This window comes from Microbacterium elymi (genome assembly GCF_021582895.2).
Lineage (GTDB): Bacteria > Actinomycetota > Actinomycetes > Actinomycetales > Microbacteriaceae > Microbacterium > Microbacterium humicola.
This window is the reverse complement of the sequence record NZ_CP091139.2, coordinates 2,343,230-2,792,892: the sequence shown is the minus strand read 5'-3', so window position 1 is coordinate 2,792,892 and position 449,663 is coordinate 2,343,230. Positions and strand designations below refer to the sequence as shown.

407 protein-coding genes, 7 tRNA genes and 133 pseudogenes (1 of these 547 cut by a window edge) are annotated in these 449,663 nt (G+C 70.5%); 201 read left to right on the top strand and 346 right to left on the bottom strand.

Annotated features, from left to right (window positions below):
- Nucleotides 1–246: 246 nt before the first annotated feature.
- A complete protein-coding gene (locus L2X98_RS15230) occupies nt 247–738 on the bottom strand; it encodes a GNAT family N-acetyltransferase (RefSeq protein WP_259613349.1) in 492 nt (163 codons plus the stop codon).
- Nucleotides 739–1,411: 673 nt separating this feature from the next.
- Nucleotides 1,412–2,107: pseudogene (locus L2X98_RS21630) on the bottom strand (SDR family NAD(P)-dependent oxidoreductase); the annotation flags it as partial.
- A gap of 144 nt (nt 2,108–2,251) precedes the next feature.
- Here L2X98_RS21630 and L2X98_RS15220 point away from each other — a divergent pair.
- Complete coding sequence (locus tag L2X98_RS15220) at nt 2,252–4,012, top strand: HNH endonuclease signature motif containing protein (RefSeq protein WP_259611488.1); 1,761 nt, start codon at nt 2,252–2,254, stop codon at nt 4,010–4,012.
- A gap of 100 nt (nt 4,013–4,112) precedes the next feature.
- Here the strand turns inward: L2X98_RS15220 and L2X98_RS15215 are convergent, their stop codons facing one another.
- Genes L2X98_RS15215 through L2X98_RS15195 form a run of 5 tightly spaced genes read right to left on the bottom strand, consistent with a single transcriptional unit; the run spans nt 4,113 to nt 6,384 of the window.
- Complete coding sequence (locus L2X98_RS15215) at nt 4,113–4,718, bottom strand: hypothetical protein (RefSeq protein WP_259611487.1); 606 nt, start codon at nt 4,716–4,718, stop codon at nt 4,113–4,115.
- Nucleotides 4,673–5,470 carry a hypothetical protein gene (locus L2X98_RS15210; RefSeq protein WP_259611486.1) on the bottom strand — a complete coding sequence of 266 codons (798 nt, stop codon included), beginning with the start codon at nt 5,468–5,470 and terminating at the stop codon, nt 4,673–4,675. The genes L2X98_RS15215 and L2X98_RS15210 overlap by 46 nt, the downstream gene beginning before the upstream one ends.
- The gene (locus tag L2X98_RS15205) at nt 5,448–5,594 is read right to left on the bottom strand and encodes a hypothetical protein (RefSeq protein ID WP_259611485.1); all 147 of its coding nucleotides are present in this window, start codon (nt 5,592–5,594) and stop codon (nt 5,448–5,450) included. The genes L2X98_RS15210 and L2X98_RS15205 overlap by 23 nt, the downstream gene beginning before the upstream one ends.
- Nucleotides 5,591–6,217, bottom strand: coding sequence for a hypothetical protein (locus L2X98_RS15200; protein WP_259611484.1), 627 nt, complete (start codon nt 6,215–6,217; stop codon nt 5,591–5,593). The genes L2X98_RS15205 and L2X98_RS15200 overlap by 4 nt, the downstream gene beginning before the upstream one ends.
- Nucleotides 6,214–6,384, bottom strand: coding sequence for a hypothetical protein (locus tag L2X98_RS15195; RefSeq protein WP_259611483.1), 171 nt, complete (start codon nt 6,382–6,384; stop codon nt 6,214–6,216). The genes L2X98_RS15200 and L2X98_RS15195 overlap by 4 nt, the downstream gene beginning before the upstream one ends.
- 93 nt (nt 6,385–6,477) lie before the next feature.
- Here L2X98_RS15195 and L2X98_RS15190 point away from each other — a divergent pair, with 93 nt between their 5' ends.
- The 5 genes and pseudogenes from L2X98_RS15190 (at nt 6,478) to L2X98_RS15175 (ending at nt 9,158) form a co-directional block, all read left to right on the top strand.
- Nucleotides 6,478–6,951, top strand: a complete 474-nt coding sequence (locus tag L2X98_RS15190) for a DUF3054 domain-containing protein (protein WP_435526210.1) — start codon at nt 6,478–6,480, stop codon at nt 6,949–6,951.
- Between the two features lie 89 nt (nt 6,952–7,040).
- Complete coding sequence (locus tag L2X98_RS15185) at nt 7,041–8,087, top strand: LLM class flavin-dependent oxidoreductase (RefSeq protein ID WP_259611482.1); 1,047 nt, start codon at nt 7,041–7,043, stop codon at nt 8,085–8,087.
- A 27-nt stretch (nt 8,088–8,114) separates the two neighbouring features.
- The gene (locus L2X98_RS15180; RefSeq protein ID WP_259611481.1) at nt 8,115–8,414 is read left to right on the top strand and encodes a hypothetical protein; all 300 of its coding nucleotides are present in this window, start codon (nt 8,115–8,117) and stop codon (nt 8,412–8,414) included.
- Between the two features lie 64 nt (nt 8,415–8,478).
- A pseudogene (locus tag L2X98_RS21625) lies at nt 8,479–8,706 on the top strand (cyclase family protein); the annotation flags it as partial.
- The gene (locus L2X98_RS15175; RefSeq protein WP_354003071.1) at nt 8,673–9,158 is read left to right on the top strand and encodes a cyclase family protein; all 486 of its coding nucleotides are present in this window, start codon (nt 8,673–8,675) and stop codon (nt 9,156–9,158) included. The pseudogene L2X98_RS21625 and the gene L2X98_RS15175, both read left to right, overlap by 34 nt.
- Before the next feature lie 86 nt (nt 9,159–9,244).
- Here L2X98_RS15175 and L2X98_RS15170 read toward each other — a convergent pair whose 3' ends face one another.
- Nucleotides 9,245–9,691, bottom strand: coding sequence for a MarR family winged helix-turn-helix transcriptional regulator (locus L2X98_RS15170; protein WP_259611480.1), 447 nt, complete (start codon nt 9,689–9,691; stop codon nt 9,245–9,247).
- Nucleotides 9,692–9,771: 80 nt separating this feature from the next.
- Here L2X98_RS15170 and L2X98_RS15165 point away from each other — a divergent pair, with 80 nt between their 5' ends.
- Nucleotides 9,772–10,155 carry a VOC family protein gene (locus L2X98_RS15165; protein ID WP_259611479.1) on the top strand — a complete coding sequence of 128 codons (384 nt, stop codon included), beginning with the start codon at nt 9,772–9,774 and terminating at the stop codon, nt 10,153–10,155.
- Between the two features lie 435 nt (nt 10,156–10,590).
- Nucleotides 10,591–11,268 carry an HAD family acid phosphatase gene (locus L2X98_RS15160; RefSeq protein ID WP_354003070.1) on the top strand — a complete coding sequence of 226 codons (678 nt, stop codon included), beginning with the start codon at nt 10,591–10,593 and terminating at the stop codon, nt 11,266–11,268.
- On the opposite strand, the gene L2X98_RS15155 is transcribed toward L2X98_RS15160, so the two are convergent.
- On the bottom strand, nt 11,251–11,535 hold the full coding sequence (locus L2X98_RS15155; protein WP_259611478.1) for a hypothetical protein: 285 nt from the start codon (nt 11,533–11,535) through the stop codon (nt 11,251–11,253). The genes L2X98_RS15160 and L2X98_RS15155 overlap by 18 nt on opposite strands.
- Here L2X98_RS15155 and L2X98_RS15150 point away from each other — a divergent pair.
- Nucleotides 11,522–11,878 (top strand): HAD family acid phosphatase, encoded by a 357-nt coding sequence (locus L2X98_RS15150; RefSeq protein ID WP_259611477.1) that lies wholly within the window; start codon nt 11,522–11,524, stop codon nt 11,876–11,878. The genes L2X98_RS15155 and L2X98_RS15150 overlap by 14 nt on opposite strands.
- A 332-nt stretch (nt 11,879–12,210) precedes the next feature.
- On the opposite strand, the gene L2X98_RS15145 is transcribed toward L2X98_RS15150, so the two are convergent.
- Complete coding sequence (locus L2X98_RS15145) at nt 12,211–13,611, bottom strand: amidase (protein WP_259611476.1); 1,401 nt, start codon at nt 13,609–13,611, stop codon at nt 12,211–12,213.
- Between the two features lie 77 nt (nt 13,612–13,688).
- Between L2X98_RS15145 and L2X98_RS15140 the strand changes: the two genes are divergently transcribed.
- On the top strand, nt 13,689–14,045 hold the full coding sequence (locus tag L2X98_RS15140; protein ID WP_259611475.1) for a hypothetical protein: 357 nt from the start codon (nt 13,689–13,691) through the stop codon (nt 14,043–14,045).
- A 23-nt stretch (nt 14,046–14,068) separates the two neighbouring features.
- On the opposite strand, the pseudogene L2X98_RS15135 reads toward L2X98_RS15140, so the two are convergent.
- Nucleotides 14,069–15,079 (bottom strand): annotated as a pseudogene (locus tag L2X98_RS15135) (SDR family NAD(P)-dependent oxidoreductase).
- Between the two features lie 170 nt (nt 15,080–15,249).
- Between L2X98_RS15135 and L2X98_RS15130 the strand changes: the two are divergent.
- A complete protein-coding gene (locus tag L2X98_RS15130) occupies nt 15,250–15,852 on the top strand; it encodes an ArsR family transcriptional regulator (RefSeq protein WP_259611473.1) in 603 nt (200 codons plus the stop codon).
- A gap of 26 nt (nt 15,853–15,878) precedes the next feature.
- On the opposite strand, the gene fdhD is transcribed toward L2X98_RS15130, so the two are convergent.
- Entirely contained in the window at nt 15,879–16,790 is a 912-nt protein-coding gene (fdhD, locus tag L2X98_RS15125; RefSeq protein ID WP_259611472.1) for a formate dehydrogenase accessory sulfurtransferase FdhD, read from the bottom strand.
- Nucleotides 16,791–16,876: 86 nt separating this feature from the next.
- Here fdhD and L2X98_RS15120 point away from each other — a divergent pair, with 86 nt between their 5' ends.
- A complete protein-coding gene (locus tag L2X98_RS15120) occupies nt 16,877–17,428 on the top strand; it encodes a GNAT family N-acetyltransferase (protein ID WP_259611471.1) in 552 nt (183 codons plus the stop codon).
- 48 nt (nt 17,429–17,476) lie between these two features.
- Here L2X98_RS15120 and L2X98_RS22455 read toward each other — a convergent pair whose 3' ends face one another.
- From L2X98_RS22455 to L2X98_RS15105, 4 genes are read right to left on the bottom strand one after another with little or no spacing between them, the layout of a single operon-like run.
- Entirely contained in the window at nt 17,477–17,665 is a 189-nt protein-coding gene (locus tag L2X98_RS22455) for an N-acetyltransferase (RefSeq protein ID WP_435526285.1), read from the bottom strand.
- A gap of 20 nt (nt 17,666–17,685) precedes the next feature.
- Nucleotides 17,686–18,234, bottom strand: a complete 549-nt coding sequence (locus tag L2X98_RS15115) for a GNAT family N-acetyltransferase (protein WP_435526209.1) — start codon at nt 18,232–18,234, stop codon at nt 17,686–17,688.
- A gap of 22 nt (nt 18,235–18,256) precedes the next feature.
- Entirely contained in the window at nt 18,257–19,318 is a 1,062-nt protein-coding gene (moaA, locus tag L2X98_RS15110; RefSeq protein ID WP_259611470.1) for a GTP 3',8-cyclase MoaA, read from the bottom strand.
- A 43-nt stretch (nt 19,319–19,361) separates the two neighbouring features.
- Nucleotides 19,362–20,594, bottom strand: a complete 1,233-nt coding sequence (locus tag L2X98_RS15105) for an MFS transporter (RefSeq protein ID WP_435526208.1) — start codon at nt 20,592–20,594, stop codon at nt 19,362–19,364.
- 223 nt (nt 20,595–20,817) lie between these two features.
- On the opposite strand from L2X98_RS15105, the pseudogene L2X98_RS15100 reads away from it, so the two are divergent.
- The 4 genes and pseudogenes from L2X98_RS15100 to narI form a co-directional block, all read left to right on the top strand.
- Nucleotides 20,818–24,564 (top strand): annotated as a pseudogene (locus L2X98_RS15100) (nitrate reductase subunit alpha).
- A pseudogene (gene narH, locus L2X98_RS15095) lies at nt 24,561–26,202 on the top strand (nitrate reductase subunit beta). Before L2X98_RS15100 ends, narH begins: the two co-directional pseudogenes overlap by 4 nt.
- Nucleotides 26,202–26,891 carry a nitrate reductase molybdenum cofactor assembly chaperone gene (gene narJ, locus L2X98_RS15090; protein WP_259611469.1) on the top strand — a complete coding sequence of 230 codons (690 nt, stop codon included), beginning with the start codon at nt 26,202–26,204 and terminating at the stop codon, nt 26,889–26,891. Before narH ends, narJ begins: the two are co-directional and overlap by 1 nt.
- Nucleotides 26,888–27,622: pseudogene (narI, locus tag L2X98_RS22450) on the top strand (respiratory nitrate reductase subunit gamma); the annotation flags it as partial. The gene narJ and the pseudogene narI, both read left to right, overlap by 4 nt.
- A 47-nt stretch (nt 27,623–27,669) precedes the next feature.
- Here the strand turns inward: narI and L2X98_RS22445 are convergent.
- From L2X98_RS22445 to L2X98_RS15070, 4 genes and pseudogenes are all read right to left on the bottom strand, one after another.
- Complete coding sequence (locus L2X98_RS22445; RefSeq protein ID WP_435526284.1) at nt 27,670–28,485, bottom strand: ATP-binding cassette domain-containing protein; 816 nt, start codon at nt 28,483–28,485, stop codon at nt 27,670–27,672.
- 124 nt (nt 28,486–28,609) lie between these two features.
- Nucleotides 28,610–29,414: pseudogene (locus tag L2X98_RS15080) on the bottom strand (ABC transporter permease).
- Nucleotides 29,411–30,202 carry a molybdate ABC transporter substrate-binding protein gene (gene modA, locus L2X98_RS15075; protein ID WP_259611468.1) on the bottom strand — a complete coding sequence of 264 codons (792 nt, stop codon included), beginning with the start codon at nt 30,200–30,202 and terminating at the stop codon, nt 29,411–29,413. Before modA ends, L2X98_RS15080 begins: the two are co-directional and overlap by 4 nt.
- A gap of 56 nt (nt 30,203–30,258) precedes the next feature.
- Entirely contained in the window at nt 30,259–30,654 is a 396-nt protein-coding gene (locus L2X98_RS15070; RefSeq protein WP_259611467.1) for a TOBE domain-containing protein, read from the bottom strand.
- Nucleotides 30,655–30,989: 335 nt separating this feature from the next.
- On the opposite strand from L2X98_RS15070, the gene L2X98_RS15065 reads away from it, so the two are divergent.
- The 6 genes from L2X98_RS15065 to L2X98_RS15045 all read left to right on the top strand — a co-directional run bounded on the left by L2X98_RS15065 (nt 30,990) and on the right by L2X98_RS15045 (nt 35,274).
- On the top strand, nt 30,990–32,216 hold the full coding sequence (locus L2X98_RS15065; protein ID WP_259611466.1) for a ThiF family adenylyltransferase: 1,227 nt from the start codon (nt 30,990–30,992) through the stop codon (nt 32,214–32,216).
- Nucleotides 32,213–32,899 (top strand): MoeA family protein, encoded by a 687-nt coding sequence (locus L2X98_RS21610; RefSeq protein ID WP_354002821.1) that lies wholly within the window; start codon nt 32,213–32,215, stop codon nt 32,897–32,899. The genes L2X98_RS15065 and L2X98_RS21610 overlap by 4 nt, the downstream gene beginning before the upstream one ends.
- The gene (locus tag L2X98_RS21605; RefSeq protein WP_354002820.1) at nt 32,845–33,408 is read left to right on the top strand and encodes a molybdopterin-binding protein; all 564 of its coding nucleotides are present in this window, start codon (nt 32,845–32,847) and stop codon (nt 33,406–33,408) included. Before L2X98_RS21610 ends, L2X98_RS21605 begins: the two co-directional genes overlap by 55 nt.
- Nucleotides 33,405–33,887, top strand: a complete 483-nt coding sequence (moaC, locus tag L2X98_RS15055) for a cyclic pyranopterin monophosphate synthase MoaC (protein WP_259611465.1) — start codon at nt 33,405–33,407, stop codon at nt 33,885–33,887. The genes L2X98_RS21605 and moaC overlap by 4 nt, the downstream gene beginning before the upstream one ends.
- 71 nt (nt 33,888–33,958) lie before the next feature.
- On the top strand, nt 33,959–35,041 hold the full coding sequence (locus L2X98_RS15050; RefSeq protein ID WP_259611464.1) for an NTP transferase domain-containing protein: 1,083 nt from the start codon (nt 33,959–33,961) through the stop codon (nt 35,039–35,041).
- Nucleotides 35,041–35,274 (top strand): MoaD/ThiS family protein, encoded by a 234-nt coding sequence (locus L2X98_RS15045; protein WP_259611463.1) that lies wholly within the window; start codon nt 35,041–35,043, stop codon nt 35,272–35,274. Before L2X98_RS15050 ends, L2X98_RS15045 begins: the two co-directional genes overlap by 1 nt.
- A gap of 110 nt (nt 35,275–35,384) precedes the next feature.
- On the opposite strand, the pseudogene L2X98_RS15040 reads toward L2X98_RS15045, so the two are convergent.
- From L2X98_RS15040 to L2X98_RS15025, 3 genes and pseudogenes are all read right to left on the bottom strand, one after another.
- Nucleotides 35,385–37,703 (bottom strand): annotated as a pseudogene (locus tag L2X98_RS15040) (FdhF/YdeP family oxidoreductase).
- Nucleotides 37,704–37,773: 70 nt separating this feature from the next.
- Nucleotides 37,774–38,679 (bottom strand): molybdenum cofactor biosynthesis protein MoaE, encoded by a 906-nt coding sequence (locus tag L2X98_RS21600; protein WP_354002819.1) that lies wholly within the window; start codon nt 38,677–38,679, stop codon nt 37,774–37,776.
- Between the two features lie 39 nt (nt 38,680–38,718).
- A pseudogene (locus tag L2X98_RS15025) lies at nt 38,719–40,624 on the bottom strand (helicase HerA-like domain-containing protein).
- 216 nt (nt 40,625–40,840) lie between these two features.
- On the opposite strand from L2X98_RS15025, the gene L2X98_RS15020 reads away from it, so the two are divergent.
- Nucleotides 40,841–41,176, top strand: a complete 336-nt coding sequence (locus L2X98_RS15020; protein ID WP_259611461.1) for a nitroreductase family deazaflavin-dependent oxidoreductase — start codon at nt 40,841–40,843, stop codon at nt 41,174–41,176.
- A gap of 11 nt (nt 41,177–41,187) precedes the next feature.
- Here the strand turns inward: L2X98_RS15020 and L2X98_RS15015 are convergent.
- The 4 genes and pseudogenes from L2X98_RS15015 to L2X98_RS15000 all read right to left on the bottom strand — a co-directional run bounded on the left by L2X98_RS15015 (nt 41,188) and on the right by L2X98_RS15000 (nt 46,314).
- A pseudogene (locus tag L2X98_RS15015) lies at nt 41,188–42,160 on the bottom strand (carbohydrate ABC transporter permease).
- The gene (locus L2X98_RS15010; RefSeq protein ID WP_259611460.1) at nt 42,160–43,491 is read right to left on the bottom strand and encodes a carbohydrate ABC transporter permease; all 1,332 of its coding nucleotides are present in this window, start codon (nt 43,489–43,491) and stop codon (nt 42,160–42,162) included. Before L2X98_RS15010 ends, L2X98_RS15015 begins: the two are co-directional and overlap by 1 nt.
- Before the next feature lie 108 nt (nt 43,492–43,599).
- Complete coding sequence (locus tag L2X98_RS15005; RefSeq protein WP_259611459.1) at nt 43,600–44,934, bottom strand: ABC transporter substrate-binding protein; 1,335 nt, start codon at nt 44,932–44,934, stop codon at nt 43,600–43,602.
- A gap of 149 nt (nt 44,935–45,083) precedes the next feature.
- Nucleotides 45,084–46,314, bottom strand: a pseudogene (locus tag L2X98_RS15000) (Bcr/CflA family efflux MFS transporter).
- On the opposite strand from L2X98_RS15000, the gene L2X98_RS14995 reads away from it, so the two are divergent.
- Nucleotides 46,313–46,594, top strand: a complete 282-nt coding sequence (locus L2X98_RS14995) for a hypothetical protein (protein ID WP_259611457.1) — start codon at nt 46,313–46,315, stop codon at nt 46,592–46,594. The pseudogene L2X98_RS15000 and the gene L2X98_RS14995 overlap by 2 nt on opposite strands.
- A gap of 116 nt (nt 46,595–46,710) precedes the next feature.
- Here L2X98_RS14995 and rplL read toward each other — a convergent pair whose 3' ends face one another.
- Entirely contained in the window at nt 46,711–47,100 is a 390-nt protein-coding gene (rplL, locus tag L2X98_RS14990) for a 50S ribosomal protein L7/L12 (RefSeq protein ID WP_259611456.1), read from the bottom strand.
- A gap of 41 nt (nt 47,101–47,141) precedes the next feature.
- A pseudogene (rplJ, locus tag L2X98_RS14985) lies at nt 47,142–47,656 on the bottom strand (50S ribosomal protein L10).
- A 557-nt stretch (nt 47,657–48,213) separates the two neighbouring features.
- Here rplJ and L2X98_RS14980 point away from each other — a divergent pair.
- From L2X98_RS14980 to L2X98_RS14970, 3 genes are all read left to right on the top strand, one after another.
- Nucleotides 48,214–48,429, top strand: coding sequence for a hypothetical protein (locus tag L2X98_RS14980; RefSeq protein ID WP_259611455.1), 216 nt, complete (start codon nt 48,214–48,216; stop codon nt 48,427–48,429).
- Between the two features lie 37 nt (nt 48,430–48,466).
- Nucleotides 48,467–49,654: an HNH endonuclease signature motif containing protein gene (locus tag L2X98_RS14975; protein WP_259611454.1), complete on the top strand. Its 1,188-nt coding sequence runs from the start codon at nt 48,467–48,469 to the stop codon at nt 49,652–49,654.
- Between the two features lie 111 nt (nt 49,655–49,765).
- Nucleotides 49,766–50,137, top strand: coding sequence for a nuclear transport factor 2 family protein (locus L2X98_RS14970; RefSeq protein WP_259611453.1), 372 nt, complete (start codon nt 49,766–49,768; stop codon nt 50,135–50,137).
- A gap of 9 nt (nt 50,138–50,146) precedes the next feature.
- On the opposite strand, the gene L2X98_RS14965 is transcribed toward L2X98_RS14970, so the two are convergent.
- Both L2X98_RS14965 and L2X98_RS14960 read right to left on the bottom strand, forming a co-directional pair.
- Nucleotides 50,147–50,455: a 4a-hydroxytetrahydrobiopterin dehydratase gene (locus tag L2X98_RS14965; protein WP_259611452.1), complete on the bottom strand. Its 309-nt coding sequence runs from the start codon at nt 50,453–50,455 to the stop codon at nt 50,147–50,149.
- A 105-nt stretch (nt 50,456–50,560) separates the two neighbouring features.
- Nucleotides 50,561–51,451 (bottom strand): helix-turn-helix transcriptional regulator, encoded by an 891-nt coding sequence (locus L2X98_RS14960; RefSeq protein ID WP_259611451.1) that lies wholly within the window; start codon nt 51,449–51,451, stop codon nt 50,561–50,563.
- A gap of 485 nt (nt 51,452–51,936) precedes the next feature.
- Between L2X98_RS14960 and fdhA the strand changes: the two are divergent.
- From fdhA to L2X98_RS14925, 5 genes and pseudogenes are all read left to right on the top strand, one after another.
- Nucleotides 51,937–53,158: pseudogene (gene fdhA / locus L2X98_RS14955) on the top strand (formaldehyde dehydrogenase, glutathione-independent).
- Between the two features lie 82 nt (nt 53,159–53,240).
- Nucleotides 53,241–53,639 carry a GlcG/HbpS family heme-binding protein gene (locus tag L2X98_RS14950; RefSeq protein WP_259611450.1) on the top strand — a complete coding sequence of 133 codons (399 nt, stop codon included), beginning with the start codon at nt 53,241–53,243 and terminating at the stop codon, nt 53,637–53,639.
- A 66-nt stretch (nt 53,640–53,705) separates the two neighbouring features.
- Nucleotides 53,706–54,424, top strand: a pseudogene (locus L2X98_RS14945) (YqaJ viral recombinase family protein).
- Nucleotides 54,425–54,612: 188 nt separating this feature from the next.
- Nucleotides 54,613–56,269: pseudogene (locus tag L2X98_RS22440) on the top strand (MDR family MFS transporter).
- A gap of 192 nt (nt 56,270–56,461) precedes the next feature.
- Entirely contained in the window at nt 56,462–56,764 is a 303-nt protein-coding gene (locus L2X98_RS14925; protein ID WP_259611446.1) for a MarR family winged helix-turn-helix transcriptional regulator, read from the top strand.
- Here the strand turns inward: L2X98_RS14925 and L2X98_RS14920 are convergent.
- Complete coding sequence (locus L2X98_RS14920; RefSeq protein ID WP_354002818.1) at nt 56,742–57,755, bottom strand: ArgP/LysG family DNA-binding transcriptional regulator; 1,014 nt, start codon at nt 57,753–57,755, stop codon at nt 56,742–56,744. The two genes, L2X98_RS14925 and L2X98_RS14920, sit on opposite strands and share 23 nt — an antisense overlap.
- Before the next feature lie 174 nt (nt 57,756–57,929).
- On the opposite strand from L2X98_RS14920, the pseudogene L2X98_RS22435 reads away from it, so the two are divergent.
- Both L2X98_RS22435 and L2X98_RS22430 read left to right on the top strand, forming a co-directional pair.
- A pseudogene (locus L2X98_RS22435) lies at nt 57,930–58,052 on the top strand (amino acid transporter); the annotation flags it as partial.
- A gap of 61 nt (nt 58,053–58,113) precedes the next feature.
- Nucleotides 58,114–58,629 carry a LysE/ArgO family amino acid transporter gene (locus L2X98_RS22430; RefSeq protein WP_435526207.1) on the top strand — a complete coding sequence of 172 codons (516 nt, stop codon included), beginning with the start codon at nt 58,114–58,116 and terminating at the stop codon, nt 58,627–58,629.
- Between the two features lie 83 nt (nt 58,630–58,712).
- Here L2X98_RS22430 and L2X98_RS14905 read toward each other — a convergent pair whose 3' ends face one another.
- Together L2X98_RS14905 and L2X98_RS14900 are read right to left on the bottom strand one after the other, a co-directional pair.
- The gene (locus L2X98_RS14905) at nt 58,713–59,438 is read right to left on the bottom strand and encodes a hypothetical protein (protein WP_259611445.1); all 726 of its coding nucleotides are present in this window, start codon (nt 59,436–59,438) and stop codon (nt 58,713–58,715) included.
- Between the two features lie 221 nt (nt 59,439–59,659).
- Complete coding sequence (locus L2X98_RS14900) at nt 59,660–59,794, bottom strand: hypothetical protein (RefSeq protein WP_259611444.1); 135 nt, start codon at nt 59,792–59,794, stop codon at nt 59,660–59,662.
- Nucleotides 59,795–59,829: 35 nt separating this feature from the next.
- Here L2X98_RS14900 and L2X98_RS14895 point away from each other — a divergent pair, with 35 nt between their 5' ends.
- From L2X98_RS14895 to L2X98_RS14885, 3 genes are all read left to right on the top strand, one after another.
- Nucleotides 59,830–60,885 (top strand): sensor histidine kinase, encoded by a 1,056-nt coding sequence (locus L2X98_RS14895; RefSeq protein WP_259611443.1) that lies wholly within the window; start codon nt 59,830–59,832, stop codon nt 60,883–60,885.
- Nucleotides 60,882–61,538, top strand: a complete 657-nt coding sequence (locus tag L2X98_RS14890) for a response regulator (RefSeq protein WP_259611442.1) — start codon at nt 60,882–60,884, stop codon at nt 61,536–61,538. The genes L2X98_RS14895 and L2X98_RS14890 overlap by 4 nt, the downstream gene beginning before the upstream one ends.
- A gap of 126 nt (nt 61,539–61,664) precedes the next feature.
- On the top strand, nt 61,665–61,940 hold the full coding sequence (locus L2X98_RS14885) for an acylphosphatase (protein ID WP_259611441.1): 276 nt from the start codon (nt 61,665–61,667) through the stop codon (nt 61,938–61,940).
- 51 nt (nt 61,941–61,991) lie between these two features.
- Here the strand turns inward: L2X98_RS14885 and rplA are convergent, their stop codons facing one another.
- From rplA to L2X98_RS14835, 10 genes and pseudogenes are all read right to left on the bottom strand, one after another.
- On the bottom strand, nt 61,992–62,681 hold the full coding sequence (gene rplA, locus L2X98_RS14880) for a 50S ribosomal protein L1 (protein WP_259611440.1): 690 nt from the start codon (nt 62,679–62,681) through the stop codon (nt 61,992–61,994).
- Nucleotides 62,682–62,695: 14 nt separating this feature from the next.
- On the bottom strand, nt 62,696–63,127 hold the full coding sequence (gene rplK, locus L2X98_RS14875; RefSeq protein ID WP_259611439.1) for a 50S ribosomal protein L11: 432 nt from the start codon (nt 63,125–63,127) through the stop codon (nt 62,696–62,698).
- A gap of 167 nt (nt 63,128–63,294) precedes the next feature.
- Nucleotides 63,295–64,412: pseudogene (gene nusG / locus L2X98_RS14870) on the bottom strand (transcription termination/antitermination protein NusG).
- A gap of 50 nt (nt 64,413–64,462) precedes the next feature.
- Entirely contained in the window at nt 64,463–64,729 is a 267-nt protein-coding gene (gene secE, locus L2X98_RS14865; RefSeq protein ID WP_259613345.1) for a preprotein translocase subunit SecE, read from the bottom strand.
- A gap of 46 nt (nt 64,730–64,775) precedes the next feature.
- Nucleotides 64,776–64,849: transfer RNA gene (locus L2X98_RS14860), tRNA-Trp, on the bottom strand.
- 159 nt (nt 64,850–65,008) lie between these two features.
- Nucleotides 65,009–66,637, bottom strand: a complete 1,629-nt coding sequence (locus L2X98_RS14855; protein WP_259611438.1) for an amidohydrolase — start codon at nt 66,635–66,637, stop codon at nt 65,009–65,011.
- 70 nt (nt 66,638–66,707) lie between these two features.
- The gene (locus L2X98_RS14850; protein ID WP_354002817.1) at nt 66,708–68,105 is read right to left on the bottom strand and encodes a purine-cytosine permease family protein; all 1,398 of its coding nucleotides are present in this window, start codon (nt 68,103–68,105) and stop codon (nt 66,708–66,710) included.
- A 73-nt stretch (nt 68,106–68,178) separates the two neighbouring features.
- Entirely contained in the window at nt 68,179–68,307 is a 129-nt protein-coding gene (locus tag L2X98_RS14845; protein ID WP_259611437.1) for a hypothetical protein, read from the bottom strand.
- A 52-nt stretch (nt 68,308–68,359) separates the two neighbouring features.
- Nucleotides 68,360–70,051 (bottom strand): amidase, encoded by a 1,692-nt coding sequence (locus L2X98_RS14840; protein WP_259611436.1) that lies wholly within the window; start codon nt 70,049–70,051, stop codon nt 68,360–68,362.
- Between the two features lies 1 nt (nt 70,052).
- Nucleotides 70,053–71,094, bottom strand: a pseudogene (locus L2X98_RS14835) (agmatine deiminase family protein).
- Nucleotides 71,095–71,158: 64 nt separating this feature from the next.
- Here L2X98_RS14835 and L2X98_RS21595 point away from each other — a divergent pair.
- From L2X98_RS21595 to L2X98_RS14810, 5 genes and pseudogenes are all read left to right on the top strand, one after another.
- Nucleotides 71,159–71,296, top strand: a pseudogene (locus L2X98_RS21595) (TetR family transcriptional regulator); the annotation flags it as partial.
- A 145-nt stretch (nt 71,297–71,441) separates the two neighbouring features.
- Complete coding sequence (locus L2X98_RS14825; protein ID WP_259611434.1) at nt 71,442–71,762, top strand: TetR family transcriptional regulator C-terminal domain-containing protein; 321 nt, start codon at nt 71,442–71,444, stop codon at nt 71,760–71,762.
- A 405-nt stretch (nt 71,763–72,167) separates the two neighbouring features.
- Nucleotides 72,168–72,530 (top strand): hypothetical protein, encoded by a 363-nt coding sequence (locus tag L2X98_RS14820; RefSeq protein ID WP_259611433.1) that lies wholly within the window; start codon nt 72,168–72,170, stop codon nt 72,528–72,530.
- 79 nt (nt 72,531–72,609) lie between these two features.
- Nucleotides 72,610–72,963 (top strand): annotated as a pseudogene (locus L2X98_RS14815) (DUF222 domain-containing protein); the annotation flags it as partial.
- 16 nt (nt 72,964–72,979) lie between these two features.
- The gene (locus L2X98_RS14810; protein WP_259611432.1) at nt 72,980–73,696 is read left to right on the top strand and encodes an HNH endonuclease signature motif containing protein; all 717 of its coding nucleotides are present in this window, start codon (nt 72,980–72,982) and stop codon (nt 73,694–73,696) included.
- A 76-nt stretch (nt 73,697–73,772) separates the two neighbouring features.
- On the opposite strand, the pseudogene L2X98_RS14805 reads toward L2X98_RS14810, so the two are convergent.
- The 4 genes and pseudogenes from L2X98_RS14805 to gabT form a co-directional block, all read right to left on the bottom strand.
- Nucleotides 73,773–75,138: pseudogene (locus L2X98_RS14805) on the bottom strand (NAD-dependent succinate-semialdehyde dehydrogenase).
- A gap of 36 nt (nt 75,139–75,174) precedes the next feature.
- Complete coding sequence (locus tag L2X98_RS14800) at nt 75,175–76,641, bottom strand: NAD-dependent succinate-semialdehyde dehydrogenase (RefSeq protein ID WP_259611431.1); 1,467 nt, start codon at nt 76,639–76,641, stop codon at nt 75,175–75,177.
- A 147-nt stretch (nt 76,642–76,788) separates the two neighbouring features.
- Nucleotides 76,789–78,147 (bottom strand): flavin monoamine oxidase family protein, encoded by a 1,359-nt coding sequence (locus L2X98_RS14795; RefSeq protein WP_259611430.1) that lies wholly within the window; start codon nt 78,145–78,147, stop codon nt 76,789–76,791.
- Between the two features lie 83 nt (nt 78,148–78,230).
- A pseudogene (gene gabT, locus L2X98_RS14790) lies at nt 78,231–79,582 on the bottom strand (4-aminobutyrate--2-oxoglutarate transaminase).
- 101 nt (nt 79,583–79,683) lie between these two features.
- Here gabT and L2X98_RS14785 point away from each other — a divergent pair.
- The 3 genes and pseudogenes from L2X98_RS14785 (at nt 79,684) to L2X98_RS14775 (ending at nt 81,222) form a co-directional block, all read left to right on the top strand.
- On the top strand, nt 79,684–80,643 hold the full coding sequence (locus L2X98_RS14785) for a PucR family transcriptional regulator ligand-binding domain-containing protein (RefSeq protein ID WP_259611429.1): 960 nt from the start codon (nt 79,684–79,686) through the stop codon (nt 80,641–80,643).
- Nucleotides 80,640–81,104 (top strand): annotated as a pseudogene (locus L2X98_RS21590) (PucR family transcriptional regulator); the annotation flags it as partial. The gene L2X98_RS14785 and the pseudogene L2X98_RS21590, both read left to right, overlap by 4 nt.
- Nucleotides 81,079–81,222 (top strand): helix-turn-helix domain-containing protein, encoded by a 144-nt coding sequence (locus L2X98_RS14775; protein WP_259613417.1) that lies wholly within the window; start codon nt 81,079–81,081, stop codon nt 81,220–81,222. The pseudogene L2X98_RS21590 and the gene L2X98_RS14775, both read left to right, overlap by 26 nt.
- A 24-nt stretch (nt 81,223–81,246) precedes the next feature.
- Here the strand turns inward: L2X98_RS14775 and L2X98_RS14770 are convergent.
- Nucleotides 81,247–82,718: pseudogene (locus L2X98_RS14770) on the bottom strand (helix-turn-helix domain-containing protein).
- Between the two features lie 148 nt (nt 82,719–82,866).
- Between L2X98_RS14770 and aceA the strand changes: the two are divergent.
- Both aceA and aceB read left to right on the top strand, forming a co-directional pair.
- Nucleotides 82,867–84,176, top strand: a pseudogene (aceA, locus tag L2X98_RS14765) (isocitrate lyase).
- Nucleotides 84,177–84,198: 22 nt separating this feature from the next.
- Nucleotides 84,199–85,873, top strand: a pseudogene (gene aceB, locus L2X98_RS14760) (malate synthase A).
- Nucleotides 85,874–86,069: 196 nt separating this feature from the next.
- Here aceB and L2X98_RS14755 read toward each other — a convergent pair.
- The 4 genes and pseudogenes from L2X98_RS14755 to L2X98_RS21585 all read right to left on the bottom strand — a co-directional run.
- Nucleotides 86,070–87,029, bottom strand: a complete 960-nt coding sequence (locus L2X98_RS14755; RefSeq protein WP_259611428.1) for a hypothetical protein — start codon at nt 87,027–87,029, stop codon at nt 86,070–86,072.
- Between the two features lie 184 nt (nt 87,030–87,213).
- Nucleotides 87,214–87,663 (bottom strand): acyl-CoA dehydrogenase C-terminal domain-containing protein, encoded by a 450-nt coding sequence (locus L2X98_RS14750; protein WP_259613344.1) that lies wholly within the window; start codon nt 87,661–87,663, stop codon nt 87,214–87,216.
- 15 nt (nt 87,664–87,678) lie between these two features.
- A pseudogene (locus tag L2X98_RS14745) lies at nt 87,679–87,861 on the bottom strand (acyl-CoA dehydrogenase family protein); the annotation flags it as partial.
- A gap of 307 nt (nt 87,862–88,168) precedes the next feature.
- Nucleotides 88,169–88,384 (bottom strand): annotated as a pseudogene (locus L2X98_RS21585) (acyl-CoA dehydrogenase); the annotation flags it as partial.
- Between the two features lie 744 nt (nt 88,385–89,128).
- Between L2X98_RS21585 and L2X98_RS14735 the strand changes: the two are divergent.
- Nucleotides 89,129–90,332 (top strand): annotated as a pseudogene (locus tag L2X98_RS14735) (pyridoxal phosphate-dependent aminotransferase).
- 55 nt (nt 90,333–90,387) lie between these two features.
- On the opposite strand, the gene L2X98_RS21580 reads toward L2X98_RS14735, so the two are convergent.
- The 5 genes and pseudogenes from L2X98_RS21580 to L2X98_RS14720 all read right to left on the bottom strand — a co-directional run bounded on the left by L2X98_RS21580 (nt 90,388) and on the right by L2X98_RS14720 (nt 93,743).
- A complete protein-coding gene (locus L2X98_RS21580; RefSeq protein WP_354002816.1) occupies nt 90,388–90,549 on the bottom strand; it encodes an aldehyde dehydrogenase family protein in 162 nt (53 codons plus the stop codon).
- A 13-nt stretch (nt 90,550–90,562) separates the two neighbouring features.
- Nucleotides 90,563–91,297: pseudogene (locus L2X98_RS14730) on the bottom strand (aldehyde dehydrogenase family protein); the annotation flags it as partial.
- Between the two features lie 22 nt (nt 91,298–91,319).
- A pseudogene (locus L2X98_RS21575) lies at nt 91,320–91,784 on the bottom strand (aldehyde dehydrogenase family protein); the annotation flags it as partial.
- A 73-nt stretch (nt 91,785–91,857) separates the two neighbouring features.
- The gene (locus tag L2X98_RS14725) at nt 91,858–93,111 is read right to left on the bottom strand and encodes a phenylacetate--CoA ligase family protein (protein WP_259611426.1); all 1,254 of its coding nucleotides are present in this window, start codon (nt 93,109–93,111) and stop codon (nt 91,858–91,860) included.
- A 263-nt stretch (nt 93,112–93,374) separates the two neighbouring features.
- On the bottom strand, nt 93,375–93,743 hold the full coding sequence (locus L2X98_RS14720; protein WP_435526283.1) for an IclR family transcriptional regulator domain-containing protein: 369 nt from the start codon (nt 93,741–93,743) through the stop codon (nt 93,375–93,377).
- Nucleotides 93,744–94,415: 672 nt separating this feature from the next.
- Between L2X98_RS14720 and L2X98_RS14710 the strand changes: the two genes are divergently transcribed.
- The 6 genes and pseudogenes from L2X98_RS14710 (at nt 94,416) to mftD (ending at nt 97,674) form a co-directional block, all read left to right on the top strand.
- Entirely contained in the window at nt 94,416–94,709 is a 294-nt protein-coding gene (locus tag L2X98_RS14710; protein ID WP_259611424.1) for a putative quinol monooxygenase, read from the top strand.
- Nucleotides 94,710–94,814: 105 nt separating this feature from the next.
- Nucleotides 94,815–94,913 carry a mycofactocin precursor MftA gene (gene mftA, locus L2X98_RS14705; RefSeq protein ID WP_259611423.1) on the top strand — a complete coding sequence of 33 codons (99 nt, stop codon included), beginning with the start codon at nt 94,815–94,817 and terminating at the stop codon, nt 94,911–94,913.
- An 8-nt stretch (nt 94,914–94,921) separates the two neighbouring features.
- Nucleotides 94,922–95,196 (top strand): annotated as a pseudogene (mftB, locus tag L2X98_RS22705) (mycofactocin biosynthesis chaperone MftB).
- Nucleotides 95,193–95,480 (top strand): annotated as a pseudogene (locus tag L2X98_RS21570) (radical SAM protein); the annotation flags it as partial. The pseudogenes mftB and L2X98_RS21570, both read left to right, overlap by 4 nt.
- Before the next feature lie 19 nt (nt 95,481–95,499).
- A complete protein-coding gene (mftC, locus tag L2X98_RS14690; protein ID WP_259611420.1) occupies nt 95,500–96,342 on the top strand; it encodes a mycofactocin radical SAM maturase in 843 nt (280 codons plus the stop codon).
- Nucleotides 96,224–97,674 (top strand): annotated as a pseudogene (mftD, locus tag L2X98_RS21565) (pre-mycofactocin synthase MftD). Before mftC ends, mftD begins: the two are co-directional and overlap by 119 nt.
- Before the next feature lie 142 nt (nt 97,675–97,816).
- Here the strand turns inward: mftD and L2X98_RS14675 are convergent.
- From L2X98_RS14675 to L2X98_RS14660, 4 genes are read right to left on the bottom strand one after another with little or no spacing between them, the layout of a single operon-like run.
- A complete protein-coding gene (locus L2X98_RS14675) occupies nt 97,817–99,793 on the bottom strand; it encodes a dipeptide ABC transporter ATP-binding protein (RefSeq protein WP_259611417.1) in 1,977 nt (658 codons plus the stop codon).
- A complete protein-coding gene (locus L2X98_RS14670) occupies nt 99,790–100,026 on the bottom strand; it encodes an ATP-binding cassette domain-containing protein (protein ID WP_259611416.1) in 237 nt (78 codons plus the stop codon). The genes L2X98_RS14675 and L2X98_RS14670 overlap by 4 nt, the downstream gene beginning before the upstream one ends.
- A 27-nt stretch (nt 100,027–100,053) precedes the next feature.
- Nucleotides 100,054–100,914: an ABC transporter permease gene (locus L2X98_RS14665; protein WP_259611415.1), complete on the bottom strand. Its 861-nt coding sequence runs from the start codon at nt 100,912–100,914 to the stop codon at nt 100,054–100,056.
- The gene (locus L2X98_RS14660) at nt 100,901–101,401 is read right to left on the bottom strand and encodes an ABC transporter permease (protein ID WP_259613343.1); all 501 of its coding nucleotides are present in this window, start codon (nt 101,399–101,401) and stop codon (nt 100,901–100,903) included. The genes L2X98_RS14665 and L2X98_RS14660 overlap by 14 nt, the downstream gene beginning before the upstream one ends.
- A 50-nt stretch (nt 101,402–101,451) precedes the next feature.
- Between L2X98_RS14660 and L2X98_RS14655 the strand changes: the two genes are divergently transcribed.
- Nucleotides 101,452–101,664, top strand: a complete 213-nt coding sequence (locus L2X98_RS14655; RefSeq protein ID WP_259611414.1) for a hypothetical protein — start codon at nt 101,452–101,454, stop codon at nt 101,662–101,664.
- Here the strand turns inward: L2X98_RS14655 and L2X98_RS21560 are convergent.
- From L2X98_RS21560 to L2X98_RS14615, 9 genes and pseudogenes are all read right to left on the bottom strand, one after another.
- Nucleotides 101,613–101,795: pseudogene (locus tag L2X98_RS21560) on the bottom strand (ABC transporter permease); the annotation flags it as partial. The gene L2X98_RS14655 and the pseudogene L2X98_RS21560 overlap by 52 nt on opposite strands.
- A gap of 149 nt (nt 101,796–101,944) precedes the next feature.
- The gene (locus tag L2X98_RS14650) at nt 101,945–103,720 is read right to left on the bottom strand and encodes an ABC transporter substrate-binding protein (RefSeq protein ID WP_259611413.1); all 1,776 of its coding nucleotides are present in this window, start codon (nt 103,718–103,720) and stop codon (nt 101,945–101,947) included.
- A 135-nt stretch (nt 103,721–103,855) separates the two neighbouring features.
- The gene (locus L2X98_RS14645) at nt 103,856–104,158 is read right to left on the bottom strand and encodes an amidohydrolase family protein (RefSeq protein WP_259611412.1); all 303 of its coding nucleotides are present in this window, start codon (nt 104,156–104,158) and stop codon (nt 103,856–103,858) included.
- On the bottom strand, nt 104,158–104,901 hold the full coding sequence (locus L2X98_RS14640; RefSeq protein WP_259611411.1) for an amidohydrolase family protein: 744 nt from the start codon (nt 104,899–104,901) through the stop codon (nt 104,158–104,160). The genes L2X98_RS14645 and L2X98_RS14640 overlap by 1 nt, the downstream gene beginning before the upstream one ends.
- Before the next feature lie 36 nt (nt 104,902–104,937).
- Nucleotides 104,938–105,942: a zinc-dependent alcohol dehydrogenase gene (locus L2X98_RS14635; protein ID WP_259611410.1), complete on the bottom strand. Its 1,005-nt coding sequence runs from the start codon at nt 105,940–105,942 to the stop codon at nt 104,938–104,940.
- A gap of 102 nt (nt 105,943–106,044) precedes the next feature.
- Nucleotides 106,045–107,172 carry a hypothetical protein gene (locus L2X98_RS14630; RefSeq protein ID WP_259611409.1) on the bottom strand — a complete coding sequence of 376 codons (1,128 nt, stop codon included), beginning with the start codon at nt 107,170–107,172 and terminating at the stop codon, nt 106,045–106,047.
- Nucleotides 107,169–107,720, bottom strand: coding sequence for a UGSC family (seleno)protein (locus L2X98_RS14625; protein WP_259611408.1), 552 nt, complete (start codon nt 107,718–107,720; stop codon nt 107,169–107,171). Before L2X98_RS14625 ends, L2X98_RS14630 begins: the two co-directional genes overlap by 4 nt.
- A 64-nt stretch (nt 107,721–107,784) precedes the next feature.
- The gene (locus L2X98_RS14620; RefSeq protein WP_259613342.1) at nt 107,785–108,843 is read right to left on the bottom strand and encodes an NDMA-dependent alcohol dehydrogenase; all 1,059 of its coding nucleotides are present in this window, start codon (nt 108,841–108,843) and stop codon (nt 107,785–107,787) included.
- Nucleotides 108,844–108,924: 81 nt separating this feature from the next.
- The gene (locus L2X98_RS14615) at nt 108,925–109,257 is read right to left on the bottom strand and encodes an aldehyde dehydrogenase family protein (protein WP_259611407.1); all 333 of its coding nucleotides are present in this window, start codon (nt 109,255–109,257) and stop codon (nt 108,925–108,927) included.
- Here L2X98_RS14615 and L2X98_RS14610 point away from each other — a divergent pair.
- Nucleotides 109,256–109,414: a hypothetical protein gene (locus L2X98_RS14610; RefSeq protein WP_259611406.1), complete on the top strand. Its 159-nt coding sequence runs from the start codon at nt 109,256–109,258 to the stop codon at nt 109,412–109,414. The genes L2X98_RS14615 and L2X98_RS14610 overlap by 2 nt on opposite strands.
- A 42-nt stretch (nt 109,415–109,456) precedes the next feature.
- Here L2X98_RS14610 and L2X98_RS14605 read toward each other — a convergent pair whose 3' ends face one another.
- From L2X98_RS14605 to L2X98_RS21555, 3 genes and pseudogenes are all read right to left on the bottom strand, one after another.
- Nucleotides 109,457–110,413, bottom strand: coding sequence for an aldehyde dehydrogenase family protein (locus tag L2X98_RS14605; protein ID WP_259611405.1), 957 nt, complete (start codon nt 110,411–110,413; stop codon nt 109,457–109,459).
- 29 nt (nt 110,414–110,442) lie between these two features.
- Nucleotides 110,443–111,048: a zinc-binding dehydrogenase gene (locus L2X98_RS14600; protein WP_259611404.1), complete on the bottom strand. Its 606-nt coding sequence runs from the start codon at nt 111,046–111,048 to the stop codon at nt 110,443–110,445.
- Nucleotides 111,049–111,100: 52 nt separating this feature from the next.
- Nucleotides 111,101–111,553, bottom strand: a pseudogene (locus L2X98_RS21555) (alcohol dehydrogenase catalytic domain-containing protein); the annotation flags it as partial.
- A 246-nt stretch (nt 111,554–111,799) separates the two neighbouring features.
- Between L2X98_RS21555 and L2X98_RS14595 the strand changes: the two are divergent.
- The 3 genes from L2X98_RS14595 to L2X98_RS21550 all read left to right on the top strand — a co-directional run bounded on the left by L2X98_RS14595 (nt 111,800) and on the right by L2X98_RS21550 (nt 114,049).
- Nucleotides 111,800–113,131, top strand: a complete 1,332-nt coding sequence (locus L2X98_RS14595; protein WP_259611403.1) for an SDR family oxidoreductase — start codon at nt 111,800–111,802, stop codon at nt 113,129–113,131.
- Nucleotides 113,132–113,216: 85 nt separating this feature from the next.
- Complete coding sequence (locus L2X98_RS14590; protein ID WP_259611402.1) at nt 113,217–113,552, top strand: helix-turn-helix domain-containing protein; 336 nt, start codon at nt 113,217–113,219, stop codon at nt 113,550–113,552.
- A complete protein-coding gene (locus L2X98_RS21550) occupies nt 113,537–114,049 on the top strand; it encodes an IclR family transcriptional regulator (protein ID WP_435526282.1) in 513 nt (170 codons plus the stop codon). The genes L2X98_RS14590 and L2X98_RS21550 overlap by 16 nt, the downstream gene beginning before the upstream one ends.
- A gap of 63 nt (nt 114,050–114,112) precedes the next feature.
- Here L2X98_RS21550 and L2X98_RS21545 read toward each other — a convergent pair.
- The 5 genes and pseudogenes from L2X98_RS21545 to L2X98_RS14570 all read right to left on the bottom strand — a co-directional run.
- Nucleotides 114,113–114,841, bottom strand: a pseudogene (locus L2X98_RS21545) (CmcJ/NvfI family oxidoreductase); the annotation flags it as partial.
- A 110-nt stretch (nt 114,842–114,951) separates the two neighbouring features.
- Nucleotides 114,952–115,410, bottom strand: a complete 459-nt coding sequence (locus tag L2X98_RS14580) for a GMC oxidoreductase (RefSeq protein ID WP_259611400.1) — start codon at nt 115,408–115,410, stop codon at nt 114,952–114,954.
- Nucleotides 115,329–116,156, bottom strand: a pseudogene (locus L2X98_RS14575) (GMC family oxidoreductase N-terminal domain-containing protein); the annotation flags it as partial. The pseudogene L2X98_RS14575 and the gene L2X98_RS14580, both read right to left, overlap by 82 nt.
- Nucleotides 116,157–116,547: 391 nt before the next feature.
- Nucleotides 116,548–116,838: pseudogene (locus tag L2X98_RS21540) on the bottom strand (acyl-CoA-like ligand-binding transcription factor); the annotation flags it as partial.
- 61 nt (nt 116,839–116,899) lie between these two features.
- Nucleotides 116,900–117,085 (bottom strand): annotated as a pseudogene (locus L2X98_RS14570) (TetR family transcriptional regulator); the annotation flags it as partial.
- A 204-nt stretch (nt 117,086–117,289) separates the two neighbouring features.
- Between L2X98_RS14570 and L2X98_RS14565 the strand changes: the two are divergent.
- The 3 genes and pseudogenes from L2X98_RS14565 to mftF all read left to right on the top strand — a co-directional run bounded on the left by L2X98_RS14565 (nt 117,290) and on the right by mftF (nt 119,214).
- Nucleotides 117,290–117,598, top strand: a complete 309-nt coding sequence (locus L2X98_RS14565) for a creatininase family protein (protein WP_259611399.1) — start codon at nt 117,290–117,292, stop codon at nt 117,596–117,598.
- Nucleotides 117,599–117,629: 31 nt separating this feature from the next.
- Nucleotides 117,630–117,865, top strand: a pseudogene (locus L2X98_RS22425) (creatininase family protein).
- The gene (gene mftF / locus L2X98_RS14555) at nt 117,862–119,214 is read left to right on the top strand and encodes a mycofactocin biosynthesis glycosyltransferase MftF (protein WP_259611398.1); all 1,353 of its coding nucleotides are present in this window, start codon (nt 117,862–117,864) and stop codon (nt 119,212–119,214) included. Before L2X98_RS22425 ends, mftF begins: the two are co-directional and overlap by 4 nt.
- A 238-nt stretch (nt 119,215–119,452) precedes the next feature.
- Here mftF and L2X98_RS14550 read toward each other — a convergent pair.
- From L2X98_RS14550 to L2X98_RS14530, 5 genes and pseudogenes are all read right to left on the bottom strand, one after another.
- Nucleotides 119,453–120,588 (bottom strand): annotated as a pseudogene (locus L2X98_RS14550) (UDP-N-acetylmuramate dehydrogenase).
- A gap of 1 nt (nt 120,589) precedes the next feature.
- Nucleotides 120,590–120,994: a MaoC/PaaZ C-terminal domain-containing protein gene (locus L2X98_RS14545; RefSeq protein WP_259611397.1), complete on the bottom strand. Its 405-nt coding sequence runs from the start codon at nt 120,992–120,994 to the stop codon at nt 120,590–120,592.
- A pseudogene (locus L2X98_RS14540) lies at nt 120,994–121,439 on the bottom strand (FAS1-like dehydratase domain-containing protein). Before L2X98_RS14540 ends, L2X98_RS14545 begins: the two are co-directional and overlap by 1 nt.
- Nucleotides 121,440–121,448: 9 nt before the next feature.
- Nucleotides 121,449–122,246: pseudogene (locus L2X98_RS14535) on the bottom strand (sulfite exporter TauE/SafE family protein).
- A gap of 12 nt (nt 122,247–122,258) precedes the next feature.
- Nucleotides 122,259–123,488 (bottom strand): LCP family protein, encoded by a 1,230-nt coding sequence (locus tag L2X98_RS14530; RefSeq protein WP_259611396.1) that lies wholly within the window; start codon nt 123,486–123,488, stop codon nt 122,259–122,261.
- 238 nt (nt 123,489–123,726) lie between these two features.
- Between L2X98_RS14530 and L2X98_RS14525 the strand changes: the two genes are divergently transcribed.
- A complete protein-coding gene (locus tag L2X98_RS14525; RefSeq protein ID WP_354002814.1) occupies nt 123,727–124,011 on the top strand; it encodes an ArsR/SmtB family transcription factor in 285 nt (94 codons plus the stop codon).
- Nucleotides 124,012–124,044: 33 nt separating this feature from the next.
- Nucleotides 124,045–124,416, top strand: coding sequence for an SRPBCC family protein (locus L2X98_RS14520; protein WP_259611394.1), 372 nt, complete (start codon nt 124,045–124,047; stop codon nt 124,414–124,416).
- An 8-nt stretch (nt 124,417–124,424) separates the two neighbouring features.
- Here L2X98_RS14520 and L2X98_RS14515 read toward each other — a convergent pair whose 3' ends face one another.
- The 9 genes and pseudogenes from L2X98_RS14515 to L2X98_RS14475 all read right to left on the bottom strand — a co-directional run bounded on the left by L2X98_RS14515 (nt 124,425) and on the right by L2X98_RS14475 (nt 132,188).
- Nucleotides 124,425–125,654, bottom strand: a complete 1,230-nt coding sequence (locus L2X98_RS14515; RefSeq protein ID WP_259613341.1) for a hydroxymethylglutaryl-CoA synthase — start codon at nt 125,652–125,654, stop codon at nt 124,425–124,427.
- On the bottom strand, nt 125,651–126,355 hold the full coding sequence (locus L2X98_RS14510; RefSeq protein ID WP_259613340.1) for a hydroxymethylglutaryl-coenzyme A reductase family protein: 705 nt from the start codon (nt 126,353–126,355) through the stop codon (nt 125,651–125,653). Before L2X98_RS14510 ends, L2X98_RS14515 begins: the two co-directional genes overlap by 4 nt.
- A gap of 139 nt (nt 126,356–126,494) precedes the next feature.
- A pseudogene (locus L2X98_RS14505) lies at nt 126,495–126,665 on the bottom strand (hydroxymethylglutaryl-CoA reductase); the annotation flags it as partial.
- Nucleotides 126,666–126,898: 233 nt separating this feature from the next.
- Nucleotides 126,899–127,846 carry a type 2 isopentenyl-diphosphate Delta-isomerase gene (gene fni, locus L2X98_RS14500; RefSeq protein ID WP_259611393.1) on the bottom strand — a complete coding sequence of 316 codons (948 nt, stop codon included), beginning with the start codon at nt 127,844–127,846 and terminating at the stop codon, nt 126,899–126,901.
- Nucleotides 127,815–128,126, bottom strand: coding sequence for a hypothetical protein (locus L2X98_RS14495; RefSeq protein WP_259611392.1), 312 nt, complete (start codon nt 128,124–128,126; stop codon nt 127,815–127,817). Before L2X98_RS14495 ends, fni begins: the two co-directional genes overlap by 32 nt.
- Before the next feature lie 21 nt (nt 128,127–128,147).
- Nucleotides 128,148–129,908, bottom strand: coding sequence for a diphosphomevalonate decarboxylase (gene mvaD / locus L2X98_RS14490; RefSeq protein WP_259611391.1), 1,761 nt, complete (start codon nt 129,906–129,908; stop codon nt 128,148–128,150).
- 184 nt (nt 129,909–130,092) lie between these two features.
- On the bottom strand, nt 130,093–131,124 hold the full coding sequence (gene mvk / locus L2X98_RS14485; protein WP_259611390.1) for a mevalonate kinase: 1,032 nt from the start codon (nt 131,122–131,124) through the stop codon (nt 130,093–130,095).
- 87 nt (nt 131,125–131,211) lie between these two features.
- Nucleotides 131,212–131,772: a GDSL-type esterase/lipase family protein gene (locus L2X98_RS14480; protein WP_259611389.1), complete on the bottom strand. Its 561-nt coding sequence runs from the start codon at nt 131,770–131,772 to the stop codon at nt 131,212–131,214.
- The gene (locus L2X98_RS14475; protein WP_259611388.1) at nt 131,724–132,188 is read right to left on the bottom strand and encodes an SGNH/GDSL hydrolase family protein; all 465 of its coding nucleotides are present in this window, start codon (nt 132,186–132,188) and stop codon (nt 131,724–131,726) included. Before L2X98_RS14475 ends, L2X98_RS14480 begins: the two co-directional genes overlap by 49 nt.
- A gap of 561 nt (nt 132,189–132,749) precedes the next feature.
- Between L2X98_RS14475 and L2X98_RS14470 the strand changes: the two genes are divergently transcribed.
- On the top strand, nt 132,750–132,965 hold the full coding sequence (locus L2X98_RS14470) for a cold-shock protein (protein WP_354002813.1): 216 nt from the start codon (nt 132,750–132,752) through the stop codon (nt 132,963–132,965).
- Between the two features lie 283 nt (nt 132,966–133,248).
- Nucleotides 133,249–134,250: a fatty acid desaturase family protein gene (locus L2X98_RS14465; RefSeq protein WP_435526206.1), complete on the top strand. Its 1,002-nt coding sequence runs from the start codon at nt 133,249–133,251 to the stop codon at nt 134,248–134,250.
- Nucleotides 134,251–134,339: 89 nt separating this feature from the next.
- Here the strand turns inward: L2X98_RS14465 and L2X98_RS14460 are convergent, their stop codons facing one another.
- Both L2X98_RS14460 and L2X98_RS22700 read right to left on the bottom strand, forming a co-directional pair.
- Entirely contained in the window at nt 134,340–134,906 is a 567-nt protein-coding gene (locus tag L2X98_RS14460; RefSeq protein ID WP_259613416.1) for a hypothetical protein, read from the bottom strand.
- Entirely contained in the window at nt 134,806–135,486 is a 681-nt protein-coding gene (locus tag L2X98_RS22700) for a hypothetical protein (protein WP_494337236.1), read from the bottom strand. The genes L2X98_RS14460 and L2X98_RS22700 overlap by 101 nt, the downstream gene beginning before the upstream one ends.
- Before the next feature lie 354 nt (nt 135,487–135,840).
- On the opposite strand from L2X98_RS22700, the gene L2X98_RS14445 reads away from it, so the two are divergent.
- Nucleotides 135,841–136,467, top strand: a complete 627-nt coding sequence (locus tag L2X98_RS14445) for a LysR family transcriptional regulator (protein ID WP_259611387.1) — start codon at nt 135,841–135,843, stop codon at nt 136,465–136,467.
- A complete protein-coding gene (locus L2X98_RS14440; protein ID WP_259611386.1) occupies nt 136,464–136,775 on the top strand; it encodes a type 2 periplasmic-binding domain-containing protein in 312 nt (103 codons plus the stop codon). The genes L2X98_RS14445 and L2X98_RS14440 overlap by 4 nt, the downstream gene beginning before the upstream one ends.
- Before the next feature lie 15 nt (nt 136,776–136,790).
- Here L2X98_RS14440 and L2X98_RS14435 read toward each other — a convergent pair whose 3' ends face one another.
- The 5 genes from L2X98_RS14435 to L2X98_RS14415 form a co-directional block, all read right to left on the bottom strand.
- Nucleotides 136,791–136,958, bottom strand: coding sequence for an alpha/beta hydrolase family protein (locus tag L2X98_RS14435; RefSeq protein ID WP_259611385.1), 168 nt, complete (start codon nt 136,956–136,958; stop codon nt 136,791–136,793).
- Nucleotides 136,943–137,779, bottom strand: coding sequence for an alpha/beta hydrolase (locus L2X98_RS14430; RefSeq protein ID WP_259611384.1), 837 nt, complete (start codon nt 137,777–137,779; stop codon nt 136,943–136,945). The genes L2X98_RS14435 and L2X98_RS14430 overlap by 16 nt, the downstream gene beginning before the upstream one ends.
- Before the next feature lie 89 nt (nt 137,780–137,868).
- Nucleotides 137,869–137,942, bottom strand: a tRNA-Met gene (locus L2X98_RS14425).
- Nucleotides 137,943–137,976: 34 nt separating this feature from the next.
- Nucleotides 137,977–138,048: transfer RNA gene (locus tag L2X98_RS14420), tRNA-Thr, on the bottom strand.
- A gap of 88 nt (nt 138,049–138,136) precedes the next feature.
- Nucleotides 138,137–138,736, bottom strand: coding sequence for a M23 family metallopeptidase (locus L2X98_RS14415; protein WP_259611383.1), 600 nt, complete (start codon nt 138,734–138,736; stop codon nt 138,137–138,139).
- Between the two features lie 353 nt (nt 138,737–139,089).
- Between L2X98_RS14415 and L2X98_RS14410 the strand changes: the two genes are divergently transcribed.
- The gene (locus L2X98_RS14410; RefSeq protein WP_259611382.1) at nt 139,090–139,776 is read left to right on the top strand and encodes a hypothetical protein; all 687 of its coding nucleotides are present in this window, start codon (nt 139,090–139,092) and stop codon (nt 139,774–139,776) included.
- 122 nt (nt 139,777–139,898) lie between these two features.
- Here the strand turns inward: L2X98_RS14410 and L2X98_RS14405 are convergent, their stop codons facing one another.
- The gene (locus L2X98_RS14405; RefSeq protein WP_259611381.1) at nt 139,899–140,732 is read right to left on the bottom strand and encodes an inositol monophosphatase family protein; all 834 of its coding nucleotides are present in this window, start codon (nt 140,730–140,732) and stop codon (nt 139,899–139,901) included.
- A 1,187-nt stretch (nt 140,733–141,919) separates the two neighbouring features.
- Here L2X98_RS14405 and L2X98_RS21535 point away from each other — a divergent pair.
- The 4 genes and pseudogenes from L2X98_RS21535 to L2X98_RS14385 all read left to right on the top strand — a co-directional run.
- Nucleotides 141,920–142,381, top strand: a pseudogene (locus L2X98_RS21535) (hypothetical protein); the annotation flags it as partial.
- Between the two features lie 263 nt (nt 142,382–142,644).
- Nucleotides 142,645–143,472 carry a ferric reductase-like transmembrane domain-containing protein gene (locus L2X98_RS14395; RefSeq protein ID WP_259611380.1) on the top strand — a complete coding sequence of 276 codons (828 nt, stop codon included), beginning with the start codon at nt 142,645–142,647 and terminating at the stop codon, nt 143,470–143,472.
- Nucleotides 143,473–143,486: 14 nt separating this feature from the next.
- Nucleotides 143,487–143,999 carry an FMN-binding protein gene (locus tag L2X98_RS14390; RefSeq protein WP_259611379.1) on the top strand — a complete coding sequence of 171 codons (513 nt, stop codon included), beginning with the start codon at nt 143,487–143,489 and terminating at the stop codon, nt 143,997–143,999.
- Between the two features lie 38 nt (nt 144,000–144,037).
- A complete protein-coding gene (locus L2X98_RS14385; protein ID WP_259611378.1) occupies nt 144,038–144,802 on the top strand; it encodes an FAD:protein FMN transferase in 765 nt (254 codons plus the stop codon).
- Here L2X98_RS14385 and L2X98_RS14380 read toward each other — a convergent pair.
- The 4 genes and pseudogenes from L2X98_RS14380 to L2X98_RS14370 all read right to left on the bottom strand — a co-directional run bounded on the left by L2X98_RS14380 (nt 144,783) and on the right by L2X98_RS14370 (nt 147,522).
- A complete protein-coding gene (locus L2X98_RS14380) occupies nt 144,783–144,947 on the bottom strand; it encodes a sensor histidine kinase (RefSeq protein ID WP_259613338.1) in 165 nt (54 codons plus the stop codon). The two genes, L2X98_RS14385 and L2X98_RS14380, sit on opposite strands and share 20 nt — an antisense overlap.
- A 70-nt stretch (nt 144,948–145,017) precedes the next feature.
- Nucleotides 145,018–145,116 (bottom strand): annotated as a pseudogene (locus tag L2X98_RS21530) (sensor histidine kinase); the annotation flags it as partial.
- A 623-nt stretch (nt 145,117–145,739) separates the two neighbouring features.
- Nucleotides 145,740–146,420 (bottom strand): response regulator transcription factor, encoded by a 681-nt coding sequence (locus tag L2X98_RS14375; RefSeq protein ID WP_259611377.1) that lies wholly within the window; start codon nt 146,418–146,420, stop codon nt 145,740–145,742.
- Between the two features lie 70 nt (nt 146,421–146,490).
- Nucleotides 146,491–147,522 carry a zinc-dependent alcohol dehydrogenase gene (locus L2X98_RS14370; RefSeq protein ID WP_259611376.1) on the bottom strand — a complete coding sequence of 344 codons (1,032 nt, stop codon included), beginning with the start codon at nt 147,520–147,522 and terminating at the stop codon, nt 146,491–146,493.
- A 209-nt stretch (nt 147,523–147,731) separates the two neighbouring features.
- On the opposite strand from L2X98_RS14370, the gene L2X98_RS14365 reads away from it, so the two are divergent.
- Nucleotides 147,732–148,667 carry a 1-phosphofructokinase family hexose kinase gene (locus tag L2X98_RS14365; RefSeq protein ID WP_259611375.1) on the top strand — a complete coding sequence of 312 codons (936 nt, stop codon included), beginning with the start codon at nt 147,732–147,734 and terminating at the stop codon, nt 148,665–148,667.
- Nucleotides 148,668–149,159: 492 nt separating this feature from the next.
- Here L2X98_RS14365 and L2X98_RS21525 read toward each other — a convergent pair.
- From L2X98_RS21525 to L2X98_RS21515, 3 genes and pseudogenes are all read right to left on the bottom strand, one after another.
- Nucleotides 149,160–150,200, bottom strand: a pseudogene (locus L2X98_RS21525) (GAF domain-containing protein); the annotation flags it as partial.
- Between the two features lie 261 nt (nt 150,201–150,461).
- Nucleotides 150,462–150,656: an SDR family oxidoreductase gene (locus tag L2X98_RS21520; protein ID WP_354002811.1), complete on the bottom strand. Its 195-nt coding sequence runs from the start codon at nt 150,654–150,656 to the stop codon at nt 150,462–150,464.
- 85 nt (nt 150,657–150,741) lie between these two features.
- Nucleotides 150,742–151,209: pseudogene (locus tag L2X98_RS21515) on the bottom strand (SDR family NAD(P)-dependent oxidoreductase); the annotation flags it as partial.
- A gap of 170 nt (nt 151,210–151,379) precedes the next feature.
- Between L2X98_RS21515 and L2X98_RS14345 the strand changes: the two are divergent.
- Nucleotides 151,380–152,018: a response regulator gene (locus L2X98_RS14345; protein WP_259611372.1), complete on the top strand. Its 639-nt coding sequence runs from the start codon at nt 151,380–151,382 to the stop codon at nt 152,016–152,018.
- 59 nt (nt 152,019–152,077) lie between these two features.
- Nucleotides 152,078–153,971: pseudogene (locus L2X98_RS14340) on the top strand (heavy metal translocating P-type ATPase).
- On the opposite strand, the gene L2X98_RS14335 reads toward L2X98_RS14340, so the two are convergent.
- Nucleotides 153,948–154,424 carry a pyridoxamine 5'-phosphate oxidase family protein gene (locus tag L2X98_RS14335; protein ID WP_259611371.1) on the bottom strand — a complete coding sequence of 159 codons (477 nt, stop codon included), beginning with the start codon at nt 154,422–154,424 and terminating at the stop codon, nt 153,948–153,950. The pseudogene L2X98_RS14340 and the gene L2X98_RS14335 overlap by 24 nt on opposite strands.
- 192 nt (nt 154,425–154,616) lie before the next feature.
- Between L2X98_RS14335 and L2X98_RS14330 the strand changes: the two genes are divergently transcribed.
- The 3 genes from L2X98_RS14330 to L2X98_RS14315 all read left to right on the top strand — a co-directional run bounded on the left by L2X98_RS14330 (nt 154,617) and on the right by L2X98_RS14315 (nt 157,299).
- Nucleotides 154,617–154,952, top strand: coding sequence for a cation-transporting P-type ATPase (locus L2X98_RS14330; protein WP_354002810.1), 336 nt, complete (start codon nt 154,617–154,619; stop codon nt 154,950–154,952).
- A complete protein-coding gene (locus tag L2X98_RS14325) occupies nt 154,871–155,755 on the top strand; it encodes an HAD-IC family P-type ATPase (RefSeq protein WP_354002809.1) in 885 nt (294 codons plus the stop codon). The genes L2X98_RS14330 and L2X98_RS14325 overlap by 82 nt, the downstream gene beginning before the upstream one ends.
- A gap of 458 nt (nt 155,756–156,213) precedes the next feature.
- The gene (locus L2X98_RS14315) at nt 156,214–157,299 is read left to right on the top strand and encodes an HAD-IC family P-type ATPase (protein ID WP_259611368.1); all 1,086 of its coding nucleotides are present in this window, start codon (nt 156,214–156,216) and stop codon (nt 157,297–157,299) included.
- Here L2X98_RS14315 and L2X98_RS14310 read toward each other — a convergent pair.
- The 8 genes and pseudogenes from L2X98_RS14310 to L2X98_RS14275 form a co-directional block, all read right to left on the bottom strand.
- Nucleotides 157,241–157,708: a universal stress protein gene (locus tag L2X98_RS14310; RefSeq protein WP_259611367.1), complete on the bottom strand. Its 468-nt coding sequence runs from the start codon at nt 157,706–157,708 to the stop codon at nt 157,241–157,243. The genes L2X98_RS14315 and L2X98_RS14310 overlap by 59 nt on opposite strands.
- Nucleotides 157,709–158,191: 483 nt before the next feature.
- Nucleotides 158,192–158,276, bottom strand: a tRNA-Tyr gene (locus L2X98_RS14305).
- Nucleotides 158,277–158,539: 263 nt separating this feature from the next.
- Nucleotides 158,540–158,968 (bottom strand): PfkB family carbohydrate kinase, encoded by a 429-nt coding sequence (locus tag L2X98_RS14300; RefSeq protein WP_259611366.1) that lies wholly within the window; start codon nt 158,966–158,968, stop codon nt 158,540–158,542.
- Complete coding sequence (locus L2X98_RS14295) at nt 158,902–159,435, bottom strand: PfkB family carbohydrate kinase (protein WP_259611365.1); 534 nt, start codon at nt 159,433–159,435, stop codon at nt 158,902–158,904. Before L2X98_RS14295 ends, L2X98_RS14300 begins: the two co-directional genes overlap by 67 nt.
- A 79-nt stretch (nt 159,436–159,514) precedes the next feature.
- Nucleotides 159,515–161,365, bottom strand: coding sequence for a glycoside hydrolase family 13 protein (locus L2X98_RS14290; protein ID WP_259611364.1), 1,851 nt, complete (start codon nt 161,363–161,365; stop codon nt 159,515–159,517).
- Between the two features lie 21 nt (nt 161,366–161,386).
- A pseudogene (locus L2X98_RS14285) lies at nt 161,387–162,329 on the bottom strand (sugar ABC transporter permease).
- 7 nt (nt 162,330–162,336) lie between these two features.
- Nucleotides 162,337–163,948: pseudogene (locus L2X98_RS14280) on the bottom strand (ABC transporter permease subunit).
- A 77-nt stretch (nt 163,949–164,025) separates the two neighbouring features.
- Nucleotides 164,026–165,258 (bottom strand): sugar ABC transporter substrate-binding protein, encoded by a 1,233-nt coding sequence (locus L2X98_RS14275; RefSeq protein WP_259611363.1) that lies wholly within the window; start codon nt 165,256–165,258, stop codon nt 164,026–164,028.
- A 222-nt stretch (nt 165,259–165,480) separates the two neighbouring features.
- Here L2X98_RS14275 and L2X98_RS14270 point away from each other — a divergent pair, with 222 nt between their 5' ends.
- Nucleotides 165,481–165,969 carry a YajQ family cyclic di-GMP-binding protein gene (locus L2X98_RS14270; protein ID WP_259611362.1) on the top strand — a complete coding sequence of 163 codons (489 nt, stop codon included), beginning with the start codon at nt 165,481–165,483 and terminating at the stop codon, nt 165,967–165,969.
- Nucleotides 165,970–166,429: 460 nt separating this feature from the next.
- Here the strand turns inward: L2X98_RS14270 and L2X98_RS14265 are convergent, their stop codons facing one another.
- The 5 genes from L2X98_RS14265 to L2X98_RS14245 are packed head-to-tail and all read right to left on the bottom strand — an operon-like array spanning nt 166,430 to nt 171,248.
- On the bottom strand, nt 166,430–167,419 hold the full coding sequence (locus tag L2X98_RS14265; RefSeq protein WP_259611361.1) for an alpha/beta hydrolase: 990 nt from the start codon (nt 167,417–167,419) through the stop codon (nt 166,430–166,432).
- 29 nt (nt 167,420–167,448) lie between these two features.
- Nucleotides 167,449–168,822 carry an FAD-dependent oxidoreductase gene (locus L2X98_RS14260; protein WP_259611360.1) on the bottom strand — a complete coding sequence of 458 codons (1,374 nt, stop codon included), beginning with the start codon at nt 168,820–168,822 and terminating at the stop codon, nt 167,449–167,451.
- Complete coding sequence (locus L2X98_RS14255; RefSeq protein ID WP_259611359.1) at nt 168,819–169,937, bottom strand: polyprenyl synthetase family protein; 1,119 nt, start codon at nt 169,935–169,937, stop codon at nt 168,819–168,821. The genes L2X98_RS14260 and L2X98_RS14255 overlap by 4 nt, the downstream gene beginning before the upstream one ends.
- The gene (locus L2X98_RS14250; protein WP_259611358.1) at nt 169,934–170,680 is read right to left on the bottom strand and encodes a demethylmenaquinone methyltransferase; all 747 of its coding nucleotides are present in this window, start codon (nt 170,678–170,680) and stop codon (nt 169,934–169,936) included. Before L2X98_RS14250 ends, L2X98_RS14255 begins: the two co-directional genes overlap by 4 nt.
- Nucleotides 170,681–170,708: 28 nt before the next feature.
- A complete protein-coding gene (locus L2X98_RS14245; protein ID WP_259611357.1) occupies nt 170,709–171,248 on the bottom strand; it encodes a YgaC family protein in 540 nt (179 codons plus the stop codon).
- 242 nt (nt 171,249–171,490) lie between these two features.
- Between L2X98_RS14245 and L2X98_RS14240 the strand changes: the two genes are divergently transcribed.
- Nucleotides 171,491–172,756, top strand: a complete 1,266-nt coding sequence (locus L2X98_RS14240; RefSeq protein ID WP_259611356.1) for an isochorismate synthase — start codon at nt 171,491–171,493, stop codon at nt 172,754–172,756.
- A 26-nt stretch (nt 172,757–172,782) separates the two neighbouring features.
- Here the strand turns inward: L2X98_RS14240 and L2X98_RS14235 are convergent, their stop codons facing one another.
- The 8 genes and pseudogenes from L2X98_RS14235 to L2X98_RS14200 all read right to left on the bottom strand — a co-directional run bounded on the left by L2X98_RS14235 (nt 172,783) and on the right by L2X98_RS14200 (nt 179,009).
- Complete coding sequence (locus L2X98_RS14235) at nt 172,783–173,592, bottom strand: ABC transporter permease (protein ID WP_259613337.1); 810 nt, start codon at nt 173,590–173,592, stop codon at nt 172,783–172,785.
- Complete coding sequence (locus L2X98_RS14230) at nt 173,589–174,263, bottom strand: ATP-binding cassette domain-containing protein (protein ID WP_259613336.1); 675 nt, start codon at nt 174,261–174,263, stop codon at nt 173,589–173,591. Before L2X98_RS14230 ends, L2X98_RS14235 begins: the two co-directional genes overlap by 4 nt.
- Before the next feature lie 58 nt (nt 174,264–174,321).
- A pseudogene (locus tag L2X98_RS14225) lies at nt 174,322–174,594 on the bottom strand (ATP-binding cassette domain-containing protein); the annotation flags it as partial.
- Nucleotides 174,595–174,660: 66 nt separating this feature from the next.
- Nucleotides 174,661–175,548, bottom strand: a complete 888-nt coding sequence (locus L2X98_RS14220; protein WP_259611355.1) for a permease prefix domain 1-containing protein — start codon at nt 175,546–175,548, stop codon at nt 174,661–174,663.
- On the bottom strand, nt 175,545–175,913 hold the full coding sequence (locus tag L2X98_RS14215; RefSeq protein ID WP_259611354.1) for a PadR family transcriptional regulator: 369 nt from the start codon (nt 175,911–175,913) through the stop codon (nt 175,545–175,547). The genes L2X98_RS14220 and L2X98_RS14215 overlap by 4 nt, the downstream gene beginning before the upstream one ends.
- 22 nt (nt 175,914–175,935) lie before the next feature.
- A pseudogene (locus tag L2X98_RS14210) lies at nt 175,936–176,857 on the bottom strand (PPK2 family polyphosphate kinase).
- 32 nt (nt 176,858–176,889) lie between these two features.
- Nucleotides 176,890–178,747, bottom strand: a pseudogene (gene menD / locus L2X98_RS14205) (2-succinyl-5-enolpyruvyl-6-hydroxy-3-cyclohexene-1-carboxylic-acid synthase).
- Nucleotides 178,632–179,009, bottom strand: a complete 378-nt coding sequence (locus L2X98_RS14200) for a PLDc N-terminal domain-containing protein (RefSeq protein WP_259611353.1) — start codon at nt 179,007–179,009, stop codon at nt 178,632–178,634. Before L2X98_RS14200 ends, menD begins: the two are co-directional and overlap by 116 nt.
- Before the next feature lie 78 nt (nt 179,010–179,087).
- Here L2X98_RS14200 and L2X98_RS14195 point away from each other — a divergent pair, with 78 nt between their 5' ends.
- Entirely contained in the window at nt 179,088–179,396 is a 309-nt protein-coding gene (locus tag L2X98_RS14195) for a DUF4229 domain-containing protein (RefSeq protein ID WP_259611352.1), read from the top strand.
- Here the strand turns inward: L2X98_RS14195 and L2X98_RS14190 are convergent, their stop codons facing one another.
- The 4 genes and pseudogenes from L2X98_RS14190 to L2X98_RS14180 form a co-directional block, all read right to left on the bottom strand.
- Entirely contained in the window at nt 179,397–180,356 is a 960-nt protein-coding gene (locus tag L2X98_RS14190; RefSeq protein ID WP_259611351.1) for a 1,4-dihydroxy-2-naphthoate polyprenyltransferase, read from the bottom strand.
- A 70-nt stretch (nt 180,357–180,426) separates the two neighbouring features.
- Nucleotides 180,427–181,089, bottom strand: coding sequence for an AMP-binding enzyme (locus tag L2X98_RS21505; RefSeq protein ID WP_354002808.1), 663 nt, complete (start codon nt 181,087–181,089; stop codon nt 180,427–180,429).
- Between the two features lie 191 nt (nt 181,090–181,280).
- Nucleotides 181,281–181,589 (bottom strand): annotated as a pseudogene (locus L2X98_RS21500) (AMP-binding protein); the annotation flags it as partial.
- Nucleotides 181,589–182,455 (bottom strand): 1,4-dihydroxy-2-naphthoyl-CoA synthase, encoded by an 867-nt coding sequence (locus tag L2X98_RS14180; protein WP_435526281.1) that lies wholly within the window; start codon nt 182,453–182,455, stop codon nt 181,589–181,591. The pseudogene L2X98_RS21500 and the gene L2X98_RS14180, both read right to left, overlap by 1 nt.
- Before the next feature lie 119 nt (nt 182,456–182,574).
- Between L2X98_RS14180 and L2X98_RS14175 the strand changes: the two genes are divergently transcribed.
- Nucleotides 182,575–182,985: a glucose-6-phosphate dehydrogenase gene (locus tag L2X98_RS14175; RefSeq protein WP_259611349.1), complete on the top strand. Its 411-nt coding sequence runs from the start codon at nt 182,575–182,577 to the stop codon at nt 182,983–182,985.
- Nucleotides 182,986–182,994: 9 nt separating this feature from the next.
- On the opposite strand, the pseudogene L2X98_RS14170 reads toward L2X98_RS14175, so the two are convergent.
- From L2X98_RS14170 to L2X98_RS14160, 3 genes and pseudogenes are all read right to left on the bottom strand, one after another.
- Nucleotides 182,995–183,778, bottom strand: a pseudogene (locus L2X98_RS14170) (LLM class F420-dependent oxidoreductase).
- A 172-nt stretch (nt 183,779–183,950) separates the two neighbouring features.
- Nucleotides 183,951–184,895: a permease prefix domain 1-containing protein gene (locus L2X98_RS14165; protein ID WP_259611348.1), complete on the bottom strand. Its 945-nt coding sequence runs from the start codon at nt 184,893–184,895 to the stop codon at nt 183,951–183,953.
- 1 nt (nt 184,896) lies between these two features.
- Nucleotides 184,897–185,232: a PadR family transcriptional regulator gene (locus tag L2X98_RS14160; RefSeq protein ID WP_259611347.1), complete on the bottom strand. Its 336-nt coding sequence runs from the start codon at nt 185,230–185,232 to the stop codon at nt 184,897–184,899.
- A 97-nt stretch (nt 185,233–185,329) separates the two neighbouring features.
- Here L2X98_RS14160 and L2X98_RS21495 point away from each other — a divergent pair.
- From L2X98_RS21495 to L2X98_RS21485, 3 genes and pseudogenes are all read left to right on the top strand, one after another.
- A pseudogene (locus tag L2X98_RS21495) lies at nt 185,330–185,523 on the top strand (hypothetical protein); the annotation flags it as partial.
- A 111-nt stretch (nt 185,524–185,634) separates the two neighbouring features.
- Nucleotides 185,635–185,871, top strand: a pseudogene (locus L2X98_RS21490) (enolase C-terminal domain-like protein); the annotation flags it as partial.
- Nucleotides 185,872–185,914: 43 nt separating this feature from the next.
- The gene (locus tag L2X98_RS21485; RefSeq protein WP_354003067.1) at nt 185,915–186,367 is read left to right on the top strand and encodes an enolase C-terminal domain-like protein; all 453 of its coding nucleotides are present in this window, start codon (nt 185,915–185,917) and stop codon (nt 186,365–186,367) included.
- A gap of 460 nt (nt 186,368–186,827) precedes the next feature.
- Here the strand turns inward: L2X98_RS21485 and L2X98_RS14150 are convergent, their stop codons facing one another.
- Nucleotides 186,828–187,463 (bottom strand): TetR/AcrR family transcriptional regulator, encoded by a 636-nt coding sequence (locus L2X98_RS14150; protein WP_259611346.1) that lies wholly within the window; start codon nt 187,461–187,463, stop codon nt 186,828–186,830.
- A gap of 156 nt (nt 187,464–187,619) precedes the next feature.
- Between L2X98_RS14150 and L2X98_RS14145 the strand changes: the two are divergent.
- The 6 genes and pseudogenes from L2X98_RS14145 to L2X98_RS14120 form a co-directional block, all read left to right on the top strand.
- A pseudogene (locus tag L2X98_RS14145) lies at nt 187,620–188,599 on the top strand (MMPL family transporter); the annotation flags it as partial.
- The gene (locus L2X98_RS14140; protein ID WP_354003066.1) at nt 188,579–190,996 is read left to right on the top strand and encodes a YhgE/Pip family protein; all 2,418 of its coding nucleotides are present in this window, start codon (nt 188,579–188,581) and stop codon (nt 190,994–190,996) included. The pseudogene L2X98_RS14145 and the gene L2X98_RS14140, both read left to right, overlap by 21 nt.
- Nucleotides 190,932–192,494 (top strand): hypothetical protein, encoded by a 1,563-nt coding sequence (locus L2X98_RS14135; protein ID WP_259611343.1) that lies wholly within the window; start codon nt 190,932–190,934, stop codon nt 192,492–192,494. Before L2X98_RS14140 ends, L2X98_RS14135 begins: the two co-directional genes overlap by 65 nt.
- Nucleotides 192,491–192,658 (top strand): hypothetical protein, encoded by a 168-nt coding sequence (locus L2X98_RS14130; RefSeq protein WP_259611342.1) that lies wholly within the window; start codon nt 192,491–192,493, stop codon nt 192,656–192,658. Before L2X98_RS14135 ends, L2X98_RS14130 begins: the two co-directional genes overlap by 4 nt.
- Nucleotides 192,659–192,744: 86 nt before the next feature.
- On the top strand, nt 192,745–194,148 hold the full coding sequence (locus tag L2X98_RS22420) for a hypothetical protein (RefSeq protein WP_259611341.1): 1,404 nt from the start codon (nt 192,745–192,747) through the stop codon (nt 194,146–194,148).
- Between the two features lie 55 nt (nt 194,149–194,203).
- Nucleotides 194,204–195,168: pseudogene (locus L2X98_RS14120) on the top strand (GlxA family transcriptional regulator).
- Between the two features lie 632 nt (nt 195,169–195,800).
- On the opposite strand, the gene L2X98_RS14115 reads toward L2X98_RS14120, so the two are convergent.
- From L2X98_RS14115 to L2X98_RS14080, 8 genes and pseudogenes are all read right to left on the bottom strand, one after another.
- Nucleotides 195,801–196,124 (bottom strand): DUF2277 domain-containing protein, encoded by a 324-nt coding sequence (locus tag L2X98_RS14115; RefSeq protein WP_259613335.1) that lies wholly within the window; start codon nt 196,122–196,124, stop codon nt 195,801–195,803.
- Nucleotides 196,125–196,164: 40 nt separating this feature from the next.
- Nucleotides 196,165–197,180 (bottom strand): annotated as a pseudogene (gene ccsB, locus L2X98_RS14110) (c-type cytochrome biogenesis protein CcsB).
- A 4-nt stretch (nt 197,181–197,184) separates the two neighbouring features.
- Nucleotides 197,185–198,928 (bottom strand): annotated as a pseudogene (resB, locus tag L2X98_RS14105) (cytochrome c biogenesis protein ResB).
- A 25-nt stretch (nt 198,929–198,953) separates the two neighbouring features.
- On the bottom strand, nt 198,954–199,715 hold the full coding sequence (locus L2X98_RS14100; RefSeq protein ID WP_259611340.1) for a cytochrome c biogenesis CcdA family protein: 762 nt from the start codon (nt 199,713–199,715) through the stop codon (nt 198,954–198,956).
- Nucleotides 199,712–200,317, bottom strand: a complete 606-nt coding sequence (locus L2X98_RS14095; RefSeq protein WP_259611339.1) for a TlpA family protein disulfide reductase — start codon at nt 200,315–200,317, stop codon at nt 199,712–199,714. Before L2X98_RS14095 ends, L2X98_RS14100 begins: the two co-directional genes overlap by 4 nt.
- On the bottom strand, nt 200,317–200,946 hold the full coding sequence (locus L2X98_RS14090) for a histidine phosphatase family protein (RefSeq protein ID WP_259611338.1): 630 nt from the start codon (nt 200,944–200,946) through the stop codon (nt 200,317–200,319). Before L2X98_RS14090 ends, L2X98_RS14095 begins: the two co-directional genes overlap by 1 nt.
- A 241-nt stretch (nt 200,947–201,187) precedes the next feature.
- Nucleotides 201,188–201,364 carry a hypothetical protein gene (locus L2X98_RS14085; RefSeq protein ID WP_259611337.1) on the bottom strand — a complete coding sequence of 59 codons (177 nt, stop codon included), beginning with the start codon at nt 201,362–201,364 and terminating at the stop codon, nt 201,188–201,190.
- Nucleotides 201,348–202,640: a pyridoxal phosphate-dependent decarboxylase family protein gene (locus L2X98_RS14080; RefSeq protein WP_259611336.1), complete on the bottom strand. Its 1,293-nt coding sequence runs from the start codon at nt 202,638–202,640 to the stop codon at nt 201,348–201,350. The genes L2X98_RS14085 and L2X98_RS14080 overlap by 17 nt, the downstream gene beginning before the upstream one ends.
- A 267-nt stretch (nt 202,641–202,907) precedes the next feature.
- Here L2X98_RS14080 and L2X98_RS14075 point away from each other — a divergent pair, with 267 nt between their 5' ends.
- From L2X98_RS14075 to L2X98_RS14065, 3 genes are all read left to right on the top strand, one after another.
- The gene (locus L2X98_RS14075) at nt 202,908–203,258 is read left to right on the top strand and encodes a VOC family protein (protein ID WP_259611335.1); all 351 of its coding nucleotides are present in this window, start codon (nt 202,908–202,910) and stop codon (nt 203,256–203,258) included.
- 53 nt (nt 203,259–203,311) lie between these two features.
- On the top strand, nt 203,312–204,649 hold the full coding sequence (gene aspS, locus L2X98_RS14070) for an aspartate--tRNA(Asn) ligase (protein ID WP_259611334.1): 1,338 nt from the start codon (nt 203,312–203,314) through the stop codon (nt 204,647–204,649).
- 89 nt (nt 204,650–204,738) lie between these two features.
- The gene (locus tag L2X98_RS14065; RefSeq protein WP_259611333.1) at nt 204,739–204,921 is read left to right on the top strand and encodes a YegP family protein; all 183 of its coding nucleotides are present in this window, start codon (nt 204,739–204,741) and stop codon (nt 204,919–204,921) included.
- A 62-nt stretch (nt 204,922–204,983) separates the two neighbouring features.
- Here the strand turns inward: L2X98_RS14065 and L2X98_RS14060 are convergent, their stop codons facing one another.
- From L2X98_RS14060 to L2X98_RS14030, 7 genes and pseudogenes are all read right to left on the bottom strand, one after another.
- Complete coding sequence (locus L2X98_RS14060) at nt 204,984–205,280, bottom strand: Dabb family protein (RefSeq protein WP_259611332.1); 297 nt, start codon at nt 205,278–205,280, stop codon at nt 204,984–204,986.
- An 82-nt stretch (nt 205,281–205,362) separates the two neighbouring features.
- Nucleotides 205,363–205,614, bottom strand: a pseudogene (locus L2X98_RS14055) (glutaredoxin family protein); the annotation flags it as partial.
- Between the two features lie 47 nt (nt 205,615–205,661).
- Nucleotides 205,662–205,913 carry a rhodanese-like domain-containing protein gene (locus tag L2X98_RS14050; RefSeq protein WP_354002803.1) on the bottom strand — a complete coding sequence of 84 codons (252 nt, stop codon included), beginning with the start codon at nt 205,911–205,913 and terminating at the stop codon, nt 205,662–205,664.
- A gap of 107 nt (nt 205,914–206,020) precedes the next feature.
- Nucleotides 206,021–206,119, bottom strand: coding sequence for a 30S ribosomal protein bS22 (locus L2X98_RS14045; protein WP_003792170.1), 99 nt, complete (start codon nt 206,117–206,119; stop codon nt 206,021–206,023).
- A gap of 83 nt (nt 206,120–206,202) precedes the next feature.
- Complete coding sequence (locus tag L2X98_RS14040; RefSeq protein WP_259611331.1) at nt 206,203–206,394, bottom strand: helix-turn-helix domain-containing protein; 192 nt, start codon at nt 206,392–206,394, stop codon at nt 206,203–206,205.
- Nucleotides 206,395–206,452: 58 nt separating this feature from the next.
- Nucleotides 206,453–207,679, bottom strand: a complete 1,227-nt coding sequence (locus L2X98_RS14035) for a glycosyltransferase family 4 protein (protein WP_354003065.1) — start codon at nt 207,677–207,679, stop codon at nt 206,453–206,455.
- Nucleotides 207,680–207,739: 60 nt separating this feature from the next.
- Entirely contained in the window at nt 207,740–208,132 is a 393-nt protein-coding gene (locus tag L2X98_RS14030; protein WP_259611329.1) for an ArsR/SmtB family transcription factor, read from the bottom strand.
- A 46-nt stretch (nt 208,133–208,178) separates the two neighbouring features.
- Between L2X98_RS14030 and L2X98_RS14025 the strand changes: the two genes are divergently transcribed.
- Together L2X98_RS14025 and L2X98_RS14020 are read left to right on the top strand one after the other, a co-directional pair.
- Nucleotides 208,179–209,630: a TrkH family potassium uptake protein gene (locus L2X98_RS14025; RefSeq protein ID WP_274637201.1), complete on the top strand. Its 1,452-nt coding sequence runs from the start codon at nt 208,179–208,181 to the stop codon at nt 209,628–209,630.
- Nucleotides 209,623–210,294, top strand: coding sequence for a potassium channel family protein (locus L2X98_RS14020; protein WP_259611327.1), 672 nt, complete (start codon nt 209,623–209,625; stop codon nt 210,292–210,294). Before L2X98_RS14025 ends, L2X98_RS14020 begins: the two co-directional genes overlap by 8 nt.
- Nucleotide 210,295: 1 nt before the next feature.
- Here L2X98_RS14020 and proC read toward each other — a convergent pair.
- A pseudogene (gene proC / locus L2X98_RS14015) lies at nt 210,296–211,128 on the bottom strand (pyrroline-5-carboxylate reductase).
- A gap of 56 nt (nt 211,129–211,184) precedes the next feature.
- On the opposite strand from proC, the gene L2X98_RS22415 reads away from it, so the two are divergent.
- The 3 genes and pseudogenes from L2X98_RS22415 to L2X98_RS14000 all read left to right on the top strand — a co-directional run bounded on the left by L2X98_RS22415 (nt 211,185) and on the right by L2X98_RS14000 (nt 214,270).
- Complete coding sequence (locus L2X98_RS22415) at nt 211,185–211,643, top strand: alpha/beta fold hydrolase (RefSeq protein ID WP_435526205.1); 459 nt, start codon at nt 211,185–211,187, stop codon at nt 211,641–211,643.
- Between the two features lie 731 nt (nt 211,644–212,374).
- Nucleotides 212,375–213,340 (top strand): cation diffusion facilitator family transporter, encoded by a 966-nt coding sequence (locus tag L2X98_RS14005; RefSeq protein ID WP_259611326.1) that lies wholly within the window; start codon nt 212,375–212,377, stop codon nt 213,338–213,340.
- A pseudogene (locus L2X98_RS14000) lies at nt 213,341–214,270 on the top strand (LLM class F420-dependent oxidoreductase). It begins immediately after the preceding gene.
- 35 nt (nt 214,271–214,305) lie between these two features.
- Here the strand turns inward: L2X98_RS14000 and L2X98_RS13995 are convergent.
- A pseudogene (locus L2X98_RS13995) lies at nt 214,306–214,738 on the bottom strand (nucleoside deaminase).
- Between the two features lie 77 nt (nt 214,739–214,815).
- Between L2X98_RS13995 and upp the strand changes: the two are divergent.
- Nucleotides 214,816–215,447, top strand: a pseudogene (gene upp / locus L2X98_RS13990) (uracil phosphoribosyltransferase).
- Nucleotides 215,448–215,664: 217 nt separating this feature from the next.
- Here upp and L2X98_RS13985 read toward each other — a convergent pair.
- The 5 genes and pseudogenes from L2X98_RS13985 to L2X98_RS22410 form a co-directional block, all read right to left on the bottom strand.
- Entirely contained in the window at nt 215,665–215,967 is a 303-nt protein-coding gene (locus L2X98_RS13985; RefSeq protein WP_259611325.1) for a DUF3467 domain-containing protein, read from the bottom strand.
- Between the two features lie 171 nt (nt 215,968–216,138).
- Nucleotides 216,139–216,435, bottom strand: a complete 297-nt coding sequence (locus tag L2X98_RS21460) for an AAA domain-containing protein (protein WP_354002802.1) — start codon at nt 216,433–216,435, stop codon at nt 216,139–216,141.
- A complete protein-coding gene (locus L2X98_RS21455) occupies nt 216,336–217,151 on the bottom strand; it encodes an AAA family ATPase (RefSeq protein WP_354002801.1) in 816 nt (271 codons plus the stop codon). Before L2X98_RS21455 ends, L2X98_RS21460 begins: the two co-directional genes overlap by 100 nt.
- Complete coding sequence (locus L2X98_RS21450; RefSeq protein WP_354002800.1) at nt 217,103–218,209, bottom strand: ribonuclease H-like domain-containing protein; 1,107 nt, start codon at nt 218,207–218,209, stop codon at nt 217,103–217,105. Before L2X98_RS21450 ends, L2X98_RS21455 begins: the two co-directional genes overlap by 49 nt.
- Nucleotides 218,210–218,237: 28 nt before the next feature.
- Nucleotides 218,238–218,498 (bottom strand): annotated as a pseudogene (locus L2X98_RS22410) (ribonuclease H-like domain-containing protein); the annotation flags it as partial.
- A gap of 38 nt (nt 218,499–218,536) precedes the next feature.
- Here L2X98_RS22410 and L2X98_RS21445 point away from each other — a divergent pair.
- The gene (locus L2X98_RS21445; RefSeq protein ID WP_354002799.1) at nt 218,537–218,851 is read left to right on the top strand and encodes a hypothetical protein; all 315 of its coding nucleotides are present in this window, start codon (nt 218,537–218,539) and stop codon (nt 218,849–218,851) included.
- Here the strand turns inward: L2X98_RS21445 and L2X98_RS21440 are convergent.
- Nucleotides 218,828–219,481, bottom strand: coding sequence for a hypothetical protein (locus L2X98_RS21440; RefSeq protein WP_354002798.1), 654 nt, complete (start codon nt 219,479–219,481; stop codon nt 218,828–218,830). The two genes, L2X98_RS21445 and L2X98_RS21440, sit on opposite strands and share 24 nt — an antisense overlap.
- A gap of 149 nt (nt 219,482–219,630) precedes the next feature.
- On the opposite strand from L2X98_RS21440, the pseudogene L2X98_RS13975 reads away from it, so the two are divergent.
- Nucleotides 219,631–221,696: pseudogene (locus L2X98_RS13975) on the top strand (NAD(+) synthase).
- 4 nt (nt 221,697–221,700) lie between these two features.
- Here L2X98_RS13975 and L2X98_RS13970 read toward each other — a convergent pair.
- Complete coding sequence (locus L2X98_RS13970; RefSeq protein ID WP_259611324.1) at nt 221,701–222,297, bottom strand: hypothetical protein; 597 nt, start codon at nt 222,295–222,297, stop codon at nt 221,701–221,703.
- Between the two features lie 118 nt (nt 222,298–222,415).
- On the opposite strand from L2X98_RS13970, the pseudogene L2X98_RS22405 reads away from it, so the two are divergent.
- From L2X98_RS22405 to L2X98_RS13955, 3 genes and pseudogenes are all read left to right on the top strand, one after another.
- Nucleotides 222,416–223,876: pseudogene (locus tag L2X98_RS22405) on the top strand (phytoene desaturase family protein).
- A gap of 4 nt (nt 223,877–223,880) precedes the next feature.
- Nucleotides 223,881–225,397: pseudogene (locus L2X98_RS13960) on the top strand (lipase maturation factor family protein).
- 408 nt (nt 225,398–225,805) lie between these two features.
- Nucleotides 225,806–226,357, top strand: a complete 552-nt coding sequence (locus tag L2X98_RS13955; RefSeq protein ID WP_259611323.1) for a hypothetical protein — start codon at nt 225,806–225,808, stop codon at nt 226,355–226,357.
- Between the two features lie 83 nt (nt 226,358–226,440).
- On the opposite strand, the gene L2X98_RS13950 is transcribed toward L2X98_RS13955, so the two are convergent.
- From L2X98_RS13950 to L2X98_RS13925, 6 genes and pseudogenes are all read right to left on the bottom strand, one after another.
- Complete coding sequence (locus tag L2X98_RS13950) at nt 226,441–227,175, bottom strand: SbcC/MukB-like Walker B domain-containing protein (protein WP_259611322.1); 735 nt, start codon at nt 227,173–227,175, stop codon at nt 226,441–226,443.
- A gap of 123 nt (nt 227,176–227,298) precedes the next feature.
- Nucleotides 227,299–228,150 carry a hypothetical protein gene (locus L2X98_RS13945; RefSeq protein WP_259611321.1) on the bottom strand — a complete coding sequence of 284 codons (852 nt, stop codon included), beginning with the start codon at nt 228,148–228,150 and terminating at the stop codon, nt 227,299–227,301.
- Nucleotides 228,151–228,841: 691 nt separating this feature from the next.
- Nucleotides 228,842–230,056: pseudogene (locus L2X98_RS22400) on the bottom strand (exonuclease SbcCD subunit D); the annotation flags it as partial.
- A gap of 220 nt (nt 230,057–230,276) precedes the next feature.
- Nucleotides 230,277–230,513, bottom strand: a pseudogene (gene sbcD, locus L2X98_RS22395) (exonuclease subunit SbcD); the annotation flags it as partial.
- A gap of 94 nt (nt 230,514–230,607) precedes the next feature.
- A complete protein-coding gene (locus tag L2X98_RS13930) occupies nt 230,608–230,922 on the bottom strand; it encodes a GNAT family N-acetyltransferase (RefSeq protein WP_259611320.1) in 315 nt (104 codons plus the stop codon).
- A 9-nt stretch (nt 230,923–230,931) separates the two neighbouring features.
- Nucleotides 230,932–231,486 carry a P-loop NTPase family protein gene (locus L2X98_RS13925; RefSeq protein WP_259611319.1) on the bottom strand — a complete coding sequence of 185 codons (555 nt, stop codon included), beginning with the start codon at nt 231,484–231,486 and terminating at the stop codon, nt 230,932–230,934.
- Nucleotides 231,487–231,937: 451 nt separating this feature from the next.
- Between L2X98_RS13925 and L2X98_RS13920 the strand changes: the two are divergent.
- Nucleotides 231,938–232,673: pseudogene (locus tag L2X98_RS13920) on the top strand (winged helix-turn-helix domain-containing protein).
- 22 nt (nt 232,674–232,695) lie between these two features.
- On the opposite strand, the gene L2X98_RS13915 reads toward L2X98_RS13920, so the two are convergent.
- Nucleotides 232,696–233,073, bottom strand: coding sequence for a hypothetical protein (locus L2X98_RS13915; RefSeq protein ID WP_259611318.1), 378 nt, complete (start codon nt 233,071–233,073; stop codon nt 232,696–232,698).
- A complete protein-coding gene (locus tag L2X98_RS13910; protein WP_259611317.1) occupies nt 233,037–234,029 on the bottom strand; it encodes a hypothetical protein in 993 nt (330 codons plus the stop codon). Before L2X98_RS13910 ends, L2X98_RS13915 begins: the two co-directional genes overlap by 37 nt.
- Nucleotides 234,030–234,220: 191 nt before the next feature.
- Between L2X98_RS13910 and L2X98_RS13905 the strand changes: the two genes are divergently transcribed.
- Complete coding sequence (locus L2X98_RS13905) at nt 234,221–235,132, top strand: LysR family transcriptional regulator (protein WP_259611316.1); 912 nt, start codon at nt 234,221–234,223, stop codon at nt 235,130–235,132.
- A 46-nt stretch (nt 235,133–235,178) separates the two neighbouring features.
- On the opposite strand, the gene L2X98_RS13900 is transcribed toward L2X98_RS13905, so the two are convergent.
- Nucleotides 235,179–235,655, bottom strand: coding sequence for a MarR family winged helix-turn-helix transcriptional regulator (locus L2X98_RS13900; RefSeq protein ID WP_259611315.1), 477 nt, complete (start codon nt 235,653–235,655; stop codon nt 235,179–235,181).
- 153 nt (nt 235,656–235,808) lie between these two features.
- On the opposite strand from L2X98_RS13900, the gene L2X98_RS13895 reads away from it, so the two are divergent.
- The 11 genes and pseudogenes from L2X98_RS13895 to L2X98_RS13860 all read left to right on the top strand — a co-directional run bounded on the left by L2X98_RS13895 (nt 235,809) and on the right by L2X98_RS13860 (nt 241,903).
- Complete coding sequence (locus L2X98_RS13895) at nt 235,809–236,036, top strand: DEAD/DEAH box helicase family protein (RefSeq protein ID WP_259611314.1); 228 nt, start codon at nt 235,809–235,811, stop codon at nt 236,034–236,036.
- A gap of 194 nt (nt 236,037–236,230) precedes the next feature.
- Nucleotides 236,231–236,434: pseudogene (locus L2X98_RS21410) on the top strand (aminomethyl transferase family protein); the annotation flags it as partial.
- A 52-nt stretch (nt 236,435–236,486) separates the two neighbouring features.
- Entirely contained in the window at nt 236,487–237,182 is a 696-nt protein-coding gene (locus L2X98_RS13890) for a hypothetical protein (protein ID WP_259611313.1), read from the top strand.
- Entirely contained in the window at nt 237,179–237,973 is a 795-nt protein-coding gene (locus tag L2X98_RS13885) for an FAD-dependent oxidoreductase (RefSeq protein WP_259611312.1), read from the top strand. The genes L2X98_RS13890 and L2X98_RS13885 overlap by 4 nt, the downstream gene beginning before the upstream one ends.
- On the top strand, nt 237,906–238,316 hold the full coding sequence (locus tag L2X98_RS13880) for an FAD-dependent monooxygenase (RefSeq protein WP_290427307.1): 411 nt from the start codon (nt 237,906–237,908) through the stop codon (nt 238,314–238,316). Before L2X98_RS13885 ends, L2X98_RS13880 begins: the two co-directional genes overlap by 68 nt.
- A gap of 35 nt (nt 238,317–238,351) precedes the next feature.
- A pseudogene (locus L2X98_RS13875) lies at nt 238,352–239,379 on the top strand (FAD-dependent monooxygenase); the annotation flags it as partial.
- Nucleotides 239,380–239,466: 87 nt separating this feature from the next.
- The gene (locus L2X98_RS13870; protein ID WP_354003064.1) at nt 239,467–240,123 is read left to right on the top strand and encodes an aromatic-ring hydroxylase C-terminal domain-containing protein; all 657 of its coding nucleotides are present in this window, start codon (nt 239,467–239,469) and stop codon (nt 240,121–240,123) included.
- 63 nt (nt 240,124–240,186) lie between these two features.
- Nucleotides 240,187–240,402, top strand: a pseudogene (locus L2X98_RS21405) (FAD-dependent monooxygenase); the annotation flags it as partial.
- A 79-nt stretch (nt 240,403–240,481) separates the two neighbouring features.
- The gene (locus L2X98_RS13865; RefSeq protein WP_259611309.1) at nt 240,482–240,946 is read left to right on the top strand and encodes an FAD-dependent monooxygenase; all 465 of its coding nucleotides are present in this window, start codon (nt 240,482–240,484) and stop codon (nt 240,944–240,946) included.
- Nucleotides 240,871–241,203, top strand: a pseudogene (locus L2X98_RS21400) (FAD-dependent monooxygenase); the annotation flags it as partial. The gene L2X98_RS13865 and the pseudogene L2X98_RS21400, both read left to right, overlap by 76 nt.
- 307 nt (nt 241,204–241,510) lie before the next feature.
- On the top strand, nt 241,511–241,903 hold the full coding sequence (locus tag L2X98_RS13860) for an aromatic-ring hydroxylase C-terminal domain-containing protein (protein WP_435526280.1): 393 nt from the start codon (nt 241,511–241,513) through the stop codon (nt 241,901–241,903).
- 117 nt (nt 241,904–242,020) lie between these two features.
- Here the strand turns inward: L2X98_RS13860 and L2X98_RS13855 are convergent, their stop codons facing one another.
- The 8 genes and pseudogenes from L2X98_RS13855 to L2X98_RS21380 all read right to left on the bottom strand — a co-directional run.
- Nucleotides 242,021–242,428, bottom strand: coding sequence for an MFS transporter (locus tag L2X98_RS13855; RefSeq protein WP_259611307.1), 408 nt, complete (start codon nt 242,426–242,428; stop codon nt 242,021–242,023).
- A 134-nt stretch (nt 242,429–242,562) separates the two neighbouring features.
- Nucleotides 242,563–242,931 (bottom strand): annotated as a pseudogene (locus L2X98_RS21395) (MFS transporter); the annotation flags it as partial.
- Entirely contained in the window at nt 242,886–243,116 is a 231-nt protein-coding gene (locus L2X98_RS13845) for a hypothetical protein (RefSeq protein WP_259611305.1), read from the bottom strand. The gene L2X98_RS13845 and the pseudogene L2X98_RS21395, both read right to left, overlap by 46 nt.
- An 8-nt stretch (nt 243,117–243,124) precedes the next feature.
- Nucleotides 243,125–243,520, bottom strand: coding sequence for a RidA family protein (locus tag L2X98_RS13840; protein WP_259611304.1), 396 nt, complete (start codon nt 243,518–243,520; stop codon nt 243,125–243,127).
- Nucleotides 243,493–244,383 carry a fumarylacetoacetate hydrolase family protein gene (locus tag L2X98_RS22390; RefSeq protein ID WP_435526204.1) on the bottom strand — a complete coding sequence of 297 codons (891 nt, stop codon included), beginning with the start codon at nt 244,381–244,383 and terminating at the stop codon, nt 243,493–243,495. The genes L2X98_RS13840 and L2X98_RS22390 overlap by 28 nt, the downstream gene beginning before the upstream one ends.
- On the bottom strand, nt 244,380–244,847 hold the full coding sequence (locus L2X98_RS13830) for a YybH family protein (protein WP_259611303.1): 468 nt from the start codon (nt 244,845–244,847) through the stop codon (nt 244,380–244,382). Before L2X98_RS13830 ends, L2X98_RS22390 begins: the two co-directional genes overlap by 4 nt.
- On the bottom strand, nt 244,844–245,803 hold the full coding sequence (locus tag L2X98_RS13825; RefSeq protein WP_259611302.1) for an FAD-dependent monooxygenase: 960 nt from the start codon (nt 245,801–245,803) through the stop codon (nt 244,844–244,846). Before L2X98_RS13825 ends, L2X98_RS13830 begins: the two co-directional genes overlap by 4 nt.
- 152 nt (nt 245,804–245,955) lie before the next feature.
- Nucleotides 245,956–246,120 (bottom strand): annotated as a pseudogene (locus tag L2X98_RS21380) (NAD(P)-binding protein); the annotation flags it as partial.
- Nucleotides 246,121–246,242: 122 nt separating this feature from the next.
- Between L2X98_RS21380 and L2X98_RS21375 the strand changes: the two are divergent.
- The 12 genes and pseudogenes from L2X98_RS21375 to L2X98_RS13780 all read left to right on the top strand — a co-directional run.
- Nucleotides 246,243–246,782: pseudogene (locus L2X98_RS21375) on the top strand (hypothetical protein); the annotation flags it as partial.
- Between the two features lie 58 nt (nt 246,783–246,840).
- Entirely contained in the window at nt 246,841–247,359 is a 519-nt protein-coding gene (locus L2X98_RS13815; protein ID WP_259611300.1) for an ABC transporter permease, read from the top strand.
- Nucleotides 247,360–247,416: 57 nt separating this feature from the next.
- The gene (locus L2X98_RS13810) at nt 247,417–248,136 is read left to right on the top strand and encodes a type 1 periplasmic-binding domain-containing protein (protein ID WP_259611299.1); all 720 of its coding nucleotides are present in this window, start codon (nt 247,417–247,419) and stop codon (nt 248,134–248,136) included.
- On the top strand, nt 248,133–248,588 hold the full coding sequence (locus L2X98_RS13805; protein WP_259611298.1) for a type 1 periplasmic-binding domain-containing protein: 456 nt from the start codon (nt 248,133–248,135) through the stop codon (nt 248,586–248,588). Before L2X98_RS13810 ends, L2X98_RS13805 begins: the two co-directional genes overlap by 4 nt.
- A gap of 2 nt (nt 248,589–248,590) precedes the next feature.
- Nucleotides 248,591–250,315 carry an ATP-binding cassette domain-containing protein gene (locus L2X98_RS13800; RefSeq protein WP_259611297.1) on the top strand — a complete coding sequence of 575 codons (1,725 nt, stop codon included), beginning with the start codon at nt 248,591–248,593 and terminating at the stop codon, nt 250,313–250,315.
- A 22-nt stretch (nt 250,316–250,337) separates the two neighbouring features.
- Nucleotides 250,338–250,688, top strand: a pseudogene (locus L2X98_RS21370) (DUF3500 domain-containing protein); the annotation flags it as partial.
- Between the two features lie 97 nt (nt 250,689–250,785).
- Nucleotides 250,786–251,517: a DUF3500 domain-containing protein gene (locus L2X98_RS13795; protein WP_259611296.1), complete on the top strand. Its 732-nt coding sequence runs from the start codon at nt 250,786–250,788 to the stop codon at nt 251,515–251,517.
- On the top strand, nt 251,514–252,560 hold the full coding sequence (locus L2X98_RS13790) for an amidohydrolase family protein (protein WP_259611295.1): 1,047 nt from the start codon (nt 251,514–251,516) through the stop codon (nt 252,558–252,560). The genes L2X98_RS13795 and L2X98_RS13790 overlap by 4 nt, the downstream gene beginning before the upstream one ends.
- Nucleotides 252,561–252,675: 115 nt before the next feature.
- Nucleotides 252,676–252,909 (top strand): annotated as a pseudogene (locus L2X98_RS21365) (FAD-dependent oxidoreductase); the annotation flags it as partial.
- Between the two features lie 130 nt (nt 252,910–253,039).
- Nucleotides 253,040–253,138 (top strand): annotated as a pseudogene (locus L2X98_RS21360) (hypothetical protein); the annotation flags it as partial.
- 359 nt (nt 253,139–253,497) lie between these two features.
- Nucleotides 253,498–253,896 (top strand): FAD-dependent monooxygenase, encoded by a 399-nt coding sequence (locus L2X98_RS21355; RefSeq protein ID WP_354003062.1) that lies wholly within the window; start codon nt 253,498–253,500, stop codon nt 253,894–253,896.
- The gene (locus L2X98_RS13780; protein WP_259611293.1) at nt 253,863–254,309 is read left to right on the top strand and encodes a MarR family winged helix-turn-helix transcriptional regulator; all 447 of its coding nucleotides are present in this window, start codon (nt 253,863–253,865) and stop codon (nt 254,307–254,309) included. The genes L2X98_RS21355 and L2X98_RS13780 overlap by 34 nt, the downstream gene beginning before the upstream one ends.
- A gap of 4 nt (nt 254,310–254,313) precedes the next feature.
- Here L2X98_RS13780 and L2X98_RS13775 read toward each other — a convergent pair whose 3' ends face one another.
- From L2X98_RS13775 to L2X98_RS21350, 4 genes and pseudogenes are all read right to left on the bottom strand, one after another.
- Nucleotides 254,314–254,976, bottom strand: a complete 663-nt coding sequence (locus L2X98_RS13775; protein ID WP_259611292.1) for a GntR family transcriptional regulator — start codon at nt 254,974–254,976, stop codon at nt 254,314–254,316.
- A gap of 124 nt (nt 254,977–255,100) precedes the next feature.
- On the bottom strand, nt 255,101–255,784 hold the full coding sequence (locus L2X98_RS13770) for a LysR family transcriptional regulator substrate-binding protein (RefSeq protein ID WP_259611291.1): 684 nt from the start codon (nt 255,782–255,784) through the stop codon (nt 255,101–255,103).
- A gap of 52 nt (nt 255,785–255,836) precedes the next feature.
- Nucleotides 255,837–255,917 (bottom strand): annotated as a pseudogene (locus L2X98_RS22385) (helix-turn-helix domain-containing protein); the annotation flags it as partial.
- A gap of 22 nt (nt 255,918–255,939) precedes the next feature.
- Nucleotides 255,940–256,011: pseudogene (locus L2X98_RS21350) on the bottom strand (LysR family transcriptional regulator); the annotation flags it as partial.
- A 121-nt stretch (nt 256,012–256,132) separates the two neighbouring features.
- On the opposite strand from L2X98_RS21350, the gene hpaD reads away from it, so the two are divergent.
- The 6 genes and pseudogenes from hpaD to L2X98_RS13745 all read left to right on the top strand — a co-directional run bounded on the left by hpaD (nt 256,133) and on the right by L2X98_RS13745 (nt 261,698).
- Nucleotides 256,133–257,128 (top strand): 3,4-dihydroxyphenylacetate 2,3-dioxygenase, encoded by a 996-nt coding sequence (gene hpaD, locus L2X98_RS13765; protein WP_259611290.1) that lies wholly within the window; start codon nt 256,133–256,135, stop codon nt 257,126–257,128.
- Nucleotides 257,129–257,191: 63 nt separating this feature from the next.
- Nucleotides 257,192–258,097 carry a formyltetrahydrofolate deformylase gene (gene purU, locus L2X98_RS13760; RefSeq protein WP_259611289.1) on the top strand — a complete coding sequence of 302 codons (906 nt, stop codon included), beginning with the start codon at nt 257,192–257,194 and terminating at the stop codon, nt 258,095–258,097.
- A gap of 23 nt (nt 258,098–258,120) precedes the next feature.
- Complete coding sequence (locus L2X98_RS13755) at nt 258,121–258,966, top strand: methylenetetrahydrofolate reductase (protein ID WP_259611288.1); 846 nt, start codon at nt 258,121–258,123, stop codon at nt 258,964–258,966.
- Between the two features lie 114 nt (nt 258,967–259,080).
- Nucleotides 259,081–260,334, top strand: coding sequence for an aminomethyl transferase family protein (locus tag L2X98_RS13750; RefSeq protein WP_259611287.1), 1,254 nt, complete (start codon nt 259,081–259,083; stop codon nt 260,332–260,334).
- A 202-nt stretch (nt 260,335–260,536) separates the two neighbouring features.
- Nucleotides 260,537–260,932, top strand: a pseudogene (locus tag L2X98_RS21345) (MBL fold metallo-hydrolase); the annotation flags it as partial.
- Nucleotides 260,933–261,281: 349 nt separating this feature from the next.
- A complete protein-coding gene (locus L2X98_RS13745) occupies nt 261,282–261,698 on the top strand; it encodes an MBL fold metallo-hydrolase (protein ID WP_259611286.1) in 417 nt (138 codons plus the stop codon).
- A 40-nt stretch (nt 261,699–261,738) separates the two neighbouring features.
- Here the strand turns inward: L2X98_RS13745 and L2X98_RS13740 are convergent, their stop codons facing one another.
- A complete protein-coding gene (locus L2X98_RS13740; protein ID WP_259611285.1) occupies nt 261,739–262,224 on the bottom strand; it encodes a MarR family winged helix-turn-helix transcriptional regulator in 486 nt (161 codons plus the stop codon).
- On the opposite strand from L2X98_RS13740, the pseudogene L2X98_RS21340 reads away from it, so the two are divergent.
- Together L2X98_RS21340 and L2X98_RS13730 are read left to right on the top strand one after the other, a co-directional pair.
- A pseudogene (locus tag L2X98_RS21340) lies at nt 262,223–263,041 on the top strand (hypothetical protein); the annotation flags it as partial. The gene L2X98_RS13740 and the pseudogene L2X98_RS21340 overlap by 2 nt on opposite strands.
- Before the next feature lie 53 nt (nt 263,042–263,094).
- Entirely contained in the window at nt 263,095–263,712 is a 618-nt protein-coding gene (locus tag L2X98_RS13730; protein ID WP_259611283.1) for a hypothetical protein, read from the top strand.
- Nucleotides 263,713–263,759: 47 nt separating this feature from the next.
- Here the strand turns inward: L2X98_RS13730 and L2X98_RS13725 are convergent, their stop codons facing one another.
- The 4 genes from L2X98_RS13725 to L2X98_RS13710 form a co-directional block, all read right to left on the bottom strand.
- A complete protein-coding gene (locus tag L2X98_RS13725; RefSeq protein ID WP_259613334.1) occupies nt 263,760–264,749 on the bottom strand; it encodes a glycine cleavage T C-terminal barrel domain-containing protein in 990 nt (329 codons plus the stop codon).
- Nucleotides 264,631–266,466, bottom strand: coding sequence for a hypothetical protein (locus tag L2X98_RS13720; protein WP_259611282.1), 1,836 nt, complete (start codon nt 266,464–266,466; stop codon nt 264,631–264,633). The genes L2X98_RS13725 and L2X98_RS13720 overlap by 119 nt, the downstream gene beginning before the upstream one ends.
- 114 nt (nt 266,467–266,580) lie before the next feature.
- Nucleotides 266,581–266,763, bottom strand: coding sequence for a PIN domain-containing protein (locus tag L2X98_RS13715; protein ID WP_259611281.1), 183 nt, complete (start codon nt 266,761–266,763; stop codon nt 266,581–266,583).
- Nucleotides 266,764–266,928: 165 nt separating this feature from the next.
- Entirely contained in the window at nt 266,929–267,159 is a 231-nt protein-coding gene (locus L2X98_RS13710) for a hypothetical protein (RefSeq protein ID WP_259611280.1), read from the bottom strand.
- A gap of 77 nt (nt 267,160–267,236) precedes the next feature.
- Between L2X98_RS13710 and L2X98_RS13705 the strand changes: the two genes are divergently transcribed.
- Together L2X98_RS13705 and L2X98_RS22380 are read left to right on the top strand one after the other, a co-directional pair.
- The gene (locus tag L2X98_RS13705; protein ID WP_259611279.1) at nt 267,237–268,196 is read left to right on the top strand and encodes a DNA-3-methyladenine glycosylase family protein; all 960 of its coding nucleotides are present in this window, start codon (nt 267,237–267,239) and stop codon (nt 268,194–268,196) included.
- Nucleotides 268,197–268,236: 40 nt separating this feature from the next.
- On the top strand, nt 268,237–269,061 hold the full coding sequence (locus L2X98_RS22380) for a YdeI/OmpD-associated family protein (protein ID WP_435526203.1): 825 nt from the start codon (nt 268,237–268,239) through the stop codon (nt 269,059–269,061).
- Here the strand turns inward: L2X98_RS22380 and L2X98_RS13690 are convergent.
- Genes L2X98_RS13690 through L2X98_RS13680 form a run of 3 tightly spaced genes read right to left on the bottom strand, consistent with a single transcriptional unit; the run spans nt 268,988 to nt 272,471 of the window.
- Complete coding sequence (locus L2X98_RS13690) at nt 268,988–271,174, bottom strand: alpha/beta hydrolase family protein (RefSeq protein ID WP_435526202.1); 2,187 nt, start codon at nt 271,172–271,174, stop codon at nt 268,988–268,990. The two genes, L2X98_RS22380 and L2X98_RS13690, sit on opposite strands and share 74 nt — an antisense overlap.
- A 16-nt stretch (nt 271,175–271,190) precedes the next feature.
- Nucleotides 271,191–272,021 carry an aldo/keto reductase gene (locus L2X98_RS13685; protein WP_259611277.1) on the bottom strand — a complete coding sequence of 277 codons (831 nt, stop codon included), beginning with the start codon at nt 272,019–272,021 and terminating at the stop codon, nt 271,191–271,193.
- A gap of 33 nt (nt 272,022–272,054) precedes the next feature.
- Nucleotides 272,055–272,471 (bottom strand): hypothetical protein, encoded by a 417-nt coding sequence (locus tag L2X98_RS13680; RefSeq protein ID WP_259611276.1) that lies wholly within the window; start codon nt 272,469–272,471, stop codon nt 272,055–272,057.
- A gap of 42 nt (nt 272,472–272,513) precedes the next feature.
- Between L2X98_RS13680 and L2X98_RS21330 the strand changes: the two are divergent.
- The 4 genes and pseudogenes from L2X98_RS21330 to L2X98_RS13670 all read left to right on the top strand — a co-directional run.
- Nucleotides 272,514–273,041, top strand: a pseudogene (locus L2X98_RS21330) (AMP-binding protein); the annotation flags it as partial.
- Nucleotides 273,042–273,147: 106 nt separating this feature from the next.
- A complete protein-coding gene (locus tag L2X98_RS21325; RefSeq protein WP_354002792.1) occupies nt 273,148–273,663 on the top strand; it encodes an AMP-binding protein in 516 nt (171 codons plus the stop codon).
- Nucleotides 273,594–274,376, top strand: a pseudogene (locus L2X98_RS22375) (AMP-binding protein); the annotation flags it as partial. The gene L2X98_RS21325 and the pseudogene L2X98_RS22375, both read left to right, overlap by 70 nt.
- Nucleotides 274,373–275,107 (top strand): NADPH-dependent F420 reductase, encoded by a 735-nt coding sequence (locus L2X98_RS13670; RefSeq protein ID WP_259611274.1) that lies wholly within the window; start codon nt 274,373–274,375, stop codon nt 275,105–275,107. The pseudogene L2X98_RS22375 and the gene L2X98_RS13670, both read left to right, overlap by 4 nt.
- Here L2X98_RS13670 and L2X98_RS13665 read toward each other — a convergent pair.
- Entirely contained in the window at nt 275,011–276,204 is a 1,194-nt protein-coding gene (locus L2X98_RS13665; protein ID WP_259611273.1) for a ScyD/ScyE family protein, read from the bottom strand. The genes L2X98_RS13670 and L2X98_RS13665 overlap by 97 nt on opposite strands.
- Nucleotides 276,205–276,346: 142 nt before the next feature.
- Here L2X98_RS13665 and pgi point away from each other — a divergent pair, with 142 nt between their 5' ends.
- Nucleotides 276,347–278,026 (top strand): glucose-6-phosphate isomerase, encoded by a 1,680-nt coding sequence (gene pgi / locus L2X98_RS13660; RefSeq protein WP_259611272.1) that lies wholly within the window; start codon nt 276,347–276,349, stop codon nt 278,024–278,026.
- A 114-nt stretch (nt 278,027–278,140) separates the two neighbouring features.
- On the opposite strand, the gene L2X98_RS13655 is transcribed toward pgi, so the two are convergent.
- Complete coding sequence (locus tag L2X98_RS13655; RefSeq protein WP_259611271.1) at nt 278,141–278,968, bottom strand: hypothetical protein; 828 nt, start codon at nt 278,966–278,968, stop codon at nt 278,141–278,143.
- A 114-nt stretch (nt 278,969–279,082) separates the two neighbouring features.
- Between L2X98_RS13655 and L2X98_RS13650 the strand changes: the two genes are divergently transcribed.
- A complete protein-coding gene (locus L2X98_RS13650) occupies nt 279,083–280,042 on the top strand; it encodes an alpha/beta fold hydrolase (protein ID WP_354002790.1) in 960 nt (319 codons plus the stop codon).
- A 16-nt stretch (nt 280,043–280,058) separates the two neighbouring features.
- On the opposite strand, the gene L2X98_RS13645 is transcribed toward L2X98_RS13650, so the two are convergent.
- The gene (locus L2X98_RS13645; RefSeq protein ID WP_259611270.1) at nt 280,059–280,448 is read right to left on the bottom strand and encodes a hypothetical protein; all 390 of its coding nucleotides are present in this window, start codon (nt 280,446–280,448) and stop codon (nt 280,059–280,061) included.
- Between the two features lie 173 nt (nt 280,449–280,621).
- Between L2X98_RS13645 and L2X98_RS13640 the strand changes: the two genes are divergently transcribed.
- Nucleotides 280,622–281,224 (top strand): hypothetical protein, encoded by a 603-nt coding sequence (locus L2X98_RS13640; RefSeq protein WP_259611269.1) that lies wholly within the window; start codon nt 280,622–280,624, stop codon nt 281,222–281,224.
- A complete protein-coding gene (locus L2X98_RS21310; protein ID WP_354003061.1) occupies nt 281,167–281,361 on the top strand; it encodes an HNH endonuclease signature motif containing protein in 195 nt (64 codons plus the stop codon). The genes L2X98_RS13640 and L2X98_RS21310 overlap by 58 nt, the downstream gene beginning before the upstream one ends.
- A gap of 48 nt (nt 281,362–281,409) precedes the next feature.
- Here L2X98_RS21310 and L2X98_RS13635 read toward each other — a convergent pair whose 3' ends face one another.
- The 8 genes and pseudogenes from L2X98_RS13635 to L2X98_RS13600 all read right to left on the bottom strand — a co-directional run bounded on the left by L2X98_RS13635 (nt 281,410) and on the right by L2X98_RS13600 (nt 287,272).
- Entirely contained in the window at nt 281,410–281,727 is a 318-nt protein-coding gene (locus L2X98_RS13635; protein WP_259611268.1) for a cupin domain-containing protein, read from the bottom strand.
- 91 nt (nt 281,728–281,818) lie between these two features.
- A complete protein-coding gene (locus L2X98_RS13630; RefSeq protein WP_259611267.1) occupies nt 281,819–282,442 on the bottom strand; it encodes a TetR family transcriptional regulator C-terminal domain-containing protein in 624 nt (207 codons plus the stop codon).
- Between the two features lie 36 nt (nt 282,443–282,478).
- The gene (locus L2X98_RS13625; protein ID WP_259611266.1) at nt 282,479–283,108 is read right to left on the bottom strand and encodes a CPBP family intramembrane glutamic endopeptidase; all 630 of its coding nucleotides are present in this window, start codon (nt 283,106–283,108) and stop codon (nt 282,479–282,481) included.
- Between the two features lie 244 nt (nt 283,109–283,352).
- Complete coding sequence (locus tag L2X98_RS13620) at nt 283,353–283,823, bottom strand: carbohydrate ABC transporter permease (protein ID WP_259611265.1); 471 nt, start codon at nt 283,821–283,823, stop codon at nt 283,353–283,355.
- Between the two features lie 153 nt (nt 283,824–283,976).
- A complete protein-coding gene (locus L2X98_RS13615) occupies nt 283,977–284,243 on the bottom strand; it encodes an ABC transporter permease family protein (protein WP_259611264.1) in 267 nt (88 codons plus the stop codon).
- Nucleotides 284,240–285,202 carry a carbohydrate ABC transporter permease gene (locus L2X98_RS13610; protein WP_259611263.1) on the bottom strand — a complete coding sequence of 321 codons (963 nt, stop codon included), beginning with the start codon at nt 285,200–285,202 and terminating at the stop codon, nt 284,240–284,242. The genes L2X98_RS13615 and L2X98_RS13610 overlap by 4 nt, the downstream gene beginning before the upstream one ends.
- A gap of 42 nt (nt 285,203–285,244) precedes the next feature.
- Nucleotides 285,245–286,326 (bottom strand): annotated as a pseudogene (locus tag L2X98_RS13605) (extracellular solute-binding protein).
- A gap of 262 nt (nt 286,327–286,588) precedes the next feature.
- A complete protein-coding gene (locus L2X98_RS13600; RefSeq protein ID WP_259611262.1) occupies nt 286,589–287,272 on the bottom strand; it encodes a DUF899 domain-containing protein in 684 nt (227 codons plus the stop codon).
- 105 nt (nt 287,273–287,377) lie between these two features.
- Here L2X98_RS13600 and L2X98_RS13595 point away from each other — a divergent pair, with 105 nt between their 5' ends.
- The 4 genes and pseudogenes from L2X98_RS13595 (at nt 287,378) to L2X98_RS13590 (ending at nt 288,919) form a co-directional block, all read left to right on the top strand.
- Complete coding sequence (locus L2X98_RS13595) at nt 287,378–287,830, top strand: TetR/AcrR family transcriptional regulator (protein WP_354002789.1); 453 nt, start codon at nt 287,378–287,380, stop codon at nt 287,828–287,830.
- Nucleotides 287,721–287,981 (top strand): WHG domain-containing protein, encoded by a 261-nt coding sequence (locus L2X98_RS21305; RefSeq protein ID WP_354003060.1) that lies wholly within the window; start codon nt 287,721–287,723, stop codon nt 287,979–287,981. Before L2X98_RS13595 ends, L2X98_RS21305 begins: the two co-directional genes overlap by 110 nt.
- Before the next feature lie 79 nt (nt 287,982–288,060).
- Nucleotides 288,061–288,123 (top strand): annotated as a pseudogene (locus tag L2X98_RS21300) (hypothetical protein); the annotation flags it as partial.
- Nucleotides 288,124–288,190: 67 nt separating this feature from the next.
- Nucleotides 288,191–288,919, top strand: a complete 729-nt coding sequence (locus L2X98_RS13590) for an HAD hydrolase family protein (RefSeq protein ID WP_354002788.1) — start codon at nt 288,191–288,193, stop codon at nt 288,917–288,919.
- Here the strand turns inward: L2X98_RS13590 and L2X98_RS13585 are convergent.
- The gene (locus tag L2X98_RS13585; RefSeq protein ID WP_259611261.1) at nt 288,847–289,521 is read right to left on the bottom strand and encodes a YdeI/OmpD-associated family protein; all 675 of its coding nucleotides are present in this window, start codon (nt 289,519–289,521) and stop codon (nt 288,847–288,849) included. The two genes, L2X98_RS13590 and L2X98_RS13585, sit on opposite strands and share 73 nt — an antisense overlap.
- 247 nt (nt 289,522–289,768) lie before the next feature.
- On the opposite strand from L2X98_RS13585, the gene L2X98_RS13580 reads away from it, so the two are divergent.
- The 3 genes from L2X98_RS13580 (at nt 289,769) to L2X98_RS13570 (ending at nt 291,854) form a co-directional block, all read left to right on the top strand.
- On the top strand, nt 289,769–290,536 hold the full coding sequence (locus L2X98_RS13580) for an MBL fold metallo-hydrolase (RefSeq protein WP_259611260.1): 768 nt from the start codon (nt 289,769–289,771) through the stop codon (nt 290,534–290,536).
- A 371-nt stretch (nt 290,537–290,907) separates the two neighbouring features.
- The gene (locus tag L2X98_RS13575; RefSeq protein ID WP_259611259.1) at nt 290,908–291,555 is read left to right on the top strand and encodes a hypothetical protein; all 648 of its coding nucleotides are present in this window, start codon (nt 290,908–290,910) and stop codon (nt 291,553–291,555) included.
- Nucleotides 291,556–291,620: 65 nt separating this feature from the next.
- Nucleotides 291,621–291,854, top strand: a complete 234-nt coding sequence (locus tag L2X98_RS13570; protein ID WP_259611258.1) for a hypothetical protein — start codon at nt 291,621–291,623, stop codon at nt 291,852–291,854.
- 546 nt (nt 291,855–292,400) lie between these two features.
- On the opposite strand, the gene L2X98_RS13565 is transcribed toward L2X98_RS13570, so the two are convergent.
- The 3 genes and pseudogenes from L2X98_RS13565 to L2X98_RS13560 form a co-directional block, all read right to left on the bottom strand.
- Entirely contained in the window at nt 292,401–293,705 is a 1,305-nt protein-coding gene (locus L2X98_RS13565) for a DUF2207 domain-containing protein (RefSeq protein ID WP_259611257.1), read from the bottom strand.
- Nucleotides 293,706–293,772: 67 nt separating this feature from the next.
- Nucleotides 293,773–293,922 (bottom strand): annotated as a pseudogene (locus L2X98_RS22695) (hypothetical protein); the annotation flags it as partial.
- Nucleotides 293,912–294,286: a hypothetical protein gene (locus L2X98_RS13560; RefSeq protein WP_259611256.1), complete on the bottom strand. Its 375-nt coding sequence runs from the start codon at nt 294,284–294,286 to the stop codon at nt 293,912–293,914. The gene L2X98_RS13560 and the pseudogene L2X98_RS22695, both read right to left, overlap by 11 nt.
- A gap of 35 nt (nt 294,287–294,321) precedes the next feature.
- On the opposite strand from L2X98_RS13560, the gene L2X98_RS13555 reads away from it, so the two are divergent.
- Entirely contained in the window at nt 294,322–294,765 is a 444-nt protein-coding gene (locus L2X98_RS13555) for a MarR family winged helix-turn-helix transcriptional regulator (RefSeq protein WP_259611255.1), read from the top strand.
- 36 nt (nt 294,766–294,801) lie between these two features.
- Here L2X98_RS13555 and L2X98_RS13550 read toward each other — a convergent pair whose 3' ends face one another.
- The 10 genes and pseudogenes from L2X98_RS13550 to L2X98_RS13510 all read right to left on the bottom strand — a co-directional run bounded on the left by L2X98_RS13550 (nt 294,802) and on the right by L2X98_RS13510 (nt 302,812).
- A complete protein-coding gene (locus tag L2X98_RS13550; RefSeq protein ID WP_259611254.1) occupies nt 294,802–295,425 on the bottom strand; it encodes a TetR/AcrR family transcriptional regulator in 624 nt (207 codons plus the stop codon).
- Nucleotides 295,418–295,819, bottom strand: coding sequence for a PNPOx family protein (locus L2X98_RS13545; protein ID WP_259611253.1), 402 nt, complete (start codon nt 295,817–295,819; stop codon nt 295,418–295,420). Before L2X98_RS13545 ends, L2X98_RS13550 begins: the two co-directional genes overlap by 8 nt.
- Nucleotides 295,820–295,844: 25 nt before the next feature.
- The gene (locus L2X98_RS13540) at nt 295,845–296,528 is read right to left on the bottom strand and encodes an ABC transporter permease (RefSeq protein ID WP_354002787.1); all 684 of its coding nucleotides are present in this window, start codon (nt 296,526–296,528) and stop codon (nt 295,845–295,847) included.
- Nucleotides 296,529–296,591: 63 nt separating this feature from the next.
- On the bottom strand, nt 296,592–296,762 hold the full coding sequence (locus L2X98_RS22370; protein ID WP_435526201.1) for a hypothetical protein: 171 nt from the start codon (nt 296,760–296,762) through the stop codon (nt 296,592–296,594).
- A gap of 94 nt (nt 296,763–296,856) precedes the next feature.
- Nucleotides 296,857–297,267: pseudogene (locus L2X98_RS22365) on the bottom strand (ATP-binding cassette domain-containing protein); the annotation flags it as partial.
- A gap of 163 nt (nt 297,268–297,430) precedes the next feature.
- Nucleotides 297,431–298,468, bottom strand: a complete 1,038-nt coding sequence (locus tag L2X98_RS13530; RefSeq protein ID WP_259611252.1) for a DUF2804 domain-containing protein — start codon at nt 298,466–298,468, stop codon at nt 297,431–297,433.
- Nucleotides 298,465–299,199: a glycoside hydrolase family 2 protein gene (locus L2X98_RS13525; RefSeq protein WP_259611251.1), complete on the bottom strand. Its 735-nt coding sequence runs from the start codon at nt 299,197–299,199 to the stop codon at nt 298,465–298,467. The genes L2X98_RS13530 and L2X98_RS13525 overlap by 4 nt, the downstream gene beginning before the upstream one ends.
- 280 nt (nt 299,200–299,479) lie before the next feature.
- On the bottom strand, nt 299,480–300,058 hold the full coding sequence (locus tag L2X98_RS13520) for a glycosyl hydrolase 2 galactose-binding domain-containing protein (RefSeq protein WP_259613331.1): 579 nt from the start codon (nt 300,056–300,058) through the stop codon (nt 299,480–299,482).
- Nucleotides 300,059–300,578: 520 nt separating this feature from the next.
- Nucleotides 300,579–301,505: pseudogene (locus tag L2X98_RS13515) on the bottom strand (MFS transporter); the annotation flags it as partial.
- 128 nt (nt 301,506–301,633) lie between these two features.
- A complete protein-coding gene (locus L2X98_RS13510; RefSeq protein ID WP_259611250.1) occupies nt 301,634–302,812 on the bottom strand; it encodes an Lrp/AsnC family transcriptional regulator in 1,179 nt (392 codons plus the stop codon).
- 224 nt (nt 302,813–303,036) lie between these two features.
- Between L2X98_RS13510 and L2X98_RS13505 the strand changes: the two genes are divergently transcribed.
- From L2X98_RS13505 to speB, 5 genes and pseudogenes are all read left to right on the top strand, one after another.
- On the top strand, nt 303,037–304,362 hold the full coding sequence (locus L2X98_RS13505; protein WP_259611249.1) for an MFS transporter: 1,326 nt from the start codon (nt 303,037–303,039) through the stop codon (nt 304,360–304,362).
- Nucleotides 304,363–304,373: 11 nt separating this feature from the next.
- Nucleotides 304,374–306,044 (top strand): amidohydrolase, encoded by a 1,671-nt coding sequence (locus L2X98_RS13500; protein WP_259611248.1) that lies wholly within the window; start codon nt 304,374–304,376, stop codon nt 306,042–306,044.
- Nucleotides 306,045–306,129: 85 nt separating this feature from the next.
- On the top strand, nt 306,130–307,389 hold the full coding sequence (locus L2X98_RS13495) for a thiamine pyrophosphate-binding protein (RefSeq protein ID WP_259611247.1): 1,260 nt from the start codon (nt 306,130–306,132) through the stop codon (nt 307,387–307,389).
- Nucleotides 307,359–307,703, top strand: a complete 345-nt coding sequence (locus L2X98_RS13490) for a thiamine pyrophosphate-dependent enzyme (RefSeq protein WP_259611246.1) — start codon at nt 307,359–307,361, stop codon at nt 307,701–307,703. The genes L2X98_RS13495 and L2X98_RS13490 overlap by 31 nt, the downstream gene beginning before the upstream one ends.
- Nucleotides 307,700–308,631, top strand: a pseudogene (gene speB / locus L2X98_RS13485) (agmatinase); the annotation flags it as partial. The gene L2X98_RS13490 and the pseudogene speB, both read left to right, overlap by 4 nt.
- A 35-nt stretch (nt 308,632–308,666) precedes the next feature.
- Here speB and ehuA read toward each other — a convergent pair.
- The 5 genes and pseudogenes from ehuA to L2X98_RS13465 form a co-directional block, all read right to left on the bottom strand.
- Nucleotides 308,667–309,411 (bottom strand): annotated as a pseudogene (gene ehuA, locus L2X98_RS13480) (ectoine/hydroxyectoine ABC transporter ATP-binding protein EhuA).
- 64 nt (nt 309,412–309,475) lie between these two features.
- Complete coding sequence (locus L2X98_RS13475; protein WP_354002786.1) at nt 309,476–309,907, bottom strand: amino acid ABC transporter permease; 432 nt, start codon at nt 309,905–309,907, stop codon at nt 309,476–309,478.
- A gap of 21 nt (nt 309,908–309,928) precedes the next feature.
- Nucleotides 309,929–310,135, bottom strand: a complete 207-nt coding sequence (locus tag L2X98_RS21290; RefSeq protein ID WP_354002785.1) for a hypothetical protein — start codon at nt 310,133–310,135, stop codon at nt 309,929–309,931.
- Nucleotides 310,136–310,205: 70 nt separating this feature from the next.
- Nucleotides 310,206–310,895: an amino acid ABC transporter permease gene (locus L2X98_RS13470; protein ID WP_354002784.1), complete on the bottom strand. Its 690-nt coding sequence runs from the start codon at nt 310,893–310,895 to the stop codon at nt 310,206–310,208.
- A gap of 6 nt (nt 310,896–310,901) precedes the next feature.
- Nucleotides 310,902–311,666: a transporter substrate-binding domain-containing protein gene (locus L2X98_RS13465; protein WP_259613330.1), complete on the bottom strand. Its 765-nt coding sequence runs from the start codon at nt 311,664–311,666 to the stop codon at nt 310,902–310,904.
- A gap of 593 nt (nt 311,667–312,259) precedes the next feature.
- Here L2X98_RS13465 and L2X98_RS13460 point away from each other — a divergent pair.
- The gene (locus L2X98_RS13460) at nt 312,260–312,988 is read left to right on the top strand and encodes a GntR family transcriptional regulator (protein ID WP_259611245.1); all 729 of its coding nucleotides are present in this window, start codon (nt 312,260–312,262) and stop codon (nt 312,986–312,988) included.
- Here L2X98_RS13460 and L2X98_RS13455 read toward each other — a convergent pair.
- The 3 genes and pseudogenes from L2X98_RS13455 to L2X98_RS13445 form a co-directional block, all read right to left on the bottom strand.
- A tRNA-Arg gene (locus L2X98_RS13455) sits at nt 312,954–313,026 on the bottom strand. The two genes, L2X98_RS13460 and L2X98_RS13455, sit on opposite strands and share 35 nt — an antisense overlap.
- Nucleotides 313,027–313,103: 77 nt before the next feature.
- On the bottom strand, nt 313,104–313,571 hold the full coding sequence (locus L2X98_RS13450) for an asparagine synthase (protein WP_259611244.1): 468 nt from the start codon (nt 313,569–313,571) through the stop codon (nt 313,104–313,106).
- Between the two features lie 316 nt (nt 313,572–313,887).
- A pseudogene (locus L2X98_RS13445) lies at nt 313,888–314,829 on the bottom strand (aldose 1-epimerase family protein); the annotation flags it as partial.
- Nucleotides 314,830–314,975: 146 nt separating this feature from the next.
- Here L2X98_RS13445 and L2X98_RS13440 point away from each other — a divergent pair.
- Nucleotides 314,976–315,560 (top strand): DnaJ family domain-containing protein, encoded by a 585-nt coding sequence (locus tag L2X98_RS13440; protein WP_259611243.1) that lies wholly within the window; start codon nt 314,976–314,978, stop codon nt 315,558–315,560.
- Here L2X98_RS13440 and L2X98_RS21285 read toward each other — a convergent pair whose 3' ends face one another.
- The 5 genes from L2X98_RS21285 to L2X98_RS13420 form a co-directional block, all read right to left on the bottom strand.
- On the bottom strand, nt 315,561–316,205 hold the full coding sequence (locus tag L2X98_RS21285; RefSeq protein ID WP_354003059.1) for an NAD(P)H-dependent flavin oxidoreductase: 645 nt from the start codon (nt 316,203–316,205) through the stop codon (nt 315,561–315,563).
- The gene (locus L2X98_RS21280; RefSeq protein ID WP_354002783.1) at nt 316,142–316,603 is read right to left on the bottom strand and encodes a nitronate monooxygenase; all 462 of its coding nucleotides are present in this window, start codon (nt 316,601–316,603) and stop codon (nt 316,142–316,144) included. The genes L2X98_RS21285 and L2X98_RS21280 overlap by 64 nt, the downstream gene beginning before the upstream one ends.
- A gap of 44 nt (nt 316,604–316,647) precedes the next feature.
- Nucleotides 316,648–318,144, bottom strand: a complete 1,497-nt coding sequence (locus L2X98_RS13430) for a carboxylesterase/lipase family protein (RefSeq protein ID WP_259611242.1) — start codon at nt 318,142–318,144, stop codon at nt 316,648–316,650.
- Nucleotides 318,141–318,743, bottom strand: coding sequence for a TetR/AcrR family transcriptional regulator (locus tag L2X98_RS13425; protein ID WP_259611241.1), 603 nt, complete (start codon nt 318,741–318,743; stop codon nt 318,141–318,143). Before L2X98_RS13425 ends, L2X98_RS13430 begins: the two co-directional genes overlap by 4 nt.
- Before the next feature lie 114 nt (nt 318,744–318,857).
- Nucleotides 318,858–319,124 carry a hypothetical protein gene (locus L2X98_RS13420; protein WP_259611240.1) on the bottom strand — a complete coding sequence of 89 codons (267 nt, stop codon included), beginning with the start codon at nt 319,122–319,124 and terminating at the stop codon, nt 318,858–318,860.
- Between the two features lie 14 nt (nt 319,125–319,138).
- Here L2X98_RS13420 and L2X98_RS13415 point away from each other — a divergent pair, with 14 nt between their 5' ends.
- The 3 genes and pseudogenes from L2X98_RS13415 (at nt 319,139) to L2X98_RS13405 (ending at nt 323,201) form a co-directional block, all read left to right on the top strand.
- A complete protein-coding gene (locus L2X98_RS13415) occupies nt 319,139–320,155 on the top strand; it encodes an MFS transporter (protein WP_354003058.1) in 1,017 nt (338 codons plus the stop codon).
- Nucleotides 320,156–320,211: 56 nt separating this feature from the next.
- Nucleotides 320,212–320,916, top strand: a complete 705-nt coding sequence (locus L2X98_RS13410; protein ID WP_259611239.1) for a phosphatase PAP2 family protein — start codon at nt 320,212–320,214, stop codon at nt 320,914–320,916.
- Nucleotides 320,917–320,938: 22 nt separating this feature from the next.
- Nucleotides 320,939–323,201 (top strand): annotated as a pseudogene (locus L2X98_RS13405) (glycoside hydrolase family 3 C-terminal domain-containing protein).
- 119 nt (nt 323,202–323,320) lie between these two features.
- On the opposite strand, the gene L2X98_RS13400 reads toward L2X98_RS13405, so the two are convergent.
- Together L2X98_RS13400 and L2X98_RS13395 are read right to left on the bottom strand one after the other, a co-directional pair.
- Nucleotides 323,321–323,683, bottom strand: coding sequence for a hypothetical protein (locus L2X98_RS13400; protein ID WP_259611238.1), 363 nt, complete (start codon nt 323,681–323,683; stop codon nt 323,321–323,323).
- Nucleotides 323,616–324,575 (bottom strand): hypothetical protein, encoded by a 960-nt coding sequence (locus L2X98_RS13395; RefSeq protein WP_259611237.1) that lies wholly within the window; start codon nt 324,573–324,575, stop codon nt 323,616–323,618. The genes L2X98_RS13400 and L2X98_RS13395 overlap by 68 nt, the downstream gene beginning before the upstream one ends.
- A 118-nt stretch (nt 324,576–324,693) precedes the next feature.
- Between L2X98_RS13395 and L2X98_RS13390 the strand changes: the two genes are divergently transcribed.
- A complete protein-coding gene (locus tag L2X98_RS13390; protein ID WP_259611236.1) occupies nt 324,694–325,233 on the top strand; it encodes a MarR family winged helix-turn-helix transcriptional regulator in 540 nt (179 codons plus the stop codon).
- 24 nt (nt 325,234–325,257) lie between these two features.
- On the opposite strand, the gene L2X98_RS13385 is transcribed toward L2X98_RS13390, so the two are convergent.
- From L2X98_RS13385 to L2X98_RS13285, 22 genes and pseudogenes are all read right to left on the bottom strand, one after another.
- The gene (locus tag L2X98_RS13385; protein ID WP_259611235.1) at nt 325,258–326,460 is read right to left on the bottom strand and encodes an MFS transporter; all 1,203 of its coding nucleotides are present in this window, start codon (nt 326,458–326,460) and stop codon (nt 325,258–325,260) included.
- Nucleotides 326,461–326,464: 4 nt separating this feature from the next.
- The gene (locus tag L2X98_RS13380) at nt 326,465–328,417 is read right to left on the bottom strand and encodes a 2-hydroxyacyl-CoA dehydratase family protein (RefSeq protein WP_259611234.1); all 1,953 of its coding nucleotides are present in this window, start codon (nt 328,415–328,417) and stop codon (nt 326,465–326,467) included.
- Complete coding sequence (locus tag L2X98_RS13375) at nt 328,396–328,755, bottom strand: hypothetical protein (protein WP_259611233.1); 360 nt, start codon at nt 328,753–328,755, stop codon at nt 328,396–328,398. Before L2X98_RS13375 ends, L2X98_RS13380 begins: the two co-directional genes overlap by 22 nt.
- Entirely contained in the window at nt 328,752–330,017 is a 1,266-nt protein-coding gene (locus tag L2X98_RS13370; protein WP_259611232.1) for a CaiB/BaiF CoA transferase family protein, read from the bottom strand. Before L2X98_RS13370 ends, L2X98_RS13375 begins: the two co-directional genes overlap by 4 nt.
- Entirely contained in the window at nt 330,014–331,570 is a 1,557-nt protein-coding gene (locus tag L2X98_RS13365; protein ID WP_435526199.1) for a CapA family protein, read from the bottom strand. Before L2X98_RS13365 ends, L2X98_RS13370 begins: the two co-directional genes overlap by 4 nt.
- Nucleotides 331,539–331,937, bottom strand: coding sequence for an ATP-binding cassette domain-containing protein (locus L2X98_RS22360; protein WP_435526198.1), 399 nt, complete (start codon nt 331,935–331,937; stop codon nt 331,539–331,541). The genes L2X98_RS13365 and L2X98_RS22360 overlap by 32 nt, the downstream gene beginning before the upstream one ends.
- Nucleotides 331,934–332,848, bottom strand: a complete 915-nt coding sequence (locus tag L2X98_RS13355) for an amino acid ABC transporter permease (RefSeq protein WP_259611231.1) — start codon at nt 332,846–332,848, stop codon at nt 331,934–331,936. The genes L2X98_RS22360 and L2X98_RS13355 overlap by 4 nt, the downstream gene beginning before the upstream one ends.
- Before the next feature lie 19 nt (nt 332,849–332,867).
- Entirely contained in the window at nt 332,868–333,767 is a 900-nt protein-coding gene (locus L2X98_RS13350; RefSeq protein ID WP_259611230.1) for a transporter substrate-binding domain-containing protein, read from the bottom strand.
- Between the two features lie 113 nt (nt 333,768–333,880).
- Complete coding sequence (locus tag L2X98_RS13345; RefSeq protein ID WP_259611229.1) at nt 333,881–334,705, bottom strand: alpha/beta hydrolase; 825 nt, start codon at nt 334,703–334,705, stop codon at nt 333,881–333,883.
- 66 nt (nt 334,706–334,771) lie between these two features.
- On the bottom strand, nt 334,772–336,031 hold the full coding sequence (locus L2X98_RS13340; protein ID WP_259611228.1) for an amidohydrolase family protein: 1,260 nt from the start codon (nt 336,029–336,031) through the stop codon (nt 334,772–334,774).
- Nucleotides 336,032–336,085: 54 nt separating this feature from the next.
- Nucleotides 336,086–336,406: a Rieske (2Fe-2S) protein gene (locus L2X98_RS13335; RefSeq protein WP_259611227.1), complete on the bottom strand. Its 321-nt coding sequence runs from the start codon at nt 336,404–336,406 to the stop codon at nt 336,086–336,088.
- Nucleotides 336,403–336,828, bottom strand: a complete 426-nt coding sequence (locus L2X98_RS13330) for an amidohydrolase family protein (protein ID WP_259611226.1) — start codon at nt 336,826–336,828, stop codon at nt 336,403–336,405. The genes L2X98_RS13335 and L2X98_RS13330 overlap by 4 nt, the downstream gene beginning before the upstream one ends.
- Nucleotides 336,829–336,833: 5 nt before the next feature.
- Entirely contained in the window at nt 336,834–337,532 is a 699-nt protein-coding gene (locus L2X98_RS13325) for an amidohydrolase family protein (RefSeq protein WP_259611225.1), read from the bottom strand.
- A 39-nt stretch (nt 337,533–337,571) separates the two neighbouring features.
- On the bottom strand, nt 337,572–338,519 hold the full coding sequence (locus tag L2X98_RS13320; RefSeq protein WP_259611224.1) for a PDR/VanB family oxidoreductase: 948 nt from the start codon (nt 338,517–338,519) through the stop codon (nt 337,572–337,574).
- Nucleotides 338,516–338,680: a hypothetical protein gene (locus tag L2X98_RS21275; RefSeq protein ID WP_354002782.1), complete on the bottom strand. Its 165-nt coding sequence runs from the start codon at nt 338,678–338,680 to the stop codon at nt 338,516–338,518. Before L2X98_RS21275 ends, L2X98_RS13320 begins: the two co-directional genes overlap by 4 nt.
- Complete coding sequence (locus tag L2X98_RS13315) at nt 338,610–338,996, bottom strand: ABC transporter ATP-binding protein (protein ID WP_259611223.1); 387 nt, start codon at nt 338,994–338,996, stop codon at nt 338,610–338,612. Before L2X98_RS13315 ends, L2X98_RS21275 begins: the two co-directional genes overlap by 71 nt.
- Nucleotides 338,990–339,454 (bottom strand): ATP-binding cassette domain-containing protein, encoded by a 465-nt coding sequence (locus tag L2X98_RS13310; RefSeq protein ID WP_259611222.1) that lies wholly within the window; start codon nt 339,452–339,454, stop codon nt 338,990–338,992. Before L2X98_RS13310 ends, L2X98_RS13315 begins: the two co-directional genes overlap by 7 nt.
- An 80-nt stretch (nt 339,455–339,534) precedes the next feature.
- Nucleotides 339,535–340,509, bottom strand: a complete 975-nt coding sequence (locus L2X98_RS13305; RefSeq protein WP_259611221.1) for an ABC transporter ATP-binding protein — start codon at nt 340,507–340,509, stop codon at nt 339,535–339,537.
- Between the two features lie 100 nt (nt 340,510–340,609).
- Complete coding sequence (locus tag L2X98_RS13300; RefSeq protein ID WP_259611220.1) at nt 340,610–341,512, bottom strand: ABC transporter permease; 903 nt, start codon at nt 341,510–341,512, stop codon at nt 340,610–340,612.
- Complete coding sequence (locus L2X98_RS13295; protein ID WP_259611219.1) at nt 341,509–341,739, bottom strand: ABC transporter permease subunit; 231 nt, start codon at nt 341,737–341,739, stop codon at nt 341,509–341,511. The genes L2X98_RS13300 and L2X98_RS13295 overlap by 4 nt, the downstream gene beginning before the upstream one ends.
- 97 nt (nt 341,740–341,836) lie before the next feature.
- Nucleotides 341,837–342,424 (bottom strand): annotated as a pseudogene (locus tag L2X98_RS21270) (ABC transporter permease); the annotation flags it as partial.
- A 97-nt stretch (nt 342,425–342,521) separates the two neighbouring features.
- Nucleotides 342,522–344,090, bottom strand: coding sequence for an ABC transporter substrate-binding protein (locus tag L2X98_RS13285; protein ID WP_259613327.1), 1,569 nt, complete (start codon nt 344,088–344,090; stop codon nt 342,522–342,524).
- A gap of 140 nt (nt 344,091–344,230) precedes the next feature.
- Here L2X98_RS13285 and L2X98_RS21265 point away from each other — a divergent pair.
- Both L2X98_RS21265 and L2X98_RS13275 read left to right on the top strand, forming a co-directional pair.
- Nucleotides 344,231–344,485: pseudogene (locus L2X98_RS21265) on the top strand (helix-turn-helix domain-containing protein); the annotation flags it as partial.
- Nucleotides 344,486–344,739: 254 nt separating this feature from the next.
- Nucleotides 344,740–345,192 (top strand): LysR substrate-binding domain-containing protein, encoded by a 453-nt coding sequence (locus tag L2X98_RS13275; protein WP_354002781.1) that lies wholly within the window; start codon nt 344,740–344,742, stop codon nt 345,190–345,192.
- Here the strand turns inward: L2X98_RS13275 and L2X98_RS13270 are convergent.
- From L2X98_RS13270 to L2X98_RS13255, 7 genes and pseudogenes are all read right to left on the bottom strand, one after another.
- Nucleotides 345,181–345,591 (bottom strand): alpha/beta hydrolase, encoded by a 411-nt coding sequence (locus tag L2X98_RS13270; protein WP_435526197.1) that lies wholly within the window; start codon nt 345,589–345,591, stop codon nt 345,181–345,183. The genes L2X98_RS13275 and L2X98_RS13270 overlap by 12 nt on opposite strands.
- Before the next feature lie 95 nt (nt 345,592–345,686).
- A pseudogene (locus L2X98_RS22355) lies at nt 345,687–345,821 on the bottom strand (alpha/beta hydrolase); the annotation flags it as partial.
- 336 nt (nt 345,822–346,157) lie between these two features.
- Nucleotides 346,158–347,400 (bottom strand): annotated as a pseudogene (locus tag L2X98_RS13265) (FAD-binding protein).
- 54 nt (nt 347,401–347,454) lie between these two features.
- Complete coding sequence (locus tag L2X98_RS21255; RefSeq protein WP_354002779.1) at nt 347,455–347,841, bottom strand: hypothetical protein; 387 nt, start codon at nt 347,839–347,841, stop codon at nt 347,455–347,457.
- Entirely contained in the window at nt 347,832–348,146 is a 315-nt protein-coding gene (locus L2X98_RS21250; RefSeq protein ID WP_354002778.1) for a hypothetical protein, read from the bottom strand. The genes L2X98_RS21255 and L2X98_RS21250 overlap by 10 nt, the downstream gene beginning before the upstream one ends.
- Nucleotides 348,064–349,449 carry a HelD family protein gene (locus tag L2X98_RS13260; RefSeq protein WP_354002777.1) on the bottom strand — a complete coding sequence of 462 codons (1,386 nt, stop codon included), beginning with the start codon at nt 349,447–349,449 and terminating at the stop codon, nt 348,064–348,066. The genes L2X98_RS21250 and L2X98_RS13260 overlap by 83 nt, the downstream gene beginning before the upstream one ends.
- Before the next feature lie 267 nt (nt 349,450–349,716).
- Nucleotides 349,717–350,508: a universal stress protein gene (locus tag L2X98_RS13255; protein ID WP_259611215.1), complete on the bottom strand. Its 792-nt coding sequence runs from the start codon at nt 350,506–350,508 to the stop codon at nt 349,717–349,719.
- Between the two features lie 226 nt (nt 350,509–350,734).
- On the opposite strand from L2X98_RS13255, the pseudogene L2X98_RS13250 reads away from it, so the two are divergent.
- The 3 genes and pseudogenes from L2X98_RS13250 to L2X98_RS13240 form a co-directional block, all read left to right on the top strand.
- Nucleotides 350,735–351,190: pseudogene (locus L2X98_RS13250) on the top strand (siderophore-interacting protein); the annotation flags it as partial.
- Nucleotides 351,191–351,264: 74 nt separating this feature from the next.
- Nucleotides 351,265–351,441 carry an SIP domain-containing protein gene (locus L2X98_RS13245; protein ID WP_259613325.1) on the top strand — a complete coding sequence of 59 codons (177 nt, stop codon included), beginning with the start codon at nt 351,265–351,267 and terminating at the stop codon, nt 351,439–351,441.
- A 13-nt stretch (nt 351,442–351,454) separates the two neighbouring features.
- Entirely contained in the window at nt 351,455–352,927 is a 1,473-nt protein-coding gene (locus L2X98_RS13240) for an HNH endonuclease signature motif containing protein (RefSeq protein ID WP_354003056.1), read from the top strand.
- 22 nt (nt 352,928–352,949) lie between these two features.
- Here the strand turns inward: L2X98_RS13240 and araA are convergent.
- From araA to L2X98_RS13155, 18 genes and pseudogenes are all read right to left on the bottom strand, one after another.
- A pseudogene (gene araA, locus L2X98_RS13235) lies at nt 352,950–354,475 on the bottom strand (L-arabinose isomerase).
- Between the two features lie 29 nt (nt 354,476–354,504).
- Nucleotides 354,505–356,086 (bottom strand): annotated as a pseudogene (locus L2X98_RS13230) (xylulokinase).
- Entirely contained in the window at nt 356,083–356,850 is a 768-nt protein-coding gene (locus tag L2X98_RS13225) for an L-ribulose-5-phosphate 4-epimerase (protein WP_259611214.1), read from the bottom strand. Before L2X98_RS13225 ends, L2X98_RS13230 begins: the two are co-directional and overlap by 4 nt.
- A 55-nt stretch (nt 356,851–356,905) precedes the next feature.
- Entirely contained in the window at nt 356,906–357,967 is a 1,062-nt protein-coding gene (locus tag L2X98_RS13220; protein WP_259611213.1) for a LacI family DNA-binding transcriptional regulator, read from the bottom strand.
- A 76-nt stretch (nt 357,968–358,043) separates the two neighbouring features.
- A complete protein-coding gene (locus tag L2X98_RS13215) occupies nt 358,044–358,373 on the bottom strand; it encodes a DUF2703 domain-containing protein (RefSeq protein ID WP_259611212.1) in 330 nt (109 codons plus the stop codon).
- A complete protein-coding gene (locus L2X98_RS13210; protein WP_259611211.1) occupies nt 358,370–359,155 on the bottom strand; it encodes an ABC transporter ATP-binding protein in 786 nt (261 codons plus the stop codon). Before L2X98_RS13210 ends, L2X98_RS13215 begins: the two co-directional genes overlap by 4 nt.
- On the bottom strand, nt 359,062–359,559 hold the full coding sequence (locus L2X98_RS21245; RefSeq protein ID WP_354003055.1) for a hypothetical protein: 498 nt from the start codon (nt 359,557–359,559) through the stop codon (nt 359,062–359,064). Before L2X98_RS21245 ends, L2X98_RS13210 begins: the two co-directional genes overlap by 94 nt.
- A 70-nt stretch (nt 359,560–359,629) precedes the next feature.
- Nucleotides 359,630–360,181: pseudogene (locus L2X98_RS21240) on the bottom strand (branched-chain amino acid ABC transporter permease); the annotation flags it as partial.
- Between the two features lie 277 nt (nt 360,182–360,458).
- A pseudogene (locus L2X98_RS21235) lies at nt 360,459–361,163 on the bottom strand (branched-chain amino acid ABC transporter permease); the annotation flags it as partial.
- Nucleotides 361,160–361,411 carry an ATP-binding cassette domain-containing protein gene (locus L2X98_RS13195; protein WP_259611208.1) on the bottom strand — a complete coding sequence of 84 codons (252 nt, stop codon included), beginning with the start codon at nt 361,409–361,411 and terminating at the stop codon, nt 361,160–361,162. The pseudogene L2X98_RS21235 and the gene L2X98_RS13195, both read right to left, overlap by 4 nt.
- The gene (locus tag L2X98_RS13190; RefSeq protein WP_259611207.1) at nt 361,402–361,890 is read right to left on the bottom strand and encodes an ATP-binding cassette domain-containing protein; all 489 of its coding nucleotides are present in this window, start codon (nt 361,888–361,890) and stop codon (nt 361,402–361,404) included. The genes L2X98_RS13195 and L2X98_RS13190 overlap by 10 nt, the downstream gene beginning before the upstream one ends.
- On the bottom strand, nt 361,887–362,576 hold the full coding sequence (locus L2X98_RS13185) for a type 1 periplasmic-binding domain-containing protein (protein ID WP_259611206.1): 690 nt from the start codon (nt 362,574–362,576) through the stop codon (nt 361,887–361,889). Before L2X98_RS13185 ends, L2X98_RS13190 begins: the two co-directional genes overlap by 4 nt.
- Complete coding sequence (locus tag L2X98_RS13180) at nt 362,507–362,983, bottom strand: hypothetical protein (protein WP_259611205.1); 477 nt, start codon at nt 362,981–362,983, stop codon at nt 362,507–362,509. The genes L2X98_RS13185 and L2X98_RS13180 overlap by 70 nt, the downstream gene beginning before the upstream one ends.
- Before the next feature lie 258 nt (nt 362,984–363,241).
- Nucleotides 363,242–364,318 (bottom strand): SDR family oxidoreductase, encoded by a 1,077-nt coding sequence (locus L2X98_RS13175; protein WP_259611204.1) that lies wholly within the window; start codon nt 364,316–364,318, stop codon nt 363,242–363,244.
- Between the two features lie 147 nt (nt 364,319–364,465).
- Entirely contained in the window at nt 364,466–365,380 is a 915-nt protein-coding gene (locus L2X98_RS13170; RefSeq protein ID WP_259611203.1) for a redoxin domain-containing protein, read from the bottom strand.
- A 53-nt stretch (nt 365,381–365,433) separates the two neighbouring features.
- Entirely contained in the window at nt 365,434–366,009 is a 576-nt protein-coding gene (locus tag L2X98_RS13165; protein WP_259611202.1) for a PaaX family transcriptional regulator C-terminal domain-containing protein, read from the bottom strand.
- A 319-nt stretch (nt 366,010–366,328) separates the two neighbouring features.
- On the bottom strand, nt 366,329–366,706 hold the full coding sequence (locus tag L2X98_RS13160) for a DUF6069 family protein (protein ID WP_259613323.1): 378 nt from the start codon (nt 366,704–366,706) through the stop codon (nt 366,329–366,331).
- A gap of 146 nt (nt 366,707–366,852) precedes the next feature.
- A pseudogene (locus L2X98_RS13155) lies at nt 366,853–367,526 on the bottom strand (GyrI-like domain-containing protein).
- 220 nt (nt 367,527–367,746) lie between these two features.
- Here L2X98_RS13155 and tcuA point away from each other — a divergent pair.
- Both tcuA and L2X98_RS13145 read left to right on the top strand, forming a co-directional pair.
- Nucleotides 367,747–369,153, top strand: a complete 1,407-nt coding sequence (tcuA, locus tag L2X98_RS13150; protein WP_259611201.1) for an FAD-dependent tricarballylate dehydrogenase TcuA — start codon at nt 367,747–367,749, stop codon at nt 369,151–369,153.
- 141 nt (nt 369,154–369,294) lie between these two features.
- Entirely contained in the window at nt 369,295–369,978 is a 684-nt protein-coding gene (locus L2X98_RS13145; RefSeq protein WP_259611200.1) for a GntR family transcriptional regulator, read from the top strand.
- On the opposite strand, the gene L2X98_RS13140 is transcribed toward L2X98_RS13145, so the two are convergent.
- The 21 genes and pseudogenes from L2X98_RS13140 to L2X98_RS13045 all read right to left on the bottom strand — a co-directional run bounded on the left by L2X98_RS13140 (nt 369,966) and on the right by L2X98_RS13045 (nt 384,830).
- Nucleotides 369,966–370,538: an MFS transporter gene (locus L2X98_RS13140; protein WP_259611199.1), complete on the bottom strand. Its 573-nt coding sequence runs from the start codon at nt 370,536–370,538 to the stop codon at nt 369,966–369,968. The genes L2X98_RS13145 and L2X98_RS13140 overlap by 13 nt on opposite strands.
- Nucleotides 370,539–371,196: 658 nt before the next feature.
- On the bottom strand, nt 371,197–371,835 hold the full coding sequence (locus L2X98_RS13135; protein WP_259611198.1) for a PrpF domain-containing protein: 639 nt from the start codon (nt 371,833–371,835) through the stop codon (nt 371,197–371,199).
- Nucleotides 371,796–372,167: a PrpF domain-containing protein gene (locus tag L2X98_RS13130; protein WP_259611197.1), complete on the bottom strand. Its 372-nt coding sequence runs from the start codon at nt 372,165–372,167 to the stop codon at nt 371,796–371,798. The genes L2X98_RS13135 and L2X98_RS13130 overlap by 40 nt, the downstream gene beginning before the upstream one ends.
- Nucleotides 372,167–372,289: a PrpF domain-containing protein gene (locus tag L2X98_RS13125; protein ID WP_259611196.1), complete on the bottom strand. Its 123-nt coding sequence runs from the start codon at nt 372,287–372,289 to the stop codon at nt 372,167–372,169. Before L2X98_RS13125 ends, L2X98_RS13130 begins: the two co-directional genes overlap by 1 nt.
- Nucleotides 372,290–372,317: 28 nt before the next feature.
- Nucleotides 372,318–373,106: an N-acyl homoserine lactonase family protein gene (locus L2X98_RS13120; protein WP_259611195.1), complete on the bottom strand. Its 789-nt coding sequence runs from the start codon at nt 373,104–373,106 to the stop codon at nt 372,318–372,320.
- Entirely contained in the window at nt 373,106–373,309 is a 204-nt protein-coding gene (locus L2X98_RS13115; protein WP_259613322.1) for an NAD-binding protein, read from the bottom strand. Before L2X98_RS13115 ends, L2X98_RS13120 begins: the two co-directional genes overlap by 1 nt.
- A 52-nt stretch (nt 373,310–373,361) precedes the next feature.
- Nucleotides 373,362–373,460 (bottom strand): annotated as a pseudogene (locus L2X98_RS21230) (hypothetical protein); the annotation flags it as partial.
- 133 nt (nt 373,461–373,593) lie between these two features.
- Nucleotides 373,594–373,953, bottom strand: a pseudogene (locus L2X98_RS21225) (NAD(P)-dependent oxidoreductase); the annotation flags it as partial.
- A gap of 44 nt (nt 373,954–373,997) precedes the next feature.
- A complete protein-coding gene (locus tag L2X98_RS13105; protein ID WP_259611193.1) occupies nt 373,998–374,693 on the bottom strand; it encodes an FAD-binding protein in 696 nt (231 codons plus the stop codon).
- Nucleotides 374,694–375,023: 330 nt separating this feature from the next.
- Nucleotides 375,024–375,497 carry an FAD-binding protein gene (locus L2X98_RS19490; protein ID WP_290427306.1) on the bottom strand — a complete coding sequence of 158 codons (474 nt, stop codon included), beginning with the start codon at nt 375,495–375,497 and terminating at the stop codon, nt 375,024–375,026.
- 43 nt (nt 375,498–375,540) lie between these two features.
- Nucleotides 375,541–376,890: an aldehyde dehydrogenase gene (locus L2X98_RS13095; protein ID WP_259611192.1), complete on the bottom strand. Its 1,350-nt coding sequence runs from the start codon at nt 376,888–376,890 to the stop codon at nt 375,541–375,543.
- 213 nt (nt 376,891–377,103) lie between these two features.
- A pseudogene (locus tag L2X98_RS13090) lies at nt 377,104–377,789 on the bottom strand (ABC transporter ATP-binding protein).
- Between the two features lie 88 nt (nt 377,790–377,877).
- Nucleotides 377,878–378,645 (bottom strand): ABC transporter ATP-binding protein, encoded by a 768-nt coding sequence (locus L2X98_RS13085; protein WP_259611191.1) that lies wholly within the window; start codon nt 378,643–378,645, stop codon nt 377,878–377,880.
- A complete protein-coding gene (locus L2X98_RS13080; protein WP_259611190.1) occupies nt 378,642–379,049 on the bottom strand; it encodes a branched-chain amino acid ABC transporter permease in 408 nt (135 codons plus the stop codon). The genes L2X98_RS13085 and L2X98_RS13080 overlap by 4 nt, the downstream gene beginning before the upstream one ends.
- 46 nt (nt 379,050–379,095) lie before the next feature.
- Nucleotides 379,096–379,521, bottom strand: a pseudogene (locus tag L2X98_RS21220) (branched-chain amino acid ABC transporter permease); the annotation flags it as partial.
- Between the two features lie 136 nt (nt 379,522–379,657).
- The gene (locus L2X98_RS13070; RefSeq protein WP_259611188.1) at nt 379,658–380,392 is read right to left on the bottom strand and encodes a branched-chain amino acid ABC transporter permease; all 735 of its coding nucleotides are present in this window, start codon (nt 380,390–380,392) and stop codon (nt 379,658–379,660) included.
- An 11-nt stretch (nt 380,393–380,403) separates the two neighbouring features.
- Nucleotides 380,404–380,532, bottom strand: coding sequence for a hypothetical protein (locus L2X98_RS13065; RefSeq protein WP_259611187.1), 129 nt, complete (start codon nt 380,530–380,532; stop codon nt 380,404–380,406).
- A 19-nt stretch (nt 380,533–380,551) separates the two neighbouring features.
- On the bottom strand, nt 380,552–381,631 hold the full coding sequence (locus tag L2X98_RS13060; protein WP_259613321.1) for an ABC transporter substrate-binding protein: 1,080 nt from the start codon (nt 381,629–381,631) through the stop codon (nt 380,552–380,554).
- A gap of 405 nt (nt 381,632–382,036) precedes the next feature.
- Nucleotides 382,037–382,168 (bottom strand): hypothetical protein, encoded by a 132-nt coding sequence (locus L2X98_RS13055; protein ID WP_259611186.1) that lies wholly within the window; start codon nt 382,166–382,168, stop codon nt 382,037–382,039.
- On the bottom strand, nt 382,153–383,166 hold the full coding sequence (locus tag L2X98_RS13050; RefSeq protein ID WP_259613320.1) for a pyridoxal phosphate-dependent decarboxylase family protein: 1,014 nt from the start codon (nt 383,164–383,166) through the stop codon (nt 382,153–382,155). The genes L2X98_RS13055 and L2X98_RS13050 overlap by 16 nt, the downstream gene beginning before the upstream one ends.
- Before the next feature lie 143 nt (nt 383,167–383,309).
- Complete coding sequence (locus tag L2X98_RS13045) at nt 383,310–384,830, bottom strand: SulP family inorganic anion transporter (RefSeq protein WP_435526196.1); 1,521 nt, start codon at nt 384,828–384,830, stop codon at nt 383,310–383,312.
- 166 nt (nt 384,831–384,996) lie between these two features.
- Between L2X98_RS13045 and L2X98_RS13040 the strand changes: the two genes are divergently transcribed.
- Both L2X98_RS13040 and L2X98_RS13035 read left to right on the top strand, forming a co-directional pair.
- Nucleotides 384,997–385,377 (top strand): DUF5655 domain-containing protein, encoded by a 381-nt coding sequence (locus L2X98_RS13040; protein WP_259611185.1) that lies wholly within the window; start codon nt 384,997–384,999, stop codon nt 385,375–385,377.
- On the top strand, nt 385,358–386,545 hold the full coding sequence (locus L2X98_RS13035) for a winged helix DNA-binding domain-containing protein (RefSeq protein ID WP_259611184.1): 1,188 nt from the start codon (nt 385,358–385,360) through the stop codon (nt 386,543–386,545). Before L2X98_RS13040 ends, L2X98_RS13035 begins: the two co-directional genes overlap by 20 nt.
- Nucleotides 386,546–386,581: 36 nt before the next feature.
- On the opposite strand, the gene L2X98_RS13030 is transcribed toward L2X98_RS13035, so the two are convergent.
- The 9 genes from L2X98_RS13030 to L2X98_RS12990 form a co-directional block, all read right to left on the bottom strand.
- Complete coding sequence (locus L2X98_RS13030; protein ID WP_259611183.1) at nt 386,582–386,875, bottom strand: Rossmann-fold NAD(P)-binding domain-containing protein; 294 nt, start codon at nt 386,873–386,875, stop codon at nt 386,582–386,584.
- 25 nt (nt 386,876–386,900) lie between these two features.
- The gene (locus L2X98_RS13025; protein ID WP_259611182.1) at nt 386,901–387,227 is read right to left on the bottom strand and encodes a hypothetical protein; all 327 of its coding nucleotides are present in this window, start codon (nt 387,225–387,227) and stop codon (nt 386,901–386,903) included.
- Nucleotides 387,199–387,570 (bottom strand): helix-turn-helix domain-containing protein, encoded by a 372-nt coding sequence (locus tag L2X98_RS13020; protein ID WP_259611181.1) that lies wholly within the window; start codon nt 387,568–387,570, stop codon nt 387,199–387,201. Before L2X98_RS13020 ends, L2X98_RS13025 begins: the two co-directional genes overlap by 29 nt.
- 61 nt (nt 387,571–387,631) lie before the next feature.
- Nucleotides 387,632–388,105, bottom strand: a complete 474-nt coding sequence (locus L2X98_RS13015) for a UPF0158 family protein (RefSeq protein ID WP_259611180.1) — start codon at nt 388,103–388,105, stop codon at nt 387,632–387,634.
- A 58-nt stretch (nt 388,106–388,163) separates the two neighbouring features.
- Complete coding sequence (locus L2X98_RS13010) at nt 388,164–388,322, bottom strand: hypothetical protein (RefSeq protein WP_259611179.1); 159 nt, start codon at nt 388,320–388,322, stop codon at nt 388,164–388,166.
- 191 nt (nt 388,323–388,513) lie between these two features.
- Nucleotides 388,514–388,602 (bottom strand) — tRNA-Ser (locus L2X98_RS13005).
- A gap of 111 nt (nt 388,603–388,713) precedes the next feature.
- Nucleotides 388,714–389,664 carry an MFS transporter gene (locus L2X98_RS13000; RefSeq protein ID WP_259611178.1) on the bottom strand — a complete coding sequence of 317 codons (951 nt, stop codon included), beginning with the start codon at nt 389,662–389,664 and terminating at the stop codon, nt 388,714–388,716.
- A complete protein-coding gene (locus L2X98_RS12995) occupies nt 389,628–389,969 on the bottom strand; it encodes an MFS transporter (RefSeq protein ID WP_259611177.1) in 342 nt (113 codons plus the stop codon). The genes L2X98_RS13000 and L2X98_RS12995 overlap by 37 nt, the downstream gene beginning before the upstream one ends.
- 150 nt (nt 389,970–390,119) lie before the next feature.
- Nucleotides 390,120–391,154, bottom strand: coding sequence for an MBL fold metallo-hydrolase (locus tag L2X98_RS12990; RefSeq protein ID WP_259611176.1), 1,035 nt, complete (start codon nt 391,152–391,154; stop codon nt 390,120–390,122).
- A 125-nt stretch (nt 391,155–391,279) separates the two neighbouring features.
- Between L2X98_RS12990 and L2X98_RS12985 the strand changes: the two genes are divergently transcribed.
- From L2X98_RS12985 to L2X98_RS21210, 4 genes and pseudogenes are all read left to right on the top strand, one after another.
- Complete coding sequence (locus L2X98_RS12985) at nt 391,280–392,224, top strand: LysR family transcriptional regulator (protein ID WP_259611175.1); 945 nt, start codon at nt 391,280–391,282, stop codon at nt 392,222–392,224.
- A 34-nt stretch (nt 392,225–392,258) separates the two neighbouring features.
- Nucleotides 392,259–392,993: an ATP-binding protein gene (locus L2X98_RS12980; RefSeq protein WP_259611174.1), complete on the top strand. Its 735-nt coding sequence runs from the start codon at nt 392,259–392,261 to the stop codon at nt 392,991–392,993.
- Nucleotides 392,957–393,379, top strand: coding sequence for an ATP-binding protein (locus L2X98_RS21215; protein WP_354003054.1), 423 nt, complete (start codon nt 392,957–392,959; stop codon nt 393,377–393,379). The genes L2X98_RS12980 and L2X98_RS21215 overlap by 37 nt, the downstream gene beginning before the upstream one ends.
- Nucleotides 393,380–394,348: 969 nt before the next feature.
- Nucleotides 394,349–395,341 (top strand): annotated as a pseudogene (locus tag L2X98_RS21210) (helix-turn-helix transcriptional regulator); the annotation flags it as partial.
- Nucleotides 395,342–395,357: 16 nt separating this feature from the next.
- Here L2X98_RS21210 and L2X98_RS12965 read toward each other — a convergent pair.
- From L2X98_RS12965 to L2X98_RS12930, 8 genes and pseudogenes are all read right to left on the bottom strand, one after another.
- Nucleotides 395,358–396,383 (bottom strand): LacI family DNA-binding transcriptional regulator, encoded by a 1,026-nt coding sequence (locus tag L2X98_RS12965; protein WP_259611172.1) that lies wholly within the window; start codon nt 396,381–396,383, stop codon nt 395,358–395,360.
- Nucleotides 396,384–396,395: 12 nt separating this feature from the next.
- Nucleotides 396,396–397,679 (bottom strand): glycoside hydrolase family 5 protein, encoded by a 1,284-nt coding sequence (locus L2X98_RS12960; protein ID WP_259611171.1) that lies wholly within the window; start codon nt 397,677–397,679, stop codon nt 396,396–396,398.
- 148 nt (nt 397,680–397,827) lie between these two features.
- Nucleotides 397,828–399,341, bottom strand: a pseudogene (gene arfA / locus L2X98_RS12955) (arabinosylfuranosidase ArfA).
- A 70-nt stretch (nt 399,342–399,411) separates the two neighbouring features.
- Entirely contained in the window at nt 399,412–399,678 is a 267-nt protein-coding gene (locus tag L2X98_RS12950) for an ABC transporter permease family protein (protein ID WP_259611170.1), read from the bottom strand.
- Complete coding sequence (locus L2X98_RS12945; protein WP_259611169.1) at nt 399,675–401,258, bottom strand: ABC transporter permease; 1,584 nt, start codon at nt 401,256–401,258, stop codon at nt 399,675–399,677. The genes L2X98_RS12950 and L2X98_RS12945 overlap by 4 nt, the downstream gene beginning before the upstream one ends.
- A 71-nt stretch (nt 401,259–401,329) precedes the next feature.
- On the bottom strand, nt 401,330–402,616 hold the full coding sequence (locus L2X98_RS12940) for an ABC transporter substrate-binding protein (RefSeq protein WP_259611168.1): 1,287 nt from the start codon (nt 402,614–402,616) through the stop codon (nt 401,330–401,332).
- Nucleotides 402,617–402,860: 244 nt separating this feature from the next.
- Nucleotides 402,861–403,815 (bottom strand): annotated as a pseudogene (locus L2X98_RS12935) (3-hydroxyacyl-CoA dehydrogenase family protein).
- Nucleotides 403,816–404,017: 202 nt separating this feature from the next.
- A pseudogene (locus tag L2X98_RS12930) lies at nt 404,018–404,407 on the bottom strand (sugar phosphate isomerase/epimerase family protein); the annotation flags it as partial.
- A 570-nt stretch (nt 404,408–404,977) separates the two neighbouring features.
- Here L2X98_RS12930 and L2X98_RS12925 point away from each other — a divergent pair.
- The 4 genes from L2X98_RS12925 (at nt 404,978) to L2X98_RS12910 (ending at nt 407,733) form a co-directional block, all read left to right on the top strand.
- Complete coding sequence (locus tag L2X98_RS12925) at nt 404,978–406,024, top strand: LacI family DNA-binding transcriptional regulator (RefSeq protein WP_259611167.1); 1,047 nt, start codon at nt 404,978–404,980, stop codon at nt 406,022–406,024.
- A gap of 173 nt (nt 406,025–406,197) precedes the next feature.
- Nucleotides 406,198–406,524, top strand: a complete 327-nt coding sequence (locus L2X98_RS12920) for a hypothetical protein (RefSeq protein WP_259611166.1) — start codon at nt 406,198–406,200, stop codon at nt 406,522–406,524.
- Nucleotides 406,491–406,976, top strand: a complete 486-nt coding sequence (locus L2X98_RS12915; RefSeq protein ID WP_259611165.1) for an alpha/beta hydrolase — start codon at nt 406,491–406,493, stop codon at nt 406,974–406,976. The genes L2X98_RS12920 and L2X98_RS12915 overlap by 34 nt, the downstream gene beginning before the upstream one ends.
- On the top strand, nt 406,969–407,733 hold the full coding sequence (locus L2X98_RS12910; RefSeq protein WP_259611164.1) for an alpha/beta hydrolase: 765 nt from the start codon (nt 406,969–406,971) through the stop codon (nt 407,731–407,733). The genes L2X98_RS12915 and L2X98_RS12910 overlap by 8 nt, the downstream gene beginning before the upstream one ends.
- Nucleotides 407,734–407,800: 67 nt before the next feature.
- Here L2X98_RS12910 and L2X98_RS12905 read toward each other — a convergent pair.
- The 3 genes and pseudogenes from L2X98_RS12905 to serS all read right to left on the bottom strand — a co-directional run bounded on the left by L2X98_RS12905 (nt 407,801) and on the right by serS (nt 410,153).
- A tRNA-Ser gene (locus L2X98_RS12905) sits at nt 407,801–407,885 on the bottom strand.
- 108 nt (nt 407,886–407,993) lie between these two features.
- Nucleotides 407,994–408,757 (bottom strand): annotated as a pseudogene (locus L2X98_RS12900) (HAD family hydrolase).
- A gap of 131 nt (nt 408,758–408,888) precedes the next feature.
- A pseudogene (gene serS / locus L2X98_RS12895) lies at nt 408,889–410,153 on the bottom strand (serine--tRNA ligase).
- Between the two features lie 53 nt (nt 410,154–410,206).
- Between serS and L2X98_RS12890 the strand changes: the two are divergent.
- A complete protein-coding gene (locus L2X98_RS12890) occupies nt 410,207–410,611 on the top strand; it encodes a diacylglycerol/lipid kinase family protein (protein ID WP_259611163.1) in 405 nt (134 codons plus the stop codon).
- Nucleotides 410,590–411,324, top strand: a complete 735-nt coding sequence (locus L2X98_RS12885; protein ID WP_259611162.1) for a diacylglycerol/lipid kinase family protein — start codon at nt 410,590–410,592, stop codon at nt 411,322–411,324. Before L2X98_RS12890 ends, L2X98_RS12885 begins: the two co-directional genes overlap by 22 nt.
- On the opposite strand, the pseudogene L2X98_RS21205 reads toward L2X98_RS12885, so the two are convergent.
- From L2X98_RS21205 to L2X98_RS12855, 6 genes and pseudogenes are all read right to left on the bottom strand, one after another.
- Nucleotides 411,216–411,713 (bottom strand): annotated as a pseudogene (locus L2X98_RS21205) (carbohydrate ABC transporter permease); the annotation flags it as partial. The gene L2X98_RS12885 and the pseudogene L2X98_RS21205 overlap by 109 nt on opposite strands.
- A gap of 467 nt (nt 411,714–412,180) precedes the next feature.
- Nucleotides 412,181–413,111, bottom strand: a pseudogene (locus L2X98_RS12875) (carbohydrate ABC transporter permease).
- Between the two features lie 91 nt (nt 413,112–413,202).
- The gene (locus tag L2X98_RS12870) at nt 413,203–414,588 is read right to left on the bottom strand and encodes an ABC transporter substrate-binding protein (RefSeq protein ID WP_259611160.1); all 1,386 of its coding nucleotides are present in this window, start codon (nt 414,586–414,588) and stop codon (nt 413,203–413,205) included.
- A gap of 46 nt (nt 414,589–414,634) precedes the next feature.
- A pseudogene (locus L2X98_RS12865) lies at nt 414,635–416,409 on the bottom strand (glycoside hydrolase family 13 protein).
- A 189-nt stretch (nt 416,410–416,598) separates the two neighbouring features.
- Nucleotides 416,599–417,189: a substrate-binding domain-containing protein gene (locus L2X98_RS12860; RefSeq protein ID WP_259613318.1), complete on the bottom strand. Its 591-nt coding sequence runs from the start codon at nt 417,187–417,189 to the stop codon at nt 416,599–416,601.
- The gene (locus L2X98_RS12855; protein ID WP_259611159.1) at nt 417,119–417,607 is read right to left on the bottom strand and encodes a LacI family DNA-binding transcriptional regulator; all 489 of its coding nucleotides are present in this window, start codon (nt 417,605–417,607) and stop codon (nt 417,119–417,121) included. The genes L2X98_RS12860 and L2X98_RS12855 overlap by 71 nt, the downstream gene beginning before the upstream one ends.
- A gap of 112 nt (nt 417,608–417,719) precedes the next feature.
- Between L2X98_RS12855 and L2X98_RS12850 the strand changes: the two are divergent.
- Nucleotides 417,720–418,775: pseudogene (locus tag L2X98_RS12850) on the top strand (LLM class flavin-dependent oxidoreductase).
- On the opposite strand, the gene L2X98_RS12845 reads toward L2X98_RS12850, so the two are convergent.
- From L2X98_RS12845 to pheA, 14 genes and pseudogenes are all read right to left on the bottom strand, one after another.
- The gene (locus L2X98_RS12845; RefSeq protein ID WP_259611158.1) at nt 418,736–419,644 is read right to left on the bottom strand and encodes a ribokinase; all 909 of its coding nucleotides are present in this window, start codon (nt 419,642–419,644) and stop codon (nt 418,736–418,738) included. The pseudogene L2X98_RS12850 and the gene L2X98_RS12845 sit on opposite strands and share 40 nt — an antisense overlap.
- A gap of 3 nt (nt 419,645–419,647) precedes the next feature.
- Nucleotides 419,648–420,538: a hypothetical protein gene (locus tag L2X98_RS12840; RefSeq protein WP_259611157.1), complete on the bottom strand. Its 891-nt coding sequence runs from the start codon at nt 420,536–420,538 to the stop codon at nt 419,648–419,650.
- A 90-nt stretch (nt 420,539–420,628) separates the two neighbouring features.
- Complete coding sequence (locus L2X98_RS12835) at nt 420,629–421,615, bottom strand: ADP-ribosylglycohydrolase family protein (protein WP_259611156.1); 987 nt, start codon at nt 421,613–421,615, stop codon at nt 420,629–420,631.
- Nucleotides 421,612–423,030: an ADP-ribosylglycohydrolase family protein gene (locus tag L2X98_RS12830; RefSeq protein WP_259611155.1), complete on the bottom strand. Its 1,419-nt coding sequence runs from the start codon at nt 423,028–423,030 to the stop codon at nt 421,612–421,614. Before L2X98_RS12830 ends, L2X98_RS12835 begins: the two co-directional genes overlap by 4 nt.
- Entirely contained in the window at nt 422,966–424,117 is a 1,152-nt protein-coding gene (locus L2X98_RS12825) for an ADP-ribosylglycohydrolase family protein (RefSeq protein WP_259611154.1), read from the bottom strand. The genes L2X98_RS12830 and L2X98_RS12825 overlap by 65 nt, the downstream gene beginning before the upstream one ends.
- 69 nt (nt 424,118–424,186) lie before the next feature.
- The gene (locus tag L2X98_RS12820) at nt 424,187–425,041 is read right to left on the bottom strand and encodes an ABC transporter substrate-binding protein (protein WP_259611153.1); all 855 of its coding nucleotides are present in this window, start codon (nt 425,039–425,041) and stop codon (nt 424,187–424,189) included.
- On the bottom strand, nt 424,975–425,481 hold the full coding sequence (locus tag L2X98_RS12815; protein WP_259611152.1) for an ABC transporter substrate-binding protein: 507 nt from the start codon (nt 425,479–425,481) through the stop codon (nt 424,975–424,977). The genes L2X98_RS12820 and L2X98_RS12815 overlap by 67 nt, the downstream gene beginning before the upstream one ends.
- A 198-nt stretch (nt 425,482–425,679) precedes the next feature.
- Complete coding sequence (locus L2X98_RS12810; RefSeq protein ID WP_259611151.1) at nt 425,680–426,369, bottom strand: carbohydrate ABC transporter permease; 690 nt, start codon at nt 426,367–426,369, stop codon at nt 425,680–425,682.
- Complete coding sequence (locus tag L2X98_RS12805; protein WP_259611150.1) at nt 426,366–427,295, bottom strand: carbohydrate ABC transporter permease; 930 nt, start codon at nt 427,293–427,295, stop codon at nt 426,366–426,368. Before L2X98_RS12805 ends, L2X98_RS12810 begins: the two co-directional genes overlap by 4 nt.
- Nucleotides 427,292–428,329 (bottom strand): LacI family DNA-binding transcriptional regulator, encoded by a 1,038-nt coding sequence (locus L2X98_RS12800; RefSeq protein ID WP_259611149.1) that lies wholly within the window; start codon nt 428,327–428,329, stop codon nt 427,292–427,294. The genes L2X98_RS12805 and L2X98_RS12800 overlap by 4 nt, the downstream gene beginning before the upstream one ends.
- 97 nt (nt 428,330–428,426) lie before the next feature.
- Nucleotides 428,427–429,155: an HpcH/HpaI aldolase/citrate lyase family protein gene (locus L2X98_RS12795; protein WP_259611148.1), complete on the bottom strand. Its 729-nt coding sequence runs from the start codon at nt 429,153–429,155 to the stop codon at nt 428,427–428,429.
- Nucleotides 429,156–429,159: 4 nt separating this feature from the next.
- A pseudogene (locus L2X98_RS21200) lies at nt 429,160–430,143 on the bottom strand (CaiB/BaiF CoA transferase family protein); the annotation flags it as partial.
- Nucleotides 430,091–430,456 (bottom strand): CoA transferase, encoded by a 366-nt coding sequence (locus tag L2X98_RS12790; RefSeq protein ID WP_259611147.1) that lies wholly within the window; start codon nt 430,454–430,456, stop codon nt 430,091–430,093. The gene L2X98_RS12790 and the pseudogene L2X98_RS21200, both read right to left, overlap by 53 nt.
- 73 nt (nt 430,457–430,529) lie before the next feature.
- Nucleotides 430,530–431,490: pseudogene (pheA, locus tag L2X98_RS12785) on the bottom strand (prephenate dehydratase).
- 45 nt (nt 431,491–431,535) lie between these two features.
- Here pheA and L2X98_RS12780 point away from each other — a divergent pair.
- Nucleotides 431,536–433,026, top strand: a complete 1,491-nt coding sequence (locus L2X98_RS12780) for a glycoside hydrolase family 1 protein (RefSeq protein WP_259611146.1) — start codon at nt 431,536–431,538, stop codon at nt 433,024–433,026.
- 32 nt (nt 433,027–433,058) lie between these two features.
- Nucleotides 433,059–434,699: a phosphoglucomutase (alpha-D-glucose-1,6-bisphosphate-dependent) gene (gene pgm / locus L2X98_RS12775; RefSeq protein WP_259611145.1), complete on the top strand. Its 1,641-nt coding sequence runs from the start codon at nt 433,059–433,061 to the stop codon at nt 434,697–434,699.
- Between the two features lie 331 nt (nt 434,700–435,030).
- On the opposite strand, the gene L2X98_RS12770 is transcribed toward pgm, so the two are convergent.
- Entirely contained in the window at nt 435,031–435,285 is a 255-nt protein-coding gene (locus L2X98_RS12770; RefSeq protein ID WP_259611144.1) for a hypothetical protein, read from the bottom strand.
- Nucleotides 435,286–435,360: 75 nt separating this feature from the next.
- Here L2X98_RS12770 and L2X98_RS12765 point away from each other — a divergent pair, with 75 nt between their 5' ends.
- Both L2X98_RS12765 and galE read left to right on the top strand, forming a co-directional pair.
- The gene (locus L2X98_RS12765; RefSeq protein ID WP_259611143.1) at nt 435,361–435,804 is read left to right on the top strand and encodes an SgcJ/EcaC family oxidoreductase; all 444 of its coding nucleotides are present in this window, start codon (nt 435,361–435,363) and stop codon (nt 435,802–435,804) included.
- 123 nt (nt 435,805–435,927) lie between these two features.
- Nucleotides 435,928–436,917, top strand: a complete 990-nt coding sequence (gene galE, locus L2X98_RS12760; protein WP_259611142.1) for a UDP-glucose 4-epimerase GalE — start codon at nt 435,928–435,930, stop codon at nt 436,915–436,917.
- On the opposite strand, the gene L2X98_RS12755 is transcribed toward galE, so the two are convergent.
- Nucleotides 436,848–437,453: a TetR/AcrR family transcriptional regulator gene (locus tag L2X98_RS12755; RefSeq protein ID WP_259611141.1), complete on the bottom strand. Its 606-nt coding sequence runs from the start codon at nt 437,451–437,453 to the stop codon at nt 436,848–436,850. The two genes, galE and L2X98_RS12755, sit on opposite strands and share 70 nt — an antisense overlap.
- A gap of 59 nt (nt 437,454–437,512) precedes the next feature.
- Between L2X98_RS12755 and L2X98_RS12750 the strand changes: the two are divergent.
- A pseudogene (locus L2X98_RS12750) lies at nt 437,513–437,821 on the top strand (NAD-dependent epimerase/dehydratase family protein); the annotation flags it as partial.
- 157 nt (nt 437,822–437,978) lie between these two features.
- Complete coding sequence (locus tag L2X98_RS12745) at nt 437,979–438,491, top strand: Rossmann-fold NAD(P)-binding domain-containing protein (RefSeq protein WP_259613415.1); 513 nt, start codon at nt 437,979–437,981, stop codon at nt 438,489–438,491.
- 93 nt (nt 438,492–438,584) lie between these two features.
- Here L2X98_RS12745 and L2X98_RS12740 read toward each other — a convergent pair.
- A pseudogene (locus L2X98_RS12740) lies at nt 438,585–439,566 on the bottom strand (LacI family DNA-binding transcriptional regulator).
- Between the two features lie 179 nt (nt 439,567–439,745).
- Between L2X98_RS12740 and galT the strand changes: the two are divergent.
- From galT to L2X98_RS12720, 4 genes and pseudogenes are all read left to right on the top strand, one after another.
- Nucleotides 439,746–440,934: pseudogene (gene galT / locus L2X98_RS12735) on the top strand (galactose-1-phosphate uridylyltransferase).
- Nucleotides 440,931–442,106, top strand: a complete 1,176-nt coding sequence (galK, locus tag L2X98_RS12730) for a galactokinase (protein WP_259611140.1) — start codon at nt 440,931–440,933, stop codon at nt 442,104–442,106. The pseudogene galT and the gene galK overlap by 4 nt, the downstream one beginning before the upstream one ends.
- Before the next feature lie 34 nt (nt 442,107–442,140).
- Nucleotides 442,141–442,269: pseudogene (locus L2X98_RS12725) on the top strand (TetR family transcriptional regulator); the annotation flags it as partial.
- Between the two features lie 280 nt (nt 442,270–442,549).
- Complete coding sequence (locus tag L2X98_RS12720) at nt 442,550–442,771, top strand: TetR family transcriptional regulator C-terminal domain-containing protein (RefSeq protein ID WP_259613317.1); 222 nt, start codon at nt 442,550–442,552, stop codon at nt 442,769–442,771.
- Here the strand turns inward: L2X98_RS12720 and L2X98_RS12715 are convergent.
- The 3 genes and pseudogenes from L2X98_RS12715 to lplAB all read right to left on the bottom strand — a co-directional run bounded on the left by L2X98_RS12715 (nt 442,752) and on the right by lplAB (nt 445,790).
- Nucleotides 442,752–443,738 carry an LLM class F420-dependent oxidoreductase gene (locus L2X98_RS12715; protein WP_259611139.1) on the bottom strand — a complete coding sequence of 329 codons (987 nt, stop codon included), beginning with the start codon at nt 443,736–443,738 and terminating at the stop codon, nt 442,752–442,754. The genes L2X98_RS12720 and L2X98_RS12715 overlap by 20 nt on opposite strands.
- A 158-nt stretch (nt 443,739–443,896) precedes the next feature.
- Nucleotides 443,897–444,761: pseudogene (locus L2X98_RS12710) on the bottom strand (DNA-methyltransferase).
- Nucleotides 444,740–445,790: pseudogene (gene lplAB / locus L2X98_RS12705) on the bottom strand (lipoate-protein ligase LplAB). Before lplAB ends, L2X98_RS12710 begins: the two co-directional pseudogenes overlap by 22 nt.
- Before the next feature lie 181 nt (nt 445,791–445,971).
- On the opposite strand from lplAB, the gene L2X98_RS12700 reads away from it, so the two are divergent.
- A complete protein-coding gene (locus L2X98_RS12700; RefSeq protein WP_259613316.1) occupies nt 445,972–447,570 on the top strand; it encodes a DEAD/DEAH box helicase in 1,599 nt (532 codons plus the stop codon).
- Nucleotides 447,571–447,592: 22 nt separating this feature from the next.
- On the opposite strand, the gene L2X98_RS12695 is transcribed toward L2X98_RS12700, so the two are convergent.
- A complete protein-coding gene (locus L2X98_RS12695) occupies nt 447,593–448,444 on the bottom strand; it encodes a lysophospholipase (RefSeq protein WP_259611138.1) in 852 nt (283 codons plus the stop codon).
- Nucleotides 448,445–448,516: 72 nt separating this feature from the next.
- Here L2X98_RS12695 and L2X98_RS12690 point away from each other — a divergent pair, with 72 nt between their 5' ends.
- Both L2X98_RS12690 and L2X98_RS12685 read left to right on the top strand, forming a co-directional pair.
- On the top strand, nt 448,517–448,978 hold the full coding sequence (locus tag L2X98_RS12690) for a MarR family winged helix-turn-helix transcriptional regulator (RefSeq protein ID WP_435526195.1): 462 nt from the start codon (nt 448,517–448,519) through the stop codon (nt 448,976–448,978).
- Nucleotides 448,979–448,983: 5 nt separating this feature from the next.
- A pseudogene (locus L2X98_RS12685) lies at nt 448,984–449,663 on the top strand (MFS transporter) (it continues 692 nt past the right edge of the window).

Sequence of the window (449,663 nt, the reverse complement as noted above, 5' to 3'; positions counted from 1 at the left end):
CCGGCTCGTACGACCAGCCGATCCGCGTCCACAGCGTCGTCTGCTCGCACGGGGCGATCACCGCGGTGGGATCGATCTTGATGGCACCGAGCTGCTCGGCCACCTCGACGACGTCGCCGGGGCGGTCGGCGTCCAGCAGCTGCGCGCGCACGGCGATCCGGCGTGCCTGGTCTCGGGTCAGCTCATGAACCACGTCATCGACCGTAGCGGCGGGCGCCGACGTCCGGTAGGGATGACGATGCCCGATTATCGAGCGAGGGCGGCTGCGGCATCCAGTCCGGTGCCGGACAGGCGCTGAGTGGTCCACTCGTCCATCGGCTCGGCGCCCAGCGCCCGGTAGAACGCGATCGACGGTTCGTTCCAGTCGAGCACGGTCCACTCCAGGCGCGAATATCCGCGTCGCACGCACAGGTCGGCCAGGGCGGCGATCAGCGCCGTGCCGTAGCCGCGACCGCGCTCGGACTCGTGCACGAACAGGTCCTCCAGCCAGATGCCGTGCCGCCCGGTCCAGGTGGAGTAGGTGAGGAACCACAGCGCGATGCCGATGATCTCGCCGTCACGCTTGACCACGTGCGCGTAGGCGTGCGGGTCGGCGCCGAACAGCGTCTCGGCGAGCATCCCGGCCGTGTTCTGCACCGCGTCCGGCTCGCGCTCGTAGACGGCGAGGGCCTGGATGCCGGCGAGGATGCCGGGTTCGTCGCCCGGACGTGCGGGGCGCAGAACGGCGCCGTCCGGCAGGGGGCGGGAGGGCGCGTCGGCGACTCGGTCGGAGGCTCGGTCGGAGATCGGGGCGGAGGTCGGGGCGGAGGTCGAGGCGGAGCTGACGTCGGAGGCTCGGTCGAAGCTGGGGTCGGAGGTCGGGGCGGAGCTGACGTCGGAGGCTCGGTCGAAGCTGGGGTCGGAGATCGGGGCGGAGGCTGCGGGCATGGGCACCAGCGTACGGGTGGTGGGTCGTGGGCCGGCGTCGTGGAGCGGCGTCGTGGGGTGGTGTTGTGGGGTGGTGTCGTGGGCCGGTGGATGCGTGGAGTGGTCGGGGCAGCGTCGTTCGGGGCGGTGGGTCGTCGGCCACGTCAGCCGTGTTCGAGGCAGCCGCTCGGTCCACCGCCACATCCGCTCGGCCTCCACGGGATCGATCAGCCGGCGGCGCGGGCGCAGGCGCCGCGGCTCCCCCGCGAGCTGGAGGAACCCGCGCGGACCGACGTAGACCGGCGGTGTGGAGGACGCGGCATCCATCGCCATCAGCGCAAGCCCGGGCGGCGCGTTCGGGCGGATTCCCGAGCCGGCGGACCGCGAACTCGACCAGGCGCGGCGGCAGTCGGTCGCGCACGATCGGGGCGATCCCGGTGCCGGGCGCGATGCCCGGGTGGCACAGCGCGACGGTCAGGTCCGGCTCGCGGGCCGCCAGCGCGGTCGCGAAGAGGGCGAGGGCGAGCTTGGAGCGGCCGTACGCGCGCAGAGCGCGGTAGCGGCGGGTGGTCTGCGGGTCAGACCAGTCGATGCGGGACAGGCCGGCGGCAAGACTCAGCTGGACCACCACGCGCGTGCGCGAGGCGCGCAGCAGGGGCAGGATGCCGCGGATCAGCGCGACGTGCCCGAGCAGATTCGTCTGCAGGTGCAGTTCGTGGCCGTCCTCGGTGAGGTGGCGCTCGCGATCGCCGAGCAGGACCGTTCCGGCGTTCAGCACTGCGACGTCGATCCGTGGCTCATTCGCACGCAGGTGCGCGGCGAGCGCGTCGACGGTGCCCAGCCGGGCGAGATCGAGGTCGAGGAGTACCGGCTCGGCGGTGCCGGTCGCTCCGGTGGCTGCCCGCTGCTCGGCGCGGATGGCGGCGACGGCCTGCTCGGCCTTGATCGCGGCAGCCTGCTGCTCGGCCTTGATCGCGGCAGCCTGCTGCTCGGCCTTGATCGCGGCAGCCTGCTGCTCGGCCTTGATCGCCGCGACGGCCTGCTCGGCCTTGGGCCGATTGCGCACGGGCATCAGCACTCGCACGCCACGGAAGGCCAGCGCACGGGTGATCTCCCGACCGACACCGCCACCCGCCCCGGTGACGAGGGCGGTGGCGTGCTGCGGGGTGTGCTCGGGCGAGTGCGGTGGGCAGGGGTGCACGAGAACCGACTATGGCACGGCAGTCGGCGGCCGCCACGGCACGGCGTTTCCTCCCCAGCCGGCGGATCCGCTGCGAATCGGACCGGTTCTCCACAGATTTTCGATGTTCTCTTCTAGTGTCCACGGTGCGTGTCACAATGAACTATGAGCATTTTGGGCGAGCTGGAACGGAGCGTCGCGGCCCTGTCCGCGCACTCCGAGCTCGCCTGCGAGAGCACCGAGACGCTCGCTGCGATGCGCATGCTCGGGGGCGACGGAGCGAGCCAGGTGATCGACGAGGCGACGGCGATCCGGGATGCCGCGGAACGGCTGGTCGCTGTCGCGGCCGCCGTGATCGTGGAGCTGTCTGCGCGCGAACGCGGGCACGGCGGGTTCGCCGCGAGCAAGGGGTCGCGCAACGCCGCGGATTACATCCAGTCGATCACCGGAGGCACGCGGGCCGATGCCGTCCGCGTGGTGCGCCTCGGCGACTCCCTGCTGGAGGCCGATGCCGGCGCGACGCCGAACGATCCGGAAGCGGGTGAGAGGGTGCCGGGTGGGCCGGAGCCGAGCGGGCCGGGCGGATCAGGCGAGCCGGAGCCGAGCGGGCCGGGCGGACCGGAACGGGGCGCGACGGACGTCACTGCGGCACCGGCCGATCGAACCGCGGCGGGCGGAAGTGATCCGGGAGACAACGGGGACGACGCCTCCGAGGACGGCGCCTGGTCTCCGGGCCGACCCTGGCACGACGGGCTGCGGAAGGCGATGCTGCGCGGACGGATCAACACCGCCGCGCACGATGCGATCCTGCGCGGCCTGGGCGCGCCCCGGGTCGCCGCCGATGAAGAGGGCCCATCCGCGACGATGGCCGAGGTGTGGGCGATCGCCGCCGAGCAGCTCATGCGCGAATCGACAGCACTGCCGGTCGAAGAGCTCGTCCGCCGCGCCCGGCAGGTGCGCGACAGCCTCGATCCCGCCGGAGCCGAAGAACGATTCCTCGCCCGCTATCGCAAGCGCGCGTTCCGGACGTGGACGGATGCCGAGGGCCAGCACCACGGACACATCACCTTCGACGACGAGATGGCCGCCTGGGTGCGCACCATCTCCGGCGCTGCGCTGCGCCCGCGCCGCGGTGGGCCGCGGTTCGTCGATCCGGACGAAGCCGACGCCGCCGAGGCCCTGGCGCGCGACCCCCGGACCAACGACCAGCTGGCCTACGACCTCCTGATGGACGTCCTGCGCGCGGGCGCGCTCGCGGACGCGAAGGATGTGTTCGGCGCGCGACAGCCCGGGGTGCGCATGGTCTTCGTCCAGGAGCAGGACGGCCCCCGCGATGCGTTCGGACGGATGCTGCGCACGGGCCACCTCGAAGACGGCGGCGACACGATCCCGTCCGCGATCATCGAACGGAACGCGTGCACGACGGGGACGATCCGCGTCACCGTCGATTCGTGCGGCAATCCGCTGGACGTCGGGCGCGAGCAGCGCCAGTTCACCCCCGCGCAGCGCATCGCCCTCGCGATTCGAGACGGCGGATGCCTGTGGCCGGGGTGCGACCGACCGGCATCCTATTGCGAAGCGCATCACATCGATCTCTGGTCCGAGGATGGCCGCACCGACATCGGCCGCGGCATCCTGCTGTGCAGGTTCCACCATATGAACCTGCATCACAACGGATGGCGGATCACGCGTGAGGGCCCCGGCGTCTTCCTGCTTCATCCGCCCGGCGGCGCGCCGCCGATCGCGCTGGCTTCGAACGCGGGGTGGAAGTGGTTGTTCGACCCGCCTCCGGATCGGGCTTCGTGGCGCAGACCGCCGGCCATGCCGGAACGGATGACGGACCGCGCACCGGTGCATGTGCCACAGCACGTGCCGGACCGCGTGCCGGACCGCGTGCCGGAGCGCGTGCCGATCGGCGTCCTCTGAAACCGTCAGCGTCGCCTGAGACCGTCAGCGCCGCCTGAAACCGTCAGCGTCGCCTGAAGCCGTCGGCGCCGACAAATTCAGCGCGGCGTCGGCCCCGGCGTCACGGCTCGGTGTCGTCGTGCACCACGATCCGGCCGAGCTCGATTCCGCCACCTGGAAGCACCCAATAATGCAGCCGGCGCGCAGCCGGAGTGTTCTGCTCGATGTAGGCACGCCAGCACTTCGCACCATCGGCCGGGCGGACGACATCAGGATCGTCTCCGCCGTCGCCGGCCCGCAGCGGGTGCGCCTCGCGCGAGGCGACCTCGCGGATCCGGCCGGTGATCGCATCCACGCACGCGCGCAGCGCCTTGGCGAACTGCTGATCGTCCAACTGCTCGAGCGACGCCGCGAATCGGTCGCCGACCGCGTAGTCCGCCAGCGGCCAGCCCTCCCGATCCGATGCGCTCACCCGCTCCACCCACGCCAGGTAGATCTCGTGCCGGACCCATTCGTCCCCGCTCAGCCACCGGGCGCGACGGTCCTCGCGCGACTCGCGGACCGCGGGATCCCGCTGTGCCACCTTCCGGGCCTCACGCAGCGCCTGCGTGCTGCCGCGCCGCTGCTCCCGCAGTTCGCGCAGCTTCCGCTCGAGCTCCCCGCGTTCGGCGCGCTCCTGGCTCAACTGCGCCCGCACGCCGCGCACCTCGGCACGCAGCCGCTCCATCGTCGAGTCGTCGATGCCGGTCCGGGCGAGCTCCTCTCGAGGCGAGCGATCTCGGCGCGAGCCGCATGCAGGGCGAGCTGAGTCGAACGCAGTGCGGCACGCGACCCGGCGGCGCTGGTCTTTCGCGCGTCCGGAGTTCCGTCCGGAGCTCCACCCGGACCCTCACCCCGACCCGCCGTCGCCGTCGTGGAGTCGGCATCTCCGCCATCGGCCACCGGCGGCGCGAGATGCATTCCCGGCCCGGGAAGCGGATGCCGCGCCTCGTCCGCCGCGTCCGCATCAGACTCGGCGGCCCGCGCGCCGACGTCGACCTCCTCGACCCCCGCGACGCCGACATCGGCCTCGGCAGGCACGGCGCCCGCATGTGCCTCGGCACCCGCCGCACCGACATCGTTCTCGGCACTCAGCGCGCCGACGTCGGGCACCTCAGCGCCGAACCCCTCCCCAGCCTGCTCCCCGACAGCATCCGGCTCCGCAGCCGGCACGACCTCCGGCCGCGGAGCCGAGCGGGCGTGCGGTGCGCTCACCGGGACTGCGTCGGACTCCGCACCGAGGTCGTCGTGCAGGAGCGCCCGTCCCTCCACCAGCCACGGCGGCCCGCCGTCGACCAGCGCGAGTGCCGGCACGACCTCATCGTCGTCGTCCACGTCGAGCATCGTCAGGTGGATCGACCCGTCGGACAGATGCAGCACGCGCACCAGCACGACATCCCCCTCGGCGAGCAGCAGATCAAGGGTGTCCAGCGGGTTCACCGAGACATCCTCGCGGCGCAAGCCGGAACGCGGCATCCGGATGGAGGAGCACCGTGGCCTGATCCCCCGCCACACGCGCCACCAGGGCGAGGGTCACCCCACGATGCGGGAACGCGTCCATCAACTCGGCGGTCGATGGCGCCCGATGCGGGCAGGCAGCCGCCGCGACGCGACATCGAGCACCCCGGTCACCTGCTGACCGACCGACAGCATCCACTCCAGCGGATACAGCGGGTACAGCAGCTCGTCCGAGATCGTCGCCATCCGGTGGCCGTCCACGTCGACGATCGCCCGAGACTCGACGAAGCCCCGCACCCGGCCCGACGCGGGGATCTGATCGTCGGCCGCACGCCGCTGGAAGACCCCACCGCGGCTCGCCTGCGCGATCGCGTCGCCCACCAGCAGCCCGACGGCGCGAGGACCAGGAAAGCGCAGCGGCGCGCGCGACCAGTCCGGATCGGATCCGAAGTCCACCGGATACGATCGCCCGGCGCCGCCGTACACCTGGGTCCGATCGGGCAGATGCTGATCGAGGGCCCACGTCGCCCGGCCGGTGCGGATCACGACGACGTCGGCCAGGTCTCCCACGCCGCTGCGCACGTCCTCGACGTCCACGGCCAGCTCGTCCGTGGCGGGATCGGTCGACAGCACGACCAGCGGACGATCGCGCATGGACATGATCCACTGCGCCAGCGTGACGGCGTCCTCCCGCGTCTCGATCCACTGCGCCGAAGAGAGGTCCGTCACCCTGCCAGTCTGAAGCACTCCACGCCACCGGGCGGCGCGCCGAGCCGGTGGGACTGCGAGAATGGCAGCGCGCACCGCTCCGCCACGCCCAGCAGCCAGCACCCGCCCAGCGCCCAGGCAGCCAGCACCCGCCCAGCGCCCAGCGCCCAGCACGCGGCACGCGGCACGCGCCCAGCACCCGGCCCGCAGCCACCAGCCACCAGCCACCAGCCACCAGCCACCAGCCACCAGCCACCAGCATCCACCCCGGAGGACAGCCCATGACATCCGCTCGCTCGATCACCTGGTCGCTCGTCGCCGACATCGTCCTGGTCGTCGTCTTCGCCGTCATCGGCCGTGCGAGCCACAGCGAGGACGTGCTGCCGATCGGCATCCTCACGACCGCGTGGCCGTTCCTGCTCGGGCTGGTGATCGGCTGGGGCGTGACGCTGGCGTGGCGTGCACCCACCGCGCCCGTGCGCACCGGCATCCCGGTGTGGCTGATCACCGTGGCGATCGGGATGCCTGCGCTACCTGACCGGGCAGGGCATCGCCCTCGCGTTCGTCATCGTCGCAGCCGTGTTCCTGCTGATCACCCTGGTCGGCTGGCGCACCGCGGCCGCGGCCATCCGAGCGGTCCGGCATCGGGGCACGCGCACCGCATAGGCAGCAGAAGCGGCATCGGCCCCGCTTGTCCCCGAGGGATCCGAGAAGTCGACGAACGCCACCGCTCCCGGAACCCGCGCCGGCTCTGAGTGCGCGTCGCCGTCGCAGCCAGGAACTCCACCGATCGACCAGAATTATTCATCGGAATACAACCCATCGGCGTACCGTTGCAGGCATCATGCAGCGATTCGGAACCCTCTCGTTCGGCCACTACGGCCCGCTCGGCGGCGGCAGGCAGCTCACCGCCGCCGACTCGATGCACCAGGCGATCGACCTCGCCCAGGGCATGGACGAGCTCGGTGCGAACGGCACCTATTTCCGCGTGCACCACTTCGCCCGGCAGCAGTCCTCGCCCATGCCGCTGCTGGCCGCGATCGCCGCCCGCACCGAGCGCATCGAGGTCGGCACCGGCGTGATCGACATGCGCTACGAGAATCCGCTGCACTTCGCCGAAGAGGCGGCCGCCGTCGACCTGATCAGCGACGGAAGGCTGGCGCTGGGCGTGAGCCGCGGGTCACCCGAGACGGTCGTGCGCGGCTACGAGGCATTCGGCTACACGGGATCGACGGACCCGCGCGGCGCCGACATCGCCCGCGACCATTTCGAGACGTTCCTGCGCGCCATCGACGGCGAGGGGATCGCCGAACGCGACGCCTCCAGCCCGTTCGGCGGCGGGGCCGGGATGCAGCGGATCGAGCCGCACTCCCCCGGACTGCGCTCGCGCATCTGGTGGGGCGCCGGCAGCCGCGACACCGCGGAATGGGCCGGACGCACCGGGGTGAACCTGATGTCCTCCACCCTGCTGACCGAGGACCGCGGCATCCCGTTCGACCAGCTGCAAGCCCAGCAGCTCGAGGCGTTCCGCGCCGCGTGGCACGAGGCGGGCCACCCCGGCGAGCCGCGCACCTCGGTGAGCCGCTCGGTGTTCCCGCTGGTCACCGCCGAGGACCACCTGTACTTCGGACACAGTCGCGAGGGCGAAGGTGTCGGCTACATCGACGGCATGCGGTCGACGTTCGGCAAGACGTACGCGGCAGAACCCGACGAGCTGGTCGAACAGCTGAAGGCGGATGCCGCGGTCCAGTCCGCCGACACGCTCATGCTCACCATCCCCAGCCAGCTGGGTGTCGAGTTCAACCTGCGCATCGTCGAGTCGTTCGCGAAGTACGTGGCACCGGCGCTCGGATGGGTCCCGACCACCCAGGAGCGGGCGGACCGGGAGTGACCCCGGTCCCTCGATAGGGTCGACCGCATGGACGAGGACGGCGACTCCGCGGACGGGGGTTGGGTCTACGCCCCCATTTCCGCATCGCCGGACACGCATACCTACACGGACCTCGGCAGCCTCACCGTCGAAGGCGAGACATTCGCCGTGCGCCGGCGCGATGACGACGGTTCGAATCACTACGACTGGATCTCCGGGCCCAACGAGGGCTACGGCTTCAGCGTGTTCTCCGGCCCCGGACCGCTCAGCCGCGAGCGACACGTCGCCGCGATCCGTGACTTCCTCGCCGGAATCGACCCCGCAACCGGCTATCTCTCGTACCCCTGAGGGCGCCGACGCGCAGCCGGGTGCCGACGACAGAGAGCGACGCGGCAGACCCTAGGCTGAGCCCATGGCCTCGGACCGTGCACGTCTCGTCGACCTCAGCCACACGCTGCGCGAAGGGATCGTGACACTTCCCGGCATCCCGGCCCCGTCGCTGACACCGCTCGTGCGCCGCGGCGAGGGGCACTATGCGCCGGGGACGAACTTCGCGATGGACGTCTTCACGATCGCCGGCAACACCGGCACCTACCTCGACACCGCCTGGCACCGCTACGAAGGCGGCGCCGACCTCGCGGCGCTCGACCTGGCCACGCTCGTCGACCTGCCCACCGAGGTGTTCCACCTGACCGAGTCGCCCGAGCGCGGCATCCCCGCCGACGTCTTCGACGGCCGCGAGCTTGCGCGGCAAGGCGGTGCTGCCTGCACACCGGATGGGACCGGCACTTCGACACTCCCGCGTACAGCGAGAACGCGCCGTACCTCACGCCCGAGGGCGTCGCCCACCTGGCCGCGCAGGGCGTGCTGCTGGTCGGGATCGACGCGCAGAACATCGACGACACCTCCTCCGCCACCGCCGGCGAACGCCCGGCGCACAGCACGTTCCTGGCCCACGGCATCCACATCGTCGAGCACCTGACGAACCTCGGCGAGCTTCCCGCCGGCGGCGCGCTGTTCACGGCGGTGCCGCCGAAGTTCGAAGGCACGGGAACCTTCACCGTGCGCGCGTTCGCGAAGGTGCCGGCCTGAGCCTGCACGGGGTGCCGCAACGAGGCTGACCGTCGGGGCCGGCACGGCAGGCCGCAGCGGGCGGCACGGCACGCCGGGGGCCCGCCTCACGCCACGGCATCACGACAGCGCGTCGCGGCACGCACGCAGCGCTTCTGCAGGCGGGTGAGCTCAGCCGCCGCGAGGCCGTCCGTCATCGCCCCGACCACCTCGGCCACCGCGGCGCGCGCCCGCGGAACGAGCGCGACGCCCTCGCGCGTGAGCACCACCGCGCGCTCCCGGCGGGGCCCGGGATCCTCCGCGCGCTCCACCAGGCCTCGCCTGTCCAGACCCTGCAGCAGCACGTTCATCGACTGCCGCGAGACGAACGCACGGCGTGCGAGCTCGGACGAGCTGATGCCCGGCTCGTCCTGCAGCGCCTGCAGGCACGCATACTGCGACACCCCCAGACCGAGTGGACGCAGCACATCGTCCATGCGCTGATTCAAGACCGCCTGCGTCTGCTTGATCAGCACGCCCAGGTGCTCCGCGGGCGTGCGCTCGTCGTTCCTCATGTCAACAGTTTGACATACGCCGCGACGAGTGTCAGGATGTTGACATCAACCATCCACTCCACGGAAGACAGGAGCATCCCATGACCACCACGACGACGCCCACCACCGGACCCGACTTCGTGTCGTTCCAGGTGCGCGACCGTGCGGCATCCGCCCGCTTCTACGAAGAGACGGTCGGGCTGACCCGACTGCCCGCGCCCAACCCGGCCGCGGTGGTCTTCTCCGCCGGCGGTGTGGCGTTCGCGGTGCGCGATCCGTTCCCCGGTGTGGACCTCGACGCGATCGGCACGCTCGGAGCGGGCATCGGCATCTGGTTCCACAACGAGGATGCCGCGGGCCTGCATGACCGCCTGGTCCAGCAGTCCGTCCCGATCGTGCAGGAGCCGACCGAGGGCCCGTTCGGCCTGCAGTTCTCGTTCCGCGACCCGGACGGGTACGTGGTCACGGTCCACTCCCGCGGCTGAACGGGAGGGGTCTTCCGCGCGGGCGCCGGCGGGTCTAGTGTGACCCACGGCTGATCCGCCACCCCCGACCGAAAGCGAGTCATCGATGCTTCGCGCACGCCGTCTGGCAGCCGTCTCCCTCACCGCCGCACTCACCCTGGCCCTCTCAGTGGCCGGCGCGACCACGGCGCAGGCATACTCGCCGGGTCATTCCCCGACGCCCGGTCACTCCCATGCACAGACGCTCGCGCCGCGCACGCACTTCACGATGGTCGCGGACGGATCCAGCGGCCGCACCCAGGGCGGCGAAGGCATCCCCAACATCGACATCGTGAAGAAGACCATCGCCGCGTACTACGGCGATCCCGGCACCGGCATCGCCGACAAGGGCCACTCGCCCTACATCAGCGAGATGCAGCGCATCGTGGCGAAGCTGAAGGCGCAGCTGCCCATTACCTGCGCGCGGCCCGGCACAGCCACAAGACCCCCGCGATCGTCGTCGACACCGACGACACCATGCTGTTCACCTACGACATGGAGGTCGGCGACATGCACTTCGTGTTCGACCCGGCCGAGCAGGACGTCTGGGTCGAGGGCAAGAAGTTCACCGCCACCCCCGGCATGGTCGATCTCGTCACGACCGCGCAGCGGCTGGGCTTCGCGGTGATCGGCATCACCGGGCGCAGCGACGCCCAGAAGGCGGCATCCATCGAGAACGTGACGGATGTCGGATACCCGGGATTCACCGCCGCGAACTACTACACGAAGTGGCCGACCGGCGCCCAGCCGTCGTACATCAGCTGCGCCACCTCGTCGTGCACCACCGTCGAGTTCAAGGCCGGCACGCGCAGGCACCTGGAGCAGGACCTCGGCTACGACGTGGTGCTGAACGTCGGCGATCAGTGGTCCGACCTGCAGGGCGGCTACGCCGACCACACCCAGAAGCTGCCCAACCCGACCTACTACCTCCCGTCGGCCGATCTGCCCGGCGTGCACGAGCCGCGGCTGGCGCTTGCGCAGCCACTTCACCATGAAGGCGGACGGCTCCAGCGGACTCGCCCAGGGCGGCGAGGGCATCCCGAACATCGATGTGGTCAAGAAGACCATCGCCGCCTACTACGGCGACACCGGTGACGGCATCTCGAACAAGGAGCACTCGCCGTACATCAGCGAGATGCGCACGCTGCGCGCCGCCAGCTGCCCGCGATCGCCGCGCAGTGCGCCGTGCAGAAGCGGCACCACCAGAACCCGGCGATCGTGCTCGACGCCGACGACACGACGCTGTGGACCTACGACATGGAGGTCAACGACATGCACTTCGTGTTCGACCCGGTGGTGCAGAACAGCGATTGGGTGCAAGCCCGAGCGATTCCCGGCCACACCCAGCATGGTCAGCGCCACAACGCTGCTGCAGCGCGCCGGCTGCACGCTCATCGGCCTGACCGGGCGCAGCGCCGACCAGAAGGCGGCCACCGTCGGCAACCTCGACAAGTACTACACGGGGTTCACCGCGGCGAACTACTACACGAAGTGGGCGACCGGCGCACAGCCGTCGTACATCACCTGCGCGACGGCGAAGTGCACGACGATCGAGTACAAGTCGCAGACGCGCGCGCACATCGAGACGCCGGCGGGCGGCGACTACCGGATCGTGGCGAACTTCGGCGACCAGTTCAGCGACCTCATCGGCGGGCACGCCGACCGGACGGTGAAGCTGCCGAACCCGACGTACTACCTGCCGTAGGCATGAGGGGATGCCGCCCGAACGTGCAGAACTCCGGAGAATCGGCGCCGCAGCGGCCGATGAGCCGCTCAGGAGGCGGCATCCGCCATATTTCTCCGGAGTTCTGCACGCGGCGCCCGCGGCATCAACCTGCGCGGCGTGCGAGGAGGACGAGGGTGGCGTAGGCCATCGGGAACGCACCGCCGTGCGCGTCGATCGCCGACACAGCCACGCCACCGCCGCCGACGACGCGCGACTGCCGCCGGCGACGTGGAGTGCCGGCGACGACGCGGTCATGCCGCCTGCGCGGCGCAGCGATCGCCCCGGTCACGCCGGCGCCGCGATCGCCCCGGTCACGCCGGCGGCAGCGGTCCGAGCGCGGCCTCGACCGCCGCGGCCGCCGCGAGCGCTGCCATGTCGCCGTGCGCGGGTCCGATCAGCTGCACGGCCGTCGGCATCCCGTCGCCGCCATACCCGGTCGGCACGGCCACTGCCGGCAGGCCGAGGAAGTTCACGGCGACCACCAGCCGCAGATCGCGCAGTGCCTGGTCGGCGGGCTCGGGACCGCCCAGGTCGAACTCGGGCGCCGGCACCCGGTCGGCGAACACCGGACCGAGCACGACGGGGAACTCGGCCTGGAACCGGCGCCACGCCGCCTCGATCACGGCGCGCCGCGCCCAGGCCTGCGCATACTCGGCGGCCGTCTCGTACGGCCGGGCGGCCGCCGTGCTGTCGCGCAGGAACCGCGTCGCCGCCCGGCCGAGCGGCGCGGACAGGCGCGCGGGATCCAGACTCCACAGCATGTCGGTGCAGGCCAGCCGACGCCACAGCTCTGCGGCCTCCTCGATGAACGGCGGCTCTGCCGCGACGACATCCCACCCGGCGGTCCGCAGGGCGTCCGCGGCGCGATCGACGCCGGCGCCGGCATCCGGGTGGATGCCGCGCCCCGCCGGATCGCGGGTGACGGCCACCGTCCGCGGGCCGTCGTACGTGCGCAGGGACGGCAGCTCCTGGGAGACCGGATCGTCGAGGTCCCACCCGGCCACCAGCGCCAGGGCGCCTTCCAGCTCGGCGACGCTGCGCGCCAGCAGGCCGTTCACCGCGAACCGCTCGAGCGTGAGCGCGACCGGGCGGTCCTCCACCCGCGCACGCGGCACCCGCCCGGCGGACGGACGCAGCCCGCACACGCCGAGCGCGGCGGCCGGCAGGCGGATCGAGCCGCCGAAGTCGTTGCCGAGCCCGATCGCGCTCATCCCGGTGGCCACCGCCACGGCGTCGCCACCGCTGGAGCCGAACGTCGTCCGGCCGCGATCCCGGGGGTTGTACGTGCGACCGAACAGGTCGTTGTCGGTGTCCCAGCGCATGCCGAAGTCCGACATGTTGCCCCGGCCGATCGGGATCGCCCCGGCGGTGCGCATCCGCGCCACCACCGTCGCGTCGCGGGCCGGGACCGCGTCGGCGAGGCCGCGCCATCCCTCGGTGGTGGCCGACCAGGTGAGGTCGATGTTCTCCTTGATCGAGATCGGCACGCCGCCCAGCGGACCGGGGTCGCCGCCGGCGGCGATCGTCCGATCCACGCCGTCGGCGGCCCGGCGGGCGCAGTCGGCGAACACCACCGGCAGGGCGTTCAGCTCGGGGTTGCGCGCCGCGATGCGCGCCAGGTGCGCGTCGATCACGGCCGCCGCGGTGGTCCGCCCGTCACGGATGTCGGCGGCCAGGGCGAATGCGCCCGGCAGCGGGTCTGCAGGTGTCATCGACATCCATCCCACCATGCCGGGGTCGCCGGCGCCACGTGCGGGGTGGGCGGCCCGCGCCCCCGTACACTCGTGCCATGGCGACGACGAACAAGACCACCGACGATCATCCGGTCCTCGGCGAGCGGTCCGGACTGTGGGGCGCCCTGATCGGGCTGATCGTGGCGGCCCTCATCGCCGCTCCGCTGTCGGGGGCGGTGGCCTTCGCCACCCATCCGCTGGCCCGCACGCTGTTCGACGGTCGCCTCGGTCAGACCTCGGCGGCCGGCTTCTCGACGTTCTGGTGGGTGGTCGCGCTGCTGCTGGCGGCGCTGCCGTTCCTGGTGGGGTTCGGCATCGCGCGCCTGTCGGTGAAGACGATCGGCGTGATCTGCGCGATCGTCGCCGTCTTCGTCATCGCGATCGTCGTCCTTGGCCAGCTGTTCCTGTTCTGACCGAGGACGCCCGACCGACGCCGCTACTGCACCGACCAGCCGCCGTCCGAGGCCAGGATCGCGCCGTTGATGTTCACGCCGTCATCCGACAGCAGGAACGTGATGGACGCTGCCAGCTGCTCCGCGGTGGCCACCGTGGGGATCTGCGCCTGGAACGGCTGCAGTCGCGCCGAACCGCTCGGGGACACGTTCGGCGGGAACGGGATGCCGGTGGCCACTCCACCCGGAGCGACGGCGTTGACCCGGATGCCCTGCGGGCCGTACATGAACGCGGCCGACTTGGTCATCCCGACCACGGCGTGCTTGGACACGGTGTAGGCGTTCCCGGACGCGTTTCCGCGCAGTCCGGCCTCGGACGCCACGTTGACCACCGCGCCGCGGCCGGCCGCGATCATGGCGGGCAGCACGGCACGGGTGAGCTTGAACGCACCGGTGAGGTTCACCGCGAGCACCCGGTCCCACATCGCGTCGCTGGTCTCGTGCAGCGGCGAGAAGTCGTCGTTGATGCCGGCCACGTTCGCGAGCCCGTCGATGCGCTCCCCGGCGGCCGCCACGATCGCGTCCACCGCCTCCTGCTTCGTGATGTCCCCGGTCACGGTGACGATCTGCGCCTCCGGCAGCGATGCGGCGAACTCGGCCAGCCGCTCGGCCGACACGTCGACGGCCACGACACGCCCGCCCTCGCGCGCGATCCGGGATGCCGTGGCCCGGCCGATCCCGGAGGCCGCACCGGTGACCACCAGCGTGCGCCCGGCGAACCGGCCCGCCGTGACCTGCTCGGCCCAGCCGGTGCTCTCCTGCTCTTCCGGCATCACCCCGCCGTTGGCCTTGAGCACCAGATCGTCCACGACCGACTGGGCAGCCTGCCCTGGCTCAGCGCCACCAGCTTGCCAGCGGCAGCCCCCTGATCGGCGCCAGGGTCTCTTCGGCGGCGCCGGACTGCGCGAGCAGCCCCGCACGAGCTCACCGCCGACGGGGCTGTCCAGCCACTCGCCGATCGTGCTGTTCGCGGTCAGAGCCTTGCTCTCGGACATCGGTGCTCCCTCTCGTCCCGGTGATCGCCCCGCCGTCCGGTGGAGCCGCCACCCCGATCTCGTGCGGGAACCCCCGTGCGAGGGTTCCCTCCGACCAGTATTCCCGCTCTCGCCGCGCGGGTCGGGCCGGGTTGGGCGTTCTGTCCCCGCGATGCAGTGATAATGGGCTCATGGCCCCCGCGTACAGCGCGATCTCGAGCTACTCCCGGGTGCAGATCCTGCACCTGCTGCAGGAACGGCCGTCCCGCACGATCGTCGATCTGACCGAGGCGACCGGCCTGCACGCGAATACCGTGCGCGAACATCTGCACCGGCTGATCGAATCGGGATACGTCGTGCCCGAGGCCGAGCACCGGACCACCCGCGGACGCCCGCGCATGCTCTACACCGCGGCGACGGGACCGGATGCCCCCTCCAGCCCGGTCGCACGGCGTCGGGTGCGCGAGGCCGCCGAGCGCGGCGATCTGATGCGCCGCGTGATGCCGTGGACCGAGACCGGCCTCCCCGAGGCCGCCCAGCATCAGCTCGACGCCCTCGTCGAAGACCTGCAGGACGCGGGCTTCGAGCCGACCGTCGATCAGGACGCCCTCACCGTCGACCTCACCCCCTGCGAGCACGCCCGGGCGCAGGCCGCGCATCGCGGCGTGCTGTGCGCGGTGCACATCGGCATCATGCAGGGCGTGCTCACCGAGGCCGGCGGACCGCTCGAGGTCGAGGGCCTGCTGCCGACGTGCGACCCCGTGCAGTGCCACGTGCAGCTGACGATGGCCTGATCGCGGTGCCGAAGGCGCCCGGCGCGTCAGACCGGCGCGGCGACCCCGACGCGCACCCGGTCCGGGCGGGCGTAGACGTTCATCGTCGATCCCCGCACGAAACCGATGAGGGTGAGACCGGATGTCTCGGCCAGCTCGACCGCGAGCGAGGAGGGCGCCGAGACCGCGGCCAGGATGGGGATGCCGGCCATGGCGGCCTTCTGCACGAGTTCGAAGCTCGCCCGCCCCGACACCTGCAGCACCGTGCCGGTCAGCGGCAGGCGCCCGGCCAGCGCGGCCCATCCGATGACCTTGTCCACGGCGTTGTGTCGTCCGACATCCTCGCGGACCACCAGCATCTCGCCGGTGACCGCGTCGAACAGCCCGGCGGCGTGCAGCCCGCCGGTCTTGTCGAAAACGTCCTGGTGGGCGCGCAGCTGCTCGGGGAAGCCCGCCACCCGCACGGCATCCACCGGCACCGGATCGGCGGAGACGTCGAACGCGGAGGTGCGCGCGACCTGGTCGATCGAGGCCGCGCCGCACACGCCGCAGGCGCTGGAGGTGTAGGTCCGACGCGAGGTCAGGGTCTCGGGCAGCGGCGTGCCCGGCGCGAGCGTGACATCCAGCACGTTGTAGGTGTTGCCTTCGACGCTCGTCGGCGTCAGCGACAGCCGCCCGGTCTCGATGATCCGTCCCGGGGCCCCCGGGCCGCCGCAGTGGATGGCCGAGGCGAACTGCCCCTCACGGGTGATCACGCCCTCGGCGACCAGGTAGCCGGCGGCCAGCTCGACGTCGTGTCCGGGGGTGCGCATGGTGACCGTCAGCGGTTCGCCGCCGATGCGGATCTCCAGCGGCTCCTCGACCGCCAGCACATCGGCGCGCGCCGAGGTCGCCTCTTCGTCGCGATCCGCGTCCACGCGGACCCGCACGACCCGCTTCCGCGCGGTGATCCTGCCCATCTCGTCCTCCGTCTTCGAGGCTACCCTCCCTGCGGGCATCGGGTACCGTCGTCTTCCATGATGCGGGCGGCGGGAAGGATGCCGACATGGTGCTGACGGTGCGGCGGGCGACAGAGGCCGATGCCCGTGCCATCGCCACGATCCGGGTGGCGTCGTGGCGGGTGGCCTACCACGGGCTGATCGCCGACGCCCTGCTGGACCGGCTCGACGTCGACCGCGAGGCGCACCTGCGCGCCCTGCACTGGGACCGGCACAACGCCGACCCGCGTTCGGCGAGCCTGCTGGCCGAGCGCGACGGATATCCGGTGGGGTGGGCGGCGACCGGCCTGTGCCGGGACGAGGATGCTGCGGGCCGTGGGGAGCTGTACGCCCTGTATGCACTGCCCGAGAACTGGTCGACCGGGGTCGGGCACGCGCTGATGATGGCGGCCGAGGCCGCGCTGCGCGCGTCCGGGTTCCACACCGCGTCGCTGTGGGTCCTGGACGGCAACGAGCGGGCGGCATCCTTCTACGAGCGCCACGGTTGGCGCGAGGACGGCGCGGCGAAGGAGGACGACCGGATCGTGGGCGACACCGGCATCCCCGCACTGCACGAGCGCCGCCGGGTGCGCGATCTGGGCGAGGTCGTGCCCCGCTGAGTCGGCCCGCCGCGGGTGCGCGACCTGGACGGTCGTGCCCCCGCCGAGTCAGCTCGCCGCAGGACCGTCTGCGGACGTCGGATGCCGCGGCGGCAGCCGCATGCCGAAGGGCCGGTCGTTCTCGTCCGCCGGGTGTGCGGCCAGCGCCGTGAATCCGACCCGCGGATAGAACGCGACGGCACCGGCGTTCTCGGCGCCGGCCACCAAGTGGACACCGGGCACGCCACGCGTGCGCAGGCGGTCGGCGAGCGTGTCGATCAGCCGTCGCCCCCACCCCTGCCCCTGCAGTTCGGCAGCAGGTCGATGTGCAGGTACGCGGGGAAGCCCATCGCCTGATAGCGGTTCGCCGCGCCGCCGCGGGCGGCGGCATAGGCGAGGAGCCCCTGCTCCTGATCCACCTGCTCCTGATCCACCTGCTCCTGATCCGCGTGCTCCCGATCCGCCTGCTCCTGATCCGCGTGCTCCTGATCCACGGGCTCCCGGCTCCCCGGGTGCCCCTGATCCCCGCGCGGCGCCGGCCGTGCCCACCGCCGCGCGAACGGCGGCCACCAGTCGGTGCGGAACCAGGTCTCGAAGGCGTCGGTGTCGGGCGCGCACACGATGTAGCCGGCCACTCGGCCCTCGTCGGTCTCGACCACGAACGCGGTGTCGGGATGGCGCGCGACATACGGCCAGACGAAGATCGCCGGCCAGATGTCGTCATCGCTGAGCATCCCGGTGGCGTCGGCGCCCGCCGCCGCGGTGCGCACGCAGATCTCGCCGAGCGCGGACTCGTCTCCGGGCCGGAACGGACGGATGCTGCTCACCCCGGGCGCCTATCCGGTGCGCTCAGCCGCCGATGTAGGACATCTCCACCCGTGGGGCGGATTCGGTCGACTCGGCGGCGGTGGCCGACGAGCGGATCTCGGAGTACCGGTCGTCGCGGACCGCCCAGATCCCGGCGAGCGCGGCACGCAGCTCGTCGTCCGACGCCCCACTGCCGGAGGCGACCCCGCGCAGCGCGCGCAGATCGTGCCCGCGCGCGGCGAACAGGCAGGTGAACAGCTTGCCGTCCGCAGAGATCCGCGCCCGCGTGCACGCGCCGCAGAACGGCGCGGTGACGCTGGAGATGGCGCCCACCTCGCCGGCCCCGTCGCGGTAGCGCCAGCGGCCGGCCGTCTCGCCCGGATAGGCCGGCGGCACCGGCTCGAGCGGATGGACGGCGTCGATGCGCGCGACCACCTCGTCCGAGGGCACGACCTCGGCCAGGTTCCAGCCGTTGGTGGTCCCGACATCCATGAACTCGATGAACCGCACCGTCACCCCGGTGCCGCGGAACCGCTCGGCGATGGAGAGGATGTCGCCGTCGTTCATCCCGCGCTTGACCACGGTGTTGACCTTGACCGGAAGGCCCTCCTCGCGCGCGGCGCGGATGCCGTCGAGCACGCGTGCGACCGGGAAGTCGATGTCGTTCATCGCCCGGAAGGTGGCATCGTCCAGCGAGTCCAGCGACACGGTGACCCGGTCCAGGCCTGCCGCGCGCAGTGCGGGCGCCTTGTGCGCCAGGGCCGATCCGTTCGTGGTCAGGGCGATGTCCAGCGGCGATCCGTCGTCGGTCTCGATGCCGGCCAGCATCCCGATCAGCACCTCGATGTCGCGGCGCAGCGGCGGCTCGCCGCCAGTGAGCCGCAGCTTGCGCACCCCCAGGGCGACCGCGGCCCGCGCGACCCGTTCGATCTCCTCGAAGCTGAGCAGCTGCTCCTTCGGCAGGAACGCGTAATCGCGGCCGAAGATCTCCTTGGGCATGCAGTACACGCAGCGGAAGTTGCAGCGATCGGTCACCGAGATGCGCAGATCGTGCAGCGCGCGCCCGCGCGCATCGCGGGTCCCGGTGAGCATCTCGGCGGCCATATGCCCACCGTAACCGCTTGCGCGGGAGACTCCGGGCCGTGGCTCAGGCCTTCTTCGGCCGGGCGTCGCGCATCATCCCGGCCACCACCAGCGCCAGCGCACCCACGAGCACGAGCAGCCACAGTCCGAGCCAGTACGAGTTCGTCTCGGCCTGGTAGGTGGCGCCCATCACCAGGGGCGGGAAGTAGCCGCCCAGTCCGCCGGCGGCCGCGACCACGCCGGTGACCGCCCCGACCCGGTCCGGCGGAGTGGAGGGGCCGACCCAGGCGAACAACCCGCCCATGCCCAGGCCCATCGCGGCGGCCATGAGCAGGAAGGTGACGCCGGTGACGATGCCCTCGGGCGGCTCCTGACCGACGACGTAGGCGGCCGCCACGATCCCCGCCAGCGAGAGCAGCGAGACCACCTTCGGCCCGAACCGGTCGGCCAGCACGCCGCCGATCGGGCGCGCCACGACCGCCGCGACCGCGAACATCGCGGTGCGGGTGCCGGCCCCGACGGCGTCGACCTCGTCCGGATAGATCGTGGTGAGGTACTTCGGCAGGTAGGTGGAGAACGCCACGAACCCGCCGAACACGATCGCGTACAGGAACGACATCTGCCACGTGATCCGCAGCTTCAGCGCCCCGACCACCTTGGGGACCAGCGCCTGGCTGCTCGGCGTCCAGGCCGGCGAGTCGCGCAGGAAGAACCAGCACAGCGCCGCCATCACGACCATGATCCCGGCGATGAGCAGGTGGGTGGGCAGATATCCGATCTGCTGCGCCAGCCGCGGGGTGAAGAAGGCCGACACGCCGGTGCCGATCATCCCCATCCCGAACACGCCGTTCGCGAACCCCCGTCGTGCGGGCGCGTACCAGGCGCTGGAGAAGGGCACGCCCACGGCGAAGATGGTGCCGGACACGCCCAGCAGGAACCCGGCGAACACCAGCAGCGGGAAGCTCTTGATTGAGCCGGCGAGCGCCACCAGCAGCACGGCCGGCACGCCCGCCAGCAGCACGAAGGTGAACATCCTCCGACCGCCCCAGCGGTCGGTCAGGGCGCCCACCACGATGCGGCCGAGCGCGCCGACCAGCACCGGGGTGGCCAGCATGAGCGAGATCTGCCCCTGCCCCAGCCCCATCGAGGTCGCGTAGAGGCCCTGCAGCGGCGCGATCGCCATCCACGCCCAGAAGCCGGCCGTCGACGCGAGGGTCGCCAGGAGCACCTGGCCGAGGCCGCCGCGCAGCTCGGCCGTGGTCCGCGTGTCCGTGACCGTCGAAGACATGGGCGCCATGACGGCTCCTCTCGTTTCGCGACAGGCTAGCCAGGAACCGCGCCCGCGTCACCAGCCCGCACCGTTTTTATTCGAGGCGCGATTCTTCGACGTATGTCGCGCCGGGTGCGCCCGCCCGACGATTTTCCACGGGATCGCCCGCCATTAAACACGGCTCGCCCCCCTGGCGGTCCCGCGGCGCCCCGCCCATACTGGGGGTAATCGCGAGGCTGGAGGACCAGGCATGACTCCCAAGATCCGCACCACGCAGCCGGCCACGGACGGCCCGCTCGCCGACACCCTGCTGTCGCTGAGCCGATACATCCGGCCCGGCGAGATCTCGGGCGATCAGCGCGCACTGTTCCTCGAGGGCGGCCGCGAGGGGGATGTCTTCTACCGCGACCGCTGGTCGCACGACAAGGTGGTCCGGTCCACGCACGGGGTCAACTGCACCGGGTCGTGCTCGTGGAAGGTGTACGTCAAGGACGGCATCATCACCTGGGAGACCCAGCAGACCGACTACCCGTCGGTCGGGCCGGACTCGCCCGAGTACGAGCCGCGCGGCTGCCCCCGCGGCGCCGCGTTCAGCTGGTACACCTACTCCCCCACCCGGGTGCGCTACCCCTACATCCGCGACACGCTGCTGGAGCTCTACCGCGCGGCCAAGCAGACCCACCCCGACCCGGTCGACGCCTGGCGGTCGATCGTGGAGGACCCCGAGGCATCCCGCGCCTACAAGAGCGCCCGCGGCAAGGGCGGGCTGGTGCGCACCACGTGGGACGAGGCGGTCGAGATCGTGGCGGCCGCGCACGTGCACACGGTGAAGGCGTTCGGGCCGGACCGGGTCGCGGGCTTCTCGCCCATCCCGGCGATGTCGATGATCTCGCACGGCTCGGGCTCGCGTTTCATGAACCTGCTCGGCGGCACGATGCTGTCGTTCTACGACTGGTACGCCGATCTGCCGGTGGCCAGCCCCCAGGTGTTCGGCGATCAGACCGACGTGCCCGAATCGGCCGACTGGTGGAACGCCGGCTACCTGATGATGTGGGGCTCGAACGTGCCGGTCACCCGCACCCCGGACGCGCACTTCATGACCGAGGCCCGCTACCGCGGCCAGAAGGTGATCGTGGTCTCGCCGGACTACACCGACAACACCAAGTTCGCCGACGAATGGGTGGCGCCGCACCCGGGGACGGATGCCGCGCTGGCGATCGCGATGGGGCACGTCATCCTCACCGAGTTCTTCATGCGCGAGCGCACCGCCCCGTTCCAGGACTACATGCGCCGATACACCGACGCGCCGTACCTGGTCACGCTCGAGCAGCACGGCGACCGGCTGGTGCCGGGAAAGTTCCTGACCGCGAGCGATCTCGACGCGGATGCCGCGGCCACCCCGCGCGGCGAGTTCAAGCCGGTGCTGCTGGACGCCGACGGCACCGCGGTGGTGCCGGGCGGGTCGCTCGGCCACAGGTTCACCCCCGAGGACCAGGGCCGGTGGAACCTGGATCTCGGCGACGTCGTGCCCCCGCTGTCGATCGCGGACGCGACCGATTGGGACGGGGCATCCGCCGAAGTCGCCCTCCCCCGCTTCGACGTCGCCCCCGAGCCCGGGCACGAGCACGCCGGCGGCGTCGGCATCGTCAGCCGCGGCGTCCCGGTGCGCACCGTCGCCGGACGCACCGTCACGACCGTGTTCGACCTGATGCTGGCCCGGTACGGCGTCGGCCGCGACGGCCTGCCGGGGCAGTGGCCGACCGGCTACGACGACGCGTCGAGCCCGGGCACCCCGGCCTGGCAGGAGGAGATCACCTCGGTCCCGGCCGCGCAGGCCTCGCGGATCGGCCGGGAGTTCGCCGACAACGCGCTGCGCAGCGGCGGACGCTCGATGATCCTGATGGGCGCGGGCACGAACCACTGGTTCCACTCCGACACCATCTATCGCACGTTCCTGGCACTGACCATGATGTGCGGCTGCCAGGGCGTGAACGGCGGCGGCTGGGCGCACTACGTCGGCCAGGAGAAGGTGCGGCCTCTGACCGGGTACAACCAGTACGCCGGGGCGCTCGACTGGACCCGCCCGCCGCGCCAGGCCATCGGCACCGCCTTCTGGTATCTGGCCACCGACCAGTGGCGCTACGACGGGCTGCCGGCCGACCAGCTGGCCTCGCCGCTGGCGCGCGGCACGTTCGCGGGCCGGACCACGGCCGACTGCCTGGTCGAATCGGTCAAGCGCGGGTGGATGCCCAGCTACCCGACGTTCTCGCGCAACCCCCTCGATCTCGTCGACGAGGCAGAGGCCGCCGGCAAAGAGCCGGCACAGTACATCGTCGACTCGCTCAACGACGGATCGCTGCACTACGCCTGCGAGGACCCGGATGCTCCGGAGAACTTCCCGCGGGTGATCTCGATGTGGCGCGCCAACGTGCTGGGCTCGTCGGGCAAGGGCAACGAGTACTTCCTCAAGCACCTGCTGGGCACCGACTCTGCGGTGCGGGTGGGCGAGACGCCGGCCGGCGCGCGTCCGCGCGACGTGCGCTGGCGCGAGGACGCGCCGCTGGGCAAGCTCGACCTGCTGATGACGAGCGATTTCCGCATGACCAGCACCACGCTGTTCAGCGACGTCGTGCTGCCCACCGCGACCTGGTACGAGAAGTACGACCTGTCCTCGACCGACATGCACCCGTTCGTGCATTCGTTCTCGCCGGCGATCGATCCGCCGTGGCAGACCCGCACGGACTTCGAGACGTTCAAGGCGATCGCCGAGCGCTTCAGCGAGATGGCCCGCACCCACCTCGGCGTGCGCCGCGACATCGTTGCCGCCCGCTCGAGCACGACACCCCCGACGTGATGGCCACACCGCACGGCCGGGTGCGCGACCTGCCGCTCGTGCCGGGCGTGACGATGGCCAAGCTGATCGTGGTCGAGCGGGACTATCCTGCGCTGGCGGCGCAGTGGAACACGCTGGGTCCGCTCACCGAGAAGCTCGGCATGACCACGAAGGGCATCACCTACCGGCCCGAGCGCGACGTCGAGATGCTCAAGGGCCTGAACGGCACGGTCGCCGCCGGACCGATGGCCGGACGAGTGCGGCTGGACACCGACAAGCGCGCGTGCGAGATGGTGCTGGCCCTGTCCGGCACGACGAACGGACGGCTCGCGGTGCAGGGCTTCCGGCGACTCGAGGAGCAGACCGGTCAGAAGATGGCGTTCCTGGCCGAGGAGCACGAGGGCACGCACATCACGTTCAGCGACGTGCAGGTGCAGCCGCGCAGCGTCATCACCTCGCCGGAGTGGTCCGGATCCGAGCACGGCGGACGCCGCTACACCGCGTTCGCGGTGAACGTCGAGCAGCTCAAGCCCTGGCACACGCTCACCGGCCGGCAGCACTTCTTCCTCGACCACGACTGGATGGAGGAGCTCGGCGAGAACCTGCCGATCTACCGTCCGCCGCTGGACATGCACCGACTGTTCGGCGACGCGATCCCCGGTGCGCGCAACCGCATCGCCGGGCCGGGCGCCGACGGCCAGACCGAGGTGTCGGTGCGGTACCTGACGCCGCACTCGAAGTGGTCGATCCACTCCGAGTACCAGGACAACCTGTTCATGCTGTCGCTGAGTCGCGGCGGCCCGACGATCTGGATGAGCATCGCGGACGCCGGCAAGATCGGCGTGCGCGACAACGAGTGGATCGAGGCGTACAACCGCAACGGCGTCGTGGTGGCGCGGGCCATCGTGTCGCACCGGATGCCGGAGGGCACGGTGTACATGTACCACGCGAAGGACCGCACGGTGGATGTGCCGATCTCGGAGACCAGCGGCCTGCGCGGCGGCATCCACAACTCCCTCACCCGCATCCTGCTCAAGCCCAGCCACCTGATCGGCGGGTACGCGCAAGCTGGCCTGGGCGTTCAACTATCTCGGCCCGACCGGGAATCAGCGCGATGAGGTCACGACCATCCGTCGCCGGAGCCAGGAGGTGCAGTACCGATGAAGGTCATGGCGCAGATGTCGATGGTGATGAACCTCGACAAGTGCATCGGATGCCACACCTGCTCGGTCACGTGCAAGCAGGCGTGGACGAACCGGACCGGCGTGGAGTACGTGTGGTTCAACAACGTCGAGACCCGGCCCGGCGTCGGCTACCCGCGCTCGTACGAGGATCAGGAGCGGTGGGGCGGCGGCTGGGTGCGCACCAAGCGGGGCCGGCTCAAGCTGCGCAGCGGCGGGCGGCTCGCCAAGCTCGCGCACATCTTCTCGAACCCGAATCTGCCCGAGATCGAGGACTACTACGAGCCGTGGACGTACGACTACGACATGCTGCTGAACTCGCCCAAGGGCGAGCAGACGCCGGTCGCCCGCCCGAAGAGCCTGCTCACCGGCAAGGACATGAAGATCTCGTGGTCGGCCAACTGGGACGACGACCTGGGCGGGTCGGCCGAGACCATGCAGGACGACCCGATCCTGAAGAAGATGAGCGAGAAGGTGCACGCCGAGTTCGAGCAGGCGTTCATGTTCTACCTGCCGCGCATCTGCGAGCACTGCCTGAACCCGTCGTGCGTGGCATCCTGCCCGTCCGGGGCGATGTACAAGCGTGCCGAGGACGGCATCGTCCTGGTCGACCAGGACAAGTGCCGCGGATGGCGGATGTGCGTGTCCGGTTGCCCGTACAAGAAGGTCTATTTCAACCACAAGACCGGCAAGGCCGAGAAGTGCACGCTGTGCTACCCGCGCATCGAGGTCGGCCTGCCGACCGTGTGCTCGGAGACCTGCGTGGGGCGGCTGCGGTATCTCGGCCTCGTGCTGTACGACGTGGACCGGGTGGCCGAGGCGGCTAGCGTCCAGGACGAGCACGAGCTGCTGGATGCGCAAGCGCAGCGTCATCCTCGACCCGAACGATCCGGCGGTCATCGAGGCCGCCCGGCGCGACGGCATCCCGGAGGACTGGATCGAGGCCGCGCAGAACAGCCCCATCCACAAGCTCATCCAGCAGTACAAGGTGGCGCTGCCGCTGCACCCGGAGTACCGGACGATGCCGATGGTCTGGTACATCCCGCCGCTGTCCCCGGTGGTGGACGTGGTCACCGGCTCGGGCAACGACGGCGAGGATGCGCGCACGCTGTTCGCCGCGATCGACAAGCTGCGCATCCCGATCTCGTACCTGGCCGAGCTGTTCACCGCGGGGGATGTCGCGCCGGTGGATGCTTCGCTGCGCAAGCTGGCCGCGATGCGCTCGTACATGCGCGGGATCAACCTGGAGGACCGTCGGGACGAGGAGATCGCCGCGGCCGTCGGGATGACCGGCACCGAGATGGAGGAGATGTACCGACTGCTGGCGATCGCCAAGTACAACGACCGGTACGTCATCCCCGCCGCGCACGCGGAGCAGGCCCGCGAGCTGGAGGAGCTGGCCTGCTCGCTGGACTATGACGGCGGCCCCGGCATGGGCGGCCCCGGTCCGTTCGGCGCCTCCAGCGGGCACCCCGACCCGGTGGCGGTGGAGAACTTCCACGTGCTCAAGGACCGGCAGACCGCCGACCGGCCGGCCAGCCCCGGCCGCGTCAACCTCCTCAACTGGGACGGCAATGGGACCCCGCAGGGCCTGTTCCCGCCCCCGGACAAGGACAAGTGATGGTCGGCCTGCGCACCCGCGTCACCCCGCGCCGCCGACTGCCGGCGTCCCTGAACGCGCTCACGCTGAGCCGCCCGGAGCGAGCACGCGCGCACATGGCCGCCTCGGTGCTGCTGGATTATCCGGATGCCGCCTGGTTCGCGAAGCTTCCGGCGGTGCGGGGACTGGCGGCTCCGCTGCCGGACAAGCTGCGGCATCCGCTGGAACGGTTCATGGACGCCGCCGAAGCCGCGCACTCGTGGGAGCAGCAGTACGTGCGCACCTTCGATCTGAAGCGCAAGTGCAGCCTGTATCTGACCTACTTCGCCACCGGCGACACGCGCAAGCGCGGCACCGCCCTGGTGACGATCCTGGAGGCCTATCGCGCGGCCGGGTGGGAGTTCGACGCCCACGAGCTGCCGGACTACCTGCCGGCCGTGCTGGAATTCTCCGCGATGAGCAACTCCGAGATCGCCGACGCGCTGCTGTCCAGCCACCGGGAGGGCATCGAGGTGCTGCGTGCGGCCCTCGAGGCCATGGACAGCCCGTGGGCCGATGTCGTGCGGGCGGTGACCCTGTCGCTGCCGCCGGTGGACGAGGCCACGCGTGAGCGCTACCTGGAGCTGATCAGCGAGGGGCCTCCCACCGAGACGGTGGGGCTGAGCCTGAACGGCATCCTGCCGCCGTTCCGAGTGAGGGAGGACGTATGAACCCGCTGTCCCTGCTGCTGTGGGTGGTGCTGCCGTACATCGCCGCGGCCGTGTTCATCGTCGGCCACATCTGGCGGTATCGGTATGACAAGTTCGGCTGGACGACGCGGTCGAGCCAGTCGTACGAGAACCGGCTGCTGCGCTGGGGCTCGCCGATGTTCCACTTCGGCATCCTCTTCGTGCTGGTCGGCCACGCGGTCGGCCTGCTGGTCCCCCGCGAGTGGCTGTACGCCATCGGCATCGACGAGCACATGTACCACATCGGCGCGACCGTGCTCGGCACGGCCGCCGCGATCCTGACGCTCGCGGGGCTCGCGATCCTGATCTACCGGCGCCGCACGGTCGGCCCGGTGTTCCTGGCGACCACCACGATGGACAAGGTCATGTACGTGTTCCTGGGCGCCACGCTGCTGTTCGGCACGCTCGCCACGTTCATGCACCAGCTGTTCGGCCCCGGCTACGAGTACCGCACCACGATCAGCCCGTGGGTGCGCAGCATCCTGCTCTTCCAGCCGCAGCCCGAGCTCATGGACCAGGCGCCGCTGATGTTCCAGCTGCACGCGCTGACGGCGACGCTGCTGTTCGCCCTGTGGCCGTTCACGCGCCTGGTGCACGTGTTCTCGGCGCCGGTGCAGTACCTGTTCCGGCCGTACATCGTGTATCGCTCGCGCGACGAGCACCGCAGCGGCGCCCGGGCCACCCGGCGCGGGTGGGAGCCGGTGGCTCCGCCCGACCCCGAACGGCTTGCACCGGCCGTAGTGACCCGGTCGCCCCGCTCTCAGCGACCGGCCGACACCGTGATGGTTCCGCCGGGGATCGCTCCGGCACCGGCGGGCAGCTCGAGCACGATGTCCTCGCCGGTCGCGGTGCGCGCCCGCACCACGACCCCCGACTCGCCTGCCCGCACGTCCTCGATCCGCGCCGCCCAGCCGTCGCCCGAGCCTCCGCCCGAGCCCTCGCCCCGGCGGTCCGGCAGCGTCGCGGCGACCGCGGCCGCGAACGGCGTGGCCGGGGCATCCAGCACCTCGCGCACCCCGCCCTCCTGCGTGATCCGTCCGGCTTCGAGCACGACCAGACGGCCGGCGAGGGATGCCGCGTCCGCCGCGTCATGCGTGGCGATGAGCGCCGTCGTCCCGGTCGCGGCGAGCTGATCGCGCAGCAACGCGCGGATGTCGGCCGCGGTGGCCGGGTCGAGGGACGTCAGCGGCTCGTCCAGCAGCAGCACCCGCGGCGCGGTCGCCAGCGCACGGGCCAGCGCCACCCGCTGCTTGCCCGCCGGACAGCTGCGCGGGACGTCGTGCGCCCATGCCGGCCAGCCCCACGCGATCCAGCCAGGCATCGGCATCCGTCCGTGCCGCGCGGCGCCCCGTGCCGCGGGCGCGCGGCCCGAACGCGACGTTCTCGCGCGCCGACAGGTGCGGGAAGAGGCGCGGCTGCTGCCGAGCAGCACGACGCCGCGGTGCTGCGGGCCGACGCGGACGCCGGATGCCGCCTCCAGCGTCCGCCCGTCGAGCCGCACCTCGCCCGCGTCCAGCGGCACGAAGCCCGCGATCGCATCGAACAGGGTGGACTTGCCCGCACCGGACGGGCCCATCACGGCGACGATCTCTCCGGCGTCGGCCCGCAGCGCCGCATCGAGCACGTACGCCCCGCGCTCGACCCGGACCCGGGCCTCCAGCCCCGCGCCGCTCATCCGACGCCCTCCGCCTGTGCGCCGCTCATCCGACGCCCTCCGCGGCCGTCGCCGGGGCGTTCGGTCGCCAGGCCCGCACCAGCAGGCACGAGGATCGCCGTCACCAGCAGCAGCAGCGAGAGCGCGACCGCCGATCCCTGGGTGACCCCCGCGCCGTTGAACGCCGTGTAGATCGCCAGCGGCATGGTCTGCGTGACCCCCGGCGCGTTGCCGGCGAACAGCGCGGTGGCGCCGAACTCGCCGATCGCGCGGGCGAAGCACAGGATGACTCCCGAGATCAGCCCGGGAGCGGCCAGCGGCAGCGTCACCCGCCACAGGATCGTCCAGCGGCCGGCGCCCAGCCCGGTGGCGGCACGCTCGTAATCCACGCCGGAGGTGCGCAGTGCGCCCTCCAGCGCCAGGACGAGGAACGGCAGCGCCACGAACGTCTGGGCCAGGACCACCGCCGTCGTGGTGAACGGCACCTGCCAGCCGGTCCAGCCGAGCCATCCGGAACGGCCGAACAGGAACAGCAGCGCCAGTCCGCCCACCATCGGCGGCAGCACGAGCGGCACGGTCACGATCGCGCGCAGCACGGCGGCGGTGCGCGTGCGCGCCCGCGCGATCAGCAGCGCGAGCGGCACCCCCAGCACCAGGCACAGCGCGGTGGCGATCAGGCCGGTCGTCACCGACAGCCGCAGCGCGTCCAGAGCTTCGGTCGAGGTGATGTCGGCCCACAGCGTCGCCCACTGCACCTTGCCGACCAGGGCGGCCAGCGGCAGGACGAGGAACGCCACGCCGATCAGGGCGGGGACCGCGAGGACCGGCGGCGCGTAGCCGCGACGATTCATGGCTTCTCGAATCCGAACGAGGCGAGGACGGCCTGCCCCTCGGTCCCGGTGATGAAGTCGACGAACGCCTGCGCGGCGGCCCTGTCGGGCGCGTCCTTCAGCACGGCGATCGGGTAGGAGTTCACGACCTTGTCGGCGCCCTCGGGGACGATGGTCTCGACCTGACCGGCGGCGGTTGCCGCGTCGGTCTTGTAGACGAGCCCGGCGTCGGCCTCGTCGGTGCGCACCTTGGTCAGGACCGCAGTCACGTTCTGCTCGGAGCTGGCCGGCGTCACGCTCACCCCGGCGTTGTCCAGCAGCGTCCGGGAGGCGGCGCCGCAGGGCACCTCGGGTGCGCACAGCACGGTGGTCACTCCCCGCTTCGCCAGGTCGGCGAGGCTCTGCACGCCGGCGGAATTGCCCTTGGGCACGACGATGACGAGGGTGTTGCGGGCGAAGACCACCGGGTCGGAGGCCAGCCCCGGTGCGGTGACCTTGTCCATGTTCGCCTGGTCGGCCGAGGCGAAGACGTCCACCTTGGCGCCGCCGATGATCTGGGTGGCCAGCGTGCTGGAGCCGTCATAGCTGGCGGTGATGTGCACGTCCGGGTGCGCGGCGGTGAACTTCTCGATGGCCGTGTCGAATGCGCCCTTCAGCGACGCGGCCGCCGACACCGTGACGTTGCCGCTGAGAGCGACGGTCGCGCCGCTGGGCTGGTCCGTGGCGGGCTGGGTGGCACTGATCGCACAGCCGGCCAGCACCAGGGCGAGTGTGGCCGCAGCCGCGGCGATGACGGGGAACCGGCGCATGATGTGCTCTCCCTTCTGGCGGGTTCTTCCGGACGAGTTCGCGTGGACGAGACCGGTCAAGGACGCGGGGTCTCGACGATGACGGTGGTGGCCTTGACCACGGCGACCGCGAGCGACCCGACTTCCAGACCGAGGTCGCGGACGGCCTCGGCGGTCATCAGCGACACGACGCGATGCGGACCCGCCTGGATGTCGACCTGGGCGGCGACCTGGTCGACGATGACCCTGGTGACCAGGCCGGTGAACCGATTGCGCGCACTGGAGAGGACATCCGTCGGGTCGCCGGCCGCAGCGGACAGCTCCACCGCACGGCGCGCGAGCGCGTCCCCGGGAATCTCGGCCGGCGAAGAGTCCGTGACCGGCAGCGCGCCCTGCTCCACCCAGCGGCGCACGGTGTCATCGCTGACGCCGAGCAGACGGGCGGCCTGCGAGATCTTGTAGCTTGCGGGCATATCGTCACGATAGCACCGCACCTGCGGAGATCTGAGCGGACTTATTCCGATCTCGCGGCACCGGCCGCTGCCGCGTCCCCGCCGTCCCGCACCATGACCGGTGCGGCGCCTCCCCGCCTCGCGCCGCACACGGGCGCCTCCTCCCCTCACCGGCGCCCCCACCCTCACCGACTTCGGAGGATCACCGCATCCTCGGAGGATTCCGGCGATTCGATCCGAGACTCGCCGCTTCCTCCGAACTCTGTGAGGCCTGGGGCGGGGGCGGGATGCGGCATCCGCCGTTTCGTCCGGCCGGAACCGGCCCGCGCCCGGGCGCCGCTGACTACGCTGAAGACATGCCGCTGGTCCCGCCCCTGCCTGCGCTCAGCGACGCCGAGCGCGTGCGCACGGCGCGCCATCAGCGATTGGCCGGGCTCGGGCCTGATGGACAGCGAAGGATCGGAGCGGCTCGCGCCGCGGTGGTCGGCGCCGGAGGGCTGGGCTCGCCGGTCATCCTCGCCCTGGCCGCTGCCGGCATCGGCGAACTCGTCGTGTTCGACGACGACGAGGTGGACGTCTCGAATCTGCAGCGGCAGGTGATCCACCGCCGGCAGGACGTCGGGCGCCCCAAGACCGACAGTGCCGAGCGCGTGGCATCCGATCTGTCCGAGACCCGCGTCCGCGCGGTGCGCACCCGCCTCACGCACGACAACGCCGCCGCGCTGCTGGCGGGCGCCGATCTCGTCCTGGACGGGACGGACTCCTTCGCCAGCCGTGAGATCGTGGCGGCGGCCTGCGAGCGGCTCGGCTTGCCCCTGGTGTGGGGCACGGTGCAGGAGTTCGCCGGGCTGGTCACGGTGTTCTGGTCCGCCCCACCCGCGCCGCACGAGCCGGTGCGCCTGGTCGACCTCTATCCCGCCGGCAGCGACGCCCCGGCCTGCTCGGCGGTGGGCGTGTTCGGCCCGCTCTGCCTGCAGGTCGGATCGTTGATGGCCGCCGAGGCGCTGAAGCTCATCACCGGGATCGGCCGACCCCTGATCGGACGCGTCGCTCTCATCGACGCGCTGGCCGGCACTCAGCGCGAAGCGCCCCTGCGAGCTGCACAGGGGACGGATGCCGCGAGCGCGGCGAACTCCGCGGCGAACTCCGCAGCACAGAACGGCACCGCACAGGACGGCCCGGCTCGGGGCGGGTCGGCACAGAGCGGCCCGGCACGGGGCGGGTCGGCACAGAACGGCACCGCACCGAACTCCGCCGTGCCGAACGCGAACGGCTCGGCGCGGCCGGCCGCCGCGATCGCCGAGGTGGACGAGCCCGGCGATGCCGTCGTGATCGACGTGCGCGAGGAGTTCGAGCTGGCCACGGGCACGGTGCCCGGCTTCCGGCACCTTCCGCTGGATGCTCTGCTGGCGGACGTGGATGCCGTGGCCGACCAGGTCGCGGGCTCCCCCGTCGTGATCGTGTGCCAGGTGGGTGCGCGGGCGCGCGTCGCCGCGTCGGCGCTGCGGGCCGCGGGAGCCGAGGCATCCGTCCTGCGCGGCGGTATCGAGGGCTGGACCGGCAGGCAGGAGGCCCGGGTGTGATCACGGTCGAAGAGCACCGAGACCGCATCCTCGCGGCGGTGCGCCTCCTCGAGGCGACGACGATGCCGGTGAATGCGGCCCTGGGTCGGTTCCTGCGCGAACCGGTCCGATCGCAGGTGGACCTTCCGCTGTTCGACAACTCGGCGATGGACGGCTTCGCGGTGCGGTTCGACGACGTGTCCGCGGCATCCCCCGACGCGCCGGTCGTGCTCGAGGTCGTCGCCGATCTGCCGGCCGGCACGTCCGATGACCCGCCGCTGCGGGCCGGGCAGGCCGCCCGCATCATGACCGGGTCGCCGGTGCCCGCCGATGCCGACGCCGTCGTCCCGTTCGAGGACACCGTCGGCGGGCTGGAGGACTCCCTCGGCCGGGTCGAGGTGATCGAGCACCGCGGGCACGCCGAGCCCATATCCGCCCGCGTGCCGAGGAGTGCACGGCCGGGGACGAGATCCTTCCCGCCGGAACCTTCCTGGGCGGCCGTCAGCTCGCGGCTTGCGGCCGCGGCCGGTGTCACCGAGGTCGTGGTCTCTCGGCTTCCGCGGGTGGCCGTGATCTCGACCGGGGACGAGCTTCGACCCCCGGCACCCCGTTGCGGCGCGGCCAGATCCCCGAGTCGAACAGCACGCTGTTGGAGGGACTGTGCGAGCAGATCGGCGCCGAGGTGGTGCTGCGCACCTCGGTGACCGATGACGGCGACGGACTGCGCGCGGCCCTGGCCGAGGCATCCGTTCTCGGCGCCGACGTGGTGATCACCTCGGGCGGTGTCAGCGCAGGAGCGTACGAGGTCGTCAAGAACGTCGCGCCGATGCGGTTCGAGAAGGTCGCGATGCAGCCCGGCAAGCCGCAGGGATTCGGCGACGGGATGCCGCTCATGTTCGGGCTGCCGGGCAACCCGGTCAGCGTCGCGGTCTCGTTCGAGGTGTTCGTGCGCCCCGCGCTGCGGGCGATGCAGGGCGCCGCGGCACTCGATCGGCTCACGCTGCCGATGCGCGTGCTCGAGGCGTGGCGCACTCCGGTCGGCCGACGCCAATATCGGCCGGTGCGCGTCGAGCGCGACGGCGTGCGCCCCGCCTCGTCGGGCGGCTCGCACCTCGCGGCGAGCCTGGGCCGCTCCGACGCCTATGCGATCGTCCCCGCCGACCTCGACGCCGTCGCGGTGGGCGATGTCGTGGATGTCATGCTGGTCTCATGAGCTTCACCCACCTGGATGCCGCGGGCAACGCCCGCATGGTCGACGTCACCGAGAAGCAGCCCACGGTGCGCGCGGCCACCGCGCGCGGCTTCGTCCGCTGCGCGCCCGAGGTCGTCGCGGCCCTCCGCGACGGCACTGTGCCCAAGGGCGATGTGCTCGCGGTCGCCCGGATCGCCGGCATCGCCGCGGCCAAGCGCACCCCGAGCTCGCCCCTGGCTCACGTGATCGGCGTGCACGGGGCGGTGGTCGAGGTGGAGATCGTCGACGGCGGCGTGCAGCTCGAGGCCACCGTGCGCACCGCCGATCGCACCGGCGTGGAGATGGAGGCGCTCACCGCCGTCTCGGTCGCCGCCCTCGCCGTGGTCGACATGGTCAAGGGCTTGGACAAGTCCACCTCGATTTCCGACGTCCGACTGGTCGCCAAGACCGGAGGCAAATCGGGCGCATGGGCCCGGCCGGGCGAGTCCGCGCGGCCGTGACCGACGTTCCTGCCGGCGACCGGGCGCGCGCTGCGGATCCCGTGGGCGCGCGGATCTCCGCGGCACACTCTGTGGCACACTCCGCGGCCGGCACACCCGGCGCAGACGCGCGCTCCGTCGGCGCGATCCTGCTCGCCGGCGGCCGGGCGTCCCGCATGGGCGGGATCGACAAGCCGCGGCTGCAGATCGACGGGGTGAGCCTGCTCGACCGTGCGATCGCCGCCGTGCGCAGCGTCTCGGCAGCCCCGATCGTCGTGGCGGGTCCCGCGCCGACCGATGCCGCGCCACCATCACCCGCACCGGCACCCTCCGCCCGCGCTGACCCGGGGACTTCTGACCGCGCGGCATCCCCCTCCCCCGCGCAGCCCACTCCTGGCCTCGGGACTTCTGACCGCGCGGCATCCCCCTCCCCCGCGCAGCCCACTCCTGGCCTCGGGACTTCAGACCGCGCGGCATCCTCGTCCGCCGCGCAGCCCACTCCCCTGACCTGGGTGCGCGAAGACCCGCCGTTCACCGGGCCGGTGGCGGCGATCGTCGCCGCGCTGGCGGCGATGCCGGCGGACTCCGATCCCGCCTGGACGCTCGTGCTGGCATGCGACCTCCCTCACGTCGACGCCGCCGTGCGGCAGCTCGTGCACGACATCGTGCTCCTGGGCTCCGACATCGACGGTGCGTGCCTGTCCGACGCGTCGAGCCGGCCGCAGTGGCTGACGGGGCTGTACCGCACGACAGCGCTTGCGGCGGGCCGCGGCATCCATCCCGGACGAGGGCCGGAACCAGTCGATGCGCGCGCTCCTGGCCGACCTGGCGATCGCGGCGCTGCCCGACCTGTCCGACAGCGCCCGCGACATCGACACGTGGGAGGATTACAGGAGCTTCACCAAGGAGGACGTATGAGCGATCACCTGCCCCCGGAGGCCCTCGACCACTGGGCCGACGCGCTGCGCGAGCGGTTCGGACTCGCCCCCGAGGACGTGCCCATCTCGCTGATCCTGGACCTGGCCAAGGATGTCGCGAACGGCGTCGCGCGGCCGGCTGCGCCGTTCAGCGCCTTCGTGGCGGGGCTGGTCGCCGGTCGCGCCGGCGGCTCCCCCGAGCAGGTGCGCGAAGCCGCCGCCGCCGTGTCGGAGCTGGCCTCGACCTGGGAGGCGTGATGCCCGTCGTCCGGTTCTTCGCGGCCGCCGAAGAGGCCGCCGGCGCGGCGCAGGCTCACGGTCGCGGCCGCCGATCTCGGGCGCTGCGCGGGACGCTGAGCGCGCAGCATCCGGCGCTCGCCTCGATCCTGCCGCGGTGCGCGGTCCTGGTGGACGGCGCCCGGCTGGACGATGCCTCCCCGCTGCCCGAGTCGGCCGTGATCGACGTCCTGCCGCCCTTCGCCGGCGGCTGAGCGGCCCGGCCCCTCCGGCTGACAGGCCCGCCCCTCCGGCTGACAGGCCCCGCCCCTCCGGCTGACGGGCCCCGCCCCTCCGACCGACCGCGTCGGCCCGGCCGCTGTGGCTAGGCCGGAGCCCCGCGGTGCTCCAGGCGCACCACCACCGACTTCGAGGTGGGCGTGCCGCTGACATCGGCGACCGAGTCCAGCGGCACCAGCACGTTCGTCTCGGGATAATACGCCGCCGCGTTGCCCCGCGGCGTGCTGTACGCCACGATGCGGAACTCCTCGGCGCGACGCTCTTCGACGTGCCCGTCCGGGGCGCGCCACTCCGAGACCAGGTCGATGATCTCGTCCTCGGCGAACCCGAGCTCGCGGATGTCGTCCGCGTTGACCATCACCACCCGACGGCCCCCGTGGATGCCGCGGTACCGGTCGTCCTTGCCGTAGATGGTGGTGTTGTACTGGTCGTGCGACCGCAGCGTCTGCAGCAGGATGCGTCCCTCGGGGATCCGCGGATACTCCAGCGTGTTGGCGGTGAAGTGGGCCTTGCCGTCGGATGTCGCGAAGCTCCGGGAGTCGCGCGGCCCGTTCGGCAGATGCAGTGTGCGGCCCTTGTCGACGCGCCGCTCGAAGTCGTCGAAGCCCGGCACGACACGCTCGATGTGCGAGCGGATCAGAGCGTAGTCGCCCTCCAGCTGCGCCCAGTCCGCCTGCGGGACGCCGTCCCGGCCGGCGAAGATCAGCGCGCAGAGGCGGGCGACGATCGCGACCTCGCTGAGCAGATCCTCCGACGGCGGCGCGAGCCGGCCGCGCGAGGAGTGCACGGCGCCCATCGAGTCCTCGACGGTCACGCGCTGCTCGCGCCCGCCGCGCCGGTCACGGTCGGTGCGCCCCAGGGTGGGCAGGATGATGGCCCGCCGGCCCGTGACCACGTGCGAGCGGTTCAGCTTCGTGGACACCTGGACGGTCAGCTCGCACCGGCGCAGCGCCGCCTCGGTGACGGCGGTGTCGGGGGTGGCCGAGACGAAGTTGCCGCCCATCCCCATGAAGAACCGCGACCGGCCGTCGCGCATGGCGCGGATCGCGTTCACCGTGTCGTACCCGTGTTCGCGCGGCGCGGCGAACGCGAACTCTGCGTCCAGCGCCGCCAGGAACTCCTCCGACGGCTTCTCGTAGATCCCGACCGTGCGGTCGCCCTGCACGTTCGAGTGGCCGCGCACCGGGCACACGCCCGCGCCGGGCCGGCCGAAGTTGCCCTGCGAGGCAGCACATTCACGATCTCGCGCAGCGTGGGCACGGAGTGCTTGTGCTGGGTCAGGCCCATCGCCCAGCAGACGATGGTCGCGCCCGAGGCGCGGACCTGGTCGCCCGCGTCCCGCAGGGTCTGCTCGGTCAGGCCGGTGGCCTCGCACAGCTCGGCCCACGAGGCGTCCGCCAGCGCCCCCCGATACGCGTCGAAGCCGGTCGTGTGCGCGGCGATGAAGTCGTGGTCGAGCACACCGCCCTCGGCATCCTCGACCTCCAGCAGATGCTTGCCGATCGCCTGGAACAGCGCCTGGTCGCCGCCGAGCCGGATCTGCAGGAAGCTGTCGGCGATCTGCGTGCCGCCCAGGATCACGCCGCGTGGCGTCTGCGGGTTCTCGAAGCGGAGGAGCCCTGCCTCCGGCAGCGGGTTGACCGCGATGATCGTGGCGCCGTTCTGCTTCGCCTTCTCGAGCGCCGACAGCATCCGCGGGTGGTTCGTGCCGGGGTTCTGCCCGGCGATGATCAGCAGCGAGGCGTTGTGCACGTCCTCGAGCGAGACGGTGCCCTTGCCGATCCCGATGGTCTCGTTCAGGGCCGAGCCCGACGATTCGTGGCACATGTTGGAGCAGTCCGGCAGGTTGTTCGTCCCGACGCCGCGCACCAGCAGCTGGTAGAGGAATGCCGCCTCGTTCGAGGTCCGGCCGGAGGTGTAGAAGATCGCCTCGTCCGGGTCGTCCAGCCCCCGCACCGCGTCGGCGATCTCGCGCAGCGAGTCATCCCACGAGATCGGCCGGTAGTGCGTGGCGCCCTCGTCGAGGATCATGGGATGCGTCAGCCGCCCCTGCTGGCCCAGCCACCAGTCGTCGTGCCCGGCCAGCTCGACCATCGAGTGTGCGGCGAAGAACTCCGGCTCGACCCGGCGCAGCGTCGCTTCTTCGGCCACGGCCTTCGCGCCGTTCTCGCAGAACTCGGCGATGTGCCGGCGATCAGACTCGGGCCATGCGCAGCCGGGGCAGTCGAACCCGTCCTTCTGGTTCACCCGGAGGAGGGTCTGGATGCCTGCGCCCGACGCCCATCTGCTGCTCGGCGATCTGCAGCGCATGCAGGATCGCCGGCACGCCCACGGCGACCTTCTTCGGGTCGCTGACGCGGATGAGGGATTCGTCGATGTCCTGGGTGGGGGGCTTCGTCGCCATGCTCCCAGGCTAGGCGATGGCGGCGCCCGCCCCGTTCACCGTTTCCATTCACCGGATATCCGGGTCCCGGTCAGCCGCCGAGGCCCTTCCACGCGGTCGTGCCGTCGGCCTCGACCTGTCGCTTCCACACCGGCAGGCTGTGCTTGATCGACTCGATCAGGGTGCGGCACACCTCGAACGCCTCGCCCCGGTGGGCGCCGGCGACGGCGACCACCACTGCAGCCTCGCCCACGGTGAGGCGGCCGATGCGATGGCTCACCGCCACCCGCACGTCGGCGTCGCCGATCGCCTGCTCGGCCAAGGTGCGCAGCGTGGCCTCGGCGTCCGGGTGCGCGGTGTACTCGAGCGCGACGACGGCGGATGCGGCATCCGGGTCGTGATCGCGCACCCTCCCGACGAACGCGAGCTCCGCGCCCATCCGCGGGTCGTCCACCGCGGCGCGGTGCGCCGCCTCGTCCAGCGGCTGATCGCTGATCTGCGCGATCAGGATGGTCATCGCAGATGGTCCTCGCCGCGCAGCTGGCCCAGCGCGTGCGGGGCGACGGCGATCACCAGCGGCATCCCCGCCTCGACCGCCGCCGGCGACCCCGGCAGGTTCACGATGAACGCCGCCTCGGCGATGCCCGAGATGCCGCGGGAGAGCATGCCGGTGGGCTTCTCGGCGGCGCTGCGGCGACGCAAGCTCTTCGGCGATGCCGGGGATGGCGACGGTGATGACGCGCTCGGTGCCCTCGGGCGTCTCGTCCCGCGGCCCGATTCCGGTCCCGCCGGTGGTCACGATGACCCGGATGCCGTCGGTGAGCGCATCGCGCAGCGCGTCTTCGACCGGGTCGGCGCCGTCCGGGATGACGATCGGGTCGGCGCAGGCGAACCCGGCCTCACGGAGCGCGGCGACCGCGATCGGGCCGCTGACATCCTCTCGCTCACCGCGGCTGGCGCGGTCCGAAACGGTGATCACGGCGGCCGAGTAGCGCATGACTCCAGCGTACGACCTCGGGTGCTCCGCGCCGCGGTGTCAACGCCGTCCGGTGCCGAAGATTCCCCGGATCACGCCGTTGAGCAGGGTCTGCGTGGTGCGCGAGCCGAGGATCTCCTCGATCGGCGACTTCTGCTTCCGGGTGCTCGTCCGGCCCGAGGTCGATCGCATCAGCCGGTCGTACTCGGCCTGGGCCTTCTTGTCGGCCGCGGCCTTCGCCTTTGCCGCGTCGGCATCGGCGTCGGCCTTGGCCTTGGCCGCCTCGGCCGCCGCATCCTGTTCGGCGGCGGCGTTGAGCTTCGCCGTGAGGATCTCGCGCGCCGATTCGGGGTCGATCGCCGTGCCGTAGCGGGCCAGCAGCGGGGAGGCCTTGATCGCCGCGGCGATCTGCGGATCGGGGTCGGCGACATCAGCCCCTGCGGTGCGCGCAACCGGGTCCAGGCGACCGGGGTCGGAGCCCCCTTCTCGCTCATCACCGTCACGATGGCCTCGCCGGTGCCGAGCTCCTGCAGCACGCGCTCCAGGTCGTAGCCCGAGTGCGGGTACGTGCCGACGGTGGCCTTGAGCGCTTTCGCGTCGTCCGGGGTGAAGGCGCGCAGCGCGTGCTGCACGCGGGATCCCAGCTGGCCGAGCACATCCGAGGGCAGGTCCTTCGGGGTCTGTGTGACGAAGAAGACGCCGACCCCCTTCGAGCGGATCAGCCGGACGGTCTGGGTGATCGAGGCGAGGAAGTCCTTCGAGGCGTCCCGGAACAGCAGATGCGCCTCGTCGAAGAAGAACACCAGCTTGGGCTTGTCGGCATCCCCCACCTCGGGCAGGATCTCGAACAGCTCGGCCAGCAGGTACATCAGGAACGTCGAGAACAGGGTGGGCTTGTCGATCACGCCCGGCACCTCGAGCAGGCTGATCACGCCGCGTCCGTCGGCAGCGATGCGCAGGATGTCCTTCACGTCGAACTCGGGCTCGCCGAAGAACACGTCCGCCCCGGCATCGGCGAACGTGATCAGCTCGCGCAGGATCACGCCGGCGGTGGCGGCCGACAGACCGCCGATGCCCTTCAGCTCGCCCTTGCCCTCGTCGCTGGTGAGGTAGGTGAGCACGGCACGCAGATCCGACAGGTCGACGAGGGCGAGGCCGGCCGCGTCGGCGTAGTGGAACACCAGGCCGAGACTGGACTCCTGCGTCTGGTTCAGCCCCAGCACCTTGCTCGAGCAAGCGGACCGAAGCCCGACACTGTCGCGCGCACCGGCACGCCGTGGCCGACGCCGCCGAGAGCGAGATATTCGACGACGGATGCCTCGGGCTTCCAGTCCTGCCCGATGCCCTCGGTGCGGGCCAGCAGCTTCTCGCTCGACTCGCCCGGGGTGGCCATCCCGCTGAGGTCGCCCTTGATGTCGGCCGCGAACACCGGCACGCCCTTCGCGGCGAGCTGCTCGGCCAGGCCCTGCAGCGTGCGGGTCTTGCCGGTGCCGGTGGCTCCGGCGACCAGGCCGTGGCGGTTCAGCATCGCCAGCGGGATGCGGATCTGCGCGGCCGGCACCGGGTCGGTGTTCACCAGGGCGCCCAGGTCGAGGGTGTCGGCCTGGAACGTGTAGCCCTCGACGATCGCCTGGATCTCGGCCGGGTCCAGCGGACCTGCGGCCGGCGCGTCGTCCGGCGCCGGTGCGGCCGCCGGTGCCGGGCTCTTCGCCGGCGCGGGCGCCGCGTCCGCGGGCGCCTCGGCCGGCGCCGCCGGCGCCGCCGCGGTCTCGGACGCCGGCGCCGCGGCGGGCGCGGCATCCGCCCCGGCGAGACTGCCCGCCTTCGCGGCCTCCGCCTCGGCCGCGGCGAGCGCAGCCTGGGCCTGGGCCGCCTTCAACGCGGCTTGTGCGGCGTCCGCCTCGGCGCGCAGGCGCTTGAGCTCGGCTTGGGCGGCGGTGACGGCGGCATCCTCGGGCACGGTCATGCGCTCAGCCTAGCCATGGCAGGGTCTTCGCGATGCGGCAGAATGAGCGCATGGCGTCCCTTCAGCGCGCGGTGCGCACTCTGGTCGCCCCGCTGACCCAGACCGCGGCCTTCCGTCGTCTCGGACGACGCCTCATGCCGGTGCTCGAACGGCTGTTCCGGATCGTCGCCGGCGGTCGCATGCCGATCAGCGCGCTGCTGGTCCCCTCGCTCACGCTTGCACACGATCGGGGCGAAGTCGGGTCGTCCCCGCGACGTCCAGCTGATGTATACGCCGGACGACGCGGGCCGGGCGATCGTCGCCGGCACCAACTTCGCCGGGACGCGGCATCCGTCCTGGACGACCAACCTGCGCGCGCATCCCGACGCCGAGATCACCGTGCGCGGTCGGCGCCTCGCCGTGCGCGCCGACCCGATCCCGGACGAGGGCCGCGATGAGGCCTGGCGGCGCATCGAGGCGCAGTGGCCGAACTACCGCTCCTACGAGCGCGAGTCCGGCCGCACCGTGCGCCTGTTCCGGCTCGAGCCGGTCCGCGAGCTCGGCCGTCGCTGAAGCCCGCCCCGCTACCCCTTCGTCGCACCGGCCATCAGGCCGCGCACGAAGAACCGCTCCGAGCGCGAAGAACACGATCAGCGGCACGATGATCGAGATGAAGGTGCCGGCCGACTGCAGGTACCAGCGGTCTCCCCACGTGCCCGACAGCGAGTTCAGCGTCTGGGTCAGCGGCAGCGACGAACTCGGCGCGAAGATCGTGGCCACCAGCAGGTCGTTCCACACCCACAGGAACTGGAAGATCGCGAACGAGGCGATAGCCGGCATGGCCAGCGGGATGATCATCCGGAAGAAGATCTGCCCATGCCCGGCGCCGTCCACCCGGGCGGCCTCGATCAGCTCGTTCGGGATCTCGGAGATGAAGTTGTGCAGCAGGAAGATCGCCAGCGGCAGGGCGAAGATCGCGTGCGCGATCCATACCGTCGCGAAGCTGTGGTCGACGTCGCGCAGGGTGAACCCGGGGAAGATCCCGACGCCGGCGATGGTCAGACCGCGCGAGAACAGACTCAGCAGCGGCACCAGCGCCATCTGGATCGGCACGATCTGCAGCGCGAAGACGAACACGAACAGGATGCCGCGGCCCTTGAACGGGATCCAGGCGAACGCGTACGCGGCCAGGGCGGCGATCGAGATCGGGATCAGGGTGGCTGGGATCGCGATCGCCAGCGAGTTCAGGAACGACTGCCCGAGTGTCAGGGCCGTGCCGCCGGAGGTGAGCGCATCGAAGTAGTTCGAGAGCGTGAAGCTGGGGTTGACGAAGACCGTCCACCAGCCCGTGGTGTTCGAATCGGCGCCCGGCCGGAACGAGGTGACGAACAGCCCGAACGTCGGGATCGTCCAGACGACCGCGATGATCGCCGCCGCGAGGGTGGCACCGCGCGAGGTGAGGCGCTTGCGGGCGTCCCGCTCGTCCTTGCGGGTGTCGCGGTCGACGGTGCGCGCGGCCCGGGTGTCGGCGGGAATGTCCGCCTCGGTGAGAGCCATCAGCGGATCTCCTTCTGCTTGCGCATCTGTACCACGTTGTAGATGATCAGCGGGAGCACGAACAGGAACAGCACCACCGCCAGCGCCGACGAGTGGCCGTAGCTCTGGAACCGCTGCTGCTGGTTGACCATCTCGAAGCCCAGCACCGAGCTGTTCGAGCGTCCGCCGGTCATCACCGCGACGATGTCGTACACCTTCAGCGCGGCGATGGTGATCGTGGTCAGCACGACGATCAGCGAGCCCCGGATGCCGGGGATCGTCACGTTGAAGAATCGCTGCAGGGCGCTCGCGCCGTCCAGCTGGGCCGCCTCGTGCTGATCCATCGGCACGGCCTTGATCGAGGCCGACAGGATCACCATGGCGAAGCCGGTCTGGCTCCAGATGAACACCGCCAGCAGGCAGATGGTGTTCACCAGCGGCTGCGCGTCCAGCCAGCCGATCGGCTGGCCGCCGAACCAGGTGATGATCGCGTTCAGGATGCCGATCTGCTGGCCCTGCCGGTAGTCGTAGACGAACTTCCAGATGATGCCGGCCCCGACGAACGAGATCGCCACCGGCATGAACACCCACAGCTTGAGGAACTTCTCGCCGCGCGCCCGGTCGACGAACGCCGCGTAGATCAGGCCGATGCCGGTGGCCACGATCGGGGCGATCAGCGCCCAGATGACGGTGTTGATCACCGACCAGAACCCGTACGGGTTGGTGAACGTCCAGACGTAGTTGTCGAACCAGACGAAGTCCTTGCCGGTCTTATCGAAGAACGACTGCACGATCGTGGAGATCGCCGGGTAGACCAGCCCGGTCAGCAGGAGGAGCGCCGCCGGGGCCATGAAGATGATCAGCTGGAAGACGTAGCCGGTGCCCTGCCGCGAGCGGTAGTCGGCGAAGAACAGGATGGCGCCGGCCAGCAGCGCGATGCCGACGACGTAGACGACCGCGTTCTGGTACGGCCGCATCACCATGAAGGCGATCACCGGGATGATGAAGCACGCCGCCACGCGCAGCCAGAAGTACCCGGGGCCCGGGCGGGGCGCATACTCGATGAGCAGGAGGATGATGCCGACCACGGCGGCGAACAGCACCACCACGATCGGGATCTGCACCAGCGGACCGAGCCCGCCGATCCAGACGAAGAAGCTGTTCAGCGAGAACCCGAGCGAGGTCGGCGGCGCGTCCTCATCCGGCCCCTGCAGGAGCATGAACAGGAACAGCGCCACCAGCAGCACGGACGCCACGAGGACGATGATGCCGGTGACGCGGCGCGACGTTCGGCTGCCTCGCCTCGTCTCCGGGCCCGGAAGCCCGGTGGACGGCTCGATCACGGTCGCCATGGTCCTGCCTCTCTGAGCACATCGGCGTGCTCGTCTTCCTTGCTTCGACGGCGGCAGGGCGGGTGCCCCTGAAAGGAGCGCCCACCCTGCCGATGCTATTGCCTGGGACTAGTTCTCGTAACCCGCCTGGATGGCGGCGAGGACATCGTCGGTGGACATGCCGTCGATCCAGCTGACCATGCCCTTCCAGAACGACCCGGACCCGACGGTGGCCGGCATGAGGTCGGACGCGTCGAAGCGCATGACCGTGTTCGGGTCCTGCATGATCTTCATCGCGTCGGTGAGGAACTGGCTGGAGGCCAGCGTCGGGTCGGCGCCCTTGTTGGCCGAGATCACGCCGCCGAGCTTGACGCGCGCGTTGGCGAAGTCCGGCGTGGTCATGAACTCCTGGACCTTCTTGGCAGCCGCGGTGTCCGCGAAGCGGGCGACGAACTCGCCACCGCCCTCGACCGCGTTCGAGCCCTCCTGGATGCCCGGCAGGACGAAGGCGTACACGTCGCCGTCCGGGGCCACGGTCGGCGCCTTGCCGTCCTTGGTCTTCACGTCGAGGAAGTTGGAGGACAGGAAGGATGCCTGGTGGGTCAGGGCGCAGGTGCCGTCGGCGACCTTGGCCGCGACATCCGCGAACGCCGTCGAGTTGATGCTCTTGACGTCGCCGAAGCCGGCGTTGACGTACGACTTGTCCAGCAGGATCGAGCCGACCGCGTCGAACGCCTTCTTGATCTGCGGGTCGGTGAACTTCACCGTGCCGGCCACCCACTGGTCGTAGACGTCCGGACCGGACTGACGCAGCACGAGGTCCTCGATCCAGTCGGTGCCCGGCCAGCCGGACGCGTCACCGGACGCGAAGCCCGCGCACCACGGCGCCTTGCCGGTCTTCTCCTGGATGGTCTTGGTCAGGGACAGCACGCCGTCCCACGTGGTCGGGACCTCGACGCCCCACTTCTTGAACTCGGCCGGCGAGTACCAGACGTAGCCCTTGACGTTGGCCAGCATCGGGGCGGCGTAGAACGTGCCGTCCGCGGTGCCGTAGTTCTTCCAGTCCTTGCCCCAGTACTTGTCCACGTTCGCGCTGACCGTGTCGTCGGCCTTCTGCACCTCGCCGGTGCCGATGAGCGAGTTCAGCAGACCGGGCTGCGGGACGATCGCGATGTCGGGGGCCGAGCCGCCCTGCACCTTGGTGACGATGTTTCCCTCGAAGCTCTTGTCGCCGGTGTACTCGACCTTGATCCCGGTGTCCTTGGTGAACTGGTCGAAGGACTTGTTCAGCAGGTCCGCCTCCGACCCGGTGATGCCGCCCGACAGGTGGACGGTCTGACCCTTCAGGTCGTCACCGCCGTTGCCGCCGCCGCTGCCGGTCTCTGCGCAGCCGGTGAGTGCGATTCCCGCCACGCCCAGAAGGGCCAGCGGGAGCATCACGGTGCGTCGAATCGACTTTGCCATGTGATCCTCCTCGTCAAGGTGCAAGCACGCACGCCACGCGGCCGGGTGGGCCGCAAGCGCTTACAGCCGAACGTACCGTGCACACCGAGCGCATTCAACCGCTGAGGGGTAACGGCTTGATAACCAATGGGAGCGCTCTCAGTGCGGAATCACGGCGCGAGCTGCGGAACCGTCCGAGGTCGCACCACGAGCCACAGGGAGAGCACGCCGATGATCGAGCAGCCGATCATCACCACCGCCATCGTGGTCGGGGTGATCCCGGCCTCGCTGGCGATCAGGCCCACGATCGGCGAGATGAGTCCGGCCACCGCGTTGTTGGCGAATCCGATCAGCGAAGCGGCCGTCCCGGCGGCGCTGCCGTGCCGGTCCAGTGACAGCACCTGGACGCAGGGGAAGGTGAAGCCGCAGGCGGTCATGAACACGAACAGCGGCACGATCGTGCCCCACAGTCCGAGCCCGAGGGCGTCGCCCCCGGCGATCGCAGCGGCGGCGGCCACCAGGACGGCGGTCGAGAACGCGAGCACCCACTGCGGGCCGAAGCGGGCGGCCAGCCGGGCGGCGACCTGGTTGCCGATGACCAGCCCCACAGAGTTCGCCGCGAACAGCAGGCCGTACTGCTGGGCGTTGAACCCGTAGCTCTCCTGGAACAGGAACGACGAACTGGACAGGTACGAGAACAGCCCGCTGAACGTCATGGCGCCGATGATGAGCACGCCGACGAAGATGCGATCGCGGAACACCGCGGCGTACCGCTGTCGGGTGGTCGTCGAGCCGCGGTCCTGTCTGCGTGCGGCGGGCAGGGTCTCGGGCAGGATGAAGATCGCGCAGGCGAGCATGACCAGCCCGTAGGCCGCCAGCACGACGAAGATGCCGCGCCACGGGATCACCGCGAGCAGGGCCGAGCCCAGCAGCGGCGCGATCACCGGCGCCGCGCCGGTCACCAGCGCGAGTCGGCTCAGCATCACGACCAGCCGGCGCCCGCCGAACAGGTCTCGCACCATCGCCATGGCCACGACGCCGCCGGCGGCGGCGCCCACGCCCATGAGCACGCGGGCTCCGCCCAGCAGCAGCAGGGTGGGCGCCAGTGCGGCGGCGGCGCTGGCCAGCACGTGCACGCCGGTGACGATCAGCAGCGGGATGCGGCGGCCGAGCTTGTCGCTGAGGGGTCCCACGATCAGCTGGCCGAGCCCGAAGCCGATCATCGTTCCGGTGAGCGTGAGCTGGACGGCCGTGGCCGTGGTCTGGAAATCCTGCTCGAGGATCGGGAACGCCGGCAGGTACAGGTCGACCGTGAACGGACCGAGGGCGGTCAGCGCGCCCAGGAGGACGATGTAGAGCACCCGGCGCGCGGTCGAGATCGCATCGCCCGGGTGCAGGCATGATCGGCGCGGTGGCCGGATTCGAGCCGAGCGTGCGGATGGCGGCGGTCGAGGTGCGGATCGAGCCCGTCGCGGTGCGGATCGAGCCCGTCGCGGTGCGGATCGAGCCCGTCGACGTGCGGACCGAGCCGGTCGACGTGCGGACCGAGCCGGTCGACGTAGGCACCGAGCCCGTCGACGTAGGCACCGAGCCCGCCGAAGCGGGAGCGGGTACCGGCGGTTCAGGCAGGGTCGGCTGGGGCGCGGTATCGGGCTTCACGAGGGCTTCCGGTCGGGAATGAAGAACAGGTCGAATCGATTCGACCTCGGACCATGATACCGGAGCGGTCCCCAGCATCCGCGGGGAAGACACGAAAGCCCCGGACACGGATGTCCGGGGCTTTCGAAGAAGCAGAGACTACTTCAGGGTGACCGTGGCGCCGGCCTCTTCGAGAGCGGCCTTGGCCTTCTCGGCGGCCTCCTTGGTGGCGCCCTCCAGAACCGGCTTGGGCGCACCGTCGACGACGGCCTTCGCATCGCCGAGGCCGAGCGAGGTGAGCTCGCGGACGACCTTGATGACCTGGATCTTCTTGTCGCCGACCGTCTCGAGGACGACGTCGAAGGAATCCTTCTCCTCGACCTCTTCGGCGGGCGCGCCACCGGCCGGGGCGCCGGCAGCGGCAACGGCGACGGGGGCGGCGGCGGTGACCTCGAAGGTCTCCTCGAACTTCTTGACGAACTCGCTGAGCTCGATGAGCGACAGCTCCTTGAACGCGTCGAGAAGCTCGTCAGTGCTGAGCTTTGCCATGATGATTCTCCTTGATCGGGGTTGTGATGCCGAGGCCGAGATCAGGCCGCGGACTCCTGCTTCTCACGCAGCGCGTCGACCGTGCGAACGGCCTTCGACAGCGGAGCGTTGAACAGATATGCCGCCTGGAACAGCGAGGCCTTGAAGGCACCGGCGAGCTTCGCCAGCAGGACTTCACGGCTCTCGAGGTCGGCGAGCTGGTTGACCTCATCGGGCGTCAGGGGGCACCGTCGAAGAAGCCGCCCTTGATCACCAGAAGAGGGTGTGCCTTGGCGAAGGCGCGCAGGCCCTTCGCGACGGAGACCGGGTCACCGTGCACGAAGGCGATGGCAGACGGCCCCTTCAGGTCGTCGTCCAGCGTCGAGATCCCGGCCTTGTTGGCCGCGATCTTGGTCAGCGTGTTCTTCACCACGGCGTACTCCGCGTCCTGACGGATGCTGTTGCGGAGCTCCTTGAGCTCGGCAACCGTCAGACCGCGGTACTCGGTCAGCAGAACGGCGGTCGAGTCCTCGAAATTCTTCGTGAGCTCGGCAACCGTTGCGTCCTTCTGCGCCATGGCCACTCCTTGTCTTTACGAGACGCTCCGCGATGGCGGGGCGTCGACCTCGGATCGGCGGCCGCACGACAAACAAAAACGCTCCGGCGCAAGCGCACGGAGCGGAATCCTGGAGGGAGATCGTTCTATGTCACCTGCGCGGGCCCCTGCGTGGCAGTGCTTCGATCAACGTGCTCTCGCACGCCGATGACCGGCGGTCTTTGGCTCGGACAAGTCTACGGGATGCCGGCGGTCCGGCAAAATCGGTCGCGAGGTGCCCAGCACCCGGGCGGTGCACCCCGAGCGGCGCGCGTCGGGGCGATGCATTCGACTGTCGCTGTTGCGCATGTATCGGGCCCGTGGCGCGCAACCCCGACGGATGACCGAGCGCCGATGCCAGTCGCATCCTGGGCGACGAATGCCCGACCACCGTTTCTCGCCCGCGCCGGGCCCATATTCAGCCCCTCCTGGCGTCGATTCCTCCACAGGCGCGTGCCCAGGGAAGCTATCCACAGAAACCAGTGCTGATCGGGGAATCGTCGTGCTTCGATGTCGGAGGTCAGCGGCATCATGGAGGGATGAGAACGGCACCCGCAGAACTCCTCGAGACGCTCACGCGCCTCGACGAACTGCTGGGTGACGACGTGCACACGACGCTCGATGGCGACATCACACGCACGATGACCGACGACGAACTCGTCGCGTTCGCGCGGGTCTCCGAATCACTGGGACGGCGGGCCGATGCGCTGCGCATCGCCGCAAGCCGGAGAGATCGATGTCCGCTCACGCGGTGAGCTCGGCGAGGAGCGCCTGTCGGTCCGAGCGGGCTGCATGAACGCGGTCGACCTGCTCTGCCGGCTCACCGGGGTCGCAGCGACGAGCGCCCGAGCGCGCATCCGCCACGCCCATGCCGTCGCGACCCGCACGACGCTGACGGGCGATCCGCTGCCGGCGGCATTTCCCACGGTCCGCGACGCTCTGGTCGACGGCGTGATCGGGGTCGACAGCATCGCGGCGATCGTGGGCGCGCTCGCGCCGATCTCCGACCGTTGCGATCCCACCCATCTGGCCGCCGCCGAGTACGAGCTCGTCGCCGCGGCCACCGGGGCCGGCCCAGACGGCGCCCCCGCCTGCTCCGCCGACGACAGCCGCACGCAGGCGAAGGTCTGGACGCTCGTGCTCGACCACGACGGCACGCTCCCCGACTACGAACGCGCCCTCCGTCACCGCGGCCTCCGGTTCGGCCGCGAACGCGACGGGATCGTGCCGATCAGCGGCGGTCTGCTCGCAGACGTCGCCGCACAGTTCCAGCGGATGGGCGATGCGCAGCTGAATCCCCGCGTCCACGACGGCACCGAAGACCCGGGTGTCCGGTTCCGCGATGCGGCCGAAGACGACGGCGACGATGCACCGCCCGACACCCGCACCCGCGAACAGAAGATGCACGATGTGTTCGCCACGATCCTCGGCGTCGCGGCCCGGTCGGCAGAGACGCCCTCGCTCGGCGGCTGCCCCGACCCTGCTCGTCACGATCTCCGCCGTCGAACTCGACCGCGACGACGGGGTCGGCTTCATCGACGGCACAGACGACACGGTGCCCGCGGTCGTCGCGCGACAGATCGCGTGCTGCGGGGCATCCAACGCCTCGTCATCGACGAGAACGGGCGGCTCATCGAACTCGGCTCCCCGAACCGCACCTTCTCCGGCCAGCAGCGGCGCGCGATCACCGCCCGCGACGGGGAGTGCATCATCCCCGGATGCCACGTCTCGGCCACGTGGTGCGAGATCCATCACGTCATCGAGCATGCGCGCGGCGGACCCACCCACGTCGACAACGGAGTGCCCCTGTGCTGGTGGCATCACCGCAGCCTCGAAACCAGCGGGTGGGAAATCCGGATGGTCGACGGCGTACCCGAAGTGCGGGCGCCGGCGACGATCGATCCCCGAAGACTCTGGCAGCGAGTCCCCGGATCCCTCCACCGTGCGCGGGATCGATTGAACAGGCGACTGACCGGATGAGGTCCGGGCGCGGCGGGTCGATGTGCCATGGCGGCCTGACGGAGCCCGTCGCCGGGCGCTGAGGCCCGGCACGCCCTTTCGCCCCCAGCCCCGACCGGGTAGACACGAACCATGTCACGGACGAAGCAATGGCTGAACGGATACATCCGGGCGTGGAAGACGAAGGCGGACGCCGACATCCGAGCCCTGTTCACCGACGATGCCGAGTACTGGTTTCAGCCCGACGACCCCACGCCCACCCGGGGCATCGACGCGATCATCGCGGCATGGCGCGAAGAAGAGCCCAGCGAACCGGTCTTCGAACTGGATGTGCTGATCGAAGACCAGCAGCTCGGGATCATCACCGGCCACGTCGACTACCCCGGTCACGAGAGCTACCAGAATCTCTGGGAGGTGCACTTCGCACCCGACGGCCGTGCGCGACGCTTCGTCGAGTGGTACATGAGGTCGCAGAAGAACGCGGCCACCGAGCCGGCCCCGTAGGGGCGCGGCCTACTCGGCCGACTCGGCCTCGATGCCCAGCTGATGTGCAGCGCGCGAGATCGAGGCCGCGAGTGCGGCATCCGCCTCGGTCACCCCGCCGGCGGAGTGCGTCACCAGGCTCACTCGCACGTGGGGGTAGGTGACCTCGACGTCGGGGTGGTGGTTGGCCGCCTCGGCGAGATCGGCGATCGCGGAGAAGAGGCGGGCGCCGGTCGCGAAATCGCCGGTGCGGAACTGCGCGGCCACCCCGTCACCGGCGGGATGCCAGTCCTCGACCCCGGGAGACGCCCGGAACTGGTCGTTCGTCATGATGTCCATGGATCCGACCCTGCCACTCCCCTGGGCGAACGCAACCCCTCAATCGACACTGCTGTCTCAATCGACACTGCTGTCTCAATCGACACCGGCTCAATCGACACCGGCTCAATCGACGCTGCGATCATGGAACACCGCGGCCGCCTCGGCCCGGGACGAGACGCCGAGCTTGCGGTAGATGCCGGCGACGTGGAACTTCACCGTGTTCTCGCTGATGCCCAGCTCTTCGGCGATCGCGCGATTGCGACGGCCGGTGGCCAGCAGCTGCAGCACTTCGAGCTCGCGCGGCCGGAGCTCCCACGCGGCCGCCGCCGACCCCACGTGCGGCGGATCCAGCGGGATGACGATCGCCATCTCGGTGCCCCACCCGGGAGTGGCCTCGATCGTGAGCCGGCCGTTCAAGGCGTGCACGCGCTGCCGCACGAGCTGGAGCTGGGTCGAGGCATCCGTCATGTCGCCCGGCCCGTCGTCGCGCATGCCGATGAGCAGGTTCGTGCCGTCGCAGTCCCACTGCACGCGCACCCGACCGACCTCGGGACGATCGACCAGGGCCAGGATCGACCCCCGCACCACCGCCCGCGCGCCGTGCGCGACCTCGCTCGGCAGCGGGCGCCCGTCGACCGGCGGCTCGACGAACTGCACGTCCAGGTCGCGATACCGCACGAGCGGACGCAGATCGTCGCGCAGCCGCTCGAACGCCGTGGTGACCGGCTCTTCGGTGAACGTCCGGACCCGGTCGCTGGCGGTCCGCAGGTGCACCATGCCCTGCGCGGCGATCCCGGTCGCGGTGGTGCGTGCGCTGCGGTCGTCGAGGTCGGCCGACCGAGCGCCGCCAGCACCGACTCGAGCGTGGTGGAGTACTCGTCGGCCAGCTCGGTGAGCGCCTCCATCCGCTCGCCCGACGCTGCCCGCGCACGCTGCAGATAGTCCGGCGGAGCGGCGTCGGCGAGCTGCCGCACCGCAGCGCGACGAGGTTCCAGGCCTGCAGCACGATGGCATCGGTCTCGCGGACGGGCCCCGGGCGGGCGAGCACGAGCAGCGCGCCGTTGCGCGAGAGCGCCTCGAACGTCGCCACCTGCCGACCCCCGACATCCAGCGCCCCGCGCCGCGCAGAGCCGGGCGCGATGACCCGGCGCAGCTCGTCGAGGTCGAGGAACGAGACGCCGTCGATGAAGGCCCGATCGCCGGACCCGCGGCGCCGGCCGCCCGCGGTGTCGGCGGCGAGGATCAGCAGCGCGTCATGCGCGACGAACGTCGCCAGCGCCGCCGAGAGACGGTCGGCGAGCGCATACGCGGGGGCATTGACCACCTCGACGAGGTCGCGCAGCGTCTCTTCCGTGCAGGTGGAGCCGCCGTCCATCCCCCCACCCTAGACGCCCACCCGTTCGGGTGGGCAAGACGGTCCCCCGGGATGATGGCCTTCCGCGCCGCCGACGGCCAGGCTCGAGACCAGCGGATGACCGCGTGAGACGGAGGGGACGAGGATGTCTGGGAACAGAGCCGTGGCATACAAGGGTCCGGGGGTGGTCGAGGTGATCGACACCGCCTACCCGGAGTTCGAGCTGAAGGACGGGCCCGGCGTCAACCCGGCCAACGTCGGCCGCAAGGTGCCGCACGGCGCGATCCTGCGCACGGTGGCCACGAACATCTGCGGGTCCGACCAGCACATGGTGCGCGGCCGCACGACCGCACCGGCCGGCCTCGTGCTCGGGCACGAGATCACCGGCGAGGTGGTCGAGGTCGGTCCGGACGTGGAGTTCATCCAGGTCGGCGACATCGTCTCGGTGCCGTTCAACATCGCCTGCGGTCGCTGCCGCAACTGCAAAGAGGGCAAGACCGGCATCTGCCTGAACGTCAACCCCGACCGGCCCGGGCAACGCGTACGGCTACGTCGACATGGGCGGCTGGGTCGGCGGCCAGGCCGAGTACGTGCTCGTGCCGTACGCCGACTGGAATCTGCTGCGCTTCCCCGATCGGGACCAGGCGCTGGAGAAGATCCTCGATCTGACGATGCTCTCCGACATCTTCCCGACCGGGTTCCACGGCGCGGTCACCGCCGGCGTCGGGCCGGGATCGACGGTGTACGTGGCCGGTGCGGGCCCCGTGGGGCTGGCCGCCGCCGTCGGCGCCCAGCTGCTGGGGGCCGCCGTGGTCATCGTCGGCGACCTCAACGCCGACCGGCTCGCCCAGGCGCGCTCGTTCGGATGCGAGACCGTCGATGTGTCCCAAGGCGACCCGAAGGATCAGATCGAGCAGATCCTGGGCGTGCCCGAGGTCGACTGCGGCGTGGATGCCGTCGGCTTCGAGGCGCATGGGCACGGCGCGAACGCCGGCCACGAAGCCCCGGCGACGGTCCTCAACTCGCTGATGGACCTCACCGCCGCCGGCGGCGCCCTCGGCATCCCCGGCCTGTACGTCACCGGAGATCCGGGCGGCGTGGACGAGGCCGCGAAGACCGGATCCTTGTCGCTGCGGCTGGGCCTGGGCTGGGCGAAGTCGCTGTCGTTCACCACCGGTCAGTGCCCGGTGATGCGGTACAACCGGCAGCTGATGATGGCGATCCTGCACGACAAGGTGCACATCGCGAAGGCCGTGCAGGCCACCCCCATCCCGCTCGAGGACGCCCCGCGCGGCTACGCCGAGTTCGACCAGGGCGCCGCGAAGAAGTACGTCCTGAACCCGAACGGCTACATCAAGGCCGCGTAGCCGGCGGGGCTCCCGGATGCCTCGGCCCGAGGCATCCGTCCCTCCCCGCCATCCCCCACGAAATCCAGCGAAAGGAAGCACCATGTCCGTCACCCTCGAGGACGCCCGTCGCGTCATCGCCGCCGCAGAGAAGCGCGCCGACGAGATCGGCCAGCCCATGAACATCGCCGTCGTCGACGCCGGCGGCAACCTGGTCGCGCATGTGCGCCAGGACGGCGCGTGGATCGGCAGCGTCGAGATCTCGATCAGCAAGGCGTGGACGTCCAAGGCGTTCGACATCTCCACCAAGGACCTCGGCGACAACTCGCAGCCGACCCAGCAGTTCTTCGGCATCCAGAACACGAACCACGGCCGCGTCGCGATCTTCGCCGGCGGCGTGCCGCTCTCGCGCGACGGCAAGGTCGTCGGCGCGGTGGGCGTCAGCGGGGGGTCCGGCGAGCAGGACCAGACGGTCGCCGAGGCCGGCGCCGCCGGGTTCTGAACGACCTGCCCGCTCCGGGGGTGTCGCGGGCGGGCGGGGTCGGCCGCTCGGCGTACGGTGGAGGGCGTGACCCCCGAGCTGACCGAGCGCATCGTCGCGGACTCCCGCGACCGTGTCGCCTGGCTGCGGGCGCGTTCGCGCGGGATCACGGCGACGGATGTCGCGGCCCTCACCAGCGAGCGGGTGATCCCGCGCGCGGCCGACGCGAAGCTGCGCGGCAGCGGGTTCCACGGCAACGTCTACACCGACCACGGGCGCCGGCGCGAGCCCGAGATCGCCGGCTGGGTCGCCGCGACCCACGGCATCCTGCCCTCCTCCGCGCTGTTCCGCGCCGTGATCGAGCCGCGGCATCTGGCCACTCCGGACGGACTGGCGGTGGATGCCGCGGGCCGGATCACGCTCGCCGAGATCAAGACGACGAACAAGGCCTGGCGCTCCATCCCGCGCTCGTACCTGCGACAGGTGTGGTGGCAGGCAGCACGTGCTCGGCGCCGAGCGGACCCTCGTCGCCTGGGAGCAGCATCGCGGCTTCGTCCCCGTCGACGACGAGCCCCGCTTGCGCGTGGGTCGACCGCGACGAGGCCGAGATCGCCGAACTCGTGCGCCTGGCCACGGCGCTGATCGACGAGCTTCATCGGCGCACGCATCCGGCGCCCGCCCGCGAACTGCCTGCTCGCGAACCGGCGGCTCGTGAACCAGCCGCCGGCGAACTGCCTGCTCGCGAACTGCCTACGCGGACGCCGCCGGCACGCCAGATCCACCGCGCGCTCGCCCTCGCCGACTGAGCTGGCCCCTCACCGGTAATTGACATACCTCAACCAGAAGGCATAAAGTTGACCCTTCTCAACTGTTGACGTTCGTCAAAGTTCTGCGCCGGCCGGTCATATCACCGCCGGAGCGCGTCCCCTTCACTCGAAGAACCTCTCGAAGGACCCGAATGACCGATTCCCCCGTTCCCACCGGTGCCGAGAAGATGAACCATCGTCAGGTGCTCGAGGCGCTGTCCGGGCTGATCCTCGGCATGTTCGTGTCGATGCTCGCGTCGACCGTCGTCTCCAGTTCGCTCCCGGTGATCATCCACGACCTGAACGGCAACCAGACCGCGTTCACCTGGGTCGTCACCGCGACCCTGCTGACGACGGCCATCACGACGCCGATCTGGGGCAAGCTCGCCGACCTGTTCAACCGCAAGTTCCTCTACCAGCTGGCGATCGTCATCTTCGTGCTGTCGACCGCGGCCGCGGGCTTCTCGCAGAACCCCGAGATGCTGATCACGTTCCGTGCCTTCCAGGGCATCGGCGCGGGTGGCCTGGCGGCACTGAGCCAGGTGCTGATGGCCGACATCCTCAGCCCCCGCGAGCGCGGCAAGTACATGGGCCTGTTCGGTGCCGTGATGGCGGTCGCCACGGTCGGCGGCCCGCTGCTCGGCGGCGTGCTCACCGACGCCTGGGGCTGGCGCTGGAACTTCTACGTCGCCCTCCCCATCGCCATCGTGGCGCTGATCCTGGTGCAGAAGACCCTGCACCTGAGCCCGCACGCGCGCCGCAAGGTGTCCATCGACTACCTCGGGATCGTCCTGCTGGCCGCGTCCGTGTCGCTGCCTGCTCATCTGGGTCTCGATCGCCGGCGACAGCTTCGACTGGTGGAGCCTTCCGACCATCCTCATGGTCGGCGGCGCGATCCTCGGCACGATCCTGTTCATCATCGTCGAGATGCGCGCGAAGGAGCCGCTCGTCCCGCTCTCGCTGTTCCGCAACCTCACGTTCACCCTCGCGGTGATCGCCTCGATCGCGACCGGGATCGCCATGTTCGGCGCGTCGGTGTTCCTGAGCCAGTACATGCAAGCTGGCGCGGGGCGCGACGCCCACGCAGGCGGGGCTGATGACGATCCCGATGATCGCAGGTCTGCTCGTGGCATCCGTGTTCATCGGGGCGCTGATCTCGAAGTACGGGCACTGGAAGCCGTACCTGATCCTCGGCGGCGCGCTGCTGATCGCCGGCTCGTTCACCCTGTCGACGATCCACTACGACACGAACTTCGTCATCGTCTCGCTGTACATGTTCCTGCTCGGCGCCGGCGTCGGCATGACCATGCAGAACCTCGTGCTGATCGTGCAGAACACCTGCAAGCCCAGCGAGATCGGCGTCGCCAGCTCGGGCGTCACGTTCTTCCGGAGCCTGGGCGGCACCATCGGCGTCGCGGTCATGGGTGCCGCGCTGGCGACCTCGGTCACCGGGCTGATCAAGGACCGCCTGCCCGAGCTGGGCAAGGCGATCGCGAGCCTGGGCGACAAGGCGCAGTACTGGCAGGGCTAGCCAGCAGCGGCACCCTGCCGCAGGTGTCCACGATGCCGCACGCGCTGCGCGTCATCATCGAGGACGTCTACGCACAGGGCATCTCGCAGTCGTTCCTGATCGCGGTGCCGTTCGCGGTGCTCAGCCTGATCGCGATCCTGTTCCTGCCGAACACGTCGCTGACGCGCATGACCAACACCGAGCGTGCCCATGCGGGCGAGGCCGACCTTGCGACCGTGTCGGTGCCCGAGGGCATGGACGTGCTCACCGCGACCGGCAGCATCCCGCTCGGCGGTGGCGCGGATGCCGGCGACAGAGGTCGCACGGACGACTGATGAGCACCTCCTCCGCCTCTGCGGCGGCATCCGACCGGGATGCCGCCGCAGCGCACGACGAGCGGATCGAAGCGGTGCGCCAGCTCGAGGGCACGTTCGCCGGGATGTTCAGCCGGCTGCGCCGTGCGTACGCCGAGGCATCGGCATCCGTCAGCCCCGGACTGCAAGCCGGGCACGTTCAAGACGTTCACCGTGATCGACCGTCGCGGTCCCATCACCCTGTCCGCCCTCGCCGAGCGGCTCGAGGCCGACAAGGGCATGCTCAGCCGGGCCGTGAGCGAGCTGGAAGGACTCGGCCTGGTCGAGCGGACCGTCGACCCGACGGACGGACGCATCCGGCTGATCACCGTGACCGCCGACGGCCACGCACGGCTCGAGGCCGCCCGCGTGCCGTACTTCGACCGCCTCGACGACGTCCTCACCGACTGGCCGGTCGACTCCGTCCGCCAGCTCAGCCGGCTGCTCGAAGCGCTCACCAGCGGCCTGGCGCTCTGACCGACAGGCTGTCCCAGGCGCCGCCCGGCTCGCCGCCCCGCGGCTCGAGTGGGGCCAGCTGACTCAGCGCCACCTGTCTCATCGCCACGTGTCTCGCCGCCCCGTGTCTCAGCGGGCCAGCGCGCGGTGCGCCTCGGCGACGACCTCGTCGGCGACGGCATCGAGCAGCGCGGAGCGCAGGTTCCACTGCTGCCAGAACAGCGGCACCTCCACCGGCTCGCCGCCGAGCGCGACCAGTGAGCCGTCGGCCAGCCCCGCGGACGCCTGCGCGTCCGGGAGCAGCCTCGAGCCCAGACCGAGCTGGACGGCACGCGCGAAGTCGGCGGATGCCGGGACGAAGTGCCGGGGCGGCTGCTCGCCCACCCGCTGTGAGCGCAGCCGACGCGGTCTGCAGATCGTCGTTGCGGTCGAATTCGACCACCGGTGCCACGGCCAGCGCCGCCGCCGATGCGCCGTCCGGGAGCCAATGGGAGACGAATTCGGGGGATGCCGTGGCCCGATACCGCATGGTGCCGAGGGGCACCGCCCGGCATCCGGCCACCGCACGCTCGCGCGAGGTGACGGCGGCCATGACCGTGCCGGATTCGAGCAGGCCGGCGGTGTAGTCCTGGTCGTCGCGATAGAGGTCGAAGACCACGCCGAGCCGCCTGCTCGCCCGCGCCAGGGGCGGTAGGAACCACGTGGCCAGCGAGTCGGCGTTCACCGCGAGCGGGATGCTGGCGATCCCGGCCGCGTCGCCGAGCTCGGCGACCGCGTCGTGCTCGAGGAGCGCGAGCTGGCGGGCCAGCCGCAGCACCGCCGAGCCGGCATCGGTCGGCCGCGCCGGCTTGGCGCGCACCAGCACGACCCGACCCAGCTGCTCTTCGAGCGTCTTGATCCGCTGGCTGACCGCGGACGGTGTGATGTGCAGGCGGCGGGCCGCGGCATCCAGCGTCCCTTCGTCGACCACGGCGGCGAGGGTCTCGGCGAGTTCGAACGGGATGCGCATCATCAGCCACGCTAATGCATCGTCAGCAGCGTGAGCTGTACTTCACCTCGGGTGGACCGTAGCGTCGGGACGTGCTCTCCTCCACCCTCGCCGGCCTCGGGCTGGGCCTCTCGCTGATCATCGCGATCGGCGCGCAGAACCTGTTCGTGCCTGCGCCAAGGCGTCCGTCGCGAGCATGTGCTGCCCATCGTGCTGGTGTGCACGGCGTCGGACGCCGTCCTCATCGTGCTCGGCGTCTCCGGCATCGGGCTCGCGCTGCATGCGATCCCCTGGCTGACGCTGGTGGTCCGGATCGCCGGGGCGGTGTTCCTGGCCGGCTACGCGGTGCTGGCCGCCCGGCGCGCCTGGCGCCCGTCCGGCGATGGGCTGCGGGTCGTCGAGACCCCCGCTCTCGCGGCTGCGCCGGTCCCGGCCGCACAGGTCTCGGCTTGCGCCGGTCCCGGCCGCACCGGCCCCCACCGCATCCGGCCCGGCCGTATCGGTCTCGGCCACGCCGGTCCCGGCCGCACCGGCCTCGGCCACACCGGTCCCGGCCGTATCGGTCTCGGCCACACCGGTCGCGGCGTCGGCCGCCGCTGCCACTCGGACGGGACTGGCCACCGCCCTGGCCACCTGCCTCGCGCTCACCTGGCTGAATCCGCACGTGTACCTGGACACCGTGTTCCTGCTGGGATCGATCGCCAGCACCCACGGCGCCGACCGGTGGTGGTTCGCTCTGGGCGCCGTGACCGGCAGTGCGGTGTGGTTCTTCGCTCTCGGTTACGGCGCCCGGCTGCTCGGGCGGTGGCTGGCCACCGCCCGAGCCTGGCGGATCCTGGATGCCGTGATCGCCGTGATCATGCTGGCTCTTGCGGTCAACCTGCTGCGCGGCGTCTGAGAATCCCCGCCGACGCAGGAGCATCTGACCCTCCAGCCGTGATCCTGGCCGGGGTGAGGGAGATTCACCGTTTCGCGAGCCCGCTACGCATTCCGCCCCGACGAGCTTCTCGACGGCGCGGGCGAGGCACTTGCGTTGTGCTCTGCCGATTCCGTCGTGGAGTGGCGCTCATGTCGGGCGGGGCGCGTACGCAGGAAGCCCACTGCCATCCAGCTCATCGCCGCGAGCAGCACGAGGTGCGAGACGATCGGTCCGATGTGACCGGGCACGAGGAGATCGGTGATCGGGAACAGCAGAAACAGCACCACCGCGGGAATCGGCGCACGGCGCGAGCGCCAGAGGGCGATGACGAGCAGGATGATGCCGATCACATTGCCGCCGAGAAACATCACGGTCAGCGTCGCACCGATTGTGTTGCCCACTGCACCTTCGAACTGAGCCACCGCATCCGCCTGGCCGCCCGTAGCAAGCTCGAGCTCGAATGCCTGGGCCATCCGGATGGCCGCGAAGCCCACCAGAGAGACCACCACCGCGCAGGCAGCCACGAGAGCGAGACGCGGTGAGCGTTCGGAGGAGCGATGAGCCAGACCGAGCAGCGCGGGAAACAGGAGGATCGTGCCGACGAGGCCGATGAGCACCGCTGCAGTGAAGCGGGCGGGCGCGGCGGCGATCGCGGCGAAGTCGTCGCCGGTCGATCCGCCGGTGAGAGGCGAGAGGATCGCCTCGACCACTTCGGCGAGAGGGGCGGCGATGAGGCACAGACAGAAGAGAGCCGTGCGGGGACGATCCGGGACGGGCGTGTCGGCCATGGGAATGGTCCTTTCGTGAGGGGCACTCGGCGTGAGCGCCAGCTGATGTCGCAAGCGTAGAAACGCGGCGGCGCGCGGCGATTCCCGCTGCCCGGGCGATTCCGGCGGCCCAGCGGATGGTTCCTCGACGCGGCGTCTGGGCCGATCGGACGAGTCCGCGCTCGCCCGATCGGCCGATGCCGTCGGCCGATCCAGGTCATACTCTGGGGATCATGCAGCGCTCATGGTGGAGACTCGTCGGCCTTCCGTGGCCCGATCTCGCGATGGCGACGCTGCTCGTCGCCGCCGCGATAGTGACCACAGCGCTGGATGACGCCGTGCTTGCATCCGCTGACCGAGATCGTCGCGACGCTCACCGCGGCATCCGTTGTGCCTGCGCACGCGCGCGCCGATGGCGATGGCGATCATCGCGTCCATCGGATGCGTGGTGCTCTCTCAGCTTCCGGGCGCGGCCACTCCACTGTGGGCGTTCGCGACCGTCCTCGTGCTCGCGTTCTCTGTCGCGGATCATCTCCGCGGCATCCGGGCGTGCATCGCGCTGGTCCTGATTCTCGCGGCAACGTTCACCATTCAGGTGGGCACGAGCACCTCAACCGTCGAGATGTTGCTGACGCCGCCGATCATCGTCGGCGCTCCGGCCCTGGCCGGCTGGCTGCTCGCCCGCTCGCGCGCACAATCCGAACGCCTGCGCTGGCTGACCGCCGAGCTCGCCGCCGAACGCGAGAAGCATGCCGCCCTGGCAGCGGAGGCCGAACGCTCGCGCATCGCCCGCGATCTGCACGACATTCTCGCGCACACCCTCAGCAGCATCGCCGTGCAGGCGGGAGCGGCACAGGCAAGCCTCTCGGCCTCCGATCCCGCGATGGGCCCGGTGGAGCACGTCATGACCTCGGCCCGGGAAGGGCTTGCCGAGGTGCGCTCGCTGCTCGCGGTCGCGCGCGGCAGGACCGGCCCGGATGCGGATCCACGGCCGGGCCTGGAACGGCTGCCGGAACTCACGGCGGCCGACGGTGCCAGCCTCACGGTTGTCGGATCTCCCGTCCCCGTCGCAGCGGGAGTCTCCCTGGCAGCGTTCCGCATCGTGCAGGAGGCCCTGACGAATGCCCGGCGCCATGCGCCCGGAAGCCGGCCGCGTGTGACTGTCGCGTATGAACCGGAGGCCCTGCGCATCGTCATCGAGAACGAGATCCGTGCCGACATCTCGAGTCACGACCGCGGCAACGTCGACGGGGCCGGCAACGGGCTGGTGGGCATGGTCGAGCGGGCCGCGGCCCACTCCGGAACCGTGCAAGCCGGACAGAGCAACGACGGCGAACTATGGCGCGTGTGCGCCACCCTGCCATACGGCCAGCCGGAATCGTCCTCGCAACCCCCGTCACGAGAGTCGTCGCCGGCCTCGTCGACAGTGCCGAGCGGGACCGTCGCCTCGGCAAAGGCCGCCCCGTGATCCGCATCGTCGTCGCGGACGACCAGCAGCTGGTGCGCAGCGGCTTCCGCATCATCCTCGAACAGCAGCCCGACTTCGAGGTGTGCGGGGAGGCCGCGAACGGGGCGGAGGCCGTTGCACTGGTCCGTGAACACGACCCGGACGTGGCGCTCATGGACATCCGGATGCCTCAGCTCAACGGGCTCGACGCCACGCGTGCGATCGTGCGCGAGTCCCCGCGCACCCGCGTGCTGGTGCTGACCACATACGATCTCGACGAGTACGTGGTCTCTGCCCTCCGCGAGGGTGCGAGCGGTTATCTGCTCAAGGACGTGAACCCCACAGAACTCGTGCGCTGTGTGCGGGCCGTCGCCTCGGGCGAGACAACGCTCGCCCAGCCGGTGCTGCGGCGTATGGTCGACGAGTTCCTGCACCATGACGCCGCATCCGCCGATCCGGTGATATTCGAGCGATTGAGCGACCGAGAACGCGCAGTGCTGACCGAACTGACCCGCGGTCGGACGAATGCGGAGATCGCGGCCGAGCTCGTCGTGAGCCCCGCAACGGTGAAGACACACGTCGCAAGCATCCTGGCCAAACTCGGCCTGCGCGATCGAGTGCAAGCCGTGATTCTGGCCTACGAGACGGGATTCGCCGGTTCGAGCGCACGCTGAGCGCTCGCCGACGGGTTCCTGCTGCGCGACGTCTGAGAATCCCCCGGCGCCCGTGCGTCTGACCCTGCAGCCGCGCCGGGCGCGGCATCCGCCCCACGCCTGGGCAGGCTGCGGCACGATGGAGGGATGCGTCGAGTGCATGTCGTGGTCGCCGGCGAGGTGCAGGGCGTCGGCTATCGGTACACCCTGCGTCTGGAGGCACGTGCGGCCGGGGTCGCCGGCTGGGTGCGCAACCGCCGCGACGGCACGGTGGAGGCCGAGATCGAGGGCACCGACGAGCAGGTGGACGCGATCGTGGCCTGGATGGCCGAGGGCCCGCCCGGCTCGGCGGTCACCAGCGCCCGGGTGACGGATGCTGCACCCACCGGCGCGTCCGGCTTCGAGGTGCTGCCCACGGCGTGAGCACGAGAACGGGGCCCCACCCGAAGGTGGAGCCCCGTTCTGCGATGTGCGTCAGATCGCGTTGACGTCCAGCGGGATGCCGGGGCCGAACGTGGTCGACACGGCACCCTTCTGGATGTAGCGGCCCTTCGAGCTGGAGGGCTTGAGGCGCACGATCTCGTCGAGCGCGGCCCGAAGGTTCTCGTCCAGCTGCTCGGCCGTGAACGAGGCCTTGCCGACGATGAAGTGCACGTTCGCGTGCTTGTCGACGCGGAACTCGATCTTGCCGCCCTTGATCTCCTCGACGGCCTTGGCCGGGTTGGGGGTCACGGTGCCGGTCTTCGGGTTCGGCATCAGACCGCGGGGGCCCAGCACCTTGCCGAGTCGACCGACCTGGCCCATGAGCTCGGGCGTGGCCACGGCCGCGTCGAAGTCGGTCCAGCCGGCGGCGACCCGCTCGATCAGGTCGGTGCTGCCGACCTCGTCCGCACCGGCGGCGATGGCCGCTTCAGCGGCCGGGCCGTTGGCGAAGACGATGACGCGGGCGGTCTTGCCGGTCCCGTGGGCAGGCATGACGGTGCCGCGCACCATCTGGTCCGCCTTGCGCGGGTCGACCGACAGCTTGAGGGCGACCTCGACGGTCGAGTCGAACTTCTTCGACCCCGTCTCGCGGGCGAGCCCGACGGCCTCGGTCGGCGTGTAGAACGTGTCCGGCGCGATCTTCTCGACGGCGGCGCGGTATGCCTTGGACTTGGTAGCCATGTTCGTTATCTCCCTCAGCCCTCGACCGTGATGCCCATGGAACGGGCGGTGCCGGCGATGATCTTCGAGGCGGCCTCGAGGTCGTTCGCGTTCAGATCGGGCTGCTTGGTCTCAGCGATCTGGCGCACCTGCTCGCGCGTGAGCTTGCCGACCTTGTCGGTGTGCGGCGTCGCCGAGCCCTTGCCGACGCCCGCAGCCTTCTTGATCAGCTCAGCGGCCGGCGGGGTCTTCAGGATGAACGTGAAGCTGCGGTCCTCGTAGACGGTGATCTCCACGGGGATGACGTTGCCGCGCTGCGACTCGGTCGCCGCGTTGTACGCCTTGCAGAACTCCATGATGTTGACGCCATGCTGACCGAGCGCGGGCCCGATCGGCGGCGCCGGGTTGGCGGCGCCGGCGTTGATCTGGAGCTTGATCAGGCCGGTCACCTTCTTCTTCGGTGCCATTGTCTTTCCTTTCAGCGAATCGGATGCCGGGGCATCCGCTCTCCCGCGGGTCCGGCCGTTCCGGATCGCGGTGTCTTTGGGGGCTGAGGCAGGCTTCGTCTCGCTGCGCTCGCTCAGCCTTGTACCGGCACGCATCAACGCGGCTTGCGCCGCATTGATCCGAGCCGCTACAACATCTTGGTGACCTGGTCGAAGCTCAGCTCGACCGGGGTCTCGCGCTCGAACAGCGAGACGAGCACGGTGAGCTTGCCGCTCTCGGGCTTGATCTCACTGATCGTACCCGGCAGACCTGCGAACGAGCCTTCCTTGATGGTGATCGTCTCGCCGACCTCGAAGTCGACCTCGGCCGGGATGACCCGGGCCGCGGTCTGACCGCCCTTGGCCGCGCCGCCCTTGGGCGTGGCGACCTCCTTGATCTCCACCAGGGACTTCAGCATGTTGAAGGCCTCTTCGAAGCGGAGCGGAGTCGGGTTGTGCGCGTTGCCGACGAAGCCGGTCACGCCCGGGGTGTGCCGGACGACCGACCAGGTGTCTTCGTTCAGCTCCATCCGGACGAGCACGTAGCCGGGGATCCGGACGCGCGTGACCATCTTGCGCTGACCGTTCTTGATCTCGACGACGTCCTCCATCGGGACCTCGATCTGGTAGATGTCCTCCTCGACCTCGAGCGTCGACTTGCGCTGCTCGATGTTGGCCTTCACCTTGCGCTCGAAGCCGGCGTACGAGTGGATGACGTACCACTTGCCGGGCAGCGAGCGAGCTCGGCGCGGAAGGACTCGTACGGGTCCTCCTCCGACTCCTCGTCGGACTCCGAGGCCTCGGCGGCATCGGCGGGGTCCACGGCCGCCTCGGCCTCGTCGACCACGGAGGCGGCAGCATCCACCTCTTCGACGAAGTCCTCGTCCAGCACGGGCCGGTCCTCTTCGCCGTTCACGTCCGGTCCGTCGTACGGGCTGACCTCGTCGGCCGCCTCGACCGCACGCTCCGCCGCCTCGTCCGCCGCGTCGTTGGTGAGAACATCCGCTGCGGCCTCAGCCTCCGCGGTCTCGTCGATGTGCAGTGCGTCGTTCACGATCGCATCAGCCTCCGGGTCTTCGATGTCGTATGTCTCGTCGTCGGAATCGCGGTCTTCGTCCTCGTCCTCGACGTGCAGTGCCCTGTGCTCCGCAGCCTCGACCGAGCGCTCCTCGGCCGCGAGCACGTCGCCCGTCTGGGCTTCGTCGTCCTCGCTGGACTGCTCGGCTGCCGTCGCCCAGTCGGCGTCGTCGGCATATCTTTCAGGCACTTGTCTTCTCTTCCGTTCGTTGGGGGACAATGTGTCGCGTCAGCTGCGCGTCACAGTCCCTTGGTGCCGAACACCTGCGTCGTCACCCAGACGAACAGCACGTCCAATCCGTAGACGACCGCCATCATCACCGCGACGAAGCCCAGCACCACGAGGGTGTACTTGACCAGTTCCTGCCGCGTCGGGGTGACGACCTTGCGGAGCTCGGCGAAGACCTGGCGGATGAAGATGACGATGCGCTGGAAGAAGTTCGGCTTCTTCTCGCGCGGCCGGTCGCTGGCGGCGACCACTTCGCCGTTCGGCTCGTCCTGGACCATCGACTCCACCTGAATCGTCGTGTGTGTATCAGCAAGCGCTGACGCGCAGGGCGGACAGGAATCGAACCTGCAACCTGCGGTTTTGGAGACCGCTGCTCTTGCCAATTGAGCTACCGCCCTAGAGACCGTGACGGCCCCGGGATGCCCCCACTCCTGCGCTGCGACCGATGAACGTGGAGACGTGCCCCTTGCCCGCGGGCACAGCGAAAGAATGCAGACAATACTGCCTCTCCAGTGTAGGGCATGCCCTCGACGGCCGCGAACCGGGCGGGACAAGCGCTACGACGCCTCGTAGACGACCTCGCCGCCGACGACGGTGCGCCGCACCCCCGCTTCCAGGAGTTCGTCGACCGGAACCCGGAAGATGTCGCGATCGAGCACGACGAAGTCGGCGGACAGCCCGGCCGCCAGACGGCCGTACCGATCCTCCGCCCCGCTCGCCCACGCGGCGTCGCGCGTGGCATGGGCGACGGCATCCGCCAGCGGCAGCGCGTAGCGCGGGAGGTTCGGCTCGAGCGCCGGGTTCAGCGCCGATCGGCGGGTGGCCGCGATGAACATGTTCGGCAGCGGCGCGAACGGCGACGTCGGCGAGTCGGTGCCGAATGCGAGCCGGGCGCCCTGCTCGGTCATCTCCGGCCACGGATAGCCGCGCTGGACGCGCTCGTCGCCGAGCATCGCGCGCCAGTTGTCCTGGATCGCCGGGTCGGAGTGCACCGGCTGCATGCTCGCCGTGATTCCGAGTGCCGCGAGCCGTGCGATCTCCTCCGGGTCGACGACCTCGAGGTGCTCGATGCGGTGGCGGCGGGCGCGCGGTCCGTTCGCCGCGACCGCGCGCTCGATGGCGGTGATCGCGATGCGCACCGCCTCATCCCCGATCGCGTGGATCGCCACCTGGAGCCCCGCGGCATCGGCGGCGACCACGACGGGAGTGATCTCGTCGAGTGACCACACCGGGTCGGGAAGGGCGCCGTTGGCATAGGGCGTGCGCACGGCGGCCGTGCATCCGTCGACGGTCCCGTCGGCGATGAGCTTGATGCCGACGACGCGGAGCCGGTCGTCGTCCACGTCCTGTGCCAGCTCCGCCGCACGCTGCACCTGAGCGAGGTGCTCGGCGGGATCGCCGGTGCGATGCACGAGCCAGTGGGCGGCGACCCGGGCGGTCAGCTCGCCGGCATCGCGCACGCGCTTCAGCGCCGCCAGCTGCGGCTCGCTCAGTGCCATGTCGGTCGATGCCGTGACGCCGGTCGCGGCGTATCCGCGCAGGGCGGCGCGCACGGCGGCATCGTCCTCGGCGTCGGAGGCGAACCGGTCGAGCGCCGGCCACACGATCTGCTGCATCGCGGTCTCGTCGATGAGCCCGGTCGCGTGTCCGTCGGCGTCGCGATGGATGCTGCCGCCCGCGGGCGACTCGGTGTCGTCGTCGATGCCCACCTCGGCAAGGGCAGCGGTGTTCAACCACATCGAGTGCAGATCGTGCGCCTGCACGTACACCGGCCGGTCGGGCACGATCTCGTCGAGCATGCGTCGTTGCGGGGTGCCGGTGGCGGCGTGCTGCCAGCCCTGCGCACGGACGCGTGCCGCATCGGGCCGCGCGGCCGCGCCCTCGGCCAGGCGGTGCTGGATGTCGGCGAGGTCGGCGGCGCTCCACAGGTCGATCTGGTCGGCAGCGGCACCGGTCTCGACGATGTGGGCGTGCCCGTCGACGAAGCCGGGGACCACGAGCGCCCCGCCGAGATCGGTCTCTTCGGCGTCGCCGGCGATCCGGCGCGCGGTGTCGTCGTCGCCGACGTACAGCAGCCTGTCGCCCTGCACGGCCATCGCCGTCGCCCACGGCCGGGTGTCAGCGGTGAAGATCCGGCCGGCGGTGTACAGCTGCGTCATCTCGTTCTCCTCGTTCTCACGGGTCATGCCGCCCACGGCCGTCCCGCTCCGCCCAGCGCGGTGCGCTGCAGGCCGACGTAGACGAGCACGGCGACGATCATGCCGACCGGCACCGACAGGTCGATGTATCCCAGCGCCGCCGAGATGGGGCCGGTCCACACCGTCGTCGACAGGCACAGGGCGCTTCCCACCGAGCCCAGCACGAAGGCGAGAACTCCGGGAAGGCCCCAGCCGCCGGTGTACCAGAACCGGCCTCCGCGCCGCTCGTCGAACAGCTCCATGCCGTCGTAGCGTCCGCGGCGCAGCGCACGTCGGCGGCGAAGATCGCCATCACCGGGGCAGCCACCACGATGAGGAACTGCAGCATGAGGTTGACGGCGTCCAGGAACGTCGTCGACATCACGAGGTAGATCGTCAGGGCGGTGCCGATCACGCCGACGACGATGGCGGCGGGGATGCGGCGCAGGGGCACGCCGATCGCCTGCAGCGCCATGCTCGACGTGTACGTCGTCATCCCGTTGAGCGCCACGGTGTTGATGATGACCCCGATGGCGAACAGCGGCGCGAGCCACACGGGCATCATGCCGAGGATCACTCCCTCGACTCCCGCGCTGAGCGCGTCGCCGCTCACGGCGGTCGCCATGAGGGCGCCGACCGTCGTGAAGAACACACTCGGCAGGAACCCGCCGATCGCGGTCGATGCCGCGATGTGACTCGGCTTCGTCGAGCGCGGCAGGTACCGGGCCATGTCGGGGCTGTTGATGAACGACAGCGGCGCCGACGCGAGGATCGCGAAGCCGATCGTCGCCGCCGACCACAGCGGCACGCCGTGCAGCGGCTCGGCGGGTGCGTACGCCCAGTCGACGCGGGGCAGGATGAACCCCGTCACGAGCAGGAAGATCGCCACGAGCACGATCGCGATCCAGGAGTAGACCCGCAGGATGAGCGCGTGCCCGTAGACGGCGACCGTCACTGTGACCGCCGCGACCACGACGGCGACGACGATCGGCGCGACGGCCGGCGCATCCCATCCCAGCTTCGCCAGCATGTCGCCGCCGAGGAACGCGGCAGCCAGCCAGTTCAGCGCGAGATACACCGCCGACACGAGCCACCCCATGAAGGCCACGACGATCTTGTTGCCGATGATCCCGTACATCGCCCGCATGACGACCGAGCCCGACGTGCCGGCGGCGGGTCCCGAGACGGCGATGATGCCGGTGAGGATCCACGGCAGCGAGCCGAGCACGATCACGAGGATCGCCTGCCAGAGCTGCAGGCCGAGCACGATCATGGACGCGCCGACGGTGAAGTTCAGGATGCTGACGCTCGGCGCCGCCCAGACGGCGAACAGATCCCGGGCGCGGCCGTGGCGCTCGGCGTCGCCGATGAGCTCGATGCCCCGGGTCTCGGGCTGGGTCGGGACGTCGACGAACTCGTCCTGCGCTGCGGGGACGACATCCCCCAGTGGGACGGAAGAAACGGGAAGGTCGGACATGGTGTGCCTCTCAGGGTGACGTCGTCGTCGTGGCGTGATCATTATTGATCGCTCAGCCAATACGACGCTCTCTTCAATATCGGGATGCCGGTGCTGTCAACGGTGGGTCGGAATGCGGGCGTGGATCGTCGGCCTCCTCGAAGGCGACCTCGGGCGTGGGGCGGCGGAAGCCGCGGGTCAGGGTGGCGGGTGGTGTGGTCATTGAAATACCTCCTCGTATTTCGATTCGATGTGTCCGATCGCGGCGGATCGGGTCAGAGCCGGGGCGTGCGCGGCGGCTCGGTGCGACGGTGCGCGGTCGCCTCGAACGCGCCGCCGAGCGCCAGCAGCGCGGTGTCGTCGTAGGCGCGGCCGACGAAGGTGAGGCCGACCGGCATCCCTGTGTCGGACATCGTCCCCATCGGCACCGTCACCGTCGGGATGCCGAGGTGCCGCGGCACGAGGTTGCCGTTCGCGACCCAGACGCCGTTGCGCCAGCCGAGGTCGGCCGACGCGGGGTTCACGTCCATGTCGGCGGGAGCGACATCCGCCATCGCCGGGAACACCACGGCATCGAGGCCGAGCGCGTCCATCCATTCCTCGAGGTCGACCCGGCGGGTCTGCTCCAGGCCGCGCACTCCCTGTTCGAGGTGCGGGATGTCGGTGAGCCGGCCGTACGGATGCGTCCGCACCTGCTCCGGATACCCGGCGATGTCGTCGTCGAATCCGTCGTACCGGTCGGGCAGCGCCCCCGCCGGATGGGGGAAGATCTGCGCGCCGTCGACATCGTCGAGCCGGTTCAGGCGCGGGTCGCCGTTCGCCTTCAGGAAGTCGTCCCAGGCCCAGGCCGACAGGTCGACGATCTCCGAGCGCAGGAACTCCGGCGACACGAGGCCGCGGGTGGCGATCGTGGGCGCACCGGAACGGTCGCCCTCGTAGTTCGTGACGGCGGGGAAGTCGACCTCCACGACCTCGGCGCCGGCGGCCTCCAGGTCGCGGCGCGCCGTCTCCCACAGCCCGATCACCGAGTCGCGGGTGCGGATGGGACGCCCGGTCGAGCCGCCGATCGTGGTGCCGGTGCCGGCTTCCGGGTCGGCATTGATGTACATCCGCGGAACGCCGAGGCGCGTGCCGCGAAGGTCGGCGGGCGCGAGTCCGCGATAGGACGACGGGCGCAGAGCCGAGACATCCGGGATCGGCACCCACGGCTGGGCGCGCCAGAAGTCTCCGCGCGGGTCGGGGTCGTCGGCGACGATCACATCGAGCACCTCGAGCAGGTCGTCCATCGTGCGGGTGTGCGGTACGACGACGTCCATGGTGGGGACGAGCGGCCAGTTCCCGCGCACCGAGATGACACCGCGCGACGGGGTGTAGGCGCAGAGGGCGTTGCTGGATGCGGGCGCCCGCCCGCTCGACCAGGTCTCCTCGCCGAGGCCGAAGGCGGCGAAGCACGCGGCAGTGGCAGTGCCCGAGCCGTTCGACGACCCCGAGCCGAAGGCGCTCGTCAGCCAGTCTGCACTGTAGGGCGACTCGGCGCGCCCGTAGACGCCCCGCTGCATCCCGCCGTTCGCCATGGGCGGCATGTTCGTGAGGCCGAGGCAGATCGCCCCGCCCGCGCGCAGGCGCGCGATCGTGAACGCGTCGCGCTGCGCGACGAGGTCGGCGAACGCCGGAGAGCCGGCGGCCGCCGTCAGCCCGCGCACGAGGTAGCTGTCCTTCGCGGTGTACGGGATGCCGTCGAGCGGCCCGAGCGTCTCACCGGCGGCGCGCCGCGCATCCGACGCCTCGGCTTCAGCGAGGGCGTCGGGGTTCCGTACGACGACGGCGTTCAGTGCCGTCGTGGTGCCGGGCGCATCGTAGGCGTCGATGCGGGCGAGGTACGCCTGCACGAGCTCGCCGCTGGTCGTGCGTCCCGTCTCGAGTGCTGCGCGGAGGTCGGCGATGGCGGCCTCGACGACGTCGTACATCTCAGGCCTCCGATCCGGGGAGAGCGGGCTGCTGCTGGGTGATGCAGTGGATGCCGCCGCCGCGCGCGAAGATCGGGCGCGCGTCGACCGTCACGACGCGGCGACCGGGGTACGCCGCGGCGAGGACCTCGCGGGCGTGCGCGTCGGCGTGCTCCTCACCGAAGCCGCAGGCGACGATGCCGCCGTTGACGACGAGGTGGTTGATGTAGCTCCAGTCGACGAAGCCCTCGTCGTCGCGGAGCGTCGCGGGCGCGGGCACGTCGATGATCTCGAAGCGCCGGCCCGCGGCATCCGTCTGCTCGCTCAGCTGGTGCTTGAGGTCGCGGGTGACGGCGAAGTCGGGGTGGTCGGGGTCGCGCTGCTCGTGGAGCAGGATGCGGCCCGGTGCCGCGAAGGCCGCCACGATGTCGACGTGGCCCCGGGTGCCGAAGTCGTCGTAGTCGCGGGTGAGGCCGCGCGGAAGCCAGACGGCGTGGGCGGCGCCGATCGTGCGCGCCATCTCTGCCTCGACGCGCTCGCGGTCGGCGTACGGGTTCCGGTTCGGATCGAGCTGCACGGTCTCGGTCAGCAGCACGGTGCCCTCGCCGTCGACGTGGATGCCGCCGCCTTCGTTCACGAGCAGCGACGGGATCCGCTCGCAAGCCGATGTGCGCTGCCACCTGGCGGGCGATGTCGGCGGAAAGGCTCCACTCCGCCCATTCCGGAGCGCCCCAGCCGTTGAAGATCCAGTCGACGGCGCCGAGGCTGTCGCCGTGCTCGTCGATGACGAACGTGGGGCCGAAGTCGCGCATCCAGAACTCGTCGAGCGGGGCCTCGACGATCTCGACGGCGGTGCCGAGCATGCGGCGGGCGCGGGCGGTCTCGCTGGGGTCGACGACCATGGTGACGGGCTCGAACGCGGCGACGGCGAGTGCGACGTCGGCCCAGGCGCGGTAGCCGGTCTCCTGCCAGGACTCCCCCTCGCCGAGCGTGATCCCGGCGCGCGGGAACGCCATCCACGTCCGCTCGTGCAGCGTCGCCTCGTGCGGCATCCTCCAGGCCACGTCGCCTCCTCCATCGAGTATTGATCGCTTGATCAATACTCGATGTTCCTACACTGGACTCACGATGTCAACATCACCGCCGCGCGTGCGCACTCGGAAGAGTCCCCAGCAGCGTTCCGCCGAGATCCACGACGCTGCGATCGCGCTCGCGCGGGAGGAGGGACTGGCCGCGCTCACCCTTCGGGCGATCGCGCATCGTGCGGGCGTCGCGCCGGGCCTCGTCGCGCATTACGCCGGCGGCATGGACGAACTCGTCGCGCGGACGTTCGGGCGACTCGTCCTCGGCGAGCTCGACGATGTGCGCGCTGAAGTCGAGGGGGCGTCCACTCCCGCGGCGCAAGCTCGCCATGCTGTTCGCCACCGTGCTGGGCCGCGACCACGACGACATCACTCTCGTCTGGGTCGACGCGTGGTCGCTCGGGCGGATCAATCCCGCGCTGGCCGCGGCGATCGACGAGCACATGGCGGGGTGGCAGTCGTTCATCGCCGGAATCGTGCGCGGAGGTCGCGGCGGGGGCGAGTTCCAGACCGACGATCCGGATGCTGTGGCCTGGCAAGCTGCTCGCGATGATCGACGGGCTCTCGGCGCATGCGCTGACCCGCGGGACCGACGCCGCGGAGTTCGTGCACCGTCTCGCACAGGCGAGCGAGACCCTCGTCGGCGCTGAGCCCGGCGCCGTGACCGGCCGGCTGCCGTAGGTGCGGGCAGCGCAGAGACGAGTCGAACGCCCTCCACTCGAAGAAGGAGCACCTCGCTTCCCCCGTCCAGGTCGTTGAGCGAGGAGCGCAGCGACGAGTCGAAACGCCCTCCCTGCTCGAAGAAGGAGCGTCGCGCGTCCCCTGCCAGGTCGTTGAGCGAGGAGCGCAGCGACGAGTCGAAACGCCCAGCAGCAACGATCCAGGTAGGGCCCGCACATCGGGTTTGCGTTCGACCCTCATCGCACACCCGCCTGCGCAACGATCCGGATCGACGCGGCCCGTAATGCCGTAAAAACGCCGCACTTCCGCTTGCCCTTCGTTCTTCCTTTCGATACACTGGACTTAGCTGATCCGAACCGAAGGAGGTGCCGCCGATGTCCACCACGTCGTCCGCGGGCCTCTCCGCGGTGCTGACCGAGTTGGGTGAGATCGTCGATGACCTCACCCAGTGTCGGGAACGCGCAGCGTCGGCGTTCGCGGCGGAGATGTTCTTCTTCGAGCGTGTCGTGGGTGTGGTGGACAGGCGGGAGAAGGAACGCGCTGCCCAGAACGGGTCGATCACCAGCGCGTCGCAGTTGGCGATGCGGGAAGTGTACGCCGAGGTCGCTGCCGCGCTCCGGTTGAGCGAATGGCAGGTGGCACGGAAGGTGTCCCAGGCCTGGTCCCTCACCCACCGGTTCTACGAGACCCTGTGTGACGCGTCCTCCGGACAGATCTCCCCGAACACGCGATCCTGATCGCCGATGCGGGTGCCGACATCGACGACGACACCGTGCGGCAGGAGTATGAGGCGGTCGCGCGGGACATGGCCGGAGAGATGACCCCGGGCAGCTGCGTCCCGCCCTGGACGGGCTCGTGCAGCGGCTGGACCCGGAAGGCACCGAACAACGGGTCCGGGAAGCCGTCACACGCCGCAAGGTCACCGTCCGGGAACTCGAGCCGGGTCTGTCCCGGGTCACCGCCGACGTGCCCACCGCGCAAGGTGTCGGGGTGTTCAACCGCCTCCGGGACATGGCCGCCGAACTGTACGAACAGAACGCAACCGAGAAGGCGGAAGCCGAAGCCGCAGGCATCCGCGAAGGCCAAGGCCGAGGGTCAGGCGACTGCCGCGTCCCTGGGCGCCACGACGGCCACCGGGGACGCGGCTGCGCGAACCACGGCGACCGGTGACTCAGACGCCGCCAGCGTGGGCCACGACGCCGCCCACGCTGACGCCGATGCTGCGGCCCCGGTGCTCGATGAGCGGACGCAGACGCAGATCATGGCCGACGTATTCTGCGACCTGCTGCTGACCAGTGTTCCCGACGGCCACGGTGCCACCGACCAAGCCCGCACCGCCCTCGGCGTGATCACTCCCACCGTGCAGGTCACGATTCCGGCGACCACCCTGGCTGGCACCACGATCGGCGGCGCCGCCGTGGCAGGTTTCGGGCCCATCGACGACGACACCGCGAAGCAGCTTGCGGGGGCGGCACCGGCCTGGATCCGGGTGTTCACCGACCCGTGCAGCGGGGTCCCGATCAGCGTCGACCGGTACCGACCCCGCGCCCAGCAGAAACTGTTCCTCCAAGTCCGCGACCAGCAGTGCCGGTTCCCCGGCTGCCGCCGCCCGGCCAAAAAGTGCGACATCGACCACGCCATCGCCTACGCCGAGGGCGGACCGACGTGCCTGTGCAACCTCGAGCACCTCTGCGAACGCCACCACACCGTCAAACACGAGACGGACTGGTTCGTGGAACAACTCGGCGGCGGCATCCTCCGCTGGACCGCACCCACCCTCCGCACCCACATCACCCGACCACCCGGCACCGTCAGATTCGAGCTGACCGCCCTGCTCGACCCCGACCCAAAGCACAGACACGCGATACGCCAGGGACTCGAACGCGACCCCGCACCGTTCTGAGGCAAGGCTCGACGGCCGGGCAGAGATGACGATGTCCCCGGGCCGATTGGACCCGGGGACATCGGCGTCGGCGCGGTCAGGCGCCGGTGCGGATCAGCTTCTTGTTGACGAACTCGTCCGCTGCCAGCAGACCGAGCTCGCGCGAGGTGCCGCTGCGCTTGACGCCGCCGAAGGGAAGCTCGGGGCTGTCGGCGAGCACGAGGTTCACGTACACCATGCCGGCCTCGATGCCATCGGCCACCCGCTCGGCCTGCTCGGGGTCGGTCGTGAAGACGTATGAGCCGAGGCCGAAGGAGGTGTCGTTCGCGAGCGCCACGGCATCCTTCTCCCCCGTCACCCGGTACACGACCGCAGCGGGGCCGAACAGCTCCTCCCGGTAGACGTCCATCTCGGCTGTCACGTCGGCGAGCACTGTGGGCGCGAAGAACGTGCCCTCACGCGTACCACCCGTGAGCACCGTCGCGCCCTGCGCGACGGCCCTGTCGATCTGCTCCTGCAGCCGCTCCGCGGCGGCCTCCGACGACAGCGGTCCGAGCACGGTGTCCTCCGCCATCGGGTCGGATGCCGTCACCTCCGCCATCTTCGCGGTGAACTTGCCGGCGAACTCGTCGTACAGGTCGTCGACGACGATGAACCGCTTCGCGCCGTTGCACGACTGCCCGTTGTTGTCGAGCCGCGCCTCCACGGCTGCCGACACGACGCTGTCGATGTCATCGGTCGAGAGCAGGATGAACGGGTCTGACCCGCCGAGCTCCAGCGCGACCTTCTTGAGGTTGCGCCCGGCGACCTCGGCGACGGCAGCTCCCGCGCGCTCCGAACCGGTCACCGACACGCCCTGCACGCGCGGGTCGGCGATGATCGTCGCCGCCTGCTCGTTCGTGACGTAGAGGTTGACATATCCGCCCTTCGGGAGACCCGCGTCCTCGTAGATGCGCTCGAGGGCGGCGGCCGACTCCGGGCACTGCGGAGCGTGCTTGAGCAGGATCGTGTTGCCCAGCACGAGGTTCGGCGCCGCGAACCGCGCCACCTGGTACGCCGGGAAGTTCCACGGCATGATTCCCAGAAGCACTCCGAGCGGAGCCCGGCGCACGACCGCCGACCCGTCGCCGACGATGTCGATCGGCCGGTCGGCGGTGATCTTCTCGGCGTTGTCGGCATAGAACTCGATGATGTCGGCGGCGAAGTCGACCTCGCCGAGCGCGCCCGTGAGCGGCTTGCCCATCTCGCGGACGATGATCTCGCCCAGCAGCTCGCGGCGCTCGCGGTGCGAGCTCGGCGATGCGGCGCACGACCGCCGCCCGCTCCGCCACGGGAGTGCGCGACCACGTGCGGTAGGCCGAGGAGGCGGTCGCGACCGCCTCCTCGACCTGCGCATCGGTGAACGTGTCGTAGGTGGCCAGCTGCTGGCCGGTTGCGGGATTGACGACGGCGTAGTCGGTCATCCGGGGTCCTTTCCGTCTGGGCGCTGCGCGCCCGGGTCACTCGGCGGGGATCAGGGTGTACTTCGTCGACAGGTACTCGTGGATGCCCTCCGGACCGCCCTCGCGGCCCATGCCTGACTGCTTGACGCCGCCGAACGGCGCCGCGGCGTTGGAGACGACGCCCACGTTCAGCCCCATCATGCCGGTCTCGATCCGGTCGATCATGCGCTGGCCGCGAGCGAGGTTCTCGGTGAACACGTACGAGACGAGGCCGAACTCGGTGTCGTTCGCGAGCCGCACCGCTTCGTCTTCGTCTTCGAACGGGGCGATGGCCAGCACCGGACCGAAGATCTCCTCACGGAGGATGTCGGCGCTCCCCGGCACGTCGGTGATGACGGTCGGCTCGAAGAACGTCCCGTCCGACTCGATTGCCGAGCCTCCCGCACGAACGGTCGCCCCCTTGGCCACCGCATCCTGCACGAGCGACCCCGCCTTGCCCACGGCATCCGCGTCGATGAGGGGGCCGATCGTGACGCCGTCCTCGGTGCCGCGCCCGACCTTCATCGCCTTCACCCGCTCAGTGACCCGGTCGGCGAACTCGGCCGCGACCGACTCGTGCACGATGAAGCGGTTCGCCGCCGTGCAGGCCTGGCCGATGTTGCGGAACTTCGCGATCATCGCGCCGTCCACCGCCTTGTCGAGGTCGGCGTCCTCGAAGACCACGAACGGCGCATTGCCGCCGAGCTCCATCGAGGTGCGCAGCACTCCCTCGCCCGCCTGGGCGATGAGCTTGCGCCCCACCTCGGTCGACCCGGTGAACGACAGCTTGCGCAGCCGCGGGTCGGCGATGATCGGGCCCGACACCTTGCTCGAGGTGGTCGTCGAGACGACGTTCACGACACCGGCGGGAAGTCCCGCCTCCTCCAGCAGCTTCGCGAAGAACAGCGTCGACAGCGGCGTGAGCGCCGCCGGCTTGACCACGACGGTGCAACCGGCCGCGAGGGCCGGCGCGATCTTGCGGGTCGCCATCGCGAGCGGGAAGTTCCACGGAGTGATGAAGAACGACGGGCCGACCGGGCGCTGTGAGACCACCATGTGGCCGGTGCCCTCGGGGTTCAGCCCGTAGCGGCCGTTGATGCGCACCGCCTCTTCGCTGAACCAGCGCAGGAACTCGCCGCCGTACGCGACCTCGCCGCGGGACTCCGCCAGCGGCTTGCCCATCTCGAGCGTCATCAGCAGCGCAAGGTCCTCCTTGTGCTCCTGCACGAGCTCCCATGCCCGGCGCAGGATGTCGCTGCGCGTGCGGGGAGCGGTGGCGGCCCACGCATCCTGAGCCGCGACGGCGGCATCGAGGGCGCGGATGCCGTCGGCCGGCGATCCGTCGGCGATCGTGTGCACGACCTTCCCGGTCGCAGGGTCGTTGACGTCGAAGGTCTTGCCGTCTTCGGCGTCGACCCACTCGCCGGCGATGAACAGGCCGGTCGGAACCCGGTCGAGAAGCTCTGTCTCCTGTGCGGCGCTCATGCGCTCTCCTCTCACTGTCTGAGTGTCAGTGGCTGTGTTGTCACCGTGCGGCGGCACGGGACCGCCGAAGGCTGGGTGGGGCATCCATGGCAAGTGTCTCACCACGGAACCCCAGGACGACCACGAGACCGACGAGGATGCGGGGGGTCATCCGCGCGCCCGCTCCACGATGGCTGCCGCAGCGGCGCGACCCATCCGGATCGCCCCGTCGACGTGCTGGTATCCGGTGCCGGCCATGTCGCTGCACGCGAAGTGGATCGGCCCGACGGGCTGGCGCAGGTCGGCGCCGTAGCGGGCGAGGCCGCCCATGTCGAAGCTCGCCGCGTACGCGCCGCGGGTCCACTCCTCGCTGCCCCAGTCGCTCTCGTAGTACACGACGGGGTTCTTCGCCTCGGGACCGTAGTAGTGCGAGAGCGATTCGAGGATCCGCTCGCGGCGCTCCTCGGCCGACAGCGAGAACAGATCGTCGGCGTTGCGGTCGGAGACGAACGCGACGAGAGTTCCCCGCTCGTCCTCGTCGTTCGTGTTGTCGTAGGCCTCGTGGCACAGCTCGTAGGGGCTGAACGCAGTGCCCGCCAGTCCCTGTTCACGCCAGAAGGGCCGGTCGTAGACAGCGTGCACCTTGATCACGAAGCCCATCGACAGGTGCTGGTGCAGCGCTTGCTGGCGGCGCGGCAGCGGCGGGACGAACGAGATCCGCTCGTACAGCACCGGGGCGTGGGCGAGGATCGCATGCCGCGCGCGCACCGTCATCGAGTCGGCGCGGGCGATCACGCCGTCCGCGGTCCACTCCAGGAAGCGCACCGGCTCGTCCAGGAAGACGTCGTCGCCGAGCCGCTCGGCGAGCAGCAGCGGTACCTGCTGCAGGCCGCCGACGACGCGCTTGTCGAGGATGAAGTCGGCGTCCACGAGGTGCGAATACGACCCGGCGGAGGCGGCCATGAGCAGCGACTGCAGCAGCGAGAACGCGTGCGTCGGCTTGGTGAGCATCGCCGAGCCGGTCGCGAAGGCGAGGTTGCGCACTGCCTCGTCGTCGTCGGTCTGCGCGCGCAGCCACGCATCCCACGTGATCTTGTCCCACTCCTCGGCCTTCGGGTGTGCCCACGAGCGGTCCGGATCGATCTCGGCGACCATCGCGTCGAGGCGCTCGATGATCTCCGCGATCACCCGCTCGGTCTCGGGCGCGACGGGGAACATCTCCCCGGTGAACCGTGAGGCCGTGCCGTCGGGGCCGACGTAGACGCTGTCGCCGTCGCGGTACCGGCTGAAGGTCTCCAGGCCCAGCTCGTCGATCGTCTCGACCAGGGCGTGCTGGTCGGGCGAGACCCACTGGCCGCCGATCTCGAGCATCGCGCCGTCGATCGTGTCGGTCCACACCCGGCCGCCGACCCGGTCGCGGGCCTCGAGCACCGCGACCGACAGTCCGGCCTTGCGCAGTTCGTTGGCGGCCGTCGTGCCGGCGGCGCCGGCGCCGATGACGACGACGTCTCGGGTGATCTCGGTCATGCGGTCATTCCTTCTCTACGGACGGATGCTGTGCGGACGGATGCGTGCGGACGAGTGCGCGGCTCTGCCCGGGTGGCGAGGGGTCAGTGGGTGGCGAGCGCCTCGGCGACGACGTCGAGCCCCTCGTTCAGGAGCTCGTCGCCGATCGACAGCGGCGGCAGGAACCGGATGACGTTGCCGTACGTGCCGCAGGTCAGCACGACGACGCCGGCGGAGATGCAGTGAGCGGCGATCGCCGCGGTGAGCGCCGCATCCGGCTCACCGGTCGCGGGGTCGACGAACTCGGCGGCGACCATCGCACCGCGACCGCGGACGTCGCCGATGCGCGGGTCCGCCGCCTGCAACTCGCCCAGGCGGTCGATCAGGATCTCGCCGAGCGCTGCGCGCGCTCGATGAGGCCGTCGTTCTCGAACACGTCGATCGCGGCGAGCGCGGCGGCGCAGGCGACGGGGTTGCCGCCGTAGGTGCCGCCGAGGCCGCCCGCGTGCGATGCGTCCATGATCTCGGCGCGGCCCGTCACCGCAGCGAGCGGCAGGCCCCCCGCGATGCCCTTGGCCGTGGTGATGAGGTCGGGAACGATCCCCGACGCCTCGCACGCGAACATGGCACCCGTGCGGGCGAAGCCGGTCTGCACCTCGTCGGCGATGAAGACCACGCCGTTCTCTCGGCACCAGTCGACGAGCGCTTCGAGGAACCCATCGGCGGGGACGATGAACCCGCCCTCGCCCTGGATCGGCTCGATGATCACCGCGGCGACGTTCTCGGCGCCGATCTGCTTCTGGATCATCGCGATCGCGCGCTGCGCGGCTTCGGGTCCGCTGAGGTGGTCGTGGAACGGGTACGACATCGGTGCGCGGTAGACCTCGGAGGCGAACGGGCCGAAGCCGCTCTTGTACGGCATCGCCTTCGCCGTCAGCGCCATCGTGAGGTTCGTGCGCCCGTGGTACGCGTGGTCGAATGCGACCACTGCCTGTCGCCCGGTGTGCTTGCGGGCGATCTTCACCGCGTTCTCGACGGCCTCGGCCCCCGAGTTGAACAGCGCGCTCTTCTTGGCGTGGTCGCCGGGGGTGATGCGGTTCAGCGCCTCGGCGACGGCGACGTAGGACTCGTACGGCGAGACCATGAAGCACGTGTGGGTGAACTGGGCGACCTGCGCCTGCACGGCCTCGACGATCTTCGGATGCGCGTTGCCGACGGTCGTGACGGCGATGCCCGAGCCGAGGTCGATGAAGGAGTTGTCGTCGGCGTCGACGATCACTCCCCCACCGGCGGCGACAGCCGCGATCGGGGCGGTGTGGCCGACGCCCGCGGCGACGGCGCTCGCCTTGCGCGCGAGCAGCTCCTGGGAACGGGGACCGGGGATGGCGGTGACGAGGCGGCGCTCCTGGGGAAGCGCGGGTCCGCCGACGGTGGTGGTGATAGCCGCAGTGCTCATACCGGCGATGGTAGGCACGGGGACGCGCCGCTTGCACTCGCCGTGGGGTACATTCTCTATCGTCGGTTCGACACCGCGTACAAAAACATCCGGGAGGGCCCGTGGAAGAGACCGTCGCCACGACGGTACGGGCGCTGCTCGCCCGCGCCGACCTGCACCTGCGGCTGGCACTGGACGAGACCGAGCTCGAGCCCGGAGCCCTCGACGCGCCGGTGCGCTGGGTGCACAACTCCGACCTCGCCGATCCGACGCCGTTCCTCTCCGACGCCCTCGCGCTCATGACGACGGGCTCGCAGTTCGCCGGCGTCGACGACCCGGCGGTGTACGACGCGTATGTGCGGCGGCTGCGCGAACGCGGCGTGTGCGCACTGGGATTCGGCACGCACGTCGTCGCGGAGGGCATCCCGCCCCTTCTGGTCGACGCGTGCCGCGTGCAGCGGATGCCGCTGTTCGAGGTGCCCTACCGCACGCCGTTCATCGCCGTGGCGCGCGCGCACGCCGATGCGATCGCCGCCCAGGCGTACGCCCGGCGCAGCTGGGCGCTCGCCGCGCAGCGCGCGATCGCGCTGGCGGCTCTGAGACCCGACGGACTCGCGGCGACGCTCGCCGAGCTCGCCCGCCAGCTCGACGCCTGGGTGGGGCTGTTCGACGCCGCGGGAATGCTGACGCGCGAGCACCCGGCCGGGGCATTGGACGCCGACACCGCGGCGACGCTCGCCGACGAGGTGGCCGTCGTGCTGCGGCGGGGAGCGCGGGCCGGGTCGGCGGTGCGCACCGGGGCGACGCCGTTCACGCTGCAGACGCTGGGGCGCGGCGGCCACCTGCGCGGCGTGATCGCGATCGCCGCCGGCGAGCTCGACCAGGAGGGGCGCGGCCTCGTGACCTCGGTGATCGCGATGGCGGGGCTCGCGCTCGAGCAGAACGAGGGCCTGGCACGGGCGCGGGCGCTGCCGGTCGGGCATGGTGCAGTCGCTGCGGTCGGACGATCCGACCCTGGCCCGTCGCGTGGCGCGCGACATGTGGGGCGGCCTCCCGGCTTGCGCCGGTGCTCGTGGCGATGACGGATGCCTCGGGCCGGCGCGATGCCGTCACGGAGTGGCTCGAGCTGCATGCCCACGAGCGCGGGGGGCGCCTCTTCTTCGGCCGGGACGAGGAGGGACTGGTCCTCGTCGTCCCCGTGCGCGGGGGCACCGGCGTGGAGGACCTCGAGTTGTTCGCCGCGCGATTCGACGTGCGCGTCGGGGTGAGCGATCCGACCGACTACGCGGCGTTCTCCCGCGCGATGCACGAGGCGGAGCTCGCGCTGCGCCGGGGCTCGTCACGCCTCTCGCGGTTCGCCGACGTCGCCGCGGCGGGAGTGCTCTCGGCGCTGGAGACCGACGCCGGACGCGCGTTGGCCCGGGCGGCGATCGCGCCACTGGCCGCGCACGACGAGACGGAGGGCACGACGCTCGTCGCCACAGTGCGGGCCTGGCTCGAGCACGACGCGCGCTTCGATGTCGCAGCCGCCGGCCTCGGCATCCATCGCCACACGATGCGCGCCCGGATCGCCCATGCTCAGGCAATGCCTGGGCGTCGACCTCGGCTCGTTCGCCGCGCGCGCCGAGCTGTGGGCGGCGCTGAAGGCGCTCGGCGACTAGCGGACCCGACCGCCGCGCACCGGCTCAGGCCGGCGCGTGGGCCTGCAGGAACTCGTACACGTCGGTGGTGTCCACCCCGGGGAACGCGCCGGTGGGCAGCGTCGCCAGCAGGGTGCGCGGGGTCTTCACGTTCGGCCACGCGTTCTCGCGCCACGCGTGCTCGAGCGCCGCGGGGGCGCGGCGGCAGCAGACCTCGGTCGCGTGCTTGGACACCGCACGGTTCACGGTGTCACGCCCCAGGAACCACTTCGTGTCGTCGAAGCGCACGCCCACGCTGACCGAGTGTGCCCCTTCGCTGGACGCCTCGACCCGGGCCGTGCACCAGTAGGTGCCGTTGCCGGTGTCGGTGTACTGGTAGTAGGGGTTGAAGTGGTCGTCCACGTCGAACACCACCCGGCTGGTCCAGGTGCGGGCAGCACATCTGCCCCTCGATGGCGCCGAGCCGGTCGGCGGGGAAGTTCACGTCGTCGTTCTCGTACGCCTTGGTGATGGTGCCCGACTCGTGCACCTTCAGGAAGTGCACCGGGATGTCGAGGTGCCGCGTGGCGAGGTTCGTGAACCGGTGCGCAAGCCGTCTCGTACGAGACCGAGTACGCGTCGCGCAGGTCCTCGATCGAGATCGCCCGGTCCTTCTTGGCGTCCTGCAGGAACGGAACGACGTGCGCCTCCGGGATCAGCAGCGCCCCGGTCAGGTAGTTCGTCTCCACGCGCTGGCGGAGGAACTCCGCGTAGCTCGTCGGCTCGGAGTGACCGAGAAGCCGGCTGGACAGCGCCTGCAGCACGGCGGTGCGCGGATCGCCCTGGGCCGTCAGCCGACTCGACAGGTAGAGCCGGCCGTGGCGCAGGTCGGCGACGCTGCGGGTGGTCTGCGGCAGGTCGGGCACGTAGTGCAGGGTGAAGCCGAGATGCGCGGCGATGTCGGATGCGGTGCGCTGGGTGAGCGGCCCTCCGGGGTGGTCGACGGCCTTGAGGATGCCGCGGGCCGTCTCCTCCAGGTCGGCGAAGTAGTTGCCCTGCGTGCGCATGAGCCGGCGCAGCGCGACGTTCGCCCGTCGCGCCTCCTCGGGGGTCGCGGCCCGCTCGTCCTTGAGCCGGTCGATCTCGCCCTGCAGCGCCAGCAGCGCCTTGAGCACGTCGTCGGGCACCGTGCGTCCGATCCGGAACGGCGAGATCCCGAGCGAGCGGAACGTCTGCCCGGCCATCGCGCGCTCGAGCGACACCTCGAGCTGGGCGCGCTCGTCCAGCGGCTCGGACTCGAGCAGGGCGTCCAGCGTCGTTCCCAGAGCGCGGGCGATCGTCTGCAGGAGGGTGAGCTTGGGCTCGCGCCGCCCGTTCTCGATCATCGACAGCTGGCTGGGCGCACGCGAGACGGCCGCCGCGAGCTCGTCCAGCGTCATCGAGCGTGCGGTGCGCAGCTGCCGGATGCGCCGGCCGATCGTGAGGGCGTCCACCTCTTCATCGTCGTCGGACAGCACCGCGTCTTCGCGCTCGATCATCCCCGTCATCCGGCGATGATCTCACGAAAGCAGAACTTTCGCGAAACTTCACACCCCGATCCGTCACATCCGACCGTGGACTTCACACACAGTGGATGTCACAGCCCCGCCGGCGACGGCATCCAATCCCCAGACGAAGGAGAACGCCATGACCTCCCCCACCATCCCCGGCCCCCTCCGGGCGGGCGACCAGGTCCAGACCGCGGCGCAGCTCGCAGGAGAGCTGGGACACCGACCCGCGCTGGGACGGCATCGCGCGCACCTACACGGCCGAGGACGTCGTCCGGCTGCGCGGCAGCGTCCGCGAGGAGTCGACGCTGGCCCGCCGCGGCGCCGAAAGCCTGTGGAACCTGATCCACACCGAGGACTACGTCCGCGCACTGGGCGCCTACACCGGCGGCCAGGCCGTGCAGCAGGTGCGCGCGGGGCTGAAGGCCATCTACCTGTCCGGCTGGCAGGTGGCCGCCGACGGCAACCTGGCAGGACAGACCTACCCCGACCAGAGTCTGTACCCCGCCAACTCGGTGCCGGCGGTCGTGCACCGGATCAACAACGCGCTCGCGGCAGGACCAGCTCGAGCACGCCGAGGGCGAGATCACGCAAGACTGGCTGGCCCCGATCGTGGCCGACGCCGAGGCCGGGTTCGGCGGGCCGCTGAACGCCTACGAGCTGGCGCACGCGATGATCCAGGCCGGCGCGGCCGGCATCCACTGGGAGGACCAGCTGGCCAGCGAGAAGAAGTGCGGCCACCTCGGCGGCAAGGTCCTGGTGCCCACTCAGCAGCACATCCGCACCCTGAACGCCGCGCGGCTGGCCGCCGACGTCGCCGGGGTGCCGACGGTGATGATCGCGCGCACCGACGCACTGGCGGCCGACCTCATCACGAGCGACGTCGACGAGCGCGACCGGGCGTTCCTCACCGGCGAGCGCACCGCCGAGGGCTTCCACCGGGTGCGCCCGGGCGTCGAGCCGGTGATCTCCCGCGGCCTCGCGTTCGCGCCGTATGCCGATCTGCTGTGGGTGGAGACCGGCGAACCCGACATCGAACTCGCCCGCGAGTTCGCGAACGCCGTGCACGCGCAGTTCCCCGGGAAGAAGCTCGCGTACAACTGCTCGCCCAGCTTCAACTGGAAGAGCCACCTGGACGACGCGCAGATCGCACGCTTCCAGGACGACCTGGCCGAACTGGGCTACGCCTTCCAGTTCATCACCCTGGCCGGCTTCCACGCCCTGAACCACTCGATGTTCGACCTCGCCCGCGGGTACGCCGAGCGCGCCATGAGCGCGTACGTCGACCTGCAGGAGGCGGAGTTCGCCGCGGAACGCCACGGCTACACCGCCACGAAGCATCAGCGCGAGGCCGGAACCGGCTACTTCGACGTGGTCTCGCAGGCGCTCAACCCCGACAGCGCCACGCTCGCCCTCGCCGGCTCCACCGAGGCCGCGCAGTTCCACTGACCCCACACGACAAGGACTGATCATGAGCACCACCACGGACATCCCACCCACGACGAATCCGATCCCCACGCAGACGCATGAACCGCACATTGAGATCACCGGCCCCATCCGCGAGCGGTACGACCAGATCCTCACCCCGGACGCCATCGCGTTCCTCACCGAACTGCACCACCGCTTCGCCGGCCGCCGGCACGACCGGCTCGCCGAGCGCCTGCGTCGCCGGTTCGAGATCGGCAACGGCCACGACCCGCAGTTCCGGGACGACACCGCGCACATCCGCCAGGACCCGGACTGGCGCGTCGCCGGAACCGCCCCCGGCCTGGAGGACCGCCGCGTCGAGATCACCGGGCCGACCGACCCGAAGATGACCATCAACGCGCTGAACTCCGGCGCTCGCGTGTGGCTGGCCGACCAGGAGGACGCGACGAGCCCCACCTGGCGCAACGTCATCGAGGGCAAGCTGTCGCTGTTCGACGCGATCCGCGGGCGCCTGCGCTTCACCAGTCCCGCCACCGACACCGCGCCCGCCAAGGAATACCGCGTGACGGCCGAGCGCACCCCGACGATCGTGATGCGCCCCCGCGGCTGGCATCTGGTCGAGGAGCACATCCGCTTCACCGACCGGACCGGCCGGCGGATGGCGGCATCCGGTTCGCTCGTCGACTTCGGGCTGTACTTCTTCCACAATGCGCAGGCCCTGATCGAGGACGGCACCGGCCCGTACTTCTACCTGCCGAAGCTGGAGAGCGCCGAAGAGGCCAAGCTGTGGGACGACGTGTTCCGCTTCAGCGAGCAGCGTCTGGGCATCGCGCACGGCACGATCCGCGCCACCGTGCTGATCGAGACGCTGCCGGCGGCGTTCGAGATGGAGGAGATCCTGTTCGAGCTGCGCGATCACTGCGCGGGCCTGAACGCGGGACGCTGGGACTACATCTTCTCGATCATCAAGAACTACCGCGGACGAGGGGCGCGCTTCGTGCTGCCGGACCGCAGCGAGGTCACGATGACGGTGCCGTTCATGCGCGCATACACCGAGCTGCTGGTGCAGACCTGCCACCGGCGGGGGGCGTTCGCGATCGGCGGGATGAGCGCGTTCATCCCGAACCGGCGCGACCCGGAGGTGACGGCGCAGGCGCTGCAGAAGGTGGCCGCCGACAAGAACCGCGAGGCCGGAGACGGGTTCGACGGCACGTGGGTGGCCCACCCCGATCTGATCCCGGCCGCGCAGGCCGAGTTCGACGCGGTGCTGGGCGAGCGGCCGAACCAGATCGACCGGCAGCGCGACGACGTCGAGGTGACGGCCGCGCAAGCTGATCGATCTGCGCATCGGACGGCCGATCACCGAGGCGGGCGTGCAAGGCAACGTGTCGGTCGGGATCCGCTACATCGAGGCGTGGCTGCGCGGGCAGGGCGCCGTCGCCATCGACAACCTGATGGAGGATGCCGCGACCGCCGAGATCTCGCGCTCGCAGATCTGGCAGTGGATCCATCAGGATCGTGAGACGGCCGAGGGCACGCCGATCACCCGGGAATGGGTCTCGGAGCTCGTCGACGAGGTGCTGGCGTCGGTGCCGCGGTTCGACGGCGACCGGTTCGACGATGCCGCCGAGGTGTTCCGCGAGGTGGCGCTGCACGAGGAGTTCCCGGCGTTCCTGACGCAGGGCGCATACTCGCGGTTCCTGGTCGAGAAGGGCTGAGGTCGTCCCTGAGCGAGCGAGCCCCCAGGTCCCTGAGCGAGCGAGCCCCCAGGTCCCTGAGCGAGCGAGCCCCCAGGTCCCTGAGCGAGCGAGCCCCCAGGTCCCTGAGCGAGCGAAGCGAGACGAAGGGCCGGAAGCTGACGGACCCGCCATCCACCGGCCCTTCGTCTCGTCGCTGCGCTCCTCGCTCAGGGACCTACGGCCTTCGCGGCCGACGAGGTCTGCAGCAGGCGAGCAGCGGCTCGGGTGCGGCGAACGCGCGGTGCGCGCGGTCGATCAGGCGGCGGCATCCGTCCAGCTCGACGGTGAGCGCGTCGCCGACATCCTGGATGAGGCTCGGAGCAGGCGTCGGCCCGGGCGCCGCGACGAGCACGACATACCGCGACGCCGGGACGTCGCAGGCCGAGGCCGGAGTCGTCACGGTCGCCTCGTCGAGCAGCGCGACGGCGGCCGCCTCATCGAGCACCGCGGCGCCGGCGAACGCGGGCGATGAGACCGAGGCATCCGGTCCGTCCGATGCGGGTGGTTCGCCCTCGTACCGGCACAGGGTCAGCGCGCGAGGCTCGAGCAGCTGAGGCACCGGTTCGACGGCATGACCGAGCAGGATGAGGGGCGCGGCCGTCGGCGGGCATCCATCGCGCCGTGCCGCGGCGGAGTCGATCAGTCGGTCCCGCTGGAAATGCTCATCGACCACGGTGAGTGCGTCGAGGGCCGCGAACACGGCGTCCGTCCGCGGCATCCCGCACCCTGTCGCAGGGTAGGCGACCCGGAGGTAGCTGCCGTCGGCGGCGCCCAGCCACAGCAGCGGGCCGGCGAATCCGATCGCCGGGCAGGGCCCCGGCCAGCGCGGTTCGTCGGACTCGGCGAGCGCCGCCACGAGCGGCGCGAGGTCGCCCGCGTAGCGGGTGAGGCGGGTGCCCGACCAGGTGCCCTGCGCATCGTCCTGCGTCGCGATGGGGTCGCAGAGGTAGGCCGCATTCGGGGTGAAGCCGGCCGGGATCCCGCCCGGGGCGGGCCCGGCATCCTCGCCGCCGCAGCCCAGGGCCGACACCGGAGTGGCCACGGGCCGCGGGGAGGCGAACGCACCCGGACCGCCCGCGCAGCCGGCGAGGACCAGCGCGAGCAGGCAGACCAGCACGACCCGCGCCCCTCGCATGCCGCCTCCTTCGTTCCGAGGAGCCTAGCCTGCGCGCCGCGTCACCGCGCGGGCGCGTGCAGAACTCCGGAGAACCTGGCACACAACCCGTCGATTCTGCCGGAACGGACGTCGGGCGCAGGAAACTCCGGAGTTCTGCACGGACGGATGAGCCGCGCCCAGCCGGAACCTCCGGTGGCTCGCGTCAGCCGATCTCGCCGCCGGCGACGGTCTCGGCCAGGGCGTGCACCCGGGGCAGGTGGTGGGCGCCGTAGAAGTCCGCGAGCGTCAGGCGCGCAGCATCCTTCTCCCCCTCCGTCTCGTGGGCGAGCACCGCGGCGACGGCCAGCGCATGCATCCACCCTCCGGCCAGCACACCCAGCAGCATGAGGTACGGCACGCTGACCGCGGCGGCGTCGCGCGGGGCCGAGGCGAACGAGAGCACGGATGCCGTGGCCCGCCGGGTCGCCTCGACCGCACGCTCCAGCCGCTCGGCCGTGCGCTGCGCGACCGGATGCGTGCTCATGCGCAGCCGCGCGGTCGTCTCCTCGATGCGGGCCACGAGCGCGTCGACCGTCCCGCCGCCGTTGCGGATCACCTTGCGACCGATGAGGTCATTGGACTGGATCGCGGTGGTGCCCTCGTAGATCGGCATGATCCGGGCGTCGCGGTAGTGCTGGGCGGCTCCGGTCTCTTCGATGAAGCCCATGCCGCCGTGCACCTGGATGGCGTCGCTGGTGATCTGCACGGCGTCCTCGGTGGTCCAGCCCTTCAGGATCGGCACGAAGAACTCGGCGAGCGCCGTCTCGTCGCCGTCGAAGAGATCGGCGACGTACACGTCCAGCGCGCGCATCGCGAAGATCTCGCTGCCCATCGACAGGCGAGCCGCCGCACGTCGGGGTGCTCGGCGATCGAGGTGCCGGCGGGGCGGTCGAGCACCGGCCCTGCAGCCGTGCGGCGGCATAGGCGGCGGCCTGCTGGTAGGCGCGATCGGCGATACCGGTCGCCTGGAAGCCCATCCCGGTGCGGGCGGAGTTCATCATCACGAACATGCCGGCAAGTCCCCCGCCGACCTCGCCGACGAGGTGTCCGGTGGCCCCCTCGTAGGCGAGCACGCAGGTCGGCGAGCCGTGGATGCCGAGCTTGTGCTCGATCGTGACGGTCGTGATCGCGTTGCGGTCGCCGAGCGAGTCGTCGTCGTTGACGAGGAATTTCGGGGCGACGAACAGCGACAGCCCCTTGGCGCCGGCCGGGGCATCCGGGGTGCGCGCGAGCACGAGGTGGACGATGTTCTCGGCGACGTCGTGATCACCCCACGTGATGAAGATCTTCTGACCGGTGATCGACCAGGTGCCGTCCTCGCGCGGGGTGGCCATCGTGCGGATCGCGCCCAGGTCGGTGCCGGCATCCGGCTCGGTGAGGTTCATCGTGCCGGTCCAGCGGCCCGAGACGAGCTTGGTCAGGTAGGTCTCGCGCAGTTCGTCGGATGCGGCGGCATCCAGCGCGTGGATCTGCCCGGCCGTGAGCAGCCAGCACAGGGCGAAGGCCGCGTTCGAGGCGTTCCAGATCTCGCCGAGTCCGGCGCGCACCGCACCGGGAAGGCCGTCGCCGCCCGCCGAGGCCGGAGCCTCGGCGGTGATCCAGCCGGCCTCCACGAACGCCTGGTACGCCTCGGCGAACCCCTCGGGCAGACGCACCTGACCGTCGACCAGCTGCGCGCCGACGCGGTCGCCGACCGCCTCGAGCGGGGCGAGGACCGATGCGGCGAACTCGCCGGCGCCGGCGATGATCTCCACCGCGTCCTGGGCCGACAGCTCGCCGCCGGTGGCGCGGTCGACCAGGTCGAGGCCGAACGCCTCGCCGTACAGGAAGGCGTAATCGTCGACGGGCGGGTCGTAGGCGGATGCGGCGGCCATCGGGATCTCCTCGCGGTATGGGACTCAGACCCAGTCTACGCGGTACTGAGTCTCACGACCAGGGCGGGTGCGGCATCCCGCCTCGCGGCGGCGGCGCGGCGAGTGCACATCAAATTCTCCACTGCACATCAAACCGGACCGAAACTCATGTGCACCCGGCCAAATCGTACGATCTCGAGGGAGGGGAGGGGATACCATTTCAGGGTGACCGAACGCGCCCGAAAGCCGCTGTCCCGCAAGCTGTCCGCCATCGCCGAGTCGGCGACCCTCAAGGTCGACGCGAAGGCCAAGGCGCTGAAGGCGCAGGGCAAGCCCGTCATCTCCTACGCCGCCGGCGAGCCCGATTTCGCCACCCCGCCGTTCATCGTGGATGCCGCGGCCGAGGCCCTGCACGACCCGAAGAACTTCCGCTACTCCCCCGCGGCCGGCCTGCCCGAGCTGCGCCAGGCGATCGCCGCGAAGACGCTGCGCGACTCGGGGCTGGGCGTCGACCCGGCCCAGGTCGTGGTCACCAACGGCGGCAAGCAGGCCGTCTACCAGGCGTTCCAGGCGGTGGTGAACCCCGGCGACGAGGTGCTGCTGCCCGCGCCCTACTGGACCACCTATCCCGAGGCGATCGCCCTGGCCGACGGCACGCCGGTCGAGGTGTTCGCCGGCGCCGACCAGGACTACAAGGTCACGGTCGAACAGCTCGAGGCCGCCCGCACCGCGCGGACGACCGCGCTGGTGTTCGTGTCGCCGTCCAACCCGACCGGCTCGGTGTACACCCGCGACGAGACGCGCGCGATCGGGCAGTGGGCGCTCGAGCACGGCATCTGGGTCATCACCGACGAGATCTACCAGAACCTCGTCTACGACGGCGTGCAGGCGGTCTCGATCGTCGAGGCGGTGCCCGAGGTCGCCGACCAGACGATCCTGGTCAACGGCGTCGCCAAGACCTACGCGATGACCGGCTGGCGGCTGGGCTGGATGGTCGGCCCGCGCGATGCGATCACGCTGGCCGCCAACCTGCAGTCGCACCTGTCCAGCAACGTCAACAACATCGCCCAGCGGGCGGCCGTCGCCGCGCTGAACGGCCCGCAGGACGAGGCCGAGGGATTCCGCCAGGCATTCGACCGGCGCCGGAAGCTGATCGTGGCGGAGCTGTCGAAGATCGACGGGATGACGGTGCCGACCCCCGGGGCGCGTTCTACGTGTACCCGGACGTGCGGGGCTGCTCGGCCGGCAATGGGCCGGGCAGACGCCGACGACGTCGCTCGAGCTGGCCGACCTCATCCTGGACGAGGCCGAGGTGGCCGTGGTGCCGGGCGAGGCGTTCGGCCCGAGCGGCTACCTGCGCCTGTCGTACGCGCTGGGCGACGACCAGCTGCTCGAGGGCGTGCAGCGGCTGCAGCGACTCTTCGCGTAACGGACGGGATGCCGCGGACCGGTCGCCGCGCGGTCCCTGAACGAGCGGAGCGAGGTCAGCGGTAGACGGCCTTGATCTTCAGGAAGTTGCCGAGGGCCTCGGGTCCGTGCTCGCGGCCGAGGCCCGAGGCCTTGTAGCCGCCGAACGGCAGCGCGAGGTCGGGCTGGTAGCCGTTGATGCCGATCGTCCCGGTCTCGATGCGGCGCGCGATGCGCAAGCGCCCGCTCGTCGTCGGCGCTGAAGACCGCGCCGCCGAGCCCGTAGGCGGTGTCGTTGGCGAGGGCGACGGCGTCCTCGTCGGTGTCGTACGGCGCGACGATCACGACCGGGCCGAAGACCTCCTCCTGCGCGAGCGGACCGGCGTGGTCGACATCGGCCATGATCGTCGGCTCGTAGAAGAACCCCTCCGCACCCGGCAGGTCGCGTCCGCCGGTGACCACGCGCGCCCCGGCCGCGGTGCCGGCCTCCACATACCCGCGCACCCGGGTGCGGATCCGCTCCGACACGAGCGGCCCCTGCTCGGTCGCCGCGTCGCGCGGATCGCCGAGGATGAGCTCCTGCGCCACCTCGGCGAGCCCCTGGGTGAATTCGTCCAGCCGCGTCCGCGGCACGAGCACCCGGGAGAGCAGGAAGCAGGTCTGGCCGCTGTTCATGAACGAGAGGCCCTTCAGCGCGGCGAGCGTCTGCGCGGCGTCGGCGTCGTCCAGCACGACTGCCGGCGACTTGCCGCCGAGCTCGAGCGTGACCGGGATGAGCCGCTCGCCGCACCGCGCGGCGATCACGCGCCCGGCCGCCGTCGACCCGGTGAACGCGATCTTGTCCACGCCGGGATGGTCCACCAGCGCGGCTCCGGTCTCGCGCCCGCCGGTCACGACGTTGATCACGCCCGGCGGAAGTCCGATCGCCTCGGCCGCGTCGGCGAACGCGAACGCGTCCAGCGGGGTCTCGGCGGCGGGCTTGACCACCACCGCGCAAGCCGACGGCCAGCGCCGGCGCCAGCTTGGCCGACAGCAGCGACTGCGGGTAGTTCCACGGCACGATCAGCCCGCACACCCCGACCGGCTCGGTGCGCACCAGCGACGATCCCGGGCGGCCGGTGTGGGCGCGTTCCTGCTCCGGCTCGAACGTCTCGGCGAGGTCGGCGTAGTAGCGCAGGTGCGCGGCGGGCATCCACCCGCTGAGCACCCGGGTCATCGTGAGGGGCTGACCGTTCTCGCTCGTCACGAGCTCGGCCGTCGCGTCCCCGCGGCGCTCCAGCTCGTCGGCGAGGCGGCGCATCCACCCGGCACGCTCCGCAGGCGCCAGGCGCGGCCAGGGCCCGTGGTCGAACGCGGCGCGGGCCGAGCTCACCGCCGCATCGACGTCGGCCACGTTCCCGTCGGGCGCCGTTCCCACGATGCTCCGGTCGTACGGGTTCTGCACGGTGATCCGCCCGGTCGCGGACGCCGGCATCCACCGCCCGCCGGCGTAGATCGCGTCGGCGCGGGTCTGGTGGTCGATCGTGGTGCTCACGGCATCCCTCTTCCTACGAGCCCTCCACATACACCAGGGCGTTCTTGTATTCGCCGATCGGGATGACCCCGACCGGCACCGGCTCGATCCGGATGCGCACGCGCAGGCTTGCCCGCACCGCCTCCTCGGCTGCGGCCAGGACGTCGGCGGCGCCGTCGGCTCCCGTCCCGTCGCGCAGCTCGGCCTGCAGGGGCAGCGGGTCGTCGAACCGCACCTGCTGGGCCGTCTCCTTGCGAATGCGCATCGACCCGGTCAGGACATCGGATGCCACGTCCAGCACCACGTCGCGGATGGCGGTCGGGTACACGTTCATGGCCTTGTAGATGAGCATGTCGTCGGTGCGGCCCACGCAGCGCACCGTCGGAGCCGTGCGGCCGCACGCGCACCGTGTGCCGGTCACGACGAACTGGTCGCGGGAGCGGAACCGGACCACGGCCGAGGCCTCGCGGGTGAGGGTGGTGTAGACGGCTTCGCCGGTCGCCCCCTGCTCCCACGGCACGTGCTCCAGAGTGACCGGGTCGACCAGCTCGACCATCACGTCGGGGGCGGCGGTGAAGTGCATGCCGTTGCCGACATGGCACTCCGCCCACATCGCGGGCAGCACGTCGCCGAGCCCCATGAACTCGCTGACCCGGGTGGCGCCCCAGGCATCCAGCATCCCCTGCCGGATGTGCGGGACGCCCGCGCCCGGCTCTCCGCCCGCGATGATCGTGCGCACCGAGAGGTCGGTGGCCGGCACGCCCAGCTCCTCTTCGCATCGCCGGGCGAAGTGCGGGACGAAGGATGCCGTACCCACGAGCACGTTCAGCTGCAGGCGCTGCATCGACATGGTCATGCGCGAGCTGGTCTGCCCGCCGATCCAGGCCAGGCCGCCGCCGGCGGCGCGGATGCCGTCGGCATAGGGGAGCCCGCCGGCCACGATCGCCATCCCGGTGGTGTGGGCGACGCGGGCGCCGGGCGCGACGCCGGCGGTGCGGTAGGCGTTGCCGATGCCGGCGGTCCAGCGGCGCAGGTCGTTCGCCGTGAGCCCGAAGAAGACCGGGGCGCCGGTCGTGCCCGACGAGCTGGCGAACTGCACCAGCTCGCCCGCGCCGACCAGCTGGAACGCGCCGAGGGGGCGGTCCGGGATCGTCTCGGCCTGCGCCGCGCGCAGGTCCTCCTTGAGCGTGAGCGGCACGTCCGACAGGTCCTGCTCGGAGCGGATGGCCTCCGGCGCCGTGCGCAGCCGCTCCCGCCACACCTCGTGCCCGCGCAGCCGCTGCAGCATCTCGGTGAACGCCTGCCGCTGCTGTTCCTGCTCGCACCGCCCAGGGGGTCGTGTCGACCTCCGGTGCGAACAGCTGCTCGGCGGGTGCGACGAGGGATGTCGTCATGGAATCGGTACCTCCGGGAACGGGCGGGGCGACGGCCCGTGTACCGGCCGCGCATCTCCACTATCGGCATCCGTCGCCGACACCGCGGCCCCGCTTCCGCACGGTGGGAGACAAGTCGTGTCCTGCTCACTGAACACCCCGTCCCGGCCCGGCACGGTCACGGCGCGCCGGTCTCGATCGCCCGGGTGATCTGCGCCGCCGCGGCGCGCACCATCTCCACGTAGTCCTCGAGGTGGTGCTCCTCCAGATTCAGGACGATCCCGACCGCAGCGACCACCCGGTCCTGCGCGTCGAAGACGGGAGCGGCCACCCCGCCGGTGTCGACGGTGACCTGCCGGGTGGTGATCAGCCACTTCTGCTCTCGGATCGTGTGGAACTCGGCCCGCAGGACAGCCGGATCGGTGACGGTGTACGGCGTGCGCACCTCGAGCGGAGCCGCGAGGAACGCGTCCTGCGTGTGCGCGTCGGCGTAGGCCAGCAGGATGCGGCCGGTCGCGGTCATGTGCAGCGGCATCCGGCCGCCGATCCGGTTGCCTGCGCACGCCGCCGTGAGCCGTGCGCAGCGACTCGACGTACACGCCGTCGAATCCGTCGCGGACCGAGAGGTGCACGACCAGGACGCGCAGCATCCGGTGCAAGCCGGCTAGCGCCGGCAGAGCCCGCTCGCGCAGCCGGAGCGCGACGGTGGAGGATGCCGCCAGCTCCACCATCTTGGTGGCCAGCCGGTAGCGTCCGTGCTCGGTGCGCTCGACGGCGCCCCAGTCGATGAGCTCGTGCATGAGCCGGTGGGTCGTCGTCATGCTCAGCCCCGAGCGCCGGCTGATCTCGGCCATGCTCAGCGGCTCGGGCTCGCCCCGGAACACCTCCAGGGTGGCCAGCACCCGGCCCGCCGCGGTGTACTTCACCCGGCCGGCGGCGCCCATGGGCGCGCGGTCGGGATCACCGGTGTCGTCGGGCCTGCCAGTGTCCCCCGTGTCACCGTCATCGTCGGCGGCCACGCCGGTCACCGCATCCCCCATCGTCGGTCCTCCTGCCCGTCCCCGCCGACAGCAGCGCCGCCCGCTGCGCCGACAGTAACGCGGGTGCACGCGCGATGTGCGCGGCTTCCGCCCGGCGGAATATCGGATGTTCGGCGCCGGGGCCGCCAATAGCCTGCCCTCGACCGGGCGCGGGCCCGGCGAGAGCAGAGGAGGCGGGAATGCCGATCATGGCGCTCGTGGAATTCCGGATCGTGCCCGAGCGCGCCGACGCGGCGCGGGAGGTGTTCGACCGGATGCTCGCCCAGACCCGCGCCTTCCCCGGCGCGGAGCGGATCGAATGGCTGCAGGACCGCGAGGATCCGACGGTCTGGACGCTCTACGAGCAGTGGGCCGATGCCGAGTCCGAACTCGCCTACCGGGCGTTCCGCGGCGCAGAGGGCGCGGTCCCCGAGCTGGCCGAGATGATCGCCGCCCGCCCCGGTCTGCGCCGGTTCGATCCGGTGGATTTCTGATCTCAGGCCGCCTGAAATGGGAATGGCCCTTTTCATTGGCACTCGATGCCAGTAAGCTCACTGCCACCGCGAGGACGCGGCATCCGCTTCAGAGAGGAAGAGGCCATGGAGAACACCACCGCACCCGAGAGCACCGCCGCCGAGGTCGAGACGGAATCGCTGGTCGAAGAGGTGTCGATCGACGGCATGTGCGGCGTCTACTGAGCCGTCCGATGTCCGAGCTCACGCTGCGCAGCACGCTGCGCCTGCACCCGCGCGTGTCGATCCGGCCCGAGCCGTTCGGCGCGCTGCTGTATCACTTCGGCACCCGGCAGCTGTCGTTCCTGAAATCGCCCAGCTGCTGAGCGTCGTCGCGGGGGTGGCCGAGGCATCCACCGTCGCCGACGCCCTCGCCGCCGCCGGCGTCCCCGAGGACGAGTTCCCGCTGTACCTGCGCGCATTGGAGACCCTCCGCGCGTCCGACATGCTCGTGGAGAAGGCCGCATGACCCTCATCGCCCCCGCACCCCCGACCCGTCCGAAGCGGCTCGTCGACCACTTCGAGTCGGGGCTGAACTCTCCGATCTGCCTGACCTGGGAGCTGACCTACGCGTGCAACCTGTCGTGCGTGCACTGCCTGTCGGCGTCCGGCCGGCGCGATCCGCGCGAGCTGACCACCGACGAGTGCAAGGCGGTGATCGACGAGCTCGAGCGGATGAAGGTGTTCTACGTGAATATCGGCGGCGGCGAGCCGACCGTCCGCAAGCGACTTCTGGGAGATCGTCGACTACGCCACCGCGCACGACGTCGGGGTGAAGTTCTCCACGAACGGCGTGCGCATCACCGACGAGATCGCGGTCCGGCTGGCGCAGAACGACTATGTCGACATCCAGATCTCGCTGGACGGTGCCACCGCCGAGGTGAACGACGCGATCCGCGGTCCGGGGTCCTTCGACCTCGCGATGCGGGCGCTGGAGCGGCTCTCCTCGGCCGGGATGACCCGGCTCAAGCTCTCGGTCGTGTGCACCCGCACCAACATCGGCCAGCTGGACGAGTTCAAGGCCATCGCGGATCGGTTCGGCGCGCAGCTGCGCCTCACCCGACTGCGACCGGCGGGGCGCGGCGCCGACGTCTGGAACGAGCTGCACCCGACGCAGGACCAGCAGCGTGAGCTGTTCGACTGGCTGCTCGCGCACGGGGACGACGTGCTCACGGGCGACTCGTTCTTCCACCTGTCCGCCCTGGGCGGGACCCTTCCCGGGCTGAACCTGTGCGGCGCCGGCCGGGTGGTGTGCCTGATCGACCCGATCGGCGACGTGTACGCCTGCCCGTTCGCGATCCACGAGGAGTTCCTCGCCGGCTCCATCCGCGACGGCGGCTTCGCCCAGGTGTGGCGCGAATCCGAGCTGTTCGCCCGGTTGCGCTCGCCGCAGTCCGGCGGCGCCTGCAAGCCTGCCAGTTCTTCGACACCTGCAAGGGCGGCTGCATGGCGGCCAAGTTCTTCACCGGCCTGCCGCTGGACGGCCCGGACCCGGAGTGCGTGCGCGGCTTCGGCGAGGAGGCGCTCGCCCAGGCCGAGCACCAGCGCCCCAAGCCGAGCGTGGACCGATCGCACCGCACCTCTCCCCCGCGCCCGCGGGCCGCGGTGCCCCTGACACTGCTCCAGCGGCGGCCCGCGGCGCCCCCGGTCTCGGCGTGCAACACGAGCCCGGTAGCCGAGTTCGCCGCGGGGCTCGCGGCCGGCCCCGACGGAGACCGCTGAGATGGCGCGCAACGCCTGGTTCGAGACGGTCGCCGAGGCGCAAGCGGCGCGCGCGCAAGCGCCTGCCGGCGTCGGTGTACGGAGCGCTGCTGGCCGGGTCCGAGAAGGGCGTGACCTACGCCGACAACATGGCCGCATTCAGCGAGCTAGGCCTGTCCCCGCACGTGGCCGGGATGCCGGCGGAGCGCGACCTGTCCACGACCGTCCTCGGGGTGGAGCAGTCCTTCCCGGTGGTCATCAGCCCGACCGGTGTGCAGGCCGTGCACCCGGACGGCGAGGTCGCCGTGGCCCGCGCGGCCGCGGCCCGCGGCATCGCCATGTCGCTCAGCTCGTTCGCCAGCAAGCCCGTCGAAGAGGTGGCCGCCGCCGGCGCCCCGCTACACTACCAGTGTGTACTGGCAGGGCGGTCGCGACACCATCGCGAAACGGCTGGACCGCGCCCGCGCGGCCGGTGCCCGCGCCGTCATCGTGACCCTGGACTGGTCGTTCTCCAACGGTCGCGACTGGGCAACCCGCAGATCCCCGAGCGCATCTCGCTGAAGACGCTGGTCGGGTACGTCCCCGCGGCCATCACCCGACCCGGTTGGGCCTACCGGTTCGTCCGGCGCGGCATCCCCGACCTGACCACCCCGAACCTCGTCGTCGGCGACGAGGCGGCCCCCACGTTCTTCGGTGCGTACGGCGAATGGATGACCACGCCCCCGCCCACCTGGGACGACCTGGCCTGGCTGCGCGCGCAGTGGGACGGCCCGATGATGCTCAAGGGCATCAGCCGGCTGGACGACGCGCGCCGCGCGGTGGATGTCGGGATGAGCGCGATCTCGGTGTCAAACCACGGCGGCAACAACCTCGACTCCACCCCCGCCTCGATCCGGTCCTGCCGGACATCGCGGACGCGGTCGGCGACCAGCTCGAGGTGCTGCTGGACGGCGGCATCCGCCGCGGCAGCGACGTCGCGAAGGCGCTCGCCCTGGGCGCCAGGGCCGTGCTCATCGGCCGCGCCTACCTGTGGGGGCTGGCGGCGAACGGGCAGGCCGGCGTCGAGAACGTCCTCGACATCCTGCGCGGCGGACTCGACTCGGCCATGTACGGCATGGCACGCGCCCGCCTGGATGAGCTGTGCCGCGACGACCTGTGGATCCCGGCCGATTTCCGCCGCCGCCTCGGCGCCGCGGTCCCCGGGCGTGCTCTCCCTGCCCGTGACTCGTCAGCAGTGGTCGGATAGATCGCGAAAATTCCGACCACTACTGACGACTCACAGATCTCGCGGCCGGGCGGCCGAGGTGCCGGGGTGTCGGGACGGGCGAGGGGGTGGGTCCGGATGGGTGGGTCCGGATGGGTGGGCGCGCGCGGGGGCGGCGACGGGGTCAGCGGGCGGGCGGGGAGGTCAGGGCCGGCTCGGGCGCCGGACCGGTGGCGCGCACCCGCGAGCGCAGCGAATCGGGAGTGGCGACCACCGGCTCGTCGAGCGGGTAGTGGCAGGCGGTGAGGTGTCCGGGACCGTGCTCGGTCAGCACCGGGGTCTCGGCCGCGCATCGCTCCTGCGCACGCGGGCAGCGCGTGCGGAAGCGGCATCCGCTGGGCGGCGCCAGCGGCGACGGCGGCTCGCCCGCCAGCGGCACCGGCCGCCGGGCGATGCCGGTCACCGGGTCGAGTCCCGGGATCGAGTCCAGCAGTGCTCTGGTGTAGGGATGTCGCGGTGCGCGATACAGCTCCTCGGCGGGGCCGATCTCGGCCAGCTTGCCCAGGTGCATGACCGCGACCTGGTCGCTGACCTGCCGCACGGTGGCCAGGTCGTGTGCGATGAACACGTACGACAGTCCCAGCTCGGCCCGCAGCTTCTCGAACAGATTCAGCACCTGCGCCTGGATCAGCACGTCCAGCGACGAGATCGCCTCGTCGCAGATGATCAGGGCCGGGTTCAGCGCGACCGCGCGGGCGATCGCCACACGCTGGGCCTGCCCGCCGGACAGCTCGTACGGGCGCCGGCGCAGGTAGACGTCGGGTTCGAGCCCGACCAGGTCGAGCAGCTCGCGCACGCGGGCCCGCCGCCGCTCCCGCGACATCCGCGAGTGCCCGAGCAGGGGCTCGGCGACGACATCCTCCACCCGCCACCGCGGGTTCAGCGAGCCGAACGGGTCCTGATACACCATCTGGATGTCGGCGTGCACCTTCCGCAGCTCGCGCGCGGACAGCCCGCCGAGCTCGCGCCCGCGGAAGCGCACCTCCCCCGACTTCGGCTTCTCCACCCGGATGACGGCCCGGGCGAGGGTGGATTTGCCGGATCCGGTCTCGCCGACGATGCCCAGCGTCCGCCCGGCGCGCAGGTCGAACGACACGTCCGAGACGGCGTGCACGACCCCGGCCTTGGCACCGCCCGGCCCTCGGCTCACGTATTCCTGGACGAGGTTCCGGACCTGCAGCAGGACGTCGTCGTCCCTGCCCGTCTCGACCTCGCCCGGCCTGCCCGGTGCGGTGCTCACGCCTGGTCTCCCCTCGTGTCGTCCGATGTCTCGCCCGGCGCTTCGGCGTCCCCCGCGGCATCCCGTCCGCCCTCGTCCGCGTCGTCGAGCCCCACCGGATGCCAGCAGGCGTAGCTGTGCGCCGGCTCGTGCTCCTCCAGCTCGGGCCGGACCGCGCACGCGTCGGTGGCACGCGGGCAGCGCGGCCGGAACGCGCAAGCCGGTGGGCAGCGCCCCGAGGTCCGGCGGATGGCCGCCGATCACGGTCAGCAGCGAGTGCGGCCGGGTGGTCAGCTGCGGGATCGCCCCCAGCAGGGCCTTCGTGTACGGCATCCGCACGTTCTGGAACAGCAGGTCGGTCGCGGCGTGCTCGACGGCCCGCCCCGCGTACATCACGAGCACCTCGTCGGCATAGCTTGCCGCGAGTCCCAGATCGTGGCTGATCATGACCACCGCGGTGCCGAGCCGCTGCTGCAGGTCGATCAGCAGCTCCATGATCTGGGCCTGGGTGGTGACATCCAATGCGGTCGTCGCCTCGTCGGCGATGAGCACCTTCGGATTGGATGCGAGGGCGATCGCGATCATCACCCGCTGGCGCATGCCGCCGGACAGCTGGTGCGGGTATTCGTGGAATCGGCGCTCGGGCGCCGGCATCCGCACCAGCTTCAGCAGTTCGACCGCGCGCTCCGCGGCGGCCTTGCGGTCCACGGCGGTCTTCGTCCGGACCGCCTCCACGATCTGTGCGCCGACGCTCATCGTCGGGTTCAGCGACCGGGTCGGGTCCTGGAACACCATGGCGATGTCGTCGCCGCGCATCCGGCGCATGTCGGCCTCCGGCAGGCCGACCAGCTCGGTGCCGCCGAGCCGCGCCGACCCGGTCACCGTGGCGCTCGGGGCAGCAGGCCCATCAGCGCCCGCACGCTCACCGACTTGCCCGAGCCGGACTCGCCGATGATCGCGAGCATGCGCCCCGCCTTCAGCTCGTACGACAGGCCGTTGACCGCGTGCACCCGGCGTCCGGCGCGCGAGAATGTGACCCGCAGCTCGTCGACGACCAGCACCGCCTCGGTCTGGTCGGGTGCGGTCTCGCGGGGCGTACCCTGCAGGAGCGTCATCGTCCGCTCATCTCGTCTCGCACGTTCTCACCCAGGAGGTTGAACGCCAGCACCGTGACCAGCAGCGCCAGCGAGGGCCACAGCACCAGCAGCGGTGTGGCCGACAGCGACTGCTTGCGCGTCGTAGATCATGTTCCCCCAGCTCGGCTCCGGGGCCGGGATGCCCATCCCGAGAAAGCTCAGGGCGCCCTCGGTGACGATCACGATGCCCATGCCCAGCAGCGCGAAGTTCAGCATCTGCGGAGTGATGTTCGGCGCGATGTGCCGCAGCAGGATGCGCCACCAGGGCTTGCCGCTGAGCCGGGCGGCCTGCAGGAACGGCATGTTCACCACCCGCAGGGTCGCCGATCGCGCGATGCGGGCGACGGCCGGGATGCTGAACGCGGTCAGGGCGAGGATGGTGTTGGGCAGGCTGGGGCCGAGCACCTGGGCGATGGCGATGGTCAGCACGAGGGAGGGGAACGCGATCAGCACGTCCAGTGCCCGCATGATGAAGGTGTCGGGTCTGCCGCCGAGGTAGCCGGACAGCGCGCCGATCAGACCGCCCACCACCAGGCCGATCGCGTTCGTGGCGATCGCGACGGTCAGCGATGCCCGGCCGCCGTAGATCAGGCGGGACAGGACGTCGTTGCCGTTGACGTCGGTGCCCAGTGGATGTCCGGGCGAGCCGACGGGAAGGCCGGACTCGAGGATGTCGCCGCCGACCGGCGACGGCAGCGGAAGGAAATACGGGCCGATGAAGCAGGTGATCAGCAGCAGGGCCACGAAGCCCGCCGGCACCCACACCATGAGCCTGCCGCGCACCCGCGCCCACGTGGCGCCGCGCTCGACGTCGTCGTCGATCGGCGCGAGGGCGGCGGCGGTGGTGGCGACGTCAGCGACTGCCATAGCGGATCCTCGGGTCGAGTACGGCGTACATGACGTCGACGAACAGGTTGGCGAAGATGGCGACGGCGGCGAAGATGAACACGCAGGCCTGGACCACGGCGATGTCCTGCGAGCCGACCCCCTGCAGCATCATCACGCCCAGGCCCGGCATCGAGAAGATCTGCTCGATGATGACCGTCCCGCCGATGAGTCCGCCGACGTTCAGGCCGACGAGGGTGAGCAGGCCGAACGAGGAGTTGCGGAACGCGTGCGTCCACAGCACCCGCCAGGGCCCGACGCCCTTGGCGCGGGCGGTCTCGACGTAGTCGGCGGAGTTCATCTGCTCGACCAGGTCGCCGCGCAGGAATCGCGCGTAGAAGCAGGCGATCGGCAGCCCCAGAGCCAGCACGGGCAGGGTCACCGAGCGCAGATTTCCGATCAGGCTGTCGCCGATCGGCACGTACCCGATCGCCGGGAGCGCATGCAGCAGGACCGCGAACACGAGCACCAGCAGCAAGCGCCATCACGTAGTTGGGCACGGCCAGCAGGGTCATCGAGATGACCATGACGACCCGGTCGAACACGCCGCCCGGGCGGCGGGCCGCGATCAGTGCGACCGGCACCGCGACGACCAGCGACACGATGAACGCGAGCAGGACCAGTTCGACGGTCACCGGCATCCGTTCGGCCAGCAGGGACGAGACCGACTGCCCGCTCACCGACGACTTGCCCAGGTTCCCGGTGACGAACCCGCCGAGCCACGACAGGTAGCGCACGGCCGCCGGGCGGTCCAGGCCGAGCTGGTGCCGGACCGCCTCGACCTCTTCCTCGCTGGCGTCCATCCCGGCCATGTTGCGGGCCGGGTCGCCCGGCATCGCCTCCAGCAGCGCGAAGGTGAGCACGCTCACCGCCAGCGCAAGCGGGATCGCGATCAGCACCCGCCGCACGACCAGGCGGACCAGGGGCGACGAGGCCGCCCGGCCGAGGAGCCCGGTGGGCCCCTCGGTCCGGACGGACGTCGTCTCGACCGTGTTCGTGCCGACGGTCGTGGTCACTTGCCGCCCTCGACCCAGACGCGGTCGTAGAGGACCCCGCTGTTGACCGACAGGGCGGGGATCTTCGTGGTCAGTCCCGGCCCGTGCAGACCCTTGCGCACCACCTGGGCCGGCGAGAACGCCATGCCGAACGGGGCATATGCCTCATCCGAGATGTACTTGGCGACCTCGTCGTACGCCTTCTGCCGCGCCGCGTCATCGGTCGTGCCCACGGCTGCCTGGAGCAGGTCGTCCAGCGGCGTGGTCAGGTTCTTCGCCAGCGCGTCGGCGGCGGATGCCGCGCCCTTCGGCAGCGGCGTGCCGCTGAACGGCGAGGTCGAGCCGAAGCGCACCGACACCCCGATGCCGACCGAGGGGTCCCACGCGCCGGCGGTCTGCAGCATCGACTCCCACTTGCCGCTGAGGAACTTCGTGATCACGTCGCCGAGCGGCTTCGCGTCGATCGTCACGTCGATGCCCGCCTTCTTCCACTGCGTCTGCAGCGCGGTGGTCACCGAGCGGGCCGTGACGATGTCCGTCGTGCCGAGGTCCACCTTCAGTCCGCCGAGCTCCTGCACCAGCTGCTTGGCCTTGTCCAGGTCGTACGTGCGGTACCCCTCCACCTTCGGGTTGTAGAACAGGCCGCCGGAGGCGGTGAAGGACTGGCTCATGTCGCCCTGCCCCTTGAACAGCCCCTTGTTGATGGCGTCGAAGTCGGTCGCGTAGTAGATGGCCTCACGCGCCTTCTTGTCGTTGAACGGGGCGGTGCGCGTGTTCAGCTGGATCACGTACGGCGAGGTGGGCGGGGTCAGCGTCACCTGCACGTCCGGGTTGCTCTGCGCCTGCGCGATCAGGGTGACCGAGCTGAGTCCCTCGATCGCGTCGCCCTGCCCCGCCTGCAGCGTCTGGTAGGCGACCTGGTCGCCGGCCACCGACTGGAACGTCAGCGCGTCCAGGTAGGGCAGCCCGTCCTTGAAGTAGTCGGGGTTCTTCTTCAGCTCGAGCCGCTCGCTGTACTTGTCGTCGGTGATGGTGAACGGCCCCGCACCCACCGGCGCCTTCTTGAACGCATCCGCCCCGAGCTTCGCGTACGCGGTGGGCGAGGCGATCAGGTTGAGGCTCGAGGTCGGGAAGCCGTTGACCAGCGAGCCGTTGGGCTGGGTCAGCCGCAGCTTCACCGTGAGATCGTCGGTGGCCTGGATGGCGCCGAGCTGCTTGCGCACCTTGGCCTTGTCGACGTCGCTCGGCAGCGCCTTCCACAGGCTGTCCATGAAGTCCTGGCTCAGCGACGGCGGCGGCACGGTCAGATCGAGGGACAGCTGCGGGGCTCCGGTGCTGCCCGAGTTGATCGCCCGGATCCAGTTCCACACGACGGCCTGCGCGTTCAGCGGGGTGCCGTCGGAGAACGTGATCCCCTTGCGCAGCGTGATGGTGAGCGTGAGATCGTCGTCGCTCCAGCTGAAGGCCTCGGCCTGGTTCGGCTGGATGTGGGCGTTGCTCCCGTCGTCGTCCGCCTCCAGCGTGAACAGCCCGCCGAAGACCGCCGAGTTCTGCGGCAGGTTCGCGCCGGTGGTGTTGCTGGTGGCCGGGTCGAGCCCGGTCGCCCAGCCGCCGGCGAAACCGGAGTCGAGCAGGACGGTCGCGGAGCCGCCGGACTGCGGCGTGCCCTCGCTGGACCCGGTCTGGTCGGTCCCGCCGGCGCTGCAGCCGACGGTCGCGAGCCCGAGGCCCACGACCACGGCGAGCCCGGCCAGCCGCATTGCGGACCGAGCGCCCTTCGCACTTCTGAACATGTGATTGCTCCCTGGTTTCGAGGACCGGTGCTGAGTGCGCCTCGCCGCCGCACTTCTGGGCGACCGGACTTGGTGGGAGTCTTGTCGAGCCTCCGGGCCCGATCCATGCCACTTCCGCCCGGCGAAAGAACCCGGTCAGGCCGGTGCGTCCACGCGTGCCCGGGCCGGCGCGGCGTCGGCCTCCGGGACCGGACGGCCGAGCCAGCGGAACGCGTTCCGGTGGCTGATCTCGGCCCAGTCCGCCTCCGGCAGCCCCATCTCGCGCAGTGTCCGTGCGCCGGGCTCCTCGCGCGGCATCGCCGGGAAGTCGGAGCCGACCAGCAGTCGGTCGGCTCCCAGCAGGTCGATGAGGTAGCGGATGGCGCGCCGGTCGAACACCATCGCGTCGTAGTAGAACCGCCGCGCGTACTCCAGCGGCGACGGCTCGTCCGAGGGCATCACGGCGCGGTCCAGATCGCGTGGCTCCTCGTTCCAGCTGCCGCCCAGAAATAGTTGGCGCGCGGCAGCATCAGCGGGAATCCGCCCGCGGCGTGGCTGAACGAGATGCGCAGGTCCGGGCACGCGGCCGCGGTGCCGCCGAGGATGAGGGATGCCGCGGCGAACGCGCCCTCGATGCCCACCACGTACGTGCCCATCCCCGACATCGGCAGCCGATCGGTCGGTGAGGGCATGGCGTGCACGAAGACGGAGATCCCCTGCCGCTGCGCCTCCTGGAAGAACGGGAGGAACCGCTCGTGCCCGATCGAGTCGCCCAGGATGTTCGAGGCGATCTCCACCCCGGCCAGGCCGCGCTGCCGGATCGCGGCCAGCTCGTCGGCCGCGGCATCCGGGTCCTGCATCGGCACCATCCCAAGCGGGATGATCCGCTCCGGCGCGTATGCGGCCAGCTCGGCCGCCGTGTCGTTGACGTGCCGGGCCAGGGCCAGTCCGTCCGCGGGCGGCAGGTCGTAGCGCAGCAGCGGCGGCATCGGGCTGATCACCTCGGCGTCGATGTCCGCGGCATCCATCGCCTCGACCCGCCGCTCAGCCTGGAAGAACACCTCCTTGGCGGCGAAGCGCATCTTGTCGAACACGAGCAGCCGGTCCGCAGAGCCGTCGATCGGCTCCATGTGCGGGAAGCACGCGGGGGCGTCGTCCGGATAGCCGGAGGGCAGGAAATGTGCGTGGGCGTCGACGATCACGGGATACCTCTCTTCGGTGGCGGACGGCGGATGCCGTCACGCCGGGTTCGGGTGCACGGAGACGTGGATGGCGCCGGCATCGTCGGTCTCGCCGGCCAGCGTCTCGATCGCCAGATCGACCTGGTCCAGGCCGAAGGTGTGGGTGTGCAGCTTCTCCAGCGGGAAGCGCCCCGACTCCAGCAGCGCGATCGCCTTCTCGTTCGCGGTGGCGTCCACTCCGAACGCGCCCTTGACGGTCAGCGCACGGTTGACGATCACGTCGGTGACCAGCGGGATCTCGCGGTGGCCCTTCAGGCCCGCCAGCACCACCCGGCCGCCGAAGCGGGTGGACAGCAGCGCATCGGTGATCGGCTGGCCGGCCATCGGGGTGACATCCAGAGCGACGTCCACGCCGCGGCCGTCGGTGAGCTCCTGCACGGCGGCGACCACGTCCAGTCCGCCGTCCGCGTCGACCACGAGCGTGTGGTCGGCGCCGAGCTCGCGGGCCACCGCCAGCTTGTGCTCGTCGCGCTGCAGGCCGGTGACGATGATGGTGCCGGCGCCCGCGGCCTTGGCCGCGATCAGGGCCGCGAGGCCCCGCTGACCGGCGCCGAGCACCAGCAGCGAGTCGCCGAGTCCGACCTCGCCGAGGTCGACCGCCCAGCGCACGCCGGCACCGAGCGGGTTGTACATGGCGGCGATCTCGGCCGGGATCGTCTTGTCGATCTTGTGCAGAATCGAGTTCGGCGACAGGTAGAGGTACTCGGCGAATCCGCCCCACAGGCTCGGCTCGACGTCGATCCCGGTCACGCCGTGCCCGTACTTGCGGAACCGGCACGCCTGGTAGTTGCCGGTGAGGCAGTCCCCGCACGCCCGGCACGGGACGATCACCTCGAGCGCGACCCGGTCGCCGACCTGCACGCCCCACCGTTCGGCGGCGCGGTCGCCGATCTCCTCGATGATGCCCATCGGCTCGTGACCGGGGATGAAGGGGCCCTTGTTCATGCCGATGTGCCCGCGGAAGATCTCCACGTCGCTGCCGCAGATGCCGTTGGCCTCCACCCGCAAGCCCGTCGTCGGGTCCGGTCACAGGGCGCGCGAACTCGCGCATCTCAATCGCTCGGGGGCCGGTCTGGACCGCGGCACGCACCATCTGGGGCATCTCTACTCGCCTTCGTTTCGGTTTCGCCGGCCGGCGGCCGGCTCGGGGGGACGCACGATCGGCACCGAGGTGCCGGACCAGTCGGCGAACAGCCGCACGACCATCGAGATGCCGGCGGTGCGCGATCCGGCGACCGCGACCAGGATGCCGGGCTCGGCCCCCTCGACGATCGTCCGCTGGAATCGCTCCGGGTCCTGCGCGTCGCCGGGTCGCCGGACGCCGTTCTCGGCGAAGTCCTTGCCGGCCTGCGCCAGCGCGGCGGTGGTCCGGCCGGAGTGCTCGGCGAGCCACCGTTGCACGTCGGTGCGGCTGTAGCCGGCGCCGGCGAGCAGATCGGCGTGCTCGGGGCAGAGGATGACGCCCACGCCGGCGTGCTGGAAGATCCACGACCCGGAGCGGCCGATCGTGTCGGCGAAATCGCCGAGGAGCTGCTCGGCGTCGCTCGTGTGCCGGTTGTCGACGTATTCGCAGGTGCGCAGCAGGGTGGCGGTCACGGCGTCGCCGGACACGCCGAGGTCGGCGGCCAGCGGCGGCCACGGGCTCTCCTCCTCGTTCTCGCCGAAGCAGATCGACCACCGGCCGGGCAGCCCCTGGGTGGCCTGCTCGAGCTCGTGCGGGATGACCCCGAACGCGTTGCGCACGATCAGGCCGATCGCCCGGGCCACCGTCGCGTTCGGCCGGAAGCCCGGCCCGAACACGCCGCCGGTGCTGTTGAAGCCCAGCTGCTCGCGGATCGGCCCGTTCACGATGAGCAGCGGCGCCGGGCCGCTCGTGGACTGCCACCCGCCGCCCTTGGCCGCGCGCTCGCGCATGAGTGCCTCCCAGGCGGCGAGGACGACGGGGAAGTACTCCGGCCGGCAGCCGGCCATGGCGGCGTTGATCGCGGCCACCTGGACGGTGACGGTGCGATCGACCTGCGGCATGTGGCCGATCACCTCGTCGGCGTCCCGCCCGCCGGCGGCGAGGAATCGGTCGACCAGGGGCTGGGTGGCCGGCACCAGAGGCAGCCCGTCGCTCCATCCCTGTGCGTAGCAGTGCTCGATCGCCGCCTGCGCGGCATCCGCATCCGGCTCCAGGTCGGCGCCAGCATCGGTCGCGACGGCGCCCTCCACGGGGGCCGCGGCGCTCATGCCGCGGCTCCGGTGAGGCTGCGCGTGATCTCCGGCAGCAGGCGCCGGGCGCGCTCCTTGACCTGATCGGGGTCGAGCACGGCCATCGGATGCTGCGTGGTGATCCACTCGTAGTCCGGGGCGCCCTGCACCTGCGCCATGGTCCGGCCGGTGGCGCCGAACGCGTCGGTGAGCACGACGGCCGCGGGCAGCCCGGCCCGTTCGAACGCGATGCCGTCCGCGACGGCGGCGGCGCTGCACGATCCGCAGTCGCCGACCCCGGTGACCACGACGTCGCAGGCGTCCTTGTACCGTGTGACGATCTCGTCGTCCACCGGCACCGAGAAGCTCTTCTTCGTCTCGACGATGGACACGTCGGCCGCACCGCACTCGCGGACCAGGCAGCTGCCCAGCTCGGTGAGGAACAGCAGCGCGTTGTGCTTGGTGTTGTCCAGCAGCCCGACGTGCAGGCCGGTCAGGTCGGCCGGGCGCGGGGCGAGCACGGGGGCCGCCGACGGCGCCGCGGTGCCGGCCGCGCGGCCGGTGGGATCCAGGATGGCGTGGGACATGGACGCTCCGTTCATACGGTCGGGGCCCGGCCCGGGCATGCGCCGGGCCGGGCGGGGTTCGCGATCAGGCCAGGGCCGGTTCGTGGATGATCACCCCGCGGATGTTGCGCCCGGCCACCAGGTCGTCGTAGGCCTCGTTCACCTGATCCAGCGCATAGGTGCGGGAGACGAGCTCGTCGAGCTTCAGGTCGCCGGAGTCGTACAGGCGCAGCGACCGCGGGATGTCGTACAGCGGGTTGCAGTCGCCGAACAGGGCCCCGCGGATCTGCCGCTGGTAGCCGATGAGCATGCCCGCGTGCACGTGCACCGCCTTCTCGGTGAGGTGGCCCACCGCGGTGATGGTGACCTTGCCGCCCTTGCCGGTCATCATCACGGCGGCGTTGACCATCTCCTCGGTGACCGCGTTCGGCGTCATGATGACGTGGTCGGCCAGCTGTCCCCACGTGGTGGACACGACGAAGTCGTGCGCCTCCTTCGCCGTGGCGAAGGTGTCGGTGGCGCCGAACAGCTTCGAATGCTCGCGCTTGAACTCGACCGGGTCGACGACGATCACGTCCTTCGCGCCGGCGTACCGGGCGCCCTGGACGGCATTGCCGCCCACGCCCCCGGCGCCGAAGACGACCACGGTGTCGCCGGCCCGGACGCCGGCCGCGTACACCGCCGAGCCCCATCCGGTGGGCACCCCGCAGCCCACCAGCGAGGCGAGGCGGAACGGGATGTGGTCCGGCAGCGGCACGACCGCCCATTCCGAGGCGACCAGGTACTGCGAGAACGTGCCCAGCGAGCAGAATCCGCCGTAGTCCTCGTCGTCCTTGTGGAACCGGTAGGTGCCGTCCAGGAACATGCCCGTGCCGGCGTTCAGACCCTTCACGCACATGTTCTGGTGCCCCGTGGAGCACGGCCGGCACGAGCCGCAGGCGGGGATGTAGGAGAGCACCACCCGGTCGCCGGGCTTGACCCGGCGGACGTGGGGTCCCACCGACTCCACGATGCCGGCGCCCTCGTGCCCGCCGACCACCGGCATCCGCACCGGGGCGTCGCCTTCGGTGATGTGGTGGTCGGAGTGGCACAGGCCGGAGGCGACCAGCTTGATCCGGACCTCGTGCTCCTTCGGATCGTCCAGCTTCGAGCTCGGTCAGCTCCCAGCCCTCGTGCGGTCCGTGTGCGACTGCCGCGCGCGTGGTGATCGTTGCCATGTCCTGCCCTATCGCTTCGAGATCGCGGCGTCGCCCAGCGACACCGTCTTGACCTGGGTCCACTCGAGCACCGCGTCGGCGCCCATCGTGCGGCCGAAGCCGCTGCTCTTGTAGCCGCCCCACGGGCCGCCGATGACCGGCGCCCCGAGCACGCTGTTCACTCCCACCTGCCCGGCCTGCAGGCCGCGGCTCATCCGCACGGCGGTGCCGACGTCGCGCGTCCACACCGAGGCCACCAGACCGTAGTCGGTGCCGTTGGCGACCTCGAGCGCCTCGTGCTCGTCGTCCACCGCGATCACCGACAGCACCGGCCCGAAGATCTCCTCCTGGGCGATGCGCATGTCCGGCGAGACGTTGTCGAACAGCGTCGGCTTGCACGAAGAAGCCGTCGCCGAACCCGTCGCCGGTGGGCACGCCGCCGCCGGTGACCACCTCGGCGCCGCCCTGCCGGCCCACCCCGATGTAGTCGAGCACCCGGTCGTGCCTGCTTCGCGTTGATCAGCGGTCCCATCGCCACCTGCTCGTACCAGGGGCCCACGGTCACCTTCTGCATCTGGGTCGCGAGCCGCTCCACGAGTTCGTCATGGATGCTGCGAGCACGACGATGCGCGAGCCGGCGGCGCAGATCTGGCCGGTGTTCAGCGTGATGCTCAGCACCATGGTGGGCACCGCGGCATCCAGATCCACGTCCGGGAACACCACCTGCGGCGACTTGCCGCCGAGCTCGAGGTGCAGCGGGGTGAGGTTCTTCGCGCAGGCCTCCATCACCAGCTGACCGGTCAGCGGCGAGCCGGTGAACCCGATCCGGCGGACCCGGGGATGCGCGGGGAGGGCCGCGCCGGCCTCGCCGCCGTACCCGGTGACCACGTTGATCACCCCGGCCGGGATGCCGGACCGCTCGGCGAGCTTGGCCAGCGCGAGCGGGGTCAGCGGGGCGTCCTCGGCGGGCTTGATGACGATCGTGTTGCCGGCCGCGATGGCCGAGCCCACCTCCATCGCGAACTGCGCCCCGGGCGCGTTCCACGGGATGATCGAGCCCACGACGCCGTACGGCTCGCGCAGGGTGAAGCCGAGCGTGTCGGGGGTCAGCGTCGGCAGCGAGACGCCCTGCACCTTGTCGGCCTGCCCGGCGATGAACCGCAGCTGGCGGGCATACGGCGGCGGCCCCCAGCTGGGACGGCCGACCTCCTGCGATTCGAGCTGGTCGAGGTCGGCGAGATGCTGCTCGATCAGGTCGGCCCAGCGGAACAGCGCGGCGGCCCGCTCGGAGGCGTTGCGGTCGCGCCATGCGGGGAACGCGCGTTCGCCCGCCTGGACGGCGGCCTCCACGTCGTCGGCGTCGCTGCGCGGGACGCGGGCGATGAGCGCCCGATTGGCCGGGTTGATCACGTCGATGGTGCGTCCGGTGCCGGAGGGCACCCACTGCCCGCCGATCAGCTGGGCGCCGTCGACGAGGAGTTCCTCGGAGAGGGTCGGTGCGGGGGTGGTGATCGTCATGTCGGTGTCCTCGAATCCGTTGTCGCAGCTCAGTCGTCGTGGTCGATGAGGACGACGCCGCGGATGTTGCGGCCGTCCAACATGTCCTGGTAGCCCTGGTTGACCTCGTCCAGCGCGTATCGGCGGGTGATCAGCTCGTCGACCTTGAGCTTGCCGCTCTTGTACAGGCTGATCAGGCGCGGGATGTCCACGAGCGGACTGCATCCGCCGTAGATCCCGCCCTGGATGCGGCGCTGGTAGCCGATCAGCATCCCCGGGTTCTCGTCGATCCACCCGTTGCCGACGGCGGTGACGGTGACCTGCCCGGTCTTGCCGACGATGTTGATGGCGTCGTGGATGACCTCGTCGTGCAGCACCCCGACGGTGATGATGGCGTGGTCGGCCAGCTCGCCCCAGGTGGACTGGATGACGAATGCCGTCGCCTCCTCGGCGGTGGCGAACGTGTGGGTGGCGCCGAAGACCTTCGCCATGTCGCGCTTGAACTCGACCGGGTCGACCACGACGACGCGTTCGGCGCCGGCCATGGCCGCGCCCTGCACGGCGTTGCTGCCCACGCCGCCGGCGCCGAAGATGACGACGGTCTGCCCGGGGCGCACCCCGGCCAGGTGGACGGCCGATCCCCATCCGGTGGGCACGCCGCAAGCCGATCACGGCGCCGACCTCGAACGGCAGGTCGTCCGGGACCGGGACGACCGAGTACTCCGAGACGACGGTGTGCTGCGAGAACGTGCCCAGCACGCACAGGCCGCCGAAGTCGACGCCGTCCTGATGGAACCGGAACGTGCCGTCGGCGAACTCGCCGGTCGCGGCGTTCTTGCCCTCGTCGCACAGGTTCTGCCGCCCGGTCGAGCAGTAGCGGCACTTGCCGCAGGCGGGGATGAACGAGAGGACGACCTTGTCGCCGACCTTGACCCGGGTCACGCCCGGGCCGATCGCGTCCACGATGCCGCAGCCCTCGTGCCCGCCGACCACCGGCATCCGCATCGGCGCGTCGCCCTTCTGGATGTGATCGTCGGAGTGACACAGCCCGGCGGCGTGGATCCGCACCCGCACCTCGTTGGCGCGCGGCTCGTCCAGCTCGAGCTCGGTGACCTCCCACGGGGTGCCCGGTGCGCGACACACCACCGCGCGTGTGGTCATTCGTCCGGGCTCTTCGGCCCGAGCGGCGCCCTGTTCGGCGCGCGTTGTCATGCTCATGTCTCTCCCGACGGACGATGGGTGACCGGCGATGCGGCGCCGGCGCCTGCTCTCTGCCTCTACCGTCGTCCGCGCCGGGCCCGGGGCCAGAAGGCTTTCGCCGCATGGAAGGAAAGCGGCGAACCCCGGGCCGCGCGGATTGACTGGCCGCACAGGTTGACCGGCCGCACAGGCCCCGAGGAGGACTGCATGATGGAGCACGTCGACGGCAAGGTGGCCGTGATCACCGGAGGATCCAGCGGGATCGGGCGCGGCATCGCGCTGGCCTGCGCGCGGGCCGGCATGTCGGTGGTGGTGACCGGACGCAGCGGCGAGCATCTCGCCGCGACACAGGCGCTGTTCGCCGAGCACGGGCTGGACGTGCACGCGATGGCGGTGGATGTCACCGACCTGGCCGCCATGCGGGCGGCGGCCGACGAGGTGCAGCGACTCTTCGGTCGGGTCGACGTGCTGGTCAACAACGCCGGCATCGGGCTCACCGGCCCGGTGACCGCGGCCGCGCCCAGCGACTGGGACTGGGTGATCGACGTCAACATCAAGGGCGTCGGCAACGGGATCCAGGCGTTCCTGCCGAAGATCCGCGCGCACGGCGAGGGCGGCGCGGTGGTCAACACGGCATCGATGGCGGGCCTGATGCCGATCGTGGCCGGGCTGTACTCGATGACGAAGGCGGCGGTGATCGCCCTGTCCGAGGCCCTGCACATCGAACTGCTCGAGGAGGGCATCTCGGTGGCCGCCTACTGCCCCGGGCCCACGCACAGCAACATCGCCTCGGCCGTGGCGAACCGGCCCGAGCGCTACGGCCGGTCGGGATATCCGGTCCCGCCGAAGACGTTCACCGATGCTGCCAGGGATCAGCCGTACATGAGCGCGGAGGAGGCGGGCAACGGGTGCTGGCCGGCATCCGCCGCGGCGACATGTTCATCCTCACCCACCCGGAGTTCCGGTCCGGCGTCGCCGAGCGGCACGCCACGATCGAGGCGGCATTCCCGGACGAGCCGATCGATCGGACCCGGGAGGCGGCGATCCCGTTCCTCCTGGCCTCCCCGGTGTACGACCCCGAGCACCGGCTCGCGTCGCCGACCGCACCGGCCGCACTGCGCTGAGGAGGCCGCGTCCGACGGCTCATTCGGCCGTGTGCACATCCACCGGATAGCTGACGTCGATGCGCTCGGCGCCCACGCCGAGCAGCGGCGAGAGCATCTGGCGCATGAAGTCCTTGGGCACGAGACACTCGGCGCACGCGTCCGGGCCGGCGTCGATGCGGACGTCCGCGGACTGGTCGTGCAGTTCGACCGACAGGTGGTAGTCGTCGGCCTCGAGGGTCTTGCGGAACTCGTCGAGACGGGACTGATCGATGCTCATGGTGTCCTCCCCGGGATGTGCGTCCCCGATCCCCCGACGGTAGGTCGCATCCGGGCCCGGCGGCGAAAGCGATCCCGCCCGGCGGAAGGGCGTGTCCACGCGACACGGGCGATCCGTGAGAAGCGCACAATCCTTCCGCCTGGTGGAATGATCTGACTATCTCCGAAGGGACGTCGCCGATCATGGGGGAACCCCCCGCTCTGGGAGACGACGACGTTCCGGAGGTAGGCCGACGATGTCCGTGAGTTCGATTCGATCCGCCCGTTCCGCACAGCCCGATCGCGCCGAGGCCTGTGGTCAGATGACCGCGGCCCAGCGCGTGCTCGCCGTGCTGGACGCATTCGACGAGGAGCACCTGGTGCTCACCCTGAGCGAGATCAGCCGGCGGGCCGGTCTCAGTCTCAGCACCGCGCATCGCCTGGTCGGCGAGCTGCGCCAGTGGGGTGCGCTCGAGCGCTCCGCCGAGGGACGCTACGCGATCGGGATGCGGGTGCTCGAACTGGGCTCGCTCGAGCCCCAGGGCCTGCGCCTGCGCGAGGTGGCGTTGCCCACCTCGGCGACCTGCAGGCGGCGCTGAACGCGTGCGTCCACCTGGCCGTCCGCGACGGGTACGACACCGTGTACGTGGAGTACCTGCGCGCCCGCGGCGGCGCGAGGGTGCTCAGCCGGCTCGGCGGCCGCTGGCCGCTGCACGCGACCGGGACCGGCCAGGTGCTGCTCGCCCACGCGCCGCAGCCCTTCCAGGAAGAGGTGCTGGGGATGCCGCTGCAGAAGTACACGCGCAAGACGGTCACCGACCCGTTCGAGCTGCGGCGGGTGCTCGCCGAGGTGCGACGCACCGGCGTCGCCATCGTGGACGAGTCGATCACACAGGACGCGGTGGCGGTGGCGGTGGCCATCCGCGGACCGCGCGACCGCGTGATCGCCGCGCTGAGCGTCACCCTGGATCGCGAGAACTGGTCGCCGGGCGCCGTCCTGCCGGCCCTGACCACCACGGCCCGCGCGATCTCGCGCCATCTCGGCGCTCCATCGGCCCGCCGGATGCCCGAAGCCGCCCGCGCCGCAGCGCGCTGACGGCCGCGCGGGGGCGATCAGTCGAAGTAGGCGATGGAGCGGAACTCGAGGCTTGCGCCGCGGCTCGGATGCCCGCGCCTGCGCGTCCAGGAACACGGTGTGCATGACCCGCCAGGGGCGGGAGTGGTCGCTGTCGTGCACCACGAAGAACAGCACCTCGTCCGGCGTCATGTCCGGGTAGACGTACCACCGGTGGGTGGGCCGGAACTGGAAGCGGGTGCCCTGCGGTTGGCGCGCGCCGTCGGCGACGCCGTCGTCGTCCGGCACGCTGCGGTAGTCGCACACCGCGAGCGGCCAGTCCTGCGGGGCGGGGGTGATCGAGCGCCAGCAGACGGTGGTCACGGCCCGGCGGAAGGGCGGTGCCTCCGGGAAGCGGGCGGCGTGGGTCCGGCGGGCCTGGACGAGGGCGTCTTCGGCGGTGAGCTCGACGTGGGCGACGGGCGGCTCCTGGGCGCCGCCGCGCTCCATCTCGGCGGCATCCTCCAGACACGCCCCCAGCAGCGCGACCCGTGAAGCGCCCAGCCGCGCGGCGACGAAGTCCTCCACCTCGGTCGCGTAGGTCCGCTCGATCTGGCCCGGATCGGTGAAGTCGTCGACGGCGCTCGGCCAGTGCACCAGCTCGAACCCGTTGCGCTCCAAGCTGAACGGACGGTGCACGGCGCGGGCGTCGTGCACCTGCAGGGCGTACGCGTCGTACAGCGCATCGGCGGGGCGCGGCAGCGGCTCGTCCGCCGCCAGGTAGTTGATCACCCCGGCCACGGCCGGGACCGTGTTCAGCGGGTCTCCGCGCATCTCTCGCCCCCTCGCTGGATGCCGCGTCCGCGACGCATCCGAGCGGCCAGCGTACTGAGCGGCCCGAGTCGGCTGAGGCCCGGTTCCATGAGACGGAAACGCGAGCCGGATCACTCCTGCGCGATCAGCTCGGCGATCCGCTCGCCGAGCATGACCGCCAGCAGCGCGGTGCCCCGCGTCGGCACCACCGGCACCAGCGACGCGTCGGCGATGCGCAGTCCGGTCGTGCCGTGGACGCGGCCGTGCGCGTCGGCCACGGCATCCGGGTCGTCCGCGGCCCCCATCCGCGCCGTCCCGCACGAGTGCAGCGCGGTGGCCAGGCGGTCGCGCAGCCAGCGCTCGGCGTCCTCCGCACCCGGGTCGGCCGCGGCATCCACCCATGCCGGGATCGTCGCGTCGGCCACCACCTCGGCCATCTCGGGCGAGCGCAGCACCTGTGCCGCGAGCCGGACGCCGTCGCGCAGCGCGCGGATGTCGCGCCCGTCCGTCAGGTAGCCGTAGCAGACGGCGGGCCCGGGGCCGATCCCGACGCGTCCGCGGGCGATCGGCTGGCCGAGCAGGACGCGCAAGCTCGTGCGGGCCGCCGGCGGCGCGATCGCCGGTCACGATCACCGCCGTCGGCAGGGCGGCGAACAGCAGCTCGAGCGCAGATGACGCCGCGAAGCCGGCCGGCACGTTCCAGGCCGCGGTCCAGGCTGCGGTGGCGGATGCCGCGCCGGGCCGGGGGCGCCACGGGAGGTCGATCGCGGCATGGTCGGAGAGATTGCGGCCGACGCCGCTCCGATCGGCGATGGGCGGCGCGGTCGGGTCGCGGTCGGAGGCATCCCCGATCCCGGATCGCAGGAGCAAGCCGTGGCGTCTCGACGGCGCCGCCGGCCAGGATCACCTCGTCCGCCGCGACGAAGCCCGGCGTGCCGTCGGCGACGGTCTCCACCCCGATCGCGGTGCGTCCGCGGAATCGGACGCGATGCACCTCCACGCCGGTGCGGACCTCGACGGATGCTGCCCGCAGCATCCGTCCGTAGCCGCGGGCGACGCTCCACCGCTGCGGCTCGCCGCCGGTGCTGACGTTGCGCGGCAGCGGACCCGCGCCGGACGGACCGCCGCCGTTCTTGTCCGGCTCTGCGGTCGCGCCCGCCGCGACCGACGCGGCCAGGAACGCGCGCGTGAGCGGCTCGTCCGCGCCGTCCCGGCTCACCGGCATGGGTCCGGAATCGCCGTGCACGGGATCGTCCGGGAAGTCCTGATCCGCTTCCAGCCGGCGCAGGGCGGGCAGGCAGGCGGTGTACGTCCACTCGGGTCCGGCGAGCGCAGCCCAGGCCGCGAAGTCGTCGGGATGCGGCCGCTGGAACGAAACGCCGTTGACGGCGGTGCCTGCCGCCCAGCGTGCGGCCCCGCGCGATGCGCCACGGGCGCCCGGGCCACAGCTCGGCGTCGTAGGTGCGGGTGAGGAGTGAGTCCGGCACGCCGCCGCGCACCGTCCACGCCGGTTCCGCCGGCGCCGCCGGGCCGGCCTCGAGCACGATCACGTCGTGACCGGCGGCGCCCAGTCGCGCCGCGATCGGGATGCCCGAGCCCCCGCCCCCGACGACGACGATGCGGCGGGTGCTCACGGCTTGCGCACCGTCCTCCCAGGCGACGCCGGAGAAGACATCCCGCAGTCCGCGGAAGGACGAGCCGATGGTGGCCAGCAGGTCGCTGTCCGGTGCCTTCAGCCATTGCTCGTAGGCCGACAGCGAGATGCCCAGGCACGCCCACGAGACCGCCTGCGGCAGTGCGGCGTGCGCGGGCACGCCGCGTCGGCGGGCGACGAAGCCGGCGATCACCGCGCGCCACTCGGCATAGCGCACCGTCGAGTACGCCACCAGCTCGGGAGTGGTCAGCAGGATGCGCAGGCGATGTCGATGGCGCGGCAAGCTCGTCGGCGGGCACCTCGTTGAACGCGTGCACGGCGGCGCGGACCGCCTCGATCGCCGGCTGGTCGGCGGGCGCGGCATCCAGTCGGGCGCGGAACTGGGCCAGCAGTGCGTCGAAGTCCCCCCAGGCGAGGTCGTTCTTCGAAGGGAAGTAGCGGAAGAACGTGCGCCGCCCGATGCCGGCCGCCTCGGCGATGTCGTCCACGGTGACCGCGTCGAAGCCGCGCGCGATGAACAGATCGAGCCCGATCCGCTCGAGTTCGCCGCGCGAGGTCGCCGGCGCGCGTCCGCGGCGCGCGCGGGTCGCGGTCGGATCGCTCACCGGCATCCCTTCTCTGTGGCACTCGATGCCAGTAAACTGCATCCGCAGCGACATCGCACGGCGACTCTCAAGGAGGACAGTAGCCCATGGACGCTCCCGCCGTGCCGACCCGGTCCCTGGCCGATGCGCCGTGGCCGGCGGTGCCGGCGGGCCTGACCGTGCTCGTGCCGGTCGGGGCGACCGAGCGACGGGCCGCATCTGCCGCTGGACGTGGACACCCTCATCGCGGCCGCCGTGTGCGCCCGGGCGGCCGCGCGATGCGCACCGGAGGTGCGCGTCGCGCCGGCCCTGGCCTACGGCGCCAGCGGCGAGCATCAGGATTTTCCGGGGACCATCTCGATCGGCACCGAGGCGCTCGCCCACGCCCTGATCGAGCTCGGCCGCTCGGCGCGCACGTGGGCCGCCCGGCTGGTGTTCGTCAACGGGCACGGCGGCAATCTCGACGCGGTGCGCGCGGCGGTCGCGCAAGCTGGTGGACGAGGGATGCGCGGCATCATGGAGGCCGTGCCGGCACGGTGATGTGCACGCGGGGCGGGCCGAGACCAGCCTGATGCTGCACCTAGCGCCGGAGCGCGTGGATCTGGGGGCCGCCCGGGCCGGACGGACGGCACCGCTGGCGGACCTGCTCCGCGGCTGCGGGCCGAGGGCGTGCGGGCCGTGTCACCCAGCGGGGTGCTGGGTGATCCAACCGGAGCATCGGCGGCCGAGGGCGCCGCGCTGCTGGAGCGGATGGCGCGCGAGGTCGCGCAGGCGGTCGCGGCGACGGCCACGGCGGCCACGCCGTGACGCGCCGCAGGACGGATGCCGCGGGTGGCCGCGGGACGGATGCCGGGGCCGGCCTTCCCCTCGGCACGACGCTGACGATCGGCACGGACGTCTGGCGCTACGCCGGAGGGCGGGTCCTGGTCGGGGGCGCTCCCACGCGCGTGCTCCGGCTGAGCTCGACGGCGGCACGTCTCCTCGGCGACGGCGGGCTGACGGCATCCGACCCCGCCTCGATCCGGCTGGCGGAACGGCTGCTCGACTCCGGCATCGCCCACCCCGACCCGGATCGGCTGCCGCCGGCCGACCTGGACGCGCTCACCGTGGTGATCCCCGTGCACGGCCGATCCGCGGCGCTGCGGCGGGTGCTGGCCGGCCTGCACGGTCTGCGCGTTCTCGTCGTGGACGACGGCACGGCCGAGCCGGCGGCATCCGAGCTGCGCGGCATCGTCGAGCACGCCGGAGCCCGCTGCCTGCGCCTGCCGCGCAACGCCGGCCCGGCGACCGCGCGCAACCACGGGCTCGAGCACGTGGACACGCCGTTCGTCGCGTTCGTCGACTCGGACGTCGAGGTCACCGCCGAGGCGCTGGAGCGGATGCTGCGGCACTTCGTCGACCCGCGGCTGGCGCTGGTGGGCCCGCGCATCGCCGGCATGCCCGGGGGCACCTGGATCTCACGGTATGAGAACGCCCGGTCGTCGGTGGACCTCGGCGGGCGGGCGGCACTCGTGCGTCCGCGGTCGCCGGTGTCGTGGCTGTCGTCGACGTGTCTGGTGGCCCGGGTCGATGCGCTCTCGGACGGCTTCACCGACGGGATGCGGGTCGCCGAGGACGTCGACCTGGTGTGGCGGCTGGACGAGGCGGGATGGCGCATCCGCTACGAGCCGCGGGTCGTGGTCGCGCACGAGCACCGCCGAACGGCCGCCGCCTGGTTCGGTCGCAAGTTCTTCTACGGCACGGGGGCGGCGGCCCTGGCCGACCGGCATCCGCACGCGATCCCGCCCGCGATCCTCCGCCCCTGGTCGGCGGGAGTGGTCGCGGCGCTGTGCTGCGCCCGGTGGTGGTCGATCCCGGTCGCCGCCGGGATCAGCGCGGTCGCCGCGGTGCGGCTCGGGCGCCGGCTGGGCACCGGTCCGGAGGCGCGGATGCTGCCGCTTGCGCCTGGTCGGCGGCGGCGTCCTGTCGGCGGTGACCCAGGTCTCGGCGCTCGCGCTGCGGCACTGGTGGCCGGTGGGCCTGGCCGCCGCCGTGGTCTCGCGCCGCGCGCGCTGGCTGATCGGGGCGGCCGCGGTCGCGGACGCGGTGGTCGAGCACCGCCGCCTGCGCGCCGACCTCGACATCGTCCGGTTCACCCTCGCCCGGCGGCTCGATGACATCGCGTACGGCGCCGGGGTGTGGTGGGGGTGCATACGCCGCGGCCGCTTCCGCGCGCTGCGCGCGGAGCTGCGCCCGACGCGCCCCTCCGCCCCCGTGCGCTGACCCCCGATATCACCTCGAAATCGTACGATTTGGCCGAGTGCACATCATTCTTGGCCGAGATTGATGTGCACTCGGCCGGATCGTACGATTTCGGCAACAGGGCGGGCGGGTGAGCGCGGGCGAGCGTCCGCGCTACAGCTCCACGCCCACCAGCACGGGCTCGGGCTGGAGGACCAGACCGAACTCCGCGGCGACGCGGCTGCGGATGAAGCGCGCCAGCTCGGCCAGCTCGGCGGCGCTGGCGCCCCCGCGGTTGGTCAGGGCCAGGGCGTGCTTGCCCGACAGCGCCGCGCGCGAGCGCGGCAGACGGAACCCCTTGCCGAACCCCGCATGCTCGATCAGCCATGCCGCGCTGACCTTCACATCCGACTCCGGACGGGGCTCGACCGGGGCGAGGCCGACGTACTCGTCCAGCGGGATGACGCGGGCCGGCTGGGGATCCGGCGCCACCGACCAGCGCGGGCACTCGGCGGGCAGCGTCCGGGCGAACGCGGCCGTGACGATCGCGTTCTGGAAGAACGATCCGGCACTGGCGGTGTCCGGGTCGGCCGGGTCGAGCACCATCCCCTTGCGCCGGCGGATCGCGATGATCTGCTCGCGGATCCACGCGAGGGTGACCTCTTCGTCGGGGCCGATGCCCAGGGCGGTGCGCAACTGCGCACCGGCGACCGGGCGCGCAGCATCCGCCCGCTCCTCCAGTTCGAGGGTGAGCGAGAGGATGACCGCCGACCGCAGCGGCACCGATCCCTCGTGCCGCTTCAGCACCGAGGTGCGAAAGCCCAGCCCCAGATCGGATGCCGGAACCACCGAGACCTCGCCGGTGTCCTCGTCGATCAGCTCGACCTCCACGAGGGTCTGGACGATCTCCTGACCGTACGCGCCGACGTTCTGCACCGGGGCGGCCCCGGCCGCCCCGGGATCCCCGACAGCGCCTCGATCCCGCCGAGCCCCTGGGCGACCGCCGACGCGACGACCTCGTCCCAGTCGTGCCCCGCCTGCACCCGGAGGCGGGCGAAGCCGGGCCGCGGCGACGGGATGCGGTCGATGCCGGAGGTGAGGATCCGCACCACGGTGCCCTCGAACGGCTCGTCGTCGATGAACAGGTTCGACCCGCCGCCGAGCACGAACCAGTCGTCGCCGTCGGCCCAGGTCTCGCGCAGCGCGTCGACGAGCTCGCCGGTCGTGTGCGCGTCGATCATGCGCGCAGGCGTGCCGCCTGTGCGCAGCGTGGTCAGCCGCGACAGCGGCACGGGAGGCACCTCGGGCACGTCAGTCCCGCCGCACGCGCACCTGGGCCTTGCCCAGGACGGTGGTGTCGGCATGCGTGACGGTCAGATCGACGCGCAGCCCCTCTGCATCCACGAGGCCGATCTTCGCCACGACCGTCACGTCGGCGCCGGTCTCGGCGTCCACGACGACCGGGCGGGTGAACCGCACGCCGTACTCGAGGATGCGGCCGGCATCGCCCAGCCACGGCACGATCGTCTCGACGGCCAGGCCCATGGTCAGCATCCCGTGCGCCAGCACGCCGGGCAGTCCGACCCGCGCGGCGACGTCGTCGCGGTAGTGGATCGGGTTGAAGTCCCCGGATGCCCCGGCATAGCGCACGAGCGCGGTCCGGTCCAGGTGCACGGTGCGCTCGGCGACCACATCGCCGACGGCGAGCTCGGTCATCACTCGTCTCCCCCGATCAGCAGGACGGATGTCGCGGTCACGACGTGCTGGCCTGCGGCATCCGTGATCTCCGCCTCGCTGGTGACCATCGCCCCCTTGCCGATGGCGCGCAGTCCGGTGATCGACAGCTTGCCCGACCAGTTCGTCGCCGGCGGTGATCGGGCGGGTGTAGCGGAAGCGCTGCTCGGCGTGGATCGTGCGCTCCAGCGCGATTCCCGAGTCGGGCTCGGCCAGGCTTGCCGAGCGTGAGGTCCTGGATCACCATCGCGAACGTCGGCGGAGCCACCACATCCGGGTAGCCGAGCGCGCGGGCGGCGTCGGGGTCGGTGTGCTGCGGGTCGGTGGCGAACACGGCGCGGGCGAACTCGCGCACCTTCTCGCGTCCGACCAGATACGGCGCGGTCGGAGCGAAGGCGCGGCCGACGAGATCGGGGTTCACTGGCACCCGGCCAGTCTATCGACCGAGGTTGCGCCCCCGCCCGGTCACGGCCTTGTACCCCATCTGCACCGCGATGAACAGGACGAACGCCGCGAACAGGACGTTCGCCAAGACCGGGTCCAGGAGCGTGGCGATCCACGCGCCGAACGCGGTCGTCGTGCACGCGGCGGCACCGAGAAGGATCGCCGCGACCAGGTCGACGTTGTCGCGGCGCAGGTTGCCGATCGTGCCCGAGACGGCCGTCGGGATCATCATCGCCAGGGACGTGCCCTTCGCGATCAGGTCGCTGGCGCCGAAGCCGAGCATCAGCGCCGGGACGATGATCACGCCGCCGCCGACTCCGAGCACACCGGAGAGGACCCCGGTCACCAGGCCGGCCCCGATCAGTCCGAGGATGCTCCCCAGGCTCAGCTCGAGCTTGCGCGTCACGGGACGGGACGACCAGGAACAGGCCGACCATCACCACGCCGAGGAACGCGACGAACGCCCACCGCAGCGCCGTGACCGGCAGCCGGCCAGCAGCCAGGTGCCCAGCTTGCGCCCCACGACGGCGGCCGCGGCCAGGATCAGGGCCGGCACCCAGGCGACCGCGCCGTGGACGGCGTAGGAGATGACGCCGACCGTCGCGATCGGCACGATCGCCGCCAGCGAGGTGCCGGCGGCCAGCCGGTGCTCGAATCGGGCGAAGATCGTCAGCAGCGGGACGATGACCGTGCCGCCCCCGACTCCGAACAGTCCCGACAGCAGCCCCGCCCCGAGCCCGATGGCGACGAACAGGAGGAGGGATCGGGGGCGGTGTCGGCTCGTGCTCATCGAGAGTCGAGCCTACTGCTGCGGTCGGGTGCAGGTCGTCTGTGCGGCCGTGGTCCCGGTGATGACGCCGGGCAGATCGACGGAGTCCGGGTTCGGCGAGTCGGTCGGGGCGGGGGTCGCCTCACCCGGGGCGGCGCCTTCCGCGTTCACGCCCACTCCGGCCTTGCCGGTGAGGTTCAGCGCCTTGTTCGCCTTGAGCGCGGCGAACAGGGTGTCGGCGGCCCCCTTCACCGGCAGCACGCGGTCGTCGTTGGCGGCGTCGTACTCGGTCGGGTACTGCACGAACACGATGTCCTTGTACGGCACCGACTTCAGCGCCATCGCGATCTGCACCATGCGCGTGGGATTGGCCAGGTTCTGGTCGAGCACGAGCTGCTTCTCGGACACCTGCTGGATGGCGGTCGTGGCCAGCGAGAACAGCTTGGTCGGATCGCCGAACACGCCCCCGGACTGCAGCTTGCGCACCAGCGACGACATGAACTGCTGCTGGTTCGAGATGCGGCCGAGGTCCGAACCGTCGCCGATGCCGTGCCGGATCCGCAGGAACTGCAGCGCCTCGGCTCCCACCAGCGTGTGCTCGCCGGCCTTCAGGTGCAGCCCGGTGTTCTTGTCGTTGATGTCGCCGGCCACGCAGACGTCCACGCCGCCGATCGCGTCGGACATGTGGATGACGCCGGTCCAGCGGATCGCGGCGGCGAACTGGATGTCGACGCCGGTCAGCTCCTGGATCGTCAGGGCCGTGCAGGCCAGGCCTCCGTACGAATACGACACGTTGAGCATCTGCGCGCTCATCGCCGAGTAGCGGCCGCCGCTGGCGGACGGGCACGACGGGATGGGCACGATCATGTCGCGGGGGAACGAGACGACCGTGACCCGGCGCGGGTTGTCGCCGATGTGGATGAGCATCGTGACGTCGTTGCGCTCGCCCCCGTCGTCGTGCGCGCAGCGCGGGAACAGCTTCAGGTCCTGCCCCTCGCACGAGTCGGTGCCCACCATCAGCAGGTTCACCCCGCCCTCGATCTGCCCGATCGACGGCGGCAGCGGCTGCGCGGATTCCAGCGCGACCGCGTTGTCGTGGATCGTGCTCACCGCGGTCCACCCCGCGAACGCGGCCGTGCCGGCCAGGCTCAGCACCAGCACGGCGAAGACCGCGGCCGCGATCGTCCCGAGCTGGGCGATCGGCCGCGGCGAGCGAAGGTTCCCGTGGCGCGCGAGCGGTGCGCGCGGGGTCTTCGGGCTCATGCACGGGTCCTCTCGGGCCGTCGGTCATCCGCACGCCGGCTTGCGGGGTGCGGGAGGGGCTGGATGCCGTCGGCACAGCCGTGCGGCACCGGAAATTCTATGGGACCCGTCCTGCAAGCGACCTTTGAGAACGTCACTTAACTTTTCTATTAAGTGATGCTAGCGTCTCAGAATGCCGCCGACTGCCGACGCCCGCCTGGACGCGGTCGCTGCGGCGATAGCATCCCGGCCGCGCCGGATGCTCATCGACCGCCTCGCGGAGGGGCCGGCGACGATGAGCGCGCTGGCGGAGACCATCGGGTCGAGCATGCCGGCGACCCTGAAGCATCTGGCACTGCTCACAGAGTCGGGCATCGTCGCGCGCCGCAAGCAGGGTCGCACGGTCACGTTCTCCCTGGTTCCGGGAAGCCTGGAACCGCTGCAGGACTGGGCGCTGTCGACGACGCTGATGTGGTCGGCTCAGCTGAATCGCTTCGCGATGCTCGCAGGGAGCACCGCGCAACCGGAGGAGGAGCAACAATGAGCGCATTCACGCTCTCCCACGTCGTCGGCTGCGATGCCGTCACCGCATTCGCCTGGTGGACCGAGGTGGACCGTTTCCGCAAGCTGGTGGTGGCCGCAATGGCCCGACACCACGTACCAGCTGGACGTCACCGAGGGCGGCGATTACCGGATCGGCACGCCGTACGACGGGGTGGGCGTGTCAGGCCGGTACACCGCGGTCCGTCCAGGCTCGCTGCTCGCCTTCACCTGGCAGTGGGACGGAGAGCCCGAGATCGATCACATCACCGTGCTGTTCACCGCGATCGATGCGTCCACCACCGAGGTGACGATGGTGCATGTCTCGCCGGGTCGCGCGGTGGGCGACGGCTTTCAGCAGGGGTGGACCGACGTGCTGGATCGCCTGCCCGGCGCCGTGGCGGGCTGACCTGCGGCTCACGCCGGGGAGCCCCCCGCGGTGCGCGCGTAGCGCCGCACCTGGGCCGAGACGCCCGCGAATCGGAATGGCCCGGGTGTCTCGGCGGCGGTCTCGTAGTCCGAACCCTGTGCCGCGTCGATGCCCTCGTGCAGCGCCCGGTAGCGGGCGTGGTCGATCGCGGTGCGGTCGTCGAGGGCCCGCTCGTCGGCCGCCGTCCGGAGCACGTCGCGGTACCCGGGCCGGACGACGCCGGTGAAGAACTCCGAGACGCTGCCCGAGCCGTAGCTGAAGAACCCGATGCGGCGGCCGGCGAGGTCGGCGTCATCCCTTTCCAGCAGCGACAGCAGGCCGACGTAGATCGATGCGGTGTAGCTGTTGCCGGTACGCCGGTTCAGCTCCAGACTGGCCGCCACCTGCGCCCGCCGCTGGTCCTTGTCCAGCGGCGAGCCGACCAGCGCGCTCAGCTTGTCGTGCGCCTTGACGGCCATCTTCGTGAACGGCTGGTGGTAGCAGAACCGGTCGATCGCCTCGAAGTCGACCCCGCCGCGCGACCGGTACTCGGTCCAGGCGCCCTCGAGTGCACGCAGGTACGCGGCCAGCGAGTACTTGCCGTCGACCAACGCCGTGGACAGGTGGTTCGGACGCCAGAAGTCGTCGATGTCGTCGGTGTGCAGGCCGCTGACCGGCTCGATCTCGATCAGAGCGGGGTCGGCGGTGACCAGGAACGCCACGGCGGCAGCGCCCTGGGTGGGCTCACCGCTGGAATCCAGGGCGTAGCGGGCCACGTCGCTGGCGATCACGAGCACCTTCTCGCTCTCATCGCGCGCGACGATGCCCAGGGCGAACTGCAGTGCGGCCGTCGCCGAGTAGCAGGCCTGCTTGAGCTCGACCACCCGGCAGTGCTCCCCCAGCCCGAGCAAGGAGTGCACGAACACGCCGGCCGACTTCGACTGGTCCACGCCCGATTCGGTGGCGAACAGGAGGGTGCGGATGCCGTCGAAGGCCTGCCCGTCCTCGGCCTGCTGTTCGGCCCGAAGCCGGGCGACGATCTGTGCGGCGGCTTCGGCCCCCATGGTGACGATGTCCTCGTCGGCGCAGGGCACGCTCATCTCGGTCTGCCCGATGCCGATGTAGTACTTGTTCACGTCGATGCCCTGGTGCTCGGCGAGCGTGCGCAGGTCCAGGACCTGATGGGTCGTCGCGAACGCGAGATCGTGGATGCCGACCCGCATGCCGGTCGCGGTCATCTCGTCGTCTTCCTCTCGATCGTCAGGTGGGCGGCCATCAGCTCGCCGGGGTTGGTCTGCGCCGCCATCAGCGACAGCTCGCCGCACAGGACGGTGGCCGCGCACAGCACGGCAAGGCGGCGCGCGTTCTCGCCCGGCTCGCGCTCCTCGGCGCATCCCAGCCGCTCCAGGTTCTCGGCCACGAACGGCAGATCCTTGCCGTTGCCCACTGTTCCCACGATGAGGTTGGGCAGCGTGCACGAGAAGTACAGGTGGCCGTCGCGGGTCTCGGCGTGGGTGATGCCTTGCGAGCCCTCGACGATGTTCGCGGCGTCCTGCCCCGTGGCCAGGTAGAAGCCGAGCAGCATGTTCGCGTAGTGCGCGTTCGCCGACCGCAGCCCGCCGGCGGTGATCGTGCCGATCAGGTTCTTGCGCACGTTCAGCTCGGCGATCGCCTCGGGGCTGGTGTGCAGTCGGCGGGTGACCACCTCGCGCGGGATGAGCAGTTCGGTGACCACGTTCTTGCCGCGGCCGAGGATGCCGTTGACGGCCGTCGCCTTCTTGTCCGAGCAGTAATTCCCCGAGATCGAGCCGTATCGGCAGCCCGGCACGGTGGACAGGATGTGCTCCATCAGCCGGTCGCTGGCCAGCGTCACCATGTTGTGGCCGGAGGCGTCCCCGGTGGACAGCTCGAACCGCACGAACAGCAGGTTCCCGACGATCTGGTGATGGATGTCGATGAGCGTGGCGAACCTGCTGGCCCCGGCGACGACCTCCTGCAGCCGGCCGCGCTTGCGCGTTCAGGGTGTTCATCGCGGCGAGCGCGACGCCGGCGTCATCGGCCTCGAACAGCACGGACCGCGCCATCCGCTCGTCGATCAGCGTCGCCACGATGCCGCGCTCGGTCAGCGTGGAGATCTTCGCGCCGCGGCCCACGGACGGCCACAGCGGCGTCTCGTAGGTGGCCAGCGGCACCTCCTGGCTGCCGGTCATGACGTTCCCGCTGACGGCGATCGGTCCGACCCACTTCATCGGAACCGGGGCGCTGCCCACCGTGTGATCCCTCATGCTCGCTCCCCACCGCCGGCATCCGGCGCCTCGCTGCGTCTGCTGTACCCGGACGGATCGATGCCGCGCAGCGCGCAGAACTCCCGCACGCCCCCACCCAGGAGCAGGTCGGCGCGGGGCAGGGCCGCGGGCCGGTCGGCGCCCAGAAGCGCGTGCAGCTGCCCGAGCCTGCTCCCGCCACGCCCGGATCAGCTCGATCAGGGCGTCCTCTCCCCGCGCAGGACGCTGTGCAGGAACACGCCCGAGACGCCCACGGCGCGGGCGCCGAGGGCGAGGGCCCGCATCACGTCCAGCGGCGTGCGCACCCCGCCCGAGGCCAGGAGCGCCGGCAGCGGGCGGCGGGATGCCGCAGCATCCAGCAGACTGCACACGGCCGACTGCCCCCATCCGGCCATGAACGCGTAGTCGGCCGCGGGGCGACGCGAGTTCTCGATGCGGGCGAAGTCTGTGCCGCCCGAGCCGCTGACGTCGGCGATCGCCACCCCCAGGTCGGCGAGCCGTTCGAGGGTGGGCCGGCTCAGCCCGAACCCGACCTCCTTGACGATGACCGGCACCGGCACCCGGTCCACGATCGCGGCGATGGCGGCCGGCCAGGCGGAGAAGTCCCGGCTGCCCTCGGGCATCACGGTCTCCTGCACGCTGTTCACGTGCAGTTCGAGGGCGTCCGCGCCGAGCAGGTCGACGGCGCGCTGCGCGTCGTCGGGCGTCGCGTCGGCGCTGAGGTTGGCCATGACGAACCCGTCCGGGTTCTCGGTGCGCAGCACGCGGAACGAGTCGGCGGTGTCGGGCTCGCGCAGCGCGATGCTCATCGACCCCGAGGCGATGGGCACACCGGTCTCGCGCGCGGCGATCGCCAGCGACCGGTTGATCTGCGCCGTGCGCTGGCTGCCGCCGGTCATGCCGTTGACGTACAGCGGAACCGGCCAGGTGATCCCGGCGAACGTGGTGGCCAGGCTCACGCGATCGCGGTCGATGCCGGCCAGCGCGTGGTGGACGAACCGGACGTCGTCGAAATCGTTCCGGGCCGGCCGGTCGGCCTGCTGCGCGTCGGCGAGGTCGACGTGCTCGTCCTTGCGCCGACTGCTCATCTCGCCACGCCCCTGCTCACTGTCGTCATCCCCATTGTTCGCCACGCTCGCGTTCATCGATGGCTCCTGACGCCGGCTGCACCGTCAGATCGAGATGGCGGATGTCGTTGCGCTCCCACTCTGTCAGCATCCGGTGGATGTCGGCCCCGGCCGGGGCCAGCACGATGCCACAGTCGCCGCCACCGGCCCCGGACGATTTCGCGGCCGCCCCGGCCGCGGTCGCGGTGTCGCACAGCGTGGTCAGCGCCGGCGTCTCGATCTGCAGGCCGGCGTGCCGGGCGAGGTCGCCCAGCGCGGTGCGCGCGTGGCCGATCGCTGCCCAGTGCGGCCGCGGCATCCTGCCCGTCCAGGGCGCCGATCAGCTCGTCGACGGCGCTGCGGCTGTCGGCGAGGAACTCGCGATACCGGCTCTCGCCGACGCCCTTGCGGTGCTCGACGCTGCCGACGAGTCGCTCGGTCGAGGCCGGCTGCCCGGTCCAGCCCACCAGCAGCCGGAGCCCCTGCGGGGCGGGCACGCGCCGTACGCGCAGCCCGGCCAGGGGCGGTCCAGCAGCGCCTGCACGCCCTCGGCCGCCGCCTCGGCCCGCACCCGGGCGCGGTCGGGGGCGCTGTAGGCGATCCAGCCGCCGAACGCGCTGGCCGCGACATCCCCGCCCGACGCGGCGGGCGCGACGCGCACGGTCGCGATCAGCGCGATCTTGAACTGCTCCATCGGGGTCAGCCGCAGGTCGAGGAAGGCATCCAGCGCCCGCACCGTGGCGACTGTGACGGCCGCGGACGAGCCGAGCCCGAACTTGCGCCCGGACACGTCGTCGAGCTGGCTGGAGATGCGGATGTCGCAGAAGCGCGGCGCGATGCCCCGCTCGGCGGCCAGCTGCTCGACCGTGGCGATCGCCGACAGGACGTAGTCGTAGGGGCGGTGATCCTGGTCGAGCACGACCACCCCGTCCTCGCGGGTCCACAGGACCGGCTCGCGACCGTACTGCCCCGACGAGATGCTGCCGCGTTCGGCCGCCTCGTCCAGCTCGACCGTGATGTGCCGGTCGACGGCGACCAGCACGGCCGGCTCGCCCGGCTCGACGACCGCGTACTCCCCGGCGATGAACAGCTTGCCGGGCGCCTGCGCGCGGATCACGCCGTCGCCTCCGCTCCGGCTTGCGTCCGGCACGAGATGCGCCCCGGGACCGGCGTGGGCGGCCACGAGCCGCACGGTCGGCGCCCGTTCGGCCAGGCGATCCCGGACGTCGTCGACGTCGGCGTCGCGGCAGACGAGCACGACGTTCGGGCCGGCGTCCGCGGTCGCATACGCCTCCAGCCCCTCGGCGCGCAGCTGCGCGGCGGCGTCGAACAGCGCGATGCTCTGCGGGGCGAGATAGCGGATCGGCGGCCGCGAGCCCATGATCGCGGCGTGCATCCGCAGCGCGTTCGACTCGGTCAGCTCGCCGATCGCGGTCATATCGTCGCGGGCGAGGGCGTCCATCATGGCGTCCAGGTCCTGTGCCGTCGCGCGCACCCAGGCGTCGGCGTAGGGGGATGTCCGCATCGTGCGCTGCATCGCCTCACGGCTCGAGACGGCTTTGGCCCCGGCATCCACCACCGCGATGACCATTCCCAGCGCCGGCGAGGGGACCGCCTCGGCGAACGAGGTGGCGTCGTCGTGGCCGGCATGCCAGATCGCGGCGCCGCCGATGATCGAGCGGCAGGCCGAGCCGGATCCGCGGCGGGCGAGTCGGCTGAGCGCGCGCTCGTCGAGCCCGAGCCCGTAGGCGTCGGCGGCGGCGACGGCCAGCGCCGCGAATCCCGATGCCGACGAGGCGAGTCCGGCGCCGGTGGGGACCGAGTTCCGGGTGACGACCCGGGCCGGGGTGCGGACGCCGGCGGCGGCGCGCACGATCTCCAGGAAGGCCGTGATGCGGGCGGCGGCGGCCCCGGTGGCCGCGATGCCGTCGAAGACCGCCGCATCGCCGTCGGCTGCGGCATCCAGGGTCACCGTCGTGGTCGTCGGGAACACGTCCAGGGTCAGCGACAGGCTGCCGGTCAGCGGCAGGATCGCGTCGTCGTCGCGCTTTCCCCAGTACTTGATGAGGGCGATGTTCGGGTGGGCGACGGCGGTGCTCATGCGGTTCCCGACGGCGCGGATGCTGCGGATCGCGCAGCCCCGGACGCCCTGTCACGCCGGTCATGTGTCTCCTGGTGTCTCGGGAACGCGGGATGCCGGGCCGCAGACGCGAGCGTGCGGCGCACACTGCGGATCCGGCCGCTCATCCTCGCGGGTGCGCCCACGCGCACGCCATGTGTCGATTTTATCCGGAGCAGACCGGGGAATGGCTGGGACCGCGCCGAGTGCCCGGCCCGGGGGTCAGGCCGGGTCGGGCCGCAGGCATCCACGTGCGCTCGGCCCCGGCCGCCCGCAGGCCCGCCGCGATGCGCGCGGCATCGACGGGGGTGTCGGCCAGTGCCAGCACGCAGCCGCCGCGTCCGCCGCCGGTGAGCTTGGCGCCCAGGGCGCCGGCGGCCGTCGCCGCGCCGACCAGGCGGTCCAGCTCCGGGCTGGAGACGGTCAGCTCGGCCAGCATCCGGTGCGTCTCGGTCATCCGCTCGCCCAGCGCCGCGCGCGCGTCGGCGGCCAGGTCGCCGGCGGCGGCCGCGGTGAGCGCGGCGATGCGGTCGAGGATCCGCTCCACCCGTGCCGGATCGGCCGCCTTGAGGGCGGCGACGCCGCCGACGGCCTCGCGGGTGCGACCGTGCAGACCGGTGTCGGCGATGACGAACACGCCGGTGAACGCCGACGGCAGGGCGCGCACGTCGCCGCGCTGGAACCACACGGCGGTGTCCGAGACGACCGCGCGGGCGTCCAGCCCGCTCGGGGTGCCGTGCGCGACCCGCTCGGCGGCCTGGATCAGGTCGAATCGCTCCCGCGCGCCGAGCTCGACCCCGGCCGCTCGCGCGACCGCGGTGCTGATGGCGGCGGCGACAGCGGCGCTGGAGCCCAGTCCCCGCTCGGCGGGGATCTCTCCGTCGATCCGCACCGTCAGCCCGGTGGCCGGGGCGCCCGTGAACCGCAGCGTCTCGGCGAGCGCGGTGACCGGGGCCGCCAGCAGTTCGGGGGCCGCCGCGATGGGTCCGCGGTACAGCACCGAGTCGATCCACAGCGGCCGGTCGGTGCGGGTGACGGATGCCGTCAGGGCCAGGCTGTGCACCGGCAGGGCGATGGCCGGGGCGCCGTGGACCACCGCGTGCTCGCCGAGCAGGATCACCTTGGCGTGCGCCGTGCCGGATGCCGCGGCCTGCGGCGTGGCGGGCGCCGTGACGGGCGCGGTCTGCGGCGCGTTCATCCCCCGATGTTATCGAGCGCGGGCCGCCGCGGGCTGGGACCGGGCCGAGTGCGCCGGCGCGCAGACTTCCTCACCTGCGGCTCCGTCTCACGCGGCGGCCCGCTCGTGGGCCGTCTCGCTCTCGGCGGCGGTCAGCCGCGCGCCGACCCGCCGCGAGGCGCGGAACGCCCACCACGCCAGCGGATGATGGCTGCCCTTCCGGTAGACCCGGTGCGGTACATGGCGGTCTTCGGGGCGGGGGTATCCGGCCGCCGCACATACGCTGGGCAGGATGGCGTCCGCCGCGGCCCGGTAGCCCAGGGCCGAGGGGTGCAGGTGGTCCCAGGCCGAGAACATGTCGGCGGGCTCGCTGCGGAACAGCGGGCCCAGCGTGTCGGCGAGCGACACCGTGCGCCCGCCGGCGCGCAGCACCACGATGGCCTGGCCGGTGGCCATCAGTCGGCTGGACCAGTGCGCGAAGAACCGCAGCGGCTGGGTGAACGGTTGCACCGTGCCCAGATCGGGACAGGTCGCGACGACCACTCGGGCACCCGCCCGCCGAAGGTCGTGCACCGCGACCGTGAGCGGCCAGAGCGCGTCGGAGAGCCGCTTCAGCCGCATCACGTCGTTCGCCCCGATGATGATGACCACGACATCCGGCGTCGCCATCGTGCGCAGCCGCGCGATCTGGCCCGCAGCGCGGTCGACATCGCGCCGACCTCGGCGACGTTCGTCAGCTGCACCGGACGACCGGATGCTGCGGACAGGCCGGTCGCCAGCAGCACACCGGGGGTGGAATCCAGGTCTTCGGTCCCGTAGCCCACGGCGAGCGAGTCGCCCACCACCCCCAGGCTGATCGGCGGGCCGTCGCGGTCGTCCCCGAACGTTCCGCTGCGGGCCAGGAGGGCGCCCAGGCGGGTGGGCACGAGCCGTTCCCGCACCAGCAGACCCTCGGCGGTGGTCAGCGCGGCCAGGCCGACCGCGAAACCCGCGATCGCACCGAACCCGATGCCCAGCGCGCGCACGACACGACGGCCCGGCGGCGGCAGCGTCCGTCGGGCGCGATCCGCTTCGCGAGCGCCCATGTTCACCCTTGAATTCAAGGGTACGGCGCCGCGAAGTCCAAGGGATGCGCAGAATCGGCCCGAACAGGGTAGAGTGGTCCCGTCGGTCGACTCCGACACCCTCTGGATGCCGCACTATCCCGTCGCGCATCCCTGATCGATCGCGGGGCGTCTGCTCCCGGTCTCCACTTATACGGCAGCATCTCTCGCGCGGTCCGTGCGACCTGCCGCACAGCAGAATCGATACACCATCTCTCTTCCCCCGCACATACCGCGTGCACCTCGTGCTGCGGCACTCTGTCCTGGCGGCAGGCGGACGTCGACGTCCACGCCGCCACCCGCGCCGGCGAGTTCGCCGGCTACGTCACCATCGACGGCCCCGGCTGCTCGCTGTTCGACGCGCTGTCCCGGCCGCTCGGCCGGTTCACCACGCTCGGCGAGGCCATGAGCGCCCTCGCCTCCCCCACTCCCGACGCGTCCGCACCTGTGCGCCGACACGTCGTGGCCCATCGTCCGCACCGCCGTCGAGGCTGCGGATCACCGGGTCGCTCCAGCGGCCCTGTTTCAAGAAAGAGGGACCCCATGGTCTTCGGCACTGTCAAATGGTTCAACTCCGAGAAGGGCTTCGGGTTCATCGCGCCCGAGGACGGCACGCAGGACGTGTTCGCTCACTTCTCCGCTATCGAAGGATCCGGCTACCGTTCGCTGGACGAGGCGCAAGCGCGTCGAGTTCGACGTCGAGCCGGGCGCAAAGGGCCCGCAGGCCACGCACATCCGCGTCGTCTGAGTCCTGCCTGAAAAGGGCGGGCGCGTTCCTCGCGCCCGCCCTTTTCGCATACCCGAGATCCTGTGCATCCGCCCCGCATGCCGCCCGCGGCATCCTTCCCCGCGTAGGCTCGGCCCTACGATCGCGAGATCGTTCGACAGACTCAGTGCGGCTCCCGAGTCCTGCTGCCGACCCGAAGGAGCCATCATCAGCACAGCAATCATCGAGTCTCGGCTCGGACCCGTCCGACAGACATACTCGACCGCAGCATCCTTCCCACCCGTCCGGCGCGCATACACCGAGGTATCGCAGACGGTGAAGGAGAGCGGACTGCTCGCCCGCACCCCCTGGTTCTACGCCATGGTCGGGGCGGCGATCGCCCTCGGGCTGGGCGGCTGCATCACCGGCTTCATCCTGCTCGGCGAGAGCTGGTTCCAGCTGCTGATCGCCGGCGCCCTCGGCATCCTGTTCACACAGGTGGCGTTCCTCTCGCACGAGGCCGCGCACCGGCAGATCCTGCGCACCGGCCCGGGCAACGACCGGCTCGCCTGGTTCCTCGGCGGCGGCATCGTCGGCATGAGCTACTCGTGGTGGGACTCCAAGCACTCGCGGCACCACGCCAACCCCAACCGCGTCGACCGGGATCCCGACATCGCCGTCGACACGATCTCGTTCCTCGACGAGGATGCGGCGAAGGCGCGCGGCATCCAGCGCCTGATCACCCGCTACCAGGGCTGGCTGTTCTTCCCGCTGCTCGCGTTCGAGGGCCTGAACCTGCACGCGCTGAGCATCAAGCACCTGATCTTCTCGAAGGACCAGATCAAGGGACGCTGGTACGAGCTGGCGATGATCGTCGTGCGGCTCGCGGTGGTCGCCGTCCCGGTGTTCCTGTTCCTTCCGGTCGGCATGGCGTTCGCCTTCCTGGGCGTGCAGCTGGCCATCTTCGGCATCTACATGGGCGCCTCGTTCGCGCCGAACCACAAGGGGATGCCGATCATCGCCGCCGACGCGCGCATCGACTTCTTCACCAAGCAGGTGCGCACCTCGCGCAACGTCAGCGGCGGCTGGTGGGCCACCTGGCTGTTCGGCGGGCTGAACTACCAGGTCGAGCACCACCTTTTCCCCAGCATGTCGCGCCCGCATCTGGCCAAGACCCGCGAGATCGTCCGCGACTTCTGCCACGCGAACGACGTGCCCTACACCGAGACGACGATCTGGCGCTCCTACGGGATCGTGATCGACTACCTGAACCGCGTCGGCCTGTCCGCGCGCGACCCGTTCGACTGCCCCATGGTGGGCCAGTACCGCCGGGTCTGACCCAGCGTTCTGCACCAGCGGTCTGAGACCGCGACATCCATGCCGAAGCGGCCCTGGCGATGCGCCCGGGCCGCTTCGCCACGTGGCGCTCAGTCCTTGCGGTAGTTCTCCCGCGCGAACGACGAGTAGGGGGCGGGCGCGACGGTGGCGCGCACCTCGACCTGCCGATGCCGTTCCACCGCCGGCTTGCGCGAGTTGGGCTCCTCGCCCCAGAGCACGACGACCTCGGTGCCCGGCTGCGCATGCGCCGCATCCACGCTCGCCAGCGACACGAACACCTGCTCGCCGGTGATGTAGCCGACGTCGTGCGAGACGCCGACATCCGTCCCGTCCGCCAGCACCCGGTCGACCTGGTACACGCCGTAGCGCGACTTGGGGAACTCCAGGTACTTCGCCGGCAGCCCCGGCTCGTACATGGAGCGCTGGATGGCGGCGACATCCTCGGGGTTCCACACCAGCGTGACCTTGGTGCGGACCGGACCGGCGGCGTGCCGCTCCAGCGCCGCGCGCCCGATGAAGTCGTGGTCGAACGCGACGCTGCGACCGTAGCCGAGGTCATAGGGGGTGAGGTAGTAGTCCTCGATGTCGTCCGAGGCGAAGCTTCCGGCCAGCGAGCCGGCGCGGTTCGCGGGCAGCCACTCGCGGTATTCGGCCATCCGCTCGCCGCTGAAGATCGCCGGCAGCGGCGACGGCACCCAGGCCGACTCGAGGTTGGCCGACGAGTAGGCGCGGGATCCGACCAGCACGAGACCGAACTCCTCGCCGTCGCGGATGATCGCGTCGCGGACCGCCTCGCCCTCTTCCCACGGGCCGAACAGCTCGAACCCGGGCTGACCGGCCATCCCGTGGCGCAAGCGACCGCACCGCCAGCCCGTCGATCGTGAACGTGGCCATGTGGAAGAACTTCGTCGGCGGCACCGGGCCGGACGTGAGCTTCTCCATCAGGGCGAGCGCCTGCGGGCCCTGCACCTCGTAGCGGTACAGCGTCGGGTTCGCGCCCGGCGCGCGCATCAGCGAGTTCGCGTCGCGCTCGAACGTCACGTCGTAGTCGCCGGTCTCGCCGATGAACTGCACCCAGTCCAGCACCATGAACCAGCCGACCAGGTCGTACACGTCCTCTTCGAGGTGGAACAGGATCGCGTCGCCGATCAGGTAGCCCTCGTGGTTGACCGCGACGAACTGCTTGGCCTTGTCCACCCCGAAGTTCGCGAAGCTGTTGACGCCGACATCGCGCAAGCGTCAGCGCATCGGGGCCGGAGATGAACAGATCGGTCATGTGGTGGGACTGGTCCAGCAGCGCCACCGAGTCGCGCCAGGCGAGCTGCTCGGAGCGCCAGTTCGTGAACTCCGGGGTCACCGGGAAGATGGTCGGGCGGGACTGCGCGTTGCGCAGCAGGTCGACCGGGCTCGCCGCCTCGGCGAGCGCATCGGACAGGGACTCGGGCATGGGAACTCCTTCGTTCGCGGGGGTCGGGCATCCGCGGCATCCGTCCCCATGCTACTCAGCAGCGCATATGGCGTCTCGCGATGGCGATAAGCTTTGCTTATGCTCGCCGAAGGATCGCTAACGGAACCGCGGGACGGCGCCCGGTGGACCTGAACCTCGTCCGCGTGTTCGTCGCGATCTATGAGACCCGCAGCCTGACCACGGCGGCGGGGCGGCTGTTCGTGACCCAGCCCGCCGTCAGTCAGGCGCTCGGGCGACTGCGGCGGGAACTGGACGATCCGCTGTTCGAGCGGAACGGTCGGCAGATGGAGCCGACCGCGCTGGCGGCCGGACTGTTCCCCGGTTTCCGCGAGGCGATCGCCGGGATCGACCGCACGCTCGACGCCGTGCACGGGTTCGAGCCGGCGCAGTCGCAGAAGCTGTTCCGGATCGCGCTGTCCGAGCTGGGTGAGATCGGCTGGATGCCGGCGATCCTCGCGGCCGTGCGGGCGCAGGCGCCGGGCATGCGCATCGAGGCGGTGCCGATGGATGCCGCGGCCCTCCCGGACTGGCTCGCCCGCGGCGTCGTCGATCTGGCTGTGACCCCCTCCCCGTGCCGGGCCCGTTCGACGGGGTCGTGCTCAAATCGCAGCGGTACGGCGTGGCGATGTCGGCGGAGAACCCGCTCGCGCACGGCCCTCTCTCCCTCGACGCCTACGCCGCCGCCTCCCATGTCGCCATTCCGAGCGATTCGGGCGCGGCCAACCTCGCCGCGGCGCTGGCTCGGGTGAACACGGTGATCGAGCCGCACGTGATCGTCAACCACGTCACCTCGCTCCCTCTGGTGCTGGCACGCAATCCCGACCTCGTCGCCACCGTGCCCGACACCATCGCCGAGGGCTGGGCGCTGACCTGGCCGCTGGTCGTCCTGCCGATTCCGTTCGAGATGCCGGCGGTGGACGTGCGGCTCTATCGGCGCGCCACGACGCAGGAGGCCGCGGCGCTGGATTGGCTGTATCGCACGGTCGCGGCGGCGATCCAGGGCTCGTCCGGTCAGTTCTACGTCATCCACGGCGACACTGTCGCGCCCGAGCGCTGAGCCGGCGCAACGGCCTCACCCGGCGGTGATGCGGTCCAGGAACGCCTGGGTCTGGGCGAGGGCCTCGCGCGCCTCGGGATAGTGCAGATGGAACTGGTACTCGTGCGGCAGCGCCGGCTCGTGCTGGGCCGGCCAGAAGAGCGGGGTGACGTCGACGCCCAGCTCGTTCAGCCGCTGCGCCATCGGGATGCCCTGCGAGCCAGGTCAGTCCGTCGCCGTTGCCGCCGCTGATGAACGTCGGCGGGAAGTCCGCGGTGGCGAACTCGATCGTCGACATCGTGGCGCCCGAGTACTCGGCGGACCAGTCCTTCGTGCCGGTGTAGGCCCACAGTGAGATCTTCAGCCCCCAGGCGACCAGACCGTTCAGGTCCGCCATCGCCCGCAGGTCGTACACGCCGCAGTCGAGCACCACGCCGACGAGCTGCGTGGGCGTCAGCGCGGGTTGGATGCCGAGCAGGTGGGCATAGTCCGGGTTGGTGACGATCGTCGCGATCTGGCTCGCGAGCTTGCGCGCCGGCGGAGTCGCCGGCCAGCACCATGCGGTCGGTGTCGACCCCGAGCTGGTCGGCGTGCGCCGTGATGTAGTCCAGCGCCGTGTTGATCTGATGGACGGCGGTGGGATACACCTCCTCCGGCCCCACGCTGTAGTTCACTGCGATCGCGGTGTAGCCACCGCCGGCGAGGATCTTCAGATAGGGGGCGACGTTGTCGGCCGACCCCGAGATCCACGCGCCGCCGTGGATCCATACGATCGCCGGCAGCCGGTCACCCGCCGCGGCGGGCGTGAACACGTCCAGGGTGGTGTCCGGACTGTCGTCGGCGTAGGCGATGTCGCTCATCGTGCGAAGCGGAGTGTCCGGCACGTATTCCTGCGTCTCGGCGGCGGTGGCCGTGCCGCCCTTCTCGAAGACGGCGCGGATCACCATCGCCGACGGCCAGGGCGTCGCCGAGGTGATGACCACGCCGACCAGGATCGCGCCGAGGACCGCGGCGCCGGTGATCATCCACGCACGCCGACGCCGGTGTCTTCTCGTCGGTGCTGCGTCGCCCGCCGGCTCAGTCGAGGTCATGGTTCCCCTGGGGTCTCGATCGGTAGCAGGAGAGAGATTCGAACTCTCGACCTCACGATTATGAGTCGTGCGCTCTCACCAACTGAGCTACCCTGCCGCGACGCATCCGGAGCGCTGTCCAGGTGCTTGCGAGCCCCGAGTCAGGATTGAACTGACGACCCCTTCCTTACCATGGAAGTGCTCTGCCACTGAGCTATCGGGGCACGCCCGGAACATTCCGGGCAACCAGAAAAGAATATCAGAGCGCCGCCGCAATGCCGAACCCGTCGGCGCCCGCCGACGCTCGGCGGATCAGCACTTGTTGTGCGCGCGCAGCCACGGAATCGGGTCGATCGGCGTGACGCCGTTCTGGCGGATCTCCACGTGGGTGTGGGCGCCGTACGAGAACCCGGTGTTGCCGGTCCGGCCGATGTACTGGCCGACCCGCACCTTCTCGCCGGCGTGCACCTGAAGCGATCCGTACTGCATGTGTCCGTAGAGGCTGGCCCAGTGCTGGCCGTCGATCTCGTGGTCGATGATCACCGCGACGCCGTAGCCCTGGTAGCCCTCCTGGGCGACCCGCACGACGCCGTCGGCGACGGCCTGCACGTGCGCGCCGTTGCCGGGGGTGAAGTCGGCTCCGGTGTGGAACTCGCCCGGACGCCAGCCGAACCCGTACGTGATCGGCACGCCGACCGCGAACGGCCACTGCACGCTGCACGCGGTGTTGTTCGAGTAGTAGCTGCTGGAGACGTTCGAGATCCCGGTGGTGCCGGCCATCTCGACCAGCGTCGCGGTGGTGTAGTTCGCGGAGCGGTCCAGCTCGGTCGCCGCCGGTGCCGCGTCGGCGGGTGCGACGTACGCCTGGATCTCGTCGTCGGCGCTGGCCGCGACATCCCCCGACTGCTGCACCGGAGCGGCGCCGAGGAGCGTCGTGTTGGACGAGGCGACGGCCTCGGCCGGCAGCGTGGATCCGACGGTCAGCAGGCCGATCGCGACGATGGCGCTGAACGAGAGGGATGCCGCCGCCAGGCGCTTGACCGCGGGACGCCGCGAGCCCGGCCGACGGGACGCCTTGCGTGCCCGACGGGCCTTGTGCGTCTTGTGCTTCTTCGCCGGCTTGCGCGGGCTCGTCGGCGACGTCCGCGTCTTCCGCAGGCGTGGCGGCGGCCGGCTGCACCGGCGTCTCGCCCGTGAACGCGAACAGACGCGCCGCGGACTCGAACTCGTCGATGAGGCTCTGCGCCTGCTCGTCGCTGGAAACCGTGCGCACCGGCTCGGTGACCGTCGGCGTCGGCACGCTCAACGCGGCGGGCTCGGCGACGGTCGAGATGGTCGCCGTGGTCGTCGCGACGATCGTGTCGACAGCGTCCGTGGCCCGGGACGCCGCCGGAGGAGCGATCGCCTCGACCGGTTCCGGCGGAGAGTTCCGTCGCGCGCGGCGACGCGTCATCGGCGCCGCGGCCGGCGCTGGTGGCGCAGGCTCGGCAGATGCCGTGGGCTTCGCGGATGCGATGGGCTCGAGCACGACGGGCGTCTCGGGCAGCATCGTCGCGTGCTCGACGGCGGAGACCGGCTCGTCGAGGGCGGTGGACTGTGCGGCCTCGTCCAGGACGACGGTCTCGGTCGCCGTGAGCTCGGCCTCCACCGACACGGCGGCGTCGGTGGCCGTCAGCTCGGAGTCGGCTGAGCCGGCGGCATCCGGCCCGGGTGCGGCATCCGGCCCCTGGGCGGCGGCGCGAGCCTCGAGCGCCGCGCGCCCCCAGACGATCGAGGGACGCTCGGCCCCCTGCTGTGCCGCCCGGCGCCTGGCCTCGGCTCGTGAGCTGACCGCGGCATCCGTCGCCTGGACAGGCGTGGGTGCGGTGCGGGCTGAGCGCCGCGTGCGCGCGGACTCGGCCATCGGGGCATCAAGAGACAAAGGGGGCGAAGCTCTCGGGTCAGGTCGCTGAAGGGGGCAACGGTCGGACGTCGGGTGTCTGATCACTCGCGCCGTTCGGGCCGGCGAAAGTAACGAATGGGTAAACACTACTCCGAGGCGGCTGGAAATGCCATGTACACGCGGCGGATGCGATCACCGCGCGTCGATCGCATTCTGCAGGGCCGCGAACAGGTCGGGGCCGGCCGCGATGATGAGGTCTTTGCCCGGGCGCCCGCCGGGCACTCCGCCGACTCGTCCGCCGGCCTCTTCGACGATCAGGGCGCCGGCGGCGTGGTCCCACGGATTCAGGCCGCGTTCGAAGTAGCCGTCCAGACGGCCCGCCGCGACGTAGGCGAGGTCGAGCGCCGCCGAGCCGATGCGACGGATGTCGCGGGCCAGCGGCATCACGCGCGCCAGTCGGGCGAGATCGCCGGCGTGGGTGGCCGGGTCGTACCCGAACCCGGTGGCCAGGAGGGCACCGGCGGCACCGGGATGCTCGTTCACCCTGAGCGGCTCCGTCCGGTCATCGTCGCGGTCGCCCACGTGCACGAACGCTCCGCCGCCACGGACCGCGGTGAACAGCTCGCCGGTGGGCGGCCCGAACACGGCACCGGCGATCGCCTGCCACGTGGCCGGGTCGGGGACGCCTTCGATCGCGGCGATGCTCACCGCGTATGCCGGGACGCCGTAGGCGTAGTTGACGGTGCCGTCGATCGGATCGACCACCCAGGTGATGCCCGAGCTGCCCGGCTCGGCGCCGGACTCCTCGCCGAGGAAGCCGTCCGCGGGTCGTTCGGCCGCAAGCCGGGACCGGATCAGCGCCTCGACCTCGCGATCCGCCGCGGTGACGATGTCGGCGACCGCCGACTTGGTCGCGGCGATCTGGACGCCCTCTGCCCGACGGCGCCGTGCGAGCGCGCCCGCCTCACGGGCGATGTCGGCGGCGAGCCGGACGAGGTCGTCGGGGTCGGAGAGCGGTGCGGTCACGGTCAGTCCTGCCGCGGCGCCTGCGGCGGGACCGGCGGCGGAGGCGGGAACCCCTGATAACCGGGCTCCTGCGGCGTGCCGGGCTGCGGCGTGCCGGGTTGAGGAGCGGGCTTGCGGCGATGGCGTGCCGGGCTGCGGCGACGGCTGCGGCGCGGGCCAGGTCGGGTCGACCCCGGTCGCCGGCGCGCCGGTCGGGGCGGGCCAGTCCGGCGATGCGGCCCAGTCCGGCGAGGCGGCCGGTTCGGGCCACGCACCCGTCCGCTCCGGCGCGATCGCGGGGGTCTGCTCCGGCGCCGTCCAGGCCGGTCCGGTCAGGGCGGACGAGGCCGCGTCGGGCGTGGGAACGCTCGGGTGCCCGGTGTAGTAGGCGTTCCAGTCCGGCAGGCCGTCGGCGAGGACGGGCAGCGGCGTCAGACCGTCGGCGTAGGTGGGCCAGCCGACGGGCGCTCCGGCGTGCGTGCGCCGGGGGGCGAACAGCGCATTCACCAGCGGCACCAGAGCCGTCCCCACCGCGGCGAGGATCGCGATCGCGACCGCCAGCCGCCAGTAGATGTCGCGGAAGTGCACCCATTCCTTCAGCATGAGCGGGGCGACCAGCATGATCGCCAGCAGCCCGACCAGCATGATCGTGGTCCACGCGACGATGGTCGTGAACGTCGTGCGATGCCGATCCCATGCCTTCACGAACAGGCGCACGTGCAGCACTGCCAGCTGCAGGATGAGCACGATCAGCAGGAAGGACATGAAGCGTCCGGCACCGCCGCCGAACGAGTCCTCGAGCAGGCCGCGGAACGGCAGCCAGATCATGATCGCGCCGATCAGCAGCGTCACGATCCACACGGCCATGCTGGTCAGCGTGAACCAGACCGGGCGGCGCGGCGCGAGGTAGGTGTCCATCAGAGCGACGCCGGCGAAGGCCACCATCAGCAGGATGGTCAGGAAGGCACGCGGCACGATCCCGCCCGCCGTGCCGACCAGCACCATGACGACGCAGACGATGGCGGCGGCGATGAGGGCGCCGATCGCGACCCAGATCGCCGCGCGCAGGAGCGTGGAGTTCGACGTTTCCGCTTGCTGAGGCGTCGCACCGGGCACAGTCATGGATGTCCTCTCGTCGGCGGGCGGCGCCCGCATCCCCATCCTGACATGCACCGCCTGTTCGCGGGAGCGCGAAGCGGCGGCCGTGGATGGATGGCGCGGCCGGCCGCACCACGGCGCGTCGAGGCCCGATCGGGTCGCCGTCATTTGCGATGAGTCGGCTATGGATACGGCGAGGATGCCGCAATCTTGGCGTGGTCTCAGAATGCCGGCTCGACCATGGGGACATGACATTCCTGGCGAGTCCGTCGAGGGCCGGTCGCGCGACATCCGACGGCGCGCCCCGGCGATCGCATCTGCGGCGATGGCACACGGCCGCCGTCGCCGTGATCTGGCTCACGAGCCTGTTCGTCGTCGCCCTGTGGGTCGCGGGCTCGGGCGTGCAGGCGCTGTCGGCGTTCGATGCCGAGACGCTCACCACCATCGGCCGCCTGACGGGCCTGATCTCGGCGAACCTCCTGCTGTATCAGGTGCTGCTGATGGCACGGGTCCCGCTCTTCGAGAGGGGATTCGGGCGCGACGCGATCATCCGCCTGCACCGACTGGTCGGGTTCTGGTCGTTCTGGCTGCTCGTGGCGCACATCGTGTTCGTCCTCGCCGGCTATGCCGTCGCCGCGGGCATGAACCCGCTCGCGCAAGCTGTGGCAGTTCGTCTGGGCGTACCCGGGGATGCTGCTGGCGACGGCCGGGACCGTGCTGCTGGTCATGATCGTGGTGACCTCGATCCGCCGGTCCCGGCGTCGGCTGCCGGTACGAGTCGTGGCATCTGCTGCACCTGTACGGCTACCTCGGCGTCGGCCTGGCGATCCCGCACATGCTGTGGACCGGGGCCGACTTCACCGCGAACCCCGGCGCGACCGTCTACTGGTGGACGCTATGGGCCCTGGCTCGAGCATCCGTCCTCGTCTTCCGGATCGGCGTGCCGATGTGGCGTTCGGACCGCCACGACATCCGGGTCGTCGACGTCACCCCGGACGGCCGCCGCGGCGTCGTGGTGCGGATGCGCGGACGCGGCCTGGCCCGGCTGCGGGCCGAAGCCGGGCAGTACTTCGTCTGGCGCTTCCTGGACGGACCCGGCTGGACGGCCGGGCACCCGTTCTCGCTCGCGGCCGCGCCCGACGGCAGCGAACTCGTCATCGCCGCACGCCTGGCCGGCGACGGGTCGCAGCGCCTCACCCAACTGCGGCCGGGGACGCGGGTGCTGGTCGAGGGCCCGTACGGGCACATGACGGGACAGCAGCGGACCGCACGCAAGCTCCTGATGCTCGCCGCCGGGGCCGGCGTCGCACCCCTGGTCGCGCTCCTCGAGTCCGAGCCGTACGCGCCGGGCGATGCGGTGCTCGTGACTCGCGACCGGAACGACATGGATCGGATGCGGACGACGGAGATCGACAATCTGGCGGTCAGCCGCGGCGTGCGGCACCTGAGTCTGAACGGCTCGCGGGGCGAAAGCGCATCGTGGTTCCCGGCGACCCACGCGGCCTGGACCGGGAGCGACCTCATCCGTCATATCGCGCCGGATCTCGACGCGTACGACGTGTTCGTATGCGGCCCCGCCGGCTGGATGTCGGCTGTCCGCGACGACCTGCGTCGGGCCGGTGTGCGGGATGACCGCATCCACAGCGAAGCCTTCTCGGTGTGATGACAGGAGTGGACATGAAGAAGATCATCTACGGAACCCTCGCCACGGTCAGCGGACTGGTCCTCCTGTTCAGCTATCGGACCTCGCTGGGCGCGGACCTGGTTCCGGTCCCCACGGCGAGCACGACAGGGACCACGAGCGGCGCGACCACAGGCGGCGCAGGCGGCGGCGGCTCGGACAGCTCCAGCAGCACGGGAACGGACACACCCGGCAGCACGGGTACTGGCTCGACCGCATCCGGAACGCTGAAGAACGGCAGCTACACCGGCGACGCCGCCCAGACGCAGTACGGTCCCGTGCAGGTGCAGGTCACCGTCTCGGGCGGAAAGCTGACCGCCGTAGACGTGCCCGAATTTCCGACCGAGAGCCCTCGCGACGCGCAGATCAACGGCTATGCGGTGCCGCAGCTCGTCTCCGAGACGCTGTCGGCGCAGAACGCGCGGATCGACATGATCTCGGGGGCGACATTCACCTCGGACGGCTATCTGCAGTCGCTGCAGTCGGCGCTCGACCAGGCGGCGCGATGAGTGCGTGCAAACCGCGGAGGGCCTGGGTCGAACAGCTGATGGGCACTGCGGTCAGCATCCATGTCATCGGCGAGTCCGACGACGAGACCGCGGCCGCGGTGGCCGGATGCGTCGCCGAGCTGCGCGACATCGAGTCCGTGTTCTCACCGTTCCGGCGCGACTCCGACATCAGTCGCATCCGACGGGGCGAGCTCCGTCTCGAGAACGCCGATCCGCGCGTCGCACATGTGGAGGCGCGCTGCGTCGCTGCCGCCGCGCACACCGGCGGCCTGTTCGACGCCTGGTGGCGAGGCTGGTTCGACCCGACCGGCTTCGTGAAGGGATGGGCCGTGGATGTGGGCGCCGCGCGGCACCTCGCACCCCTGACCGCGCACCCCCAACTCGACGCGGTCGGCATCGGGGCCGGCGGCGACCTGCGCCTGTTCACCGCGCCGAGCGCCGACTGGATCTGGCGGATCGGGATCGCCGACCCCGATCACCCGGGCGGCGTGCTCGCGACCGTGGAGGTGCGCGACGGGGCGGTCGCGACATCCGGGACCGCCGAGCGGGGGGCGCACATCATCGACCCGCGCTCCGGTGAGCCGGCGACCGCCGTCCGCAGCGCGACCGTCCTGGCCGACGATCTGACGACGGCGGATGTGTGGGCCACCGCCGCGGTGGTGGCGGGCGATCTGCGGTGGATCACTCAGGCACCGACCACGGCCGGGATGCTCGTTGCGGGCGACGGGTCCACCCGGCGCTGGGTCGGTGGTGTCGAGGTAGCCGTGGTCGCAGGATCTCCACTCATGCCGACGGCAGCGTGAGCAGGAACACCGTTCCGGCCGGCGACGTCGCCTCGATCCGGATGCTTCCGCCGTAGCGGGCCGCAGCCTCGCGCACGAGGGCGAGACCGAGGCCGAAGCCCCGACGGCGGCCTGACTCGGCCGACCGTGCGAATCGCTCGAAGATCCGGGCTTGCGTCCGGTGGGTCGATGCCCGGACCGGCGTCGGCGACGCGGATCTGGACCGTGTCGCCGGCCGCGGCCGCCGCCAGCGTGACCTCGGACCCTCCCGGCGCGTGCGCGATGGCGTTGTCGACGAGTGCCACGCACAGGCGCGTCAGCGTGACCGCCGGCATCCGGACCGCGAGAGCGGCGCCGGCATCGGTGCGGAGGGTGACGCCGTTCTCCTCGGCCAGGGGCGACATCGTCCGCGTCGTATCGTGCAGGCAGGCCGCGACATCCGCCCGCCCGTCTGCGGCTGTGCCCCCTTCGGCCGCCAGCAGCATGTCGGTGAGCACGTCGTCGAGCATGGCGGCGTCGCGACGCAGTTCGGTCACAGTGGCCTCGATCGGCTGCCCCGGCCGAGCCGACGCTGCACGATCTGGATGCGCCCGGTGAGGGCGGTCAGCGGCGTGCGCAAGCTCGTGGCTCGCATCCGACACGAAACCGCGCTGCAGCCGGAGCGCCTGGGACAGCGGCGCGACCGCCCACCGTGCGGCGAGCCAGGCCACGACGCCCAGCACGAGGATGCCGACGATCCCGAGCGCGACGACCCAGGGCAGGACCCTGTCCACATCCACGACGACGTGATCGTTGTCGGCCGGCGCGCCACCGTGCGGGTGCTCCGGGCGCCCGGTGGACACGATGACGATCACGAGGATCGTCACGCCCACGGCGATCGCGACGGCGGATGCCGCTCCCACCAGCATCCCGACCCGCAGCGCGGAACGCTGAACCCGCCGACGGTCGGCCTCCAGGCTCATGACGGCGCACCGGCTCGGTACCCGCGACCGCGCACCGTCTCGATGACCTCGGGAGCGGTCTTGCGGCGGATGTAGTGCACATAGGTGTCCACCGAGCTCAACGCGTCATCGGATGCGAACACGGTGTGCATGAGCTCGTCGCGAGAGAAGACGTGGTCGGGGCTCTCGGTCAGAACCGTCAGCATCCGCGTCTCGGTGGTCGTCAAGGCGACCCTCTCGCCGAACGGGCCGTAGACGAGAGAGGACTCGGGCACGAAGTTCCACTCGGCGATCGCACGACGACGGCCCTCGGCGCGGTGACCTCGGATCAGCGCGCGCAGCCGCGCCAGCAACTCGTCGAAGTCGAACGGCTTCACGAGATAGTCGTTGGCACCGGCATCCAGTCCGTCGACCCGGTCGACCACGGCGCCGAGCGCCGTCAGCATGAGCACGGGAGTCGTGATCTTCGCCGTCCGGATCGCATCCACGAGCGCGGTGCCGCTCATGCCGGGCAGCCGCCGGTCGATCACGAACACGTCGAACCGTTCGTTCAGCGCCTGGCGCAGCGCATCGCGGCCGTCGCCGACGTGCTCGACGTCATACACCTCGGACAGGACGGCCACGGTCATGTCGGCGATCGTGCGGTCGTCCTCGACATACAGCACCCGCGGCCGAGCGGTGTCGTGTCCCCGTGTCACCCGCGCCCTCTTCCCACCGGTCTCGCCTTCCGCGATTCAAGCAGACCGCGGGAGTGAGGGCCAGCGTCATTCAGCCCGCGTGCGGTCCCGCGTCGTACGTGAACACGAGTCGGGCGGGGACGGTACCGTGCAGCACCTCTGCCATGGCCTCGTTCACGTCGCCCAGTTTCCGCTCCGCGGCGATCACCTTTGTGCGACCGGCCGCATGGAGGGCGAACACCTCGGCGAGATCCTGACGGGTGCCCACGATCGAGCCGATGATCGAGATGCCCTTCAGCACGGTGTCGAAGATCGGGATCGTCAGGGTGCCGGCGGCCGGGAGTGAGACGAGCACCAACCGACCGCCTCGGTTCAACGACCGGAACGCCTGGTCGAAGACCGTGGGGGCCACGGCCAGGACGATGGCCACGTCGGCACCGCCGAGCTGCAGGATGGCGTCGACCGGATCGACCTCGGATGCATTGATCGCGTGGTCCGCGCCAAGGTCCAGGGCCAGGTCGAGCTTCTCCTGTGTCACATCGACCGCCAGAACCTGAGCCCCGACGAGTCGTGCGTACTGCACCGCCAGGTGTCCGAGGCCGCCGACGCCGAAGACCACCACCCGTTCGGCGGGGACCACGCACGCTGCTTTCACCGCGGCGTAGGTCGTGACGCCAGCGCACGTGAGCGGCGCCGCATCCAGAGGAGGGATCCCGTCCGGCACGGGGGTGGCGAAGCGCGCATCGGCGAGGGCGTACTCTGCGTAGCCGCCGTCGACCGAGTAGCCGGTGTTGTACTGCCGCTCGCAGAGGTTCTCGCGACCATCGATGCAGTATCGGCACTCGCCGCAGGCGTGACCGAGCCACGGCAGGGCGACGCGCTGACCGATCGTTCGCGAGGTGACACCGTCTCCGAGCCGTTCGACGACCCCGACGCCCTCGTGTCCGGGGACGAAGGGCAGATCGGGCTTGACCGGCCAGTCGCCGTGCACAGCATGGATGTCCGTGTGGCACAGTCCGCACGCCTCGATACGCACGAGCACCTGGCCCGGGCCAGGCGACGGAATCTGACGCTCTTCGATGGTGAGCGGCTCGGTGAAGCTGGTGGCGACGGCTGCATGCATGACGGGCTCCTTGTCTCGGTGTCTTCCACTCTGTGGCGGAGGGGCGGTCGGCTCGAGGACGAAGGTCCCGTGGACTGCGGAGCGTCGACCCGGGCTCATCGCGATCGAGAGCACCACTCCGCGCGGGACCTTCGTCCCTCTCCCCGCGTGTGCTTGCGTCAACGTCATCCCATGGCAGTTGAAGAGGTACCCGCCGCGGGCGGCGCGGAGTGACCGAGCGTATCGTCACGCTGACGATGAACCCCGCGCTCGACATATCGACGTCCGTCCCACGCGTGGTGCCTGAGCACAAGCTCCGGTGCGATTCCGCACGCTCCGACCCCGGCGGGGGCGGTGTGAACATCTCGCGGGCGATCCGGAATCTGGGCGGAAGCTCGTACGCCATCTACCCCCTCGGCGGTGCCACCGGTGAGGACTATCGTCGGCTGGCATCGGCGGAGGGCCTGACCGGACAAGTCGTGCCGATCGCCGGTGACACCCGTGAGAGCTTCACCGTCGCCGAGGTGTCCACGGGTCGCGAGTACAGATTCGTTCTGCCGGGGCCGCATCTGAGCGAAGCCGAGTGGTCGGACTGTCTTTCGGCCACCGTGGATCATCTGCCGCACGGCGGGCTCGTCGTCGCCAGCGGCAGTCTTCCGCCCGGTGTCCCCGAGGACTTCTACGGGATGCTCGCCCGCCACGCAGCAGACGAGGATGTCCGGCTGGTCGTCGATGCGTCCGGTCCACCCCTCGTCCATGCTTTGGCGGAGGGAGTCTTCCTCATCAAGCCCAGCCGGGACGAGTTCGCCCAGTTGGTCGGCGGCGGGCATGACATGACCACCGCGGATCAGGTCGATGCGGCGACCGACTTGATCCGCGCGGGCAGGGCCGACATGATCGCCCTGACGCTTGGTGCTGCCGGTGCGCTTCTCATCTCCGTGACGGGGGTCCTCCGCCTTCCCACTCCGAGGGTCGCCGTGACAAGCACGGTCGGTGCCGGCGATGCGTTCCTGGCCGGCCTCGTGCTTCGAATCTCGCAAGGGCGACCGCCCGCCGAGGCGTTCCGCACAGCCGTCGCCGCGGGAAGCGCCACGGCAACGATGCTGGGCACCGGACTGTGTCTGCCGGCCGATGTCGCCCGGCTGGAGCGCTCCCTGACCGCGTGATCGCCCAGGCTGGCGTCGCCGGATCACCGTGGCAGCGGTGCCCTCCACTCGAGGCGGGTGCCGCCCGCGGCTCGTGGACGCAAGCGAGAATTCGCCGCCCCGACTCTCGGCACGATCCCGCAGGTTCGCGGTGCCACCGGTCAGGGTCGCGTCCGATCCGACACCGTCCCCGTCGTCTTCGATGGTGACGATGATGGCCACCTCGCTCACCGACACGTCGACTGCGGTGTTCTGCGCCCGTGCGTGTCGCGCGATGTTCGCCAGTCCTTCGCGAACGACGGCGATCACGTCGTCGGCGACAGCCCCGGTGAGCGTCAGATCGATGGCGCCGGTGAAGGTGACGCTCGGAGACCCCCCGAGCGCAGGAGTCAGTTCACCGATCACATCGAGAATGCGATTGCGGGTGAGGCCCGCTCCCCCGGCTGCGGGTCTCGCGCGGAGGGTGAAGATCGCCGTTCGGATCTCAGCGATCGCCGCATCGAGTTCGGCGACGTGCGCATCGAGCCGTGCTGCGGCGGCGGGCTCGGCGGATGCCAGCGCTTGAAGGCCGAGTCCTGTGGCGAACAGACGTTGGATGACGTGATCGTGCAGGTCCCGGGCGATGCGACTGCGCTCGTCGATGACCTCGAGCTGCTGTCGGTCTCGGCGCGCCCACGCAAGCGAGAGAGCGATTCCCGCTTGGTTCGCGAACTCCTCGATGGTGTCGAGTTCGGTACGTGTGAACGGTCTGCCCGGATCGTCGCGCGAGACGCACAGGGCACCGATCGGACGCCCGCCGGCATTGAGCGGAACGGCAGCGCTCGGACCGAGCACGGCCCCTCGATCGCCGCGTATCCGATGCTCCGTGTCCTGATCTGCGAACGCCCCGGTCACGACCTCACCCGACTCGACCGCTCGTGCGCCGAGAGCCGAGGCGGCGGGGATGAGGATGCCGGTGAGCCCGGCCGCTCTGGCTCCCTGCGCCGAAGCGATACGCCAGTCATCGACGTCGACAGGGACCACGATGGTCACCAACTCGGTGGCCACCACCCCGGTGAGCCGCTCGGTGACCAGTGCGAGAACGTCTTCGGTGCCGGGATCCAGGAGTGCCGCGCTGATCTCCGACAGGGCCTTGCTCAGCCTCTCGTGACGCCGAGCCTCCTCATACAGCCGCGCGTTCTCGATGGCCACCCCGGCCGGAGCGGCGAGAGACTCGATGAGCGCCTCGTCTTCGTCGGAGAACGCCCCGTCCACCTGGTCGGTGAGATAGAGGTTGCCGAACACGGTGTCGCGCACGCGGACGGGGACGGCGAGGAATGAATCCATCGGCGGATGGCCCTCCGGGAACCCCACGGATCGAGGGTCGTCGACGATATGGGCCAGTCGGAGGTTCTGCCCTTCGTGGAAGACGATGCCCAGCAGCCCACGCCACTCCGGCAGATGGCCGACCGCTGCCACCTGCTCGTCGTCCATCCCGACGTGGATGAAGCGTTCCAGTGAGCCGTCCTGGTCCCTGACGCCGATGGCCCCGTATCGCGCCCGGGCCAGGTCCACTGCGGCCTTGACGATGCGGATGAGCACCTGCTCGATGTCGAGAGGCTCGGTCACGACGCGCGTCGCCGTGAGAAGCTGCCGCAAGCCGTCCCTGGGTATCGAGGACGCGCTGCGCACGGGCGATCAGCTCCCGGATAGTCGTCTCGAGCTCACCCCGGGGGAGGTCGGGGGTCGGCAGGCCCTCTTCAGCCATGAGATGCACCTTCGATGCCCTCATCCTCGCATCTCTCCTGGGCGGATGATCCACTCGATTCCACGACGTCAGAGGGACGCCCAGCCGCCGTCGACGGGGAGGATCGCACCAGAGACATCGGAAGCGTCGTCGCTGAGCAGCCAGGCGATGGCTGCCGCGATCGCCTCGGGCTGTGCCACGGGCGGCACCGTTGTCTGGAAGATCGGTCCGAGGCGTTCCTGAGCGAAGGCCGACCGGAACGGCGCGTCGATGTTCGTCGCCACCGGGCCGGGCGCCACTGCGTTGCGAGCGGATGCCCTTGGCCGTGTAGAAGAACGCCGTACTCAGCGTGAATCCGTTCACCGCATGCTTGGAGACGGTGTACGGGGTGCCCGCGGCGGACCCGCGCTGGCCGGCCTCGGAACCGACGTTGACGATCGACCCCCGACCGTGTTCGATCATCAGGAGGAGCACGGCCCGTGTCATCCGCATCATCCCCGTGACGTTCACCGAGATGACTCGTTCCCACGTCTCGTCCGCGATCTCGGCGGTCGGTTCGAATCCGTCCATGATGCCGGCGACGTTCGCGAGGCCGTCCACACGCGGGCGGGCCAGCGCCATCACGCGGTCGACCGTGAGCTGGCTGGCGAGGTCCCCGTCAATGGTGGAGACGCTCTCTCCGAGTTCGGCCTCCAGCGCCCGGAGCCGCTCGCGGGAGATGTCGACGCCGATGACGCGGGCTCCTTCGGCTGCGAGTCGGACGGCGGTGGCGCGGCCGATGCCGGAACCGGCACCCGTCACGATGATGGTGTGATCCTGGAAGCGGTTGTCGGCCATGCTGATTCCCTTCATAGCTGCGGTGCCCGGTCGGATGCTGTCAGCCAACTGCGGTCGATGCTCCGCGACCGGGCCGAAAGTCCCTTCCTCTTCTGTCCCGGTCGGATAGATTCGGCGCATGGTCTCCTGCCGGTGAACTGCGCGGGTGTGATGCGATCGGGGGTGGCGGCATGGTCACGATCTTCCTTGTCGACGACCACGAAGTCGTGCGTCGCGGAATCGCCGGGGTCTTGGAGACCCAGCCCGACTTCACGATCGTCGGTGAGGCGGGTACGGTTCGGGACGCGTCCGCACGGATCGCCGCCACCCTTCCCGACCTCGCCATTCTGGACGTGCGACTCCCGGATGGAAGCGGAATCGACCTCTGCCGCCATGTCCGGCAGGAGCATCCGGACGTGCGCTGCCTGATCCTGACCGCGTTCGACGACGACGACGCCGTGATGGCCGCTGTCTTGGCGGATGCCGCCGGCTACCTGCTCAAGTCGGTGCGCACCGTCGATCTCGTCAACTCGGTGCGCACCGTCGTCACCGGCGGCAAGCTGCTGCATCCGGCGGCGAGGATGCAGGCGACGCGGGTACTGCGAACCGCGTCGGCCGAGGATCCTCGGTTCGGATCGCTGAGCCTACGTGAACGACAGATCCTCAGCCTGATCGCGGATGCCCTCACGAACCGGCAGATCGGCGAACGTCTCGGACTGGCGGAGAAGACCGTTAAGAATTACGTGTCGACGATGCTCAGCAAGCTGGGGTTGGATCATCGCACTCAAGCGGCCGTGTTCGAGATCGAGCGCACGGGAGGCCCGCTATAGCCGCCCCGAAGAGATCCGTGGGCCCGGCGCCACAGTCCGCTGGCCGGGAGACCGCAGCGATCCGGTTGGCGCGGCTGGTCTGGTCGCGCCCGGTGATCGTGGTGACGGTGCTCGTGCTCGCCGCGGTCCTCGTGCTCACCGGCATCGGGGGCGAGCGTGCGGGCCGATGGCTGGCGATCGTCTGGGTCGCCCTCGTCGTCGTCTACACCCTGGTCGGGATGGTCCGAGACGTGATGCGAGGACATGTCGGTCTCGACATCCTCGCCGTCGTGGCGATGGTGGCCACCCTCGCTGTGGACGAGTACATCGCGTCGCTGATCATCGTGCTCATGCTCTCGGGCGGCGAGGCGCTCGAGGATGTCGCCGCGCGACGCGCGAAGCGGGATCTGACCTCGCTCCTGGATCGTTCGCCCCGAGATGCGCATGTCCTCGCGGACAGGCGCGACGGGACGGGTGAGGCCGTGGCCGATGTTCCGGTGGAGGATGTCGAGGTCGGTGACCTTCTCCTGGTCCGGCCGGGCGAGGTCGTGCCCGTTGACGCGACGCTGCTGGCCGAGGAGTCCTCATTCGACGAGTCCTCGCTGACCGGTGAGAGCCTCCCAGTGACCCGCCACATCGGGGATGAAGTGCCCTCCGGAGCCGTGAACGGCGAGCGAGCCGTGCGCATCCGGGCTCTTCGGCGCAGCGGTGACAGCCAATTCCAGCAGATCGTGGCGCTCGTGCACGAGGCGGAGAAGTCCCGCGCTCCCGTGGTCCGGATCGCGGATCGTTTCGCGGTGCCGTTCACGGCCGTCTCGCTGATCCTTGCGGCGATCGCGTGGGGCCTGTCGGGCGACCCTGTCCGCTTCGCGGAGGTGCTCGTGCTGGCCACGCCATGCCCGCTGCTGATCGCCGCCCCGGTCGCGTTCCTGGCCGGGCTGTCGCGCGGTGCGAAGACCGGACTGATCATGAAGAGCGGCGCGGTCATCGAGCAGCTCGCCCGGGTGCGGGTGGCGGCATTCGACAAGACCGGCACCCTCACACGGGGACGCCCCGAGCTCGTCGATGTCCGGCCCGCGAACGGATTCGGCGCCGATGACGTGCTTCGGCTGGCCGCGTCGGCCGAGCAGTATTCCTCGCACGCCCTCGCCGCGGGGGTTCGTCAGGCCGCGATCGATCGGGGGATGCCGCTGGCCGCTTCCGCTGATGCCCGCGAGGTCGCCACCAACGGGGTCACGGCGGTGATCGAGGGGCGCACCGTCACCGTGGGCAAACCCGCCTTCATCGCCTCACTCGTCCCCGCTCTCCAGCGCACCAGCCTCGCACCCGGTCAGGCCGCGGCCTACGTGGCGATCGACGCAGGCGTTCGCGGGCAGCCTCGTGCTCGCCGACGCCCCGCGCACCGAAGCCGGTGAGGTCATCGGATGGCTCAGGGAGCACGGAGTCGAACGCATCGTGATGCTGACCGGCGACGCCCGCTCCACGGCCGAGTCGATCGCGGCGGACGTGGGGATCACCGAAGTGGAGTCCGAGCTTGCTCCCGGCGAGAAGGTGCACTTCGCCGCACAGCTGCGCCCTCGCCCGGTCATGATGGTCGGCGACGGGATCAACGATGCGCCCGTGCTCGCAGCATCCGACATCGGTGTCGCGATGGGCGCGAAGGGCGCGACAGCGGCCGGCGAGGCCGCAGACATCGTCGTACTCGTCGATTCGCTTCGCCCGGTGGTCGATGCGGTCTCGATCGGGCGCCACACGCTCCGCGTCGCATTGACCTCGATCTGGATCGGGATCGCCCTCAGCATCGCGCTGATGCTCGTCGCCATGACCGGCGTCATCCCCGCCGTGACAGGAGCGCTGGTCCAGGAACTCGTCGACCTGGCGACCATCCTCTACGCGCTGCGAGCCCTCGGTCGTGGGAAATCTCCCGCGGAACGTGGCGTTCGGGTCAGCTCATTCGCTGGACGCGCCGGGTAGCCGCACACCGGCCGGGACGAGGAATCTCCTCCCGGTGATCGACCTCACCATCAGCCTGATCACGAGCGCCTTCTCGCCCGGGAACCACGAGAGCGCGTCGGGCGGGGTGGGCAGCTGGACCGCGGCGTCGGTCGCGCTCACTTCGGCGGTCGCGTGGACGATGACGCTCCAGCGCACTCGCAACGCGCCGCCGTCCACTTCCATGGCGACCCGGGGATGAGCCGCGATCGAGCGGGCCTTGCCGTCATCGGCCGACCGGATGAGGATGACTCCGCGGTCGGTCTGGAAGTTCACCGGATAGATCTCAGGATCGCCGTCCGCATCGACGAATGCCAGACGCGCCAGGGACGCGTGCCCCAACAGCCGCCAGCATTCGTCCGACGGCACCTCCTCGATGCGTACGGCGGCGCTCGATCCGGAGGCGCCCCGCGAGACCTCTTCACCTTCAGTCATCGGGACTCCTTATGGGAATCATGTTCCTCTGATCGTCCGCTGCCCGCAATCTGCGCGGCGGGTCGTTGGTCCCTGCGATTCGCAATGGGACCAATGTCACTGGCGCGCGCCCACCCGATCAGACCACGATGAGATCATGCGTGTGACCAGCGGTCTCTTGGAAGAACCATCCGTTCCAGCGGGATCAGAACGGTGAGATCTCCGAAGACCGGCCCGCGGCCTCTGGCCGCGACGGTCAGCCTCGTCCGTGCGGCAGCCGGAGAGGATATCGCTGGCGTGCTCGCCTCAGTCGGGTCAACCCCCGCGGGGCTCTCCGACATCGACGTCACCGCACGTCGCGAGCGCTTCGGGCCGAACGCGCTGCGCGAGCACCGGGCTCGCCCCCTGCGTGTGCTCGGGCGGCAGCTGCGAGCCCGATCCTCCTCCTGTTGTGCGGGACGGCACTGGTGTCGGCGTTCGTCGGCGAGGGAATCAGCGCACTCACGATCGCTGTCATCGTCACCATCAGCGTCGGGCTGGGCTTCGTGAACGAGTTTCGTGCGGAACGATCCGCCGTCGCACTCCATGAGCGGTTGCGCCACACCGCCGTGGTACTCAGGAACGGGGCACGGAGTCGCATCGATGTGAGTGGCATCGTGCCGGGCGACGTCGTCATCCTGTCCGTGGGAGCGGTCGTTCCCGCGGATCTGCGGCTGATCGCGACCACCGGGCTGGAATGCGATGAAGGCATCGTGACGGGCGAGTCGTCTGCGGTGGCGAAGTCGACGAATGCGGTGGCCGGGGCTGCCGCCCTCGGTGATCTCACCTGTTGCGCCTTGATGGGAACGGTGGTGCAGGCCGGAAGCGGCACGGGCCTGGTGGTCGCCACCGGAGGCGACACCGAGTTCGGCCGCATCGCACTCGGGTTGGACGTGCAGGAGCCGGTCACCGAGTTCCAGCGCGGTCTGGGGCAGTTCTCGACCTTCCTCCTCATCATCGCGGTGATCCTGACCTCGTCGATCTTCGTGGCGGCGCTCCTGCTCGGGCGTCCCCTGATCGATTCGCTCCTGTTCTCGCTCGCCATCGCCGTGGGCATCACCCCGCAGCTTCTGCCCGCGGTCGTGAGCGCGAGCCTGGCGGCCGGCTCGCGCCGACTCGCACGGCAGAAAGTGCTGGTCAAACGCGTGGTCTGCATCGAGGACCTCGGAGACCTCGATCTGCTCGTCACCGACAAGACAGGGACCCTGACCACCGGGAGCATCCGCTTCGACCGTGCCCTGCCCATCGAGGGCGAAGACGCGGAGCGTCTCTCTCCTCGGACTGCTCGCCACCGATGCGGACCCCCTCTCTGACTCCACCATCGGCCTGAACGCCCTCGATGCGGCGCTGTGGCGCTCGCCGACCCGCACGAGTCCGGAACTCGCGTCGTACCGGCGAGTGTCGTTCCGGCCATTCGACCACGAGCGGCGCCGGGCAGAGGCGCTCGTGATTGGTCCGGACGGCGAGGCTCTCGTGGTCGCGAAGGGCGCGCCCGAGTCGGTGATGCCAAGGTGCACCGACGTCGCGGATGCCGACCGGTCAGCTCTGGCATCCCTCTACCAGACCGGTGCGCGCGTCGTCGCTGTGGCCTCCCGCCGCGCGCCGACGGCAACGGTGCTGCGCGAGGAAGAGAACGACCTCACCTTGAACGGCTTCCTCGTGTTCACCGACGGGATCAAGGCCGATGCCGCGGAGTCACTGGCTCGGCTCACGGCCCTGGAAGTCCGTGTGAAGGTCGCCACCGGCGACAGCGCAAGCCGTCGCGGTCCACGTGTGCGAACAGCTCGGCATGCCGGTGGAGGGCACCGTGACCGGCGATCAGATCGACGCGATGGACGATGCAGACCTGGCTCGCACCGCACCGGACGTCACCGTCTTCGCCCGTGTGTCGCCGGAGCAGAAGGCGCGCGTCATCCTGGCGCTGCGGCAGAAGGGGCGGGCGGTCGGATTCCTCGGCGACGGGGTCAACGATGCGCTCGCACTTCATCGCGCCGATGTCGGGATCTCCGTCGACTCTGCCGTGGATGTCGCAAAGGATGCGGCCGACATGATCCTGCTCGAGAAGGATCTCGGTGTACTGGCCGACGGTGTGACGGAGGGTCGGCGGATCTTCGCCAACACGATCAAGTATGTGCTGATGGGCACGTCCAGCAACTTCGGGAACATGTTCAGTGCGTCCCTCGCGTCCCTCCTGCTGCCGTTCCTGCCGATGCCTCCCGGGCAGATCCTCCTCAACAACCTCCTGTACGACTCCAGCCAGTTGGCGATTCCGACGGACAACGTCGACGCGAGCCAACTCCGGGCGCCCTCGCACTGGGACATCCCCGCTATCCGGCGGTTCATGCTGCTCTTCGGCCCGATCAGCTCACTGTTCGACTTCGCCACGTTCGGCCTGATGCTCGTCGCATTCCATGCAGCGCCGCCGGAATTCCGCTCGGGATGGTTCATCGAATCGATCGCCACGCAGACGCTCATCGTCTTCGCGGTGCGCACGCGTCGTGTGCCCTTCCTCCGAAGCCGCCCCGCGCTGCCGCTCACGCTCGGCGTCCTCGCCGTCGTCGCACTCGGCACATGGTTGCCGTATTCGCCGGCTGCCGGCTTCCTCGGATTCACACCGCTGCCCGCGCCCTTCTTTCTCGCGCTCGTTGGGATGGTGGTCGCCTACCTGGTCCTGGTCGAGCTCGCGAAGGTGCTCTACTACTCCCGACTCGAACGGCCCCGAGATGCGGCGATCCGCCGTCGCGCGTACCGACACCGCATCGCCCGCCGCGCTGCACGGTTCTCGGTGGCGACGGGGGTCAGGACTCGTCAGGCCCGCCCCGCGTCCCCTCTTGCTGTCGGCGAGGATGAACGATGAGGACCGGACAGTGTCCATGCTCGGCGCACGCCGCGCTCACGGACCCGAGCAGCAGTCCAGCGAATCCGCCGTGGCCACGGCTCCCGAGGACGAGCATCGCACTGTAGGCGCTCTCTTCGATGAGCGTCAATGCGGCCGGCCCGATGAGAACCGCTCGATTCAACGGCGGCGGCACATCGGCGAACGCGCTCTCGATGGCTGTGTCGAGGACCATCTCCGCATCGCGCTCGGGCGACCAGGAGTCGGAGAGATACGGCGAGACGAGTGGATGAAATGTCCAGGCGGTGGCCACGCTGAGCGGTGACCCCAATGCCGCTGCGATACGAGCCGCATAGCGCAGAGCCTCAATCGACGAGTTCGACCCATCCACGCCGACCAGTACACGGTCCCGGTCCCTGCTGTCGTCCATACCAGCCACTCTGGTGTCGTCTCCACCGGGCCGGCAGGACGAAAGTCACATCTGAACGCCTAGAACGCGCGGCGCGCCCGCAACACACCCGCGCCGGCCGGCCTCGGTCCGACGCCTCGGGCGCGGAGAAGCCCAATCGGCGAAGTGGACCCGGGCATACCCGGGTCCCTTTTCGTACGATCCGTCCAGCCGATGGCCGGACTCCCTCTCGACATCCGTCGCTTATGACGGGACGCATCCCATGGCGGGTTGTGAGGTGTCTGGGTTCAGGACATGGGCGACAGGTGATCGGCGACACGTGAGTCGGGTCAGAGGCGAAAGACTCGACGGACTCGAGCCGCGCTCGCGCACACCCTTATCGAGTCCGCGCTCCGGCGCCGACCGGTTGCGGACAGGACGATCGCGATCCGTCAACGAGAAGGAGCCCGGCCGATGGCCGGGCTCCTTCTCGTAATCCGTCGCCGATGTCGCGACTCAGGACAATGGTGGCGAGTGAGGGATTCGAACCCCCGAAGGCTACGCCGGCTGATTTACAGTCAGATCCCTTTGGCCGCTTGGGTAACTCGCCGAGGCGCACCCGCCCAGCTTGTACAGTCGACCGGAGGCGCGATCACCCATATTACCTGCTCCCGCACCCCTCCGCGAACAGCCCGACCCCTCCCCTCCCACTCGCCGAGATTGTCGTTCGTCCGCCGAGATTGTCGTTCGTGCGCCGAGGTTGTGCACAACCTCGACGGACCGAAGACAACCTCGGCGAGCGGAGCACAACCTCGACGAACCGAGAACAACCTCGGCGGGAGGGGAGGGGTCAGGTGCCGAGGCGGTCGAGGTTCATCGCCGAGGCCGAGGCCGAGCCGGGCAGGCGCGCAGCGCCCCGTGGAAGCGCACCGTCGCGGCCGCGATCGCCATCGCCTGCTCGAGGGCCTCCTCCCATGTCGGGGCGTCGGCCGGAGCATCCCGGACCATCGAGGCGACCACGGACGCGAACACGGCGTCACCGGCGCCCATCGTGTCCACGACCCCACCCGGCGCCGCCGCGATCGGCGCATTCACCACGGTGCCACCTGTCTGCAGCACCGCACCGGCCGCACCGGCCGTGGCCAGCACGACCTCGGCTCCGTCCTCAGAGAGCTGGGTGCGCAGGATGTCGAGCTCAGACGCATACAGCAGCGAGGCATCCTCTTCGCCCACCTTCACCAGGCGCGAGCGCCCGGCCAGCGACTCGAACCCGCGGACGAACTCGGCCCGATCGCGCAGCATCCCGGCCCGCGGATTCGGATCGATCGCCAACGGACGCTCCCCCACGGCATCCGCCAGCGCCGCACCTGCTCGGCGTCGTCGAACGGGAAGCAGCTGACCGCCGTGATCGGGGCCGCCGCGATCGCCGCCCGCTCCGCGTCGCCGAACTCGACCCGGCGCCCGCGCGCGGCCGCATTGAACTCGTACACCGGCTCACCGCCGGTGCGGGTCGACACCGCGCGGGACGACCCCCGCGGCGCCGGCGACGCGAGCAGCCCCACGCCGTAGTCGTGCAGGTACGCGCGGATGTGCTGGCCCGCCTCGTCGTCGCCGACCATCGCGATCAGCGTCGCCGGAACGCCCAGACGCACCAGGCCGACCGCGACGTTCAGCGCGGCCCCGCCGACCAGCTCGGTCACCGACGTCCCGTCGCGCAGCTCGTCGATCAGCGCATCGCCGATCACCGCAACCGGGGCAACCTGTTCCATCCCGTCAGTGTAGACAGACGGATGCCGCAGCCGCCCGAGCCGCACGGCACCCGGCCGCACGGCGCCCGAGCCGCGCGCCCTACGCCGTCGCCGGCGGCGCCACCACCCCGGGCAGCGCCCATGCCGCGAACACCGGGCCCTCGGCCGACAGCAGCACCGAGCCGTCCGCGGCCACCCCGAGCGTCGCCTCGCCGAACGCCGCCTCGGCGGCGCCCGCCCCGATCACCAGCGGCGCCGGGAGCACGACATCCACGTCCCTGCGCGCGGCCAGCACCAGCACGCTGCCCGACGCGGCCTCGCGCACGAACACCACGGTCTGATCGTCCACGTGCAGCCACCGCAGCCCGCCGGTGCGCAGCGCCTCGTGCGCGTGCCGCAGCCCGATCAGGTCGCGGTACAGCGCGATCCGCTCGGCCACCTCCGGCTCGTCGATCCGGTCCCAGGGGATCGGGGTCCGGCTCATCTCGCCGTCCACGCCGGTCAGTGCGAACTCGTCGCCGGCGAACACCACCGGCAGACCCGGCAGGGTCATCGACAGTCCCACCGCCAGCGGCACCGTGCCGGGGGCGGCGTGCGTGGCGAACCGCGCGGTGTCGTGCGTGTCCAGCGGCTGCATGCAGCCCAGCCGCACCCGCCACGGGATCTGCGCGGTGAACAGCTCGAGCTGGGCCACGAACTGACGCGCGGTGTAGCGCGGCAGGCCGGTCGGGATGCCGAAGAACCACGCGTCCGCGGTCGGCTCGGACAGCCACGCCCACACGCCGCGGGTGAACGCCGGGTAGGTCATCGCCCCGTGCCAGGCATCCCCCTGCAGATCTCCCGCCGCGTCGTTGGTCGACTCGGCCAGCAGCGTGTCGGGGTTCGTCTCCACCATGGTCCGGCGCAGGATGCCGCGGACCTCGGCATTGAGGTCTTCGGCGCCGAGCCGCCCGGTCATGTTCGCGACGTCGATCCGCCAGCCATCCACGCGGTACGGCGCGTCCAGCCACTTGGCCACGACCGAGTCGGGTCCTTCGATGAAGCGGCGTCGCAGCGTGGCCGAGTTCCAGTTGAACTTGGGCAGCGACGGCACGCCCAGCCAGGCCTCGTACTCGGTCTGCGCGGCATCGCGGAAGTAGTAGAAGGCGCTCTCGGGCGAGCCGGGGTGCCGATACGCCGCCTGGAACCACTCGTGCGCATCGCCGGAGTGATTCGAGGTGAGATCGCCCATGATGCGCATGCCGCGGCCGTGCACGGCCGCGATCAGCCGCAGATACGCCTCATCGCCGCCCAGCAGCGGGTCGACGGTCGCGAAGCTCGACGCGTCGTACCGATGGTTCGACCGGGCGGGGAAGATCGGCGTGTGGTAGACCAGCGTCGCCCCGAGACCCTCGATGTGGTCGAGGCGGTCGACGATCCCATCGAGGTCTCCGCCGTAGAGCTGGTGGCTGCGCCCGGGCGGCAGCGGGTCGAGCGGGGCGTCCCAGTCCGCGGGGATCGCCCAGTCCGGCCACCGGCGATCGGATGCGGCGGCCGACCGCGCGAACCGGTCGGGGAAGATCTGGTACATCACCGCCCCGCCCAGCCATTCCGGCGGCGGGTTGCCGGCGACCAGGGCGAAGTCGACCGCGTCGAGGGCTTCGAGCCGGCTGTGCCCGCCCTGGCTGAGCGTGGAGGTCGACCCGTCGGCGTGGATGAGGTCCCACCGGTAGCCGTGCCGCGGGTTGGCGACGATGATCCGCGCCGACCACCACTGCCAGCCGTCCGCGTCGCCGTCGTGGGATGCCTCGGCCCAGACCGGCTCATGGTCGGGGTTGGACCGCACCAGCGCACGCGCGACCGGAGCGGCACCGGACGGCACCCGCAGCCGGACCACGACCTCGTCGCCGAGGGCCGGGTCGGTGGCCGAGACGTGCAGCGGCGATCCGTCGTGGTGCGGCGTCAGGTCCATGGCATCCATTCTCCGCGCGGATCACTTCACGCTGCCGGCGGTCAGCCCGCTGACGATGTAGCGCTGCAGAGACAGGAACAGCGCCATCGGCAGGATCGCGGCCAGCACCGCGCCGGCGGCGAACACGCTCCAGTTGCGGGCGGTCTCCTGCGAGACGAACTGGTACAGCCCGACGGCGAGGGTCTGCTTGTCAGGATCGACCAGCACCACCGAGGCGATCACGAAGTCGCTCGTGGTGCCGATGAAGGCCAGCAGTCCGATCACCGCCAGGATCGGCGCGACAAGTCGCAGGATGATGGTGAAGAAGATGCGCGCGTGCCCGGCACCGTCGATCTTGGCGGCCTCGTCGATCGAGGCGGGCACCGTGTTGAAGAACCCGTACATCAGGAACGTGTTCACCCCCAGCGCGCCCCCGAGGTAGATCATGATCAGGCCGATCTGCGAGTTCAGCCCGAGCACCGGGAAGATGTCGCCGATCGCCGACATCAGCAGGAAGATCGCGACGAATGCCAGGCAATGCCGGGAACATCTGCACCAGCAGCGAGTGGCGAGGTCCGAACCGGCGGCCCGTGAACCGCATCCGCGAGAACGCGTATGCGGCCAGTGCGCACAGGATGACGGTGCCGACCGAGCTGGCCACGCCGATCACGATCGTGTTCAGGAACCACGCCCCGTACGGGCGGGTGGGATCGCCGAACAGGTCGAGGTAGCTGCCCAGGTCGAAGTTCTGGAACAGTCCGTTCGCGGTCAGCAGCGTGCCGCCCGGGTTCAGCGACGCCGACAGCACGTACACCAGAGGGAAGGCCGCGAACACGAGCATGACGATGCCGACCAGGTGCCGCCATCCGGTCTCGCGGAACCAGCGCGGGAACGGCCGCCGCGGCTGCGGGGCGGCCGCGGGAGCGGGAGTGGCGGCGGGAGGGGGCACGGCGGCGGCGGTCGCCGTCGCGGGAGTGGAGTTCATCGCCATGTCAGTTCAGCTCCTCGAGGACCTTGGTCTGCCGGAAGCTGAGGTACGAGATCAGCGCCACCAGCACGAAGATGATGATCGAGAACGCACTGGCCAGACCGTAGTCGCGGTTCGCGCCGACGAACGCGACCTTGTAGACCATCGAGATGAGGATGTCGGTCTGGCCGACGTTGATGCTCGCGTCGGCGATGCGCGGCCCGCCGCCGGTGAGCATATAGATCAGGTTGAAGTTGTTGAAGTTGAACGCGAACGACGAGATCAGCAGCGGCGCCACCGAGACCAGCAGCAGCGGGAACTTGATATGGCGGAAGACCTGCCACACGCTCGCGCCGTCCACCCGCCCGGCCTCTTGGATGTCGTCCGGGATCGACTGGATGGCGCCGGTGCACACCAGGAACATGTAGGGGAAGCCCAGCCACAGGTTCACGATCAGGATCGCGGCCCTGGCCAGCCACGGATCCTGCAGCCACGGAATGGATGCCCCGCCGAAGAGCACCTGGTTGATGAAGCCGAAGTCCTGGTTGAACATGCCCGCCCACACCAGCGCCGACAGGAAGCCCGGGAACGCGTACGGCAGGATCATGATCACCCGGTAGAGCTTCCTGCTGCGCATCCGCGGATCGTTGAACACGATGGCCAGGAACAGTCCGAGGACGAAGGTGGTGGCCACCGACAGGACGGCGAACACGAACGTCCAGATCAGCACCTGCAGGAACGGGCCGCGGATGGACTGATCGGTGAAGGCCCGCACGAAGTTGTCCGCACCCACCCAGACCTGCCAGCCCGGCAAGCGCTGGGTCCCGTCGTCCGCGGTGAACGCGCCGTGACCGGTGTCGCGGTAGACCGTGCCGGTCTTGGTGTCGGTCATCGTGTCGGCTTGCGGCATCCCACGTCAGCGTCGACGTGAACAGGTAGGCGTTGGAGCCGTCGGTGGTCTTCAAGAAGCCGTCGTTCGGGTCGGCGTCGCGCTGGACCGACAGCGCGCCGATGGCGTCCTGGTGCTGCACGATCTGATCGAAGTCCAGGGTGGTGTAGCCGGGGGCGCCGGTGGCGTCGGCGCCGTCGACAGGCTCGAGCGGCTGATCGGCGCCGCCCACCTCGAACGCCCCCGTGTCGGGGTCGGTGATCAAGAAGAAGAACGAGCCGTCCCGCTCGAGCACGGTCACCGGGAAGGTGGGCGAGTCCTCGACCCGGGTCTGCGACTGCTGGAGCAGTGCGTGCACCGCGTCGTCCTTCGTCGAGACGTGCCCGGATCCGTAGTTCGTGAACGCGATGTAGATCGTGTACAGGACGACGAAGATCTGGAAGATGAACAGGAAGATCAGGCCCGGCGTGAGGTATTTGGCCGGCAGGAGCCCGGGCTTGAGATAGACGAAGTTGACCAGGCCCGCGATCACGGCGATGACCAGCGGCATCAGCCACTGGCCCTGCCCGATCAGCACGAGCATCGCGTAGACGGCGAGGGCGTCGATCACACCGAGCAGCACGATCTTGGTCAGCCACACCTTCCAGCCGGCGCTCGCCGCCTCGGCGTGCGCGGCCGCGCGGGTGCGGCGGCGGACGGTCGCGACGTCCGGCTTATCGCGTTCGTCCTGGAGGATGGGACCTGTCATCGTCGACTCCTGTCGTGCGGGGCGCGTCAGCGACCGGGTGGGGGCGGAGCCGGTCCGGCCCCGCCCCACCGGGTGCGCTACTTGAGCTTGGCCTCGATGTTCGAGGTCATCTTCTGCCAGCTCGAGGTCGGGTCGGCACCCTTGATGATGGCGGCCTCGGTCTTGCCCCAGTCATCCCACACCGAACCCATCTGCGGGATCGACGGCATCGGCACGGCGTTCTCGCCGACCTTGCCGAAGCCGGCGATGATCGGGTCGGACTGCGCGGCCTGGTACGCGGTGGTCAGTGCCGGCGGACGGCCGCCGGCCTTGTACAGCGCGGTCTGCACCGGGTCGGTGGCGATGTAGTTGACCAGGAAGTCGGTCGCCGACAGGGCGTTCTTCGACTTGGCGCTCAGGAAGAACGTCTGCACGCCCGCGAACGGCGCGGCGGTCTTGCCGCCGGCCGACGGGATCGGGTCGACCGAGACGTCGATGCCCTTGGCCTGCGCGTCGGCCACGTTCCAGGGACCGGTCAGCAGGTACGGCGCGTCGCCGGCCAGGAAGGCCTCCTTGGCGATGTCCTGCGAGAGGTTCAGGTTGATCACCTTGGTGCCCTTGGCGCCCTGCGATCCGAGCCAGGCGGCGAAGGCGTCGCCGGCCGAGTCGCCGATCGTGAGCTTCGAGGCGTCGTACGAGCCGTCTGCGTTCTGGGCGAACACCGAGTTGCCGAACGAGGTCTGGAACGGGTACAGGTGGTACGGATCGGCCGCCTGCGGGTCCAGGCCCACGACGAACGGGTACTTGGTGCCGGCCTTCTTGCCGGCGGCGATCATCGCGTCGAACGTGGCCGGGGTGGAGTCGACCAGCTTGGTGTTGCGCAGGATCGCGATGTTCTCGATGGCGTACGGCAGCCCGTAGGTCTTGCCGTCGTAGGTGACCGCCTGCAGCGCGACCTTCTCGAACTGGGACGCCTTGTCGCCGAGCTCGATCGGGGCGATGATGCCGTCCTGCACGAAACCACCGGTCCAGTCGTGACCGCCGATCGTCAGGTCGGGGCCCTTGCCGGTGGGCACCTGCGCGGTGAAGTCCTGCTGGATCTTGCCGTAGTCCTTGACGACCAGGTCGACCTTGATGCCCTTGTCCTTCTGGAACTCGGCGGCGACGTCCTTCAGGGCGCGGGCCCGGTCGGCGTCGACCCAGACGGTCAGGGTGCCGGCGCTCGTCTTCTTGGGCTCGTTCGCGGCCTGTCCGGCGCAGCCGGCCAAGCCGAGCATGCTCCCGGCGATCAGCGCCGCAATGGCGATGGCGCCCTTCTTGTTCACCTTCATCGGTGTGTGCCTCTCTGGAATCGGTGGGCAGGCCTCGAAGGGCCCCGCCCAGGATGCGCTCGCATTGCAAGCGCTTACATTGTCACCCAGGATGCTGCTTCCCACAATCCCGCAGGATGGCCGATACCATCTCGTGATCTTGTCGGCGCCATTGGAAGCGCTTCCATGGCGTCAGGCGTACGGCCGTCGCCGCCGGCGGGCGGGCTCGTTAGACTCGTCGTCATGGCTGACTCATCCTTCGACATCGTCTCCAAGGTCGATCATCAGGAGGCGGACAACGCCCTGAACCAGGCCCGCAAAGAGGTCGAGCAACGGTATGACTTCAAGGGCACCGGTGCGTCGATCGAGTGGAGCGGCGAGCAGATCCTGATCAAGGCGAGCACCGAGGAGCGCGCGGCGGCGGTGCTGGACGTGTTCCAGTCCAAGCTGATCAAACGCGGCATCTCGCTGAAGAGCCTCGAGTCGGGCGAGCCCGAGGCCAGCGGCAAGGAGTTCCGCATCACGTCCAGCCTGAAGGACGGCATCGCGCAGGAGAACGCGAAGAAGATCAGCAAGATCATCCGCGACGAGGCCCCGCGCGGGGTCAAGTCGCAGATCCAGGGCGACGAACTGCGCGTGCAGTCCAAGAGCCGGGACGATCTGCAGGAGGTCATCCGGCTGCTGAAGGCCGCGGATCTGGACGTCGACCTGCAGTTCATCAACTACCGCTGACGCCGACACACCGCTCGCGCAAGACCCTCATCGCCCTCGCCGAAACGCGAATCCACACCCGCCGCGAACGCAGGCTTAAGATTCGCTGAAGATCCGTCGTCTTGTCCCCCATTCGGTGGACACGCGGGATCGGCTGAGGGTAGGTTGAAATCACTTGACGCACTGGGACGGGTTTCGCCGAGTGACGAACGCCGGGCAGACGACTGGGGAGTCGAACACCGGCACGTCACGGCATACGGTGACGCCCAAACGCGGAAAGAGGGTGGGTGCCACGAGTGATCGTCTTTGGGGATCGAAGACTCGCGGCACCCACGATGGCTATGTCACCGCAGGCGACGGTCCCGTCTGGGGAACGGGCGCTTCATCGAGCTGGGGACCCGACGCGACGCCCGCGTGACCAACCGGTTCCACGCTACTTGTCGGCCCGACCGATGTCGAGCCGACCGGCGGCGCGCCGGATTCACCCGCCGCGCCCCCGCAGGGCCGGAGCCAGCCAGAGCGCGACCGTCGCGAAGGCGTCCGCGCGCGCCGGCATCCGGGACAGGAACACGTCGTGCAGCGCGCCGTCGATCCGCGCGATCGTCACCAGGCGGCCGATCCGCGTCGCCGCTTTGGCGATGTCATCGACCACCAGCACCGAGTCGGCCGTGGTCATCTGGTCCGACCAGGTCAGCGGCGGGACCGATCGGGCCGACAGCAGGACCAGGGCGGGGCATCCCACCTCGACGCCGGCGCTGATGCGTGCGTGCCCCTCGAGGATCGCGGCGAGCCACCGAGGGTGGGTGCGGAACCCGCGTGCGGGACGCCAGTCGGAACGGTAGCCCGGCACATCGATGGCCCCGACCTCGCGCTGCGCCCGCGTGTAGAAGCCGAGATCGACCTGCGGCTGCGTGCCGTACGGATCCAGCCGCGCCCGCGCGCCGACCAGCGGGGCCAGGGCGGTGCGACCGAGCGCGCCCAGCTCGAGCTCGAGCCACGGACTGTTCAGCACCAGGGCGGATGCCCGAGCCTGATGCCGCGCCGCCCACAGCGTGAGCACGAGCCCGCCGGTGGAATGCCCGAGCAGCACCAGCCGGCGTTGCGAGCCGGCGCCTTCGCCGTGCCCCATCGCCTGCAGGGCGGCCTCGATGTCGGCGTCGTACTCGTCCAGCCGGCCGATGTCGCCCGGCGTCTGCCCGGGGCGCAGGCTCCGTCCGTACTTGCGCAGATCGAGCGCATGGAATCGCGCGCCGCGCGTCGTCCAGAACTGCGCCAGTGCGGGGTCGAAGAAGTAGTCCGACCAGCCGTGCACGCTCAGCACGTCGACGTCGGCGAACCGGCCCCGCAGACGGGGCAGGAGCCGCGGGATGCTGCGGACCAGGGTGGCAACGACCGGGCCCTCGGCGTCGTCGCCGAGCGCGAGGGTGAGCTGTTCGAACGGCGCACCGAGGATGTCCGGCTGCCACGTCATGGTCTCAGCGTATGACGTGGCGCCGCGCGTCACTCGCCGCGGGAGATGCGCACCATCTCGTCGCGGGGCACAACCTTGATCCGGGCGCGCTCGTGCGGCTCGCCCAGGGCGATCTCGTGCGCGTCCAGACGGTGCCAGCCGTCCAGGTCGGTCCAGGCGACGCCGCGCTCGGCCAGCAGCTGCCGGATCGACTCCTCCTCCGGATGAGCCGGGTTCCACCACGACGCCTGGTCGTTGATCACGTGCCGCACGGTCTCCATCGCGTCCGACTTGGTGTGGCCGATCAGGCCGACCGGACCGCGCTTGACCCACCCGGTGGCGTACACGCCGGGCACGTGCTCGTTCGACTCCTTGCGCAGCACCTGGCCCTCCCGGTTGGGGACGACGCCATGCCGCTTGTCGAAGGGGATGCCCGGCAGCGGCGAACCGAAGTAGCCGATCGCCCGGTAGACGGCCTGGACCGGCACCTCGCGCACCTCTCCGGTGCCGACGACCCCGCCCTGCCCGTCGGGGCGGGTGCGCTCATACACGAAGGCGATCGCCCGGCCTTCGGCATCCGTGCGCACCTGAAGGGGCTTCGCGTAGAAGTGCAGGTGCAGGCGTCGGGATGCCTCGCCCCCGGCGCCGTTCGCGCTCGGACGCTGGCGCCAGGACTGCAGGATGCGGTCGATGACCATCACCTGCTTGTTCGTGGCGATCGCCTCCTTCGAGGCCTCGTCGTAGTCGAAGTCCTCGTCGTACAGCACCATGTCGACGTCGCGCAGCTCGCCCAGCTCACGCAGCTCGAGCGGGGTGAACTTCACCTGCGCGGGGCCGCGCCGACCGAACACGTGCACGTCGGTGACCTTGGAGGCGGCCAGTCCGTCGTGCACGTTCGGCGGGATCTCGGTGGGCAGCAGGTCCTCGACGTGCTTGGCCAGCATCCGCGACACGTCCAGGGCCACGTTGCCGTTGCCCACGACGGCGACGGATGCCGCCTCCAGCGGCCACTCGCGGGGCACATCGGGGTGACCGTCGTACCAGCTGACGAAGTCGCCGGCCCCGAACGATCCGATCGCGTCGGCGCCGGGGATCGGCAGCGGCGAGTCGCGCACCGCTCCGGTGGCGAAGATCACCGCGTGGTAGTGCTCGCGCAGGTCGTCCAGGGTCAGGTCGGTGCCGAACTCGACGTTGCCGAAGATGCGGATGTCGCCGCGGTCGAGCACGTCGCGCAGGGCCGTGATGATCCCCTTGATGCGCGGGTGGTCGGGGGCGACGCCGTAGCGGACGAGTCCGTAGGGCGCGGGGAGCCGCTCGAACAGGTCGATGGAGACGTCGAACTTGCGCTCGGCCTTCAGCAGGTTGTCGGCGGCGTAGATGCCCGCCGGGCCCGCGCCGATGATCGCCAGCCGGAGCTTGGTCATGGAGTCCTCTCGGAATGATCGGGCGCGGCCGTTCGGCCCGCCCCGTGCAGAAGGGTCAGGCTGCGATCGGCGACGGCCTCGGCGAAGCGGGTGAGCGCCTCGCGGACCGGTCCGCCGGGCAGCGGTTCGATCGCCGCGATCGCCTCGAGCGACCACTGGCGGGCCAGTTCCCGCGTCTGGGCGGTGGCGTCGTGCTCGCGCAGGGCCGTCAGCGCCTCGTCGAGGATGCCGGGGTCGGCTCCGTCGGCGATCTCGGCGACGCCGGCGTCGATGCGGGCGTGCAGCGCGGCGGATGCGGCATCCGTGCGCTGCCCGAGCAGCAGGTAGGGCATCGTCGGCACGCCGGCGCGCAGATCGGTGCCGGGCACCTTGCCGGTCTCGTCCGGATCACCGGACAGGTCGATGACGTCGTCCAGCAGCTGGAACGCGACGCCGGCCTTCTCGCCGAACGTGACCAGCGGCTGCCGGTATTCGTCCGGGCCGTTGCTGAAGATGACACCGGACTGGGCGGCCGCGGCGATCAGCGACCCGGTCTTGTCCGAGAGCACCTGCAGGTAGAACGCGACCGGGTCGTCGCCGGGCTGGGCGCCGATCGTCTCGTGCATCTGGCCGAGCACCAGGCGCTCGAACGTGTCGGCCTGCAGCCGGATGGCGCGGTCACCGTGGCGGGCCATGATCTGGCTGGCGCGGGAGAACAGCAGGTCCCCGGTGAGGATGGCGATGCTGTTGCCCCACACCGAGTGCGCGGCCGGGACGCCGCGGCGCACGTCCGCGTCGTCCATCACGTCGTCGTGGTACAGCGAGCCCAGATGGGTCAGCTCCAGGGCCGTGGCCGACTCGATGACGGCATCGGTGACGCCGTCGCCGAGCTGGCAGGTCAGCAGCACCAGCATCGGCCGGATGCGCTTTCCGCCGGCCTCGTAGAGGTAGCGGGTGGTGGCATCCACGAGCGGATCGGTCATCCGCAGCTCGTCGGCCAGGGCGCTCTCGACGCGCGTCAGGCCGTCTTCGACGGTGCGCATCAGCTTGCGGGACTTGGCGCCGGCGAAGACCCGTTCGGTCAAGCCGAGCCGGCCCGCCACGCGCGAGCCCGGCACGGAAGGGCTCGGAGTCACCCCTCCAGCCTACCGGGCTGGTTTCGCAGGTCCGGCTTCGTGGCGCGGTGCAGCGCGACGATCCCGAATGTGAGGTTGCGGTAGGCGACATCGGTCCAGCCCGCCGCGCGGATCCATGCGGCCAGGGCGCGCTGGTCGGGCCATTCGCGGATGGACTCGTTGAGGTATTCGTAGGCTTCGGCGTTCGTGCTGACAGCCTTGGCGACCACCGGCAGGATGCGGTTGTTGTAGAAGCCGTAGAGCCCGGCGAAGGCCGCCGACTGGGGGTGGGAGAACTCGCAGATCACCAGGTGTCCGCCGGGCCGGGTCACGCGCAGCATCTCGGCGAGCGCCCGCTGCGGCTCGTTCACGTTGCGCAGTCCGAACGAGATCGTGACGGTGTCGAACGTGTCGTCGTCGAACGGCAGGGCCACAGCATCCGCCTGCTCGAACGTGAGGTTCGGGATGCCGGAGTGCCGGCGGCGGCCTTCGGCGATCATCCCCGGCGAGAAGTCGGCGGCCACCACCTCGGCGCCGCTGCGGGCGAGCGAGACCGAGCTGGCCCCGGTGCCGGCGGCCAGGTCGAGGATGCGCCGGCCCGGACGCGGCGCGACCGCGCGCGTGGCCGCGATGCGCCACAGCTTGTCGTTGCCCAGGCTCAGCACGGTGTTGGTGCGGTCGTAGCCGGCCGCGACCTGGTCGAACATGCCGCTGACCCGGCCCGGGTCCTTGCCGAGGTCGGCGCGATTCGGCTCTGCACTCACCCGTCGAGTCTAGGCCGGGCGGCTCGGGTCAGCGGCGGAGTGCCGCGAGGCGGTCGAACCAGGGCGCGGCGGTGGCGTCGTCGAACGGCGGGGCGGATGCTTCGACCCGTCCCTTCAGCTCGGTGGCGAGCTGTTCGAGCCGGGCGACGACATCCAGCGGGTAGCCCTGGGCGATGCGGTGCTCGTCCCATTCGTCCTCGTCGTCGATCCAGATGCGGCCGTGCACGTCGCGGATGACGTCGAGGTCCATGTCGATGCCGCCCGGCTCCGTCCCGGTCCAGTGCACATCCCACGCGAGGTCGATGTACACGCGGTAGTCGGCGGGCGGCGCCTGGTTGAACGTGAGCGCGTATTCGCCGCTCGGCGGGATCAGCGTGACGTTCGGCCCGGCCGCGGTGATCTCGCGCCCCGGGCGGTGGCTGCGCCATCCCGCCGGCTGCCCGACCCAGTCGCCCCAGTCGTCCGAGCCGAGGAAGAGGCAGTCGTGCTCCCAGTGCGGCGAGCCGTCCCATTTCCGCCACCGGAAGGTCAGCCGAGTCCCGGGCCGCGGGCGGTCTGCGTCGCTCACCCGCCGAGTCTACGGCCCTCCCCCTACCTTCCGGGATTTCCTTCCGGGCTCTCCTTCCGGGCTCTCCTTCCGGGACCTCTTTCCGGGATCTCTTTCCGGGATCGTACGATTTGGCCGAGTGAACATCATCCTGGGCCGAAATTGATGTGCACTCGGCCAAATCGTACGATCTCGAGACACAAGCAGGGCGGGACGAGGACGGGCGGGACGAGCGAGGGGCGAGGGCGCCGTAGGCTGGAGGGGTGACCGGATCGCCCTCCCTGCGACTGCACGTCCGCACGCGCGAATTCGATCCGGCGGCCGACCTCATCGAGTACGCCGACCCGGCCGCGCCCCTGGTCTGGCTGCGCCGCGGCGATGGGATGGCCGCCCGCGGCAGCGTCACCCGCATCGACGTCGACGCGACCGCGCACGAGCCCCGCGCCGAGGGGCTCTCCCGCGCCTGGACGCGTCTGGCCGCGCACGCCGTCATCGACGACACGGTCGGCATCCCCGGCACCGGCCTGATCGGCTTCGGCGCCCTCACCTTCGACGAGCGCTCGGCCGCGTCCAGCTCGATCGTCGTGCCCGAGCTGATCATCGGCCGGCGGGGTGGACGCGGCTGGGTCACCAGCATCCGTCTCGACGACGGGCAGGATGCCGCACCCGACCCCGCGCCGATCCTCTACGACCCGTATTGGTCGGCGACCCTGGGCCCGGGCGCGCTCGACCCGGACGGATACCAGGCCGCCGTCACCGCGGCGCTGGCGACGATCGCGGCGGGCGAGGTCGGCAAGGTGGTGCTGGCCCGCGACCTGGTCGGCACCGTCCCGGCGGGGGCCGACCTGCGCCGGCTGGTGCACGAACTGGCCACCGGATACCCCGACACCTGGACATATGCCGTCGACGGCATCATCGGGGCGAGTCCCGAGACCCTCGCCACCGTGAACGGCGGTCGGGTGACCGCCCGCGTGCTGGCCGGCACCTCGGCACGCGGCGCGGATGCGCCGGAGGATGCCGCGGCCGCCGTCGCTCTGGCGGCCAGCGCCAAGGACCTCGACGAGCACGCCTACGCCGTGCAGAGCGTGCTGGACGCCCTCACGCCGCACACCACCGGCCTGACCGCGGACGAGCATCCGTTCACGCTCGAGCTGCCCAACGTCTGGCACCTCGCCACCGACGTCGCCGGCACGCTGACCGACGGCGCGACTTCACTGGACCTGATCCGCACGCTGCACCCCACGGCGGCCGTGGCCGGAACGCCGACGAATGCCGCGATCGAGGTGATCCGCCGGCTCGAGCCGTTCGACCGCGGCCGGTACGCCGGCCCGGTCGGCTGGATCGACGCCCGCGGCGACGGCGAGTGGGCGATCGCGCTGCGCGGAGCGGAGTTCGGCACGCAGGCCGTCGGCGGCCTGATCCCGGTGACCGCGCATGCCGGCGCCGGCATCGTCGCCGGCAGCGACCCCGAGACCGAGCTGCTCGAGACCCGGGTGAAGTTCCGCCCGATCGTCGACGCCCTGGCCTGAGACATCCCGCCGCGGAAGTCGCGCGTTCAGATCGAGCGCTGGTAGCTGCGCAGCGCGCGCACCGCCCACCAGAATGCCAGCGCCGCCAGCAGCACGAGCCCTCCGGCCTGCCACCAGGCGCCATCCGGAAGCGACCCGGACAGCCCGCCCCGACCGAGCTCGACGGCCCAGGTCATCGGGTTCCATCGCGAGACGGCCTGCACCCAGGAGGGCATGAGTGCGGCCGGCATCATCGTGGTCGACAGGAACGTGGCCGGCAGGACGATCATCTGCGAGAGGCTGATGAGCGCGATCTGGCTGCGCGAGATCAGCGCGACCGCCGTCGAACAGCAGCAGAAGATCGTCGCCAGCACCGTCGCGACGGCCAGGGCCAGCAGCATCCCGCCGATTCCGCCCGGGTAGCGGGCGCCGGCGAGCGCGCCGATGCCGAGCACGATCAGGGACTGGGCGAGGTTGATGATCAGCTTGCCGACGAGCTGCCCGGTGATGATGGCCGAACGCCGGATCGGCGAGCTGAGGTACTGATCCATCACCCCCGAGCCGATGTCGTCGATGTAGCCGGTGCCGGCCCAGGCGCCCGAGTAGAGGACGGTCATCATCAGGATGCCGGGCACGAGATAGGCGATGTACCCGCTGCCCCGAACTGCGGCAGCACCCCGAGCGACCGGAAGACCTGGCCGAACAGCACGATCCAGATCACCGGCTCGCAGCAGGCTCATCACCGGTCCCCATACCTGCCGGAACGTGGAGATCAGCCAGCGGCGCAGCACCTGGCCGGTTTGCGTGAACCAACCCGCGCGGTACACCGCGGGGGCATGGATTGCGAGGGCGGTCATGCCGCGACTCCTTCCGGGACGTCGGCGTGCTCGCCGAAGGTGCGGCCGACGAAGTGCAGGTACACGTCGTCCAGCGTGGGGTGGGATGCCGAGACCTGGCCGTATCGGATGCCCGCGGCATCCAGCGCCACGATCACGGCGCCGACGGCGGCCGAGGCGTCGTCGGTGCGGGCGGCCAGGAGGCCGCCGACACCGGATGCCTCGACCACCACGTCGCGCAGGCCCGGCACCCCCGAGATCGCGGTGCGGACGGCCGCGGCATCGGGCTCGACCAGGCTCACGCGCAGCGAGTCTCCGTGCAGCGCGGCCTTGAGCTGATCGGGCGTGCCCGCCACGACGGCGCGGCCGCGGTTCACGACCAGCAGCTCGTCGGCGAGGCGGTCGGCCTCTTCCATGTAGTGCGTGGTCAGCACGACGGTGAGCGCCTCCTGGGCGGACAGCCGGCGGATCTCGGCCCACATCGTCGCGCGGGCCTCGGGGTCCAGCCCGGTCGTGGGCTCGTCGAGGAACAGCACCCGCGGCCGGTGCACGAGGGCCGCGGCCACGTCGAGTCGGCGACGCATGCCGCCGGAGAACGTCGAGACCGGGCGGCGGGATGCCTCGCCCAGCCCGAACTCGTCGAGCAGCCGGGCCGCACGTCGGCGGGCATCGCCGGTGCTCGCCCCGCGCAAGCCGGGCGGCGATCTCGAGGTTCTCGGCGGCCGTCAGCACCGGGTCGGTGCTCGCGCCCTGGGAGACGTAGCCGATCGCGGCGCGCACGGCGTCGGCCTCGCGGCCCACGTCGTGCCCGGCGACCCGGGCGGTGCCGCTCGTCGGGCGCGACAGCGTGGTGAGGATCTTGGTGGTCGTGGACTTTCCGGCCCCGTTCGGACCGAGCAGGCCGAACACGCGGCCGGCGGGCACGGTCAGGCTGAGGCCGTCCAGGGCCCGGACCGCCGGACGGCGGCCGCGGCCGGGGTAGACCTTGACGAGCTCGTCGGCCGAGATGGCGTCTTCAGGCATGGCGAAGCATCCCTTCCTTATCGAGGTGGGTGACGGAGACGGTGGTGCGGGACGGCGGGGGCCGGGTCATCGCTCCTTGCGCGGGGCGAACATCATCCGGGCCAGCACGAGCATCATCGCGGCAAGGCCGCCGAGGAAGGCCAGCGGCGCCCACCACCAGCCGACCGTGAACACCAGCAGCACGATCAGGCCGAACGTGACCAGCCAGATCGCCGCGCTGTAGATGCCGAAGCGGGCGGCGGTCTCGGGCTCGGTCTCGAACCGGTTGGGCGGCATGTCGGCGTGCGCCTGGCGGGTCCAGGCTTTGTGGCGGTTGGTCTGGGTGGCGCCCAGGAACGCGTACAGGATGATCGCGCCGATCACGCCGACGGCGGCGAACACGACGGTCCAGACGGGCAGCGCCCGGGTGAGGATCAGCCCGACCAGGCCCAGGCCGAAGACGCCGAGGAACGTCGCGACCCCGTAGCCGGCGGCGCGCGGCTGCGGCATCGGGTGGTTGGTGGTGGTCTCCTGCGAGAGTGCGTCGCCCACCAGCATCCACGCCCCGGTCGAGGTGATGCCCAGCAGCAGGAACAGCAGCCCGATCGGCACCGGCAGGATTCCAGTCGCCCCGAGCGTGCCGAGGGTCAGCCCCACGACGACGGCGAGCGCCCAGGCGACGGTGCGCACGACGAACCCGGCTTTGGGCCGCACCCGGTGCACGGCGTAGGCGGCGGCGTCGTACCCGTCGCGCTTCGCCCGCGGGGTCACCGCTTCGCCCAGCAGCTCGCGCACATCGCCCAGCTCCGTGACGGCGCGGGATGCGGCATCCGTCGCCGGCACACCGGATGCCTCGAGCTCGGCGACCCGTGCGATCAGGTTGGCGCGGACCTCCTCTTTCAGGTCCTGCGTGTCCGGCGTCATCTCGATGCCGGCGAAGGCCTCGTCCAGGAGGCGATGGATGTCGGTGTTCATTGCTCTGCGGCCTTCCGAGGGGTCTCGCCGGGGGTCAGGAGGGAGTCGATGATGCGCCGGGTCGCGACCCAGGCGGCGACGTTGGACGTGTAGACCGCGCGGCCGGCGTCGGTGATGCGGTAGTACTTGCGGCGGCCGCCCTGTGTCTCGTCGCCCCAGTACGACTCGGCGAGGCCGTCGCGCTCCAGGCGCCGATACGTGGCGTACAGGGTGGCCTCTTTGATCTCGTAGTCGCCGCCGGTGGCCTCGCGGATCGCCTTGTAGATCTCGAAGCCGTAGCTGTCGCCGCGCCGGAGCACGCCGAGCACGATGGTGTCGGTGTGGCCGCGGATCAGGTCGGCGGCGAAGGCGCTGTCTTCACTCACGTCAAGTACTGTATCACATCAACTACTCTACGAGGAAGAACAGACTGCCGCCGACGAGAAGCGCTGCCGCGGTCGAGGTCAGGTCGCGCGCAAGCCGTTCGCGCTCGGCGGCGACGTCATAGGTCGCGGCCGGCCAGTGCGGGCCGATGTCGGCCAGCGCATCGAGCATGAGGCCCTGCACCGCCAGCCGCGCGTACCACTTGCGGTTCGCCGGGACGACGTACCAGGGTGCGGCGTCGGTCGAGGTCCGGTCGAAGACCGTCTGGTACGCGCTCATGTAGGCGGGCCACAGCATCCGCTCGTCCACATCGCCGGGGTTGTACTTCCAGTGCTTGTCGGGGCGGTCCAGCCGCTCCATCAGCCGGTCGCGCTGCTCTCCCGACGAGATGTGCAGGCATGACCTTCACGATGCGGGTGCCGGATGCCGCCAACTCGGCCTCGAACGCGTTGATGGCGTCGTACCGCCGCTCGATCTCGGCGGGGTCGGCGAGCTCGCGCACCTTGCCGATCAGCACGTCCTCGTAGTGCGAGCGGTCGAACACGCCGATCATGCCCGGCTCGGGCAGCCGGGAGCGCACCCGCCACAGGAAGTCGTGCGCCAGTTCCTCCGGGGTCGGCTTCTTGAACGCCGCCAGCGACACGCCCTGCGGGTCGACCGACCCGACCACGTGCCGGATGATGCCGCCCTTGCCCGCGGTGTCCATCGCCTGCAGCACGAGCAGGACCGAGGCATCCGTCCCCCCGCCGCGGCTCTCGGCGAACAGCCGCTCCTGCAGCTCGCTCATCTCGTCCGCGCCGGCGACGAGGTCGTCGATCGAGTCGCGCTTGCGGCGGCCGTAGCCGGGCGTGGCCTCGGCATCCACCCGGTCCAAGCGGAATCCGCGCCCCACGCGCAGGAGTGTCGAGACGTCACCGGTCCAGTGCTTCTGGCTCTTCGAGGTCATGAGGCCATCATGGCCGCGGCCCGGCGGCGGCGCTACCGCGGCAGCGGCACCTCGATGATGCGGAGCCCGCCGGCGGTCAGCGCCTGGTCGAGCCCGGCGCGGGTGGCGACCCGCTCGTGCTCCCAGCCGTACGCGGCCGCCAGCCCGGCGATGTCGACCTGCTGCGGCGTGTACATCACGCGGGCCATGGCCGCGGCGTCCGTGGTCGCCGCGACCTCGAGGCCGTCGAAGATCGTGCCGCCGCCGTCGTTGCCGACGATGATCTGGATGCGCAGGTCGCGCTCGGGCTCGGGCAGGAGCAGGGCCCCCACGTCGTGCAGCAGCGCCAGATCGCCCAGCAGCACCCGGGTGACGCCGACGCCCCCGTCGTCGCGGAGGGCCGCGGCGATCCCGATCGCGGTCGAGACGGTGCCGTCGATGCCGGCAAGTCCCCGGTTGGCGTGCACCGGCACCTTCTTGCCCGGCAGGATGCCGTCGGCCACCCGCACCAGACGCGACGAGCCGAACATCAGCCGGTCATGCGGCCAGGTCGCGCGCCACACGGCATCGACCAGCAGTTCGCGCGACAGCGGGGTGCGCAGGATGTCGACCTCGGCCGAGATCGCGCTGAGCCGCTCGCGCGGAACGGCCGAGGCCAGTCCGTCCGCGTCGGGGGCGGGCGGGGTCAGATCCACCGCGGCCGCGCGGGAGGCCCGCATCCACTCCCCCGCCAGTCGCGGTCGCCTTCGCCGTCGGCGACGACGACGGATGCCGCGGGCACGGTTGCCCCGTTCAGGTTCAACCGCTCGCCCGGCCCGTCGACGGCGATCACCTCGACGTCGCGCCGCGCCAGCAGCGCGGTGACCTCGCGCGACAGGGTGGGATGCCCGAACACGACCGCCCGCTGGACGCGTCCGCCCAGCTCCGGGTCGCGCAGGCAGGGCGCGGTGCCCGTGCACGAGGTGACGACCGAAGCGCGCCCCGCTGACGATCTCGGCGACCAGCGGCCAGTCGCCGTCGTGGGCGAGCTGCTCGGCGGAAGGTCCGGCATCGGCTCCGGCGACGACGATCGTGCGCGGGCCGCGGTCGAGGATGCGCGGGCCGGTGCCGGCCGGTCTCTGCGGCGCCCGGCCCTTCGACCCGTCGCTGCGCTCCTCGCTCAGGGACCTGGCAGGGTCAGGTCCCGGAGCGAGCGAAGCGAGTCGAGAGGCCGGCAGCCATCCGGGCAGCGGCCCCGACAGCGGCTCGCGGTGCGGCAGGTTCAGGTGCACCGGACCGCGGGGGCCGGCGCCGCCCTGCGCGGCATCCCACGCGGTGTCGGCGACCTCGCGCACCGCCGCGGCCTGCGGCGACGAGCCGTCTGGGTCGACGCCATCCGGGACGGGGAGGTCGATCTGCCAGCGCACGTGCGCACCGAACATGCCGGGCTGGTGGGTGGTCTGGTTCGCCCCGACGCCGCGCAAGCTCGGGCGGCCGGTCGGCGGTCAGCAGCAGGAGCGGCACGCCGGAGTGATCCGCCTCCATCACCGCCGGCAGCAGGTTGGCGGTCGCTGTGCCGGACGTGCAGATCACGGCCGCCGGCATCCCCGATTCGCGGCCGAGGCCGAGGGCGGTGAAGCCGGCGACCCGCTCGTCGATGCGCACGTGCAGGCGGATCACACCGCGACGTTCGAGCTCGGCCGCGACCAGCGCCAGCGCCTGCGAGCGCGAGCCGGGGCTGAGCACGACATGCCGGATTCCCCGCTCGACGAGCCGGCCGAGCAGGGCGGCCGCAGCATCCGTGGCCGGCGACCCGTCAGCGCCCACGCGGGCTCGCCGGCGGGTCTTCGTCGTCGGGGTCGCTGCGGGCCAGGTCCTGCTCGAGCTGGCGGATGCGCTCCGCCTGCTCGGCGGCGCTGTGCCGTGCGGCATGCGGCCCGGCCGAGGACGGGCCCAGCCCGCGGAGGAATTCGGGGTCGTCGTCAGGGGCGATGACCCGCGACGCGCGGGCGCTCACGCGGCCCACCGTGAACCACAGGATGCCGCCCACGACCGGGAACACGATGACGATGACGACCCACACCGGCTTGCTCACACCCCGGTGGCGTGCGGGCGGCTGCACCGCGGCATCCACCACCGCGAACACCCAGAAGATCACCGCCGCGAGGACGAGGATCAGAAGCAGCCGAGCCATGCCCTCATCCTAAGCCGAGCCGCTGGGACGAGCCCCGTTCCGGAGCCCGCACACAGGCGTCCTGCATAGGATGGACAGGTGAAGACCCGATCCGTCGTCCTCTACTCGGTGCTGCGCCTGCTGGCGTTCCTGGTGCCGCTGGGGATCATGCTGCTGTTCCCGATCTTCCGGGAGATGTACTGGATCGCGCTGATCTTCGCCGCGCTGATCGGGGTGTCGCTGTCGATCATCTTCCTGCGTCGTCCGCTCGATGACGTCGCCTCGGGCCTGGCCGCTCGCCGTGAGCAGCGCACGCAGAAGACGGATGCCGAGAAGGACGCCGATCTGGAGGATGCCGCGAACGCGGCGCTGCGCCACGAGGACGCCGACGGCGACGCCGCGCGCTGATCAGCCGAAGTACGCCCACATCAGCAGCGCACCGTACGCCACCGAGGTGAGCGATGTGATCCCGAGCGCCACCACCAGTTCGCGCGGCTCGCGATAGAGCCACACGATGAGCAGGGCGGGGATGCCGCCCAGCAGCGCCATGAACACGAGCCAGGCGATCGGGTAGAACACCGCGATCAGCCCGGCCACCGCGAACGCCAGCACGACGCAGGCTGTGAACAGGATCTGCGATCCGCGTCTGCCGATCAGCACCGACAGCGTCTTCTTGCCGGCCGCGCGGTCCTGGTCGATGTCGCGCAGGTTGTTGGCCACCAGCACCGCCACGGCCAGCAGCCCCGCGCCGATGCCGCCGAGCCAGGCCTCCTGGGGAGCCGACTGCACCTGGATCCAGGTGGTGCCCACCGTGGCGACGAGGCCGAAGAAGACGAACACGAACACCTCGCCCAGCGCGTGGTACCCGTACGGGCGCTTGCCGCCGGTGTAGAACCACGCGGCGACGATGCAGGCCGCCCCGACCAGCAGCATCCACCACTGCTGCGTGCGGATCACCAGCGCGAGCCCGACGATCCCGGCCAGGGCGAAGAACGACAGCGCGACGACCAGCACCGTGCGCGCCTTCACCTTGCGCGATGCGGTCAGCCGTGCCGGCCCGTGCCGCACGTCGTCGGTGCCGCGCACCCCGTCCGAGTAGTCGTTGGCGTAGTTGACGCCGATCTGCAGGAACACCGCGACCAGCAGACATCCGAGCGCGAGCACCCAGTGGAACCGGATGTCGATCACATGCGCCGCGCCGGTGCCGATGAGCACGGGCGTGATCGCCAGCGGCAGGGTGCGCAGCCGCGCGGCGCCGATCCAGTCGCCCGCCGTGGGCTTGGGGATGCGGCGCACGGGCGCCTTCGCCGGGTTGCCGCCGGTCTTGCCGCGGGCGCGGGTACGGGTGTTGCGCGAGGATCCAGCCACGAGAGCACATTGTAGGGGCCGGATCGGTGGATGCGACATCCGGGCGCCCCGCGCCGGGGCTGTGCTCGGCTCAGCGCAGCGCCAGCACGGCCTGACGGATCGTCTCGCGGTCGGGCTTGCCGCTGTGCAGGGTCGCGAGCTGGTCGACCAGCACCAGCCGTGCCGGCCGCGCGTGCGCACCGAGCTGGGCGGCGACCGCCCGGCGGGCCTCGTCCAGCTGCCCGGACTCGCTGCGGCGCAGCACGTCGCCGCGGGCGACGACGATGACGGATGCCTCGCCCCACGTGGGATCCGGGACGGCGACGACGACCGCGGTGGCCAGGCCCGGGACATCCCGGACGATGCGCTCCACCCGGTCCAGCGAGATGTTGATGCCGCCCGAGACGATCACGTTGTCGATCCGTCCGTGGACGCGCAGGACGCCGTCCTCGACGAGACCGGCGTCGCCGGTGCGGTACCAGCGGACTCCCTCCGCGTCGCGCGCGAACACCCGGTCGGTCAGCTCCACGTCGCCGAGGTAGCCGTCGGCGAGCATGGGCCCGGCCAGCCGCACCTCGCCGTCGACGATGCGAACCTGAACGCCCGGCAGTGCGGCGCCGTCGTACACGCAGCCGCCGCACGTCTCGGTGGAGCCGTACGTCCGGACGATGCGGGCGCCGGCCTCCAGCGCGCGCTCGCGGACGGCCGGCGGCAGCGCCTGCCCGCCGACGAGGATCGCCGAGAAGCAGCGCAAGCGCGGCGGCGACGGCCCGGTCGGTCTCGGCGACGTCCAGCAGGCGGCTCAGCTGTGCCGGCACCAGCGAGGTGTAGGCCGAGCCGGCGGGCATCATCAGCGCCGCGGCGGCGAACGCCTGGGGCTGGAACGATCCCTGCGAGCAGGACGGGCTCGCACCCGGCCAGCAGCGACCGGCTGAGCACCTGGAGCCCGGCGACATAGCCGGCCGGCAGCGCGAGCAGCCACGTGCCCGCGCCGATCCGCTCCGCGGTGGCGTGGGCGCTGGCGATCAGCGCGTCCCGGCTGAGCACGACGCTCTTGGGCACGCCGGTGGATCCGGAGGTCGTGATCACGGCGGCCGTGCCCTCCGGGATCTCGGCGGCCGCGGCATCCGTCGTGTTCGCCGTGGGCGGCGCGCTGTCCCGTCCGAGGGCGAGTGCCGGCCCGGTGCCGTCGAGCACCGCGCGAAGCGCCGCCAGGACCTCGGCGGCGTCGCCCGAGACCGGTGCGAGCCTCATCAGAAGTGCCACGGATACGGCGACCAGTCCGGGTCGCGCTTGCCCAGGAACGCGTCGCGCCCCTCGACGGCCTCGTCGGTGCCGTAGGCGAGCCGCGTCGCCTCGCCGGCGAACACCTGCTGGCCCATCAGCCCGTCGTCGACCGCGTTGAATGCGAACTTGAGCATCCGGATCGCGGTGGGCGACTTGGTCAGGATCGTGCGGGCCATCGCGATCGCCTCGCGCTCGAGATCGGCATGCGGCACGACCCGATTCACCGCGCCCATCTCGTACGCGCGCTGCGCCGAGTACTCTTCGGCGAGGAAGAACACCTCGCGCGCGAACTTCTGGCCGATCTGCCGGGCGAAGTAGGCCGACCCGTAGCCGGCGTCGAACGATCCGACATCCGCGTCCGTCTGCTTGAACCGGCCGTGCTCGGCCGAGGCGATGGTCAGGTCGCACACCACGTGCAGCGAGTGACCGCCGCCGGCCGCCCAGCCCGGGACCACGGCGATCACGACCTTCGGCATGAACCGGATCAGCCGCTGCACCTCGAGGATGTGCAGGCGGCCGGCACGGGCCGGGTCGGCGACTGCGGTCTCGTCGTCGGAGTATTTGTACCCGTCGCGGCCGCGGATGCGCTGGTCGCCGCCCGAGCAGAAGGCCCATCCGCCGTCCTTGGCGCTCGGTCCGTTGCCGGTCAGCAGTACGACGCCGATCCTCGGGTCCTGCCGGGCGTTGTCCAGGGCGCGATACAGCTCGTCCACGGTGCGCGGCCGGAACGCGTTGCGCACCTCCGGCCGGTCGAACGCGATCCGGGCGATGCGGCCGTCCCGCGAGACGTGCGCGGTGATGTCGGTGTAGGCATCGGCGCCGGGTGCCGGCATCCACTCATCCGGGGCGAACAGCTCGGAAACACTCACCCGACCAGCCTACGCACCGGTGGGCGCGTGCGAGACTGGAAGCCGGGCGATCGTGTCGGCAGCGGCGCCCCGGGAAGGCGCACATGAAGATCACCCGATCGTCGGACTGGCGCGAGGCCATCCCCTTCGAGACCCCGATGATCGCCGACTCCGTGATGCCGGGCGAGCCCGCACGCTGCACCACGTGCGGCATCGACTCGGAGCCGCTCGCGCGCACCCAGCTCTGGGCGGTCAAACACCGGCATCCGCATGATCCGGCCGGCACCGTCCGGCTGTACTGCGCCGATCACACGCCGAAGACCGCCGCTCCGGTGGCTGCGGCATCCGCCGCCGCGCGGGCGCCGCGAGAGCGCCGGACGCCCGCCCGCGCCGCGAGCCGGGCAGCGCCCCGTGCCGCGCAGCAGGCGGAGAAGCCGGCGGTGGTGTGCCCGACCTGCTTCGTCGAGGTGCCGCCGACGGGCGTGTGCGGCATGTGCGGCGAGCGGGTCGCCTGAGCTCGGCCGTCAGGAGTTGCGCGCGTCGCGCCAGGCAAGCCACTTCCGGACGAGCGGATAGTCGAAGTCCGGCCCCTGCAGCGCGAGGGTGAACAGGCGCACGCCGGCGTCGTACAGCTGGTCGGCGGTCTGCTGGTCGCGGCTGTGCAAGCTCGTTCGACATGACGATGCCCGACGTGTCGCGGCCCTCTTCGGCGCCCCAGCGCTCGATGACGGACACCTTGTGCGCGAGCTCGTCGGCCGGCACGAAGCTGTGCCAGATGTCGGCGTGGCGGGCCACCAGGCGCAGCGTCTTCTGCTCGCCCTTCCCGCCGATCATGACCGGGATGCGGCGGGTCGGCGCCGGGTTCAGCCGGGCCCACCGCGCCTCGATGCGGCGCAACCCCTCGGCGAGCGCGTCGAGCCGCGTGCCGGGGGTGCCGAACTCGTACCCGTACTCGTCGTAGTCGCGCTCGAACCAGCCGGCGCCGGTGCCGAAGATGAACCGGCCGCCGGAGATGTGGTCGAGCGTGCGGGCCATGTCTGCCTGCAGATCGGGGTTGCGGTAGCTGTTGCAGTTGACCAGGGTGCCGAACTCGACCCGCGAGGTCTGCTCGGCCCAGGCCCCGAGCATCGTCCAGGCCTCGAAGTGGGTGCCGTCGGGGTCGCCGTACAGCGGGAAGAAGTGGTCCCAGTTGAAGAGGATGTCCACCCCCTCGTCTTCCAGGCGGCGCACGGCGTCACGCAGGTCGGAGTACTGGACGAGCTGGGGCCGCAGCTGGACGCCGAGGCGCACGGGCGTGTCGAGGAGCATGAGTCTCAGCCTATGGCGCGCGGCTTCCGGGTCAGCGCCGCGCGCCCCGGCCCCGGGGTCTGCCGAAATCGTACGATCTGGCCGACTGCACATGAAACCTGGCCCAGGATGATGTTCACTCGGCCAGATCGTACGATTTCGACGCGGTCGCGGGGCGCGGGGCGGGCGGGGGTCAGCGCCGCGAACGACGCGCCTTCAGGAACGTGTCGAGGATGTCCCACAGCGCGATCACGCCGATGACGAACCACGCGACGATCGTCACGACGCGATGCGCACCCGCGGCGCCGTCGGCACCGCCGACCGCCTCGAAGAAGCCCGGGTTGAGCAGATGCCCGTTGTTGTAGACCAGCGTGCCGACCGCCGCCAGCACGAGCACCGCGTTGACCACCGCGTCCCGCGCCGTCCAGCGGCCGTGCAGGTGCACCATGATGACGAGAACGGCCTTGCACGCCATGATCGCGAACAGGATGAGGATGGCGATCGGCCAGAGTTCGGCATCCAGCAGCGACACCCGGTGTCCGGGCACGAAGCCGAGCCTCAGGTCCCACAGCATCGCGCCGGCCAGCGCCAGCAGCATCACGATCGACGCGACCATGTCGGCGAACGTCGCCCCGCTCTGCTTCGGCTCGGCAACCTCTCCGGCGTCCAGGGTCCGGCATCCATCGTCTCGTGGCCGGTGCGCTCGAGGATGACGAAGATGAGCGTCGTCCAGAACGCCACGTGCAGGATCGACGTGAGCACGGCCACGACCGTGGTGCCGATGATGCCGCCGGCGGGTGCCTCCGCGAGCACCTGTCCCAGTGCCACGCCGAACGCCGTGCACACCGGAACGATCCACAGCAGCACCTTCATCAGGCGCCACCAGTCGAGGTAGTAGCGCGGTCCGATCAGGTGCAGCTGGACGGCCGGTGTAGCCGGCGGCGAGCACCTCCGGATCACCGAGTTCGGTGAGCACGGCGGCCTCGGCCGAAGCCGGAGCGTCGCCGGCTTCGATGCGCGCGTCGATCTGGTCGGCGATCGATGCGTGCAGCTCGGCGGACAGGTCGCTGCGCTGGGCTTGCGGCACGGTGCGCATCGCGGCGTCGACATAGCGTTCGGTGAGAGTGGCGGCATCCATGTCAATCCTCCTGGGGGAGCGAGGCGATCGCGTCGGCGATCGCGCGGAAGTCTGCGGTCAGGGTGGCGGCCAGGGCGGTGCCGGTCGCGCTGGTGCGGTAGAACTTGCGGGGACGCGACTCGTCCGTATTCCACTCGCTGGTCAGATACCCCTGCTTCTCGAGCCGCCGCAGGAGGGGGTAGAGCGTGTTGGCGTCGGTCGGGAACCCGCGTCTGCTGAGCTCTTCGAGCAGCCCGTACCCGTACCCGGGCGTGACGAGCAGCCGGAGGCAGGCGAGCACGATCGTGCCGCGCCGCAGCTCCTGGAGGTGCGTGTCAAGGATCTCGTTGTCGCCCACGCCTCACACTCTACTGTGTGACACACACTATTGTCCAGCCCACGCCCTCCGAGATCGTACGATTTGGCCGTGTGCACATGAAACCTGGCCGAAATTGATGTCCACTCGGCCGGATCGTACGATTTCGCCGGCCCCAGGGCGGAGGATGGATGCTGTGAGCCAGCCATCTCTGTCTGAACTGCGCGCCACCGCGCGCGTGGTCGCCCTCCCGATGGCCGCCCGATTCCGCGGGGTGAGCGTGCGCGAAGCGCTCCTGTTCGAGGGGCCGGAGGGCTGGGCCGAGTTCTCCCCTTCGTCGAGTACGAGGATGCCGAAGCCAGCACCTGGCTCGCCGCCGCCATCGACTTCGCCTATGCCGCGCAACCGGCACCGGTCCGCGAGGCCGTCCCGGTCAACGCCACGGTGCCCGCGGTCGACGCTGCCGACGTCCCCGGCATCCTCGCCCGCTATGACCGCTGCCGGACCGCGAAGGTCAAGGTCGCCGAGCGGGGTCAGACCCTCGCCCAGGACGTCGCCCGCGTCCACGCCGTGCGCACGGCGATGGGGCCGGAGGGCCGCGTGCGCATCGACGCGAACGGCGGCTGGAACGTCGACGAGGCCGAACGCGCGATCCACGCCCTGGCAGACGCCGACCTGGAATACGTCGAACAGCCGTGCGCGAGCGTGGACGAACTCGCCGAGCTTGCGCCGCCGGATCGTGCGCTGGGACATCCCCATCGCCGCCGACGAGAGCGTGCGCAAGGCCGAGGACCCGCTCGCCGTCGCCCGTGCCGGCGCCGCCGACATCCTCATCATCAAGGCGCAGCCGCTGGGCGGCGTGCGCCGCGCCCTCGAGATCGTCGCCGCGGCCGGACTGCCCGCGGTGGTCTCCAGCGCCCTGGACACCTCGGTCGGGCTCGCGATGGGCACCACGCTGGCCGCCGCGCTCCCCGACCTCGCCCACGACTGCGGACTGGGCACGGCCTCGCTGTTCACGACGGATGTCGCGGCTCGACCGCTGCGCCCGGTCGACGGCCTGCTGCCGGTCGGACGCGTCGCGCCCGACCCGCGGCTGCTCGACGAGCTCGCGGTATCCCCCGAACGCATCGCGTGGTGGCTCGCGCGGCTCGAACGCTGCCACACCCTGCTCGCCTGACTTTCGCCGCGCTGCTGGCCGACTGACTCCGCGCCGGCTCTGCGCCGGGCTGCCGCCCACGCCGCGCGCTACCCAGCTCGGGGCCGGACGCGCCCGCACCCCTCCACGAGATCGGGACTATGCACGATCTCGAGCCGAAATACGTGCACGAACCCGATCTCGCGGCGCCGGATCCCGCCCCGCCCCGCGCCGCGCCGGGCGCCAGGCCACGCCCCGCCACGCCACGCCACGCCACGAGATCGGGACAATGCACGATCTCGAGCCGAAATACGTGCACGAACCCGATCTCGCGGCGCCGGGCGCCCGCCGGCGCGCCGCCCCGGGCGCGCCCCGCCCCGCCCACGCCCCGCCCCGCCACGAGATCGGGACAATGCACGATCTCGAGCCGAAATACGTGCACGAACCCGATCTCGCGTCGCCGGGTCGCGCCCGGGGCGCCCGCCGGCGCCCCGCCCCGCCGTCAGTCCGCGAAGCCCTCGACCACGGCGGCCACCAGCGCCTGCGTTCGGCTGTGCATCCGCGTCCCGGTGGCGGCGTCGTCCAGCTCGTCGATGACCGCGTTGACCAGGGTGCTCTCCCAGACCTCGAGCATGATCCGGGCGAAGTCGGCCGCGGTCAGCCGCAAGCCGAGCCCGTACGCGGCGATGAGGTCGTCGGCCATCCCGGCGACGCGCTGCACCATGCCCTCGGACCACTCCCGATACGACGCGGCCATCCGCGCGTCGCGCATCGCCCGCGCCCGGATCTCGCTCATCAGCAGCACGCCCTGCCGCGAGTCCAGCGACACGTCCACCAGCTGGCGCACGATCTCTTCGGGCCGCTCGGCCGGCGGCGCCTGGCCGGTGAACTCGCGCACCCGGTCGGTGACCGCCGTGAGCTTGCGCTCCGACACGGTCTGGGCCAGCTCCATGAACAGCTCGTCCTTGGACTCGAAGTTCGAGTAGAACGCCCCGCGGGTGAACCCCGCGCGCTCGCACACCGCCTCGACGGATGCCGCATCCAGGCCGACGTCGGCGAACACGTCGAAGGCGGCGTCCAGCAGCCGCGCCCGGGTGTTCTCGCGGCTGCGGGTGGTCGTCGTCGGTGCGTCGCTCACGTTCTCTCCCTGCCCGCGGCGTCCCGCCGCGCATTCACAACCGGCATCCAGTTTCACCTTTGCCGACCCGGCTACGATACACAACTGTATCCGATACACTTCTGTATTGGATACAGCGACGTATCGACATCGTCCGCTCCTCGATCCGGAGGCATCGTGTCCACACTCCTCGCCGCGCTCGGGCGCTGGTCGTATCGTCACCCGTGGCGGGTGCTCGTCTCCTGGCTGCTCCTGCTGGGGCTGGCCGGCGGCGGCGTGGCGCTGTTCGCACAGGGCACCGACAACACGTTCTCCATCCCCGGCACCGAGTCGCAGGCCGGACTCGAGCAGCTCAGCCGCACGTTCCCGCAGGTGTCCGGCACCAGCGCCCAGGCGATCGTGGTCGCGCCGAAGGGCGACCGGGTCGACGCGGCCCCGTTCACCGACGACATCCACGCCACGATCGACGAGCTCGAGAAGCTGCCCGGCGTGCTCGCGGTGAGCGATCCGTTCTCGGACCAGATCGACGGCCTCGTCTCGGAGGACGCCACGGCCGCCATCATCCAGATGCAGTTCGACGGCCAGGTCACCGACATCAGTGCGGCGACCAAGGCCGATCTCGAACAGGTCACGGACCACCTGCAGGCGGAGCTTCCGGCCGGCTCGCAGGTCGCCCTGGGCGGCGATCTGTTCGCCACCACGCTCCCGGCCCTCTCGCTGATCGAAGCGGTCGGCCTGGTGATCGCCCTGCTGGTGCTGATCGTCACGTTCCGCTCGTTCCTGGTGGCCGGGATGCCGCTGCTGACCGCACTGCTCGGAGTGGGCCTGTCGATGGCCCTGATCTTCGTGTCCACCGCGTTCTCGACGATCTCGTCGACCACGCCGCTGCTGGCCCTGATGCTGGGCCTGGCCGTCGGCATCGACTATGCGCTGTTCATCATCTCCCGCCACCAGGACCAGGTGAGAGGGGGATGGATGCCGAGGAGTCCGCGGCGCGCGCGACCGGCACCGCCGGCTCGGCCGTCGTGTTCGCCGGCGTCACGGTGCTGATCGCGCTGATCGGACTCGCGTTCGCGAACATCCCGTTCCTGACCACGATGGGCATCGCCGCCGCCGTCGCCGTCGCGATCGCCGTGATGGTCTCACTCACGTTGACCCCGGCGTTCCTCGGCTTCGCAAAGGGCCGCGTGTTCGGCTGGAAGCGCCGAGGCCGCGCGCAGCGCGACCCCCAGGTCCCGCAGCGCGACACCCAGGTCCCTGAGCGAGGCCGCCCGCAGCGCGACCCCCAGGTCCCTGAGCGAGGCCGCGCGCAGCGCGACCGAGACGAAGGGCCGGCCCCCGACGCGGCCCCCGCGGCCGGCGACCCTCCTCGCTCGGCTCGCTCCCGGACCTCCTTCGCCGCCCGCTGGGTCGGTCTGGTCACCCGGCATCCGATCGTCACCACCGTCGCCGTCGTGGCCGCCCTCGGCGGTCTCGCGATCCCCGCCACCAGCCTCGCCCTGGCGCTGCCCAACGCCGGGATGCTGCCCGCGACCAGCGAGGCGCGCCAGTCGTACGACCTGGTCGGCGAGCACTTCGGCCCCGGATTCAACGGTCCGCTGATCATGACCGGCACGATCGTGACCTCGAACGACCCGCTCACCCTGATGCAGGACATCGGCAAGGACGTCGAGAAGCTGCCGGGCGTGAAGACGGTGGCGCTGGCCACTCCGAACGCCACCGCCGACACGGGCATCGTCCAGATCATCCCCACCACCGCACCCGACGACCCGGCGACCGCCGATCTGGTCCGCGAGCTGCGCGCCCAGCACGACCGCATCCTGGACCAGTACGGCGTCGACATGAAGGTCACCGGATTCACCGCCGTCGCGATCGACATCTCCGACCGGCTCGGCGGCGCACTGCTGCCGTTCGGGATCTTCGTGGTCGGCCTGTCGCTGATCCTGCTGACGATCGTGTTCCGCTCGATCTGGGTGCCGTTGAAGGCCGCCGCCGGCTACCTGCTGTCGGTTGCGGCCGCCTTCGGCGTGGTCTCGCTCGTGTTCATCCACGGCGTCGGCGCCGAGCTGCTGAACGTGACGAAGGTGGGCCCGATCATCAGCTTCATGCCGATCGTGCTGATGGGCGTGCTGTTCGGTCTGGCCATGGACTACGAGGTGTTCCTGGTCTCGCGGATGCGCGAGGACTACGTCCACGGCCGGCGCCGCCGCGACCGACGCGTCGACCGTCAAGTGGCCACGGATGCCGTCCGCAGCGGCTTCACCGCGTCCGCCCGCGTGGTCACCGCCGCCGCCGTCATCATGTTCGCGGTGTTCGCCGCGTTCATCCCCGAGGGCGACTCGAGCCTCAAGCCCATCGCCCTGGGGCTGGCGGCCGGCATCGCCATCGACGCGTTCCTCGTGCGGATGACGCTGGTGCCGGCCGTGATGGCGCTGCTCGGCGCGAAGGCATGGTGGATGCCGCGCTGGCTCGATCGGGTCCTCCCTCGCTTCGACATCGAAGGCGAGGCGGTCGAGCGCGAGATCTCTCTGGCCGAATGGCCCGAGCCGCACACCACCGCGGCGATCGTCGCCGAGGACATCGAACTGGCCGCCCACGACGGCGTCACGCTCTACCAGGACATCTCGGTCCGCGTCGAAGCCGGCGGATCGCTGCTGCTGACCGGGGTCGACCCGCGCGCGACCCGCGCCCTCGCCCTCACGATCGCCGGCCGGGTGGGCCCGACCGGCGGACGCCTCAAGGTCGACGGGCACCTCCTGCCCGAGCGCGCCGTCTGGGTCCGCGCCCACGCCGGGGTCGCCCTGCTCGGCGGCAGCGCCGACCCGGCGGCGGACGTGCGCCGGGCCCTGCGCCGCCGGACCCGCCTGCTCGTCGTCGACGGGCTGGATGCCGCGACGACGCCGGGCGGGCGCGATCAGGTGACCGCAGCCCTGCGGGATGCGGCATCCGTCACCCCCGGCCTCGTGATCGTGGCCACCGCCGACGACGCCACTCGCGCCCGCAGCCTCCTCGCCGAGGCCGGACGCCCGGACGTGGACGTCGTCGATCTCACTCCCCGCGGCGCACCGCCGCTCTTCCCTCTCTGCCTCCGAGGTGACCGCATGAGACTGCCCATCGAACGCGCCCGCTCCCGCCGCCCCGTCACGTGGCTGACCCTGCTGGGCGTCCTGCTGCTGCCGGTGCTCATCGGCGGGGTGCTGGTGGCCGCGCTGTACAACCCGACCGAGCGCCTCGACGCGATGAGCGCCGCGATCGTGAACAACGACGAGCCGGTCACGGTGGACGGCCAGACGGTGCCGCTGGGCCGGCAGCTCACCGCCGGGCTGGTGAAGGGCTCGGACGACGTGCCCAGCAACCTCGACTGGACGATCTCGAACACCGACGACGCCGAAGCCGGACTCGCCGACGGCACGTATCAGGCCGTCATCACGATCCCCGAGGGGTTCTCGGCCGCCGCCGTCTCGCCCGGGCAGGAGCTGTCCGGCACCGATGGCACGGCGCAGGCAGGCGACCATCAAGGTCGAGACCGCGCCGGATGCCCGGGTGATCGATGACGCCATCACCGCGCAGGTGACCCAGGCCGCCTCCTCCGCCCTGGGCTCCACACTCTCGTCCACGACGCTGCAGAACGTGTTCCTGAGCTTCACCACGCTCGGCGACCAGCTGGGCACCGCCGCCGACGGCGCGACGACCTGGGCCGACGGCGCCGGCAAGACCGCGGACGGCGCGCGCAGCCTCGCCGACGGGGTGCGGCAGCTGTCCGGCGGCGCCTCGAGCCTGGCCGACGGCGCGGATGGCATCTCGTCGGGCGTCTCGCAGCTGTCGTCGGGAGCCTCCACCTGGGCCTCCGGCGCGCACGCGGCGGCGACCGGACTGGATCAGTGGTCGGGCGGGGCGCAGAAGCTTGCCGACAGCACCAGCCAGCTGGCGAGCAATCTGTCGAAGATCGCGGCCGGGCTGTCGCAGGCGCCGCAGCTCCCGCAGACGCTCGTCGAGGCCACTCACCAGCTCGCCGACAACAGCGCACAGGTCAAGCAGACCGTGACCGACACCGCCGACCAGCTCGACGCGCTCGTCGCCGACTGTGCGGCGCAGGGCGCGTCCGCCGAGTTCTGCGCAAACCTGACCCAGCTCGCGGACGGCGCCGCGAAGGCGCTGCCGCAGGTGACGGCCGTGATCGACAACTCGGGCGCGATCGCGCAGGGTGTGGACGGACTCAGCCGGCTGCCTCAGGTGGCGCAGGGGCTCACGCAGATCTCCGACGGGATGACCCAGGTCGCCGGCGGCATGACCGGACTCGCCGACGGGGCCACGGATGCCTCGACCGGCGTGGACACGCTGGCCGACGGAGCCTCATCCCTGTCGGTCGGTGCCACACAGGCCGCCGGCGGAGCCTCGACGTGGGCCGACGGCGCGCACACCTGGGCGTCCGGCGCGGCCCAGTCCGCGGACGGCGCCGACACCCTCGCCGGGGGAACAGACAAGCTCGCCGACGGCGCCGACGATCTGTCGGCCGGCCTGCACAAGGCCTCTGCCGCCCTGCCGAGCTTCACCGATCAGCAGGCGAAGAGCCTCGCCGCGGTGGTGGCCGACCCCGTCGCGACGCAAGGTGTCGGCGACTCGATGTTCGGCGCATCGGCGATTCCTCTCCTGGCCATGCTCGCGCTGTGGTTCGGCGGGCTGGGCTCGTTCGTGGCGTTGCAGGCAGTATCGCGCCGGGCTCTGACATCCCGCCGCCCCTCGGCGCTGCTCGCGCTGCGCGCGCTCGCTCCGGCGGCGGTCATCGGTGCCGTGCAGGGGCTTCTGGTGGCCGGGATCGTGCAACCTCGCGGCATCCTACGACTGGGGCACCTGGTCGATCTTCGCCGTCGTGTGCGTGGTGGCCGGCGTCGCGTTCGCCGCGGTGAACCAGGCGCTGGTGGCCGTCTTCGGCGGCGCCGGACGGTGGATCGCCGCGCTGATCGGAGCGCTGGCGGTCGCAACCGGGGTCGTCTCGACCGTGCCCGGGGTGCTCGTGGCGATCGCCTCGGTGCTCCCCGGCATCCGGGTTGACCGCAGGACTGGCCGCTCTCACCTCGGCCTCGGGACTGGGCGCGGGCATCGCGGGTCTGGCGGTCTGGGCTGTGCTGGCCTTCGCCGCGACCGTGCTGGCGGTCATGCGCCGACGCACGACGTCGGTGAAGGCGCTGCTGACGAAGCTGCCGGCCGCCGCGTAGGTCCGGGCCCGCAGCGAGGCATCTCGTAGACTGACGCGGGCGGACGACGAGGGGATTCAGTGGCACGCAGGCTGATCGCGGGAGGCGTGCTGGCCGTCCTCTGGCTGCTGTTCGGCCTCGGATCATACTTCCTCCAGTTCGCCGGCGGATCGGCGGCGACGCTTGCCCGGATGATCCCCTCGCCCCTGCGCGGCGGCTTCTTCGGGCTGCCCACCGGGTGGGCCGTCACCGTCTACGGGCTGACGGTGGTGCTCATCGTCCTGGCCTACACGGTCATCGCGACCTGGTTCGCGCGCGGCGGGCGGGTGACGTTCGCCGCCGGATGGCTGGCCGCGGTGCTCACCGGGTTCGTCGTGGGCGGCATGCTCGATCTCGGCGACATCGCGCGCTCGTTGACCATGTCGATCAGCGTGCGCGGGGCCGCCTCGGCCACGGGGTCGGCGGAGCTGGTCGTCTTCTGGGCCTTCATCGTCGGCTGGATCCCGGCGCTCACCGTCACGCAGCGTCCGGACAGTGCTGTCGCTCAGGGTCTGCACAGCGATGGTCACCCGGGCACCGAGGATCACCCGGCGAACGACGCACGGCGCCGGCCGCCCGCCCTGACCGCCCTCACCGTCATCGCCGCCGTCATCGCCGTGGCGCTGCCGATCGCCGCGCAGTCCGCGCACGCCGCCTCACAGGCCGAGCTCGAGCGCACCCAGGCCGAGGCGCGGGCGCAGGCCGAGGCGAACGCCGACCCGAACGGCGCCGCCCCGAAGGACCCACAGTCCACCGGCATCCCCGTCCCCACCGTCGCGGAGTCCGCCGAACCGGCGGCCGACGGCTCGTGCGCGTTCGATGACTCCACGATGATGGCGCCGCCGTCGGATGCCGCCACCGGCCACCGCGTGCAGCCCCTGCAAGCTGGTGAACATCGGCGAGACCGCGTGCACCCTCGAGGGCTACCCCGATGTCGCGTTCGGCGATCAGAACGGGCATCTGCTGCCGGTCACGGTCGTCTACGGCAGTTCGTTCATGGCGACCGATCCCGGCGCCACCCTGATCACCTTGGAGCCCGGCCAGACGGCGCGCGCCGCGCTCGGCTGGGACGCGAACTCGGAGCACGGCCAGCTCGCCGCCCGCACGCTGTGGGCGGCACCGTCCGCGGGAGTGACGCGCACGACGTGGGATGTCGCGCTCGATATCATTCCGGGGACCACCGTGCACATCACGGCCTGGGAGACGGGTACCCCGGCCGCAGGCTGAGGCGAGCTCGACGCGCCGGGTGTCGGCTCCGGCGGCTCGTCGCCCGCGCGGGCCGATCGTCGGCGAGAGCGACCCGTGCCCAGTCCGTGGGAACCGGACGCTCACCGCCGCGGAACAGTTCGACGACGGTCGCCGCGATCCCCCACACGGCCAGTGCCGCCAGCACGATGATGATGATCATGGCAGAAATGCTATGCTCAGTGCATTCCTGCCAAAAGTGGCAGAGTTGTCATAGTTCGGAGTAATCCTGCCAACCTCGCACCGCGGCATCCTGCGCATGGCTCACACGAGGAGGAAGCGATGAAGACGGTCGCCTGCGTGATCGACGACGGATTCGCGCCGTTCGAGTTCGGCGTCGCGTGCGAGGCGTTCGGCCTCGATCGCAGCGACGACGGCGTGCCGAACTTCGATTTCCGCGTGGTCGCCGCCACCCCGGGGGCGGTGCGGTCCAAGCTCGGCTTCTCGGTGAACGTGGAGGAGGATCTCTCGTTCGCCTACGGCGCCGACCTCGTCGTCTTCTGTCCGCTGCCCGGGACTCGTGGACGCAAATCGACCCGCGCCTGGTGGCGCTGGCCCGCGACGCCGTCGCCCGCGGCGCGTGGACGATGAGCGTGTGCAGCGGGGCGTTCGTGCTCGCGGCGGCCGGAGTCCTGGACGGGCGGCGCGCAACGACGCACTGGATGTACGCCGACGTCCTCGCGGCGATGTACCCGCGGATCGACGTCGACCCCGACGTGCTCTTCGTGCAGGACGGGCGGATCATCACGAGCGCCGGAACGGCGGCGGGGATCGACGCGAGCCTGCACCTGCTGCGCATCGAGCTGGGCGCCGAGTTGGCCAATCGCATCGCGAAGCGGATGGTGGTGGCGCCGCAGCGTGACGGAGGCCAGGCGCAGTACATCGACCGGCCGCTGCCGGCCGCCGGCGGCGATGCCCTGGCTGCCGCCGCGGCGTGGGCCATCGCCAATATGCGGGACGAGCTCTCGGTGGACGAGCTCGCGCGGCGCGCGCACATGTCGCCCCGCACGTTCGCCCGCCGGTTCCGGGCGGAGTTCGGGACCCCGCCGGCGTCGTGGCTCACGCGGCAGCGGGTGATCCAGGCACAGCGGATGCTGGAGCGCACCGACCTCGGCCTCGAGCAGATCGCCGCCGAGACGGGCTTCGGCTCGGCCGCGGTGCTGCGGCAGAACTTCACGAGGGTGCTCGACACCACGCCGACGGCGTACCGGGCGCGCTTCTCCTGTGCGGAGCCGGTCTCGGCCTGACACCGCTGCACGCGGATTGTTCGCCCGCAGACCCGATGCCGAGCGCTGGAGACAGGTGGCGGCAGCATCCGCGGCATACCATGACGTCCCGGACGGTCGCATGACCTCAGGTCCTACAGGCGACGCCGACGAGCGACGACTCGTCCGCGTTCGGAATGGTGGAGGGTCCTTGCCTAACGACCTCCACGCCGGGCACGACGTGAAGTTCGTGCTGCGTGCGACCGGTACGGGCCCTCTCTCCCTCACTGTCACCGACCCGGACGCCGCCACGCGGCCGGTGACATGGGGACCCGACCCATCTCAAGTACCTTTCGATCGGCCAGGCGACGGGTGGGGATCGGACTCTCGTTTGACGTCCCGGGGTGCTGGGAAGTCGCCGTCGGTCGCGACTCAGGGGTCGTCGCCCGGTTCTGGCTCCTCGTGAGCTGACTCTGCGGACGCTTCTCTGAAGGCGACGACTCCATGCCCGGCGCCGAGTGCACCGAACTCCGGAAGGAAGTGGCACATGAGGCGTCTGGGGCGGGTTCGACGCGCCCACCGTCACAATTCTCCGGAGTTTGGCACGGCGCAGCCGCGGGAACGTGCCACCGCGGCGCGGCACAATCGCGGCACGGCCCCTCGGGCGGTCCGGATCAGGAGGCGGCGCGGGCGACGCCGGCGGCGCGCTTGCGCTGCTGGTAGGCGCGCAGGGCCTCGTAGCGATCGGCCGAGCGCGCCTGGCGCTTGGCGGCCTCCTCGTCGCGCTTCTTGGGCGGCGCGGTGGTGACCAGGCCGTCGATCAGGTGTCGCGTCGCCTGCGCGATGTCGGCGACGGCCCGGTCGAACACGGCCTGATTGGCCTTGGAGGGCTTGGTGGTGCCGGCGATCTTGCGCACGAACTGCAGGGCGGCGTCGTGGCATTCGTCGTCGGTGGCGGCAGGCTCGAAGTTGTTCAGCGGAACGATGTTGCGGCACATGCGTGACAGGCTAGGCCGGTTCTCGCCCGGATCCAAGACCTCAGGTGGTCAGGCCGCTGTACGCGTGCAGTCCGTGGAAGAAGACGTTCACGATCGCGAAGTTGAACAGCACCGCGGCGAAGCCGATGATCGACAGCCAGGCCGACCGGGTGCCGCGCCAGCCGCGCGTCGCCCGGGCGTGGATGTACCCGGCGTAGAGCACCCAGATCACGAACGTCCAGACTTCCTTCGTGTCGAAGCCCCAGAACCGGCCCCATGCATCGTTGGCCCAGATCGAGCCGGCGATGAGGGTGAACGTCCAGAAGATGAAGCCGACGATCGCGAAGCGGTAGGCCAGCGACTCGAGCGCCTCGGACGATGGCAGCGTCCGCAGGAAGCCCCACGCCTTGACCGGCTTGCCGTCCGCGGCCAGCACCTTGCGCTCCCGGCGCGACTGCATCAGCTGGCGAGCGACAGGCCGAAGGTCAGGGCGAAGAACGCGGTCGCCAGCGACGCGACGAACACGTGGATGACCAGCCACGGCGACTTCAGCGGATCGGCCAGCGGAGACACGGCGACGTAGAACGACAGGCTCGATCCGCCCAGCAGCAGGACGACCAGTCCGGTCACCAGCGCCCCGAGGAAACGCAGGTCGTAGCGGAACAGCACGGCCAGGTACACGGCCACCATGAGCATGGTGCCGGTCAGGGCGAACTCGTACATGTTGGCCCACGGCACGCGCCCGGCCGCGATGCCGCGGGTGATGTCGCCGCCGACGTGGAAGAGGAAGCCCAGCCAGGTCAGGGAGGTGCCGATGCGGGCGAACACGGGCCGCGCACGCTGCGACGGCGCGACCACCAGCGGCGAGCGCGAGGAGCCTCCGGCACGTGCGCCGGCGACGGCATCCCCACCCCCCGCGGCGACGAGTTCGCGTTCCCGGACGGCGGCGGCGTCCTTCGCGTCCAGCGCCTGCGCCGACCGACGAGCGAGGTCGATCGTGTAGCAGATGAACGCCAGGGCATAGATCGCGACGGCTGTCCAGACGAGCAGCACGGAGATCTGATCGAGCGAGGGCATGGGCTCAGTCTACGCTCGGGCCGGCGCCGGCCGATCGAGTGGCGTCCGTCGCCCGGTCGCGACCGGCGGACGCGTCGAGCGCGTCCCCGTGCTTCTGCGCGAGCGCATCCACGGCGGCGGCCAGCGTGGGATCCTCGCCGCGCGCCAGCCCCGCATACTCCAGCCGGAGCGTCGGGCCCTCCGCCGTGGCCTTCACCCACAGCCGGCGACGCGGCATGAACAGGGCCAGCATCAGGCTGGCCAGCGCGAGCACCGCGAACCCGAGCACCCACGGGCCGGACACGTCGCGGTGGATCGACAGCGACACGAACCGCTTCACCGACTGCGAGGCATCCTTCGCCCCCTTCGGCGACGCGTCGTCGAACGTGATGGTGCCCAGGCCGTTCGGCAGATCGGCGGTCTGCCCGGGCGCGAGCTCGAGCGAGTCGACCCCGGAGTGGCCACCGTTCAGCTTGCGTCATGCCCGAGGTGTCCAGCGCGTACACCGAGCGCGGGATGCCGTCGTTGATGCCCAGATCGCCGGCGAACACGTTGATGGACAGCACCGGGTTGACCAGCGCCGGGTAGGCGGAGGTGAACGCCCCGAGCGAGTTCTTCACCTGCGTCGGGTAGAAGAACGCCTGCATCCCGAGCTCGCTGCTTCAGCCCGTCGGGCACCTTGATGATGCCCAGCGAGGTGAGGTTGTTGTCCTGCGGCAGGAACGGGATGCTGTCGTGGAACACGACGTCTCCCGCGGGGTTGCGCACCGTGACCATCGGGGCGTAGCCGTTGCCCATCAGATACACCCGGTCGCCGGCGATCGTCAGCGGATGGTTGACCCGGATCTCGTCGTCGGCGGACTTCTGCCCCGGCAGAGTCGTGGTCAGGTGCGCGACGAAGTCGCCGGCCTGACCGGCCGACTCGGACCCGAGCGGCTGGTAGGTGACGTCGAATCTATCCAGCCGCATGGTGTAGGGCGTGAGCGCGTCGGGGTCGACGAACCGGCCGGGGTTGAACGAGGAGTAGTCGGTGCCCACCGAGTTCACGAACGTGGTGTCCTGCACGATCACGCGCTGCCCGGTGTAGGTGAACCCGCCGCCGACGCCGACCGCGATGAGCACCCCCAGCAGTGCGATGTGGAACAGCAGGTTGCCGGTCTCGCGCAGGTATCCGCGCTCGGCCGACACGCTGAACGCCCCGCGGGAGTCGTAGCGCTGCACTCGGTATCCGCCGGCCTTCAGCTGACGCGCGGCGAGCTCGACCGCACGGGATGCCTCGGCCTCCACATCCGTTCCGGGAACCAGTTCGACCAGCGACTCGCGGTGGTCGGCGAGTCGCGACAGTCGCACCGGCGTGCGAGGCGGCCGGGCGCGCAGGGCCTTGAGGTGGTGCTTGACCCGCGGGATCACGCAGCCGATCAGCGAGATGAACAGCAGGATGTAGATCGCCGAGAACCACACCGAGGAGTACACGTCGAACAGCTTGAGCTTGTCGAGCACGGGCGCCAGCGACGGGTTGTCCTGGAAGTACTTCGTGACGCCGTTCGGGTCGGCCGTGCGCTGCGGCACGATCGAACCGGGCACCGCGGCGATCGCCAGCAGCGCAGCAGCACGAGTGCCGTGCGCATGCTGGTCAGCTGGCGCCAGCCCCAGCGCAGCCACCCGATCGGCCCGAGCCGGGGCGAGACGATGTCGTCGCGGGTGCCGTCGATGTGGTCGGAGGGACGCAGCGGGTCGGCGGCCGCCTGAGCCGCGGCATCCGTCTGCACGGCGTCTCCCGCGGCGTCGGTGTGGTCAGAGCGCGGGTGTGACACCGGCGATCACCCCCTGCAACTGCGACATGAGCACTCCCCAGACCCCGGTGACCATCAGGACGCCGAGCACGATGAGCACCGCGCCGCCGACGAGGTTGACGGTGCGGATGTGGCGGCGCAGGAACGCCACCGAGCGGGTCGCCCAGCCGAAGCCGAGCGCGATGAGCAGGAACGGGATGCCGAGGCCCAGCGAATACGCCAGGCCCAGGACGGCGCCGCGCGACGCGGAGGCCGAATCCAGCGACATCCCGAGGATCACGGTCAGGGTCGGGCCGATGCACGGGGCCCAGCCGACGCCGAGCGCCAGGCCGAGCAGGGGCGCGCCGACCAGCCCGAGGTTGCCCCGGATCTCGGGCTTGAACGTGCGCTGCGCGAACCCGAACAGGCCGATGAACACCAGGCCGAGCAGGATGATGACCACGCCCATGACCCGGGTGATGACATCCCGGTACGTGAGGAAGAAGAGACCGACGGACCCGCCGAGGATGTTCATCGCCATGAATACGACGGTGAATCCGGCGATGAACAGGAGGACGCCGCCCACCAGGCGTCCGCGTGCGGGCCTGACGTCGGCGCTTGCGGTGCCGGTCGCGCCGCGGCGCGGCGCGACCGCTCCCCCGATGAAGCCGAGGTAGCCCGGCACCAGCGGGAGCACGCACGGTGAGAGGAACGAGACCAGCCCGGCCAGCACGGCGATCGGGATCGCGATCCAGAGCGCGCCGCCCGCGACCAGGTCGGTCACTTCTCGTCCAGCGCCGTCGTGATCAGCGAGGTGAGGATCGAGGCGTCCGGCAGCGCGCCGATGATGCGCGCGGTCGGCCGGCCGTCCTTGCCCAGCACGACGGTGGAGGGGGTGGCGCTCAGCGGGACGACATCCGCGAAGGATGCCGTGACCGACTTGGTGTCCACGTCGATGACGCTCGGATAGGTGACGCCGAACTCCTTCGCGAAGCTGGCGGCGGTCGCGGCCTGGTCGTACGTGTTCACGCCGAGGAACGCGACATCCCGCCCTTCGAACTGCTGCGCGGCCTTCTCCAGCAGCGGCGCCTCCTGCCGGCAGGGCGCGCAGCTGGAGTACCAGAAGTTCACGACCGTCACGGTGCCGGCGTAGTCGGCGGCCGACACCTTCTTGCCGTCCTCGAGCGTGCCGGCGAAGGCGATGGCGGCGGGCCGGTCGTTCTGCCCGTACTCCTTCACGCGGAAGTCACCCGCGATGTATCCCTTGTCGGTGCCGGCCCGGTACTGCGCGGCGAGGTCGTCGTTCCCCCCGGTGCAGGCAGTCAGGCCTGCGGCCAGGATCACCGCCGCGGCGACGGATGCCGCCACCTTGAACACATTGCGCATCACACGGCTCCCACATCGACGGATCCCGCGGCGGTGGCGGGCTCGGCGTATCCGACCTCGACCCATCGGTCGCCGGCCCGTTCGAAGCTCGTCACGCTCGACAGCGCGCACCGCCGCTTGCGCGGGTCGTGCCGGGGCGAGAGGCCGGCGATGGCCAGATGGGTGACCCAGATCGGCAGCTGGTGGGAGACGATCACGGCGTCCCCGGTCTCGGTGCGGGCCCAGGCATCCGTCATCGCCGCGTCCATGCGCGCGATCACCTGGGCGTACGGCTCGCCCCAGCTCGGCTGTGCCGGCCGGCGCAGGTGCCACCAGTTGAGGGGGTTGAGGAGGGCGCGCTTCATGCGTCCGCCCTCGAACACGTTGGTGGGCTCGATGACCCGCTCGTCGATCACCGGCTCGATGCCGAACAGCTCGGTGAACGGCTCGGCGGATTCCTGTGCGCGCTGCAGGGGCGAGCTCACCAGCGCGGTGATCGGGCGGTGCAGCCCGTGGACGTACTCGGCGGCCTGGCGGGCCCCGCGTCGTCCGGCCGTGCTCAGCCGATAGTTCGGGAGTCGCCCGTAGAGCACGCGGCGAGGATTGTGGACCTCCCCATGGCGCACGAGATGAAGGCGATCGGCGGGCACCCGACAAGTCTACGGTGACCCCGCTTCAGAAGGCGCTGGGAGCCCCGCCCCCGCCGCCTCCCCGCCGAGGTTGTCCTCCGTCCCGCGAGATTGTCCTCCGTCCCGCGAGGTTGTCCTCCGTCCCGCGAGATTGTCCTCCGTCCCCAGTGACAACCTCGGCGGACCGAGCACAACCTCGGCGCACAAACCACAACCTCGGCGGACCGAGCACAACCTCGGCGGACCGAGGACAACCTCGGCGTCAGGGGGCGATGGTGCGGGCGAGCAGCTCGGTGAGCAGGCGCTCGGTCACCGGATGCGGCAGCGCCTCGATCAGGGCCATGAACGGCGCCATGCGCTCGGGTAGGGCTCCCCCGGATCCGAGCCCGATCGCCGTCAGCAGCGCGGCCGCCGCGTCGGAATCAAGCCGCTCGGGCATGCCTCCCGGCATCGCCGCGAGCACGCCGGCGGGATCGACCGACGGGATGCCGCGCACGGCATCCGCGGCGGCGACGAGCGCCGGCACCAGCTCGGGCAGCCCCGACTCGGTCACCGGCGTCACGGTCAGATGCGTCGTATGCGGAAGACGGATGCCGTCGGCCTGCACGAGTCCGGGTTGCTCGCGAGCACCCACCCGGCAACGCGCGCCTGATCGGCCCAGTGGTGCGGGTCGACGCGGCGCTCCGGCGGCACCGACTCGTCGGCCGCCACCGCGAACAGCGGGCCGGCCGGGGTTCCGACCACCCGCAGCCCTCGATCCCGGCGACTGCGGCCTGGAGCGCCGCGGTCGCCCGGGCCGCCCGCCCGGCCAGCTGGGCGAATCCCTCGACGCCCAGCGCCCGGATGATCGCCCAGGCCGCCGCCAGCGCTCCCGCCGACTTCGAGCCGAGCAGCGTCGGGTTCACCACCGGGTACCCGGGCCAGTCGGTGGTCGCGAAGTACTGGGCGCGGTGCCGGTCCCGGCCGCGGTGCAGCGGCACGCTCACGCCCTTGGGCGCGTAGCCGTACTTGTGCAGGTCGGCCGACAGGCTCGTGACCCCGGGCACGCGCAGATCCCAGCCCGGCCGGGCCGCGGCATCCGGCCAGAACGGCAGGATCCACCCGCCGATGCACGCGTCGACGTGGCACGAGATGCCGGATGCCGCGCACGCGGCCGCGACCGGGGCGATCGGATCCATCGCGGCGAACGGGTAGGACGGCGCCGAGACCACCACCAGGGCGACGTCGGGCCCGAGCCGCTCGATGATCGCGGACGGCTCGACCGTGCCGGTCTCGGGCGAGACGGGCACAGGGTCGAAGGCCAGCTCGAACAGCTCCGCGGCTTTGCGGAACGCGGCGTGCGCGGTGACCGGGGCGACGATGCGCGGGGTGCCGATGCCGCCGGCGGCGCGCCACAGGTCCCGCGCGGTCCGCACCGCGAGCAGGCATGATTCAGTGCCGCCGGACGTGACCGAGCCGACGACACCCTCATCGCCCCCGAGGATGTCGCGGGCGAACGCGACGACCTCGCGCTCGAGCGCCGCGACCGACGTGAAGGTGGTGGGGTCCAGTCCGTTCACCGACTGCATCCGCCGCGAGGCCTGCGCGGCCAGCTCGTCCAGCTCCGGCATCCCCGAGTCGTACACATACGACAGCACCCGACCGCCATGGGTGGGGGCGTCGGCCCGGCGCAGATCGTCGAGCTCGGCCAGGATCGCTGCGTCATCGAAGGTCACCGGCCAATCCTAGACGCGGCCTCTCCACGCACGGCAGCAGGTCCGACGACCCGCGCAGCATCGTGACTCGTCAGAAGTGGCCGGAATTCCTGAACGAATAGCGACCGTTTTTGACCAGTCATGGACCCGAAGCGGCCGCGCGGCGGCGACGGGTGAGGGATGCCGCGGCCGCGCGTATCGTCGAGGAGAAGCACGAGCGCCCGAGAGCGCAACGACACAACGACACAACGACACAACGACACAACGGCACAACGACACGGAGGAATCATGACCGTCACCGAGATCATGGCCGACCTGCAGGTGGACGACCTCGACGAGGCCCGCAGGTTCTACGTCCACACACTCGGCATGACCGAACAGCCGATGGGGCTGGACTGGGTGACGCGCTTCATCGACCCTGAGACCGGGGCCGCTCTGCAGGTGCTCACCCGCGATGCGACGGCACCGGAGGATCCGATCGCCACAATCAAGGTGGACGACGTCGATGCGAGCTACGCCCGGATGCGCGCGGCCGGGTGCGACATCGTGCACCCGCTCGTGACCGAGCCGTGGGGCGTGCGGCGCTTCTTCGTCCGGGCACCGGGCGGCGTGCTGAACATCGCCCAGCGCCACGGGTGACGGGGCGGCGGGCCCGCGGCGGCCCTGCGGCATCCCCCGTAGACTGGTCCCTCGTGACCGAACGCATCCTCGTGAACCAGCTGGCCGCCCGTCCCGACGGCCCCGTCGTCGTCTCCGGATGGGTCGAGACCGTCCGCGATCAGAAGAAGGTGCAGTTCATCATCCTCCGCGATGAGACCGGTGCCGTTCAGCTGGTGAACCCGGCCACCCGTCCCGACCCCGAGGCGGAACAGGATGCCGCGGCCCTGGCCCTCACCGACGCCATCTCGAACCTCGCCCACGGCACGTTCCTGACCGTGACCGGGCAGCTCAAGCACGACGAGCGGGTCAAGCTCGGCGGCATCGAGATCAAGATCGGCGCGCTCCAGATCGCCGCGGCCGCCCTGCCCGAGACGCCGATCGCGGCCGACAGCAGCATGGACAAGCGCATGGACTGGCGCTTCCTCGACCTGCGCCAGCGTCGCAACAACCTCATCTTCCGGGTGTCGACGACGCTCGAGCACGCGATGCGGCAGTACTGGGTCGACCGCGACTACGTCGAGCTGCACACCCCGAAGCTCATGTCGAGCCCGTCCGAGTCGAATGCCGAGCTGTTCGCGCTCCCGTACTTCGAGGACAAGACCGCCTACCTGGCGCAGAGCCCGCAGCACTACAAGCAGATGGCGCAGGCCGCGGGCTTCGGCAAGATCTTCGAGATCGGCGACGTGTTCCGCGCCGACCCGAGCTTCACCAGCCGCCACGCGACCGAGTTCACGAGCGTGGATGCCGAGATCAGCTGGATCGACTCGCACGAGGATGTCGCGGCCATGCAGGAGGAGCTGCTGGCCGCCGCGATCCAGGCGGTGAAGGACAAGCACGGGCAAGAGATCGCCGAGCTGTTCGGCGTCGAGGTCACCGTGCCGACGCTGCCGTTCCCGCGGATCCCGCTGGTCGAGGCGCACGAGATCGTGAAGGCGCGCGGCTATGAGATCCCCCGCACGGACGGCGATCTCGACCCCGAGGGCGAGCGCCAGATCTCCGCGCATGTACAGGAGACGTACGGGCACCAGTTCGTGTTCATCACCGACTACCACCCCGAGATCCGACCGTTCTATCACATGGTCGATCCGGCCACCGGGCTCACCAAGAGCTACGACCTGCTGTTCAACGGCGTGGAGATCACCACCGGCGCCCAGCGCGAGCACCGGATCGAGGTGCTCGAGCAGCAGGCGCTGGCCAAGGGGCTGAAGCTGGACGGGCTCGCGCATTATCTGGACTTCTTCCGCTACGGCATGCCGCCGCACGGCGGGTTCGGCATGGGTCTGGCCCGGGTGCTGATGCTGCTGCTGGGCGAGGCGTCCATCCGCGAGGTGACGTTCCTGTTCCGCGGTCCCACCCGTCTCGCGCCGTAGGCGGCCGATCGCCTCTATCGCCCGCGGCCCGAGACCGCTACCGTGATCTCAACCGCGGGATCGGCCCGCGTGAGCCGAAGGAGGCCATCGTGGCCGGCAAGTTCGAACTGTGGACCGACAAGGGCGGCGACTGGCGCTTCAATCTGAAGGCGTCGAACGGCCAGGTGATCGCCACCAGCCAGGGCTACAACTCCAAGTCGAGCGCGCTGAACGGCATCGAGTCGGTGCGGACCAACGCAGCCGGCGCCGCCATCGTCGAGATCGGCGGCTAGCCGCAGCCGCGCAAGGTCGGATTCCCTGCGCGCCGGAACCCGATGCCTCAGAGCTCGACGCGTCAGAGCTCGAAGTCGACGGCGACCCGGTCGGCGATGACGTTGCGCACGTACGCGACGACCTTCTGGTGCTCGGGGTGCACGGCGTAGGCCTTGAGCGCGGCGGCATCGGCGAAGTCTGCGACCAGGGCGACGTCCCAGTTGCCGTCGACCACGTTGGCGCCGGCCGACAGCGACCCGATCGTGGGCACCACCCCGACCAGCGCGGTGAGCCGGTCGGCGATCTCGGCCGCCTGCGCGGCGCGGGCCGCGGCATCCGTCGCCGCCAGCTTCCAGGCGACGACGTGACGCAGCGTCACGAGGCGAGCCCCTCGACGTCGCCACCCGCATCCGCGCCCGCAGTGCCGGCAGCATCCGAGAGAGCAGCATCCAGAGAGCAGCATCCAAGAGAGCAGAGTGCAGCCGGTCGGGCGCGACCCGCCAGTGCGCATGCAGCTGTCCGTCGATGAGCACCACGGGGATCTTCTCCCACCACTGCGCATACAGCGCGGCGTCGTCGGCGATGGACTCCTCGACCACCTCGACACGGTCGGCGACGCGCTCCGGCAGCTCGGCGAGCACCTGCTCGACTACGCCGTGGGCGACATCGCACAGGTGGCAGTCGGGCTTGGCGATCAGGGTCAGCGTGGTCACGATCTCATCCTGAAGTGGGGCGGGATGCGAGCTGCCCGATCGCGACGTCAGCGCTCGATCTCGAACCCGCCGGCGATCCACTCGCCGGTGCCGCCGTCGACGTTGGTCACGTCGTATCCGCGCGCCTCCAGCGCCTGCGCGACGCGCGCCGAACGCCCGCCGACCTGGCAGATCACGTGGAACGGCTCGTCGGGCAGTGCGTCCAGGTGATCGCCCAGCGTCGACATCGGCAGGTTCATCGCGCCCGGCACGTGGCCGGCCGCGTACTCGTCGGGCTCGCGCACGTCGACCAGGGGCACGCCGGCGCTCTCGCGCAGCTTGCCGCACGGTGATGGACTTCATCTGTCTTGTCCTCCGGGGTACACGAAGCGCCCGTCCAGTGGACAGGCGCTCGGTGTCGGTGCCGCTACTTCTTGTTGCGGCGCTGGTGGCGAGTCTTGCGAAGCAGCTTGCGATGCTTCTTCTTCGCCATGCGCTTGCGGCGCTTCTTGATGACAGAACCCACGGAAAACCTCGCTCAGTCAAGGGGTCTGGACGCAGGAGATCCGCGTCCGGAAACGGGCAGTTGGAAAAATGCCTCAGGTCAGTTTAGCCGACATCCGCGATGGGACGATGCATGGCCTCGACGACGGCCGATTCCGGCACCCGATAGCTGCGGCCGAAGCGTACCGCCGGCAGGTCCCCCGCATGCACCAGTCGGTACACGGTCATCTTCGAGACGCGCATCAGTTCGGCGACCTCGGCGACCGTCAGAAATCGCACATCAGGCAACTCGGCCATGTCCTCTACCTTTCCCCAGCTCGGTCGTCCCCCAGAGTGCTGAGCACACTCTATGGTGTCAGAGCGAGTTGTGTAAACCCATGGGACTCCTGAGGCGGATGCTGTGTACTCCGCCGGGATGGCACGGCACGCGGTTCGCGGGCTGCCGCCGCGTCCTCACGCCGTCCGCGCCGCCTCGTCGATCATCCGCAAGCGCCGCCGCATGCCGATCCGGCTGCCGTTCCTGCGCGTAGGTGAGCGCCGCCTGACCCGCCGCGCGCAGCAGGTCACGGTCGCGGACGGCGCGCACCAGCACGGCCGCCAGGCCCGCGGCATCCGGTGTGTCGGTGCCGAGCGCCGCGGCGCCGAACTCGTCGCGCAGCACCGGGTCGGTGACCACCACCGGGCGTCCGCGGGTGAACGCCTCCAGCGCGATCATCGGCTGGTTGTCGAACCCGAGCGAGGTGATCAGCACGGCGTGGGCGCCCGCGACCAGCCGCGCGACCTCGTCGCCGGGCACCCGTCCGTGGAAGACGACATCGGCTTGCGGGCGGTGCGCTCCCCCGGCCACGTGCAGCAGCACCCGCCCCGGACCGAGCGTCTCGCCGGCGATCCGGACGGCGTCCAGGGCGACATCCAGCCGCTTCTCCGGCGCGAACCGGGCGGCCCACACGAGGGTGAGCGGCTCGTCCGGCGGCGGGGCGGACGGCTCGAGCGGCTCGGACACGTTCGAGAAGGCGCGGGCCGAGCGCGCCCCCGCCCGGCGCAGCGCCTCGGCCTGGTGCTCCGAGGGCGACAGCACGACGTCGGCACGCACCGCGACCCGCAGCGTCATGCCGCGCAGCGCGTTGTTGATCGCGGTGCTGCCGGTGCTGCGCGGCGTGGAAGGCAGGTGCGTCAGCCGGCGGTGGAACCAGCGCACGCCGGGCGCGAGCGGGCCGAGCAGGCGCGAGGAGCGCCAGAAGAAGGTGTGCACGGTGTGCAGGACCGGGATGCCGCGGGCAGCGCCGGCCGCGAGGGCCACGGCGGCGAGGGTGAACTCGGAGTGCACGACGATCCCCCGCACCCCGTGCTGCACGATCAGCTCCTCCACCCGCACCCGCAAGCTGCTCGGGCGGGCCCAGGATCGGCAGCCCCAGACCCGGCATCGTCCACCGCACGACCGGGGCCACCGCGGTGATGTTCTCGACCCCGGACAGAACGTCGGCGTCCGGGGCGACCACCACCACCGACCAGCCCTGCGCGGCGAGGCTGCGCGCCTGCCGCACGAACGCCGTCTGGGCGCCGCCGAGGTAGCGCAGCGAATAGTCGCACAGCAGCAGCACGGCGGGCTCGTTCACAACAGGGTCCAGCGGCACGGCGCGGCTCAGCGACCGGGGAACTTCTTCAGCGCCGTCTCCAGAACGTGCTTGGCGGATGCCGCGGTCCGGCCGACGACCTCGGCGGCATGGACGGCCGGCTCGGGCAGGGCCACGATCGGCGCCGGCTCGTCCAGGAACGGCAGGATCCACTCGTCCACCTCGTCCAGCGGAGCGGCTTCGAGCCGATAGAACCGGTGCTGGCCCTCCTCGCGCACGGCGACCAGTCCGGCCTCGCGCAGCACCTTCAGGTGCTTGGAGACGGTCGGCTGGCTGACCCCGAGTTCGGACACGATCTGCGACACGCTGGTGCCGTCCGATCCGGCGGTGGACCGATCCAGAAGCAGTCGCAGGATCTCGCGACGGGTGCCGTCCGCGATCACGTCGAAGATGTCCGCCATGTCCTTAGGTTAGCCGGGTGCCCGGCTGAGTACCATGACACGGGTGATGCCACGTCCCGATGACGCCGCGCGACCGTCCGCGCTGGCGCACGCGCTGCGCACCTGGCCGCCGGCGGCCTGGGACTGGTTCCGCGAGTTCACCACCGCATCCCCCGCCCGGTTCGCCGTGGGGGTGTACATCATCCTGATCGCGCTGTTCACCGCGCTCCTGTCGCTGCCGGCCGCCGCCGCGGACGGGGTCCGCACTCCGTTCGTGGACGCGGTGTTCACGGCGATCTCGACAGTCTGCGTGACCGGGCTGTCCACGGTCGACATGGCCACGCACTGGTCGGCGTTCGGACGGGTCATCATCTACATCGGCGTCAATGTCGGCGCCCTGGGCGTGCTGACCCTGGCCTCGATCCTGGGGCTGGTGATCTCGAAGCGGCTGGGCCTGCGGGCCAAGCTCATGGCCGCGAGCGACACCAACCCGCTGCGCGCCCACGGCGGCCCCGTGAACGAGGGGCAGACGGTGCGGCTGGGCGAAGTCGGTCCGCTGCTGGCCACGATCGCGGTGTCCACCCTGATCATCGAGGCCGGGCTCGCCGTGTTGATGTACCCGTCGCTGGTGATCGGCGGCGTCGACCCGCTGCGGGCGCTGTGGGAGGCGCCGTACTACGCGGCGATGTCGTTCACGAACACCGGCTTCGCCCCCAACCCCGGGGGGCTGGAGCCGTTCCAGCACGACTACTTCTTCCTCACCGTGATGATGGCCGGGGTGTTCCTCGGCTCGATCGGCTTCCCCGTCATCTACACGCTGGCCCGCCAGCGCTGGCACGTGCGACAGTGGTCACTGCACGCGAAGCTGACGATCATCACCACGGTGCTGCTGTTCGTGATCGGCGCCGCCGTGTTCCTGGCGCTCGAGTTCGACAATCCGAAGACGTTCGGCGACCGCGACGCGTGGGACACGCTGTATCAATCGTTCTTCCTGTCGGCGATGACCCGATCCGGCGGGTTCTCCACGATCGACATCGGCAGCCTGCACGGCTCGTCGCTGATCGTCGGATCGATGCTGATGTTCGTGGGCGGCGGCTCGGCGTCCACCGCCGGCGGCATCAAGGTGACCACGCTGGCCGTGCTCGCCCTGGCCGTGTGGAGCGAGGCGAAGGGACGCCCCAGCGTGCAGGCGTTCGGCCGCCGCATCCCCAGCGACGTGCAGCGGGTGGCGCTGTCGGTCGTGGCGTGGGGGGCCACCCTGGTCTCGGTCTCGACCGTCACGATCGCCCAGATCACCCAGGCGCCGGTGGTCGATGTGCTGTTCGATGTGATCTCGGCGTTCGCCACCGTCGGCCTGTCGTCCGGGCTGACCGAGGGCATGCCCGACCTGGCCAAGTACGTGATGGCGGCCACGATGCTGATGGGCCGCGTTGGTACAGTGACTCTCGCGGCGGCGGTCGCCGCGACATCCCGTTCGCAGCTGTACGCGCTGCCGGTGGAAAGGCCGATCGTTGGTTGAGCAGATCCGAGGCGACGCGCCCGTCCTGGTGATCGGGCTGGGACGGTTCGGCGCGGCATGCGCCGGCGAGCTGGACCGGCTGGACCGCGACGTCCTGGCGATCGACGCGAACCTCGAGCTCGTGCAGAAGTGGTCCGAGCGGGTCACGCACGCGGTGCAGGCCGACGCCCGCAACATCGACGCGCTCACGCAGATCGGCGCCCAGGACTTCCAGGTCGCGGTCGTGGCGACCGGCTCGTCGATCGAGTCGTCGGTGCTGATCACCGCGAACCTCGTCGACCTGAAGATCCCGCAGATCTGGGCCAAGGCGGTGTCGCACTCGCACGGCAAGATCCTCGCCCGGGTCGGGGCGAACCACGTCGTCTACCCGGAGCGCGAGGCCGGCGAGCGCGTCGCGCACCTGGTCAGCGGGCGGATGCTGGATTTCATCCGCTTCGACGACGACTTCGTGCTCGCCAAGATGTACCCGCCCAAGTTCATCCGCGGCATCGGCCTGAACCAGTCCGGGGTGCGCACGAAGTTCAACGTCACCGTGGTCGGCGTGAAGAGCCCCGGCCGGCCGTTCCGCTACGCCGAGGCCGACACCGTCGTCACCAACCACGACCTGATCATCGTGTCCGGGACCAACTCCGACATCGAGCGCTTCGCCTCGCTGGAGCGATAGCTCAGCCGCCGGCGGCCAGCTCCTTCGCGCGCGCCAGCGCGGCATCCGTCGCCGTGGCGAACACGGCGTCCAGGTGCGCGTCCTGCAGCACGGCGATCGCGCGCTCGGTGGTGCCCTTGGGGCTGGTCACGCGCCGGCGGAGCTCGGCCGGGTCCACATCGGATGCCGCCAGCAGCGCAGCCGCGCCGATGAACGTCTGCTCGGCCATGAGCCGTGCCTGCGCGAGGTCGAACCCCTTGCCGACGGCAGCGGCGGTGAGCTGTTCGATCAGCAGGAACACGTAGGCCGGTCCCGAGCCGGAGATGGTGGACAGCGCGTCGATCTGCTCCTCGTCGACCTGGATGACCGTGCCGACCGTGGAGAAGAGCTCGCTGACCACGGCGATGTCCTCGGTGCTCACCCCGGGGCCGGCGGCCAGCCCGGTCACCCCCTGGCGCACCAGCGACGGGGTGTTCGGCATCGACCGGATGACCGGGACGTCGTCGCCGAGGATCCCGGTGAACGTGCCGATCGTGACCCCGGCCGCGATGCTGACCACGATCGTGCCGGGCCGCAGCACCGGGGCGATCTCGCGCAGCAGGTCCGGGACCATGGCCGGCTTGACGCCGACCAGCACGACGTCCGCGGCGGCCGCGGCATCCGTGTTGCCGGCCGGCTCGTCCTCGAGCGCGACGCTGCGCACCCCGGCAGGGTGCGCAGGGTGGCCGCCTTGGCGGCCGTGCGGTTGGTGACGGTGATCGATGAGGCGCGCTCGGACTCGACCAGACCGTGCAGGATCGCGCCGCCCATCGAACCGGCGCCGAGGATCGCGAGGGGAGGGAGCATGCGGCTCATCCTACGGCGGCCGGGCGCGGTTATAGTCGACTCAGGAGCGATGAGGAGGCCGATCCATGACCGTGTTCGACGGCATCGCCGCACGTATCGTCGAGACCCCACGGCTGGGGGTGAACATCCTCGAGCGGACTGCCGACGACCGGGGCACGCCCAGCGAGCGCACGGTCGTGTTCGTGCACGGGAACGTGTCGTCGGCCCTGTTCTGGCAGGAGATCATGGAGGATCTTCCCGGCGACATCCGCCCGATCGCGGTGGACCTGCGCGGCTTCGGCGGCACCGAGAGCCTGCCGGTCGACGCCACCCGGGGAGTGCGTGACTTCGCGGACGACCTGGACGCGGTGCTGCAGGCGCTCGAGCTGGACGCGGTGCACCTGGTGGGCTGGTCGATGGGCGGCGGCGTGATCATGCAGTACGCGCTGGATCACCCGGTGCGCAGGCCTCACGCTGCAGGCGCCGGTCTCGCCGTACGGGTTCGGCGGCACCCGCCGCGACGGCACGCGTCTGACCGACGATGACGCCGGGTGCGGCGGCGGCGGCGCGAACCCCGACTTCGTGCAGCGGCTGATCGACCATGACGAGTCGGCGGATGCCCCGACCTCGCCGCGCGAGCGTCTTCCGGTCCTCGTACGTGTCGGCCGACTACGTGACCGCGCACGAGGATGTGTGGGTCGACTCGATGCTGACCACCTCGACCGCCACCGGGAACTATCCGGGCGACGGTGTGCCCAGCCAGAACTGGCCGGGGTTCGCCGCCGGCGCGATCGGCGTGCTGAACACGATGGCGCCGCGCTACTTCGACGTCTCGGGCATCGTCGACCTGCGCCCCAAGCCGCCGATCCTGTGGGTGCACGGCACGGCGGATGCGATCGTGTCGGATGCGTCGTACTTCGACCTGAACCAGCTGGGCAAGGCCGAGCTGGTCCCCGGGTGGCCGGGCGAGGAGGTCGCCCCGCCGCAAGCCGATGGTCAGCCAGACGCGGGACGTGCTGGAGGCCTACCGTGCCGCCGGCGGCCAGGCGGTCGAACTGGAGATCGAAGGAGTCGGCCACGCACCGCACCTGGAGCGCCCCGGCGTGTTCCGCCGCGCGCTCGCTGCAGACGATCGGGTACATCAAGCCGCAGCACGACCCGTCCCCGCCGACCGAGACGATCATCCTCAAGTCCGAGGACTGACGCCGGCGGCGGCATCCCCACCCCGGATCGCGCGTCCCTCCGCTGGACCGGGCGGTTCCCTAGACTCGAGCGCATGAGTGCATCCGGCGGCGGGACCGCGATCATCGCGGCGTTCCTGGCGAACCTGGGCATCGCCCTAGCGAAGTTCGTGGCCTGGTTCTTCTCGGGGTCGGCCTCCATGCTGGCCGAGGCGATCCACTCGGTCGCCGACAGCGGGAACCAGCTTCTCCTGCTGTGGGGCGGGCGCCAGGCCAAGCGATCCGCCGACCGGGAGCATCCATTCGGCTACGGCCGCGAGCGCTACGTCTACGCGTTCGTCGTGGCGATCATCCTGTTCTCGGTCGGCGGCCTGTTCTCCATCTACGAGGGCGTCGACAAGCTCACGCACCCGCACGAGCTCGACAACGTCTGGGTGCCGCTGCTGGTCCTGGTGATCGCGATCTGCCTCGAATCGTTCTCGCTGCGCACCGCGGTGCGGGAGTCGCGGCCGCACCGGGCCCAGGGCGAGTCGTGGTTCGCGTTCATCCGGCACGCCAAGGCGCCCGAGCTGCCGGTGGTGCTGCTGGAGGATGTCGCGGCCCTCACCGGCCTCATGTTCGCGCTGCTGGGGGTCGGGCTGTCCACTCTCACGCACAATCCGGTCTTCGACGCGGTCGGCACCCTCATGATCGGCACGCTGCTGATCCTGGTCGCCATCACCCTGGGGATCGAGACCAAGAGCCTGCTCGTGGGCGAGGGCGCGGGGCGACGCGACCTCGACGCCATCGTGCGGGCGGTGCAGGACGGGCCCGAGGTGCAGAAGCTGATCCACATCAAGACGCTCTATCTGGGTCCGGACGAGCTCATGGTCGCCGCCAAGCTCGGCTTCCCCCGCGACAAGCCGCTGGCCGCGGTCGCCGGCGACATCGACGCGGTCGAGCGCCGCATCCGCGCCGCGGTCCCGGCGGCGCGCGTGATCTACCTGGAGCCGGACGTCTACCGTCCCGGGGACGACCCGGCGCCGCCGACCGAGGCGTTCATCCTGAAATCGGAGGACTGAATGGAATTCTGCGTCTTCACCGAACCGCAGCAGGGGTTCAGCTACGACGAACAGCGCGTGTTCGCCCAGACCGCCGAGCAGCTCGGCTTCGACGGGTACTTCCGCAGCGACCACTACATGCGGATGGGAGCGGGCAGCCGCTGCCCGGCCCCACGGACGCCTGGACCACCCTGGCCGGCCTCGCCCGCGACACGTCCCGCGTGCGGCTGGGCACGCTGGTCTCGTCGGCCACGCACCGCGCGCCGTCGATCCTCGCGATCCAGGCCGCGCAGGTGGACGCGATGAGCGGCGGCCGGGTGGAGCTGGGGCTGGGCACCGGCTGGTTCGAGGCGGAGCACCGGGCCTACGGCATCCCGTTCCCGGCGAAGAGGTTCGGGATGCTGGAGGAGCAAGCTGTCGGTGATCACCGGCCTGTGGAGCACCCCGGTGGGCGAGACGTTCTCGTTCACCGGCCGGCGCTACACGCTGGCCGATGCCCCCGCCCTGCCCAAGCCCGTGCAGGAGCAGGTGCCGATCATCGTGGGCGGCGGCGGGGTGCGCCGCACCCCGGCGATCGCGGCGCGATTCGCGACCGAGTTCAACATCGGGTTCCAGCCCGAGGACGTCATCGCGGAGAAGTTCGCCGGCGTGCGCGCCGCCTGCGCGGAGGCGGGGCGGGATCCGGCGACGCTGAAGCTGTCGGTCGCGCTGCCGACGATCCTCGGCGACACCGAGGCCGAGCTGTCGCGCCGGGCCGAGACGATCGGACGCAATCCGGCGGCCGTGCGCGCCGACGATGTGATCGCCGGTCTGCCCGACGAGATCGTGGCCAAAGTCGATCGGCTCCGCGGGCTGGGCGCGCAGCGCGTCTACTTCCAGCTGATGGACATCCGCGACGTCGAGCACCTCGAGCTGCTGGGCAGCGTGCTGCCGCGGCTGCGGGCGCTGTGATCGGTCGCTGATCGGGCGGCGCGGGATGCCGCTGGTCAGCGTCGCTGATCGAAGAAGTCGCGCAGCAGAGCGGATGCGGCATCCTCCCGCACGCCGCCGATGACCTCGGCGCGGTACGGCAGGCGGCGATCGCGGAGCACGTCGTAGAGCGAGCCGGCGGCGCCCGCCTTCTCGTCCCAGGCGCCGAACACCACCCGCGGGATGTGCGCCTGCAGGATCGCGCCGGCGCACATCAGGCAGGGCTCGAGGGTGACCACGAGCGTGTCGCTGCTCGAGGTTCCAGGAGCCGAGGGATGCCGCGGCCCTGCGCAGCGCGACGAGCTCGGCGTGGGCGGTGGGGTCGCCGGTCTGCTCGCGCTCGTTCCACCCTTCGGCGATCGTGCGGCCCGCGGCATCCTGCACGAGGGCGCCGACGGGGACGTCGCCGGCGGCTCCGGCCCGCACGGCCAGAACCAGCGCGCGGTCCATCGCGGAGTCGAAGGCAGAGGTCACATCACGAGGGTACGGGGTCGGGTGGGAGCGAGGCCGACCAGTACCCTGGGAGCATGCGCGTGCACATCGCCGATCATCCCCTCATCACCCACAAGCTGACGGTGCTGCGCGATCAGCGCACGCCGTCGCCGGTGTTCCGTCAGCTCACCGAGGAGCTGGTCACGCTCCTGGCCTACGAGGCGACCCGCGGCGTGCGCGTCGCCCCGGTCGAGATCCAGACGCCGGTGACCACGACGATGGGTGTGCGCATCGACGAGCCGCGTCCGCTCGTGGTGCCGATCCTGCGCGCCGGGCTCGGGATGCTGGAGGGCATGGTCAAGCGCTGCCGACGGCCGAGGTCGGATTCCTCGGCATGGTCCGCGACGAGGAGACCCTCGAGCCCAGCACGTATGCGGAGCGGCTGCCCACGGATCTGTCGGATCGGCAGTGCTTCGTGCTCGATCCGATGCTGGCCACCGGCGGGTCGCTGGGTGCGGCGATCGACTTCCTGTTCCACCGGGGTGCGCAGGACATCACCGCGATCTGCCTGCTGGGCACGCCCGAGGGGATCGCGAAGATCGACGAGCAGGTGGGCGACCGCGACGTCACGCTCGTGCTCGGCGCGCGCGACGAGGGCCTGAACGACCGCGGATACATCGTGCCCGGCCTCGGCGACGCCGGCGACCGCCTCTACGGCACCGTCTGACCCGCCCTCCCCTCCCTCCCATTCGCCGAGATTGTCCTCCGTTCGCCGAGATCGTCCCCAGGCATCCGAATGCATCCTGTGACCCAAGACAACCTCGCACAACGGAAGACAACCTCGCGGGACGGAGGACAACCTCGCGGGACCGAGCACAACCTCGGCGGACGGAAGACAACCTCGGCGGGGAAGGAGGAGGGGGCGAGGTCAGGCGGGGGCGGGGTCAGGAGGGGGAGCGCTTGCCGGTCTCCTGCTCCCAGAACTCGAGCTGCTGGGTGAGCGCCTTGGCCAGCTCGAACACCTGCTCCGGGGGGATGCGGATGCGGCTGACCACCCGCGCCGGGACGATGGCGATCTGCTCCCCGGTGTCGGGGTGCGTCTCTTCCCGCGGCGGCTGCGCCAGCGTGACGAAGTCCATGACGAACACCGTCGGGGTGTGCCAGACGTTCGCGAAGTCTGCGTAGTTGCCGGGAATGATCTCAGGCGGCAGATCGATCTCGAACTGCTGGGGCAGGTCTTCGCTCATGCGCCGAGTCTACGGTGTGCCCCGTCATCCCCTTCCGGGTCGTCGTCCACCCCGGCCAGGCGGGCGAACGCGCTCAGCCGGGTGACCCCGTCGGGCGTGCGCGGCAGGTCGTCGAGCAGCCCCGGGCGTAGACGAGATAGGCCACCGCCTTGGCCCGCGAGATCGCGACGTTCAGCCGATTCTGCGAGGCAGGAACTCCAGCCCGCGCGGGGCGTCCTTCCCGCTCGACGCGGCCAGCGACACGATCGAGACCGCGGCCTCCTGCCCCTGGAACCGATCGACGGTGCCCACCGGGACGGCACCGAATCCGGCGGCGTGCAGCGCCTCTTCGACCATCACCTGCTGCGCGTTGTACGGGGTGACGATGATCAGGTCGGACTGCTCCAGCGGCCGCGGCGGCAGCGGGCGGTCCTCTTCGACGTCGGTCCACGGGCGGCCGAGCAGGTCGCGCACGATCTCGACCACCACCGCCGCCTCTTCCGGCGACTGGGTGGCGTTGCCGTGGTGGCGCACCGGTACGGCGTGCACACCGGGGGCGACGCCCTCGATCCCCGCAGCGCGGCGCTCGGCCGCGACGCGAGCTCGCCGTCGTACGAGAGTCGCGAGACCGGCTCGGCGATCTCGGGGCGCATGCGCCAGGTGCGATCGAGGAAGAACCCGTACGCCGGCGGCAGCACGTCGGCCCCGTCCATCACCCAGCCGAGCGCGGAGGCGTCCACCGGCTCGGGGTGGATCCCCTGGCTCACCTGCGGCAGGCTGCCCGGATCGCCCAGCAGCAGCAGGCGATCGGATGCCGCGGCCACCGCGATCGTCGAGGCCAGCGAGAACTGCCCGGCCTCGTCGATCACCAGCAGGTCGAGGGATCGCCGGGGCACCCGTCCGACGTGGCTGAAGTCCCACGCCGTGCCGCCGACCACGAACCCGCCCTCGGCGTGCTCCTCGGCGAACCCGGCCAGGCCGTTCTTCGGAAAGGCGGTGAACGACACGTCGCCCTCGGCCCCCGCCTTGCGCGCCTTGCCGACCTGGCCGGCCGGCACCCCCGCCGCCACGACCCGGTCGAGCATGTGCTCGATCACCGCGTGCGACTGCGCCACCACGCCCACCTTCCAGCCGTGTTCGCGCACGAGCCGCGCGATCACATGCGAGCCCACATACGTCTTGCCGGTGCCCGGGGGCCCCTGCACGGCGAGGTAGCTGCGATCCAGGTCGAGCAGCGCCGCCGAGATGGCGCCGATGTGGTCGGCGGGACGCGCCTGGTCACCCAGCGGCATGGTGCGGGTGCGCGGCGGACGGCGGCGCAGGATGTCGCTGGCCGGATCGGCCGGGAAGGCCGGAGCGGCGTGGACGACGGCATCCGCCCACTCGTCGATCGCGACCTGCTGATTGCCCGCCCGCGGCGGCGCAAGCCGGGCAGATCGCGACCGGAAGTTCGTGCCACGTCTGCCCGTCCGCTGCCGTCTCGGCGACGATCGCGCCGTCGTCGAGCACCTCGACCACCTCGACCTCGCGCGCCGCGTGCACCCATCGCGGCATCGCGTCGGCACCGAACGGCGGGGGCGTCTCGTACAGCACGAACGGCCGCGTCCCCACGCTCAGCCGGGTGCCGGGGGCGACCTCGCCGCGCAAGCCGGACCAGGCGGCGCACCGAGCGGGGGCCGGGATGCCAGTCCTCGGTCACCCCGCTGCGGTCGGCGTCGACCACCACGACGTCGCGCGTGTTCTCCCACACCGTGATCGGCTCGCGCAACCGCAGGAAGTGCGCCTGCCAGAACGACTTCGCCTCGCGCGGGTAGTAGTCGATCGCGGCCGCGCCCAGCCGCAGCGCCCCGGCGTCTGCCTCGGGCACACCCTCGTCGGCGGCCAGCCGCCGCAGGTCGTCCGCGCGGCGGGACGGTGCGTACGCGATCTCGACCGACTCGATGTCGCGCGAGGGCAGCAGATCCGCCTCGCGGGCGCGGTCGACGAGCCAATCCCGCAGTCGCCGTGTCGAGACGCAGTCGTACCGGTTGTAGTCGGCGAGGTCGTCGAGTACGACCTGGGCGGCGGCATCCTGCCCGTCGTCGGACAGGCCCCGCGCCTGCACATACTTGACGATCGAGTCGTCGCCGCGCTGGACGTCGCTCGTCCGCACCTCGTCGCCCATGTACAGCGGCTCGAGCTTCTTGATGGAATAGGAACGCGAGCCCACCCGCAGCGCCCGCCGCACGATCGGATACAGATCGACGAACACACCGTCGCGCAAGCCCGTCGAGCTCGGCCTCGCGCACGCCGTGACGGGCGGCCATCGCCAGCAGATGGGTCGTCTCGTACGGCGCGTAGTGATAGATGTGCATGCCGGGATGCCGGTCGCGCACCGCGCGGACGATGTCGAGGAAGCGCTCGAATGTGGCCTTCTCGTCGGCGAAGCTGTGCGCCCACAGCCCGGTGTACTGCTCGCGCACGTCGACCCAGCCGAACAGATAGTCGATGCCCCAGTCCTGGGCGCGCGCGCCCTCGGTGTACAGCGGGTCGCCCTCGAAATCGAAGAACATGTCGCCGAGGTCCGGGCGCGGGCAGCGCGCCGAGCGCCTTGGGGAAGACGACCTCGTACGTCGGGACGGCCGGCGCGAGAACCGCGACCGGCGGCGCGTCGGCCGCGACCGGCACCGCGGCGGAGGCCGGCGCCGGGGCCGGTACCAGCGCCGGGATGCCCGCCGGGCTCTGCAGCTCGAGCCGGGCCTGGGTGCGCAGCATCGCGAACGTCTCGGCGCTCATCTTCGGCGGCGGGGCGGATGCTTCGGCCAGCGCGTCGATCGTGCGGATGCCGGCGGCCCGCAGCCGCTCGCGCTGCACCGGCCGCATGCCCGCCACCAGCAGCAGGTCACGGAACGCGACGACCTCCTGATCGCAGGTCGCGCAGCGCCCGCAGGCGACCACGCCCAGCTCGCCGCGCTCGTCGCCCCAGGCGATCGCCTCGCCCTCGAGACCGCGCGCGAGCTGCCGGTCGGCGATCAGCGCGAGCAGCCGCGCGCGCCGCAAGCCGGAACACCGGCATGAGGTCGTCGACCCGGTGCACGCTGGTGGTGCCGTCGCCCAGGAGCAGTTCGACCCGACCGGCTCGCGGCACCCCCAGCCGGTCGAGCTGATCGGCATATGCCGCCAACTGCATGAGCGCCGTGACCCGCGCGTGGCGCGCCAGCTTGGAGTCCTGCACCACCCACCGGCCGTCGTCCTCGCGGACGAGGAAGTCGGCGAAGCCGACGAACTCGGCGGTCTGGAACGTGGCCTGGTAGACCACCCGGGTCGCGGGGTCGTTCAGCGCCGCGATCGTGGCGGCCACGGCATCCGCCATCGCCGTCGCGTCCGAGGATGCGGCCGTGGGGATCTCGGTCACGGCGTCGCCGAGGCGCTCGCGGTACGCGGCCAGGACCCGCCGCTCGTGCTCGGTGCCCAGCCGGGCGGCCCGGGCGAGCGTCTCGTCCTCGGGGTCGACCACCGCCGGCACGCGCCCGACCTTCGCGTCGATCGCGCGCAAGCCAGGCGAACTCGCACTCGGCCGCCGCCTTCAGGTCGCTGGCGCTCCAGACGATCCGGCCTTCGTCTTCGATGTACCGCATGCCTTCCCTTCCGCCTCGACCCTACAGACGGCCACCGACACCCCGGCGACGGTGCCAGACTGAGGGGATGAGCCTGCCCTTCGCCAGCGCATACCGGCACGGGTTCGCGCGGGTCGCCGCATGCACGATCCCGGTCGCCCTCGCCGATCCGCAGACCAACGCCGACGCCGTCCTGGCCGCCGCCCGCGAATGCCACGACGATGCCGTCGCGGTGGCCGTGTTCCCCGAGCTGTGCCTGAGCGGGTACTCGATCGAGGACCTGGTGATGCAGGACGCCGTGCTGGACGGCGTCGAGGCGGCACTGGAGCGCCTGGCCGCGGCATCCGCCGACCTCTTCCCCGTCCTGGTGGTCGGCGCCCCGCTGCGGCACCGCAGCCGGCTGTACAACTGCGCGGTCGTGATCCACCGGGGCGAGATCATCGGCGTCGCCCCCAAGGCGCACCTGCCCACGTATCGCGAGTTCTACGAGCGGCGCTGGTTCGCCGCCGGCGCACCGTTCGACGGCGCGGCGATCCGGATCGGCGGGCGCGAGGCGCTGTTCGGCACCAACCTGCTGTTCGACGTGCGCGACGTTCCCGGCCTGGTGCTGCACGCCGAGGTCTGCGAGGACGTCTGGGTGCCCGTCCCGCCCTCCTCGGTCGCGGCGCTGTCCGGCGCCACGGTGCTGGTCAACCTGTCCGGCAGCCCGATCACCATCGCCCGCGCCGAGGACCGCGCGACCCTCTGCCGGTCGCAGTCGCTGCGCTTGCCTGGCCGCCTACGCGTATGCCGCCGCCGGCACCGGCGAATCCACGAACGACGTGTCGTGGGACGGGCAGACCATGATCTTCGAGACCGGCGAGCTGCTGGCCTCCACCGAGCGGTTCCCGGACGGGCCGCGCCGCAGCGTCGCCGACGTCGACCTGGACCGGCTGCGGCAGGACCGGCTGCGGCAGGGGACGTTCGACGACAACCGGGCCCTGATCGGCGATGCCGCGTTCGTCACCGTGGACGTGCTGCTGGACCCGCCGTCCGCCGACATCGGGCTGCGCCGGCCGCTGGACCGGTTCCCGTTCGTGCCGGATGACGCAGACCGGCTCGCACAGGACTGCTACGAGGCGTTCAACATCCAGGTGTCGGGGCTCGTCGAGCGCATGCAGGCCATCGGCAGCCCCAAGCCCGTGCTGGGCGTGTCCGGCGGGCTCGACTCGACGCACGCCCTGCTGGTGATCGCGCGGGCCATGGATCGGCTGGACCGGCCACGCAGCGACATCCTGACCTTCACGATGCCCGGCTTCGCCACCAGCGAGCACACGAAGTCGAATGCCATCGCGCTGGCCGAGTCCATCGGGGCCTCGATCGAGACCATCGACATTCGCCCCGCCGCACAAGAGCTGCTGGCCACGATGGGGCATCCCTTCGCCAGCGGCGAGCCCGTGCACGATGTGACCTTCGAGAACGTGCAGGCCGGGCTTGCGCACCGACTATCTGTTCCGACTCGCGAATCAGCGCGGCGGGTTCGTCGTGGGCACCGGCGATCTGTCTGAGATCGCCCTGGGCTGGTCGACCTACGGCGTGGGCGATCAGATGAGCCATTACGCCGTCAACACGGGCGTGCCCAAGACGCTGATCCAGCACCTCGTCCGCTGGGTGATCGCGAGCGGTGCCGACGAGGGGTGGCTGGATGCCGGGGCCGCCCACGTGCTGCAGTCGGTGCTGGACACCGAGATCAGCCCCGAACTCGTCCCGGCCGACGCCGACGGCGGGATGCAGTCCACCGAAGACCGGATCGGGCCGTACGCGCTGCACGACTTCACGCTGTTCCACGTGCTGCGCTACGGCTTCCGGCCGTCCAAGATCGCATTCCTCGCCGCGCACGCATGGGCGGACCCGGATGCCGGAGCCTGGCCGCCCGGGTTCCCGGTCGACGAGCGGTATGGCTACGACCTGCCCACGATCGTGACGTGGCTGCAGGTGTTCCTGCAGCGCTACTTCGCGTTCGCGCAGTTCAAGCGCAGCGCGATCCCGAACGGGCCGAAGGTGTCGCCGGCCGGTTCCCTCTCGCCGCGCGGCGACTGGCGGGCTCCGTCGGACGGGAACGCCCGTGCCTGGCTGGCCGAGTTGAAGGCGGCGCTGCCGGACCTGGTGGACTGACCGGTCAGTCGGTGGCCGCCGACCCGCACGCGAGGGTGATGATGAAGCCCTTTCGCGACAGGTCGATCAGCCGGTAGGCATTCGTCCGATCCGGCGTCCACGCCTTCGCGAACGGCGGATCCAGCCGCACCTGCTCCGGGCGCACGCTCACCCCACGCGGGTCGGCCTGGCGCACCGCCTGCACGCGCGACCAGTGCAGGAGCAGCTTCTCGGTGCTGGCGTCCTCCCACAGGCTGTCGCCCCACAGGTGCGAGTGTCCACGGATCTCGTGCAGCATCCCCTCGTCCGGCTGGTGGTCGCGGATGTCGAGCCCGACCAGCACCCCGGGCTCCGAGACGGCCACCACCGACGCCGACCGGAAGCTGGAGGTGTGCACGGCCAGGGGCACCTCGCGCCCGTCGACGACGGCGATCGGCTGCGGGTGATGCCCGAACTGCCGGGGCGCCTCGCGTTCGACGTTCACGAACACGGGGTCGATCTCGAGACGGTCGGCGAGGATCTCCTTGGCGAGCGCGCGGATCCGGACTCCCGCCTCGGATCCCGGTTCCCAGCCCAGCCGCGCCGCAATCGGATCCGGGGCATCCAGCTTCGTCGATTCCATCTCAACCACTCCCCCTTCGTGGACCTGTGCTCTCCATCATGGCCTGTCGGCCCCGCATCGTGGGCACCGACGCTGTCAACCCCCCATGAGTGGACGCCGCAGGTGCCAGACTGGACCCATGGCACGACGAGCGACGATCGTCGGGAGCGGCCCGAACGGGCTGGCCGCCGCGGTCGCGCTCGCCCGGGCCGGCTACGAGGTGCGCGTCGTCGAGGCGTCCGACACCCCCGGCGGCGGCGTCCGCACCGCCGCGCTGACCCTCCCGGGGTACCGGCACGACGTGTGCTCGGCCGTCCACCCGGCGGCGCTGAGCTCGCCGTTCTTCCGGGCGTTCGGACTCGACCGGATCGACTGGATCGTGCCCGAGGCCTCATTCGCCCACCCGCTGGACGACGGGCGCGCCGCTGTGGCCTGGCGCGACCTGGACCGCACCGTCGCGGGCCTCGGCGCGGACGGCCCCGCATGGCGGCGCATCGTCCGGCCGCTGAACCGACGGCTGGCCGGAGTGGCCGACTTCACCGGGAACCAGCTGATCCGGGTGCCCCGGCATCCGGTCACGGCGGCGCGGTTCGCACTGCGGATGGCGCAAGCTGGGCACGACGGCCGGGCGGTGGATGCTGCCCACATTCCGCACTGACGAGGCGGCGGCCCTGCTCACCGGCGTGGTCGCGCACGCCAACAGCACCCTGCCGTCGCTGGCGGCCACCGCGTCGGCGCTCTACCTGCTCGCGCATGCGCATTCGACCGGGTGGGCGTATCCGCGCGGCGGCTCGGACGCGATCGCCGATGCGCTCATCGACGATCTGCGCGCGCACGGCGGCGTGGTCGACACCGGCCACCGGGTGGGCGACCTGTCGGCCCTGGACTGGGGCGACCCGGCCGCCGGCGACCTGCGCTGCTGGACACCGCCCCGCGCCTGGCCCTGACCCTGCCGGACGTTCCGGCCGGGTATGCGCGGGCGGTCCGCCGGTACCGGTACGGGCCCGCCGTGGCGAAGGTCGACTTCGCGCTGGACGGGCCGGTGCCCTGGGCGAACCCGGATGTCGCCGCCGCGCCGACCGTGCACCTCGGCGGCACCCGAGCCGAGATCGAGGCCGCGGAGAACGCGGTGGCCGAGGGCCGGGTCGTGGACCGGCCGTACGTGCTCACCGTCCAGCCCGGCATCCTCGATCCGTCCCGAGCACCGGACGGAGCGCAGACGCTGTGGGCCTATCTGCACGTGCCGAGCGGCTCGACGCTGGATCCGACCGAGACCGTGACGGCACAGCTGGAGCGATTCGCCCCGGCTTCCGCGACCGCATAGTCGCCGTCCACGTCATGACCGCCGCGCAAGCGCCACGCGTACAATCCGGCGGACATCGGCGGCGACATCCTCGGCGGATCGTTCACGATGCGCCAGGCGTTCGCCCGTCCCGTGCTCTCGCGCACGCCCTGGCGCACCCCGATGCGGGGCGTCTACCTCGCCTCGGCGGCCACCCCGCCCGGACCCGGCGTACACGGGATGCCGGGCTGGCTGGCCGCGCGGCAGGCGCTGCGCGACACCGCCGAGCCCACCGAGCTGACCGAGCTGTTCGGGTGAGCCGATGGACGGATTCGCCGCGGTCGATTTCGGCTTCGCACGCGAGGTGCTCGAGCGCGGCATCGCGGCGCTCTACCTGATCGCATTCCTGTCCACCCGCAACCAGTTCCCGGCGCTGCTCGGCGAGCACGGGCTGCTGCCGGCACCGGCAGCTGCTGGACTGGGCCCGCTCGTCGGCGCGGGCGGGGCGGATGCCTGCGCCCGACGCTGTTCCGGCGCTGGCGGTACACCGACCGGCGGCTGGCCGCGCTGTGCTGGTGCGGGATGGCGGTCGCGGCGCTGCTGGTGGTCGGCGTGCCGCAGCTGGCCCCGCCGTGGGTGCCCATGCTGTGCTTCCTGGCCCTGTGGCTCGGGTACATGTCGGTGGTCTCGATCGGGCAGACGTTCTACGGCTTCGGCTGGGAGATGCCTGCTGGAGGCGGGATTCCTGGCCGCATTCCTCGGCTCGAGCACCCAGCCGCCGCCCACGACGGTGATCGTGCTGATGTGGTGGCTGGTGTTCCGGCTGGAGTTCGGCGCCGGGATGATCAAGATCCGCGGCGGGCGGGAGTGGCGCGACCTGACCGCGCTGACCTACCACCACGAGACGCAAGCCGATGCCGGGGCCGCTCAGCCGGCAGGCGCACCTGCTGCCGCGCTGGTTCCATCGCGGCGAGGTGCTCGGCAACCATTTCGCGCAAGCTCGTGGTGCCGTGGTTCCTGTTCGCCCCGGTCCTCGGGCTCTGGCTGCCGGGTCCGGTGCCGACGATCGTGGGGGTGGTCGCGGCATCCATCGTCATCGCCACCCAGCTGTGGCTCGTGGCCACCGGCAACTTCGCCTGGCTGAACTGGGCGACGGTCGTGCTCGCGTTCTCGGGCTACGGCCTGCACCGGGGGGACGCGCCGGCCGGCGCGAACGGGACGGACTGGTGGGCGCCGGACGACATGCCGGTGTACTGGGTGGCCGTCACGTCCGCCGTGTTCCTGCTGTACCTCGTGCTCAGCTGGTGGCCGGCGCGCAACCTCGTGGCGAAGCGGCAGCTGATGAACGCGAGCTTCAACCGGTGGCAGCTGGCCAACGCCTACGGGGCGTTCGGGACGGTGACCAAGGTGCGGATCGAGTACATCATCGAGGGCACGCGAGACGAAGACCCGGATGCCGCGGCCTGGTCCGAGTACGAGTTCAAAGGCAAGCCCGGCTCGCTGCGGCGCCTGCCCCGCCAGGTGGCGCCCTACCATCTGCGGCTGGACTGGCTGATGTGGTTCCTGCCACTGGGCCGGTCGCTGGAGGACTGGTTCCAGGCCCTGCTGATCCGCCTGCTCGAGGCGGACCCGGCCACCCTCCGGCTGCTGGACTCCGATCCGTTCGACGGCGCCCGCCCCCGCTGGGTGCGCGTGGTGGAGTATCGCTATCGGTTCGCGACGCGGGCGCAGCTCCGCGCCGATCGGCTGCGGTGGGTGCGCGACCGGCGACACGTCCTGGTCCGCCCGGTCTCGCTGTCGGCACGGGACGTGCAGCCTCCCTCGGCGCCGCATTCATAGGCGCCGCAGAGAATTCGTTAGGCTGATCGGACACCGACGTCCTTTGGAGGACTCTCTTGACCACTCCCCTTGACCCGTCCGGCAATCCGCTGCCCCGGTGCCTCCGGTTCCGCCGGCGCCGAGCGGAGGTCCCGCCGCCGCCGGACCCGTCGCCCCGGCGGCCCCGGCGCAAGCCCGGTGCCTATCCGCCCCCGGCCCAGGGCGGCTACCCGCCGGCCGGCTACCCGCAGGGCGGCGCGCCTGCGCCGCGGCAGCCGGATGGACGGCCCAAGGTGCTCGCGATCGTCGGGCTGGTCCTGGCGGTCATCGGGCTGCTGGTCACGTTCGTCGGCTTCGTGCCGTTCGTCGGCGTGATCTTCGCGATCATCGGCGGCGTGCTGCCTTGCCGCGTTCATCCTGTCGATCGTCGTGCTGGCCAGCAAGGCACAGGGCGGCAAGGGCTTCGGCATCGCCGGGCTGATCGTCTCGATCGTCGGCGGAGTGGTGTTCGCGATCGCGCTCACCGTCTCGCTGCTGTGGATCGGGCTGGCCGCGAACTCGTCGCTGTCCGACTCGAGCTCGGGATCGGTTCCGTCGGCGCAGGCCTCGGACGACGCCACCGACTCGGAGACGACCGACGGCACCGACGGCGCCGCCGGCACCTACGACGAGGCCGCGTACGTCGAGGACGTGCGGCCGAAGATCCGCGATCTCGTCACGCAGATCCAGCCGGGTGCCACCGATGACCAGATCGACCAGCTCTACGCGGACGACACGCTGGTGCTCATCGGCACCGCGATGCTCCAGGCGTATGACGCGCTGGGCGAGGATGCGATCTCGACCGAGGCGCAGTCCATGGTCGATTCCAGCCAGGGCGCCGTGACCGAGGAGCAGGCGGAGCAGTTCATGCACGCCGTGCTCGAGTCGGCCCAGCAGTACCTCGTCAAGTCGCAGGCTCACACCGGGTCGAGCGCGGTCTGACGGACCGTACTCGGCCCGTGGGCGGCCGCTTCGACCACCAGCTTGCGCGGGCAGCTGCTCCTTCATCGCCTCGACGTGGCTGATCACCCCGACGGTGCGGCCCCCTGGCGCAGCTCGTCCAGGGTGCGCATCGCCAGTTCGAGCGTCTCGGGATCGAGCGATCCGAACCCCTCGTCGATGAACAGCGTGTCCAGGCGGATGCCGCCGGCCCGTGAGGTGACGACCTCGGCCAGCCCGAGTGCCAAGGCCAGCGAGGCCAGGAACGTCTCGCCGCCGGACAGGGACTGCGCGGGCCGCGCCTGCCCGGTGTACGCGTCCATGACCTGAAGGCCCAGGCCGCTGGCGGCATTGCGTGCGGCCAGCGCGTCCGTGTGCTGCAGGCGGTACCGGCCGGACGACATCTCGTCCAGCCGCAGGTTGGCGGCGTCCACGATCTGCTCGAGCTCGGCGGCCAGCACGAACGTCTCCAGGTCCATCTTGCGATCGTTGCGTCCGGCGACGGCATGCGCCACCCCGGCGATCAGCCGGTGCCGCTGCTCGAGGTCGGCGATGGCTTCGTGCCCCCGGCGTGCGCGCTCCTGCAGGCCGCCGAGCGTGCGCACGGCGTGCTCGACGGCGGCCGCCGCGGTGGCCGCCGTGTCGGCGCGCTCCCGTGCGGCGGCCAGCGTGGCCGCGCTGTCGTCCAGTGCGGGCAGCGGGTCGGGGATGCCGGCCAGCTCCATCTCGAGGTCCATCAGGCGCGCCCGCTGCAGGTCGATGCTCTTGTCGTGCGCGCCGATCGTCTCTTCCAGCACCTGCCGCTCGGTGTCGTCGCGCAAGCGCCTCGCGGGCTGCGGCGGGGTCGGCGAAGGCGGATGCCGCGACCCGCCGGTCCCGGGCGGCGGCGGCGGTGCGGGCCGCGGTCTCGGCCGCGGCACGCGCGACGAGGGCCTCCTGCAGGCTCACGGCAGCCGTGCGGCGGCGCTCGCCGTCCGCGATGCGCTCGGCCACCGTGGCGAAGTCGCCCCGGGCGGCGTCCACCGCCGTGATCGCGGCCGTCGCCCGTTCCCGCAGGGTGGCGATCTCTTCGCCCCGCGCGGCCTGGCGGCGACCCAGCTCGGTGAGCTCGTCCGCGGTGCGGGCGTCCTCTTCGTCCAGCCGGGCACGATCGGCGTCCAGCGACTCGCGGAGGCGGACGGCGGCCTCGGCCGCCGCGAGCCGCTCGCGCGCCTCGTCGTGGGCGGCCTGGGCGGCCGCCGCATCCATTCCGGCCGCGCGGCCGGCTGCCCCGCATGGGCGGTGCGGGCGGCGGCGTCCGCCTCGGCGGCCTCGCGGGCGCGCCGCTGCGCGGCATCCTTGTCGCGTTCGGCGAAGGCGAGCTGGTCGTCGGTCACCGGCGCGTCCGCGGCCGGCGCGGGCTCGGGATGCTCCCGCGAGCCGCAGACCGGGCAAGGCTCGTCTTCGGCGAGTCCGGCGGCCAGTTCGCCGGCGCGCTCCTCGACCCGGCGGCGCAGGAGCGCGGTGTAGGCGGCGGCCGCCGTCACGGCGTCGTCCTCGGCGGCCAGCCGGCGCCTCTCGGCCACCGCGCGCTCGTCGTCGCGCGCCTTCGCGTCGAGCGCCGCGGACAGGCGCGCCCCGGCATCGGCGACGGCGGTGCGCGCATCCTCCACGGTCGCAGCCGTCGCGGCCTGCGTCCGCGCGGTCTCGAGCTCTGCCCGCCGGGCGGGCAGCTGTGCGCGCAGCGCCTCCAGCGCGACGATCCGCTCGGCTCCCGCCGCGGCGTCCGCCTCGCGCGCGACCAGCGTGGTGCGCAAGCTCGGACAGCGCGGTCTCATGCGCGTGTGCGGTGTGCCACACGGCCAGTGCACCGGTCAGCTCGTCGATCACGGCGGCGAGGGACGCCTCGTCGGCGTCGCGGTCCACGTCGTCGGCGGTGTCGCCCCTGCCGTCCACCCTGCTGTTCACCCAGCTGTCCACCCTGCTGCTCACCCAGGCGGAGCGCGCGGACGCCTCGGCATCGCGGTGCGCGGCGACCGCCGCCTCGGCCTCGGCCGCGGTCTCGAGCGGGGCGCGCAGGGCCTCGGCACGGCGCGCGTCCGCGAGCGTGCGGCGTGCAGTCGCGATCTCGTCGGCGCGCTCCTCCAGCGCGGACAGCGCGGCACGGGCGGCGATCCGGGCGGCCACCCGTTCGTGCAGACGCTCGAGCTCCTGATGGGCGGTCAGCGCGGCATCCCGTGCGGCCAGGGCCGAGGCCCGCTCGGTGTCGAGCACCTCGATCCGGTACCGGCCCCGCTCGGTGGCCCGCTCGATTCCGAGGAGGCGGTCCGGGATGGTCGCGGCCGGGTCGTCGTCCGCGCCGAAGTCGTGCTCGGCGATCACCCGGTCGGCCTCGTCGAGCACGGCCTCGACGCCGCGAAGCCCCGTCGCCACGGCCGCTTCGGCATCCTTGCGACGCTGCTCGAGGGCGCTCTCGTAGTCCTGGTAGCGACGCGAGCCGAACAGCGTCCGCAGCAGGGCCTGCCGATCGTCGTTGCGCGCGAGCAGGAACTCGGCGAACCGATTCTGGGCGAGCAGGATCACCTGCTGGAACTGCTCGCGGTTCAGTCCGATGATCTCGCCGAGCAGCTCGCCGGCCTCGCGCGGCTTCGCCGCTCGCCCCACCCATTCGCCGTCCACGAGCTCTTCCACCAGCGCCCGGTGGTCCTCGGTGGTGGTGCCGGTGCCGTTCTTCTTCGGCCGCTCGTACTCGGGCGACCGGGTCACCCGCCATCGCCGATCGGCGACGGTGAACTCCAGCCGCACCTCGGTCCGGTCTTCGGGGCGGCAGTGGTCGCTGCGCAGCCGCTTCGCACCTCCGTCGTACCGCGGCACCCCGCCGTAGAGGGCGAATCCGACGCCGTCCAGGATGCTGGACTTGCCGGCGCCGGTGCGCCCGGCGATGAGGAAGATGCCGTCGTCGTCGAACGCGTCGAAGTCGACGCTCTGGTGCTGCAGGAACGGGCCGAACCCCTCGAGCTCGAGCCGGTGCAGCTTCATGCCGTCACCTCTGCCGCCACGTGCTCGTCCAGCACATCGCGGATCAGGTCGGTCTCGGCCTCGTCGGCGCCTTCGCCGTTGCGGACGTGAGCGAGGAACGCCTCGACCAGCTCGGTCTCGGACTCGGCGGCCTTCACGCGCGCCGCGAACGACCGGGAATCGGCCGGTGCGCTGCGCTCCGGCGCATGCCGCACCTCGGCGCAGTGGGGGAAGCGCTGCCAGGCGCCGCATCGGATCCGGCTGCGCGGCCGTGTCGGTGTAGCGGGCGCTGACCCAGTCCCCTTCGGCGTCGGCGAATCGCGCCGCGGTGAGCAGCTCGTCCAGCGGCCCGCTGATCACCGTCAGCGCCCGGGGCACCGGCAGATCGACCCACTCGACCTGGGCCAGGCCCGCGACATCCAGCTCGACCAGCCACGCCCCCCGCGGCTTGTCGCGCTCGCCGAAGCTGTAGTGCAGCGGGGCGCCCGCGTAGCGGACCCGCTCGCTGAGCACGTTGCGCCCGTGGATGTGCCCGAGCGCGGTGTAGTCCGGCCCGTCGAACACCGACAGCGGCACGACGTCGAGGCCGCCCTGCTGGATGTCGCGCTCGAGCTGCGGCGTCGCCTCGACGCCCGCGGCGAAGCAGTGCGCGGCGACCACGTGCCGGCCGCCGCGCACGGCGGCGTCGGCGCGCACCAGGTCCATCGCGCGGGACAGCGCCTGCGCCTGGCTGCGCACACCCGGCCACTGGCGGCGCACGAGGGCGGGTTCGAGGTACGGGATCCCGTAGAAGTGGACGGGGCCGTGCTCGTCGTCGATCGTGATCGGCGTCGCGATCGCGGTCGGATCGGTCAGGACGTGGATGCCGTCGCGCAAGCTTCGCCTGGAAGCCGAGCCGGGCCGCCGAGTCGTGGTTGCCGCTGGTGACGACGACGCGCGCACCGGTGTCGCACAGCGCGACCAGCGTGTCGGTGAGCAGCGTGTAGCAGTCGGCGGCGGGGGCGGCGGAGTCGAACACGTCGCCGGCCACCACGACGACGTCGACCTCGCGGTCCCGCACCTCGACGACCAGCGCCTCGAGCACGCCGCGCAGCGCCGTCAGCGTCGAGCTGCCGTGGAAGGTCCGCCCGATGTGCCAGTCCGAGGTGTGCAGGATGCGCATGTCCCCCACGGTACGGGCGCCCTCCGACATCGCGATCGCGGCAGGCCGAGGCATCCGTCATCGCGTTCCGCGGCCGCGCGGATCCGCGTTCGTCTCAGGACGCTGAGCGCTGCGTCGTCGACGACGACGCCAGGATGCCGCGGTGAGCCGGGTTCGCGGTGAACCAGTCGGCGACATACCAGCACACCGGCCGGATGGTCCGGTCGCCGTCGGCTTCGAGGTCGGCCACCGCGCGGTCCACGAGTTCACCGGCGTAGCCGTGGCCGCGGAACGGCGGCACGGTGTAGGCGCGGGTCATGGCGACGGTGCGGCCGTCGTCGCGGTAATCCAGCACGCTGACGAGATCCTCGCCACGGTGCAGTGTGTAGCGCGAGGCTTCGGGTTCCTTCGCGAAGATGAGCTCATCCACATCGCCAGGCTAACCCCGTGCGACGTCGGCGGCGCCATGGATCGCCCGAACCCAGGCATCCACTGCCCGCTGACCGCGCAGCCGCACGATCGGCTCGCCGTCGGCCAGGCGCTGCTCCATCCGCGCGCGGGCGACCGGATGCTGCGTCCATGACCACAGCACGATGTTCTCCTCGGGGTCGCGGCGCAGCCACGACGAGGGTCGCTCGTGGTTGCCGTGCCACAGCTCTTCGCGCAGGATCCCGCGGCGCGCGGTGCGCCGCATCACCCGGCCGACGGTCCGCAGGCGCGAGTGGTCGATCCAGACGATGACGTCGGGTTCGTGGGGCGGGTCGAGCACGTCGCCCAGCCGCGACGCCCAGTTGCCGTCCATCACCCAGCCGTCGGGGTGCGCACGGACGAAGTCGAGGATCATCCGATGCGCCTCGTCGAGGTCGCGGAGAGTCCAGTCCGCATCCCAGAACACGGCATCCAGCTCGAGTCGCGGCACGCCGAGAGCCTCGGCCACGCGCGCGGCCAGGCGCGACTTTCCGGAGCCCGATGTCCCGACGATGTGCACCTTCACGAGGGGACAGTCTGCCAGCCGGGTCGGCCCTCTCGGCGCTCGGACGACACTGCCATCGCCCGGTTGAGCAATCTGTCACATTTCGACGCGCGGCTGGGACGGGATCCGAGCGATTTGACACCTGCGGACGCATTCCGTCATAATCAGCGACATGACTCACAACGCCCGTTCTCTGTCCGCCCGGGAGGCGAACGGAACTGCCGGCATCATGATGCCCGGCCGCGTTGTCCTGTGTTGTCGAATGTGCCGCTGAGCCGGTAACCCCGCCGGGCTCGCACACGCCGCCTTCCCATCCTCGAAGGCCGCGCTGCTTGAGCCCCCGAGCACCTCGGCGCACTCCGCGCAAGGATGCCTCGCCCCGGCCCGCTTCGGGCCGTCATCGCAGCACAACCGCACACGCCGCCGATCGCATCGCCGACCGGCAGGTCTCTTCCGTCAAGGACGTCATCCCATGTCGAACACCGCCCTCCTCGAGCGCCCCACCGCCACGAGTTCCACCCGCCCCGCCCTCCGCCTCGTCGCCGACATCCCCGAGACCGCTCCCGCTCCGGCCGCGACCGCCGACCGCAACCTGCCCCCGGGGACCACGCCCCGCGGCTTCGCCCTGTACGTCGGCTTCGACGAGATCAAGGCGGCCGCATCCGGCGTCTCGCTCGGCACGATCGTCGACGCGCTGCGTCGCACCCTCGCCGAGGTCGCACCCGAGGCCGAGACCTACGCGACCGTCGCCCTCGCCCCGGTCGGCGCCGGCGGCCGGGATGTGGACGTCGTCCGCCTCGCGCTGCACGAGCCGAGCGCCGTGGCCCGCACCAAGCCCGAGCCCGACCCCGAGCCCGAGACGGTGCCCGGCGGCGTCGTGGTCGACATCTCGCGCAAGCGCGTCGTGATCGACGGCGAGTCGGCCGCGCTCACCTTCAAGGAGTTCGAGCTGCTGCAGTATCTCGTCGCTGCGCGAGGGTCGCACGATCGAGCGGACCGAGCTGGTCTCGTCGCTCTGGCAGAGCGCGACCGAGCAGGACGCCCCCGGCGAGCGCACGATCGACGTGCACGTGCGGCGACTGCGCGCCAAGCTCGGACGGTACGAGGATGTCGTGCGCACGGTGCGCGGCGTCGGGTACCGCTTCGACCGGCACGCCGACGTCGTGATCCGCTACGGCCACGGCACCCCGTCGCCCGACCGGTTCTGACCCGCCGAACGGCGACCGCCGGTCAGTGCGCCGTGGGTGGAGTGGTGCGCACCGTCGCCCGGATCCGGGTGATCGTGTGGTCGGGGATGAACGGGTTGCCCGCCCCGCCGTCGTGATCGCCCCACAGGATCTCCAGCTGGGTGCCGTCGACGGCGTGCTCCTCCCCGATCGAGGCGACCGAGATCCAGCCGCCGATGTTCACGGTGTAGCCGTGGACATGGGTGAGACCGGCGGCGGTGCCGTCCGGGGTCTGCACCAGGTCGCGGTACTCGGCCGAGACGGGGGTCGGCAGCAGCCGCGGACGGCCGGGATGGTCCAGTTCGGAGTCGACGAGGACGCGCGCCGTGTCCTCCGGGTGCCACATCAGCCACACCTTCTTGCGACGCGGCTGCGTCGCCATCTGCTCGAGCGCAAGCGCGGCCGATGAAGTCGTGGTCGAATTTGACCATGTGACCGTAGCCGAGGTCCCACGGAGTGGAGTACCAGTCCTCGATGGCATCGGAGTGGTAGCTGCCGCGCAAGCCCGAACGAACCGAACACGCCCTCCAGGGTGTCATCGGCCAGCCCCTCGCGATATTCGGCCAGGTCGTCGCCGAAGATGGCCGGCAGCGGCGCCGGAACCCATCCGCCCTCCGCGAGCGCCGAGTTGTACGAGATCGCACCGCCCCGGACGAGGCCGAACTCTTCGCCGGCCGCCAGAATCGCCGCAAGGAAGGCCTCGTGCTCCTCCTCGGGGCCGAACAGCTCGAGCCCCGTGTTCTCGGTGCCGGGCGCGGCGGCCATCGTGTGCCCGAGGGCGTGCACCCGGTGTCCGCCGATCGTGATGTCGGCCAGACCGAAGAACTTCACCCGCTCGACCTTCGCCCCCGCGGCCCGATCGAGGATCTTCTGGGTGTTCGGCCCCTGGATCTCATAGCGGAACAGGCTCTTGGGCGTCGACCCGGTGATTCCGGTGGAGGTCAGACCCGGCTCACGCTGGATCGTGACGTCGTAGCCGCCGATCCGGGCCTGGTATTCGAGCCAGTTCAGTGCCGGGGGCTCGCCCACGACCACGAACACGCCGCCGGGCATGGCGAACAGGATCTCATCCCCGATGACGTGGCCCTGGTGGTTGACCGCCAGATACTGCTTGGCCCGGCCCTCGCCGAAGTTCTCGTAGCTGTTCGTCGAGGTGTCGGACAGGAGGCGGAGGGCATCCGGTCCGGACAGGGAGAAGTCGGTCATGTGCCACGACTGGTTGAACAGCACCGCGGTCGTCGCCCAGGCGTGCTGTTCGTCGCGCCAGTTGGAGTGGAACCGGGGGTACGGCGAAAAGGATCCCGGAGACACCGGGACCGGATGCGCCAGGAGCTTCATCGCGGAGCCGGCACGGGAGATTCGATCCTGAAAGGACATGGTTGCCACCTTCGTCGCTGGTGATCGCCGGTACGGGTGTGCCGGCGAGCCCGCCCCCGCGATCCGCGCGGCGGCTGAACTGTCCCCCAGTCAACGGGACCAACACACATAGATCAAATGAATATGAATTATCGACGGCATAGACTTGGTGCATGAGTGGCCCCAGCATCCGGAACCCTGCCGAACAGAGCCTCGCGTCCCTGGACCTGAACCTCCTCGTCTCGCTGCACGCCCTGATCGAAGAGGTCTCGGTCACCCGGGCGGCCCGCCGCGTCGGCGTCTCGCAGCCCGCGATGAGCCATGCGCTGCGTCGCGTGCGCGACCTGTTCGGCGACGAGATCATCGTGCGCCGGGGGAACGTCTCCGAGCTGACCTCCCGCGCGCAGAGCCTGATCGCGCCGCTGCGCGACATCCTGCTGAAGACGGAGCAGCTGGTCCGAGGGGTGACCTTCGACCCGGCGACCGACGGGCGCACCGTCACGGTGGCCCTGACCTCGAGCTCCATCCGGGTGCTGGGCAACAGACTGCTGCAGACGGTGCACGCGCAGGCGCCGAACATGCACCTCCGGTTCCGCATCGCCCGGGCCGACATCGACGAGATGTTCACGACCGACGGCGTGGATGTCGCGCTGATGCCGCGCGCGGTTCCGACCAGGCACCCCCGTGAACTCCTCTACGAGGACGGCTGGGTGGTCATCGCCGGCCGGGACGATGTGACCGAGCAGAACGTCGTCGAGGTCCTGCGCACCCGGCCGCACGTGCTGTTCGACACGGGGGCCGCGTCGTACGTGTACGACATCATGCAGGCGCACGGCATCCACGTGGACGTCGCGGCCACCGTCACCGACTCGATGATGCTGGCCGACCTCGTCGCCGGCGGCCCGTTCGTCGCGGTGCACCTCGCTCAGGTCGTGCGCGCCCTGCCCGCCAGCAGCGAGCTGTGGTCGGTGCCGCTGCCGTTTCCCACCGGCGCGACCGGCATGGACATGGTCTGGAGTCCGTGGGTCTCGGACGACGCCTTCACACAGTGGTTCCGCGGCGTCCTGCGCTCGTGCGCACCGTAGCAGGGCCACGGGAGCCGTAGCGCCGGATGCCCGCACCCGTCGCGGTTCAGGACGTGACGCGGGCGATCCCCCGCAGGCGGCGCTCGATCTCGCGCAGCGCGACCAGTGCCGAGCGCAGCTCTTGCTGACGCTGTGCGGGCAGACCGGCGAACGCCTCGTCGAGCGATCCGGCCCAGGCTGCCGCGACCACCTGCTCCTCGCGCACGCCGCGCTCGGTCGGCATGATCCGCACCACGCGGCGATCTTCGAGGTCGGGCCGTCGTTCCACGTATCCATGCTGGACCAGCAGCCGGACGGCCGCGCTCGCATTCGACTGCCGCAGCGCCAGCTCGGCCGCCAACTCGCCGACCGTCGAGCCCGGGGCGTCGACCACCTGCTTGAGCATGGCGATGGCCGTGGTGTTCAGCGGCCCGGCGCTGTTGCGCTGTGGTGGGCGCCGGTGCACCGTCCAGGACAATTCGCGCAGCGCCGCCGTGACGGCACGATCGACACCAGCATCAGGCGAGTCGTTCAACCGCGGCATCCCCTCTCCGGCCGCTCCAGATTACCGGGTGCCGTTCAGATATCCAACATTCGACATATACAAATCCACATATATATGTGTAATGTACTGCCTACACCGTCGTGAAAGAGGAACCCATGAGCAAGCGCCGCCATACCGAAGACCCTCGAGACCTTGATCCACGAAGCGGGCGGGCCGGTCGCGATGATGCGCGCATCGACGCTCGGCCCGTTCCAGATCCCGGGCATCCCCGCCGAATTCACGAACTGGCGCGACGAGGTGCGCGCGTGGCGGCACGGCGTGGCCCTGCTGGAGCAGTCCTACCACATGACGGAACTGCAGGCTGCGCGGCAGCGAGGTCATCCCGTTCCTGAGGACACTCGCCGTCAACCGGCTCGATGACTTCCCCGTGATGCGGGCCAAACAGATCGTCTTCGCGGCGCCGGACGGCCATTTCATCGCCGACGCGATCATCTTCCACGAGGAAGAGGGCTTCTATCGCATCGTCGGCGCGCCCACCGCCAGCAACTGGCTGCTGTTCCACCTCGAGCGCAAGCTCGTTCGAGGTCACCGCCACCAAGAACGACAACTGGGCGGTGCGCCAGGCACCCCGCGATGTATTCCGCTTCCAGATCCAGGGCATCCACGCGATGGACCTGGTCACCGAGGTCGCCGGCGGATCGGTGCCCGACATCCGGTTCTTCGCGATCGGCGAGCTGACGATCGCCGGCAAGACCGTGCGCGCGCTGCGCCACGGGATGGCGGGCACCCCGGGCTTCGAGATCTACGGCGCATGGGACGACCAGCACGCCGTGCGGCAGGCCGTCGAGGCCGCCGGGCAGAAATACGGGCTTGCGCAAGGTCGGAGCCCTGGCCTATCCCACCAACGCGCAGGAGTCGGGGTGGATGCCCAACCCGCTGCCGGCGATCTACACCGACCCCGCGCTGGCCGAGTATCGGCAGTGGTTGAACGGGCGCTTCCTGGAGAGCTCCGCGTCGCTGGCCGGCAGCATGGTGTCGGATCGGATCGAGGACTACTACGTCGATCCGATCGAGATCGGCTACGGCGGTCTGATCGACTGGAGCCGCGACTTCATCGGCCGGGATGCGCTGCGGGGCCGCGCCGACCGGCAGACCCGGACGAAGGTCACCCTGGAATGGGACGACGGGGATGTCGCGGACACCATCGCGTCGTCTCTCTTCGGTGGGGAGCAGTTCGGCGGCGAGCACCGAGCACGCTACCTCGCACTGCCGATCCCGGTATACGGCACGTATCAGGCCGATGCGGTGCTGGCCGGCGGTCAGCGCGTCGGCGTGGCGCAGTGGAGCTCGTTCTCGGCCAACAGCGGGCATCTGATCTCCACCGCCGTGGTCGATCTGGACCATGCCACCCCCGGCACCGAGCTGACGCTGCTGTGGGGCGAGCCAGACTCGCGCCGTCGCATCGTGGACGCCCACGACGTGCGCGAGATCCGCGTGACGGTCGCGCCGTCGCCGTACTTCGACAAGGTCGTCAAGACAGACCAGGCCGCGGTGGATCTGCGATGAGTCGGCCCGGCGTGCGCCGCGTGCTGGTCGTCGGCGGCGGCTTCTCCGGCCTGTCGGCGGCGATCATGCTCGTCCGTGCGGGAATCGACGTGGACCTGATCGAGCGCTCGCCGCAGTGGCGGATGGACGGCACCGGCATCAGCGCCGGTGCGGCGACCTTGCGCGCCCTGCACACCGTCGGTGTCCTGGACGCGTTCCTCGCCCACGGGTACGCGGCTGACGGCACCGACGTGCGCACGCCCGACGGCCACCGGATCGCCGGGTTCTCGACCCCGCGACTGGTCTCGCCCGAGGTGCCCGGCAACGGGGCGATCATGCGGCCGGCCCTGGGCGCGATCCTCGTGGACGCGGCAGCGCGGGCGGGCGTGTCGATGCGGCTGGGCACGACGGTGAGCGACCTGGACGACGATGCCGCCGACGGTGTCCAGGTCACCATCTCCGACGGGGGACGCGCTCGATACGACCTCGTCGTGGCCGCCGACGGACTGCAGTCCAGAACGCGCGCGCGGCTGTTTCCGGACGCGCCGCGCCCGTCGTTCTCCGGTCAGGGCGCGTGGCGTGCGGTCGTGCCCCGCCCGCCGCAGATCGAGTGCACCACGGTCTGGGTGGGCGCCGCGCACAAGGTCGGAGTCAATCCCGTCTCGGCCGAGGAGATGTACCTCTTCGTCAACGAGAACCGGGCAGACAACGACCACGTCGCCGACGACGATCTGGTGCCCCGGCTTGCGCACACTGCTCGAGCCGATCACCGATCCGGTGATCCGCGAGGTGCGCGAGCACATCGGCGATGACTCCCGGGTCCTGTACCGCCCGATGGACAATCTGCTCCTGCCACCGCCCTGGCATCGCGGACGCGTCGTGCTCATCGGCGACGCCGTCCACGCCACGACGCCGCATCTGGCCGCCGGCGCCGGGATCGGCATCGAAGACGCGATAGTGCTGGCCGAAGAGCTCGCCGCGACCACGGACCTCGATGACGCACTCGTCTCGTTCGCGCAGCGACGCTGGGAACGCTGCCGCATGGTCGTGCACAACTCCGCACGACTGGGCGTGCTCGAGGCCGCGCCCGGATCCGAGCCGGACTACGTCGACGTGCAGGCCGAGTCGTATCGACTGCTGGCCGAGCCGATCTGACATGCGATGACCCCGAAAGCGAGAGACACGAAGTGATGACACTGGAACAGGACGTGTTCGTGGTGGGGGCGGGTCCGACGGGGCTCGCCTGTGCGGCACTTCTGGCCCGCGACGGCGTCGGCGTGACCGCGATCACCCGCTACCCCGGCTTCGCGAATTCTCCCCGTGCCCACATCATCAACCAGCGCACATTGGAGGTCTTCCGCGACCTCGGCATCCATGACCGGGTGGTGGATGCCGCGATGCCGGCGTCGCTGATGGGTCAGGTGGTCTGGGCCGAGACGCTGGCCGGCCCCGAGATCGCCCGACGCCGCGGCTGGGGTGCGGGCGCCGCGCGCCTGTCGGACTATGCCGCGGCCAGCCCGTGCGGCGTGGCGAACATCCCGCAGCATGTGCTCGAGCCGATCCTGTGCGATGCCGCGCGCGGGTTCGGCGCCGACATCCGATTCGACCTCGAGCTGGTCTCGATGCGGCAGGACGGCGACCGGGTGATCTCGGTGTGCCGTGACCGCCGCACCGGCGAAGAGCTCGAGGTCGTCTCCCGCTACGCGGTCGGTGCCGACGGCGACAACAGTGCCGTCTGCCGCGAGATCGGGTTCGAGGTGATCGGGCAGGCCGGGCTCGGCCACATGGTCAACTACTGGGTCGAGGCCGACCTGACCGCCTACACGGCCCACCGGGCCGGATCGCTCTACCAGGTCTTCCGGCCCGGCGGCGCCGAGGTCACCGACAACGCGATGTTCGTGAACGTCCGCCCATGGGACCAGTGGGTGGTCGCGGTCCCCTACGACCCCGCCATCGGCGCCGATCGCAGCGAGGAAGCCGCCACCCGCGTCGTGCGCCGCTACGTCGGCGATGACGAGCTGCCCGTGCGCCTGATCGGCGCGTCCACCTGGACGATCAACGAGATGCACGCCGAGCGCTGCACCTCGGCCGCGTCGTGATCGCCGGCAACGCCGCCCACCGGCATCCTCCGGCCGGGGGCCTCGGCGCCAACACGTGTATCCAGGACGCGTTCAACCTCGCCTGGAAGCTCGCCGCCCTCATCCGCGGCACCGCCGGCCCCGGCATCCTCGACACCTACACGCAGGAGCGGGTGCCCATCGCGCGGCAGATCGTGAAGGGGGCGAACCGGTCGCTGAAGGCGCTGATGGCGATCCCGTCCGCGCTCGGCCTGCAGCCGGGCCTGTCCGCCGACGACGGCGACCGGCGCATGCACGCCCGGTTCACGGCCACCGCGGAAGGCGCCGCCCAGCGCGCCGCGCTGGCCGATGCGCTTGCGCAGCAGGATGCGAACTTCAATGCGCTGGGCATCGAGCTGGGGCACCATTACGTCTCGGACGGGATCACCGCCGACGGCGAGTCCGCCCCGCGCGGCGCCGACCCCGAACTGGACTACGTGCCGTCCACGACGCCGGGCTCGCCGCTGCCGCACGCCTGGGTCGCCCGTGCCGGGCACCCTCAGATCTCGACCCTCGACCTGGTCGGACACGGACGGTTCACGCTGCTGACGGGCATTGGCGGCGAGCGCTGGCGTGACGCCGCGGCGGGGCTCGGCGTCGACGTGGTCGTGATCGGACCGGGGCAGGAGGTCGAGGACCCGTACGGCGACTGGGCCGAGGCGCGCGGCACCGACGAGGCCGGCTGTGTGCTCGTGCGGCCCGACCATCACGTCGCGTTCCGCAGCATGCACGCACCGGGCCTGGATGCCACCGCCGAACTCGGTGCCGCCGTCGACCGCGCTTTCGCCCGGACCCGGCCGGCCGACCTGGAACCACACCCCGAACACCTGGAGACGACACCGTGACCGACCCCGCGACATCCGCACCCGCGACCTCCCCTGCCTGCACCGGCCGGCGTCGACACCGACGTGCTCGTGGTCGGCAGCGGTCCGGCCGGGGCCACGACCGCCCTGCTGCTGGCCCGGCACGGGCTGGATGTGACGATGGTCACCCGCTCGTCGTGGGTGTCCGACTCGCCGCGCGCGCACATCACGAACCAGCGCACGATGGAGGTCATGCGCGCGGTCGGCCTCGAGCAGGCGGTGCGGGCGGCATCCAGTCCGGCCGAGCTGATGGCCAACCACGTGCTGTGCACGTCGCTCGTCGGCCCCGAGTACGGCCGGGTCTGGTCGTGGGGCGGGGATCCCGCGCGACGCGGGGAGTATGCGTCCGCCAGCCCCGGCGCCGGCTTGCGACATCCCGCAGGATCGGCTCGAGCCGATCCTGGTCGGCGAAGCGGCCCGGCGGGGCGCGCACGTCCGGTTCGAGACGAAGTTCCTCTCGCTCACGCAGGACGACGAGGGCGTGGACGTGCAGGTGGAGGACCAGCGTCGCAGCCAGGTCTTCACGATCCGTGCGCGCTACGTCGTCGGCGCGGACGGCGGGCAGAGCCGCGTCGCCGAGGCGGTCGGCCTGCCGCTGCGGGGAGAGTCGGGCGTGGGCAGCGCGATGAACGTGCGCTTCACCGCCGATCTCTCTCCGTACGTCGCGCACCGTCCGGGGTCGCTGTTCGAGGTGATCCAGCCGGAGCGGGAAGAGCAACTGGGCACGGGATGCTGCGGATGGTGCGCCCGTGGGACGACTGGGTGGCCGGCTTCGTGCACCTCGGCGAGCGCAACGCGCGTCTGACCGCGGACGAGGCCGCGCACGAGGTGCGGCAGCTGGTCGGCGATCCGGACCTGCCCGTGCAGATCACCGGGCTGTTCCCCTGGCGGATCAACCACGTCGTGGCCGAGGAGTACCGGGCGGGGCGGGTACTGTGCGTCGGCGACGCGGTGCACCGGCATCCGCCGATGAACGGGCTCGGCGCGAACACCGGCATCCAGGACGCCTTCAATCTCGCGTTCAAGCTCGCGTACGTGCTGCGGGGAATCGCCGGGCCGAAGCTCCTGGACACCTACACCGCCGAGCGGCAGCCGGTCGGCGCGCAGGTCGTGGACCGCGCGATCGCCAGCTGGCACCAGGGCCGCGATCTGCTGGGCGCCCTCGGCGTGCGCCCCGGGATGCCGCTGAACGAGCGCCGCGCCGCGTTCGCCGAGCTGTCGGCACCGACCGACGACGGCCAGCAGAGGCGCGCGTCGGTCGACGACGTGCTCCAGAAGAAGGCGTACATCTTCGCCGCGCACGGTGTGGAGATGAACCAGCGCTACGCGTCGGCTGCCGTGATCGACGACGGCACCGACGACGGGTTCGATCGAGACGAGCAAGCTGTACATCCAGCCGTCGGGGGCGCCCGGAGCGCGCCTGCCGCACGCCTGGGTCACGGTCGACGGGCGGACGGTGTCGACGCTCGACCTCGTGCGGCCCGAGGGTTTCACACTGCTGGCGCGCGTGCGGGGACGGGAATGGGTGGATGCCGCGACCGCCGTCGCCGACGAGCTCGGCGTGCCGCTGACCGCCCTGCGGGTCGGACCGGGCGCGGACGTCGCCGACGTGTACCGCGACGTCGCCGCGCGGCTCGGGATCGGCGAGGCAGGCGCCGTGCTCGTCCGCCCCGACCAGCACGTCGCATGGCGCAGCGCCGGAGCGGCGGAGGATCCGCGGGCAACGTTGCGCGACGCGCTCACGCAGGTGCTGGCCCGCTGACGCGGATCAGCACCGCTCCGGCACCCGCCGGCCGAAGGCCCAGGCGGCGCAAGCCCACGCCGCACGCGCCCGCGATGACGATGCCCAGGCTCAGCGCCGACACGCCGAACGCGCTCGTCACCGGCGAGCCCAGCACTCCCCGAAGAACTGCGCCGATCCGGTCAGTGCCGACGCCACGCCGCTGGCGACCAGGGTGGCCTGCCCCCAGCTGTGCGCACCGGGAAGCACGAAGCCGGCGCCCGCGGCGAACAGCGTGGATGCCGCCCACAGCACGCCCTGCCCGGCCCCGACTGCCGCTCCGACGGTCAGGCCGAGCCCGCTGATCGTGCACACCGCCAGCCCGACGCCGGCCGCCCAGGACGCCGGCCGGTGGCGCACGACGACGCGGAAGACGAGGGTGGCGCACAGCATCGCGACGGCATTCGTGGCGAACACCAGCGCGAACACCGCGGGCGGGTGCGAGAACTCGCGCTCGACGATGAAGGACGCACTCGAGATGTACGCGTAGAACGCGAACGAGAACACCCCGATCGACAGCGTCGCGCCGACCAGCCCCCGGTCGCGCGACCGCGCCCCATCGCGCGGATGACGCCGGAGCCCGCCCGTGCGCGCGCCTCCAGAGTCTCGGGCACGAACAGCACGAACGCGAGCGTCGCGACCACGCCGAGCGCGGCCAGGGTGATGAAATCCGCCCGCCACCCCCAGGCGTGCGCGATCGCGGCGCCGACGGCGGGGGCGACGATCGGAGCGATGCCGGTGACCACCGACAGCATCCCGATCCGCGAGGCGGTCACCCGGTCATCGGCGGAGACGTCCCGCACGACGCTTCGTGCGACCACGATCCCCGCCGCGCCGAACAGCCCGGTCGCCACCCGCACCGCGATGAGGATGCCGGCCGACGGCGCCAGCGCGCTGGCGAGGGATGCCGCGGTCCAGCCGATCGCCCCGATCAGCGTGATCGGGCGTCGCCCGTACCGATCGCTCAGCGGCCCCCAGGCCAGCTGCCGACGGCGATGCCGAGCAGGCACGCGGTGACGCTGGCCTGCGCGAGGGCTGTGCCGCCGCCGAGCTCGTCCTGGATGAGCGGCAGCGACGGCGTGTAGATGTCGATCGACAGCGGCGCGGCCGCGGTGAGCAGCGCGAGGATGACGAGAGTGCGCACCGTCCGCATCCGCGTGCCGGTGGCACGATTCAGCGCTGCGGCCGTCGGCATGCCCGGGTCTATTCGGCGCTGTCGGGCAGGTAGGCGAGCACGTCGCACTGCACGAGCGAGCCGTCATCGAGCGCGGCGGCGGCGCTGTGCCGCGCCGGCCGGTCGTCGGGGTCAGGGAACATCGCGACCCATTCCCGGTTCAGCGCCTCCCGGTCGCGACTCTCGGCGAGGAAGAACGTCATCTTCGCGATGTCGTCGGTCGACCCGCCGGCGGCGGCCATCAGCTCGCGCACGTGCGCGAACACGTTCGCGCACTGCGCGTCCAGCCCGTCGGGCATCACCCCGGTCTCGGGGTCGCGGCCGGTCAGCACGCCCGAGACGAGCAGCGGGCCGATCCGGCAGGCGGCGGGGATCGGATTGCGGTGGGCGAACCCGCTCAGCTGGATGCTCTGTCGGCGCGGCATCCCCTCATCCTTCCGCAACGACCCGGTTCTCGATGGCGCCCAGGCCCTCGATCTCGGCGCGGACCACATCGCCGGGGCGCAGGAACCGGCCCGTCGGGGCTCCGATCCCCGCCGGAGTGCCGGTGGCCAGGATGTCGCCCGGCATCAGCGTGAACACCTGCGAGAGGTAGGCGATCTGCTCGTAGATGTCGTAGATCATGTCCGAGGTCGGGAAGTCCTGGCGCACCTCGCCGTTCACGGTCAGCCGCATCTGCAGCTTCAGCGGGTCCTCGATCTCGTCGTCGGTGGTCAGCCACGGCCCGATCGGACCGTGCGTGTCGAACGACTTGCCCAGCGTGAAGGTCGGCGACCGCTTCTGCAAGCCAGTCGCGCACCGAGACGTCGTTGGCGACCAGGTAGCCGGCGATCACCGAACGCGCGTCCTCGACCGCGACGTGCCGGCAGCGCTGTCCGATCACGACGCCCAGCTCGATCTCGTAGTCCAACTCCTCCGAGATCGAGGGCTTGACGATGTCGTCCTGCGGGCCGACGATGCACGTCACCTGCTTGTTGAACCACAGCTGGCTGGTCGGGGTCGGGATACCGGCGGCCGCGGCCTCTTCGGCGTGCTCGCGGTAGTTCATCCCGATGCCGAGGTACTTCTGCGGATCGTCGATCGGCGCGTGCAGCCGCACGCCGGCCAGGGCGAACCGGGGTCCGGATGCCGCGGCCAGCACGCCGGTCAGCTCGGGCAGTCGCGGCAGCAGTTCCCGCACCGACCCGCCCGCACCGGCCACGGCGGTCAGGTCGACGACCTCGTCGCCGTCGATCCGCCCGACGCGCACGACGTCGGATCCGGCCGGGGTGAATCGTGCGAGCCTCATGACGGCTCCTCCTGCGCGGCATCCTGCGCCGCGGCATCCTGCTCACTCGGCAGCTTCCCCCAGACCTCGTCGCCGTGCGGCGTCATCTGGAAGCTGACGTACCGCCACTGCCCGTCATCACCGCGGTGCAGCACCTGGGTGACCGGGCCGCCGAGGGTCCGCTCCCCGCCGCCGGGCGCGCGCATCCGGTTCGTGAGCTCGCCGACCACGATCGCGACATCCCCCGACACCCGGATGTTCAGCTCGCCGCGCCACATGTCCAGGTAGGCGCGCCGCGCCGCGACGTGCTCGAGCAGGTGCGCCTTGTCGTGCACGAGTCCGGGCGCGTGGATGTGCACGAGCGAGTCCTCGAACAACTCGTCCAGTGCCGCGAGGTCGCCGTCGATGAGCGCGCGCCGCCGTCGCTCCTCGACCGCGAGCAGCTCGGCGCGGGTGGCCTCGTCGGCCGCGGTGAGCTCGCTCATTCGGCCACGGCCACGTCGTGCGTGCGGAATCCGGTGGCGGCACCGGCGTCGTGGCCGGGCCGGGGGCTGCCCACGAGCGCGTGGTAGCGGCCGAAGATCTCGTCGGCCTCGGCCAGCGGCAGCACCTGTTCGATGTCGTCGAAGGGCAGCCCGTCCGTGCGATCGGCGACGATCCGGCGGATGACCTCGTAGCCCTCGCCGCGCATATTGTCGGTGATGCGGTTCACGACCTCGCGACGGGCCCCGTCGTAGGCCGTGAAGGCCGCGTGCGGGTCGTCCGGATGCGCGGCGATCTGCTCGACGATCACGCGCGCGTCGATCATCGCCTGGGTGATCCCGTTGCCGCCGCGCGGGTACATCGCATGCGCGGCGTCGCCGAGGAGCACGACGCGGCCGTCGACCCAGCCGTCCAGCGGAGCGTGCCGGATGAGGGGGAACAGATAGACCTCCCGGGCATCGCGCATCAGCTGCTGCACATCGAGGAACGGGATCTTGACGGTGTCGTACAGGGGGATGACCTCGGTGATGTCGCCGGTCTGATTCCAGTCCTCGATCGTCTCCTCGCCGTTGGTCTCCACGACCCAGTTGATCAGATCCTTGCCGGAGCCCTCGAAGTTCTCGGCGATCGGATAGACGATCATCGACGAGACGTGCGGGTTGCCGATGTGGCAGATCGTGTGGCCACCACGGTAGGGATCACGCAGCGTGGTGCCGCGCCACATCGTGATTCCGGAGAACTCCGGCTCGGCCTGGTCGGGATGCATCTGCCGGCGGATCGCCGACTTGATCCCGTCGGCTGCGATGACCGCGTCGTGTCGCACCTGCTCACGACGTCCGTCGCGGTGCTCGATGTCCAGGCGCACCCCCTCGGCGTCCTGCACATAGCCGGTGACGCGTGCGCCCAGCGTGACCGACTCCGCCCCGACCCGCTCCAGCACCGTCCGGTAGAAGAGCACTGCAGGACGCCGCGGTGCACGAAGCGCTGCTCGTGCAGATAGCCCATGTGCACGCCGCACTTCTCGGCGTAGATCTCCTGACCGTGGTGTGTGAAGAAGATCGAATCCTCGGCGTCCACCGAGATCGCCCGGAACTCCTCGAGGAGGCCGAGGTCGTCGATCTCGGCAGTACCGGCCGTCTTGATGTCGACACCGACCCCGAGCGGCTTCAGCTCTCCGACCGATTCATAGATCGTCGGCCGAAAGCCCCGCTGGTGAAGGCGCAGCGCAGTGAGCAGCCCGGCGGGGCCGGCGCCCACGATGGCGATGTTGAGCATGGAAGTCCTCTTCCTCGAGGTGGGTGGACGACCATGATCGTACACGATGTCGTGCGCGATTTGGATGCTGAGATCCCACGCCGCGCTGGCAATTTCGGCATAATGGGCAAGGGATCAGCGAGATGGACTGGCGCAAACGCGGGCTTCTGCATATGATTTCGCACACGATGTCAGTATCGCGACGAAGCGAACCAAGGGAGCTGCCAGCAATGACCGAGACTTCGACGCCCGAGGCTTCGACGCCCGACCCGTATACGGGCGTGGTCGCCACTCCGCCTCGCCGCCGGCTCTCGTTCAGCTGGTTCAGCACCCGATTCGCCGTCATCGGCGTCTGGATCCTGTTGGCCATCCTGTTCAGCGTGCTGGCGCCGGACACCTTCGCCACCGTCGGCGCCATGCACGCGATCTTCGGCGGGCCCAACAACACGACGCTGGTGTTCCTGGCCGCGGCGCTGCTGTGCACGATCATCGTCGGCGAATTCGTCGACATGTCGGTGGCCTCCAACCTCGGCCTGGCTGCGATGACGCTGACCGTGCTCAACGTCGATCTCCACCTCAACGCCTACGTCGCCGCTCTCGTCGCCGTGGCGGTGTCCACCGCGGTGGGCGCCCTGAACGGCTGGCTCGTCGTGCGTCTCGGAGTGAACACGATCGTGGTGACGCTCGGCATGGGCACGTTCCTGCTGGGCATCGCGAGCTGGATGTCGAACCTGCGAGCCGGTGAGCGGACTCGCGAAGTACGTGCAGTGGATCGCGAACTTCGAGATCGCAGGGCTGCCGCTGGCGTTCTATCTCGGCGTCATCCTGATGCTCGGCTTCGCGTACGTCCTGCGCTTCACGCCCCTCGGGCGCAACATGCGATTCGTCGGCGAGAACCGAGAAGTCAGCCGGCTCGCGGGAGTGCGGGTGCAGCGCACCCGATTCGGCGCCTTCACGTTCGCAGGCTTGATCGCCGGCGTCGGCGGGGTCATCACCGCGGCCGGCACCGGCGGCTTCGATCCGAGTTCGTCGAACGCGTATCTGCTGCCGATGTTCGCCGCCACGTTCCTGGGCACGGCGATCCTCGACCCCGGCCGCTTCAACCCGCTCGGCACGCTGCTGGCCGTCTTCTTCCTCGGCACCGGGGTCCTGGGGCTCCAGCTGCTCGGCGCCAATTCCTGGGTCACGAACGTCTTCTACGGCGGCGTCCTCGTCGTCGCGGTCACGCTCACGACCATCCTGCACCAGCGGGCCCGCTGAGGGGTCACATCGATCTACCGATCCCGATTGTCAACGAAGCCAACAAGGAGAATCACAGTGAACACAGCACACACCACCCGCGGGCGCCTCGTGGCGCTGGTGGGCACCGTCGCGATCGCAGCGCTCGCGCTCGCCGGTTGCGATTCGACCGCGGGCGGCACGGACACGACGCCCTCCGGCGCCGCGACCGCCTCCGCGCCGGCCAGCGTGGCCGACCAGGTCGCCCAGCTCCAAGCTCCGTTGGAGAGCTGGCCGACCCCGACCGAGTCCGTCTCGAACAAGGACGCACTGAAGGGCAAGACCGTCTACTTCATCCCCATCACGCTCCAGGCGCCGCAGTTCGCGGCGACCCTGACCGCGTTCACCGAAGGGATCAAGGCGCTCGGCGGAAGAGTCCAGACCTGTGATGGCCAGGGCACGCCGACGGCGATCTCGGCCTGCGTCTCGCAGGGCACCCAGTCCCATGCGGCGGCGATCGTGGCCGCCGCGGTGGCCTACGACCTGGCCGGCAACGCCTTCGACGCCGCCCAGGCCGCCGGCATCCCCGTCATCATCGCCGACCAGGCGCTGTCGGCCGACCACCCGAACTCGAAGACGCTCGTCACGATCGACGGCGAGGTCGGCTACCGGATGGACGAGGCGGTCGCCAAGTGGATCGTCGCGGACGCCGGCAGCACACCCCGGCGGTGCTCGCGAACGTCTCGGCGGACGGGCCGTCGCCCGCCGAGTTCTTCACGGCCGCGCAGAAGGTCTACGACACGGCCGGGGCGAAGGTGACCGTCAACAAGGTCTCCACCGGCAGCTTCCAGCTGGTCGCACCCTCGACGAGCGCGGCGCTGCTGAAGAACCCCGATGTCGGTTACCTGCATGTGCAGTTCGGTCAGTACTGGCAGGCCTCCGCGGGCGGTGTGCAGGCGGCCGGACGCAGCGGAAAGGTGAAGATCGCCACGACCGCGGCACAGCTCGGCGAGCTCCAGGCGGTCAAGTCCGGCGCCCTGTCGGCGGCCGCGAGCTCGTCGTCGACGTTCGAGGGCTGGATCTTCGCGGATGCGGCGCTGCGCATGGCCGCCGGCGACACGATCCCGGACTACACGGTGCCCATGCGACTGTTCTCAGCCGACAACATCGGCTCGATCACCCTCGATGACGCCTCGATGAACTCCGGCTCCTGGTACGGTCCGACCGAGCCGATCGCGGACGGCTTCGAGAAGGTCTGGGGCGTGAGTTGACGATGAGCATCCAGCCGGAGGCGCGGACGGCGACGTCCGCGCCTCCGGCGCGCCTCGAGGTCCACGACGTCACGGTGACGTTCGGCAGCAACCGTGTCCTGCGGGATGTCGCAATCGAGGTGCGTCCCGGTGAGATCCATGGGCTGATCGGGCAGAACGGCTCGGGCAAGTCGACGCTCGCGAAGGTCCTCACCGGGCTGTACACCCCCGACCCCGGCGCACGCGTGCTGGTCGACAGCGAGCCGCTGCGCCTCCCGGTTCGCCCCGCCGAGTCCCGCGCGGCCGGCGTCGCCGTGGTCCATCAGAGCCTCGGGCTCATCGATCGGATGAGCGTCATCGAGAATCTGCGCATGGGCCGGCTCCGCGCCCGCGGCCTCGGCCGACGCATCGACTGGAAGCGCGAGCGGGCAGAAGCCGAGACCGTCTTCGACCGGCTCGGTCGACGCGTCCCGTTCGACGTCCCCGTCGGCGCGCTGCGCGAGGAGGAACGCGCGACCGTCGCGATCGCCCGTGCGCTCCAGGACGCGACCCCCGGCCACGGCCTGATCATCTTCGACGAGTCGACGCGGGCACTCGGACGCCGCGCGCTCGAGCACTTCTTCGCGATCCTCGACGAGATCGTGGCCACCGGCACGTCCGTCCTGCTCATCACGCACCGCCTGGAGGAGATCATCGACGCCGCCGACCGGGTGACGATCCTGCGCGACGGACGGGTGGTCGAATCCGGGCGCGAGGTGGCGGGGATGAGCGAAGCCACCCTCACCACGATGATGCTCGGACGCGGGCTGGTCGACCTCAGCTCCCAGGGCACGGCGCCGGCCGCGGCATCCGGCTCCCCGGTCGTCGTCGAGCATCTCGCCGGACTCGGCGTCGCCGACCTCGATCTGCACGTGGCCGCCGGCGAGGTGCTCGGCCTGACCGGCATCGCCGGCTCGGGTTACGACGATGTCCCCTACCTGCTCAGCGGCGCCTCGCCAGCAGCCGACGGCACGATCACGATGCGCGGCACGGCGGTCGCCGCCCGGCAGCTCAGTCCCGCCTCCGCGGTTGCCGCGGGCATCGCGCTCGTGCCGGAGGGCCGCGAGCACGCGGGTCTGGCGGGCAGCCTGAGCGTCGCCGAGAATGCCGCATTTCCGCAGACCAGCCGGTCCCGGCGGGCGCTCCTGCCGTATTCGGCCAAGGACGAGAAGGCGCTGGTCACGGGCTGGATCGACCAGCTCGACGTCCGGCCACCCGATCCGAAGTCGCTCGTGAAGAACCTCTCCGGAGGGAACGCGCAGAAGGTCCTGCTGGCGAAGTGGCTCGCGACCGACCCCGAGCTCGCTGCTCCACGAACCGACGCAGGCCGTCGACGTCGGCGCGCGCCACACCATCGTGGCCGCGATCCGGAAGGCCGCCTCCGCCGGCCGGGCGGTCATCGTCGCCGGCTCGGACGAGAACGAGCTGTCGATGCTGTGCGACCGGATCCTGGTGTTCGCCGATGGCCGGGTCCGGGACGAGTTGACCGGCCGGCAGAGTCCGGACGACATCGTGGCAGCGATCTATGCGGGCGGATCGCGCGCGACCCTGCGCGATCGCATCCCGCGCCGAGAAGAGGCGTGAATGGCCGGGTCATCAGGCAACGACATCGACGAGTTCTTCTCCACTGCTCGGGTCGCCGGCCATACCAGCGCGGTCGAACTGCCCGAGGGCGACTACCGCCGCTTCCTGTACTCGCTGGACGATGAGATCCTCGCGCCCTACCGCGAGATGAGCTACGAGCAGTTCCGCGAAGACCGCTATCGGGCGCCGTTCCTGCGCAGCCTCGTCGAATACTGGGACTCGCTGCTGGCCGAGCCGTTCGTCGGCATCACGACGGACGGCGACGTGGTGCCGGACCTGTACCGCCTGCCCGAGCCGTCCGGGCAGAACGATCCGGCGATCGTCGACGCGGCACGCAAGGCGCTCTCGCTGCTGGATGCCGCGGCCGTGCAGCGCCTGTCGTACCCGATCGACGCACCCGAGCGGAGGGCGTGGAGCAACCCGGAGTGGGTGTTCCACCGGGTGGGCGTCCGCCTCGAAGACCTGCCCGCCGAGCAGTCCGACGCGCTGCTGGGGATCGTCCGCGCCTCGCTGAGCCCCGAGGGCTGGGCGCGCGTCGACGAGGCGATGCAAGCTCAACGGCTTCCTCGGCGAGCTGACCGGGCTGCCGCGGATCATGAACCACCGCAGCTTCTGGTTCTCGATCTTCGGCACGCCCTCGACCGACGAGCCGTGGGGGTGGCTGCTGTTCGGGCATCACGTCTGCGTCAGCTTCACCACCATCGCCGGTCGGCACGTGCTCGCCCCGGTGTTCCTGGGCGGCGAGCCGGCGCTCTCCGACGCGCACCCGCCGTTGTTCGCAGACCGCGAGGCGATCGCGATCGAGCTCGCCGAGTCGTTCACGCCGGAGCAGCGTCGCGCGGCGGTCGTCTACGACTCGGTGCTCGACCCGAGCATGCCGGAAGGGCGGCGGCATCCCGCCGACGAGCGCCACGTCGCCGGCGCCTTCCGCGACAATCGCGTCATCCCGTACGAGGGACTCGTCGCCCGGACGCTCGACGAGGGCCAGTGGGCCCGGCTGCGTGCCCTCATCGCCGACTACCTGCTCCTGTACCGCGAGGAGCAGCGCACGCTCACCCTGGCAGACGTCGACGCGCACCGCGACGACACGCACGTGTCGTGGTACGGCGCGACCGACGGGTCGACGCCGATCTACCTGCGCATCCACAGCCCCGTGATCCTCGCCGAGCTCGACCACCACGCCGGAGTCTGGCTCAGCAATCGGCTGCCGGCCCGATTCCATGTCCACACCACGCTGCGCCTGCCCAACGGCAACGACTACGGCCACGCCTATCTGGCGCAGCACACCGACCGATCGACAACCGAGACCGAAGGAACCGAGATATGACCGTCGTCGACATCAACATCCACCACCTGCCCGAGGATCTGTTCACCAACGGGAAGCTCCTGAACGGCTTCTTGAACTCCGCTCCGCGCGGATTCGGCGAGATCGCCTATGTGACCGAGACCGACCAGGGCAAGAAGCACCTCGTGCTCGAGAAGCCGGCGGGCCACCAGAACCTCAACTACGTCGACGGCGATTACTCGGCCGAGGCCAAGCTGGCCGCGATGGACGATGCCGGTGTCGACTACGGCATCATGCGCGTGCCGGTCTGGCAGGAGTGGCTCGATCTGGAGACCTGCCGGGCCGTCAATGACAACGCCGCCGATATCGTGGGGCGCTCCAACGGGCGGTTGTTCTTCACTGCCGCGGTGCCGCCTTGGGGTGGCAAGGAGAACATCGACGAGCTCAAGCGCTGCATCGACCTCGGTGCGGTCGGCGTGCAGCTGGCCTGCCACTACGGCCAGCTCTACCTCGACGACCCGGTGTTCGAGCCGTACTTCCTCGAGATCGAGAAGCTCGGCATCCCGGTCATCGCCCATCACACCCCGCTGCCGGTCGAGTGGCACTCGGTGATCGACTACACGAACCTGCGTCGTGAGTACGGGCGGATCATCGACCAGGGCATCGCCGTGGGCCGCGAGCTGTTCAGCGGAATGTTCGACCGGATGCCGGGACTGCGCATTGTCCACACGATGATGGGCGGCAACTGGTTCGCCAGCTCGGAGCTGCTCACGCCGCACGCACCCACGAAGAAGGAGTCGCTCACGCGACTGGACCCGACCGGGGGCGAGAAGATCCGGTCCTACCTGAAGGACAACATCTTCTTCGACATGACCCACCCGCACTCGTGGGGCAAGACGCAGGTCGAGGCGGCGCTTGAGATCAACGGCGCCGACCACTACATGTTCGGCTCGTCGTTCCCGGTGTTCAAGAGCTGGATGAGCCAGGGCGTCGACTTCATCAAGAATGAACTCGAGATCAGCGATGCCGACCGCGAGGCGGTGTTCTCCGGCAACGCGAAGCGCCTGTTCAACCTGCCGATCTGACCGCGTCGTCCCCTCCGGCTCCTCCGGACTTGATTATGTATCTAGGTCAGTATATATTGGCCTAGATACATAATCGGAGCGGACAGCTCACTACGACGGAGTAGGCGGAAGCGACATGGTTCAACGGACAGTACTGGTTGTCGGCGGCGGCATCGGCGGGCTCTCCGCGGCGATCGCGCTGCGACAGCAGGGGTTCGACGTCACGGTGATCGAGCGATACCCCGACCTGCACGCCTCCGTGTTCGGCGTCGGCATCATCCAGCCCGGGAACGCCCTGCGCGCGCTGGATGCGATCGGCTGCGCGGACGCCTGCGTCGCCGGCGGATATCCGGCGACGCAGTGGGGACGGATGCTGGATGTCGACGGCGAGCACCTGCATGACATGCCGGGGGTCGCGATCGCGGGTTCCACCTTCCCGCCACTGAACGGCATCACCCGTCCGCAGGCTGCACGAGATCCTCACGTCCCGGGCGCTCGAGGTGGGCGTCGTCATCCACTACGGCACGACGTTCGACTCGCTGGAGGACGACGGCAGCTCGGTGACGGTCACCACCGAGACGGGCACGACGTTCACCACCGACCTCGTCGTCGGCGCGGACGGCGTGCGCTCGCGGGTGCGACGGCACGTGCTGAGCGAAGAGATCGAACCGCATTACATCGGGCAGTCGGCGTTCCGTGTGAACATCCCCCGGCTGCCGGAGATCGACTGCATCGTGCTGCAGGTGTGCGAGGCGGGGATGGCCGGCTACGTGCCGATCGGGCCCGACCTGGCCTACATGTTCTACAACGCGCACTTCGGGGACCACGAGCGCATCCCGGACGACCAGCTCGCGCCGCGGCTGCGCGAGTACCTCGCCCCGTTCGGTGGGCTCACCGGTCGCGTGCGCGACGAGTTCATCACCGACGACGCGGACATCGTGCTCGGCCGGAGGAGTCGATGGGCACACCCACGCCCTGGCACAAGGGCCGGGTCGTGCTCATGGGCGACGCCGTCCACGCGATCACGCCGCATCTGGGCCAGGGCGCCGCGCAGGCCATCGAGGACGGGGTCGTGCTGGCCGACGCGCTCTCCCGCCACGACAACCTCGACACGGCGTTCGCCGAGTACACCGCACGGCGCTACGAGCGCTGCAAGCTCATCGTCGACACGTCCCTGGCGATCGGCGAGTGGGAGATGGGGCGGCTTCCCGGGTTCGACAACGTCGCCGCCACGAACCATGTGCTCGACGTCATGGCGCAAGCCGCTCTGATCCATCCGCCGGCGCCAGCCGATAGCCTGGCGCCGGAGAAGGGGAGGGTGCGATGTCATCTGCGGCGGGCCGGCAACTGCCGGTGATCCTGCGCGAACTGGCCTGGACGATCCACAAACGGGCCCCGGATCGCGCCGGAGTGGGGCCTCTGCCGACCACCGAGGTGGCCCTGCTCAAGCAGATCGTGGATGCTCCCGGGTGCACGGTCTCCCAGCTCGCCACCGCACTCGGACTGCATCAGCCGAACGCGAGCGGTGCGCTGCGTGTGCTGGTGCACCGCGGACTGGTCGAACGTGCTCCCGACCCTGCCGACCGGCGCACGATCCGCGTCATCCCCACCGCGCTCGGCTTGACCGAGCACGAGGCGATAGCCGCCGGCTGGGCCGCAGACGTGGCCGACGCGATCGCCGAACTCGACTCGGCGCACCGCGACGCACTCGAAGCCGCCTCCGACGCGATGGTCCAGCTCACGCTGATCGTGCGCGGCGGCGAGCGCTGAAGGCTCAGGCCTCGGTCTGAGCGGCCAGAGCCGCCTCGTGATGGGCGATCGCCTCGAGCGTGCTCAGCTGATGGCGCCGCATCGACGTCTCGACCTGGTCGGGGTCGGCACCCCCTTCGATCAGGTCGAGGATGCCCTCGTGCTCGGCAATCGATGCGAGCGCACGCCCCGGCGCATACCAGAACGCGCTGCGGCGGACCATGTCCAGCCGGGTCCACTCGTTGTGGATCAGATGGGACAGATGCGCGTCGCCGCACCGCGAGCAGATGAATTCGTGGAACTGCCGGTTGAGAGTGCCGAAGCGGGCGACGTCGAAATCGGTCAGGGCCTGCCGCATCTCCGCGTTCAGCGCGCGCGCGTCGTCGATGTCCTCCGTGGTCAGGCGCGGGGCCGCCAGCGCGGCGCCGAGTCCCTCGATCCGGGCCAGCAGCCGCATGGTGCGGTGCCAGGAGTCGGTGTCGAACGTCTTCACCAGGGCGCCGACGTTCGGAATGATCTCGACCCAGCCCTCGGCCTCCAGCCGACGCAGCGACTCGCGCCACGGAACGGACGAGATCGAGTGCTCGCGGCCGAGCTGGTCGATGACCAGCCTTTGTCCCGGGCCGAACGTGCCGTCCATGATCCGTTCGCGCAGGATCTGATATGCCTGCTCGGCCTTGGTCACCATCGTTGAATAATAGCGGAAATCGCACACAATCCCCGCGCATTCCTCGGCAGAGAGTGGTTCATTGCGGCGAGATCCCGCGCATTCACCCGAAGGTTCCCATAATCGCGTGCGATTTCGCACACGATTACCGAGCCCGGACGTCGAGGCTGGCGATGAATCGCGCGATGACGGGATGCTGCGCCCCGCCGGGCCGGGTGAGCACGAGTGCCCGCAGCGGCGTCGGCTCGGGGTCGAGGCGCCGCACGACGAGGTCGAAGCGACGCAGGCTCGCCGCATCCGGGTCGGGAAGGACGCCCCAGGCGGCACCCGACTCGATGAACGGGATGCTCGTCTGGATCGTCTCGGCGGTGCGGATGGCGGCCGGTGCGATCCCGTGCGCGCGAAACGCCTCGTCGACGGCCTCGGGCAGGCTCGGCACCGCCGCGGTGCGCTGCGGGAGCACGATGCGGCGCCCGTCGAACGCGGCAAGCGGAAGCGGGTCGGGGGCGTCGGACTCACTCGGAGGCAACGCGGCCACCAGCGGAACCTCGCCGCCGTCCACGATGTCGAACTGGCCGCGGTGCCGCGCGGCGAACCGGTCGGGCTCGGCCACCATGATCATCGCGACGTCGACGGCACGACGCGCGAGCTGATCGATCGCCGTCCACGGCGGCGGATCCGTCAGACGGACTTCCACGTCCGGCGCGACATCCGCGAACGCCCGCAGCGAGACGCGGCAGCCGATGCCACAAGAGGGTCGGCACGACCGCCAGCGCGAGCCGACCCGTCGTACCGGCGCCGAAGCGCCCCAGCGCCTCGGCGATGTCATCGACCTCTGCGAGCAGGCCGGCCGCGGCATCCAGGAGGTACCGTCCGGCGCTCGTCGGCTCGACCCCGCGCGGCGAACGATCCAGGAGCGGCACACCGACGGAGGTCTCCAGTTTCGCGATCGCGACGCTCAGCGACGGCTTGCGAAAGATGCAACGTCTCGGCGGCCGCCGAGAACGACCCCGCCTCCACGACGGCACTGAAGTACCGCAAGTGGCGCAGCTCCATGGCTCAGATGATATCCGAGCCGTCGGTATAGCGCTCATCTATAGGTGCGCCAGCCGATCCGGGGCTTCTCCTTCGCGGCCATCGCGCACACGATGGAAGCACCGACCCGAAGGAGACACCGATGCTGCCCACCTGGAACCAGACTCCCCCATTCACCCTGACCCGCGCGAGCCACGTGCGCCTCGCGGTGACCGACCTTCCGTCCAGCCGTGACTTCTATCGCGACACGATCGGCCTGGTCGTCACCGAGGAGTCCGACGACGTGGTGTATCTGCGCGGTCTCGAGGAGTCCGCCCACCACAGCCTGGTGCTCGAGCGCGGCGACACGGCGCAGGCGCGCCAGATCGGGCTGCGCGTCCGCACCGATGGTGACATCGTCGCCGCCGAGCGATACTTCACCGAGACCGGCATCGCACACGAGCGCGTCGAGGTGCCGCACCAGGGGCCGACCCTGCGGTTCCGCGACCCGGTCGGCATGCACTTCGAGCTGACCAGCAGCATGGACCTCGTGCCGCGCAAGATGCAGGACTTCGACGAGTTCGTCGCCGGGGCCCCGCAGCGCCTCGACCATTACCAGGCCGTGACGCACGACGTGCAGACTGCGACCGACTTCTGGACCGGCCTGGGGATGCGCATGAGCGAATACACGGCGACCGACGGCACCGACGAGCTGTGGGGCACGTGGATGGAGGTCAAGGGCAACACCCACGACCTCGTGTTCACGAACGGGAAGGGTCCGCGTCTGCACCACTTCGCGTACACCGTGCCGGATGCCTCCGCCCTGCTGCATGCGGCGGATGTCGCCGGTGCGCGCGGGTTCGGCGACGAGATCGATCGCGGCCCGGGCCGGCACGGCATCAGCAACGCGATGTTCCTGTACCTGCGCGATCCCGACCAGCACCGCATCGAGCTGTTCACCACGCACTACCAGTTCATCGACCTCGAAGAGCAGCCGATTCGCTGGGATGTCAGCAACCGCCGCCGCGCACAGCTGTGGGGGCTGCCGGCATCCCGTCGCTGGTTCTTCGAGGCCAGCGAGTTCCCGGACGAACCCCTGCACGAGCCGCTGCTGACCGCGACCCCCGCCACGCTCGAGGACTTCCTCGGCGTGCACTGAGTTACAGGTGTCTGCTAGTCTTTCAGTCAGCTTAAACTCTGACGACGAAGACAGGAGGCGGCGATGACCATCGTCGAGACACCGATGGCGGCACGGGGAGCCGATCTCGATCCGCTCCGCGACCAGGCGGTGCTGCTGGTGCAGGGCCAGGATCGACCGGGCCTGGTGCGTGCCGTGTCGACCACGCTCGCCGAGCACCGAGCGAACATCATCTCGCTCGACCAGTACACCGATCACGCGAACGGCGGGCGCTTCTTCCAACGTGCCGTGTTCCGGCTCGAAGGCCTGGACGTCGCGCGTTCGGCACTGGAGGAGTCGCTGCGGGTCGCGCTGGGCGAAGGATTCGGGCTGACGTGGCGGCTTTCCGCGCTGGCGACGCCGAAGCGCGTCGCGATCCTCGCATCGACCAGCGACCACTGCCTGCTGGACCTGCTGTGGCGGCAGCGGCGCGGTGAGATCCCGATGACGGTGCCGATGGTGATCTCGAACCACTCGGTCGTCGCCGACGACGTGCGCTTCCTCGGCATCCCGTTCTTCCACGTGCCGTCGTCGGGGCCGGACAAGGCGGCCGCGGAGGACCGGATCGTGGAACTGCTGGCGGATAACGTCGACGTCGTCGTGCTCGCGCGCTACATGCAGATCCTCTCCGGCGACTTCCTGGCGAGGGTCGGAGTCCCCGTGATCAACATCCACCACTCCTTCCTGCCGGCCTTCATCGGCGCGGGCCCCTACCGCAAGGCGAAGGAGCGCGGCGTGAAGCTGATCGGTGCGACCGCCCATTATGCGACCGAGGACCTCGACGAGGGCCCGATCATCGAGCAGGACGTGGTCCGCGTGACCCACGCCGACACCGCCGCCGATCTGCAGCGTCGCGGCGCCGATGTCGAACGCGCGGTGCTCGCCCGGGCCGTCACGTGGCACTGCGAGGACCGGGTGATGCGCCACGGCCGCGAGACCGTCGTGCTGTGAACCCACCACCGAGAGGCGATTCGATGACGAACCCCACCACCACAGACCTGCTCGCCGACTTCTCGCTGGAGATGACCGGCAAGGACGTCGATGACCTGAACGCCGCCGCCGGCCTGCTGCCGCGCGGCACCCGAGTCAACGTGACCTTCCTCGGCAACGAGGACCTCACGATGCGCACGGCCGCCGCCCGCGCCGTGCGGACCGCCGGCCTCGAGCCGGTCCCCCACATCTCCGCCCGCCGCCTGCATGACCGTGCCGAACTGGAGACATATCTCCGGGCTCTGCACGAGGTGGATGCCGCGACCAGCGTGTTCTGCGTCGGCGGCGACCCCGCGACACCGCACGGGCCGTACGCCGACGCCGAATCCGTGATCCGCACGGGCGTCCTGCCCGCGGCAGGCGTCCGTCATGTCAGCATCGCCGGGTACCCCGAGGGACACCCCGACATCCCCGACGACGTGCTGTGGAGCGCGCTGCGCGGAAAGGTCGCGGCGCTCGCTGAGCAGGGGGTGGAGGGCTCGATCATCACCCAGTTCGCGTTCGACGAGAAGCCGGTGCTGCGCTGGATCGAGCAGGTGCGCGACGCCGGCGTCCACCTCCCGATCCGGATCGGCGTGCCTGGGCCGGCCGGGGTGAAGCGGCTGCTGGGCTTCGCCCGTCGGTTCGGGATCGGCGCCAACGCCCTGATCGTGAAGAAGTACGGCTTCTCGCTCACGAACCTGATGGGGACCGCGGGCCCGGAGAGGCTCATCGGCGCGCTCGCCGCCAGCTACGACCCCGGCCGGCACGGCCCGGTGCGCCTGCACTTCTACACCTTCGGCGGCATCCAGGCCACCTCCCAGTGGATCACCGAATTCCGCAGCCGATGAGCCACGGCATCCCTCGCACAAAAGGAGAACACCCATGACCATGCCCTCCCTCCAGGACGCGATCGACCGCGCAGGATCACCCATCCGGCTTGCTGGCGGGCCCGACGCCGCGCCGTGGGACGTGCCCGTCGTCGCCGCCGAGTACGCGGGTGGCAGCGCGAGCAGGAGGCGTGGCGCAGCACGGTCGCGCTCTCGGACCTCTCGTTCCACATGTCCGACACCGTCTTCGAAGGACCCGACGCCACCCGGCTGCTGCGCGATGTGAGCGCGAACGACTACGACCGATTCGCGATCGGCCAGGCCAAGCAGTTCGTGCCGGTGTCGTACGACGGCAACATCATCACCGACGGCATCCTGCTGCGCGAGGCGCCGGACCGGTACGCGCTGACCGGCGTGCCCGCTGCGCAGAACTGGGTCACGTTCCACGCCGAGCGCAACGGGTACGACGTCGCGTTCTCCACCGACCCCGACTCGTCGGTGCGCAGGGCCGGCGACCCGAAGCTCTTCCGCTTCCAGATCCAGGGGCCGCACGCACTGGAGGTCGCCGCCCGCGCCTTCGGTGGACCGCTGCCGGAGACGAAGTTCTTCCACTCGGTCTTCGTGGACGTCGATGGGCGCCGGGTGCGCGCGCTGCGCCACGGCATGGCCGGGCAGGCCGGTTATGAGTTCATCGGGTCATTCGCCGACCACGGCGCCGTCAAGGATGCGCTGCTGGAGGCGGGCGAGCCTCTCGGCCTGGTGCCCGTGGGCGGCATGGCCTATTTCACGAACGGCGTCGAGAGCGGGTGGATCCCGACCCCGACCCCGGCGATCTACACCGATCCGCGCCTGGCGGACTACCGCCGGTGGCTGAGCGCCTTCTCGTACGAGGGCAAGAAGCCGCTCGGCGGCAGCTTCTACTCCGACGACATCGCGGACTACTACCTGTCGCCGTGGGAGCTCGGCTACGGGCGCTCGATCACGCTGGACCGCGAGTTCATCGGTCGCGACGCACTCAACGAGGCCCACGAGCTCGTCCGTCGCCGCAAGGTCACACTCGAGTTCGACGCCGCCGATGTCGCCGCAGTCTTCGACGACCACCCCGGGTATGTGCGCACCTACGACCGCCACCGCGTACAAGCACAGGACGGAGCGCTTGTGGGCATGACGTTCTGGACCGCGACGATCGCCCCGCTCGACCGCATCCTCGCCCTGGCGCTCGTCGACGAGGGCGTCGCCGAACCTGGCACCGAACTCGAGGTGGCGTGGGGCGAGCACCCCGGGCACGGCACCGCGCCCGACGCCGACCTCGGGTTCCCGCGCATCCGCGCGACGGTACGGCCCTCGCCGTACAACGAGTACACGCGGACCGCCTACCGGGCCGCCTGATATCGCTTCGCCGGCAACCGCCGAGACGCGATCTGCTCTGGTGTGGATTTGAGCTGACTGTTATCATCACCAACAACTGAAACTTGGCGGGAGATGACGTCGTCTCCGTGGAAGCTGTTCGCGGCGATCTGCCGTCCCGCCCTGGTCGCACCGTCCGATCCCGCACGGCGGGTCGGCACCCAGGTCTGGGAGAGGTAAACGCATGTGTGGTTCCTGCAGTGACTTGTCCGTCCAGTCCGGCGGCGTCCCATCCGCACCCGAGCGCCGCGGGCTCTCGCGCCGGGCGATGCTCGGGGGCATCGGCGCGCTCGCCGGGGCCGGCATCGTCGGCGTCGGCGCCCCGGCGCTGGCCGCACCGAAGAGCTCGGGAGGGCCGTCGAACTGGTCTGCGCTGTCGCACGGTGCGCACCTGGTGCTGCTGGGAACGGCCGGCGGACCGCCCCCGCACAGTGACCGCGGCGGAATCTCCAGCGCGCTCGTCGTCAACGGTGCCGTGTATGTGATCGACGCGGGGCGCAACGCCGTCACCGCCTACCTGCAGGCCGGCCTGAAGCTCGCGGCGCTCTCCGGGATCTTCATCACGCATCTGCACGCCGATCACGTGGCCGACTATTACAACTTCTTCCTGCTCGGGGGCAATGGCAACCCAACTGCCATGGATTCGCTTCCCGACAAGACCCCCGTGTTCGGTCCGGGGCCCGCAGGCGGCCTTCCGCCGACCTTCGGGGGCGGCATATCCCCGACGGTGAATCCGAACGATCCGACTCCGGGTCTGCAGGGTTTGACGGAATACTGCAACGACGCGTTCGCGTACAGCACCAACCTGTTCATGCGAGACAGCTTCATCCGTGACGCGTCGACGCTCATGGATGTCCACGAGGTCTCGATCCCGGGCGTGCGAGCGTCCTTCCAGAACACCGCGCCGCGGATGCAAGCCGTTCCTGATCATGCAGGACGCCAACGTGCGGGTGACGGCCGTCCTGGTGCCCCACGGGCCGACCTTTCCCACCTTCGCCTACCGCTTCGACACCGAGTACGGCTCCGTCACCTTCTCGGGCGACACGACGTACACCGACAACATCCCGACGCTCGCCCACCGGACCGACATCCTCGTCCACGAGGCCATCAACGTACGGGGATGGCCGGGCCCGGACGCTCTGAAGGATCATCTGCTCACCTCCCACGTCGAGGTCCAGAAGGTGGGCGCCGTCGCCTCCGACGCCCAGGCACGTCGTCTGGTCCTGAGCCATGTCGGCGACCTGGTCAGCCCGGTTCTTCCGGTGCGGCAGTGGACGGCATGGGCTCGTCAGGGCTATCACGGTCCGGTCACTGTGGGCCGGGACCTGCAGGTGTTCACCCTGTAGCAGACGGCCGGCCGACCGCCGTCCTGACCGCTCGTCGCCCTCAGCGCGAGCCGGTGACCGGCCACATCGTGCCGATGGGAACCTCGACGCCGTCGAACGTCGTGGTGAGGATCGTCAGGGTCTCTCGCAGAGCGGCCTGGTGCGTGGCATCCAGCACCGCGTCGATCTCGTGGTTCACCGCCGCTACCCGGGTCCGGCCCTCGTCCGCGCCGGCAAGCCCCGCCTCGGTGAGTTCGTACCAGATCACGCGCTTGTGCACGGGGTGCGGCAACCGCGTGACCCACCCCAGCTTCTCCAGATGGTTCAGCGCGGTGGTGACGCTCTGCGGCGTGAGCCGGAACAGCCGGGCGAGATCGGATGCCGACATGTGGCCGAGCTCGTCGAGGTGCACGCAGATGCCGAGCTGGGTGACCGTCACGCCGAGATCCTCGATGTCGTTCACGATCCGCTGGTGCAGGGCCTGATTCGCCCGCCACAGCCGGTACGGGAGCCCGTCGAGCCAGGCAGAGGGTTCGTCTTGCGGCATGCGGGACTCCTGTTCGTCGTCTGACAACATTATCCACGAACGGAATGGTTACAGAACGCTGGTATTATTACAGATGTCTGGTAACCTAGTGTCCGCCCGCACCGACGCGGGCGAAACCCGAAGGGATGACATGCCCACTCTCGAAGACACGATCCAGGCAGCCGGCGGACCCCTCCAGCCCTGCGCGAGCGGAAGAAGCGGATCGTTCATATTCCCGGTGACCTCCGAGTTCACCAACTGGCGCGACGAGCAGGAATCGTGGCGCACGAGCGCGGCACTGATGGACCTGTCGCAGCACATGCCCGACCTCATCGTGCAGGGACCGGACGTGTTCCGGCTGCTCGCGCACCTGGGCGCGAACACGTTCCGCGGATTCGGCCCGATGAAGGCGAAGCAGCTGATAGCGGTGGGTCCGGACGGCAACATGATCGGAGACGCCATCCTGTTCTGCCTCGGCGAGGACCTGGTGCGCATCGTGGGCCGGCCGCCGGCATTGAGCTGGGTGCAGTTCCACGCCGAGACTGGCAGCTGGAACGTCGAGCTCCGTCGGGACGAGCGCGCGATCATCGTGCCCCGCACACGCGAGCTCTATCGGCTTGAGCTGCAGGGCCCGACCGCCGGCGAGATCCTGGAGAAGGTCAACGGCGGCCCGCTGCCCGAGATCAAGTTCTTCCACATGGGCCGGTTCAAGATCGGACGTTACGAGGCGACCGCACTGAATCACCGGATGTCTGGGTTCCCCGGGCTCGAGTTCTTCGGTCCGTACGAAGACTTCGAAGGCGTGCGCGACACACTCCTCCAGGCCGGGGCCGAGTTCGGCATCACCCAGATCGGCGGGCGCGCGTACGCATCCGTCGCCACCGAATCGGGGTGGATCGCCAATACGCTGCCGGCCGTGTATTCGAGCCAGAGCTGGCCGACTTCCGGCGCTGGCACAACGGCAACTCGTTCGAGGGCCGACTGGCTCTTGGCGGCAGCTTCGTCTCGGATCGCATCGAGGACTACTACGTCACCCCGTGGGATCTCGGCTACACGCACATCGCCAAGTTCGATCATGACTTCATCGGGCGCGAGGCGTTGGAGGCACGCATCGACGAACCGCACCGGCACAAGGCCTGGGTGGAGTGGAACCAGGATGACGTGGCAAAGATCTTCGCGAGCATGTACAACGAGGGCGACCAGCGCTACAAGTACCTCGACACCCCGATGTCGACGTACACCGCCTGCCAGTTCGACCGGGTGGAGAAGGACGGCCGTCACATCGGCAGCATGAACCTGTCGATCTACTCTTCGAACACGCGGTCCTGGATCTCACTCGGATCACTCGACGCCGACGCACAGCCGGGTGACGAGGTCGTGCTGACCTGGGGCGAGCCGAACGGCGGCTCGAACAACCGGGCGATCGAGCGGCACGCGCAGACTACGGTGCGCGCCACTGTGATCAACCGCCCGTTCAGCGAGAGCACGCAGGGATCCGGCAACCGCTGAGACCGGCCGGCATTTCGTCGCGTCACCGCGCTTCGCGTTCCGGCCGGTCAGGTCGTGGGCAGAGTCGTGACGTCCACGCGCCGGTTGTCCGGCCGGAACGGGAGGGGCGCGACGACCGCGCGCACCTCGCGCTGCGGGGTGCCGGGGCGGCCCCAGACGACCGTGACCTCGGTGCCGACCACGCTGTGCTGACGCGCGATCGTGGCAAGCGAGATCGTCTTTCGCAACGTCGGGCTGAGCGTGCGGCCCGTCGCGACACCGACCGGTCGACCACGGACGAGGACTGTGTCGAAAGCAGGCCCGGCGACCCGCGGCAGCTCCATCGGCTCGGGCAGCGGCCCGTCGGACAGCCCCGCGGCGAGCAGCGCGGCGACATCCTCGCTGTTCCACACAAGTCCCGCGAGCACGCGCGGCGGGTCGCCGGCAGTGCGGTCAGCCAGCAACGCGTCCTTTCCGAGGAAGTCATGCGTAAAGTCGCCGCGCACGTGCCATCCGAGTTCGACCGGCTTGCGGAAGTAGTCGGCGAACCCGTTCGTCGGCACAAAACTTCCCTCGACCCCGCCACGTCGGAACTGCCACGCCGCGCCGGGCGTGATCGCCGACGACGGGAAATAGTCCAGCCCGTTGGTGGCGATGCCGGCCTCGATGTGTTGGACCGGCTGCGCGCGGATGCCGAGCTGGCGCAGGCCGAACGGCGCGCCCGCATCGCGGATGAGCCGCCAGATCTTGTCGGCGGCATCCGCTGGCCCGTGCACCTCGTACCCGAGCTCGGCGGAGATCCCCGCACGCAGGATCTGCACGTGCACACCGCCGAGCGTCGCCGAGCGGCTGCGGTTGAAACGGACCTCGCGCAGCGAATCAGCAAGAACGGTCTCCAGCACATGAATCGACGTCGGACCCTGGATGCCGAAGATGAATCTATCCGGGCTGATGTCCCGGACCGCGGCATCCCACGTCCCCTGGTTCAGCTGCCAGAGCAGCCAGTCCCCTGAGCCGGCTGTGAAGAGGAACTCGTCGTCGGCGAGCCGGAGGAGGATGCCCTCCGACGCGACCCATCCGTGCTCGTCGAGCTTGCACGTGGTGCTTGATCTGGCCGATCTCGAAGCGCGACAGGTCATTCATGCCGAGCTGGCTCAGGAAGGCGTGCGCGTCGGGGCCACGCACGACGATCTTCGCGAGCGACGACCAGTCACCGAGGTAAGCGGTCTTCACGTGGGCGGATGCCTCATCCGCCCAGTTCGTGTACTCCGATGGGAGGTACAGCGGCCCGAACCGCTTGATCGTCGTTCGGTCGTTGCCCTCGTCCTGCGCGGCCGCAGCCGGACTGAAGATCGCCGGACGGTCGATGCCGAGCGCGCCCTGCGGGTGCTCTCGCATCTGTTCGTAGAGTGCCCTGCGGTCGCTCGCCACGGCGGGCCTCAGTCCTGCCGGTACGCCGTGCGGGCGTACTCGTTGTAGGGCGCCGGCAGCACCGTGGCGCGTAGGCGCGGGAACCCGAGATCGGCGTCGGGCGCGGTGCCGTGGCCGGGATGCCGCCCCCAGACCACCTCGACGCTCGTGCCCGGCTCGGCGACGGCGGCATCGACGAGCGCGAGCCCCAGCACCGTGCGCTCGGGGTCGCTGTTGATGGTCTGGAAGGTCAGCCCGACGAGTTCGCCGTTCTGCTCGATGCGGTGGCGGCCATAATCGTTGAGGTAGCCGGGGTCGGCGCCGAAGACCCGCTCGGCGTCGGCTTGCGTCGAACGCCAGGGTGACCTTCGCGCGGTGCGGGGCGTCCTTCGCAGCCTGCAGCGCATCCCGCCCGATGAAGTCGTGCGCGAACGAGATCGACCGTCCGTAGCCCAGCTCCCACGGAGACGTGTAGTAGTCGGCGAGATCGTCCGAGTAGAAGCTGCCGTAGAGCGGATTCTGCCCCTCGTACGAGAACAGGTTGACGCTCGCCCGAAGCCCGGCAAGCGCCGGATCCGTGTAGATCGCGGGCGTCGGGGTGGGGATCCAGCCGCTCTCCACGCCGTTGGTGGCGTACGCGAGCGCGCCGATGTGAACGATGCCGGACTGCTCGCCGGCAGCCAGAAGCGCCTCCTTCACACGGTCGTGGTCGGCATAATCGCCGATGAACTCGTAACCGGGCTGGCCGGCCATCCCATGCCGCAGAGCCCGGAACGTGGCGCCGCGCAGTTCCACCGGTGTCGAGTGGAAGAACTTCGTCTCGGGCAGAGGCCCCCCGAACGCACGGTGCACGACGTCGAGCGCACGCGGCCCCTGCACCTGCAGCCGGAACAGTCGGGGGTCACCGGGCATGAAGGAACGATCGGGATCGGTGGAGAACTCGACGTCGTACCCGCCCTGCTGCGCGTGGAACGTCACCCAGTGCTGGGCTGCCTCGACGCCGCTGAGCACGTAGGACTCCTCGCCGTCGCGCAGCAGGATGCCGTCGGTGACGATGTTGCCGTCGGCGGCGACCGGCACGAACTGCTTCGCCCGCCCGATTGCGAAGTCCTCGATGTTGTTGGCACTCACGTCGCTGAGCAGTCGCGCCGCGCCCGAGCCCCGTAGGAACGTGTCGGACATGTGGTACGAAAGGTCCGAGAGCGCGACCGTGCTGCGCCAGGCATCCTGTTCCTGGCGCCAGCCCACGTACTCGCCCTCGACGACCGGCGGCGCCCACGGGCCGGCTTCCGGCTTCCAGAGCAGCCGGATCGGAGACCCTGCCTGAGCGATCCCCTGTTCCAGACTTACGAACTCCCATGCCATGTCGGGCTCCCTCGCTCGCCATCAGTGATATGAAACAGTCTAAGTCATCTGTAACCGGGGGGCAACGCTCACGCGGGCAGCAGCAGGGCCCGGTCCCCGAGGGCCGCGAGTCCCTCATCCATCGTCGCGAGCATGCCATCGGGGATGCCTGCGCGCCAGGGAAAGGAGATACGCATCTGTCACCTGACGGTGCCCACGCACCTCCGACAGATTGCCGTCGGCATAGGAGACGGCATCCGGCCAGAACTCGGCTTTGGGATGCTGATGGACTCCGATGAGCACGCGCTTGCGCGACATCGGCGCTCTCCCCCAGCCGCAGCAGGAAACGCACGAGCGCTCCTTCGACGATGGGGCAGAGCGCGAATCGGTCGATTCCGGCGAACCAGGTCACCGCCCGTTCATGATGCTCGTGCTCCACGACCGTCAGCGCGATGAGCACATTCGCATCGAGCAGGAAGACGCTCACTCCTCATCCAGCAGCCGCACGACGTCGCCGTCCGTGATCCGCCGGCCGATGCTGACCGCCGGCAGGCGCGTGCGTGGATCGAACTCGATCTCGACCGGTGCACCGAGCTGTGCGAGGCCGCGGATGGTGAGGTCGGCGATCACACCGGACACCGAGCCGCCCTTTTCTCTGGCCATCTCCTTGACGCGGCGGTGCACGGCGGGGGGAAGGTCGACGGTGGTGCGCATGTCTGCATCATAGCCGATGCAGGCATGATGCAGACCGGCTCCGCGGCGCCGTCGGCGACCGCGCGTAGGGTGGGTCCATGCATCCGGGAGCGAACGTCGCGCGCGTGCGCGACCCTGGTCCGGATGCCGGCGCTCCGCGCGAGACGGAGTACCGGCCGCCGCATCCCCTCGATTTGCATGCCACCATCGGGATCCACCGCCGCGGGCCGCGCGACCCCACGATGACCGTCGCCGGGTCGGTGATCTGGCGCGCGTCCCGGACGCCGGAGGGCATCGCCGCGCTCGCGTTGCGCGAGACGGCGCCGGGCACGGTGCGCGCCGCCGCGTGGGGGCCAGGCGCCGCCTGGGCCCTGGCCCAGGTGCCGGCCCTGTGCGGGGCGCTCGACGATCGGGACGCATTCGAGCCGGCTGCCCATCCGCTCGTCGCCGACCTGCATCGCCGCCACCCCGGGCTGCGCCTGAGCCGCACCGACCTCACGTTCGACGCCCTGGCAGTCGCCGTGCTCGAGCAGAAGGTCACGGGCCTGCAGGCATTCGGCGCCTGGCGGCGACTCGTCACCTGGTTCGGCGAGCGCGTGCCCGGCCCGACGCCGGTGCCGATGTTCGCGCCGCCGACGATCGAGCAGTGGCGGACGATCCCCTCGTGGGCGTGGCATCGCGCGGGCGTGGAGCCTCCACAGTCGCGGGCCATCGTCACCGCCGCCAAGCGGGGCCGGTCCCTCGTCGCGGCAGTGGAGGCGGCATCCGACCGCGACACGCCCCTGACGGCGATCCGCGGGATCGGGGCGTGGACCGCGGCCGAGGTCCGCATCCGTGCGTTCGGCGATCCCGACGCGGTGAGCGTGGGCGACTACCATCTCGCGCACGAGGTCGGCTTCGCTCTCACCGGGCACCGGACCGACGACGAAGGGATGCTGCGGCTGCTGGCCTCCTGGCCCGGACATCGGCAGCGCGTCATCCGCCTGATCCGGCTCGGCGGACCCCGCGAGCCTCGCCGCGGACCGCGCCTGGCCCCCGAGGACCACCGAGACCGCTGACCCCTTGTGGGATGTCGGAGGCCGGCGCGACACTCACGGGATGGAAAGAGACGACGAGTTGATCGTCGATGACGCCGCGGCGTGGCGGCGGTGGCTGGACGCCTACGAGTCCACGTCGGACGGGGTGTGGCTGGTTCTGGCCAAGAAGGGAGCCACCGCACCCACGCGACTGATCTACGGCGAGGCGCTCGATGAGGCACTGTGCAGCGGCTGGATCGACGGCCCCAAGGGAGCGCGCGACGCCGCCACGTTCCATCAGCGGTTCACCCCGCGCCGCGCGCGGTCGATGTGGTCCGCGCGCAACGTCGAGCACATCGCGCGTCTCGCCGACCAGGGTCGGCTGCGCCCGCGCGGTCAGGACGAGGTGGACCGGGCAAGGGCCGATGGACGGTGGGATCGCGCGTATGCGGGTTCGGCAAGCCGAACCGCCTGCTGCACTGCTCCGCGCGCTGGACGCGCTCCCGGGCGGCCGCGCGGCCTTCGAGGCGCTCAGCCGCGCGGAACGGTACTCGATCCTGCATCCGCTGATCACCGCGCCGTCGCCGCAGACGTTCGAGGCACGCCTGCGCCGCGCCCTCGAGCGCCTCGCCGCGCGACCCGACCCACCGCCCGTCCACTGATCGTCAGTACGCTGGAACCATGGCGTCGACGGGATCGGGCTGGCCGCGCGGCCGCGTGCAGTGGATCATCGGCACGATCGTGCTGCCTCGGCCTCGGCGCGCTGGTCGGCGTGATCCTGGGCAGCGTGTGGCTCGGTCTGATGCTCGCGGCGATCGTGTCGATCGGCTGGATCATGGCGTACGAGTCGTGGCGCGGCAAGGCGCCGCACCTGGACGACGAGGACGACGACGGGGCCCGCCTGTAGACGACGGCGCCCGCCTCTCGCGGTCAGCCGATCCGGTCCGGTCGGACCCAGTCCGCTCCCCGCACGTGCTGGTCGAGGAACGCGAACACGGTCTGGTACCAGACCAGCGCGTGCTGGGGCCGCAGCACCCAGTGGTTCTCGTCCGGGAAGTACAGGAACTTGTGCGGCAGCGTGCCGTCCGCGGCGGCGAAATGCTCATTGAGCTCGGACCACAGCCGCAGCCCTCCCCGATCGGCACCCGGTAGTCCCGGTCGCCGTGGATCACCAGCAGCGGGGTGCGGATGTCGCGGACGAACCGGTGCGGCGAGTGGGCGATCATCGCCTCGGGGTGAAGATGCGCTGCCAGTAGCCGGAGTGGTCGGTGGTGCCGGCGAACTGGTCGAGCGCCCACAGGCTCGCGTGGGTGACGATCGCGCGGAACCGATCGGTGTGACCGGCGACCCAGTTCGCCATGTACCCGCCGAACGAGCCGCCCATCGCCGCCGTGCGGGTCTCGTCGATGTCGTCGCGCCCGACCACCGCGTCGGTGATCGCCATCAGATCGGTGTACGGCTTTCCGCCCCAGCTGTTCCACCCGCGCGCGATGAAGTCCAGGCCGTAGCCGGTCGACAGGGCCGGGTCCGGCAGGCAGGACCGCGTAGCCGCGGGCGACCGCCAGCTGCGGGTTCCACCGCCAGCTCCAGGCGTTCCAGCTGTTCAGGGGCCCGCCGTGGATCCACAGCAAGCGGGGCCGGGGCCTCTGCCCCGCCGTCGTCGGCGGCCGGCAGCGCAGCCAGCCGCGCACGCGCGCACCGTCCGCGGCGGTGGTCTCCACCTCGGTCATCGTGGCGGGCACCTCGGCAGCGGCACGGGTGACGGAAGCGCCGTCACCCCGGCGGTCGACAGGCGCACCGCGTGGGGCGGCAGCATCCAATTCGTCCGCAGGGCCACGATGTCGCCGCTGTCGCGGTCGACGGACGGGTTCAGATACGTGAAGTCGTCGTCGGTCAGCTTGCGCGACGGGCGTGTCGTCGAGCGGCACACGGAACACCGGTCCCCGGCCGTCCTGATCGGCGGTGACGACCAGCGCCGCGTCGTCGGCGGCGAAGGCGAGGCTCGACGGCCAGCGATCCCATCCGCCGGCGATGCGACGGGCGCCGGAGCCGTCGATGCCGCTCACCCACACCTCCTGGTCGGTAGGGGCGGCGGCCGTGCTCTTGACCGTGCGCACCCACGCGAGTGTGGTGCCGTCGTGCGAGATCGTCGGCGATTCGTTGTCGACCTCGTGCTCGTCGCGCACCACCGTGTGGTCGCCTGTCGCGACCTCGATCGCGATCAGCCGCGCGCGTTCGTCCCGCCCTTCGGGTGCCTGCAGCGCCGCGACCACCGTGGTGCCGTCGGGCGTGATCGTTACACCGAAGGCATCGGCCGACCGACCCGGATGCGGCGTCAGCTCGCGCGGGCGCGGCAGCGACGCCGGATACGGCCGGGACGCGGCATCCTTCTCGTCATCCTCGTCCTCGGCGCGATCGACGCCGACCGGATCGGCCAGCTCGTCGAGCGACAGCGCGAACAGGTGCGGCTCGTCCGGGCCGAGGTCGTGGTCCCAGTACCGCACCGGATAGCCCTCGTGCAGGATCGCGGCGACCTTGTGCTTCGTGCGCTCGGCGCGCAGGCGCGCGTCGTCCTCGACAGTGTCGGCCAACGGCAGCAGCGGGGCGCGGACGATCACGACATCGGATGCCGCGGCCACCGCCTCGATCGCCGACACGCCTCCGGCGAGCCGGGTGACCGGCCGTGCCTCTCCTCCTCCGGCCGGCACGGCCACAGCTGGGCCGGGTCGTCGTCGGAGCCCGAGCCGTCCGGGCGCGCCGACAGGAACAGCAGGTCTCCGTCCGCCGTGTAGGCCGGGGCCGACTCGCCCTTGGCCGAGCGGGTCAGCCGGCGGGGCGCAGGCACCCGTGCCCGTGCCCGTGGCGTCGATCTCCCAGAGCGCCCGGTCGTATCCGGTGCCGTCCTTGTTCAGTGTCGCGATGGCCACGACCGCGCGGCGCCCGTCGGGCGAGAGCGCGAGCGAATCGGTGCGGGGCAGGGCGATGTAGTCGTCAAGGGAGTCGAACGGCGTTGTGCGCATCCCTCCACGCTATCCGTCACATCTCCTCGTGGGTGCGCGGATCCATGTCGCCGAGGCGGCCCCGCTCCAGGCCCGACAGTGCGGCGACCTCGTCGTCGGTGAGCGCGAAGGAGAAGACATCCGCGTTCTCGCGCTGACGACCGGCGTGGGCGGACTTGGGGATCGGCGTCGCACCGAGCTGCACGTGCCAGCGCAGAACCGCCTGCGTCGGCGAGACCGCGTGCGCGGCCGCGACGTCCGTCACGACCTGCTCGCTGAGCAGCTCGCCGCGGCGGGTCAGCGGGCTCCAGCTCTCGGTGCGGATGCCGTGCGCGGCATGGAACGCGCGCAGCGCGGACTGCCCGAAGTACGGGTGCAGCTCGACCTGGTTCACCGCCGGGGTCACGCCGGTCTCGTCGATCAGCTCGGTCAGCATCTCCTCAGTGAAGTTCGACACCCCGATCGAGCGGACCAGGCCGTCCTCGCGCAACCGGATCATCGCCTTCCAGGTGTCGAGGTATCGGCCGACCCGCGGGTTCGGCCAGTGGATGAGGTACAGATCGATGCGGTCCAGGCCGAGCCGGTCGAGCGATCCGCGCGCGCTGGCGAGCGTCTCGTCGAACCCGTGGTCGCGGCCGGGCACCTTGGTCGTGATGATCAGCTCATCCCGGTCCACGCCGCTGCGGCGCACCGCCTCGCCCACTTCTTGTTCGTTCTCGTAGTTGACGGCGGTGTCGAGCAGGCGGTAGCCCGTATCGATCGCGCTGACCACGGCATCCACCCCCTCCTTCCCGTGCAGCTTGTACGTGCCGAACCCGAGTTCGGGGAAGACGCCACCGTCGTTCAGGGTCACTGTGGGAATCGTCATCCCTCCATACTGCCGCGCCGAGGTCCCGGCCGCTCAGCCGGTCGTCATCGAAGACGTTGTCAGGTCCACCGTGCCGAACGGAAAGGGGAAGAAATACGGTCCCGTGCCGTCGCCGAGCGGGATCAGCGCGAACCACACCTGGCCAACGATCACACCCACCACAGCGACGAGAACGACAACCAGCAGCGTGCGATCGAGGACACGCACAGCGTGATCGATGTCGACGACACGAGACAGCAGGTGCGAGAGAGCGAAGACGATCGCGCCGATGAAGAAGGCATACATGAACGGGTTCGCATGCAGTGTCATGTTCACGCACATCGGAGCGGCGTCGACAGCATGGCCCTGCGCATCGAGGAATCCGCCATCAGCCGACACTCCCCCGGCGCACCCGCCCTTACCCGCCGTCATGAACGCGCCATAGGCGACCGCGGCGACCGCGGTGACCACGATCGTGCGACGCAAGCCGGCTGAGAATCGGCGCTCCCGGCAATGTGGGTGTCGTGCGGATTTCGAGTGATGTGGACACGGCGCTCCTTCCGTTCCTCACGATTATGGCCGGTGGGCTGCGGTGTGTCACCAACTGCCGCGCCTGTCGGCCGACCGCTCGCGCGGGGTAGTCTCACCGGCATGAGCACGATCTCACCCGAAGAAGTCGAGCGCCGCCGGAACGCCCTCGAGCGCACCCTCGACGGCGGGTGGCGCCCGCGCACCCTGGCCGCCGCGTTCGATGAGGCGGCGAGACGGTTCCCCGACCGCCCGTACACGATCACGGATGCCGCCACCCTGACATACGCGGATGTCGCGGAGCGGTCACGCCGGCTGGCGGCCGGGCTCATCGACCTGGGCGTGCGCCCCGGCGACCGGGTCGCCATGCTCGTCGACAACCGGGTCGACTATCCGGTCCTGAAGTTCGCCGTCGCCCGCACCGGCGCGATCGCCGTGGCGCTGAACTACTCCTACCGCGGCGACGAGATCCTCCAGCGGCTCGCTCAGGCCGAGGCATCCGTCGTCATCAGCATCGACCGGTCGGCGGCCACCGACTTCCTCGCGGTGTTCGACGAGCGCTTCCCCGGGTGGGAGAACGGCGTGCGAAGCTCCGAGGTGCCCACCCTGCAGGCACATCGTGCTGGTCGAGGACGGCTGGCGCGCGGGCGCCCTCACGGTTCCCGTGCTGGCGGGCAGGGGCGACGCGGCGACGGTGGATGCGGCATCGGCCGGCGTCTCTGCCGACGACGTCGCCGACATCGTGTTCACGTCGGGCACGACCGGGCATGCCCTGGGCGCGCAGCTCACGCACGACATGCTCCTGCGCAGCGCCTACGGCTCGGCGTATCACCGGGCGTTCGACGACGGGTGGCGGATCGGCTTCGCGCTGCCGCTGTACCACGTGTTCGGCTACATCGAGGGGATGGTGGCGGCCCTGTTCGTAGGCGGGGCGATCGTCCCGCAGAGGGTGTTCAATCCGCGCACGGCGCTGGAGCAGATCGAGCGGCACCGGATCAACGAGGTGCTCTTCGTGCCCACGATGACGGTCGCGGTGGTCGATCAGGCGGTCAAGCTGCGCCCGACCTTTCCAGCCTGCAGTCGGTGTTCTCGGCGGCGGCGCCGGCGCCGGTCTGGCTGTGGGAACGGGTGCTGAGCGATCTTCGACCGCAGATGGTGTTCACCGGATATGGGCAGACCGAGGTCTCGGCCGCGACCGCGCTGACGCATCCGGGCGACCCGATCGAGACCGTCTCGGCGGTGGTGGGCGCGATGAAGCGAGGCGGATCGGCGGCGACGGATGCCTCGGGGCTGCTCGCCGAGTACCGCACGGTGGATCCGTTCGACGCTCATCCGCTTCCGACCGGCGCCGAAGGCGAGCTGGTCGTGCGCGGACCGCTCGTGACCCGCGAGTACGTCGGCGCGGATGCGCCGGAGGCGCTCGATGCCGACGGCTGGCTGCGCACCGGGGATCTCGGATTCGTCGACGAGGACGGCTACATCCATCTGCGCGGGCGCAAGCAAGGAGCTGTTCAAGGTCGGCGGCGAACTGGTCGCGCCGAGCGAGGTGGAGCAGGTGCTCAGCGGCGCCGAGGGAGTGAGCCAGGCGTATGTCGCCGGCGTCCCGGACGAGCGCCGGGGCGAGATCGGCTGGGCGTGGATCGTGCCGAACGAGGGCGTGCAGCTGGACGAGCGAGCGCTGCTCGCGCACGCCCGCGCGCACCTCGCGCCGTTCAAGGTGCCGCGCGGGATCACCGTCACGGCCGCCGAGGACCTGCCGATGACCACGACCGGCAAGATCCAGAAGTACCTGCTGGTGGCCGGCCTCGGGGAATGACCGGGCGCTGTCTGCGTTGCCCCTTGATATGACCACAGTGGGAATCATCGGAGCAGGACACATCGGCAGCACCCTCGCGGAAGGCCTCGTCGCCCGCGGCTACGACGTCGTGATCGCCAACTCGCGCGGACCCGAGACGCTCGTCGACCTCGTCGCGAAGCTGGGCGACAGGGCACGGGCCGCCACGGCCGCAGAGGCGGCGGAGTCCGCGGACTGGGCGATCGTGACGGTGCCGCTGAAGGCGGTCGACGACATCCCGGTCGCGCCACTGGCCGGCAAGACCGTGCTCGACACGTGCAACTACTACTGGGAGCGCGACGGCCGCATCCCGGCGCTGGACCAGAAGCAGACCACGACGTCGCAGATCGTCCAGGACCACCTGCCGACCTCGACCGTGGTCAAGGCGTTCAACCACATCACCTCGACCGACATCCTCACCGACGGCACCCCCGCCGGCACCGAGAACCGGCGCGCGCTGGCGACCGCCGGCGACGATCCGGATGCCGTCGCCTTCGTGACCGCGCTGTACGACGAATTCGGGTACGACACGGTCAGCGCCGGGCCGCTCGCGGAGAGCTGGCGGGTCGAGCGCGACCAGCCCGCGTACGTCGTGCGGCAGAACGCCGACGAGCTTGCGCGCGAACCTCGCTGCGGCCCAGCGCTGAGTCACCGCGTCAGCGACACCTGCACGACCTGGCCGATGCCCGGTGAGCTGCTGTTGACCGTGACGTACGCGTCGCGGCCCTGCAGCGCCACGCCGTAGGGCGCCGGCAGTCCGCCGGCCACCACGGTGGCCGTGCCGCCGTGCCGCGGCACGCGCATCAGCGCGCCGGTGGTGTCACCGCTGAGCAGGCCGGCGGCCGAGATCTCCACCGCGTACAGGCTGCCGTCCCGGGCGAACGCCAGGTCGGTGACGTTGGTCAGTCCCGTCGCATACGGGGTGGGCGCATGACCGGCGCTGATCCGCCAGATCGTGGACCCGCCCTGCGGGAACGGGAACCCGGTGAGCTGGCTCACGTAGAGCGCGCCGTCGGGCCCGCGCACGGCGGATGTCGGCACGAACTGCATCGGCGTCATGACCCCGGGAGGGGCGAACGGGTTCTGCACGTCCACGTCGGCGAATTGGGCGAGCGCCCGGATGTGGTTCCGGGACCGCACCTGGAGGATGACGTTGGCACCCGCGTCGGCGATCAGGTAGCCGCCGCGATCGCGCACCAGCGAGACCGGATTGCTGTCCGGGGAGTCGATCGGGTTCGTCCGGTACTCGTACTCCGCGAGACTGGTCACCACCCGCGGCGCGTGGTGGCTGCCGATCGTGCCGGTCACGAGCGCACCGGACAGCCGCGACAGGCCGTGCTCGGTCCATGGGTCGCACGAGGGATCCGGACCGGAGGCGACATCCTCGCACCCGACGCCGAAGCCGATCACCGCATCGTAGTGCCGGCCGTTCACGAGCACGGCGCTCGCGCCGGATGCCTCGGTGCCGGCGCCGGTGGCACCGGGAGGCGGCGCCAGCGACGGCAGGCCGGTGACCACGCGCTGCTGGTGCCAGCCGTGGCGGGATGCCGTCAACTGCGTGATCGAGGACGTGTCGCCGGCGCACACCCGGGTGCCGGCGGACGCGACGAAGCACGAGTCGGACTCCGGACCGCCGGTGCCGGCTTCGGCGACGTACAGCGCCCCGCGGGCGTCGACCGTGATGCCGCGCGGGTTGTTCAACCCTTCCGCGATGACGCGGTACGAGCCCGAGGAGGGTGATGTCGATGTCGTGTGCGCCGATGCGGGTGCGACAGCCAGCCCCAGCATCAGAAGGCTCGCCGACCCCACGGCGGCCACCACGCGAATGCGATGGATACGCATTTGCAGGCCTTTCTCTCCGACGGCGCGCCGGTCCCCAGTGAATCGGCGTCGGATGCGTCGCTGGGCCCCAGCATCCTCTCCCGGGCACGGTCTGTCGAGGGGGCCCGCGCACCCGCGGCGCGGTCAGACTACCGTGGTCACCATGACCGCTCCCACCGACGCCACCGCGACCTCTGCCTGGGCCGAGCTCGAGCACCTCAAGGACGACCTGACCCCCGACCTGCGCGGCTGGTTCGCCGCCGACCCGGACCGCGCCCGGCGCTTCACCCTGGACGCCGCCGATCTGCACGTCGACCTGTCGAAGAACCTCGTCACCGACGACGTCCTCGCCGCGCTGATCCGCCTGGCCGAGCAGACCGGGGTCGTCGAGCGGTTCGCGCAGATGCTCGCCGGTGTGCACATCAACACCAGCGAAGACCGCGCCGTCCTGCACACGGCGCTGCGCCGGCCCTCCGGCAGCCGGCCACCGCTCGAGGTGGACGGACAGGACGTCGACGGCGACGTGCACGAGGTGCTCGACCGGATGCGCGCGTTCGCCGACCGGGTGCGCTCGGGTCGGTTCACCGGCGTCACCGGCAAGAGGGTCACGCACGTCGTCAACATCGGCATCGGCGGCTCCGACCTCGGCCCGGTCATGGTCTACGAGGCGCTCCGGCCATATGCCGACGCCGGCATCCAGGCCCGGTTCATCTCGAACATCGACCCCACCGACCTGGCCCAGACCACCGCCGACCTGGATCCCGAGACCACGCTGTTCATCGTCGCGTCCAAGACGTTCACGACGCTGGAGACCCTCACCAACGCGCGGCTCGCGCGTGCCTGGCTGTGGGACGGGCTGCAGGCCTCCGGCGCGATCGACGGGTCGGATGCCGCGAAGAAGGATGCCGTCGCCCACCACTTCGTCGCGGTCTCGACGGCGCTGGACAAGGTCGCCGACTTCGGCATCGACACCGAGAACGCGTTCGGGTTCTGGGACTGGGTCGGCGGGCGCTACTCGGTCGACTCGGCGATCGGCCTGTCGCTCGAGCTGACGCTCGGGCCCGACGCCTTCGAGGAGCTGCTGGCCGGCTTCCACGCGATCGACGTGCACACGGCATCCACTCCCCTGGCCCGGAACGTCCCCATGCTGATGGGTCTGCTCAACGTCTGGTACAACAACTTCCTGGGCGCGCAGTCGCACGCGGTCCTCCCGTATGCGCAGCGTTGCACCGGTTCCCGGCCTACCTGCAGCAAGCTGACGATGGAGTCCAACGGCAAGAGCGTGCGCTGGGACGGGTCGCCGGTGACCACCGACACCGGTGAGGTGTTCTGGGGCGAGCCGGGCACGAACGGACAGCACGCTTTCTACCAGCTGATCCACCAGGGCACCCGGCTGATCCCGGCCGACTTCATCGGCTTCGCGAGCCCGGCCTACCCCCTCCAGGACGGCGACCGCGACGTGCACGGCCTGTTCCTGGCCAACTTCCTCGCGCAGACAAAGGCGCTGGCCTTCGGCAAGACCGCCGAAGAGGTCGAGGCCGAGGGGACCACGGGCGCACTGGTGGCGGCCCGCACGTTCAGCGGCAACCGGCCCACGACGTCGATCTTCGCCCCGGCTCTGACCCCGCGGGTGCTGGGCGAGCTGATCGCGCTGTACGAGCACATCACGTTCACGCAGGGCGCGGTGTGGGGCATCGACTCGTTCGACCAGTGGGGCGTCGAGCTGGGCAAGCGGCTCGCGCTGCAGATCGCCCCCGCCCTCGAGGGCGACGCGGATGCCGTGGCGGCGCAGGATGCCTCGACCCGCGGCCTGCTGGAGTACTACGCCGCGCACCGCCGCTGACCGAATCAAGCATGCGCGCTCACCGGCGCGGAGCCCAGGAGCAGTGCAGCCGCACCGCCTCGGCGTCCGGCAGCCCGTCGGGGATCGACCCGACGAACGCCCAGTCGTCCTCGGTCACCCCGGCCGCCGCGGGCAGCTGCTCCACGGCGCTGCGCGCACGGGGAAGACCGCGGTCGGCTCGGTCGCCGGGTTCACCACGGTGCCCGAGGTGTCGGGCACCGTGTACAGAGCGACCTTCTCCGGCGGGGCGTCCATCCACTCCGATCCCGGACACAGTCCGCCCCACGCCGCGACGGGCTCGGTCTGGACCGGCCAGAGGTCGCCCGCACTGTCGTGCTCGATGCCGACGACCCGCCGCTGCACCCCGGTGCCTGGATCTGAACAGGGCACCGCGTCGTCCAGCGGCGACATCCGCAGGATCAACTCGAGCGCGAAGCCGTCGGGTGTCGCCGAGACTCCGGTGACCGCATCACCGCAGCGCGACGAACGCGCGACCGGCATCGGCACCTGCACGGCCGACTCGCCGTCGGCGACGAAGATGTACCACAGCGACTCCCAGCCGTTGCCGTCACTGCGCTCGATCGGCACGAGCGCGTCCTCGAGCCCGTCCCTGTTCGCATCGCCATAGACGGGCTCCTTCATCGCGTAGCCGACCCCGTCCACCTGTGCGGCGCCGTCGACGAAGTCGATGGTGATCGGTGCCGAGAATCCGCCTGGCGAATATACCCACTCTCCGTTCGGCAGGTCGATGTCATCGACCCCGATCCTGGTGGGAGTGGGCGTCGGGCTCGGAGCATCCGGTGTCGTCGGATCGGCGACCGGCGGCGACGCCGGACTCAGCGCGGAGCAGCCCGCCAGCGCGACCGCGATCGCGAGCGCGGACACCGCCCCCGCGACCCGCAGCCCACGCGACATCCGTGTACGCACCTGTGTATTCGACATCGTCTCGACCCCCAGAGTGAAGCGGATGTCCTCCGCTTGCGCACAGCACAGCGTGGTGCGAGTCTCCCGACGACGACGCCCGGTGTCAACCCCTGCCTCGGTAGGCTGGCCCGCGTGTACCCGCCGATCGAACCGTACGCGTCGGGCTTGGTGCCGCGTCCGGACGGCGCGCAGATCTACTGGGAGTCCTCCGGAGACCCGGTCGGCATCCCCGCCCTGTACCTGCACGGCGGACCAGGCGGCGGGCTCGGCGCCGGCGGGTATCGCCGTCGCTTCGATCCTGCCCGATACCGGATCGTCGGGGTAGACCAGCGCGGCTGCGGCCACAGCATCCCGAACGTGCTCGACGACCTCGACGGGCTCGACGACAACACCACACCGGCGCTGATCGCCGACCTCGAGGCGGTGCGTGTGGAACTCGGCGTCGAACGCTGGGTGCTGCACGGGGTGTCGTGGGGGTCGACGCTGGCGCTCGCGTACGCCCTCGCGCATCCCGACCGGGTGTCCGCCGTGGTGAATGCCGCCGTGACCACGACGTCCCGTGCCGAGGTGGAGTGGATCACCGAGACGGTGGGCGCTCTGTTCCCCGAGGAGTGGGAGCCGTTCGCCGCCGCACATCGGCCCGGCGAACGCGTCGTCGAGGCGTATGCGCGGCTCCTGCGGGACCCGGATGCCGCGGTGCGGGCGCAGGCGGCAGCGGCATGGGACCGCTGGGAGGGGGTGCACGTCTCCCTGGACCCGCTGCACGCGCCCGGACCGCTGCATCCCGCCGACACACGGCTTCAGCAGACGTTCGCGACGCTCGTGACCCACTATTGGGCGCATGACGGGTTCTTGGACGAGCCGATCCTCGATCGCGCCGGCGAGCTGGCCGGCATCCCCAGCGTGCTCATCCACGGGCGCCACGACGTGAGCGGGCCGGCGATCACCGCCTGGCGGCTGCATCGCGCCTGGCCGGGCAGCCGCCTGCACATCGTCGAGAGCGAAGGCCACGGCGGGCCCGAGATGATGGAGCTGGTGGCGCGGGCGACGGACGAGTTCGCCGACAGCGCGGAGGCATCCCGCGTCGGGTGAGTGTCGGAGCCCCGTTCTACTGTGGGGGCATGGATTCCCTCAGCTTCTTCGACGGCATGGATGCCGCGACCCGGGATGCGCGGGGCTGCTGGACGATCTGCAGGCCGATCAGATGGAAGCGCATCGGCGGGCCGCGTGCCGCGCGGAAGGGGTGCGGGCAGCGCTGGATCATGCCCGGATGCACCCCGAGGTGTACACGGATACCCCCGGAACGCTCGGGGTGCGGGCGGCCGAGCTGGCGGTCCTCCTGGAGATCGGGCTGCGGCTCGCAGACCGGCGAGAACCAGATCCGCAATCTCGCGTACACCGCCCAGACCGCTTCGTTCCGGCTGCCGTTGCTGTGGCGGCGGGCGCACGAGGGCTTCGCCGCGTACCCGCTGGTCGAGGCCGCCTGCGCCGCCATCACCCGGCCTGCCTCCGACGACGCGGACGAGCAGGTGCGGCAGGCAGCGCTCGCCGCGATCGGGCTGGTCGACGAGCAGGCCGCTGAATGGGTGCTGCACCTGAGCGCGGCAGCATTCCGAGCACGACTGCGCGCCCTGATCAACCGCCTCGATCCCCGCGACAGCGCCGGAAGGCATGCCGCAAGCGTTGGCGGATCGGCGGGTGGTCATCCACGACGAGGACGACGGGATGGCGTGGCTCTGCGTCCTGATGCCCCGGATCGATGCGATCGCCACCCAGCGGTCGCTGACCTCGCAGGCCAAGCACCTTCAGAAGAACCCGGCCGAGACCCGAGGCCGCGACCAGCTCCGGGCCGACCTGGCCACCGCACGGCTGCGCGGGCAAGACACGGTCAACCCGGTGAAGACCAAGGTGTTCGTCACGATCCCGGTCGGCATCCTCACCGGCACCGCCGTCGGCGAGGGCGGTCGGTGCACCGTCTGCGGCGGTACCGGGTTCCCGGAACAGGCCCGCATCGTCGGCGACGAACTGCTCGACCCCCTCACCGCGAAGCAAGCTGTTCCTGGACGCGAAGGCGTTCACACGGGTGATCACCGACCCGATCCACAGTGTGATCGTCGACATGGAACGCCACGCGAGACACGCGACGCGTGCGCAACGCGAATGGCTGATCCTCCAGCACGGCACCTGCGCCCGCGACGGCTTGCACCCGCCTCGCTCTGGATGCCGACATCGACCACATCATCGCGTGGGCCGCCGGTGGGCGCACGAATCTGAAGGATCTGCGCCCGCTCTGCCCACCCGACCACGTCCGCCGGCACACCACCCGCATCCGCTACAGACCCCGCCCCGACGGCACGACGCAGGTGCTCACCCCCACCGGTTACACCAGCGACGAACCTCCCCCGTTCTAAAGGGGTGCGCGCCCTCACCACGCGGGCGGCTGTTCGGCAATCGCATCCTCAGCCCGCACGGATGATCGTCAGCAGCATCTTGGACGGCTCGAGCGCGCGCACGGCGTGCGGGATCCGCGCGTCCAGGTGGATGACGCCGCCCGGCCGAAGCTCCTTCGTGACCCCCTCGGCGGTGAAGGCGAGGTGTCCCTCCAGCGCCTGCACGAGAATCGGACCGGGGGCCGTGTGCTCGGTCAGCTCGGCGCCGGCGTCGAACGCGAACACGACCACGCGCGCCCCGTCGCCGGACAGCACCAGCTGCGAGGTGCGGGCTCCGGGCTCGACCCTGACCAGTGCATCCGCGTTCTCGATCGCCGTCATTCCCATGAGTCCATCCTGGCCCCGCGCAGGGCACCCGGGGCGGCTGCTGGCGCGCGAGCTCGCGCACCCGACTCTGCGGCGTGGACACGGCCACAGCCTACGGTGCGGGCTCCTTGACGCTGCCGGCGGTCAGTCCGCCGTCGGTGCCCAGGAGCGCCGCGATCGTGCCCTCGAGGCGCTCGCGGACCTTCTCCTCCGGCTCCTGCCGGTAGAGCAGCTGTGCGGCCAGCCCCTGCGCAAGCGCGAGCGCCGCCCACGCGACGGTCTCCGGATCGATATTGGATGGCACCTCGCCCTCGGACCGCGCGCGTGCGACGAGCGAGGTGAGCAGTGCGCGCACGTGGTCGTCGCTCTCGGCGATCGCGGCGGCGATCTCGGGATCGACGAGGGCGCGCTGCGCGAAGGCGTCACCCTGCCTCTGCGCCGCGATGCGCTGCTCGTCGAGCGGGAGAATGCCCAGCAGCAGAGCCACGAGCCAGCCCCCAAGCGTCGGCCGTCCCGGCTCGCCCGGCGGCAGGGGCGCGGCGCGCGCACGCAGTCGCGCGAAGGCTCCCGCCAGCATCCGATCCTTCGCGGGGAATGCCTTCTGCACCGCCCCGAGCGACCAGCCCGCCTCTGCGGCGACCGCCCGGAAGGATGCCGCGGCCAGGCCGTCGCGGGCGATGATCCGCAGGGCCGCGTCGGCGAGTTCCTCCTGCCGGACCGTCAGTTCCATGACCATCAGGCTACGGGTCCGCCGGGCGAACGGAACGGGCGATCACGCCGGGGTCCGCATCGTGCGGCGCCACAGTGCGATGGCGTAGACCAGCATGGCCGCACAAGCCACCCCGGTACCGGCCAGTGCGGCGCCGGAGATCGCGTTCCCGCCCAGGTAGTTCACGAAGTCCCACGCCGCATGCCAAGCGATGGCCGGCCACAGGCTGCCGGTGAGCACGACCAGTTCGGCCGCGACGAGCCCGAACAGCACGGCGAACACAAGCTGCAGTGCGGCCGCGAACACGTCCTCGCCGCCGGCCAGGTTCGCCAGGTGCGGCACGCCGAACAGTGTCGAGCTGCCGATCACCGCGACCCGTACCCCCGCGCCGCGCAGGACGGCGAGGACGATACCGCGGAACCACACCTCCTCGTTCACCGCCACGGCGATCGTCAGCACCGCATAGGATGCCGCCGTCGGCCACGGCACGTGGAAGCCCTGCGTCGCGGCGGCCGCCACGATGGTGACGGGCAGTGGCACGAACCACCAGACCGCTGCCGCATCGGCCGGCACCCGAAAGCCATACCGGCGTGCGGTGGGCCGCGACCGGAGCATGATCGCCAGTCCGACAGCCGCAGAGATGGCGGCGCCGGCTGCGATCACGAGCGCCGAGACCGCCTCGCTCGCGTGCATGAGCTTGCGCCATGGCGGACGCGACGGCGGTGAGGATGACGGGCACCAGCGCGAACCCGATCGCCACCGGCCAGCGGAAGCGGAGTGCCCAGACGGCGGGCGCTCGGTCATCGCGGGTGTCGGTCATAACGTCCTCCAGGTGAATACATTCGTATTCTCAGAATTTAGAATACGACTGTATTCCGACGCCGTCAAGCACCCGTGCGCCAAGCGCAAGGCCCGGCGCCGTGGCCTCAGTCAGCGGTCACTTGACGCTGCCGGCGGTCAGTCCGCCCACCAGCCGTCGTTCGATCAGCATGAACAGGATCACGACCGGCACGATGGCCACGATCGAGACGCCGAACACGTACTGCCAGGCGGCGTCGTACTGGCCGACGAACTTCGTCAGCGCCACCGACAGGGGCTGGTTGGCGTCGGTGGACAGGATCACCAGGGATGCCGCGAACTCGTTCCACGATGCGACGAACGTGTACACGATCGCCGTGACGATGCCCGGCCAGACCAGCGGCAGCTGCACCCGGAACAGCACCGACCACTTGCCGGCGCCGTCCAGCTGGGCGGCCTCGTCCACCTCGCGGGGCACTCCGGCGAAGAAGTTGTGCATGATCCAGATCGCGAACGCCAGGTTGAAGGCCGCGTTGATCAGGATCATCGCCAGCCAGGTGTCGTTGATCCCGAGGGCGACCATCTCCTTGAACAGCCCGGTGGCCAGCACGGTCGGCTTGCAGCATCTGGGTGACGATCACGAGGAAGAGGAAGACCCCGCGGCCGGGGAAGCGGAATCGGGCCGTGTAATAGGCCGCCGGCACGCACACGACCAGCACCAGCGCGGTGGCGAACACCGAGATCACGATCGTGGAGATCGTGTTCAGCGGCAGGGCGTCTCCGGCGTCGACCACATCGTGAGGTAGTTCTCGGGATGCCAGGTGGTCGGCAGGTAGGTGGGCGGGACGGCGAGGATGTTGTTCCGGCTCTTGAACGAGCCGACCAGCATGATCAGGTACGGGATCAGGAAGACGACGGCGATCACGATCCCCGCGATCGTGCGTCCGGCGATCCGGGCGGGCGAGGCATCCCACACCCGCGCGTGACGGCGGCGGTGAGCGGGAACGACGAGGGCGCGGGTGCCGGTCATGACACGTCCTTCATCGGCTTGACGATCCACAGGTAGAGGGCGACGACGACCAGCACGATGAAGAAGTTGATCACGCCGAGCGCGCTGGACAGGTCGATGCGCTGCTCGTTCTGCAGCAGCTTGAACATGTAGGTCGTCGTCGTGTCGGCCTGATAGCCGGGAATCGATCCGGTCATGAGCTTGAGGATCGGCAGCGAGTTGAACACGTTGATGATGTTGATCAGGCTCGCCAGGGCGATCGCATTGCGCAGGTTCGGCAGGGTCACGCCGAAGTAGGCGCGCACCGGCCCCGCCCCGTCCACCCGAGCGGCCTCCATCATGTCGTCGGGGATCGCGGCGTGCCCGGCCAGCAGCGTGTAGGTGGTGAACGGCAGCGACACGAACACCGCGATGCCGATCGACGAGAGGAATGCCGGCAGCGGCTCCTTCGTGAACCCGAACGGCTGGGCGAGGATGTGCACGTCGACCAGGAATCGGTTGATGATCCCGTAGAACGGGTCGAGCCCGTAGACGAAGACCGTGGTGGTCATCACCACGCTGGAGGCCCAGGGGACGATGATGGCCATGCGCACCCAGCGGCGCCCGGGGAAGTTCTTGTTCAGGAACTGCGCGAGGGCGAGCGAGACCACCACGGTGAGGATCACCACCGCCGCCACCCACACCAGCGAGTTCAGCAGGATGCGGGCGAGTTCGGGCCGCGACAGGACGGCCAGATAGTTCGAGAACCCGACCGGGCCGTGGTCGACGCCGGCGACCGAGATCCTCCGGGTGGAGTTGTAGGCCATGTACCCGGCCGGGAACAGCACGATCCCGAAGATGAGGATCAGCGCCGGAGCGGTCCAGGGGACCGCGTGCCAGAGGTCGGCGGCACCGCCGGTGCGGGGCGGGCGGGCGGGGCCGCGGCGGCGGGTGCGGCCGGTGGCCGTGCCCGGCGCCGCGGTCGTCGCGAGGCCGGTCATCGCGGGTGCGTCACTGCCCGTCGGCCTTGGCCTGGATCGACTTCAGGAGGTCGGCCGGCTTCGTGCCCTGGCCAAGCTGCCGATCTGCGCCTGGATCGCACCCTGGGCTGCCGACCAGTGCGGGTTCGTCGACGGGTAGAACTTGGCGGCCGGCAGCAGATCGAGGAACGGCTTGAGCTCCTCGTTCGAGGCCATCTTCTCGGCACCGGACTTCGTGGTCGGCAGGAAGCCCTCGGCGGTGACCCACTTCGTGTACACATCGGCCGAGTAGAAGTAGTCCAGGAACTTGGTGATGGCCGCCTTCTTGTCGGTCTTGTTCTTGAACGCCATCAGGTGGTCGGCCACGCCGAGGGTGAACGCCGAGCCGTCCTTCGTCGGGATCGGGGCGATCGCGTACTTCAGAGCCGGGTTCTTGTCCTTGATCTGGCCGACGATCGGCGGCAGCCCCACCTGCATGCCGATCTTGCCCTGCATGAACACGTTCAGCAGCGGAGTGCGGTCGGTCGAACCGGGATTGGCCTGCGTCCAGCCCTTCGTGATGAACTTCTGCATCTCGGTGGCCGCGGCGACGTTCTCGGGGCTGTCGATGGTGAGCGTGGACGCGTCGCCGTAGCCGCCGCCTCCGCCGTAGAACCAGATCGCGGTCTCGGCCTGGGCCTCCTCGCTGCCCAGCGGCATCCCGTACGGGGTGACCCCGGACTTCTTCAGCTTGGCGGCGGCCGCCTCCATCTCGGCCCAGGTCTTGGGGGAGCGCTGATCCCGGCCTTGGCGAACAGGTCCTTGTTGTAGAACAGCGCGCGAGCCGATGCGATGAACGGCAGGCCGTACTGGGTGCCGTTCATCGACGCGTTCTGGACGAACGACGGCTGGAAGTCGGCGAGGGTGGCCGGCGAGACGATGTCCTTGGCCGGGTAGAGCAGGTCGTCCGAGGCGAAGCCGGCGAACGCGTCGATGTTCAGGATGTCGGGCTGCTTGCCGGCCTGGATCCGCGTCTTGATGACGTTGTTGATGTCGTTCCACGACTCGACGTCGAGCGTGACGGTGAGCCCCGTGTTCTTCGCCTCGAAGTCCTTGATGATCTGCTCCCACTCGGCCTTGGTGTTGTCCGAGTAGCTCGCGACCATGAGGGTGAGCGTCTGGCTGGATCCGCTCGCATTCCCGTTGCCGCCGCCGAAGCCGCAGCCTGTGAGGGCGGCCGCGGCAGCGCCCGCGGTCGCGGCCACGGCCATCCACCGGAGAGATGTCTTCATTGAGATCCTCGCTCTCGAAGGTCAATTGGAAGGCGTCCTAACCAATTACCCGGGAAACGATACCGCCGATCGGAGGACCCGACCAGGGATGCCGCGATGAGGGAGTTCTCATCGATGCGAGGATGCCGGGTCGCGCTTATCCGCCGGCCCCATACGCCGCGGCGATCTCCTCGGAACCGTTCCAGCCCGAGTAGGTCGGATGCTGTGGCCAGCCCTCCGGCACGTCCTGCCATTCCTCCTGGCGACCCCACGGCAGCACGTCGACGAGCGCGAACGTATGCGTAAGCTGCTCCGTCCCCCGCCCGGTCGTATGCCAGGTACGGTACACGTCGTCGCCGTCGCGGAGGAACACGTTGACCGCGAAGCCGCCGTCGGGCGGGGCATCCATGTCCGCACCGAACGCACTGTCGGCGGTGGAGTACCACGTCATCCGATTGCCGACCTTCTCTCGGTAGGCCAACGCCTCGTCGATCGTCCCCTGGGTGACGATCACGAAGCGCGCATCGTACGATTCCAGGAACTCGAGCCGGGTGAATTGGCTGGTGAATCCGGTGCAACCCGAGCACTGCCACTCGGCTCCGGCATACCACATGTGGTGGTAGGTGATCAGCTGCGAGCGGCCCTCGAACATGTCGACGAGGCGGACCGGGCCGTCCTGGCCGACGAGCGTGTACTCCGGCAGCCGGACCATCGGCATCCGGCGTCGCTGTGCCGCGATCGCGTCGAGTTCGCGGGTCGCGGCCTTCTCGCGCACGCGCAGTGCGGCCAATTCCCGGGCCCAGGTCGCCTGATCGACGACGGGCGGCAATGCGATGCTCATGAGACCTCCGACGAGTGTGCGGCGCAGGCCGCCCGGTGGCGAACTGCTATGTTTACAGTGTAAACATAGAGAGGCGGAGGTCAACCCCGCATCGGGAAGGATCGGATGCCGGAGCTGTCGCGCGCCACTTACCATCACGGCGATCTGCGCCAGGCGCTGATCGAGGCCGGCCTGGAGCTGACCCGCGCCGGCGGGCCGGACGCCCTCGCCCTGCGGGATGTCACCCGCCGCGTCGGGGTCTCGCCCAGCGCCGCGTATCGCCACTTCGCCGACCGCGACGCACTGCTGGCGGCGGTCGCGACCAGGATCCAGGACGACATGGCGCAGCGGATGCGGTCGTTCCAGGCATCCGCCCCCGATGCCACAGGCCGCCTGCGCGCTGTCGGTCTGGGCTACATCGCGTTCGCGCTTGCGCGAGCCGGGCTGGTTCGAGGCGGCGTTCTCCACCATCGAGGCGCGGCCGGACAGCGCCGATGCCGCCCCGCTGCCGGCACCGCTGGCCGCGCTGGTGACCGCCCTGGATGCGCTCGTCGACGAGGGCGCGCTGCCCGCCGATGAACGATCCGGGGCGGAGTGGCCGTGCTGGTCGGCCGTGCACGGGTTCGCGCGCCTGGCCCTGCACGGTCCGCTGCGCGCGCTGCCGGCGGCGGATGTCTGGGCCGCCGCCGAGCGCACGGTCGATGCGGTGATCACCGGACTGCTGGCGTGAGTCGCCGGTGAGCCGGCCGCCGGCGCCCTGGGAGGATGGAACGGTGACCCCACCCGACATCCGCCTCATCGCCGTCGACATGGACGGGACGCTGCTGACCCCCGAGGGGAGGATCCCGGACGCGCTGTGGCCCCTGCTGGACCGGCTGCACGCGCGCGGGATCGCGTTCGCGCCCGCGAGCGGACGTCAGCTGGCCACGCTCGGAGCGCATGTTCGGCCACGTCGAGGTCGAGCTGGACTACATCGCCGAGAACGGCGCGTTCGTCGTCCGCGGCGAGGAGGAGGTGAGCTCGGATGCGCTGGACGAGGGCTTCACCGCCCCGTTCGTGGATCGGATGCGCACCCTGGTCGCCCTCGGCGCGCTGCACGCCGGTGTCGTGCTGTGCGGCAAGCGCTCCGCCTACGTCGAGAACACCGACCCGGCGTTCCTGGCCGAAGCGGACAAGTACTACGCGCGGCTCGAGATCGTCGACGACCTCACGGCGATCGACGAGATCCCGATCAAGATCGCGATCTTCGACTTCGACGGCGGCGAGGCGCACACGGCGGTCGAGCTGGATGACCTGCGCGCGACGCACCAGGTGGTCGTGTCGGGCCAGCACTGGGTCGACATCATGAACATCGGCGTCGACAAGGGCGTCGCCCTGCGCAGCCTGCAGCACTCGCTCGGGGTGACGGCGGCGCAGACGGCGGCGTTCGGCGACTACCTCAACGACCTCCCGATGCTGCAGGCGGCCGACTGGTCGTACGCGATGGCCGACGCGCACCCCGACGTGGCCGCCGCCGCTCGCTTCCGGGCGCCGTCGAACGCGGATGCCGGGGTGCTCACCGTGATCGAGGGCTTGCCTGGGCTGAGCGGCTGGGCTCACCGAGCGTCGGCGGATGCCGCGCGCGCGGCCGCCGCAGCGCCTTCGACCCACTTCGGCGTCTGGCCGTAGCGCTGGAAGGGCATCAGCCGTCCGGCCGCACTGTCGTCGATGAGCTGGCTGAGCCGTCGATCGCGCGTGGCCTCCTGCTTGGCCGAGAGCACCCAGTGGACGGCCTGCCGACGGTAGGTGGGGGTCGCGTGCTCCCAGAATGCCCAGGCCGCGGCATCCGCTGCCAACAGCGCCTGAGCCGACGGCGGAAGCTCCTGCGCCGGCCGCTCGTGCGAGTAGACACCCGAGCGGTCGGCCCGTCGCCGTTCGAATGCCGCCATGCCGGCCGGGTGCATCCGCCCCTCGGCCGTGAGCCGCTCGACCAGGGCGATGTTCACGCTCGACCAGTTGCCGGCGGGTTTGCGCGGCGTCCAGCGCTGGCGGCGGGCGTCGTCGTCGATGCGCTGCGAGACCGAGTCGATCCAGCCGAAGCAGAGCGCCTCGGGGACCGCCTGCTCCCAGGTGAGGCCGCGGTCGGGCACGTGCTTCTTGTACAGCCCCATCCACAGTTCGGTCGCGGTGGCGTGGTGCACCTCAAGCCAGGAACGGAACTCGTCCGGACCGGAGAAGAAGACGGCGGGGCGTTCGGGCGTGCCGCCCGGCGTGCCGATGCTCGCGTCCATGGGGCCAGTCTGCCAGCGGCCTCCGACGTCGCCTCCGCCTGCAGCCACGGCTCGCACGCGACGACATGGCCGACGGCCGGCTTCTCATGGATCCGTCGCTTGCCGCGCCGTCCGGAGGGGGTTGCGCCAGACGCGATACTGGAGCGATGGGAGACGCGCAGCCTCGAGCCGGCCGATTCCGGCGGTTCGCGGTCGCCGCAGCCATCGCGGTACTCTCGCGAGTGCGGTCGGCCAGGAAGGATCCCGTATGACGACACTGCGCGAAGTCGCCCCCGGAGTGATGATCGCAACGAGCCGGCGGATGTCGACGAACTCGACGCTGCTCGTCGGGGGTTCCGATGCGCTTCTCATCGACCCCGCTTGGATGCCCGATGAACTCGATTCCCTCGCAGCCGAGATCCTGCAGCGAGGTCTTCGTGTGATTGGCGGGTTCGCCACCCACGCCCACCAGGACCACCTGCTGTGGCATCCGGGTTTCGGTGCAGCCCCGCGCTGGGCATCGGAGCCCACAGCGGATCTTGCGGCGGTCGAGAGGAAGGCGCTGATCGATTTGCTCGGTCCCGGATTCCCCGCGCACCTGGTCGAATTGATGGGACGCGTTCGTGGGGTGGACGGGAGCATCCCTCGGGAGTCGGTGCCCGATGGAGTCGAGATCGAGCTGATCATCCACGATGGGCACGCACCCGGGCATACCGCGCTCTGGCTCCCGGAACAGGGTGTGCTGGTGGCGGGCGACATGCTCAGTGACGTCGAGCTGCCTCTGCCGTTCTACCCCGACGATCTTCCCGCGTACCTGGACGCGCTCGATCGCCTCGCCCCTTTCGCAGCGCAGGCGACGGTCGTCGTGCCCGGTCACGGCCATGTCGGCGGAGACCCCCTCGCCAGGCTCGATGCAGACCGCCGGTACATCGAGGAGATGGCGATGCGCGGTGCATCCGATGATCCGCGGGTGCACGCCCCCGGGATGCAAGAAGCACACGCGCACATGAAGGACATCGTGACCGCGCGGGCGTGAGAGTTGATGAGTTTGCCAAGAATCACGAAAAGATAACGCCGACCCCTGGTGCTCCGTTATCTTCCCGTTATATAGTCATTCCAGGCAGTTGTTTTGCTGTGGCAGCTGCCGACATGTGATTGCAGGACACTCTTGGTGCAAGGGAAAAAGGGCCGGTCGGGAGCCTCTCCGACCGGCCCTCACCATTTCCTCCCCTAGGGAGACCGGTGCGCGTCGTCAACCCGGGTGCCCGTCGCCGAGGCTCTCGCCCGGGCGGCGATTCCTCCACAGGTGCCGCTGTGCGGCGAGTCTGCGGAGTTGTCCACAGAAAGCACCGCTGACCCGGGATTTGCCTTCGTCTGGATGTCGGTGGTCCTTCCTACAGTGGAAGCATGGACATCGCATCCCCACCACTGCTCGAGACGCTCACGCGCCTCGACGCCGCGCTGGGTGACGCCGTCGGCGGCGCGCTCGGCGACGACTCGCCGCGGACGATGACGGATGCCGATGCCATCGCGCTCGCGCGGATCGCCGAGTCGCTCGGCCGGCGCGTGGATGCCCTGCGCCTCGTCGCCGCGGGCGAGATCGACGAGCGCTCCCGGCCCGAACTCGGCGCGGAGCGGCTCTCCGGCCGCCACGGCTGCGTCAACGCGATCGACCTTCTCACGCGCCTCACCGGCGTCGCCTCCGGCACCGCCCACACCCGCGTGCAGACCGCCCGGCTGATCGCCACCCGGACGACGCTGACCGGACAGCCGCGGCCGGCACACTTCCCCGCGATCCGAGAGGCCGTGATCGACGGCACGATGGGGCTGGACGGTGCGGCCGCGATCAGCCGCGTGCTCGGTCCGATCGCCGACCGCTGCGCGCCCGGGCATCTCGCGGTCGCCGAGAGCGAGCTCGTCGACGCGGCGACCGGCACCGGCGCGTCCGACGCACCGGCCTGCACCGCCGACGAGACCCGGCTTGCAGGCGAAGGTCTGGCGCCTCTTCCTCGACCCGGACGGCACTCTGCCCGAGCAGGAGAAGGCCCTGCGTGATCGCTCCTTCATCCTGGGCCGCGAACGCAACGGGATCGTGCCCTTCCGCGGTGGGATGCTGCCAGATGTCGCAGGCGCAGGTGCAGCGCCTCTTCGACTCCTTCTCGAACCCGCGCACGCACGACCGCACGGACGACCCGGGCGTCGCGTTCCGCGAGGTGCCGGACGAGCCCGAGCCGCTCGCCGACACCCGCACCCGCGCACAGCGACAGCACGACGTGCTCGCCGCGATCCTCGGCGTGGCCGCCCGCGCGGCCGAAACGCCCTCGATCGGCGGCGCTCCCCGACGCTGCTGGTGACCATCTCGGCCGACGAGCTTGCAGCGCGCCGACGGGGTCGGCTTCGTCGACGGGACCGACTGCGCGGTCCCGTCATCCGTGGCACGGCAGATCGCCTGCTGCGGCGGGATCCAGCGTCTCGTCCTCGACGAGAACGGCCGCATCATCGACCTCGGCTCGCCGCAGCGGGTCTTCACGTCACAGCAGCGTCGCGCCATCCACGCCCGCGACGGCGGCTGCGTCATCCCCGGCTTGCCACGTCGCTGCGGAGTGGTGCGAGATCCATCACGTCGCAGAGCACGCGCGGGGCGGCCCGACGCACATCGACAACGGCGTTCCGCTGTGCTGGTGGCATCACCGCTCCCTGGACTGGAGTGGATGGGAGATCCGCATGGTCGATGGGATGCCGCAGGTCCGGGCACCCGCATCCATCGACCCTGCTCGCCGCTGGCGCGCGACCGCAGGATCGATGCGCCGGCAGTACGAACAGGTCGGGCGTCGGCTGGCCGGACCGAAGTCACGCGGCCGGCCGGCCCGGATTCCGCAGCGGACGTGAGTGCGATGCGCTCACACCCCGCCACCGCCGCCGCCTCCGCCGCCGCCCCCGGCGGAGCCGCCGCCACCCGAACCGCCGGAGGTCGACGAGGCGGAGGATGCCGCGCTCGAGAGCGATCCGATGCCGGCCGAGAACGCGTCCGCGTCGAAGCCGTGCGTGCCCACGTACCAGTACGGCACGGCCGTGGCGCCGTAGCCGGCCGTGTACATCACCGCGAGTCGCTGCGCCCACTGCTTCTCCTGGCCGAACACCACCGCGTACGGCAAGAGCGACTCGTACAGCTTCAGCATCTGGCGCGGATCGTTCACGTCGACGGGCACGCGTTCGGCGCCCTCCGGGGACTGCAGCATGCGGATGCGGTCGGCCTCGGCCCACTCGATGAACACCTGGAGCCCCTTGAGATGATCGCGCACCTCGGCACCCTCGGCCGACAGCGGCTTGCGCGCCAGCAGCATCGCACTCGCGATGAACACCGCGATCCCGAAGATGAAGAGCAGGACGGGCACGGCGGGCGAGACGTCCGCGGCGAGGGCCAGGATCCCGGCGACCAGCGTGATCGCGCCGAACACACCGCTGAGCAGCAGGGGCAACCCGCGCTGTCGTCGTGGGACCGGGCGGCGCAGTCCGATCACCGTGAGGTTCTTGTCAGCCCAGCTGAGGATGCTGCGGGCCGCGCTCGAGAACCGGGTGTCGGACCGGCCGAACTCGAACACCGCCCCCGGCGCGGGATCGTCGCCGAACAGGCCGGACAGCAGCATCCGTCCGTCCCGGTCGGCGCGCGACGGATCGACGAGTTCGGCCTGCAGTTTGTGTCCGCCGAACAGCCGACGCTCGCCCTCGACGATCCGGATGCTGCCGACCACCGCCTGCTCGAGCACCTCGGCGGGAATCGCCTTCGTGCTCCGCCCGAGCATGACGGCCGCCTGCAGCGCGTCGATCTGGGCCGGCGGCGTGTACTCGGCGATGATGACCGGGCGTCCGGGAGCATCGCCGAGCCGACGCACCCGGGTGACGATGACGGTGATCAGCGCCCCCAGGACGCCGAGGCCCGCGAGCCCCTGCACCCACCCCCACGGAGAGGCCAGGTACGACGGGTCGAACGGCACGAAGGTGCCCGCCGTGAACCCGACCGCGATCGTCATCGTCTCGAACGGCTTCAGGCCCTGGGCCTGCGCCGTCACCGTCGCCGAGCCGTCGGCGTCGGTCGATGCCGAGATGTCGCACGTGTCCGTGCCGCCGAACGCGCCCTGGTAGCAGGCCCGCTGCCCGGTCAGCGCCGACGCGAGCGCGGCCGGCACGTGCAGCGTCGTGCTCACGGTGTCGAACGGCTTGCGCCCAGTCGTTGCCGTTGACGTCCCAGTAGAACTCGTCGTCGCCCGTGTCGGGGAAGGTCCACGTGACGTGGCGCAGCGTGTACGTGAACACATAGGTCTGCGGGCCGTGCACGAAGTCGTCCGATCGCGAGGTGATCGAGAACACCCCGTCGTCCGAATCGGTCTCGGCGTCGCGCGCCGCGCCGTTCTCATCGGTCACCGAGACCAAGGTCGGGTCCAGCGGCTGACCGTTGTAGTGATCGGGGATGCCTGCGGCGCATGCCGTGGTTCTGGTCGATGTCGGGGAAGACCGCCACGAACGTCTCCACCACCCGCAGCGTGCTGGTCCCGTCGTCCTCGCGGCCGAGCGTGTAGTCGGCGTCCAGGCTGCGGAAGGTGAAGTCGTCGACTCCGGAGGGCACCGGGCCGACGGCCCCCACAGCCAGCGCGGGCGCGACGGCCTCCGCGGGCGCGACGGCCTCCGCGGGCGCGACGGCGTGCGCGGGCGCGCCGAGGAGGACGGGCGAGACGGATGCCGCGACCACGACGGCGACGGCAGCGAGGGCGCGGACGAATCTTCGCATGGGTGCCAGCCTAGGTGCCCGCTACGCTGGTGCCCATGACCGACCGCCGCCTCGCCGTCGCCGCGTGGGAGAGCCTGTTCCGCGCCCAGCACGAGGTGTTCGCCGTGATCAGCGAGGATTTCGAGCGCACCGACCTGTCCCAGGCCGAGTACGACGTGCTGCTGACCGTGGCCCGCGGGCCGGAGCTGACCGCGCGACTGCGCGACGTCACGGCGAACATGCTCATCAGCCAGCCGAGCGTGTCGCGGCTGATCGACCGGATGGTCGCGCGCGGCCTGATCCACAAGTGCGCCGACCCGGAGGACGGCCGCGGCGCGCTGGTGCAGGCCACGCCGCTCGGCGCGTCGCGGTTCCGCGCCGTGGGCGCCGCCCACGCCCGGTCGATCGCCGAGCGGATGTCGGTGCTCGACGACGACGAGCTGGACCGGCTGCTCGAGCTCACCGCCAAGCTGCGCGATCGCGACGACCTCGCGGAGTGATCCGCGCCGGCCCAGCACCCGCCGAACGCCGACGTATCAGTCCGCGGTGCGCCAGGTGCGGGCGGCCAGGTCGGCGAGTGCGCGGACGAACCGCTCCTCGTCGACGCCGTGCGGGTGGACGCCGTCGTAGACGTCGCGCAGCACCCAGTAGTGGCTGATCGCCGAGACGACGACGGATGCCAGGGCCTCCCAGTCCGGATCGCCCACGGGCGTCTCGGGCTGGGCCTGCAGCCAGGCGGCCACCATCCCGACCACCGCCGCGAGCTCTCGCTCCCGCACCTGTGCGAGCAGATCCGGGAACGCGGCCAGGTCGCGCACGAGCAGCCGGTTCACATCGCGCTCGGTCTCGAGCCGGCGCAGCCCGGCGCGCGCGACCGCCTGCAGCCGGTCGTGCAGACCGAGGGCGGCGAGGCCGTCGGGGTCCTCGAGGAACGCTGCCAGGCTCCGCCCCTGCTCCGCCTGCCGGCGCAGCCCTTCTTCGAGCAGCGCCCGCTTCGATGGAAAGTGCCGGTAGAGCCCGCCCGCGCCCGGCGACAGGCCGGCGGCGGCCTCGATCTGCGCGATGGTGGTGGTGCGGAACCCCTGCCGGCCGAACAGCTCCATGGCGGCGCGCACCACGGTGTCGCGGGTGCGGGCGGGTGCGGCATCCGCCTCAGTCATCGAGCGTCAGCTCGTAGTGGACCGTCGTCCAGCCCTTGCGCCGATGCAGCCAGGGAACGAGCCGCCGGTGCAGGCACGGGATACTTGGCCGCCAGGAGCGTGCGGGCACGCGCCTCGTCGTCTCCCCTGATGCGGCGCGCCGTGCCGTCCACGGCCGGTCCGGTCGGACGCCCCGCAGGGTGGTCGCCGGGGCGACCCGCACCTGGGGGAAGTTGCGCAGCCGCTTGTACTTGCCGGCGGCGTCGTACGTGCGGAAGTAGAGTCGCCCATCGTCGTCCACGACGATGCTCACGGGCGTCGACACCCACGACCCGTCGCGCTTGCGGGTGGACAGCAGGATCGTGCGCTGTGTCCTCAGCGTGGACGCGTCCAGCGTGGTCGGTGTGCGGGACATGACCGCCTCCTATGTAAGTAACCACTTACTTACAGGCTACCAGCGATCGCGTCATCGGGTGCGGCGGCGCAAGCGTGAGCGAAGCCAGGACGAGGCATCCGGCCAGGAACGCCACCACGATCAGCAGCGGCCCGAACACGTCCCACCCCTCGTCCCCGGCGGTCACGGCGTTGATCGTGTCGATCGCATAGCTCAGCGGCAGCCAATCACTGATCGCGTACAGCACATCGGGCATCTGGTCGCGCGGCATGAACAGCCCACCCAGGATGATCTGCGGGAACACCAGCAGCGGCATGAACTGGACGGCCTGGAACTCGGTGCGGGCGAACGCGCTGGCCAGCAGCCCCAGTGCGGTGCCCAGCAGCGCATCCACGACCGCGACCAGACCCAGCTGCCACAGCGGGCCCTCGACATCCAGTCCGCACACGCCGACGGCGAAGCCCACGGTCACGACGGCCTGCAGCATCGCCATCAGCCCGAACGCGAGCGCATAGCCGACGATGATGTCGGCCTTGCCGATCGGGGTGGTCATCAGGCGCTCGAGCGTGCCCGACCTCCGCTCGCGCAGGGTCGTGATCGAGGTGATCAGGAACATCACGATGAACGGGAACAGCGCCAGGATCGGTGCGCCGAACTGGTCGAAAACGCCGTCCTGGTCGCTGAACAGCCAGGCGAACAGGCCGACCAGCAGACTCGGCGCGATCAGCATGAGGGCGATCGAGCGCGGGTCGTGGCCGAGCTCGCAGCACCCGCCCGGCAGTGGCGAGCATCCTCATGATGCGGCCTCGTGGTCTCGGTGCGTCTCGCGGCGCAGGTGCGGATGGGCCCGCGCGTCCCGCTCGATCAGCCGCAGGAACGCCGTGTCGGGGTCGGAGGCCCCGGTCTCGGCGAGCAGCTGCGCCGGGGTGGTCTGGGCCAGCACGCGACCGGTGTGCACCAGCACGATCTGGTCGCAGGCGCACGGCCTCGTCCATGACGTGGCTGGACACCAGCAGCGTCGCCCCGGCATCGGCCAGCTGACGGAAGACCCGCCAGAGGCTCTCGCGCAGCACCGGGTCCAGGCCCACCGTCGGCTCGTCGAGCACCACGAGCTCGGGCGTGCCCAGCATCGCGGTGGCCAGCGAGACGCGTCCCCGCTCGCCGCCGGACAGCGACGCGATCAGCTGGGAGGCCTGGGGCTCGAGCCCGACCTCGGCGATGACCCGGTCGACCTCGCCGCGCCCGGCGCCGACCAGACGGGCGAAGTAGCGCAGGTTCTGCGCCACGGTGAGATCGTCGTACACCGACGCGGCCTGCGTGTCGTACGCGACGCGGGTGCGCAGGCCGCGGGATCCCGCCGGCTGATCGAACACCCGGACGCTGCCGGCGTCGATCTTCTGCACGCCCACGATCGCGCGCATCAGCGTCGTCTTGCCGCCGCCGGACGGGCCGAGCAGGCCGGTCACCATCCCGGCGGGGAGGTCCAGGTCGAGGCCGTCGAAGACGGTGGTCCGGCCGCGCCGCACCCGCAGCCGGCGGATCTCCACCGCATTGTTCATCATGTGATGAATTATGGATGCCGCGGATCGCCGGCAGCGTGATCACATGCCGGGCACGACTTCAGCCGAGGACTCACCAGCGGTTGTGCACATCCTCGGCCCACCCCTCGATGCCGTCGAACGCGATCCGCTCGCCCTGCGCGGTGGTGAAGCTGCCCGCCCAGGTGCCGAAGCACTGATCGGTGCGGCTGGCCAGGACGAGCAGGTTCGTGCGGCTCTGCTTGTCGTGGAAGGGGGTGAAGGATGCCGTCAGCCCGCCCCCGTGGATGTGCCAGGGTCGCAGGTGATCGGCCGGGTCGTAGTCCCACACCAGCTCGTCGTGGATCTTGTGCAGCACGCCGTCCACGACCAGCCCGTTCTCGGTCTGTCCGGTGCCGTCGGTCCACTGTCCGCCGACCTGCACCCCGATGGTCCGCCCGCCCGAGACGCCGGATCCGGCGCCCCAGTTCCAGCGCACGTCGTACGGCCACCGGCCGCGGCCGTGGTCGAGCACGGCCCACGAGGCCCCGGCGGGCACCTCGTGCACGGTGCCGTCCGTGGTGACGGTCCCGGAGGCCGGGAGGGCGACATCCTTCACCGTGTACTGGAAGCGGGTGTCACGCAACGGCACGACCACGGCGAGGCACTCGTGGCCGTCCGGGCGCGTGACGGTGAGGTCGAACCCGGCGCCCGGGATCCGCGCGCGCAGGCGGACCGACGTCGCCGCCTCGTCCCGCCGCTCCCGCGACGGCTCGACGTCGATCTCGAGGTCTTTCGCGCGGGCGCGGGCGGGTCCGGCATCCGATCTGGGCGGCAGCGTGACCCCGCGGGCCGGCAGCACGGTCGCGCCGCGGTGCCACGAGCGCCGCGTCTCGCGGTCGAAGATCCAGACCTCGTGCACGGCGGCGTAGTCGATGGACGACACCGTCAGGGCGAGCAGATGCGTGGGGGTGACCACACCCCAGTACTCCCAGCGCTTGTTGCGGCCCCACGCGGTGGGGACGGCGCGCGGGCCGGCGCCGATCCCGCCGGTGTCGACGAGCGGATGCCGCGCCCAGCCGACCGCGTCGGGGTTGAGCCGGCCGTCGGGGCCGGTGAGCGAGACGGGCGCGACGAGCTCACGGGCGGTCATCGGGATCCTCCTCCGACGCGGACGGGTTCGACGGCGGACGGGCCGCCGGCGGCCGCCCGCAGCGCGTCGTTCACGCCGCGCAGGACCTGCTCGTCCACTTTCACGAACCGCCGGTCGTAGGTGACCAGGCCGTTGTCCTCGTCTTCGACATCCGCCAGCTGGGTGTAGACGAGCGCGGCCAGGCCCCGCCGCACGGCGGGTTCGATCTCGCGCTGGTGCAGACGGACCAGCGCATCCTGCAGGCGGGCGCGGGTGCGGTAGCGGCGGTAGCCGAACGTGCGCGGCCCCCAGCCGTGTCCGGGAACGGCCAGGCTGTATCCGCCGTACTCGGTGACCGCGAGCACGCGCTCGTCGCGCCGGCGCGGCACCCGCACCGGCCGGAAGTAGATGTGCCGGCTCTGCAGGTCGCCGGCGCCCTGATCGTGCCAGCCGCTGGCGTGGTCGATCGGCCGGGTGGGATCGAGGCGGCGCACCAGCTCGGCGATCCGGGCCGCGTCGAACTGTCCCCAGCCTTCGTTGAACGGCACCCACAGCGAGAGCGACGGCACCGAGCGCAGGTGCGCGATCATCTCGGCCAGCTCGTGCTCGAACTGCTCCCGGCCGCGCTCGTCGGCGCGCCCGAACGCGCGATGGCGTCGGTCCGAGATCGCGGGCGCCCCGAACGCGGGAGCGGTGATGATCTGCGGCGCGTAGGCGGTGCCGCCGTTGACCGCGTCCTGCCAGACCAGCATGCCGAGCCGGTCGCAGTGGTGGTACCAGCGCATCGGCTCGACCTTGATGTGCTTGCGCAGGCATCGTGTAACCCATCCGCTGGGCCAGCCGGATGTCGTATTCCAGCGCCTCGTCGGAGGGTGCGGTGTATCCGCCGTCGGGCCAGTAGCCCTGGTCGAGCAGCCCGACCGGCAGATGCGGCTCGCCGTTCAGCAGCGAGCCGCGGCACGCCGCGGGCGTCACGGCCGACCCCGAACGACCGCATGCCGACGTATGAGAGCACCCGGTCGGCGCCGAGCGTCACCTCGACGTCGTAGAGGAACGGGTCATCCGGCGACCAGGGGCGGATCGGGCGCGGCAGCGGGATTCGGGTGGGTGCGCCCACGGGCACGGCAACGGATGCCGCGACGTCGCCGTCCGCCAGGATCCGCACCTCGGCCTCGGCCCCGGCCGGTGCATGCTCGCTGCCGATCTCGACCTCCAGCATCCCGTCCTCCAGCTGCGGGTGAGCACGAGCGCGTCGACCGCGATCCGCGGTACGGTCTCGAGCCAGACCGTCTGCCAGATGCCGGATTGCGGGGTGTACCAGATGCCCCCGCGGCGGCGGGACTGCTTGCCGCGGGCCAGCCACGCGGCATCCGTCACGTCGCGCACGGCGACGATCAGCTCGTGCTCGTGCCCCTGGCGGTCGGCGAGCGCCGCGGTGACATCGAGCGTGAACGGCAGGTACCCGCCGGTGTGGCCGCCGACCTCCGTCCCGTCGACCGCGACGCGACAGCTCTGGTCGACCGCGCCGAAGTGCAGCAGCACCCGCTCGTCGGCGGCGGGATCGACCGTGAAGGTGCGTCGATACCAGAGCGATTCGTCGGGCTCGAGCATCCGCTCGCACTCCGGACAGGACGGTCTCGGGCGAGAACGGCACGGTGATCGGGCCGTCCCAGTCGGGCGGCGCCTGCGTCGGATCGGCGACCGCGAGCGGGTCCGAGCCGCCGAACGGGGTGATCGCGTACTGCCACCGGCCGTTGAGGTTCTGCCAGGCCTCGCGCCGCAAGCTGGGGCGCGGGTACTCGGGCAGCGGGGCCGCGGCGTCCAGTGTCCGGCCCCAGCGGGTGAGCATCGTCATACCGCGACGTCCTCGAGGGCCGGCGCCGGCGCCCGGCGCAGCAGCAGGACCGGGATCACGACGAACACCGCGACGGCGGCGGCGGCCAGGAAGATCCACGGCGTCGGCACCTGCTTGACGATGCCGAGGTCGACGTAGGTCTCGTTCGCCCCGACGATCACCGCCGCGCCGATGAAGGGGCCGGCCACCATCGGGATGAGGACCATCGCGATCATCCGCAAGCCCCTGCACCATGCCCACGCGCTCGACCGGGGTGACATCGCGCACGCTCGCCGACAGCGCCGCGGTGGAGAGCATGAATCCGCCCATCATGATGGTGCCGAACACGATCACCGGGAGCATCTCGCGCACGAAGAACATGCCGACCAGCCCGGCGATCATGAACACGGTCGCGGGGATGATGGCGCGCACCTTCCCGATGCGGTCGATCACCCGGCCGCCGAGCACGCTGATCACGGCCGCGAGGATGAGGACGCTGGCCAGCACGAGGGCGTACCCCTCGATGCGCAGATACCGCTGGATGTAGATGATCAGGTACGGGATGAACACCTGCGTGCTGGTGCCGATGACCGCCCAGGCCGCCAGCAGCAGGTACAGCCGCGGGTTCGCGCGCACCGTGCGGGGCTTCAGGCCGTTGACCACGGCGGCGAAGTAGCCGTCCGGCGGAGTGCGGGTGGCGGCCGGCTCGCGCACCAGGAACCAGGCGATCACGCCGACCACCGCGGTGACCACGCCGACCAGGCCGAAGAACAGCTTCCACTGGCCGTCGCGGGTCAGCGGGTCGAGCGCCCCGAACACGATGAGCATGCCCATCAGGGGCATGATGGCCAGCACCCCGTCGACCCGGCCGCGGTTGGCGGGAACGGTCGACTCGGTCACCCACGCATTGAACGCGGCGTCGTTCGCGCCCGAGCCGAAGAACGACATCACGCAGTCCAGGACGATGATCGCCACCACCGCGAGGCCGACGCTCTGCGCGGCATCCGGTCCGCCCGCCGGCTCGACGAACCCGAACATCGCCGTGGTGATGCCCCAGAGCACGTAGCCGACCGCGATGAACGGACGTCGGCGGCGCACTCGGTCGGATGCCGCGCCGATGAGCATCGTGGCCAGGGTCGCCGCGATCGCCGAGAACGCGACGAGGAGGGCGATCACGGTCGGATCGGTCGAGATCGTGTCGTACACGAACACGTTCAGGTACATGTTCTCGACGGTCCAGGCGAGCTGGCCGACCAGCCCGACCACCACTACGACGACCCAGGCGCGCGCCGGCAGCGGGGCGCGGGGACGGCGGGGAGCGGAGACGGCGGCGGCGGCGACGCGCGCGGGCGTCACGGGGTCGACGGGCATCGGCATCCTTGCTGAAACTGACCGGAGTTCGGGTTTGACGATCCTACGCCGGATCGGACGGCGGATCGACTCAGCGTCCTGAAGCGCGCGGCGCCGCGCGGTGGTGATGCGCGCGGTGGCGCGGCGGGTGCATTCATCTGTCGCCGTTGCAGGCAGGCGAGGGATGGTGCGCCCAACAGCGACAGGTGAGCCGGCGGACGTGCGCCCGGCGATGCCCCGCCCGCGCCTCGCACCGCGCCTCGCACCCGCGCCGCCCCGTGCCTCAGTGCAAGCCGCACCGGGTGCAGAGTGCGGGCGTAGTCCTCCTTGAGCACGGTGAGGTGGAACCACGCCTCGGTCCGCGCGACGCCGGGCAGCGCCCGCAGCCGCTCCAGGCTCGCGTGCAGGGCTCCGGCCGAGGGCTCGACGAGTGTGGCGACGATGTCGAACCTGCCGATGGTCCGGGCGGCGAAGTCGACGCCCGGCCACCCGCGCAGCGCCTCGACGACCTCGTCGTCGTCGCCGGACAGGTTCAGCCCGACGCCCAGCGACAGCTGGCGATGTGCGAGCCCGCGCGCCTCGACCGCGCTGATGCTGATCACCCCCGCGTCGGTCAGTCGCTGCACGCGCGTGGCCACCGCCGACGGCGAGAGCCGCACCGCCTCGCCGAGTGCCCGATAGCTCTTGCGCCCGTCGCGCTGCAGATGCTCGATCAGCGCGCTGTCGATCTCGTCGATCGTGACGTCACCGCGGTAGTGCGAAACGAAGAACCCCTTGATCACGGTCTCGTAGATCAGCGTGTTGATGTCGACGACGTGGGGGATGCCGCGGATGCGCGCCAGCAGCTCGTGCAGTGCCGCCATCGACCCGAGCCGCACCTCGGTCACGAGGTCGTGCGCCCCGCCCACGCCCGAGACCAGCACCGTCTCGGGCGACCCGCGCAAATGCTCGGCCGCCGGCTCGACCGGCCCGCCGGTGCGGATCGAGACGTGCGCCAGCACGTGCTGGCCGAGGAAGCCCGGGTCGACCGCGGCCACGACCCGGACCGTGCCGTCGCCGAGCAGCGCGCGCAGCCGCGCCGACACCGCGGCGCGCGGCTGCCCGAGCGCCTGGGCGAGGGTCTGGATGCTCGCCCGGCCGTCCTGCTGCAGGGCGCGGACGAGGTCGACGTCGAAGTCCATGGGCGGTCCTTTCCGACGGTTTCCGAGATACCCGCGAACGACGGCGAGCATGTACAGAACACTAGCCGATGAGCAGCAGAACATGACGCATGCCAGACAAACGCACGATTCTGGGAACAATCCCTCTGTACGCGACCGCTCGCGGCCGACGTTTCACCCTTGCCGGACGCTGCGGACGGGCATAGCATCCTCGCTATCCACACCCCATCCGCAAAGGAGCGGTCATGCCTTCCATTCACAGCAGAGCCCGGCGCGCGGGCATCGCCGCGTTCGTGGGCACCACGATCGAGTGGTACGACTTCTACGTCTACGCGACCGCCGCGGCGCTGGTCCTAGGCCCGCTGTTCTTCCCCAGCAGCGATCCCATCGCCGAGACGGCCGCCGCATTCGCGACGTTCGCGGTGGCCTTCATCGTCCGTCCGTTCGGCGGCATCCTGTTCGGGCACATCGGCGACAAGCTCGGCCGGCGCCTGTCGCTGGTGATCACCCTGCTCGCGATGGGCACCGCCACGGTGCTCGTCGGCGTGCTGCCCACCTACGGCACCATCGGCATCTGGGCGCCGATCCTGCTGGTCACGCTGCGCGCGGTGCAGGGCCTGGCCGTCGGCGGCGAGTGGGGCGGCGCGGCCCTGATGAGCGTGGAGAGCGCCCCCGCCAAGCACAAGACGTTCTACGGCGGATTCACCCAGCTGGGCAACCCGGCCGGCGCCCTGCTGGCCACCGGCATCTTCGCCCTGATGGCCCGCTTCGGCGGCGACGACTTCATCATGAACGGCGGCTGGCGCATCCCGTTCCTGCTCTCGATCGTGCTGATCGGCGTCGGCATCTGGGTGCGCTACCGGGTCGAAGAGACCGAGGTGTTCGAGACCAAGGTCGAGGGTCGCAAGCAGGCCATGCCGCTCGCGTTCGCGCTGCGGGTGAACTGGAAGCCGATCCTGCTCGGCATCGGCCTGCTGCCGATCTCCACCGGCGGCTACTACCTGGCCACCACGTTCGCGACCGCCTACGCGGTGGGCGCGCCGATCAAACTGGACGAGGGAGTGATCCTGGATGCGATGACCATCGCCTCGTTCATCGAGTTCCTGGTGACGCTGCCGATCGCCTGGCTCGGCGACAAGTGGGGCCGCAAGACCGTGATGTATCTGGGCCTGGGCACCTCGGTGCTCGTGTTCGCGCCGTTCCTGCTGGTGATGCCCGGGCGCATCGAGCCGCTCATCTTCCTGCTCGCCTCGCTGATCCGGGTCACCATGAGCGCGACGTACGCCCCTCTGGCCACGATCCTCACCCAGATGTTCCGTCCGCAGGCCCGCTACACCTCGGTCGCGCTGGCCTACGGCGTGGGCGCGGCGATCTGGGCCGGCTTCTCGCCGTGGTTCGCCACGCAGCTGGTGGCCTGGACCGGCAGCATCTGGTCGGTGATCGTGATGTTCACCGCCATGGCCGCCCTCGCCGCCGTGTGCACGAAGCTGGCCCCGCAGCACTCCGACGAGGCTCCGGTGACCGATTCGTTCACGCCCCGGCTGGACACCACCACCCACCGCACCGCGTAAAGGATCCCCCGATGAGGAAGCTCGTCCCGTTCGACGTCTCCGCCCAGGCGGCGCCGCGCATCGTCACCGCGCGCACCATCCGCACCGTCGACGCCGGCGATGCCACCGCCACGGCGATGCTGTTCGAACGCGGCCGGATCCTCGCCGTCGGCACCCTCGACGAATGCCGGGATGCCGCGGCCCGGCGGGGTCTGCAGCCCGAGCACGTCGACCTCGGCGACGCAGTGGTGGTGCCGGGCTTCGTCGACGCGCACGCGCACCCGCTGATGTACGGCCAGATGATGACCTGGGTGGACTGCGGGCCGGAGAAGGCCGGCAACATCCCCGAGATCGTCGCGTTGCTGACGGCCGCCGCGGCCGAGCTGCCGGCCGGGCGCCCGGTGCGCGGCTACGGGTACGAGCAGCGCAACCTGGCCGAGAAGCGGCATCCCACCCGGTTCGAACTGGACCAGGTCGCCGCCGACCGCGAGGTGTACCTGATGAACGCCTCCGGCCACGGCGGCGTGGTGAACTCCTTCACGCTCGCGCGCAACGGCGTCACCCGGGACACCCCGAACCCGGCCGGCGGCGAGTTCTTCCGCGACTCCGACGGCGAGCTGACCGGCGAGCTGTCGGATGCCGCGTGCAACATCCTCACCGGGGTCCACGGAGTGAAGATCGGCCATCACGGGCCGAACTTCCACCTCGCCGACGAGCCCGCCGAGCACCTGCGTCAGCTGGATGCCGCGACCCGGCGCTTCCTCGCGGGCGGCGTCACCGCACTCGGCGACTGCCAGGTCACCCGCCGCGAGTTCGACATGTACCTGCGGCTCGCCGAGACGGGCGGCCTGCCGCTGCGGGTGTCGATGTACCTGCTCTCGCACCTGCTGGACGACGCACTGGAGATGGGCCTGGTCGGCCAGTTCGGCAACGCGTACCTGAGCTTCGCCGGCATCAAGCTGTACGCCGACGGGACGCTCGGCGGCTGGACCGCGTACTTCCCCGACGGCTACGTCGGCGACCCGTGCCGCACCGGGCAGCTGTACCACGAGCCCGCCGAGTACACCGCACTCGTCCGCAGGGCGCATGCGGCCGGTCTGCAGACCGCCACGCACGCGCAGTCGCCCACCGCGATCGAGATGGTGATCTCGGCGATCGAGGAGGCGCTGGCCGACCGCCCCGACCTGGATGCGCGGCACCGCATCGAGCACTGCGGTCTGCCCACGCCCGAGCAGATCCGGCGGATGGCGGCCTCCGGCATCCGTCCGGTGAACCAGACCCAGCACTACTACAACTGGGGCGAGGGGGTCGAAGAGGCCATCGGCACCCCGGGCGAGCGCTTCAACCCGCTCGGCGAGTTCGCCGCCGCGGGCGTGCCGTTCACGATCTCGTCCGATGCGCCGGTCGCCGAGCCGATCCCGCTGGAGGCGATCCAGACCGCCGTGACCCGCCTCACCCGGCGCGGGCACACGCTCGGGCCGGACACGCTGCGGGTCTCGGCCGGCGCCGCGCTGCGCGCGCACACCATCGAGGGCGCCGTCTCGCTCGGCCGTGAGGACGACCTGGGCTCGCTCGAGGTCGGCAAGTGCGCCGACTTCGCCGTGCTCTCGGACGACCCGCTCACCGTCGACGGTGCCGCCATCGGCGGCATCCGGGTGCTGCAGACGTGGGTCGACGGCGAGCTGCGCCATCAGGCGGACTGAGAGGGAGCGATGAGCGACGACCAGTACGCCGACACCGCCGGGCGGGCGGTGCCTGCAGACGCTGCGCGCCTACGGGATCACCACCGTGTTCGGCATCCCCGGCACGCACAATCTCGAGCTGTACCGGCCGCTGGCCGAGCTCGGGATCCGCGCCGTGACCACGCGGCACGAGCAGGGCGCCGGGTACGGCGCCGACGGCTGGGCGCAAGCAGACGGGCCTGCCCGGCGTGGTGATCACCACGTCCGGACCCGCGAGCTGCAGAACGCGATGAGCGCCGTGGGCACGGCGTTCTGCGAGTCGCGGCCGCTCATCGTCCTCTCGCCGGGGGTGGCGCGCGGCGACGAGTTCAGCGACCGCGGTACCCTGCACGAGACGAAGGATGCCTCGGCCATGGCCGGGGCTGTGGCCCAGTGGTCGCGTCGCGTGGCCAGTGCCGCCGAGGCGGTGGACGCGGTGCACGACGCGTTCACGCTGTTCCGCACCGGCCGGCCGCGACCGGTGCACATCGAGATCCCGCTGGACGTGCTCGAGGCCCCCGCGGACGTGCCGGCGGCCGCACGAGAAGCCCGGCCGGCGCCGGCCGCGGCGGGCGGGGAGCCGGACGCGGTGCGCGCGGCGGCCGCGCTGATCGCGGCATCCCACGACCCGGTGATCGTCGCCGGCGGCGGCGCGACGGCGGCAGCGGATGCCGTGACCCGGCTGGCCGAGCGCCTGGGCGCGCCGGTGCTGACCACCCTCAACGGCAAGGCGACGGTGGACGAGCATCACCCGCTGTCGCTGGGCTCGAATCTGCGGCTGGCGGCGGCGCGCGCGGTCGCCGAGGAGGCGGACGTGCTGATCGTGCTGGGCTCCAAGCTCGGCGAGGCCGAGCTGTGGGCGCCGGCGCTGGCGGCGCGGGGTGCGGTCGTCCGGGTGGATGTCGCCGCCGCCCAGCTCCGACAAGAACCTCACCGCGACCGTGGGCATCACCGGCGACTGCGACGCGGTGGTCGAGGCGCTGCTGGCCGCACTGCCGGACGGCGAGAGCCCGAGCCGGAACCGGCCGGTGCCGGATCTGGGGCCGGCCCGCGCGGCGATCGACGCCGAGATCGAGGCGTCGCTGCCGAGACCGTGGCCCTGAGCCGGGTGATCGCGGACGCGCTGCCGGAACACGCGATCGTGGCCGGCGACTCCTCCCAGATCATCTACCTGGGCCTGGCGAACGTGCTGCGCCGGCACCGCCCGCACTCGCTGCTGTACACACCCACGTACGCGACGCTCGGCTACGGCTACCCGCGGCGATCGGCGCCCGGATCGCCCAGAACGACCGCCCCGTGGCCACCGTCATCGGCGACGGGGCGCTGATGTTCTGCGTGAACGAGCTGGTCACCGCCGTCGAGCAGCGGCTCGACCTGGTCGTGGTGTGCGTGGACAACGGCGGCTACGCCGAGATCAAGCAGAACGAGACCGACCGCGGGATCTCACCGATCGGCGTGGACCTGGTCCAGCCCGACTGGGCCGCGCTGGCCGACGCGTTCGGTGCGACCGGTCGCCGTGTCACCGGCGCGGACGAGGTGGCCCCCGCGATCGCGGACGCGTTCGCGGCCGGCGGCGTCCAACTGGTGCACATCCCGCAGGGCGCCCCGGCACCCGTGCTCGACGAAAGGAATCCCTCATGACCGATCCCGTCGGCCCCATCGATGCCAGCGTCAACCCCCGCTACTCGGGCATCGCCACCTTCGCCCGCCTCCCCCGGATCGAGGATGTCGAGCACGCGGACATCGCCGTGGTGGGCGTGCCGTTCGACAGCGGGGTCAGCTATCGCCCGGGGGCACGGTTCGGCCCGTCGCACGTGCGCGAGTCGTCGCGGCTGCTGCGTCCGTACAACCCGGCGCAGGACGTGTCGCCGTTCGCGCTCGCGCAAGTCGTCGACGCCGGCGACATCCCGGTGAATCCGTTCGACATCGCCGATGCCGTCGCCGAGATCGAGCGGGCGGCCACGGCCCTGGGCGAACGGGTGCAGCGGATCGTCACCGTCGGCGGCGACCACACCATCGCCCTGCCGCTCTGCGGGCGGTCGCCAAGAAGCACGGTCCGGTGGCCGTGCTGCACTTCGACGCGCACCTGGACACCTGGGACACGTACTTCGGCGCCCCGGTCACGCACGGCACCCCGTTCCGCCGCGCCAGCGAGGAGGGGCTGATCGATCTGACCGCGAGCTGCCACGTCGGCACCCGCGGACCGCTGTACTCGAAGCAGGACCTCACCGACGATGAGCGGCTGGGCTTCTCCATCGTCTCCAGTGAGTATGTGGAGGAGCACGGCGCCGCCGCGGCGATCGAGCGCATGCGCACCCGCATCGGCGAACGGCCGCTGTACATCTCGATCGACATCGACGTGCTCGATCCCGGGCACGCGCCGGGCACCGGCACACCGGAGGCCGGCGGCCTCACCAGCCGCGAGCGTTGCGGATGCGTGCGGAGCCTGCGCGACGCGAACATCGTCGGCGCCGACATCGTCGAGGTGGCCCCGGCCTACGATCACGCCCAGCTGACCGGCATCGCGGCCAGCCACGTGATGTACGAGCTGCTCGACGCTGCTGGCCGCGCAGCTGGATCGCGGGGCGTCCGCCGCGTCGTGACTCAGTCGCCCAGGACGGCGGCCAGAAAGTCGCGGGTGCGCTGCTCGGTCGGCTCGGTGAACATGACCTCCGGCTCGGCCTCTTCGACGATCTTCCCGCCGTCGAACATCAGCACCCGATCGGACACCTCGCGGGCGAACTGCATCTCGTGGGTGACGATCAGCATGGTGATGTCGGTCGTCTGGGCGATCTGGCGGAGGATGCCGAGGACCTCGCCGACGATCTCGGGGTCCAGTGCGCTGGTCACCTCGTCCAGCAGCAGGATCTCGGGATCCATCGCCAGGGCGCGGGCGATGGCCACGCGCTGCTGCTGACCGCCGGACAGCTCGAGCGGGTGCGCGTCGGCCTTGTCGGCCAGTCCCACCTGATCGAGCAGCTCGAGGGCACGCGCCCTCGCGGCATCCTTCGGCTTCTTCAGCACGTGCACCGGCGCCTCGATGATGTTCTCCATCACCGTCATGTTCGGGAACAGGTTGAACTGCTGGAACACCATCCCGATGCGCTTGCGCACCTCGTTCTTGTGCTTCTCCTTCAGCTCGACCCGCTTGCCGCCGCGCAAGCTCGTGCGTGAGCGGCTCGCCGTCGATGTAGATGTAGCCGCCGGTGGCCTCTTCCAGGGTCATCACCAGGCGCAGGATGGTCGTCTTGCCCGAGCCGCTCGGCCCGATGAGCGTGACGCGCTCCCCCTTCTGCACCTGGAAGTTCAGGTCATTGAGCACGATGTTGTCGCCGAACCGCTTCTGCACGTTGTCGAAGCGGATCACCGGCGCCGCCGACGCTCCGCCCGCCGCGGCGGGCTCGGGCACGGTGTCAGTTCGTGAAAGCAAGACGCTTCTCCAATCGCCCCACCAGCAGCGAGGTGGGGTAGCTCGCGACGAGGAAGATCACGCCGCACAGGGTGATCGCCTCGATGTATCGGAAGTGGTTGCCACCGAATTCGAGTCCCGCCTGGACGAGCTCGACGACGCCGATGGCGACGAGGAACGGAGTGTCCTTGAACATCGAGATCGCGTAATTGCCCAGCGCGGGGACCGTCGCGCGAAGCGCCTGCGGGATGATGACGGCCACCCAGGTGCGCGTGCGCGACATCGACAGTGCCGTGCTGGCCTCCCACTGACCGGTGGGGACCGCCTCGATGCCGGCGCGGTATACCTCGGACATGTACGTCGAATAGTGGATGCCGAAGATCACGATGCCGATGGTCATCGGGTCGATTGAGGTGAACGCGAAATACGCGAACATCAGCTTGCACGACGATGGGCGTCATCCGGATGAAATTGACGATGAACCCCACGATGCCGGTGATCGGCGCCGGGCCGAGCGCCGCACGACGGCGATGATCAGCCCGAGGACGGCGGCGATGAGGGTGCTGACCACCGTCACGACGAGCGTGACCTTCAAGAACGCGACGAGAAGGTCGGGCAGGACCTGCCACGCGAGATCCCATTGCCAGATCGGCTGGTCGGTCATCGGACACGCTCCCCATCGAGATCGGCGGCGCTGGATGCGACCGGATCGACCGGCGGCCGGGTGCGGAAGCTCAGCGCCTCGCGCAAGCGACTGACCGCGGCCGATCTTGTGCTTCGCGTGCACCTCGAGCGCGTTCATCAGGAGCGTGAACAGGTAGGCGACGACGAAGTACATCACCAGGCCGATGCCGTAGGCGAAGTAGGTGCTGCCGGTCTGGATGCGCAGCTTGTCGATCCAGTGCGTGAGGTCTGCGAGGGTGATGAAGCTCACGATCGCGGTGGCCTTCAGCAGCTGGATGAGCAGGTTGGTCAGCGACGGGATCATCAGCGCCCACGCCTGCGGGAAGATGACCCGCAGGCATCCGCTGCGTCGGCGACATGCTCAGCGCGGTCGTGGCCTCCCACTGCCCGGTGGGCACCGAGTTGATGGATCCGCGCACGACCTCTGCGCCATAGGCGCCGAAGTTCAGGCCGAGGGCGAGGATGCCCACCAGCAGCGGAGGCCACTCGACCCCGAACATCGGCATCACGAAGAACAGCCAGAACAGCTGGACGACCAGCGAGGTGCCCCGGAAGAATTCGATGATCACCCGGGCGATGCCGCGCAGCACGATGTTCTCCAGCCGCGCCATCAGGCCGAGAGCGATCGCGATGATCACCGCCAGCAGGGCGCCCGCGACGGTCAGCTCGACGGTCACCAGGACCGCCGAGCCGAGCGTCGGCAGCGCACTCTGCAGGGCGCTCAGCAGATCAGCGGACAAGAGGACTCAGCCCTCGTCGCCCTTGCAGAGCTGCTCGGTGGTCAGGTCGGCCGGAGGCATGTTCTCCTTGGTGAATCCGTACTCGCCGACCAGGCCGAGGTAGGTGTCCTCGTCGCTCGTGATCTTGTCCAGTTGCTCGTTGTAGGCCTTCAGCAGCTCGGTGTCGCCCTTGCGGAACACCTCGGTGCCGGCGCCGATCTGCTCGACTCCGTCGATCTTCTGCACGAACGCGGGAGTGGTCTCGACCTTGTCGTTGCCGCTGTTCTTGGCCATGTAGTTCAGCGAGATGGCGGTCATGGCGAACACATCCGCGCGACCGTTGGCCACGACATCCATGCCGCTCTGCGCATCCTTGACCGACTGCGACACCTTCAGGCCCAGGCTGTCGGCGTACCCGGCTTCGATGCCGCCGTTGAGCACCGCGAGCTTGACGTCCTTGCCGGCATCCTGCGCCTTCTTCACGTCATCGAGCGTCTGAAGGCCGAGCGGATTGCCCTTGGCGACCATCAGGCCGGTCGTGTACATGATCTCCGGGTCGGCGAACGCCGCCTGCGCGCAGCGGTCGGGCAGGATCGACATGCCGGCGCTGACCGCGTCGAAGCGACCGGCGTTCAGGCCGGGGATCAGCGAGTTCCAGTCGACCTCGACGACCTTGACCTCGTCGATGCCGATGGCCTTGAAGATTTCCTTGTCGATCGCGATCGTCGCACCCTTGGCCTCGCCGCCCTCCTTCCAGGAGTACGGGCGCTCGTCCGCGACTGCGACCGTGATCGAGCCCTTCGCCTTCAGCTTGCTCGAGCGTGCTCTTTCCGCTGTCCGAGTCGCTGGATCCTCCGCCGCCGCTGCAGGCGGCGAGCATCGTCAGAGCCAGGACGCCCGCGCCGGCGACCCCGATCCGGGTGAGCGTGGAACGCTTCGTCATCATTTCCTCTTTCGGTGGTGTGCGGGGCGAACCACTCAGCCAGCGCGGTGCGCGTGCCTGGCGACCCGGCCCGAAATGGGTGATGGCCGTCAACAACCTTATGCCGATTCGTGGACAGTCGTGCAATCTGAGCGTCTATTTGTCTGATTGTATGCAGAGTTGTTATCCTGACCTCGCCAATGACGGTCGCCGCTGGGGTGCGCCGGTACCGTGGACTCAGCGGAATGCCGGAGTGACGGCCGACGGTCAGCCGCCACCGTGCACGTTGAAGGAGCACCCATGTCCGCAGTGAAAGCGCCCCTCGGCTCGGGGAGCGTGTTCCCCGTTCCGCGCAGTTCGACCGTCGACCTGATTGCGATCGAGCTGCGCACCGCGATCTTCTCGGGTGCGCTGGCCGTGGGCAGCCCGATCGGCGAGGTGGAGATCTCGTCGCAGGCTGGGCGTGAGCCGCAGCCCGCTGCGGGAGGCCGCGCAACGGCTGGTGCAGGAAGGCCTGCTGACGGCGACGCCCGGGCGCGGGCTGCGGGTGAGCGTCATCGGGTCCGAGCATCTGCAGGATCTGTACGACGCGCGTGCGGCGGTCGAGTTCGAAGCGATCCGGCTGATCGTCCGCCAGGCCGATGCATCGGTGCTGGGCGACATCGACGCCGCCCTCGCCGAACTGGTGCGCGTCAGCGCCGGCGATGATGCCCGCGCCATCGGCGATGCGGATCTGGTGTTCCACCGGCGCCTGGTCGAGGCATCCGGCAACCGGCGGCTGTCGCAGTACATCGCGACGCTCGCGATCGAGACGCGCATCGCGAGCTTCAGCACCAGCGATGAGTACACCGTGCGGCGGGATGTCTCCCCCACCTATCGCGCGCTGGTCGACGCGCTGCGCGCCGGCGACGCCGACGCCGCGATCGCGGCCCTGCAGACGCAGTTCGACGAGGCCGTGGCCCGCCTTTCCGGACGACTGGACGAGGTCGGCGTCGAGGTCGACACGATCGCGCAGCCCACCACCGAGCCGCCCGCGCTTGCGTCCGCTGGGCGTCAGCGACGCGCCGGAGTGAGCGGCACCCGCCTTCGATCGGCCGTGGGAAAGACAATGGCCCCGGTTCCGAAGAACCGGGGCCAGGCACTGTCTCAACGCAGTGTGCGCTCGAAGGGACTCGAACCCCCAACCTTCTGATCCGTAGTCAGATGCTCTATCCATTGAGCTACGAGCGCTCGTGCACACTGATGCGCACCGTCGTCAATCCTAACCGACGGACGGCGCCGGTGCGAATCCGCGCGGCACCCCCGGCCTACTCCAGTTCGGAGAGGTCGACGCCGGCGGCCCGGGCCGGGGCATCCGTCGCGACCGGCTCGTCCTGCTCGCCGGACGCGCCCTCGGCGTTGCGGCGCCGGTGGGCGGCCAGCCGCGGCAGGTCGACCAGACGCAGCGACTGCATCCGCGCCTCGCGCAGCTTGTCGTAGTCCGGCTCGAGATCGGGGCGCGCCGCCTCGATGCGCAGCGTGCGATCGATGTTGCGCTCGACATCCGACCAGGCGGCCTCGCGCGCTCCTTCGACCAGGATGCGCAGCTCCTCCGGATCCTCGGCGCGCTCGCGCAGCTTGGCCGCGACCCGCTCGGACTGATGCTGGCGCCTGCGCAGATTGCGCACATCCCGGCTGCGGTAGTCGTGCGTGCCGTAGGAGTCGCTGTGCCGGCGGCTGGCGCGCCTGCGCGCGGCCTCGACCCGACGGGCGTCCTCCTCGGCCTCGGCTGCCACCCAGCAGCGTCTCGCGCGCCGCGGGCATGAACCGCTCCACGTCGAAGTCCTCGCCGAGGCTGATCGTCTCGACGAGGATGCGGTTCTTCAGCGCGAGTCTGGTCGCCGCCGACGCGACGTACAGCCCCTCCGCCACCATGTCCGAGACCGTCGCCCGCTTCGGGCGCCGGGACGGCCAGGCGCGCCGGGCCGCGCCCTCACCCTTGCTGTCCGCCACTGACTCTCCCCGCGGCTGCCCGACTTCCTGCTCTCAGCGTAGCCGTCGCCGATCACCGCCGATGCCCGGCCGGATCAGGCGGCGACGACTGATCCCGGGTCAGACGATCGCGGCGATCCTCCAGCTTGCGGTGGCGGTCTCGCCGGGCTCGACGACCGCCAGCCCGGTGTCGTACGGGTAGGCGTCGTCGTTGAACGCGTCCGGCGCGCACGTCATCGGCTCCAGCGCGACCCCGGCCCGGTGGGCGGGGTCGGCGGTGCCGCCGGGCTGGTCCGAGGTGAACACCTGCACCCAGGGGCACTCGGCGTCCCACACCATCTCCACCCCGGTGCCGTCGGCGGCCGTCACCCGCGCGGTGATCGCGTCGTCGGCGTCCGCAGTCAGCCCGGTGAACGCGTGGTCCAGCTGAACGCCGACCAGCGGCCGCGGCGCACGGAAGTCGAAGCGCGCCGGGTCCTCGGCATCCACCGTCGCCAGCCCGGCCGGGATCATCCGGTCCCCGGCCACGCGCAGCACCTCGGCCGCGGGCAGCTCGAGCGTCCAGTCGTCGACACCGCCGGCACCGGCCACGAGGTACGGGTGCGCGGACGTGCCCCACGGCGCCGGCTGCTCGGACTCGTTGACCACCGACACCGACTGGGTCAGCCCGTCGGCGTCGAGCGTGAAGGTGGTGCGCACGACCATGCGCCACGGGTAGCCCTTCTGCGCCTCGATGACCCCTTCGAGGGTGACGTGGCTGGGGCCCTTGGCGACCGCGACGAACTCGATCCACGACCCCAGTCCGTGCAGTGCGTGGCCGCGCGCGGGCTCGGTGAGGGCGAGCTCGAGCTCGGCGCCGTCGAACGTGTACCGGCCGTCGACGACGCGATTCGGCCAGGGGACCAGGGTCGCGCCGCGGTGTCCCGGACGCACTTCGTCCGGGTCGAAGGGCAGCACCAGGTCGCGGCCGGCGTGGGTCAGCGTCCGCAGGGATGCTCCGACCCCGGCGATCACCGCCTCGTAGTCGCCCGCCCGGAGGGCGTGCTGGGTGCCGGAGAGGGGATGCGTGCCATGGGGATGTCTTTCTGAAGGGAGGGTGCGGGGTGGGCTTCGGGTGCGCCACGCGGGCCGATTCTACCCGCTGGGAGCGCTCACGCCGCGCGCGTCGTCCGCGACCGGTCGTAGGCTCGAAGACACGGAGGTGCCGCATGACCGAAGATCCCCGCGAGGCCGCCGCGCGCTATCAGCAGGAACGCGAGCGGCTCGAGCATCCCGAACTCCACGGCGACGAGCCCGAGCAGACCGCCACGCCGCGCACGATGAACGAGCAGCAGCGGTGGGCGTACGTGGAGACGAGCATCCAGCAGGCGATCCGGCGTGGCGAGTTCGACGACCTGCCCGGCGCCGGCAAGCCGCTCGAGGGACTGACCGACCATCACGACCCGGACTGGTGGATCCGGCGCAAGATCCAGACCGAGCAGCTGGGCGGCCTCGGCCCGCCCGCACTCACCCTGCGCGTGGAGAGCGAGCGGCTGGAGCAGACGCTGGACGAGCTGCGTCGCGAGCAGGACGTGCGCGAGGCACTCGAGGACTTCAACACCCGGGTCATCCATGCGCGGCGCCAGCTGCAGGGCGGTCCGCCGGTGGTGACCGCGACCCGCGACGTCGAGGCCGAGATCGCGGCGTGGCACCGGCGGCGCACCGAGCGCGCGCAGCGCGCGGCGGCCGCGCAGGCCGCTGCGGCGGCAGCGGCCCCGACACGCCGGCGCTGGTTCCGCTCGCGCGCGTCGTGATCAGGCGGGCAGCCCGCGCGCAAGCTCGGCGAACACCTCGTCGGCTTCGGTGCGGGTCGCCAGGGCCGCGGACTGTCCGGCCCACAGCGAGGCGAACGCGCCGAGCCCGCGCCGGCCGGCCTCGGCGCGGAACTGCCCGGTCAGCCAGTTCTGCGCGGGGAACGGCGCAATCGCCCCGTTCTGCTCGATCGTGCGCACCGCCTGGTTCGGGATGCCGCGGGCCAGCCGTCCGCTCATCGCCCGGGTGAGCACGGTGGTCGTGTCGGCGGCCGCCGCGATGGCGGCGCGGTGCGCGTCGGATGCCGCGGACTGCCGGGTGCGCAGGAACGCCGTGCCCACCTGCACGCCGGCTGCTCCGAGGGCGAACGCGGCGGCGACCCCACGCCGGTCGGCGATGCCTCCGGCGGCGATCACCGGCGCCGAGACGGCGTCGACCACCTGCGGCACGAGCGCGAACGTGCCGATCAGAGACTCCTCGGCCGGGGCGAGGAACGACACCCGGTGCCCGGCGGCCTCGGCGCCGCTGGCCACGATCGCGTCGACCCCCGCGGCATCCATCGCCACCGCCTCGGCGACCGTGGTCACGGTCCCGGTGATCCGGATGCCGCGCGCGTGCGCGCCCGCCACCAGCTCGGCCGACGGCACGCCGTAGACCACGCTGAGCACGGCCGGCGCGGCCTCGAGCACGGCATCCAGCTGCTCGTCCACCGGCGGGAGGAACCGTTCCGGGCAGCGGCGGGACCGGCACGCCGAGCTCGGCGAAGATCGGCGCGACGGCGGCGGCCGCGTCCGACAGATCGACCTCGCCGGGCGTCACCTCGTCGCCGGTCGGCAGCCAGAGGTTCACCGCGAACGGCTTGCCGCGTGGCGGCGCGGAGCTGGGCGATGGTGTCGCGGATGCGATCGGGCGCGTATCCGTACAGTCCGTACGAGCCGAGCCCGCCGGCGTCGCTGACCGCGGCCACCAGCGCGACCGAGGACAGCCCGCCGAACGGGCCGAGGACGATGGGATGCTCGATGCCGAGCGCGGCGGACAGGTTCATGATCCCGACGCTACTCCGCCGGCGCCGGGCTGCCGCCGGGCCGTTCAGCCGGCGAGCGGGCGGACGGAGGCGTAGCCGTCGGGGAGCACGTCGGGGGCGGATGCCGCTCCCCCGAACATGCGCGTGGCGCCGGCCGACTCCGACCAGGGCCGCCAGCCCGGGGCGCCCTCGCGGACGAACGCCACCGCGGCCCCGTGCAGCGCGTCTGCCAGCGCCTGGGGCGGATCGTCGCCGGCGAGGACGTCGACCTTCTCGGCGTCGAGGCAGTCGAACCAGAACGGCACGTCGATGCAGTGCACGGCCCAGCCGAACTTCGGCGACGCCCAGGAGAACCGGCTCACCCAGGTCGGGCGCGATCCGCGGGCGTCGGCGACGCGCGCCAGCGGCGCCCGGAAGAGGGTGTCGGTCGCGAACCGGCCGAGGACGGCCGCGGTGCCCTTGCGGCGCTGCGGCCCGTTGGCCGCCAGATAGGCCCGGCGGACGGCGCGGTCGGGGATCATCCGGCGCAGCAGGATCGACGGCGGGATGAACCGCAGCTTGCCCTTGGCGCCGTCGGTGGCCATCGTGAACTCGTCGTCGGCCGCGCTGAGCACGAGCGGCTTGTCGCCGCCGATGCCGCTGCGGATCGAGTCGAGCGTGGGCTCGGTGATGAGATCGCCGTCGATCATCGGCCCCCAGGGCAGACCGTCCGTGAGCATCGACTGCATGCCGGCCATCGGGTCGAGCTTGTCGGGGTTGGCCGCGTCGTCCTGCAGCTCGAGCACGCGGGTCTCGGGCAGCGACGCGAAGCCGTCGCGGGTCGGCGCGACGCCGGCGAGCTCTGCGAGCGTTTCGCTGAAACGCTTCGCGCGGTCCGGGCGCACATCGCCCACGGCGCCGGACAGCGACCACGCCGAGCGGAACAGGTGCTGTGCCGCCGGCATCCCGAGCAGCGTCAGCACGGCGCCGCCGCCGGCGGACTGCCCGGCGATCGTGACCCGTCCCGGGTCGCCGCCGAACGCAGCGATGTTGCACTGCACCCATTCCAGCCCCAGCAGCCAGTCGCGCACGCCGCGGTTGGAGGGCGCTCCCTCGATCGCCCCGAAGCCGTCGAAGCCCAGCCGGTAGGAGAGCGACACCGTCACCACGCCGTCGCGGTTGAACGACCGTCCGTCGTACCAGGGGCTGGCCGGCGAGCCGGCGGTGAAGCCGCCGCCGTGGATCCACACCAGCACCGGGAGGGCCGTCTCGGGTCGGCCGGGCGCCGGGGTGAACACGTTGACGTTCAGCGTGGACTCGCCGGGGATCGACGGCTCGGGGATGAGCGTGATCTCGGCGAGCTGCTTGCGCTGCGGCGTCGGGCCGTAGGCTGAGGCATCCCGCACCCCCTCCCACGGGGCGATCGGCACCGGGGCTTCGAACCGCAGCGGACCCACGGGGGCCTCGGCGAACGGGATGCCGAGGAATGCGGCGGACGCGCCGCGCCACACCCCTCGGACCTGGCCGACGTCGAGGGTCACCAGCGGCCGGTCGGTCGCGGTGTCGGCGGTGGGTGCGCTCATGGGGTGGTGCTCCGTTCGTGGGGGAGGATGCCGAGAGCCGCGAGCAGGCGCTCGAGCTCGGCCGCCATGTCGATCGTCGGGTCCTGCAGCCACAGCGTCTGCAGCCCGTCTGCGGCGGCGGTGACCAGAAGGCCGACCGAGGCAGTGTCCAGGTCGGCCGGATAGCGTCCGGCGCGTGCGTCCGCTTCGATGATGTCACCGAACAGCGCGCGCATGCTCGCGCGGCGTTCGGCGAAGAAGCAGTGCGCGGGATGGTCGGGGTCGCTGGCCTGGGCATGCAGCCGGGTGTAGAGCTCGACCAACCCCGGCACCTCGGCGTTGTGGCGCATCACCCGAAGGAAGACGCGGGCCGGATCGACGTCGGTCTCGGCCCGGTAGGTCGCGAAGTCGAGCTCATCGCGCTTGCGCAGGATCTCGGTGAACAGCTCGTCCTTGGTGCCGAAGTAATGCGCAAGCCCGGCGGGGCTCAACTGCACCGCCGCCGCCAGTTTCTGCACCGATGCGCCGGCGTAGCCTTCGCGCGCAATGACCTCCAGCGCCGTGTCGAGGATCTCCTCGCGCTTGGCGACGCCCTTCGCATACGCACCTCGCTGAGCCATGTCCCGACCCTAAACCGAATCGTGCTTGCTTTTCAATACCGAATGCCTTACCGTTTTCGCTACCGGCCTCATCATCGCGGCCGATCCCCCGAAGGAACCACCATGACAATGCCGTCAGACCCACCCGCCTTCCCGCCCGCCGTCGAGCCCGTCCCCACCGCCTTCATCGAGGAGGCCACGGGCAACCAGGATCCGCCCGCACCCATCAAGGGCGTCCGGCGTCTGCTGGGATGGATCATCCCCGCGAACCTGGGCATCTTCCTGATCTGGGGCGCGGTCCCCGGCATCCTGCCGCGAGCGGATCACGCTGCTGGACCCCGACCCGGTGCGGAAGGTCGCCAACCTGGCCATCGTCATGACGATCAGCGCGTTCGCGGCCATGCTCGCGCAAGCCGATCGCCGGTCAGCTCTCCGACCGCACGCGCTCGCGCTTCGGCCGACGCACACCCTGGATCGTCCTGGGTGTGCTGGCAGGCGGGCTCTCGCTGGTGGGCCTCGCGTTCGCGAACAGCATCGTGGGCGTGGCCATCGCATGGGTGCTCGTCCAGGTCTGCTACAACTTCGCCCAGGGCCCGCTGAGCGCGATCATGCCCGACCGCGTCCCCCTCTCCCGCCGCGGCACGTTCGCCGCGCTGTCCGGGATCGGCCTGATGGTGGGCGCGCTGGGCGGACAGATCATCGGCTCGCTGTTCTTCAACAGCCTTGCGGTCGGCTACCTCTTCTTCGCCGCCTTCTCGCTGGTGGCCCTGACCCTGTTCGTCGTCTTCAACCCGGACTACTCCTCCAAGGAGATGCCGGCCGAGCCGTTCCGGATGGGCGACTTCCTGCGCACGTTCTGGGTGAGCCCGCGTCGGCACCCCGACTTCTTCTGGGCGTTCACCGGACGACTCCTGCTCTACACCGGCTACTTCGCGGTCACCGGGTTTCAGCTGTTCATCCTCACCGACTATCTCGGCGTCAGCGAGCCTCAGACCGTGATCCCGCTGCTGGGCATCATCAGCCTCGCCGGAATCCTGCTCGCCACGGTCGTGTCGGGCCCGCTGTCCGACAAGCTCGGACGGCGCAAGATCTTCGTCTTCATCTCGTCGATCGTCACGGGTGCGGCACTGGTGTTCCCCTGGGTGTCGCCGACCCTCGGGTCGTGGATGATCATGACGCTGGTCGCCGGACTCGGCTTCGGCATGTTCCAGGCCGTGGACACGGCGTTGGTGAGCGAGGTGCTGCCGTCGGCGAAGTCGTTCGCGAAGGACCTCGGCGTGGTCAACATCGCCGCCACCCTGCCACAGACCCTGGCGCCGGGTGTTGCCGGGGCCATCGTGCTCACGTTCGGCTACGCCGGGCTCTTCCCGGTCGGTATCGTGCTGAGCATTCTGGGTGCGTTCGCGGTGTGGCCGATCAAGGCGGTCCGTTAGCCGTGGCGTCGGCACAGACTCCGGCTCCGGCGCGCGCGCAGATACCGCCGCGGCGGATGGCGCTGCTGTGGTGGTCGATCGGCCTGTTCGCGGCCTTCGCCCTGATGGGTGTGCTGATCGCGGTGAACCCGGGCTCGCCGTTCACGCAGCCGCTGGACGACTGGTGGCGCGGCGTGATCGGCGCATCCCCCGACAGCGGCCTCTACCGCACCGCGCTGCCGATGCTGTTCCAGGAACTCGGCCAGATCGGCGGCGCGATCCTCACGATGATCGTCATCCCGGCGGCACTGGCGATCATGGGGCGCTGGCGCTCGATGCTGTTCTTCCTCTCGACCTCGCTGGTGGGGGCCCTGCTGTTCGCACAGACGATGAAGAACCTCGTCGACCGGCCGCGGCCGGCCGCCGATGCCGCCCTCGGACTGTACGCCCCTCTATTCCAGGTCGACCACGGATCGTTTCCTTCTGGGCACGCCGTGACCGCTGGGGCGCTCGTGTTCGGCATCGCCGCCCTCATCCCCGCGAGTCGCCATATCGCCCGCCGGACATGGTGGATCATCGGCGCACTGCTCATGATCGGGATGATCTGGCAGCGCACCCTGATCAACGCACACTGGCTCAGTGACACCGTGGTGGGGCTCGCCGCCGGAGCCTCAGCCGCGCTGCTGATGTGGTGGGCGTTCTGGCCGCTGATCCGCTCCGACTACGGCCGTCCGGTCTGGTTCCTGCACCGCAGCACGAGCACCGCGCCGGCCACGAACTGACCCATCAGAAGAAGGAATCGCAATGACCGACACCGACCCGACCGACCTCACCCTCGAAGAGAAGGCGTCGCTGACCAGCGGCCGGGACTTCTGGCACACGAAATCGGTCGAGCACGCCGGCATCCCGTCGATCATGCTGACCGACGGTCCGCACGGGCTGCGCAAGCAGGCCGAGGGCGGCGACCACCTCGGTCTCGGCCAGAGCGTGCCGGCGACCTGCTTCCCGCCCGCGGCGGCCCTCGGCTCGTCGTGGGACGTCGAGCTCGTCGAGCGGGTCGGACAGGCGCTGGGCACCGAGACCGCGATCGAGAACGTCGGCGTGCTGCTGGGCCCCGGCGTGAACATCAAGCGCTCCCCGCTGTGCGGCCGCAACTTCGAGTACCTCAGTGAGGACCCGATCATCTCGGGCGTACTGGGGGCGGCGCTGGTGACCGGCATCCAGTCGAAGGGTGTGGGCACGTCGCTGAAGCACTTCGCGGCCAACAACCAGGAGAGCGACCGGATGCGCGCCTCGAGCGACGTCGACGAGCGGCCGCTGCGCGAGGTCTACCTGCGCGGATTCCAGCGGGTGGTGCAGGACGCGCAGCCCTGGACCGTGATGTGCTCCTACAACCGGATCAACGGCGTGTACGCGTCCGAGGACCCGTGGCTGCTCACGCAGGTGCTGCGGGACGAGTGGGGCTTCGAGGGCCTCGTCGTCTCGGACTGGGGTGCGGTCAACGAGCGGGTCCCGGCGCTTCAGGCCGGTCTCGACCTGGAGATGCCGGCCTCGGGCGGTCGCACGGACGCGCAGATCGTCGCCGCGGTGCGCGACGGCTCACTCGATGAGGGCGTGCTGGATGTCGCGGCCGGCCGCGTGACCGAGCTGGTGCGCAAGGTGCAGGCCGGCGCCGGCCGGATCGCCGGGCCGCTGGACGTCGACGCGCACCACGCGCTCGCCCGCGAGGCGGCCGGGCGCTCGATCGTGCTGCTGCGCAACGAGGGCGGGGTGCTGCCGCTGGCCCGGGACGCGCGCCTGGCCGTGATCGGCGCGTTCGCCGAGCATCCCCGCTATCAGGGTGCCGGGTCGTCGATGATCAGCCCGACCCGTCTGGACAACGCGCTCGATGAGATCCGCGCCGCCGCGACCGGTGACGTCGCGTATGCGGCCGGGTTCAGCCTGGCCGTGAACCCGACCGCCGACGAGACCGCCGTCCTCCGGGACGAGGCCGTGGCCGCGGCATCCGCCGCCGACGTGGCCGTGCTGTTCCTGGGCCTTCCGGCGCGGCTGGAGTCGGAGGGCTACGACCGCGACGACATCGACCTGCCCGTCGATCAGCTCGCCCTGGTCGAGGCCGTGCTGGCCGTCAACCCGAACACGGTCGTCGTGCTCTCCAACGGCGGCGTCGTGGCGCTGCCGTTCGCCGCGCGCGTGCCCGCGATCCTGGAAGGCTGGCTGCTCGGCCAGGCCGGCGGCGGCGCGACCGCCGACGTGCTGTTCGGCGACGTGAACCCCTCGGGCAGGCTCGCCGAGACGATTCCGCAGCGGCTGAGCGACTCCCCCGCGTATCTGTCCTTCCCCGGCGAGTTCTCGCACGTGCGCTACGGCGAGGGTCTGTTCGTCGGCTACCGGTGGTACGACGCCCGGCAGCTGGACGTGGCGTTCCCGTTCGGTCATGGCCTCTCGTACACGACGTTCGCGTACCGGGATGCCGCAGCAACCGTGAATGCGGCCGGCGACATCGAGGTGCGGGTCACGGTCGCCAACACCGGCGACCGTGCCGGCCGCGAGGTGGTGCAGGTCTACACCTCGCTGCCCGGCGGCGCCGTGCAGCGTCCGGTCCGCGAGCTGAAGGCGTTCGCGTCCGTGCACCTGGAGCCCGCCGAGGCGCGCGAGGTGGTGCTGACGGTGCGGCGGGACGACCTCGCCTACTGGGACGGCCGGGTCGCCGGCTGGGTCGTCGAGGGCGGCAGCTATTCCGTCGACGTCGCGGCGTCGAGCCGCGACATCCGCTCGTCCGTGACGGTCCCCGTCGACGGTGACGCGCTCGTGCTGCCGCTGACCCGCGAGTCGTCGCTGGCCGAGGTGATGGGCCACCCGATCGCCGGTCCGCTCCTGCAGGGCGCGGTGGCGCAAGCTGACCTCTGGGCTCGAGGGGATGGATTCGATCATGCCCGAGGGCGTCTCGATGGAGAAGATGATGGCGTCCTTCCCCATCGGTCGCATCTCGATGGTCGCCGGCGATGCCGTCACGCCCGAGATGATCGACGGGCTGCTGGCCGCGGCCAACGCCGGGCGGCCGTAGTCCGCCCGGCGCCCGTGGCGCTCACCCCGCCGTCGGCACGTACGGGCGATTGAACTCGTCCGGCCGGAACGTCAGGAAGCGCCCGTCACCCAGTCCGGTCGCCGCGGCGCGCCGGTTCATCATGGTGGCGTTCGTCGTCGGCCAGCGCCCTTCGTCGAGACGCTCGCAGCGTGCCGATCGCGGCGACCTTCTCGGCGTCGGTGAAGCCGCAGTGCTGGGGAGCGGCGACGTAGACCTGCCGGCAGCGCCCGGTTGCCGGCCGCGTCGACCACGTCCTGATATTCGCTCTGCTGGGCGACGGTCGAGATCTGGTCGCCGATGTTGCTCATCGTCAGCACCGGCACCGAGAGGGCGCCGTCGAACTCGATTCCCCGCTCCAGGCGGTTCACCGCGGCGGGGTCGGCGGCGATGCGCTCACCGGCATCGACGGTGGCGAGGTCGTCGTCCAGCGACAGCCCGGCGGCACGGTAGAGCCGCTTCACGACCTTGCGGGCGTCGGCGGACAGCCCGGAGAACTGCCGCGCGTAGTCGACGCCGGTGTTCCAGGACGGGTTGCCTCCAGTGAGCGTCTCGATGCCTGCGCCGACTGCTCATCGCCTGTCCGATGTAGGGAAGGCCGTCGGCGGCCAGCGCGCCGTACCAGCCCTCCTGATACGCCTCGGCATCGCGGCTCGAGGGCCGCGGCGCCGACTCCGACCAGGCGGGCAGCTGCCCGATCGCGGCCGCGAGCGCGATGCGGGCGCGGCCCTCCGGCGTCGCCTGCGCCGAGGCCAGGCGGCCGCGCCAGGCGTCGACCGCACCGCCGATGTCCGCCGGGATGTCGATCACGGGCAACTCGCCCGCGGGGTCGAGGGCGACCGTGACAGGACGAAGACGGTGTCGAGCTTCTGGTTCCACTGCGAGACGGCCCCGGACAGACCGCCGCAGAACGAGGCGACGCCGTCCACCGCGTCCGGCCGGCGCTTGCGCCACGCCCGCGGCCACGAAGCCGCCCATCGAGCTGCCGGTCGCGATGGCGCGCCTCGGGGTCCCCATCGCATCTTCGAATCGATCGAGGGCTTCGACCTGGTTGTCGATGGCCGACGCGATGTCCCACCCGGTCACGGTGCGGGTCGTGCCGCCGTATGCCGCACCGCCGTCGACGAGCGCCTGGACGGCTCCCGACAGCGTCGCGCTGCCGGCGAAGTCGAGGTCCACGAACACCGTGCCGTTCCAGTCGTCCGGGACGACGAATCGATAGGGGGTGGTGTCGTCCAGCCGCCCGACGACCTCGGTGGTCTGTGCCTGGGCGGCCGGCGCGGCGACCAGACCGGCCCCGGTCAGTGCTGCCGCCATCAGGACTCCGGTGATCGTGCGCCTCTGAAACCGCCTCATGTCGTACCCTTCCTCGTCTCCATCGACAACCGGATCACGGATCCGGAAATATCAACTAACTTGATATTGCGACACGCTACTGGAAGGGGTCGCAGTGGTCAACGGTAGAGTCGGGGTCGTGGATGAGAGCGCGCGCGACCCGCGAGGGACTCCGGCGACAGCGCACCTGAACTACACCACGTACCGTCTCGCGCGGGCGCTGAACCGGGCAGCCGAGAACACCGCGCTGTCGCTGGGCATCACGATGCCGCAGTTCCTGATCCTGCAGGTGCTGGGCGAGGGGCTTCCGCTCTCGAACGCGCAGGTCGCGCGGCGCACCTTCGTCAGCTCGCAGGCCGCGCATGTGGTCTCGGAGGAGATGCTGCGCGCCGGCCTGATCGAGAAGACCGAGCACCCCACCAATCGGCGGGTGCGCCTGGTCCGGCTCACCGATGCCGGCTGGCAGGCGCTGGCCACCTGCACCGCCGACCTCGTGGAGCGCGAAGCACGGCTGTCCGAGGCGATGGGCCCCGCGCACGAGGGCCAGACGCTCTCGGATGTCCTCACCCGTGCGGCCGAGGTGCTCGCCGGCGGCTATTTCGGCGATGCCGAGGCCGAGGCCGAGGCGATCGCCCGCCGGCGTCGGCCCGCGCACGGCAATCGCCTGTCGGCGTCCTGACTCACCCGGCATCCTGACGCAGACTCACTCGGTGACGGGCTCGCTCCCCCGCGTGCGCGCCCAGGCGAAGACGGCCATGCACAGCGCCGCGCACCCTCCGATGGCCAGAGCGACCCGTCCCGAGCTCGCGTCGATGACGGCTCCCATCACGATCGCGCCGATCGGCGCGACGCCGTAGTTGCCCAGCGTCACCAGCGACATGGTCCGGCCCAGCTGCTCGGGCGGCACGCTCGACTGCGCCGCCGCGTTCAGCAGTCCCTGGTAGAGGCCGACGCCGAGCCCGAGCACCGGGCCGAGCAGCAGGAGGACGAGGAGAGTGGGCGCCGCGGCGTTCACGACGAGAGCCAGCCCGAGTGCGAGGCATCCACCCGCGAGGGCGCGCACCGACACCCGCGGCGGGACTGCCGCGAGCATGCCACCGATGATCGCGCCCACCGCGTTCAGCGCGTGGACGGCCCCGACGCTGGTCGCGTCGCCGTGAAACGTGAGCGAGACCGTCGAGGTGAGCACGAGCATCAGGTTCAGCCCGAACAGTGCGACGGTCGTGTTGACGATGAGCAGGGTGACCAGGGGCCGATGCCGCAGCACGGTGCGCAGTCCCGCCCTCTCGGTGCGCGCGGCGACCGGTCGCGGGTGCAGCCGGGCTGGCCGGATCAGCAGGATCAGGGCGAAGACGACGAAGAAGGATGCCGCGTTCAGCAGCATGCACGCCGCCGGTCCGAGCGCGGCGAACGCGAGCCCGGCCAGTCCCGGTCCGATCGAGCGCGCCGCCGCGAGCGCGATGGTGCTGATCGACACCGCGCGCGAGAGCCCGTGCGTCCCGACGATCTCGAAGATGATGGCCTGCGCGGCCACCCGGTCGAACGTGTTCACCGTGCCCAGCACGAACACGAGGGCCAGCACGCCCCAGATCGGCGGCTGCGCACTCGCGACCGTGGCGGCGAGCGCCCCGACCACGACCGCCGACAGGGCCGAGGTGACGAGCAGGATGCTGCGCGGACGCAAGCCGGTCGGCCAGCCGCCCGGCAGGCACGCCGAGCAGCAGCAGGGCAGGAACTGCGCCACGGTCACGCCGCTCAGCGACTGCGCGCTGCCGGTGGCTTCGAGCACCACCAGCGAGAGCGCGAGGTTCTGGAACCAGGTGCCGGTGTTCGAGACCACCTGACCGGCGAAGTACAGCGAGAACCGCGGGTTGCCGAACGGCGCGAGCGCACCCAGGCGTGGCATGCCGTCAGCGGCGCACGGGGACGCGGGAGCGGAGGAACTCGGCGATCCGCTCCTGCACCCGCGCCCGCCCGGTCGAGCGTGAATCGGCGTTGTTCGCCACGATCTCCAGGACGGGGATGCCGCGTTCCTCGAGAGCCGCGCTGATGAAGGCCGCGCCGGGGGTGTCGTCGGCGACGAGGTGGACGACCCCGTCGACGCCGTGCGCGAGCGCCTCCTTCACGTACCAGCTCGACGACATCGGCGGCACATACAGCAGATCGGTGAGCCCGACGAAGCGCGCGGCGAGGGTGCGCACCGGGTCGTCGCCGTGACGCAGATATCCATCGGCGGCGATCGCGAGGTACATCGACCAGACGAAGACCGCGCCGAACTCCTCCTGGAACGACCGGTACATCTCCAGGTCCGACCACAGCCCGCGCCCGATCCACATCAGGCGGCGACGCTCGCGGGGTTCGACGGCGACGCCGTCGGCGATTCGCTGCGCGACCTCATCGTGCAGGGCCCGGGCCGCGTCCACCGCCCACTGCGAGCCGCGATGCCACTGCGGCACCATCACGCTGGGGATGGAATCGGTGACGGCGATCGGCGTCGGCCGCGCGCTGGCGATAAGGGCGCGGGTCCGGCGATTCCACTCGGCCTGCTCGTTCGCGCGCGCCATGATGTCGGCGAGCGCCTCGGTCTGCAGAGTACGGCTGGTGCGCCCCTCCAGCATCCCGATCAGGTCGCGGATCTCGGCCTCGAGCAGGTCGATGCGCGCCGTGCCGAAGGCCTCTTCCCACCGGTCGGGGACGAGGTCCCACCAGCCCTCCGGTGCCGGGACCGCCGCAGTGCGGTTCAGCAGGAACGTCTCGGTTCGGGCGCGGCGGCCCCAGAGCTCGAAGATCTTGTGGCTCACGTCGCCGCTGCGCTCGGACACCGCGAACGCCGGTTCCGGCAGGCCGCCCCACGGCGCGTCGGCCTCGTCGAGGTCCTGCGCGCCCAGTGCCAGGGCGTCGTACTGACGACTGTCGTCGGGCAGACCGCGTGCGGCCAATCGCGCCAGGCTCGCCGGTCCGGTCCGCTTGGCGGCGATCACCGAGGCCCACCACTGGTTGACGACATACGGGATCCCCAGCGCCCGGAAGATCTCGTGCGGCGCATCGGCGTTGACGAAGGCGATCGGCTCACCGTCCGCGGCACGCGCGCGCACCTCTTGGAACCAGGCGCGCTGATGAGCGGTGGCCGCGACCGCGCTGGCCAGTCGCTCGCCGCTCATGACGCCGCCCGTTCGTCGCGCAAGCTCGGCGGCCACCTCGATGGCGGCCGTCGACGACCCGCCACGGGGGATCCAGCGGCGCAAGAGGACGGGGATGCCGACTCCGGCCAGCTCCTCCCGTATGGCGGCGAGGTCCCACGCGGGTGCCTCGTCGCCTTCGCGGATCAGCGAGACGACGGCCTGCGCACCGGATCCCTGCGCGCCGACGCGCGTGATCGCTGCGCGCGCGGCGATCGATGCCCCGGCCGACCCCGCAGTCCGGGCGAAGTGGTGGTCTACGAGTCCCGCGTGCACCTCGTCGAGGTCACCGGAGTCGACGCACGCGCCTAACCGGGTCTCGTCGCCGGTCTGGTGGTCGTCGCTCACGACGACGATGCCGTGCTCCTCCAGCCGCGCGTAGACGGAGGCGTCCGGGTGCGCGCTCCCGGTGAGGTGCGCGCGCAGGGCGCCGGGTGGCGCCGTCTCGACCACGGCGTCCAGGGCGGCCACGGCATCCGTCGCGGTCTGGGACGTCGCCGCGATCATGGCCGCCAGCGCGGAGGTGCCCGCTACCGGCGACGGGGCGCGGCGCCGCGCCCGCAGCCGGCCGAGCGCCGCCGCGACGTCGGCCTCGCCCGCCGCGGAGGCGCGGAGGCTCTCGGGCGTGGACGAGGATCCCGACAGCCGGGTGCAGAATGCGGTCAGCGCTTCGAGCTGCTGCACCGCGTAGGTGCGCGCTTGCGGCACTGTCCACCTGCGGCAGGTCGAGCAGGTGCACGGGAGGAAGGCCCTCGTCGCGCAGGCATCCGCAGCACGTAGAACAGGCGCAGGTGCGACTGCGTGTCGTTGCACACGATGAGTCCGGCGAGGTCGGAGTGGCGGCCGGCGAGGAGTTCGGTGAGGATGCCGGTGACCACCGGGTCGACGGTGCCGAGCAGGGCCGCTGCCCGGTCGTCGAGGCCGCCGTCCCACGATCCGGGCAGCGGCCGCGGGGCGGCGCCGGCGGCCAGGACGAGCTGGCGCGGAACCTCGGCGCCGATGATGCCGATGACGGCTGTCACAGCACGCCTTCGGCGTGCAGCTGTTCGATCGCCGCCGTATCGAACCCGAGCATCTCGGCGAGCACGGCGTCGGTGTGCGCGCCCAGCGCCGGCGCGGGCTGCGAGAGATCGGTGGCGCTGCGGGAGAAGTTCACCGGAAGCCCGCTGCCGTAGAGCCCGTCGATGTGGCCGAACCGGGGATGGACGATGGGCACCACCTCGTGCCGGCGCAGCACGAGGTCATCGCGCACGGCCTCGGCGGTGTCGCGCACCGGGGCGACCGGCACGCGGTTCGCCTCGAAGGCGCGCAGGACGTCGCCGAGCGGCTTGTCGGCGGCCCAGGCCGCGATGAGATCGTGCAGCTCGTCGGCGTTGTGCACGCGGGCGTCGCGCGTGGCGTACTTGTCGTCCGCCGCGAGATCCGGACGATCGATCGCGCGCAGTGCGCCGTCGGCGAACGTGTCGGTGGGTGCGCAGATGGCGAACCAGCCGTCGGCCGAGCGGAACGTTCCGAACGGGGCGAGCCGCGGCACGTACGCACCGGTGCGCAGCGGGATCCCGATCGATTCCAGCGCGTCGAACGGCTCGCAGGCCACCAGCGAGGTCAGGCTGCCGAGCATCGAGACGTCGACGTGCTGGCCTTCGCCGGTGGCGTCCGCGTGGATGACGGCGGCGAGCGTGCCGATCACCGCGAACATCGGGGCCACCAGGTCGCCGACGGGCAGGCCGAATCGGACCGGCGGATCGCCGGGCTCGCCCGCCGTCATCATGACGCCGCTGAGCGCCTGGATGATGGTGTCCATCGCCTTGCCGTCGCCGCCGGAGACGCCCTGTGCCCCGAAGCCGCTGATCGAGGTGTAGATCAGCTTCGGGTTCACCTCGCGCACCACGTCGTAGTCGATGCCGAGCCGCTTGGTGACACCGGCGCTGTAGTTCTCCACGATGATATCGGCGCGGCGCGCCAGGTCGAGGAAGACCTGGCGGCTGTCGGGATGCTTCAGGTTGAGCGTCATGCTCTCCTTGTTGCGTCCACGCACCATCATCGACACCGACATGTCGTCGGGGTCGGAGCGTCGGACGCTGAGGCCGTCGGCGGTGACGTACGGCGAGTTGTTCCGAGACGAGTCGCCGCCCCGGCTCGGATTCTCGATCTTGATCACGCGCGCGCCCAGTCCGGCCAGCAGCAGGGTGGCATAGGGGCCCGCCAGCGCCGTGGTCAGATCGAGGATCACCTTGCCCTCGAGCGGTCCCTTGTTCTCGCGTACGCTGCTGTCCTGATTCACGCTGCGGCTCCTTCCAAGCGGATCGACAGGCCCCGGAGGGTCTGGTCGAAGACGGTGTCGAATCCCGCGTCGGCGGTGATGCGACGGATGTACGAGGCGACGGCGCGCCCGCGGTCGCCGGAGGCGGGAACCGGGCGGGCGTCGTCGTCGATCCAGAACGGAACGACGGACGCGTCCGCCACGCCGTCGGGTCCGAGGGTGAGCGCGGCGACGGCCGCGTTGCGGCTCTCCGGATGGAACGGGTAGTGCGGCATCGCGGGGTCGGGGATGAATCCGAACAGGCGCTGCCGCTCGCGCGCCCAGTCCGCGCGTTCCTGCGCGTCGCCCGGGGCGGCCGACAGCGCGGTGGTGACCGTGGCGAAGTTGCCCAGGCCGTGGAAGATCGGCCGCCCCCGGTAGACCTCGACGCCGCGCAGGATGTGCGCGTGATGGCCGATGATCACGTCGGCGCCGGCGTCGATGAGCGCGTGCGCGATCTCACGTTCGTAGTCGGCGACCTCGACCGGCACGTGGACCAGCCCCTTGTGCAGGGCGACGACCACGGTGCCGGCGGCGGCCGCGGCGTGCACGGCGTCCATGGCGGCGGCGAGCGAGCGCGGTTCGGCGAAGGTCGTGATCCGCGGCGGGCCGCCGGGGTTGGCGCCCCGCGGTTCGTAGTGGGTGACGACCTCGATGTAGGCCGCGCCCGGCTTCAGCGAGGTCGCCCACGACTCCCGCGGCCCGACGCAGTTGATGCTCAGCACCGCGACGTCGGTGTCGTCTCCGGCGATCACCACGGGCCGCAGTGCCTCGGCGAGGTTCGCTCCGGTGCCGACGGTGCGGATGCCGCGGTCCGCGCAGTGGCGTCGGGTCTGGGCGATCCCGTCCGGCCCGAAGTCGTACACGTGGTTGCCGGCCAGCGTCAGCACCGAGAATCCGGCAGCGGCCACCGCATCCAGCGCATCCGGTGGGCCGGGAACGGCCGGCACGTCGGTGCTCTGGACGGTGCCGCCGATCAGATGCGGGATCTCGAGGTGGCCGATGACGATGTCGGCCGAGGCGAGCACCGGGGATGCCGGCGCCAGCAGGGCCGCGGCATCCCCGGTCTCCAGGACCAGGTCGCCGGTCGCCATCAAAGTGGTCATGGTGCCACCGCGGCGGGGGCGGATGACCGCTTCAGGAACGCCTGCAAGCCGCGTCGACTGCGGCGAGCGGAAGAACTCCGGTGCCGGGCGGTCTTCGATCACGCGGCCGTCCGCCATGAACACGCAGCGATCGGCGACGTTGCGGGCGAAGTCCATCTCGTGGGTGACCACGACCATGGTCATGCCGGTGGTGGCGAGGTCCTTCATCACCTGCAGCACCTCGCCGACCAGCTCGGGGTCGAGCGAACTGGTCGGCTCGTCGAAGAGCAGGATGCGGGGATTCGCGGCGACGGCGCGGGCGATGGCGACACGCTGCTGCTGTCCGCCGGACAGCTGTCGTGGATGCGCCTGCGCCTTGTCGGCCAGCCCCACCCGCTCGAGCAGCTCCATCGCGCGGTCACGGGCCTGGGCCGGTGGCACCTTGTGCACGCGGATCGGGGCCTCGGTGATGTTGCGCGAGCACCGTCCAGTGCGGGAACAGGTTGAACTGCTGGAACACCATGCCCATCCGCCGCCGCTGCCGTTGGATGTCGGCATCCGACGAGGGGCGCAGGTGTCCGCGGTGGGTCTCGAAGCCCAGCAGCCGCCCGTCCAGATACATCGCACCGCCGTCGATGGGCTCGAGCAGATCGATGCAGCGCACCAGCGTCGACTTGCCCGATCCGGACGGGCCGAGGACCGCCACGACCTCGGACTCGCCGACCGTGAGGTCGATGCCGTCCAGGGCGACGTGGTCTCCGAACGCCTTGCGCAGGCCGACGACCTCGAGGACGGGCGCGGTCGCTTCGGCGCTCATCGGGTGACCTCCAGTCGCTGGATGTGCTTGCGAGCCGTCGCCGTACGCGAGAGCCCGCGGCTGAAGCGTCGCTCGACCTGACGCTGCACGATCGTCAGGGCCGCGACCACGACGAGGTACCAGATCACCGCGACGATGAGCATGGGCACGACCTCATAGGTGCGGTTGTAGATCACCTGCACCGAGTGGAGCAGATCGCCCATGGCGATCACGCTGACCAGCGAGGTGCCCTTCAGCAGCGCGATCACCTGCGAGCCCGCCGGCGGGACGATCACCCGCATGGCCTGTGGCAGCACCACCCGCGAGAAGGCGTGCCAGTTCGAGAAGCCCATGGCCTTCGAGGCATCCCGCTGCCCCTGGTCGACCGACAGGATGCCCGCGCGGATGATCTCGGCCATGTACGCGGATTCGTGCAGCGAGAGGCCGATGATGGCCGCCGTCAGGGGCGTGATGATGTCGTTGGTGGGCCAGCTGAACAGCTCGGGCCCGAACGGGACGCCGACGGCGAGCTTGGGCACCAGATAGGCGAGGTTGTACCAGAAGATCAGCTGCACCAGGGGCGGGACGGCGCGGAAGACCCCGACGAACGCGATGCACGCCCAGCGCACGGGGGCGAACGCCGCAAGCTGGCCGGCGGCGAGCGCAGTGCCCAGGAGCGAGCCGAGGATCATGCCGACCGCGGTCAGCAGGAGCGACATCACCAGGCCCAGCAGCACCGAGGGATTGAAGAGGTAGGCCGCCACCACCGGCCATTCGAAGCGCTCGTTGGTGACGAGGAAGAAGGCCAGCCGGAGGACGATCAGCGCCAGGACCACGCCGATCACCAGTCGCCACGGATGGAAGCGACGACGTGCGTCGGCGACGTCCACGACGCCGTCCGTGCGCGGCGGCGTGATGATCGGCATGGTCATGGCGTGCTCCTGATGCTTGTCAGCCGGCCGTGGTCGGGTTCAGGACCGGGGCGTCGACGGCGGCATCCTCGATGCCGTACTGCTTCATGATCTTCTGGTAGTCGCCGCTCTCGAAGGCCGCTTGGAACGCGGCGAGCATGGGCTCGGCCAGTCCCGAGCCCATCGGGAGGAACATGGCGAGCTGATCGACGCCCGCGCCCTGCTCGTCGGTCTGCATGACGTACCCGTACTTGTCCGGCTGTGCGGCGAGCAGGTCGATGGCGGATGCCTGGGTCGTGCCCACCACGTCGGCTCGGTCGGAGTTCAGCGCGAGGATCGTGGAGTTCGTGTCTTCGAGCCCGATGAACTGCGCAGCCTGCTTGCCCTGGTCCTTGCACCACTGGTTCAGCCGCTGCAGCTGGGTCTCGGTGACCGAGCCGGTGACGCCGGCCACGCGGGTGCCGCAGACCGCCGAGCTGTCGGCGAAGGACTCCGCGTCCTCCTGGGGGAAGAGGTAGGAGGTGCGGGTGGTCATCCACACGATGGCGTCGAAGTCCTTCTGGCGCTCGGGAGTCGCCCGCACCGGACCGTTGAACCCGTCGTAGCGGCCCGAGAGCATGCCGGTGAGCATCGCGTCCAGGCCCGAGGCGGTCTTGATCGTGAACGGCACACCGAGCTGGGCCGAGAGCACCTTCTGCAGGTCGGGATCGATGCCGGTGAAGGTGCCGTCCTCTTCGATCGTGCGATACGGCGGGTGCGTGTCGCCGGCGAGCACGATCTCGCCCGCCTTCTTGATCGCGTCGGGCAGCTGGTCGTACAGGGGTGCGTCGGTCTGGGGCGCCGTGGCCGCCGCGTCGCTCGGCCCCGCGCCCGGGGTGGACGAACATCCCACGAGCGCGAGTACGGCGACGAGAGGGATGAGAGCTGTTCTGACTCGCATGGCTTACTCCACATCGTTGTGAGGGTGCGCCTTCAAGTGAAGGCACGAGCCATAATGTCATAAAACTTGATATTTGTGAAGCTCAACGATCTCGCGCCGGAGCAGAATCCGGGCTACGGGGTGGCACTGTCCATCAGGTCGGCCCAGGACGGGGAGAGATCGTCGGCCGGGGTGCCGATCGCGTTCACGAGCGTGAAATGGTTTGCCGCGCGGGCCCGCACGAGTCGGGGCAGCGGCAGTCCCGCATCCGCGAATGCGCCGATCGCCCGGGCGAATTGGACGTTCGCATCCGGGGTGTCCCACTCGCCGATTGCGAACAGCATCGGCACGGGAGTCTCGACGAGGCGTTGCGCGAGAGTCGCACCATGGAGGAAGGCCGGCTCACCTCCGAAGTACGGTGCCACGCGCTCGACGCCGAACGCGCGCAGGTCGTAGACGCCGGAGAAGAAGGCGGCAGAGGCCGGCAACTCCTCGGATCGTTCCCAGCCCGGCCCGCCGACGAGATACGAGGCGATGTGCACGGCTCCGGACGACGTGCCGGCCAGGTGCACCGGCAGCAACGCTTGGTCATGCCTCAGCCGAGCGCGGCACCATGCCACCACGAGGTCGATGTCTTCGGCGGCCGCCGGCCACGGCGCGCCAGGTGCCAACCGATAGTTCATCGTCACCGCCGCGCGCGAGTTCGCCGCGCACCAGGCGCCGATGTTGTCATGGTATGGACTGCCTTCGGTGTGTTTGGAGCCGGCGACAAAGGCCCCGCCGTGCACGAAGATCACGATCCCTGTCGGCTCGCCTGATGCAGGCATGAACAGGTCCAGCCGCTGGCGATCGAGGGGACCGTACGGCTCGTCGCGTCGGACCATCACGGTGTTCGACGCGAGTGGTCCGTGCATCGGCGCAATGAGCGCCCCCGACGCACCGATCGTGTCCGGCGACACGTCTGGGCCGATACGTTCGACGGCGGCGGACAGCTCGCGCCATTCGGCTTGCATCGAATCGTCGCGTCAATCCCCCGCGGGCACCCATTCGACCTCGCTCCCGTCCTCGGACGCGTAGTCGCGTCGGGCGGGACCGACCATCTCGCCGGTCTCGGGCATCTCACCGACCGCCACCTCCGCTGTGGCCGAGGTGCTACGCGGACGATCCGGCCAGCGGAACCACTCGCGCGCATTCGACTCGAAGACCTTGCGGTGCCACTCCTGAGGCATCCGCCCCGCGACCTCGTCGACGACCTCGGTCGACCACGCGGGGTAGCCCGAGGCGAAGCAGAGCAGATCTTCGACGCCTCCGAAGGCCTGCAGCCCACGGATGATCCGGTGCACTCCGTCATCGCCAGGTGCTCGATCGAAGGGCCAGGTCGACACACGGAAGCTCTCCCGAAAGTACTCGCTGGGAGGCCGTCGCACCCACGGCACCTCGCGGCGCAGACCGCGCCAATTGACGTCGAGCCGGAAGAAGAGGCCCGGAATCCATCCCGCTCCCGCCCCCGATACAAACACGCGCAGGCCCGGGTACTTCTCGAACACCCCCTGCACGATGAGGCTCTGCACATGCGTCATGATCGGGCTGTACTCCAAGAGCGCGACCTCGGCGTACGTGGCAGGAAGACCCCCCGCGGTGGGATGGCTGAGGGTGTCGGATGGCTGGTCACCGCCGGTGTGCAGGACGATCGGCAGGTCGAGCTCGGCAGCGGCCTCGTAAATGGGGTGATAGACCGGGTGGCCGAATGGCTTGCTCAGTCCATTCGCCGCCATCAGGACGCCGACCATGCGCTCGTGCGCGCCCGCGCGGCGGATCTCGCCAGCGGCGGTCAGAGGAGTCTGGTTGGCGACCAAGACCAATCCGTGCAGGCGGGGGTCCTGCGGGAACCAGCGCTGGATCGTCCAGTCGTTCATCGCCTGCACGAGCGCCTCGGCGCGATAGGTGTTCGGGACGCTGGGTATCATCATGCCCCGGTCGTACGACAGGATCGCCCGCTCGACCCGACCGCCGGCGAACACCTGCGCGACGGTGCGTTCGGGGTCGGAGCCGGCCGGCGCGGGGGGCTCGGCGGATCCCCCGATGTAATCGCCGCCCGGGCGACGATACCCGGCCGCCGGAAGGATGTGCATCGCTCCGGCGCCGCCGGGCAGAGTCCCCGGCACCCCGAGGTGCTCGCGCCAGCCCGCGGACATGAAGTCTGTGACGTCGAGCTGCGAAGCCCAATGGTGGTGCACGGTGGCGTCAATCACCGGGCCGCCGTAGGAGGTGGTGCTCTCACTCATCCCTCGTCCTTCCTTCCTACGTTCAACACGACCCGATCACCGTCGCGGGCCACGTCATAGACCCGGATCCGGAACCCCGGCCACGCTGCCTTGCCATCGGTGAGCTGGAACTCCCACCGATGCCATGGGCACATCACCACCGGCTTGCTCCTCATCCACTTCGAGCTCCACGCCACGACCGACGACCGCGCCCGTCAGCTTCTTCTGCAGGAACCCGCTGCACAGGGATGCGCCTTCGTGCGGGCACGCGTTGCGGAACGCGTAGATGCGCTCACCCCACCGGCACACCCCGATCTCACTGCCGCCGATCTCGACACGCGTGAGCTGACGGTCTGGGAAGTCCGACCACGCGCCGATGTCGAGGCGATACGTCATGCGGGCACCTCCGCCTGCCCGACCGGCAGCATCCGCAGCATCGAACGCGCGTTCTCGTAGAACAGCTTCGGCAGCCACTCACTGGGCAGCCTGCTCGCCACGTAGAAGGGATCGTCGGCGTCCCAGTGTGGATAATCGCTAGAGAAGCACAGCAGATCCTCCATCCCACCGAACGACTCGAAGAGCTCGACGAGCTGTTCCTTGCGCGGCGTGAGCTCCATCGGCTGGGTGCTGAACTTCACATGCTCACGCAGGTATTCGCTGGGCAGCCGCTTCACCCAATCGCTCTCGGCACGCATCTCGGGCCAGAAGCGGTCGAGCCGCCAGAAGAAGTTGGGGATCCAGGCGAGGCCGGTCTCGAGCACCATGACCTTGAGCGAGGGGAACTTCTCGAACGTGCCCTGCGTGACGAAGCTCGCCAAGTGGCTCAGCGTCGGCTTGCGAGCAGGGTGTGCCACTCGAGCCGCGAGCCCGGCAGGCCACCGGCGCTGGTGTGCGCCAGCCCGCCCTCGGTCTCGCCGGCAGCCCCATGGATGATGATCGGCAGACCATGTTCTTCGGCAGCCCGATAGATGGGGTCGTACACGGGGTGACCGAGTGGCTTGCCGAACGGGTTCCACGCGATGAGGACCCCCGTCACCTTGGTATTAGGCGCCATCCGATGAATCTCGGCGGCGGCGCGATCGGGCAGCTCGGGCGGGGCGACGATCGCCGTCCGCATCCGGGAGTCGTAGTTCAACCAGGTGTCTGATACCCAGTCGTTCATTGCGGTCGACAGGACCGCGCTGTACTCGGGGTTGCGTTGGGCGACCTCCTGGCCGATGTCGAAAGTGAGATTCACCGCCTCGACGCTCGGGTACTGGTCGAGGTACTGCGACTTCATCAGTTCGAAGCTGGTGCCCATCCCGTCCTCCGGCACCGCTTCCAGACGCTTGTTCACCCCGCGCTGGAAGGGATACGTCAGGCCCGCCGGCACGAACGCCGTCGCGATGCCGCCGGTGCGGCTCACGGCATAGTCGCGCCAGCGCGCGGGCAGCCGATCCAGCAGCTCCGTCGAGCGACGCCAACGTTGATGCACGTCCACGTCGATGATCGCGTACTCGAAGGTTCGCGGTTGTCGTCCCACTTTCGTCTCCCTCTCTCCCCGGTGCAGCCTGCCGGGCTCTCACAGATCCAGAACGAGTCGCTTGCCGCAGGCCCTTGACACGCAGATCATCATCGTGTCGCCGAGGTCCTGCTCGAATGCGCTCAGCACGCTGTCGCGGTGGTCGAGGGCGCCCTCCAGGACGACGGTCTCGCAGGTGCCGCACGTGCCTTCCTCGCAGGACGACTCGACATCGATCCCCGCTTGTCGAACGACGTCAAGGATGCTGCGGTCCCGCGGGACCGGCAGTTGCAGCTGGCTTGCCTCCAGCTCCACCGTGAACGCAGTGTTCGGCCGCGGCTCGATCGGTTTCGGCGCGAACCGTTCCAGGTGAACAGTCCCCGGTGGGCGACCCTGGGCAGCAGCATCCACCCCGCTGAGGAGACGCTCCGGTCCGCATGCATACACGGACGCGGATGCCGGCGCTGCGCCGACGGCCTCGTCGAGTGAGAGTCGCCGGCCTTCGTCGGATGGGTATGCCTCGATGTGCGCGCCGAAGCGGGCGGACAGCTCGTGCAGATACGGCATCGTCGCCCGCGATCGCCCGGCGAAGTGCAGCGTCCACGTGGTCCCATGACGGTCTGCGTGCGCGATCATCGGCAGCAGCGGGGTGATCCCGATTCCGCCCGCGATGAACACGTACTGATCTGCCTGGTACAGCTCGAAGTGGTTCCGGGGTCCACGCGCGAGAATCGTGTCGCCCACCGCGACTTCCTTGTGCAGGTGCCCCGAACCGCCGGTGCTCACGTTCTCGAGCAGCACCGCGATCTCCCAGCGCGTGCGATCGGTGGGATCCCCGCAAAGCGAATACTGCCGCACGAGGTTCCCCCGCAGCATCAGATCGATGTGGGCCCCCGGCCCCCAGGCGGGCAGCTCGCGGCCGTCGGGACGGACGAGGACAAAACGGCGCACACCGGATACCACCTCGTCGGCCTGGGCGACGGTGACAGTGAGCATCGGCTCGCTCATGCGGCCTCCTGATCCTCGTGCGAGACGATGTCCACCAGCGGGAAGTGACACGACACCTCGCGCCCGCCCCCGACAGGGCGCGGCGCGGGCTCACGCTCGGCGCAGAGCGGCTGCGCGAGCGGGCAGCGCGTGCGGAAGCGGCATCCGCTCGGCGGATTCACCGGCGAGGGCAGTTCCCCGTGGACAGTGACAGGCGGCTTGCACGGCATCCGGGTCCGGCGTCGGAACCGAATCGAGAAGCGCCCGGGTGTAGGGATGTGCCGGGGAGGCATAGATGTCGTCGGTCGGGCCGATCTCGACGATCTTGCCGAGGTACATCACCGCGACCCGGTCACTCACGTTCCGAACCACCGACAGATCGTGCGATATGAACAGCAGCGACAGCTCGTGCGAGCCCCGCACGCGTTCGAGCAGGTTGAGCACCTGTGCCTGCACCGACACGTCCAGTGCCGAGACCGGTTCGTCGCAGATCAGCAAGCTTGCGGTTCCATTGCCATCGCCCGAGCGATCGCGATGCGCTGACACTGGCCCCCGGAGAAGTCGCCTGGGCGGCGGTCGGCCATCGTCGTCACATCCAGCCCGACCTCGGCCATGATCTGCTCGACGCGAGGAGCCACGCGCTCCCGGGGGGTCCGGTGGATCCGCAGGCCCTCGGCGATGATGTCGCGGACGCGACGTCGCGGATTCAGCGACGAGATCGGGTCCTGGAAGATCATCTGCATGTGCCTCAGCGTGCGGCGCAGAGCATGCGGCCCCGCTTTGGCGAGGTCCTCGCCACGGAAGCGAACAGACCCGCTCGTGGGCTTGGGGAGCCGCATGATCGTGCGTGCCAAGGTGGACTTTCCGCAACCTGATTCGCCGACGAGGGCCAGCGATTCCCCGCGTCCAACGGTGAAGCTGACGTCGTCGACGGCGTGGACGATGCCGCCCGGCACTCGGAACGACTGGACGAGGTGGGCGACCTCGAGCACCGCGGCGTCCGCGGCGCGGACTGATTCGGACGTGTCTGTCATCGTCATGCGCTCCCTTCTGCGGCTGCGGCTTGCGGCTTGCGGCTTGCGATCGGGTGGTAGCAGGTGAAGCGATGTCCGCGCTCGGCCGCCACATCCTGCTCGTCGGGACGCTTATTGCGGCAGTCGTCCTGTGCCGCCTCGCAGCGTGGAGCGAACCGGCATCCGGCCATTGGCGTTGCCGCATCCGGCGGCGAGCCGGGGATCGCCGTGAGCATGCCATGTCGCGGAGTGTCGAGTCGCGGAATCGCGCGCAGCGCGTCGGTGTAACGATGGCGGCGCCCGCGGAACAGGTCTCGGGTGGATGCTGTCTCCATAACGCGGCCGCCGTACATGACCATGATCCGGTCGGCGCGCGCGGCAAGCACTCCCAGGTCGTGGCTGACCATCAGCACACTCATCTGCCGCTCTCGTTGGATCTTCTGCAGGAGATCCAGGATCTGCCGTTGCACGGTGACATCCAGAGCCGTCGTGGCCTCGTCGGCGATGAGAACGTCGGGATCGCACGCCAGCGCGATCGCGATCATCACCCGCTGACGCATCCCGCCGGAGAGCTGGTGCGGGTACTGCGTCATCCGTTTGCGCGGCTCTGGGATGCCGACGACCTCGAGCAGCTCGAGTGCACGCGTTCGCGCCTTCGTCGCCGACAGGCCCAGATGCCGCCGCGGCGCCTCGGTGAGCTGCCGTTCGATTGGCAGGGTGGGATTGAGCGCGGTCATCGGGTCCTGGAACACCATCGCGATCTGCGGTCCCAGAAAAGAGCCCAGACGATTGCGGGGCACGCTCAGCAGGTCCGTCCCGTTCAGGAGTACCCGGCCGGTGACCTCGGCCGATCCGGGCGCGATCCGCATGATCGACCGTGAGAGCAGGCTCTTTCCGGATCCTGATTCCCCGGCGATCCCGAGCGTCTGACCGCGGCGCACATCGAATGAGACGCCGTCCACAGCGCGCACCTCCCCCGGGGAGTGTGCAGCGCGCACACCAGATCTTCCACACGCAGCACAACATCGTCGCTCGCGGGCGCAGAGCCCGCGGCATCCTTCACCAGAACATCGGTCATGGGATCGCTCGTCACTTCTCTCACAGTTGGGACTGCCCCACGTCGAACCGATCGCGCAGCCAGTCGCCGACCGAGTTGAGCGAGAATACGGTGAGGAACAGCAGCACGATGGGCACGAGCGCGGCTGAGGGATGCTGTCGCAGCTGGCTCTGCGCTTCCGCGATCATTCCGCCCCAGCTGGGAGAGGGGGCGGGGATGCCGTAACCCAAGAAGCTCACGGATCCTTCGATGACGATCAGCAGCGCCACCGAGATGATCGTGAACGAGACCAGGCTCATCACCGTGTTCGGCAGCACTTCGCGGAACATGATGCGCAGGTGCCCCGCGCCCATACCACGTGCGGCCGTCACGAACTCCCGCGTGGACTGGGCGACGACGGCGCCCTTCGTCATGCGCGCGAACGCCGGGATCATCAGCACGGCCATGCTGACTGTCAGCGTCATCAGAGTGGGGCGGATGGCCGCGGCGAGGGCGACGAGGAACAGCATCGGCGGGAACGCCTGGACCACCTCGGCGAGCACGTCGACGACCGCTTCGACGAAGCCGCGGAAATGCCCGGCGACGAGGCCGAGCAGTCCCCCGACGACGACACCGATCGCGGCGGCGACGAATCCGACCGTGAACGACGCCCGCGCGCCATACAGGGCACGGGACAGGATGCTGCGCCCGATCGAGTCGGTGCCGAGTATCCCATCCGAACTGAAAAGGGGCTCATACGGGATCCCCACGATCTCGTCGTATCTGGGGATGGGCAGCAGCGGCGCACTCACAGCGGCGAGAGCGAGCACGACAAGCCACGCAACAGCGAACCAGATCGCGACATCGCGCGCGCTGCGCACGCGCGGCCGCTTCCGCAGCGAACGGGTCACGAGCGTCTGCGTCGACGCCACAGGCGTGGGGTTCTCCAACGTGTCGACCATCATGCCACCGCCTTCACCGTACGGATGCGGGGATCGATCGCGGCATAGGTCAGATCGACGGCAATGTTCGCGATCACGTAGATGAGCGCCATGACCAGGACGATTCCCTGGATCACCGGGATGTCGCGCGACGGTACGGATTGCAGCATCAGAGCCCCCAGGCCCGGGAGTGCGAACAGCACCTCGACGATCATCGCCCCACCCAGCAGACGCCCGAGCGACAGACCCATCACCGTGATGAGCGAGAACAACGAGGGCCGCAAGCGCGTGCCGGAACAGGATGTACGCCTTCTCCATTCCCCGGGCGCGCGCCGCCAGCACGAACGTCTCGCGCAGGGTCGCGATGACATCGTTGCGCAACAGGCGGTAGAAGACCGCCGCCTCGGCGAGCCCGAGGACGAGGGCAGGGAGGAATGCGTGCCGGAGGTTGTCCAACGGATCCTCGCTGAGTGGCACCCAACCACTCACGGGGAACCACCGCAGTTCGATCGCAAAGACCAGGATGAGCACGACAGCCGCGGCGAACGAGGGCATCGCGAGCACGCCCGCGGAGGCTCCCGAGGTGATCCGGTCGAAGAGCCCACCGACGCCCGACGCCGATTTCATCGCGAGCGGCACCGCCAGCACCAGGGCGATCACCATCGCGAGGATGCCGACTTCAGCGGTCACGGGAATCCGCTGCCAGAGCACCTCGGACACCGGCATGTCCAGTCGCAGGGACGTGCCGAGGTCGCCATGCAGCGCCCCGCCGAGCCAGTTCACGTAGCGCACGATGAACGGCTGGTCGAGCCCCATCTGATGGGCGAGAGCGGCGACCTGCTCGGGCGTCGCGTCGTTGCCGAGCATCGCGACAGCCGGAGACCCCGGCATCAGATCGATCGCAGCGGTGGCAAGCAGCGTGATGATGAGTGCCACCGGGATCACCCGTGTGAGACGGACACCAATCTGCCTCAACACGGGCGAACCTCCGATTTCTCGTTCAGCGCGGACAAGGGACGTTCCGCCATCAGAATCACTTCTTCTTGAAGCCCAGTTCGTCCCAGATCAGCTGTCCGCCGGCGGTGAAGGCCACACCCGTGACATCCTTCGTCATCACCGTGGACAGGGTCGACGAGAAGGTGAACAGACCCGGCAGGTCCTTCATGAACTGCTCCTGGACCGTGCGGTAGTTCTCCTTGCGCACAGTGGTGTCGGTCGTCTGGCGCGCAGCGTTCAGCGCGTCGTCGACATCGGCGTTGGAGTAGCCGGTGGTGTTGAACGGCGCGTCGGTCGCCAGCAGGTTGTACAGGCCGGGCTCCGGGTCGGGGAACTTGTACGCCCCCGGGTACGGGCTCATGTCGTAGTCCTTCTGCAGGAACACGCGCTCGTGGGCGGCAGTGACATCGATCGTGTCGATCTTCATCTTCACGTTGTCGAACGTCGACAGCTGCGCCTGGATGTACTGCGCGGTGCGCGAGTTCACACCCCCGGCCATGTTCACGTAGGTGAAGTCCACCGGCTTGCCATCCGCAGCCAACTCGTCGAACAGCTTCTGAGCTTCCTTCTTATCGGACTTCGGGAACGTGAGGTCCTTCTCGTAGAACGGCGAGCCCTTGACGAACAGGGTGTTGATGGCGTGGGCGTCCTTCGACCCCAACGCGACCTGCGAGAGCTTCTCACGGTCAAGCGCCAGATATACGGCACGACGGGCGCGGGGATCATCGAAGGGAGCGCGCGTGTTGTTGAAGTAGACCCACCCGCCGCCGTTCTGGGTGACGGAGTCGGCGACGAGCCCCTGCGAGCCGGCGTCGGCCAGGAGCGACAGATCGGTGCCGGACTCGGGCGCCTGCATGTCCGCCTCGCCCGAAGCGATGGTGTTCACGCGCTGCGCGGCGTCGGCGACGAGGTCAACCCGCACCGAATCGAGCTTCGGCAGCCCCTTCTTCCAGTAGTTCTTGTTCGCCTTGTAGGTCTCGTGATCGTCAGCGACCACCTCGCCGAGGGTGAAGGGACCGGCGCCCACAGGATTCTTGGAGAAGCCCTTCGGGTCCTTCGTGTACGCCGTCGGCGAGATCACGAACGGCAGGGAGCTGGCGATCGTCTTGTCGAGCTGCTTGTTCGGGCCAGGCAGGGTGATCGTGAGGGTCAGGGGGTCGGTGACCTTGAGCTTCCACATCGCGATCGAGGTTCCGATGCGCGCGACCTTCTTGTCGCGGATGTGTCCCCAGGTGAACTTCACCGCGTCTGCGTTCAGATCCGTGCCGTCGGAGAATTTCACGCCATCGTTGAGCTTGAGTGTCCACACGGTGCCGTCGTCGTTCGGCGTGAGGCTCTCGCCGATGCGGGGGACGACTTCACCGGTGACAGGGTCGAGAGTGAACAAGTAGTCATAGATGGCTGCCATCCGCGTACCATCGCCGGTGCTGGCCATCGTGTCGTCCTCCGCGGGATCGAACGTGCGCATCGGCACGTAGAGAAGCATCGTCAGGTCACCGCCGGACGCCGCTTCGGCCGAAACGTCGGCGATCGCCGCTGTCTGAGGATCATCCCCGGCGCAGGCCGAAAGCCCGCCCACCAGCGACAGGGCGACAGCACCGATCACCAGCAAACGCCATCCTCGTTTTTCCTCGCGAACCGGCATCATTGCCTCTCCTCACTTCAGTGTGTGCGCGCCGCGGTCGCCCGGAATCATCGAAAGGCCGGTGGAGGACGCGATGTCTATCATTCATGGATTGATACGCCATGGAAAGTATTACTATTCACCCAATAAGCGAGTTTCACTCTATCTTTATCGGGACGGCGGCGCGCATGCTCCAGACATCCTTCACCCTCCGGCAGCTCGAGTATTTCGTGGCCACAGCGGAGACGGGCAAGATCCGCGCCGCAGCCGACCGCTGCCACATCTCCCCGGTGAGCCTCGGCGTCGCCCTGAGCGAGCTCGAACGGGGGCTCGGGGTGCAGCCTGCCATCCGCCGCCGGGCGAAAGGAATCACCCTCACCCCCAACGGAAAGGAGGTGCTGGCGATGGCCCGAGACGTGCTCACCAAGGCGAGCGATCTGCAGGTCGCCGCCGATGAGACGGCGGAGCAGCTGGCCGGGACGCTGCGCATCGGATGCCACACAGCGCTCGGGCTGGCGATCCTTCCCGAGGTCTGCGACACCTTCGCGAGTGCTCATCCCGCGCTGCGGATCGGGTTCCGCGATGACTCGCAGGACAAGCTCCAGGCAGCCTCCTGGAGGGCGAGATCGAGGTGGCCTTCCTCTACGAGCGGAACCTCGCGGAGGACATCGACTCCCTCCCCGTGCTGGAGATGCAACCGCGGGTCCTCGTCGCTGCCGACCATCGCCTCGCTCATCGGAAGGAGATCCGACTGGACGAACTCGCCGATGATCCGCTGATCAGACTGGACATCCCCACGATGACCAGCGCACCCAAGGGCTGGAATCCGCACTGGCCGCAGGGGAACGCGAGCCTGAGTACCTCGAACGTCGAGCTGCTCCGGGCGCTCGTCGGGCGAGGGCTCGGGTATGCGCTCGTAGGCCAGGGCGGTTCACCCGTCACCGCCGACGGACGTGCGGTCGTCGCCCTGCGCGTGCGCGACGAGATCCCGCCGATCCGCGTGGTGATCGCGTTCGCGCGCGGGGCGAACCTGTCGCGCGCCGCCCGGGGACTCGTCGACTTCGTCCGGGAACTATCGGTCTGAGCCGGCGCCGATCCATTCGGCAAGGCCGGCAAGGGTTCGCACCGCTTCGGGGTGGCTCGGGTCATTCAGGTGGCCATGCATAGCATCCGGCTCGAACCAGCGCTCGACCGGAACACCGGCATCCTGCAGCTGCGTCACGAACCTCTCGACTGAGGGCCGGAGAAAGTCGTTCTCGCATACGACCACGAACGAGCGCGGGAAGCCCTGCATCGACCCCATCCCCGGGAACGCCACAGGGTCACGCAGCGCCTCGACCGAGCCGGCGTAGTTGAGCGGGACATATCGGAAGGGGTCATCGGCGGCGAAGAGCTCGTCGGGTTGCTGTCCGTTCGGATGCATGGCCGGATACACGGCGACAAGACCCGCTGGCACGGCCTGCCGAGCGTCGCGCAGGCGCACGATGACGCCGCCTGCCAGGGCACCACCCGCACTCCCCCGCCGATCAAGATCCGGTCGGCGGATACCCCGAAGAGCTCTTCCGTATCCGCGGTCGCATACTGCCATGCGGCGAGGACGTCCCCGATCGGGGTCTCGAAATGCGTCTGCCCGAGGCACTTGGTGTATTCGACGGACAGCACCGGGATGCCTGCCGCCGCAAGCTCGAGCGACACCCAGTTCCCCTCCGGCATGTCGAGGGTGCCCTGGATGAACGCACCGCCGTGCACCCACATAAGCGCGCTTCCGGAAGGTGACGCGGCGGGGTCGCGGTAAAGCCGGGCCGGCTGCGAGCCGGTAGGCGTCGCGATGGTGAGGTCGCGGATCTCGACGCCTGCAAGACGCGGGAACCGCTGTGTCAGCGACGCCGTGTCGATATCGGTGCGGAGGTCGGGCGGCTCCCCGTTCGCGGCGAGCTGAGCCAGCGTCTGGTCGAACGGAACCTGAAGGAATGCGGGAGGAGCGTCAGCCATGACAGCACACGCTACCCCACGCCTCACACGGTGACGAACGTCGAACAACAGACCATATCAGCCGAGCACGCGCCGCACGAAGGCGTTGCGGAAGCGCGCCTGCGGGTCGAACCGGTCGGCGAGCGCGCGGAAGTCTTCGAGCCGCGGGTACATGGCCGCGGCATCCAGCCGGCCGAAGACCTTCCCCCAGTGCGGGCGGGCGCCCAGCGGCAGCAGCGCGTCTTCGATGGCGGGCAGCACGGCGGCCACTCCCGGGATGTCGCGCACCCACGTGAAGTGCAGACCGACGACATCCGTCCCGGATGCCGTCGACAGCCACAGCCCGTCTGCGGCGACGGTGCGGATCTCGGTGATCTGCAGGACGTCGCGCAGCCGCGGGCCGAGCGCACGCACGGCGTCGATCGCGGCGACGGCGTGCGCGCGCGGCACGAGGTACTCGGACTGGATCTCGGCGCCGGCTGACGGCGTGAACTCGAAGCGGAAGTGCGCGAGTCGCTCGCTCCACGGGCCGGGGACCCCGAGCTGCTCGGTCGTGTTGCGCACGTCCATCCCGGCGATCATGTGCCGTGGCGCGGTCTCGGCCACCGCGCCGAAGAAGTCCTCGCCCACCCGGCCCGGCTCGTCCACGCGCTCCTTGATCCAGGCCAGAGACACGGATGCCTCCTCCCACCGCGTGAACAGCGACACGCTGTAGGCGGCGGAGAAGATGTCGTCGAAGCGGTCGGCGACGACATCCCACCCCAGTCCGGCGAACAGGCGCTGCCGGACCGCGAAGGTCGGCTCGATCTCCAGCGTCACCTCGACCACGACGCCCAGCGCGCCGAGCGCGACGACCGCGCCGTCGAACCCCGCGTCTCCGCGCCGCAGCTCGACGACCTCGCCGGTGCCGGTGACCAGGCGGATGCCGCGCACCGCCGTGGCGAGGTTGCCGTTGCGGTCGCCCGACCCGTGCGTGGCGGTGGCGACCGCCCCGGCCACGGAGATGTGCGGCAGCGACGCGAGGTTGTGCAGCGCCCAGCCGGCTTCGTCCAGCGCTTTGGCGAGATCGCCGTAGCGCACCCCGCCGCCGACGGTGACCGTGCGGGCGGCAGCGTCGATGGCGATGTCGGTCGGGAGTGCGGACGTGCCGATGAGGAGGTCGTCGCTGTCGGCGATGTCGTTGAACGAGTGCCGGCTGCCCAGCACACGCACGGCGGGTGAGCCGGTGATCAGTGCGGCGAGTTCGTCGACGCTTGCGGGCTCGGCGTAGCGCTTGCGCACGATAGCGGTGATTGCCGGCCCAGTTCGTCTCGGTGCGCACAGCCGCCAGCCTATCCGCGCGGCTCGCCCAGGACGGGCTCGGCCCACGACGGGCTCACTCGAGGATGACGAGCTGCTGGGTCGCCCGGGTCATCGCCACGTAGCGGTCGACCGCCCCGGTCACCCCGTCGCCGAACATCCCCGGCTCCCGCATCAGGACCAGGTCGAATTCGAGGCCCTTCACGTGCTCGGGGCTCAGGGACCGCACCCGGTCGGTGCCCGGATAGTCCTGCTCGCCGATGACGCACACCGTCCCTTCGCCGTGCGCGGCGAGCCATTCGTCCACGATCCGGTCGCGCTCGAGCGCGGGCCGGTGCCGGACCGGGATGCCGGTGGCCCGCACCGACGTGGGGACGTTGGCATCGGGCAGTACGGCGCGGATCACCGGGGCGGCGGCATCCATCACCTCCTGCGGGGTGCGGTAGTTCACAGTCAGCGACATCTGCCGCACACCGCGCAGACCGATCCGCTCCAGTCGTGCCGACCACGACTCGGCGAAGCCGTGGCGTGCCTGCGCCCGGTCGCCGACGATCGTGAAGGAGCGCGACGGGCAGCGGCGCAGCGCATCTGCCACTGCGCGTCGCTGAGCTCCTGCGCCTCGTCGACCACGACGTGCGCGAACGGCCCGGCCAGCACGTCGGGGTCGAGCGCGGGCAGCACCTCGTCATCGACCAGGCTGTTGCGCAGGTCGTCGCCGTCCAGCCAGGCCAGCATCTCGTCGCCGCCGTCCTTGAGCCGCTCGACCACGTCGGCCATGTACGCGCGCTTGCGCGGTCGCGGCCGCCTCGCGCTCCCGGCGCCGGCGGGTGGCGGCCGGATCGCCCAGCCGCAGCCGCGCCGCGTCCAGCAGCGGCAGGTCGGCATCGGTCCAGGCGGCGTCGGGGTCGCGCTGCAGCATCCGCACCTCGTCCTCGGTGAGCCAGGGTGCGCAGCGGCGCAGGAACGCCGGGACGGTCCACAGGTCGGCGACGACGACGGATGCCTCCACCACCGGCCACGCGCGCTGGAACCGCGCCGTGAGTCCGCCGTTCTGCCGCAGGGCGCGCTGCACCTGTGCGGGCGGGATGTCGGGATCGTCGAGCTGTGCGTGGAGGATGGCCACCAGCGCCTCCCAGGCCTGGTCGCGCGCGTCGTTGTGCGGGGTTCCCGGCTCGGGCGCGGCGAACGCGTCGGCCCACTCCTGGGCCGTGAGCCACAGGTCGGCCCACGGCGTCTCGACCTGCAGCTCGTCCTCGGGCGGCTCCTCATAGAACCGTGCGGCGCGTTCGATCGCCTCGGCCCAGCGGGCGTCGGCCTTCAGGGCGGCGACCCGCGCGTCCGGCTCGGACGCGGCATCCGCCCCTTCGCGGACGAGGTCGGCGAGCAGGCAGGTCTGCACGCTGTCCTCGCCGAGGCTCGGGAGGATGTCGGCGACATAGGAGAGGTAGGCCTGGTGCGGTCCGATGAACAGCACCCCGCCGCCGCCGCCGGCCAGCCGCGTGTCGGCGTAGAGCAGATACGCGGCGCGATGCAGCGCCACCACGGTCTTGCCCGTGCCCGGGCCGCCGTCGACGACCAGCGCTCCGCGCGACGAGGCGCGGATGATCGCGTCCTGATCGGACTGGATCGTCGCCAGCACGTCGCGCATCTGCGGCGACCGGCTCGCGCCCAGGCTGGCGATGAACGCGGACTGGTCGTCCAGCGACGCCGTCAGGGTCGTGTCGACGAACGCCTCGTCCCAGTAGTCGGTGATGCGGCCGCCGGTCCAGCGGTAGCGGCGGCGGCTGACCAGGCCCATCGGGTCGGCGGCCGTGGCGGCGAAGAACGGCGCCGCGGCGGGCGCGCGCCAGTCGACCAGGAGCGGGTCGCCGGCGGCATCGGTCAGCCCGATGCGGCCGATGTAGACCGGCTCGCCGGATTCGGGGACCATCCGCCCCAGGCAGATGTCCAGGCGGAACCGACTCAGCACTCCGAGGCGCGAGGTGAGTCGGCGCACCTCGGCGTCGCGCTCGATGAGGTACTGGCCGCGACCGGCGCGGTCGACGCGTGCAGTGACCAGGCGTTCCTGCAAGCTGGTGCACCTCGTCGGCGATGCGGGCGGCGATGGTCTCGAAGCGGGTCTGGTCGGCGGCGGTCAGGGCGGGATCGGCCTTGGCGGCCAGGCGTTCGGGAAGGGCGAAGACCGAGAGTGCGGCTGTGGGCATGGTGCTCCTGGGAAGGCGGCGCGGGCAGAGGTCGATTCTGCACCCGCCGGGGGCCCTTGCCGCAAGCCCCCCTCCCTTCTCTACAATGGAAAGGGAAGGATGCTGGGGCCTGCCGCCGGCGTCCCCGGGGTTCCTCAGGCCCGCGGCGCCTGCACGATGACCGGCGCGCTGACCCGGTGCATGAGCCCCGAGGTCACGCTGCCGAGCACCGCCGCGCGCAGTGCCGGCTGGGTTCTGGTCGCCATCGTCACCAGGACGTCGCGGCGCCCCTTCAGATAGCCGGCCAGCGCGTCCACCGGGTCGCCGTGCAGCACCTCCCACTCGGCGTCGATGCCGTCTCGGCGCGCGAGGTCGGATGCGCGGGCGCGCACATACGCGTCTTCGCCGATGTCGGTGTCGAACCGGCTCGCATCGGCCACCTGGACGAGCACCAGCCGGGCGCCCAGGGCGCGCGCCCATTGCGCGGCCTGCGGCTGCATGGACTCGGAACGCGGTGTGCCGTCCAGCGGCAGCAGCACGGTGGCGATCCGCGGTGTGGGCGCGGATGCTCCGCCTTCGGGCCGGTAGACCAGCACCGGGTCGTGGCTGGACTGCACGTACTCGCGCGCGATGCTGCCCAGCACCGCGGTGCCCAGGCCGCTGCGTCCGCGGGCGGTGATGGCGGCGAGCGAGCCGGGCACCCGGTCGACCTCGCCCATGATCGCGTCGCTGATGGAACCGCGCGACACGATGGCGCGGCCCTCGGCCGCCCACGTGCGGGCGAGCGCCTGGACGTAGGCGTCGGCGCCGACCATCTCGCCCGGACGCTCCACGATCCGCACGAACGTCAGGCGTGCGTCGATCTGCTCCGCCATCGGCGCGACGCGCGCGATGACCTCTTCGGAGAACGTCGATCCGTCCAGTGGCACCACGATGCGCGCGTACATGCCGTCCCCGTCCGTCCGTGCCGATCCCTGGCCACAGGGTAGAGCAACCCGCGCGCCGCCGCCACCATTTGCGAGGTAGGTTAGCCTATCCATAGTCGGACGACGAGTGTCCGTCGCGAGCAGAGGGATGGCATGGGGTTCACCGACGGCCGCAGGACGACGGGGCTGTACACCGCCGAGGTCAGCCGCACCGAGCGCATCAGCCCGCACATGGTGCGGGTGACGCTTGCGCGGCGAGGATCTGACCCGACTCCCCCAGCGCGGGTACGACCACTGGTTCCGGCTGTTCCTGCCGCGCCGCGACGGCGAGACGAACTTCGACGCCGTGCCGGAGCACTTCACGTTCGGCGGCTACCTGAAGTACCTGACCTCGAAGTCGGGAACCCGGCCTGCCTTCCGCAACTACACGATCCGGGCGCACCGCCCGGGTGCCGGCGAGGTCGACGTCGACTTCGTCGCCCACGGCGAGGTCGGCATCGCCGGCCCGTGGGCGCAGCGCGCCGACGCCGGTGCGCGCGTGGCCATGATCGATCAAGGTCGCGGCTTCGATCCGCTCGAGCACACCGAGTCGGTGCTCCTGGTCGGCGACGAGTCGGCGCTGCCGGCGATCGCCGGCATCCTCCGCGACCTGCCGCGCGACATGCCGGGGGTCGCGGTGATCGAGATCCCGCACGCCGAGGATCGACAGGCTGTCGACGCACCGGCCGGCGTCGAGGTGCGCTGGCTGCCCGCGCCGACCCGCACGACCGCCCCGGCATGCTGGCGCTTCACGCGGTGCGCGCGCATGCGCCCGCGCACACCGACACGCTGCACGCGTACCTCGCCGGCGAGCAGGAGCTGGTCGCCGAGAGCCGCCGGCACCTCGTGGCATCCGGTGTTCCGAAGTCCCGGATCGCGTTCACCGGGTACTGGAAGGTCGGCCGGGCGGGGTAGGCATGCCGATGTGATGACGTCGTCCCATTCCGATGTCGGGGGTCGCTTCTACACTCGAGATATGGACCTTTCCACGACCGAGACCCCGACCCGGGCGGTGCCGCCGACCGGGTGGGATGCGGATCTCGCGTGGCACGACGGCCTGGACGTGGACGACTTCGACCTGGCCGATGTGGACCTCGCCGAGTGGGAGGGCCGCGGGCCCGGCGGCAGTCCCGGCGAGCACGGGGGCGAGCTCGTCACGGGCCCGGGCGCGGTCATCGACGAGCTGGCGGAGACGGTCGCCCGTGCTCGGATCGCGACCGCGGATCAGTACCGGCTGATCGGGGACGTCATCCGCGACGCGCTGGCGGATCCGACGCCGTGGTGCGGTCCCGATCCCACCCTCCATCCCGACTGGCGCGACCCGCGCGACCGGGGAGTGGCGGCCGTCCGCCGCGACCGGCGGATGATGGCGGTCCGGGCAGCCGGCGCCGACATCGCCGTGCGTCTGCGCCTGAGCGAGGCCGCCGTGCACGGCATGAGCGTCACCACGGCCACGCTGCGGGAGCGCTGCCCTCGGATCTGGAGCCTGTTCCTGGGCGGACAGATCGGCGAGCCCAACGCGCGCTCGGCGGCCGACGCCGCCGGCACGCTTCCCGAAGACGCACCCGAGGCGTGGGCGATGTTCGACGAGCGAGCCGCCGACCCGGCCCAGTCCCTGACCCCGGGCAGATTCCGCACCCGGGCGCGCGTGCTGCGTGAACAGCTCCACCCGCGCACGATCGACGAGCGGCACGCACGGGCCCGGCAGGACCGGGACGTGTGGATGAAGGACGAGCCGGACGGGATGGCGTCCCTCGGACTGCGTGCGCCGGCCGCCGACGTGCATGCCGCGTACCGGCGCATCGACGCCATGGCGCGGCACCTGCGCGCGCAGGACGGCGAGACCCGCATCCTCAACCAGCTGCGCGCCGACGTCGCCTCCGAGCGCTTGCTCACCGGGCTGGGCACGGGCGACAGCCGCGATGCCGCCCGCGTCCGGCCGGTCGTCGCGATCACGGTCCCCGCGCTCACCCTCCTCGGCGCGGGCACCGAGCCCGCGACCCTCGAGGGGTACGGACCGATCGACCTCGAGACCGCGAAGCGGCTCGCCGGGACGGCGACATCCTGGGTCCGCATCCTCACCCACCCGGTCACCGGCACGGTGCTCGACGTCGATCGGACGGTCTACCGGGTTCCCAAGGCCATGCGGCGCTGGCTCGGCGTGCACCATCCGACGTGCGTGTTCAGCGGATGCGGGCGTCCCGCCCGCGACTGCGAAATCGACCACGACGTGGACTGGCAGTACGGCGGCACCACCTCGGTCGGCAATGCCACGCCGAAGTGCGAGCATCATCACCACATCAGACACGACACGCTGTGGCGATGCGATCATGTCGGCGACAGCATCCGATGGACCAGTCCGACCGGTTACCAGTCCGCCCCCGACCCTCCACCCTTCTGAGGCATCGGGCGGCGAGATCGGGTCAGAGCCCCTGCGCGAGGCGGTAGTAGGCCTGGTTCCAGCGGACCTGCCGCTGGAACTCGGGCAGCGTGGTGGTTTCGTCGATGGTGAGCAGCTCGACCTGCGCCATCTCGGCGAAGTCGCGGAACGCCTCGATGCCGACGGCGGTGGACATGACCGTGTGGTGCGCCGCACCGGCGGTCAGCCACGCGGCGGCGCTCGTGTGGAAGTCGGGCTGCGGCTCCCACACTGCGCGTCCCACCGGAAGGTTCGGCAGCGCGGCGCGGGGAGCGACGTTCTGCACGACGTTGGCGGTGAGGCGGAAGCGATCGCGCATGTCGCTGAGCGCGACCACCACGGCCGGCCCGGGGTCGGCGGTGAACACCAGCCGCACCGGATCCTCCCTGCCGCCGATGCCGAGCGGGTGGATCTCCAGAGTCGGCGTGGCCGTGGTCAGCGACGGCGCGACCTCGAGCATGTGCGCCCCCAGAATGAGCTCGCGCCCCGGCGTCATGTCGTAGGTGTAGTCCTCCATCAGGCTCGCCCCGCCGGGCAGACCCGCACCCATCACGTTGGCGATGCGCACCAGCACGGCGGTCTTCCAGTCGCCCTCGGCGCCGAAGCCGTACCCCTCGGCCATCAGACGCTGCACCGCCAGCCCCGGCAGGCTGGCGCAGCGCACCGAGGTCCTCGAACGACGTGGTGAAGGCGCCGAATCCGCCCTCCTCCAGGAACGCGCGCAAGCCCGAGCTCGATCGCCGCCCCGTAGCGGAGCGACTCGTGCCGCGCCCCACCGCGCCGCAGCTCGGGCACGACCTCGTAGAGCTCCTCGTACTCGGCGACGAGCGTGTCGATGTCGGCGTCCGCGGCCGCGTGCACGGCGTCGGCCAGTTCGCCTACCCCCCAGGTGTTCACCTGCACGCCGAAGCGCAGCTCGGCCTCGGTCTTGTCGCCCTCGGTCACGGCGACGAAGCGCATGTTGTCGCCGAAGCGGGCGAGCTTCAGGCTGCGGGATGCCGCCAGCCCGGCGGCCGCACGCTGCCAGGTGCCCAGCTCCCGGCGGACGCGCGCATCGCTCGCATGCCCGACGATCGTCTTGCGCGCGACGCCCAGGCGGGTCTGGATGTAGCCGAACTCCCGATCGCCGTGCGCGGCCTGGTTGAGGTTCATGAAGTCGAAGTCGATGTCCGGCCAGGGCAGCTCGACGTTGGCCTGGGTGTGCAGGTGCGCGAGGGGCTTCTGCAGGGCGTCCAGCCCGGCGATCCACATCTTGGCCGGGCTGAAGGTGTGCATCCAGGCGATCAGTCCGATGACGCGGTCGTCCGCGTTCGCGTCGAGCGCCATGCGGCGGATGGCCGCGGCATCCGTCAGCACCGGCTTCCACACGATCCGCACGGGCACCTCGGATGCCGCATCCAGCGTCTCGGCGATCCGCCGTGACTGCTCGGCGACCTGCGCCAGCGTCTCGGGGCCGTACAGGTGCTGGCTGCCGGTGAGGAACCAGACCTCGCAGCCGTCGAGGGAGGTGGTCAGCGGTGTGCGGGGCATGGGATGTCCTTCGGTGTCGATCGGGGTCGTCAGAGGGCGTCCACGGCGGCGGCCTCGATGGCCAGGCCCGAGCGGTAGCGGGCCAGGTAGTGCGCGAAGCCGGCGACGTCGTCGGGATCGGGCTCGGCGATGCGGACGTCCGCACCGGCGAACTCCCGCGCGCTCAGGTAGGCGGCCAGGTCGCCGTCGTCGGCGTGCGCGAGGTACGAGGCGAGCACCGCGATCCCCCACGCGCCACCCTCGGCGGCCAGCTCGCCGACGCCGACCGGCGCGTTCAGCGCGGCCGCCAGGAACCGCTGCGCGACGCCCGCCGTCCGGAACATTCCGCCATGCGCATACATCCGGTCCAGAGCGACGCCCTCGGCGTCCAGCACCCGCATGCCCAGGCTCAGGGTGCCGAAGACGCCGTAGAGCTGGGCGCGCATGAAGTTCGCCAGGGTCAGGTCGCTGTCCGGCGTGCGCACGAACAGCGGGCGGCCGTCGGCCAGACCCGCGATCGGCTCGCCGGCGAGATGGTTGTAGGCCAGGAGTCCGCCGGCGTCGGCATCCCCCGCGAGCGCCTCCCGGAAGAGCACCTCGAAGACCGCGTCCGCACCCAGGGGCTGCCCGGCTGCGGCGGCGAAACGGGTGAACAGGCCGACCCAGTCGGCGAGCTCGCTGGCGCCGTTGTTGCAGTGCACCATCGCGACCGGGTCGCCGGCCGGCGTGGTCACCAGGTCGATCTCGTGATGGACGTGTGCGAGCGGACGCTCCAGAACCACCATCGCGAAGATGCTGGTCCCCGCCGACACGTTGCCGGTGCGCGGTGCGACCGAGTCGGTGGCGACCATCCCGGTGCCGGCATCCCCCTCGGGCGGGCACAGCGGGATGCCGGGGCTCAGGGCGCCGGACGGGTCCAGGAGCGCCGCTCCCTCGGCGGTGAGCACGCCGGCGGGAGCACCGGCCGCGAGGACCTCCGGCAGGAGTCCGGCCAGCGGTGCGAGATGCTCGGACGTCAGCGTGTCGTAGGCCCGCAGCATCCGCTCGTCGTACCCGCCTGTCGCGGAGTCGATCGGGAACATGCCCGAGGCGTCCCCGACCCCGAGGACCTTCCTGCCGGTCAGCCGCCAGTGCACGCAGCCGGCCAGCGTCGTCACGAAATCAACCTGCGGCACGTGCGGCTCGGCGTCGCGCACCGCCTGATGCAGGTGGGCGATCGACCAGCGCAAGCGGGATGTTCACACCGAACAGCTCGGTGAGCTCGGCCGCAGCCGGGCCGGTGTTCGTGTTGCGCCAGGTGCGGAACGGCACGAGCAGGGATCCGTCCCGGTCGAACGCGAGGTAGCCGTGCATCATCGCCGAGACGCCGATCGCACCGAAGGTGGAGGGGCGCACGCCGTGACGCTGCTCGGCGTCCGCGACGAGGGCGGAGTAGGCGGCCTGCAGCCCCGCCCAGACGTCGTCGAGGGCATACGTCCAGAGTCCGCCGTCGAGCCGGTTCTCCCATTCGTGCGCGCCGACGGCCAGCACGGTGGAGGCGTCCGCGCCGATCAGGCAGGCCTTGATGCGCGTCGACCCGAATTCGATGCCGAGGCTCGTGCGTCCGGCGAGGATGTCGTCTCGCCCGGTCATCGCCCGGTTTCCGGGTTCTGGCCGTACACGTGCTGGTACCGCTCGAAGAGGCGGTCGATCGCCTCCTGCGGGATCGGGATCAGCGGTCCGGCCTCGCGCGCGTAGTGCACGGTGCGGGCCACGTCTTCGACCATGACGGCCGCCTTGACCGCGTCGGCCGCGTCCGTCCCGATCGTGAACGGACCGTGGTTCTGCATCAGCACGGCGCGGGAGCGGTGGCCGGTGAGCGTCTGCACGATCCCGCGGCCGATCGAGTCGTCGCCGATGATCGCGAACGGTCCGACCGGGATCGGTCCGCCGAATTCGTCCGCCATCGCCGTGATCACGCAGGGGATCTCTTCGCCGCGCGCCGCCCAGGCCACCGCGAAGGTCGAGTGGGTGTGCACCACCCCGCCCACCTCGGGCATATTCCGGTAGACGTATGCGTGCGCGGCGGTGTCGCTCGACGGTGAGCGCTCGCTGCCGGCCGAGCCGGCGATCACCGTGCCGTCGAGGTCGCACAGGATCATGTTCTCCGGTGCGAGGTCGTCGTACGCGACCCCGGACGGCTTGATCACGAACAGGTCGGCGGCGGGATCGTCACCGACCCGCACTCGGCCCGAGACGTTCCCGCCGGTCCAGACCACGAGTTGATTCCGCACGAGTTCGCCGTGCAGGCGTGCGACATCGGCGCGGACGGCGGCGATGGCGCGATCGCGGGGGATGCGGGGCTGCGCACGGATACCTCGTCGTGTCGGGCGGCTGGTGTGACCGGTCACATCCATCGAACCACGACGGATGTCGGGCGTCAAGCATGCCCGACGAGCAGGCCGGGAATCGTCAGCGCGGCGGCGCGACCGACGCACGCGAGACCAGCAGCGGCGCGACCGGGGCGAGCTCGTCCTCCTCCGCCGGGTCGCCCGGTGCGGTCGCCCGGGTGAGCGCCGCGACCGCGCGGCGGGCGAGCTCGTCGAAGTCCTGGCGCACCGTGGTCAGCGGCGGCCAGAAGTACGCCGCATCCGGGATGTCGTCGAACCCGACCACGCTGAGCTCGTCGGGCACCGCGATCCCGGCCTCGTGCAGTCCGGTGAGCAGTCCCAGCGCCATCTGGTCGTTCGCGGCGAAGACGGCCGTCGCACCCGAGGCGCGGACCGCGTCGGTGGACGCATAGCCGGATCGGGCCGTCCAGTCGCCGGTGATCACGGTCCCGGCCGGCAGCCCGCGTGCGGCGAGCTCGGCGGCGAAGCCGGTGGCCCGCGATGCCGCCTCGAGCCAGTCCGCAGGCCCGCCGAGATGGGCGATCCGGGTGTGCCCGGCGTCCGCGAGTGCCGCCACCGCCAGCCGGGCGCCGGCGGCCTGGTCGACGGACAGACCCCGCGAGCCCCGACCGGCGCCTCGACCGGCACCCCAGCCGGCGCCCCGGCCGGCGGAGTGCAGGGTCAGCACCGGGATGTCCACCGGCAGCGCGTCCAGCGCCTGCAGAGTCCGTGCGTGCGGCGCGATCACCACGATGCCCTCGACCCCCTGGGCGATCAGATGCTGCACGGCGGCGGCCACGGACGCCGCGTCCCCCGAGTCGGCGAACGCGGCGCTCACCCAGTAGCCGGCGTCCCGCGCCGAGGCTTCGATCGCGGCGATGCTGCGCGCCGGGCCGTAGTGCTGCGCGTCCGACGCGAGCACGCCGAGCGTGTGCGAGCGCCGGGTGCCCAGCGCCCGGGCGGCATTGTTCATCCGGTAGTCCAGCGCGGCCATCGCCTGCTGCACGCGCAGCTTGGTGGCCGCCGCGACGTCGGGATGGTCGTTGAGCACGCGCGAGACGGTCTGCCGCGAGACGCCGGCGAACGCGGCGACGTCCCGCACCCCGACCGCCCGTGCCCGTCCCGCTCCGCTCGACTCGCCCATCGGCGATGAGTTTACGGGGCAGGGCAGCGTGTGGGTTCGACGCGGCGATGCTGTTATCGCCCGTCCGTGCGCAAGCTCACTCGGCGAGCACCCGTGCGAGAACCTGGGCGAGGAGTTCCGGGTCGGGGAGGGGGCGCGGTCGCCCATCCCGACTGAAGTACATCCTGCACGTCAGGGCGGGTGTGACGACCGCGGGAGGGTCGATGTCCTTCCCATCGATCCGAATAGTCGGGGATCCAACGAAGGCCTCGGCCTCGGCGTCCTCCGGACTGATCATCTGAAGTCGCACGATGTCGCTCGGGTCTTCGCCCACCGCGAGGAGTGCTTCGGCGAGCATCTGGTAGGCCTGCTGATGGGAGGGGCATCCGCTCCACCACAGCAGCTCGTATCGGTGCGCGCCGGTCATCCGCCCGCTCCGCTTCGCAGCACCGCGCGCTCATCCGTGCCGAGGTAGCTGGCGACCACCTCCGGGTCTCGACGAACCGATTCCGGGTCGCCGGTGGCGATGATACGTCCTTGACCCATCGCAATGACCTGGCTGCTGGCGGCCATGACGAACGGAAGGTCGTGCTCGACGAGGAGAGTTGCTGCGTTCGTATCGCGGACGATTCTGCGGATCAGATCGCCGAGCCCTTCGACCTCGCGTTGGGCGAGACCGGCCGCGGGCTCATCGAGGAGGATCACTGACGGACGTCTGCTCACCACACAGGCGAGTTCGACCACACGGCGTGTGCCGGTCGACAACTCGCTCACCAGACGGTCGAGCCAAGCCTCCAGCCCCAGCGTTCTCGCGAGGGCGTCGGCTTCGGCGCGGATGCGGGATTCGCGACGGGCTGTGGTGGGCCAGCCGACCATATCTGCGACGAGCGATCGGCTGAGATCGTCCTCGCGAGCCAGAGCCAGGGTCTCAGATACGGTGAGGCCTTCATAGAGGCGCGCGTTCTGGAACGTACGGGCCAGGCCGAGGCGCGCGCGCCGGTAGGCCGGGAGCCTGTCGATGCGCCTGCCGCCCATGGTGATCGTGCCCTGGGTTCGGCGCTCGGCGCCGCTGATCGCATTGACGAGGGTGGACTTTCCGGCGCCGTTGGCCCCGATCAGGCCCGTGATCTTCGCACCGTCCATGGTGAAGCCGACATGATCGTTCGCCACGACCCCGCCGTACTGCACCGAGAGGTCTGAGACGACCAACGACCCCTCGCCGCCGGAACGGGAGGCATCGTGGGCGCCGGAACCGTCGCGGAACGTCGGATGCCTCTCGGATACCGGGATTCGAGGCGCTGGATGATCCTGCCTCGCGTGCGGCGCAGACCCGCACCGAGCCCTTCGGGCTCCGCGCTGATCGCGAGGAGCACGCCGACCGCGCCGAGCAGCGTGATCAGGTTCTGGATGCTGTTGGCAAGTCCATCGATGAAGAAGCCGAGGATGACGGGCATCCCGATGATGGCGATGCTGGCGATCACCGGACCGGCCAGGGTCGCGACCCCGCCGATGACGACCATGAACACCAGTGAGATGGATGCGTCGGCGGAGAACTGGCTCGCCTGAAAGGTGCCCAGCCCCACGCCCCACAGTCCGCCCGCGACGGTGGCCAGGGCACCGGAGAGTGCGAAGGCCTTGATCTTCTGGGCGGCGGGCGAGATCCCGTTTGCCTGCCGCCGCGGTCTCGTTGTCGCGGACGGCTCGGAGTCTGCGGCCCGAGGCGGAGCGCGCGACGCCTCCGAGCACGAGAAGGGCGACGATGAGCACGGCGAGGCAGACGAAGTAGAAGGTCCGCCGATCCAGCAACGAGAGTCCCAGCAATCGCGGACCGAAGACCGAGATGAGGGTCTGCCCGTTCGCGTTGAGCAGAGGGCTGGGCAGGAGCCAGTTCTGGACGGCAGTGACGAAACCCAGGGTGAGGACGGCGAGGTACATCCCGCGTGCGCGCAGAGCCGGGATGCCGAGCAGAGCGGCGACGGTCGCACCCGCGACCGCCGCGACCGCGATGGCGGCAAGCAGGTCCCACCCTTGGTTGACCAGGGCGGCCACGAGGTAGGCGCCGATCCCGACGAACGCGAATTGCCCCAGCGCGATCTGCCCGGTCCATCCGGTGATGACACAGACAGACAGTGCCGCCAGCGCGTAGCAGATGACCTGGATGAGGGTGAGCTGGCCCGCGGAGGAGCCGATCAGGAACGGGGCGCCGATCCCGAGGGCGATGAGAACTGCGGTCATCGTCCACCGCAGGCGGTGGGACCAGTAGGTGAGATCGAGTGCGCGAGGGAGGGGCGGGGTTGCGGGGACGACGGCCCCCGCATCCTCCGTCCCCATCCGAGACGTACGCGCTGTGGCGATGACGACGATCACCAGGACGAGGAACATCAGAGCCGAGACCGCACCCGGATCGGGGACGTTGGCGTAGAGCAGGGATTGCAGCACGCCGAGCAGGCACACCGGCGATCGCCGCCTTCGGCAGCGACCAGAACCCGCCGGCGAGAGCGGCGGTGAAGGCCATCAAGAGCATCGCGGTGCCCTGAGTGCCCATCCCCGTTCCCGCGGCGACACCCTGCACCGGGTTGTAGAGGATCACGGTGAGCGCGGCGATGCCGCCGACGACGGTGAACACGACAGCCCCGACCCGCTGCACCGGGATGCCGGCGAGACGAGCAGCGTCGGCGTTGTCCGAGGATGCGAGCAGGGCGAGACCGTACCTGCTGCGCCCGAGGAAGATCGTCAGCGCGATGGTCACGACGGCCACCACTGCCAGCATCGTCAATGCTGCGGCGCTGATGGTGGTGCTGCCGATCTGGAAGGTGGCGGCGGAGACGGATGGGTAGGCGCCGGGGCGGGTCATCGGCGGAAGCATATCGCCGGCGGCGACCATGAGCTGCGAGAGTGCGAGAGTGGCGATCAGGAGGACCACTTTGGGGCGTGCGGCGAGGGGTCGCATGATGAACCGCTGGAACAGGTACGACACCCCCGCGCCGACTGCCACCCCGGCCAGCACACCGAGCCAGTACGGCAGCTGGAATTCGAGAACGGCCCACGCGGTGATCAGCGCGCCGAACACGCCGACCTGCGCGTGCGCGAAGTTGAGCACGCGAGTCGCGCGATAGACGATGAGCAGTCCGACGGCCAGAAGCGCGTATCCGGTGCCCTCGATGGCACCGATGAGGACAGTGCCCAGTGACAGGTGGATGCCGAGCAGGGTGATCATGACGTGCCTCCGAGGAAGACGGCGCGGGCAAGGTCGTCGCGGGCGAGGAGTTCGGCGCTGGCGCCTTCGAAGCGGACCTCGCCCTTCTCCATGAACACGGCCCGGGGAGCGAGGTGCAGCGCGACGTTGAGCGACTGTTCGACGACAACGATGGTCATTCCCGTTCGCGACAGCTCTGTCACGACGTCCATCAGTTGGCCCACGATCACGGGCGCCAGCCCGAGGGAGAGCTCATCGATCAGCAGCAAGCTGTGGTTCGGGCAGAAGTCCCTTTGCCACCGCGAGCATCTGCCGCTCTCCCGGAGAGCGACCCGGCCCGCCGCCCGCGCAGATCGCCGAGGGCGGGGAACATCTCGAGCACTTCGTTCGTGCGCCGCAGTACGCGTTTGCGGTCACGTCCGAACGAGAAGCAGCCCGCACGCAGATTGTCGGCCACCGTCAGCTCGGGGAAGATCGCATGCCCGCCGCTGATCAGCATCACGCCCTGGTGCACCCGACGTTCAGAAGGCGCGTCCTTGAGGGCGACGCCGTGCCACTGGATGCTTCCAGCAGTCATCGGGGTGAGCCCCGCGATCGCTCGCAGCAGGGTCGACTTTCCGGCACCGTTGGTGCCCAGGAGGGCGAGCGTCTCGCCCTCCTGGACGTGGATGCTGACTCCGTGGAGCACCTGGATCGGGCCATAGGAGACGTCGATATTCTCCAGCGCCAGCGCGGCGCCGGTCGTCATTTGGTCGTCCACTTTCCGTCGGTGGCGGCCCATCCGCCGTTGCTCCATGCGACGACCTGCAGTCCGGAGACGCCCGTGTGCGCACCCTTCTGGAATGTCAGGTCGCCATAGCTCGCGATCCCGTCGACCTGACCCAGTCCGCCCACGGCATCGGCGAAGGCTTCAGGGGAGAACGCCGTGTCGCCGAGTGCGGTGAGCGCTCTGGCGAGGACGGTGACCAGGTCGCATGCCTGCAGGAGGGTCTGGTAGTTCGTCGACCCGAGGGTGAGTTCCTTGCCCCCGGCATCCTGATATGTCTTTTCGCACGCGGCACCCGCATCACTGTCTGCCCCGAAGGTGCGCTCCGTGAGCGCGGTGGCTTCGAATGTCGGTGAGTACGCGCCTGCGAAGGTCTCCGCGACGGCATAGTTGACGTCGCTCGCGATGAACGGCACGTTCCAGTTCGCCGCCTTCATGCCGCCGAGAAACTGCATCAGGTTGGCCGAGGGTGTGGCGTCGACGATGACATCGACGCCCGCTTCCTTCATCACACCCACCTCGGTCGGGACCTGCTGGGCCACAGCCTGGAGATCGGCTGTCAAGGTCGTCACATGCGCGACATCGATGCCGGCCTTCTTCAGCGCCGGAACGATGATGTCCGTGACGGGCTTCGCATCTTCGCCGAGGGCATCGGTGAGTACTCCCACCCTCTTCCCCTCGAGGTCGCCGCTGGAGACGAGGTAGTCGGCGAACCTGGTGGCTGCCGTTGAGGCAGCTGATCCAGCGTGACGACCGTGCCGGTGCTCATCGAGTATGCGGCCTCGGGCGCGGCGACATCCTGGAGCAGCGTCCCGCCCTGCTGCACCACGCACTGGTCGCCGCCATTGACGAACTGTCCTGCGAGCACAAGGTCGGACTTGTCGTCCTGAACGAGCTTGGCGCAGGTAGTCTGCGGCGCACCGGCCTGCACCAGATCAAAGGTCGCGTAGTCGGGAATGATCGTATAGCCGCCTGCGGCATCGGTGCCGGAGACCTTGTGGATCGCCGCTGTGTACATCTGCTCGATCTCGGTCGCGGTCAGCGCGTCGGGTGCGGCGACGCCGGCTTTCACCAATGACGCGGTGTCCGCGATCGGGATCCCGATGTGAAGGGTCTTGCCTGCCGGCCGAGTCATCTGCGCCCGCGCCGCCGCTGCAGGCGGTGATGGACGCCAGGCTCAGCAGGGCCGCGCCCAGGAAGGCGAACCGGGTGATCCGCGGAAGTCGTGTGGACATGGTGTGGCTCCTCTTTGAGACGGTGATGCGGAACTTCGTCGAGACGGTGATTCGTGGTTGCAATCTGTGACGTGCCAGGCAGGTGGTGGTGTGTCGGGCTAGACACCACCCGCGGAGCGGATCAATTCGCCGGTGATGTTGCCGTTGCGGGTGGAGGCGAGGAACACGACCAGAGCCGCGATCTCCTCCGGCCGGGAGGCGTGCCCAGTGGGGATGGCGGCCTGCGACGCATCGAGCCGATCCTGAGGGAAGCGAGCGCGTGCGCCTTCGGTGAGCGTGAGACCGGGAAGCACCGAGTTGACGAGGATGCCCTCGGACCCGAGTTCCCTCGCCAGGGATCTCGTCAACCCGTGCAGACCGGATTTTGCGGCCGTGTGGGCCACGACGCCCGGATTGCCGATGAGAGCGTGAACGGTGGAGATCATCACGATGCGCCCCCATCCAGTGGCGATCATTCCCGGAAGGGCCGCGCGGATCAGGTTGCCTGGCCCCTCGAGCTGCTCGCGGATCGCCGCGTGCCATCCGTCGTCGCTCAGCGCGCTGAAGGGTCCGGGGCTCGGAAATGCTCCGGCGTTGTTCACGAGGATCTGGACAGGACCGTTTGCCGACTCCATGGACGCAATCGCACCGCGGGTCGAGCCGGGATCGGTATGGTCGAAGCCCACCAGGACGGCGATGCCGCCGGCTTCTGCGACCGCTGAAGCAGTCTGGCGGGCGCCATCGGCATCCCGCAGGTAGCCGATGCCCACGACGGCGCCTTCCGCCGCGAGTTCGATTGCTATGGCACGGCCGATTCCGCGCGAAGCTCCGCTGACCAAGGCGACCCGCCCTGACACCCCTAGATCCATCAGGCAACACCCGGCGCAAGCGGCTCGCACCAGCTCGAGGACATTCCCGTCCGGGTCTCGCAGGAACCCGAGCCGAGCTCTTCTCCCCTCAGGCCCGACTTCTCCGGGAACCCCGAACACCGTCGCTCCCCGTGCGACAGCGCGATCGATCGCCTCATCGAGGTCATCCACACCGAAACCGACGTGCACCTGTCCGGCACCTTCGAATGGCACCGCAGTATCGCCCGTGCGTCCGAAGGAGACCAGTGCGACTCCGGCCCCGTCTGCCGTCGTCAATGCGACGATTCGCATCGGCGTGCCGGACGCGGTGTCCGTCAGCGCGAGCATGTCGTTCGGGCTGCCTCCAGCCCGAGTCGAAGGCGACGCCGAATCCCAGGCCATCACGGTACAGCGCGAGCGATCGGTCCGGATCTGCGACGTGTATCACGACGTTCGCGAGCCGCGCACGGACCTCGGTCCCGGCGCCTTGCGCGGTCACAGCGTCCATTTGATCGTGCACCCCATCGGCTTGGTCTCCCGGAGTGTCACCGGCGCATCTGCGAGCACGCCGTCCAGCGCAGCCCGCAGCCATTCGGCATGCAACTCGGGCCGCTCCGAATCTGCGTCGGGCGCGCCGTGATAGGCGAGTTCGTGATCCCTGTCGATCACGAACACCTCCGGAGTATGACGGGCACCCAGCCGCCGAGCCACTGTCTGACCCTCGTCGATAAGCAGCGGGCTGGCGAACTCGCCGGCGTCGATGCGTCGACGCGATGCGTCGAGCGCATCGGCCGCGCTGACGCGCTCGTCGTTCGCGTTGATTTGGACCACGCGGACGCCTTGCTGCCGGTAGTCGCGGACGACATCCTGGATGCGGTCGTGCCAGCCCAGAGCCCACGGGCATCCGTTGGCGATGAAGATCAGCACCGAGGCCTTCGCGGATGGGTCGAACCATCTGGTGTCGACACCGTGCACGTCGGGCAGGCTGAACTCGGGGATCACATCGCCCAGGCGAAGAGCGGGCTGCAGGTCTGCCGGTTCAGCATGCTGCGGATTCGGCGAGATCGTCTGAATCAGTCCCCTCTGGTTGAGGCCGAGTTCGAAGTCCATCGCCAGCATCGGCCCGCCCGGGCTGGGCATGGGGGTGCCATCCGGGTTGCTGAGCCGTACGGTGTACCGTCCGCTGCCTCGGTCGATCACCCGCCGAGAGACGTTGGCGAACCGTCCTCGGGGCATGTGCCCCAACTGCTCGAGTACCGCATCGATTCCGACCCTGCGGCGACCATCGAAGTCGTACTCGACGTCGGTAGCGAAACTCTCCCGCAGCAGGTCCGCCTGGGTGGGGTCGGCGCTCGCGAGGAGCCAGTTGCGAACGGCGGGGGGCGTGATGATCTCGTGCGACGTTGCCATGGACTCATCATGAGCCGTTTGTGACAAAAAGTAAACTCCAAATCCAAAATCTGTCACATCAGTCGATCAAAGGCCTTCTTCGCGACCGGCCACCAGTCATCGTGCAGCCTCGACACTCGCTTCCGGCACACCACTCCGGGCCAGTCCGCCGGCAAGGCCGCGGACGGCAGTTCAGGATCCGCACGCAGCACGTCCGTCCACTGCCGTCGCACTGTGATCCACGCAGCCAGCACATCCTCGTCGGTGCCGGGATGCAACCCATCCACGACGTCTGTGAACTCTGCATAGACTCTGCGGACGGACTCCAGATCCCACGCTTCCTCAACCAGCGCGGCCGGGTCCGGATGAACGATCGACATGACGCCGGCAACGACATCCAGTTCGGGGTCTGCTGCGAGCACGCCCATGGCCGCCGCGGCCCTCGGACTGTGCGGAGCGATCCACAACCCGTTGCCGAGCGAACCCATCGTCTCCAGAAGCAGCCGGCTTCTCGTCGTCGTGGCCACGCCTCCACCGCTCAGCCGACGCACCCTTACAGTCACCCACTGCCCGTCCCAGATGTCATCGATGCTCAGGTCTCCGCCGGCCATCTGCTCCAGGACCTTCCGCCCGCCCGCAGTGAGCAGCACCTCCCCACGACGTACACGGGGGGTCTCTCCAGAGCATCAGAACGCGCGGCACGCGAAATCGCCTGCCGCGCCGCCGGCGCCTCGATGCCCACGAGCTCCATCGCCCGCACGACCGCGGAGTGCGGAAGGGATTCCACCCTGGGCAACGCGAAATCCGTCAGCACCGCACGCAGGGTGCTCGACGCCGACGTCCGGCGTGTATCTGTTGCCTCACCTGCCACGAGTCGCCTCCCGGGTGCGGCGGGGGTCGACCGCCTCCGGTCAGCCTAAGGGGAGCGCATGGTCCTGTGGTGATGCGGATCCGTCGTCGGCATCACGCTCAGCGCGCGGCGGGCGCGGTCTGCGCGAGGCCGAGGATGAGGGTCGCCCCCACGAGCACGTGCATGATCAGCAGGGCGACCAGCACGCCGCCGGTCGCGCCCATCAGCAGCGGCCCGAGCAGCGAGACGGCCAGCACGGCCCAGCCGATGATCTGCCAGGTGCGGCGACCTCGGCGCGACATCCGCTCGAGTCCTGCCAGCAGCGCCCAGGCGACGCCTCCGGCCAGGAGCGGCACGATGACGATCGCGAGGGGTCCGATCGTCTGCGCCGTGGCACCGGCACCCACCTCGGGGGTCAGGCCGAGCACGGGGACGGCGATGAGCCAGACGATCAGCGCGAGGATCGCCGCACCGACGAGCGCTGCGGAGCGACGCAGCCGTCGCTGCCCGCATCATGCCCGGTGCGGGACGGGTGACGGCGGTGGATCGGGACATATCAGCCTCCTTGGTGGATCTCTTCCACGTTAGGAAGACGCCGGCCCCGCGACCTGGGAGCGATGTCGTGTCCTGAGCGTGACGAATGTCACGGGGCGGGCGCGTCTGCGAGGCCCGCCGCGTCGACGACCGGCTGGCGCAGGATCGTGCGCAGACGCTCGGGTGCGGTCCGGCGGATGTCGCTGAGGTAGATCTCGTGGTGCCGGCCGGCCAGGGCGAGCGCGGCGTCGGGGATGAACCGGTCGTGCGAGCCTCGGCGAGCACGGCCGCCTCGTCCTCGAACGGCCCGATGTGCAGGGTCTGCACGCACCGGCCCTCGTGCAACGTCTGCAGCCGCACGCGGTCCAGCGCGGCCGGTCGATCGCCGGCAGCGACCTTCACCCGCGCGGCGTCGAACATCTCGCGCGTGACCCATTCGGGAACGAGGAGCAGCAGCGTCCAGTCCCACTGCGACTTGTCGCGGCGGGTGGTGAAGGCCGCCATGTCGGATGCCCACCACAGGCCTTCCAACGGCGGGACGACGTAGTCGCGATCGAGCGCCTTGCTCGCGAACTTCAGCGCATAGGCGAGCGGATAGAGCGCCGCGATCGCCTCGCCGTACTCCGGCGCCGTGTTCGGGTCGCCGTGCCCGTCCGCCATCAGGTACTGCCGCGGCGCGATGTCGAGGACGCGGAAGCGACCCGCTCTGGCCTGGTACGAGTCGAGGGTCTTCGTGAAGTCCGTCTCGGCACTGCATCGGGCATGGCCAACAGGGTGCCACACGGCACCGACATCGCCGCCAGGAGACGAGTGCAGACGCTTCACCGAGAGAGACTCGCCCAATCCTCCCCAATTGCATACAATGAGTAGACAATGAAGGCGGTTCGGATGCACCGACCGTCGAAGTACCAGCTCGAATGGATTCCGATGACCTCGTTCCCACCCAGGCAGGACGCCGACGTCATCGTCGTGGGCGGGGGCAACGCGGGCTTTAGCGCTGCCCATGCCGCAAGCGGAGCGCGGCCGCCGGGTCCTCCTCCTTGAGCGCGGCGCGTTCGGGATGCACGGCGGCAACAGCTTCTACACGGCGGGGGCGACGCGAATCGCGCATGGAGGTCTGGATGACCTTCTCGATATCGTCCAGCCCGACGAACGGCACGAACGCACGATCGTGCCAGCGTATTCGGCCGAAGAGTATGCCGCCGACCTGGAGAGGGTGACCGAAGGGCGCAACGATCCCGCCCTGACCGAGGTACTCGTCCGCGAGAGCGCCGCGACGGTGCGCTGGCTCCACGGCTTCGGTGTGAAGTACCGCCTGATGTACGAACGGCAGTCATACGCGAAGCCGGACGGCTCCTACCTCTTCTGGGGCGGATTGCACGTGGGCAACCTCGGTGGCGGTGAGGGGCTCATCACCGATCACACGCACGTGGCGCGGGAACTGGGCGCCGAAGTGCGCTACGGCGTGGACGCAGATGAGCTACTCGTGGAGGATGGCCACGTCATCGGTGTCGCGGCCACCACCGTGGATGGCGACCGTATCCGGTTGCGGGCGAAGTCCGTCGTGCTTGCCGCCGGCGGCTTCGAGGCAGATCCCGAAATGCGTCGGCGGCACCTGGGCCACGGGTGGGAGAACGCCGTCGTGCGCGGCACTCCGTACAACACGGGGAAGATGATCCGGGCTGCCCTCGCGATCGGAGCTTCTCGCGGCGGCGACTGGTCCACAGCACACAGCGTGCAGTGGGATGCGGAGGCGGCGGACAATGCGAGCAACCGCATCCTGACCAATCGCCTCACCCGCCAGAGCTACCCTCTCGGAATCATCGTCAACCAGAACGGTCGACGCTTCCTCGACGAAGGCGCAGACTTCCGCAACTACACCTACGCGAAGTACGGCAAGGTGATCCTCGAGCAACCGGGGTCGATCGCCTACCAGATCTTCGACGCGAGACTGCGCCCAATGTTGCGCCCGGAAGAGTACGACATGCCCGGAATCGGCGTGCATAAGGCGGGGTCGATCGCCGACCTTGCCAGGTCGATCGGGGTGGATGCTGCGGCCCTTTCGGCGACCGTGGACGCGTTCAATGCCGGCATCGACGCGGGTGCGGCCTTCGATCCGACCGTGAAGGACGGGCGACGCGCGAACGTCGACCCGGTGAAGAGCAATTGGGCGTCCGCGCTTCAGACCGCCCCGTTCTACGCCTACCCCGTCACGTGCGGGATCACGTTCACGTTCGGCGGACTCAAGAGCGACACCGAGGGACGCGCGCTCTCCGCGGATGGAACGCCGATTCCCGGTCTGCTCGTGTGCGGCGAGATGCTCGGCGGGCTGTTCAGCGGGAACTATCCGGGCGGGTCGGGTCTGGCCGCCGGCATGGTGTTCGGTCGGCGCGCCGGAGCCATCGCATGAGCGACGGCAATCCGCTCCCCGACCGACGCATCCGACTAGGCTACGGGCGCACGTCAACGCGAATCGCGCGCATGCACACGCTGCAGACCGAGAGGGAGACGATCGCCCGTGGCTGAGTTGAACACACCGGCGCCGGACACGTTGGGCGACCTGCTCGCTCCGTATCGGCCCGAAGTGTCCTCACGCGGCGGTGCTGCGGGCGATGCCGCACGGACGTTGCGCGAGGCGATCCTGGACGGTGTACTGGCACCGGATGTCTGGCTGCGTGAGGTCGCAGTATCCGAGGCTCTCGGCGTGAGCCGGACCCCCATCCGCGAGGCGTTCAATCGCCTCGAGGAGGAGGGCCTGGTCGCCCGCACACCAGGCGTGGGCGCACAGGTCACCCGCTTGTCGTTCGAGGACATGTCGGCCGTCTACCAGGTGCGCGGCAGCCTCGAGTCGCTGGCCGCCGACTATGCGACGCGACAGGGTCATCCCGAGCATTTGGCCCAGTTCGACCGGCTCCACGCGCGCATGACGGCCGCAGCCGCTGCGTTCGATCTGTCGGAGTTCTCGCGCGCCAATGTCGAGTTCCACCACCTCCTGTCGGTCGCTGCAGACAACGCCTACTTGTCGCGCCTTCTTTCCACGGTCGAGGTCGCCATCCGTCGCTTCGGCACGCGTTCGCTGAGCCAGGAGCGAATGGACGCGGTCCTGGGTGAGCACGGTGCGATCATCGAGGCGATGCACGCAGGTGATGCCGAGCGGGCCGGCGAGGCCGCTGCGGCGCATGCGGCGAGAGCGCGCATATCCACGCTCACTCGACTGCTGGGTCATCCGGTCTGATTCTCACCCGAGTCCGCCGCGCTCCGGCGACGTGCACCCAGCTCCCATGCGGCCGAGACCGCGAGACCGAGCACCTGCACGATGAAGACCGAGGCGATACCGAAGACGGCGGTGATCGCTCCCGCGATCAACGGCGTCGCGGTCTGAGCGACTCTATTCCCCAGCAGCCTCAGGGCGAGGCCGCTCGACCGAGCCGGGGCCGGCAGAGACACCGCGACAGCCGTCATGGTCAGCGGCTGGCCGATCCCCAGGAAGAAGCCTCCCACCGCGAGCGCGACGAACATCGACACCGGTGCGGGAAAGACCGTGATGGCTACCAGGCACAGCGCCGTTCCGAGGACGCTTGCCACGATGAGCGCGGACTGACTGAACCGGCGGGCAAGTCGCCTGGCAGCGAGCCGGGAGAGAGTGGACGAGACGCCGCGAACGGCCAGCATCCCCCCGATCATGACAGGTGCGATGCCGACACTGCTCCCCAGGACGGGAAGGTACGCGGTCAGGATGTCCACGGACGTCAGCACCGTGGCGCTCACCATCATGTACCGCGCGACGTTTGGCACCAGCAGAATCTCGCGAGCGCCGAGCGCGGCCGCTCGCTCCATCTGCCCGTACTCCCGGGTCGCGCGCGAGACGAACACGGCCCCGAGAAGCAATGCCACTGCGGCTGATGTCCAGAACGCCCGCACGATGCCCGTGCCTGCTCACGCCGACGGGCCCGACGAGCAGGCCGGCGATCAGCGGCCCCAGAGCCTGGCCGAGAGCCATACCGGCCGTCATCCATCCGAACCCGTCGTTGTACCGGGCCGAAGGCGCCGAGCGCGAGATCCAGGCCTGCGCGCCGACCAGCACACCGAGGTTGCCGATGCCGAGCAGGCACGCTGGCAGCAGCCAGCGCGATGAGGGACGCGGCGCCGGCGGCGAGGACGCATCCAGCGAGCAGGATGAGTGCGGACACGAACGGAACCACGGCGATGTGCCCGACACGCCCGGCACGAACACCGATCGGCAGTGCGACGAAGACCGGGATCACCGCAAACGAGGCCGCCAGCAACCCGATCATGAAGCCGTCGGCACCAAGCTCGAGCCCCGCGTAGCTGATGGTCGGCCGCATGATGCCGAGGACGACCTGGCTGAGCGATGCACCGAGCACCGGCCGCCAGATCCACCCCCCGGCCGGCGTCGAGGCGGTGACGACGCTGCCCGTGCCCATCCCGACGATCAGGAGTAGTCGCGCGGATAGACGCGCCCGTCCATGAGGCGGCGCGCGGTGCGCACGACGCCCAGCGATCGGATGATCTGCGAGCCCGCCTGCACCTGGGCGACCACCTCGGTCACTCCGAGCGGATGCCGGATGCGCAGGTTCTGCCGGGTTCCTCCCGCTGCCGCGGCGACGAGCGTTCCGTCGATCGCCGCAGCCGCGCCCAGACAGAGTGCGCCCGTCATCGGCAGGGCACGATGCGCCTTGCCCATCGAGAAGGCGGTCACCGTCACATCCGCCCCACCGTTGCCCGGGCCCACGAGGATGATGCGCGGGAGAGCCGGAAAGGACGCCGTGGCCGTCGCCGTGTCCGGCGCAACGCCGGCGGCCACGGCGGCCGCCGCCCGCAACTGTTCGATCCGAGCGAGGAAGCCGGCGTCGCCGTTGAGTTCGGCCACGGATCGCCCGTCAGCGGTCATATCGAGATCGGCGGAGCGGATGAAGACGTACGGGTGCGCGGCGTCTACGACGGACGCCATCACGATACCCTCCGGGGCCTCGATGGGGCCGACCGGAGCCCCAACGGGAAGTAGGCTGCCGAGCACGCCGCCGGCGGGGTTCAGGTACCGTGTGACGACGGGGGAACCGGTGCCGGGCACGCCGGCGATGGCGAGTCCGCCGGATGTGGCGGCGCGTCCCTCAGGGTGTGTACCTCGGCGCAGATCTCGACCCCGGTGTTGCCGTTAACCAGGCGAACCCGGGTGAGATCGTCGTGGACCGGGACCAGGCCTTCGTCGATGGCGAACGGGGCGATCGCCGTCGTAAGGTTCCCGCAGTTCCCAGACCAGTCGACGACCCGGTCGTCGATCCCGATCTGGGCGAACCAATACGTCACGGCGTCGCCCGGGCCCGGTTCGATCACCATCACCTTGCTCGTACTGGAGTAAGTGCCGCCCATGCCGTCGATCTGCATCGGATCGGGGCTGCCCATCAGCTCGGCAGCAGGGCATCACGGTCGGGTCCAGCGTGGGGCAGATCGCGCGCATGCAGGAACAGTCCCTTGCTTGTGCCACCGCGCATGTAGACCGCGGGAATCGAGTGCGCCTGGTCCATGCTCTGCGTCCCTCTCCGTCCTGGCCGCTCACGCGACGCGGACGACGTGGCCCTCTTGACCGGGAACCGCTGGGAAGCGCTCGCCGATGAGCGGGTCGTGGCCTGCAATCACGATCCCCGACGTCGCGGCGGCGTTCATGGCGTCGAAGCCCCGATACATGTCGACAATGCTCGTGTGCACTGCGAACGGCTTGTCCTGCTCGATGTTCTCGAAAAAGTGGGATGAGTCCGACGCCAGGACAACGATCCCTTTCCGGGTGCGGACGAAGGTCGCCTGCATGCCCGGGGTGTGGCCCCCGACCTTCTGCACCCAGACTCCGTCGACGACTTCCCAGAGACCGTCGACCATCTGCACGCGCCCCTCGTAGTTGAGTTCCAGCATCCGGCGGATGTCGGGCAGTTCGATGTTGCGGGCGAACTCGGCGCGCGGCCCGAACCGCCCGGTCCAGAAGGCCATCTCCTCCTCCTGCAGCACGAACCTCGCCGAGGTGAAAGGCTCCACATCGCCGCAGTGGTCGTAGTGCAGGTGGGAGATGATGACATACGGCACCGATGCTGGGTCCACACCGAGGCGAGCCAGCGCCTGGCTGGGGTTCTCCCAGTGGTCGCGCTGACGCCTCTTGTTCGTCTCCGCGGTGAACCCGACGTCGAGGACGATGTCCTGCCCGGGTGAGCGGATCACCCAGACGTAGTAGTCCAATCGCATCTGCTCGTCGTGTGGGTCGCCGTCGGCCCCGAGGAAGTAGTGGCCGCGCACACCCCTGAGGTTCTGGCCGAACTTCACCCCGTAGATCTCGTGAGCGGTCGGCTCCGGCATCAGATCTCCCCTTCGATGACCTTCACGACGGCAGTGTGGTACACCTGCCCGTACCCGCCATCGATCGTGCGTCCGAGCAGTTCGTGCGCGAGGGTCGCTGCCGGCAGGCTCGCGCCCAGCTGCTCGGCGAGTTCGAGTGCGTATCCGATATCCTTGCGCATATAGGTCGCCGAGAAGAGCCCTTCCCTGTGGACATCGGGCAGCGAGCGCCTTGCGGCCGTGGTTCTCCAAGGTGAAGCTGGCTGCCGACCCCTGCCCCAGCGCCTTCCATGCGAGCTCGGGTTCGACCAAACCGCTGCGCCGGATGAGGGTGAGCGCCTCGGCGAGCGCGACGACCGTCTCGAACACGACCATGTTGTTGACGAGCTTGATTAGCGCGCCGGCGCCGTTGGCACCGCACAGGATGACGTCTGATGCCACGGTCCGCAAGCGGCTCGATGCGGGCGAAGACCTCGGGATCGCCGCCGGCCGTGATGCTGAGCGTACCGTCGACGGCTGCCTGCTTCGTACGAGCGACCGGCGCATCGACGAAGAAGCATCCCCGTTCCCTTGCTGCCGCCCCCACTCGCGTCGCCACCTCGACCGGGATCGTGGACAGATCCACGACCACGGTGCCCGGGCGCGCGTTCGCGAGGATCCCGCCGTCGCCGAGAACGACCGACTCAACGTGCGGGCCGCCGGGAAGGGAGAGGAAGACGACGTCGGCGCGGCGCGCCACTTCGGCGATGGACCCTGTCCCGGTGGCGCCGACCGCGACGAGGCGAGCGACGGCTTCCGGCGCCATGTCGAACACACAGACCGGCAGCCCCGCCTTCCTCGTCAGGTTCGACGCCTGGCCGGTTCCCATCACACCGAGCCCGATGAAGCCGAGCTGCTGGATCTGCGTGGCGGTCATGCGTTCCTCGCTTCCGCCGCGGCGTTGGTCCCCGCGATACGGCCGAACACGGCACCCCGCACGAGGCCGGCCCCGGCTCCATAGTTGTGGTAGAAGAATCCGCCGGTGATCTCTCCGGTGGCGTACAGCCCGCTCATGGGCACGTTCTCCTGAGTGACCACGCGCGCCTGAGCGTCGATCTTGATCCCGCCGTATGTGAACGTGATGCCGCACATCACCGGATAGCACACGAACGGACCATCCTCGATGGTGCGCGCCCAGTTGGACTTGGCTGGCTGGCCCTCCGGCTCTGCCGCGACGCCGTCGAGCGTGAACGGGTCGGCCCGGTCCTCAGCATCGGGCGAGACCGCTGCGTTGAAGTCCGCAACGGTGCGCAGGAAGGCCTTCTTCTTGATCGCCAGCTTGTCGGCCAACTCGTCGAGCGTGTCGGCGACCACGGGGGTGCCGGTCGAGTATCGCGGTTCGAGCAGATGCGCGGTCTTCTGGTCGAAGATCTGGTAGGCGATGCCGCCCGGCTCGGCCCGCACCGCCCAGCCGGTCTTCGCATAGGTGAGGAACACGTTGTCCTCACCCTCGTCGATGAACCGCTTTCCCTCACGATTGACCAGCAATGCGTACGGGTAGGAATAGCGGCTCATCTTGTCGGTGATCCGCAGGTCTCCCACGGGCGGCGCGGAGGCGTCGATCGGCACGGCGTGCGCACCGCCCCAGTGACCGACCGGCTGCGCGCCCGCGGCGATCGACGTCGTGTGCATCTGACCCATGTTGTATCGGCTGCCCGCACCTTCACGAGGTCCCACCCCTGGCCGAGGTAGCGAAGGCGCATCTCCGGGTTGGCCTCGAAGCCGCCACATCCGAGAACCACGGCACCGAGGACATCAACGAATTCAGCGGCCTTCCGAACACGAATGCCGTGGACCGTGGAACCGGTCGCGATCAGGTCGTGCGCGGGCGAGTCATACCAGACGTCGATGTCGGTGGCCTCGACCGCGGCATACAGATCATCGACGAGCCCGATGCCTTCATGCAGGCGCACGCAGCGCACCGCCCGGGGCGAGGGCGAGGGTCGTGCTCTGGTCGATCTTGTCGGGGTCGACCAGCTTGTTGGCGGTCAGTTCCCACTTCACGCCCTTCGAGTGCATCCACTCCACGGTCTCGAACGAGCGGTCGATCGTGATTCTCACCAGCTCCGGATCCTGTCGACCCTCGGACGTGCGGTTCCAATCGGCGTGATAGTCCTCGGCTGTGTAGGCACCGACCGCCACACGCGGATACCATTGCTCGTTCGAGGGATCGAGGATGGGCTTGAGCGACTCGAGGCCATCGTGCGCAACACGGAAGATCGCTCCGGTGAAGCGGCTGTTCCCTCCGCGCAGTTCACGACTCGCCGCCTCGAGGACGAGAACACGGGCGCCGGCATCATGCGCGGCCAGTGCGGCGGTCAGAGCCGCGTTGCCTCCCCCTGCGACGATCACGTCGTATCGGTATTCAGTCATTCTGTCTGCTCCTTCGCTGGTGTCACGAGTGGTCGTTGCGAGCTCATGTGCGGATCACGAACGGGTCGCGCGCCTCGGTGGAGGTGTCGATCATCACGTTCTTGACGTAGGTGTAGTCCTCAAGGGCCTCCTCGCCGCGCTCGCGACCGTAGCCGCTCTGCTTGGTGCCGCCGAAGGGCGCCTGAGCGGCCGACGTCCGGTAGGTGTTCACCCACACGACGCCCGCCTCCAACTCCGAGATCATTCGGAACGCCCTGGAGATGTCACGCGTCCACACCCCAGAGGCAAGGCCGTATTCGGTGCCGTTGGCGATGCGGATCGCGTCCGCCTCGTCATCGAACGGGATGACCGACAGTACAGGCCCGAAGATCTCCTCCTGAGCAAGAGTGCTGCTCGGATCGACGTCCGCGAACACGGTGGGCTGGATGTAGAAGCCGTCCTCGAGGTTGGCGCCCCGCGCACGTCCGCCACCGGCGGTCACCGCGGCGCCGGAGCGCTTGGCCTGCTCGATCATCGACAGGATGCGTTCGAACTGCGGCCTGTTGGCAACCGGTCCCATCTCGGTCGCCGGATCCCGGGGGTCACCGAGTGTGACCTCGTCCGCCCGCCGGCTGACCGCATCCCGCACCGCTGCATAGGCCGCGCGTTCAACGAGCAGACGGGAGCCGGCGACACAGGTCTGCCCCGCGGCACCGAAGATCCCTGCCACGGCCCCCTGCACGGCGCGATCGATATCCGCGTCCGCGAAGATGATGTTCGGCGACTTGCCTCCGAGTTCGAGACTGACCGGAATCAGCCGCTCGGCTGCGTTCGCCGCAATTCGGCGCCCCACGGTGCCGCCCCCGGTGAGGCTGATCATGTCGATTCCGGCATGCCGGGTCAGCACGTCACCGACGGCGCCATCCCCGGTGACGACATTGAAGACCCCGGGAGGGAAACCAGCCTCGAGAGCGAGGCGAGCCAGTTCGATCGTCGTGATCGAGGCGTGCTCGCTCGGCTTGACGACGACCGTGTTGCCGGTCGCCAGGGCAGGTGGCAGTTTGTTCGCCAGGAGCGCGAGGGGACTGTTCCACGCGGTGATCAGCGCGCAGACACCGCGCGGACGCCGAACCGTGTAGTCGAAGATCTTCGCGTTGTCCAGCGGGATCGTCTTGCCGTAGAGCTTGTCTGCGTAGCCCGCGAAGAACCGAAGGTTCCGGGCGACGAAGCTCATCTGCGGACGCGTCTCACGAATGACCTTGCCGTTGTCCGTCGTCTCCCACTGGGCCAATCGGTCCGCGTTCTTCTCCACGGCATCGGCGAGGCGATGCAGAAGCCGCGCCCGCTCGATGCCCGGGGTGTCGCGCCAGCCGGGGAACGCTGTACGCGCCGCCGCGACGGCTTGCGTCGACATCGGCCACGGTGGCCGTCGGGATCGTCCCCCATGCCTGCCCGTCGAATGGGTTGATTGCGGCGGTGGTCTCGCCGTCGGACGCCGGTGACTCCCGGCCATCGATCACCATCTGTGCGTGGATCATTGCATTTCCTTGCCATCGCTGTTTTCAGGGTCGTTGGAGCAGCCCCGACAGGAGGTCCCCGCCGGCGAACAGACTCGCTGCTGCGCGTGTCAGCCGGTGTTCACTGCTCGGCGGCCCATCGTTCGGTATTCCGGAAGCTCGAGCGCCGCGATCTCGATCTCCTGGCCGCCGAGTCCGCCGCCGCGAAGGAGCGACCGTCGCTCTGTCGCACCGTCGGTCTGCGCCACCCGGCCGAGTTCGATGTGGTATGCGCGCCGGCTGTGTGCAATCGCCAACGCCGCGTTCTGCTCAGCGACGAGTACGCTGAGCCCTTCCGCGTTCAGCCGCGCGACGACCTCAAAGATCTGGCGGACCAGCAGCGGCGCGAGGCCGAGCGACGGCTCATCCAGGATGAGCAGTCGGGGCGAGCCCATCAGTGCGCGCCCGACCGCCACCATCTGCTGCTGTCCGCCGCTGAGACTGCCGGCGGGCTGGCGCGCCTTCTCCTTCAAGATGGGGAAAAGTCCGAATACGAGCTCGAAGTTCTCATGCCCGCGCGCACGACGCTGCGACCGGGCAGCGGAACGGTGCCGAGCGTGAGGTTCTCCTCCACTGTCATGGTGGTGCACAGTTCGCGACCTTCCGGCACCAGTAGCAGTCCGCGGCGCGCCCGTTCGTCGGTGGAGAGCGCGGTGATGTCATCGCCGTCGAACAGCACCCGGCCACCGCGTGTCGGAAGGACTCCGGCGAGCGTCCTGGCGATCGTCGATTTGCCTGCTCCGTTGAGCCCGATCATCGCGACGATCTCGCCGGCGTCGACGTGAAGTTCGGCGTCCAGAAGGACGTCAGGGCCTCTGCCATACCCGGCGCGCAAGTCGCTCACCTCAAGCAACGTCCTCCTCCTTTCCCAGATACGAATCGATGACCCGCTGATCCTTCGAGATCTCCTCCGGAGCACCTTCGGCGATCTTGTGGCCGAACTCCAGCACGACGATATGGTCGGCGAGGGACAGGACGAAGGGCATGTTGTGTTCGACGAGCAGGATCGTCGTCCCGCGTTCGCGCAGCGCCGCAAGCAGTCCTCTCAGAGCCAGCGCCTCGTCCGGGTGCAACCCGGCCGCCGGCTCATCGAGCAGGAGTGTGCCGGCCCCGGTCATCAGCGCCTTCGCGATCTCGATCAAGCGCTGCTGCCCGTATGGGAGTTCGTGCACGTGCTTGTCGGCGAGGTGCGCAAGACCGAGGGCTGCCAGTGTCCCGCGCGCTTCCTCCTCTAGTTGCCGATCGCTGGCGCGCACCGACCGCAGCGCGAAGATCGAGTTCCAGAAGCCCTGGCCCGATCGCCAATGCCCGGCGACCATGATCGTCTCCACCACAGTAAGCTCACGAAAGGATCGGACCAGCTGGAACGTGCGCGCGATCCCCGCATCCAGAATTTTTGCCGGCGGAAGGCCCGTGATGTTCCGGCTGTCGTGGACGACCGTGCCCTCGGTGGGCCGATGCAGTCCCGCAATGCAGTTGAACATCGTTGTCTTGCCGGCGCCATTCGGTCCGATCAGTGCGGTCAGCTTTCCGGCGGAGACCTCGAAGCTGACGTCGGACAGCGCGGTGTTGCCCCCGAACTTCTTGGTGACGTTCTCGATCACAAGACTCATGCCGTCTCCCCCTTGCGGCCGGTGTGGCGCCGTCGGGTCACCCGTGCAACCGCGGAACGGAGTCCGCCGACGATCCCACCGGGAAGGAAAAGCAGGAGCGCGAGCACCACGAGCCCGAACACGAGGTTCTCGCCCTGCTGGAGGAACTCAAGCCACTCGGGGAGGAAGACGATCACCGCCGCCCCGACGATCGCCCCGATGCGACTGGACATGCCACCGATGATCACGATCAACAGCACGTTGATGGAGGTGTCGAAGCCAAAGGCATCGGGCGTCACGACCTGCGTATGGTGCGCGTACAGCACCCCGGCCGCCGCGGCCAGCCCCCCGCCGATCATGAAGACGAAGGTCTTGTATCGAGCCACGGGGATACCGAGGGCCGCAAGCGCCGGCGGGGTCGTCACGCAGGGCGAAGAAGGCCCGGCCCGCACTGCGCTCGGTGAGGTTGCGGACGAGCCAGTAGGCTGCGACCAGGCATCCAAGCACGATGTATGGAAAGCGCAGCTGCACCCAGGCGCCCAGATATTCCGCTCCCGGTATGCGGATGCCGTCGTGCCCACCGGTGATCGGCGCGAGCTGCACCAGGAGCGTCTCGACGATCAGCCCGATGGCGAGGGTACCGAGCGCGAGGAAATGTCCCTGGGTGCGCAGCAGTGGCAGGCTGATGACGTATGCGATCCCCATCCCGAGTGCAACCGCGATCACCCAGGCGAGCGGTGCCGGCACGCCGAGAGCGGTTTGCAGAATAACCGAGGCGTACGCGCCGACTGCGTAGAAGGCGGCCTGTCCGAGCGAGATCTGTCCGGTGAATCCCAGTACCAGGGTGAGCCCCAGCGCGAAGATCCCCCAGATTGCTACATCCTGGACCAGCCGCATCTGGTACGCGCTCGGGATGACCGCGGGCAGCGAGGCACGATGACGCTGCCGATCAGCTCGGCCCAGAACAACCCCCGCGACGAACCGTGCTGGGGAGCGCGGGGCAGTTCGCCCTGTGTGCGCAGGGTCGTCGTCGTCATGCGTGTGCCCCGCTCTGACGGACGCGCGCCGGCATGAGGACCAGTGCGAAGAAGAGGATGGCGTAAGCGATGACCGGGGCCCATGAACTGCTGACGTAGTACGAGGACAGCATCTCGATGAGGCCGATCACAACGCCCGCGACCATGCCGCGATAGACGCTCGCCATCCCGCCGAGCACAGCAGCGGCGAATCCCTTCACCGCGATCGTCGTTCCCATGTCCGGGCCGGCGCCGATCAGCGGCGCGACCAGCATGCCGCCTACCGCCGTGACGATGACGCTGAGGATGAACGCGAGGGTGATCAGGCGGGAGACCCGCACGCCACTCACCGCCGCGGCGTTCCGGTTAAGTCCGACCGCACGCAGCGAGACACCGGTGAGCGTCTTCGTGAAGAAGAACCAGATCGCCGCAACGAGCACCCAGGACACCACCACGATCAGCAAGGACTGAGTCTGGATGGAGATGCCGCCGATGATGATCGGCGGCCCGGGGATGATCGGGTCGACGCCGTACTTGGTGTTGCCGATACCCAGTTCCGCGGCGGCCGTCAGCACGAGACCGAAAGCGATCGTGGCCACGACCATGTTCGTGGTGGGAGCCCCGCGCTGGACCATGGGCCGGTGCAGCCCGTACCGGAAGAGCAGTGCGAGGATGAGGGCGACCACGATGACGCCGAGGATCGCGAGCGGATATCCCAGCCCCAGGCGCATCAGCACCAGGTAGGTGGTCATCGCGCCGGCCATTAGCAGCTGCCCTGGGCGAAGTTCACCAGGCCGGTGGCATGGTAGATCACCAGGAACCCGAGCGCGATCAGCCCATAGATGCTGCCGAGCGCAACGCCGCTCACGGCGAGCTGCAGGAACGTAGTCATTGTGGTCGCCCTCTGCGCGCTACGGCCGCGTGGACGGAACGGTGTTGCTGTACATGGCGTACTTGCCGTCCTTGATGGTCCAGAACGTCTGGTAATCATCGCTCGGCGCACGATGATCGCCCGGGGTGAAGCTCAGCGTGGAGCCCTCACGACCAGTCGCCCCGTCGTCGAGGGTGAGCGCGTTGAGAGCCTCGGCGAGCGGCTTCCCACCCTTGTAGTCACTCGCCTTGAGCGCCTTGGCGAGCATCAGAACGCTGTCATACCCGAGAGCAGAGAAAGTCTGAGCCGGGTCATCATCCCCATACACAGCGGTATAGGCCGAGATGAAGTCCTTCGCGCTCTGCTTGTCGAGGTCGATGACGCTTGGGAAGATGAGGCCATCGCCGGCCGACCCTGCGATGGAGAGGAACGCTGCCTGGTTGAGCGCCCGTCCGCCGATCACATCGACGTTCCAGCCGATCTGGTGGACGGTCTTCATGAAGACCGCGGCATCCTGACCGTAGTCGTACAAGTAGATCGCATCACACTTCGCGTCGCGCAGGCTCAGCACTTGCGGGGTCAGGTCCGTGGCGTTGACCTCGTGGGTCACGACCTTGGCGACCTTCAGCCCGTTGTCACCGAACACCGTGCGGATCGAGGCGATGCCGCTCTGACCGTACTCGGTTGTGTCGGCGACTGCGCAGATCTTCTTGTAGTTGGCATCAAGGAAGAACTGGACCGTGGCACCGACGTTGTACGTGTTGTTCTCGGTGACCTGGTAGGTGAGATCGTAGCCAGCGCTGTCGGGATCGATGAGGTTGTCCGCCTGAGCGACGGTGATCAGTTCGACGACTCCCGCGCCAGTGATGATCGGGTTGTTGGCGAGCACAGTTCCCGAGTTCGGACCGCCGAGAACCGCGACAACGTCCTGCTCATCCACCATCTTCTGGGTTGCCGAGGCCGACTTCGTGGCGTCCGCCGCATCGTCGACCGCCACGAGCTCAAGCTTTCGGTCGAGCTCACCGCTGTCGTTGATCTTCTTGATGGCCAGCTCGATCCCATGCTGGGCGGGAATGCCCAACGTCGCAGATCCGCCGGTGAGTGCGGCGATGTAGCCGATCTTGAGCGTGTCACCCGATGTGGCGCCGCCTGCGCTTCCAGAATCGCCGTCTGCGCTGGCCGGCGCGCAGCCCGCGAGTGCGATCGCTGTGATGAACGCCGTCGCCTGCGAACGCCGAGCGGCGCAGCGTAGATGTAATTTTCACGGGGCCTCCTTGCTCCGAACAGATTGTATGCAGTCGGTATACTACCTGCTGGGTACGCTACACATCTGCTCGACGGGTGTCAATCAGAATCTGATCGGGCGCGCGGCGAGCACCGGGGCGTCTACCGATGACAGTGATCAGGCCGCGCCACCCCGTCCCTCGACTGTCGCCGAGGCGGAGGCCCGTCATGAAAGCCGCACTGGAGCCGACGCCGCGTGCCGCCGCTTGCGTCGCCGCGGAGCGAGCGCCGTCGTCGCGGATCAGCGCGCCGCGAGCACCGCGTCGACGACCCGATCGGGGTCGGCGAGCGGATTGACCGCGACAGATCGCAGCCACGTCACGTCGCCGATGGTCACCGTGCTGACCCAGGCATCCGTCATCCGATCGCGCACGGCCGCGACATCGACGCCCCGCGGCCGCCACACCACCACCCCGGTCTCGGGCGGGGCGAACAGCTCGAGCGCCGGCTCGGACACCACTCGTTCGGCGAGCCGCTGCGCGAGCGCCATGTCGGCGTCGACGCGGGCGCGCAGACCGTCGCGCCCCCAAGCGAGCAGCGTCGCCAGCAGCGGGAGCGCGGTGGCACCGTGCGAGCCCAGCAGGCCGACGTTGGGGGCGGCGAGGTACGCGCCCCGCTGCTGATCGCGTCGTGGGCGCGCGCGGCGTCGGCGAACAGCACCAGCGCGCTCTCCTTCGGCTGGTACAGCCACTTGTGCGCCGAGACCGCGACCGAGTCGGCGCGGTCGATCCCGTCGAGCACGTCGGCGTGCGACGACAGCCGCAGCGGCCCCGCCCAGGCCGCGTCGACATGCCGCCAGGCAGCACCGGATGCCGCGTCCAGCGGATCGACGGCGCCGGCGATCGTGGTGCCTGCGGTGAGCACGACGATCGCGTCGCCGAGGTCGCCCGGCAGCAGGCCGACCCGCATCCGCTCCCCCGCGTCGACGGGCACGGCCACATACTCCAGGCCGAGGATGTGCGCAGCCTTCGCGACGCTGAGGTGCGACGCGGATGACGCGATCACCCGCCGCGCGCCGGTGAGATCGCGCGCCGCCCAGAGCGCGGTGAGGTTGGCCACCGTCGAGCCCGGGACGAGATGCCCGCCGTCCATTCCGAAGGCCGGGGCGAGCCAGTCCACGGCGAGCCGCTCGAGCCGGCGTGCCGCCGGGGCGCTGTCGGGATGCAGCAGGTTCTGATTCATCGCCGCGGCCCACTGCGCGGCCGCCCACGACATCCACGGCGTCGGCGGGTCCATATGGGCGAAGAAACCCGGGTGGTCGAACCGGGTGGGCTTGCGCGAGCGCGGGTGCGGCGAGCGCGGCGAGCGCCGCGCGGCCTCCGACGCCCTCGTCCGGCCAGCTCTCCGGCAGCGGAAGAGCGGCCTCGGGATCGCCGTGCGGTGTCCCCGGCATCCGCTTCGCCTCTGTCAGCAGGCGCAGCGCCTCGTGCAGTCCGTCGTCGTCGGGAGCGAAGTCGGCCTCAAGTGGCATGGATCCAGTAAAGCGGGAATCGCGCCGGGGCGGTACGACAGACCTAGGACCCGCCCAGAGACCCGGTCAGCCGGCCATGGAACATCCGACTGTGCGGATTGAGGCCGGTCAGCTCCACCGTGGCGCCGTGGGCCGCGTACTTCGTCTCGATTGCATCGAGCGCGGCGACGCTGGAGGCATCCCAGACGTGGGAGCGGCTGAGGTCGATCACGACGCGGGCCGGGTCATCCACGTACGAGAACTGATCGACCAGGTCGTTGCTCGAGGCGAAGAAGAGCGGCCCGAGCACGCGGTAGTGGGCCACCCCGCCGTCCGCCGACACGCTCCGCGACACTCGCACGACGTGCGCGATGCGCCGCGCGAAGAAGACGAGTGCCAGAAGAACGCCGACGCCGACTCCGGTGGCCAGGTTGTTCGTGGCCACGACGACCGCCACGGTCACCAGCATGACGATCGTCTCGGGCAGCGGCATCCGTCTCAGTGTCGACGGACGGATGCTGTGCCAGTCCACGGTGCGCACGGCGACCACCATCATCACCGCGGCCAGCGCCGCCATCGGGATGGCCGCCATCACCGGCGAGAGCACGGCGACTGGCAGCAGCAGGAACAGCCCCGCCACGAGCGTCGAGATACGGGTGCGCGCCCGCCCGAGCTGCACGTTCACGACGGTCTGGCCGATCATCGCGCAGCCGGCGACACCGCCCCACACCCCCGCCAGGATGTTCGCGATGCCCAGTCCCCACGACTCGCGGCCCTTGCCCGAGCGGCTGTCGGTGATCTCGTCCACGACCTTCGCGGTCAAAAGGCTCTCCAGCAGGCCGACCATCGGGGCGGCGAACGCGGTCGGCGCGACGATTCGCAGGGTCTCGAGATCGAACGGCACCGTCCACGGGGTGAGCCCGGGCAGTCCCCCGCTCACCGAGCCCTCGTCCCCGACGGTCGGGACGTTCATGCCGAACACGATCGCTGCCGCCGTCACCAGCACGATCGCCGCGAGCGGCGCCGGGATCGCCCGCGTGAGGCGCGGCAGCAGCACGACGATCAGGATCGTCACGACGAACAGCGGATACACCTGCCACGGCACGTCGATCACGTGCTGCACCTGCGCGACGAAGATGAGCACTCCGAGCGCGTTGACGAAGCCGATCATCACGGATCGCGGGATGTACCGCACGAGCCGCGCGAGTCCCGCCGCCCCGAACACGATCTGGATGAGCCCCGTCAGCAGCACGGCCGGCAGCACGTACGCGGTGCCGTGCGCCTGCACCAGCGGTGCGAGCACGAGCGCGACCGAACCGGCCGCGGCCGAGACCATCGCGGGCCGTCCGCCGACGAACGACATCACGATGGCCAGCACCACCGACGAGATCAGCGCGACATCCGGGCCGACGCCCGAGATGAGCGAGAACGAGATCACCTCGGGGATGAGCGCGAGCGTGGTCACCATGCCGGCGAGCACTTCGGTCGTCAGCAGACGCGGATGCCGCAGCACGGCCCGCATCGGCACCTGGCCGTTCGGCAGGCGGAAGGCGGTCGACGCGGGAGCGGAGGGGGCGACGGGCATCAGCGAGTGCGCCGGCAGCCGCGACGGCCGCGCGGCAGTCCTTTCGGCGGCGGGAGACGTCGTGCGGCGCGAGAGGCCTCTCGGACGCTGCGGCGACCCGTCGATTCTACGGGGACAGGCGTGTCGTCGCGGGTGCGCGGGTTTCGACGTCTGCCACAGTGGGGGGATGACGGATGCTGCTGACGCCGAGTGGACGGTCGCTCGCCATCTCGCGGACAAGCCTGATTTCGCGATCGCGCTCTATCACCGGTTCATCGAGATGGTCGAGGCCGTCGGGCCGTTCACCTATGCGGTGAGCAAGTCGACGATCACGCTGAAGGGGAAGCGACGCGGATTCGCCGGCGCGCACCCGGTGCAATCGGGACTGCGCGGCTACTTCGATCTGCAGCGCGTGGTCAGCGATGCGCGCATCTCGTCTTCCGCCCCCTTCTCGAACCGGCTGTTCGTCCACTATTTCCGGATCGAATCCGCGGATCAACTCGATCACCGGTTCGCGGAGTGGCTCCGCGAGGCCTACGCGGTCGGCAATGGGGCGCACATCCGGTGAGCTGGGCGCACCTGTTCTCCGGCGGCGTCATCGTGACGAGGTGCTGACGGGCGTGGTCGAGACCCTCAGCCGACGAGAGCTCAACCGCGCCACGCTGGCGCGTCAGCTGCTCCTCCGCAGGAGTGACCGACCCGTTCCGGAGGCGGTGGAGCACCTGGCCGGTCTGCAGGCCCAGACTCCCCACAGCTGGTACGTCGGGCTCTGGAGTCGCCTCGCCGGCTTCCGCGCCGAGCAGGCGGCCGCGCTGCTCGCGGACCGACGCCTGGTGCGCATCGCGCTGATGCGCTCCACCATCCATCTGGTGACCGCGCGGGATGCCCTCGCGCTGCGCTCCCTGGTGCAACCCGCCCTGGACCGAGATCTGTACGCGAACGCCACGCATGGGGCTCCGATCCGCGGGGTGGATGTCGCAGCCTTGACCGCCGCCGGGCGCTCGCTGCTCGCCGAACGGCCGATGACCGCGAAGGAGCTGGGCGAGCAGCTGCACGCCCGGTGGCCCGACATCCCACCCGCCACCCTCGCGTACGCGCTGCGCAACCTGGTTCCGCTCGTGCAGGTGCCACCCCGCGGACTGTGGGGACGCAGCGGGCCCATCGCGCACCAGACCGCCGAGGCCTGGCTCGGTGTCGGTGCCGAACCCGACCAGACACTCGCCCACCTGGTGCTCCGATACCTGGCCGCGTTCGGTCCGGCCACGGTCGGCGACGCGCAGCGGTGGTCGGGATTGACGCGCCTGCGCGAGGTCGTCGACGCCCTGCGACCGCAACTGGTGACCTTCCGCGGCGAGAACGGGGAAGAGCTGTTCGACCTGCCTGACGCACCCCGCCCCGATCCGGACACGCCCGCGCCACCGCGCCTCCTCTATGACTTCGACAACCTGCTGCTCTCGCACGCGGACCGCAGCCGCGTCCTCACCGACGACGTCGCTCGGCACTCCCGCCGCCCGCACGGCCCGGTGCCCTCGATCGTCCTCATCGACGGCTTCACCGCGGCCGACTGGATTATCGCCCGCGACGCCGACACTGCCACCTTGAGGATCCGGCCCTACGCCTCGCTGTCCGATTCGGATGCGACCGAGCTCGCCGTGGAAGGTCAGCGACTGCTCGACTTCACCGACCCCGGCGCAGCGAACCGCACGGTCGAGTTCGACGCGGAGCTGCTCGGATAGACGCGCGTCACGCCTCTCGCGACCTCCCGCGCGGGCTCACCACGGCACGGTCTGCCCGTGGCGATCGAGGTACTGCAGCCCCGCCGCACCGCGCTGCCTGTCGACCGTGTCGACGAGCAGCGGGATGCTGTCGCCGATCTCGAAGGTGGCGCCGGGGCCGCCCAAGTCGGTCTTGACCCAGCCGGGCGCCATCAGCAGCAACGCACGCTGATCGCCCTGATGCCGGGCCGCGTCGCTGCGCATCAGTTGGTTGAGCGCCGACTTGGTCGCCCGGTAGACCTCGAATCGACCGGAGAGGTTGTTCGCGATGCTGCCCTGGCCGAGCTCCACGGGCGCTCGGCGTCCGGAACGACGATCAGGTGTTCCGCGCCAGCCACGCCTGCCTCATCTCATCGAGCGCGCGCACACCGATCGAACGGACCCGTGATGCCCCCGAGCGGGCGCAGTCCACAGCGACGAGCGCGCGCGGCGCCGTGGCGCCGGTCATCCAGGAATGGCTCCCAGATCGAAACGTATGGACGGCGACCTCACCGTCGCCGTGCTCTACGAGTCCAGCGTCGTCAAGAAGGTCCTCAAGGTCACCCTCGCGAACATAGCCGTGCACCGTGCCGGACTGCCCGACGAGCCGCTCCCCCAGCACCTCGATCGCGGTTTCACCCGTGAGCGTGAGCGCATCGCGCACGATATCCGGATGCCGGGCAGTGAAGCGCCGCACCGTCACCGGCTTGCGCCAGCTTGCGCCACAACACATCGGGCTCCGTCGTGCGGATCAGCGCTCGCGTCTTCGGGTCGGTCGCCTCCCCGTTCGAAAGCGCATCGATAACCGATCGCACCCGGTTCTCGGACCAGGGCCGGCCACCGGCGGTGGCGACGCGCGCGCGCTCAGCAACCGAGGCGAGATCGACCAGCCAACCCCGCGCGCTGATCCGCCGCCCGACCAGCTCGCCGGACCGCAGCATCTGACTCACCCGCTCCTGCGACAAGCCGAGACGCCGCGCAGCATCAGCCGTCGTCACCTCAGTCATCGTAACCCTTCGCTCGAACGAATGGTTACGATGATACTCGCAGCTTGAGGGAAATCGCAGCTCACGAGACGCGGATGCCGGCCTCCGCGAGCGCGTCACGGGCGCGACCCCATCGGCGGTCATCTGAGTAGATCTGCCATTGCTCGGCAAGACCCCCGTCATGGACGAGCTCCCGGAATCGTCGGAACGCGCCCGCCCCCTCGATCGCACGGATGAGTCGGTCCTGCAGCGCATGATCGCGTTGGCGGAGCGCAAAGGCCTGCATGTCCTCCCACCCCTCCCGCGATCCAGCCCGTTCGAGCCAGATCCACCGATCCGGTTCGGCGTCGATGTCGATCACCGCATCCTCTCCGACGATCGCTGGGTCGGTGAAGTCTCCACTGAATACCTCCCCGGTCAGAAGGTCGACGTAGACCGTGCTCGACTCCCCGAAGCCGCCCTCCAGGAGCGAACTGAGCTCGTCGAGGTCGACCGGGGCGGTTCGCGCCGACGGTGGCTCCCGCCGCAGCAGAGCAAGCAGGTCCTCGGCGAGCACCTGGTCACCGGGGCCGCCCCGCGAGGTGAGCCGGTTGATCAGCGAGAGCGCCACCGGCTCAGCTTGGCGGCGTCGGCTTGCGCAACGCCACCGCCATGCCGGAGCCGAGCTGCTGGAGCGCGACATCGATCTCCCGTCCCGTGAGCGCATCGAGGAAGCCGGCCGCGTCGGCCTCCGCTACTGCGGCGCGGACGGTCCTGATGTCGAGCTCCGCCATGACATCCGCGGATGGCCACCGGTGAGCCTGCATCGGATGCAGCACCCGCGGCCGCTTGCGGCATCGGGGACTCGCCGTCGTCGCCGTCCCAGTTCCTTCCGTACTGGTCGGGGATGCTCCCCCATCCCCAGTAGGGCAGTGGCTTGTCCGGCACGATCCCGAGCTCATCGAGATGACCAGGGATTTTTCGGCGGAGACGGAGGGATTTGAACCCTCGGTCCCCTTACGGGGACTCCACCTTAGCAGGGTGGTGCACTAGGCCTGACTATGCGACGTCTCCATGCGTTCGACGCCCGGGGCGCGAACACATCTGTCAATGATAACCGGTCGGTCGCGCCGAGACGGACCGCCGCCGAGAGCGGCCTCCGTCCCGCGACGCGATCGCCCGAACTCAGGTGAGCGCCCGGCGTGAGCCCTCCGGGGTGCGCGCCACGGCGAGGATGCCGACGGCCAGCACTGCGGCCCAGAACAGGGCGACCACCCACAGCGACCCGCCCGCCACGAGAAGCAGACCGCTCACGATCATCGGAGTGAATCCCGCACCAAGCGTCGACGCGCCCTGATAGGCCAGCGATGCACCGGTGTAGCGCACGCGTGTGGGGAACTGCTCGGCGATGAACGCGCCGATCGGCCCGTACAGCAGGCCCTGGATCACACCGTTGCCGATGATGTCGGCGGTGGCGAAGCCCCACACCGTCCCGTTGGTCAGCAGGAGCAGCAGCGGATAGACGGCCACGATCCCGAGCACCCCGCCGGTGATGAGCACCGTCCGACGTCCGATCCGGTCGCTCAACCGCGCGGACGCGAACGTGATGATGAGCGTGACGACCGCACCGATCGCCTTCCAGTTCAGCACTTCAGTGCGATCGGCACCCGCCTCGACCGAGGCCGCGACGCCCCACACTGTCACGATGCCCTGGCAGCAGTAGAAGCTCATGGTGGCCAGCAGCGCCCACACCACCGCACGCCAGTGATGCGTGAGCACCTCGACCAGCGGCAGCTTGCGCTTCTGACTCGACTGCTCCAGCCGCCGGAACAGCGGCGACTCCGTCACGCGCAACCGGATGATCAGCCCGATGACGATCAGCACCGCGCTCAACAGGAACGGGATCCGCCAGCCCCACACCAGGAACTGCTCACCGGTGATCGCCGAGACCAGCGAGACGACCAGCGTCGCCAGGATCGCGCCTGCCGGCCCGCCGGCGTTCGCGAACGACGTCGCAAACCCGCGCTTGCGCTGCGGCGCATGCTCGAGCGCCATCAGCGCCGCGCCGCCCCACTCGCCGCCGACCGCGAATCCCTGGATCAGACGGAAGCAGATGAGGATGAGCGGCGCCGCCACCCCGATCTGCGCAGTCGTCGGCAAGCGCCCACCGCGGTGCTGGCCACACCCATCATGAGCATCGACAGGACGAGCATCTTCTTCCGGCCGATCCGGTCGCCGAAGTGCCCGAACACGATGCCGCCCACCGGACGGACGAGGTACCCGACGGCCAGCGTCGCGAACGACGCGAAGATCGCCACCGGCTCGGGCAGCGACGTGAAGAACACGTGGCCGAACACCACGGCCGACGCCACCGAATAGAGGATGAAGTCGTAGTACTCGATCGCCGTGCCGATGAAGCTCGACGACAGGATCCTGCGCATGTCGGGGGTGTTCAGCGACTGCCTGCACGACCGTCTGGGTGTCGGCGGATTCCAGCTGTGGCTCGGCGGGTTTGATGGATTCGGTCACGATTCCTCCTTGAATCGACAATCGGGTCGCCCGGGGTTGGGCAGAGGCGGGGTGGTGTCGCGTCAGACCGGCGCGGGCGCCGGCTGCACGGTGATGACGTCGAGGTCGTCGGGCAGGATGAAATCGCCCGCGAAGTCGTCCGCCGCAGCCTGCCACACCGCGGCGGGTGCCGTCCCCGGCACGAGGTGGTGCAGCGCGAGCCGACGCGCGCCGGCTGCGGTCGCGATCCGCGCCGCGTCGCGCACCGAGGTGTGCGACTTGTAGTGATGGTCGCGCGAGGCGCGGGAGCCCTCGTCGACCCGCCCGGCATACATCGCCTCGACGAAGTCGAAGTCGATCGCCTCGTGCAGCAGCAGATCCGTGTCGCGCGCCAGCTCGACCATGTTCGCCGTCGGCGCGGTGTCACCCGAGATGGTCACCGAGCCGGATGCCGTGTCGAAACGGAACGCGAAGGCCGGCGCGATCGGAGGGTGCTCGACGAGCACCGCGGTCACCGTGACCAAGTCGTCCCGGTAGATCTCGAACGGCGCCATCCGGGGCGTCGGGTTGTCGGTGGGGTTGTAGCCGGATCCCGCGGGGATCGCGATGTCCTCCGCGACGAACAGCTCCATCGGGTTGGGCCGCAGCCCGTCCATCACCCGGTCGTTCAGATCGGTGGCATGTGCCGCGATCAGCGTCTCGAACATCTGCCGCGTCCCCGGAGTCGGGCAGTGCGGCGCGACCGGCTGCGGCGGCACCGTCGCCCGCGGCGACACCGGCGGGAGCGCACCGCGATCGCCCGGGCCCAGCAGCCGGACCGGCGCGTCCGTGCGGTCCGCCATCTCGTAGAGCCCGAAGACCGCGAGGCTCGCCAGATCGATGGTGTGATCCGAGTGCAGATGTGTCAGGAAGATGCCCCGCAGGTTCTTCATGCCCAGGCCCGCCTCGTTCAGGCGCCGGCCGACGCCGTGACCGCAGTCGACGAGATAGAAGACGTCGCCCACGGCGATCGCGGTGGCGATCCCGGTGCGCAGGATCGGCTGCCCGAACCCCACCACCGCGGACCTCCGGCCGTGCCGAGGGTGATCACGCGCAAGCCCCGGTTCGATCTCGGCCATCCTGGTCTCCCTTCCCTCGCCCGCGGCACGGATCCACCGCCGTCTGCGATGAGCACTGTCCACTCTGGAGGCCGAACCGTGATATGAAAAGTCAATTGTTCTTAACGCTTCGATCAAGGATGCTTATGCACGATGTGACTCTGCGCCAGCTGCAGTACTTCGTCGCCGTGGTCGATCACGGCTCGGTCACCGCCGCCGCCAAGGCCCAGCACATCTCCCAGGCGGCGCTGTCCATGGCCGTCGCCCAGCTGGAGAACACCCTCGAGGCCGACCTGCTCATCCGCACCCGGTCCAAACGCGTCGTGCCCACGCCCCGCGGCTACCTGTTCGCGGCGCACGCGCGGCGCGTGCTCGACACGGTGGGCGAGGCGCTGGATGTCGTGGCCGACAGCGTCACCGCCCTGACCGGCACGCTGCGCATCGGCTCGAGCTTCACCCTCTCGCCCCGGCTCATCCCCGAGCTGATCACGCGGTTCGACCGCGAGCATCCCCAGGTCACCGTCGAGTTCGTCGAGGGCTCGGCCCACGACATCCAGGAGGAGGTGCGGATGGGGCGCCTCGACCTGTGCCTCGTGTACAGCCAGCAGGCCGATGACGACCTGAGGCAGGACCACCTCGCAGACGTGCGTCTGCATCTGGTGCTGCCCGCCGAGCACCCGCTCGCGGCCCGCACCGAGGTCGACGTCGCCGATTTCATCGAGCTGGATGCGATCCTGCTCAGCGTCCCGCCGACGATCGAGCGGCTCATCGAGCAAGCTGCGGGCGGTCGGCGGCGAGCCGCGGATCCGCTATTCCAGCGGCAACATCCAGACGATCTTCTCGCTCGTGGCCCGCGGCTACGGGTACTCCCTGGTCAACAGCCCGCCCGCCACCAACGACACCTACGACGGCCGCCAGGTCCGCTTCATCCCCGTCCGCGACACGGCGGGCACGAATTCCATCGTCGCGCTGACCGCCGGCCACCACCGCGCCCCGCGCCGCGTGCGCGCCGCCATCGACGCGCTGACCGGCGTCTGAGGCACGCACGCGCAGGAATACGGCATCCGTCCGATGTGAGGGGGCTACCTTAGCGCCGAGCGTAGAAGGTGCATCGAAGGAGAAATCATGACCATGCACCCCTCAATCGGCTACACGATCATCACCCAGGAGATCGAGGAGCGCGCCCGCAACGCCGAGCGCCGCCGCTTCATCCTGGATCACCCCGAACAGATCCACCGTCGGCCCGCAGGCTGGTGGCGGCGGATGCCTGCGCCGCATCGTCTCCGGACGTGCGGCGGCACCCTCGCGCCCGGCACCGTGCGAGACCGCTTCCGCCCGGTGACCGTCCGCCCCCTTCTGGGCCGCACGGGTGTCCGTGGTGGCTGGCACGATGGGAGCATGCCCTTCACCGCCGATGCCCCGTCGAGCGCCGCCCGGATGGTCGGCCGCGACGACGAGCTCGCTCGCCTGCAGGCCGCGTTCGCGCGGGCATCGGCGGGCGAGCCGTCCGCGGTGGTCGTGGCGGGCGAGGCCGGCATCGGCAAGTCGCGCCTGCCTGCGCGAGTTCGCCGCATCGGTCGCCGGGCAGGCCGACATCGCGACCAGCCGATGCCTCGACCTGGGCGGGACGCCGGTCGCCTACGGCGCAATCCTCGGACTGCTGCGGGACTTGGTCGCCCAGCGCGGCGCCGACCGCGTGATGCAGGCGGCCGGCCCCGGCCGGGCGGCCTGCAGCTGCCTGATGCCCGAGCTCGGCGACTCCCCCGAGGCCACGCGCCCCGACACCAGCCCCGAGCGGCTTGCGCGAGGCGTTCGTCACCGCGGTGGAATCGCTCGCCGACACCCGCCCGCTGGTCCTGATGATCGAGGACCTGCACTGGGCCGACGGGGGCACCCTCACGCTGCTGTCCTTCCTGCTGCGCGTGGTCACCCGAGGGCGGCTGCTCGTCGTGCTCGCCTGGCGCAAGCGACGAAAGCGGCCGCAACGATCCGGTCCGGCTCGTGCTCGGCGAAGCCGAGCGGGCCCATCTGATCGAACGCATCACCCTCGAGCGGCTGGATGCGGCATCCGTCCACGCGCTGGTCTCGGCGCTGGCCACGATCGACGACGAAGACATCCTGCACGGCCTCGCCCAGCGTGCCGAGGGCATCCCGTTCTTCGTCGAAGAGCTGTCGCGATGCGCGACCGCGACGCTGCCCGACACCCTGCGCGACCTCCTGCTCGCCCGCTACGAGCAGCTGAGTGAGGATGCCGCGGCCGTCGTCCGCGTCGCCGCGGCATCCGATTCCCCGCTCGAGCACGAGACGCTGACCGCGCTGAGCGGCCTGGACGGGCCGCGACTGAACGACGGCATCCGCGAGGCCATGCGCACCGGCATCCTGGTCGTCGACGAAGACCGGTACACCTTCCGCCACGCCCTGCTGCGCGAGGCCGTCCACGACGAGCTGCTCCCGGGCGAGCGCGCCGCGCTGCACCGCGCCTTCGCCGAGCACCTGCAGGGCCTCGCCGACGCCGACCCCCGCCGCGACCTGCACGCCGCGCTCGCCCACCACTGGCAGCTCGCGCACGACCGCCGCCGCGCGCTCGTGGCCGCGACCGCCGCGATGTGGTCCGCCAAGGCGCGCTATGCGTTCTCGACCGCGGCGCGCTTCGGCCGGCTGGTCCTGGAGCTGTGGGATCAGGTCGACGACGCCGAAGACGCGGCGGGCATCGACCGGATCACCCTGATGCTGCGGATCGGCTCGATCCTGCGCAACGCCGGCGACAGCGAGCGCGCCCTCACCGTCGTCGACGGCGCACTGACCGAGGCGGGCACGACCGAGATCGACCCCGCCCTGCAGGTCCGGCCTGCGCGACAAGGCGATGTATCTGGTCAACCTCGGCCGACCGGGTGCCGCCGAGCTGCTGGCGGAGGCGCTGGACATCATGGACGGCCGCGTGCACGACGACAAACTGAGCGCCATCGTCCTGTGCCAGTACGCGGGCCGGCAGATGGTCGCCGGGCACATCGCCGACGCGATCGACGCCGCCAGCCGCGCCTGGGACTGCGCGGTGCGCGCGGGTGTCGAGGAGCAGATGTCGGTGGCCCGGAACCTGCGCGGCACGTCGCGCGCGCACCGCGGCGACCTGGACGGCGCCTTCGCCGACTACGCCGCCGCCCGGGAACACGCCCGCACCCCCGCCGCGCTTGCGCTACCAGGTCAACTACTCCGACATGCTGGCCATGCTCGGGCGGTACCGCGAGGCGGTGACCGTCGCCGAAGAGGGCTCGGCGCAGGCCCGCGGAATGGGGATCGAGCGCACCTCGGGCTCGCTGATGATCCAGAACACGGTCGAGGCGCTGCTCGAGCTCGGCGAGATCGACCGGGTCGACGCGCTGCTCGCGCGCGATCTCGAGCTGCGCACCTTCCCCGTGTTCCGCATGTACACGACCACCTCGCGCGTGCGCGCCCTCGCCTGGCACGGCCGGCACGCCCGTGCCGCCGCCCTGCTGCGCGAGCAGCGCGCGGCGCTGGATGCCGCGGCGATGAGCGAACGCCAGGTCTGGTACTACGCTCTCCAGGCGCGCCTGGCGATCGCGCAGGCCGCCGACGACCCGCGCGCGGCGCTGGAGGTCGTGCACGAGATGCTCGACGACACTGCGCCGCAGACCGCCCACCGCGTCCGCATCCTGCTCGAGGCCGGTGCCATCATCGCCGCGCTGCGCGCCCGCTCCGACGAGGTGCCCGGCACCGTGGACCGGGTGCGCGCCGCATGGTCCGACATCCCCGAGATGCTGCGCCCCGCGGCATGGGCGCAGATCCTCGACGCCCTCCTGGCGCCGACAGCCGACACGCTGGAGGCGGCCGTCGCCTGCGCCGACGGCGACGACGTCCCCGCGACGTTCCGCGTCGTGGTCCGCCTCGAGCAGGCGCGGGCGCTCGTCGCGGCGGGTCGGCGCACGGATGCCGCAGCCGCCGTGGCCGCGGCATCCCAGCACGCCGACGACCTGCAGCGCGAGCCGCTGCGCCGCGAGGTCGCCGCATTCGCCGCGGCATCCGGGCTCGCACCCGCCGCGGCCGACGTCGACGCGTCCGCGGCACTGGCCGAGCTCACTCCGCGGGAACGCCAGGTGCTCGACCTGATCGCCGAGGGGCTGAGCAACGGCCAGATCGCGAAACGGCTCTTCATCAGCGTGAAGACCGCGAGCGTGCACGTGTCGGCGATCCTGCGCAAGCTCGGCGTCACCAGCCGGACCGAGGCGGCCGTGCTGGCGGCGCCGTGGAGTCGCGCACCACGAGACGGGTCGCCAACTCCACCCGGGTCACCCCCAGCTGTCGGTCCTCCACGGGCCCCAGCAGAAGACGGGTCGCGTGTTCGGCCATCTCGCGCAGCGGCTGGTGGATCGTCGTGAGGCGCGGGTTCGCCAGCTCGGCGAGCGCGAGATCGTCGAACCCGACCACCGACAGCTGACCGGGCACGTCCACGGCGCGAGCCGCCGCGGCGTGCAGCACGCCGAGCGCCTGCACGTCGCTGCCCGCGAAGATCGCCGTCGGCGGGTCGGTCAGGCTCAGCAGCGCGTGCGCGAATCGCTCACCGCTCTCCCGATCGACGTCGCCGAACCGGGTCAGCTCGGACTCCACCGGCAGGCCCGCCGCCGTCAGCGCCGAACGGTAGCCGTCCACGCGCGCCAGCGAGCTCATCACATCCTCGGGCCCGGCGATCGCCGCGATCCGCCGATGACCCAGGTCAATCAGGTGCCGAGTGGCATCCAGCCCGCCGGCCCAGTTCGCCGACCCGACGGACGGGATGCCCGGGTCGGGGTCGCCGGCGGGATCGATGAGGACGAACGGGATGCTGCGCGAGGTCAGCTTTGCGCGCCCCTCCGCCGCGATGCCGGCGAACAGGAGGATGATCCCGATCGGACGACGCCGGACGACGGCGTCGAACCAGTCCGCTCCCGGCGCGTGCCGGTCGCCGCTCACCGAGAGCGAGACGACCAGGCCCGCCTGCGCGGCCGTCTCGCGGACGCCCTCGATGATCGCGAGCGCCCATTCTCCCTCCAGCTCGTGCAGGACGACCTCGACATACTCACGGCGCTGCCGGCTGTTGCGGCGCCGGTAGCCGCTCTCGCGCAGGTGCCCCTCGACGAGCTCGCGGGTGGCGGACGAGACATCCGCGGCGCCGTTGAGGACCTTGGAGATCGTGGTCATCGACACCCCGGTCCGGGCGGCGATCTCCTTGAGCGTCACCCGCTGCGTCCGCGCCATGTCGTCGCCGGCTCAGCGCCCCGCGCGTCGCAGGATGGCCGCGAGCTCGTCGCGCACCGTGCACCGGGCGAAGCCGAAGTCGTCGGCCAGGCGCTCCGCCTCATCCGGCCCGACTCCCTCGAAGGCGCGCGCGAACTCGTCCACCATCGCCTCGGCGAGCATGACATGGCGCACGTGGCCATGGATCCACCGGCGCGCACCCCACGGATACGGCTGGAAGTCCGGGAACTCCTCCTCGAACAGCCTCTCGATCGGATCGAGGATGTCGCGGACACCCGCATCCGTCGAGCCCCACGAGTCGACCCCCAGCCGCGCCTTCTTCTCCAGGACGGGCGCGATCCGTCGCAGATACGCGGAGTCCGGATCCACCGTGACCACGCCCTGCAAACCGATGTCCTTGTAGGTCCACAGCGCCCAGCTCGCCTCATGCCGGGCGAAGATCTCGAGCTGGTCCTCGAGCAGCCGGAAGCGCTGGCGGTCCCGCGCGGCGTCGCCGGTGTAGACCGGACCGAACTCACCCACCCAGATCGGGGTGCCGGTCTCGCGCATGTACGTCGTGCGCTGCAGGAAGGTCTCTTCAACGACGTCGCGATCGACGAATTGGCCGCGCGAGAGCCCGGGATACGGACCGCCGTCCACGAACCCCGGCAGCGCGTAGTCGTGCGCGGTGTAGACGCAGTTCGGCAGCGGGTCGCCGAGCTGGTCGAACTGGGTGGAATACCGGTTGCCGTCCAGGAACAGGATGTGGTCGGGATCGACGGCCCGGATGGCGGCCTCCAGCCGCCGATAGAACGGCCCGACCGCCTTCCCGTGCGCGTCGGCGGGTTCGTTCACGGGGTTGTAGCCGGCGACCCAGGCGTTGCCGCGATAGTGGTCGGCGATCCGCTCCCACAGCCGCACGACCCGGTCCTGGAACTGCCGCTGCGCCCAGAAGTCCGCCCACTGCGTGGGGTTGTCGCTGTGCCAGTGCTGGTTCTGCCGCCCCGGCACCGCGTGCAGATCGAGGATCGTGTAGATGCCGTGGCGCGCGCACGTGTCGACGACGCGATCGAGCAGGCGGAAGCCCTCCTCGTCCACGACGAACGGCTCGTCGTCGCTCTCGAAGTGGCGGTAGTGGAACGGGATGCGCAGCGAGTTCAGTCCCAGCGACCGCAGGAACGCGGCATCCTCGTCGGTGAAGAAGGAGTCGAGGAAGCGGGCGAAGTAGCGCTCATACCCCTCCTGGCCCAGCACGCGTCGCAGCGCCCGGCGCTGCTGGGACTCCGTCCCCGCGTACCCGGTGATGAAATTCTCCATGTTCATCCAGCCGCCCAGGCCGAATCCCCGCAAGCGTCAGCGGGACACCCGCCGCCGTGATGCGGGCGCCCTCCACTCGGAGCACGTCGTGCTGCGTCATCGTGGGTCCTTCCTGCCCGAGCCGCACCTGGGAGCCCGAGTCGGTCGTTCAGTCGATCGTGATGACCGTCCAGGAGCAGGGCGGCAGCGTCACGCTCACGGCGCCGTCCACCAGTGCGGCCGATTCGTTCGGCTTCGGCATGACGCGATCGGGCTGGTCCAGGGTGTTGGCGGCGTGGATGTCGTCGTCGAAGATCGAGGTGGCGTCCACGCGGCTCACCGCGCCGAGCGCCAGTGAGGCGATCTCGAGGGCGACGGCATCCGTCAGGCTCCGGTTCACGGCGAACACCGTCGTGCCGCCGGTCGCGGGGTCGTGCGTGGCCACCGCGTCCACGAGCGAGACCTCGCCGTAGCGCTCCGTCCGGTAGGCCGGGCTGTCCAGCTTGAGTTCGAGCGCCTGGCTCCGCGCGAGGCGCGACGTCAGCGAGAAGGGGTAGAACGTGGTCTGTCGCCAGGCCGGCCCACCGGGCTCGGTCATGATCGGTGCGATCGCGTTCACCAGCTTGCGCGAGACTTGCCGAGGTCACCCGGTCGGCATGCCGGATGAGCGAGATCATGAGGTTCCCGAACACGACGGCGTCCAGCACCGAGTACGAGTCCTCGAGCAGGCGCGGCGCCACCGGCCACTCGTCGACATCCGTGATCTTGTCGACCTCGTTGAAGCGGGACTGGCACCAGACGTTCCACTCGTCGAACGAGATGTCGATCGTCTTGTCGGTGTTGCGCGTCGCCTTCACGTGGTCGGCGGTCGCGACCACGGCGTCGATGAACCGGTCCATGTCCACGGCCGAGGCCAGGAAGCTACCGTAGTCGTCGCCGGACGGCTCGTAGTAGGCGTGGCACGAGATGAAGTCGACCTCGTCGTACGTGCCCTCCAGCACGGTGCGCTCCCAGTCGCCGAACGTCGGCATCTGCGCGCCCGAACTGCCGCACACCACCAGCTCGAGGTCGGGGTCGAGCTGCCGCATGGCGCGCGCCGTCTTCGCCGCCAGCTTGCGCGTATTCCTCCGCGCTGCTGTGGCCGAGCTGCCACGGACCGTCCATCTCGTTGCCCAGGCACCACATCCGGATGTCGTGGGGTTCGGGATGCCCGTTGGCCCGACGCCGATCCGACCATGCGGTGCCCGATCGCAGGTTCGCATACTCCAGGACGTCGAGCGCGTCGAGCACTCCCCGCGTGCCGAGGTTGACCGCATACATGAGCTCGCTGTCGACCTTCGTCAACCAGGTCGCGAACTCGTCCAGGCCGATCTCGTTCGTCTCGGTCGAGTGCCACGCCAGGTCGAGCCGGCGAGGCCGATCCGCGCGCGGTCCGATGCCGTCCTCCCAGCGGTACCCCGAGACGAAGTTGCCGCCGGGATAGCGGATGGTCGAGACGCCGAGCTCGCGCACGAGGTCGATGACGTCGGTGCGGAACCCGTCCGCGTCGGCGGATTCGTGCCCCGGCTCGTAGATGCCGTCGTAGACGCACCGGCCGAGGTGCTCGACGAACGAGCCGAAGAGGCGGCGATTGATGGGACCGACCGTGAAGTGCGGGTCGATGGTCAGGTGTGCTCGGATCATTCTCATCTTCCAGTGGGCTCGGATGTTCCAATGGGCAAGGGGGGCGGAGGGCAGCGGCGTGGACCGCGGGTCACTTGAGGCTGCCGATGGCAAGACCCCCCTGCCAGTACTTCTGGAGGGTGAGGAAGGCGATGATCAGCGGGATCACCGAGACCAGCGACCCCAGGATGATGATGCTCCACAGGCTCTGGCCGCCGGCGGCGCCGTAGGTCGATGCGGTGGACTGCCACAGCCCGATGCCGACGGTCACCGGGAAGAGCCGGTTGTCGGAGAGCATCACCAGCGGGAGGAAGTAGTTGTTCCAGGACGCCACCACCGACAGCAGCAGCACCGTCACGATGGCCGGGCGCAGCGCATCGGCAGCGCGACCTGCAGGAACGTCCGGAACTCGCCCGCCCCATCCACGCGCGCGGCATCGAGCAGTTCGTCGGGCACCGCGTCGCGGGCGTACACGTTCATCAGATAGACGCCGAACGGATTCAGCAGGGTCGGGAAGATCACCGCCCAGATGGTGTTCGTCCACCCGACCTGCGCGAACAGCACGAACGTCGGGATCACCAGCGCGGTCATCGGCACCATGACCGAGCCGAGCAGGATCGCGAATGCCGCCCGGCGGCCGGCGAACCGGTACTTGGCGAATCCGTAGCCGGCCAGCACCGCCAGGACCGTCGCCCCCACTCCGCCCACGAGCGCATAGACGGCGGAGTTGGCGAGCCAGCGCGCGTAGAGCCCGCCGTTGTAGGTGAACAGGTCGACGAGGTTTCCCCAGTAGTTGATGTCATCGGCGAACCAGAGTGCTCCCCCGCCGCCGAAGAGGCCGGCCGAGGTCTTCGAGCTGTTCACGATGACCCACCAGAACGGGATCAGGAAGTAGATCATCAGGAACGCGAGCACGATGTTCAGCGGGATCCGCCCGCGGGGACGGATGCGCTGTGCGCGGGCGCGCGACTGGTCCGGCTTGCTGCCGGTGCCGGTGAGCTCCATCGGGGTGACGGTCATGAGAAGAAGCTCCCTCGCTTGCGGGTGGCGAACAGGAAGATGTAGACGCAGATGAAGACCACCGCACCCAGCGCGAACGAGATCGCCGACCCGTAGTTGTAGTTGGCCAGCGAGAAGGCCTGCTGATACGCGTACATGTTGGGCGTGAAGTCGTCCGGGATCGCGCCGGCGGCCAGCTGCTGCAGGATCTTCGGCTCGTTGAAGAACTGCAGCGTGCCGATCAGCGCGAACACGAGGATCAGCAAGCGCGGGCGTCAACAGGGGGATCTTGATCCGCAGGACGATCTGCCATTGGGATGCGCCGTCGATGCGCGCCGCCTCGTACAGGGTGGGGTCGATCCCCTGCAGCGCGGCGTAGAGGATGATCATGTAGTAGCCGGCCCATTGCCACGTGACCACGTTGAGCAGGCCGTAGAAGATCAGACTTCGACTCAGGAAATCAGGGGCCGTGGCCCCGAAAGTTTCGAAGAGCTCCGCGAGCGGACCGAAGTTCTTGCTGTAGAGGAACCCCCACATCAGGGCGCCGATCACGGTCGGGATCGCGTACGGCATGAAGATCATCAGCCGCGAGAAGCGGGCGAACCGCGACACCGCGATGTCGAGCATCAGCGCGATCGCGAGCGAGACCGCCATCTGCAGCGGGATGAGCACGAGCGAGAACCGAACCACGAACCACACGCCGCTCAGGAACGACGGGTCCGAGAACGCCTTGAGATAGTTGCCCAGGAAGACGAACCGCGTGCCGCCGATCAGCGACTTCTGGAACAGGCTCAGATAGAGCGCGAAGCCGATCGGCAGCACGAGCAGGGCGAGGAACACGATGCCGAACGGCCCGACGAAGAGCCATCCGGCGAGGTTCTGGCGCCCCGCCGACGCGCGGCGTCGGGTCGCGAGGGGACGTGCGGTGGAGGCTGTCATAGTTTCTCCCGGAGTCGGAGCGATGCCGGAGGGCCGGTCCGCGCGAGCACGGACCGGCCCTCGGCGTCAGCTCACTTGACGGTGAACCCCTGCTCCTTGGCGTAGCCCACGACGTCCTTCTGCAGGGCGTCCGCGGCTTCCGCTCCGGTGGCCGATCCGTCGTTGATGCGGGCGATCTGCTTTGTCAGCGCCGAGTAGTAGTACTGTCCGATCGGCGTGTAGGTCATGCCCTTGTAGGCGTTGGCCGCCGGCACGTACACCTCCTTGTTGGCCTGCTGCCCGTTGAAGAACGGCACCTTGTACTCCTGGAACTCGCTGGACTTGAGCACCCCCTGGTTCAGCGGGAAGATGATCTGGTTCTTCCACCCGTCATCCAGGGACTTCTGATCCGCGTAGACCCCGAACGCGACCTTCGCCGCCAGCTTCGGGTCCTTGGCCTGGCTCGTCACCGAGAAGGCCGAGCCGCCCCAGTTGATGGCGACCGGAGATGCGGGATCCCACTGCGGCATCGGCGCGGTGGCCCACACCTTCGCGTCCGCACCCTCGCCCACACCCGCACCCTGCAGGTACCCGGGAGCCCACGCCGCCGAGAGATAGGTGGCGTAGTCACCGGCGATGACACCCGAGATGTACTCCGGGGTGAACTGGTCCTGTGTGCTCACCAGCTTCTTCGAGACCAGGCCGGCCCAGTAGTCCAGGACCTGCTTGATCTCGTCGCTGTTCAGGTCGATCGCGATCGCGCCCTCGTCGGCCGGGTCGTAGGTGAACGGCTCGGCGCCGTTCTGATACATCAGGGCCGTGACATAGGCCGGCTGGTTCGCGGCGAAGTCGCCGAAGAACGGGCCGCCGGCATCCTTCACCTTCTGCGCCGCCGCCTCGTACTCCTGCCAGGTGGTGGGCGGGGTGATGCCGTACTTGTCGAAGACATCGGTGCGGTAGATCATGCCCATCGGGCCGCCGTCGATCGGCGCACCATAGACGCCGTCGCCGACCGAGAGGTCCTTCCAGGCGCCCGCACTGAAGTTGTCCTTGACATCTTCGTAACCGAGGTCCTTCAGATCCACGAGGGCCTTCTGCACCTGGAACGAGGCGATCCGGTCGCCTTCGACCATGACCACGTCGGGAGCGCCGCTGCCGGCGGAGATCGCGGTCTGGAACTTGTCGTACTCGTCGCCGCCGGCGCCCGCGTTCGTCCAGCAGACCTGGACGTCGTCGTTCGCCTCGTTGAAGTTGTCGACGACGGCCTCGGAGTTGGGATACCAGGCCCACAGCGTCACGATCGGCGCATCGGGCTTCTTGATCTTGTTCGTGCAGTTGGCGTTCGCGTTGGGATCGCCGGTGGATCCGCTGCCTTCCACCGGCTGAGCAGGCGGTCAGCCCGCCGAACAGTGCGAGCGCGGCCACCACAGCAAGGACAGGCTTCGTCTTCACTGGAGTTCCTTTCGGTTGCTGGACTTCTTCGTCGGTGCGCGACCGCTCCCTTGCGGGAGAGTGGTCTACAACGTTGTAGATCAACGTTGTAGAGAACTTTGGCATCCGACCCGTGGCGATGTCAAGGGATGATCGGAAGTTCCCCGCGCATCGCCGGAAATCCCGCCGCGGTCAGTAGTCCACCGGTGCGTCCCCGAGGCGGTGCAGCGAGCTCGGAGAGGGCCGCGTAGGCCTGGTCGCGATAAGCGGCGAGTGCGGGCGCCCGCTCCGGCGGCGTGGCGAGGAACCCGCGACCGGACTTCACGCCGTTCTCGCCGCGCTCGACCCGCTCGGTGAGGATGCCGGGGGCGGTGAAGCGGTCGGGATACGCGCCGTGCAGCGAGCGGTAGCAGAACTCGTAGACGTCCAGCCCGGCGATGTCGGCGATCGCGAACGGCCCGAAGAACGGCAGGCGGAAGCCGAAGGTGGTCCGGGCGATCAGGTCGATCGCCTCCGGGGTCGCGACGCCTTCGTCCACCAGTCGCGCGGCCTCGCTGAACAGCGCGTACTGCAGCCGGTTCAGCACGAAGCCGGTGACGTCCGCGATCGGCACGCCCACTTTGCCGCCCTCGGCCAGCAGGTCGACGACGGCCGTGACCGCCTCGGCGCGCGTGCCCTCGTGCGGAATCACCTCGACGCCCGGGATGAACGGGGCGGGGTTGCTGAAATGCACGCCGAGGAACCGCTCCGGGCCGTGCACGGCCTCGGCCAGCACGGCGATCGAGATGGTCGACGTGTTGCTGCCGATGAGCGCGTCGGCGCGGCACGCGGCGCTGATGCGCTGCAGGGTCTGGTGCTTGAGCTCGAGGATCTCCGGAACGGCCTCCTCGATGAGGTCGACGTCGGCGACGGCCTCCTCGATCGATGCCGCAGCCGTCAGCCGGTCGCCCACGCGCTCGCCCGCATCCGGCGGGAGGATGCCGCGGGCCGCGTGCTCGCCGGCTTCGGCGATGATGCGCTCGCGGTTCGTCGCGGCCAGCTCGGCGGTCGCGTCGGCGAGCACGACGTCTCGCCCCGCCAGGGCCAGGACCTGGGCGATCCCGCCGCCCATGTAGCCGGAGCCGACCACCGCGGCCGTCGTGATCATCGCGGATCTCCTTCGTCGTGGATCGAGCGCGCCGGCGGCACGCCGTGCGATTGCCGGACGCGACTGCGCCGCGGCGGGTATGGGCGGCGTGGAGCACACGGCTCCGCAGGTAGTCGCGATTGGTCGCGCTCACGCTGAGTCCGTCCCCGCCGTAGTGCTCGACGCAGATCACGCCCTGGAAGCCGTGGCGCACCGCGATCTTCACGACCTCCCGGTAGTCGATGAGGCCGAGCTCGAGCGAGGTCGGCACCGTCGAGACCAGGCCGGCTGCGGCATCCTCGTCCCGCGTGTAGTTCTTCACGTGCCAGAAGTTCGCGAACGGCATGGTCGCCTCGGCGATCGCGCGCCAGTGCTCGACCGGCTCGTGCAGGCGGATGAGGTTGCCGATGTCCGGATTCAGGCCGACGGCGTCCAGGCCGATCTCCTCGACCAGCCGCACCGCCGATTCCGCACTGCCGAGGAAGGTGTGCTCGTAGAGCTCGAGCGAGAGCACGAGGCCGACGTCGGCGGCGTGGCGGCCGAGTTCGCGCAGTCGCGCGACCGCGAGCGCCCAGGCATCCTCGTCGCCGAACGGATCGCGGTGGCCCTGCACCGTCCAGAACCACAGCTCGCGCGCTGCCGGTCGGTCAGTGCGCGGTGCAGCCCGACCGAGACGACCGGGATGTCGAGCGCGGCCGCGGCGTCGATGGTGCGATGGCCGTACGCCAGGTGCTCCGTGCCGTGCCGTTCATCGATGACGCTGCGGCGGATGGCGGACAGGGATGCCGGGGTCAGGCCGGCCTCGCCGAGGCACTCCCGCAGCCGGGCGAGGTTCGCCGCGTCCAGGTCACCGCTGCGGATCCACGAGTCGGTCAGGTCGAGGTCGGCGAAGCCGGCATCGGCGACCTCGGTCAGATCCGCCAGCCAGCGATCGACGGGCGGGGGCGATCCTGCGACCGGATGCGCGTCGCCCATCGGGAGCATCGCCGCCGCGATCGGCCAGTCATCAGCTGTCAGCATGTTCGTCCTCCGCGACTCCCATGCGGGCACGATACCGTAGTGAACAACGTTGTACTTCTCGCGCTCCCGCATGATCACCCGACCCGGCGCGCACCGCTCGCAACCCAGCGAACGCAGTAGAGTCAGACGTTCAGAGCAGGCGGGAGCAGTGATGGGATCGACCATGCACGACGTCGCGCGCGTCGCGGGCGTGTCGATCAAGACGGTGTCCAACGTCATCAACGATTACCCGCATGTGCGCCCCGGCACTCGCGACCGGGTCAACGAGGCCATCGCCCAGCTCGACTACCGACCGAATCTGTCGGCGCGCGGACTGCGCTCGGGCCGCACGCGCGTCATCGGCCTCGCCGTCCCGTCGCTGCGGGAGAGCTATTTCGCCGAACTGGCGGACGCCGTGATCCGCGCCGCCGAGAAGCGCGGGCTCGGCGTCATGGTGGAGCAGACCGGCGGTCAGCGGGATGCCGAGCTGCAGGCGGTGTCGACGAGTCGTCCGCGTTTCCTGGACGGTCTGCTGTTCAGCCCGGTGAGCCTGGGCCAGGACGATGCCGAGGCACTCACCGTCGACGGTCCGCTGGTGCTGCTCGGCGAGCGCATCTTCGACGGGCCGACCGACCACGTCACCATGCACAACATGTCGTCGGCTCAGGCCGCCGTCGAGCACCTGATCGAGATCGGTCGCCGCAGGATCGCGATCGTCGGGGCCGATCTGGCCGGCGGCGACGAGACGAACTCGGCGAGCCTGCGCCTGGGCGGATACCTGCATGCGCTGGAGAACGCCGGGATCGACCTGGATCCGGCCCTGGTCCGCCCGACGGCGATGTCGCAGTGGAACCGCGCGGGCGGCGCCGCCGCGACCCACCGGATGATTCAGGACGGCGTGCGGTTCGACGCCATCTTCGCCCTCACCGACACCCTCGGTCTCGGGGTGCTCCGCGCACTCGGCGAAGAGGGCATGCGCGCCCCGGACGACGTCGCCGTGATCGGCTTCGACAACATCGACGAGAGCAAGTATTCCCTGCCGTCGATGTCGACGGTGGACACCGGCCGCGACGAGATCGCCGCCATCGCGGTGGATCGCCTCGTCGAGCGCATCGGCGAGAAGGGCGAGCGCCAGCCCCCCGCGACGTTCAAGCCGCCGTTCCGCATCGTCCGGCGCGAGTCGACAGGGTTCACGAGCACCGACGATGAGTCCGAGGCGCTCTCCGCGTAGAGGCCGCGACGACGACGGGCGGCCACCGTTTCGGCTTGCGGCCGCCGGGCATCACCGGCGGGCGGCGATTTACAACGTCGTAAATTTCTCTTTACAACGTTGTGAATCGTGAGCTAGCCTGACCTCGTCGAGCAGCCTTGAGGCGCTCAATGACTATTCGAGGAGGAACAGTGATGAGAGCTCTGCAACCCCAGACGAGGCATGACACGGACGAAGGCAGTGGGCGCCCACAGCGCCTGCGCGGCCTTGCCGCGCTCGGCGTCGCCGTCGCGATGGTCCTGACCACGGCGCCGCTGGCCGCTCAGGCCGATGACGTGAACCTGACCCCGGGCCCGACCGTGATCGCCGACCCGAACTCCCCCACCGGGTACACGGGACACTTCGTCTACTACAACCCGACCGCGACCAGCGTCCGTTTCGCCGCCGACATCCTGCTCGCAATTGGCAGGACCAGACCGACACCACCGTGTATCAGCCCGGGCAGTACAAGCCGGGGCTGATGCGCGGCGGCGGCGGATACGACGTCGAGATGACGAACGCCGGCGGCGGCTACTGGGTCACGGACGTGCCCCTTGCCGGCGGCGCGAACCAGTACTGGTTCTACGTCAACAACAACACGAACCTGTGGGTCGCCGACCCGGCCAACTCGCCGATCCTCGCGCCCGACGGTCTCACCGGCACCGCACGCCGCGCCTTCAACAAGGTGTTCGTGCCCTACGACGAGGCCAAGCAGGACTTCGCCCCGCTCGCGGATCGCCAGATCGAACTGCCCCGCGCCGACTCGCCGAAGGGATCCTGGAGTTACGTGCCGTTCGACGTGAACGGCACCACCCGCACCATGGGCGTGTACCTGCCCGCGGGTTACGACCCCGACCGGGCCACGCCGTACAAGACGATCTACATGCAGGCACGGCAGCGGACAGGACCAGTCCGACTGGATGAACATGGGTGACGTCCCCGTCATCATGGACAACCTCATCCAGGATGGAAGGACCGAGCCCGCAGTCGTCGTCACGACGAACTCGAACTACATCGGTGCCGCCAACCAGGGCTACCCCGTCCTGCGCAACGTGGTGCTGCCGTTCGTCGAGTCCCACTACAACGTGTCGACCAAGCCGATCGACCGCGCATTCGCGGGTCTGTCCATGGGCGGCGGCGTCACGTCGAACATCATCAACTACGACGCGACGCTGTTCGGCTACTACGGACCGTGGAGCGCCGGCGTCGGCGTGCGTGCGACCACGCCCAACGTGGCGGCGCCGTACATCCTGCTCGGCGGCGGCAAGTGGGACTTCGGCCTGCCGAACGCCTCGCAGGTGGCGGCGCTGAACCAGGTCGCCGTCGTCGAGAACCTCGTCGTCCCGGGTGCGCATGACTTCAACACCTGGAACGAGCTGTTCGCGGCGTTCGCGGGCGACTACCTGTGGCACCCCGAGGCGTTCCTGATCGATGAGATCACGACGCTGAAGGATGCCGTGGCCGCGACGAGCCTGAACAAGGGCAACAAGAACGCCCTCACGGTCAAGCTCGACCAGGCGTACAAGCTGCTGGCGAAGGACAAGGCGGACGGCACCCTCGAGGTGCTGAACGGTTTCGTCACGCAGGTCGGTTCGTTCCAGTCGGCCGGCAAGCTGACCGCGGAGCAGACCGCCGCCCTGACCACGACCGCGCAGAAGATCCTCTTCAACGTCGGGTACTGGCAGCAGTAGGCACATCCCCGATGCGGGCTGTCGGTGCAGACTCTGCGCCGACAGCCCGCATCATCGTTTCGAAGAGCGGAGGGTGTGGGATTCGAACCCACGGGACATTGCCGCCCACTGGTTTTCAAGACCAGGTCCATCGGCCGCTCGGACAACCCTCCCCGGCGGGCACGCCCGCCGGACCTGGTCGAGTCTACCGGGCGGTGGGGCCACGGACGCTTCGTCTCGGGCGCGCTGCGCGCGGCCTCGCTCAGCGAGCTGGGGCCGGGCTACAGCGCCCGCAGGACGGCCGCGACGCCGCCGTCCTGCACCGAGAGCGTGGTCTCGCCCGCGGCATCCCGCACCTCCTGCGGGCCCTGCGCCATCGCCACCGCGCGCCCTCCGTGCTCGAGCGCCCAGGCGAACATGCCCAGGTCGTTGCGTCCGTCGCCGATCACCAGGGTGTGCGCGCGGTCGATGCCCAGCCATGTGCGCACGAGCTCCAGGCCGCTCGCCTTGTCGACGCCCATCGGGGCGATGTCCAGCCACGCCGTCCATCCGATCGCATACGAGACCTGGTTCAGGCCGATCCGATGCACGAGCTCGACGAAGTCCTGCTCGGTGCGGTCGGGCGAGACGACCACGACCCGCGAGACCGGCTGCGCGCACAGCTCGTCGAACGACACCCGGCGCGCGAGCCGGAGGTTCCAGTCATCCATCGGCTCGGTGTACAGGCGCTGCCCGTCGGGCAGCTCCACCATGTAGTGCGCATCCGGCACGCTCTCGTGCAGCAGCCGGAGCACACGCTCCGGATCGAACGTCTCGGTGTGGAAGCGCTCGTAGCGGTCGTAGCCCGCCGGCCCGTCCTCGATCCGGCGCATGATCACGGCCCCGTTCGAGCACACGATGTACTCCGGGTCCAGGCCGAGTGCGGACAGGACCGCGTGAGTCCCCTCCAGCTGCGGCCGGTCGCGAGCATCACCTCGTGCCCCGCGGCCTGTGCGGCGCCGACGGCCTCGACGATCCCCGGGCTCAGCGACTCGTCCTGCAGCATGACGGTCCCGTCCACATCGAGGGCGATCAGCATCCGCGTCGCGACCCGGTCCGCGACCTGCTCGACCAGGTCTGCGGCCTCGGCCTGGTCCTCGATCTCGATGTTGCCGGTCGCGGGCAGCCGGGCCGACGTCACGCCACCGGCTCCAGCACTGCGAGCCCGCCGAGGTATGGCCGCAGCACCTCCGGCACCACGACCGAGCCGTCTTCGCGCTGGTGGGTCTCCAGGAGCGCGACGATCCAGCGGGTGGTGGCCAGCGTCCCGTTCAGCGTCGCGACGTGCTGGGTCTTGCCGCCGTCCGGTCGGTAGCGGATGTCCAGCCGCCGCGCCTGGAATGTCGTGCAGTTGGATGTCGAGGTCAGCTCGCGGTACGCGTCCTGGGTCGGCACCCACGCCTCGATGTCGTATTTGCGCGCCGCGGACGACCCGAGGTCGCCGGCGGCCACGTCGATCACCCGGTACGCGAGGCCGAGGTCCTGCAGCATCCGCTCCTGCATCCCGACCAGCCGCAGGTGCTCGGCCTCGGCATCCTCAGGCGTGGTGTAGACGAACATCTCCAGCTTGTTGAACTGGTGCACCCGGATGATGCCCCGGGTGTCTTTGCCGTACGAGCCGGCCTCGCTGCGGTAGCAGGTCGACCATCCGGCATAGCGCTTGGCCCCGGCCGTCAGATCGAGGATCTCGCCCATGTGATAGCCGGCCAGCGGCACCTCGCTGGTGCCGACCAGGTACAGGTCCTGCTTCTCGAGCCGGTACACCTCGTCCGAGTGCTGGCCCAGGAATCCGGTGCCCTCCATCACCTCGGGCCGCACCAGGGTCGGCGGGATCATCGGGATGAATCCGGCATCCAGCGCCCGCTCGAGCGCGAGCGACATCAGCGCGTACTCGAGCCGCGCGCCCGCGCCCTTGAGGAAGTAGAAGCGGCTGCCCGACACCTTCGTGCCGCGCTCCATGTCGATCGCGTCCAGCTTCTCGCCGATCTCCAGGTGATCCCGGGGGGTGAACGCGAACGTCGGGCGCTGCCCGTGCGTGCGCAGCGTGACGAAGTTCTCCTCGCCACCGGCGGGCACCTCGTCGATCACGATGTTCTCGATCCGCGACAGCACCTCGTGCGCGTGCTCCTCGGCCGCCGTCACCGCCTGCTGGGCCCGCTTGACCTGATCGCTGAGCTCCTTTGCCTGCGCCACCAGCGCGGCCTTCTCATCCTTCGGCGCGGCCGCGACCTGCTTGCCGTGCGCGTTCTGCTCGGCTCGCAAGCCTCGAACGCCGTGATGGCGGCGCGACGCGACGCGTCGGCGGCGAGCGCCTCGTCGACCGACTCCGGCGACTCGCCCCGCTTGACCTGGGAACGCTTGACCAGCTCGGGATGCTCGCGCAGGATGACGGGATCGATCATCCGACAAGTCTAGCCAGCGGCCCTGCCGGCCCCGGTGCCGCTATCGTGAGGCCATGAGTGAACAGCGCGCCCAGGATCGGCGCGCTGCGCTCATCTTCAACCCGATCAAAGTGGACGAGAAGAAGTTGCGCGCGCGCGTGCAGAAGGCGTCGAAGAAGGCCGGGTGGGGGCATCCGCTCTTCTACCACACCACTCCGGGGGACCTCGGGCAGGAGGCCACGGCCCAGGCGCTGCGCGACGGGGCCGATGCGGTGCTGGTGGCCGGCGGCGACGGCACCGTGCGCGCGGTGGCCGAGGCGATGGCCTCCACCGGCGTGCCGCTGACCATCGTGCCCAGCGGCACCGGCAACCTGCTGGCCCGCAATCTCGAGCTTGCCGCTGGCGGATCCGGATGCCGCGATCCGCGCGACGTTCGACGGCGAGGTGCGCCCCATCGATGTGGGGATGGCGCAAGCTGACCCGCCCCGACGGCACGCACGAAGAGCACGCGTTCGTGGTGATGGGCGGGATGGGGCTGGATGCGGCGATGATCGCGAACACCAACTCGCAGCTGAAGAAGAGCATGGGGTGGGTGGCCTACGTCGACGGGGCGGCGCGATCACTGCCGAACGCGAAGCCGTTCCGACTGATGTACGAGCGCGACGGGCACCGCCTGCACTCGGCGAGGGTGCAGAGCATGCTGTTCGCCAACTGCGGCACGCTGCCGGCCGGCATCGAGCTCATCCCGGGCGCCTCGATGACCGACGGCCTGCTAGATGTCGCGATGATCCAGCCCACCGGCTGGTTCGGTTGGCTGGGCGTGTGGCGCAAGGTGTGGTGGGACAACAGCGTGCTGCGGCGCACCCGATCGGGGCGGCGCATCGTCGAGCGCCGGAAGGACACGTCGATCCGCTACCTGCGCTGCCCGCAGATCGAGGCGGGCGTCGAGTCGGCGCAAGCCGGTCGAGCTGGACGGCGACGAGTTCGGCGAGGCCGTCCACATCCGCTGCTGGGTCGTTCCCGGGGCGCTGCAGGTGGCGATGCCCAGCAGACGCACGGCGACGCGCCCCCGCGCGGACGCCGTCACCCCTTGACCGCGCCGCCGATGCCGCCGGAGTTCAGGAACGCGCGCTGGAAGACGAGGAAGATCGCGACCGGGATGAGGGTGGCGATGGTCAGCGCGGCCAGGTAGACGCCCAGGTCGGTGGATGCCGCGATCTGCGGCAGCCGCACCGAAAGCGGCTGCACGCTGATGTCGTTCAGTACCAGGTTCGGCCAGAGGAAGTCGGCCCACGAGGCGTTGATCGCCAGGATCGAGACCACCCCGAGGATCGGCTTGGACATCGGCAGCACGACCGACCAGAACAGCCGGAACGTGCCGGCCCCGTCGGTGCGCGCGGCCTCGAAGATCTCGCGCGGCAGCGAGTCGAAGAAGCGCATCACCAGCAGCACGTTGAACGCGCTCGCTCCGGCCGGCAGCCACACCGCCCAGAAGGTGTTGATCAGCGAATGCCCGATCAGCGGCGGGTGCAGGATCGTCAGGTACAGCGGCACGAGCAGGACGACCGCCGGGATGAACAGCGTGGCCAGCACCAGCGCGCTGATGATCTTCCCGTACCGGGGCCGCAGCACCGACAGGGCGAATCCGCCGGTGGTGGCCACCAGCAGCTGCACACCCCACGACCCGGCCGCCATCGCGATCGTGTTGAAGAAGAAGTCCCCGATATGCACTTCGTTCCAGGCGCGCGCGATGTTCGACCACGCCCAGTCCTGCGGCAGCAGAGCCAGCGGGTGGGTCAGCGTCTCCTGCGTCGGGGTGACCGCCGACTTCAACAGCCACAGCAGGGGCAGCAGTCCCGCCGCGACCAGGGCGATGCCCAGCAGCCAGTTCAGCACGGTGCCGAACCAGCGCACGTGCGGGCGGCGCCAGTCGGCGATCGACAGGATGCCCCGGTCTGCGGCATCCGCCGCCTTCGGACGGCGCCGGCGACGCGGGGCCGGTTGCGCGGCGACATCCGCCCGCTCGCGCTGCGCCGGGATCGAGGTCGTCAATTGTCGCTCCATCTCCGGGTGACCCGGAAGTAGACGATCGAGAGCACCGCCAGGAACACGGCGAGCATCAGGCTCAGCGCGGTCGCCTTGCCGACCCCGACGCCCAGGCTGTTGGTGAACGCGTACTGATAGATCAGCAGCAGGATCGTGGTGGTGGAGTTGGCGGGGCCGCCGCCGGTGAACAGGAACGGCTTGCAGGAACACCTGCGCGGTGGCGATGATCTGCAGGATCAGGGTGATGAACAGGATGCCGCGCAGCTGCGGCATGGTCACATGCCAGACCTTGCCCCAGATCGACGCGCCGTCCACTTCAGCCGCGTCGTACAGCTCGGGGGCCACCGAGGTCAAGGCGGCCAGATAGATGATGATGGTGCCGCCGGCGGCGGCCCAGGTCGCCTCCAGCACGAGCGAGGGCATGGCCGTGGCGGCGCTCTGGATCCACGGCTGCGGCGGGATGCCGACCCAGCCGAGGACCGTGTTGAACACGCCGTTCGGTCCGGCGTCGTAGAAGATCTTCCACAGCAGCACCGAGACTACCGGCGGGATCACCACCGGCAGGTAGGCCAGCACGCTGTACACGCCCTTCATCCGCTTGAACTCGCTCATCAGCACCGCCGCCAGCAGCGGCAGCGGATAGCCGAACAGCAGCGCGAGGCCGGCGAAGTAGGCGGTGTTGCGGATGGCGATCCAGAACACCGGATCGTGGAAGACCGCGACGAAGTTGTCCCAGCCGACGAAGGAGGCCGGCGTGACCAGGTTCGTCTTCTGGAAGCTCATCACGACCGCCTCGACGATCGGCGTCCAGGAGAAGACGCCGAAGATGACCAGGGTCGGGATCAGGAACAGCAGCGTGGTCAGGCCGCCGCGCTCCACCCAGGTGATCGGGTTGTGACGGCGGGGCGCCAGACGTATGTCGGCTTGCGGCATCCGTCGGTGTCATGGTCGCGGTCATGGCGATGTGCTCCCGGGGTGAGGCGTGCGGTCGGGCGCCGGGGCGTCCCGACCGCACGCCTGGCGGTCACTTGCTGTCGGCGTCGATCAGCGCTTGGATCTTCGTGTCCACGCCCTGCAGCAGGGAGTCGACGTCTGCATTCTTGTCGGTCAGCACCGCCTGGACCACCGCATCCAGCGCGCCGTACAGATCCTGCGTGTGCTGCGGCGGCTCGGGGGCGATCTTCTGGTCGAAGATGCCGGAGGTGAACGGTGCCAGGTTGGCCGCCGGGATGTTGGCGTAGGGCTTGACCCACTCCTGGTTCTGCTCCCAGGTCGCCTTGTCGAACACCGGCAGCGTCGGCGCGTTCACGGCCTGGTTGCCCGCCTGCAGGGTCTTCGCGTTCTTGATCGCGGCGTCCTTGTCGGCGGTCGGGCCGGTGCGGTAGAAGTCGATCCACTTCACCGCGGCGGCGATCTGCTCGGGCGTGTCCTTCACATTGACCACGTCGACGTTGCCCCCGGACAGGATGCCGGCGTCCGCGGCATCCGCGACCGGGAACGTGGTGACCCCGTACTTGGCCTGATCGAACCCGTTGGCCTGCATGAGCGAGCCGATCACGTCCGAGCCGCTCATGTACATGCCCATCTTGCCGGCGGCGAACGCCTCGTTGATGCCGCCCCAGTCGAACAGGAAGTTGCGGCCCATCGAGTCGTCGGTCCAGCGCATGCGCTTCAGCCACGCCAGTCCGGCCTTGGTCTGGTCGTTGTCGGCGGTCACGGTGGCCTTGCCGTCGGCACCGACCTCTTCGAGCCGACCGCCGAGCGACTGGGTGAGGGTGGCCAGCTCCCAGCCGCCGGTGTTGCCCTGCGTCATCTGCATGTAGCCGGCGGTGCCCGGCACCTTCTCGGAGATGGTCTTCGCGGTCGCGGCGATCTCGTCCAGGCTGGTGGGCGGCTTGTCCGGATCCAGTCCCGCCTTCTGGAAGATCTCGCGGTTGTACGACAGCGCCATCGCATACGGCCCCCACGGGATGCCGTAGACCTTGCCGTCGTCGCCGGTGGCGACATCCAGCACGTTCTTGTTCCACTTGTCGGCGGTGGAGGTCTCCTTGAAGTCCTTCGTGATGTCGGCCAGCTGGCCGTTGTTCGCGAGGGTCTTCGAGTCGGTGAACGGCACGTTGAACACGTCCGGCAGCGTGCCGCCGGCGAGCTCGGCGGCGAACGTCGTGCCGGTCCACTGGTACTCGATGGCCTTCACGTCGATGTCGGGGTTCGCCTTCTCGAATTCTGCGACACGGTCGGCGAGCGCGCTCAGGGCGTCGGCGGTGGCGCCCGGCAGCACCGGGGCGACCACGATGTGGACCTTTCCGCCGTCGGTGCCGCTGCCGCCGTCCGACGAACAGCCCGCGAGCGCGCCGATCGTCGCGACGGCGACGGCACCGGCGAGCAGGATCTTTCCTGGTGACTTCATCGTCTTTCCTTTCGTGTGAGGGCGGCGTCGGCCTCTCGGCGCCGGATCATCCCTCGGGGTGGGTGGTGGTGTTCGAGTTCTCGGCAGGCCCGGATGCCGCGGCATCCGCGTCGGTCCGCAGCCATGCGGCGGAATTGCCCGGCAGGCGACCGCCCGACAGGGGGGCGCTGGTCAGCAGGACGGCCCGGTGGGAGGGCAGGGCGAACGGCTCGTCGCCCGCGTTGACGATGCAGGCGAACTCCTCGCCACGGCGGAAGGCGAGGATGTCGCGGCCGAGGCCCTCGATCCAGGTCAGCGGTGCGGCGGGGATCTGCCGGCGCAGCTCGAGCGCCGACCGGTACAGCCGCAGCGTCGAGCCAGGATCGGCCTCCTGCGCTGCCACGGTGAGGGTGCGCCATGATTCCGGCTGCGGCAGCCACGGCGTGATGGGTGCCGCGCCCGCCTGGTCCGGGCTGAAGCCGAACGGCGGCTCGTCCCCGGCCCACGGCAGCGGGACGCGGCATCCGTCCCGTCCCGGGTCGATGCCCCCCGACCGGTAGTGCATCGGGTCCTGGATGAGCTCGCGCGGCAGGTCCTCGACCTCGGGCAGACCGAGCTCGTCGCCCTGGTAGATGTACAGGCTGCCCGGAAGGGCGGCCACCAGGAGTGCGGCGGCGCGCGCCCGGTGCCGGCCGAGTTCCGGGTCGGTGGGCACCCCGAAGCGCTTCTTCAGGAATGCGAAGGCGGTGTCCTCGCGCCCGTACCGGGTGACCGGGCGGGTCACGTCGTGGTTGGAGAGCACCCAGGTGCTGGGGGCGTGCACCGGCGCGTGGGCCGCGAGCGTGTCCTGGATCGAGTCCCGGAACTGGTCCGCACCCCACGGCCGGGCGAGGAAGTCGAAGTTGAAGGCCGTGTGCATCTCGTCCGGGCGCAGATAGTTGGTGAAGCGCACGATGTCGGGCACCCACACCTCGCCGACCAGGATGCGGGTGCCGGGATACGAATCGGCGACCGCGCGCCACGCGCGGTAGACGTCGTGCAGCTCGTCCCGGTCCTCGGTGGGATGGTCCGGCTTCTCGCCCACCTCGGGCAGGTCGGGATCCTTGATCAGCAGCGCGGCCGAGTCGATCCGCACGCCGGCAACGCCCCGGTCGAACCAGAACCGCAGGATGTCCTCGTGCTCCCGGCGCACGTCCGGATGATTCCAGTTCAGGTCGGGCTTGCTCCGGGGTGAAGAGGTGCAGGTACCACTCGCCGGGGGTGCCGTCGGGGTTGGTGGTGCGGGTCCAGGTCGGCCCCTGGAAGTTCGACTCCCACCGCGTGGGCATCAGCTCGCCGTTCCGGCCGCGGCCCGGGTGGAACCAGAACCGCTCGCGCTCCGGGTTGCCCGGCCCCGCCGCCAACGCGGCCTGGAACCACGGGTGCCGATCGGAGACATGATTCGGCACGACGTCGATGATGGTCCGGATGCCGAGGGCCAGCGCCTCGGCGATGAGCGCCTCGGCCTCGGCCAGCGTGCCGAATCGGGGGTCGATGGCCCGGTAGTCCTGCACGTCGTACCCGCCGTCGGCCAGCGGGCTCGGGTACCACGGGTTGAACCAGAGCGCGTCGACGCCGAGGTCCTTCAGATACCCGAGGTGGGAGCGCACGCCGGCCAGGTCGCCGGTGCCGTCCCCGTTGCCGTCGGCGAAGCTGCGCACGTACACCTGGTAGATGACGGCGCTTGCGCCACCACTGTGCGTCGGCGGACGAGGGCGTCGGCCAGGCGTCGTGACGCGATGGCTCATCGTCGTCGCGCCGGTCCACTCTGGTCAGGACGTCGTCGTCCACAGGGCTCCTCATTCGGTCGATTTCCTGCAATGCGTCGAATGTAGCTTTGTTCATGGCTGAGCGCAAGACTTGAACAGAAGTCTGCAAAACTATGATTTCGGAGGGGTTGGAGCGAGGGCGCGCATGCCGGGGCGTGCCCGAGGATGCCGGAGCCGGGCGCGCCCGAAGATGCCGGAGCCGGCGCGCCGGATCATGCCAGGGTCAGGCCGCGACGGGCCCGGTGGATCCGCGCAGCACCAACTCGGGCTCGAACAGCAGCTCGTCGCCGCCGGCCGCCGTGCCGGCGATCTGCGAGAGCAGCGCTCGATGACCGTCCGGCCCATCGCCTCGATCGGCTGGCGGACCGTCGTCAGAGGCGGCTCGGTGCAAGCTCATCAGGGCGGAGTCGTCGAATCCGACGACGCTGACGTCCTGCGGGACGCGCAGGCCGGCCCTGCGCGCGGCGCGCACCGCACCCAGTGCCAGCGGGTCGCTCGCACACACCACCGCCGTCGCGCCGTTGCCGAACAGCCGGGAGCCGCCGGCCTGACCGGACTCGAGCGAGTACAGCCCGTTCACGATCATCTCGTCGGACAGCGGGGTGCCCAGCCGTTCCAGCAGTGCGCGCGCCGCGGCGAGCTTGCGCTGCGACGGGATGTGATCGGCCGGGCCCATCAGCATCCCGATCCGGCGATGCCCGAGCTGATGCAGATGCGGCAGCGCCTGCTCGGCGGCGGCCCCGTCATCGGTGGACACCGTCGCGAAGGCCAGTCGCGGGATGCGCGCGTTGACCAGCACCGTGGGCAGGTTCACCCGGCGCAAGCCGGTCGTAGTGCTCGTGGGCTGCGGCGGCCTGACTGTAGTTGCCGCCGAGGAAGATCACGCCCGACACCTGCTGCTGCAGGAGCAGGTCGACATAGTCGGCCTCGGTGACGCCGCCCGCGTTCTGCGTGCACAGCAGCGGGGTGTAGCCGTTCTGCGTCAGCGCCCCGCCGACGATGTCGGCCAGCGCGGGGAAGATCGGGTTCTGCAGCTCGGGCAGCACCAGGCCGACCAGCCGGGCCCGCTCGCCGCGCAGCTTCGTCGGGCGCTCGTAGCCGAGCACGTCCAGCGCGGTCAGCACGGCCTGCCGCGTGGCATCCGAGACCCCCGGCTTGTCATTGAGCACGCGACTGACGGTCGCCTCGCTGACCCCGACCTTGCGCGCCACTTCGGCGAGACGCTTCGACATGGCGCCCAGTTTACGCAAGAACTTGCGTGAATCGCGCAAGTGGCGTTCTCTGCGTCTGCGTCGGTCCCGCCGTCCGGGAATGACGGATGCCGCGGGCCGGTTGCACCCGGAGATGAGCACTGCAACCGCGCCCGCCCTGTCCGTCCTCGATCTGGTGCCGGTGCGCACCGGGCAGTCCAGTGCGGAGGCGGTCGCAGGCATCCCTCGACCTGGTCGCCCGCGCGGACGCACTCGGTCTGCGCCGCTACTGGTTCGCCGAGCACCACAACATGCCCGCCGTGGCCTCGACCACTCCACCGGTGCTGGCGGCTGCGGCCGCTGCGCGCAGCGCGCGTATCCGGATCGGCTCGGGCGGCGTGATGCTGCCGAACCACTCGCCGCTCGTGGTCGCCGAGCAGTTCGCCGCGCTCGAGGCGCTCGCCCCCGGCCGGATCGACCTGGGCATCGGTCGGGCGCCCGGCAGCGACCCGGTGATCACCCAGCTGCTGCGGATGTCGGGCACCACCAGCGACGTCGAGCGCTTCCCCGACCATGTGCGCGACATCGCCCGGCTCATCAGCCCCGAGGGCGCCTCGCTGAAATTCACCAGCGGGCAGCTGTACGACGTGCACGCCACGCCCGCCGCGACCGGCGCGCCCGTGCTGTGGCTGCTCGGCTCGAGCGACTACTCCGCCCAGCTGGCCGCATCCGCCGGTCTCCCGTACGTGTTCGCGAACCATTTCTCCGGCGAGGGGCTGGAGCGTGCCCTGGGCCTGTACCGGAGCCAGTACCAGCCGAGCGAGGCTCACCCCGAGCCGCAGACGTTCCTGACCGTGAACGCCGTCGCGGCGCCCACAGCCGACGAGGCCGAGGCGCGCGCCCTCCCCAGCTGCGCAGCATGGCGCGACTGCGCACGAACAAGCCGATGCAGCCGCTGGAGACCGTCGAAGAGGCGCAGGCCGGCGCGCTGGACGGCATGGCGCAGACCATCGTCGACGCGATGCGCGCCAAGTGGCTGGTCGGCACCGGCGACGAGGTCGGCGCGGCCCTGCGTGCGTTCGCCGACCGCTGGGGAGTGGATGAGGTGATGGTCTCGCCGATCGCCGGCTCCTACGCGGGCGAGCCGCTGGATACGGCTCCGGGCAGGGTTCAGACCCTCGAGCTGCTCATGGCATCCCTCTCGAGCTGAGGAGCCGTCGGGTAGGACGGCTGCGCGCCGGGTGCGGTGGCGGCCAGGGCGGCCGCCGCGTTCGCTCGGCGCGCCGCATCCTCGAAGGCGTGGCCGGTGACCAGACCCGCGGCGAGAGCTCCGAGGAACGCGTCGCCGCACCCTGTCGTGTCCACCGCCTCGACGCGGTGGCCGGGAATGCGCGTGATCACGTCTGTCCGGGCGATCACCGCACCCGCGGCGCCGAGGGTCACGACGAGCGTGCTGACCCCCAGGCGGGAGCGTGCGGCGCGAACCTCGTCATCGGCGGTGCCGCCGCCCACGAGGGCAGCAAGCTCGGCGGCGTTGACCACGAGGATGTCGGTCCATTGCAGCGTCTGCGGGTCGAACCCCGCGACGGGCGACGCGTTCATGATCACCGTCGCCGACGCGTCATGGGCCCGGCGCGCCGCCTCGGCCACGAGGGCCGCCGGGGGCTCGCAGCAGAGGGTGACGACGTCCGTCGGCGAGAGCACGAGGTCGTCGAGGTCGTCGGGTGAGAACAGGTCGTTCGCGCCGGTCGACAGGACGATCGTGTTCTCCGACGCGTCGTCCACGCAGATGAACGCCGAGCCGGTGGGGGCATCCGTGCGGATGCGCACCCCGGCGGTATCGACGCCCGCATCGCCGAGGGCACGAAGAGCGAGCCGCCCGTGGTCGTCATCTCCCACGCACCCGACGAAGCGGGCGGGCGCGCCGAGCCGGGCTTCGGCCGCCGCCTGGTTCGCGCTCTTCCCGCCGGCGGCTTCCGACACGTCCCGAGCGTGCAGCGTCTCGCCGGCCGCGACGAGATGCGATACCCGGAAGATGACGTCGACGTTCGCCGATCCGATGGCGACGACGCTTCCCACCGCTCAGAGCCCCCTTCGGCCGATCGCGTCCGTGAGCGTCGTTCCGGCGAGACGGGGCACGCTGATTCCGGCGAGCGGACTGTCGAGGGTGATCTCGGCGGGGATCCAACCGCCGCCGAACAGTGCCGCGGCCGCGGCACCGGCGAGGGCGGCGAGCGTCGTGCCGTTGCGGCCGGTCGCTCCCGTGCCCAGGAGCAGCGCCGTCGCGTCGGGTGCGACGCTGACATGCGCGAGCAGGACGGCGAGGGTCTCGGGCGCGGCGACCGGATAGCTGTAGATCCAGTCGCAGACTTCGCGTCCGAGTGCGACGGCGAGTCCCAGCGGGTCCGCCATGTTCTCCGCGGTCTCCAGCGCCGCGTCGGTCAGCCGTCGGGTCCAGCTCTCAGCCGGCAGCGCGGCTGCCGGTAGCCCGTGCCGCATCCGGTCCGGATGCGCCGTGACCGAGCGCATGGAACAGCACCACCGCGGCATCCGCCGCCCACACCCCGTCCAGGTCGTGCGTGGCATGGGCGTCGACGGCGGCGAGCTCTCGTGCCGTCTGCTCGTCGTCGTGCAGCGGCGACGCCCGATCGCCCGCACCATCGCCAGATCGTCGAAATAGTGCGGATTGTCATGGCCGGACTGGGGCGGACGCAAGCCCCGGCGCATGTTGCCGAGCGCGATCGCGGTACCCGGGCGCCGGCGCCCTCCCTCCTCGCCGGACAGCGCGATCCACCCGGCCGTGATCGCGCCGGAGTCCGCCGTCGCGATCAGCGGCGCGCTGAAGGCGAACCACTCGGCGTTCTCGCCCGGGCCCTGCAGGCAGCTGTGGGGGCGAGGAGTGCGCGTACGGGCGCGTGGGCGTGACCTGCGTGTGCTCTCGATCGAACGCGTGGAGCACCTCCATGCGCGCATGCCGCTTGGGCGGAAGAGCGTGGATGCGGAACTCGAGGTTCCCCGGATGCAGGCTCTCGCCGGCGACGAGTCCGCGGACGATGTCGGTGTTCATCGGTTCTGCTCCCAGAGGTCGATCAGGGCATCGGCGGCGTCGAGCGGGTGGATGCCGGCCGTCGATCGGATGCACGATCCCTCGACCGGGCGAAGTGCCTCGACCCAGTCGGCGGGGATCGCTCCGACGCCCGAGATCGCGCCGGCGATGCATCCCGCCATCGCGGCGATGGTGTCGGCGTCGCGGCCGAGGTTCACGGCGAACAGGACGCTCGCACGGAAGTCGCCGTCACCGGCCAGCACCGCGGCCATGGCCAGCCCCACCGCCTCCGGGGCCAGATCAGCCCAGTAATAGTCGTCGACGGCGAGGCGCCCGTGCAGTGCGATCGCCAGCCGCCCCGGGTCGGACTCGGCGTCGACCAGGGCGCGGCCGGCCACGAGGTTGCGCGCCGTCCACGAGTCCGCCGGTATGGCCGTCAAGGCCGCCGCATACGCGTCCCGAGCGGTGGCCCCGCTCATCGCCGCCGACACGGCGACCGCGACCGCGACCCCCGCGTGGATCCCCTCGCCGCTGTGGCTGACCTCGCCGTCAGCGATCGTCAGCCGGGTGGCGAGATCCGTGTCTCCGCCGGACACGATGCCCAGCGGCGCCACCCGCATCGCGAGACCGTCGCTCCACGCGTGGATGTGGTCGCCGGACTGCGGCGGGCGGATCCCGCGGCGCAGATTGTCGATCGCCGCCATCTCGCTGAAACCGCCGCCGGCGAAGTTGTCGAGCTGAGGAAGGACGTCTTCGATCCAGGTCTGTGCGAAATCGTCGGCTGTCGCCGCGACGCCGACGCGGTGGATGGTGCGGGCCGTCAGGAGCGCGTACTCGGTGTCGTCGCTGCCGGCCGGCGGCCACTGCAGGTAACCCTCGACCCGGCCGTAACGGTCCTGGATCTCCTGCGCGGACAGACCCTCCACGGGGCGGCCGATGGCATCGCCGATCGCCAGCCCGGCCATCGACCCCCGCGCGCGATCGCGGGCGGAAATGGTGCTCACTGCTCCTCCTTGCCGACGGCGAGCGCCGTCGTCCGACGTGCGACTTCCGAGATCGCGACGCCGTCCAGGCCGGGAAGGCTGGTGGCGATCCGATCGTGCAACGGCGCCGTCCAGGACGCGGGGAGAGCCCGCGCGCCGGCGATGGCACCGCAGACCCCGCCGACGGTGGCCCCGACCGAGTCGGTATCCCAGCCGGCCATGACGGCCAGGGCGCAAGCCCGCTCCAGTCTGCCCCCGCCGCGCGTCAGCGCCCACGCGATGGTCGCGGCGTTGTTCACGACGTGCACCCAGTGCACCCCCGCGTACCGTTCGGCGAGGGCGGCGAGGTCGTCGTCCAGCGTTCCACCGCTGTGGCCGAGCCGACGCCCGAACGCGACGGCATCGGCCAGGCCGCTGGAGGCCGGGACGACGGCGGATGCCGCGTCCAGAACCGTCTCGACGTCATCGCCGACCACGGCCGCCGCCGCGAGCCCCGCCGCCCAGAGTTCGCCGTACAGACCGTTGCCGGTATGGCTCAGCCGCGCATCCTCGAAGGCCATCCGCGCGGCTTCACGCGGGTCCCCCGGCGAGATCCAGCCGAAAACGTCGCCGCGGATCAGAGCCCCGATCCACTCCCGGAACGGATTGCGCACCCGTGCGCACCCCTCGGGATCGATGCCCTCCAGCAGGTTCCGGTACGCCGCCCGCTCCGCGGTGAAGACCCGCCCCGCGGGAAGCTCCGCGAGCCAGGCCTCGGCCACGTCTTCGACCGTGAATCGGCGCCCGATGCGCTCGACGAGGGCGAGATTGAGCAGGGGATAGTTGAGGTCGTCGTCCTCCGGCATGCCGTCGATGTTCTCGACGAGGGATGTCGGAGCGCTGCGACGATTCCACGGCCAGCGGGCGAGCGAGTCGGGGGCGACGCCCTCGGCGGTGAAGTAGAAGTCGAGCGGCCATCGGCCGGCGGATGTGAGCAGTTCGCGGATCCCCTCGGGCGGGATCTTCTCGACCGGCTTTCCGAGGAGACATCCCGCGGCACGTCCGAGCCATGCGCCGTGGATGCGGTCCTCGATGTCGCCGGACACTGCTGCAAGCCGCGGCACATCGGGCGCCGCGGCGATGATCTGGTCGAATCCCTCAGGTCGTCGCGGATCGGCCGGCATCGGAAGTGCGTCGAGCTCGTCCAGCAGGCGGACGGCGACGGCACGGCTCTCGTCGCTTGCGCGCTGCGCGGAGGCGCCGTTGCGCGGGACCTCCAAGACCCCGCCGACGGCGGTCCACGCCTCGGCGACCGCGGCAACATCCCGTCCTTCGTCCCGGGACGCGACGATCTCCTGCGCGACGAGATCTTCCGGCTCGACCAGCTGAGCCTCATGAAGCCGCCCCGGCGAGCGCATCCAGCCGCTCAAGGCGCTGCCGGATGCGGTCTGTGTCATCGCGGACGATCTGCTCTGCCGCGTCGGCGAGCAGACCGGCGTAGTGGTCGAAGTCGATGCGACTCCCCTCGGTGACACCACGGACCCATTCCGCCGGGATCGCGTCGGGCCCGCCGAGCGCGGCGGCGATCGCGCCGGCCATGGTGGCGATGGAGTCGCTGTCTCGCCCATAGTTGACGGCAGCGAGCACGGATTCGCGGAAGTCGCCGCGGTGCGCCACCAGGAACCCGAGGGCGACCGGCAGCTCCTCGATCGACTTCGTGCGGGAGGGACGCCGGGCATCGGCGTCGGGTTCTCGATAGTCCGGCCCGACGGTGTCGAACGGGATCACCGCCTCGCGCAAGGCTGCGGCCAGCTCACGCGGTGCGGCGGCGGCGTTCCGGCGTGCGGCCTCGACCACCGCCTGGATCGCTGCGCGGGTACCGTCGTGCGACACGGCGAGGGCGGCGGCCACGGCCGCCTCGGCATCGGCATCGGGTGTGAGCGCCGCTGAGATCGCGGCAGCGAACGCTCCGGCGGCCTCGCGACCGTAGCTCGACTGGTGTGCTCCGGCGAGGTCGATCGCCTCGGCGTACGCGGCCGCGGGGTCGCCGGCGTTCACGACGCCGACCGGGGCCATGTACATCGTCGCACCGCAGTTGACGGTGTTGCCCACCCCCGCCTCCCGGGGATCGACGTGCCCGTACCGCAGACGGAGCACGAGCCACTTCTCAGCGAGGAAGATGCGCTCGAGCAGCACGGTCTCCCGCTCCAGTTCGGGGATCCAGCGCACCTGCTCGGTCAGAAGAGGCACCAGATCCTCTGCGATGTCGAACGCATCGAGATGGCGACGGCGCTTCGCGTACACCTGGACGAGCGCCTGCGTCATCAGAGTGTCGTCCGTGACGTGCCCGTCGCCCTTGTGGTACGGACTGATCGGCTTGCGGGTCTGCCAGTCGGCGAAGAACGGCGGAACGATGCCCTCCACCCTCCCGCCATACCGCTGCTCGATGGCTTCCGGGGTGAAGCCCTCGGTGGCACCGCCCAGGGCGTCGCCCACGGCGGCTCCCGTCAGGACGGCGGCGGTCCGCTCACGCAACCAGTTCACTGCTCTCTCACTCTCGATCGTGCGGTCCGGGGATGCGGCCGGCGTCGTCTCCGCCGCCGGCCGCACGCGTCACTGGTTGGTGCTCGCCCAGCCGTCTTCCAGTTCCTTGGCGAGCTGATCGGTGTCGATCTGGCCCGCGAGGAACTTCTGATAGGCGGGGTTGGCCACCGTGCTCTTCCAGCTCTCGTACTTCGTGAACGTGTTCCACTGCGGGTTCACGAGGTTCTTTCCGGACGCGAGCACCTGTGCCCAGCCGGTCTTCCCCTCGGTGAGCTTCGCCGCGGCGGCCTGGGCCGACGTCGTCGCCGGGATCTCCCCGTCGGCGATGTTGATCTTCGCCAGGTTCTCGGCCGACTGGTAGAACTCGACGAAGGCCGCGGCAGCGGGGACGTTCTTCGAGGACTTGGAGATCGACAGCGTGATCGGCGCGGACATCTGCTGCGATCCCTCGCTGCCCTCCAGCGCCGGAAGCACGATCCAGTGGAAGCCCTTCGGAGCCTGCGACTCGATGTTGGCAATCTGATACGAGCCGGCGACGGTCATCGCCGCCTTCCCGCCGTAGAAGGTGGGCAGCGTCTCAGACGTCGACTGCGTGACACTCGTCTTGTCGACGTAGCCCGCGTCGATCATCGACTTGACGCGCGTCGGGACCTGCAGCTCGGCTTCGCCGATGGATGCCTTCGCCTGGCTCTCCTCCGCGCTGGTGAAGAACTTCGCGCCGAAACCGAGCCCGAAGCTGGCGAACACCGAGGTCGGACTGCCGAGCCCCCATGCGAGGCCCTTGACCCCACCGGTGGTCGTCGTCTTCGCGATGTCCTCGAACTGGTCCCAGCTCATCGTGTCGCCGCTGGGAATGGTCACGCCTGCCTTCTCGAGGAGGTCCTTGTTCGCGAACACCACATAGCTCTGCTGTTCGGTGGGCACCGCCAGCAGCTTGCCGTCCTGCTCCGAGCCCTTCGCGCACGCTGTCGGGGATGTCCGAGACCATCTCGGCCGGCAGGCGAGCCGAGATCGGTCAGGTAGTCGGCGAAGCGCAGGGTGCTGCCGGGCGAGTCGTTCTGGACGACGTCCGCAGCGACGCCGCCCGCGTACTGCACCTGGAGCTTCTGCTGCAGGCTGTCGGCGGGAGCCACCTGCAGCGTCACCTTGACGTCGGGGTACTTCTTCTCGAAGTCCGCCACGATCTGCTTCGTCGCCTCGATCGCCGCCGGCTGGTTGTTGAAGTATTCGTACGTGATCGCCCCGGTGGGCTGCCCGGAGGCGTTGGTGGACGGCGTGTTCGAGCCGCCTCCGCCGGAACAGCCGGCGAGCGCGGCGATGCTGGCGACGGCGACGGCGCCGGCCAGGATGGGACGCATTCTCATGATCTCGATTCCCTTCTGATGTGTGATTGCGGTGATGTGGAAGCGGGAACGCTCAGCCTTTGACCGCCCCGGCGAGCATCCCGCCGGTGAGTCGCTTCTGGAGGATGGCGAAGAAGACGATGCTGGGGATGCTGGCAAGCAGCGCACCGGCGGCGAGGGGCCCGATGAGGCTGATGCCTTGACCGTTGACGAACGTGCTCAGCGCAACCGAGAGGGTGTACTTGTCGCTGCTCTCGGCAGCACGAGCGCGAAGAAGAACTCGTTGTAGGCCGAGACGAACGTGAAGATCGCGGTGGCGATGAGTCCTGGCCGAGCGAGCGGCAGCACGACGCTGGCCAGCACGCGCAGCCGGCCGGCTCCATCGATCGCGGCGGCCTCCTCGATGTCGATCGGGATCCCCGCCACATAGCCCTGCAGCATCCACAGCGCAAAGGGAAGCGAGTACACGACGTACACGATCCCGAGGCCGCCCAGTGAGTCGAAGAGCCCCATCGAGCGCAGAATGAAGAACATCGGGATGATGATGATCGGGACGGGGATGATCTGGCTGACCAGGATCCAGCCAACGCCGGCCGCGCGGATCCTTCCCCGGTAGCGCGCCATGACGTAGGCGCCGGGTACGGCGACCAGGACCACCACGATGGTCGTCGCCAGCGACACCACGATGCTGTTCACCGCCGCCTGCACGAGTCCCTGGGACTGGAGCGCCTGCACGAAGTTGTCGAACGTCGGCTCGGTGGGGATCAGGTGGACCGCGAGCGAGTTGAGCTCGCGGTCGCTCTTGAACGACGTCGAGATCAGCCAGACGAACGGGAAGCCGAGGAACACGATGAACAGCGCCAGCACGATGTACTGGAAGAAGCGGGCGAGGGGCGGAGTGCGATTCATCTGCTCACCCCCAGACGACGCAGTCGCGTGAGCTGGGACAGCAGCAGGATCACGACGAGCACCAGCAGGATGACGAACGTCATCGCGGCCGCGACGCCGGTGTTCCCGTTGTGGAAGGCCTCGTCGTAGACGAACAGCATGGGAAGCAGCGTCCGCCCGCCCGGGCCCCCGCCGGTGAGCACATAGACGATGCCGAACGAGTTGAAGTTCCAGATGGCGCTGAGCGTCGCGATCGAGACGATGACCGGTCGCAGCCCGGGGAGGGTCACGTGCACGAAGCGCGCCCACGCCCCCGCTCCGTCGACGGTCGCCGCTTCCATCAGCTCACTCGGGATCTGCTCGAGCCCGGCCAGCATCGTGATCGTGTTCTGCGGGATGCCGGTCCAGACGCCCACGAGGATGACCGCCGGCAGTGCGAGCGTGAAGTCGCCGAGCCAGTTGATGCTGTCCGGCCCGCCGAGTGCGGCGATGAGCCAGTTCAGCGGCCCGTTCGTGGGCGAGTAGATCATCTTCCACATGATCGCCACCACCACCGGCGGCATCGCCCAGGGGATGATCGCCAGGACCCGCGCGAACCCGCCGAACCGCATGTCGGTGTTCAGCAGGAGGGCGAGGCACAGCCCCAGCACGACCTGGAGGACCGTGACACTGATCGTCCAGATGGCGCCGATCCCGAACGAGTTCCAGAAGGCCTCATCGCGGAAGACCTTCCCGAAGTTGTCGAGCCCGACGAACTGCGGTGTCTCGGTGCTCGCCAGCTGGGAGTCGGTGAAGGCATAGCCGAGGCCGATGAGGATCGGCAGCACGCTGAGCGCGACGACGGGGATCAGCGAAGGGAGGACGAGGGCGGCAGCCTCGTTCCGCCGAGTCGCCGACAGCTTCCGCTGGCGCGGCGGGCGGGGCCCCGCGGGAGCGAGCGCGGTCACGATGCCAGGACTTCCGCGGTGCTGATCGTCGTCGACCGACGCACGACGAGGCGGGGCTCGACGCTGACGAGATGAGGGGCGCGATGCGGCTCTTCGAAGCGCTCGAGCAGGAGCTGAGCGGCGAGCCGACCCCGCTGCGCCGCCTCGAGCGAGACGCTCGTCAGGCTGGGGTTGTACACGGCCGCGATCTCGGTGTCATCGACTCCGGTGAACATGACGTCGTCGGGGATGCGCAGTCCGGCATCGGTCGCGGCGTTCATCGCGCCGATGGCCATGAGATCGTTCGCCGCGATCACGGCATCGGGACGGTCGACGGCTCGTCGGCGCTGCCAGCCCGCGAACAGGTGGGCGGCGGTCTTTCGGGCGGCGGAGACGGTGAAGTCGTCGGCGAGAACCTGCCGGCAGCGGTCGGGGTCCAGCCCGCCGGTGCGGATGGCACGGTAGAAGCCGCGCTCGCGCGAGGATCCGGGGTTGGTGTCCAACGGTCCATTGAGGAACACGAGGTTGCGCCGTCCCAGCGCGGCGACGTGTGCCACTGCGGTGCCGATGCCCTTCGCGGAGTCGACGTGGACGACGTCGACCGGGGCGTCCTCGCCCAGGGAGCCGATCACGACCACCGGGATCGGCGAGTTGGTGATCGCCCGCCGCAGCCGGTCGTTCACCCGAATCGGGGAGATGATGATGCCGTCCGCCGCCGTCGCCGCGTGGCGGACGAGTTCGACGGCCTGATCGCTGCTGCCGGTCGAGGTCACACTGACCGACGGACCGCCGTGGCCGACTTCGGCCTCGATGGCGCGCAGCATCGCGACGTAGTTCGGGTTGCCGATGTCGTCGACGGCGAACGTGATCCGCCGGGGAGCGCCGGTCCGCAGTGCGCGTGCCGTCGCATCCGGGAAGTAGCCGAGCTCCCGCGCCGCAGCCCGCACCTTCGCGATGGTCCGGGGGCTGGCGACACCGCCCGACAGCGCGCGTGATGCCGACGCGATCGACACGCCCGCCGCTGCCGCGACCTGATGAAGCGTCGGTCTCGCCATCGTCATCTCCTCATCGAGCGGGGCAGTGGAAACGATTACAGTTTGGAGCCGCGGCTCCGGTCAGGTGCGCACACGATAGCGACCCGGAAACGCGTCGTCAACCGGCAGCGCGATCGAGCAAGGTACGGGCCCTCCCGAGCATCGCCGCGTCGATCATCTGCCCGTCGGGCAGACGACGGACCCCGCCCCCGCCACCCATTGCGGCGACGACATCCCTGGCCCAGGCGAGGTCGGCGTCGGACGGGCGGAACACCGCGGCGATCGGAGCGATCTGCGACGGATGGACCGCCATCCGTCCGACAAGGCCCTGTGCGGCCCCCCGGCGAGTGTCGGCGACGAGCCCATCGAGATCGGCGATCGCGGGGTAGGCGGAGAGCATCGGCGGCACGAGTCCGGCGGCGCGCGCGGCGTAGACGGCCGTGAGGCGGGCATGGTCGATGACCGGTTGACCACCGCCGAGTTCGCTGCGCAGATCGCTCTCGCCGAGGGCGATCTCGGTCACGGCGGGGTGGGTCGCGATCGCGACCGCCGACAGCACCGCACCGGCCGACTCGAGCAGTGCCGCGATGGGGCGCCCGGGAGCGATCTCCGCCGCCGTCTGCACCGTGGCGACGTCCTCCACCTTGGGCAGGCGCAGCCCGACCGACGGAGGCAGCGCGCTGACGGCTCGCAGATCGTCGATGTCGCCGGCGTTCACCCTGATCTGGATCGTCACGCCGTCCGCCGGATCGTGGTCCGCGGCCCAGGCGCAGGCGGCGACCCGCGCCTGCGGCCTTCGCGCCGGCGGCGACGGCGTCCTCCAGATCGATGACGACGAGGTCGGCACCGCTGGCCAGCGCCTTCGTGAATCGGTCGGGTCGATCGCCCGGGACGTACAGGCCCGCCATGCGCCGCACCGTCATATCGTTCCCGCCTCCCTGAACGCCGCCAGCTTGCGCGTCGGTGCAGCCGAGCCCGCCCAGAACGGCGTCGGTGTCCTGTCCGTGCCCGCGCCCTGTCCATCGGATGTCACCGGGCGTGCGCGACATCCGGAACAGGACGTTCTGCATGGCGATGGGGCCGAGATCCTCGTCCTCGACGCGGACGACCGTCCCGAGTGCCCGATACTGCGGATCGTCCATGACACCGCGCACGTCGTAGACGGGTGAGATCGCGGCGTTCGCGGCTTCGAACGCGGAGACGACCTCTTCGGCGTCGCGTCCCCCGATCCATTCCTGCACGGCGGTGTCGAGCTCGTCGGCGTGCAAGGCACGGTCATGACCGGTCGCGAACCAGCGCTGTTCGACGACGTCGGCCCGGCCGACCAGCCGCATCACTCGCTCGGCGATCGACTGCGAACTGGTCGAGACTGCGAGCCAGACGCCGTCCTTCGAGCGGTACACGTTGCGCGGCGCGTTGTTGACCGAACGGTTGCCGACGCGCGGCTGCACGACGCCCAGCTGGTCCCATGCCGTGATCTGCCCGCCGAGCATCATCAGGATCGGCTCGATGATCGCCATGTCGATCACCTGGCCGCGTCCGTCTCGCTCGGCCCCGCGTATGCCGACCATGATCGCGTAGGCCGTCGCGAGGGCGGCGATCCCGTCGGCGAGTCCGAAGGGAGGGAGCGTCGGAGGCCCGTCAGGGTCGCCGGTGAGCGCGGCGAATCCGCTCATCGCCTCGGCGAGGCTGCCGAACCCCGGCCGCGAGGAATAGGGACCGAACTGCCCGAACGCCGTGACGCGGGCCAACACGAGTCTCGGGTTCGCCTCGAACAGGCGCTCAGGACTCAGCCCCCATCGTTCGAGCGTTCCGGGCCGGAAGTTCTCGATCATCACGTCGGCGTCGGCGACCAGACGCAAGCAGGATCTCGGCGCCCTCTGCCTGGGACAGGTTGATCGTCACATCGCGCTTGTTGCGCCCGAGCGTCTTCCACCACAGACTCGCGCCCTGCTTCTGGGGCCCGTGTCCGCGAGCCGCGTCGGGCCGATCGGGGTGCTCCACCTTGATGACGTCTGCCCCGAAATCACCCAGGAATGTGGCGGCCAAGGGCCCGGCGAACAGGGTCGACACGTCGAGGACCCGCACGCCGGCCAGCGCCGCGGGAGTGGAATCCGTTGCAGTGTTCTGCTGATCTGGCGCGTTCACCGGCTCATGATAGCCAGCGCGACAGTTCGTCCACGAGGCGGATGTCCGGGCGGCGCCGCAGCTGAGGAGCCGCTCACTCGTCCGGTTCGCCGGCGATCAGGCCGCGCAACCAGTCGCGCGCCTCGACGAACACCTCGTCGGCGTAGCGGTCCGGGTAGTGCACGATCGCGCGGTCCGCGCGCGGGTAGGACCCGAGGAACACGACCTGCGGACTGAAGCGACGCAAGCCCGAGCAGCGCGTCGGCCATCCGCTCGTCGAACACATGGCCGTCGGCATCCACCACGAATCGGTAGCGGCCCAGTTCGTCGCCGATCGGACGCGACGCCAGCAGCGACAGATTGATGCCGCGCGTCGCGAACTGCTCGAGCATGTCCAGCAGGGCGCCGGGGTGATCGTCGGGCAGCTCGACGATGAGCGAGGTCTTGTCCGCCCCGGTCGGCGGCGGGGGCGTGACCGTGCGCGAGACCAGCACGAAGCGGGTGACCGCCCGCGGGTTGTCACCGATGTTCTCGGCCAGCAGCGCGAGCTCGTGATGATCGATGATCCCGGGCGGTGCGATCGCGGCATCCGCGTTCGAGGTGCCGTCCAGCATCTCCAGCGCCGCCGCGACGTTGCTGGATGCCGGCAGGTGGGCATGCGCCGGCAGGTTGTCGGTGAGCCAGCGCAGACACTGCCCGTACGCGACCGGATGCGCCGCGATCAGGGACACGTCCTCCAGCGCGGTGCCTGGACGGGCCACCAGCACGAACTGGACCGGCACCAGGTACTCGCCGACGATCCGCAACCCGGGGATCGTCGCCAGCGCGTCCTGCGTCGTGCTCACCCCGCCGTCGACCGAGTTCTCGATCGCGATCATCGCGGCATCCGACCGTCCCTCCACGACATCGGCGAGCGCCTCGGGGACGTTGCGCACGGTCCGCCAGATCTGCCCGCGCGCCTCCGGGACCTGCGCCAGCGCGGCCTCGGTGAAGGTGCCGGCCGGCCCGAGATAGCTGTAGACGCGACGGGCGGGGGATGCGGCGGACTCGGTCACCCGCTCAGCCTAGAGGGATGCCGGTCGGCGCGGATACAGTGGCGGATGCGGGCGCCCGCCCCGCATCCGCCCGATCCCGACCGGACGCCGACGTCCCCAGGAGCCTGTGATGCCCGAGCCGCTGACACCTCTGACCCGCAGCAGCTGGCCGAGCGGATCCCAGCGGGCTTCGTCATCGGCACCGCGACCGCGGCCGCGCAGATCGAGGGCTGCGTGCACGCGGGCCGCCGCACGCTCAGCGTCTGGGACCGATTCAGCGAACAGCCGGGGCGCATCCTCGACGCCAGCACCACGGCCGTCACCGCCGACCACTTCCACCGGCACGCGGAGGACGTGCGGCTGATGAGCGGGCTGGGCGTGGACGCGTATCGCTTCTCGCTCGGCTGGACCCGGCTCGAGCCGGGAGGGCGCGGCCCGCTGGATCCCGACGGCGCGGCCTTCTACGACCGGCTGCTGGACGAGCTGCTGGCGGCCGGCATCTCGCCCTTCGCGACCGTGTCGCACTGGGACCTCCCTGAGGAGTATGCGCACGGCTGGCGGGACCGCGACACGGCGCTGCGCCTCGGCGAATTCGCCGGGCTGGTCGGCGAACGCTTCGGCGACCGGATCGACGGCTGGATCACGATCAACGAGCCGGCCACGGTCACGCTCAACGGGTACGCCCTGGGACTGCACGCGCCCGGCGAGAGCCTGCTGTTCGACGCACTGCCCACCGCCCACCACCAGCTGCTCGGCCACGGCCTGGCGGTGCAGGCGCTGCGGGCCGCCGGCGTGCGCGGGCAGATCGGCATCACCAACGCGCACACGCCGGTCCTGCCGGCCGGCGACGGCGAGCAGGACGCGGTCATGGCCCTCCTGTTCGACGTGATCCACAATCGCGTGTTCGCCGACCCGGTGCTCACCGGCCGCTATCCAGAGGTGCCCGACGAGCTCGCCACGCTGTTCGGGGCGCTGGCCGAGGTGCCGGCCGAAGACCTGGCTGTGATCTGTCAGCCCCTCGACTTCTACGGCCTGAACTACTACATGCCCAGCGTCGTGGCCGCCGGCTCCGGCACCGGCGACAGCCCGGACGGGGTCAGCGCGGCGATGGCCGAGCTGCCCTTCCGGCTCGAAGCGCTGCCCACTCACGAGACCACCGGATTCGGGTGGCCGATCGCGCCCGAATACCTCGGCACCGTGCTGGCGCAGCTGCGCGACCGCTACGGCGACGCCCTGCCGCCCGTGCTGATCACCGAGAACGGGGCGAGCTTCGACGACGTGGTGCAGGCGGACGGCACGATCGCCGACATCCGCCGCATCGACTACCTGGCCCGCCACCTCGACAGCGCGCTGTCGGCGGTCGCGCCGGGCGGCGAGGCGGAGGGCGTCGACCTGCGCGGCTTCTTCGTCTGGTCGCTGCTGGACAACTGGGAGTGGGCGGCGGGGTTCACACAGCGCTTCGGGCTGGTCCATGTCGACTTCGCGGACGGCACCCGCACCGAGAAGGAGTCGTACCGCTACCTCGCCGAGGTGCTGCGCAGACGAGACCGAAGGTGACGGCAGCGGAGGATTCGGGGCAGACTGGAGGAATGAGCCGTGCAGGACAGCCCGCCGCCGAGTCCGATCTCATCGACATCGACGAGGTCATCAACGCCTACTACGACCTGAAGCCGGATGTCTCCCTCGCCACCCAGCGCGTGGTGTTCGGCACGAGCGGCCACCGCGGCTCGTCGCTGAACCGCAGCTTCAACGAAGACCACATCCTGGCCACCAGCCAGGCGATCGTGGACTACCGCAACGCGCAGGGAATCGCCGGCCCGCTGTTCCTGGGTCGCGACACGCACGGCCTGTCGCGCCCGGCGGAGCGCACCGCGATCGAGGTGCTGGTCGCGAACGGCGTCGACGTGCACATCGACTCCCGTGACTCCTGGGTGCCGACGCCGTCGCTGAGCCACGCCATCCTCACCCACAACCGCGGACGCGAGGCCACCGACCCGGCGCGCGCGGACGGGATCGTCGTCACCCCCAGCCACAACCCGCCGGCCGACGGCGGGTTCAAGTACAACCCGCCGAACGGCGGACCGGCCGACACCGACGCCACCGGGTGGATCGCCGACCGCGCGAACGTGCTGATCGCCGGCGGCTTGGAGGACGTGCACCGCACCCGGTTCGCAGACCTGGACGCGGGCACCCTGGGGCGATACGACTTCCGTCAGCGGTACGTCGAGGACCTGCACACCATCATCGACGTCGAGGCGATCAAGCGCGCGGGGGTGCGGATCGGCGCCGACCCGCTGGGCGGGGCGTCGGTGGAGTACTGGGCGCTGATCGCCGAGCACTACGAGCTGGATCTGACCGTGGTCAACCCCGAGGTCGACCCGACCTGGCGGTTCATGACGCTGGACTGGGACGAGAAGATCCGGATGGACCCGTCCTCGCCGTCGGCGATGGCCGCCCTGGTCGCCAAGCGCAGCGAGTACGACCTGCTCACCGGCAACGACGCCGACGCCGACCGACACGGGATCGTCACCCCCGACGCGGGCCTGATGAATCCCAACCACTACCTGGCCGTCGCGATCGACTACCTGTTCGCGCACCGGCCCGACTGGCCCGCGGATGCCGCGGTGGGCAAGACGCTGGTGTCGTCGATGATCATCGACAAGGTCGCAGCATCCCTCCGCCGTCCCCTGCTCGAAGTGCCGGTGGGATTCAAGTGGTTCGTGGCCGGGCTGCTGGACGGCTCGGTCGCATTCGGCGGCGAGGAGTCGGCCGGTGCGTCGTTCCTGCGCCGCGACGGCTCGGTGTGGACCACCGACAAGGACGGCATCCTCCTGGCGCTGCTGGCCGGCGAGATCATGGCGGTGACCGGCAAGACCCCGTCACAGCGCTACGCCGAGCTGGAGGCCGAGTTCGGGGTATCCGCGTACCAGCGGGTGGACGCCCCGGCCACGCCCGAGCAGAAGGCCGCGCTGGCCAAGCTGGCGCCCGAGGCGGTGACCGCCACCGAACTGGCCGGAGAGCCGATCACGGCCAAGCTGTCGCATGCGCCGGGCAACGGCGCCGCGATCGGAGGGCTCAAGGTGCAGACCGAGCACGCCTGGTTCGCGGCACGCCCGTCCGGCACCGAAGACGTCTACAAGCTCTATGCCGAGTCGCTGCGCGGACCCGAGCACCTTGCGCAGGTGCAGGAGGAGGCGCGCGCGGTCGTCGCGGCCGCGCTCGAGGGCTGACCGGCCGAGGCGCTCACCAGTCCAGCTCGCCGGCCTCCAGCCGCGCGATGAGACCCGAGATCCACGCGCGCTCCGCGCGCAGCTGGTCGTCTTCGTACTCCGCCTCGATGATCAGCACGGGCGGAAGATCGCCGGTGGCCTCGAGATCGGCTTGCGGCGACGGCGATGTCGGCGTCGAGGGTCGCCACGCGCGCCCGCAGCGCGAGCACCGCCTCGCTGCGCGGAAGGATGCCGATGAACGAGAGCGCCGCGACGGTGATGGTCCGATGGGCCTGTGGCACGGCGAGCAGGGTGCTCACGCGCCGACGGACCTCGGAGCGTCCGGCGTCGGTCAGCGCGAACACCGTGCGCTCGGGGCGGCCCCCGGCCTGCTCCGAGCCGATCGGCTCGATGAGGTGCGCCGCCTGCAGCCTCTGCACGGCGTGGTAGATGCTGCGGGCGCGCCGAGGACGAAGTCCTTGCGCGTCTCGACCACGAACCGGTGGATGTCGTACGGATGCCGCGGCCCGCGGGTGAGCAGGGCCAGCACCGTGAGACCCGGCAGATCGCGCTCGTCGCGGGTCAGCTGTCGGGCGGTCTCGGTCACGCGCCCGAGTCTACGACTTGACAGCGGATAGTGCAGTTTGCATTAATTGATAGTGCGACTTGCCATAAGGAGATCATGATGAAGACACAGACGAACGTCCCCCAGGGCGTGTACGACGCGCTGGACCGGATGCGGCAGGCATGGGACGCCGGCGATGCCGGCGCCTACGCGGACGAGTTCACCGCCGATGCGACGTACGTGATCTTCGCCGGGATCGTCAGCGACGGTCGCGACGAGATCCATCGGGACCACGTGCCGGTGTTCGAGCGCTGGCAGCGCGGGAGCCGGATGGCGATGCGCGTGCTCGATGCGCGCCCGCTCGGCGCCGACGTCGCCGTCGTGCTCACGGAGGGCGGCCTCTACAAGGGCGAGCCGAAGCGGGTGCGGTACGACAAGGTGCAGACGTTCGTGATGGTCCGCGAGGGCGACACCTGGCGCTGCGCGGCGTTCCAGAACACCAAGCGCAACCGCATCATGGCGGCCGTCAACGCACGGGAGAAGCGCCGGCTCGCGGCGTAGACGTGCCGACTCCGCTCCTGCGCACCGGGCAGAATGAAGTGACCGTGATCGAACTCGAGCAGCTGCTCGCGGCCGGCGCCCGCTTCGCGTCCGCCCCGCTGCTCGGTCCCGCAGAGGAGTGAAATGACCTGGCTTGTCACCGGCGGAGCCGGCTACATCGGCGCCCACATCGTCCGCGCCCTGGCCGCCGCGGGGCTCGAGCCGGTCGTCATCGACGACCTGAGCAGCGGCCACGCCGGCTTCGTGCCGGACGGGGTTCCGCTCGTGCGCGGCTCGATCCTGGACCGCCCGCTGGTCGAGGACACACTGCGTGAGCAGGAGGTTCAGGGCGTCATCCATGTCGCCGGGTTCAAGTACGCCGGCGTCTCGGTGCAGCGACCGCTGCACACCTACGCGCAGAACGTCGAGGGCACGCGGGTCGTGCTCGAGGCGATGGATGCCGCCGGCGTGGCCAACCTGGTGTTCTCGTCGTCGGCCGCGGTGTTCGGCACGCCGGATGTCGCCCTGGTCACCGAGGACACCCCCAAGCATCCGACCTCGCCCTACGGCGAGTCCAAGCTCGTCGGCGAATGGCTGATCGCCGATCAGGGCGTCGCGACCGCCGGGTCGCCGCATCCGCTCCGGCACACCTCGCTGCGGTACTTCAACGTGGTCGGCTCGGGCGACACCGCCGTGTACGATACCAGCCCGCACAACCTGTTCCCGCTCGTGTTCGAGGCGCTGCTGGCCGGGCGCACGCCGAAGATCTTCGGCGACGACTACGACACGCCGGACGGCACGAACCTGCGCGACTACGTGCACGTGGCCGACATCGCGGCCGCGCACGTCGTGGCGGCGCAGCGGCTGGCGGGCGGGCAGCCGATCGAGCCGGCCTACAACCTCGGCTCGCAGAACGGGCTGTCGGTGCGCGAGATCATGGATGCCGTGGCCCGGGCCACCGGCATCCCGTTCACTCCGGAGGTCGCCCCGCGCCGTCCCGGCGACCCGGATCGCATCGTCGCGACCGGCGAACTGGCCGCCCGCGACCTGGATTGGGCCAACCGCTACACCGTCGACGAGATGGTGCGCAGCGCCTGGGAGGCACGACGCGGGGCCACCACCGCCGCGAGCTGACGCCGCGCGTCGGCGATCCGCGCCGGGAGATCGCCCGGATCGTCCTCGCCGATCCACTCTTCGAAGCCGACCTTGAACACGGCCACGCCCGCCTCGGCGGCAAGCGCCGCCGCGGGATCCGGCACGCCGCGACGCCGCAGCGCGTCGGCCGTGGCCCGGGCCAGCATCGCGAGTTCGAGCAGCTCGCGCTCCATCAGCCCGGCGTTCGCCGAGATCGCCGCCGCACGGCGCACGGCGAACTCGCGGCGCGGCTGCAGCGCGGCGCCCGCGTGCACCATCGCCTCGCCCACCACGTCGATCGCGGACGCGGATGCCGGCGCCTGCGCGATCGCCTCGGTCACCAGGTGCTCGAGTTCGTGCGCGCCGTCGAAGAGCACCTCGCGCTTGTCGGCGAAGTGGCGGAAGAAGGTGCGTTCGGTGACCCCGGCGCGCGCCGCGATGTCGGCCACGGTCGTCGCATCGAAGCCGCGATCGAGGTAGAGCTGCAGCGCCGCCTCGGTCAGCCGACCGCGCGCATCCGGTTCCCATCGGGCCATGGCCTCAGTCTAGGTGATGACAGCGTCTGACATGAGGTGTACGGTGAGGACGGAAGTTGATGACAGGAACTGACATCAACCGTCGACATCGGAGTCCGGTCGAGGGACCGGACAGGCAGGAGAGCATCATCATGCGCGTTTTCGTCACCGGAGCATCCGGATGGATCGGCTCGGCCGTCGTCCCCGAGCTCATCGCCGCCGGACACCACGTCGTCGGACTGGCACGCTCGGCGGCATCCGCGGCCGCGATCGAAGCCGCGGGCGCCACACCGCGCACCGGCAGCCTCGACGACCTCGACAGCCTGCGGGCGGGAGCGTCGGACGCCGACGCGGTGATCCATCTGGCCTTCATCCACGACTTCAGCGACTTCGCCGCATCCGGCCGGGCAGAGCGCGCCGCGATCCGGACGTTCACCGACGCCCTGGCGGGATCCTCGCGCCCGTTCCTGTTCGCCTCGGGTGCCGGCGGCATCACCCCCGGCCGCCTGGCCACCGAGCACGACCGCGTGGCGGCCACGGGTCCGGATGCGCCACGTGGCGGGGCCGAAGAACTCGCCTTCGCGGCCGTCGACCGCGGAGTGGGATCGGTCGCTCTGCGCTTCTCCACCAGCGTGCACGGCGAGGGCGACCACGGCTTCGCGGCGCAAGCTCGTCCACATCGCCCGGGAGAAGGGCGTCGCCGCGTACATCGGCGACGGCGCCAACCGGTGGCCGGCGGTGCACCGCCTCGACGCCGGGCGGATGGTCCGGCTGGCCCTGGAGAAGGCGCCCGCCGGAAGCGCGGTGCACGCGGTCGGCGACGAAGGGGTGCCGACGCGCGCGATCGCCGAAGCCATCGGACGCGGACTCGGCGTCCCCACCGTGTCGATCCCGGCCGAGGACGCGGCGGACCACTTCGGGTGGCTCGGAGCCATCTTCGCTCTCGACATCCCCGCCTCCAGCGCCATCACCCAGTCGCTGCTCGACTGGACGCCGACCCACCCCGGACTGATCGAAGACCTCGATGCCGGGCACTACTTCCGCGCGGCATCCGTCTGACGCCGGACCGGGGACAACCTCGGCGGACCGAGGACAACCTCGGCGGACTGAGGACATTCTCGGCGGACCGGGGACAATCTCGGCGGGTCAGGGTCAGGCGGGGGCGGGGGCGGGGGCGGTGCTGGAGCGGATCACCAGGGGCGCCGGCACCGCCTCGAAGCGCCAGGGACCGCCGTCCTCGATCCCCGAGACCAGGGCCGCGACGGCGCGCTCGCCGAGTCGATCGAAGTCCTGCCGGACGGTGGTCAGCGGCGGACGATAGTCCGCGGCATCGGGCAGGTCGTCGAACCCGACGACACTGACCTGGTCGGGCACCGGGCGGCCGGCGTCGGCGAGCGCCCGCAGCAGCCCCAGCGCCATCTGGTCGTTGGCGGCGAACACCGCCGTCACCGCAGGGTCGGCCGCCAGCGCCGCCCCAACGGCATGACCGGATGCCGCGGTCCAGTCGCCGCGCACCGGTCGCGGCGCGCGCACCCCGGCTTGCGGCGAGCGCCGCCCGCCAGCCGCGCGCCCGCTCGACGGCGGCGAAGGAGTGCGGCGGCCCGGCGAGGTGGTGCACGGTGCGGTGGCCGAGTCCGAGCAGGTGGGCGACCGCAGTCTGCGCACCGGCGACGTGTTCGGTCTCGACGATGCCGAACCGGTCGTCGGCGGGCGAATCCACCACGACCAGCCGCAGGCCGGTCGGGGTCCCGGCCTCACGCGCGAGCTCGGTCGCGTCGTTGAGCACGACGGCGCCGTCCACGCCCTGATCGCGCAGCCGCGCGAACGCGTCCCCGATCTCGCCGCCGGACCCGAGGGTGATGACGGTCAGCGCATACCCGCGGGCGGCCGCGGCATCGGCCACCGCCTGCAGCATCCGCGAATTGCCGACCGTCGCCAGCGACGACACGACGAGTCCGATCGTCTGCGAGCGGCCGGTGCGCAGTGCCCGGGCCGCGTGGTGCGGGCGGTATCCCATGTGCGCCATCGCCGCTTCGACCCGCGCGCGGGTCTCGGGGTCGACGCGCGGGCTGCCGTTCACGACCCGCGACACCGTCTGCCCCGACACGCCGGCGCGGGCCGCGACATCCGCCATCGACACGCGCCGCTCGGCCTTCTCCACCGTGTCTGCGTCGCCCATCTCGCCCGCCTCCCGCGCGTTCCGTCCCCTGGCGCCCGCCGCATCCCGTGCAGGACTCCGGAGATCTCGTCCGTGTTGACGATAACACGGCGGTGTTGCTACCGTGTGAACGTCAACATGGAGGAGTTCTGCACATGACCTCAGAGCAGCCGGCGGCCCCCGCGCCGTCACCGCCCGCGCAGCGGCTGGGCGCCGGCGTCGTCAAACGCGCCACGCGCCTGGCCGACGGCCGCGAGCTCCTCTACTTCGACGACCCGGACACGACGCTGGGCGCCGACCGCGCGGTCGACACGCGCATCCTCGATCCGCGCCCGGACACCGCCACCATGCGGCTGGACGTGCTCACCGGCGACTGGATCTCGGTCGCCGCCGCCCGCCAGAACCGGGCGTTCCTGCCGCCGGCCGAGCTCGACCCGCTCGCGCCGCAGTCGGCGACCAACCCGTCCGAGATCCCCTCCCGCTACGACGTGGCGGTGTTCGAGAACCGCTCGCCCTCGTTCGGCCCGGCCCTGGCTCAGGCCACCGGGACGGCGCCGGCCGCAGACGATCCGCCCCGCGGCCCGGACGACCTCGCCGCGCCCGGCCTCGGCCGCACCCGCACCGGTGTCGGGCGGTGCGAGGTCGTGTGCTTCAGCCCGGACACCAGCGGATCGTTCAGCACCCAGACCGTCACCCGCGCACGGACCGTGATCGAGGCGTGGGCCGACCGCACCGCCGCGCTGTCGACCCTCCCCGGGATCGAGCAGGTGTTCCCGTTCGAGAACCGCGGCGAGGCGATCGGCGTGACCCTGGGCCACCCGCACGGCCAGATCTACGCGTACCCGTACGTCACCCCGCGCACGACCCGGCTGCTCGACCAGATCGCACGCACCTCCCCCACCCTGTTCCAGGAGATCCTGGAGTTCGAGCGGGGCTCGGACCGCGTCGTGCTGGCCGGCCAGCACTGGACCGCCTTCGTGCCGTTCGCCGCGCGCTGGCCGCTCGAGGTGCACCTCATGCCGCATCGGCACGTCGCCGACCTCGCCGAGACGACGGATGCCGAGCGCGATGAGCTCGCGCCGCTCTACCTGCGGCTCGCTGCGCGGCGTGGACGCGTTGTATGACTCGCCCACCCCGTACATCGCGGCGTGGCACCAGGCCCCGGTGCACGTCGGACGCGACGCCGTGCGGCTGCACCTCGAGCTGACCAGCCCGCGCCGCGCCGCCGACAAGCTGAAGTTCCTGGCCGGCTCCGAGGCCGCCATGGGCGCCTGGATCGGCGATCTGCCGCCCGAGACCGCCGCCACCCGGCTGCGGACCGCCATCGAAGGAGTCTCGCTGTGACCGCCGCGCAGGACGCTGCCCGCGCCCTGTTCGCGGAGCTGTCGCACGGCCCCGCCGCGGGCGCGTGGTCGGCTCCCGGCCGGGTGAACCTGATCGGCGAGCACACCGACTACAACGACGGGTTCGTGCTCCCGTTCGCGATCGACCGGCGCACGCACGTGGTCCTCGGCACGAACGACGGCGGCGACATCCGCGTCGCCTCGACGTTCGCCGACGCACCGGTCGTGGTGCCGCTGGACGGCCTCGACCGGATCTTCCCGACGACCGGGCAGCCGGCGGTCCCGGAATGGGCGGCCTACCCGCTCGGGGTGGCCTGGGCGCTGCGCCACGCCGCCACGGCTCCCCAGGTGGGCGTCGACATCGCCATCGCCTCGGACGTGCCGGTGGGCGCGGGGCTCTCGTCGTCGGCGGCCATCGAGAGCGCGACGGCGACCGCGCTCAACGACAGCTGGCGGCTGGGGCTGGACCCCGTCGCCCTGGCCCGGATCGGACGGCGCGCCGAGAACGAAGCCGTCGGTGCGCCCACCGGGATCATGGATCAGATGGCCTCGATGCTCGGCCGCGCGGACGCGGCGATCTTCCTGGACTGCCGTTCGCTGGACGCCGAGATCGTCGACCTCGGCTTCGCCGGCGCGGGCCTTCAGCTCATGGTCATCGACACCGGCGTCACGCACGCGCACTCCACCGGCGGCTATCGCGACCGGCGCGACGCCTGTGAGCGGGGCGCCGCCGCCCTGGGCGTGCCGGCGCTGCGCGATCTGTCGGTGGACGACCTGGGCCGTGCCGAGCGGATGCTGGATGCGACGACCTTCCGCCGGGTGCGGCACATCGTCACCGAGAATCAGCGCGTCCTGGACACGGTGCGCACGCTGCGCGCGCAGGGACCGGCGGCCATCGGCGCCCTGCTGGATGCCTCGCACGCCTCGATGCGCGACGACTTCGAGATCTCCACCCCGGCGCTGGACACGGCCGTCGCGGCCGCGGGGGCGGCCGGGGCGATCGGCGCCCGGATGACCGGCGGCGGATTCGGCGGCGCGGCGATCGCCCTGACCCCGCACGACCGGGTCGACGAGGTGGCGCTGGCGGCGGCATCCGCGTTCGACGAGGCCGGGTTCGCCGCGCCGCACGTGTTCACCGTCACGCCCTCGGACGGCGCCCGCCGCGACGAGTGAGAGACCTCCCGTCGTTCGGCATATTCTCGTAGGCATGGCACGCAGAGGGTCCTATGCGAAAGGCGTCGCGAAGCGCGAGGAGATCCTCACCCGCGCTCTCGACGTGATCGCCCGCGAAGGCTACCGCGGGGCGTCGGTCAAGGAGCTCGCGGATGCCGTGGGTCTGAGTCAGGCCGGGCTGCTGCACTACTTCGACTCGAAGGAGGAGCTGTTCACCGAGATCCTGCGCAAGCGCGATCAGGTCGACTCGGCCGGCCTCCCGCCGGCGGCGTTCGACACGGCCGAGCTTGCCGACATCCGGCGCGGCTACCTCGACATCGTCCGTCACAACGCCGAGGTGCCGGGCCTGGTGCAGCTGTTCTCCCGGATGTCCGTGGACGCCGTGGACCCCGAGCATCCGGCCCACCGGTTCTTCGTCGAGCGCAGCACCGGGCTTGCGTGCGGTGTTCACGGCGGCGCTCGAGCGGCGCCGGCAGGACGGTCTGCTGTCGCCGGACGTCGACCCCGAGGCGCTCGCGCGCGCGTTCCAGGCCGTCGCCGACGGACTGCAGCTGCAGTGGATGCTCGAGCCCGACGTCGATATGGCCGCGGTCGTGGACGCTCTGTTCACGGCGCTGCTCGGCCCCGCCGACGCCGGCGCCCCGGCTACGCCAGCGCCGGGATGACCTCGCGCTCGAACAGCTCGACCCCGGAGCGATCGTAGGCCAGCTCGGGGAAGTAGTGGATCGCGTACCCGACGCCGTGGGCCGCCCGGACCCGCAGCCGCTCGACGATCTGCTCGGGCGTGCCGAACGCGTCCGAGCTCAGGTACTGCGCCTCGATCGCGTCGGCCTGCTCCCGGCCGACATGCGGCAGCAGCCGCGCCTTCACCGCCGCGAGCCGGTCGTGGGCCTCGGCCTCGGTCGGCGCGACGATCGTGTTGAAGTTCGAGGAGCGCACGATCTCGGCCTGGTCCCGCCCGAGCGCCGCGCAGTGCCCGCGCAGCGCGGCATCCTTCCGGTCGAACTCGTCCAGCGTCCCGGTGAAGTTCGTGTACGACGCGTACCGCGCGGCGATCTTCAGAGTCACCTTCTCGCCGCTGCCGGCGATCCAGAACGGGATGCCGCCGGCCTGCACCGGCAGCGGACGGACGATGGCGCCGTCGACCTGGTACTCGCGGCCGTCCAGCGTCGCGGTGCCGTCGGTCCATGCCTGATGCATGATCTCGACCCCCTCGCGGAGCCTGCGCAGCCGCTCGGGCACCGCGGGGAAGCCGTAGCCGTACGCGCGCCACTCGTGCTCGTACCAGCCGCCGCCGATGCCCATCTCCAGACGGCCGCCCGAGACGTGATCGACGGTCGCGGCGACCTTGGCCAGGTAGGCGGGGTTGCGGTATCCCATGCACGTGCACATCTGCCCGAGCCGGATGCGGGAGGTCGACGCGGCGAAGGCGGCCATCAGCGTCCATGCCTCGTGCGTGGCCTCGGTCGAGGGCACCGGGCTGGTGTGGAAGTGGTCGTACACCCACGCGGACTCCCAGGGGCCGGCATCCGCGTGCTGTGCGAGGGTGCGCATGGTGTTCCAGTGCTCGGCGGGGTCGATGCCCACCAGGTCGAAGCGCCAGCCCTGCGGGAGGAAGGTTCCGAATCGCATCTGCGTCCTTTCACGGTGATCGGTCGAGGCTATCTGAGGTCGTGCGCGATCCGCGCGGCGGTCTCGCGCAGGCGGCACCCGGGAACGGAGCACGTCCAGATCGCAGGCTACCCGCAGCGCGGTCAGCGAGAGCGCCCGACCGTCAGCGCGCCCGACGGTCAGACGACCTGGGCCTGCGGCATCCGCCGGCGCATGACGGCGATCGCCTCGGGGTTGTCGTCCACGAGCACGGCGTGGCGGCCGAGGGCCGCGGCGACCGCCCCGGTGGTGCCGCTGCCGGCGAACAGGTCGAGCACGCGGTCGCCCTCGCGGGTGGAGGCCTGGATGATGCGGCGCAGGACGCCCTCCGGCTTCTGCGTGGGGTATCCGGTCTTCTCCCGGCCGCCGGTGGGCACGATGGTGTGCCACCAGACGTCGGTGGGCAGCTTGCCGCGCGCCGCCTTCTCGGCCGTGACCAGGCCGGGGGCCATGTACGGCTCCCGGTCGACGCCCGCCGAGTCGAACCAGTAGCGCTGCGGATCCTTGACGTAGACCAGGATCGTGTCGTGCTTGGCCGGCCACCGGCCGCGCGCCTTCGCGCCGTAGTCGTAGGCCCAGATCAGCTCGTTCAAGAACCGCTCGCGGCCGAACAGCGCGTCCATCAGCACCTTGGCGTAGTGCGCCTCGCGGAAGTCCAGGTGCAGGTACAGTGTGCCGTCGTCGGCCAGCAGCCGCCATGCCTCGCGCAGCCGCGGCTCGAGGAACCCCCAGTAGTCGTCGAACCGGTCGTCGTACCGGCGCAGGTCGCCGCGCAGCCGCTCGTACTCCCGCCCGCGGAATCCGCGACGCACCGCGCCCGGGGTCGCGTCGACGGAGCCGCCGTCCCGCGCAAGCCGATCGCTCGCGCACCCGTCCGGTGTTGAACGGCGGGTCGAGGTAGACGAGGGTGAACGCGCCGTCCGGCAGCGAGCGGGCCGCGGCCAGGTTGTCGCCGTGGTGGATGATGACCGAGCCCGCGCCGGTCACGGCACGCGGTTCAGCCACGCGTCGGTGGCGAACTTCGACGCCACCAGCGCCTCCGCCTCGGCATATTCCTCTTCCGTGATATGTCCCGGGGTCGCGCCGTACAGCGTCCCGAACGTCTCGATGAACCGCTCGATGATCGCCTCCCGCGGCAGCCCGGTCTGGCTTGCGCAGCGGGTCGACGCGCTTGGCCGCCGACACCGTGCCCTTGTCGCTGAGCTTCTCCCGGCCGATGCGCAGCACCTCGGTCATCACCTGGCCGTCCATGTCGTAGCTCAGGGTCGCGTGATGCAGGATGCCGCCGTTGGCCAGCCGCTTCTGCGCTGCTCCGCCGATCTTGCCGGACGGGCCGGTGATGTCGTTCAGCGGCTGATACACCGCGTCGATGCCGAGCGAGCGCAGCGCCTGCAGCACCCAGTCGTCCAGGAACGCGTACGAGTCGGCGAACGTCATCCCCGCCACCAGCGTCCCCGGTGCGTACAGCGAGTAGGTCACGATCGAGTTCGCGCCCATCAGCATCGCGCCGCCGCCGGAGATCCGGCGCACCACGTCGTAGCCGTGCCGGCGCGCGCCCTCCGGGTCGACCTCGTTGCGCAGCGACTGGAACGACCCGATGACCACGGCCGACTCGTCCCACTCCCACATCCGCAGCGCCGGCTTGCGGCGTCCGTCGCCCACCCGGGTGGTGAGCACCTCATCCAGCGCGAGGTTCATCCGCGGCGAGACCGGCTTCTCGTGCAGGATCTCCCAGTCGAAGTCGCTCCAGCCCGGAGCGGTGACCAGCGCCCGCCGCACCGCCGTGCCCACCGCCTCCGGCGTGAAGCCGAGCAGCTGGGCGCCCTCGGGCAGCGCTCCGCGCACGGCGGCGGCGATCGCCGCGACATCCGCCGTGGTGGCCATCCCGTTCACGGCGGCGTCGATATCGGCCAGCGCCGAGTCCGGCTCGAGGAAGAAATCCCCGGCCAGATGGAAGTCGGCGATCCGCCCGTCGCGCTCCTGCAGGTCGACGACGACGAGCTTGCCGCCCGGAACCTTATACTCACCGTGCATGTTCTCAGCCTACGTGCCGGTAGGATGGATGCTGCGGCCCTGCCGCTGCGTCGTCGACACGCTCCCCTGGCCTGGTTCCCCGAGCCCGCCACGGTTTCTTTTCGAACGGCGAACCGATGCGCACCGTCCTGGTGCGCCGTCGCCTCCAGCGCGCCGATCCGAGTGCGCCTTCACCGAAAGCATCCCCTTGTCTACTTTCCTTTCTCTCGGCGTGCCCGAGAACCTCGCCGCCGTCCTGTCCGCACAGGGCAAGACCGAGGCGTTCCCCATCCAGCGCGACACGCTGCCCGACGCCCTGGCCGGCCGTGACGTGCTCGGCCGCGGCCGCACCGGCAGCGGCAAGACCATCGCGTTCGCCCTGCCCCTGGTGGCACGGCTCTCGGCCGCCCGCGTCTCGCGCCGCCCCGGCCACCCGCGCGGACTGGTCCTGGCCCCGACCCGCGAGCTGGCCACCCAGATCGCCGCGACCGTGACCCCGCTGGCCGACGCCGCCGGCCTGACCGTCACGACGATCTTCGGCGGTGTCAGCCAGCGTCCGCAGGAGCAGGCGATGGCGCGCGGCGTCGACATCGTGGTGGCCTGCCCGGGCCGCCTCGAGGACCTGATGAAGCAGGGCGTCGTCTCGCTGGACGCCATCGAGATCACGGTGCTGGACGAGGCCGACCACATGGCCGACATGGGCTTCCTGCCCGGCGTCACCCGCATCATGAAGGCCACCCCGGTGCGCGGGCAGCGGATGCTGTTCAGCGCGACCCTGGACCGCGGCGTCGACACGCTCGTGCAGCGGTTCCTGCACGACCCGGTCCGGCACGAGGTGGACGAGTCCAGCGTGCCCGCCGGCGTGATGACCCACCGCGTGTTCGTGGTGCCGGATGCCGACGCCAAGAAGGACCTCGTGCAGCACCTCGCGCGCGGCCGCGCCCGCCGCATCCTGTTCACCCGCACCAAGCACCAGGCCAAGAAGCTCGCCAAGCAGCTGACCGCGGCCGGCATCCCCGCCGTCGATCTGCAGGGCAACCTGTCGCAGCCGGCGCGCGAGCGCAACCTCGCCGCGTTCAATGCCGACCCCGCCGCCGGCGGCGTGCGCGTGCTCGTCGCGACCGATGTCGCGGCCCGCGGCGTCCACGTCGACGACGTCGAGCTGGTCGTGCACGTCGACCCGCCGGTCGAGCACAAGTCGTACCTGCACCGTTCGGGCCGCACCGCCCGTGCCGGCGCCGAGGGCGTGGTGGTCACCGTGGTGCTCGCCGAGCAGCGCCGCGATGTCACCGATCTGCTCCGCAAGGCGCAGATCCGCGTCGGACTGGAGTCGGTCGACCCGAACGGCACCCAGGTCACCGACCTCGTCGGCGACCCGGCGCCGTATGTGAAGCCGGCGGCGATGCGAGCCCGTGCAGCGCAGCGTCCGGCGAAGGCGTCGTCCAACCGGGGATCCAACGGATCCGCCCGCGGCGGGTCGGCGCGCAACGGTTCGCGAGGTGGGGCGAACGGCGATCGTCCGGCCGAGGCCCCGGCCCGGTCGGGCTCGCGGCGCCGTCGCGGCAACGGCGGGCAGGGCGGGTCTGCGGATGCCGCGGCGCGCACGCCCCGCACGGATGCCGGCGCCGCCCGCGCCAAGGGCGGGAAGGCACCGCACGCCCAGTCGTCGCATGCCCAGTCGTCGCATGCCCCGGCCCCGCAGAGCGGACGCACCGCATCCGGCAAGCCGACGATGGGCGCCACCGTCGGCGGCATGCGCTCGGGCGGCTCGCGCCGCGCGTCGCGCCCCGGCGGGCGCTGACCCGCGCCGCCGCCCGGCGGGCTCAGTCCCGCGCGGCGAAGCGCGCGTTCAGCCAGGCCACGACATCCGCGCGCACCTCGTCGGCGATCGTCTCGTTGAACAGCTCGTGCCGCGCATCGGGGTAGACCAGCGTCGTGACATCGGTCAGCTTGGATCGGTTCCGGTATGCGTCGGCGAGCTTGTGCACGTTGCGCGGCCCGCCGACCGGGTCGTCGCGGCCGACGATGGGCAGCAGCGGGATGTCGCGGCCGAGGTCCGCCCGCGGACGACCGAACAGACGCAGCGACTCGATCGGGCCGAACAGCTTCAGCAGCGGAGTCTCGACCGTCAGCGGATCGTCGTGGAACGCCGCGGCGACGCGCGGATCGGTCGAGAGCCACTCCAGACCCGAGGCATCCGGCCCCTTCCACTTGGCGTTCAGGTCTCCCGCGTTCAGCGATCCGGGCATCCGCAGCGCCGACCCGGACAGGATGACGCCGTCATAGGCCTCGGGATGATCGTTCACGAGGATCTGGGTGAGGAACGATCCCCAGGAATGCCCGAGGATCACCAGCGGCAGGTCGGGGTTCTCGTCGCGGATCAGCTCGGTGAACCGCCAGCACGCCGCCACGGCGGCGCGGTGACCGCCCGGTCCGAGTCGGCCGAGGCGCGCGGCGTTGCCGCCGTGCTGCGTCATACCGGTGCGCCCGTGCCCGCGGTGGTCGTCGGCGTAGACCGTGTAGCCCTCGGCGTTCAGCGCCGCGATGACCTCGCCGTAGCGTCCGGCGTGCTCGCCCACCCCGTGCAGCAGCTGGACCACCGCCCGCGCCGTCCCCTGCGCCGGATGGAGGTCGTAGGCGATCGCGATGCCGTGTGCATCGATGAACTCGGGCATGACCCAGAGCCTAGCCTCGCCCAACCTTCGGCATTTACTTAGCGAGACTAATAAGCTAGACTAACGATCTGTATGGTCATCTCGCACGAACCCTCCGACGTCCCCGAAGTCCCCGAAGAGGATGCCGTCACCGCCCGCGATCTGCGGATGGCGACCTTCCGCCTCAGCCGCAGACTGCGCTCCCAGCGCGCGCTGGACACGATGAGCGACGCCCAGTTCGCCGTGCTCGCCACGCTCAAGGGCCACGGACCGCACACCCTGGGCGAGCTGGCCGAGCGCGAGCGCGTGACCGCCCCCTCGATGAACCGGACCGTGAACTGCCTGGAGGAGGCGGGCTGGATCACCCGCACCCCCGACGAGACCGACCGCCGCAAGGTCAACATCGAGATCACGACGCAGGGACGCGAGCTGGTGGCCGAGACGGTGCGCCGCCGCGACATGTGGCTGGCGCAGGTGGTCGCCGACCTCACCCCGTCCCAGCGACGCACCCTCGCCCGCGCCGCCGCGATCATGAGCGAGGTGGCCGCGCGATGAAGACGATGTTCCGCTCCCTCGGCCTCTTCAACTACCGGGTCTGGTTCTTCGGCGCGCTGATCTCCAACATCGGCGGGTGGATGCAGTCCACGGCGCAGGACTGGGTGGTGCTCACCGAGCTGACCCACAACGACGCCACCGCGATGGGCGTGACGATGGCGCTGCAGTTCGGGCCGCCGCTGGTGCTCGTCAGCATCACCGGGTGGGTCGCCGACCACTTCGATCGGCGCAAGCTGCTGATGTGCACGCAGACCGCGCTCGGGCTGCTGGCGATCACCGTCGGCGTGCTCCTGCTCACCCACGTCATGACGCTGCCGATGATGTGGATGTTCGCCGGCTTCTTCGGCATCGCCAACGCGTTCGACTCCCCCGCCCGCCAGGCGTTCGTCTCGGACGTGGTCTCGCGCGAGAACGCCGCGAACGCGGTCGCTCTGAACTCGGCATCCTTCAACACCGCGCGTCTGATCGGACCGGCCGTCGGCGGCATCGCCATCGTGCTGGTCGGCACCGGGTGGATGTTCATCATCAACGCCGCCACGTTCGTGGCGATGCTCCTGGCCCTGTCGCTGATGCGCCGCGACGAGCTCGAGCCGCGCGTGCGGGCGACCGATGCCACGCGGATCGCCGACGGCTTCCGCTACGTCGCGCGCCGCCCCGACCTGCTCGTGCTGTTCGTGATGGTGTT

Excerpts from the sequence above, each read along its gene's own strand:
- L2X98_RS22380 (WP_435526203.1), top strand. The coding sequence starts at position 268,237 with ATGGAAAGAGACGACGAGTTGATCGTCGATGACGCCGCGGCGTGGCGG.
- L2X98_RS14345 (WP_259611372.1), top strand. The coding sequence starts at position 151,380 with ATGGTCACGATCTTCCTTGTCGACGACCACGAAGTCGTGCGTCGCGGA.
- L2X98_RS15220 (WP_259611488.1), top strand. The coding sequence starts at position 2,252 with ATGAGCATTTTGGGCGAGCTGGAACGGAGCGTCGCGGCCCTGTCCGCG.
- L2X98_RS14605 (WP_259611405.1), bottom strand. The coding sequence starts at position 110,413 with ATGACGATCACCACCCCCGCACCGACCCTCTCCGAGGAACTCCTCGTC.
- L2X98_RS14595 (WP_259611403.1), top strand. The coding sequence starts at position 111,800 with ATGATGGAGCACGTCGACGGCAAGGTGGCCGTGATCACCGGAGGATCC.
- L2X98_RS14495 (WP_259611392.1), bottom strand. The coding sequence starts at position 128,126 with ATGCCGCGGCCGCACTGGGCAGCGATCGGCCACGCGCGCACCGCGCTG.
- L2X98_RS14895 (WP_259611443.1), top strand. The coding sequence starts at position 59,830 with ATGGCGATGGCGATCATCGCGTCCATCGGATGCGTGGTGCTCTCTCAG.
- L2X98_RS13590 (WP_354002788.1), top strand. The coding sequence starts at position 288,191 with ATGTTCGGCCACGTCGAGGTCGAGCTGGACTACATCGCCGAGAACGGC.
- L2X98_RS13505 (WP_259611249.1), top strand. The coding sequence starts at position 303,037 with ATGCCTTCCATTCACAGCAGAGCCCGGCGCGCGGGCATCGCCGCGTTC.
- L2X98_RS13715 (WP_259611281.1), bottom strand. The coding sequence starts at position 266,763 with ATGTCGCGCAAGCGCGTGCTCATCGGAGTCCATCAGCATCCCAAAGCC.
- fdhD (WP_259611472.1), bottom strand. The coding sequence starts at position 16,790 with ATGGGCAGGATCACCGCGCGGAAGCGGGTCGTGCGGGTCCGCGTGGAC.
- L2X98_RS14180 (WP_435526281.1), bottom strand. The coding sequence starts at position 182,455 with ATGCCGGCACCCGGCGCCGATGCCTACACCGACATCACCGCGCACGTC.
- L2X98_RS13900 (WP_259611315.1), bottom strand. The coding sequence starts at position 235,655 with ATGCCGCGGTTGAACGACTCGCCTGATGCTGGTGTCGATCGTGCCGTC.
- L2X98_RS14165 (WP_259611348.1), bottom strand. The coding sequence starts at position 184,895 with ATGGATGCCGCCACTCTCACCGAACGCTATGTCGACGCCGCGATGCGC.
- L2X98_RS13550 (WP_259611254.1), bottom strand. The coding sequence starts at position 295,425 with ATGACTGAGGCGGATGCCGCACCCGCCCGCACCCGCGACACCGTGGTG.
- L2X98_RS14515 (WP_259613341.1), bottom strand. The coding sequence starts at position 125,654 with ATGACCGCGACCGGCATGCGGGTCGGCATCCACGATCTCGCGTTCGCG.
- L2X98_RS14920 (WP_354002818.1), bottom strand. The coding sequence starts at position 57,755 with ATGATGCGCATCCCGTTCGAACTCGCCGAGACCCTCGCCGCCGTGGTC.
- pgm (WP_259611145.1), top strand. The coding sequence starts at position 433,059 with ATGAGCCGTGCAGGACAGCCCGCCGCCGAGTCCGATCTCATCGACATC.
- L2X98_RS13350 (WP_259611230.1), bottom strand. The coding sequence starts at position 333,767 with ATGCGAGTCAGAACAGCTCTCATCCCTCTCGTCGCCGTACTCGCGCTC.
- L2X98_RS13410 (WP_259611239.1), top strand. The coding sequence starts at position 320,212 with ATGGCGCTGCTGTGGTGGTCGATCGGCCTGTTCGCGGCCTTCGCCCTG.
- L2X98_RS13475 (WP_354002786.1), bottom strand. The coding sequence starts at position 309,907 with ATGTTCGCGTATTTCGCGTTCACCTCAATCGACCCGATGACCATCGGC.
- L2X98_RS13335 (WP_259611227.1), bottom strand. The coding sequence starts at position 336,406 with ATGACGTATCGCCTCGACATCGGCGCGTGGTCGGACTTCCCAGACCGT.
- L2X98_RS14275 (WP_259611363.1), bottom strand. The coding sequence starts at position 165,258 with ATGAAGGTGAACAAGAAGGGCGCCATCGCCATTGCGGCGCTGATCGCC.
- L2X98_RS14270 (WP_259611362.1), top strand. The coding sequence starts at position 165,481 with ATGGCTGACTCATCCTTCGACATCGTCTCCAAGGTCGATCATCAGGAG.
- L2X98_RS13120 (WP_259611195.1), bottom strand. The coding sequence starts at position 373,106 with ATGCCGGAGCCGACCGCTCACGAGATCTACGGGGTGAAGTTCGGCCAG.
- L2X98_RS14310 (WP_259611367.1), bottom strand. The coding sequence starts at position 157,708 with ATGGACGACAGCAGGGACCGGGACCGTGTACTGGTCGGCGTGGATGGG.
- L2X98_RS12945 (WP_259611169.1), bottom strand. The coding sequence starts at position 401,258 with ATGACAGCCTCCACCGCACGTCCCCTCGCGACCCGACGCCGCGCGTCG.
- L2X98_RS12755 (WP_259611141.1), bottom strand. The coding sequence starts at position 437,453 with ATGGCCCGATGGGAACCGGATGCGCGCGGTCGGCTGACCGAGGCGGCG.
- L2X98_RS12890 (WP_259611163.1), top strand. The coding sequence starts at position 410,207 with ATGAGTGAACAGCGCGCCCAGGATCGGCGCGCTGCGCTCATCTTCAAC.
- L2X98_RS13520 (WP_259613331.1), bottom strand. The coding sequence starts at position 300,058 with ATGCTCGAGCCCGACGAATCGCTCTGGTATCGACGCACCTTCACGGTC.
- L2X98_RS14040 (WP_259611331.1), bottom strand. The coding sequence starts at position 206,394 with ATGGCCGAGTTGCCTGATGTGCGATTTCTGACGGTCGCCGAGGTCGCC.
- L2X98_RS21290 (WP_354002785.1), bottom strand. The coding sequence starts at position 310,135 with ATGACCGACCAGCCGATCTGGCAATGGGATCTCGCGTGGCAGGTCCTG.
- L2X98_RS13775 (WP_259611292.1), bottom strand. The coding sequence starts at position 254,976 with ATGGTGACCAAGGCCGAGCAGGCATATCAGATCCTGCGCGAACGGATC.
- L2X98_RS21355 (WP_354003062.1), top strand. The coding sequence starts at position 253,498 with ATGGGCACACCCACGCCCTGGCACAAGGGCCGGGTCGTGCTCATGGGC.
- L2X98_RS13690 (WP_435526202.1), bottom strand. The coding sequence starts at position 271,174 with ATGCGCACAACGCCGTTCGACTCCCTTGACGACTACATCGCCCTGCCC.
- L2X98_RS13830 (WP_259611303.1), bottom strand. The coding sequence starts at position 244,847 with ATGAGCGAGCTCACCGCGGCCGACGAGGCCACCCGCGCCGAGCTGCTC.
- L2X98_RS15170 (WP_259611480.1), bottom strand. The coding sequence starts at position 9,691 with ATGAGGAACGACGAGCGCACGCCCGCGGAGCACCTGGGCGTGCTGATC.
- L2X98_RS12870 (WP_259611160.1), bottom strand. The coding sequence starts at position 414,588 with ATGAAGTCACCAGGAAAGATCCTGCTCGCCGGTGCCGTCGCCGTCGCG.
- L2X98_RS15005 (WP_259611459.1), bottom strand. The coding sequence starts at position 44,934 with ATGGCAAAGTCGATTCGACGCACCGTGATGCTCCCGCTGGCCCTTCTG.
- L2X98_RS13430 (WP_259611242.1), bottom strand. The coding sequence starts at position 318,144 with ATGAGCGCACCCACCGCCGACACCGCGACCGACCGGCCGCTGGTGACC.
- L2X98_RS14615 (WP_259611407.1), bottom strand. The coding sequence starts at position 109,257 with ATGCGCATCGCCCAGGAGGAGATCTTCGGGCCGGTGCTGTCGGTGATC.
- L2X98_RS13655 (WP_259611271.1), bottom strand. The coding sequence starts at position 278,968 with ATGTCGAATACACAGGTGCGTACACGGATGTCGCGTGGGCTGCGGGTC.
- L2X98_RS13710 (WP_259611280.1), bottom strand. The coding sequence starts at position 267,159 with ATGCGCACCACCGTCGACCTTCCCCCCGCCGTGCACCGCCGCGTCAAG.
- L2X98_RS14665 (WP_259611415.1), bottom strand. The coding sequence starts at position 100,914 with ATGGCAGTCGCTGACGTCGCCACCACCGCCGCCGCCCTCGCGCCGATC.
- L2X98_RS15190 (WP_435526210.1), top strand. The coding sequence starts at position 6,478 with ATGACATCCGCTCGCTCGATCACCTGGTCGCTCGTCGCCGACATCGTC.
- L2X98_RS13670 (WP_259611274.1), top strand. The coding sequence starts at position 274,373 with ATGACCACAGTGGGAATCATCGGAGCAGGACACATCGGCAGCACCCTC.
- mftA (WP_259611423.1), top strand. The coding sequence starts at position 94,815 with ATGGAGAACACCACCGCACCCGAGAGCACCGCCGCCGAGGTCGAGACG.
- L2X98_RS13910 (WP_259611317.1), bottom strand. The coding sequence starts at position 234,029 with ATGAAGCTCCTGGCGCATCCGGTCCCGGTGTCTCCGGGATCCTTTTCG.
- L2X98_RS22360 (WP_435526198.1), bottom strand. The coding sequence starts at position 331,937 with ATGAGCGCCGAAGCGACCGCGCCCGTCCTCGAGGTCGTCGGCCTGCGC.
- L2X98_RS14290 (WP_259611364.1), bottom strand. The coding sequence starts at position 161,365 with ATGGACCTGACGCCGCACCACGACGGATCGCCGCTGCACGTCTCGGCC.
- L2X98_RS15180 (WP_259611481.1), top strand. The coding sequence starts at position 8,115 with ATGGACGAGGACGGCGACTCCGCGGACGGGGGTTGGGTCTACGCCCCC.
- L2X98_RS13635 (WP_259611268.1), bottom strand. The coding sequence starts at position 281,727 with ATGGGAATGACGGCGATCGAGAACGCGGATGCACTGGTCAGGGTCGAG.
- L2X98_RS12995 (WP_259611177.1), bottom strand. The coding sequence starts at position 389,969 with ATGCGCAGGATCCTGTCGTCGAGCTTCATCGGCACGGCGATCGAGTAC.
- L2X98_RS14005 (WP_259611326.1), top strand. The coding sequence starts at position 212,375 with ATGAGTGCATCCGGCGGCGGGACCGCGATCATCGCGGCGTTCCTGGCG.
- mvk (WP_259611390.1), bottom strand. The coding sequence starts at position 131,124 with ATGAACGCGCCGCAGACCGCGCCCGTCACGGCGCCCGCCACGCCGCAG.
- L2X98_RS14175 (WP_259611349.1), top strand. The coding sequence starts at position 182,575 with ATGAAGATCACCCGATCGTCGGACTGGCGCGAGGCCATCCCCTTCGAG.
- L2X98_RS14650 (WP_259611413.1), bottom strand. The coding sequence starts at position 103,720 with ATGTTCAGAAGTGCGAAGGGCGCTCGGTCCGCAATGCGGCTGGCCGGG.
- L2X98_RS14395 (WP_259611380.1), top strand. The coding sequence starts at position 142,645 with ATGCTGTGGACCGGGGCCGACTTCACCGCGAACCCCGGCGCGACCGTC.
- L2X98_RS14960 (WP_259611451.1), bottom strand. The coding sequence starts at position 51,451 with ATGCCATCGTGCTGCAGGCCTGGAACCTCGTCGCGCTGCGGTGCGGCA.
- L2X98_RS14800 (WP_259611431.1), bottom strand. The coding sequence starts at position 76,641 with ATGAGCGCCGCACAGGAGACAGAGCTTCTCGACCGGGTTCCGACCGGC.
- L2X98_RS13190 (WP_259611207.1), bottom strand. The coding sequence starts at position 361,890 with ATGACGACCGGCGCCGCGCTGGCGCTGGAGAATATCGACGTCTCCTAT.
- L2X98_RS13170 (WP_259611203.1), bottom strand. The coding sequence starts at position 365,380 with ATGGCAACGTCGCACGAGATCATCACGCCCCCCGCCGTTCGCAACTGG.
- L2X98_RS13585 (WP_259611261.1), bottom strand. The coding sequence starts at position 289,521 with ATGGACGCGAGCATCGGCACGCCGGGCGGCACGCCCGAACGCCCCGCC.
- L2X98_RS12920 (WP_259611166.1), top strand. The coding sequence starts at position 406,198 with ATGAGAGCTCTGCAACCCCAGACGAGGCATGACACGGACGAAGGCAGT.
- L2X98_RS13610 (WP_259611263.1), bottom strand. The coding sequence starts at position 285,202 with ATGACCGGCCTCGCGACGACCGCGGCGCCGGGCACGGCCACCGGCCGC.
- L2X98_RS12690 (WP_435526195.1), top strand. The coding sequence starts at position 448,517 with ATGGTCATCTCGCACGAACCCTCCGACGTCCCCGAAGTCCCCGAAGAG.
- L2X98_RS13240 (WP_354003056.1), top strand. The coding sequence starts at position 351,455 with ATGACGTCGTCCCATTCCGATGTCGGGGGTCGCTTCTACACTCGAGAT.
- L2X98_RS14630 (WP_259611409.1), bottom strand. The coding sequence starts at position 107,172 with ATGAGCGCCGCGGCCCCCGTGGAGGGCGCCGTCGCGACCGATGCTGGC.
- L2X98_RS14825 (WP_259611434.1), top strand. The coding sequence starts at position 71,442 with ATGCTGTTCGCCACCGTGCTGGGCCGCGACCACGACGACATCACTCTC.
- L2X98_RS13720 (WP_259611282.1), bottom strand. The coding sequence starts at position 266,466 with ATGGCATGGGAGTTCGTAAGTCTGGAACAGGGGATCGCTCAGGCAGGG.
- L2X98_RS14460 (WP_259613416.1), bottom strand. The coding sequence starts at position 134,906 with ATGGCCGAATACCGCGAGTGGCTGCCCGCGAACCGCGCCGGCTCGCTG.
- L2X98_RS14845 (WP_259611437.1), bottom strand. The coding sequence starts at position 68,307 with ATGACCACACCACCCGCCACCCTGACCCGCGGCTTCCGCCGCCCCACG.
- L2X98_RS12840 (WP_259611157.1), bottom strand. The coding sequence starts at position 420,538 with ATGCGCGCATGGAGGTGCTCCACGCGTTCGATCGAGAGCACACGCAGG.
- L2X98_RS13625 (WP_259611266.1), bottom strand. The coding sequence starts at position 283,108 with ATGCACGCGAGCGAGGCGGTCTCGGCGCTCGTGATCGCAGCCGGCGCC.
- L2X98_RS15165 (WP_259611479.1), top strand. The coding sequence starts at position 9,772 with ATGACCACCACGACGACGCCCACCACCGGACCCGACTTCGTGTCGTTC.
- L2X98_RS14095 (WP_259611339.1), bottom strand. The coding sequence starts at position 200,317 with ATGCGCAATGTGTTCAAGGTGGCGGCATCCGTCGCCGCGGCGGTGATC.
- L2X98_RS13640 (WP_259611269.1), top strand. The coding sequence starts at position 280,622 with ATGCCGCAAGCGTTGGCGGATCGGCGGGTGGTCATCCACGACGAGGAC.
- L2X98_RS15140 (WP_259611475.1), top strand. The coding sequence starts at position 13,689 with ATGGCGACGACGAACAAGACCACCGACGATCATCCGGTCCTCGGCGAG.
- L2X98_RS13915 (WP_259611318.1), bottom strand. The coding sequence starts at position 233,073 with ATGGCGACGCAGCCGCGTCGCAAGAAGGTGTGGCTGATGTGGCACCCG.
- L2X98_RS13595 (WP_354002789.1), top strand. The coding sequence starts at position 287,378 with ATGCCGGAGCTGTCGCGCGCCACTTACCATCACGGCGATCTGCGCCAG.
- L2X98_RS14235 (WP_259613337.1), bottom strand. The coding sequence starts at position 173,592 with ATGACCGCCCTCGCAATCCATGCCCCCGCGGTGTACCGCGCGGGTTGG.
- L2X98_RS12965 (WP_259611172.1), bottom strand. The coding sequence starts at position 396,383 with ATGGCGCGGACGCAGCGGGTGACGCTCAAGGAGATCGCCGCCCGGACC.
- L2X98_RS13560 (WP_259611256.1), bottom strand. The coding sequence starts at position 294,286 with ATGCGAAGATTCGTCCGCGCCCTCGCTGCCGTCGCCGTCGTGGTCGCG.
- L2X98_RS15150 (WP_259611477.1), top strand. The coding sequence starts at position 11,522 with ATGGTCAGCGCCACAACGCTGCTGCAGCGCGCCGGCTGCACGCTCATC.
- L2X98_RS13130 (WP_259611197.1), bottom strand. The coding sequence starts at position 372,167 with ATGGGCAGCCCCGATCCGATGCAGATCGACGGCATGGGCGGCACTTAC.
- L2X98_RS14645 (WP_259611412.1), bottom strand. The coding sequence starts at position 104,158 with ATGCCCTCGGACGAGCCGTCGCCGCTGGAGTACGCGCGGCGGTTCTAC.
- L2X98_RS13740 (WP_259611285.1), bottom strand. The coding sequence starts at position 262,224 with ATGCCGCAAGACGAACCCTCTGCCTGGCTCGACGGGCTCCCGTACCGG.
- L2X98_RS13385 (WP_259611235.1), bottom strand. The coding sequence starts at position 326,460 with ATGCCACGCCTGGGTGCGCTCGCGCCGTTCGGCAACCCGCGGTTCTCG.
- L2X98_RS14295 (WP_259611365.1), bottom strand. The coding sequence starts at position 159,435 with ATGGAACAGGTTGCCCCGGTTGCGGTGATCGGCGATGCGCTGATCGAC.
- mvaD (WP_259611391.1), bottom strand. The coding sequence starts at position 129,908 with ATGAGCACCGCCGTCGCCCACCCGAACATCGCCCTCATCAAGTACTGG.
- L2X98_RS13085 (WP_259611191.1), bottom strand. The coding sequence starts at position 378,645 with ATGAGTCTTGTGATCGAGAACGTCACCAAGAAGTTCGGGGGCAACACC.
- L2X98_RS13795 (WP_259611296.1), top strand. The coding sequence starts at position 250,786 with ATGAACCACCGCAGCTTCTGGTTCTCGATCTTCGGCACGCCCTCGACC.
- L2X98_RS13665 (WP_259611273.1), bottom strand. The coding sequence starts at position 276,204 with ATGCGTATCCATCGCATTCGCGTGGTGGCCGCCGTGGGGTCGGCGAGC.
- L2X98_RS13070 (WP_259611188.1), bottom strand. The coding sequence starts at position 380,392 with ATGACCACCTACCTGGTGCTGATGCGCCTGGGGCTGGGATATCCGCTC.
- L2X98_RS13245 (WP_259613325.1), top strand. The coding sequence starts at position 351,265 with ATGCTGGCGCTTCACGCGGTGCGCGCGCATGCGCCCGCGCACACCGAC.
- L2X98_RS13905 (WP_259611316.1), top strand. The coding sequence starts at position 234,221 with ATGAGTGGCCCCAGCATCCGGAACCCTGCCGAACAGAGCCTCGCGTCC.
- L2X98_RS14905 (WP_259611445.1), bottom strand. The coding sequence starts at position 59,438 with ATGGCCGACACGCCCGTCCCGGATCGTCCCCGCACGGCTCTCTTCTGT.
- L2X98_RS12695 (WP_259611138.1), bottom strand. The coding sequence starts at position 448,444 with ATGCCCGAGTTCATCGATGCACACGGCATCGCGATCGCCTACGACCTC.
- L2X98_RS14520 (WP_259611394.1), top strand. The coding sequence starts at position 124,045 with ATGCCGTCACCGCATTCGCCTGGTGGACCGAGGTGGACCGTTTCCGCA.
- L2X98_RS14725 (WP_259611426.1), bottom strand. The coding sequence starts at position 93,111 with ATGCTGCAGCGGCTGCGCGGGCACGAGGTGTGGCGGGAGCGGCTGCGC.
- L2X98_RS14220 (WP_259611355.1), bottom strand. The coding sequence starts at position 175,548 with ATGAACACCGACATCCATCGCCTCCTGGACGAGGCCTTCGCCGGCATC.
- L2X98_RS14480 (WP_259611389.1), bottom strand. The coding sequence starts at position 131,772 with ATGGCGACGCCGGATGTCGTGGTCATCATCATCGGGGCGAACGACGTG.
- L2X98_RS12925 (WP_259611167.1), top strand. The coding sequence starts at position 404,978 with ATGCACGACGTCGCGCGCGTCGCGGGCGTGTCGATCAAGACGGTGTCC.
- L2X98_RS14625 (WP_259611408.1), bottom strand. The coding sequence starts at position 107,720 with ATGTCCCACGCCATCCTGGATCCCACCGGCCGCGCGGCCGGCACCGCG.
- L2X98_RS12815 (WP_259611152.1), bottom strand. The coding sequence starts at position 425,481 with ATGAGAATGCGTCCCATCCTGGCCGGCGCCGTCGCCGTCGCCAGCATC.
- L2X98_RS14075 (WP_259611335.1), top strand. The coding sequence starts at position 202,908 with ATGACCGTCACCGAGATCATGGCCGACCTGCAGGTGGACGACCTCGAC.
- L2X98_RS14260 (WP_259611360.1), bottom strand. The coding sequence starts at position 168,822 with ATGACCAAGCTCCGGCTGGCGATCATCGGCGCGGGCCCGGCGGGCATC.
- L2X98_RS14530 (WP_259611396.1), bottom strand. The coding sequence starts at position 123,488 with ATGAGCCCGAAGACCCCGCGCGCACCGCTCGCGCGCCACGGGAACCTT.
- moaC (WP_259611465.1), top strand. The coding sequence starts at position 33,405 with ATGAGCTTCACCCACCTGGATGCCGCGGGCAACGCCCGCATGGTCGAC.
- L2X98_RS12910 (WP_259611164.1), top strand. The coding sequence starts at position 406,969 with ATGGGTGACGTCCCCGTCATCATGGACAACCTCATCCAGGATGGAAGG.
- L2X98_RS13395 (WP_259611237.1), bottom strand. The coding sequence starts at position 324,575 with ATGAGGCGGTTTCAGAGGCGCACGATCACCGGAGTCCTGATGGCGGCA.
- L2X98_RS13745 (WP_259611286.1), top strand. The coding sequence starts at position 261,282 with ATGCAGGACGCCAACGTGCGGGTGACGGCCGTCCTGGTGCCCCACGGG.
- L2X98_RS14820 (WP_259611433.1), top strand. The coding sequence starts at position 72,168 with ATGTCCACCACGTCGTCCGCGGGCCTCTCCGCGGTGCTGACCGAGTTG.
- L2X98_RS14115 (WP_259613335.1), bottom strand. The coding sequence starts at position 196,124 with ATGTGCCGCAACATCGTTCCGCTGAACAACTTCGAGCCTGCCGCCACC.
- L2X98_RS13355 (WP_259611231.1), bottom strand. The coding sequence starts at position 332,848 with ATGACCATGCCGATCATCACGCCGCCGCGCACGGACGGCGTCGTGGAC.
- secE (WP_259613345.1), bottom strand. The coding sequence starts at position 64,729 with ATGGTCCAGGACGAGCCGAACGGCGAAGTGGTCGCCGCCAGCGACCGG.
- L2X98_RS12800 (WP_259611149.1), bottom strand. The coding sequence starts at position 428,329 with ATGGCGAGACCGACGCTTCATCAGGTCGCGGCAGCGGCGGGCGTGTCG.
- L2X98_RS13575 (WP_259611259.1), top strand. The coding sequence starts at position 290,908 with ATGGACATCGCATCCCCACCACTGCTCGAGACGCTCACGCGCCTCGAC.
- L2X98_RS15215 (WP_259611487.1), bottom strand. The coding sequence starts at position 4,718 with ATGGAGCGGCTGCGTGCCGAGGTGCGCGGCGTGCGGGCGCAGTTGAGC.
- L2X98_RS13295 (WP_259611219.1), bottom strand. The coding sequence starts at position 341,739 with ATGGGTCTGTCGCTCGGGCGTCTGCTGGGTGGGGCGATGATCGTCGAG.
- L2X98_RS13035 (WP_259611184.1), top strand. The coding sequence starts at position 385,358 with ATGGGGCGCACATCCGGTGAGCTGGGCGCACCTGTTCTCCGGCGGCGT.
- L2X98_RS13555 (WP_259611255.1), top strand. The coding sequence starts at position 294,322 with ATGACCGACCGCCGCCTCGCCGTCGCCGCGTGGGAGAGCCTGTTCCGC.
- L2X98_RS14750 (WP_259613344.1), bottom strand. The coding sequence starts at position 87,663 with ATGCCGATCTACGAGGGCACCACCGCGATCCAGTCCAATGACCTCATC.
- L2X98_RS14025 (WP_274637201.1), top strand. The coding sequence starts at position 208,179 with ATGCCACGTCCCGATGACGCCGCGCGACCGTCCGCGCTGGCGCACGCG.
- L2X98_RS13865 (WP_259611309.1), top strand. The coding sequence starts at position 240,482 with ATGCGTCCGCCAGCCCCGGCGCCGGCTTGCGACATCCCGCAGGATCGG.
- narJ (WP_259611469.1), top strand. The coding sequence starts at position 26,202 with ATGGTCGGCCTGCGCACCCGCGTCACCCCGCGCCGCCGACTGCCGGCG.
- L2X98_RS12960 (WP_259611171.1), bottom strand. The coding sequence starts at position 397,679 with ATGGAGAATTTCATCACCGGGTACGCGGGGACGGAGTCCCAGCAGCGC.
- rplL (WP_259611456.1), bottom strand. The coding sequence starts at position 47,100 with ATGGCAAAGCTCAGCACTGACGAGCTTCTCGACGCGTTCAAGGAGCTG.
- L2X98_RS13300 (WP_259611220.1), bottom strand. The coding sequence starts at position 341,512 with ATGATGGTCGACACGTTGGAGAACCCCACGCCTGTGGCGTCGACGCAG.
- L2X98_RS15145 (WP_259611476.1), bottom strand. The coding sequence starts at position 13,611 with ATGACACCTGCAGACCCGCTGCCGGGCGCATTCGCCCTGGCCGCCGAC.
- L2X98_RS14200 (WP_259611353.1), bottom strand. The coding sequence starts at position 179,009 with ATGGCTCGGCTGCTTCTGATCCTCGTCCTCGCGGCGGTGATCTTCTGG.
- L2X98_RS12715 (WP_259611139.1), bottom strand. The coding sequence starts at position 443,738 with ATGCGATTCGGAACCTTCCTCCCGCAGGGCTGGCGCTTCGACCTGGTG.
- L2X98_RS14655 (WP_259611414.1), top strand. The coding sequence starts at position 101,452 with ATGACCATGACGACCCGGTCGAACACGCCGCCCGGGCGGCGGGCCGCG.
- L2X98_RS14965 (WP_259611452.1), bottom strand. The coding sequence starts at position 50,455 with ATGGACATCATGACGAACGACCAGTTCCGGGCGTCTCCCGGGGTCGAG.
- L2X98_RS13800 (WP_259611297.1), top strand. The coding sequence starts at position 248,591 with ATGAGCATCCAGCCGGAGGCGCGGACGGCGACGTCCGCGCCTCCGGCG.
- L2X98_RS14950 (WP_259611450.1), top strand. The coding sequence starts at position 53,241 with ATGTCCGTCACCCTCGAGGACGCCCGTCGCGTCATCGCCGCCGCAGAG.
- L2X98_RS13705 (WP_259611279.1), top strand. The coding sequence starts at position 267,237 with ATGCATCCGGGAGCGAACGTCGCGCGCGTGCGCGACCCTGGTCCGGAT.
- L2X98_RS15185 (WP_259611482.1), top strand. The coding sequence starts at position 7,041 with ATGCAGCGATTCGGAACCCTCTCGTTCGGCCACTACGGCCCGCTCGGC.
- L2X98_RS22390 (WP_435526204.1), bottom strand. The coding sequence starts at position 244,383 with ATGAGGCTCGCACGATTCACCCCGGCCGGATCCGACGTCGTGCGCGTC.
- L2X98_RS14525 (WP_354002814.1), top strand. The coding sequence starts at position 123,727 with ATGCTCATCGACCGCCTCGCGGAGGGGCCGGCGACGATGAGCGCGCTG.
- L2X98_RS14265 (WP_259611361.1), bottom strand. The coding sequence starts at position 167,419 with ATGACGTGGCAGCCGGACATCCTCGGTGCGCCGTTCGAACAGCTCACC.
- L2X98_RS19490 (WP_290427306.1), bottom strand. The coding sequence starts at position 375,497 with ATGACTGAATACCGATACGACGTGATCGTCGCAGGGGGAGGCAACGCG.
- tcuA (WP_259611201.1), top strand. The coding sequence starts at position 367,747 with ATGCCGCAAGCGGAGCGCGGCCGCCGGGTCCTCCTCCTTGAGCGCGGC.
- L2X98_RS13580 (WP_259611260.1), top strand. The coding sequence starts at position 289,769 with ATGACGACACTGCGCGAAGTCGCCCCCGGAGTGATGATCGCAACGAGC.
- L2X98_RS13540 (WP_354002787.1), bottom strand. The coding sequence starts at position 296,528 with ATGCTGATCGCGCCGAGTCTGCTGGTCGGCCTGTTCGCCTGGCTGTTC.
- L2X98_RS14300 (WP_259611366.1), bottom strand. The coding sequence starts at position 158,968 with ATGCTGCGCGATCGGGCCGAGTTCGTCCGCGGGTTCGAGTCGCTGGCC.
- L2X98_RS13770 (WP_259611291.1), bottom strand. The coding sequence starts at position 255,784 with ATGACATCGCCGAGGCGCTGGGGCGCTTCGGCGCCGGTACGACGGGTC.
- L2X98_RS14140 (WP_354003066.1), top strand. The coding sequence starts at position 188,579 with ATGGTCTCACTCACGTTGACCCCGGCGTTCCTCGGCTTCGCAAAGGGC.
- L2X98_RS12745 (WP_259613415.1), top strand. The coding sequence starts at position 437,979 with ATGCGCCACGTGGCGGGGCCGAAGAACTCGCCTTCGCGGCCGTCGACC.
- L2X98_RS15065 (WP_259611466.1), top strand. The coding sequence starts at position 30,990 with ATGCCGCTGGTCCCGCCCCTGCCTGCGCTCAGCGACGCCGAGCGCGTG.
- L2X98_RS14995 (WP_259611457.1), top strand. The coding sequence starts at position 46,313 with ATGATCGGCGCGGTGGCCGGATTCGAGCCGAGCGTGCGGATGGCGGCG.
- L2X98_RS13985 (WP_259611325.1), bottom strand. The coding sequence starts at position 215,967 with ATGAGCGAAGACCTGCCCCAGCAGTTCGAGATCGATCTGCCGCCTGAG.
- L2X98_RS13020 (WP_259611181.1), bottom strand. The coding sequence starts at position 387,570 with ATGACTGAGGTGACGACGGCTGATGCTGCGCGGCGTCTCGGCTTGTCG.
- L2X98_RS13685 (WP_259611277.1), bottom strand. The coding sequence starts at position 272,021 with ATGACGATTCCCACAGTGACCCTGAACGACGGTGGCGTCTTCCCCGAA.
- L2X98_RS14385 (WP_259611378.1), top strand. The coding sequence starts at position 144,038 with ATGGGCACTGCGGTCAGCATCCATGTCATCGGCGAGTCCGACGACGAG.
- L2X98_RS13500 (WP_259611248.1), top strand. The coding sequence starts at position 304,374 with ATGAGGAAGCTCGTCCCGTTCGACGTCTCCGCCCAGGCGGCGCCGCGC.
- L2X98_RS12980 (WP_259611174.1), top strand. The coding sequence starts at position 392,259 with ATGACCATGCACCCCTCAATCGGCTACACGATCATCACCCAGGAGATC.
- L2X98_RS13840 (WP_259611304.1), bottom strand. The coding sequence starts at position 243,520 with ATGCCGCGCCGACAGAGCATCCAGCTGAGCGGGTTCGCCCACCGCAAT.
- L2X98_RS22430 (WP_435526207.1), top strand. The coding sequence starts at position 58,114 with ATGGGCTGCGGGTCGTCGAGACCCCCGCTCTCGCGGCTGCGCCGGTCC.
- L2X98_RS15105 (WP_435526208.1), bottom strand. The coding sequence starts at position 20,594 with ATGGCGCCCATGTCTTCGACGGTCACGGACACGCGGACCACGGCCGAG.
- L2X98_RS14030 (WP_259611329.1), bottom strand. The coding sequence starts at position 208,132 with ATGGCGGACATCTTCGACGTGATCGCGGACGGCACCCGTCGCGAGATC.
- L2X98_RS22445 (WP_435526284.1), bottom strand. The coding sequence starts at position 28,485 with ATGGGCCCGTCCGGTGCGGGCAAGTCCACCCTGTTCGATGCGATCGCG.
- galE (WP_259611142.1), top strand. The coding sequence starts at position 435,928 with ATGACCTGGCTTGTCACCGGCGGAGCCGGCTACATCGGCGCCCACATC.
- L2X98_RS13970 (WP_259611324.1), bottom strand. The coding sequence starts at position 222,297 with ATGGAATCGACGAAGCTGGATGCCCCGGATCCGATTGCGGCGCGGCTG.
- rplA (WP_259611440.1), bottom strand. The coding sequence starts at position 62,681 with ATGGCTACCAAGTCCAAGGCATACCGCGCCGCCGTCGAGAAGATCGCG.
- L2X98_RS14670 (WP_259611416.1), bottom strand. The coding sequence starts at position 100,026 with ATGACGCTCCTGCAGGGTACGCCCCGCGAGACCGCACCCGACCAGACC.
- L2X98_RS14475 (WP_259611388.1), bottom strand. The coding sequence starts at position 132,188 with ATGGGCGCTCGCGAAGCGGATCGCGCCCGACGGACGCTGCCGCCGCCG.
- L2X98_RS13845 (WP_259611305.1), bottom strand. The coding sequence starts at position 243,116 with ATGCCGACGGCCGCAGCGCTGAATCGTGCCACCGGCACGCGGATGCGG.
- L2X98_RS14795 (WP_259611430.1), bottom strand. The coding sequence starts at position 78,147 with ATGACCGAGATCACCCGAGACGTCGTCGTCATCGGCGCCGGCGCCGCC.
- L2X98_RS14970 (WP_259611453.1), top strand. The coding sequence starts at position 49,766 with ATGTCACGGACGAAGCAATGGCTGAACGGATACATCCGGGCGTGGAAG.
- L2X98_RS14390 (WP_259611379.1), top strand. The coding sequence starts at position 143,487 with ATGAAGAAGATCATCTACGGAACCCTCGCCACGGTCAGCGGACTGGTC.
- L2X98_RS14470 (WP_354002813.1), top strand. The coding sequence starts at position 132,750 with ATGGTCTTCGGCACTGTCAAATGGTTCAACTCCGAGAAGGGCTTCGGG.
- L2X98_RS13570 (WP_259611258.1), top strand. The coding sequence starts at position 291,621 with ATGTCGCAGGCGCAGGTGCAGCGCCTCTTCGACTCCTTCTCGAACCCG.
- L2X98_RS13420 (WP_259611240.1), bottom strand. The coding sequence starts at position 319,124 with ATGGCCGCGAACGCGCTGATCGTCATGACGATGGCCAGGTTGGCGACC.
- hpaD (WP_259611290.1), top strand. The coding sequence starts at position 256,133 with ATGCTGCCCACCTGGAACCAGACTCCCCCATTCACCCTGACCCGCGCG.
- L2X98_RS13545 (WP_259611253.1), bottom strand. The coding sequence starts at position 295,819 with ATGTCCCGCACACCGACCACGCTGGACGCGTCCACGCTGAGGACACAG.
- L2X98_RS14710 (WP_259611424.1), top strand. The coding sequence starts at position 94,416 with ATGCCGATCATGGCGCTCGTGGAATTCCGGATCGTGCCCGAGCGCGCC.
- L2X98_RS13320 (WP_259611224.1), bottom strand. The coding sequence starts at position 338,519 with ATGAGCGAGCCGATGCTCACTGTCACCGTCGCCCAGGCCGACGAGGTG.
- L2X98_RS13790 (WP_259611295.1), top strand. The coding sequence starts at position 251,514 with ATGACCGTCGTCGACATCAACATCCACCACCTGCCCGAGGATCTGTTC.
- L2X98_RS13755 (WP_259611288.1), top strand. The coding sequence starts at position 258,121 with ATGACGAACCCCACCACCACAGACCTGCTCGCCGACTTCTCGCTGGAG.
- fni (WP_259611393.1), bottom strand. The coding sequence starts at position 127,846 with ATGAACGCGAGCGTGGCGAACAATGGGGATGACGACAGTGAGCAGGGG.
- L2X98_RS14610 (WP_259611406.1), top strand. The coding sequence starts at position 109,256 with ATGTCCGGCGAGACGTTGTCGAACAGCGTCGGCTTGCACGAAGAAGCC.
- L2X98_RS13040 (WP_259611185.1), top strand. The coding sequence starts at position 384,997 with ATGACGGATGCTGCTGACGCCGAGTGGACGGTCGCTCGCCATCTCGCG.
- L2X98_RS14855 (WP_259611438.1), bottom strand. The coding sequence starts at position 66,637 with ATGACCCGTGAGAACGAGGAGAACGAGATGACGCAGCTGTACACCGCC.
- L2X98_RS13780 (WP_259611293.1), top strand. The coding sequence starts at position 253,863 with ATGTCATCTGCGGCGGGCCGGCAACTGCCGGTGATCCTGCGCGAACTG.
- L2X98_RS13220 (WP_259611213.1), bottom strand. The coding sequence starts at position 357,967 with ATGGGCGAGTCGAGCGGAGCGGGACGGGCACGGGCGGTCGGGGTGCGG.
- L2X98_RS13615 (WP_259611264.1), bottom strand. The coding sequence starts at position 284,243 with ATGACCGGCACCCGCGCCCTCGTCGTTCCCGCTCACCGCCGCCGTCAC.
- L2X98_RS13885 (WP_259611312.1), top strand. The coding sequence starts at position 237,179 with ATGAGTCGGCCCGGCGTGCGCCGCGTGCTGGTCGTCGGCGGCGGCTTC.
- rplK (WP_259611439.1), bottom strand. The coding sequence starts at position 63,127 with ATGGCACCGAAGAAGAAGGTGACCGGCCTGATCAAGCTCCAGATCAAC.
- L2X98_RS14755 (WP_259611428.1), bottom strand. The coding sequence starts at position 87,029 with ATGCGAGGGGCGCGGGTCGTGCTGGTCTGCCTGCTCGCGCTGGTCCTC.
- L2X98_RS13125 (WP_259611196.1), bottom strand. The coding sequence starts at position 372,289 with ATGGACCAGGCGCACTCGATTCCCGCGGTCTACATGCGCGGTGGCACA.
- L2X98_RS12985 (WP_259611175.1), top strand. The coding sequence starts at position 391,280 with ATGCACGATGTGACTCTGCGCCAGCTGCAGTACTTCGTCGCCGTGGTC.
- L2X98_RS13215 (WP_259611212.1), bottom strand. The coding sequence starts at position 358,373 with ATGACCGGCGCGCACCGATACGAGCTGCTGTGGTGGAGCGGATGCCCC.
- pgi (WP_259611272.1), top strand. The coding sequence starts at position 276,347 with ATGACCGCTCCCACCGACGCCACCGCGACCTCTGCCTGGGCCGAGCTC.
- L2X98_RS13225 (WP_259611214.1), bottom strand. The coding sequence starts at position 356,850 with ATGGATGTGACCGGTCACACCAGCCGCCCGACACGACGAGGTATCCGT.
- L2X98_RS13065 (WP_259611187.1), bottom strand. The coding sequence starts at position 380,532 with ATGACTACGTTCCTGCAGCTCGCCGTGAGCGGCGTTGCGCTCGGCAGC.
- purU (WP_259611289.1), top strand. The coding sequence starts at position 257,192 with ATGACCATCGTCGAGACACCGATGGCGGCACGGGGAGCCGATCTCGAT.
- L2X98_RS13010 (WP_259611179.1), bottom strand. The coding sequence starts at position 388,322 with ATGGCGGAGCTCGACATCAGGACCGTCCGCGCCGCAGTAGCGGAGGCC.
- L2X98_RS12830 (WP_259611155.1), bottom strand. The coding sequence starts at position 423,030 with ATGACACAGACCGCATCCGGCAGCGCCTTGAGCGGCTGGATGCGCTCG.
- L2X98_RS21255 (WP_354002779.1), bottom strand. The coding sequence starts at position 347,841 with ATGTCGCTGACTGTGAACTACCGCACCCCGCAGGAGGTGATGGATGCC.
- L2X98_RS13510 (WP_259611250.1), bottom strand. The coding sequence starts at position 302,812 with ATGGACTTCGACGTCGACCTCGTCCGCGCCCTGCAGCAGGACGGCCGG.
- L2X98_RS13525 (WP_259611251.1), bottom strand. The coding sequence starts at position 299,199 with ATGCTGGTCTGGCAGGACGCGGTCAACGGCGGCACCGCCTACGCGCCG.
- L2X98_RS14435 (WP_259611385.1), bottom strand. The coding sequence starts at position 136,958 with ATGGCGCAGCGGCTGAACGAGCTGGGCGTCGACGTCACCCCGCTCTTC.
- L2X98_RS13255 (WP_259611215.1), bottom strand. The coding sequence starts at position 350,508 with ATGTACGCGCGCATCGTGGTGCCACTGGACGGATCGACGTTCTCCGAA.
- L2X98_RS22415 (WP_435526205.1), top strand. The coding sequence starts at position 211,185 with ATGACCGTGTTCGACGGCATCGCCGCACGTATCGTCGAGACCCCACGG.
- L2X98_RS14430 (WP_259611384.1), bottom strand. The coding sequence starts at position 137,779 with ATGATCACCGGCGCCGCGGTCCTCGGCGCGATCCTGGTCGGCGTGGTC.
- L2X98_RS21600 (WP_354002819.1), bottom strand. The coding sequence starts at position 38,679 with ATGCGCTACTCGGCCGCCGTGATCACCGTTTCGGACCGCGCCAGCCGC.
- L2X98_RS21280 (WP_354002783.1), bottom strand. The coding sequence starts at position 316,603 with ATGAACCTGTCCGCCGCGCTCGGCATCGAGCATCCCATCGTCCTCGGC.
- L2X98_RS14370 (WP_259611376.1), bottom strand. The coding sequence starts at position 147,522 with ATGCATGCAGCCGTCGCCACCAGCTTCACCGAGCCGCTCACCATCGAA.
- L2X98_RS13600 (WP_259611262.1), bottom strand. The coding sequence starts at position 287,272 with ATGAGCATCGCATTGCCGCCCGTCGTCGATCAGGCGACCTGGGCCCGG.
- L2X98_RS14885 (WP_259611441.1), top strand. The coding sequence starts at position 61,665 with ATGCGTCGAGTGCATGTCGTGGTCGCCGGCGAGGTGCAGGGCGTCGGC.
- L2X98_RS15120 (WP_259611471.1), top strand. The coding sequence starts at position 16,877 with ATGGTGCTGACGGTGCGGCGGGCGACAGAGGCCGATGCCCGTGCCATC.
- L2X98_RS15045 (WP_259611463.1), top strand. The coding sequence starts at position 35,041 with ATGCCCGTCGTCCGGTTCTTCGCGGCCGCCGAAGAGGCCGCCGGCGCG.
- L2X98_RS13630 (WP_259611267.1), bottom strand. The coding sequence starts at position 282,442 with ATGGTCATGGAACTGACGGTCCGGCAGGAGGAACTCGCCGACGCGGCC.
- L2X98_RS13045 (WP_435526196.1), bottom strand. The coding sequence starts at position 384,830 with ATGCCCGTCGCCCCCTCCGCTCCCGCGTCGACCGCCTTCCGCCTGCCG.
- L2X98_RS14335 (WP_259611371.1), bottom strand. The coding sequence starts at position 154,424 with ATGACTGAAGGTGAAGAGGTCTCGCGGGGCGCCTCCGGATCGAGCGCC.
- L2X98_RS12855 (WP_259611159.1), bottom strand. The coding sequence starts at position 417,607 with ATGTCGAAGCGTCTCGCCGAAGTGGCGCGCAAGGTCGGGGTCAGCGAG.
- L2X98_RS12780 (WP_259611146.1), top strand. The coding sequence starts at position 431,536 with ATGCGGGCGCCCGCCCCGCATCCGCCCGATCCCGACCGGACGCCGACG.
- L2X98_RS12885 (WP_259611162.1), top strand. The coding sequence starts at position 410,590 with ATGTGGGGATGGCGCAAGCTGACCCGCCCCGACGGCACGCACGAAGAG.
- L2X98_RS14545 (WP_259611397.1), bottom strand. The coding sequence starts at position 120,994 with ATGACCGAGCTCGCCGTCGGCGATGTGGTCGCCGAGCGCACCGTGCAC.
- L2X98_RS15070 (WP_259611467.1), bottom strand. The coding sequence starts at position 30,654 with ATGCCCGCAAGCTACAAGATCTCGCAGGCCGCCCGTCTGCTCGGCGTC.
- L2X98_RS13870 (WP_354003064.1), top strand. The coding sequence starts at position 239,467 with ATGGCGATCCCGTCCGCGCTCGGCCTGCAGCCGGGCCTGTCCGCCGAC.
- modA (WP_259611468.1), bottom strand. The coding sequence starts at position 30,202 with ATGCGCCGGTTCCCCGTCATCGCCGCGGCTGCGGCCACACTCGCCCTG.
- L2X98_RS13440 (WP_259611243.1), top strand. The coding sequence starts at position 314,976 with ATGACCGAAGATCCCCGCGAGGCCGCCGCGCGCTATCAGCAGGAACGC.
- L2X98_RS12810 (WP_259611151.1), bottom strand. The coding sequence starts at position 426,369 with ATGAATCGCACTCCGCCCCTCGCCCGCTTCTTCCAGTACATCGTGCTG.
- L2X98_RS12990 (WP_259611176.1), bottom strand. The coding sequence starts at position 391,154 with ATGGCCGAGATCGAACCGGGGCTTGCGCGTGATCACCCTCGGCACGGC.
- L2X98_RS14840 (WP_259611436.1), bottom strand. The coding sequence starts at position 70,051 with ATGTACGACGTCGTCGAGGCCGCCATCGCCGACCTCCGCGCAGCACTC.
- L2X98_RS14085 (WP_259611337.1), bottom strand. The coding sequence starts at position 201,364 with ATGCCCGAGCGGCTTGATTCCGACGCGGCGGCCGCGCTGCTGACGGCG.
- L2X98_RS14980 (WP_259611455.1), top strand. The coding sequence starts at position 48,214 with ATGAGAACGGCACCCGCAGAACTCCTCGAGACGCTCACGCGCCTCGAC.
- L2X98_RS13175 (WP_259611204.1), bottom strand. The coding sequence starts at position 364,318 with ATGCTCGCGCTGACGGACACCGCGTCCGGCACGCCGATGCGAATCGTC.
- L2X98_RS14850 (WP_354002817.1), bottom strand. The coding sequence starts at position 68,105 with ATGTCCGACCTTCCCGTTTCTTCCGTCCCACTGGGGGATGTCGTCCCC.
- L2X98_RS15130 (WP_259611473.1), top strand. The coding sequence starts at position 15,250 with ATGGCCCCCGCGTACAGCGCGATCTCGAGCTACTCCCGGGTGCAGATC.
- L2X98_RS14775 (WP_259613417.1), top strand. The coding sequence starts at position 81,079 with ATGTCGCAGCCGCCGGCCTCGGCATCCATCGCCACACGATGCGCGCCC.
- L2X98_RS14135 (WP_259611343.1), top strand. The coding sequence starts at position 190,932 with ATGGCACGGCGCAGGCAGGCGACCATCAAGGTCGAGACCGCGCCGGAT.
- L2X98_RS13340 (WP_259611228.1), bottom strand. The coding sequence starts at position 336,031 with ATGAGTGAGAGCACCACCTCCTACGGCGGCCCGGTGATTGACGCCACC.
- L2X98_RS14975 (WP_259611454.1), top strand. The coding sequence starts at position 48,467 with ATGAACGCGGTCGACCTGCTCTGCCGGCTCACCGGGGTCGCAGCGACG.
- L2X98_RS15010 (WP_259611460.1), bottom strand. The coding sequence starts at position 43,491 with ATGGCGACCGTGATCGAGCCGTCCACCGGGCTTCCGGGCCCGGAGACG.
- L2X98_RS12765 (WP_259611143.1), top strand. The coding sequence starts at position 435,361 with ATGATGAAGACACAGACGAACGTCCCCCAGGGCGTGTACGACGCGCTG.
- moaA (WP_259611470.1), bottom strand. The coding sequence starts at position 19,318 with ATGGCCGCCGAGATGCTCACCGGGACCCGCGATGCGCGCGGGCGCGCG.
- L2X98_RS13095 (WP_259611192.1), bottom strand. The coding sequence starts at position 376,890 with ATGTCGACGCAAGCCGTCGCGGCGGCGCGTACAGCGTTCCCCGGCTGG.
- L2X98_RS13530 (WP_259611252.1), bottom strand. The coding sequence starts at position 298,468 with ATGACCGCCCGTGAGCTCGTCGCGCCCGTCTCGCTCACCGGCCCCGAC.
- L2X98_RS13425 (WP_259611241.1), bottom strand. The coding sequence starts at position 318,743 with ATGGCTCAGCGAGGTGCGTATGCGAAGGGCGTCGCCAAGCGCGAGGAG.